The organism is Mycobacterium parmense, from assembly GCF_010730575.1.
GTDB lineage: Bacteria > Actinomycetota > Actinomycetes > Mycobacteriales > Mycobacteriaceae > Mycobacterium > Mycobacterium parmense.
Genome location: NZ_AP022614.1, coordinates 514746 through 976118 on the forward strand (window position 1 = coordinate 514746; position 461373 = coordinate 976118).

At 68.2% G+C, this 461373-nt stretch carries 407 protein-coding genes, 3 tRNA genes, 1 other RNA gene and 10 pseudogenes (1 of these 421 cut by a window edge); 234 read left to right on the forward strand and 187 right to left on the reverse strand.

All coding sequences use genetic code 11. The annotated features are described in order from the left end of the window. From G6N48_RS02325 to proB, 9 genes are all read left to right on the forward strand, one after another. A protein-coding gene (locus tag G6N48_RS02325; RefSeq protein WP_085267301.1) for a valine--tRNA ligase crosses the window boundary here: on the forward strand, positions 1–398 show its 3' end. 2236 nt of this gene lie to the left of the window's left edge; only the last 398 of its 2634 coding nucleotides appear in the window; the start codon falls outside the window, past its left edge; it ends in the stop codon at positions 396–398. Then, the gene (gene folC / locus G6N48_RS02330) at positions 395–1858 is read left to right on the forward strand and encodes a bifunctional tetrahydrofolate synthase/dihydrofolate synthase (RefSeq protein WP_085267302.1); all 1464 of its coding nucleotides are present in this window, start codon (positions 395–397) and stop codon (positions 1856–1858) included. Before G6N48_RS02325 ends, folC begins: the two co-directional genes overlap by 4 nt. Beyond that, a complete protein-coding gene (locus G6N48_RS02335) occupies positions 1855–2211 on the forward strand; it encodes a DUF4233 domain-containing protein (RefSeq protein ID WP_085267303.1) in 357 nt (118 codons plus the stop codon). Before folC ends, G6N48_RS02335 begins: the two co-directional genes overlap by 4 nt. Positions 2212–2270: 59 nt before the next feature. After that, entirely contained in the window at positions 2271–2681 is a 411-nt protein-coding gene (ndk, locus tag G6N48_RS02340; RefSeq protein ID WP_085267304.1) for a nucleoside-diphosphate kinase, read from the forward strand. 296 nt (positions 2682–2977) lie between these two features. Continuing rightward, positions 2978–5746: an Rne/Rng family ribonuclease gene (locus G6N48_RS02345; protein ID WP_085267305.1), complete on the forward strand. Its 2769-nt coding sequence runs from the start codon at positions 2978–2980 to the stop codon at positions 5744–5746. Positions 5747–5978: 232 nt separating this feature from the next. Further along, the gene (gene rplU, locus G6N48_RS02350; protein ID WP_085267306.1) at positions 5979–6290 is read left to right on the forward strand and encodes a 50S ribosomal protein L21; all 312 of its coding nucleotides are present in this window, start codon (positions 5979–5981) and stop codon (positions 6288–6290) included. Positions 6291–6305: 15 nt separating this feature from the next. Further along, positions 6306–6572, forward strand: a complete 267-nt coding sequence (rpmA, locus tag G6N48_RS02355) for a 50S ribosomal protein L27 (RefSeq protein WP_085267307.1) — start codon at positions 6306–6308, stop codon at positions 6570–6572. Positions 6573–6623: 51 nt separating this feature from the next. Then, entirely contained in the window at positions 6624–8081 is a 1458-nt protein-coding gene (gene obgE / locus G6N48_RS02360; RefSeq protein ID WP_085267308.1) for a GTPase ObgE, read from the forward strand. Continuing rightward, positions 8078–9181, forward strand: a complete 1104-nt coding sequence (gene proB, locus G6N48_RS02365) for a glutamate 5-kinase (protein WP_085267309.1) — start codon at positions 8078–8080, stop codon at positions 9179–9181. Before obgE ends, proB begins: the two co-directional genes overlap by 4 nt. Position 9182: 1 nt before the next feature. On the opposite strand, the gene G6N48_RS02370 is transcribed toward proB, so the two are convergent. Beyond that, the gene (locus G6N48_RS02370; protein ID WP_085267310.1) at positions 9183–9827 is read right to left on the reverse strand and encodes a TetR/AcrR family transcriptional regulator; all 645 of its coding nucleotides are present in this window, start codon (positions 9825–9827) and stop codon (positions 9183–9185) included. Between the two features lie 105 nt (positions 9828–9932). Between G6N48_RS02370 and G6N48_RS02375 the strand changes: the two genes are divergently transcribed. Continuing rightward, entirely contained in the window at positions 9933–11198 is a 1266-nt protein-coding gene (locus G6N48_RS02375; RefSeq protein ID WP_085267311.1) for a cytochrome P450, read from the forward strand. A 6-nt stretch (positions 11199–11204) separates the two neighbouring features. Here G6N48_RS02375 and G6N48_RS02380 read toward each other — a convergent pair whose 3' ends face one another. Together G6N48_RS02380 and G6N48_RS02385 are read right to left on the reverse strand one after the other, a co-directional pair. Continuing rightward, the gene (locus G6N48_RS02380; RefSeq protein WP_085267312.1) at positions 11205–12053 is read right to left on the reverse strand and encodes an NAD-dependent protein deacetylase; all 849 of its coding nucleotides are present in this window, start codon (positions 12051–12053) and stop codon (positions 11205–11207) included. A 29-nt stretch (positions 12054–12082) separates the two neighbouring features. Then, positions 12083–12619, reverse strand: a complete 537-nt coding sequence (locus tag G6N48_RS02385) for a cysteine hydrolase family protein (protein ID WP_085267313.1) — start codon at positions 12617–12619, stop codon at positions 12083–12085. Between the two features lie 59 nt (positions 12620–12678). Between G6N48_RS02385 and G6N48_RS02390 the strand changes: the two genes are divergently transcribed. After that, complete coding sequence (locus tag G6N48_RS02390; RefSeq protein ID WP_085267314.1) at positions 12679–14721, forward strand: NAD(+) synthase; 2043 nt, start codon at positions 12679–12681, stop codon at positions 14719–14721. Positions 14722–14746: 25 nt separating this feature from the next. Here G6N48_RS02390 and G6N48_RS02395 read toward each other — a convergent pair whose 3' ends face one another. The 6 genes from G6N48_RS02395 to G6N48_RS02420 all read right to left on the reverse strand — a co-directional run bounded on the left by G6N48_RS02395 (position 14747) and on the right by G6N48_RS02420 (position 19939). Next, a complete protein-coding gene (locus tag G6N48_RS02395; RefSeq protein WP_085267338.1) occupies positions 14747–15154 on the reverse strand; it encodes a hypothetical protein in 408 nt (135 codons plus the stop codon). 109 nt (positions 15155–15263) lie between these two features. Next, positions 15264–15812: a YbhB/YbcL family Raf kinase inhibitor-like protein gene (locus G6N48_RS02400; RefSeq protein WP_085267315.1), complete on the reverse strand. Its 549-nt coding sequence runs from the start codon at positions 15810–15812 to the stop codon at positions 15264–15266. Then, on the reverse strand, positions 15809–16378 hold the full coding sequence (locus tag G6N48_RS02405) for a LeuD/DmdB family oxidoreductase small subunit (RefSeq protein WP_085267316.1): 570 nt from the start codon (positions 16376–16378) through the stop codon (positions 15809–15811). Before G6N48_RS02405 ends, G6N48_RS02400 begins: the two co-directional genes overlap by 4 nt. Continuing rightward, the gene (locus tag G6N48_RS02410) at positions 16375–17622 is read right to left on the reverse strand and encodes a 3-isopropylmalate dehydratase large subunit (RefSeq protein WP_085267317.1); all 1248 of its coding nucleotides are present in this window, start codon (positions 17620–17622) and stop codon (positions 16375–16377) included. The genes G6N48_RS02405 and G6N48_RS02410 overlap by 4 nt, the downstream gene beginning before the upstream one ends. Beyond that, on the reverse strand, positions 17613–18494 hold the full coding sequence (locus G6N48_RS02415) for an isocitrate lyase/PEP mutase family protein (RefSeq protein ID WP_085267318.1): 882 nt from the start codon (positions 18492–18494) through the stop codon (positions 17613–17615). The genes G6N48_RS02410 and G6N48_RS02415 overlap by 10 nt, the downstream gene beginning before the upstream one ends. 14 nt (positions 18495–18508) lie before the next feature. Then, positions 18509–19939 carry an MmgE/PrpD family protein gene (locus tag G6N48_RS02420; RefSeq protein ID WP_085267319.1) on the reverse strand — a complete coding sequence of 477 codons (1431 nt, stop codon included), beginning with the start codon at positions 19937–19939 and terminating at the stop codon, positions 18509–18511. Positions 19940–20030: 91 nt separating this feature from the next. Here G6N48_RS02420 and G6N48_RS02425 point away from each other — a divergent pair, with 91 nt between their 5' ends. Continuing rightward, positions 20031–20849 carry a GntR family transcriptional regulator gene (locus G6N48_RS02425; RefSeq protein ID WP_085267339.1) on the forward strand — a complete coding sequence of 273 codons (819 nt, stop codon included), beginning with the start codon at positions 20031–20033 and terminating at the stop codon, positions 20847–20849. Here the strand turns inward: G6N48_RS02425 and G6N48_RS02430 are convergent, their stop codons facing one another. After that, positions 20850–21728, reverse strand: coding sequence for a ribokinase (locus G6N48_RS02430; protein WP_169718423.1), 879 nt, complete (start codon positions 21726–21728; stop codon positions 20850–20852). It lies immediately after the preceding gene. Between the two features lie 273 nt (positions 21729–22001). Here G6N48_RS02430 and G6N48_RS02435 point away from each other — a divergent pair, with 273 nt between their 5' ends. The 10 genes and pseudogenes from G6N48_RS02435 (at position 22002) to G6N48_RS02480 (ending at position 32745) form a co-directional block, all read left to right on the forward strand. Further along, the gene (locus G6N48_RS02435) at positions 22002–24095 is read left to right on the forward strand and encodes an adenylate/guanylate cyclase domain-containing protein (RefSeq protein ID WP_232066742.1); all 2094 of its coding nucleotides are present in this window, start codon (positions 22002–22004) and stop codon (positions 24093–24095) included. After that, the gene (locus G6N48_RS02440) at positions 24092–25537 is read left to right on the forward strand and encodes a mechanosensitive ion channel domain-containing protein (RefSeq protein WP_085267321.1); all 1446 of its coding nucleotides are present in this window, start codon (positions 24092–24094) and stop codon (positions 25535–25537) included. The genes G6N48_RS02435 and G6N48_RS02440 overlap by 4 nt, the downstream gene beginning before the upstream one ends. 19 nt (positions 25538–25556) lie before the next feature. Continuing rightward, positions 25557–26816 (forward strand): glutamate-5-semialdehyde dehydrogenase, encoded by a 1260-nt coding sequence (locus G6N48_RS02445; RefSeq protein WP_085267322.1) that lies wholly within the window; start codon positions 25557–25559, stop codon positions 26814–26816. A gap of 27 nt (positions 26817–26843) precedes the next feature. Further along, a complete protein-coding gene (locus tag G6N48_RS02450; protein WP_085267323.1) occupies positions 26844–27719 on the forward strand; it encodes an AAA family ATPase in 876 nt (291 codons plus the stop codon). A gap of 7 nt (positions 27720–27726) precedes the next feature. Further along, positions 27727–29175 carry a vWA domain-containing protein gene (locus G6N48_RS02455; RefSeq protein ID WP_085267324.1) on the forward strand — a complete coding sequence of 483 codons (1449 nt, stop codon included), beginning with the start codon at positions 27727–27729 and terminating at the stop codon, positions 29173–29175. Between the two features lie 95 nt (positions 29176–29270). Then, a complete protein-coding gene (gene nadD / locus G6N48_RS02460; protein WP_085267325.1) occupies positions 29271–29930 on the forward strand; it encodes a nicotinate-nucleotide adenylyltransferase in 660 nt (219 codons plus the stop codon). Beyond that, on the forward strand, positions 29927–30334 hold the full coding sequence (gene rsfS / locus G6N48_RS02465) for a ribosome silencing factor (protein ID WP_085267326.1): 408 nt from the start codon (positions 29927–29929) through the stop codon (positions 30332–30334). Before nadD ends, rsfS begins: the two co-directional genes overlap by 4 nt. Continuing rightward, positions 30331–31014 carry a glucosyl-3-phosphoglycerate phosphatase gene (gene gpgP / locus G6N48_RS02470; protein ID WP_085267327.1) on the forward strand — a complete coding sequence of 228 codons (684 nt, stop codon included), beginning with the start codon at positions 30331–30333 and terminating at the stop codon, positions 31012–31014. The genes rsfS and gpgP overlap by 4 nt, the downstream gene beginning before the upstream one ends. Further along, positions 31004–31729 (forward strand): annotated as a pseudogene (gene octT, locus G6N48_RS02475) (diglucosylglycerate octanoyltransferase); the annotation flags it as partial. The gene gpgP and the pseudogene octT, both read left to right, overlap by 11 nt. A 179-nt stretch (positions 31730–31908) precedes the next feature. After that, complete coding sequence (locus G6N48_RS02480; RefSeq protein WP_085267328.1) at positions 31909–32745, forward strand: DegV family protein; 837 nt, start codon at positions 31909–31911, stop codon at positions 32743–32745. Here the strand turns inward: G6N48_RS02480 and G6N48_RS02485 are convergent. From G6N48_RS02485 to G6N48_RS02515, 7 genes are all read right to left on the reverse strand, one after another. After that, positions 32737–35646, reverse strand: coding sequence for an MMPL/RND family transporter (locus G6N48_RS02485; protein ID WP_085267329.1), 2910 nt, complete (start codon positions 35644–35646; stop codon positions 32737–32739). The genes G6N48_RS02480 and G6N48_RS02485 overlap by 9 nt on opposite strands. Beyond that, complete coding sequence (locus G6N48_RS02490; protein WP_085267330.1) at positions 35643–36095, reverse strand: MmpS family transport accessory protein; 453 nt, start codon at positions 36093–36095, stop codon at positions 35643–35645. Before G6N48_RS02490 ends, G6N48_RS02485 begins: the two co-directional genes overlap by 4 nt. Before the next feature lie 159 nt (positions 36096–36254). Continuing rightward, the gene (locus tag G6N48_RS02495) at positions 36255–37325 is read right to left on the reverse strand and encodes an NAD(P)H-dependent amine dehydrogenase family protein (protein WP_085267331.1); all 1071 of its coding nucleotides are present in this window, start codon (positions 37323–37325) and stop codon (positions 36255–36257) included. 114 nt (positions 37326–37439) lie between these two features. Beyond that, positions 37440–39173 carry an AMP-binding protein gene (locus G6N48_RS02500; protein ID WP_085267332.1) on the reverse strand — a complete coding sequence of 578 codons (1734 nt, stop codon included), beginning with the start codon at positions 39171–39173 and terminating at the stop codon, positions 37440–37442. Between the two features lie 10 nt (positions 39174–39183). Then, a complete protein-coding gene (gene pe, locus G6N48_RS02505; RefSeq protein WP_085267333.1) occupies positions 39184–40302 on the reverse strand; it encodes an acyltransferase PE in 1119 nt (372 codons plus the stop codon). Positions 40303–40355: 53 nt separating this feature from the next. Next, a complete protein-coding gene (locus G6N48_RS02510; RefSeq protein ID WP_085267334.1) occupies positions 40356–43355 on the reverse strand; it encodes an MMPL/RND family transporter in 3000 nt (999 codons plus the stop codon). A gap of 119 nt (positions 43356–43474) precedes the next feature. Further along, complete coding sequence (locus G6N48_RS02515; protein ID WP_085267335.1) at positions 43475–44896, reverse strand: condensation domain-containing protein; 1422 nt, start codon at positions 44894–44896, stop codon at positions 43475–43477. 409 nt (positions 44897–45305) lie between these two features. Here G6N48_RS02515 and G6N48_RS02520 point away from each other — a divergent pair, with 409 nt between their 5' ends. Further along, complete coding sequence (locus G6N48_RS02520) at positions 45306–56420, forward strand: type I polyketide synthase (RefSeq protein WP_163670771.1); 11115 nt, start codon at positions 45306–45308, stop codon at positions 56418–56420. Positions 56421–56495: 75 nt separating this feature from the next. Here G6N48_RS02520 and G6N48_RS27635 read toward each other — a convergent pair. The 3 genes and pseudogenes from G6N48_RS27635 to G6N48_RS02535 form a co-directional block, all read right to left on the reverse strand. Further along, positions 56496–56864, reverse strand: a pseudogene (locus G6N48_RS27635) (PPOX class F420-dependent oxidoreductase); the annotation flags it as partial. Between the two features lie 5 nt (positions 56865–56869). Further along, positions 56870–57976: an acyl-CoA dehydrogenase family protein gene (locus G6N48_RS02530; RefSeq protein ID WP_139825572.1), complete on the reverse strand. Its 1107-nt coding sequence runs from the start codon at positions 57974–57976 to the stop codon at positions 56870–56872. 7 nt (positions 57977–57983) lie between these two features. After that, complete coding sequence (locus tag G6N48_RS02535) at positions 57984–59144, reverse strand: acyl-CoA dehydrogenase family protein (RefSeq protein ID WP_085267220.1); 1161 nt, start codon at positions 59142–59144, stop codon at positions 57984–57986. Positions 59145–59336: 192 nt separating this feature from the next. Here G6N48_RS02535 and G6N48_RS02540 point away from each other — a divergent pair, with 192 nt between their 5' ends. The 3 genes from G6N48_RS02540 to holA are packed head-to-tail and all read left to right on the forward strand — an operon-like array spanning position 59337 to position 62740. Further along, entirely contained in the window at positions 59337–60170 is an 834-nt protein-coding gene (locus G6N48_RS02540) for a ComEA family DNA-binding protein (RefSeq protein WP_085267221.1), read from the forward strand. Between the two features lie 5 nt (positions 60171–60175). Continuing rightward, complete coding sequence (locus tag G6N48_RS02545; protein ID WP_085267222.1) at positions 60176–61765, forward strand: ComEC/Rec2 family competence protein; 1590 nt, start codon at positions 60176–60178, stop codon at positions 61763–61765. 30 nt (positions 61766–61795) lie between these two features. Next, the gene (holA, locus tag G6N48_RS02550) at positions 61796–62740 is read left to right on the forward strand and encodes a DNA polymerase III subunit delta (protein WP_139825575.1); all 945 of its coding nucleotides are present in this window, start codon (positions 61796–61798) and stop codon (positions 62738–62740) included. Positions 62741–62747: 7 nt separating this feature from the next. On the opposite strand, the gene rpsT is transcribed toward holA, so the two are convergent. Beyond that, complete coding sequence (rpsT, locus tag G6N48_RS02555) at positions 62748–63008, reverse strand: 30S ribosomal protein S20 (protein ID WP_085267224.1); 261 nt, start codon at positions 63006–63008, stop codon at positions 62748–62750. A gap of 156 nt (positions 63009–63164) precedes the next feature. Between rpsT and G6N48_RS02560 the strand changes: the two genes are divergently transcribed. From G6N48_RS02560 to G6N48_RS02570, 3 genes are read left to right on the forward strand one after another with little or no spacing between them, the layout of a single operon-like run. Next, complete coding sequence (locus G6N48_RS02560; RefSeq protein ID WP_085267225.1) at positions 63165–64835, forward strand: circularly permuted type 2 ATP-grasp protein; 1671 nt, start codon at positions 63165–63167, stop codon at positions 64833–64835. Then, positions 64835–65812 (forward strand): alpha-E domain-containing protein, encoded by a 978-nt coding sequence (locus G6N48_RS02565; protein ID WP_085267226.1) that lies wholly within the window; start codon positions 64835–64837, stop codon positions 65810–65812. The genes G6N48_RS02560 and G6N48_RS02565 overlap by 1 nt, the downstream gene beginning before the upstream one ends. Then, the gene (locus G6N48_RS02570; protein WP_085267227.1) at positions 65812–66651 is read left to right on the forward strand and encodes a transglutaminase family protein; all 840 of its coding nucleotides are present in this window, start codon (positions 65812–65814) and stop codon (positions 66649–66651) included. The genes G6N48_RS02565 and G6N48_RS02570 overlap by 1 nt, the downstream gene beginning before the upstream one ends. On the opposite strand, the gene G6N48_RS02575 is transcribed toward G6N48_RS02570, so the two are convergent. Further along, positions 66591–67151: a MarR family winged helix-turn-helix transcriptional regulator gene (locus G6N48_RS02575; RefSeq protein WP_232066517.1), complete on the reverse strand. Its 561-nt coding sequence runs from the start codon at positions 67149–67151 to the stop codon at positions 66591–66593. The two genes, G6N48_RS02570 and G6N48_RS02575, sit on opposite strands and share 61 nt — an antisense overlap. A gap of 214 nt (positions 67152–67365) precedes the next feature. Between G6N48_RS02575 and G6N48_RS02580 the strand changes: the two genes are divergently transcribed. Then, positions 67366–67965 (forward strand): hypothetical protein, encoded by a 600-nt coding sequence (locus tag G6N48_RS02580; RefSeq protein WP_372511375.1) that lies wholly within the window; start codon positions 67366–67368, stop codon positions 67963–67965. On the opposite strand, the gene G6N48_RS02585 is transcribed toward G6N48_RS02580, so the two are convergent. After that, positions 67949–68791 carry a ribonuclease Z gene (locus tag G6N48_RS02585; protein WP_085267250.1) on the reverse strand — a complete coding sequence of 281 codons (843 nt, stop codon included), beginning with the start codon at positions 68789–68791 and terminating at the stop codon, positions 67949–67951. The genes G6N48_RS02580 and G6N48_RS02585 overlap by 17 nt on opposite strands. Before the next feature lie 153 nt (positions 68792–68944). On the opposite strand from G6N48_RS02585, the gene G6N48_RS02590 reads away from it, so the two are divergent. Beyond that, complete coding sequence (locus G6N48_RS02590; protein ID WP_085267229.1) at positions 68945–69373, forward strand: CBS domain-containing protein; 429 nt, start codon at positions 68945–68947, stop codon at positions 69371–69373. 24 nt (positions 69374–69397) lie between these two features. On the opposite strand, the gene G6N48_RS02595 is transcribed toward G6N48_RS02590, so the two are convergent. After that, on the reverse strand, positions 69398–69997 hold the full coding sequence (locus tag G6N48_RS02595; RefSeq protein WP_085267230.1) for a type II toxin-antitoxin system PemK/MazF family toxin: 600 nt from the start codon (positions 69995–69997) through the stop codon (positions 69398–69400). On the opposite strand from G6N48_RS02595, the pseudogene lepA reads away from it, so the two are divergent. Further along, positions 69979–71986: pseudogene (gene lepA / locus G6N48_RS02600) on the forward strand (translation elongation factor 4). The gene G6N48_RS02595 and the pseudogene lepA overlap by 19 nt on opposite strands. Positions 71987–72003: 17 nt before the next feature. Continuing rightward, a complete protein-coding gene (locus tag G6N48_RS02605; protein WP_264051093.1) occupies positions 72004–72774 on the forward strand; it encodes a sensor domain-containing protein in 771 nt (256 codons plus the stop codon). Between the two features lie 31 nt (positions 72775–72805). Here the strand turns inward: G6N48_RS02605 and G6N48_RS02610 are convergent, their stop codons facing one another. Both G6N48_RS02610 and G6N48_RS02615 read right to left on the reverse strand, forming a co-directional pair. Then, positions 72806–74830: a glycoside hydrolase family 15 protein gene (locus G6N48_RS02610; RefSeq protein ID WP_085267231.1), complete on the reverse strand. Its 2025-nt coding sequence runs from the start codon at positions 74828–74830 to the stop codon at positions 72806–72808. Positions 74831–74934: 104 nt separating this feature from the next. Continuing rightward, positions 74935–76158 (reverse strand): FAD-dependent oxidoreductase, encoded by a 1224-nt coding sequence (locus tag G6N48_RS02615; protein ID WP_264051094.1) that lies wholly within the window; start codon positions 76156–76158, stop codon positions 74935–74937. A gap of 54 nt (positions 76159–76212) precedes the next feature. Between G6N48_RS02615 and G6N48_RS02620 the strand changes: the two genes are divergently transcribed. From G6N48_RS02620 to G6N48_RS02640, 5 genes are all read left to right on the forward strand, one after another. Beyond that, entirely contained in the window at positions 76213–76407 is a 195-nt protein-coding gene (locus G6N48_RS02620; protein ID WP_085267253.1) for a hypothetical protein, read from the forward strand. 302 nt (positions 76408–76709) lie between these two features. Beyond that, the gene (locus G6N48_RS02625) at positions 76710–77747 is read left to right on the forward strand and encodes a sulfate ABC transporter substrate-binding protein (protein WP_085267233.1); all 1038 of its coding nucleotides are present in this window, start codon (positions 76710–76712) and stop codon (positions 77745–77747) included. Beyond that, positions 77744–78628, forward strand: coding sequence for a sulfate ABC transporter permease subunit CysT (gene cysT / locus G6N48_RS02630; RefSeq protein WP_085267234.1), 885 nt, complete (start codon positions 77744–77746; stop codon positions 78626–78628). The genes G6N48_RS02625 and cysT overlap by 4 nt, the downstream gene beginning before the upstream one ends. Next, a complete protein-coding gene (gene cysW, locus G6N48_RS02635) occupies positions 78625–79443 on the forward strand; it encodes a sulfate ABC transporter permease subunit CysW (RefSeq protein ID WP_085267235.1) in 819 nt (272 codons plus the stop codon). Before cysT ends, cysW begins: the two co-directional genes overlap by 4 nt. 15 nt (positions 79444–79458) lie before the next feature. Continuing rightward, positions 79459–80541 carry a sulfate/molybdate ABC transporter ATP-binding protein gene (locus G6N48_RS02640; protein ID WP_085267236.1) on the forward strand — a complete coding sequence of 361 codons (1083 nt, stop codon included), beginning with the start codon at positions 79459–79461 and terminating at the stop codon, positions 80539–80541. A gap of 43 nt (positions 80542–80584) precedes the next feature. On the opposite strand, the gene G6N48_RS02645 is transcribed toward G6N48_RS02640, so the two are convergent. The 3 genes from G6N48_RS02645 to G6N48_RS28870 form a co-directional block, all read right to left on the reverse strand. Continuing rightward, positions 80585–81334: a phosphoadenylyl-sulfate reductase gene (locus G6N48_RS02645; protein ID WP_139825577.1), complete on the reverse strand. Its 750-nt coding sequence runs from the start codon at positions 81332–81334 to the stop codon at positions 80585–80587. After that, positions 81324–82991 carry a nitrite/sulfite reductase gene (locus G6N48_RS02650; protein ID WP_085267238.1) on the reverse strand — a complete coding sequence of 556 codons (1668 nt, stop codon included), beginning with the start codon at positions 82989–82991 and terminating at the stop codon, positions 81324–81326. The genes G6N48_RS02645 and G6N48_RS02650 overlap by 11 nt, the downstream gene beginning before the upstream one ends. A 111-nt stretch (positions 82992–83102) precedes the next feature. Beyond that, complete coding sequence (locus G6N48_RS28870) at positions 83103–83291, reverse strand: Ms4527A family Cys-rich leader peptide (RefSeq protein ID WP_372511369.1); 189 nt, start codon at positions 83289–83291, stop codon at positions 83103–83105. Between the two features lie 5 nt (positions 83292–83296). Between G6N48_RS28870 and hemW the strand changes: the two genes are divergently transcribed. Further along, the gene (gene hemW, locus G6N48_RS02655; protein ID WP_085267239.1) at positions 83297–84469 is read left to right on the forward strand and encodes a radical SAM family heme chaperone HemW; all 1173 of its coding nucleotides are present in this window, start codon (positions 83297–83299) and stop codon (positions 84467–84469) included. 13 nt (positions 84470–84482) lie between these two features. Here the strand turns inward: hemW and G6N48_RS02660 are convergent, their stop codons facing one another. Continuing rightward, complete coding sequence (locus tag G6N48_RS02660; protein WP_085267240.1) at positions 84483–85721, reverse strand: sodium-dependent bicarbonate transport family permease; 1239 nt, start codon at positions 85719–85721, stop codon at positions 84483–84485. Positions 85722–85924: 203 nt separating this feature from the next. Further along, positions 85925–87148 (reverse strand): sodium-dependent bicarbonate transport family permease, encoded by a 1224-nt coding sequence (locus tag G6N48_RS02665; RefSeq protein ID WP_085267241.1) that lies wholly within the window; start codon positions 87146–87148, stop codon positions 85925–85927. Between the two features lie 447 nt (positions 87149–87595). On the opposite strand from G6N48_RS02665, the gene G6N48_RS02670 reads away from it, so the two are divergent. Beyond that, positions 87596–88954: a salicylate synthase gene (locus G6N48_RS02670; RefSeq protein WP_085267242.1), complete on the forward strand. Its 1359-nt coding sequence runs from the start codon at positions 87596–87598 to the stop codon at positions 88952–88954. A 165-nt stretch (positions 88955–89119) separates the two neighbouring features. Then, positions 89120–90136 carry an acyl-ACP desaturase gene (locus G6N48_RS02675; protein WP_085267254.1) on the forward strand — a complete coding sequence of 339 codons (1017 nt, stop codon included), beginning with the start codon at positions 89120–89122 and terminating at the stop codon, positions 90134–90136. A gap of 33 nt (positions 90137–90169) precedes the next feature. Here the strand turns inward: G6N48_RS02675 and G6N48_RS02680 are convergent, their stop codons facing one another. The 8 genes from G6N48_RS02680 to G6N48_RS02715 form a co-directional block, all read right to left on the reverse strand. Continuing rightward, a complete protein-coding gene (locus G6N48_RS02680) occupies positions 90170–91087 on the reverse strand; it encodes a MerR family transcriptional regulator (protein ID WP_085267243.1) in 918 nt (305 codons plus the stop codon). A gap of 9 nt (positions 91088–91096) precedes the next feature. Continuing rightward, positions 91097–92596, reverse strand: coding sequence for a flavin-containing monooxygenase (locus G6N48_RS02685; RefSeq protein ID WP_139825574.1), 1500 nt, complete (start codon positions 92594–92596; stop codon positions 91097–91099). A gap of 2 nt (positions 92597–92598) precedes the next feature. Then, entirely contained in the window at positions 92599–93519 is a 921-nt protein-coding gene (locus G6N48_RS02690) for a reductase (protein WP_085267244.1), read from the reverse strand. A 24-nt stretch (positions 93520–93543) separates the two neighbouring features. Next, a complete protein-coding gene (locus tag G6N48_RS02695) occupies positions 93544–94401 on the reverse strand; it encodes an SDR family NAD(P)-dependent oxidoreductase (RefSeq protein WP_085267245.1) in 858 nt (285 codons plus the stop codon). Between the two features lie 2 nt (positions 94402–94403). Further along, entirely contained in the window at positions 94404–95405 is a 1002-nt protein-coding gene (locus tag G6N48_RS02700) for an alpha/beta hydrolase (protein WP_085267246.1), read from the reverse strand. Positions 95406–95493: 88 nt separating this feature from the next. After that, the gene (locus G6N48_RS02705) at positions 95494–96249 is read right to left on the reverse strand and encodes a maleylpyruvate isomerase family mycothiol-dependent enzyme (protein WP_085267247.1); all 756 of its coding nucleotides are present in this window, start codon (positions 96247–96249) and stop codon (positions 95494–95496) included. A gap of 518 nt (positions 96250–96767) precedes the next feature. Next, a complete protein-coding gene (locus tag G6N48_RS02710) occupies positions 96768–98024 on the reverse strand; it encodes an HNH endonuclease signature motif containing protein (protein WP_163670773.1) in 1257 nt (418 codons plus the stop codon). 81 nt (positions 98025–98105) lie between these two features. Beyond that, a complete protein-coding gene (locus tag G6N48_RS02715; protein ID WP_085267545.1) occupies positions 98106–98744 on the reverse strand; it encodes a TetR/AcrR family transcriptional regulator in 639 nt (212 codons plus the stop codon). A gap of 21 nt (positions 98745–98765) precedes the next feature. On the opposite strand from G6N48_RS02715, the gene G6N48_RS02720 reads away from it, so the two are divergent. Then, a complete protein-coding gene (locus tag G6N48_RS02720) occupies positions 98766–98966 on the forward strand; it encodes a hypothetical protein (protein ID WP_139825608.1) in 201 nt (66 codons plus the stop codon). Positions 98967–98989: 23 nt separating this feature from the next. Here the strand turns inward: G6N48_RS02720 and G6N48_RS02725 are convergent, their stop codons facing one another. Then, the gene (locus tag G6N48_RS02725) at positions 98990–99283 is read right to left on the reverse strand and encodes a WhiB family transcriptional regulator (RefSeq protein WP_232066519.1); all 294 of its coding nucleotides are present in this window, start codon (positions 99281–99283) and stop codon (positions 98990–98992) included. A gap of 181 nt (positions 99284–99464) precedes the next feature. Continuing rightward, positions 99465–99863 carry an anti-sigma factor antagonist gene (locus G6N48_RS02730; protein ID WP_085267548.1) on the reverse strand — a complete coding sequence of 133 codons (399 nt, stop codon included), beginning with the start codon at positions 99861–99863 and terminating at the stop codon, positions 99465–99467. A 198-nt stretch (positions 99864–100061) separates the two neighbouring features. Between G6N48_RS02730 and G6N48_RS02735 the strand changes: the two genes are divergently transcribed. After that, positions 100062–100514, forward strand: a complete 453-nt coding sequence (locus G6N48_RS02735; protein ID WP_085267544.1) for an ATP-binding protein — start codon at positions 100062–100064, stop codon at positions 100512–100514. A 165-nt stretch (positions 100515–100679) separates the two neighbouring features. Beyond that, positions 100680–102281 carry an FMN-binding glutamate synthase family protein gene (locus G6N48_RS02740; protein WP_085267543.1) on the forward strand — a complete coding sequence of 534 codons (1602 nt, stop codon included), beginning with the start codon at positions 100680–100682 and terminating at the stop codon, positions 102279–102281. Between the two features lie 69 nt (positions 102282–102350). Here G6N48_RS02740 and G6N48_RS02745 read toward each other — a convergent pair whose 3' ends face one another. After that, positions 102351–104021 carry a (2,3-dihydroxybenzoyl)adenylate synthase gene (locus G6N48_RS02745; RefSeq protein ID WP_085267542.1) on the reverse strand — a complete coding sequence of 557 codons (1671 nt, stop codon included), beginning with the start codon at positions 104019–104021 and terminating at the stop codon, positions 102351–102353. A 141-nt stretch (positions 104022–104162) separates the two neighbouring features. Here G6N48_RS02745 and mbtG point away from each other — a divergent pair, with 141 nt between their 5' ends. Continuing rightward, a complete protein-coding gene (gene mbtG / locus G6N48_RS02750; RefSeq protein ID WP_085267541.1) occupies positions 104163–105455 on the forward strand; it encodes an NADPH-dependent L-lysine N(6)-monooxygenase MbtG in 1293 nt (430 codons plus the stop codon). A 65-nt stretch (positions 105456–105520) separates the two neighbouring features. Here mbtG and nbtC read toward each other — a convergent pair whose 3' ends face one another. Genes nbtC through G6N48_RS02765 form a run of 3 tightly spaced genes read right to left on the reverse strand, consistent with a single transcriptional unit; the run spans position 105521 to position 110644 of the window. Then, positions 105521–108586: a nocobactin polyketide synthase NbtC gene (gene nbtC, locus G6N48_RS02755; RefSeq protein ID WP_085267540.1), complete on the reverse strand. Its 3066-nt coding sequence runs from the start codon at positions 108584–108586 to the stop codon at positions 105521–105523. A gap of 10 nt (positions 108587–108596) precedes the next feature. Further along, complete coding sequence (locus G6N48_RS02760) at positions 108597–109886, reverse strand: beta-ketoacyl [acyl carrier protein] synthase domain-containing protein (protein WP_179969841.1); 1290 nt, start codon at positions 109884–109886, stop codon at positions 108597–108599. Beyond that, positions 109883–110644: a thioesterase II family protein gene (locus tag G6N48_RS02765; RefSeq protein WP_085267539.1), complete on the reverse strand. Its 762-nt coding sequence runs from the start codon at positions 110642–110644 to the stop codon at positions 109883–109885. The genes G6N48_RS02760 and G6N48_RS02765 overlap by 4 nt, the downstream gene beginning before the upstream one ends. 161 nt (positions 110645–110805) lie before the next feature. Between G6N48_RS02765 and G6N48_RS02770 the strand changes: the two genes are divergently transcribed. The 6 genes from G6N48_RS02770 (at position 110806) to G6N48_RS02795 (ending at position 126198) form a co-directional block, all read left to right on the forward strand. Continuing rightward, a complete protein-coding gene (locus G6N48_RS02770) occupies positions 110806–111786 on the forward strand; it encodes a methionyl-tRNA formyltransferase (protein WP_085267538.1) in 981 nt (326 codons plus the stop codon). A gap of 11 nt (positions 111787–111797) precedes the next feature. Further along, a complete protein-coding gene (locus G6N48_RS02775) occupies positions 111798–116810 on the forward strand; it encodes a non-ribosomal peptide synthetase (RefSeq protein WP_085267537.1) in 5013 nt (1670 codons plus the stop codon). 8 nt (positions 116811–116818) lie between these two features. Further along, positions 116819–121363, forward strand: coding sequence for a non-ribosomal peptide synthetase (locus tag G6N48_RS02780; protein ID WP_085267536.1), 4545 nt, complete (start codon positions 116819–116821; stop codon positions 121361–121363). 29 nt (positions 121364–121392) lie between these two features. Beyond that, positions 121393–124914: a non-ribosomal peptide synthetase gene (locus G6N48_RS02785; RefSeq protein WP_179969923.1), complete on the forward strand. Its 3522-nt coding sequence runs from the start codon at positions 121393–121395 to the stop codon at positions 124912–124914. A 195-nt stretch (positions 124915–125109) separates the two neighbouring features. Next, a complete protein-coding gene (locus tag G6N48_RS02790) occupies positions 125110–125628 on the forward strand; it encodes a hypothetical protein (RefSeq protein WP_085267534.1) in 519 nt (172 codons plus the stop codon). Positions 125629–125655: 27 nt separating this feature from the next. After that, positions 125656–126198 carry a glycoside hydrolase family protein gene (locus G6N48_RS02795; RefSeq protein WP_179969924.1) on the forward strand — a complete coding sequence of 181 codons (543 nt, stop codon included), beginning with the start codon at positions 125656–125658 and terminating at the stop codon, positions 126196–126198. Here G6N48_RS02795 and G6N48_RS02800 read toward each other — a convergent pair. From G6N48_RS02800 to G6N48_RS02810, 3 genes are all read right to left on the reverse strand, one after another. After that, on the reverse strand, positions 126195–127070 hold the full coding sequence (locus tag G6N48_RS02800; protein ID WP_085267546.1) for a sigma-70 family RNA polymerase sigma factor: 876 nt from the start codon (positions 127068–127070) through the stop codon (positions 126195–126197). The two genes, G6N48_RS02795 and G6N48_RS02800, sit on opposite strands and share 4 nt — an antisense overlap. Then, positions 127067–127663 carry a carboxymuconolactone decarboxylase family protein gene (locus G6N48_RS02805; RefSeq protein ID WP_085267532.1) on the reverse strand — a complete coding sequence of 199 codons (597 nt, stop codon included), beginning with the start codon at positions 127661–127663 and terminating at the stop codon, positions 127067–127069. The genes G6N48_RS02800 and G6N48_RS02805 overlap by 4 nt, the downstream gene beginning before the upstream one ends. 85 nt (positions 127664–127748) lie before the next feature. Continuing rightward, a complete protein-coding gene (locus tag G6N48_RS02810) occupies positions 127749–128063 on the reverse strand; it encodes a type II toxin-antitoxin system VapB family antitoxin (RefSeq protein WP_085267531.1) in 315 nt (104 codons plus the stop codon). Between the two features lie 166 nt (positions 128064–128229). On the opposite strand from G6N48_RS02810, the gene hrcA reads away from it, so the two are divergent. The 7 genes from hrcA (at position 128230) to era (ending at position 135310) form a co-directional block, all read left to right on the forward strand. Next, positions 128230–129261, forward strand: coding sequence for a heat-inducible transcriptional repressor HrcA (gene hrcA, locus G6N48_RS02815; RefSeq protein WP_085267530.1), 1032 nt, complete (start codon positions 128230–128232; stop codon positions 129259–129261). Positions 129262–129303: 42 nt separating this feature from the next. Further along, positions 129304–130452, forward strand: a complete 1149-nt coding sequence (gene dnaJ / locus G6N48_RS02820) for a molecular chaperone DnaJ (protein WP_085267529.1) — start codon at positions 129304–129306, stop codon at positions 130450–130452. 35 nt (positions 130453–130487) lie between these two features. After that, positions 130488–131294, forward strand: coding sequence for a 16S rRNA (uracil(1498)-N(3))-methyltransferase (locus G6N48_RS02825; protein ID WP_085267528.1), 807 nt, complete (start codon positions 130488–130490; stop codon positions 131292–131294). 67 nt (positions 131295–131361) lie between these two features. Beyond that, a complete protein-coding gene (locus tag G6N48_RS02830) occupies positions 131362–132390 on the forward strand; it encodes a PhoH family protein (RefSeq protein ID WP_372511371.1) in 1029 nt (342 codons plus the stop codon). Between the two features lie 15 nt (positions 132391–132405). Next, entirely contained in the window at positions 132406–132939 is a 534-nt protein-coding gene (ybeY, locus tag G6N48_RS02835) for an rRNA maturation RNase YbeY (protein ID WP_085267526.1), read from the forward strand. Next, on the forward strand, positions 132936–134243 hold the full coding sequence (locus G6N48_RS02840) for a hemolysin family protein (RefSeq protein ID WP_085267525.1): 1308 nt from the start codon (positions 132936–132938) through the stop codon (positions 134241–134243). Before ybeY ends, G6N48_RS02840 begins: the two co-directional genes overlap by 4 nt. 167 nt (positions 134244–134410) lie before the next feature. Beyond that, positions 134411–135310 carry a GTPase Era gene (gene era / locus G6N48_RS02845; RefSeq protein WP_085267524.1) on the forward strand — a complete coding sequence of 300 codons (900 nt, stop codon included), beginning with the start codon at positions 134411–134413 and terminating at the stop codon, positions 135308–135310. A gap of 87 nt (positions 135311–135397) precedes the next feature. Here the strand turns inward: era and G6N48_RS02850 are convergent, their stop codons facing one another. Next, positions 135398–136870 (reverse strand): amidase, encoded by a 1473-nt coding sequence (locus G6N48_RS02850; protein ID WP_085267523.1) that lies wholly within the window; start codon positions 136868–136870, stop codon positions 135398–135400. A 61-nt stretch (positions 136871–136931) separates the two neighbouring features. Here G6N48_RS02850 and recO point away from each other — a divergent pair, with 61 nt between their 5' ends. Genes recO through G6N48_RS02865 form a run of 3 tightly spaced genes read left to right on the forward strand, consistent with a single transcriptional unit; the run spans position 136932 to position 139034 of the window. Beyond that, positions 136932–137729 carry a DNA repair protein RecO gene (gene recO, locus G6N48_RS02855; protein WP_085267522.1) on the forward strand — a complete coding sequence of 266 codons (798 nt, stop codon included), beginning with the start codon at positions 136932–136934 and terminating at the stop codon, positions 137727–137729. Continuing rightward, complete coding sequence (locus G6N48_RS02860; protein ID WP_085267521.1) at positions 137713–138606, forward strand: decaprenyl diphosphate synthase; 894 nt, start codon at positions 137713–137715, stop codon at positions 138604–138606. The genes recO and G6N48_RS02860 overlap by 17 nt, the downstream gene beginning before the upstream one ends. Then, on the forward strand, positions 138606–139034 hold the full coding sequence (locus G6N48_RS02865) for a hypothetical protein (RefSeq protein WP_085267520.1): 429 nt from the start codon (positions 138606–138608) through the stop codon (positions 139032–139034). Before G6N48_RS02860 ends, G6N48_RS02865 begins: the two co-directional genes overlap by 1 nt. Positions 139035–139074: 40 nt before the next feature. Here the strand turns inward: G6N48_RS02865 and G6N48_RS02870 are convergent, their stop codons facing one another. Both G6N48_RS02870 and G6N48_RS02875 read right to left on the reverse strand, forming a co-directional pair. Beyond that, positions 139075–139467, reverse strand: a complete 393-nt coding sequence (locus G6N48_RS02870; RefSeq protein ID WP_085267519.1) for a Fur family transcriptional regulator — start codon at positions 139465–139467, stop codon at positions 139075–139077. Then, the gene (locus G6N48_RS02875; protein WP_085267518.1) at positions 139464–139886 is read right to left on the reverse strand and encodes an ArsR/SmtB family transcription factor; all 423 of its coding nucleotides are present in this window, start codon (positions 139884–139886) and stop codon (positions 139464–139466) included. Before G6N48_RS02875 ends, G6N48_RS02870 begins: the two co-directional genes overlap by 4 nt. 161 nt (positions 139887–140047) lie before the next feature. Between G6N48_RS02875 and G6N48_RS02880 the strand changes: the two genes are divergently transcribed. From G6N48_RS02880 to G6N48_RS02895, 5 genes are all read left to right on the forward strand, one after another. Next, on the forward strand, positions 140048–141439 hold the full coding sequence (locus G6N48_RS02880) for a glycine--tRNA ligase (RefSeq protein ID WP_085267517.1): 1392 nt from the start codon (positions 140048–140050) through the stop codon (positions 141437–141439). Positions 141440–141756: 317 nt separating this feature from the next. Further along, a complete protein-coding gene (locus tag G6N48_RS02885) occupies positions 141757–142992 on the forward strand; it encodes a PPE family protein (protein ID WP_085267516.1) in 1236 nt (411 codons plus the stop codon). A gap of 263 nt (positions 142993–143255) precedes the next feature. After that, positions 143256–143582: a hypothetical protein gene (locus tag G6N48_RS28780; protein WP_372511376.1), complete on the forward strand. Its 327-nt coding sequence runs from the start codon at positions 143256–143258 to the stop codon at positions 143580–143582. Between the two features lie 120 nt (positions 143583–143702). Beyond that, on the forward strand, positions 143703–143999 hold the full coding sequence (locus G6N48_RS02890; protein WP_163670775.1) for a WXG100 family type VII secretion target: 297 nt from the start codon (positions 143703–143705) through the stop codon (positions 143997–143999). A gap of 35 nt (positions 144000–144034) precedes the next feature. After that, positions 144035–144319 (forward strand): WXG100 family type VII secretion target, encoded by a 285-nt coding sequence (locus G6N48_RS02895; protein WP_163670778.1) that lies wholly within the window; start codon positions 144035–144037, stop codon positions 144317–144319. 131 nt (positions 144320–144450) lie between these two features. On the opposite strand, the gene G6N48_RS02900 is transcribed toward G6N48_RS02895, so the two are convergent. Further along, a complete protein-coding gene (locus G6N48_RS02900; RefSeq protein ID WP_085269093.1) occupies positions 144451–146448 on the reverse strand; it encodes a TPM domain-containing protein in 1998 nt (665 codons plus the stop codon). Between the two features lie 88 nt (positions 146449–146536). On the opposite strand from G6N48_RS02900, the gene G6N48_RS02905 reads away from it, so the two are divergent. The 3 genes from G6N48_RS02905 to dnaG are packed head-to-tail and all read left to right on the forward strand — an operon-like array spanning position 146537 to position 150430. Then, a complete protein-coding gene (locus tag G6N48_RS02905) occupies positions 146537–147808 on the forward strand; it encodes a deoxyguanosinetriphosphate triphosphohydrolase (RefSeq protein ID WP_085269092.1) in 1272 nt (423 codons plus the stop codon). A gap of 55 nt (positions 147809–147863) precedes the next feature. Then, positions 147864–148484: a superoxide dismutase[Cu-Zn] gene (sodC, locus tag G6N48_RS02910; RefSeq protein WP_139825756.1), complete on the forward strand. Its 621-nt coding sequence runs from the start codon at positions 147864–147866 to the stop codon at positions 148482–148484. Positions 148485–148513: 29 nt separating this feature from the next. Beyond that, the gene (gene dnaG / locus G6N48_RS02915; protein ID WP_085269103.1) at positions 148514–150430 is read left to right on the forward strand and encodes a DNA primase; all 1917 of its coding nucleotides are present in this window, start codon (positions 148514–148516) and stop codon (positions 150428–150430) included. Here dnaG and G6N48_RS02920 read toward each other — a convergent pair. Beyond that, positions 150405–150728: a hypothetical protein gene (locus G6N48_RS02920; RefSeq protein WP_232066521.1), complete on the reverse strand. Its 324-nt coding sequence runs from the start codon at positions 150726–150728 to the stop codon at positions 150405–150407. The genes dnaG and G6N48_RS02920 overlap by 26 nt on opposite strands. A 148-nt stretch (positions 150729–150876) precedes the next feature. On the opposite strand from G6N48_RS02920, the gene G6N48_RS02925 reads away from it, so the two are divergent. After that, positions 150877–150952: transfer RNA gene (locus G6N48_RS02925), tRNA-Asn, on the forward strand. Here G6N48_RS02925 and G6N48_RS02930 read toward each other — a convergent pair. The 7 genes from G6N48_RS02930 to G6N48_RS02960 all read right to left on the reverse strand — a co-directional run bounded on the left by G6N48_RS02930 (position 150911) and on the right by G6N48_RS02960 (position 158151). Next, positions 150911–152332: an NtaA/DmoA family FMN-dependent monooxygenase gene (locus tag G6N48_RS02930; RefSeq protein ID WP_085269102.1), complete on the reverse strand. Its 1422-nt coding sequence runs from the start codon at positions 152330–152332 to the stop codon at positions 150911–150913. The two genes, G6N48_RS02925 and G6N48_RS02930, sit on opposite strands and share 42 nt — an antisense overlap. After that, a complete protein-coding gene (locus G6N48_RS02935; protein ID WP_085269091.1) occupies positions 152329–153450 on the reverse strand; it encodes an LLM class flavin-dependent oxidoreductase in 1122 nt (373 codons plus the stop codon). The genes G6N48_RS02930 and G6N48_RS02935 overlap by 4 nt, the downstream gene beginning before the upstream one ends. Beyond that, positions 153447–154565: an LLM class flavin-dependent oxidoreductase gene (locus G6N48_RS02940; protein ID WP_085269090.1), complete on the reverse strand. Its 1119-nt coding sequence runs from the start codon at positions 154563–154565 to the stop codon at positions 153447–153449. Before G6N48_RS02940 ends, G6N48_RS02935 begins: the two co-directional genes overlap by 4 nt. A gap of 245 nt (positions 154566–154810) precedes the next feature. Continuing rightward, the gene (locus G6N48_RS02945) at positions 154811–155239 is read right to left on the reverse strand and encodes a thioredoxin family protein (RefSeq protein WP_085269089.1); all 429 of its coding nucleotides are present in this window, start codon (positions 155237–155239) and stop codon (positions 154811–154813) included. A 6-nt stretch (positions 155240–155245) separates the two neighbouring features. After that, the gene (gene cysE / locus G6N48_RS02950; protein WP_085269088.1) at positions 155246–155932 is read right to left on the reverse strand and encodes a serine O-acetyltransferase; all 687 of its coding nucleotides are present in this window, start codon (positions 155930–155932) and stop codon (positions 155246–155248) included. 2 nt (positions 155933–155934) lie between these two features. Continuing rightward, entirely contained in the window at positions 155935–156867 is a 933-nt protein-coding gene (cysK, locus tag G6N48_RS02955; protein ID WP_085269087.1) for a cysteine synthase A, read from the reverse strand. 9 nt (positions 156868–156876) lie between these two features. Continuing rightward, on the reverse strand, positions 156877–158151 hold the full coding sequence (locus G6N48_RS02960; protein ID WP_085269086.1) for a TQXA domain-containing protein: 1275 nt from the start codon (positions 158149–158151) through the stop codon (positions 156877–156879). A 360-nt stretch (positions 158152–158511) separates the two neighbouring features. On the opposite strand from G6N48_RS02960, the gene G6N48_RS02965 reads away from it, so the two are divergent. From G6N48_RS02965 to G6N48_RS02975, 3 genes are all read left to right on the forward strand, one after another. Further along, a complete protein-coding gene (locus G6N48_RS02965; protein WP_085269085.1) occupies positions 158512–159435 on the forward strand; it encodes a family 2A encapsulin nanocompartment shell protein in 924 nt (307 codons plus the stop codon). After that, the gene (locus G6N48_RS02970; protein WP_163670780.1) at positions 159422–161401 is read left to right on the forward strand and encodes a family 2A encapsulin nanocompartment cargo protein cysteine desulfurase; all 1980 of its coding nucleotides are present in this window, start codon (positions 159422–159424) and stop codon (positions 161399–161401) included. Before G6N48_RS02965 ends, G6N48_RS02970 begins: the two co-directional genes overlap by 14 nt. A gap of 403 nt (positions 161402–161804) precedes the next feature. Continuing rightward, positions 161805–163037, forward strand: coding sequence for an acyl-CoA dehydrogenase family protein (locus G6N48_RS02975; protein ID WP_232066522.1), 1233 nt, complete (start codon positions 161805–161807; stop codon positions 163035–163037). 78 nt (positions 163038–163115) lie between these two features. Here G6N48_RS02975 and stf0 read toward each other — a convergent pair. Beyond that, positions 163116–163917 (reverse strand): annotated as a pseudogene (stf0, locus tag G6N48_RS02980) (trehalose 2-sulfotransferase). A 153-nt stretch (positions 163918–164070) separates the two neighbouring features. Here stf0 and G6N48_RS02985 point away from each other — a divergent pair. Genes G6N48_RS02985 through G6N48_RS03040 form a run of 12 tightly spaced genes read left to right on the forward strand, consistent with a single transcriptional unit; the run spans position 164071 to position 175143 of the window. Next, positions 164071–164298, forward strand: coding sequence for a hypothetical protein (locus G6N48_RS02985; RefSeq protein WP_163670735.1), 228 nt, complete (start codon positions 164071–164073; stop codon positions 164296–164298). Positions 164299–164332: 34 nt separating this feature from the next. Then, on the forward strand, positions 164333–165100 hold the full coding sequence (locus G6N48_RS02990) for an MlaE family ABC transporter permease (RefSeq protein ID WP_085269083.1): 768 nt from the start codon (positions 164333–164335) through the stop codon (positions 165098–165100). Continuing rightward, positions 165097–165945, forward strand: coding sequence for an MlaE family ABC transporter permease (locus G6N48_RS02995; protein WP_085269082.1), 849 nt, complete (start codon positions 165097–165099; stop codon positions 165943–165945). The genes G6N48_RS02990 and G6N48_RS02995 overlap by 4 nt, the downstream gene beginning before the upstream one ends. A 4-nt stretch (positions 165946–165949) precedes the next feature. Beyond that, entirely contained in the window at positions 165950–167221 is a 1272-nt protein-coding gene (locus tag G6N48_RS03000) for an MCE family protein (RefSeq protein WP_085269081.1), read from the forward strand. After that, a complete protein-coding gene (locus G6N48_RS03005; RefSeq protein WP_085269080.1) occupies positions 167218–168246 on the forward strand; it encodes an MCE family protein in 1029 nt (342 codons plus the stop codon). The genes G6N48_RS03000 and G6N48_RS03005 overlap by 4 nt, the downstream gene beginning before the upstream one ends. Beyond that, on the forward strand, positions 168243–169418 hold the full coding sequence (locus G6N48_RS03010; RefSeq protein WP_139825755.1) for an MCE family protein: 1176 nt from the start codon (positions 168243–168245) through the stop codon (positions 169416–169418). Before G6N48_RS03005 ends, G6N48_RS03010 begins: the two co-directional genes overlap by 4 nt. After that, positions 169418–170764 carry an MCE family protein gene (locus tag G6N48_RS03015; protein ID WP_372511397.1) on the forward strand — a complete coding sequence of 449 codons (1347 nt, stop codon included), beginning with the start codon at positions 169418–169420 and terminating at the stop codon, positions 170762–170764. Before G6N48_RS03010 ends, G6N48_RS03015 begins: the two co-directional genes overlap by 1 nt. Further along, entirely contained in the window at positions 170761–171882 is a 1122-nt protein-coding gene (locus G6N48_RS03020) for an MCE family protein (protein WP_085269078.1), read from the forward strand. Before G6N48_RS03015 ends, G6N48_RS03020 begins: the two co-directional genes overlap by 4 nt. Continuing rightward, the gene (locus tag G6N48_RS03025) at positions 171882–173411 is read left to right on the forward strand and encodes an MCE family protein (protein ID WP_085269077.1); all 1530 of its coding nucleotides are present in this window, start codon (positions 171882–171884) and stop codon (positions 173409–173411) included. The genes G6N48_RS03020 and G6N48_RS03025 overlap by 1 nt, the downstream gene beginning before the upstream one ends. After that, positions 173404–174009 carry an Mce protein gene (locus G6N48_RS03030; RefSeq protein ID WP_085269076.1) on the forward strand — a complete coding sequence of 202 codons (606 nt, stop codon included), beginning with the start codon at positions 173404–173406 and terminating at the stop codon, positions 174007–174009. The genes G6N48_RS03025 and G6N48_RS03030 overlap by 8 nt, the downstream gene beginning before the upstream one ends. After that, positions 174006–174641: a hypothetical protein gene (locus tag G6N48_RS03035; RefSeq protein WP_139825754.1), complete on the forward strand. Its 636-nt coding sequence runs from the start codon at positions 174006–174008 to the stop codon at positions 174639–174641. Before G6N48_RS03030 ends, G6N48_RS03035 begins: the two co-directional genes overlap by 4 nt. A gap of 37 nt (positions 174642–174678) precedes the next feature. After that, the gene (locus tag G6N48_RS03040; protein WP_372511400.1) at positions 174679–175143 is read left to right on the forward strand and encodes a CAP domain-containing protein; all 465 of its coding nucleotides are present in this window, start codon (positions 174679–174681) and stop codon (positions 175141–175143) included. 27 nt (positions 175144–175170) lie between these two features. Here G6N48_RS03040 and G6N48_RS03045 read toward each other — a convergent pair whose 3' ends face one another. Both G6N48_RS03045 and G6N48_RS03050 read right to left on the reverse strand, forming a co-directional pair. After that, positions 175171–175449, reverse strand: coding sequence for a hypothetical protein (locus tag G6N48_RS03045; protein ID WP_372511399.1), 279 nt, complete (start codon positions 175447–175449; stop codon positions 175171–175173). A 129-nt stretch (positions 175450–175578) separates the two neighbouring features. Next, complete coding sequence (locus tag G6N48_RS03050) at positions 175579–179784, reverse strand: bifunctional nitrate reductase/sulfite reductase flavoprotein subunit alpha (RefSeq protein WP_085269074.1); 4206 nt, start codon at positions 179782–179784, stop codon at positions 175579–175581. Between the two features lie 311 nt (positions 179785–180095). On the opposite strand from G6N48_RS03050, the gene G6N48_RS03055 reads away from it, so the two are divergent. Further along, positions 180096–180563, forward strand: a complete 468-nt coding sequence (locus tag G6N48_RS03055; protein WP_085269097.1) for an LppP/LprE family lipoprotein — start codon at positions 180096–180098, stop codon at positions 180561–180563. A gap of 444 nt (positions 180564–181007) precedes the next feature. Next, positions 181008–182420, forward strand: a complete 1413-nt coding sequence (locus G6N48_RS03060) for an MFS transporter (RefSeq protein ID WP_085269073.1) — start codon at positions 181008–181010, stop codon at positions 182418–182420. Here the strand turns inward: G6N48_RS03060 and G6N48_RS03065 are convergent. The 3 genes from G6N48_RS03065 to G6N48_RS03075 form a co-directional block, all read right to left on the reverse strand. Continuing rightward, a complete protein-coding gene (locus G6N48_RS03065; RefSeq protein WP_085269072.1) occupies positions 182410–184350 on the reverse strand; it encodes an acyl-CoA dehydrogenase family protein in 1941 nt (646 codons plus the stop codon). The genes G6N48_RS03060 and G6N48_RS03065 overlap by 11 nt on opposite strands. Positions 184351–184392: 42 nt before the next feature. Then, positions 184393–186612 carry an ATP-binding cassette domain-containing protein gene (locus G6N48_RS03070; protein WP_085269096.1) on the reverse strand — a complete coding sequence of 740 codons (2220 nt, stop codon included), beginning with the start codon at positions 186610–186612 and terminating at the stop codon, positions 184393–184395. Positions 186613–186910: 298 nt separating this feature from the next. Next, positions 186911–187420, reverse strand: a complete 510-nt coding sequence (locus G6N48_RS03075; protein ID WP_085269071.1) for a MarR family winged helix-turn-helix transcriptional regulator — start codon at positions 187418–187420, stop codon at positions 186911–186913. Positions 187421–187598: 178 nt separating this feature from the next. Here G6N48_RS03075 and G6N48_RS03080 point away from each other — a divergent pair, with 178 nt between their 5' ends. The 4 genes from G6N48_RS03080 to G6N48_RS03095 are packed head-to-tail and all read left to right on the forward strand — an operon-like array spanning position 187599 to position 192701. Next, complete coding sequence (locus G6N48_RS03080) at positions 187599–189581, forward strand: ATP-binding cassette domain-containing protein (protein ID WP_232066524.1); 1983 nt, start codon at positions 187599–187601, stop codon at positions 189579–189581. Next, positions 189578–190435, forward strand: coding sequence for an energy-coupling factor transporter transmembrane component T family protein (locus G6N48_RS03085; protein ID WP_085269069.1), 858 nt, complete (start codon positions 189578–189580; stop codon positions 190433–190435). The genes G6N48_RS03080 and G6N48_RS03085 overlap by 4 nt, the downstream gene beginning before the upstream one ends. A 21-nt stretch (positions 190436–190456) precedes the next feature. Beyond that, the gene (locus G6N48_RS03090; RefSeq protein ID WP_085269068.1) at positions 190457–190909 is read left to right on the forward strand and encodes an SRPBCC family protein; all 453 of its coding nucleotides are present in this window, start codon (positions 190457–190459) and stop codon (positions 190907–190909) included. Next, positions 190902–192701 carry a sulfatase-like hydrolase/transferase gene (locus G6N48_RS03095; RefSeq protein WP_085269095.1) on the forward strand — a complete coding sequence of 600 codons (1800 nt, stop codon included), beginning with the start codon at positions 190902–190904 and terminating at the stop codon, positions 192699–192701. The genes G6N48_RS03090 and G6N48_RS03095 overlap by 8 nt, the downstream gene beginning before the upstream one ends. On the opposite strand, the gene G6N48_RS03100 is transcribed toward G6N48_RS03095, so the two are convergent. Then, a complete protein-coding gene (locus G6N48_RS03100) occupies positions 192698–193144 on the reverse strand; it encodes an Lrp/AsnC family transcriptional regulator (RefSeq protein WP_085269067.1) in 447 nt (148 codons plus the stop codon). The two genes, G6N48_RS03095 and G6N48_RS03100, sit on opposite strands and share 4 nt — an antisense overlap. A gap of 124 nt (positions 193145–193268) precedes the next feature. Here G6N48_RS03100 and ddaH point away from each other — a divergent pair, with 124 nt between their 5' ends. From ddaH to G6N48_RS03125, 5 genes are all read left to right on the forward strand, one after another. Then, on the forward strand, positions 193269–194126 hold the full coding sequence (gene ddaH, locus G6N48_RS03105; RefSeq protein ID WP_085269066.1) for a dimethylargininase: 858 nt from the start codon (positions 193269–193271) through the stop codon (positions 194124–194126). Then, positions 194123–195349, forward strand: coding sequence for an ornithine--oxo-acid transaminase (gene rocD, locus G6N48_RS03110; protein ID WP_085269065.1), 1227 nt, complete (start codon positions 194123–194125; stop codon positions 195347–195349). The genes ddaH and rocD overlap by 4 nt, the downstream gene beginning before the upstream one ends. Before the next feature lie 27 nt (positions 195350–195376). Continuing rightward, the gene (locus G6N48_RS03115) at positions 195377–196816 is read left to right on the forward strand and encodes an amino acid permease (protein ID WP_085269064.1); all 1440 of its coding nucleotides are present in this window, start codon (positions 195377–195379) and stop codon (positions 196814–196816) included. Beyond that, positions 196813–197691, forward strand: coding sequence for a universal stress protein (locus G6N48_RS03120; RefSeq protein ID WP_085269063.1), 879 nt, complete (start codon positions 196813–196815; stop codon positions 197689–197691). The genes G6N48_RS03115 and G6N48_RS03120 overlap by 4 nt, the downstream gene beginning before the upstream one ends. A 192-nt stretch (positions 197692–197883) precedes the next feature. After that, on the forward strand, positions 197884–200673 hold the full coding sequence (locus G6N48_RS03125) for a toll/interleukin-1 receptor domain-containing protein (RefSeq protein ID WP_264051656.1): 2790 nt from the start codon (positions 197884–197886) through the stop codon (positions 200671–200673). A gap of 152 nt (positions 200674–200825) precedes the next feature. Here G6N48_RS03125 and G6N48_RS03130 read toward each other — a convergent pair whose 3' ends face one another. The 3 genes from G6N48_RS03130 to G6N48_RS03140 are packed head-to-tail and all read right to left on the reverse strand — an operon-like array spanning position 200826 to position 203867. Next, positions 200826–202163, reverse strand: coding sequence for an ABC transporter substrate-binding protein (locus G6N48_RS03130; RefSeq protein ID WP_085269061.1), 1338 nt, complete (start codon positions 202161–202163; stop codon positions 200826–200828). Beyond that, the gene (locus G6N48_RS03135; protein WP_085269060.1) at positions 202160–202987 is read right to left on the reverse strand and encodes a carbohydrate ABC transporter permease; all 828 of its coding nucleotides are present in this window, start codon (positions 202985–202987) and stop codon (positions 202160–202162) included. The genes G6N48_RS03130 and G6N48_RS03135 overlap by 4 nt, the downstream gene beginning before the upstream one ends. After that, the gene (locus tag G6N48_RS03140) at positions 202974–203867 is read right to left on the reverse strand and encodes a carbohydrate ABC transporter permease (protein ID WP_085269059.1); all 894 of its coding nucleotides are present in this window, start codon (positions 203865–203867) and stop codon (positions 202974–202976) included. Before G6N48_RS03140 ends, G6N48_RS03135 begins: the two co-directional genes overlap by 14 nt. A 58-nt stretch (positions 203868–203925) precedes the next feature. Here G6N48_RS03140 and G6N48_RS03145 point away from each other — a divergent pair, with 58 nt between their 5' ends. The 6 genes and pseudogenes from G6N48_RS03145 to G6N48_RS03170 all read left to right on the forward strand — a co-directional run. Next, entirely contained in the window at positions 203926–205443 is a 1518-nt protein-coding gene (locus G6N48_RS03145; protein ID WP_085269058.1) for a TldD/PmbA family protein, read from the forward strand. Further along, positions 205440–206813: a TldD/PmbA family protein gene (locus G6N48_RS03150; RefSeq protein ID WP_085269057.1), complete on the forward strand. Its 1374-nt coding sequence runs from the start codon at positions 205440–205442 to the stop codon at positions 206811–206813. Before G6N48_RS03145 ends, G6N48_RS03150 begins: the two co-directional genes overlap by 4 nt. A gap of 40 nt (positions 206814–206853) precedes the next feature. Beyond that, positions 206854–207681 carry a carboxymuconolactone decarboxylase family protein gene (locus G6N48_RS03155; protein WP_085269056.1) on the forward strand — a complete coding sequence of 276 codons (828 nt, stop codon included), beginning with the start codon at positions 206854–206856 and terminating at the stop codon, positions 207679–207681. Beyond that, positions 207681–208190, forward strand: a complete 510-nt coding sequence (locus G6N48_RS03160; RefSeq protein WP_179969842.1) for a nitroreductase family deazaflavin-dependent oxidoreductase — start codon at positions 207681–207683, stop codon at positions 208188–208190. Before G6N48_RS03155 ends, G6N48_RS03160 begins: the two co-directional genes overlap by 1 nt. A 174-nt stretch (positions 208191–208364) precedes the next feature. Then, a tRNA-Ile gene (locus tag G6N48_RS03165) sits at positions 208365–208438 on the forward strand. A gap of 113 nt (positions 208439–208551) precedes the next feature. Then, positions 208552–209730, forward strand: a pseudogene (locus tag G6N48_RS03170) (IS481 family transposase); the annotation flags it as partial. A 624-nt stretch (positions 209731–210354) separates the two neighbouring features. Here G6N48_RS03170 and G6N48_RS03175 read toward each other — a convergent pair. From G6N48_RS03175 to G6N48_RS03185, 3 genes are all read right to left on the reverse strand, one after another. Continuing rightward, on the reverse strand, positions 210355–211482 hold the full coding sequence (locus G6N48_RS03175; protein ID WP_161494207.1) for a TIR domain-containing protein: 1128 nt from the start codon (positions 211480–211482) through the stop codon (positions 210355–210357). A gap of 391 nt (positions 211483–211873) precedes the next feature. After that, complete coding sequence (locus G6N48_RS03180) at positions 211874–212773, reverse strand: DUF6602 domain-containing protein (protein WP_139825752.1); 900 nt, start codon at positions 212771–212773, stop codon at positions 211874–211876. Positions 212774–212924: 151 nt separating this feature from the next. After that, positions 212925–213818, reverse strand: coding sequence for a hypothetical protein (locus G6N48_RS03185; protein WP_085269053.1), 894 nt, complete (start codon positions 213816–213818; stop codon positions 212925–212927). 453 nt (positions 213819–214271) lie between these two features. On the opposite strand from G6N48_RS03185, the pseudogene G6N48_RS03190 reads away from it, so the two are divergent. The 13 genes and pseudogenes from G6N48_RS03190 (at position 214272) to G6N48_RS03250 (ending at position 226627) form a co-directional block, all read left to right on the forward strand. After that, positions 214272–215506, forward strand: a pseudogene (locus G6N48_RS03190) (IS256 family transposase). Positions 215507–216218: 712 nt separating this feature from the next. Next, positions 216219–216371 (forward strand): hypothetical protein, encoded by a 153-nt coding sequence (locus G6N48_RS03195; RefSeq protein WP_161494185.1) that lies wholly within the window; start codon positions 216219–216221, stop codon positions 216369–216371. Between the two features lie 309 nt (positions 216372–216680). Further along, the gene (locus G6N48_RS03200) at positions 216681–217592 is read left to right on the forward strand and encodes an ABC transporter permease (RefSeq protein WP_085268186.1); all 912 of its coding nucleotides are present in this window, start codon (positions 216681–216683) and stop codon (positions 217590–217592) included. A 47-nt stretch (positions 217593–217639) separates the two neighbouring features. Continuing rightward, a complete protein-coding gene (locus tag G6N48_RS03205) occupies positions 217640–218455 on the forward strand; it encodes an MlaE family ABC transporter permease (protein WP_085268190.1) in 816 nt (271 codons plus the stop codon). 70 nt (positions 218456–218525) lie between these two features. Beyond that, positions 218526–219509 (forward strand): MlaD family protein, encoded by a 984-nt coding sequence (locus G6N48_RS03210; RefSeq protein ID WP_085268185.1) that lies wholly within the window; start codon positions 218526–218528, stop codon positions 219507–219509. After that, positions 219509–220570, forward strand: a complete 1062-nt coding sequence (locus tag G6N48_RS03215; protein WP_085268184.1) for an MlaD family protein — start codon at positions 219509–219511, stop codon at positions 220568–220570. The genes G6N48_RS03210 and G6N48_RS03215 overlap by 1 nt, the downstream gene beginning before the upstream one ends. Next, entirely contained in the window at positions 220567–221526 is a 960-nt protein-coding gene (locus G6N48_RS03220) for an MlaD family protein (protein ID WP_085268183.1), read from the forward strand. Before G6N48_RS03215 ends, G6N48_RS03220 begins: the two co-directional genes overlap by 4 nt. After that, a complete protein-coding gene (locus G6N48_RS03225) occupies positions 221526–222623 on the forward strand; it encodes an MCE family protein (RefSeq protein ID WP_085268182.1) in 1098 nt (365 codons plus the stop codon). The genes G6N48_RS03220 and G6N48_RS03225 overlap by 1 nt, the downstream gene beginning before the upstream one ends. Beyond that, positions 222620–223612, forward strand: coding sequence for an MlaD family protein (locus G6N48_RS03230; protein ID WP_085268181.1), 993 nt, complete (start codon positions 222620–222622; stop codon positions 223610–223612). The genes G6N48_RS03225 and G6N48_RS03230 overlap by 4 nt, the downstream gene beginning before the upstream one ends. Next, a complete protein-coding gene (locus G6N48_RS03235; protein WP_085268180.1) occupies positions 223609–224562 on the forward strand; it encodes an MlaD family protein in 954 nt (317 codons plus the stop codon). The genes G6N48_RS03230 and G6N48_RS03235 overlap by 4 nt, the downstream gene beginning before the upstream one ends. 66 nt (positions 224563–224628) lie before the next feature. Next, the gene (locus tag G6N48_RS03240) at positions 224629–225372 is read left to right on the forward strand and encodes a hypothetical protein (protein ID WP_085268179.1); all 744 of its coding nucleotides are present in this window, start codon (positions 224629–224631) and stop codon (positions 225370–225372) included. A gap of 29 nt (positions 225373–225401) precedes the next feature. Beyond that, entirely contained in the window at positions 225402–226136 is a 735-nt protein-coding gene (locus tag G6N48_RS03245) for a hypothetical protein (protein WP_372511391.1), read from the forward strand. 239 nt (positions 226137–226375) lie between these two features. Then, positions 226376–226627, forward strand: a complete 252-nt coding sequence (locus G6N48_RS03250) for an SDR family NAD(P)-dependent oxidoreductase (protein ID WP_085268177.1) — start codon at positions 226376–226378, stop codon at positions 226625–226627. A 395-nt stretch (positions 226628–227022) separates the two neighbouring features. Here G6N48_RS03250 and G6N48_RS03255 read toward each other — a convergent pair whose 3' ends face one another. Beyond that, the gene (locus tag G6N48_RS03255; protein WP_085268176.1) at positions 227023–227427 is read right to left on the reverse strand and encodes a hypothetical protein; all 405 of its coding nucleotides are present in this window, start codon (positions 227425–227427) and stop codon (positions 227023–227025) included. Positions 227428–227540: 113 nt separating this feature from the next. Then, the gene (locus tag G6N48_RS03260; protein WP_232066525.1) at positions 227541–227963 is read right to left on the reverse strand and encodes a hypothetical protein; all 423 of its coding nucleotides are present in this window, start codon (positions 227961–227963) and stop codon (positions 227541–227543) included. A gap of 757 nt (positions 227964–228720) precedes the next feature. On the opposite strand from G6N48_RS03260, the gene G6N48_RS03265 reads away from it, so the two are divergent. Continuing rightward, positions 228721–229278: a hypothetical protein gene (locus tag G6N48_RS03265; protein WP_085268175.1), complete on the forward strand. Its 558-nt coding sequence runs from the start codon at positions 228721–228723 to the stop codon at positions 229276–229278. A gap of 162 nt (positions 229279–229440) precedes the next feature. Beyond that, on the forward strand, positions 229441–230472 hold the full coding sequence (locus G6N48_RS03270; protein WP_085268174.1) for an Lrp/AsnC family transcriptional regulator: 1032 nt from the start codon (positions 229441–229443) through the stop codon (positions 230470–230472). On the opposite strand, the gene G6N48_RS03275 is transcribed toward G6N48_RS03270, so the two are convergent. Continuing rightward, positions 230427–232079 carry an AMP-binding protein gene (locus G6N48_RS03275; protein ID WP_085268173.1) on the reverse strand — a complete coding sequence of 551 codons (1653 nt, stop codon included), beginning with the start codon at positions 232077–232079 and terminating at the stop codon, positions 230427–230429. The two genes, G6N48_RS03270 and G6N48_RS03275, sit on opposite strands and share 46 nt — an antisense overlap. Before the next feature lie 213 nt (positions 232080–232292). Here G6N48_RS03275 and G6N48_RS03280 point away from each other — a divergent pair, with 213 nt between their 5' ends. From G6N48_RS03280 to G6N48_RS03290, 4 genes and pseudogenes are all read left to right on the forward strand, one after another. Continuing rightward, positions 232293–233558, forward strand: a complete 1266-nt coding sequence (locus tag G6N48_RS03280; protein ID WP_085268172.1) for an aminoglycoside phosphotransferase family protein — start codon at positions 232293–232295, stop codon at positions 233556–233558. Between the two features lie 371 nt (positions 233559–233929). Continuing rightward, a pseudogene (locus G6N48_RS28040) lies at positions 233930–234061 on the forward strand (alcohol dehydrogenase catalytic domain-containing protein); the annotation flags it as partial. A gap of 16 nt (positions 234062–234077) precedes the next feature. Further along, positions 234078–234980, forward strand: a complete 903-nt coding sequence (locus G6N48_RS03285; RefSeq protein ID WP_232066526.1) for a zinc-binding dehydrogenase — start codon at positions 234078–234080, stop codon at positions 234978–234980. After that, entirely contained in the window at positions 234950–236389 is a 1440-nt protein-coding gene (locus tag G6N48_RS03290) for an aldehyde dehydrogenase (protein ID WP_085268171.1), read from the forward strand. Before G6N48_RS03285 ends, G6N48_RS03290 begins: the two co-directional genes overlap by 31 nt. Before the next feature lie 456 nt (positions 236390–236845). Here G6N48_RS03290 and G6N48_RS03295 read toward each other — a convergent pair whose 3' ends face one another. Continuing rightward, complete coding sequence (locus G6N48_RS03295; protein ID WP_161494184.1) at positions 236846–237898, reverse strand: Lrp/AsnC family transcriptional regulator; 1053 nt, start codon at positions 237896–237898, stop codon at positions 236846–236848. A gap of 575 nt (positions 237899–238473) precedes the next feature. Between G6N48_RS03295 and G6N48_RS03300 the strand changes: the two genes are divergently transcribed. From G6N48_RS03300 to G6N48_RS03325, 6 genes are all read left to right on the forward strand, one after another. Next, positions 238474–239991: a cytochrome P450 gene (locus tag G6N48_RS03300; RefSeq protein WP_139825673.1), complete on the forward strand. Its 1518-nt coding sequence runs from the start codon at positions 238474–238476 to the stop codon at positions 239989–239991. After that, on the forward strand, positions 239988–240203 hold the full coding sequence (locus G6N48_RS03305; protein ID WP_085268167.1) for a ferredoxin: 216 nt from the start codon (positions 239988–239990) through the stop codon (positions 240201–240203). Before G6N48_RS03300 ends, G6N48_RS03305 begins: the two co-directional genes overlap by 4 nt. Positions 240204–240213: 10 nt before the next feature. Then, positions 240214–241947, forward strand: a complete 1734-nt coding sequence (locus G6N48_RS03310; RefSeq protein WP_085268166.1) for an N-acyl-D-amino-acid deacylase family protein — start codon at positions 240214–240216, stop codon at positions 241945–241947. A gap of 176 nt (positions 241948–242123) precedes the next feature. Continuing rightward, complete coding sequence (locus G6N48_RS03315; RefSeq protein WP_085268165.1) at positions 242124–242930, forward strand: hypothetical protein; 807 nt, start codon at positions 242124–242126, stop codon at positions 242928–242930. A gap of 468 nt (positions 242931–243398) precedes the next feature. Continuing rightward, entirely contained in the window at positions 243399–244421 is a 1023-nt protein-coding gene (locus G6N48_RS03320) for an Lrp/AsnC family transcriptional regulator (protein ID WP_139825672.1), read from the forward strand. A 122-nt stretch (positions 244422–244543) separates the two neighbouring features. Beyond that, positions 244544–246112, forward strand: a complete 1569-nt coding sequence (locus tag G6N48_RS03325) for a GMC family oxidoreductase (RefSeq protein WP_085268163.1) — start codon at positions 244544–244546, stop codon at positions 246110–246112. 641 nt (positions 246113–246753) lie between these two features. Here the strand turns inward: G6N48_RS03325 and G6N48_RS03330 are convergent. The 6 genes from G6N48_RS03330 to G6N48_RS03355 all read right to left on the reverse strand — a co-directional run bounded on the left by G6N48_RS03330 (position 246754) and on the right by G6N48_RS03355 (position 252253). Next, entirely contained in the window at positions 246754–247149 is a 396-nt protein-coding gene (locus G6N48_RS03330; protein WP_085268162.1) for a nitroreductase family deazaflavin-dependent oxidoreductase, read from the reverse strand. Between the two features lie 45 nt (positions 247150–247194). Further along, entirely contained in the window at positions 247195–247608 is a 414-nt protein-coding gene (locus G6N48_RS03335; RefSeq protein ID WP_085268161.1) for a limonene-1,2-epoxide hydrolase family protein, read from the reverse strand. A 76-nt stretch (positions 247609–247684) separates the two neighbouring features. Further along, complete coding sequence (locus G6N48_RS03340; protein ID WP_085268160.1) at positions 247685–248800, reverse strand: NDMA-dependent alcohol dehydrogenase; 1116 nt, start codon at positions 248798–248800, stop codon at positions 247685–247687. Then, positions 248797–248997, reverse strand: coding sequence for a ferredoxin (locus tag G6N48_RS03345; RefSeq protein ID WP_085268159.1), 201 nt, complete (start codon positions 248995–248997; stop codon positions 248797–248799). Before G6N48_RS03345 ends, G6N48_RS03340 begins: the two co-directional genes overlap by 4 nt. A 5-nt stretch (positions 248998–249002) precedes the next feature. Next, positions 249003–251351 (reverse strand): CaiB/BaiF CoA transferase family protein, encoded by a 2349-nt coding sequence (locus G6N48_RS03350; RefSeq protein WP_085268158.1) that lies wholly within the window; start codon positions 251349–251351, stop codon positions 249003–249005. Positions 251352–251566: 215 nt separating this feature from the next. Next, positions 251567–252253, reverse strand: a complete 687-nt coding sequence (locus G6N48_RS03355) for a TetR/AcrR family transcriptional regulator (protein WP_085268157.1) — start codon at positions 252251–252253, stop codon at positions 251567–251569. A 299-nt stretch (positions 252254–252552) separates the two neighbouring features. Between G6N48_RS03355 and G6N48_RS03360 the strand changes: the two genes are divergently transcribed. The 11 genes from G6N48_RS03360 (at position 252553) to G6N48_RS03410 (ending at position 263935) form a co-directional block, all read left to right on the forward strand. Then, complete coding sequence (locus G6N48_RS03360; RefSeq protein WP_179969843.1) at positions 252553–253779, forward strand: cytochrome P450; 1227 nt, start codon at positions 252553–252555, stop codon at positions 253777–253779. Positions 253780–254007: 228 nt separating this feature from the next. Continuing rightward, positions 254008–255213 (forward strand): amidohydrolase family protein, encoded by a 1206-nt coding sequence (locus G6N48_RS03365; protein WP_085268156.1) that lies wholly within the window; start codon positions 254008–254010, stop codon positions 255211–255213. An 18-nt stretch (positions 255214–255231) separates the two neighbouring features. After that, positions 255232–256755, forward strand: a complete 1524-nt coding sequence (locus G6N48_RS03370) for an aldehyde dehydrogenase family protein (RefSeq protein WP_085268155.1) — start codon at positions 255232–255234, stop codon at positions 256753–256755. A gap of 74 nt (positions 256756–256829) precedes the next feature. Next, complete coding sequence (locus tag G6N48_RS03375; protein ID WP_085268154.1) at positions 256830–258002, forward strand: CaiB/BaiF CoA transferase family protein; 1173 nt, start codon at positions 256830–256832, stop codon at positions 258000–258002. 255 nt (positions 258003–258257) lie between these two features. Continuing rightward, entirely contained in the window at positions 258258–259412 is a 1155-nt protein-coding gene (locus tag G6N48_RS03380; protein WP_161494183.1) for an alpha/beta hydrolase, read from the forward strand. Positions 259413–259650: 238 nt separating this feature from the next. Then, complete coding sequence (locus G6N48_RS03385; protein WP_085268152.1) at positions 259651–260904, forward strand: cytochrome P450; 1254 nt, start codon at positions 259651–259653, stop codon at positions 260902–260904. Next, on the forward strand, positions 260897–261595 hold the full coding sequence (locus G6N48_RS03390) for a TetR/AcrR family transcriptional regulator (protein ID WP_085268151.1): 699 nt from the start codon (positions 260897–260899) through the stop codon (positions 261593–261595). The genes G6N48_RS03385 and G6N48_RS03390 overlap by 8 nt, the downstream gene beginning before the upstream one ends. 72 nt (positions 261596–261667) lie before the next feature. Then, positions 261668–261970 (forward strand): hypothetical protein, encoded by a 303-nt coding sequence (locus G6N48_RS03395; protein WP_139825671.1) that lies wholly within the window; start codon positions 261668–261670, stop codon positions 261968–261970. Positions 261971–262095: 125 nt separating this feature from the next. Then, positions 262096–262596, forward strand: coding sequence for a CHAP domain-containing protein (locus G6N48_RS03400; protein ID WP_085268149.1), 501 nt, complete (start codon positions 262096–262098; stop codon positions 262594–262596). 68 nt (positions 262597–262664) lie between these two features. Next, entirely contained in the window at positions 262665–262808 is a 144-nt protein-coding gene (locus tag G6N48_RS03405; protein WP_163670782.1) for a hypothetical protein, read from the forward strand. 125 nt (positions 262809–262933) lie between these two features. Then, positions 262934–263935: an IS481 family transposase gene (locus tag G6N48_RS03410; RefSeq protein ID WP_085268191.1), complete on the forward strand. Its 1002-nt coding sequence runs from the start codon at positions 262934–262936 to the stop codon at positions 263933–263935. A gap of 30 nt (positions 263936–263965) precedes the next feature. Here G6N48_RS03410 and G6N48_RS03415 read toward each other — a convergent pair whose 3' ends face one another. Both G6N48_RS03415 and G6N48_RS03420 read right to left on the reverse strand, forming a co-directional pair. Continuing rightward, a complete protein-coding gene (locus G6N48_RS03415; RefSeq protein WP_085267550.1) occupies positions 263966–264973 on the reverse strand; it encodes a glycoside hydrolase family 6 protein in 1008 nt (335 codons plus the stop codon). Between the two features lie 84 nt (positions 264974–265057). Continuing rightward, on the reverse strand, positions 265058–265456 hold the full coding sequence (locus tag G6N48_RS03420; protein WP_085267551.1) for an ArsR/SmtB family transcription factor: 399 nt from the start codon (positions 265454–265456) through the stop codon (positions 265058–265060). 170 nt (positions 265457–265626) lie between these two features. On the opposite strand from G6N48_RS03420, the gene G6N48_RS03425 reads away from it, so the two are divergent. After that, on the forward strand, positions 265627–266520 hold the full coding sequence (locus tag G6N48_RS03425; RefSeq protein WP_085267552.1) for a TPM domain-containing protein: 894 nt from the start codon (positions 265627–265629) through the stop codon (positions 266518–266520). Between the two features lie 10 nt (positions 266521–266530). Here G6N48_RS03425 and G6N48_RS03430 read toward each other — a convergent pair whose 3' ends face one another. Continuing rightward, a complete protein-coding gene (locus tag G6N48_RS03430) occupies positions 266531–266884 on the reverse strand; it encodes a DUF732 domain-containing protein (RefSeq protein ID WP_428841972.1) in 354 nt (117 codons plus the stop codon). Positions 266885–267001: 117 nt separating this feature from the next. On the opposite strand from G6N48_RS03430, the gene G6N48_RS03435 reads away from it, so the two are divergent. Continuing rightward, entirely contained in the window at positions 267002–267994 is a 993-nt protein-coding gene (locus G6N48_RS03435; protein WP_085267553.1) for a Gfo/Idh/MocA family protein, read from the forward strand. Between the two features lie 9 nt (positions 267995–268003). Here G6N48_RS03435 and G6N48_RS03440 read toward each other — a convergent pair whose 3' ends face one another. From G6N48_RS03440 to G6N48_RS03460, 5 genes are all read right to left on the reverse strand, one after another. Beyond that, the gene (locus G6N48_RS03440; RefSeq protein WP_085267554.1) at positions 268004–268288 is read right to left on the reverse strand and encodes a hypothetical protein; all 285 of its coding nucleotides are present in this window, start codon (positions 268286–268288) and stop codon (positions 268004–268006) included. A gap of 19 nt (positions 268289–268307) precedes the next feature. Beyond that, the gene (locus G6N48_RS03445; RefSeq protein WP_085267555.1) at positions 268308–268688 is read right to left on the reverse strand and encodes a heme-binding protein; all 381 of its coding nucleotides are present in this window, start codon (positions 268686–268688) and stop codon (positions 268308–268310) included. A gap of 135 nt (positions 268689–268823) precedes the next feature. Further along, the gene (locus G6N48_RS03450; protein ID WP_085267556.1) at positions 268824–269585 is read right to left on the reverse strand and encodes an SDR family NAD(P)-dependent oxidoreductase; all 762 of its coding nucleotides are present in this window, start codon (positions 269583–269585) and stop codon (positions 268824–268826) included. A 164-nt stretch (positions 269586–269749) separates the two neighbouring features. Then, positions 269750–270751: a YihY/virulence factor BrkB family protein gene (locus G6N48_RS03455; RefSeq protein WP_085267557.1), complete on the reverse strand. Its 1002-nt coding sequence runs from the start codon at positions 270749–270751 to the stop codon at positions 269750–269752. Positions 270752–270838: 87 nt separating this feature from the next. After that, on the reverse strand, positions 270839–272080 hold the full coding sequence (locus G6N48_RS03460; RefSeq protein WP_085267558.1) for a mechanosensitive ion channel family protein: 1242 nt from the start codon (positions 272078–272080) through the stop codon (positions 270839–270841). A 209-nt stretch (positions 272081–272289) separates the two neighbouring features. Here G6N48_RS03460 and G6N48_RS03465 point away from each other — a divergent pair, with 209 nt between their 5' ends. The 3 genes from G6N48_RS03465 (at position 272290) to G6N48_RS03475 (ending at position 274736) form a co-directional block, all read left to right on the forward strand. Then, positions 272290–272721: a nitroreductase family deazaflavin-dependent oxidoreductase gene (locus G6N48_RS03465; protein ID WP_085267559.1), complete on the forward strand. Its 432-nt coding sequence runs from the start codon at positions 272290–272292 to the stop codon at positions 272719–272721. A 453-nt stretch (positions 272722–273174) separates the two neighbouring features. Further along, entirely contained in the window at positions 273175–274107 is a 933-nt protein-coding gene (locus tag G6N48_RS03470) for an SAM-dependent methyltransferase (protein ID WP_085267561.1), read from the forward strand. Next, complete coding sequence (locus tag G6N48_RS03475; RefSeq protein WP_085267562.1) at positions 274104–274736, forward strand: class I SAM-dependent methyltransferase; 633 nt, start codon at positions 274104–274106, stop codon at positions 274734–274736. Before G6N48_RS03470 ends, G6N48_RS03475 begins: the two co-directional genes overlap by 4 nt. A gap of 85 nt (positions 274737–274821) precedes the next feature. Here G6N48_RS03475 and G6N48_RS03480 read toward each other — a convergent pair whose 3' ends face one another. Next, positions 274822–275550 (reverse strand): chitin-binding protein, encoded by a 729-nt coding sequence (locus tag G6N48_RS03480; RefSeq protein ID WP_085267563.1) that lies wholly within the window; start codon positions 275548–275550, stop codon positions 274822–274824. Between the two features lie 267 nt (positions 275551–275817). Between G6N48_RS03480 and G6N48_RS03485 the strand changes: the two genes are divergently transcribed. Further along, the gene (locus G6N48_RS03485; protein WP_085267608.1) at positions 275818–276531 is read left to right on the forward strand and encodes a VIT1/CCC1 transporter family protein; all 714 of its coding nucleotides are present in this window, start codon (positions 275818–275820) and stop codon (positions 276529–276531) included. 84 nt (positions 276532–276615) lie between these two features. Then, positions 276616–277446, forward strand: a complete 831-nt coding sequence (locus tag G6N48_RS03490) for an acyl-CoA thioesterase domain-containing protein (protein WP_085267564.1) — start codon at positions 276616–276618, stop codon at positions 277444–277446. 39 nt (positions 277447–277485) lie between these two features. Here G6N48_RS03490 and G6N48_RS03495 read toward each other — a convergent pair whose 3' ends face one another. Further along, positions 277486–278106 (reverse strand): TIGR03085 family metal-binding protein, encoded by a 621-nt coding sequence (locus tag G6N48_RS03495; RefSeq protein ID WP_085267565.1) that lies wholly within the window; start codon positions 278104–278106, stop codon positions 277486–277488. A 113-nt stretch (positions 278107–278219) separates the two neighbouring features. On the opposite strand from G6N48_RS03495, the gene htpG reads away from it, so the two are divergent. The 3 genes from htpG (at position 278220) to G6N48_RS03510 (ending at position 282982) form a co-directional block, all read left to right on the forward strand. Then, on the forward strand, positions 278220–280145 hold the full coding sequence (gene htpG, locus G6N48_RS03500; RefSeq protein ID WP_085267566.1) for a molecular chaperone HtpG: 1926 nt from the start codon (positions 278220–278222) through the stop codon (positions 280143–280145). Positions 280146–280282: 137 nt separating this feature from the next. Continuing rightward, complete coding sequence (locus G6N48_RS03505) at positions 280283–280498, forward strand: hypothetical protein (RefSeq protein WP_085267567.1); 216 nt, start codon at positions 280283–280285, stop codon at positions 280496–280498. A 156-nt stretch (positions 280499–280654) separates the two neighbouring features. Then, positions 280655–282982, forward strand: a complete 2328-nt coding sequence (locus G6N48_RS03510; protein WP_428841973.1) for a SpoIIE family protein phosphatase — start codon at positions 280655–280657, stop codon at positions 282980–282982. On the opposite strand, the gene G6N48_RS03515 is transcribed toward G6N48_RS03510, so the two are convergent. From G6N48_RS03515 to G6N48_RS03525, 3 genes are all read right to left on the reverse strand, one after another. Further along, the gene (locus G6N48_RS03515; RefSeq protein ID WP_139825616.1) at positions 282954–284552 is read right to left on the reverse strand and encodes an NRAMP family divalent metal transporter; all 1599 of its coding nucleotides are present in this window, start codon (positions 284550–284552) and stop codon (positions 282954–282956) included. The two genes, G6N48_RS03510 and G6N48_RS03515, sit on opposite strands and share 29 nt — an antisense overlap. A 74-nt stretch (positions 284553–284626) precedes the next feature. Beyond that, positions 284627–285979, reverse strand: coding sequence for a magnesium transporter MgtE N-terminal domain-containing protein (locus tag G6N48_RS03520; protein WP_085267569.1), 1353 nt, complete (start codon positions 285977–285979; stop codon positions 284627–284629). A 232-nt stretch (positions 285980–286211) separates the two neighbouring features. Beyond that, positions 286212–287120 carry a DMT family transporter gene (locus G6N48_RS03525; RefSeq protein ID WP_085267570.1) on the reverse strand — a complete coding sequence of 303 codons (909 nt, stop codon included), beginning with the start codon at positions 287118–287120 and terminating at the stop codon, positions 286212–286214. A gap of 82 nt (positions 287121–287202) precedes the next feature. On the opposite strand from G6N48_RS03525, the gene G6N48_RS03530 reads away from it, so the two are divergent. Further along, complete coding sequence (locus G6N48_RS03530; RefSeq protein ID WP_085267571.1) at positions 287203–287784, forward strand: TIGR03086 family metal-binding protein; 582 nt, start codon at positions 287203–287205, stop codon at positions 287782–287784. A gap of 24 nt (positions 287785–287808) precedes the next feature. Here the strand turns inward: G6N48_RS03530 and G6N48_RS03535 are convergent, their stop codons facing one another. Together G6N48_RS03535 and G6N48_RS03540 are read right to left on the reverse strand one after the other, a co-directional pair. Further along, on the reverse strand, positions 287809–288201 hold the full coding sequence (locus G6N48_RS03535) for a DoxX family protein (protein ID WP_085267572.1): 393 nt from the start codon (positions 288199–288201) through the stop codon (positions 287809–287811). Positions 288202–288307: 106 nt separating this feature from the next. Further along, positions 288308–289438 carry an NDMA-dependent alcohol dehydrogenase gene (locus G6N48_RS03540; protein WP_085267573.1) on the reverse strand — a complete coding sequence of 377 codons (1131 nt, stop codon included), beginning with the start codon at positions 289436–289438 and terminating at the stop codon, positions 288308–288310. Between the two features lie 154 nt (positions 289439–289592). On the opposite strand from G6N48_RS03540, the gene G6N48_RS03545 reads away from it, so the two are divergent. After that, positions 289593–290768 (forward strand): thiolase family protein, encoded by a 1176-nt coding sequence (locus G6N48_RS03545; RefSeq protein WP_085267609.1) that lies wholly within the window; start codon positions 289593–289595, stop codon positions 290766–290768. 87 nt (positions 290769–290855) lie between these two features. Here G6N48_RS03545 and G6N48_RS03550 read toward each other — a convergent pair whose 3' ends face one another. Continuing rightward, positions 290856–291401 (reverse strand): hypothetical protein, encoded by a 546-nt coding sequence (locus G6N48_RS03550; RefSeq protein WP_085267610.1) that lies wholly within the window; start codon positions 291399–291401, stop codon positions 290856–290858. 197 nt (positions 291402–291598) lie between these two features. Between G6N48_RS03550 and G6N48_RS03555 the strand changes: the two genes are divergently transcribed. Beyond that, on the forward strand, positions 291599–292327 hold the full coding sequence (locus G6N48_RS03555; protein ID WP_085267574.1) for a 3'(2'),5'-bisphosphate nucleotidase CysQ: 729 nt from the start codon (positions 291599–291601) through the stop codon (positions 292325–292327). A 45-nt stretch (positions 292328–292372) separates the two neighbouring features. Here G6N48_RS03555 and G6N48_RS03560 read toward each other — a convergent pair whose 3' ends face one another. Continuing rightward, a complete protein-coding gene (locus G6N48_RS03560) occupies positions 292373–292990 on the reverse strand; it encodes a TetR/AcrR family transcriptional regulator (protein WP_085267611.1) in 618 nt (205 codons plus the stop codon). 99 nt (positions 292991–293089) lie between these two features. Here G6N48_RS03560 and G6N48_RS03565 point away from each other — a divergent pair, with 99 nt between their 5' ends. The 4 genes from G6N48_RS03565 to G6N48_RS03580 are packed head-to-tail and all read left to right on the forward strand — an operon-like array spanning position 293090 to position 297601. After that, a complete protein-coding gene (locus tag G6N48_RS03565) occupies positions 293090–294685 on the forward strand; it encodes a bifunctional 3-(3-hydroxy-phenyl)propionate/3-hydroxycinnamic acid hydroxylase (RefSeq protein WP_085267575.1) in 1596 nt (531 codons plus the stop codon). After that, positions 294682–295542 carry an alpha/beta fold hydrolase gene (locus G6N48_RS03570; RefSeq protein ID WP_232066527.1) on the forward strand — a complete coding sequence of 287 codons (861 nt, stop codon included), beginning with the start codon at positions 294682–294684 and terminating at the stop codon, positions 295540–295542. The genes G6N48_RS03565 and G6N48_RS03570 overlap by 4 nt, the downstream gene beginning before the upstream one ends. Next, positions 295539–296549 (forward strand): VOC family protein, encoded by a 1011-nt coding sequence (locus tag G6N48_RS03575; protein ID WP_085267576.1) that lies wholly within the window; start codon positions 295539–295541, stop codon positions 296547–296549. The genes G6N48_RS03570 and G6N48_RS03575 overlap by 4 nt, the downstream gene beginning before the upstream one ends. A gap of 20 nt (positions 296550–296569) precedes the next feature. Next, positions 296570–297601, forward strand: coding sequence for an amidohydrolase family protein (locus G6N48_RS03580; protein WP_085267577.1), 1032 nt, complete (start codon positions 296570–296572; stop codon positions 297599–297601). Positions 297602–297608: 7 nt separating this feature from the next. On the opposite strand, the gene G6N48_RS03585 is transcribed toward G6N48_RS03580, so the two are convergent. Beyond that, a complete protein-coding gene (locus G6N48_RS03585; protein ID WP_085267578.1) occupies positions 297609–298514 on the reverse strand; it encodes a haloalkane dehalogenase in 906 nt (301 codons plus the stop codon). Between the two features lie 112 nt (positions 298515–298626). On the opposite strand from G6N48_RS03585, the pseudogene G6N48_RS03590 reads away from it, so the two are divergent. Both G6N48_RS03590 and G6N48_RS03595 read left to right on the forward strand, forming a co-directional pair. Then, a pseudogene (locus G6N48_RS03590) lies at positions 298627–298812 on the forward strand (DUF2652 domain-containing protein); the annotation flags it as partial. Between the two features lie 206 nt (positions 298813–299018). Then, the gene (locus G6N48_RS03595; protein WP_269475418.1) at positions 299019–299852 is read left to right on the forward strand and encodes a tyrosine-protein phosphatase; all 834 of its coding nucleotides are present in this window, start codon (positions 299019–299021) and stop codon (positions 299850–299852) included. Between the two features lie 25 nt (positions 299853–299877). Here the strand turns inward: G6N48_RS03595 and G6N48_RS03600 are convergent, their stop codons facing one another. From G6N48_RS03600 to G6N48_RS03620, 5 genes are all read right to left on the reverse strand, one after another. Then, positions 299878–301071 carry a MalY/PatB family protein gene (locus G6N48_RS03600; protein WP_085267579.1) on the reverse strand — a complete coding sequence of 398 codons (1194 nt, stop codon included), beginning with the start codon at positions 301069–301071 and terminating at the stop codon, positions 299878–299880. Between the two features lie 40 nt (positions 301072–301111). Continuing rightward, complete coding sequence (locus G6N48_RS03605) at positions 301112–302215, reverse strand: NAD(P)H-dependent amine dehydrogenase family protein (RefSeq protein WP_085267580.1); 1104 nt, start codon at positions 302213–302215, stop codon at positions 301112–301114. Between the two features lie 185 nt (positions 302216–302400). Beyond that, positions 302401–303387: an alpha/beta fold hydrolase gene (locus G6N48_RS03610; protein WP_085267581.1), complete on the reverse strand. Its 987-nt coding sequence runs from the start codon at positions 303385–303387 to the stop codon at positions 302401–302403. Positions 303388–303447: 60 nt separating this feature from the next. Next, positions 303448–303972, reverse strand: a complete 525-nt coding sequence (locus G6N48_RS03615) for a lipoprotein LpqH (RefSeq protein WP_085267582.1) — start codon at positions 303970–303972, stop codon at positions 303448–303450. A 56-nt stretch (positions 303973–304028) separates the two neighbouring features. Further along, entirely contained in the window at positions 304029–304754 is a 726-nt protein-coding gene (locus tag G6N48_RS03620; protein WP_085267583.1) for a hypothetical protein, read from the reverse strand. A gap of 161 nt (positions 304755–304915) precedes the next feature. Here G6N48_RS03620 and G6N48_RS03625 point away from each other — a divergent pair, with 161 nt between their 5' ends. Together G6N48_RS03625 and G6N48_RS03630 are read left to right on the forward strand one after the other, a co-directional pair. Then, positions 304916–305512, forward strand: a complete 597-nt coding sequence (locus tag G6N48_RS03625; RefSeq protein WP_232066528.1) for a TetR/AcrR family transcriptional regulator — start codon at positions 304916–304918, stop codon at positions 305510–305512. Continuing rightward, the gene (locus tag G6N48_RS03630) at positions 305509–306774 is read left to right on the forward strand and encodes a cytochrome P450 (RefSeq protein ID WP_085267584.1); all 1266 of its coding nucleotides are present in this window, start codon (positions 305509–305511) and stop codon (positions 306772–306774) included. The genes G6N48_RS03625 and G6N48_RS03630 overlap by 4 nt, the downstream gene beginning before the upstream one ends. 20 nt (positions 306775–306794) lie before the next feature. On the opposite strand, the gene G6N48_RS03635 is transcribed toward G6N48_RS03630, so the two are convergent. Continuing rightward, entirely contained in the window at positions 306795–307637 is an 843-nt protein-coding gene (locus G6N48_RS03635; protein WP_085267585.1) for a sulfurtransferase, read from the reverse strand. Positions 307638–307875: 238 nt separating this feature from the next. Between G6N48_RS03635 and G6N48_RS03640 the strand changes: the two genes are divergently transcribed. The 3 genes from G6N48_RS03640 (at position 307876) to G6N48_RS03650 (ending at position 309432) form a co-directional block, all read left to right on the forward strand. After that, the gene (locus tag G6N48_RS03640) at positions 307876–308199 is read left to right on the forward strand and encodes a DUF732 domain-containing protein (protein WP_085267586.1); all 324 of its coding nucleotides are present in this window, start codon (positions 307876–307878) and stop codon (positions 308197–308199) included. Positions 308200–308300: 101 nt separating this feature from the next. Then, positions 308301–308741, forward strand: a complete 441-nt coding sequence (locus G6N48_RS03645; RefSeq protein ID WP_085267587.1) for a hypothetical protein — start codon at positions 308301–308303, stop codon at positions 308739–308741. After that, entirely contained in the window at positions 308725–309432 is a 708-nt protein-coding gene (locus G6N48_RS03650) for a TetR/AcrR family transcriptional regulator (protein ID WP_085267588.1), read from the forward strand. The genes G6N48_RS03645 and G6N48_RS03650 overlap by 17 nt, the downstream gene beginning before the upstream one ends. Before the next feature lie 44 nt (positions 309433–309476). Here G6N48_RS03650 and G6N48_RS03655 read toward each other — a convergent pair whose 3' ends face one another. Continuing rightward, a complete protein-coding gene (locus G6N48_RS03655; RefSeq protein WP_085267589.1) occupies positions 309477–310622 on the reverse strand; it encodes a glycosyltransferase in 1146 nt (381 codons plus the stop codon). Between the two features lie 178 nt (positions 310623–310800). On the opposite strand from G6N48_RS03655, the gene G6N48_RS03660 reads away from it, so the two are divergent. Next, entirely contained in the window at positions 310801–311262 is a 462-nt protein-coding gene (locus G6N48_RS03660) for a hypothetical protein (protein ID WP_139825613.1), read from the forward strand. Between the two features lie 8 nt (positions 311263–311270). Here G6N48_RS03660 and budA read toward each other — a convergent pair whose 3' ends face one another. Then, positions 311271–312071, reverse strand: coding sequence for an acetolactate decarboxylase (budA, locus tag G6N48_RS03665; RefSeq protein ID WP_085267591.1), 801 nt, complete (start codon positions 312069–312071; stop codon positions 311271–311273). Between the two features lie 19 nt (positions 312072–312090). Next, a complete protein-coding gene (gene alsS / locus G6N48_RS03670) occupies positions 312091–313773 on the reverse strand; it encodes an acetolactate synthase AlsS (RefSeq protein WP_085267592.1) in 1683 nt (560 codons plus the stop codon). A 130-nt stretch (positions 313774–313903) separates the two neighbouring features. Here alsS and G6N48_RS03675 point away from each other — a divergent pair, with 130 nt between their 5' ends. Both G6N48_RS03675 and G6N48_RS03680 read left to right on the forward strand, forming a co-directional pair. Beyond that, positions 313904–315049, forward strand: a complete 1146-nt coding sequence (locus G6N48_RS03675) for an aromatic ring-hydroxylating oxygenase subunit alpha (RefSeq protein WP_085267593.1) — start codon at positions 313904–313906, stop codon at positions 315047–315049. A 9-nt stretch (positions 315050–315058) separates the two neighbouring features. Further along, positions 315059–315676: a TetR/AcrR family transcriptional regulator gene (locus G6N48_RS03680; protein ID WP_085267594.1), complete on the forward strand. Its 618-nt coding sequence runs from the start codon at positions 315059–315061 to the stop codon at positions 315674–315676. Here the strand turns inward: G6N48_RS03680 and G6N48_RS03685 are convergent. The 4 genes from G6N48_RS03685 to G6N48_RS03700 form a co-directional block, all read right to left on the reverse strand. Beyond that, positions 315673–317196, reverse strand: coding sequence for an FAD-dependent monooxygenase (locus G6N48_RS03685; RefSeq protein ID WP_085267595.1), 1524 nt, complete (start codon positions 317194–317196; stop codon positions 315673–315675). The two genes, G6N48_RS03680 and G6N48_RS03685, sit on opposite strands and share 4 nt — an antisense overlap. After that, positions 317189–317821 carry a TetR/AcrR family transcriptional regulator gene (locus G6N48_RS03690; protein ID WP_085267614.1) on the reverse strand — a complete coding sequence of 211 codons (633 nt, stop codon included), beginning with the start codon at positions 317819–317821 and terminating at the stop codon, positions 317189–317191. Before G6N48_RS03690 ends, G6N48_RS03685 begins: the two co-directional genes overlap by 8 nt. A 63-nt stretch (positions 317822–317884) precedes the next feature. After that, a complete protein-coding gene (locus tag G6N48_RS03695; RefSeq protein ID WP_085267596.1) occupies positions 317885–319030 on the reverse strand; it encodes an AAA family ATPase in 1146 nt (381 codons plus the stop codon). A 6-nt stretch (positions 319031–319036) separates the two neighbouring features. Then, the gene (locus G6N48_RS03700; RefSeq protein WP_085267597.1) at positions 319037–320626 is read right to left on the reverse strand and encodes a Na+/H+ antiporter; all 1590 of its coding nucleotides are present in this window, start codon (positions 320624–320626) and stop codon (positions 319037–319039) included. A 242-nt stretch (positions 320627–320868) separates the two neighbouring features. Here G6N48_RS03700 and G6N48_RS03705 point away from each other — a divergent pair, with 242 nt between their 5' ends. After that, entirely contained in the window at positions 320869–321303 is a 435-nt protein-coding gene (locus G6N48_RS03705) for a protease inhibitor I42 family protein (protein WP_085267615.1), read from the forward strand. A gap of 1 nt (position 321304) precedes the next feature. On the opposite strand, the gene G6N48_RS03710 is transcribed toward G6N48_RS03705, so the two are convergent. Further along, complete coding sequence (locus G6N48_RS03710; protein ID WP_085267598.1) at positions 321305–322069, reverse strand: SDR family NAD(P)-dependent oxidoreductase; 765 nt, start codon at positions 322067–322069, stop codon at positions 321305–321307. Positions 322070–322078: 9 nt separating this feature from the next. Continuing rightward, positions 322079–322501 (reverse strand): DUF1707 domain-containing protein, encoded by a 423-nt coding sequence (locus G6N48_RS03715; RefSeq protein ID WP_085267616.1) that lies wholly within the window; start codon positions 322499–322501, stop codon positions 322079–322081. A gap of 75 nt (positions 322502–322576) precedes the next feature. Between G6N48_RS03715 and G6N48_RS03720 the strand changes: the two genes are divergently transcribed. Then, positions 322577–323188, forward strand: a complete 612-nt coding sequence (locus tag G6N48_RS03720) for a TetR/AcrR family transcriptional regulator (protein WP_085267599.1) — start codon at positions 322577–322579, stop codon at positions 323186–323188. Positions 323189–323198: 10 nt separating this feature from the next. Here the strand turns inward: G6N48_RS03720 and G6N48_RS03725 are convergent, their stop codons facing one another. The 3 genes from G6N48_RS03725 to G6N48_RS03735 form a co-directional block, all read right to left on the reverse strand. Beyond that, positions 323199–324473 carry an alpha/beta hydrolase gene (locus G6N48_RS03725; RefSeq protein WP_085267600.1) on the reverse strand — a complete coding sequence of 425 codons (1275 nt, stop codon included), beginning with the start codon at positions 324471–324473 and terminating at the stop codon, positions 323199–323201. 73 nt (positions 324474–324546) lie between these two features. Next, positions 324547–324873, reverse strand: coding sequence for a ferredoxin (gene fdxA / locus G6N48_RS03730; protein ID WP_085267601.1), 327 nt, complete (start codon positions 324871–324873; stop codon positions 324547–324549). Between the two features lie 34 nt (positions 324874–324907). Beyond that, positions 324908–326299, reverse strand: coding sequence for an FAD-dependent oxidoreductase (locus G6N48_RS03735; RefSeq protein ID WP_269475419.1), 1392 nt, complete (start codon positions 326297–326299; stop codon positions 324908–324910). A 95-nt stretch (positions 326300–326394) separates the two neighbouring features. Between G6N48_RS03735 and G6N48_RS03740 the strand changes: the two genes are divergently transcribed. Further along, the gene (locus tag G6N48_RS03740) at positions 326395–327336 is read left to right on the forward strand and encodes a LysR family transcriptional regulator (RefSeq protein WP_085267603.1); all 942 of its coding nucleotides are present in this window, start codon (positions 326395–326397) and stop codon (positions 327334–327336) included. A 4-nt stretch (positions 327337–327340) separates the two neighbouring features. Here G6N48_RS03740 and G6N48_RS03745 read toward each other — a convergent pair whose 3' ends face one another. Genes G6N48_RS03745 through G6N48_RS03755 form a run of 3 tightly spaced genes read right to left on the reverse strand, consistent with a single transcriptional unit; the run spans position 327341 to position 330519 of the window. Then, positions 327341–328057: a sirohydrochlorin chelatase gene (locus G6N48_RS03745; protein ID WP_085267604.1), complete on the reverse strand. Its 717-nt coding sequence runs from the start codon at positions 328055–328057 to the stop codon at positions 327341–327343. Next, positions 328054–328797 (reverse strand): phosphoadenylyl-sulfate reductase, encoded by a 744-nt coding sequence (locus tag G6N48_RS03750; protein WP_085267605.1) that lies wholly within the window; start codon positions 328795–328797, stop codon positions 328054–328056. Before G6N48_RS03750 ends, G6N48_RS03745 begins: the two co-directional genes overlap by 4 nt. A gap of 54 nt (positions 328798–328851) precedes the next feature. Beyond that, positions 328852–330519, reverse strand: a complete 1668-nt coding sequence (locus tag G6N48_RS03755; RefSeq protein ID WP_085267606.1) for a nitrite/sulfite reductase — start codon at positions 330517–330519, stop codon at positions 328852–328854. A 496-nt stretch (positions 330520–331015) separates the two neighbouring features. On the opposite strand from G6N48_RS03755, the gene trxB reads away from it, so the two are divergent. After that, positions 331016–332023 carry a thioredoxin-disulfide reductase gene (gene trxB, locus G6N48_RS03760; RefSeq protein ID WP_163670784.1) on the forward strand — a complete coding sequence of 336 codons (1008 nt, stop codon included), beginning with the start codon at positions 331016–331018 and terminating at the stop codon, positions 332021–332023. 231 nt (positions 332024–332254) lie between these two features. Continuing rightward, positions 332255–333670, forward strand: a complete 1416-nt coding sequence (locus tag G6N48_RS03765; RefSeq protein WP_085271278.1) for an MFS transporter — start codon at positions 332255–332257, stop codon at positions 333668–333670. 74 nt (positions 333671–333744) lie between these two features. Here G6N48_RS03765 and G6N48_RS03770 read toward each other — a convergent pair whose 3' ends face one another. Continuing rightward, on the reverse strand, positions 333745–334758 hold the full coding sequence (locus G6N48_RS03770) for a TIGR03617 family F420-dependent LLM class oxidoreductase (RefSeq protein ID WP_085271279.1): 1014 nt from the start codon (positions 334756–334758) through the stop codon (positions 333745–333747). 4 nt (positions 334759–334762) lie between these two features. Next, positions 334763–336145 (reverse strand): FAD-binding oxidoreductase, encoded by a 1383-nt coding sequence (locus tag G6N48_RS03775; RefSeq protein WP_085271280.1) that lies wholly within the window; start codon positions 336143–336145, stop codon positions 334763–334765. A gap of 148 nt (positions 336146–336293) precedes the next feature. Here G6N48_RS03775 and G6N48_RS03780 point away from each other — a divergent pair, with 148 nt between their 5' ends. Next, entirely contained in the window at positions 336294–337724 is a 1431-nt protein-coding gene (locus tag G6N48_RS03780; protein WP_139825974.1) for a CehA/McbA family metallohydrolase, read from the forward strand. Between the two features lie 12 nt (positions 337725–337736). Here the strand turns inward: G6N48_RS03780 and G6N48_RS03785 are convergent, their stop codons facing one another. The 4 genes from G6N48_RS03785 to G6N48_RS03800 all read right to left on the reverse strand — a co-directional run bounded on the left by G6N48_RS03785 (position 337737) and on the right by G6N48_RS03800 (position 341021). After that, positions 337737–338141 carry a hypothetical protein gene (locus G6N48_RS03785; RefSeq protein WP_085271282.1) on the reverse strand — a complete coding sequence of 135 codons (405 nt, stop codon included), beginning with the start codon at positions 338139–338141 and terminating at the stop codon, positions 337737–337739. Between the two features lie 49 nt (positions 338142–338190). Continuing rightward, the gene (locus G6N48_RS03790) at positions 338191–339366 is read right to left on the reverse strand and encodes a hypothetical protein (protein WP_139825975.1); all 1176 of its coding nucleotides are present in this window, start codon (positions 339364–339366) and stop codon (positions 338191–338193) included. Between the two features lies 1 nt (position 339367). Next, complete coding sequence (locus G6N48_RS03795; protein ID WP_085271284.1) at positions 339368–339682, reverse strand: hypothetical protein; 315 nt, start codon at positions 339680–339682, stop codon at positions 339368–339370. 85 nt (positions 339683–339767) lie between these two features. After that, positions 339768–341021: a cytochrome P450 gene (locus tag G6N48_RS03800; RefSeq protein WP_085271285.1), complete on the reverse strand. Its 1254-nt coding sequence runs from the start codon at positions 341019–341021 to the stop codon at positions 339768–339770. An 89-nt stretch (positions 341022–341110) separates the two neighbouring features. Here G6N48_RS03800 and G6N48_RS03805 point away from each other — a divergent pair, with 89 nt between their 5' ends. Next, complete coding sequence (locus tag G6N48_RS03805) at positions 341111–341563, forward strand: VOC family protein (protein WP_085271286.1); 453 nt, start codon at positions 341111–341113, stop codon at positions 341561–341563. Between the two features lie 315 nt (positions 341564–341878). Here G6N48_RS03805 and G6N48_RS03810 read toward each other — a convergent pair whose 3' ends face one another. Next, a complete protein-coding gene (locus tag G6N48_RS03810; protein WP_085271287.1) occupies positions 341879–342301 on the reverse strand; it encodes a hypothetical protein in 423 nt (140 codons plus the stop codon). 218 nt (positions 342302–342519) lie between these two features. On the opposite strand from G6N48_RS03810, the gene G6N48_RS03815 reads away from it, so the two are divergent. Together G6N48_RS03815 and G6N48_RS03820 are read left to right on the forward strand one after the other, a co-directional pair. Beyond that, positions 342520–344013 carry an arylsulfatase gene (locus G6N48_RS03815; RefSeq protein ID WP_085271288.1) on the forward strand — a complete coding sequence of 498 codons (1494 nt, stop codon included), beginning with the start codon at positions 342520–342522 and terminating at the stop codon, positions 344011–344013. A 6-nt stretch (positions 344014–344019) separates the two neighbouring features. Further along, the gene (locus G6N48_RS03820) at positions 344020–344982 is read left to right on the forward strand and encodes an SMP-30/gluconolactonase/LRE family protein (RefSeq protein WP_085271289.1); all 963 of its coding nucleotides are present in this window, start codon (positions 344020–344022) and stop codon (positions 344980–344982) included. Here G6N48_RS03820 and G6N48_RS03825 read toward each other — a convergent pair. Both G6N48_RS03825 and G6N48_RS03830 read right to left on the reverse strand, forming a co-directional pair. After that, positions 344979–345827, reverse strand: a complete 849-nt coding sequence (locus tag G6N48_RS03825; protein WP_085271290.1) for an SDR family NAD(P)-dependent oxidoreductase — start codon at positions 345825–345827, stop codon at positions 344979–344981. The genes G6N48_RS03820 and G6N48_RS03825 overlap by 4 nt on opposite strands. A 128-nt stretch (positions 345828–345955) precedes the next feature. Beyond that, a complete protein-coding gene (locus G6N48_RS03830; RefSeq protein WP_232066529.1) occupies positions 345956–346945 on the reverse strand; it encodes a phosphate/phosphite/phosphonate ABC transporter substrate-binding protein in 990 nt (329 codons plus the stop codon). 32 nt (positions 346946–346977) lie between these two features. Here G6N48_RS03830 and G6N48_RS03835 point away from each other — a divergent pair, with 32 nt between their 5' ends. From G6N48_RS03835 to G6N48_RS03870, 7 genes are all read left to right on the forward strand, one after another. Continuing rightward, positions 346978–347208 (forward strand): hypothetical protein, encoded by a 231-nt coding sequence (locus G6N48_RS03835; RefSeq protein WP_161494250.1) that lies wholly within the window; start codon positions 346978–346980, stop codon positions 347206–347208. 12 nt (positions 347209–347220) lie between these two features. Next, positions 347221–347637: a carboxymuconolactone decarboxylase family protein gene (locus G6N48_RS03840; protein WP_085271291.1), complete on the forward strand. Its 417-nt coding sequence runs from the start codon at positions 347221–347223 to the stop codon at positions 347635–347637. Beyond that, positions 347634–348176 carry a carboxymuconolactone decarboxylase family protein gene (locus G6N48_RS03845; protein ID WP_085271292.1) on the forward strand — a complete coding sequence of 181 codons (543 nt, stop codon included), beginning with the start codon at positions 347634–347636 and terminating at the stop codon, positions 348174–348176. The genes G6N48_RS03840 and G6N48_RS03845 overlap by 4 nt, the downstream gene beginning before the upstream one ends. A gap of 56 nt (positions 348177–348232) precedes the next feature. Next, positions 348233–349489, forward strand: a complete 1257-nt coding sequence (locus tag G6N48_RS03850) for a condensation domain-containing protein (protein WP_139825976.1) — start codon at positions 348233–348235, stop codon at positions 349487–349489. 136 nt (positions 349490–349625) lie between these two features. Then, on the forward strand, positions 349626–350399 hold the full coding sequence (locus tag G6N48_RS03855; RefSeq protein ID WP_085271293.1) for an Rv3717 family N-acetylmuramoyl-L-alanine amidase: 774 nt from the start codon (positions 349626–349628) through the stop codon (positions 350397–350399). Between the two features lie 126 nt (positions 350400–350525). After that, entirely contained in the window at positions 350526–351263 is a 738-nt protein-coding gene (locus G6N48_RS03860; RefSeq protein ID WP_085271383.1) for a potassium channel family protein, read from the forward strand. 740 nt (positions 351264–352003) lie between these two features. Continuing rightward, the gene (locus G6N48_RS03870; RefSeq protein ID WP_085271294.1) at positions 352004–353488 is read left to right on the forward strand and encodes a flavin-containing monooxygenase; all 1485 of its coding nucleotides are present in this window, start codon (positions 352004–352006) and stop codon (positions 353486–353488) included. On the opposite strand, the gene G6N48_RS03875 is transcribed toward G6N48_RS03870, so the two are convergent. Together G6N48_RS03875 and G6N48_RS03880 are read right to left on the reverse strand one after the other, a co-directional pair. Then, positions 353485–353817 carry a DUF202 domain-containing protein gene (locus G6N48_RS03875; RefSeq protein WP_085271295.1) on the reverse strand — a complete coding sequence of 111 codons (333 nt, stop codon included), beginning with the start codon at positions 353815–353817 and terminating at the stop codon, positions 353485–353487. The two genes, G6N48_RS03870 and G6N48_RS03875, sit on opposite strands and share 4 nt — an antisense overlap. Then, positions 353814–354194, reverse strand: coding sequence for a YidH family protein (locus G6N48_RS03880; RefSeq protein WP_085271296.1), 381 nt, complete (start codon positions 354192–354194; stop codon positions 353814–353816). The genes G6N48_RS03875 and G6N48_RS03880 overlap by 4 nt, the downstream gene beginning before the upstream one ends. On the opposite strand from G6N48_RS03880, the gene G6N48_RS03885 reads away from it, so the two are divergent. After that, positions 354147–354908 carry a haloacid dehalogenase type II gene (locus G6N48_RS03885; RefSeq protein WP_085271297.1) on the forward strand — a complete coding sequence of 254 codons (762 nt, stop codon included), beginning with the start codon at positions 354147–354149 and terminating at the stop codon, positions 354906–354908. The two genes, G6N48_RS03880 and G6N48_RS03885, sit on opposite strands and share 48 nt — an antisense overlap. 19 nt (positions 354909–354927) lie before the next feature. Here the strand turns inward: G6N48_RS03885 and G6N48_RS03890 are convergent, their stop codons facing one another. From G6N48_RS03890 to G6N48_RS03900, 3 genes are all read right to left on the reverse strand, one after another. Further along, the gene (locus tag G6N48_RS03890) at positions 354928–355467 is read right to left on the reverse strand and encodes an ester cyclase (RefSeq protein WP_085271298.1); all 540 of its coding nucleotides are present in this window, start codon (positions 355465–355467) and stop codon (positions 354928–354930) included. 66 nt (positions 355468–355533) lie between these two features. Then, positions 355534–356826: a cytochrome P450 gene (locus tag G6N48_RS03895; RefSeq protein WP_085271299.1), complete on the reverse strand. Its 1293-nt coding sequence runs from the start codon at positions 356824–356826 to the stop codon at positions 355534–355536. 6 nt (positions 356827–356832) lie between these two features. Beyond that, positions 356833–357171: an MmpS family transport accessory protein gene (locus tag G6N48_RS03900; protein ID WP_085271300.1), complete on the reverse strand. Its 339-nt coding sequence runs from the start codon at positions 357169–357171 to the stop codon at positions 356833–356835. Between the two features lie 98 nt (positions 357172–357269). Between G6N48_RS03900 and G6N48_RS03905 the strand changes: the two genes are divergently transcribed. Both G6N48_RS03905 and G6N48_RS03910 read left to right on the forward strand, forming a co-directional pair. Continuing rightward, positions 357270–358355 carry an NAD(P)H-dependent amine dehydrogenase family protein gene (locus tag G6N48_RS03905; protein ID WP_085271384.1) on the forward strand — a complete coding sequence of 362 codons (1086 nt, stop codon included), beginning with the start codon at positions 357270–357272 and terminating at the stop codon, positions 358353–358355. Positions 358356–358469: 114 nt separating this feature from the next. Beyond that, positions 358470–360239, forward strand: a complete 1770-nt coding sequence (locus G6N48_RS03910) for an Hsp70 family protein (RefSeq protein ID WP_085271385.1) — start codon at positions 358470–358472, stop codon at positions 360237–360239. Positions 360240–360242: 3 nt separating this feature from the next. On the opposite strand, the gene G6N48_RS28880 is transcribed toward G6N48_RS03910, so the two are convergent. The 4 genes from G6N48_RS28880 to G6N48_RS03930 all read right to left on the reverse strand — a co-directional run bounded on the left by G6N48_RS28880 (position 360243) and on the right by G6N48_RS03930 (position 363654). Further along, positions 360243–360671 (reverse strand): hypothetical protein, encoded by a 429-nt coding sequence (locus G6N48_RS28880; protein WP_085271301.1) that lies wholly within the window; start codon positions 360669–360671, stop codon positions 360243–360245. A gap of 65 nt (positions 360672–360736) precedes the next feature. Continuing rightward, positions 360737–361834, reverse strand: a complete 1098-nt coding sequence (locus tag G6N48_RS03920) for a class I SAM-dependent methyltransferase (RefSeq protein ID WP_085271302.1) — start codon at positions 361832–361834, stop codon at positions 360737–360739. 111 nt (positions 361835–361945) lie between these two features. Further along, entirely contained in the window at positions 361946–362569 is a 624-nt protein-coding gene (locus tag G6N48_RS03925; protein ID WP_085271303.1) for an MBL fold metallo-hydrolase, read from the reverse strand. Beyond that, positions 362569–363654, reverse strand: a complete 1086-nt coding sequence (locus tag G6N48_RS03930) for an S-(hydroxymethyl)mycothiol dehydrogenase (RefSeq protein WP_085271304.1) — start codon at positions 363652–363654, stop codon at positions 362569–362571. The genes G6N48_RS03925 and G6N48_RS03930 overlap by 1 nt, the downstream gene beginning before the upstream one ends. Before the next feature lie 78 nt (positions 363655–363732). Between G6N48_RS03930 and G6N48_RS03935 the strand changes: the two genes are divergently transcribed. The 3 genes from G6N48_RS03935 (at position 363733) to G6N48_RS03945 (ending at position 366265) form a co-directional block, all read left to right on the forward strand. After that, the gene (locus G6N48_RS03935) at positions 363733–364791 is read left to right on the forward strand and encodes a class I SAM-dependent methyltransferase (RefSeq protein ID WP_085271305.1); all 1059 of its coding nucleotides are present in this window, start codon (positions 363733–363735) and stop codon (positions 364789–364791) included. Then, on the forward strand, positions 364788–365609 hold the full coding sequence (locus G6N48_RS03940; RefSeq protein WP_085271306.1) for a serine hydrolase domain-containing protein: 822 nt from the start codon (positions 364788–364790) through the stop codon (positions 365607–365609). Before G6N48_RS03935 ends, G6N48_RS03940 begins: the two co-directional genes overlap by 4 nt. A gap of 143 nt (positions 365610–365752) precedes the next feature. After that, positions 365753–366265 carry a DUF3145 domain-containing protein gene (locus G6N48_RS03945; RefSeq protein ID WP_085271386.1) on the forward strand — a complete coding sequence of 171 codons (513 nt, stop codon included), beginning with the start codon at positions 365753–365755 and terminating at the stop codon, positions 366263–366265. A gap of 81 nt (positions 366266–366346) precedes the next feature. On the opposite strand, the gene G6N48_RS03950 is transcribed toward G6N48_RS03945, so the two are convergent. The 4 genes from G6N48_RS03950 to G6N48_RS03965 are packed head-to-tail and all read right to left on the reverse strand — an operon-like array spanning position 366347 to position 371137. After that, positions 366347–367600, reverse strand: a complete 1254-nt coding sequence (locus G6N48_RS03950; RefSeq protein ID WP_085271307.1) for a serine hydrolase domain-containing protein — start codon at positions 367598–367600, stop codon at positions 366347–366349. Next, complete coding sequence (locus G6N48_RS03955) at positions 367597–368637, reverse strand: alpha/beta hydrolase (RefSeq protein ID WP_197745584.1); 1041 nt, start codon at positions 368635–368637, stop codon at positions 367597–367599. The genes G6N48_RS03950 and G6N48_RS03955 overlap by 4 nt, the downstream gene beginning before the upstream one ends. Beyond that, positions 368634–369560, reverse strand: a complete 927-nt coding sequence (locus G6N48_RS03960) for a diacylglycerol kinase (RefSeq protein ID WP_085271309.1) — start codon at positions 369558–369560, stop codon at positions 368634–368636. The genes G6N48_RS03955 and G6N48_RS03960 overlap by 4 nt, the downstream gene beginning before the upstream one ends. Next, the gene (locus G6N48_RS03965; RefSeq protein ID WP_085271388.1) at positions 369557–371137 is read right to left on the reverse strand and encodes an FAD-binding oxidoreductase; all 1581 of its coding nucleotides are present in this window, start codon (positions 371135–371137) and stop codon (positions 369557–369559) included. Before G6N48_RS03965 ends, G6N48_RS03960 begins: the two co-directional genes overlap by 4 nt. A gap of 56 nt (positions 371138–371193) precedes the next feature. Here G6N48_RS03965 and G6N48_RS03970 point away from each other — a divergent pair, with 56 nt between their 5' ends. The 5 genes from G6N48_RS03970 (at position 371194) to G6N48_RS03990 (ending at position 376318) form a co-directional block, all read left to right on the forward strand. Continuing rightward, positions 371194–371763 (forward strand): TetR/AcrR family transcriptional regulator, encoded by a 570-nt coding sequence (locus G6N48_RS03970; protein ID WP_085271310.1) that lies wholly within the window; start codon positions 371194–371196, stop codon positions 371761–371763. Then, on the forward strand, positions 371760–373325 hold the full coding sequence (locus G6N48_RS03975) for a glycerol-3-phosphate dehydrogenase/oxidase (RefSeq protein WP_372511189.1): 1566 nt from the start codon (positions 371760–371762) through the stop codon (positions 373323–373325). Before G6N48_RS03970 ends, G6N48_RS03975 begins: the two co-directional genes overlap by 4 nt. Positions 373326–373419: 94 nt before the next feature. Next, positions 373420–374061 carry a TetR/AcrR family transcriptional regulator gene (locus G6N48_RS03980; protein ID WP_085271311.1) on the forward strand — a complete coding sequence of 214 codons (642 nt, stop codon included), beginning with the start codon at positions 373420–373422 and terminating at the stop codon, positions 374059–374061. Between the two features lie 131 nt (positions 374062–374192). Beyond that, positions 374193–374732, forward strand: coding sequence for a PNPOx family protein (locus G6N48_RS03985; protein ID WP_085271312.1), 540 nt, complete (start codon positions 374193–374195; stop codon positions 374730–374732). A 2-nt stretch (positions 374733–374734) separates the two neighbouring features. Next, complete coding sequence (locus G6N48_RS03990) at positions 374735–376318, forward strand: FAD-dependent monooxygenase (RefSeq protein WP_085271313.1); 1584 nt, start codon at positions 374735–374737, stop codon at positions 376316–376318. A 70-nt stretch (positions 376319–376388) separates the two neighbouring features. On the opposite strand, the gene G6N48_RS03995 is transcribed toward G6N48_RS03990, so the two are convergent. The 7 genes from G6N48_RS03995 to aceE all read right to left on the reverse strand — a co-directional run bounded on the left by G6N48_RS03995 (position 376389) and on the right by aceE (position 386139). After that, entirely contained in the window at positions 376389–377810 is a 1422-nt protein-coding gene (locus G6N48_RS03995) for an acyl-CoA carboxylase subunit beta (protein WP_085271314.1), read from the reverse strand. Between the two features lie 40 nt (positions 377811–377850). Continuing rightward, a complete protein-coding gene (gene kasB / locus G6N48_RS04000; RefSeq protein WP_085271315.1) occupies positions 377851–379104 on the reverse strand; it encodes a 3-oxoacyl-ACP synthase KasB in 1254 nt (417 codons plus the stop codon). Positions 379105–379129: 25 nt separating this feature from the next. Further along, positions 379130–380380, reverse strand: a complete 1251-nt coding sequence (gene kasA, locus G6N48_RS04005) for a 3-oxoacyl-ACP synthase KasA (RefSeq protein WP_085271316.1) — start codon at positions 380378–380380, stop codon at positions 379130–379132. After that, positions 380377–380724 carry a meromycolate extension acyl carrier protein AcpM gene (gene acpM, locus G6N48_RS04010; RefSeq protein WP_085271317.1) on the reverse strand — a complete coding sequence of 116 codons (348 nt, stop codon included), beginning with the start codon at positions 380722–380724 and terminating at the stop codon, positions 380377–380379. The genes kasA and acpM overlap by 4 nt, the downstream gene beginning before the upstream one ends. 86 nt (positions 380725–380810) lie before the next feature. Continuing rightward, the gene (locus G6N48_RS04015; RefSeq protein WP_085271318.1) at positions 380811–381722 is read right to left on the reverse strand and encodes an ACP S-malonyltransferase; all 912 of its coding nucleotides are present in this window, start codon (positions 381720–381722) and stop codon (positions 380811–380813) included. 137 nt (positions 381723–381859) lie between these two features. Beyond that, entirely contained in the window at positions 381860–383188 is a 1329-nt protein-coding gene (locus tag G6N48_RS04020) for a PucR family transcriptional regulator (protein WP_085271319.1), read from the reverse strand. A 161-nt stretch (positions 383189–383349) separates the two neighbouring features. Continuing rightward, positions 383350–386139, reverse strand: a complete 2790-nt coding sequence (aceE, locus tag G6N48_RS04025) for a pyruvate dehydrogenase (acetyl-transferring), homodimeric type (protein ID WP_085271320.1) — start codon at positions 386137–386139, stop codon at positions 383350–383352. A 240-nt stretch (positions 386140–386379) separates the two neighbouring features. Here aceE and G6N48_RS04030 point away from each other — a divergent pair, with 240 nt between their 5' ends. The 6 genes from G6N48_RS04030 to G6N48_RS04055 all read left to right on the forward strand — a co-directional run bounded on the left by G6N48_RS04030 (position 386380) and on the right by G6N48_RS04055 (position 390278). Beyond that, on the forward strand, positions 386380–386877 hold the full coding sequence (locus tag G6N48_RS04030) for a hypothetical protein (protein ID WP_232066746.1): 498 nt from the start codon (positions 386380–386382) through the stop codon (positions 386875–386877). Positions 386878–386959: 82 nt separating this feature from the next. After that, positions 386960–387382: a DUF3052 domain-containing protein gene (locus G6N48_RS04035; protein ID WP_085271322.1), complete on the forward strand. Its 423-nt coding sequence runs from the start codon at positions 386960–386962 to the stop codon at positions 387380–387382. After that, positions 387382–387843 carry a peroxiredoxin gene (locus G6N48_RS04040; RefSeq protein WP_085271323.1) on the forward strand — a complete coding sequence of 154 codons (462 nt, stop codon included), beginning with the start codon at positions 387382–387384 and terminating at the stop codon, positions 387841–387843. The genes G6N48_RS04035 and G6N48_RS04040 overlap by 1 nt, the downstream gene beginning before the upstream one ends. A gap of 49 nt (positions 387844–387892) precedes the next feature. Continuing rightward, positions 387893–387967: transfer RNA gene (locus G6N48_RS04045), tRNA-Val, on the forward strand. 85 nt (positions 387968–388052) lie between these two features. Continuing rightward, positions 388053–389171: an epoxide hydrolase family protein gene (locus G6N48_RS04050; RefSeq protein ID WP_085271389.1), complete on the forward strand. Its 1119-nt coding sequence runs from the start codon at positions 388053–388055 to the stop codon at positions 389169–389171. Positions 389172–389333: 162 nt separating this feature from the next. Next, positions 389334–390278: a cobalamin biosynthesis protein gene (locus G6N48_RS04055; protein ID WP_085271324.1), complete on the forward strand. Its 945-nt coding sequence runs from the start codon at positions 389334–389336 to the stop codon at positions 390276–390278. Here G6N48_RS04055 and G6N48_RS04060 read toward each other — a convergent pair. Genes G6N48_RS04060 through G6N48_RS04070 form a run of 3 tightly spaced genes read right to left on the reverse strand, consistent with a single transcriptional unit; the run spans position 390260 to position 392233 of the window. Further along, entirely contained in the window at positions 390260–391108 is an 849-nt protein-coding gene (locus G6N48_RS04060; protein ID WP_085271325.1) for an SURF1 family cytochrome oxidase biogenesis protein, read from the reverse strand. The two genes, G6N48_RS04055 and G6N48_RS04060, sit on opposite strands and share 19 nt — an antisense overlap. After that, a complete protein-coding gene (locus G6N48_RS04065) occupies positions 391108–391611 on the reverse strand; it encodes a low molecular weight protein-tyrosine-phosphatase (protein WP_085271326.1) in 504 nt (167 codons plus the stop codon). The genes G6N48_RS04060 and G6N48_RS04065 overlap by 1 nt, the downstream gene beginning before the upstream one ends. Next, complete coding sequence (locus G6N48_RS04070) at positions 391604–392233, reverse strand: HAD-IA family hydrolase (RefSeq protein WP_085271327.1); 630 nt, start codon at positions 392231–392233, stop codon at positions 391604–391606. Before G6N48_RS04070 ends, G6N48_RS04065 begins: the two co-directional genes overlap by 8 nt. Before the next feature lie 103 nt (positions 392234–392336). On the opposite strand from G6N48_RS04070, the gene cobC reads away from it, so the two are divergent. From cobC to G6N48_RS04090, 4 genes are read left to right on the forward strand one after another with little or no spacing between them, the layout of a single operon-like run. After that, a complete protein-coding gene (cobC, locus tag G6N48_RS04075; RefSeq protein ID WP_232066532.1) occupies positions 392337–393368 on the forward strand; it encodes an Rv2231c family pyridoxal phosphate-dependent protein CobC in 1032 nt (343 codons plus the stop codon). Further along, positions 393365–394513, forward strand: coding sequence for a Nif3-like dinuclear metal center hexameric protein (locus tag G6N48_RS04080; RefSeq protein ID WP_085271328.1), 1149 nt, complete (start codon positions 393365–393367; stop codon positions 394511–394513). The genes cobC and G6N48_RS04080 overlap by 4 nt, the downstream gene beginning before the upstream one ends. Then, on the forward strand, positions 394510–395247 hold the full coding sequence (locus G6N48_RS04085; RefSeq protein ID WP_085271329.1) for a zinc ribbon domain-containing protein: 738 nt from the start codon (positions 394510–394512) through the stop codon (positions 395245–395247). Before G6N48_RS04080 ends, G6N48_RS04085 begins: the two co-directional genes overlap by 4 nt. Further along, positions 395244–396347, forward strand: a complete 1104-nt coding sequence (locus G6N48_RS04090) for a bifunctional RNase H/acid phosphatase (RefSeq protein WP_085271330.1) — start codon at positions 395244–395246, stop codon at positions 396345–396347. The genes G6N48_RS04085 and G6N48_RS04090 overlap by 4 nt, the downstream gene beginning before the upstream one ends. 48 nt (positions 396348–396395) lie before the next feature. Here the strand turns inward: G6N48_RS04090 and G6N48_RS04095 are convergent, their stop codons facing one another. From G6N48_RS04095 to G6N48_RS04105, 3 genes are read right to left on the reverse strand one after another with little or no spacing between them, the layout of a single operon-like run. Continuing rightward, complete coding sequence (locus G6N48_RS04095; protein WP_085271331.1) at positions 396396–396590, reverse strand: ferredoxin; 195 nt, start codon at positions 396588–396590, stop codon at positions 396396–396398. Continuing rightward, the gene (locus G6N48_RS04100) at positions 396587–397756 is read right to left on the reverse strand and encodes a cytochrome P450 (RefSeq protein WP_085271332.1); all 1170 of its coding nucleotides are present in this window, start codon (positions 397754–397756) and stop codon (positions 396587–396589) included. Before G6N48_RS04100 ends, G6N48_RS04095 begins: the two co-directional genes overlap by 4 nt. Before the next feature lie 48 nt (positions 397757–397804). Then, the gene (locus G6N48_RS04105; protein ID WP_085271333.1) at positions 397805–398383 is read right to left on the reverse strand and encodes a helix-turn-helix domain-containing protein; all 579 of its coding nucleotides are present in this window, start codon (positions 398381–398383) and stop codon (positions 397805–397807) included. 47 nt (positions 398384–398430) lie between these two features. On the opposite strand from G6N48_RS04105, the gene G6N48_RS04110 reads away from it, so the two are divergent. Beyond that, positions 398431–399063 (forward strand): class I SAM-dependent methyltransferase, encoded by a 633-nt coding sequence (locus G6N48_RS04110; protein WP_085271334.1) that lies wholly within the window; start codon positions 398431–398433, stop codon positions 399061–399063. A gap of 7 nt (positions 399064–399070) precedes the next feature. Here the strand turns inward: G6N48_RS04110 and G6N48_RS04115 are convergent, their stop codons facing one another. After that, positions 399071–399778, reverse strand: coding sequence for a 2OG-Fe(II) oxygenase (locus tag G6N48_RS04115; protein ID WP_085271335.1), 708 nt, complete (start codon positions 399776–399778; stop codon positions 399071–399073). A gap of 112 nt (positions 399779–399890) precedes the next feature. Between G6N48_RS04115 and rnpB the strand changes: the two genes are divergently transcribed. Continuing rightward, positions 399891–400294: RNase P RNA component class A (gene rnpB, locus G6N48_RS04120), an RNA gene on the forward strand. Between the two features lie 12 nt (positions 400295–400306). On the opposite strand, the gene G6N48_RS04125 is transcribed toward rnpB, so the two are convergent. The 3 genes from G6N48_RS04125 to panB form a co-directional block, all read right to left on the reverse strand. Beyond that, positions 400307–401839, reverse strand: coding sequence for a CYTH and CHAD domain-containing protein (locus G6N48_RS04125; protein WP_085271336.1), 1533 nt, complete (start codon positions 401837–401839; stop codon positions 400307–400309). Between the two features lie 131 nt (positions 401840–401970). Continuing rightward, complete coding sequence (locus G6N48_RS04130) at positions 401971–403146, reverse strand: glycoside hydrolase 5 family protein (protein WP_085271337.1); 1176 nt, start codon at positions 403144–403146, stop codon at positions 401971–401973. A 270-nt stretch (positions 403147–403416) separates the two neighbouring features. Beyond that, positions 403417–404262 carry a 3-methyl-2-oxobutanoate hydroxymethyltransferase gene (panB, locus tag G6N48_RS04135; protein WP_085271338.1) on the reverse strand — a complete coding sequence of 282 codons (846 nt, stop codon included), beginning with the start codon at positions 404260–404262 and terminating at the stop codon, positions 403417–403419. Positions 404263–404405: 143 nt separating this feature from the next. Here panB and G6N48_RS04140 point away from each other — a divergent pair, with 143 nt between their 5' ends. The 7 genes from G6N48_RS04140 to G6N48_RS04170 all read left to right on the forward strand — a co-directional run bounded on the left by G6N48_RS04140 (position 404406) and on the right by G6N48_RS04170 (position 415119). After that, positions 404406–405797, forward strand: coding sequence for a WS/DGAT/MGAT family O-acyltransferase (locus G6N48_RS04140; RefSeq protein ID WP_085271391.1), 1392 nt, complete (start codon positions 404406–404408; stop codon positions 405795–405797). Positions 405798–405848: 51 nt separating this feature from the next. Then, positions 405849–407411 carry an alpha/beta hydrolase gene (locus G6N48_RS04145; RefSeq protein ID WP_139825978.1) on the forward strand — a complete coding sequence of 521 codons (1563 nt, stop codon included), beginning with the start codon at positions 405849–405851 and terminating at the stop codon, positions 407409–407411. A 170-nt stretch (positions 407412–407581) separates the two neighbouring features. Further along, on the forward strand, positions 407582–409141 hold the full coding sequence (locus G6N48_RS04150) for an alpha/beta hydrolase (RefSeq protein ID WP_139825979.1): 1560 nt from the start codon (positions 407582–407584) through the stop codon (positions 409139–409141). Positions 409142–409232: 91 nt separating this feature from the next. Beyond that, a complete protein-coding gene (locus G6N48_RS04155) occupies positions 409233–410573 on the forward strand; it encodes a glutamine synthetase family protein (protein WP_085271341.1) in 1341 nt (446 codons plus the stop codon). Between the two features lie 51 nt (positions 410574–410624). Continuing rightward, positions 410625–413621, forward strand: a complete 2997-nt coding sequence (locus tag G6N48_RS04160) for a bifunctional [glutamine synthetase] adenylyltransferase/[glutamine synthetase]-adenylyl-L-tyrosine phosphorylase (protein ID WP_085271342.1) — start codon at positions 410625–410627, stop codon at positions 413619–413621. Continuing rightward, positions 413618–414262 (forward strand): PaaI family thioesterase, encoded by a 645-nt coding sequence (locus G6N48_RS04165; RefSeq protein ID WP_085271343.1) that lies wholly within the window; start codon positions 413618–413620, stop codon positions 414260–414262. The genes G6N48_RS04160 and G6N48_RS04165 overlap by 4 nt, the downstream gene beginning before the upstream one ends. Then, positions 414259–415119, forward strand: coding sequence for a TIGR03619 family F420-dependent LLM class oxidoreductase (locus G6N48_RS04170; protein WP_085271344.1), 861 nt, complete (start codon positions 414259–414261; stop codon positions 415117–415119). Before G6N48_RS04165 ends, G6N48_RS04170 begins: the two co-directional genes overlap by 4 nt. Before the next feature lie 38 nt (positions 415120–415157). On the opposite strand, the gene G6N48_RS04175 is transcribed toward G6N48_RS04170, so the two are convergent. Beyond that, on the reverse strand, positions 415158–416171 hold the full coding sequence (locus tag G6N48_RS04175; RefSeq protein WP_085271345.1) for a zinc-dependent alcohol dehydrogenase family protein: 1014 nt from the start codon (positions 416169–416171) through the stop codon (positions 415158–415160). A gap of 41 nt (positions 416172–416212) precedes the next feature. Next, the gene (locus tag G6N48_RS04180) at positions 416213–416806 is read right to left on the reverse strand and encodes a TetR/AcrR family transcriptional regulator (protein ID WP_085271346.1); all 594 of its coding nucleotides are present in this window, start codon (positions 416804–416806) and stop codon (positions 416213–416215) included. Positions 416807–416935: 129 nt separating this feature from the next. Between G6N48_RS04180 and G6N48_RS04185 the strand changes: the two genes are divergently transcribed. From G6N48_RS04185 to G6N48_RS04200, 4 genes are read left to right on the forward strand one after another with little or no spacing between them, the layout of a single operon-like run. Next, positions 416936–417505 (forward strand): carboxymuconolactone decarboxylase family protein, encoded by a 570-nt coding sequence (locus tag G6N48_RS04185; protein WP_085271347.1) that lies wholly within the window; start codon positions 416936–416938, stop codon positions 417503–417505. After that, entirely contained in the window at positions 417502–418101 is a 600-nt protein-coding gene (locus G6N48_RS04190; RefSeq protein ID WP_085271348.1) for a carboxymuconolactone decarboxylase family protein, read from the forward strand. Before G6N48_RS04185 ends, G6N48_RS04190 begins: the two co-directional genes overlap by 4 nt. A gap of 35 nt (positions 418102–418136) precedes the next feature. Continuing rightward, on the forward strand, positions 418137–419150 hold the full coding sequence (locus G6N48_RS04195) for an SMP-30/gluconolactonase/LRE family protein (protein WP_085271349.1): 1014 nt from the start codon (positions 418137–418139) through the stop codon (positions 419148–419150). Further along, the gene (locus G6N48_RS04200) at positions 419147–419935 is read left to right on the forward strand and encodes an alpha/beta fold hydrolase (RefSeq protein WP_161494251.1); all 789 of its coding nucleotides are present in this window, start codon (positions 419147–419149) and stop codon (positions 419933–419935) included. The genes G6N48_RS04195 and G6N48_RS04200 overlap by 4 nt, the downstream gene beginning before the upstream one ends. 5 nt (positions 419936–419940) lie before the next feature. Here G6N48_RS04200 and G6N48_RS04205 read toward each other — a convergent pair whose 3' ends face one another. Further along, complete coding sequence (locus G6N48_RS04205; RefSeq protein WP_085271351.1) at positions 419941–420441, reverse strand: Rv2253 family sensor-like surface protein; 501 nt, start codon at positions 420439–420441, stop codon at positions 419941–419943. 287 nt (positions 420442–420728) lie between these two features. On the opposite strand from G6N48_RS04205, the gene G6N48_RS04210 reads away from it, so the two are divergent. Continuing rightward, complete coding sequence (locus G6N48_RS04210; protein ID WP_139825980.1) at positions 420729–421127, forward strand: hypothetical protein; 399 nt, start codon at positions 420729–420731, stop codon at positions 421125–421127. Positions 421128–421210: 83 nt separating this feature from the next. Here the strand turns inward: G6N48_RS04210 and G6N48_RS04215 are convergent, their stop codons facing one another. Continuing rightward, positions 421211–422119, reverse strand: coding sequence for a sigma-70 family RNA polymerase sigma factor (locus G6N48_RS04215; protein WP_232066533.1), 909 nt, complete (start codon positions 422117–422119; stop codon positions 421211–421213). Positions 422120–422163: 44 nt separating this feature from the next. Between G6N48_RS04215 and G6N48_RS04220 the strand changes: the two genes are divergently transcribed. Further along, positions 422164–422391: a hypothetical protein gene (locus tag G6N48_RS04220; RefSeq protein WP_232066748.1), complete on the forward strand. Its 228-nt coding sequence runs from the start codon at positions 422164–422166 to the stop codon at positions 422389–422391. 79 nt (positions 422392–422470) lie between these two features. Further along, positions 422471–422860 carry a DUF1801 domain-containing protein gene (locus G6N48_RS04225; protein ID WP_085271354.1) on the forward strand — a complete coding sequence of 130 codons (390 nt, stop codon included), beginning with the start codon at positions 422471–422473 and terminating at the stop codon, positions 422858–422860. A 148-nt stretch (positions 422861–423008) separates the two neighbouring features. Here G6N48_RS04225 and glnA read toward each other — a convergent pair whose 3' ends face one another. Continuing rightward, complete coding sequence (gene glnA, locus G6N48_RS04230) at positions 423009–424445, reverse strand: type I glutamate--ammonia ligase (protein ID WP_085271355.1); 1437 nt, start codon at positions 424443–424445, stop codon at positions 423009–423011. Positions 424446–424631: 186 nt separating this feature from the next. Between glnA and G6N48_RS04235 the strand changes: the two genes are divergently transcribed. After that, positions 424632–425054, forward strand: a complete 423-nt coding sequence (locus G6N48_RS04235; protein ID WP_085271356.1) for an RDD family protein — start codon at positions 424632–424634, stop codon at positions 425052–425054. Positions 425055–425067: 13 nt separating this feature from the next. Here the strand turns inward: G6N48_RS04235 and G6N48_RS04240 are convergent, their stop codons facing one another. The 5 genes from G6N48_RS04240 to G6N48_RS04260 all read right to left on the reverse strand — a co-directional run bounded on the left by G6N48_RS04240 (position 425068) and on the right by G6N48_RS04260 (position 428664). Next, on the reverse strand, positions 425068–425820 hold the full coding sequence (locus G6N48_RS04240; RefSeq protein ID WP_085271357.1) for a DUF4191 domain-containing protein: 753 nt from the start codon (positions 425818–425820) through the stop codon (positions 425068–425070). Between the two features lie 43 nt (positions 425821–425863). After that, entirely contained in the window at positions 425864–426796 is a 933-nt protein-coding gene (gene lipA, locus G6N48_RS04245) for a lipoyl synthase (protein WP_085271358.1), read from the reverse strand. Further along, positions 426793–427506 carry a lipoyl(octanoyl) transferase LipB gene (gene lipB / locus G6N48_RS04250; RefSeq protein ID WP_085271359.1) on the reverse strand — a complete coding sequence of 238 codons (714 nt, stop codon included), beginning with the start codon at positions 427504–427506 and terminating at the stop codon, positions 426793–426795. Before lipB ends, lipA begins: the two co-directional genes overlap by 4 nt. 75 nt (positions 427507–427581) lie before the next feature. Continuing rightward, the gene (locus tag G6N48_RS04255) at positions 427582–427995 is read right to left on the reverse strand and encodes an ester cyclase (protein WP_085271360.1); all 414 of its coding nucleotides are present in this window, start codon (positions 427993–427995) and stop codon (positions 427582–427584) included. Positions 427996–428019: 24 nt separating this feature from the next. Further along, entirely contained in the window at positions 428020–428664 is a 645-nt protein-coding gene (locus tag G6N48_RS04260; protein WP_232066534.1) for an NADPH-dependent F420 reductase, read from the reverse strand. Between the two features lie 111 nt (positions 428665–428775). Between G6N48_RS04260 and G6N48_RS04265 the strand changes: the two genes are divergently transcribed. Then, positions 428776–429099 (forward strand): winged helix-turn-helix transcriptional regulator, encoded by a 324-nt coding sequence (locus tag G6N48_RS04265; protein WP_085271361.1) that lies wholly within the window; start codon positions 428776–428778, stop codon positions 429097–429099. 21 nt (positions 429100–429120) lie between these two features. Here G6N48_RS04265 and G6N48_RS04270 read toward each other — a convergent pair whose 3' ends face one another. Beyond that, a complete protein-coding gene (locus tag G6N48_RS04270; protein ID WP_085271362.1) occupies positions 429121–430044 on the reverse strand; it encodes a TIGR01777 family oxidoreductase in 924 nt (307 codons plus the stop codon). A gap of 26 nt (positions 430045–430070) precedes the next feature. After that, complete coding sequence (gene sucB / locus G6N48_RS04275) at positions 430071–431849, reverse strand: 2-oxoglutarate dehydrogenase, E2 component, dihydrolipoamide succinyltransferase (RefSeq protein WP_085271394.1); 1779 nt, start codon at positions 431847–431849, stop codon at positions 430071–430073. A 225-nt stretch (positions 431850–432074) separates the two neighbouring features. Here sucB and G6N48_RS04280 point away from each other — a divergent pair, with 225 nt between their 5' ends. Further along, entirely contained in the window at positions 432075–433847 is a 1773-nt protein-coding gene (locus G6N48_RS04280) for an SDR family oxidoreductase (protein ID WP_085271363.1), read from the forward strand. Positions 433848–433857: 10 nt separating this feature from the next. Here G6N48_RS04280 and G6N48_RS04285 read toward each other — a convergent pair whose 3' ends face one another. Then, positions 433858–434196: an aminopeptidase gene (locus G6N48_RS04285; protein WP_085271364.1), complete on the reverse strand. Its 339-nt coding sequence runs from the start codon at positions 434194–434196 to the stop codon at positions 433858–433860. A gap of 139 nt (positions 434197–434335) precedes the next feature. Between G6N48_RS04285 and G6N48_RS04290 the strand changes: the two genes are divergently transcribed. Both G6N48_RS04290 and G6N48_RS04295 read left to right on the forward strand, forming a co-directional pair. Next, positions 434336–434785: an SRPBCC family protein gene (locus G6N48_RS04290; protein WP_085271365.1), complete on the forward strand. Its 450-nt coding sequence runs from the start codon at positions 434336–434338 to the stop codon at positions 434783–434785. A 1-nt stretch (position 434786) separates the two neighbouring features. After that, positions 434787–436388 (forward strand): phytoene desaturase family protein, encoded by a 1602-nt coding sequence (locus G6N48_RS04295; RefSeq protein ID WP_085271366.1) that lies wholly within the window; start codon positions 434787–434789, stop codon positions 436386–436388. 4 nt (positions 436389–436392) lie between these two features. Here G6N48_RS04295 and G6N48_RS04300 read toward each other — a convergent pair whose 3' ends face one another. Beyond that, positions 436393–437946, reverse strand: coding sequence for a leucyl aminopeptidase (locus tag G6N48_RS04300; protein ID WP_085271395.1), 1554 nt, complete (start codon positions 437944–437946; stop codon positions 436393–436395). 50 nt (positions 437947–437996) lie between these two features. Between G6N48_RS04300 and gcvT the strand changes: the two genes are divergently transcribed. The 3 genes and pseudogenes from gcvT to G6N48_RS28050 all read left to right on the forward strand — a co-directional run. Beyond that, on the forward strand, positions 437997–439100 hold the full coding sequence (gene gcvT, locus G6N48_RS04305; protein ID WP_085271367.1) for a glycine cleavage system aminomethyltransferase GcvT: 1104 nt from the start codon (positions 437997–437999) through the stop codon (positions 439098–439100). Positions 439101–439156: 56 nt separating this feature from the next. Beyond that, positions 439157–440263 (forward strand): branched-chain amino acid aminotransferase, encoded by a 1107-nt coding sequence (locus G6N48_RS04310; protein ID WP_085271368.1) that lies wholly within the window; start codon positions 439157–439159, stop codon positions 440261–440263. 20 nt (positions 440264–440283) lie between these two features. Then, positions 440284–441252 (forward strand): annotated as a pseudogene (locus G6N48_RS28050) (glycosyltransferase 87 family protein); the annotation flags it as partial. A gap of 282 nt (positions 441253–441534) precedes the next feature. On the opposite strand, the gene G6N48_RS04320 reads toward G6N48_RS28050, so the two are convergent. Genes G6N48_RS04320 through G6N48_RS04335 form a run of 4 tightly spaced genes read right to left on the reverse strand, consistent with a single transcriptional unit; the run spans position 441535 to position 444564 of the window. Next, positions 441535–442278 carry an adenosylcobinamide-GDP ribazoletransferase gene (locus G6N48_RS04320; protein WP_085271370.1) on the reverse strand — a complete coding sequence of 248 codons (744 nt, stop codon included), beginning with the start codon at positions 442276–442278 and terminating at the stop codon, positions 441535–441537. Then, positions 442275–443333: a nicotinate-nucleotide--dimethylbenzimidazole phosphoribosyltransferase gene (cobT, locus tag G6N48_RS04325; protein WP_163670933.1), complete on the reverse strand. Its 1059-nt coding sequence runs from the start codon at positions 443331–443333 to the stop codon at positions 442275–442277. The genes G6N48_RS04320 and cobT overlap by 4 nt, the downstream gene beginning before the upstream one ends. Then, entirely contained in the window at positions 443330–443866 is a 537-nt protein-coding gene (locus G6N48_RS04330; protein WP_085271372.1) for a bifunctional adenosylcobinamide kinase/adenosylcobinamide-phosphate guanylyltransferase, read from the reverse strand. Before G6N48_RS04330 ends, cobT begins: the two co-directional genes overlap by 4 nt. 26 nt (positions 443867–443892) lie before the next feature. Beyond that, positions 443893–444564, reverse strand: coding sequence for a DUF3043 domain-containing protein (locus tag G6N48_RS04335; protein ID WP_085271373.1), 672 nt, complete (start codon positions 444562–444564; stop codon positions 443893–443895). A 187-nt stretch (positions 444565–444751) separates the two neighbouring features. Here G6N48_RS04335 and G6N48_RS04340 point away from each other — a divergent pair, with 187 nt between their 5' ends. Then, positions 444752–445828 (forward strand): glycerate kinase family protein, encoded by a 1077-nt coding sequence (locus G6N48_RS04340; protein ID WP_163670934.1) that lies wholly within the window; start codon positions 444752–444754, stop codon positions 445826–445828. Between the two features lie 89 nt (positions 445829–445917). Further along, positions 445918–446274, forward strand: coding sequence for a HesB/IscA family protein (locus G6N48_RS04345; protein WP_085271375.1), 357 nt, complete (start codon positions 445918–445920; stop codon positions 446272–446274). A gap of 12 nt (positions 446275–446286) precedes the next feature. Here G6N48_RS04345 and G6N48_RS04350 read toward each other — a convergent pair whose 3' ends face one another. Then, positions 446287–446934 carry an Rv0361 family membrane protein gene (locus tag G6N48_RS04350; protein ID WP_085271376.1) on the reverse strand — a complete coding sequence of 216 codons (648 nt, stop codon included), beginning with the start codon at positions 446932–446934 and terminating at the stop codon, positions 446287–446289. 158 nt (positions 446935–447092) lie between these two features. Here G6N48_RS04350 and G6N48_RS04355 point away from each other — a divergent pair, with 158 nt between their 5' ends. Continuing rightward, positions 447093–448067 carry a carbohydrate kinase family protein gene (locus tag G6N48_RS04355; RefSeq protein ID WP_085271377.1) on the forward strand — a complete coding sequence of 325 codons (975 nt, stop codon included), beginning with the start codon at positions 447093–447095 and terminating at the stop codon, positions 448065–448067. Between the two features lie 20 nt (positions 448068–448087). Here the strand turns inward: G6N48_RS04355 and asnB are convergent, their stop codons facing one another. Continuing rightward, the gene (gene asnB, locus G6N48_RS04360; RefSeq protein ID WP_085271378.1) at positions 448088–450070 is read right to left on the reverse strand and encodes an asparagine synthase (glutamine-hydrolyzing); all 1983 of its coding nucleotides are present in this window, start codon (positions 450068–450070) and stop codon (positions 448088–448090) included. 124 nt (positions 450071–450194) lie between these two features. Between asnB and ctaC the strand changes: the two genes are divergently transcribed. From ctaC to G6N48_RS04380, 4 genes are all read left to right on the forward strand, one after another. Further along, positions 450195–451301, forward strand: coding sequence for an aa3-type cytochrome oxidase subunit II (gene ctaC / locus G6N48_RS04365; protein WP_085271379.1), 1107 nt, complete (start codon positions 450195–450197; stop codon positions 451299–451301). A gap of 21 nt (positions 451302–451322) precedes the next feature. Next, complete coding sequence (locus tag G6N48_RS04370; RefSeq protein ID WP_085271380.1) at positions 451323–451742, forward strand: cytochrome c oxidase subunit 4; 420 nt, start codon at positions 451323–451325, stop codon at positions 451740–451742. A gap of 182 nt (positions 451743–451924) precedes the next feature. Continuing rightward, a complete protein-coding gene (locus G6N48_RS04375; protein ID WP_163670786.1) occupies positions 451925–452857 on the forward strand; it encodes an MmpS family transport accessory protein in 933 nt (310 codons plus the stop codon). Further along, positions 452857–453501: a DUF2561 family protein gene (locus G6N48_RS04380; RefSeq protein ID WP_085267211.1), complete on the forward strand. Its 645-nt coding sequence runs from the start codon at positions 452857–452859 to the stop codon at positions 453499–453501. The genes G6N48_RS04375 and G6N48_RS04380 overlap by 1 nt, the downstream gene beginning before the upstream one ends. Here G6N48_RS04380 and G6N48_RS04385 read toward each other — a convergent pair whose 3' ends face one another. The 5 genes from G6N48_RS04385 to ctaE are packed head-to-tail and all read right to left on the reverse strand — an operon-like array spanning position 453502 to position 458276. Further along, complete coding sequence (locus tag G6N48_RS04385; RefSeq protein ID WP_139825570.1) at positions 453502–453807, reverse strand: MarR family winged helix-turn-helix transcriptional regulator; 306 nt, start codon at positions 453805–453807, stop codon at positions 453502–453504. Between the two features lie 49 nt (positions 453808–453856). Further along, entirely contained in the window at positions 453857–455569 is a 1713-nt protein-coding gene (qcrB, locus tag G6N48_RS04390; RefSeq protein WP_085267209.1) for a cytochrome bc1 complex cytochrome b subunit, read from the reverse strand. After that, positions 455566–456768 (reverse strand): cytochrome bc1 complex Rieske iron-sulfur subunit, encoded by a 1203-nt coding sequence (qcrA, locus tag G6N48_RS04395; protein WP_085267208.1) that lies wholly within the window; start codon positions 456766–456768, stop codon positions 455566–455568. The genes qcrB and qcrA overlap by 4 nt, the downstream gene beginning before the upstream one ends. Beyond that, positions 456765–457625 (reverse strand): cytochrome bc1 complex diheme cytochrome c subunit, encoded by an 861-nt coding sequence (qcrC, locus tag G6N48_RS04400; protein WP_085267207.1) that lies wholly within the window; start codon positions 457623–457625, stop codon positions 456765–456767. The genes qcrA and qcrC overlap by 4 nt, the downstream gene beginning before the upstream one ends. Positions 457626–457664: 39 nt before the next feature. After that, on the reverse strand, positions 457665–458276 hold the full coding sequence (gene ctaE / locus G6N48_RS04405) for an aa3-type cytochrome oxidase subunit III (RefSeq protein WP_085267206.1): 612 nt from the start codon (positions 458274–458276) through the stop codon (positions 457665–457667). 139 nt (positions 458277–458415) lie between these two features. Here ctaE and trpD point away from each other — a divergent pair, with 139 nt between their 5' ends. Beyond that, positions 458416–459504 carry an anthranilate phosphoribosyltransferase gene (trpD, locus tag G6N48_RS28055; protein ID WP_085267205.1) on the forward strand — a complete coding sequence of 363 codons (1089 nt, stop codon included), beginning with the start codon at positions 458416–458418 and terminating at the stop codon, positions 459502–459504. On the opposite strand, the pseudogene G6N48_RS04415 reads toward trpD, so the two are convergent. Next, positions 459442–461277, reverse strand: a pseudogene (locus G6N48_RS04415) (DEDD exonuclease domain-containing protein); the annotation flags it as partial. The gene trpD and the pseudogene G6N48_RS04415 sit on opposite strands and share 63 nt — an antisense overlap. Positions 461278–461373: the final 96 nt, after the last annotated feature.

Sequence of the window (461373 nt, forward strand, 5' to 3'; positions counted from 1 at the left end):
GATTCCGCAGCGACCAGGGCCTGGCCGATCGGCAGAAGGTGCCCGCCCAGTTGGCCGGCGGCGGGCGGCTCAGCGCACAGGTGATGGCCCTGACCTCGCTGACCGCGCCCGGTTCTGAGTTCAGGCCCTCGGCGTCCCTCGAGGTCCGGCTCGGGGCTGCCACCGACGTCGTCGAGCTCGACACCTCGGGCACCATCGACGTCGCCGCCGAGCGCCGCCGGCTGGAAAAGGACTTGGCCGCAGCGCAAAGGGAGCTGGCGTCGACCGCAGCCAAACTGGCCAACGGCGAATTCCTGGCCAAGGCGCCGGACAACGTCGTCGCCAAGATTCGCGAACGCCAGCGCGTGGCCCAGGAGGAGACCGAGCGGATCAACGCGAGGTTGGCCGGGCTGCAATGACTTTCGAACCGCCCGAGTGGGGGCCGGTTGGCGGCCCCGAGACGGAAGCGGCGCCCACACCGGATGAGATCGCGTCGCTGCTGCAGGTCGAGCACCTGCTCGACCAGCGCTGGCCGGAGACGAAGATCGAGCCGAGTCTGACGCGCATCAGCGCCTTGATGGACCTGCTCGGCTCACCTCAACTCGGCTATCCGTCGATCCACATCGCGGGCACCAATGGCAAGACCTCGGTGGCGCGGATGGTCGACGCGCTGGTGAGCGCCCTGGGCCGGCGCACCGGCCGTACCACCAGCCCGCACCTCCAATCGGCGATCGAACGCATCGCGATCGACGGCAAACCGATCAGCCCGGCCCGTTACGTGGAGACCTACCGGGAGATCGAGCCGTTCGTCCAGATCATCGACGCGCAGTCGCAAGCCGACGGCGGCCCCGCGATGAGCAAGTTCGAGGTCCTCACCGCGATGGCATTCGCCGCCTTCGCCGACGCGCCGGTGGACGTGGCGGTCGTCGAGGTGGGCATGGGCGGCCGGTGGGACGCCACCAACGTGATCAACGCCCCCGTCGCGGTCATCACCCCGATCGGCATCGACCACGTCGATTACCTCGGCGACGACATCGCCACGATCGCGGGCGAGAAGGCCGGCATCATCACCCGCGCCCCGGACGGCGCGCCGGACACCGTCGCCGTGATCGCGCGTCAGGTCCCGGAGGCGATGGAGGCGCTGCTGGCCCAGACCGTGCGCGCCGACGCGGCGGTGGCCCGCGAGGATTCGGAGTTCGCGGTGCTGGGCCGACAGGTCGCGATCGGCGGCCAGATGCTGCAGCTGCAGGGGCTCGGCGGGGTGTACTCCGATGTCTTCCTGCCCCTGCACGGCGAGCACCAGGCCCACAACGCCGCCGTGGCGCTGGCGGCGGTCGAGGCGTTTTTCGGCGCGGGCGCGCAGCGGCAACTGGACGTCGACGCCGTGCGGGCCGGCTTCGCGGCGGTCGCCAGCCCCGGGCGGCTGGAGCGGCTGCGCAGCGCGCCCACGGTGTTCATCGACGCCGCGCACAATCCGGCGGGCGCGGCCGCGTTGGCGCAGTCGCTGGCCGGCGAGTTCGATTTCCGGTTCCTGGTCGGGGTGCTCAGCGTGATGGCCGACAAGGACGTGGACGGGATCCTCGGCGCGCTCGAGCCGGCGTTCGACGCCGTCGTCGTCACCCACAACGGCTCGCCGCGAGCCATGGACGTGGAGTCGCTGGCGTCGGCGGCGCGGGAGCGGTTCGGCGCCGAGCGGGTGGTGACGGCGGAGAATCTGCGGGACGCGATCGACGCCGCCACCGCGCTGGTCGACTCCGAGATGGCGGGGGTGACGGCCGACAGCGGGAGCCAGGCGTTCTCGGGCACCGGGATCGTCATCACCGGCTCGGTGGTCACCGCGGGCGCCGCGCGGACGCTGTTCGGTCGTGATCCCGCATGACCGACCAGAGCCCCGCGCCGGCCGACCCGTGGAAGGGCTTCGGTGCGGTGATGGCCGCGACGCTGGTCCTGGAGGCGATCGTGGTGTTGCTGGCGATCCCGGTGGTGGGCGCGGTGGGCGGCGGCCTGACGGGTGCGTCGCTGGGCTACCTGATCGGCCTGGCCGTGTCGCTGATCCTGCTCGCCGGCTTTCAGCGGCGGCCCTGGGCGATCTGGGTCAACCTCGGTGCTCAGGTCGTCCTGCTCGCCGGCTTCGCGGTCTATCCGGGTGTGGGGCTGATCGGGGTGCTGTTCACGGCGTTATGGGCGTTGATCGCCTACCTGCGCGCCGAGGTACGGCGGAGGCAAGGGTAGGCGGCGGTGGGGCACTCGTCGCCGGGTGGACCCCTACCGGGTTCTGTACGCTGGCCGCCGTGACCGAACGGACCCTGGTACTGATCAAGCCCGACGGCGTCGAGCGGCGGCTGGTGGGGGAGATCATCGGCCGCATCGAGCGCAAGGGTCTCACCCTCGCGGCCCTGGAACTTCGGCAGGTCGGCGAGGAGCTGGCGGCCCAGCACTACGCCGAGCACGAGGGCAAGCCCTTCTTCGGGTCGCTGCTGGAGTTCATCACGTCGGGACCGGTGGTGGCGGCCATCGTGGAGGGGCCGCGGGCGATCGCGGCGTTCCGGCAGCTCGCGGGTGGCACCGACCCGGTGGACAAGGCCACGCCCGGCACGATTCGTGGCGATTTCGGGCTGGAGACACAGTTCAACCTCGTGCACGGCTCCGATTCGGCGGACTCCGCGAAGCGCGAGATCGCCCTGTGGTTCCCCGGCGCCTGACGCTCGGGGTATCGGGTGCGAGCCGGTTCGGAAAGTGATATGGGATACTGACTGCGGGTGAACGTCGCCGGACCGGCTTCAGACACCCGAATGAAGACTTAGACAAGCGCGACCATGGCCTGTTCGGTGATGTTGCGCCGCATGTCAGGCCGGCATTCAGTACGGCGCCGAGTGGGTTCGACCTGAGCCGCCCGGGGCGAGACCATTGACAAGTTCGGGGAGAAGTAACCCGGGCACATAGCGAAGCCCTCGCGTGGCCGCGTCGAAAGACGCGCCCGGGGGCTAAAGGAGAATACGTGGTAGACGGTGCACCACCTACGGAGTCATCACAACAGCCGGGCCGGCATGACGACCTGCCGGACCGCCTGAGGGTCCACCAACTGGCGAGGGCGCTGGGCAGCACCAACAAAGAGGTGCTCGAGGCGCTGATCGCGCTCGACGGGCGCGCCCGCAACGTGCATTCCGGCGTTGACCGCGAGGACGCCTTGAAGGTGCGAGACGTGTTGTTCGCCAAGCCTTTACAGGCCGTTCCGGGCTTCGGTGCGCCGCCCCTGCCGGCCGCGGAACCACCAAGCGTGGGCGACCGGCCGCATTACATGCCGCTGTTCGTCGCCCCGCAGCCGCGAGACGCCGAAGAGGAGAGCGACAGCGCAGACGACTCCGACGATGCCGACGACTCCGACGACGACGGTGATGACGGCGAGGACGGCGACGACGGCGACCAGGCCGACCGCCCGGCGGGCCGCCGTCGGCGCCGGGGGCGCCGGGGACGCGGCCGCGGACGGGGTGAACAGGGCGGGCCGGACGGCCAGGGCGACGGCGGTGACGACTCGGACGGCCGGCAGCGGACCCAGAGGGGCTCTTCGGAATCGGACGACGAGGACGACGACTCCGACGACTCCGAGGACGACTCCGACACCGGCGACGACTCGTCGGACACCGCCAGTCGCCGCCGGCGCCGGCGCCGGCGCCGCAAGACGGGCTCCGGTGACGACAACGAAGACGGCCCGTCGCCCGACGACCCGCCCAACACGGTGGTGCACGAGCGGCCGTCGCGCGGCGGCAAGAACGGCAAGGCCGACGGCGACTCGGCCAGCGAGATCAAAGGCATCGACGGCTCGACCCGGCTGGAGGCTAAGCGTCAGCGCCGCCGGGACGGCCGCGACGCCGGGCGCCGCCGCCCGCCGGTCCTGACCGAGGCGGAGTTCCTGGCGCGCCGCGAGGCCGTCGACCGCCTCATGGTGGTGCGCGACCGGGTCCGCACCGAGCCGCCGCATCAGGGAGCGCGCTATACCCAGATCGCGGTGCTCGAGGACGGCATCGTCGTCGAGCACTTCGTGACCTCGGCGGCCTCGGCCTCGCTGGTCGGCAACATCTACCTGGGCATCGTGCAGAACGTGCTGCCGTCGATGGAGGCGGCGTTCGTCGACATCGGCCGCGGCCGCAACGGTGTGCTCTACGCCGGCGAGGTCAACTGGGAGGCCGCGGGACTGGGCGGGTCGGACCGCAAGATCGAACAGGCGCTGCGACCCGGCGACTACGTCGTCGTCCAGGTCAGCAAGGACCCGGTCGGGCACAAGGGCGCGCGGCTGACCACCCAGGTGTCGCTGGCGGGGCGCTACCTGGTCTACGTGCCGGGCGCGTCGTCGACCGGCATCAACCGCAAGCTGCCCGACACGGAACGCCAACGGCTCAAGGAGATCCTGCGCGAAGTGGTCCCGTCCGACGCCGGGGTGATCATCCGCACCGCCTCCGAGGGTGTCAAAGAGGACGACATCCGCAAGGACGTCACCCGTCTGCAGGAGCGCTGGCAGCAGATCGAGGCCAAGGCGGTCGAGACCAAGCAGAAGGCCTCCGGCGCCGCCATCGCGCTCTACGAGGAGCCCGATGTGCTGGTCAAGGTCATCCGCGACCTGTTCAACGAGGACTTCGGCGGACTGGTGGTGTCCGGGGACGACGCCTGGACGACCATCACCGAGTATGTGAATTCCGTTGCGCCCGAACTGGTTTCCAAACTGACCAAATACGAGCCGCCCGCGGGCCCGGACGGCCGGCCGGGGCCCGACGTGTTCGCGGTGCACCGCATCGACGAGCAACTCGCCAAGGCGATGGAGCGCAAAGTGTGGCTGCCCTCGGGCGGCACCCTGGTCATCGACCGGACCGAGGCGATGACGGTTGTCGACGTCAACACCGGCAAGTTCACCGGGTCGGGGGGCAACCTCGAGCAGACCGTCACCAAGAACAACCTGGAGGCGGCTGAAGAGATCGTCCGGCAGTTGCGGCTGCGCGACATCGGCGGCATCGTCGTCATCGACTTCATCGACATGGTGCTCGAGTCCAACCGCGACCTGGTGTTGCGGCGGCTGACCGAGGCGCTGGCCCGCGACCGCACCCGCCATCAGGTCTCCGAGGTCACCTCGCTGGGCCTGGTGCAGCTGACCCGCAAGCGGCTGGGGACCGGGCTCATCGAGGCGTTCTCGACCTCGTGCCCCAACTGCGGCGGCCGCGGAATCCTGCTGCAAGCCGATCCGGTGGACTCAGCCCCGGCGAACGGGCGCAAGTCCGAGTCCGGCGGCGGCCGCCGGGGCCGGCGGTCCAAGAAGAGCAAGACCGAGGAGCCGGTGGTGGCCAAGGTCCCGGTGCACGCTCCCGGCGAGCACCCCATGTTCAAGGCGATGGCGGCGGGTTCGTCCACTCCGGACCACGATGACGAGGACTCCGACGAATCGGTCGAGGAAACCAACGGCGAGGCCGACGAACGCGCGCTGGCCGGCGTTCCCGGTGACGGCGATGACGCCGACCGTGACGACTTCGACGACTCCGACGACGACTCCGACGCGGACGACGAGGACGACACCGACGACATCGACCTCGACGACGACCTCGAGGACGACGAGGACGACGAGGACGACGAGGACGACCTCGAGCTGGACGACGACGATGACGATCTGGACGACGAGGACTCCGACGACGGGGGGCCGGGCAACTCCGGGCCGCCGTTCGGGCGCCCGCGCCGGCGGCGCGCGGCGGGCCGGCCCGCGGGTCCGCCGATCCACGCGGACTGACCTGCGGTTACGGCGAACCGGCCGGTGGCGAGCCGGTTTGACCCTGTAGCCGCTGGTCACGTACCCTTGGACAGTTGTCATCCGGCAGGCGACTGGGCTAGCCGGAAGGCAGCGGGACCGCCGGTCCCGGGTTCCCGCCGGGCGCGGACCCGCAACCCAGACCCACACGAGCAGCTCGGTGGTTCGCGCGCGAACCGCCGGGGAGCAGCCAAGAAAGAAGGCAGGAGCAACGATGGCGACCTATGCAATCGTCAAGACGGGCGGCAAGCAGTACAAGGTCGCCGTCGGTGACGTGGTCAAGGTCGAGAAACTCGACTCCGAGCCGGGCTCCAACGTGTCGCTGCCGGTCACCTTGGTGGTCGACGGCGCGCAGGTGACCACCGACGCGGGTGCGCTGGCCAAGGTCGCGGTCACCGGCGAGGTGCTCGAGCACACCAAGGGCCCCAAGATCCGGATCCACAAGTTCAGGAACAAGACCGGCTACCACAAGCGTCAGGGACACCGTCAGCAGCTGACGGTCCTGAAGGTCACCGGGATCAAGTAGCAGAGGACCACAGCAATGGCACACAAGAAGGGCGCATCCAGCTCCCGCAACGGTCGCGACTCCGCCGCTCAGCGGCTGGGCGTCAAGCGCTTCGGCGGTCAGATCGTCAAGGCCGGTGAGATCCTCGTCCGCCAGCGCGGCACCAAGTTCCACCCCGGCGTCAACGTCGGGCGGGGCGGCGACGACACGCTGTTCGCCAAGGAAACCGGTGCGGTCGAGTTCGGCGTCAAGCGCGGGCGCAAGACCGTCAGCATCGTCGCGGCCGGACAAGCCACCGACTGAGCATGGTGAGTGTGTGCCCGGATCGGCGGGCACACGCTGAGAGGAAGCCCGATGCCTCGGTTCGTTGATCGGGTCGTCATCCACGCACGCGCGGGTTCCGGCGGTAACGGCTGCGCGTCGGTCCATCGCGAGAAGTTCAAGCCGCTGGGCGGCCCCGACGGCGGCAACGGTGGCCGCGGCGGCAGCATCGTCTTCGTCGTCGACCCGCAGGTGCACACGCTGCTGGACTTCCATTTCCATCCGCACGTCACCGCCCCCTCGGGCAAACAGGGGATGGGCAGCAACCGGGACGGCGCCGCGGGGGCCGACCTGGAAGTCAAAGTGCCCGACGGCACCGTGGTGCTCGACGAGAACGGCCGGATGCTGGCCGACCTGGTGGGCGCGGGCACTCGGTTCGAGGCCGCGGCCGGTGGCCGCGGTGGGCTGGGCAACGCCGCGCTCGCGTCGCGCGCTCGCAAAGCGCCCGGTTTCGCGCTGCTGGGCGAGCAGGGCGAGACGCGCGACCTGACGCTCGAGCTCAAGATGGTCGCCGACGCGGGACTGATCGGTTTCCCGTCCGCGGGCAAGTCGTCGCTGGTTTCCGCGATCTCGGCGGCCAAACCGAAGATCGCCGACTACCCCTTCACCACGCTGGTCCCCAACCTCGGTGTGGTCTCGGCGGGTGAGCACACCTTCACCGTCGCCGATGTGCCCGGCCTGATCCCGGGCGCGTCCCGCGGCCGCGGCCTGGGCCTGGATTTCCTGCGCCACATCGAGCGGTGCGCGGTGCTGGTGCACGTCGTCGACTGCGCCACCGCCGAACCGGGCCGCGACCCGATCTCCGACATCGACGCGCTCGAAGCCGAGCTCGCGGCCTACACACCCACCCTGCAGGGTGACACCACGCTGGGCGACCTCGCCGAGCGGCCGCGCGCGGTGGTGCTCAACAAGATCGACGTGCCGGAGGCGCGCGAGCTCGCCGAGTTCGTCCGCGACGAGGTCGCCGAGCGCGGGTGGCCCGTGTTCGCGGTCTCCACCGTCACCCGAGAAGGCCTGCAGCCGTTGATCTTCGGGCTGTGGGAGATGATCTCTTCGTACAACGCCGCGCGGCCGCAGGCCGTGCCCCGTCGGCCGGTGATCCGTCCGGTGCCCGTCGACGACAGCGGCTTCACGGTTGCGCCGGACCCGCTGGAGGCGGGCGCTTTCGTCGTCAGCGGCGCCCGTCCGGAACGCTGGGTTCGCCAGACCAACTTCGACAACGACGAAGCCGTGGGATACCTCGCCGACCGCCTGGCGCGGCTGGGCGTCGAGGAGGAGTTGTTGCGGCTGGGTGCACAGTCCGGGTGCGCGGTGACGATCGGCGAGATGACCTTCGATTGGGAGCCGCAAACCCCCGCCGGACAGCAGGTCGCGATGTCGGGCCGGGGCACCGACGCGCGGCTGGAGCGCAGCGAGCGGGTGGGCGCGGCCGAACGCAAGGTGGCCCGCCGCCGGCGTCGCCGGCGCGATGACGGCTCTGCGGATTCATGACCACTCAGCGCGATGCCGTCAGGACGGCCCGCAGCCTCGTGGTCAAGGTCGGGACGAACGCGCTGACGACGCCGTCCGGGGTCTTCGACGCCGGGCGGTTGGCTGGACTGGCCGACGCGATCGAGGCGCGGATGAAGGCCGGCACCGACGTCGTCATCGTGTCCTCGGGCGCCATCGCTGCGGGCATCGAACCGCTCGGATTGCCCCGTCGCCCACAGGATCTGGCGACCAAGCAGGCCGCGGCCAGCGTCGGGCAGGTCGCGCTGGTGAACTCCTGGAGCGCCGCATTCGCCAGGTACGGCCGCACGGTGGGGCAGGTGTTGCTGACCGCGCACGACATCTCGATGCGGGCCTCGCACACCAACGCCCAGCGCACCCTGGACCGGCTGCGGGCGCTGCACGCGGTGGCGATCGTCAATGAGAACGACACGGTGGCCACCAACGAGATCCGGTTCGGTGACAACGACCGGCTCTCGGCGCTGGTGGCTCACCTGGTCGGCGCCGAGGCCTTGGTGCTCCTGTCCGACATCGACGGGCTCTACGACTGCGACCCTCGAAAGTCGAAGGGCGCGAAGTTCATTGCGGAGGTTTCCGGTGCCGCGGACCTCGACGGCGTGGTCGCCGGGCCCGGCAGCAGCCTGGGCACCGGGGGTATGGCGTCGAAGATGTCGTCGGCGCTGCTGGCCGCCGACGCCGGGGTGCCCGTGCTGCTCGCGGCCGCGACAGACGCCGCCGCCGCGCTGACCGACGCCTCGGTGGGCACGGTGTTCGCGGCGCGCCCGGACCGGATGTCGGCCCGCCGGTTCTGGCTGCGCTACGCCGCGGAGGCCGCCGGCTCCCTGACCCTCGACGACGGCGCGGTCCGCGCGGTGGTGCGGCAGCGCCGCTCGCTGCTGGCCGCGGGCATCACCGCGGTGTCGGGCCGGTTCTACGGCGGCGACGTCGTCGAGTTGCGCGGGCCGGATGCCACGATGGTCGCCCGCGGTGTCGTCGCCTACGACGCGGCCGAGCTCGCGTCGATGATGGGCCGGTCGACCTCGGAGCTGCCCGGCGAGCTGCGCCGGCCCGCGGTGCACGCCGACGACCTCGTCGCGGTGTGAATCAGGCGCCCGGTGTTCCTGCCTTTTCCAGATACAGTGCACCCCAGACAATTTCGGCCAGGGTGGTGGCCAGCTCGCCGTCGTAGTCCGCGGACTGCGCGGGCAGGTTCTGCTGGCACGCGCGTTCCACCATCCACGTCAGCGCGCTGGCGGTGGTGGCCGCGGGCAGGCTGCGGCGGATCGAGCCGTCGGCGTGGCCGTCGGCGATGACGCGGGCGAGCTGTCCGGAGATGCCGGTCAGCAGGTCGCGGTAGATGTGCACCGTCGGCGGGTCGTAGGCGGCCATCTCGTTGAGCGCGACGAGCACCGCCTGGTGCCGCCGGTAGCTGGCGATGATGGCGGTCATCGCCGCCCGGACGTCGTCGGGGTTGCGCCGGCCGGCGACGCCCCACCAGCGCTGTGCGCCGGCGGCGAGGTCGCCGAACACCTCACCGGCGAGGCGGCGCAGCAGGTGTCCCTTGTCCTCGAAGTAGATGTAGAAGCTGGCGCGCGAGATGCCGGCCTCGGTCGACAGCCGGTCGACGCTGAGCTCGGTGAAGCTGGCGCCGTCGCGCATCAGCCGCTCGGTGGCTTCGAGTAGCCGGCGTTCCATCTGCTCGCGCCGCTGCTCGCGGCCGGCCTGCGGCTTCCGGGTGACCGACGGCATGCCGGGAGCATAGCGGCTCCTTCGACATGTTGACTAGACGTTCTGTCTAAGCATAGTGTCGATCCGGATGTGTGACGGGGGTCATAAGGCGGTGGAGGAGCGACGATGACAGCCACGACGCGCGAGCCGGGCAGCCGCGCCTACGACGAGATCGACCTGTCGTCGCGGGCGTTCTGGTCCACCACGGCGGCCGAGCGGGAGCGCTCGTTCGCGGTCCTGCGGGCAAAGCGGCCGGTGAGCTGGCATCCCCCGGTCCAGGACGCACTCCTGCACGATCCCGCGGACCCCGGCTACTGGGCGATCACCCGCCGCGAGGACATCGTCGCCGTGAGCCGCAACAACGAGGTGTTCGTGTCGGGGCGCGGGGTCATGTTCGAGAACATCCCCGTCGAACTGCTCGAGGCGTCGCAGTCCTTCCTGGCGATGGACCCGCCGCGACACACGAAGCTGCGCAAGCTGGCCAGCGCCGCGTTCACCCCGAGACAGGTCCGCCGCATCGAGGACTCGATCCGGGCCAACGCGAGGGCGATAGTCGACGAGCTGAAGACCGCGGGCAGCGGCGCCGACTTCGTCGACCGCTGCGCCAAGGAACTGCCGATCCGCACGCTGTCGGACATGGTCGGCATCCCCGAGTCGGAGCGTCAGCGCGTCGCGCAGGCAGCCGACGCGCTGGTGTCCAGTGGCGACCCCGTCTACCTCGACGGACGCAACCCGCTGGAGGTCCTGGTCGAAAACCAGACCTATCTGCACTCGGTTGCGGGCATGCTGGCCGCGCAGCGACGCGAACACCCCGGTGACGACCTGATCAGCAGCCTGGTGCATGCCGAGGTGGATGGCGACCGGTTGTCCGACGCGGAGGTGGCCGCGTTCTTCGTGTTGCTGGCGGTGGCCGGCAACGACACCACCCGCCAGACCGCCAGCCACGCGCTCAAGGCGCTCACCGATTTCCCGGCGCAGCGGGCATGGCTGCGCGGGGCGTTCGAGGATCGCATCGGCACCGCTGTCGAGGAATTCATCCGGTGGGCCACCCCGGTCATGACGTTCCGCCGCACGGCCGCAGCGGATTTCGAGCTGGGCGGCCAAAAGATAAGGGCGGGGGAGAAGGTCGTGATGTTCTATTCGTCGGGCAATTGGGACACCGCGGCGTTCGACCATCCCGAACGGTTCGATCTGCGCCGCAACCCGAACCCGCATCTCGGCTTCGGGGGCGGCGGCGTGCACTTCTGCCTGGGCGCGCACGTGGCCCGGGCCCAGTTGCGCGCGCTCTTCGGCGAATTGCTGCGTCAGCTGCCGGACATCCGGGCCGGGGAACCGGCCTACGTGCCGGGCAACTTCATCCACGCCATTCGCAGCATGCCCTGCGCGTTCTGACGCGTTCTAGAGCCGGGCCACCGGCACCAACTCGTCGAGCAGCAACGCCAGCAGCTCCGAGCAGCCCCCGTCGACTTTGACGGTGGCCAAATGGTCGCCGCGGGTCCGGCCGCGGTTGACGATCGCCACCGGCATGCCGCGGGCCGCGGCGTGCCGCACGAAACGATAGCCGGAGAACACCGTCAGCGACGAGCCGGCGACCAGCAGCGCGTCCGCGCCATCCACCAGTGAAAACGCTTGGTCGACAGTTTCTTTGGGCACGCTCTCGCCGAAGTAGACGATGTCGGGCTTGAGCATTCCGCCGCAGTGCGGGCAGTCCAGATAGCGAAACGACGTGGTGTCGCCGACCACGGCGTCTGCGTCGGGAGCCACCGCCAGCCCACCGACTTTCGCGGCACGCTCGATGAATCCCGGGTTGAGCGCCTCGAGTTCGTCGGCCAGCGCGGCGCGGCTCATCGTGTGGCCGCAGCTCAGGCAGACCACCCGCGCGTAGGTGCCGTGCAGGTTGACGACGTTTCGGGCACCGGCCTTGGTGTGCAGCAGGTCAACGTTCTGGGTGATGACGCCGCTGACCACACCGGCGCGTTCGAGCGCGGCCAGCGCGCGGTGTCCGGGGTTGGGCAGGGTGTCGTCCATGTGCCGCCAACCGACGTGGTTGCGCGCCCAGTACCGCTGCCGGAACAGTGGATCCGAGGTGAACTGCCGGATGGTCATGGGGTTGCTGGGCGGCGAGTCGGGGCCCCGGTAGTCGGGGATGCCGGAGTCGGTGGAGATCCCCGCGCCGGTCAGCACCGCGACGCGCCGGCAGGCCAGCAGCGCGATCAGCTCAGGTGATTCTGCGCTGCGGTCCCTCACCCCACCCAGGGTACGTACCCGGCGGACGGTCAGAGGCAGTCTCCGACGGTGCACAGCTCGGCGGACATGTTGCTCTCCATCATCCGCAACGCCGCCGCGCCCAGTTCGGCATCGATGTGGGCGACCGCGTCGGTCGGGATCACGACGGGGAAGTGGCGCACATAGGCGTCCAGGGCGGAGTAGAGGATGCACTGCTCGGTGACCTGACCGGTCAGGATCAACCGCTTGGTGCCGAGCCGGTTCAGCAGGTACCCCAGGGCCGTGGAGTAGAACGCGCTGTGCCGGACCTTGGTCATGACCCGGCACGCATCGCCCGGCACGATCGGCTCCACCAGGTCGGGTCGCGCGCCTTCGCACGCCGTGCGCACGATGTCGGAGAACTGCGCGGTGAAGTCGCCGTAGTTGTCGTTGGCGTAGATCAGGTCCACGTCGTCGGACTCGCGCGCGCGGCGGATGAGTTCGGTCAGCGGGTCGATGATCTTGGCGACATTGGGTATCAACTCTTCGGCGTCGGGATGCTGATAGCTGTTCATCATGTCGATCACCAAGACGGCAGTGTCGCTCATGGCTGGATTGATACCCGGCGGTCACGAGTTGACACGTGACAGGCGACAATGGAAGGGCCATGGACTTTTACAACGCTTACAGCCAGGGTTACGTCCGGGTCGCCGCGTGCACCGATCGCGTCGCGATCGGTGACCCGGCGGCCAATGCGGCGTCGGTCCTGCGGCTGGCGCGCGAATGCCACGACGACGGCGTCGCGGTGGCCGTCTTCCCCGAGCTGACGCTGTGCGGGTACTCCATCGAAGACATCGTCTTGCAGGACGTGTTGCTCGACGACGTCGAAGCTGCCGTCGCCCAGATCGTCTCGTCGTCCACCGAGCTGCTGCCGGTCCTGGTCGTCGGTGCCCCGCTGCGGCACCGGCACCGCATCTACAACACCGCGGTGGTGATCCATCGCGGCGCGGTGCTGGGGGTGGCGCCCAAGTCGTACCTGCCGACCTACCGGGAGTTCTACGAGCGCCGCCAGATCGCGCCGGGAGACGACGAGCGCGGCGTGATCCGCATCGGCGGGATCGAGGCGCCGTTCGGCCCCGACCTGCTGTTCGCCGCCGCCGACCTACCCGGTCTCGTGCTGCACGTCGAGATCTGCGAGGACATGTTCGTGCCGATCCCGCCCAGCGCCGAGGCGGCCCTGGCCGGTGCGACGGTGCTGGCCAACCTGTCCGGCAGCCCGATCACCATCGGGCGCTCCGAGGACCGCAAACTGCTGGCCCGCTCCGCGTCGGCGCGGTGCCTGTCCGCCTACGTCTACGCGGCGGCGGGCGAGGGCGAGTCGACCACCGACCTGGCCTGGGACGGCGAGACGATGATCTGGGAGAACGGCGCGCTGCTCGCCGAGTCCGAGCGATTCCCCAAGGGGGAGCGGCGCAGCGTCGCCGACGTCGACACCGAGCTCCTGCGCTCCGAACGGCTGCGCATGGGGACCTTCGACGACAACCGGCGCCACCACCGCGGCTCGGCGGAGTCGTTCCGGCGCATCGAATTCCGGCTCGACCCACCCTCCGGCGACATCGGCCTGCGCCGGACGGTCGAGCGCTTCCCGTTCGTCCCCGCGAATCCGCAACGGCTGCAGCAAGATTGCTACGAGGCGTACAGCATCCAGGTCGCGGGGCTGGAGCAACGGTTGCGCGCGCTGCATTACCCCAAGGTCGTCATCGGCATCTCCGGTGGACTGGACTCGACGCACGCGCTGATCGTCGCCGCCCGCGCGATGGATCGCGAAGAGCGCCCGCGCGCAGACATTCTGGCGTTCACGCTGCCCGGTTTCGCGACGGGCGAGCGCACCAAGCGCAATGCGATCGAACTGTGCCGCGCGCTCGGGGTCACGTTCGCCGAGATCGACATCACCGAGACGGCGAAGCTGATGCTCAAGGAGATCGACCACCCGTTCGCACGCGGGGAGAAGGTCTACGACGTCACCTTCGAGAACGTGCAGGCCGGTCTGCGCACCGACTACCTCTTCCGGCTGGCCAACCAGCGCGGCGGCATCGTGCTGGGCACCGGCGACCTCTCCGAGTTGGGGCTGGGCTGGTCGACCTACGGTGTCGGCGACCAGATGTCGCACTACAACGTCAACGCGGGGGTGCCCAAGACGCTGATCCAGCACCTGATCCGCTGGGTCATCTCGTCCGGTCAGTTCGAGCCGGAGGTGTGCGAGGTGCTGCAATCCGTGCTCGACACCGAGATCACCCCGGAGCTGGTCCCCAGCGGCGAGGAGGAAGAGCTGCAGAGCAGCGAGGCCAAGGTCGGCCCGTTCGCGCTGCAGGACTTCTCGCTGTTCCATGTGCTGCGCTACGGGTTCCGGCCCTCGAAGATAGCGTTCCTGGCCTGGCACGCCTGGCGGGATCCCGAGGCGGGAAAGTGGCCGCCCGGCTTCCCCGAGGACAAGCGGCCGTCCTACTCGCTCAAGGAGATTCGGCACTGGATGGCCGTCTTCGTGCAGCGGTTCTACTCGTTCAGCCAATTCAAGCGCTCGGCCCTGCCGAACGGCCCCAAGGTGTCCTACGGAGGCTCGTTGTCGCCGCGCGGGGATTGGCGCGCGCCGTCGGACATGCCGGCGCGCATCTGGCTCGACGAGATCGAACGGGAAGTGCCCGACGAGTGACGCCGGCCGCGCTGAGCACGACGGGTTAGGCCCGTGCGCGGCGCCAGCCCTGATACTGCAGTTCGGCGAACACCAGGGTGTACACGCCGGACGCCAGTGTGCCGGCCACTCCGAAGGTGGTCAACGGGAAGACGTGCTCGAGCACCAGAACCACGGCGGCCACCGTGAAGAGCAGGTTGGCGACCACGACGCCGAGCCCGGTCCTGCGCACGGACGGCAGCGCGGCCAACCCCAGCACGACCGTCCCGTAGGCGATCAGGAAGCCGGCCAGACCGTATTCGAATGCTTCGGTGGTGCCCGACTTTCGCGCCAGCCATCCGGCCAGCGGGACGCCGACTATGCCGGCGAGGCCGCTGATGACGGCGTCGGCCCGCATTGTCAGGCGCAGAAGAGCGTCGCCGGTGCTGGTGCGGTCGGTGGTGATGGCGGACATGGTCTTCCTTTCGACGGTGATTGCGGTCACGTCCCGAGGGTGCCCCGCAGCCACTGCCAAGTCGGCGGCGGAAGCTGCCAATTACTGCCAACCGCGGGCCGGTGCGGGTTCAGCCCCGCTCGTAGGTGCCCGTCAGGACGCCGCGGGCGAGCACGTGTCCGCGCACCGCGGCCAGCAGCGCCCTGGCCGTCGTGATGCCCTCGCCGATGCGCTGGTCGACGGCGAGGAGGTGAAATCGGTAGTGGTGGGGCCCGTGCCCCGGGATCGGCCGGGGTCCGGCGTAGCCTCGGTGGCCGAGATCCGCGCGGGTGAACCGGATGTTGTCGGCGCCGGGATGCAGGCCGCCGGCGTCGACGCCGCCAAGGCCCGGCTCGAGCACCGCGACGGTGTGCAGCAACGGCCGGGGCAGCGGGACGTCGACGTCGTCGATGATGAGCACGAGTTGACTGGTCGCAGCGGGCACGCCGGTCCAGCGCAGCGGCGGCGAAATGTTGTCGCCGACGCCCTTGCCGGCGCTGGACGCGGGCATCGCGCCGCCGTCGGAGAAGGCCGGGCTGGTCACGGTGATCGATTCCGGCGCGCAGAAGCCGCTACCGTTGAGTGGGCTGCGCTCCGCGCCGGCCCGGACACGCCGCAGGAGTCTGCCCGGGACGATCACGCGCCGCTCCCGGCGCCGCGCATCGCCACGGCGGGAGACTTGAGCAGGTCCCCGAGCTCGGGGGGCAGGTATCCCTGCTCGACCAGTCGTGGCAGCACGCCGCCGCCGGCGATGATCTCGAGGATGAGCTCGGGAAGTTTCGCGACGGTGCCCGCGGCGCCGGTGCTGTCGTTGCGCCACGCGCCGGCGCGAAGGTCGAACGTCGCGGTGTCGCCTTCGTGGAAGACGGCGGTGGCGTCGGGAACGGTCATCGCCGGGAGCCCGGAATTCACGGCGTTGCGGAAGAACAGGGAGTTGAACTCCTCGGCGACGAGCCCGGCGATCCCGAGCTCGACGAACAGCGCCGCCACCGGACGTGACGATCCGACCCCGAAGTTCTTGCCCGCGACCACGATGTCGCCCGGCGACACCTGGTCGGTCCAACCGGGACGCACCTCGTAGAACACGTGCCTGGCCGCTTCGGCCGGCTCCATCTTCATCGCGAACGCGGGATACATCGCGTCGGTGTTGAGGTTGTTGCCGAACACCCACACCCTGCCGCTGAACGTCAGCGCATCGTGCGTCATGCCGTCACACTCCTCGGATCGGTGATGTAGCCGGTGACCGCGGACGCGGCGACCGTCGCGGGCGAGGCCATGTAGATCTCGGCCTCGGTGCTGCCCATGCGCCCGGTGAAGTTGCGCGTGCTGGCGGTGATGCACACCTCGCCCGGTCCGACCACTCCCATGTGATAGCCGAAGCAGGCGCCGCAGGTGGAGTTGGTGACGACGGCCCCGGCGTCGGTGATGTCCTGCAGGTAGCCACGCCGCATCGCCTCGCGGTAGACGGCCTGGGAGGCCGGCGTGACCAACAACCGCACCCCCGGGGCGACCGTTTTGCCGCGCAGCACGTTCGCCGCGATCTCGAGATCTTCGAGCTGACCGTTCGCGCACGATCCGATGAACGCCTGGTCGACCTTCTGCCGGTGTAGCCGGGAGACGGGCAGCCCGTTGCGGCTCACGGTGCCGGGGCGGGCCACATACGGTTCCAGCTCTCCCAGGTCAACGGGCCGCACGTCGTGGTATGCAGCATCGGGGTCGGGCGCCGCGGCGGCGAATCCGGTGACCCCACGCTCCTCGAGGAACGACGTCAGGACGTCGTCGGGCTCGAAGGTGCTGAAGTCGGCCGACACCTCGGCGCCCTGCGTGGCGATGGTGCGCCGGTCGTGCATCGGGATGCCGGCCAGGCCGGGGCCGCCGAACTCCAGGTTGAGGTTGGTCGCGTCGCCGTACTTATCGGCGATGTGCAGGAAGATGTCCTTGCCGCTCACCCCGAGAGGCTTGACGCCGGTGAAGTGGTAGCGGATGGTCGGCGCGACCTGGAACCAGGTGCTGCCGGTGCACATGATCGAGTAGATCTCGGCGGGTCCCAGGCCGCGCGCCGCGGTGTTGTAGGCGCCCGCGGCGCAGGTGTGAGAGTCGGTGCAGGCCAACACCTCTCCCGGTCGCGCCAGGCCGTTCTCGGCGATGACCTGGTGGCAGATGCCGTGCCGGCCGACGTCGTAGAACCGTTCGATGCCGAAGTCGGCGACGAACGCGCGGGCGTTGCGCCCGCCGGCGGCGTCCTTGATGGTGGGTGCCGGTACGGCGTGGTCCATGACGACGGCGATTTTGTCGGGGTCGTGGATCCGGTTGGGCGTCAGCCACATCGTCGCGAACTGCAGGTCGATCAGGACGGTCATGTCGACGTCCACCACCACGGTGTCCCCCGGTGACACCGAGTTCAGACCCGCCTTGCGGGCGAAGATCTTCTCGATGACGGTCATGCCCATGAGGCGTCCTTGCGTGCGAATTTGCGGTCCAGCTCCCGCCACTCGGCCATCCCGACCAGGTTGAAGAAGTCGGCCGGGTTGGCGGGAAGATGCGGGGCGAGGTCGGTGCCGTTGAGTTCGCAGAGGCTCTGCAACATGCCGAAGCTCGCCTGCGCCAGCAGATTGGACGGGTAGATCGCGATTGCGTAGCCGAGTTCTTGCAGCCGCGCCGCCGAGTCCAGGGGAGTCATGCCCCCGAGCACGAGGTTGATCAACAGCGGGGCGTCGACTTCGCTTGCGATGCGCTCGATTTCGTCGGCATCCTGCGGCGCCTCGATGAACACGATGTCCGCGCCGGCCCGGGCGTACCGGTTGGCGCGTTCGATCGCCGCATCCAGCCCCAGCGGGGCGCGCGCGTCGGTGCGGGCCACCACCAGCAGGTCGTCGTCGGACCGGGCATCCAGTGCGGCGGCCAGCGTCTGCTCGAACGTCGCCGCGTCGACCACCTGCTTGTCCGGAAGGTGGCCGCAACGCTTGGGAAAGACCTGGTCTTCCAGTTGGATTGCGGACACGCCCGCCGCGTCGTAGGCGCGGACGGTGCGGACCACGTTGATGGGTGCGCCGTAACCGGTGTCGGCGTCGGCGATGAGCGGGACGTCACCCAGCGCGCCGGCGATCACCCGGGCGCGCTCGGCCATCTCCGCGGCCGTCACCAGGCCGATGTCGGGCAACCCGAAGCCCGACGCCGCCACTCCCGCCCCGGTCATGTACGCCGCGACGTGGCCCGTGCGTTTGGTCAGCTGCGCGGATATGCCGTCGAAAACACCTGGCGCAATGATCAAATCATCGGTGGAAAGCAGGTCTTTGAGCCGCTTGCGGGCAGCTGTGGTCACGGTGGAAATCCCTTTCAGTCGAGCGCCCCGGCGACCGGGGCGGCGAGTAGGTCGACCAACTCGCCCACGTCGTCCAGCGCCTCGAGGCCGATCACCGCGCGCTCGATCGCGTGGGCGCGCGCACGGCTGGTCACCCGGTCGGCCAGGGCGTGGAACTTCGCTACGAGTTCGTCGTTGGTGACCGGGTCGTTGGGCGCCCCGTGCGGCAGCGCCACGCGGGCGCGGTGCACCTGCCCGTCCCGGGTGGTGACGGCGACGTCGGTGCGGAACTTCTCCGTGACGTCGGCGTCCGCCAGGGTTTCGTCCAGGTGCACCCTCGTCGCCGCGATCAGCGACCAGATGTCGTCGGAGTCCAGGCGCGCCGGGCTGAACTGCTCGGGCAGCACATTGCCGTCGAGCAGCGCCGCGGCGGTCGCGTACGCGATGTTCATCTGGGCGCCGATCGGCGTGAGCGGCCGCTCCGGGGGCCACCACCCGTGCTTGTACACGGTCTCGCCGACGGTGATGTCCACCTTCGAAATCCGCTCCGGCGCAATCGCATTGCGCAATTGGCGGGCGGCGTCTATGGCGGCGTGCAGGCCGCCCATGGCGGCGTATGACTTGACCATGATGACCGTGGTCTCCCAGCGCTGCCCGAGCCGGTCGGTCAGCAGGGCGGCTTGCGGATCGTGGCCTTCGCCGAAAACGCTGAGGAATCCGCCGTATTCGCGCTCGAAAACCCGCTTGATGCCGGTATAGCCGGCCGCGGCGAGGCCGGCGGCGTAGAAGCCGTTGCGTGCCGCCAGCCCGTGGTGCATGCGCTTACTCATGGCCTCGTACTGCGCGGCCATCAGCCCGGCCGACTGGGTGCCCGCCAGGCCCAGCGCGTCCTCCAGTTGAGCGGGGGACAGGCCGCGAAGCTTCCCCGACGCCATGGCGGCCGAATGGGTGCCGAACACCGATCCGGAATGCCAGCCGCGATCCAGCATCTGGGTGCCGTGCAGCGTGTAGCCGACCCGCGGGCCCACCTCGAAGCCGGCGATCGCGGCCAGCAGCAGGTCGGGACCCGTGGTCGGCCGTGGGCGCGTGGACGCCGTGGCCAGCAGCGCGGGGATGAGCAGCGAGCAACTGTGCAGCGGCGAGATCGGATGGAAGTCGTCGAGCTCGAAGCCCTGGATGAAGGTGCCGTTGAGGACGGCGGAGGCGGGCGGGCTGGTGACTCGCCCAGTGCCGATGACGACGGAATCGCCCGCGCCCTCGATGCCCAGCAGCGCGTCGGTGGCGACTCGGGACCACGGCAGTTGGGCGCCCACCAGCGCGCATCCCAGACCGTCGAGAAGCAGGTGCTTGGCCCGGTCCACGACCTGCCGCGGAACCTGGTCGAGGGTGATGTCGGCGACCCAGGTGGCCAGCCGCCCGGTGGGCCCCGCCGGATCGGTGGCCGGCTGCTGCCGAAGCGCGGTCATCGGAATCGCCTCGCCTTCCCGAACGTCTTGAGTTGTTATAGTCATATAACAACTCAGGGAAGGGTGCAAGGGCCGGGGTGTGGAAACATTCATGACCGTGCAGGCGAACAGCGACAGGGCGGCGACGGTGTCCAGCGTCGCCGGTGTGCCGCTGCACCGGCAGCTCTTCCTGGTGCTGCACGACGAGATCGACCGCGGCGTCCTGGCTCCCGGCGACGCGTTGCCCACCGAACAGACGCTGTGCGAACAGTTCGGGGTCTCCCGCATCACCGTGCGACGGGCGCTGGCGGACCTGGCCGCGCAGGGATACATCGAGCGCAGGCAGGGCATCGGTTCGTTCGTGCGCTCGCACGGTCCCGCGGATGTGTCGGAGTCCGGCAGCTCCTACATGGAGAGTCTGCGGCAGACGCAATTCGAGACCGAGGTCGACGTGGTCGAACTCGGCATCCGCCGCCCCCCGCGGCTCGTCGCCGATGCGCTCGAGACCCCCGGTGAGCTGCTGCACATCGTCCGCGTGCGACGGCAGCGCCGGACCGGTGAGCCGCTGATCGTGAGCGATGCATGGCTGCCGGAGGCCTTGGCCGACACGTTGACCGAGCCCGCGCTGCGGCGTGCGCCGCTCTACCAGTTGCTGACCAGAGCGGGCGTGGTCACCGACCGCGTGCGACATGAGATCACCGCCGAGATCGCGGGCCCGCGCAACGCACGCCTGCTGGACACCGCGATCGGCGCCGCGCTGCTGCGCGTCAGCCGGCTGGTGTTCGTGGCCGGCGCGCCGCATCACCATCTTTCGGCCCTGCTGTCGCCCAGCCGCAGTCGCGTGCTGCTGAGCCAGTCGGGCGACGAGCTAGAGATGGCCGACGGCCTCACCATCGCGCACGACGTGCGCGGCGGGTCGCCGTCGTTGTAGTCACTCCCCCCGCACGGCCGCGTCGATCGCTTCGGCGTCCGGGGCGCAGTCGCCGGCGCCACGCACCAGGGTGGCCAGCGCACCGGCCGCGCAGGCGCGCCGCAGCGCCCGCAGCCGCTGGTCCGGCGAGCCCGGGCCGGGTGGCCAACTGGCCGCCAGGGTTCCCGCGAACACGTCGCCCGCCCCGGTGGTGTCCACCGCCTTGACCGCCGGCGCGGGCACGGCGACCTCGCCGTCGGCGCCGACGTACCGGGCGCCACGCGCGCCCAGCGTCACCACGAGGTGCTCCGGTGTGAAAGGCCATTCGTCGGCCTCGGTCTCGTTCGCGATCACCACATCGGCCAGGGACGCGAGTTCGGCCAGCGCCGCCGGATCCTGGCCCCCCGGTGACGCGTTGACCATGACGACCGCCCCGGCCGATCGGGCGTGCCGCGCCGCCGCCACCGCCGTCGCGACCGGTATCTCCAACTGCACCAACAAGACGTCGCAGGCGGTGATCACTGCCCGCGCCCCGCCGGCGTCCACCGTCAGCCGGCCGTTGGCTCCCGGGGCCACCACGATGGTGTTTTCGCCGCCGGCGTCGACCACGATGACCGCCGTTCCGCTCGGGCCGGGCAGTGTCACCGTCGCGTCGAGCCCGACACGGTTGGCGCAGAGGTGCTCCCGAAGTTGCCCGGCGGCGGCGTCGTCGCCGATCGCACCGACGAACTGCACGCGCGCGCCCGCGCGGGCCGCCGCGACGGCCTGGTTGCCGCCCTTGCCCCCGGGGGCGTGGCTCACCGACGAGGCCAGCACCGTCTCTCCCGGACGTGGCAGCGCGTCGACTCGCAAGGTCGCATCCATGTTCACGCTTCCCACCACGCAGACGTGTGTCACCATTTCGACGTTAGTCAGGCCGGCGGGTCTTCGAGGCGCCTCCCGCCGGCGTTTTCGCCGCCGAGCGCTGCGCGGCAAATGCCGATATCTCGAGATACGCGCGATAGTCTGCTGCTTTAGCGGTGCTGATTGTGTCCAGAGAGGCGGAAGCCATTGACAACGAGCGCGCTAAAAGGATCCGGCCCGGCCGCCGAAACAACCCCGACCGACACCGGGGGTGTCGAGGAGAGCGAGGCGGCCAAGACCGAGAAATTCCGGCGCCGCCGGTTCTTTCGCATCGGCATCCAGTCCAAGCTGTTGGTGCTGCTGCTGGTCTGCAGCATCCTGTCCATCGCGATGATCGGGCTGATCGGGGCACTGTCCGGCCGAAGTGCGTTGCGGCAGGTCGAGTCCGAGCGGCTGATCGAACTTCGCGAGTCACAGCGGCGGCAGGTGCAGGCGCTGTTCAAGGAGGTGACCGGCTCGCTGATTGTTTACAGCGGCGGATTCAGCATCGTCGAGGCGGTGAATGCGTTCAGCGCCGGGATGAACCAATTGGCGAACGCGACCATCACGCCGGCCCAGCAACAGGCCCTCGTCGACCACTACACCAACGACATGATCAAACCGATCAAGCGAATAACCGGCGACACCATAGATCTGAATCTGGTGCTGCCGAGTTCCAATGCGCAGAAATACCTTCAGGCGTATTACACCGCGCCATTCGGCTCGCAGGCCGACGCCCGGGCCGTCAACGATGCGGGCGACGGCAGCGCATGGTCGGCGGCCAACGCGCGCTACGGCTTCTACCTGCGCAACATCGTCACCCGTTTCGACTTCCCCGACGCGATGCTGCTCGACGCGCAAGGCAACGTCGTCTACACCGTGAACAAGGGACCGGACCTGGGGACCAACATCCTCGACGGGCCGTACCGCGAATCGAACCTGCGCGAGGCTTACCGAAAAGCGATGGCATCAAACGACATCAACTTCGTCTGGATCACCGACTTCCAGCCGTACCAGCCGCAACTCGACGCCCCGACGGCGTGGGTGGTGTCTCCGATCGGGATGAACGGCAAGATCGACGGCGTCATGGCCCTGCCGCTACCCATCGCGAAACTCAACCGGATCATGACCGCCAACGGGCACTGGGAACAGGCCGGCATGGGCCCGTCGACCGAGACGTACCTGGCGGGTCCCGACGGCCTGATGCGTTCCGATTCGCGACTGTTCCTGCAGGACCCGCAGGAATACAAGCGGGAGGCGATCGAGTCCGGCACCCCGCCCGACGTCGTCAACGAGGCGATCCGGCTGGGCGGCACGACGTTGGTGCAACCGGTCTGGACGGCTGGGCTGCGCGCCGCCCTGCGGGGACAGACCGGAGTCGTCAGCGCCACCGATTACATGGGCAACAGGGAGCTGGAGGCCTACGCGCCGCTGGACGTGCCCAATTCCGATCTGCACTGGGCGGTTCTGGCCACCCGGGACGACTCCGATGCGTTTGCCCGGCTCGGAAAGTTCAGCCAGACACTCGTCGTCGCGGTCACGGCGATGGTCTTCACCGTGTGCATCGCGTCGATGCTGATTGCCCAGTTGATGCTGCGGCCGGTCCGGCGGCTGCAGGCCGGCACCCAGAAGATCAGCTCCGGCGACTACGACGTCAACATCCCCGTCAAGTCGCGCGACGAAATCGGTGATCTGACGGCGGCTTTCAACGAGATGAGCCGAAGCCTCGCGATCAAGGACGAACTGCTCAACGAGCAGCGCCGCGAAAACGACGCCCTGCTGCTGGCCTTGATGCCCGAGTCGGTGGTGCAACGGTACCGCGAGGGCAAGGAGACCGTGGCCCAGAAGCACCAGGACGTCGCCATCATCTACGCCGACGTCGTCGGCCTCGACGAGATTTCCGACGACGTCTCGGGCAACGAACTGGTCGGGATCATCGACGAGCTGTTCCGTCAGTTCGACTCGGCTGCCGAAGCCCTTGGCGTCGAACGGATTCGCACCTTCCACAACGGCTACCTGGCGAGCTGCGGCGTGATCACCCCCCGACTGGACAGCATCCACCGCAGCGTCGACTTCGCCCTCGAGATGCGCCACATCATCGAGCGGTTCAACGGCCAGACCGGTCACCAGTTGGGCCTGCGGGTGGGCATCAGCACCGGCAACGTCGTCAGCGGGCTGGTGGGCCGGTCGAGCCTCATCTACGACATGTGGGGGGCCGCGGTGAGCCTGGCCTACCAGATGCACAGCGGTGCACCGCAACCCGGGATCTACGTGACCTCGCAGGTCTACGACGTGATGCGCGACGTGCGGCAGTTCACGCCCGGCGGCACCATCTCGGTCGGGGGTAGCGAGCAGGCCATCTACCGGTTGACGGAGCGGTCATGAACGCATTCCATACGTCGTGGTTCTACTGGGGTGTCGGTATCGCGATCGGGTTCCCGATCGCCATGATCCTGCTCACCGAGCTGCAGCACGCGCTGGTCCGGCGGAACAGTCGCCTGGCGCGCCAGGTGAGCCTGCTGCGCAACTATCTGGTGCCGCTCACCGCGTTCCTGCTGCTGATCGTCAATGCCTGGCAGATCCCGGCCGGCACCGAGCTGGTGCGGATCCTCACCACGGTGTTCGGCTTCCTTGTCCTGGTGCTGCTGCTGTCCGGGTTCAACGCGACGGTCTTCGACGGCGCGCCGGAGGGCAGTTGGCGCAAACGGTTGCCCGCCATCTTCCTCGACGTCGGCCGCTTCGCGGTGATCGGCGTCGGCCTGGCGCTGATTCTGTCCTACGTCTGGGGAGTGCGGGTCGGTGGCCTGTTCACCGCGCTGGGCGTCACCTCGGTGGTCATCGGCCTGATGCTGCAGAACTCCGTCGGCCAGATCGTGTCGGGCCTGTTCATGCTTTTCGAGCAGCCGTTCCGGATCAACGACTGGCTGGACGCGCCGTCGGCCCGCGGGCGTGTGGTCGAAGTGAACTGGCGGGCAGTGCATATCGACACGGGAAGCGGCATTCGGATCACGCCGAACTCGGTGCTGGCCACCACCTCCTTCACGAACCTCAGTCGCCCGTCGGCCGCGCACGACTGCGACATCACCACCAAGTTCGCCGTCGCCGACTCCCCGGACAAGGTGTGCGCCTTGCTGATTGGGGTTGCCGCAGCGCTGCCGCAGCTCAAGACGGGGGTGGTCCCGCCCATCGCCGTGCCGATGGGCGCCGGCGAGTACCGCACGACGGTCAGGTTGATGTCGCCGGCGGACGCGACGGCCGCCCAGGCCACGTTCCTGCGGTGGGTCTGGTACGCCGCGCGCCGGGAGCGCCTTCACCTCGACGGCGCCGGTGACGACTTCTCCACGACACACCGTGTGGAGGATGCGTTGCGCAAGGTCGTCGCGCCGGCTTTGCGGCTGAGCCTCGCCGACCAGCAATCGCTGGTCGCGCGCGCACGCGTCGTTCGCTATGGCGCCGACGAGTTGGTCGAGCGAGCCGGCGAGGTGTCCACCGGGATGACCTTCCTGATCGCCGGCAGGGTGCGCTTGACGGCGACCGCGCCGGACGGGACGTCGATACCGGTCAGCACCCTGGACGAGGGGGAATTCCTCGGGCTGACCGCGCTGACCCGCCAGCCCAACCTGGCCGGCGCCTACGCGCTGGACGAGGTGACCGCGTTGCAGATCAAGCGGGACGACCTCGAGGAGGTCGTGATGAACAAGCCCGCGTTGCTGCAGGACCTGGGCAGGCTCATCGACGAACGGCAAAGCAAGGTGCGGCAGGCGACGCGCCGCAACCGCAAGGGCGCGCAGGTGATCAACAGCGGGCCGCCTCACATGACCGTTTAAGGCCCGCTACCCTGGATCGATGAGTGTGCAAGCACCCGCGCTCCCTGACTTGCGCCAAGAGGTTCACAACGCCGCTCGCCGCGCCCGGGTGGCCTCCCGCGCCCTGGCTTTGCTGCCCACCGTCGCCAAGGACCAGGCTCTGCGGTCCGCCGCGGATGCCGTCGCGGGCCACACCGGGCTCATCCTGGCGGCCAACGCCGAAGACCTCGAAGTGGCGCGCGCGGTCGGCACCCCGACCGCGATGCTCGACCGGTTGGCGCTCAACGCCAAGCGCGTCGAGGGGATGGCCGCAGGTCTGCGCCAGGTCGCCGGGTTGCCCGACCCCGTGGGCGAGGTGCTGCGCGGGTATACGCTGCCCAACGGGCTGCACCTGCGCCAGCAGCGGGTTCCGCTCGGGGTCATCGGAATGATCTACGAGGGCCGGCCCAACGTCACCGTCGACGCTTTCGGATTGGCGCTCAAGTCCGGCAACGCCGTGCTGCTGCGCGGCAGTTCGTCGGCGGCCAGGTCCAACCAAACGCTCGTCCAGGTGTTGCGCGCCGCGCTGGTCAGCGAGGACTTGCCGGCCGACGCGGTCCAGTTGCTCTCGGCCGCCGACCGGTCCACCGTGACGCACCTGATTCAGGCCCGCGGCCTGGTCGACGTGGTCATCCCGCGCGGGGGGGCCACGCTGATCGACGCGGTCGTGCGCGACGCGCAGGTGCCCACCATCGAGACCGGAGTCGGCAACTGCCACGTCTACGTGCACGAGGGCGCCGACCTCGACGTCGCCGAGCGCATCCTGCTGAACTCCAAGACGCGACGGCCCAGCGTCTGCAACGCCGCCGAGACGTTGCTGGTGGACGCCGCGATCGCCGGACACGCGCTGCCCAGGCTGGTGGGCGCCCTGCAGGACGCCGGCGTGCGGGTGCACCTCTGTTCGGAGGGGGAGGCCGGCGAGGACGACCTGCGCCGCGAATACCTGTCGATGGACATCGCGGTGGCAGTGGTCGACGGGATCGACGCTGCCATCGCCCACATCAACGAGTACGGCACCGGACACACCGAGGCCATCGTGACGAGCAATATGGCTGCGGCGCAACGCTTTACCGACGGCGTCGACGCCGCCGCGGTGATGGTCAACGCGTCGACGGCGTTCACCGACGGCGAGCAATTCGGTTTCGGCGCCGAGATCGGCATCTCGACGCAGAAGCTGCATGCGCGCGGACCGATGGGGCTGCCGGAACTGACCTCGACCAAATGGATCGCGTGGGGAGACGGGCAGATTCGCCCCGTCTGACGCCTGTTGCCTTAGGAGAAACCGATTGTGAGCGTGCCCGCCCGGTCCGTCCCGCTGTTCGCCGACATCGACGACGTCTCGCGACGGTTGGCCGGCACCGGCTACCTGCCCGACACGGCCACCGCGACGGCGGTGTTCCTCGCCGACCGGCTCGGCAAGCCCTTGCTCGTGGAGGGTCCCGCGGGCGTCGGCAAGACCGAACTGGCCCGCGCCGTCGCCCAGGCCACCGGCTCGGGCCTGGTGCGGCTGCAGTGCTACGAGGGCGTGGACGAGGCCCGCGCGCTCTACGAGTGGAACCACGCCAAGCAGATACTCCGTATTCAGGCCGGCTCGGGTGACTGGGACCAGACCAAGGACGACGTGTTCAGCGAGGAATTCCTGCTGCAGCGTCCACTGCTGACCGCGATCCGGCGCACCGAACCGACCGTGCTGTTGATCGACGAAACCGACAAGGCCGACATCGAAATCGAGGGCCTGCTGCTCGAGGTGCTATCCGACTTCGCGGTGACCGTGCCCGAACTGGGCACGCTGACCGCCGAGCGCGCGCCCTTCGTCCTGCTGACCTCCAACGCCACCCGCGAGCTTTCCGAGGCGCTCAAGCGTCGATGCCTGTTCTTGCACATCGACTTTCCCAGTCCCGAACTCGAGCGGCGCATCCTGCTCTCCCGCGTCCCCGAGCTGCCCGAGCACCTGGCCGCCGAGCTGGTGCGCATCATCGGTGTGCTGCGCGGGATGCAGCTCAAGAAGGTGCCGTCCATCGCCGAGACCATCGACTGGGGCCGCACGCTGCTCGCGCTGGGTCTGGACACCATCGACGACGCGGTGGTCGCCGCGACGCTCGGCGTGGTGCTCAAACATCAATCCGACCAGCAGCGCGCCAGCGGCGAGCTGCGGCTGAATTAGGGCGCTGATGGCCGCCCGACGCATCCGCCCCGCCCGTCCGATCGCCCCGCACGGGCTGCCCGGCCACCTGGTCGGTTTCGTGGAAGCCCTTCGCGCAGCCGGCATTTCGGTGGGTCCGTCGGAGACGGTGGATGCGGGCCGGGTGATGGCCGCGCTCGACCTGGCCGAGCGCGAGGTGCTGCGCGAGGGTCTCGCCTGCGCGGTGCTGCGCCGGCCGGACCATCGCGAGACCTACGACGCCATGTTCGACCTGTGGTTTCCGGCGGCGCTGGGCACCCGCGCGGTGGTCCTGGAGGAGGGGGCGCCCGACACGCCGGGTGACGACTCGCTGCCGCCCGAGGACATCGAGGCGATGCGCCAGATGCTGGTGGACCTGCTCACCGACAACCCGGACCTGGCCGACATGGATGAGCGGCTGGTCGCGATGATCTCCCGAATCGTCGAGGCCTACGGTAAATACAGCTCCAGCCGCGGTCCGTCGTTCTCGTCCTACCAGGCGCTCAAGGCGATGGCGCTCGACGAGCTGGAGGGCAAGCTGCTCGCGGGCCTGCTCGCGCCCTACGGCGACGAGCCCACGCCCACCCAGGAGCAGATCGCCAAAGCGCTTGCCGCGCAGCGCATCACGCAGTTACGCAAGATGGTGGACGCCGAGACCAAGCGCCGCACCGCCGAGCAGCTCGGCCGCGAGCACGTCCAGATGTACGGCATCCCGCAACTTTCCGAGAACGTCGAGTTCCTGCGTGCTTCCGGCGAACAGTTACGCCAGATGCGGCGTGTGGTGCAGCCGCTGGCGCGCACGCTGGCGACCCGGCTGGCCGCCCGCCGGCGGCGCGCCCGCGCCGGGTCGATCGACCTGCGCAAAACGCTGCGCAAGTCGATGTCCACCGGCGGTGTGCCGATCGACGTCGTGCTGGCCAAGCCCCGCCCGGCGCGCCCGGAACTGGTGGTGTTGTGCGACGTGTCCGGCTCCGTCGCCGGTTTCAGCCACTTCACCCTGCTGCTGGTTCACGCGCTGCGCCAACAGTTTTCCAGGGTTCGCGTCTTCGCCTTCATCGACACCACCGACGAGGTGACCCACATGTTCGGGCCCGAGGCCGACCTGGCCGTGGCGATCCAGCGGATCACCCGGGAGGCCGGCGTGTACAGCCGCGACGGGCACTCCGACTACGGCAACGCGTTCGCCACGTTCCAGCAGGCCTTCCCCAACGTGCTGTCGCCGCGCAGCTCGCTGCTGGTGCTCGGCGACGGGCGTACCAACTACCGCAACCCGGAGACCGAGCTGCTGGCCCACATGGTGACCGCCAGCCGGCACGCGCACTGGCTCAATCCCGAACCCAAACACCTGTGGGGTAGCGGTGACTCGGCGGTGCCGCGCTACCAAGAGGTGATCACCATGCACGAGTGCCGCTCGGCCAAGCAGTTGGCCGCGGTCATCGACCAGCTGCTGCCGGTCTGATCGACGCCGAGGCCGGCGCGGCCCTCACCCCGGCGGCGCGGCAGCCCCGCCGACGGATCGGGGGAGGATCGCTGCCTCAAGTAAGCTGGCAAATCGTGCAAAAGCAGCTTCGCAGGTTGGGTGTGATGGGTGGGACGTTCGATCCCATCCATTACGGTCACCTGGTTGCCGCCAGCGAGGTCGCCGATCTGTTCGACCTCGACCAGGTGATCTTCGTGCCCAGCGGTCAGCCGTGGCAGAAGGATCGGCACGTCTCCGCCGCCGAGGACCGGTACCTGATGACGGTGATCGCCACGGCGTCCAACCCGCGGTTCTCGGTGAGCCGCGTCGACATCGACCGCGCCGGGCCCACCTACACCCGGGACACGCTGCGCGATCTGCACGCCGTCAACCCCGATTCGGAGCTGTACTTCATCACCGGCGCCGACGCGCTTGCGTCGATCCTGTCGTGGCAGGGCTGGGAGACGCTGTTCGAACTGGCGCGGTTCGTCGGCGTCAGCCGCCCCGGCTACGAGCTGCGGCGTGAGCACATCACCGGCGTGCTGGGCGAACTGCCCGAGGAGGTGTTGACCCTGGTCGAGATCCCGGCGCTCGCGATCTCCTCGACCGACTGCCGCCGGCGCGCTCAGGAGCACCGGCCGCTGTGGTACCTGATGCCCGACGGCGTGGTGCAGTACGTCTCGAAACGCCGCCTCTACCGCGACGGCGAGGGGGCCGCCGGCCGACCGACCCTGGCCGCCGGGAACAACGCATGAGCGCGACCCCGGAAGCGATCGACATGGCGACCGTGGCCGCGGGCGCGGCCGCCGCCAAGCTGGCCAACGACGTCGTCGTCATCGACGTCTCGGGACAGCTGGTAATCACCGACTGCTTCGTCATCGCCTCGGCGTCCAACGAGCGACAGGTGAACGCCATCGTCGACGAGGTCGAGGAGAAGATGCGGCGGGCCGGGTACAAGCCGGCGCGCCGCGAGGGCACCCGGGAGGGCCGCTGGACCCTGCTGGACTACCGCGACATCGTCGTGCACATCCAGCATCAGGACGACCGCGATTTCTACGCGCTGGACCGGCTGTGGGGCGACTGCCCGGTGGTCCAGGTGGAGCTGACGGGCGACACCGGGGACGCCGAGGCCTCCGACGGATCGGCGGGCGTGCCGTGATCATCCGGCGGCTGGTGATGCTGCGGCACGGGCAGACCGACTTCAACCTCGGGTCGCGGATGCAGGGCCAGCTCGACACCGAGCTCAGCGACCTGGGCCGGGCGCAGGCCGTCGCCGCCGCCGAGGCTCTGGGCAAGCTGCGGCCGCTGCGGATCGTCGCGTCGGATCTGCGGCGCGCCTACGAGACGGCCGTCACGCTGGGGGAGCGGACCGGGCTCGAGGTGTTCGTCGACGGGCGACTGCGGGAGACGCATCTGGGTGACTGGCAGGGCCTGACACACGCTGAGATCGACGCCGAGGCGCCCGGCGCCCGGCTGGCGTGGCGCGAGGACGCCACCCGGGCGCCGCACGGCGGGGAGAGCAGGGTCGACGTGGCCGCCCGCAGTCTGCCGGTGGTCGAGGAGCTGGTGGCCGGCGATCCCGAGTGGGGCCACCCCAACCAGCCGGATCGGCCGGTGGTGCTGGTGGCCCACGGCGGGCTGATCGCCGCGCTCTCGGCGGCGCTGCTGAGGCTCCCGGTTGTCAACTGGCCGGTGCTGGGCGGGATGGGCAACGCGAGCTGGGTGCAGCTGTCCGGCCACTGTGACGACTCCGGTGGCGATTGCGGAACTCTGGCCGGCATCCGCTGGCGCCTGGATGTGTGGAACGCCTCGGCGCAGGTCTCCGGCGATGTCCTCTGAACGGCCCACGCTGCTGATCTTCGCCGATTCGCTGGCCTACTACGGCCCCACCGGCGGCCTGCCCGCCGACGATCCGCGCATTTGGCCCAATCTGGTTGCCGCACAACTTGGTTGGGATGTGGAGTTGATCGGCCGCATCGGCTGGACATGCCGGGACATCTGGTGGGCGGCGACGCAGGACCCGCGCGCCTGGGCGGCACTGCCCCGGGCGGGCGCGGTGGTCTTCGCCACCGGGGGGATGGACTCGCTGCCGTCGGTGCTGCCGACCGCGCTGCGCGAACTGATCCGCTACGTCCGGCCGCCATGGCTGCGGCGTTGGGTTCGCGACGGCTACGGCTGGGTGCAGCCCCGACTGTCGCCGGTGGCCCGGCCGGCGCTGCCCGCGCACCTGAGTGCCGACTATCTCGAACAGACGCGCGCCGCAATCGATTTCAACCGCCCCGGCATCCCGATCGTGGCGTCGCTGCCGTCGGTGCACATCGCCGACACCTACGGGAGGGCTCACCACGGCCGTCCGGGCACGGTCGCGGCGATCACCGAATGGGCGCAACGCCACGACGTGCCGCTGGTGGACCTCAAAGACGCTGTCGCCGAAGAGATTCTGAGCGGCCGGGGCAATCCGGACGGCATCCACTGGAATTTCGAAGCCCATCGGGCGGTGGCCGAACTGATGCTCAAGGCGCTGGCCGAAGCCGGCGTGGCGACGATGCAGAGCGCGCAGCGCGATGAGGAGGAGCCGCGCAATCAGACCGGCGTGGCGACGATGCAGAGCGCGCAGCGCGATGAGGAGGAGCCGCGCAATCAGACCGGCGTGGCCACGATGCAGAGCGCGCAGCGCGATGAGGAGGAGCCGCGCAATCAGACCGGCGTGCCCGACGAGACGCGCGGCTGACCGTGTCGGTCGTCGTGGTCACCGACGCGTCGGCACGGTTGCCGGCCGAGTTGCTCGAGCAGTGGCCCATCCGGGTGGTTCCGCTGCACATCCTGCTCGACGGTGCCGACCTGCGCGACGGCGTGGACGAGATTCCCGACGACATCTACCGTCTGCACGCCACGACCGCGGCGGCAACGCCGGCCGAACTGGCATGTGCCTACCGGCGCGCGCTGGACGACAGCACCGGAAACGGACCCGAAGGGGTTGTGGCGGTGCACATCTCGTCGGCGCTGTCGGGCACCTGCGGTGCCGCCCAACGGACCGCGGCCGACCTGGATCCGAGGATCCGGGTGGTCGACTCCAAGTCGACCGCGATGGGCACCGGGTTCGTCGCGCTGGCCGCGGCTCGGGCCGCGGCCGGCGGCGGCGACGTGGACGCCGTCGCCCAGGCCGCAACGGCGGCGGTGCGCCGCGGCCACGCGTTCGTCGTGGTGCACCGGCTGGACAACCTGCGCCGCAGCGGGCGGATCGGCGGAGCCAGGGCCTGGCTGGGCACCGCGCTGGCCCTGAAGCCGCTGCTGCGCATCGACGACGGCAAACTGGTTCTCGCGCAACGGGTGCGGACCGTCAGCAACGCGACGGCGGCGATGATCGAGCGGGTGTGCGAGCTCGTCGGGGAGGCCCCGGCCGAACTGGCCGTACACCACGTCGCCAACCCTGAGGGCGCCGCGGAGGTGGCGGCCACTCTTGCACAGCGGCTTCCGGCGTGCGAGCCGGCGATCGTCACCCCGCTGGGACCGGTGCTGGCGTTGCACGTCGGCGCCGGGGCCGTCGCGATCTGTCTGCAGCTACCCTGACGTGGCGAACGTGCGCCCGGCGTTGCTGCCGCGCGGGTGCACCACCTGCGGCCACCAGAACCAGCGGCCCAGCAGGGTCGCGATCGACGGCATCAGCAGCGTCCGGACGACCAGCGTGTCCAGGAGCAGGCCGATACACACCGTCGACCCGAACTGGCCGAGCACCCGTAGCTCGCTGCCGAGCATGGACGCCATGGTGAAGGCGAACACCAGGCCGGCGGCCGTCACCACCCCACCGGTGCCGGCCATCGACCGGATGATCCCGGTCTTGAGCCCGTGATGAATCTCTTCCCTGAACCGCGAGACCAGTAGCAGGTTGTAGTCGGATCCGACCGCGAGCAGGATGATGACCGACAGCGCCATGACGATCCAGTGGATCCTGATGCCGAACAGATCCTGCCAGATCAGCACCGACAGCCCGAACGACGCGGCGATCGAGCTGGCCGCGGTGCCCACGATCACCAGCGCGGCGACCACGCTCCTGGTGAGCAGCAACATGATCATGAAGATCAGCGTCAGCGCCGACACCACGGCGATCATCAGGTCGTACTTCTCGCCGTCGGCCATGTCCTTGAAGGTTGCGGCGGTTCCGCCCAGATAGACCCTGGCGTCCGCGAGCGACGATTGCTTGAGGCCCTCCTGTGCGGCCGTGCGCTCGGCGCCCACCCGCTCGATGCCTTCCGGCGACATCGGGTCGCCCTGATGGGTGATGAAGAACCGCGCCGACTTGCCGTCGGGCGACAGGAACATCCGAAGACCGGTCTGGAAGTCGGGGTTCTGGAACGCCTCCGGAGGCAGGTAGAAGAAGTCGTCGTTCTTCGACGCGTCGAAGCTTTGCCCCATCACGATCGCGGTGTTGCTCATGGCCTCCATCTGGTCGATCATCGCCTTGAACGTCTGGTACAGCGTCAGCGTGATGCCCCTGGTGGTCTTCAGCGTGGTGATCAACGTGGGAAACAGCGCATTGAGGTCGTGTGTGGCTTTGGCGGTGTGCGCGATATCGGCTGTCAGGTAGTGGAACTGCTCGGCGAGCTGGTCGAAACCGTCGAACGTGTCGAACAGGGACCGCAATCCGATGCACAACGGAATGTCGTAGCAGTGCTTCTCCCAGTACAGGTAGCTGCGAAGCGGTCGGAAGGTGTCGTCGAAATCCGCGACGTGGTCGCGGAGGGTGTCGGTGATCTCCGACGTCACGGCCGTCGTCTTTGCGCTGTCGTCAGCGGCATTGGCCAGGTCCTGCGACACCTCGTACTGGCGCTGCGTGGTGTCGATCTGGGTCTGCAGGTCGTCGGCCATCCGGAGGATGTCGTTCATGCGCTCCTTGAGGAAGCCCATGTTCTGCATCGTCGTCTGACTCTGGATGCTGTTCTGGAACGGGATCGAGCTGTGCTGGATCGGAATACCCAGCGGCCGGGTGATGTCCTGGACCATGGCGATGCCGAGGGTGCGCATTTCGTTTTTCGCCACCCGGTCCAACACCAGCATGTCGGCCGGGTTGCGCATGTCATGGTCGGACTCGACCATCAACAGGTCGGGGTTCATCCGCGCCTCGGAGAAATGCCGGTTCGCGGCCTCCTGCCCTTGGTTGGAGGGGGCGGACAACGGCAGGTAATGGCGATCGTTGTAGCTGGTCTTGAAGCTCGGTAGTGCCACCATGCCGACCAGCACGACCGCGGCGCTGACGGCCAGAATCGGTGCGGGCCAACGTACTACGGCGGTTCCCACCCGGCGCCACAGCCGCCCACGCTTGGCCTGCTTCTCGAACAGGTGGAAGCGACTGCCGATGAAGACGACGGCTGGGCCCAGCGTCAGCCCGGCCGCCACCACCACCAGCATGCCGATCGCCACGGGCGCGCCCATGGTGTTGAACCAGGGCAGCCTCGAAAAGCTCAGGCAGTAGGTGGCTCCCGCGATCGTCAGGCCGGAGCCCAAGACCACCGGAGCGACTCCCTTGAAGGTGGTGTAGTACGCGGTTTCTCGATCCTCGCCGGCGGCCAGGGCCTCCTGATAGCGGCCGACGAGGAAGATGCCGTAATCGGTGCCCGCGGCGATCGCCAGCATGGTGAGGATGTTGGCGGCGAACGTGGTGAGACCGAATGCGTTGTTATAGGCCAGAACCGCGACGACCCCTCGTGCGCAGGCCAGCGCCACGAAGGTCATGAACAGCTGCACCAGCGTGGTGGCGATGGACCGGTAGACCAGCAGCAGCATGATCGCGATCGCGCCCAGGGTGAACAGGGTGATCTTGGCCAGGCTGGCGTTGCCGATGATGTGCATGTCGTCGGAGAGCGCCGCGGGGCCGGTGACGTAGGCCTTCACCCCGGGCGGGGCCTTGTTCTCCTCGATGACCTTGCGGACCGCGTCCACGGAGTCGTTGGCCAGCGTGGTGCCCTGGTTCCCGGCCAGGTTCACCTGGACGTAGGCGGCCTTGGCATCGGCGCTCTGCGCGCCGGCCGCGGTCAACCGGTCACCCCAGAAGTCCTGAATGTGCTGGATGTGCCTGGGGTCCCCGCGGAGCTGTCGAATCAGCTTGTCGTAGTACTGATGCGCGTCGGGGCCCAGCGGTTGCTGGCCCTCCAGCACGATCATCACGGTGCTGTTGGAGTCGAACTCGTGGAAGTTGTGGCCCAGGCGCATCATCGCCTTCATCGACGGGGCGTCCAGGGGCGTCATCGGCGCCGAATGCGCCTCGCCGACGACCTCCAGGGTCGGAACCGCGACGTTGACCAGGACGGTGATGGCCACCCAGATCAGGATGATCGGGATCGCGAAGATGCGGATGGCGTGGGGGAGGTAGGGCCAGTGGCCGCGGCGCGCCTTGGCGTCCTGGGTGCTGATCGGGCCGGTGTCCGCGGCGCTCAGGTCGGGCGTCCGGTCGGATTTGTTGCGGATGCCGGTCATGCGGACTTCACCAGGCAGAAGGTCTGGGCGTTATGGCCGTCGGAATTCTGGTGGTCGCGAACCACACCGTCCACGGTGATCTTGCAGTCGATCCGGCTGCCGTCGCTTTGCGCCATGATGTTGGCGCTGACCGAGGGCAGCGTGGTGGAGATGGTGGTGGTCCACGGCAGCGGCGCGTTGTTCACCTGGTGCGTGTTGGCGTCCGCGTCCCAGTAGTTGATATTCGCGGTGGCTCCGGGCGGGCCGGAGATTTCGTAGACGACGACCTTCGGATTGAATTGCACGATCTCGATCCCCTTGCCCGCGTTCGCGTTGAGGTCTTCCGAGCCGAATATCTTGTGCAGCCGCGACACCACCAGGGCCGAGACGGCCAGGACCACAACGAGCACCAGGGGAATCCACCCCCGCCTGGCCGCACGGGCTACGGAAGCCGAAACGCGATTCGCCACGAACTCACCGCCTTTCGCTCGCCACCATCGGCCTCAAGCAAGTCGCACGTCGTCGCCGGCGACGCCCTGCCAACGGAAACATTTGCTCGGCTAAGAACTCTAAACCTTAGTGCACGTCGGCGTTCCTCCGGGGCCGCCGATGTGGCATACGCCATACCCTCACGTCGCGAAGCGGCCGGTCACCGGCGGCAGGTCGGCCAGCGTGACGATCCCGGGCCGCGCGGCGACCACGGCCGGCACCGCGTTGGTCACCGGCATCGCGGTGTAGATCATCCCCAGTCCCATGAACCCCGGCTCGGTCCAGTCCTTCGGCGGCAGGCAGTGCAGCACGGTCCGCATGTTGGGCAGGCCGAACACCTGGATCACGTGCCCGTGCTCGAGGGGCTTGGGCGGGTCGACGTGGCTGCCCATCGTCCAGTTGAACCCGACGCTGACGACGTTGCGGTCGCCGACCCAGCCGCGGTGGTAGCCGTACACGCCGCCGACCGTCCCGGCAGGAATCTTCATGAACCCCAGGTCGGAGTCGGCGGTGGCCGCGGTGAACTCGACGTCGAAGGTCATCCGGTCCAGCTTCGCGCCGATGGCATCGGCCATCATCGCCGCCGACTCGGCGAAGACCTCGCTTTCCCGTCGCACGTTCTCCGCGAGCCCCGGCGTGTCGGGGTCCTGCGAAAAGCCCATCGCGGTCTGGGTTTCCGCCGATTCGTAGGTCGAGCAGTCCACCGATTCGGTGATGCGGATCTCGTCGACGCGCTCGCAGGAGGCGGACAGCACCATGCCGACCATGTTCGTCATCCCCGGGTGCGCCCCGCTGCCGAAGATCGTCGAGTTGCCCCGCTCGCAGGCGTCCAGGATGCGCTTGCGGTCCTCGGGCGACTGCTTGCCGCCGGTGATCCAGGCGGCCGAGGTGCACACGTTGACCCCCGACTCCAGCAGGCGTACCAACTCGTCGACGCTGGGCCACAGCGGGTTGTAGCAACACGCGTCGGCGCCCAGGGCGAGCAGCGCGTCGACGTCGTTGGTGGCTCGCACGCCGGTCGGTTCCGGCCAGCCCGACAGCTCGGCGGCGTCGACGCCGACCTTGTCCGGCCCGTGCGCGTACACCCCGACCAGCTGCATGTCGGGCCGCCCGATGATGGCGTGCAGCGAGCGCCGGCCGATGTTGCCGGTGGTCCACTGGATCACCCGAAACGGACGGTCTGTGCTGGTCGGGCTGGTGGCGGCGGTCATCGGGGCTCCTTTGCCGGTGTGCGTCGACTCATTATGTTCAACCCGGCCCCGGCGCGCGCGAGCCGGGCATCCCATGGCTCGTCGCGCCGGTGACCCCGCGTGCAGCGGGACCCGCTAAGCGTCCAAGCGGGTGAACTGGTCCCGGCGGTACTGCTCGGCGCAGGCGGCGCGGCGGATCTTGCCGCTCGTCGTGGTGGGAATCGTGCCGGGGGACACGAAGACGAGGTCGCCGACGTTGAGGCCGTGGGCGTTGGAGATCGCGGAGGTCACGTCGCTCTTCACCGAGGTCAGCCAGTGGCGGGCCTCCTCGTCGGAGTCGCCACGCTTCTTCAGCTCGATCACGGTGACCAGCTTCTCGGTGCTGTTCACCGGAACCGATATCGCCGCGACCCGACCGCGCGTGATCTCCTGCACGGTGGCCTCGATGTCCTCGGGATAGTGGTTGCTTCCGCGGATGATCAGCATGTCCTTCATGCGGCCGACGATGAACAGCTCACCGGAGGAGATGAAACCCAGGTCGCCGGTCCGCAGCCAGGGACCGGCGGGCGTGCCGGGCGAGGGGTCGACGAGCGTCGCCCCGAAGCAGCGCTGCTCTGCCGGGGGTTTCTGCCAATAGCCCTCCGCGACGTTGTCGCCGTGCACCCAGATCTCGCCGACCACGTCCTGCGGGCACTCGCGATTCGTCTCACCGTCGACGATCCGCAGCGCGGGTGATTGCGGCACTCTGTATCTGACCAGCGCCGCACCGGCACCGGCCGCGCACCGCGCAACCCGGCCCGCGCCCAGCTCCCCGACGTCGAAGTGAACCGCCGGCGACGACTCACTCCACGTGCCGGTCGCCACGAACACCGTCGCCTCCGCCAATCCGTACGACGGACGCATCATGTGGTCTTGAAAATTGAAGTGGGCGAAGCGATCGACGAAGCGCTGCAAGGTGGCCGGCTCGACGCGCTCGGCGCCGCTGATGATGCCCAGCACGCCGCCGAGGTCGAGCCCGGCCAGGTCGCTGTCGCTGGTCTTGCGGGCGGCCAGGTCGAAGGCGAAGTTGGGTGCCGACGAGAAGGCATTCGGATTCTCGGCCAGGGAGCGCACCCACCGGGCCGGTGACTCCAAGAACGACACCGGGCTCGTCAACTCCGCCCGGTAGCCGCCGAGGATCGGCGCGCAGACGCCCAGCACCAGACCCATGTCGTGGTAGAAGGGCAACCACGACACCAGCGTGGTATTCGGCGGCGCCTTGGAGTCGGCGAACAGGCTGCGCATCAGCTGCTCGAAATTCGCCGTGACGTTGCGGTGCGACATCATCACGCCGGTCGGCACCCGGGTCGAACCCGAGCTGTACTGCAGATACGCGACGCTGGGCAATCCGGTTGTCGGAAGGCTCGTTCCGCTGCCCGCGTCGGTGTCCAGCGCGTCGATCGCGACGATCTTCGGGGCGGTGTCCAAGCGGGACTGGTCGATGTAGTCGCCGATGTCTTCGGCGGCCGCGGACGTGGTGAGCACGACGGCGGGCGATGTGTCGGCGAAGACGCCACCCACCCGCTCGAAGCTCGCGCCGCGGTGCGGCATCGGCAGCGGGACCGCGATGAGCCCGGCCTGCATCGCACCCAGGAACGCCAGGATGTAGTCGAGTCCCTGCGGGGCCAGGATCACCGCCCTGTCGCCGACGGACCCGTGCAGGAGGATCTCGCGCGCAACAACCATCGTCCGCCGGGACACCTGCGACCACGTGAGGCTTTCCCGGACACCCGCCCAGTCCTTCTCGTAGTCGGTGAAGGTGAACGCTATGTCGTTGGGCCGCAGGCTGGCTCGTCCATGCAGCAGCGAGAGGATGGATGACTGGGACATGGGCGGGCCCTCAGTCTTTGCCGAAGTGGGACAGCACGGACGTGGCGCCGCTGAGGATCTGCGAGAGCGGGTCGGCGCCGCCGCCGAATGTCGCCTGGTTGGCCGGGGCGGTGACCTCCGCGGGGTCGAAGCCGTGCACGGGGTCGACCTGGACCGGCGCGGTCGCCGGGTCGTCGTTTCGTGCGTAGCCCGCGTTCACCCGCGGGATCAGGATCGCGTCGAGCTTGTCGAGCGTGTCCTCGGGAATCCCGATGTACTTCAGCGGCATGACCAGCGGAAGGTGCTTCTCCGGAACCATGATCGTCGTGTCCCTGGCGCCGCGGGAGTTGATCGTGGTCCTGATGTTCTGCGGCGGCACCATGCTGGGGTTGGTGAAGGCCACCGCGGTGTGGCCCGTGGCGAGGCCCAGGAGGGTGTTGGCCAACGCGAACATGTTGTCCGGCCGGTCGGGGAAGTCCGCGATCGAGTCGTAGGCGGCCACGAATCGGTCGGTGTCGTACTGGCTTTCGGACGGGGCCGGCATCCGGTAGTCGAGGGCGGGCACGACGCTGCCGGGCGGGAACATGGCGGTCAGGAAGCTCTGACCGAACGCATGATGCCCGATGGGGTCGCCGAACGTGGCGAAGTTCAGTGTGCCCGGCGGGGGAGCGGCCGGGTCATTCGCCAGCCGGGCCTGCTCGCCGTCGACCACGAATCCGCCCTCGGACAGGCCGATCGCCGTGCCCGGCCGACCGGTCTTGATCGCCGCGTCGAGGTTGTCCACTCCGACGTCGACCGACTCGCCGACGCTTGGCCCGTCCAGCCCCAGGCCGGGAAAGTTCTCGTCGAACTTGCCGATGCCCGGGAACAGCCGCTCCAGCACATGCCCCTGCACCTGGCCGGCCGGGTAGCGGACGATTTCGCGCTTCTGGCCGGGGAACCATTGGGCCCCCTCCTCGCGAATGTATTCGTCGTAGGGGATGCCGAGAACGTGAGCGCCTCCGAGGGCGAACGCGGTCTGGTCGCCCGGAGCCCCGGGAGTCGGCGGGCCGCCGATGGGCGTGTCGTCGGCCGACGTGGTTCCGGTGCCCAAACACCCTGCGGCACCGACACTTAGCAGCGCAGCAACTCGTGCGAGTAGTTTCTGCATCCCTACCCCTGACCCCTCGGCTTCTCTAGTTTCACATACATATCGGACGTGCGCTAAATATCTCGAGGTTCGGCGCGCCCGATCGGGGACCGCCGTACGCCCGCTCCCGACGGCCACCAGTTCGCGCCCCCGACCAGGGCCGCGATGGCGGGAACGGTGATGGTGCGCACCAGAAAGGTATCCAGCAGAATGCCCACCCCGATCACGAAGCCGCCCTGCACCACGGTGCCGATGCTGGAGAACAACAGCCCGCACATCGAGGCCGCGAAGATCAGGCCCGCCGCGGTGATCACGCCGCCGGTCGAACTCAGCGTGCGCACGATGCCGTAACGCATGCTGTGAGGGGACTCGTCACGCATCCGCGAGACCAGCAGCATGTTGTAGTCGGCCCCCACGGCGACCAGGACCACGAACGCCAGCGGGGGCACGCTCCAATGCAGTTGCTGTCCGAGAATGAACTGAAACACCAGGACGCCGATGCCCACTGCCGACAGGTACGAAACGACCACGGAGGCAACGAGATAAAGCGGCGCGACGATCGCACGCAGCAGCGCGATCAGCGTCAGCAGCACGACGCACAGGGTTACCGCGATGATGAAGCGGATGTCGTGTTCGTAGTAGTCGCGCGTGTCCTTGAGTCCGACCGTGTAGCCCGCCATCGATACCGTGGCGTCGGCCAGGCTGGTGTTGGGCTGGGCCCCGCGGGCGGTCGCGCTGATCACGTTGACCTGATCCATGGCTTCGGTGCTGAACGGGTTGAGTTTGGTCTGTACCAGGTACCGCACCGAGTGACCGTCCGGCGAGATGAAGACCTTGGCGGCCTTCTGGAACTCCTCGAGGTGCAGCAGCTGGGGCGGGATGTTGAAACCGGCCATCGCCGGTTGCGCGGCGTCACGCTTCAGCGACAGCAGGAAGGCCGCTGATTCGCTGAGCCCGGAGCCCAGCTGCTTGACCTGGTCGACGAGTTTGGCCACCGCCTCGGCCACCTGCCGGCTCCCGCCGGCGAATCGGTCCGCGCCGTTCTGCAGGCTGTTCAGGTTCGCCTGCAGGCCACCGGGCTGGTCGATCCCCATGGCGCGCAGCACGGTGGTCAGCTTCGTGACCGCGTTGCGCAGGCGGTCCGTCGAGGCCTTCAGTGCCCGTTTGTCGGGATAGGCCTGCAGCTGATGGGCCAGGTCGTTGATCGCGTCGAGGTCCGTTTGGTCACGGGCGCCGGCCAGCTGCTCGAACGTCCCGCGGGTGGCGCTGCACGACGCGTCGGCGTCGCAGACCGGGTTGCCCTGCAGCGCCGCCAGCACCGGGCCTATCCAGGCGAAAAGGTTCTTGCCGGCGGAGAAGTTCCAGCCCATCGCGTTGCTGAGGGAGTTGACGTGGTCGACGAGCTGGGCCGCGAGGTCGACCTCCCTGACCAGCGTGTCGCCGCTGTACTGGTTTTTCGCCGACGAGAACGCGTTGTCCAGGTCCTGCACACCGGCGGCGAGCTGGTTGACCTGTCCGCGGACCTCTCCGAGGTTGTTCGCCAGCGCTCCGGCCCCGTCGGCCAGGCGGTTGAGGTCGCCCGTGTGGTCGTTGATCAGGTTGGAGCCACTGGCCAGCAGGGTGCCGATGGCGCCCGCCTGATAGGTGGCTCTGAACTGTTCGGGCACGGTGCCGGTGGGACGGGTGATGCCACTGATCGCCGCGATGTTGGGCAGTTGGCTGACCCGGTCCGCCATCTGCTCGAGGTCGGCGAGGGCCCGCGGGGTGCGCAGGTCACGTGGTGACTGGACAAGGATGTATTCCGGAATCGACTGGTTCACCGGGAAATGGTGGTCCAGGGCGGCGTACCCGACGGAGCTCGGCGCGGACGAGGCCAGGGCCTTGCGGTCGTCGTAGTTGTAGCGAACAAGGCCCGCGCAGCTGGCCAGGACGATCAGCACAAGCACACTGGCAACCAGATGGATCTTCGGCCTGCGTACGATTCGGATGCCGGAACGCCGCCAGAACCGCGAGGTCAGCTCCCGCCGCGGCGCCACCCAGCCGCGCGGGCCGGCCAGCACGATAATGGCCGGCAGCAAAGTCAGTGCGGCAAGGAATGCCACGCCGATCCCGATGGCCGACGACACTCCGACCGTTTTGAAGATTCCCATTCGTGCGAAGCCGATGAGAAGGAACGTGATGCCCACGGTGGACGCGGACGCGGCGATCACCTTTCCGATCGAGAGCATCGCCTTCATGATGGCTTCGTCGCAAGCTGCACCGGATCGCAGATAGTCGTGGTAGCGGCTGATGAGAAAGACCGCGTAATCCGTTCCGGCCCCGGCCATGATGGCACTGAGGAAGACGATGGACTGGTTCGAGACGCCCGAGCCGGTCAGCGCGGAGTAGCCGGCCACCATCGCCTGGGCGATCACCAGGGACAACCCGATCGTGACCAGCGGCAGCAGCATGGTGATCGCGCTGCGGTAGACGAGCAGCAGCACGATGAGCACCAGGACGGCGATCGCCAGCTCGATCGGAAGCCGGTCCTGATCGCCCGCGACGGTGAGGTCGGCGACCGTCGCCGCCGGCCCGGTGAGATTCGCCGTCAGCGGGGTTCCCGCGACCTCGCGCTTGACGATTTCGCTGATGCGGTTGAAAGCGGCATAGGCGCGCGGAGTGCCGATTTCGCCCGCCACGCCGACCGGCAGCACCCAAGCCTTACGGTCCTTGCTGGTCAGGATCGATCGAAGGGGCGGCGTGCTGACGAAATCCTGCAACATCACGACGTCTTGCCTGTCCGCGCGCAGGGCGTCCACCAGTTTGCGGTAGGCGTCCTCGTCCGCGGGGCCCAGGCCTTTGTCGTCCGTCAGGACCACCAACAAGAGGTCTTGTGAACCCGACTCGTGGAACGCCTCGGTCATCTTCCGGGCCGCGACGCTCGAGGGTGCGTCGCTGGGCAGGATGGCCAGGGGATGCTTCTGGGCCATCTCGCTCAGGGACGGAAATGTCAGCGGCAGGGCGACCGCGATCGCCAGCCAGAGCCCTATGACGACCCAGGGTCGCCGCACCACGAAACCGGCTACCCGTCGCATCTGGCCCTCACTCCCGGTCGGCGCGGCAGCGAGCGCTGGCCGGCGACACCGGCCGACGCATCATGCGAATTACGCGGTTTCATCTGAGCCATCGAATGAGCCATCGAACTGATTTCACGCTACGCGACGCGTCCCCAATGCCCGCTGCCGGCGACGCGCGAGCACACGGACTTCATCGCCTCCATGTAGCGAATTACCGACTTCTGGGCGACCGGATTGTCGGGATACATGATCGCCATTACCGTTCCCTCCCCGTACCGAAAGACATAGATGGTCAGTTGATAGGAAAAGCGGCCGTCGGAGTGGATGCCGATATTGTTCGCATAACCGAGGTCGGCGGCCGCAAGAACGGCGTTGAGTGGGGCGGCGCCCCCGTGGAGGAAGTTCGACACCGGGAAGTTCGGCTGCGGCCAATTCAGCCACGGCGCCAATTCCAGCACCCGGTAATAAGGCACCCTGGCCAGGTGCAGGCCGGAGTCGAAAGAGGTCTGCGCGGCCCATGCGGCGTCGCTGAAAGAGGCCGCGGCTATTGGCACGGTGATCGGCACCAGGCCGGTGAACCAACCCTGCGTCATGAAGTTGTCCGACGTCCGGCGCGTGTCCCTCGGAGTCAGGCCGTAATAGGTGAGAGCCCCCGTGAACTCGTGTTCCACCAGGGCGATGCAGGCGAACAGGCCGCCGATGAAGCGGGCGCCCACGCCGGTGCAGGCCGACTCGAACCGCTCAGTCTGTTCTCTGCCCATCAGCAGTTCGGAGACCATGGCACTGTTGCTCGGCTCCAGCGGATTACCCAGCGGCAGCGGGAACTCCGGAAAGCCGCCATTGTTGTTCTCGGCGAACTCAATCCATTCGCGCACCTCGGGTGAATCGACGGTCAGCGTCGAGGTGTATTGGCGCTCGCGGGCGCAGAACTCGTCGAAGCTGCCGGCATCGGGAAGCACAAGCGGTTCACCGCCCCCGCTCATTGACGCGTACATTCCGTTGGCTTCCAGCATCGTCGTCCCGATCAATGTGGCGTCTCCGTGCACATGATCGATAGCGGCAAAGAAAGTGAAGTGACTCTCGCTCTGCGAAATCCCGAAGGTGAAGCAACCCCATTCCAGCGGGTTCGGAACGGCCACGACGTGGGCGCGCAGTTGGTCGACCGTCATCCGCCCGTGGTCGACCGGGGCGAACTCCATGTCCGCGGGATCGCTGATCGTATGCCGCACGAACTCTCCGTCGGCGGTGTGGTCGAACCAGCTGCGGAACGTGTCGTGCCGGCGCAGATAGGTGTTGACGGCGTGATTCATGGCGGCGATGTCGCACTGGCCCGGGACTTCGCAGGTCGCGATGATCTGCCTGGAAAAGTCCAGACCCGCGGCGGCCCGTTCGCGGTAGTTGCGAAGGTGTTGGCCCTGCATGTAGCTGACCGGCACCGAACTCACCGGCGCCTGCCGGGCCTTCTCGGCCGAAGCGGTCGTCGGGTGCCAGGAGATGACCACGCCCGGGCTCGGCGTCCAATCATCGAGTGAACCGATCGTAATCTTGCCGATTTGCAATATCTTCTCCCGGTTTTGCATCGATTGCCCACGTCGTCTCGGGCTGCGCACTCCGGTCCGCTCCGCCGGCGCGACCGTGGCGAGAACAAGATAACCCGTGCGGCGTGTGACGTCGGGGATATGGGCGGATGCGCCCGACGTGGCCGGCGATCGCCGGGCGCGGCGCGCCGAAGGTAGCGTGGTTGTAAATCTAGCTGCCCGTTGACGATTATGCTGCGCAAGAGCGCTGGCATGTGTACATTTCCCACGTCGGTTGCTGGACGGCAGTACAACAGGGGGTTCCACACCAGGCGCCGTCCGTGGTGTGTGATGGAGCGGCGCTTGGCGTGTTCGGAGTCGCGATGGCCCCGGAGCCGGGGGCGGCCCGAGGGCATCGGATTGCACCGGCCGAGGCGAGGAGGACATTGGCATGGCATCCGTCGAAAATTTGATGGAGCCGGCATCGGGGTTTGCGATCGTGGGTTACGCGGCGCGCTTTCCGGGTGCCGCCGACGCGGACGAATTCTGGGAGGTGCTGCGCGAAGGCCGGGACGCGGTGTCGGAGGTGCCCCAGGACCGTTGGGACGCCGACGAATTCTTCGACCCGGATCCCGAGGCTCCCGGGAAGGTTGTGACCCGCCGGGCGGGATTCGTCGACGACGTCACGGGGTTCGATGCGCCCTTCTTCGGCATGTCGGCGCGTGAGGTGAATTCGCTTGACCCACAGCACCGGTTGTTGCTGGAGACGGCGTGGCGGGCGGTCGAGCACTCCGGTACCGCGCCAACGGCTTTGGCCGACACCAACACGGGTGTCTTCGTCGGTTTGGCCACCCACGACTTCCTGGGAATGGCATCCGATGAGCTGACGTATGCCGAGATCGAGCCATACATGGCGATCGGGACGTCGTCCGCCGCGGCGGCGGGCCGGATCAGCCACCGGTTGGGACTGCAGGGCCCCGCCGTCGCCGTCGACACCGCGTGCAGCTCGTCGCTGGTGGCGATCCATCAGGCGTGCCAAGCACTTCGCTTGGGCGAGTGCGATCTCGCGCTGGCCGGCGGCGCGAACGTGTTGCTCACGCCCGCAACCATGATCACGTTCTCCCACGCGCACATGCTTGCGCCCGACGGCCGGTGCAAGACGTTCGACGCGGCCGCGGACGGTTACGTGCGCGGCGAGGGTTGCGGCGTCATCGTGATCAAGCGCCTCGAGGACGCGATCCGCGACGGCGACCGGATCCGGGCCGTGATCCGGGGCAGTGCGGTCAACCAGGACGGCGCATCGGGCGGCCTGACGGTGCCGAACGGCGTTGCACAGCAACGGGTTATCGCAGCGGCGCTGAAGCGCGCCGGGGTCGAGCCCAGCGACGTCGGCTACCTCGAGGCACATGGGACGGGGACGTCGCTGGGCGATCCGATCGAGGCTCAGGCCGCGGGCGCGGTGCTGGGCGTCGGGCGCGAGGCGGACCGGCCGCTGCTCATCGGGTCGGTGAAGACGAACATCGGGCACCTGGAAGCGGCCGCGGGGATCGCTGGTGTCATCAAGGTCATCCTGTCGCTCGAGCACGAGTTGTTGCCGCAGCATTTGCACTTTCGCGAGCCGTCGCCCCACATTCCGTGGGACCGCCTTGCGGTGCAGGTGGTGCAGGAGCCCACCAGTTGGGAACGCAACGGTCGGCGACGCATCGCGGGAGTCAGCTCGTTCGGGTTCGCCGGAACCAACGCTCACGTCGTTCTCGAGGAAGCGCCGGACGAGGGCGTGGTCGCCGTCGCGCCGGGTCCGGACGCTACGCCCGGCGACCCGCGGTTGCGCGTGCTGCCGCTCTCGGCGCGCACCCCCGAGGCGCTGATGCAGGTCGCCGACCAGTACCGCACCTGGTTGCGCGCGCACCCGGAGGCGTCCCTGGCGGACGTGTGCGCCACCGCCGGCGTGGCCCGCGCCCACTTCGAGCACCGGGCCGCGCTGGTCGTCAACTCCCGGGAGTCGGCCAGTGAGCTGCTCGGCGCGCTCGCAGACGACCGCCCGGCCCCCGGGCTGGTGCGCGGCGTGTCCGACAGAACGCCGAAGACGGCGTGGCTGTTCACCGGCCAGGGCAGCCAGTACGCGGGCATGGCGCGGGAGCTGTTCGAGACCGAGCCGGTGTTCGCCGAGACCATGAGCCGGTGCGCGGCGGCGGTCGCCGAGGTGCTGGAAAAGCCGCTGCTGGATGTCATTTTCGATCCCGACGGTGACGACACGCTGCGGCAGACCGCCTACGCCCAGCCCGCCCTGTTCGCCGTCGAGATGGGCTTGGCCCGGCTCTGGCAATCGTGGGGTTTCGAGCCCGACGTGGTGATCGGCCACAGCGTGGGCCAGTACACGGCGGCCTGCGTCGCCGGTGTGTTCGGCCTCGAGGACGGGGCCTTGTTGCTCGCCGAGCGTGGCCGGCTGTTCGGCAGCCTGCCCGCCGGCGGGCGGATGGTCGCGGTGTTCGCCGCCGCCGAGCGGGTGGAGAGCCTGACCGACGAATTCCCGAACCTGTCGGTGGCCGCCTACAACGGCGCCAACACCGTGCTGTCGGGGCCCGCGGACGACCTCGAGCGCGCGGTGGCCCTGCTGGAGGGCGACGGCGTGCGCTGCGACTGGCTGGAAACCAGCCACGCGTTCCACTCGGCGCTGCTGGACCCGATTCTCGACGAGTTCGAGTCGTATGCGAACCGGTTCGAATTCAGCCTGCCGCAACGGATTTTGGTCTGCAACCGCACCGGCGCGGCCCTCGGCAGGAGCGTGAAAATCGACGGCGCCTACTGGCGCCGCCACGCGCGCCAGCCCGTCGAGTTCGCCAAGAGCGTGCGCACGCTGGCCGACCTGAGTTGCAAGGTGCTGCTCGAGGTCGGCCCGCAGCCGGTGCTCACCGCCGCCGCCATGCGGGCGTGGCCGGATCCGGCGACGGCGCCGCGGGCGATCGCGTCGCTGCGCCGCAACATCGCCGACCACCGCCAGATCATCGAGGCCGTCGCCGACGCGTACGTGCTGGGCCACCTGCCCGACTTCGGCGCCATCACCGGGCCGGCGCGCAAGCTCGACCTGCCGACCTATCCGTTCCAGCATCGCCAGTACTGGTACACCGAGAAGCGGGTCCCGCCGACCAATTCCGTGCGGACCGAAGCCGCCCGGCTTCTCGAGGACGGCCGGATAGACGACCTCGCCGCGCTGCTCGACGGCGAGAGCGGCAATCGACAGACCGTTGATGTGCTGACAAAGCTTGCCGCCCAATTCAATTCCAAACACAACACCAGGTCGACCGCGGACGTCCGCTACGAGATCAGCTGGAAGCGATCCCGTGCCGGGGAGTCGGGCGCCGAGGCCTCCGACGGTGAGTCCGCGTGGCTCATCGTCGGCGACGACGCTGAGGCGATTCGGCCCTTGACCGACGCGCTGGCCGCGCGCGGGCACCGGCACAGTGTGCTCGGGTTGCCGACATCCGACGAGGACGAGCAACGGCTCGAGGCGGCGTTGCGCGCCGCCGCCGACGACGACCCGGCGCTGCGCATCCTGCACGTCGCGGCGCTGGACTGCGGGACCGCACCCTCGGCCGACTCGCTTGCGCGGATGCAAAAGCACGTCCTGGGTGGAACGCGGCGGCTCTTTTGCGCCGCGGCCGCCGCCGGGTCGCGCGCACCCATCTGGCTGGTGACCCGCGGAGCCCAACGCGTCACCGACGCGGACGACGTGTCGGCGGTGCAGTCGTGCCTGTGGGGCTTCGGCCGGGCCGCCTCGCTGGAGCATCCACAGGTCTGGGGCGGCCTGGCGGACCTGGACGAAGGCGCCGCCGCCGAATGGTCGGCCTTGATCGACCACGTGATGTCCGCGTCGCGCGACCACGCCCCCAGAGAAGACCAGGTTGCGCTGCGTGATCAGGCGGTCCACGTGCCCCGGCTGGTTCGCCGCCCCCGGCTGCCGGCGGCTGCGACGCCGGCATTGCGCAGCGACGCAACGTATCTGGTGACCGGTGGGCTCGGCGGGGTCGGCCTGGAGATCGCCGGATACCTGGCCGCGCACGGCGCGCGCCATCTGGTGCTGACCAGCCGGCGCTCGCCCGGCGAGGCCGCGCAACGGCGCATCGACGCGTTGCGTGAAAAGCACGGCTGCGAGGTCCGGGTGGTGACGGCCGACGTCGCCGACGCGCTCGAGGTCGCCCGCCTGCTGGACACCGTGCGGACCGACATGCCGGCGCTGGCCGGTGTCGTGCACGCCGCGGGCGAGATCGGCACCACACCGCTGCGCAACCTCGACGACGCCGAAGTAGATCGGGTGTTCGCCGGAAAGGTCTGGGGCGCCTGGAATCTGAGCGAAGCAGTCGCGGACACGCAGCTGGACTTCTTCCTCAGCACCTCCTCGATCGCCTCGGTTTGGGGCGGATTCGGTCAGACCGCCTACGGTGCGGCCAACGCCTTCCTCGACGGGCTGGCGTGGCGCCGGCGCAAGCGCGGTGCCGCCGGCTCGAGCGTCAATTTCGGGCCCTGGTCGGCGGGCATGGCCGACGAGGACGCCCGCGCGCGCCTGGCCGCGCGCGGAGTCCGGACGTTGTCGCCCGCCGACGCCCTGGCGGGAATGGCCGATCTGCTGTCGCCGGGGCCCGATCCGGGTCCGGCACACGGCGTCGTGGCCCGAATCGACTGGGCCCGCTTCCTGCCGCTCTACCAGCAAGCGGGCAAGCGGGCGTTCCTGGCGGAGATGCAGCACGAGGTGCCCGATTTCGCGCCGGCGCCGGCGCCGGCCGGCAAGACTCAACTGGTTGAGCAGCTCACCCTTGCTCCCGTGCAGCGACGCAGGAAGCTGGTGGTCGACTACCTGCGCGAGGCGGTGGCGGAGGTGACGCGGGTCGACGCAGGGGAAATCCGCGAGGACGCCGGCTTCTTCGATCTCGGTATGGATTCACTCATGGCCATCGAACTGCGGCAACGCATCGAGCGGGGCGTGGGCAAGGAAATTCCCGCGACCCTGGCGATGGACTATCCGCGCCTGTCCGATGTCGCCGACTACCTGCTGGGCGATGTGCTCGGCCTCAACGAGCAGGCGTCCGCCGACTCGGGACGCCGTCAGGCGGCGGCGACGACTCGCACGGACGAGCCCATCGCGATCGTCGCGGTCTCGTGCCGCTTCCCCGGTGCGCCCGACCCGGAAGCCTTCTGGGAGGTGCTGTCCGGCGGTGTCGACGCGATCCGGGAGGTCCCCGAGGACCGATTCGACATCGACGAGTTCTACGACCCCGACCCGGAGGCCCCGGGCAAGATCTACAGCCGTTTCGGTGGATTCCTCGACGGCATCGACGGATTCGATCCGGAGTTCTTCGGCATCTCCCCACGCGAGGCGGTGTGGATCGAACCGCAGCAACGGCTGATGCTCGAAACCGCCTGGGAGGGGCTGGAACGCGCCGGCTACTCCCCGGCCGGGCTGCGGGGCAGCCGGACCGGCATCTTCGTCGGGGTCGGCGCCAACGAGTACTCCCATCTGCTGTCATCCGAGTCGGTCGACAAGATCGAGCCGCACTTCATCACCGGCAATGCCCTCAACGCCATCTCGGGCCGGGTCGCGTTCGCGCTCGGCCTCGAAGGCCCCGCGGTGGCCGTCGACACCGCGTGCAGCTCGTCGCTGGTGGCCGTCCACCAGGCCTGCCAGGCCTTGCATTCCGGGGATTGCGACATGGCGCTGGCCGGCGGGGTGAACGTGTTGCTGAGCCCGGTGACCATCATCGCCGCGTCGCGGGCCAGGATGCTGTCGCCCGTCGGGCGATGCAAGACGTTCGATGCTTCCGCCGACGGCTACGTGCGCAGTGAGGGCTGCGGGATCCTGGTGCTCAAGAGGCTCAGCGACGCGGAGCGTGACGGCGACCGGGTGTGCGCGGTGATCCCGGCCAGCGCGGTCAACCAGGACGGCGCGTCCAGTGGTCTGACGGTGCCCAACGGCGGTGCGCAGCAACGGCTTATCGCCACGGCGCTGGCCCGCGCCGGCCTGGCCGGCCCCGACGTCGACTACCTGGAGGCCCATGGCACCGGCACCCCGCTGGGTGACCCGATCGAGGTGCAGGCGGCCGGGGCCGTCTACGGTGCCGACCGTGACGCGGGCCGCCCATTGCTGATGGGATCGGTGAAGACCAACATCGGCCACCTTGAGGCCGCATCGGGGGTGGCCGGCCTGATCAAGGTCGTGTTGTCCTTGCAGCACGAAATGCTGCCTCAGAGCTTGCATTTCGAGAAGCCATCACCGCACATTCCGTGGGACGCGCTGCCGGTGCGGGTCGTGGACAAGGCGACCCCCTGGCAGGCCAACGGGAAACCGCGACGCGCCGGCATCAGTTCCTTCGGATTCACCGGCACCAACGCCCACGTGCTGATCGAGGAGGCGCCCGCGCCGTCGCCGAACCCGGATGAGTACTCGACGGGTGACATCCTCGACGACGTCACCGTGGCCACGGAGTCGGACTCCCGGGACGAGGCGGTCGGTGTGCTGGCGCTGTCCGCCCGGTCACCCGAGGCGCTGATGGCATTGGCGCGGCGGTACGAGGAGTGGTTGAACACCCACCCGAAGGTCGACGTCGCCGACGTGTGCTTCACGGCCGGGACGGGACGTTCGCATTTCGAGCACCGGGCCGCGCTGGTCGTGGATTCGGTTCAGAGCGCACGCGAGCTGCTGGCGGAGCTGGCCGAGAACCGTACGCGGCCGGGGGTGACGCGCGGTGAGTGCGCGGATCCGCCGACGACGGCGTGGTTGTTCACCGGGCAGGGCAGCCAGTACCCGGGGATGGCGCGCGAATTGTTCGACGCCGAGCCGATTTTCGCGGACACAGTGACACGCTGCGCGGAGGCGGTCAGCGAGATGCTGTCACGCCCGCTGCTGGACGTGCTGTTCGCAACGGACCGCGACACCGGCGGCGAGGCCGGAGAGAGGTTGCGGCACACTTCGTTCGCGCAACCCGCGCTGTTCGCCGTCGAGATGGGCCTGGCCCGCCTGTGGCAGTCCCGGGGCGTCGAGCCCGACGTAGTGCTGGGCCACAGCGTCGGCCAGTACGCGGCGGCGTGCGTGGCCGGGGTGTTCAGCCTCGAGGATGGAGCCCGGCTCATGGCCGAGCGCGGCCGGCTGTTCGGCAGCCTGCCCGCGGGCGGGCGGATGGTGGCGGTGTTCGCCGACGCCAAATACGTCGAGGAGATCGCCAACGAGTTCGCCCTGGTCTCGGTCGCCGCCTACAACGGTCCCAACACGGTGCTGTCGGGTCCCGGCCCGGACCTGGAACAGATCGTCGCGCGGTGCGGCGGCGACGGGATCCGGTGCAGCTGGCTGGAAACCAGCCACGCCTTCCACTCGGAACTGCTGGAGCCGGTGCTCGGTGAATTCGAGTCGTACGCGGCACGGATGCGGTTCGCCGTGCCGACGCTGCCGCTGGTCTGCAACCGCACCGGGGCGGTGCTCACCGCGGAAACCTCGCTGGACGCCCAATATTGGCGCCGGCATTCCCGCCAGCCGGTGCAGTTCGCCGAGAGCGTGCGCACCGTGGCGCAACTCGGATGCTCGGTGTTGATGGAGATCGGCCCCCAACCGGTCTTGACCGGTGCCGCGGTGCAGGTCTGGCCGGAACACCTGGCCGCCCCGCGCGCTATCGTCTCCCTGCGCAAGGGCGTCGGTGACCGCCGCCAGATCGCCGAGGCGATCGCCGGGGCCTACGTCAGCGGCCATCGTGTGAGGTTCGCCGCGCTGCATCGCGAGCCGCACCGCAGGCTGGAACTGCCCACGTACCCGTTCGAGCGGCGCCGGTTCTGGCCAAAGTCTTCGGGGATCGCCGTGGACGGCCCATCAGTGTCCGGGATCCTGGGCAGTGCAAAAGATCTCGCGTCCGGCGACTCCGTCTACACCAGTCGGCTGTCGGTCAAATCGCAGCCGTGGCTGTCCGATCACGTGATCTATGGCACCGTCGTGGTTCCCGGGGCGACCTATGCGGCAATGGCCCTGGCCGCCGTCGGCTCGCCGGCGCGGGTCAAGGACGTCTTCTTCTACGAGCCGATCATCCTGCCCGAGAGAAGCTCTCGCGAGGTGCAGCTGACGTTGCATCCACTCGAGGACAACTCCGACGGCCAAAGCGCGAAGTTCCAGGTGCACAGCCGCCCGTACGGCGTGCGTGACGCCGAATGGTCGCTCAACGCCGACGGCACGCTGATTGCCGGTGCCGCCGGGCTCGCCGGTGCCGAGGCCCGTCCGGACGGCCAGGAGGCCGAACCTATCGAGGCGGCGATCGAGCGGATGGAGCGGATGCGTCCCCAGGAGCTTTTTGAGACCTTCGCCGACATGGAGCTGGCGTGGGGCCCCAACTGGTCCGGCTCGCTGAAGTCGCTGTGGCTCGGTGAGGGGGAGGCGATCGGCGACATCACCGTCGGCGAGGAACTCGCCGAACATCTCGGCACCGAACCGATGCATCCGGTGCTGATGGACCTGTGCACCGGGGTTGCCTTCCCGGCGTTCCCGGCGCTTCGCGCGGCCGAACAGGGTGTCAACGACCTGTTCCTGCCGTTGCGCTACGGGCAGGTGATGCTGCGCGAGAAGATGCCTCGCCGGTTCTACTGCCGCGCAACGTGGCACACCAGCGGTCTCGACAGCGAAACCCAGGTCTTCGACCTCGATTTCGTCGGGCGCGACGGCCACCACCTCGGCGGGATTCGTGAGTTCACGGTCAAACGCGCGCCCCGCGAGGCGTTGCTGCGCGGGCTCGGCGGCGACGCCACCCGGTTGATGTACACCCTGGGGTGGCACGAGGTGCCGCTGCCGCCACGTGGCGACACCGAGGACGCCGGACACGCGCCCGGCACCTGGCTGATCGCCGGGTTCGACGAACTGGCGGCCGAGATGCCGGGCTGCGTCCCGTTCGACCGGACCGCAGATTCCGGGCTCCTGGGTCAGGTGCTGACGCAGGCCGACGAGCGCGGCATGCCGTTCTCCGGCATCGTCTGGCGCAGCGCCGGCCCGCGCGGAGAGGAATCGAGCACCGAATCGGTCGCTCGGCTGGAGACCGAGATCGCCAACCTGCTCAGCGCCGTGCACACGCTGCAGGCCGACGGGGGAGCCCGGCTTCCCAACGGACTGTGGATCGTCACGCAGCGGGCTGTGGTAACGGAATCCGGCGAACCGGTCGACCCGGTGCAGTCCGCGCTCTGGGGGCTCGGGCGCACCATCGTCAACGAGGAGCCGGCGCTGCGCGCCAGGCTGGTCGACTACGACGGCTCGGCGGGTGCGGCGCACGCACTGGCCGGTCTTCTCGGCCTCCCGGCCCCTGCCCTCGACGAACCCGAACTCGCTCTGCGGCAAGGGAAGTTCCTGGCGTCGCGGCTGCTGCCGTGGGCGCGCAGCGGTCATCTGACGGTGCCGCGGGCAACCGACTATGTGCTGGCGCCCACCGAGCGCGGCGCCATCGACAACCTGCGCTTGACCGACACCCAAGTGCTCCCACCGGACGACGGCTACGTGCAGGTCCGGGTCGAGGCCGCGGGACTGAACTTCCGGGACGTGCTCAACGTGCTGGGGCTCTACCCGGGCGATCCCGGTCCGATCGGCGGTGACTTCGCCGGGGTCGTCACCGAATTGGGCGGCGGCGTTACCGGCCTCGAGGTCGGTCAACGCGTCTACGGCTTCATGCAGGGCGCGTTCTCCAGCCGGTTCAACGTCCCGGTGCAGCTGCTGGCGCCGCTGCCCGACTGGCTGGACTCGGTGGCCGCGGCCACCATTCCCGCTGCGGCACTGACGGTTCGGCTCGCGTTCGACTGGGCCCAACTCAAGCCCGGGGACCGCGTGCTCGTGCACGCCGCCAGCGGTGGCGTCGGGTTGGCCGCGATCCAGATGGCGCAGCAGCACGGCGCGACCGTCTTCGCCACGGCCAGCGTCTACAAGCGCGATGCGCTGCGGAAGCTGGGTGTGAAATACGTCTACGATTCGCGGACAACGGATTTCGCCGACCAGATCCTGGCCGACACCGAGGGTGCCGGCGTCGACGTGGTGCTCAACAGCCTGACCAACGAGGGCTTCGTGGAAGCCACCGTGCGCGCCACCGCCCGCAACGGCCGGTTCGCCGAGATCGCAAAGCGCGACATCTGGACGCACGAGCAGATGGCCGCCGTGCGTCCCGATATCGCCTACGAGATCGTCGCGCTCGACGTCACCACCCTGCAGGATCCCCAGCGCATCAAACGGTTGCTCACCGAGGTGTCCGCCGGGCTGGCCAGCGGGGAATGGACGGCGCTGCCCGCCGAGATCTACCCGCTGACCGAGGCGAAGACGGCGTTCCGGCGGATGCAGCAGGCGAGGCATATCGGCAAGATCGTGCTGCAGATGCCGAACCGGCTACAGCCGCGGGGCGATCGCAGCTACCTGATCACCGGTGGGCTCGGCGCAATCGGCCTGCATACGGCGGCCTACCTGGCCCAGCTGGGTGCCGGTGACATCGTGTTGACCAGCCGGCGCGCGCCCGACGGCCACGCGCAACAAGCGATCGACGACATCGTCGAGCGCTACCACTGCCGCATCCACACGTTCGCCGCCGACGTCGGTGACGAGTCCGAGGTGGCGAAGCTGCTCGAGCGGATCCGCGCCGAGCTGCCGCCGCTGGCAGGGGTGGCGCACCTGGCGGGCGTGCTCGACGACGCGCTGCTGGCCCAGCAGAATCCCGAGCGATTCCGAACCACGCTGGCGCCCAAGGCTTTCGGCGCCGGCCACCTGGACCGGTTGACCAACGGCGACGAGCTCGACTTCTTCATCGTGTCTTCGTCGGTGTCCAGCTTGCTCGGTTCCCCCGGCCAGGCCAACTACTCCACCGCCAATGCGTTGCTCGACGGGCTGGTCGCGCAGCGCAAGGCGCGGGGCTTGCCGGCGACGGGCGTCAACTTCGGCCCCTGGGCGCAGGGGGGCATGGCCTCTTCGGAGGCCGCGCGCGCCAACATCGGCGCGCTGGGGCTGGTTCCACTGGAACCCTCCGCCGCGCTCAGCGCGCTCGCCGAGGTCGTCGCGAACGGAACCGGGCAGGCGACCGTCATCAAGGCGAATTGGGCGCGAGCCGCGAAGATGCTGGGCAATTCGCGTCCGCCGATCCTCGACCTGGTGCTGCCGAGTGCCGCCACGGAGGCGGCCGGGGACAGCGAGTTGCTCCGGCAACTGCAGGAGATTCCGGTGGCGCAGCGCGCCACGTTCGTCACCGAGTTCCTGCAGCGCGAAGTGCAGGGCTTCCTGCGGCTCGCGCAGCCGCCCGCGGCGACCAGCAGGTTCTTGGACCTGGGCACGGATTCACTGATGGCGGTCGAGCTTCGCAACCGGTTGCACAGCCAGTTCGGTGGCGCGTTCACGATCAACGCGACCGCGGTCTTCGACTACCCGACGATCGGCGGGCTGGCCGAGTACCTGGCGGCCCAGCTGCCCGACGCCGGCTCACCGCCGGGCGGCGCGGAGCCGGCCGCCCCGCCGGAGCTCGCCCCGCCGCCGGCGCTCGCCCCGGCGCCGGCCGAGGGGTTCGGCTCGGGCGTCGTACAAGAGTGACGCCGGTCGCCGAGTGCCACACCGGCGTGTCGCTCGGCGCGCGAGGCGCGTCGTCGTCGAACGCCGGCGCGGGTGTCAGCCGCTGATGTCGAAACCGGCGATGACCTTCGTCGGGCGGACCCGCACCACCAGCTCGCCGGGAACGGCGTTGCGCCGGCCGAATTCCTCGGCGCGCTCGGCGCCCATGTATCGGCGGGCGATCCGGGTCGCGATGTCGAGGAGCTCAGGCGAGTCGTCGGTCAGCGAAGCCACCCCTTGCACCTGCACGAACGAATAGGGCGGGTGCGGGTCGTCGACGCAGATCACCACCCGCGAATCACGCGCCAGCGCACGGCCTTTCGGCGTGTCACGGCCGGTGTTGAACACCACCTGGCCGCCGTCGACGATGATCCACACCGGCGTGACCAGTGGACGGCCGTCCGCCGCGAGATATCGAGTTCGGCCATGCGCTACAGCCGGGGCAGATCGTAGTCGCCGAGATGATCGATCAGGTTGTGCAGGTGGTCGCTCGAGGTGCCCAGGGTGTGCTCGATCGCGGTGAGCCGGGCCGCATAGTGGCTGACCGGATATTCGGCGGTGACGCCGATTCCGCCGTGCATCTGGATCGACTCCTGTGCGATGTGCCGTCCCGACCGGCCGATCTGCACCTTGGCGCGCGAGGCGATCAGCGGATCGAGATTGCCGTCGGCGATGGACATCCCGGCGTACAGGCTCATACTGCGCGCCAGCTCCAGCGACACGTACATGTCGGCGGCCCGCTGGGTGAGCGCCTGGAACTTGTTCAGCGTGACGCCGAACTGCTTGCGCGTCTTGAGGTAGTCGGTGGTCAGCCGCAGCGCTTCCTCCATCGCGCCGACGGCTTCGGCGCACAACCCCGACTGGATGCGGATGACGGCGTCGCGGATCGCCCGCGAGGCGTCGGCCGCTTCGCCCAGGGGTTCGGCGGCCGCGCCGTCGAGGTCGACCTGCGCCCCGCGCTGTCCGTCGAAGGTCCGGTACGGCCGGCGGGTGACGGCGCCCGCGTCGACCAGGAACAGCCCGGTTCCGCCACCGGGCAGGGCGGCGCTGACCACCAGCGCGTCGGCGCCGTCACCAGCGAGCACCGGGTTCTTGCGTCCGGTCAGCGTCCACGAATCACCTTGCTGGGCAGCCTCAGTGGTGACGGCCGCGGTCGGGTCGCGCTGCCCAGGCTCCAGGTGGGCGAAGGCCAGCAGCCGCTGGCCGGCCGCGACCTCGTCGAGCTGTTCCTTCTGGGCATCGGTGCCCAGCTCGGCGATCAGCGCTCCCGGTGCGAGCGCGGCGTGCAGGATCGGTTCGGGAGCCAGCCGGCGACCCACCTCCGTGAGCACGACCATGATCTCGAGCTGGCCCGCCTCGTCCGGGTCGAACCCGAGGCCGAGGATCCCGGTGTCGGCGAGCTGACTCCAAACCTCGCGGCTCCAGCCCAGATCGGAGCCGATGACCTTGTTGCGGCTCTCCGGGTCGTAGGTGCGCGACAGCAGCTCGCGGGTGGTGTCGCGCAGCAGGGCCTGCTCGTCGCTCAGCTGAAAGTCCATGCCTGCCTCACAATCCCAGAATGGTGGACGCGATGATGTTGCGCTGCACCTCGCTGCTGCCGCCATAGATCGACGTCTTGCGGTAGTTGAGGTAGTGCGGCGCACTGTGCTGCGCCCAGCCCGGAGACGCGATGTCCTCGCCGTCGGCGGGCAGCGAATCGGGTCCGGCCACCTCGACCAAGAGCTCGGTGGCCACCTGCTGCAGCTGGCTGCCGCGCAGCTTCAGCACCGACGAGGCGGGGTTGGGTTGCCCGCCGGCGGAGTCCGAGACCACTCGCGACTGCGTGAGTTCCAGTGCCAGCAGCTCGTTTTCGGCTTCGGCCAGCCGCGCGGCGAACAGCGGATCGTCGAGCACCCCCGTGGCGGCGGCGTGTCTTTTGACCTCGGCGAGGCGTACCTTGGTGCGGCCCACCCCGGCGATGCCCGTGCGCTCGTTGCCCAGCAGGAACTTCGCGTAGGTCCAGCCCTGGTTCTCTTCTCCGACGAGCTGATTGGCCGGCACGCGGACGTCTTCGAAAAAGACCTCGTTGATCTCGTGGCCGCCGTCGATCGTCTTGATGGGGCGCAGGGTGATGCCTGGTGTCTTCATGTCGAAGAGCAGAAACGAGATCCCGGCCTGGCGCTTGGGCGCCTGCGGGTCGGTGCGCACCAGGCAGAAGATCCAGTCGGCGTACTGGCCGAGCGTCGTCCAGGTCTTCTGCCCGTTCACGACGTAATCGTCGCCGTCGCGGACCGCGCTGGTGCGCAGCGACGCCAGGTCCGAACCGGCTTCCGGCTCGGAGAAGCCCTGGCACCACCAGATGTCGAGGCTGGCCGTCGGCGGCAGGAAGCGTTCTTTCACCTCTTGCGAACCGAATTCGGCGATCACCGGGCCGACCATCTTGGTGTTGAAGTTCAGCGGTTCCGGGACGCACGCCAGTTGCATCTCGTCGGCCCAGATCTGGTGCTGGGTGGGCGTCCAATCCTTGCCGCCCCATTCGACGGGCCAGTTCGGCACCGCAAGGCCGTGCTCGTGCAGGATCTTGTGGCTGGTGACGATGTCGTCGCGGTTGACTTCCGCCGAGCCCCGGCGCACCCGGTCGCGTATCTCCTGGGGGATCTCGGTCGTGTAGATGTTGCGGAGTTCGTCGCGGAACGCGGCTTCCTCCGGGGTGAGCGCGAGTTGCACGGCCGCCTCCTGTCGTCGGGGTGAACGCGGGGCCTGCTCCTAACCGGCTGTCGGGCTCGGGTCGCGCGCTCAGACTTCCATCTTGACCCATCGCCCGTCGGGTCTGTCCACAGCCTCGGATTAATCCACAAGCTCCGGGCCGGGCGGGCCCGGAGCGACCCTGGCGACGGCCGGCGGACCTACGGTCGGCCCATGCGAACAGAACTTCCCGCCGAGCGGTTGCATCGGCGGCTCGGCGCCGAACCGGAGGCCGAACCGGACACCGCTGGGCCGGAGCAGGACGACGATGCGCCCGACGAGGATCAGAACTCGCTGCTGCCGCGGTGGCTCCCCGACGCGTCGGGGAGCGGTGGCTGGGTCGCCAAGCTGCGCGCGGACCCGGGACGCGCCGGGGCGATCGGGCTGGCGATCGTGGCCGCCCTGGCTGTCCTGGTGACCGTCTTCACGCTGATGCGCGACCGGCCCGCCCCGGTGATGTCGGCGAAGCTGCCACCGGTGCAGAAGGCGTCGACGGCAAGCCCGACGCCGTCGGCGGCCCCCGCCGGCGACCGGCCGGTGGTCGTGAGCGTCGTCGGCCTGGTGCACAAGCCCGGCCTGGTCACGCTGACGCCCGGCGCGCGCATCGCCGACGCGCTGCGGGCCGCCGGCGGCGCCGTCGACGGCGCGGACACCATTGGGCTCAACATGGCCCGCCCGCTCGACGACGGCGAGCAGATCGTTGTGGGGTTGGCGCCGGTGTCCGGCCAGCCGACGGCGCTGGGCAGCTCGGTGGCGGCGGGGCCGACGCCGACGTCCAGGCCGCCCTCGCCCGGCTCGGGCAAGCCGAAACCGGGGGCGGCGCTCGACCTGAACACCGCTACCGCCGAGCAGCTGGACGCCCTGCCCGGCGTCGGGCCGGTCACTGCCGCAGCGATTGTGTCGTGGCGGCAGGCCAACGGCAGGTTCACCAGCGTCGATCAGCTCGGCGAGGTCGACGGCATCGGTCCGGCGAGGCTGGACAAGCTGCGTCCGCTGGTTCGCGTCTGATACCCGTGCGCGAGGCCGGATCCGGCGAGTCACCCGTCGACGTTCGCCTGGTGCCCGCCGCGCTGACCTGCTGGCTGGTCACCGCCGCCGGGATCTGGTGGCCGGTCGGCCGTGCGCTGGCGTCGTGCTGCGTGGTGATCGCCGCCGCGGGTGTGCTGGCCGCGCGCGCGGCGCGCCGGCCGGGCCGGGCCGCGTTACGGCCGGTCAGCGTTGGTGTGGTGGCCGTAGGTGTGGTCGGAACGGGTTTCGGGTTCGCGATCGCAATGCGCGCCGACGCGGTAGATCGCCACCCGATCGCCGCGGCGTTCGGGCACACGGCTCCGGTGACGGTCACGCCCGCCGAGAGCGCGGTGCCGCTAGGGAGCGGTCGGTTGATGTTCCGCGCCACCCTGCAGCTACTGGGATCCGAGGCGATGTCCGGCCGGGTTGTCGTTTTCGCGCGGGCAGCGGAGTTCGGCCCCGAGACCGTCATGGTGGGCCGGCCCGTCCGGTTCGCCGCCCGCATCGGCCGCCCGGCGCGCCGCGACCTCACCGTCGCGGTCCTCAACGCGTCGGGCTCCCCGACCACGGGCACAGCGGGCGTGTTGCAGCGGGCCGCCCACGCCGTGCGCGGTCGGTTCGCCGCCGCCGTCCGCGACACCCTGCCGCCCGACCAGGCGGCGATGCTGCCGGCGCTGGTGCTCGGTGACACCTCGGCCGTCAGCCCCGAGGCGGGTCGGGATTTTCGTTCGGCGGGCATGACACATCTGACGGCGGTCTCGGGAGCCAACGTCACGATCGTGTGTGCGGCGGTGCTGTTCTCGGCCCGGCTGGTCGGCCCGCGGGTCGCCGTGGTCCTGGCCGCGGCGGCGCTGGTGGCATTCGTCTTCGTCGTGCAGCCGACGGCGAGCGTGTTGCGGGCGGCCGTGATGGGCGCCATCGCCCTGACGGGGATGCTGTCGTCGCGGCGGCGCCAGGCGATCCCGGCGCTGTCGGCGACGGTGCTGGTCCTGCTGGCGGTCGCGCCCCAGCTGGCGGTCGACGTGGGCTTCGCGCTGTCGGTCCTGGCGACGGCGGCTCTGGTCGTCGTCGCGCCCGCGTGGTCGCGGCGCCTGGTGGCCAGGGGCTGGCCCAAGCCGCCGGCGGACGCGCTCGCGGTCGCGTGCGCCGCGCACCTGGTGACCGCCCCACTGGTCGCCGCGATCTCCGGCCGATTCAGCCTCGTGGCGGTCGCCGCCAACCTCGCCGCCGCACCTGTCATCGCGCCGATCACCGTGCTGGGCAGCGCGTCGGCCGCGCTGTGTCCACTGTGGCGGTCCGGCGCGCAGCTGCTGATCCGTTTCACCGGCCCGGAGGTGTGGTGGGTCGTGCACGTCGCCCGGTGGGCCGCCCGGGTGCCCGCGGCGACGGTGCCCGTCCCGGCCGGCGTGGCCGGAGTCCTGGTGGTCGCAGGTGTGACCGCGGCGGTGCTCGCGATGGTCGCGCTGTTGCGTCGTCGCCGGTGGTTTCGCCGGGCGGCCCGGCTGGGCGCCGCGTCGATCGTCCTGTGCGGCGTGGCCTGGTCTTTGTCGGCGTCTTTGTCGGGGTCTTTGTCGGGATTGGTCGGTCCCTCGTGACACCATCGTGGGGTGAGCGAGGATTCGCCGTTGCACCTTGTCCTGGGAGACGAGGAATTGTTGGTCGAGCGCGCCGTGGCCGACGTGTTGCGGGCGGCCCGCGAGCGGGCCGGCACAGACGACGTTCCGGTCAACCGGATGCGGGCCGGCGACGTCAGCACCTATGAACTCGCCGAACTGCTGAGCCCTTCGTTGTTCGGGGACGAGCGCGTCGTGGTGCTGGAGGCCGCCGCCGAGGCCGGCAAGGAGGCTGTGGCGGTGATCGCCGCGGCGGCCGCCGACGTTCCGCAGGGCATCGTGCTGGTGGTGGTGCACTCGGGCGGCGGCCGGGCCAAAGCGCTGGCCGGCGAGCTGCAGTCGTTGGGGGCCGTCGTGCATCCGTGCGCGCGCATCACCAAAGCCGGCGAGCGCGTCGACTTCGTCCGCAAGGAGTTTCGCGCCCTGCGGGTCAAGGCCGACGAGGAGACCGTGACCGCGCTGCTGGACGCGGTCGGCTCCGATCTGCGCGAGATCGCTTCAGCCTGTTCACAATTGGTGTCCGATACCGCCGGCCAGGTCGATGCGGCGGCGGTCAGGCGCTATCACAGCGGCAAGGCCGAGGTGAAGGGCTTCGACGTCGCGGACAAAGCCGTGGCCGGCGATGTGGCGGGCGCCACCGAGGCGTTGCGGTGGGCGATGATGCGCGGCGAGCCGCTGGTGGTCCTGGCCGACGCTCTCGCCGAGGCCATCCATGCGATCGGGCGGGTGGCGCCGCTCTCGGGGGACCCCTACCGCCTGGCGGCGCAACTGGGCATGCCGCCCTGGCGGGTGCAGAAGACGCAGAAGCAGGCCCGGCGCTGGTCACGCGAGTCGGTCGCGAGCGCCATGAAGGTGGTGGCGACGCTCAACGCGGACGTCAAGGGCGCCGCGGCCGACGCAGATTACGCGCTGGAATCCGCGGTCCGCAAGGTCGCGGAGCTGGCGGGTGGCCGCTAGACCCGGCTCAGAGCTTGTTCAGGGCGCGGGCCAGGGCCGACTTCTTGTTGGCTGCCTGGTTCTTGTGGATGACGCCCTTGCTGGCCGCCTTGTCCAGCTTGCGGTTGGTCGACAGCAGCAACTCCGCGGCCTTCTCTTTGTCACCGGTGTCTGCGGCCTCGCGGAATGCGCGAACGGCGGTGCGAAGCGACGACTTCACCGATTTGTTGCGCAGGCGGGCGCGCTCATTCGTGCGATTGCGCTTCTGCTGCGACTTGATGTTGGCCACGCGTGAGTTCCTTCTTCGAATCGACGAGTGCTGCGGCTGCGACTTCGGCGCCGGCGACTACTGTAGTGACTGCTCAGGTTATCAGTCGGTTACGTTTTCTCCCAAAATGGGAATGGGTGGCCTGCGAAAACCCCTATTTAAGGCAGCATTTGATAAGTGAGTCTTACAAACCAGCTTGAGGAAACCGGACACGCTCCTCGCGCCTTTGCACGGTCCGAGCGCATCTTCGGCGGTTACAACACGTCGGATGGCTACCGCATGGCTTTCGACGAGATGTTCGACGCCCAGGGCAACGTACGCGGACCCTACAAAGGCATCTACGCCGAGCTCGCCCCGTCGGACGCGTCGGAGCTCAAAGCCCGCGCCGAAGCCCTCGGGCGCGCGTTCATCGACCAGGGCATCACCTTTTCACTGTCCGGTCAGGAACGGCCCTTCCCGCTCGACCTGGTGCCGCGGGTCATCTCGGCCGCCGAATGGACCAAGCTGGAGCGCGGCATCACCCAGCGGGTCAAGGCCCTCGAGATGTACCTCGACGACATCTACGGCGACCAGGAGATCCTCAACGACGACATCATCCCGCGCCGCCTGATCAGCTCCTGTGAGCACTTCCACCGGCAGGCGGTGGGGATCGTGCCTCCCAACGGCGTGCGCATCCACGTCGCCGGCATCGACCTGATCCGCGACGACCGCGGCAACTTCCGGGTTCTCGAGGACAACCTGCGCTCGCCCTCGGGCGTGTCCTACGTCATGGAGAATCGGCGCACCATGGCGCGGGTATTTCCCAACCTGTTCGCCACCCACCGGGTCCGTGCGGTCGACGACTACTCCTCGCACCTGCTGCGGGCGCTGCGCAACTCGGCGGCCACCAACGAGGCCGATCCCACCGTGGTGGTGCTGACCCCCGGTGTGGCGAATTCGGCCTACTTCGAGCACTCGCTGCTGGCCCGCCAGATGGGTGTGGAGCTGGTCGAGGGCCGCGACCTGTTCTGCCGCGACAACCAGGTGTACATGCGCACCACCGAGGGCGAACGCCAGGTCGATGTCATCTATCGCCGCATCGACGACACCTTCCTGGACCCGCTGCAGTTCCGCGCCGACTCGGTGCTCGGGGTCGCGGGGCTGGTCAACGCGGCCCGCGCCGGCAACGTCGTCATCTCCAGCGCGATCGGCAACGGCGTCGGGGACGACAAGCTCGTCTACACCTACGTGCCGACCATGATCGAGTACTACCTGGGTGAGAAGCCGCTGCTGGCCAACGTGGAGACGTTGCGCTGCTGGCTCGACGACGAACGCGAGGAGGTGCTGGACCGGATCGACGAGCTGGTCCTCAAGCCGGTCGAGGGGTCCGGCGGTTACGGCATCGTCTTCGGCCCGGACGCTTCCGAGAAGGAGCTGAACGCCGTCGCCAAGAAGATTCGCGACGACCCGCGCAGCTGGATCGCGCAGCCGATGATGGAACTGTCCACCGTGCCGACGCAGATCGGCAGTTCGCTGGCGCCGCGCTATGTCGACCTGCGGCCGTTCGCGGTCAACGACGGCAACGACGTGTGGGTGCTGCCCGGGGGGCTGACGCGGGTGGCCCTCGTGGAGGGATCGCGGGTGGTCAACTCCAGCCAGGGCGGCGGGTCCAAGGACACCTGGGTGCTGGCGCCGCGCGCGTCGGGCGGCGACCGGGAGCTGGGCGCCGCCGAGGTGGTGCGGGCCCTGCCCGGCAACTTGCAGGACCCCGACTCCGACGACGGGCCGGGCTCGCACCCGGCACTCCCGAATGACCTCATGAAGCACGAACAGCTTCAGCAGCAGCAACAGCAGAGGGCGGTGCACTGATGCTGGCACGTAACGCGGAGGCGCTCTTCTGGATCGGCCGCTACGTCGAACGTGCCGACGACACCGCGCGAATTCTCGACGTCGCGCTGCACCAATTGCTCGAGGATTCCAGCGTCGACCCGGACCAGGCGTCGCGGCTGCTGCTGCGGGTGCTCGGGATCGACCCCCCCGACCACGACCTGGACGTCTGGTCGCTGACCGATCTGGTGGCCTTCGGCGCCAACACCTCCGGAGGCTGCTCGATCGTCGATGCCATCACCGCGGCGCGCGAGAACGCCAAGTCGGCGCGCGAAGTGACGTCCAGCGAGATCTGGGAATGCCTCAACACCACCTACCACGCGCTGCCGGAACGGGAACGTGCCGCCAAACGCCTTGGCCCCCACGAGTTTCTGTCGTATGTCGAAGGCCGGGCCGCGATGTTCGCCGGGCTGGCCGATTCCACGCTGTCGCGCGACGACGGCTACCGCTTCATGGTGCTGGGCCGGGCGATCGAGCGCGTCGACATGACGGTTCGTCTGCTGCTGTCGAGGGTCGGGGACAGCGCGTCGTCCCCGGCGTGGGTGACTCTGCTGCGTTCTGCGGGCGCGCACGACACCTATCTGCGCACCTACCGCGGGGTGCTGGACGCGGCGCGGGTTGTCGAGTTCATGTTGCTGGACAGGCTGTTTCCGCGTTCGGTGTTCTATTCGCTGCGGCTGGCCGAGCACAACCTCGACGAACTGCTGGGCAGCCGGCAGAGCCGGATCGGGGCCACCGCCGAGGCACAGCGACTTCTGGGCAGGGCACGAAGCGAACTGGAGTTCGTCCAGCCCGGGGTGCTGCTCGAGGAGTTGGAGATCCGGTTGGCGGGTCTCCAACGCACCTGCAGCGACGTCGGAGAAGCCTTGTCGCTGCAGTACTTCCACGTCACCCCCTGGGTCGCTTGGTCGGACGCCGGTCAACGCGCGCAGCTGGTCAGCAGGCAGGGGGAGCCCTGATGTGGCGCCTGCGGATCGTGCATACCACCGGGTACGCCTACCAGTCCCCGGTGACCGCCTCCTACAACGAGGCCCGCCTCACCCCGCGGTCGAACAGCCGGCAGAACGTCATCCTCAACCGCGTCGAGACCATCCCGGCCACCCGGTCGTACCGGTACATCGACTATTGGGGGACCGCGGTGACGGCGTTCGACCTGCACGCACCGCACACCGATCTGACGGTGACGTCGTCGTCGGTGGTCGAGACCGAGCGGCAGGAACCGCCGGCGGAGGAGCTCGCCTGGAAGGAGCTGCGGTCCGAGGCCGTCATCGATCGCTACGACGAGTTGCTGCGGCCCACCGGGCACACTCCGATGAACAAGCGGGTCGCCTCGGTGGCCAAGAAGATCGCGAAGAACAACGAGCCCGCCGAGGCCGTCGTCGCGGCCGCGAAGTGGGTGCGCGGTGAGCTGGATTACCTGCCGGGCACCACCAGCGTGCACTCCTCGGGGCTCGACGCCCTGAACGCGGGCAAGGGCGTCTGCCAGGATTTCGTGCACCTATCGCTGATGTTGTTGCGCGGCATGGGAATTCCTGCGCAATACGTCTCGGGATACTTACATCCCAAGCAGGACGCAGTCATCGGGGACACCGTCGACGGGCGTAGCCACGCCTGGATCGAGGCGTGGATCGGAGGTTGGTGGGGCTTTGATCCCACCAACGACAGCGCAATCTCCGAGCAGTACGTGAGCGTGGGGGTGGGCCGCGACTACACCGACGTGTCCCCGCTGAAGGGCATCTACTCCGGGGAAGGTGCGACGGACCTCGACGTGGTCGTGGAGGTCACCCGGCTGGCGTGACCGGCCCGTCTTTCCCTGGGCGCGTTCCCCAGCGTGCGATACCCGGGGTGCACGTGGGGCGTCAGGCCCTGCTGGTTGGCAACCGCGATGAGCAGCTCGCGCAGGACACCGCATTGCTCGGGGTCAAGCGCGGCGGTGAGCCGCAACTCGTGCTGCCGCGCAAGCCCGGACACCTTGCGCAGCAATCCTTTTCCGGAGGTCGTGAGGTGCAGGGCGTGCAGGCGGCGGTCGCCGGGGTTGCGGCGCCGTTCCAGGAAGCCGCCGTCCTCCAGCTCGTCCACGTAGACCACCACGCGGCTGGGCAACATTCCGAGTTGGGCGCTGAGCGCCTGCTGGCTGCGGCCGGGCTCGGCGGCGATGGCCCGCAGGATGCCCGCATGGGCCGGCGTGAGCCCGAGGGTCGCCACCTGCTCGGCGAAGAGCGTGGCGGCGTGATGGCCCAGTTGCGCCAACAGGAATGCCACGCCGTCTGGGCGGTCACCGGACCGGTTTGATGCCACCTCCCCATCATAGAGCGGGTGAAACATTCACACTGTGAATCATCAGGGCTTGCGGGAGATCGCACCCGGGCATATCGTTCACGTCATGAATGATTCGTCGACAGATGTAACTCGGCCGGATGCCGGCAGGCGCCCGCAAGGCGGACCGCCGCTGGTGCTGCTCTCCGCCATCAGCCTCGGGCTGCTTGTCGGCGGGTTGGCGGTCGCCGTCGCCGTGGGCGGTGTGATGCCCTTGCCCTACGGCCCGATGCCTGCGGTGGTGGCCTACGTCCGCGCCCACCCGGCTGCGGTGCATACCGTAGCCACCGCGATGTTCGCGTCGTCGGTGCCGCTGGCGATCTACGCGGCCACGATCGGCGCCCGGTTGAGACAACTCGGCGTCACCGCGCCCGGGGCCACGATCGCACTCACCGGGGGCACGTTGGCCGCGGGCGCGCTCGGTTTGGCCGGCCTGGTGGCCTGGACCCTGTCGCGACCGGACGTCAGCGCGGACGCCGCACTGGTCCGGGCGCTCTACTTCCTGGTGTTCCTGGTCGGCGGCCCGGGGCACATCGTGGCATTGGGGCTGCTGGTCGCGGGTATGGCGGTCCCGAGTCTCGTTCTGCGGCTCACGCCGAAGTCGTTGGCCTGGGCCGGTCTCGCGATCGCCGTCCTCGCCGAATTGACGACCTTCGTTCTTATCTGGCCGCGCCTCGGCATCATATTGCCGGTCGCGCGAATCTCGGCGTTGACGTGGCTCGTGGTGGCCGGCGCCGCCTTACCGCTGCGGCGCAACGATATTCGGCGGCCAGCGGCGGTCACCGCCCCGCGTTGACCTCGACGCGGTGCAGATCGTCGCCGAGTTCGATGCGGCCGCTGAATTTCGACGCGGCCAGTGCCCGCCACTGTTCCTCCTGGCCGGGCACGAGGGCCGGCACATAGTGCGTCATGATCAGGGTGCTCACCCCCGCGCGGTCGGCGGTGGCCGCCGCCTCCTCGACCGAGGAGTGGTAGTCGCAGACGTCTCGGATCCGCTGTTGCGGCATGTTGCTCAGGATGTCCTTGCGGATCACGGTGTGCACCAGGGCGTCGGCACCCGCCGCGAGCGCGTCGAGGCCCGCGCACGGCACCGTGTCCCCGGCCAGCACCACCGACGCCCCATCGGACTCGACGCGGAAACCGATCGTCGGCGTCACGGGCCGGTGATCGGTTGGGGCCACCCGGATGCAGACACCGTCGCGGTCCCACACCTGGCCCTCGGTGCATTCGTGGACCTCGACGGCCGGCGGCGCGTTCAGGTCGGCGTGGTGTGCGATGCGGTAGCCGATGTCGTGGCCGAACGCCTTCAGCGTCGCCTCCACCGTCTCCGCGGTGCCTGGCGGTCCGATGATCGGCAGGGGCGCGGGGGCGGGGCCGAAGCCGCTGATCCAGCGCGTGATCAGCACGTCCCCGAGGTCGCCGATGTGGTCGCTGTGCAGGTGGGTGAGCAACAGGGCCGACAATCCGGCCGCGCCGGTGCCCGCCGCCGCCGCGCGCTGCAGCACGCCGCGCCCGCAATCGACCAGCAGCACCTGTGCGCCGGTCCGCACCAAGGTCGCCGGCCCGGCGCGGCCGGCGTCGGGGATGGGGCTTCCGGTTCCGAGCAACGTGACCTCGATCATGGCCACATCCTCGCAAGTCGCGCGCGTGCGACGGGTTCGGCTCGCCGATGCGGGGTACGGACACGATCGGCTCACGCTTCGGGCAACGGCTTTTGCGCCGCCCGGGTTAGCCGTAGCCTGTGTGAAGCGGATCACAATCGGCTGGAGGCTTCGATGCGCATTGCGGACGTCTTGCGGAACAAGGGTGCGGCGGTGGTGACGATCAACCCCGATGCGACGGTCGGGGAGTTGCTGGCCGGCCTCGCCGAGCAGAACATCGGCGCCATGGTGGTGGTCGGCGACGAAGGCGTGGCCGGCATCGTGTCGGAGCGCGACGTCGTCCGGCAGCTGCACGCCCACGGCCCCGGCGTGCTGTCGCGCCCGGTCTCGTCGATCATGACCGCCACCGTCGCCACCTGCACGAAGTCCGACACGGTGGATTCCCTGAGCCTGCTGATGACCAAGAACCGGGTGCGCCACGTGCCCGTGCTGGAGGGCAACAAGCTGATCGGCATCGTCAGCATCGGTGACGTGGTGAAGACCCGCATGGAGGAACTCGAGGCCGAGCAGGCGCAGCTGCACTCCTACATCACGCAAGGCTGAGCACGGCGAGGGCAGACCTTCCGATCAGCGCCACGAGTAGTCGGCCCGCAGTCGGGCGGCCACGACGTCGAAGATCTCACGGTCCAGGATCGCGCCCTCGCGGCGGATCCCCTCCTCGGGCACTTCCAGCACCCGGTCGAGCCGCACCCAGCTCTTCCTGCCCTCGTAGTCCCAGTTCCCCGCACCGATGCCGATCCAGTCCGGGTCGACGGCGTGGCGTTCCTGACTGGACACCATCAGCCCGAGCAGGACGCTGCGGTCACGGCCCACGACCAGCACCGGCCGGTCCTTGCCGCGAGTGGGATCGTCCTCGTAGACCACCCACGTCCACACGATCTCGCCGGGATCGGCGCGACCGTCGAGGTTGGGCGCGTAGACGAGTTTGCGGGCGCGATGCGCGGTCGGGAAGCTGGCGTTCGTGACGGGCCGGCCGGCGGTGACCGCGGGGGATTGCGGCGCGGTGGCGGCGATCACGTTGGCGGTGATCTTCACCGCCTGCTGCAGCTCACGCAGGACGGTCTGTGAGTTCTCCAGGTGCCGCGCCAGTCGCGGAGCGCTGTTGAGAACCAGGTTCTCGGCAAACCGCTGGAACGTCTTCCACTGCGATTTGCGGGCCGGCGCCATATTCGCAGCATAGACGCGAGCCGCCGGGCGCGACTGTGTCCAATTGTGTCCCGCGCCCGCTGCCTGGATACGCTGGACGTACCCACTAATCGCCGCTCACAGCGGTTTCGGGCGCGGCTCGCACCTGAAGCAGACCAGGAGATTCCCATCAGCAGTTTGGCCGACCAGACCTTCACCGCGCCGGCGCAGATCAGGAATTTCTGCATCATCGCCCACATCGATCACGGCAAGTCCACGCTGGCGGACCGCATGCTGCAGCTGACCGGCGTGGTCGACGAGCGGACGATGCGCGCCCAATACCTGGACCGCATGGACATCGAACGCGAGCGGGGCATCACCATCAAGGCCCAGAATGTCCGGCTGCCGTGGCAGGTCGGAGACCAGAACTACGTCCTGCATCTCATCGACACCCCGGGCCACGTCGACTTCACCTACGAGGTGTCGCGCGCGCTCGAAGCCTGCGAGGGCGCGGTCCTGCTGGTCGACGCCGCCCAGGGCATCGAGGCGCAGACGCTGGCCAACCTGTACCTGGCGCTGGACCGCGACCTCACCATCATCCCGGTGCTCAACAAGATCGACCTGCCGGCGGCCGACCCGGACCGCTACGCAGGCGAGATCGCCCACATCATCGGCTGCGAGCCCGGCGACGTGCTGCGGGTGTCCGGCAAGACCGGCGAGGGCGTGGCCGAGCTGCTCGACGAGGTGGTCCGGCTGGTGCCGCCGCCGCAGGGCGACGCGGACGCGCCGCTGCGCGCCATGATCTTCGACTCGGTCTACGACATCTACCGCGGTGTCGTGACCTACGTGCGCGTGGTGGACGGCAAGATCCGCCCGCGTGAGCGCATCGCGATGATGTCGACGGGGGCCACCCACGAACTTCTCGAGGTCGGCATCGTCTCGCCGGAACCGAAGCCGAGCTCGGGGCTGGGCGTCGGCGAGGTGGGCTACCTGATCACCGGCGTGAAGGATGTCCGCCAGTCCAAGGTCGGCGACACGGTGACGACGGCGCGCCACGGCGCCACCGAGGCGCTGACGGGGTACCGCGAACCCAAGCCGATGGTCTATTCCGGCCTGTACCCCGTCGACGGCTCGGACTATCCGGACCTGCGCGACGCGCTCGAGAAGCTGCAACTCAACGACGCGGCCCTGACCTACGAGCCGGAGACGTCGGTGGCGCTGGGATTCGGGTTCCGGTGCGGCTTCCTCGGACTGCTGCACATGGAGATCACCCGGGAGCGCCTGGAACGGGAATTCGACCTCGACCTCATCTCGACGTCGCCGAATGTCGTCTACCGGGTGATCAAAGAGGACGGCACCGAGATTTCGGTGACCAACCCTTCGGACTGGCCGGAGGGCAAGATTCGCACGGTTTACGAGCCGGTGGTGAAGACCACCGTGATAGCTCCCAGTGAATTCATAGGAACCATTATGGAACTCTGCCAATCGCGTCGGGGAGAATTAGGAGGCATGGACTACCTGTCTCCCGAACGCGTGGAACTGCGGTACACCATGCCGCTCGGCGAGATCATCTTCGATTTCTTCGACTCGCTGAAATCGCGCACCCGCGGCTACTCCAGCCTCGATTACGAGGAGGCCGGCGAGCAGGAGGCCGAACTGGTCAAGGTCGACATTTTGCTGCAGGGCGAGGCCGTCGACGCATTCAGCGCAATCGTGCACAAAGATTCTGCATTCGCTTACGGCAACAAAATGACCACCAAGCTGAAAGAATTGATTCCACGCCAGCAATTCGAGGTGCCGGTGCAGGCCGCGATCGGATCGAAGATCATTGCTCGGGAGAATATCCGCGCCATTCGCAAAGACGTCCTGTCGAAGTGTTACGGCGGTGACATCACCCGCAAACGCAAACTGCTCGAAAAGCAAAAAGAGGGCAAAAAGCGCATGAAGACGATTGGGCGTGTCGACGTACCACAGGAAGCGTTCGTGGCAGCATTATCGACCGACGCCGCAGGGGACAAGGGCAAGAAGTAAGGGGCAGAGCACTCGCTATGACATCGGGTCGAGTCGCCTTGGCGCGGGTGATAGCACTGTTGGGGATCGGTCTGCTGGTCGCCGGCTGCTCGGCGGTCGTGACCGGCAGGGCGCTACCGCGGCCGCGATGGGCACCGCGCTCGGTGTCCGGCCAGACGGTGCGGCAAGTGCTGCTCGGCGACTCGTCGCTGTCGCGGATTCTCAACCAGGAATTGGTGATCGATCCGCGGTTTCCGCCCCGCTTCGGGGGCGCCGAGACGCTGCAGAGAGACGCCCTGACGTCGTCCGCCGACTGCGTGGGCGTGCCCTTGATGCTGCAGCAGAGCGTGTACCGGGGCGGCGCGGTCAAGGACGTCGCCTTCGAGACGTGGCGGCACGTGGCCAAGTCGAGTGAGGTGACGAGCGTCAAGGAGGGCGTGGTCAGCATGCCCAGCGCCGCCGACGCGAACGCACTCTTCGAGCGGTTCTCGCAGCAATGGCAGAAGTGCGACCGCGCGGTTCAGCCCCTGCCGGACAACGTGGTGCGGCTGAACGCCACAATCTCGAACGTCCAAAATGCCGCTGCTGTTCTGGCAGCAACTATCTCGATCGTATTGGCCACGCCCCGCTCGGACTGGGAAGCCATTCCGGCGGGCCGCGCGATTGGTGTGCGAGATAATTGCCTGATCGAAGTCGAGGTCGATTTCTTCAATCCGCCGAAGCGGTCATCCAGACAACCGGACGAAATCAACTCCGCCGCGGTGAACGTCGCGCGAAACATAATGGACCGAGTCCACGAGCTGAGCTGACCGCGGGACATCCTTTTCGCGAGGACGCCTCCTACATGGGCGCGTTGGCGGGCTGGAACATGCCGGAGCCGTCGGCTTCCTCCTCGGCGCGAATCACGTGGACCACGGCGTTGATCAGGGCCAGGTGGGTGAAGGCCTGCGGGAAGTTACCGAGCTGGCGACCGGTGCGAGGCTCGATCTCCTCGGCGTAGAGGTGCAGCGGGCTGGCATAGGAGAGCAGCCGCTCACACAGGCGCTTTGCCCTAGTGACCTCGCCGATCTCGACGAGCGCTGACACCAGCCAGAACGAGCAGATCGTGAAGGTGCCCTCCTCGCCGGAGAGGCCGTCGTCGGTCTCTTCGACGCGATAGCGCAGCACCAGGCCGTCCTGAGTGAGCTCGTCGGCGATGGCCAGCACGGTGTTGCGCACCCGCGGGTCGTCCGGGGGCAAGAACCTGGTCAGCACCACCAACAACAGCGAGGCGTCCAGCGCGTCGCTGCCGTAACGCTGGGTGAACACGCCCCGGGAATCGACACCGTGGCGCAGGATGTCGTCCTTGATCTCCTCGGCGACGGCGCGCCACTGCTGGGCGTAGCTCTTCTCGCCCTGCTTCTCGGCCAGCTTCGTCCCGCGGTCGAGCGCCACCCAGCACATCACCTTGGACGACGTGAAGTGCTGCGGTTCGCCGCGTACCTCCCAAATTCCGCGGTCGGGCTCGCGCCAGTGCTCGATCGCCTCCTCGACCTGCTTCTTCAGCACCGGCCACAACGTCTCGGGGACCTGCTCGCGCGACTTGGCGTGCAGGTAGAACGAGTCGAGGATGGAACCCCAGATGTCGTGCTGGTCCTGGTTGTAAGCGCCGTTGCCGATCCGCACCGGGCGGGCGTGGTCGTACCCCGACAGGTGGTTCAGTTCCTCTTCGACGAGGCTGCGCTCGCCGCCGACGCCGTACATCACCTGCAGCGGATGGCGCTCGTTGCTGTTGGCGCCGGAGACGTCGGCGATGAAGGCGAAGAAGTCGTCGGCCTCGCGGTCCAGCCCCAGCGTGTAGAGGCCCCACAACGCGAACGTGGAGTCGCGAACCCACGCGTAGCGGTAGTCCCAGTTGCGTTCGCCGCGTGGGGTTTCCGGAAGGGACGTGGTGCTGGCCGCCAGCAGCGCGCCGGTGGGGGAGTAGGTCAACCCCTTCAGCGTCAGCGCGCTGCGCTGCAGGTATGCCCGCCACGGGTGGTCGGGGAAGTTCCCGATGTTGATCCACTGCCGCCAGCACTCGGTGGTCCGCCACATCCGCTCGGCGGCCTCTTCGTAGGTCTGCGGCGCCGGATGCTTGGTCCAGCTCAGGGCGACGAACACGTCGTCGCCCTCGCTCATGCGCGTGCGGGCGCGCGCCTCGCGGCCCTCCAGCCCGATCCGCAGGTTGGTGGTCAGCCGCAGCGTCGGGTGCGCGTCGGGTTGCTTGCTGGCCCGCGCGATGGCCTCGCCGTACGCGTTGGCCGAGTATTCCCAGGTGGCGCCGATCCGGTGGTAGTCGAACGCCGGCTCGCAGCTCATCATCAGTTCGACGGTGCCGCTGACGCAGCGCACCGTGCGCAGCAGGATGTGCTCGGCATCCCAGTCCATCGGTGTGCGGCGATGCGTTCGCGACCGGCGCTCGATGTCGTGCCATGGCCCCATCACCAGCGCGTCCCGCACGATCAGCCACCCGGTGGCGGTCTGCCAGGTGGTCTCCATGATCAGGCTGCCGGGAAGGTAGCGGCGGGCCGACGGCACCGAGACGCCGTAGGGGCCCAGCCGGAAATGGCCCGCACTGCGGTCCAGGATCGAGCCGAACACGCTCGGCGAGTCAGGCCGGGGGACGCACATCCATTCCACCGATCCCGCCGGGGAAATCAGGCACGTCGTCTCCCAGTCCGACAAAAAGGCATAATCGGCGATCGGCGGGAACGGATTGCGCAGCGCCCCGGTGGCCGGAAGCGCAGCGGGCGCGCTGAAGTCGATGGGCGCCGCTATGGCCGCTGCGGCTGCCGAGTCGAACGCTTCCTCAGTCTCGGCATCGGGCTGGTCGTGCAGAACCATCCCGACATCATCGACCGTGGACCGGCCCGGCGTCCACGATTTCGGCCACGACACGGGCGAGTGGCGTTGCTCTCACCCAGGCGTTCCGGGGCGTTTCCGGGTACCTAGGCGGTGCGCCTGGCGTATGCGGGCGCGCGCTCGGGCAGCGGGCCGATCGCGACCAGGTACCCGACCAGTCGCCGCAGCGCCGCCGACCGCCCCACCAGCTGGACACCCCGCGGCGCGTGATCGCTACCCGCCACCGCCGCCGCGATCACCTGCGCGTGGATCGCGCGTTGCGCGGCCTGCAGCATCGCCGTCGGGATCCAGCGGCGTGCCTGCACGCGCGCCAGGCGCCACGTGGACACGCGACCGGTGAGCAGCGGGCCGGCCAGCATGCGGGCGGCGGCCACGGCGTCGGCCACCGCCAGGTTGATGCCGATCCCGCCCACCGGCGACATCGCATGCGCGGCGTCACCGATCAACAGCACGCCGTCGGCGTACCAGCGGGGGAGCCGATTCAATTGCACGTCAAGCAGTTTGACGTCGTCGAACGACGTCAGGGAGTCGACGCGATCACCGAGCCACGGCACCATGGCGACCAGCGCCCGGTGCAGCGCCCCGATGCCCTCCGCCCGCATCTGGGCGTCGGTTCCCTTGGGGATGATGTAGGCGATCTGGAAGTAGTCGCCGCGATCGATCACGATCACCGCGTGCCCGGCCCGCAGCACGCCGGCCAGTCCGGGTGGGTCGCCGGGCCGGCGAGGCAGCCGGAACCACCACACGTCCATGGGGGCGCCGAAGCTGTGCGGCGACAGCCCGACCGCCGACCGCACCGTCGAACCCCGGCCGTCGCAGGCCACCGTGAGGGCGGCACGCAGCTGTCTGTTCTCGCCCGCCGCGTCGCGGTAGGTCACGCCGGCGACCCGCCCGCCGTCGCGAACGACGCCGGTCACCTGCGTGTTGCGCAGCAACCGGAAGGTGGGCTCGGCCTCCGCCGCGGAGGCGATCATCTCGAGGAAATCCCACTGCGGGACCAGGGCGATGTGCTGGTGCGCGCCCGGGAGCCGGGTCAGGTCGAGGTCCACCTGTTGGTTCTGGATCTCCATGTGGATGGTGTCGATCAGGCGATGCGGAATCAGGGCGAAGCGTGATCCCAAGCCCAGTTCGTCCAGCAGCCGCAGGGTGCTCGCGTGCACCGTGTCGCCCCGGAAGTCGCGCAGGAAATCGGCGTGCTTTTCCATCACCGTGACTTTTACGCCGGCGCGGGCCAGCAGCAGGCCGAGCACCATGCCCGCCGGTCCACCGCCGGCGATCAGGCAGGCGGTCTCATCGGTTGCGGGAGGCACCGCACGATCTTGGCACATTGGTTTTCCGGTACGGGGCCTAATAGTGTGAGCTCGGTGAACGCGTTCCTGAACTGGTGGGACGGCAACGAGCTGTGGCTTTCCGGGCTCCCCTTCGTGCTGCAGGCGATGGTGGTGATGCCCGTCGTGCTGGCGGTGGCCTACGGCACGGCCGCGTTGCTGGACGGCCTGCTCGGCAAGGGCATCGAGTTGATGCGCCGGGCGGGCGAGGCCGACGGGTCATCCGGGTAGCGCGGATGCCTCGGTCATACGTGACGCTGATTCTGGTCACGCTCGTGGTACTGGTGATCGGTGCGTGGCTGCTCACCCGCTGAAGCGCCGGCCGGCACGACTGGCCCGGCGGGCACCGGATGCTGTTAGGCTTCCCGCCATGCACAGAAGTCCCGGCGTTGTCGAGCGCCGCTTCTTCGTGCGCTGTTGTCGCTGACTCCCGACGCGTGCGCGGTTTGGTCCGGAGTTTGTCGACTCTCCTCGGGTTTTAGGCGCCTTTCCGCAGCGACGGGACTGACTTTTGTCCGCACTGAAAGGCCCCAATGCGCAACAACATCGACGGCGCGCCACCCTGGCGGCCGGCCGTCGCGCTCGCCTTGGTCATCGGCGTCGTCGCCGCGTGCGGTGGTGGCCCCAGCGACGTGGTCGGTGGCGGGGGGCCGGCCAACGCCAAGACCACCATCACCCTGGTTGCCTATTCGGTACCGGAACCGGGCTGGAGCAAGGTGATTCCGGCGTTCAACGACGCCGACGTGGGCAGGGGCGTCCAGGTGATCACCTCCTACGGGGCCTCGGGTGATCAATCCCGCGGCGTCGTCGACGGCAAGCCGGCCGACGTCGTCAACTTCTCGGTCGAGCCGGACATCACCCGATTGGTCAAGGCGGGCAAGGTATCCAAGGATTGGAACACCGACGCCACCAGGGGCGTGCCGTTCGGGTCGGTGGTCACGCTCGTGGTGCGCAAGGGAAATCCCAAGAACATCAAGGACTGGGACGACCTGTTGCGGCCCGGCGTCGAGGTCATCACGCCCAGCCCATTGAGTTCTGGGTCGGCCAAGTGGAATCTGCTGGCCCCGTACGCCGTCAAGAGCGAAGGCGGCGCCAAAGGCCAAGCCGGCGTCGACTTCATCGGCAAGTTGGTGCGCGAACACGTCAAGTTACGCCCGGGGTCGGGGCGGGAGGCCACCGACGTTTTCGTGCAGGGCAGCGGTGACGTGTTGATCAGTTACGAGAACGAGGCCATCGCGGTGGAGCGCGCGGGCAAACCCGTGGAGCACGTCAACCCGCCGCAGACCTTCAAGATCGAGAACCCGGTGGCGGTGGTGACCACCAGCTCGCACCTGGACGCCGCTGTGGCCTTCAAGAACTTCCAGTACACCGCCGCGGCGCAGAAAGTGTGGGCGCAGGCGGGTTTCAGACCGGTCGACCCGGCCGTGGCGGCCGATTTCCGCAACCAGTTTCCGGCGCCTGCCAAGCTGTGGACCATCGCCGACCTCGGCGGCTGGTCGACGGTCGATCCGCAGCTGTTCGACAAGAGCAACGGCAGCATCACCAAGATCTACACCCAGGCCACCGGATGACCACGCCGACGACGAAGCCCACGCAGACGCAAGCGCACGGGTTCGACCATCCGCTCGGTGAGCCGCCGGCCGAGCCGCACCCCTCGCGGGGACCGGGCACCACGTCGTTGCGGGTCGGCGTGGCGATGGTGTGGCTTTCGGTGATCGTGCTGCTGCCGCTGGCCGCCATCGCCTGGCAGGCCGCGGGCGGGGGCTGGCACGCCTTCTGGCTTGCCGTCACGTCGAACGCCGCGCTCGAGTCGTTCCGGGTGACGCTGACCATCTCCCTGGGCGTCACCCTGGTCAACATCGTGTTCGGGCTGCTGCTCGCGTGGGTGCTGGTGCGCGACGACTTCGTCGGCAAGCGGCTGGTCGACGCGATCATCGATCTGCCGTTCGCGTTGCCCACCATCGTCGCCAGCCTGGTGATGCTGGCGCTCTACGGCAACAACAGCCCGGTGGGAATTCACCTGCAGCACACCGCGTGGGGCGTGGCGGTAGCCCTGGCTTTCGTCACATTGCCGTTCGTGGTCCGCGCCGTCCAGCCGGTGCTCCTCGAGCTCGATCGCGAGGTCGAGGAGGCGGCGGCCTCGCTGGGCGCCAGCGGCTCCAAGGTTTTCACGTCCATCGTGTTGCCGTCCCTGCTGCCTGCTCTGACGTCGGGTGCGGGCCTGGCGTTTTCGCGGGCCATCGGCGAGTTCGGTTCCGTGGTCCTGATCGGCGGCGCGGTGCCGGGCAAGACCGAGGTCTCGTCGCAATGGATTCGCACGTTGATCGAGAACGACGACCGCACCGGTGCCGCCGCCTTATCCGTTGTGCTGTTGGCGATCTCGTTTGTGGTGCTGCTCGGGCTGCGGATCGTCGGGGGCCGCGCGGCCCGGCGCGAGGAGAGGGCCTCATGACGTCTTCGTCCGGTGTGCGCTATCTGGTCCGTTTCGTGGCGCTGGCCTACCTTTTCGTGTTGCTCGTCATCCCGGTGTCGGTGATCCTGTGGCGGGCCTTCGAACCCGGATTCGGCCAGTTCGTGGACTGGGTCAGCACCCCTGCCGCGATCTCCGCGCTGGACCTCTCGCTGCTCGTGGTGGCCATCGTGGTGCCCTTGAACGTCGTCTTCGGCATTCCGACCGCGCTGGTCCTCGCCCGCAACCGGTTTCGCGGCAGGGGGGTGCTGCAGGCGATCATCGACCTGCCCTTCGCGGTCTCGCCCGTCATCGTGGGCGTGGCATTGATCCTGCTGTGGGGATCGGCCGGCGCGCTCGGTTTCGTGGAGAAGGATCTGGGTCTCAAGATCATCTTCGGCCTGCCCGGGATCGTTCTGGCCAGCGTCTTCGTCACCCTGCCGTTCGTTGTGCGCGAGGTCGAACCGGTGCTGCACGAACTGGGGACAGACCAGGAGGAGGCGGCGGCGACGCTGGGCTCCGGTTGGTGGCAGACGTTTTGGCGGATCACGTTGCCGTCGATCCGGTGGGGCCTGACCTACGGCGTCGTGTTGACAGTCGCGCGCACCCTCGGTGAGTACGGGGCGGTGACCATCGTGTCGTCCAATCTTCCCGGGAAGTCGCAGACGCTGACCCTGCTGGTCTCCGACCGCTACAACCGCGGCGCCGAGTACGGCGCCTACGCGCTGTCGACGCTGCTGATGGGCGTCGCCGTGCTGGTGCTGATCTTTCAAGTGATCCTCGACGCGCGGCGCACGCGCGCGACAAGGCAGGCCTGAGATGGAGAGTCGTCCATGACCGACACAGCGACCGAACGCGCCGGCGACGCGATCGTCGTCCGCGACGCCTACAAGCACTACGGCGATTTCGTCGCCCTGGACCACGTGGACTTCGTGGTGCCGTCCGGTTCGCTGACGGCGTTGCTGGGCCCCAGCGGCTCGGGCAAGTCGACCCTGCTGCGCACCATCGCGGGCCTCGACGAACTCGACAGCGGCACCGTCAACATCAACGGAAGCGACGTGACGCATGTGCCCCCGCAGCGCCGGGGCATCGGTTTCGTCTTCCAGCACTATGCGGCGTTCAAGCACATGACCGTTCGCGACAACGTCGCCTATGGCCTCAAGATCCGCAAACGGCCCAAGGCAGAGGTGAAGGACAAGGTTGACAACTTGCTGGAAGTGGTGGGGCTCAGCGGTTTTCACAGCCGCTATCCCAACCAGCTCTCGGGTGGTCAACGCCAGCGCATGGCGTTGGCCCGGGCGCTGGCGGTGGATCCGGAGGTGTTGTTGCTCGACGAGCCGTTCGGCGCGCTGGACGCCAAGGTGCGCGAGGACCTGCGGGCCTGGCTGCGCCGCCTGCACGACGAGGTGCACGTGACGACGGTCCTCGTCACCCACGACCAGGCCGAGGCCCTCGACGTCGCCGATCGGATCGCCGTGCTCAACCAGGGCCGCATCGAGCAGGTCGGGTCGCCGACCGACGTTTACGACGCCCCGGCCAACGCCTTCGTGATGGGCTTTCTCGGTGCGGTCTCCACGCTCAACGGCACGTTGGTGCGACCGCACGACATCCGGGTCGGTCGCACTCCGGACATGGCGGTCGCCGCGGCCGACGGCACGGCGGAGTCCACCGGCGTCGTGCGCGCCACCGTCGACCGCGTCGTGGTGCTCGGTTTCGAGGTGCGGGTGGAATTGACCAGCGCGGCCACCGGCGGCGCCTTCACCGCCCAGATCACCCGCGGTGACGCCGAGGCCCTGTCACTGCACGAGGGCGACACCGTGTACGTCCGGGCCACCCGGGTGCCGCCGATTGCGGTCGACCCGGCGGCGGCGGGCAACGACGCCGACAGGGACAACACGACGCTGACGTCTGCGTAAACCCCCGCATAGACGAACCGGGCCAAATGCGGCCCCCGAAAGACTACGACGCGTGCAACCCGCATTCCGTTTTGGACAGCCCCTGCCAGCGCCCGCTGCGGGCATCGGCCCCGGCCAGCGGCTTTGCGGTGCACGGGGCGCAGCCGATCGACGAATAGCCATCGTAGAGAAGCGGATTGACCAACACGCCGTGCTCGTCGATGTAGTTCTGGACGTCGTCGTCGGTCCATGCCACCAGCGGGTTTACCTTCACGAGTTTGAATGCCTCGTCGAAGCTGACCACCTGGGCGTTGGCGCGCGTCGGCGATTCCGCGCGGCGCAGCCCGGTCACCCACGCGGAATACCCGCGCAACCTCCTGCCCAGGGGTTCGACCTTGCGAATCCGGCAGCATTCGCCGGGGTCCCGCGCGAACAGATCCTTGCCCAACAGCTTGTCCTGCTCGGTGACAGTGAGTTCCGGCGCGACGTTGAGCACGTGTATGTCGTAGACGGATTCGATCGCGTCGCGGGTACCGATGGTCTCGACGAAGTGGTAACCCGTGTCCAGGAAGATGACGGGCACGCCCGGCCGCGCCTTGGCGGCCAGGTCGATCAGGACCGCTTCCTGCATACTCGAAGCCACCACGTAATTGCAGGTGGCCCAGCCGCGGGGTCCGTTGACGCCGCCGAAGTGCTCATCGGTCCAACGCAACACGTCGGCCGCTCCGGCGCCTTCCAGTTCGACGGCGCCGCGCGCCGCAAGCTTGCGCAGTTCGGTCTCTGTCAGTTTCGTCACTTCTTCATCACCGTAGATAATCCTCGTCCGCCCTGATGGCCCACTGCGCGAAACGTTCACCCTCGCCGCGATATTCCAGAAAGTTGCGCACGACCCGATCGATGTAGTCGCCGAGTTCGCTGCTCGTCACCTTGTGCTGGCGCAGTTTTCGGCCGAAACCGCTGTCCAGGCCGAGGCTGCCGCCGAGATGAACCTGGAAGCCTTCGACCGATCCGCCTTCGCCGTCGTCGACCATCTGGCCCTTGAAGCCGATGTCGGCGACCTGTATCCGCGCGCAGGAGTTAGGACAGCCGTTGATGTTGACCGTGACCGGCACGTCGAGTTCGGTATCGATGTCGGCCAGGCGTTGTTCGAGCTCCGGCACCAGGGACTGCGCTCGCACCCGGGTCTCGGCGAACGACAGCTTGCAGAATTCGATGCCGCTGCACGCCATCAGGTTGCGGCGCCAGTGCGACGGTCGTGTCTTCAGGCCCAGCTCGTCGAGGCCGGCCGTCAGGTCGTCGAGCTTGTCGTCGGGTATGTCGAGAATGACCAGCTTCTGGTGGGGCGTGAAGCGGATCCGGTCGGAGCCGGCCTTGTCCATCAGGTCGGCCACCGCCAGTAGGGTGGTGCCCGAGACCCGGCCGGCGATGGGCGCGACACCGACCGCGTTGCGCCCGTTCTTGAGTCGTTGCACCCCCACGTGGTCGATCGGGTGCGTCACCGGATCCGGTGCCGGGCCGTCGATCAGTCGGCGTTTGAGGTACTCGGTTTCGAGAACTTCGCGGAACTTCTCCATGCCCCAGTCCCTGACCAGGAACTTCAGCCGGGCTTTGGAACGCAGCCGGCGGTAGCCGTAGTCGCGGAACACCGAGGTGACCGCCGCCCACACCTCGGGCACCTCGGTGAGCGGAACCCAGGCCCCGACCCGCTGGCCCAGCATCGGGTTGGTCGACAGGCCGCCGCCTACCCACAGGTCCAGGCCGGGGCCGTGCCCGGGATGGTTGACCCCGACGAACGCGACGTCGTTGACCTCGTGCACCACGTCCTGCAGGCCGGAGATCGCGGTCTTGTACTTGCGCGGCAAGTCAGCGAAGTCCGGTTTGCCGATGTAGCGGCGCACGATCTCGTCGATGGCCCAGGTGGGGTCCAGCACCTCGTCGAGCGACTCACCGGCCAGGGGGGAGCCCAGGATCACGCGCGGGCAGTCGCCACACGCCTCGGTGGTCTGCAGTCCGACGCCATCGAGCCGCCGCCAGATCTCCGGAACGTTCTCGATCTCGATCCAGTGGAACTGGACGTTCTCACGATCGGAGATGTCGGCGGTGTCGCGGGCGAATTCGGTCGAGATGCCCCCCAGCGTGCGCAGCGCGGCCGCCGTCAGCGAACCGCCGTCGCAGCGCACCCGCATCATGAAGTACCGGGCCTCGAGCAGGTCGATGTTCTCGTCGCCGGTGTAGGAGCCGTCGTAGCCCTGCTCTCGCTGCGTGTAGAGGCCCCACCAGCGCATGCGTCCGCGCAGGTCGTCCTTCGCGATGCTGTCGAAGCCCGCTTTCGCGTACACGTCCAGGATGCGTTCCCGCACGTCGAGCGGGGCGCCGGCCTGCTTGAACTCCTCATTGGCGTTCAGCGGCTCGCGATTGCCCAGCGCCCACTGGCCCTCGTTGCGGGCATTCGCGGGTCGGGCTGTGGTCATTCGGGCTCCTCCTTTTGCGAGGTCTCAGGCATTTGGCGCGCAGTTCACCGGGTTTTGTGAGGCGCAGATCCGTCGACCGGCTGAGGATGCGGTTGGGCTGCGTCTGCGACGTCAGGGCAGACAGATGCAGCTGCAAACGCGCTTGAGATCGATGTGCCGCCGCGCCACCAGCGCAGTACGCAGGCTGGGCGGGGCGACATCCACGAGCCCGATTGTGCCACGTCTGGCAAACCGGCAAATCATCAGGCCGGCCGCCGGGCCGGATCGTCGTCCCGGCGCGGTCGCCGCGCGTGCGATCATGTGGCATGCCCCCTGCCCAGGCGCCGGTTGACCTGCCGGACCTGCAGCCGATCGGCGGCCGACCGTTCGGGTTATACGTGCACGTTCCCTTCTGCATCACCCGCTGCGGCTACTGCGACTTCAACACCTACACCCCGGCCGAACTGGGCGGCGTCAATCCGGACGCCTGGCTGGCGGCGCTGGGCCGCGAGCTGGGACTGGCGGCCGCGCGGCTGGGCCGTCCGACGGTGGACACGGTGTTCGTCGGGGGAGGCACGCCGTCGCTGTTGGGGGGTCCGCGTCTGGCCGCCCTGCTCGACATGGTTCGCGAGACCTTCACCCTGGCGCCCGGCGCCGAGGTGAGCACCGAGGCCAACCCGGAGTCGACGTGGCCGGAATTCTTCGACACGATCCGCGCGGCCGGCTACACGCGGGTCTCGCTGGGCATGCAGTCGGTGGCGCCGCGTGTCCTCGGCGTCCTCGACCGGGTGCACACGCCGAACCGGTCGGCGGACGCCGCCCGCGAGGCGCTGGCCGCCGGTTTCGACCACGTCAGCCTCGACCTCATCTACGGCACTCCCGGGGAGACCGACGACGACCTGCTGCGTTCGGTCGACACGGCCGTCGCCACCGGGGTTGACCATGTCTCGGCTTACGCGCTGACAGTCGAGGAAGGCACCGCGTTGGCCAGACGGGTCCGGCTCGGCGAGCTGACCGCACCCGACAACGACGTGCTGGCGCATCGCTACGAGTTGGTCGACGCCCGGCTGACGGATGCGGGAATGAACTGGTACGAGGTGTCCAACTGGTGCCGGCCGGGCGGCGAGTGCCGGCACAACGTCGGCTACTGGGACGGCGGCCAGTGGTGGGGGGCAGGGCCCGGTGCGCACGGCTATGTCGGTGCGACGCGGTGGTGGAACGTCAAGCACCCCAACGCCTATGCGGAGCTGCTCGACGATGCGAGGCTTCCCGTCGCGGGATTCGAACAGCTCGAGGACGACGCACTGCACACCGAAGACGTGATGCTGAAAACTCGGCTGCGCCAAGGCCTTCCGCTGGGCCGGCTCAGTCCGGACGAACGCGGCCGCGCCGAGACCGTCGTCGCCGACGGCCTGCTGGTGCCCGAAGGCGACCGACTGGTTCTCACCCCGCGCGGGCGCCTGCTCGCCGACGCGGTGGTCAGAGCCCTGCTTGACTAGGGGCGACTGATCCTCACACACCGGGGAACCAGTGCGAAACGACATGGTTGATCTCGATGTAAATCGGAATCCCCACCGTGACGATCAGCGAGAAGGTCAGGCCCAGCGACGCGGCGAGCGGCAAGGTCGGGCTGGCCTCGGGAATGCCCAGCCGCTGCACGGCCGGGAGCGTGATGTAGGAGGCCGAGCCACACAGCACGGCGAACAACACGTAGGTGCCGGGCTGGAAGTGCGTGTCGGTGAGGTAGGCGAAGGGGTAGGCGGCCAGAATTCCCAACGCCCCGAACACAATCGGCGCCAGCAGGCCGAAGAGGATGAACCCCGCGCCGGCGGGCCTGACGTCTCGCAGCTTTCGCGAGGCCGTCATGCCCATCTCCAGCAGAAACAGGCACAGCACACCCTGAAACGCCGAGACGAACAGCTCGTTCTGGTCGTGTACGACCTTCTGGCCCTGTACGGCCCCGATGAAGCCGACGGCTATGCCGCCGACCAGGAGGACGAGTCCGGGATTGAGAAACACTTCCTGCAAGATCTCGCGGGAGAAAATCGGGATCCGTCTTCCCCCGGCGCGCCGCAGGCCCGGGCCGGGCTCCCAGTCCGGGCGATCGAGCTTTTCCAGCGATAATTCGCGCTCCTCCTCGACCCCGCGAGCGTTTTCGTCGTCGAGGCTTTCCGTGCCCGCTCGCCTGGCGGCCGCGCCCGGGCCGATTTTCGCCGCGGCCGTATATCCCGGCTCGTCGGCCATGAAACCCGCCTCGTCCATGCCCCTGTGCCGCAACCGGGCCACCAGGTAAAGCGCCACCAGGCAGCCGGGAATCTCCATGAAGGCCAACTCGACCGGCATCCACGCGTCGAACGCGATCTTGACGCCGGTCAGGAACGCCACGCAGGTGGCGAAGGTGCCCGCCGAGTCGGACCCGTAATAACCGGCGATGGTTGCCCTGTCGATCCGCCGCAGCGGCGTCAAGTACTTCAGCACGACATAGGTGAGTCCGCCGAACACGAAATTCAGGACGAGGCCCAAGGCGACGAACTCGGCGATGTTGTCGATATCGGCCGGCTTCACTTTCGCGAGTTCTTCGCCGCCCTGCCAGCCGATGGCGACCAGCAGGTACATGCTCAGGCCTTGATAGATCACATAGGGGAACTCAAACCGCACCCTGAGGATCGGGATCAGGAACCCGAAGTAGAAAAACAGCAGCAGCGGTTTGAACAGATTGTGGCTGAAGTTCTGCAGGAACTCGTGGATCATTGACGTTTCTCGGTCATTTCTTCCAATGGAAAACGACGCGGTGGTGAGCTACAGCGGGGCGTGTGCGAACACCCATAAACCTTGAGGACTTCGGAGACCGCCGTCAACCCGCCTTAACCAACACTTAACGACTTCAACCGCACGCGGTGGCTCGCGTGCGGTTGAAGTCGCTCGGCGTCGGTGCCGCGTTGCGGCGCTATTTGCTAGAAGAAGTGGGCGACCAGGCGGTTGATCTCGATGTAGAGCGGGATACCGATGGTGACGTTGTACGAGAACGTCAGACCCAGCGAAGCAGCCAGCGGCAGGGTCGGGCTCGCCTCGGGGATCGCCAGCCGCTGAACTGCCGGCACCGCGATGTAGGACGCCGCACCGCAGAGCACCGCGAACAGCACGTAGGTGCCCGGCTTGAAGTCGGCGTGGGTCAGGGCCGCGTAGCAGTGCGCGACGATGATCCCGAGCGGCGCAAAAATATTAGGCGCCAGAAGGCCGAAGAAGATGAAACCGGGGCCGGCGGTACGGAGGTCTTTGAGCTTGCGGGAGGCGGTCATGCCCATCTCGAGCAGGAACAGACACAGGACGCCCTGGAATGCCAGCACGAAGAATTTGTCGTCGTCGGCAACGACCTTCTGGCCCTGCAGCCCACTGACGAGGCCGATGATGATGCCGCCGATCAGCAGCACCAGCCCGGGGTTGAGGAACACCTCCTGGAAGAGCTCGCGCGAGAGGATCGGAACTTTGCCCGTCGGCCGGGGCGGGCTGGGCTCCCAGTCGGGATGATCGAGCTTTTCCAGCGACAGCTCCAGTTCCTGCTCGACCCCGCGCTCGTTCTCGGCCTCCAGGCTCTGGCCGTGCGGGGGCTTCGCCGCCGTGCCTGGGCCCACCCCGACCTTGGCCGGGGTGTATCCGGGCTCGTCGGCCATGTTGCCCGCGGCGTCCATCCCCCGATGCCGCAGCCGTGCGACCAGGTACAGCGCCACCAGGCAGCCCGGAATCTCCATGACGGCGAGCATCACCGGCATGTAGGCGTTGAACGCCAGGTTGACGGCGGCCAGGACCGCCACGCAGGTGGCGAACGTCCCGGCTGAATCGGATCCGTAATAGCCGGCGACGGTCGCTCGGTCGATTCTGCGCAGCGAAGTCAATCCGGACAGCAACAGATAGGCCAGGCCGCCGATCACGAAGTTCAGGACGAAGCCCAACAACATGAAGCCGGCGATGACGGCGATGTCGGACGAGCTGATCTTGGCGAGTTCTTCGCCTCCGTGCCAGCCGATGGCCAGCAGTAGGTACATCGTCAGGCCCTGGTAGATCACGTACGGGAATTCGAACCGCACCTTCAGGATGGGGATCAGGAACCCGAAGTAGAAGAAGAGCAGCAGCGGCTTGAACAAGTTGTGGGTGAAGTTATGCCAGAACTCTTGCAGCATGAGGCGCCTCTCTCGACGTGACGTGGTGGTCGGAGGAAGCACCGTCCGTAAGCGGGGCAACCACGAACTTCCCGATAACCGAGCAAAATTTAGCCCCGCGGCTGTCAAACCGCCACTCGACACGGGCGCGGCGCGGCTTGGGCAACTTACCCGGCCCCGAACTGATACTCGCGGTTATCGCCGCAGGTCGAGGCGGTGTCCAGCGCCTGATCCGCCATACTCTCGCAGCGGCCGAAGGGCGTGAGTTGGGTATGAATGTGCTGTGCATTTGCTGGGAAAACGGCACCTGGCGGTTTGACGGTCGGCTAATTCGCTCACCGCGCGTTCCGTTCGCGGTTCCTCGCGGTCCTCACGACTGTCCGGGCGCCACCGGGCCCGCGGCGCGCGGTACGACTCCCGGCGGGGAGGGTCGCCGTACCGACAAAGGTTAGGCTACATTTACTAGCCGTGACCGAGGTCAGCGTAGAGACGAGTTCCGCGAGCTCCCCGTCCCCGGCGATTCCCCTCCCGTCGCACGTCGATCCGGCCGACCTGGCCGCCGCGCTCGCCGCAGCGTTGCCGGAACGCGCGGGCGAGGAGTACCTGCTCTACGAATACGACGGCCAATGGGTGCTGGCCAGCGGCGTTGCGGCCATGATCGAGCTGGACAGCGACGAGCTGCGGGTGATCCGCGGTGGGGTGACTCAGAGGCAACGCTGGTCCGGCCGTCCCGGCCCGGTGCTCGGTGAGGCCATCGACCGGCTCCTGCTCGAGACCGACCAGGTCTTCGGTTGGGTCGCCTTCGAGTTCGGGGTCTACCGCTACGGGCTGCACCGGCGGTTGGCGCCGGCAACGCCCCTGGCCCGTGTGTTTTGGCCGCGCACCCGCATCGTCGTGAGCGGCGAAGCGGTTCGCGTGTACGGCGCAGCGAACGGACTTCGCGAGGCGGTGCTGGGCCTACTCGCCGACGGCGTGCCCGAGCCGCCCGCCCCTCGTGCCATCGACGTCGTCGCCGACCCGACCCGATACCGCGATCGGGTTGCGACGGCCGTCCGTGAGATCGCCACCGGCAATTACCACAAGGTGATCCTGTCCCGAAGTGTGCAGGTGCCTTTCCCTCTCGATTTCCCCGCCACCTACCGGCTCGGTCGCCGGCACAACACCCCCGTGAGGTCGTTCCTGTTGCGGCTGGGCGGGATTCGCGCGGTGGGCTACAGTCCCGAGCTCGTCGCGGCCGTCGGCAACGACGGCGCCGTGGTGACCGAACCGCTGGCGGGAACCCGCGCCCTCGGTCGCGGCGCGGCGCGGGACCGCCAGGCCCGCGAGGACCTCGAATCCAACTCCAAAGAGATTGTCGAGCATGCGATCTCGGTACGCAGTTCGCTGCGGGAGATGGCCGAGATAGCCGCACCGGGGACCGCGGCGGTCACCGACTTCATGACGGTGCGCGAACGCGGCAGCGTCCAGCACCTGGGCTCCACGGTCAGCGGCCGCCTGGACGCCTCCAGTGACCGGATGGACGCACTGGAGGCGCTCTTTCCGGCGGTCACCGCGTCGGGTATTCCCAAGGCGGCCGGCGTAGAGGCGATCCTGCGTCTGGACGAGGGGCCGCGCGGACTGTATTCCGGTGCGGTCGTCATGGTTTCGTCCGGCGGACGACTGGACGCGGCGCTGACGCTGCGGGCGGCCTACGAATGCGACGGGGCCACGTGGCTTCGCGCCGGCGCGGGAATCATCGAGGAGTCAACGCCGGAACGCGAGTTCGAGGAGACCTGTGAGAAGCTCTCCACGCTCGCGCCATACCTGATCGCTCGCCGCCCCGGCTGAGGGCCGCCCCGTCCTGCCCGCGTTGTGACCGGGTGTGATCCAATCGTTGCGGCGTAGGGACTTTCGGCCCTATTTGCGGAGCCCCCCGCGTGGCTTTCTTGATGTAACCGCCTTACACAGATACATTGCGTGTTACTCAACAGCACAGATAACTGGGAGGGTTCCGTGTCCAAGGAACTGACCAACCTTCAGCTACTCCAAGAGCTTGAGCCCGTGGTGGAGGGCCTGCTCAATCGGCACCTGTCGATGTTCAAGGAATGGAATCCGCACGACTACATCCCGTGGTCGGACGGCAGGAACTTCTACGCGCTCGACGGCCAGGGCTGGGAACCCGAGCAGAGCCGGCTCCCCGACGTGGCGCAGGTGGCGATGGTGCAAAACCTGCTGACCGAGGACAATTTGCCCGCCTATCACCGCGAGATCGCAATGAACTTCAGCATGGATGGCCCGTGGGGCCAATGGGTGAACCGGTGGACCGCCGAGGAGGCCAGGCACAGCACCGCGCTGCGTGATTACCTGGTGGTGACCCGCGCGGTCGACCCTGTCGAGCTGGAAAGGCTTCGCCTCGAGCAAATGACCCGGGGCTTCAGTCCCGGCCAGAATCAGCAAGGTGACTTGTTCGCTGAAAGCCTGTTCGACTCCGTCATGTACGTCTCATTCCAGGAGTTGGCGACCCGCGTCTCGCACCGCAACACCGGCAAAGCCTCCAACGATCCGATCGCTGAGCAGTTGATGGCCCGGGTGTCGCACGACGAAAACCTGCACATGATCTTCTACCGCGACGTCAGCGCCGCGGGTCTGGACATCTCGCCCAATCAGGCGATGAAATCGGTGCACCGCATCCTGCGCAACTTCAAGATGCCCGGGTTCACCGTGCCGGAGTTTCGGCGCAAAGCGGTGATCATCGCCGTCGGCGGTGTCTACGACCCGCGCATCCATCTCGACGAGGTGGTCATGCCGGTGCTGCGGAAGTGGCGCATCTTCGAGCGCGAGGACTTCAGCGGCGAAGCGGCCAGGATGCGCGACGATCTTGCCGTGCTCATCAAGGAGCTCGAGGCGGCGAGCGATAAGTTCGACGAGTCCAAGCAGCGCTACCTCGAGCGCGAGGCGCGCAGGACCGAGAAGATCACCGCCCGAAAGGTGCTCAGCACCAAGGGAACGCTGACGCTCAGCGGGCACTGACCGCTGGGGTCAAGCGGTCCGGCGCCGCGAGCGTCAACCGCAGCGGGGTTCGGGTTCGGACGAATGCTCGAGATAATCGGCGAGGATGCGGCTCACCAGTGACTCGATGTGCGACTCGATCGACGACGCGAGTGTCGCCGTGACCGTCGCCACCGCCTGAGTCCGGAAGCGCACCAGCATGGTGATCAGCTCGGCGATCTCGGCGTCGGCGGGCAGCGGCCGGCCGGGCTTGATGCGGTCGACCACGTGTTCGGCGCCAGCGCGCACCAGCATTTCGCTGATCTTGTCGATCTCGGGAACGATCTGCTCGTGCAGGTCGATGAGCTTGTCCAAATCGACACCGTAACCGCGGATCTCGTTGAACGCCTCGATCAGTTTGGGACGGGTGACGATTGCCTGCGCGCCGTCGACGCGGATCACCTGCAGCCCGACCAGCCGCTCGAATGCGTGTGGATCGCCGACGAGGCGTGCAGCGTCCTCGAGCGGCATGGTTTCCGGCTTCTCGGCGGTCCAGCTGCCGACGATGGCCGTCTCGAGGCCCAGCACGTCGCCGAGATTCTTGCCTTCCTCCCACGCGCTGAGCATCTCCCGCACGTGCGCGATGTTGTACCCGCGGTCGAGCATCGATGTGATCAGCCGGAGCCGTGTGAGATGCGTGTCGTTGAACAGGGCGATCCGGCCGACGCGCAGGGGCGGAGGCAGCAGGCCGCGGTCGCGGTAGACCCGGACGTTGCGGGTGGTGGTGCCGGCCAGCCGGGCGAGGTCGTCGATGCGATACTCGCCGGACTCCGCGGCGTGCGGGTGGCGGACCGCCGCATCGAAAAGCTGCGACACCGCGGTCTCGATGAAGTCCCGCGACTGGCGCCGAACGCGTTTGGGCGCTCGACGCACGTTGTAGAGCACGCTGGCGATGGTGCCGGGTTCGGGGCGTGCGGGCCGGTCGGCTGCCACGTCGTCGCCCTATCCGGCGGGGACGCTGAGGCGGTCGCGCGCATCGCGGGCGATCGCGTGGTAGTGGTCGAAGCGGAAATCACGCATCTGGCGAAGATACTGCGTGGCCGTGCCGGGGTACATAGAGGCGTTGAACCCGTCTTTGGTGAGATACCAACTGCGGCAACCTGAGTTCCACGTCGTTCTTGTCAATCGGCGCTGAATGCTTTCGTTGTGCCTGCGCTGGACGTCCTCCCGGACGTCGAGATAGCGCAGGTCGCCGTCGAGGATGGTGGTGATGCCGCGTACGGCGTAGTCGAGCTGGCCTTCGATGTAGACCAGCAGCGAGTTGTGGCCGGGCCCGGAGTTGGGACCGGTCATGAAGAACAGATTCGGGTAGCCGTGCGCATTGATGCTCTTGTAGGCCTGCGCCCCGGCGGCCCATTCGTCGCCCAGCGACCGCCCGCCGAGTCCGGTGACCGGGAAAGGCGGCCCGGTCAGATGGACGTCGTAGCCCGTGGCGAACACGATGCAGTCAAGGTGGTGTTCGATGCCGTCGCTGGTGCGGATGCCGACCGGGCTCAGCGAGGCGATCGGCCAGCTGATGAGCTTGCAGTTGTCGCGCTGAAGGGCGGGGTAGTAGTCGCTGGAAATCAGCATGCGCTTACAGCCCGGCGCGAAATCCGGCGTCAGCTGGCGGCGCAGCCAGGGGTCCTTGACCCGGGCGCGGATGTGGGCCGCGCCCAGCCGGGCCACCAGCGAGGTCAGCGGGGTGTTCCATACCATCGCCGTCGCGGTGGCTTCGTGGCCCCAGAACAGCGCCTGACGCGCCAACTGCTGGGTGGCAGGGACTTTGGCGAACAGCGCCTGCACCGCCGGCGGGGTCGCGAAGTCCAGGCGCGGCAGCACCCATCCGGGGGTGCGCTGGAACACCTTGACGGACGCGGCTTGCGTCACCAGTTCGGGGACGATCTGGATCGCGCTGGCACCGGTGCCGATGACGGCAACCCGCTTGCCGGCGAAGTCGTAGTCGGTATCCCAGCGGGCGCTGTGAATCTTGTGTCCCCGGTAGCTGTCCAGACCACGCAATTCGGGAAAGCTGGCATCCGACAGGGGGCCGGAGGCCAATACGACGGTACGAGCGCGAAAGCGCTTGCGGTTCTTGGTCGTCGCGCTCCAGATGCCGGCCTCCTCGTCGAAGCTCAGGCCGCTGACCTCGTGGCCGAACCGTATCCGGCTGCGGATGTCGAATCGGGTTGCCATCTCCTCGATGTGCCGGTAGATCTCCGCGGCGGGGGAGTAGGTCCGCGACCACCTCGGGTTCTTGACGAACGAAAACGAGTACAGCAGCGACGGCACATCACAGGTGGCGCCGGGATATCGGGTGTCGCGCCAGGTTCCGCCGACCCGGTCGGAGCGTTCGAGGATGACGACGTCCCGGACGCCCGCCTGGGCCAATCGGATCGCCGCCCCGAGTCCGGTGAAGCCCGCTCCGACGATGAGTGCGGCGTGGATGCGTTCGCGTGCCATGGTCAGGCCGCCGGCTCGTGCGTGAGTTCGCGCGACCAGCTCGGCATCGGCTTGAGCAGCGGCTTGGGGTAGAAGTCCGACAGCCACACCATGGAATTGGCCAGCAACTGATAGGGGTGTCGCGGGTTGACCACCCACGCGGCGTGCCGCCTGAGGAGTTTGTAGGCGGGTACGCGCGGGGTGCGTTCGCCGCGCTCGCCGAGTTGCTTGAACCGCTTGACAGCGTTGAAGAGCCGCTCGGATTCCATGCCCATTCCGGCCATCTCGTTGCGAATGCGGTTGAGCAGCGGCATGTACATCAGGGCGCCGATGATCAGGCCCGGGGTTGCGACGGTGCCGACGAACTCGATTGCGAGCCGGCGTGCCGTGGCGTGACCGATGATCTCGAGGACCTCGAAATCGACGGCGATGTGCCGTGACTCGTCGTTGTTGATCCTTTCGAAGACCTGGTGGCAGACCGGGTCCTCCACCGTATCCAGCAGGAACTTCAGCAGCGCACCGTCGAGCGCCACCTCCAGCATCGGGATCACCGTGCCCAGCACCGACAGCGGCATGTCGTCGGAGTAGGCGTCGAGCCACTCGATCGCCAACCGGATGTTGACGTTCGGCTTGGGGACCTCGCCGTCCTCCAGCATTCCCCAGCGCTTCATCAGCGCCAGCTCCGCGTTGGCGTGGCGTTGCTCTTCGGCGTGGAAATACCGGTAGATCTCCGCGATCGTCGGGTCGGGCGCCTTCTTGGCCAGCGCCGCGAAGCCGCGGGCACCGATGTTCTCGATCCAGCACAAGTCGGCCATGAAGGCCTTCAGCTTCGGCCGGAACTCCGGCCGGATCGTGTCGGCGCCCGGGGCTTCCCAATCGATGTCGGCGAGCGCCCACTGGCGGTCCTTGATCTTGGCGAGCATGGCTTCCATGTCGATGGCCACCAAGAGCTCCTCTCGTTGCGGTGATCAGGGTAGGTTGACGCGGGACAAGAGGCCGGCCCCGCGGGTGTACGCCTGCGGCGCAAGGCGTTTGATGTTCCAGCCGATCTTGGCGTCCAACTGCGGCATGCAGTACAGATCGCCATGGTCGTGGGCGTCCAGGCAGATTCGCGCCACCTTTGCGGGCGAAAAGCCGGTCCAGCGCATGAGTTTGGTTGCGAGTTCGCCCGATTCCGCGGAGATGCGGCCGGATTCGACGATGTTGGTCTTGACGAACGTAGGACACAAAACCGTCACCGTGACGGGCGAGCCCGACAGCTCGGCCGCGAGCGTTTCCGACAGCGACAGCACGCCTGCCTTGCTGACGTTGTAGGCGGCCATTCCCGGGGCCGCTCCGAACGCCGCCGCCGAGGCGACATTGATGATGCCCCGACGAGGGTGAGACGGCCCGGCGTCGCGCAGGATCGGGGTGAACACATGGCATCCGTGGATGGCTCCCCACAGGTTGATGCCCAGGGTCCACACCCAGTCGTCCAGAGGCACCTCACCGATGGCCGCGCCGCCGGCGCCGACGCCGGCGTTGTTGATCACCAGCGACGGTGGCCCGTGGAACCAGGACTGAGACTGTTCGGCCAGCGCCTGCACGTCGTCGATCCGCGACACGTCACAACGGACGGCGGTGGCTCTGGCTCCCTGTTGGGCGATGAGGTCGGCCGTCTTTTCCGCGGCGCCCTGGTCGATGTCGCTGCACACCACCGCGCCGCCACGGCGGGCAAGTTCGACGGCGAAGGCGGCGCCGATACCGCTGCCGGCCCCCGTCACCACCGCCGACGCGCCGTGACTGGTTCTGGTCGTGCGCAACAGTCTGTCCAGCGGTCCCAGCATCGTCACCCCACCTCGTCGGCGAATGTGCGTGCGTCCTGCAGAGCATGCGCGATGAAGCGTGCGACGTATGCCATGGCTTTGGCGGCTTCGGGCGTCATCCGCGGCAGCGCCTGGAAGACGTGCACCTGGTGCGGCCACACCTGCAATTCGCACCTGCCGCCGGCGGCGCGGATCTCGGCGGCCAATTGCCGCGCGTCGTCCTGCAGCATCTCGGCGCCACCGGCCTGGATGAGAGTGGGCGGCAGCGGCCGGCCGGCAGCAACTTTCAGCGTCAGCCGGTGATGGGCCGGGTCGATGCCGGCGTGGTAGAGGCCGACCAGCCGAACGGCGTCGGCCGCGCGGATGGCGGGATCGCGTTGCCTCCGTTCGCGTTCGCGGCAGAGTGTGAACGTGACGTCGAACAGCGGTGAGAACAGCGCCAGGGCGGCCGGGTGCGGCGCCTCGGGCTGCAACAGCATATCCACCGCAAGGTGGCCGCCCGCCGAATCACCGGCGATGACAATCTGTTTCGGGTCCACGCCGCAGGATTGCGTCAGCCAGTCCCAGCCCGCTCGCACGTCGTCGGCCGCGGTGGGGAAGCGGTGGCGCGGGGCCAACCGGTATTCGATGCTGAACACCGGCAGACCGGTCAACGACGACAGCCAGGATGTCAACCGTCGGTGCGTCTTCGGCGAGCACACGGCATAACCGCTGCCGTGGACGTAATAAACGGCCCCGCCCATCAGATCAGCCTGCCCCCGACTGGTCGGCGTGCGCGCGCCGCGTACCCACTCGCCTTTGACGCGCCGGCCGTCGGGCAGTGTGGTGTCGACGGGTTCGACGCGTGCTCCCGCCAGCGACGGTCCGAACGTTCCCATGATCCGGGCGATGATCTGTCGAGACATCCACAGGCCCCAGGCCCGTTCGGGCGGCAGCAGGCCGCTGATCGGGCGCAGGGTGTAGGTGCTCACCGCTGCCGCCCCCCGGGATCGCACTGAACCCCGGGCCGGAACGCCGTCCGTCATGGGACGGAGTCAACCGCAAATGGTGACATTAGTCAATGGCAACGTTGGCGACCGGCCGCGGGTGGGCAAATGCATTGATGATTGGTGCTCATTCGATCAGGTCGTGGGCGGGCGGCCGCAAGCCGCCGTCGGTAAAGGCGGGAAGCGCGTCGGTGAAGACGGGCATCAGGTCCGTCGCACTGCCGTCCCAGGGCAGCGCCAGCAGTTGCGCGACGCTGCGCCGCCCACCGAAGGCACGCAGCGCCTCGAAGTCCGAAATGCTGAGTGCGACGTGACCGCGCGCGGTGTGCTGGTCGCCCAGTTGTACGAATCCCAGTATCGGAGTGCGTAATCGAAGCGCCGGCAGCTCCGCGTGCCGGATGAACTGGTCGCCCATTGTGGTCACGAAGCCCAAGGCCGCCTTGACCGCGCGATCCCCGACGCGGGAACCCGGCTCACCCAACGCGCCGCGAATGTCGTGCTCATGGGTCAGGGTGTCGAAAACGAGCTGGCATACCCCCGCATCAGAGGCAACAGCGAGGTTCGCCGACACCGAGTCAAGCGACCGCTTCCAGAGGTCGAGCAGGTCATCGATGCGGTGTCGGCCCAGTCGTGCAACCTGCGCGTCCGCCCAGGGGCCGGTGCCCTTCTTTGCCAAATTTCGCGCAACGATGTCCTGGGCGACGCCGGCCAGGTGCGCAACCACCTGCCGGATGGTCCAGCCGGGACACGCCGGGACGGCCAACTCCGCGATGCCGTCGCGCCCGCGCACCAACGCCTCGACGCGTTCGCAGACCAGCCGGTACGCCGCCCCCGCCTCACCGTGCGGCACCAGTTGAGGCACTTGGCCGTTACCCACACTCACGGGTCCACCCTTCCGCCACCGTCAGAACGCGACTGCCGGTAGACGCTACACGCATTTTAAGAAAAATAAGGGGAGTATGTGGAAAGCGTAAGGAACGGGCGTCCCGTGGATCGGTTCCATCCCCCGGGGAAGTGGCCCGGATCTTCATCACCGGGTCGACCGCTGGTCTGAGGTTGATGGCAGCCAAACTCCTATCGGAGGGTCGGACCGGGTTGGGGGCCAACCAAATTGGGTGGCAACGCCGCGACCGACGACCTCGAATCCGGGCCGGTGACCCAAGCGTGGCTGGCGGTCAGTTCCGCCCCGGAGGCAACGGTGACCGGACGGTATTTCGACCACCAGAAGCCTGCGGCAGTTCATCCTGATGCGCGTTCGGTCGAGACGCTCGACCCTCGGCAGATGAGCCCCTCCATAGGGCATCTGGCAGGCGGTGGCGCGGGGTCCAATCGTCGACCCTGGTGGGGCGGCGTCACCGAAACCCGTTCTGCGTCAGCTCGATTAGGTTTGGTACGGGGCAGCTAGCAAGCCTGCTGGTGTGGTGGTGGCGATTGGGGTTGGAAGGGTTGGTACCACCACCATTGGGCGCGTTCGCCGGTGGGTCCGGGGTAGGGCCCGACGGCGGGTGGTGGTGTCGTGGGTGGGCGTGCCAGTGATCCGGGCTGCAGGGGTCGGCCGGTGTTGTCGGTCACGCACAAAGCGTCGGCGGGTCCGGTGAGGGTGATGTCGCCGCGGTGGTGGGCGCGGTGGTGGTGGGGGCAGATCAGGACGAGGTTGGTCAGGTCGGTGGGGCCGCCGTTTTCCCAGTGTTGGAGGTGGTGGGCGTGTAGGCCGCGGGTGGCCCCGCAGCCGGGGACGGCGCAGTGGGGGTGGCGGTGTTGCAGGGCGCGGCGTAGTCGCCGGTTGATGGTGCGGCTGGTGCGTGCGGCGCCGATGGGCTGGCCGTCGCGGTGATACCAGACTTCGTAGGTGGCATCGCAGGTCAGGTACTGGCGTTCGGCGTCGGTGAGTGCCGGCCCCAGGTGCAGGGCGGCGGCGGGCTGCTCGACGTCGAGGTGCACCACCACGGTGGTGTGCTGGCTGTGCGGGCGGCGGGTGGCTTCGGTGTCCCAGCTGGTCTCGATCAGGCGCATCAATGCCTCGACGTTGCCCGGGAACGGCGGCGCGCTGTCGGAGGGGCGGGTGGCGTCGCCGCGGTCGTGTTTCCACTCGGCGATCAGTGCCTCGCGATGCGCGGCCAGCGCGGCGTCGAGTTTCGCGGAGTCGGGGTGCGCGAGTGTGATCCGCCAGCAGGTGTACTCCTGGCCGGCGGTGGTGGTGATCGAGGGGCCGGGTTCGGGGCGCGCCGGGGGGTCGGGGCGTGGTTCGAGGTTGACCGCGGTGCGCAGCTGGGTGACCGTGGCCACCGACGCCAGCTGGGCGTAGTGCTCATCAGAGCCGTGGGCGGCGCGCGCGGCGATGACCCCGACCTGATCGAGTGACAGCCGGCCCTCCCGCAGGCCCTGGGCGCAGCGCGGGAACTGCTCGAGCCGGCGCGCGACGGTGGTGATCGTGTGGGCGTGGGCCGAGGACGCGCCCAGCTTCCAGGCCACCAGGGCGGCGATCGAGCGCGCGCCGGTGGCCCCGCACAGCTCGTCGCGATCCAGCTCGGCCACGATCTGCACGATGCGCCCGTCGATGGCGTTGCGCTGACCGGCCAACTCCGCCAACTCCGCAAACAACCCATCAACCCGCTCAGCAGGACTCGGCGCCACAGCAGACGAAGTGGTCAACGACATACCCCCATCATCGCAACCAGGTACGACAACTTTCGGCCGCCCGAACCGCGCCCGGGTGCGACACCGTCAAGCAGGTCGAGCTCAGTCTTGGGGGTCGCCGCGGCGAAGTTGGCCCTCGCGCAGCAGCGCGTTGACCGAGTCCTGCCATCGCTTCAATTGCGCCGGGGTTCCGAAGGGCTCGGGAAGGCGGCGGTCGATGTGGGGGCGCAGGACGAGGGTGCCGAGCACCAAGATCAGCGGGTGCAGCGCCGCCCACAGCAGATCGAGATCGGGGCGCGTCAGTCCGTGGTCGCTGAGATCGCCCCACCGGCCGGCCCCGAGGTCGGCCAGGGCGTCGAAGATGACCGTTCCCACCGGGCGGCCGTCGACGACCGCGTCGAGGAGGTAGTTCACCACGTCGGGCTGTTCGACGATGAGCGCGGTCACCCGCCGTCCCGTCTCGGCGACGGAGTCGGGCGACGGCGCCGGGGCGGGCTCGGCCAACCGGGCTCTGACGACGTTGAGGACATGGTCGTCGACGGCCTGGATCAGTCCCGCTTTCGTCGAGAAATGATGTTGCACCAGCCCCACGGACACCCCCGCGGCGGCCGCGATGGTGCGCAGGGAGGTGGCCGCCGTGCCCTGCTCCGCGAAGAGGCGAAGCGCGGTTGCTCGGATTCGCGTCACGCTCGGCGGTGTGCCGGGATCGGCACCGTCGGGCGCTGCTGGTACGCGCGTCATTTGCTCCCACTGTACGAAACCGTGGCCAATACCGGTGTATTGTTTGCCGCTGTGGCGTCCGGAGACGAAAGAGTGACGATCAAGTTCGTCCGTGACTTCCAGACGTCCGACGGTTCGGTCACCTACACGAAGGGCTCTGAGTTCCTCGTGGATGCCGCGACCGCCGATGCGCTGATTCTGGCCGGCGTGGCGGTGACGGTTTCGGCGCGCATGGCCGAGTGATCAGGGCCGACGAATCCCGGGCTCTAGCCGACCAGGCGACTCTTGCGTTCGTCGAGGAAGCGCGACCACGACACCACCTCCGGGTGCTTCTTGAGCACCGCCCGGCGCTCGCGTTCGGTCATGCCGCCCCAGACGCCGTACTCGACTCGGTTGTCCAGCGCCTCGGCGCCGCACTCCGCGACCACGGGGCAGCGACGGCAGATGGCCGCGGCCTTGCGCTGGTCGGCCCCTTGGACGAAGAGGTTGTCAGGGTCGGTGGTGCGGCACAGGGCCTCAGCCGCCCAACTGTTGTGTTCCGGTGCCGGGGCGCTGCGCAAGACATGCCGCGGTCCTGATTGCTGGTCCCGACCGACGGTCGGCCTGTGTCCGGACAAAGAACTGATGCCTTCCACTGGTGGCCGCGCGCCGCGGGAGCAGGCGCTGCAGCGAATTACCCTTTTTCCGCTGTGCGCAAACCATCGGTCGACGGACCGGCTCTACGCGGCCGGCGGCCGGCGGTCAGGCGACGGCGGGCTCGGTGTCCAGAGCTGAGTCGACGGTCGGATAGACCGGCAGCATGTCGGCGAACCCGCAGGCCTTGACGATCCGCGTCACCATCCCCCGCTGACTCACCAGGCGCATGTCGATGCCGCGCCGACGGCACCGTTCCGACTCCTCGGTCAGCGCCTGAAATGCGCAGCAACTCACGAAATCCAGGCCGGTGAGGTCGACGACGACTGTTCCGGGGGCGGAGGTGACGGAGGCGGCCTCCTGGATCAGCTGCCGCCAGGTCGACTCGTTGCACGCGTCGGCCTCACCGCCCGCGCTGACGATCACTGCGAGGCCACTTCGATGGACGACCGCCCGCAAGTTGCTTCGCAGGCCGCCGAGTTCGGAGATCAGTCGCGGGGTCAACATCACATGGGTGCGCATCGGCCCGGCGACTGTGTTCACGGTGCTCCTCAACGATGCTGACTGGCGCATGGGTGCTGTGTATGTTGACCGACCGGCGCGGGCCTAAACGGCGCGAGCGGAACGTTCTGCCGGTGCGGTCCGGCGGCGGCCGAACCCGGCGCGTCGGTATATACCGTTCGGCATGCGGGTAGCCGAGAGGGCATGAGCGATCTCCACGCCGCCGCCGTGCCGGCTCGCACCTATAGGGGACCCGCGGACGCCGGCACCGTCGCGCTTTTCCGTCGGCATTTCCGTGACTGGCTGGACGCCCACTTCTTGCTGGACGCGACGCGCGTCAGCGACATCATTCTGGGCACCGACGAGGCGCTGTCGAACTGTGCCGAACACGCGTACCGCAACAGAGGTGGCCGCGGCGACATGGTCCTCGACATCGCGTACGACCATCAGGACGCGGCGATCGCCGTGTGCGTGACGGACACCGGGTGCTGGATCGAGCCCGACCCGACGGCGTCGCAGGGCCTGCGCGGGCGGGGCCTGATTCTGATGAACGCCTTGGCCGACGAGTGCACGGTCGACGGCCGCGATGACGGCACGACCGTTTGCCTGCGCTATCACCAGTACCTGACCCGGCATCGCGGCATCAAAGCAAGCTGACCTGTCCGGTCTATTCGACCGAAATTTGCTGTGCCGCAACACCGTTGAGTCACCTATCGATCATCCACGGGCGTTCGGCGCAGCGGCCTGCAGCGCCAGGGTTGGGGGGTGGGAGAAGAGGGTATCTCCAAGCGGCGGGTCGGACGTGCGTGGAAAGGTCGTGGGGTGATTCGATTCGGCAGCGTTGCCGGGCTGGCCGTCGTGGCCGTCGGGTCGGCGTGCCTGGCGCTGGAGGGGTCGTGGGCCTGGTGGATTCCGGCGGTGACGGTCGGAGCGCTCGCCGCGCTCGGTGTCTACGATCTGGCGCAACGCAAGCACGCGGTGTTGCGCAACTACCCGGTGCTGGGCCACATGCGCTACCTGGCGGAGGACATCCGCCCCGAGCTGCAGCAGTACTTCATCGAGCGCAACTTCGACGGGCGACCGTTCGACCGCGACGTGCGCGCTTTGATCTACGAACGGGCCAAGGGCACCGCAGCCGAGCTGTCGTTCGGTACCGAACGTGATATCCGCGAGATCGGCTACGAATATCTCATCCATTCGGTCGCGCCGATCGACTCTCCACCGGAACCGCCCCGGGTTCGCATCGGGGGCCCGGATTGCCGTCAGCCTTATCACATCGCGCTGATGAATGTGTCATCGATGAGCTTTGGCGCCTTGTCCGGCAACGCATTACGAGCACTCAACAACGGCGCGCGTCGCGGCGGGTTCGCTCACGACACCGGTGAGGGCGGCTTGACCCCCTACCACCTGGGGGGCGCGGACCTGGTCTGGGAGATCGGGTCCGGCTATTTCGGCACCCGGACCAAGGACGGCAGTTTCGATCCCGGCCAGTTCCGGGAGAAGGCGGCCCACGACGCGGTCAAGTGCATTTCCATCAAGCTCAGCCAGGGCGCGAAGCCGGGCCTCGGCGGAGTGCTGCCGGCGGCCAAGGTCACTCAGGAGATCGCCGATTACCGCGGCGTTCCGGTGGGCGAGAAATGCGTCAGCCCGGCCGCCCATTCGGCTTTCGGCACACCCCGCGAGTTGGTGCACTTCATCGCCCGCCTGCGTGAACTCGCCGACGGGAAGCCCGTCGGGTTCAAGCTCTGCGTGGGCTCGAGGATCGACGTGCTCGCGATCTGCAAGGCCATGATCGCCGAGAACGTCACGCCGGACTTCATCATCGTCGACGGCGCCGAGGGAGGGACGGCCGCGGCCCCGCTGGAGTACGAGGACAACGTCGGGCTGCCCCTGACCGACGGGCTGATGACCGTGCACAACGCCTTGGTGGGAACCGGCCTTCGCGACGTGATCAGAATCGGCGCCAGCGGCAAGATCGCCACGGGCACCGACATCGTCAAACGGCTCATTCAGGGAGCGGACTATACCAATTCGGCACGCTCGATGATGATGGCGCTCGGTTGCATTCAAGCCCAGCGGTGTCACACCAATGAGTGCCCCGTCGGGGTCGCGACCCAGGACCCGCGACGCGCACGCGCTCTCGACGTTGCCGACAAGAGCGAGCGGGTCTACCGCTACCAACACGCCACGGTCGCCGAAGCGATGCGGCTGATGGCCTCGCTGGGGGTCGACGACCCCGCCCTGCTTTCGCCGCACATGCTGCGCAAGAGGATCACGGCCACCGAGCACCGTTCGTACGCCGAGCTTTACACGTGGCTTCCGTCCCGCGCGCTGCTCGACGATGCGGCGCCCGACTGGCGCTGTGATTGGACGGCCGCCGATCCCGATTCGTTCGCGCCCGCCGGCCTGGCTCGGCACGGTTGACCGCGACGAGGCCAGCCGACGTCGCCGCAACGATGGGCGCAATGCGCCTTGCAGCGCTTCGGACACTTGTCAAGGCCGCGACGCCGAAACCTGTCCCGCGATAGCCCTCTTGTCGACCTTGCCGACCGGCGTGGTGGGCAGGGCCGCCATGGCGACCAGCACATCGGGGCGCGTGTGCGCGGCCACGCCGCGCCCGTCGAGGTGGGCGTTCAACTCCGGCAGCGTCATTGGTGGGCCCCTGAAAACGACGGCGGCGCAGATCTTTTCCCCGAGTAAGGGGTCGGGCAGCGGCACCGCGGCGGCCGAGTGGACGCGCGGATGGCTCAGTATCTGCTCCTCGAGGTCCGCCGCGGAGATCGTCTCGCCGGCCCGGCAGATGACGTCTTTCACGCGACCGGTGACCACCAGGTAGCCGTCGTCCCGGCGGCGCACCAGGTCGCCGCTGCGATAGAACCCCTTGTTATCGAAGCAGCGCGCGTTGTCGCGTTCGGCGCGGAAGTAGCCGTTGAACGTGTAGGGCCCGCGCACCAGCAGTTCGCCCTGCTCCCCGCGCGCCACCGGTCGGCCGTCGTCGTCGACGATGCGCAGTTCGTCGTCCTCGCACAGCGGTCGGCCCTGGGTGTGGTCGAGTACCTCGGGTGGATCGTCGAGACGGGTGTAGTTCAGCAGGCCCTCGGCCATCCCGAATACCTGTTGCAGGCCCGGCGTCAGCGCTTCGCGGACCCGTCGCGCGTCGTCGGGCTCCAACTTCGATCCGCCGACTTGCAACAGCCGCAACGACTTCGGCGTCACCGGTTCCCACTCGCACGCTTGCGCCCACAGTTTGGCCAGCGCGGGGACCAGCGCCGTGATCGTGACGCCGTGTCGTTCGATGGTGGCGAAGGCGGCCTCCGGGCTGGGGTCGGTGCCGAACACGGTGGTCGCGCCGACGCTCATCGCACCGAGCAGGCCGGGACAGGCCAGCGGGAAGTTGTGTGCGGCGGGCAGGGACACGAGATACACGTCGTCGCCGGTCATTCGGCACAGCCGGGCGCTGGCGGTGGCGTTGTAGACGTAGTCGTCATGGGTGCGCGGGATCAGCTTCGGCGCCCCGGTGGTGCCGCCCGACACCAGCAGCAACGCGGGGGAGCCGGTGTCGACGGTGACCTCGGGCGCGTCACCGCAGGGCAGCCCCGACCAGGCGACGAAGGGCCCGGGGTCACCGTCGACGACGACGTGGCTCAGCTGCGGGTGCAGCGCCACCAGCTGCTGTGCCATCGCGCGGTAGTCGAACCCGCCCGATCCATCCGTGATGACCAATCCGACCGCGCCGCTGACCTGCGCGAAGCGGTCCAATTCGGCCAGCCGGTGGCCCGGCAGGCACAGCACCGGGATCGCGCCGGCGCGCAGCAGGCCGAACAGCGCGACCGCGAACCGGCACGAATTCGGCAGTTGCAGCAGCACCCGGTCGGTGGGTGCGATGCCGAGTGCGGCGAAGCCGCCGGCCGTCCGCCGCACCAGTTCGTCGAGCTCGCGGTAGGTGTGGCTGGTGACGGTGTCCACCACGGCCACCCGGTCGGGCCACGTGGCCGCCGCGCGCCGCAGCAGCGAGTCGACGGTGCGGCCGGTCCAATACCCGGCGGCCCGGTAGCGGGCGGCCCGTTCCTCGGGGAAGGGGAGGAACCCGTCCGGCGACGGGGGAGCGTTATCTGGCACCTCGGGAACTCCGTCCGGAGCAGGCGTGTCCTGCCGATCCGACATAGGGTAGCGTACGGAAAGTTAGGGAAGCCTGAGCTAATCTGATCGACGGAGGTGGGCTGTGGGTGGCGCGTCATTCGCCGGTGACCCGGCGGACGAGGTAGGCCACTTGCCGCCCCGCGAACAGGCTCAGGAGGCGGGGCGATGAGCGGGAGGCTCGCGGTCGTAGGCGCCGGGGCAAAAGCGGTCGCGGTGGCCGCGAAGGCGGCGGTGCTGCGCGACATGGGCGTCGATGTTCCCGACGTGGTGGCGCTCGAACGCTCCGGTGTGGCCGCGAACTGGCGTGCCGGCGGCGGCTGGACGGACGGGCGCCAACGACTGGGCACCAGTCCCGAAAAGGACGTCGGTTTCCCCTACCGGTCCGGCCTGGTGCCCGGCCGCGACGCCGACGTCGACGAACGGATGATGCGGTTCAGCTGGCAGTCCTACCTGGTCGCCACCGACCAGTTCGTCGGCTGGATCGACCGCGGCAGGCCCGCGCCCACGCACGAATCGTGGGCCGGGTACCTGCGCTGGGTCGCCGACGTGTCGGGCCTCGACGTCGTTCGCGGCGAGGTGGTTCGGATCGAGGTGGACGAATCGCGATGGATATTGCACACCCGCGAGGCGAGGCTGGCGGCGGACACGGTGATGATCACCGGCCCGGGCCAGCCGGATCGGTCGATGCTATCCGGCGATCCGCGGGTTTTGTCGATCGCGCAGTTCTGGCAGCGGGCCGGCGGCCACGACCGCATCGTCGCCGACAGTGTCGCGGTCATCGGCGGCGGCGAGACAGCGGCGTCGATCCTCAATGAGCTTTTCCATCACCGGGTTTCGGCGATCACGGCGATATCGCCGCAGGCGACCCTGTTCACTCGCGGCGAGGGTTTCTTCGAGAATTCGCTGTTCTCCGATCCCACCGGGTGGCGTAGCCTGACCCAGGCGGAACGGCGCGACTGCATCGCCCGTACCGACCGGGGCGTGTTCTCCGCGCGGGTCCAGGAGTCGCTGCTGGCCGACGAGCGGATCAAACACCAGCGGGGGCGGGTGGCGCGGGTGGCCGACCGCGACAACCGGATCTGGATCACGTTGCGCACGGACAACTGTGGCGAACCGCTCGAAACGCTGCACCGGTTCGACCTCGTCATCGATGGATCCGGCGCCGACCCGCTGTGGTTCCTGCCGCTGCTGAGTCCCGCCGCGCTCGATGTCCTCGAGGTGGGGCTGGGCGGCCCGGTGACCTGTGAGCGACTGGAGGAATCGATCGGCCCCGACCTGGCCGTGGCCAACGTCGTCCCGCGCCTGGTGCTGCCCAACCTCTCCGGCGTCAACGAGGGCCCGGGATTCCCGAATCTCAGCTGCCTGGGACTGCTGTCCGACCGCGTCATCGGCGCCCAGCTGGGAGTCGCCGCCGCCGACCGGTCGAGGAAGAGAAGCGGTGAGTATCAATCGGTTTGACGGATCCGATCGCCACCGGCGCTGACTGGTCGGACCGTGCGCACGGGGCCGTCGTGGCCCACCGGTCAGCTCCGTAGCCGTGCGGCGACGTCCGCGATGGACGCGCCGCCGAGCAGGTCGGCGACCTCGAGGTCGTGGCCGAATTCGAGCTTGACGCGGCGGCGTAATTCCAGCGCCTGCAACGAATCCAGGCCGATCGCCACCATGGGGGCTTCCGCGTCGATCGTCTCCGTGCGCTCGACACCGATGGCCTGAGCGACCAGCTTCACCAACCGCTGCGACGGCTCGACGTCCGCGGCCGGGACGGCCGGCTCGTGGTCGGGCATGTCGTCCGGGGACGCCAGTGCGGACAGCAACGAGGCGCGCCCGCACGTCTCGAGCACCGACCGGGCCCGGTCCAGATCGAAGGCCGCCACCACGACATTGCCGTGGTGATCGGCCATTCCCAGTCCCAGCGCGTCGGGGGACGTCATCGGGTACAAGCCCGTCACCGACAGCTGCGCGGTGCCGGGGGAATCGGGGACGAAGGTGACCGCCCACTGCCCCCACTGCACCGAGACGCAGTCCACACCGTCGACCCGCAGCCGCTGCGCCATGGCGTCGAGCATCCGGTTGGCCGCGGCGTAGGCGATCAGCCCGCGGCCACCGACGTTAGCCGCGATCGAGGAACACAGGACGACGCGGCAGTCGTCGGTGCGCGGGAACGTCGCCAACACCCGCTCGAGGCCGACGACCTTGGCGCGCAGGGCGTCTTTCATCGTGGCGGCGGCGAGGTGGTCCAGCTCCGCGCCCGAATAGCCCACTGCCGCATGGACGATCAGGTCGGCCGGCGTGTCGCGGTGCCGGTCGGCCAACGCCGCCACAGCCGCCGGGTCGGCCACGTCGCACCGGGTCACCTCGATGCGTGTCGGGGTCTGCGCACCGATCCGCCGCAGCCGGTCCGCGACCGCCCGGCCCCCACCCGACCGGCTCACCAGGGTGATTCGCCGCGCCTGGCGGCGGGCGAAGTGGTCACAGAACTCGAGGCCCAGGTTCCCGGTCCCACCGATGATCAGCACATGGTCGGGCGCAGCGCCGTACGCGGTTTGCGGGGGCAGCCGCTGTTGCACAACGCGTTTGGCGTACAGGCCGCCGCCGCGCAGTGCCAGCTCCGACTCGCCGGCGGTGTGCAGCGAGGTGAGGACGGTGACCGCGGCAGCGGGCGACATCGCCGCGGCATCCAGATCGAGGTGCCGGAAACGCACGCCCGGGTGTTCGGCGCCGATGCACCGAAAGCCCGCGCTCGCGGCGGCGTGCACCGGATCCGGCGGCGGATCGCCGGCGACGGCCTCGGCGCCCACCGTCACCAGCCAGCATTCGGTGATCGTCTCGGTCAGCCCCGGCCACCACGCGCGTTCGGCGAAGAACGTCGCCACCGCGTCCGCCGCGGCCGAGACGTCGAGCTCCGGTGACGGCGGAACCAGGATGACCAGGGTGTCCAGACCCTCTGTGGTACCCCCAGTTTCGATGTCGACGGGACGGGCCGTGGCGCCGATGTCCCCGGCGGCGGCGCACAGGGCGCCGGCCAGCCCGGCGCAGGCCCCGGTGTGGTCGACGATCCCGATGGTTCGCGGCGCAAGCAGGGAGCGGTGCGAAAGCCGAACCCACTCTTCGGCGAGCAGCTTTGGCCCCGCAGCTTCGGCCGCCGCGACCGGCTCGTCCGCCGCGGCCGCCGGCCTCACGCGCCGCGGCAGGACCTCGTCGTAGGGCAGCCACAGCTTGGTCTCGTTCATGACGGTGTTGGGGAAGTCGCGCAACGGCCGCGGGTCGGGGCCCTCGGAGTCGATGCGCAGGCGGTCCCAGTCGAAGTCGTGATCGTGCACGGCCAGCAGCGCCAGATTGCGGGTGAACTCGCCGAGACCGGCTGCGGTCCGCTCGGATGTGCCGATGACCATGGCCGGGTGTTGGGCTTCGGGGTCCGCGGCGTCCAGCGCCGCGAGGTTGTCCTGCACGGCCAGCTGCAGGGTGGGGTGATCGGCCAGTTCGACGAAGGTGTCGACGCCGAGCGACACCGCGGCCGCGACCGCCTTGTCGAACCGGACCGTGTTGCGCAGGTTCAAGAACCAGTACTGCGTCACCGGGATGTCTTTGGCGATCGGCCCGCCGAGCGTCGTTCCGATACAGGCGATCTCGGTGTCGAGAAAACTCGGGTTTTGCAGTTCGGTGATCGCGCGGACCTTGTCGGCGAGCTCGTGGATCAGGCTGGTGTGGGCCGGGTAGCTGACCCGGATGACGCGGGCGAAGGTGTCCTGGTCGGCGAACGCGTCGACGACGTCGCACACCGTTTCCCGGTCACCGGAGATCCCCACCAGGTTCGGCGAGTTGACGACGGAGAGCTGCGCCCAGCCGGCGCATCGCGCCAGCGCGTCCTCGCAGCCGTCGCGGTTGGTGGCGACGACGGCCATCGCGTAGTCGCCGGAGCCGAACTCGTCGGCGGCACGTGCCCGTGTCGCGATGACGCGGACCGCGTCGGGCAGTGTGACGGCGCCGGACACGTAGGCGGCCGCGACCTCCCCCTGGCTGTGCCCGAGGACGACCTTCGGCGCGACGCCGAACGAGCGCCACATCGCCGCCAGGGCCGCCATCATCGTGAACAACGCCGGCTGGACCGTGCCGGCGCTGTCGTCGTCCGTGAGCGACTCGTCGAGAAGGTATTCCAATGGCGACCAGCCGAACAGGCTCTCGAAAGTGGCGGCGCAGCGGTCGGCCTCGGCCCGAAACGCCGGAACCGATTCGTAGTAGCGCCGACCCATGCCGGGGCGCTGGGCGCCCTGCCCGGGGAACACGTACGCGAGTCTGCGCGCGGTGGCCGGCGTGCCGCTGCGAACCACGGCCGGGTGCTCCCGGGAGTCGGCCACCGCCCGCAGCGCGGCAACCAGCTCGTCGCGGCCGGAGACCATGGCCAGGGCCCGGTGCCGGCGGGCCGCCCGCGTGCGGAACAGCATCGTCGCGATCGCCTGCGGCGTCACGTCGGGATGCCGTCCCGCATAGTCCAGGACGGCCGCGGCCTCGCGGCGCAGCGACTCCGGGGTGTCCGAGGTCAACAGGACCGGGACGGTGCCGTCCGGGAGCCGGTAGGTCGCAGGTGTCACGTGCTCACTTTCACGGGTCGACGGGCATGGCGATGAGTGCGTGCGCGTTGGCCCCCCCGGCGCCGAAGGACGAGACGGCGCCGTAGCGCAGACCGTCTTTCGGCGCCCAGTCCTGCAGCTTCGCCGCCAGGCGCAGGCCCGTGATGCTCCAGTCCAGCATGGTCGTCGGGTTGTCCGCGAAAAGCGTTGGGGGGATGGCGCCGTGGTGGCCGGCGAGCAGCAGTTTGATCAGTCCCATGATCCCGGAGGCCGCCTGCGGATGCCCGAGGTTGGACTTGATCGAACCCACCGGCGCCCGGCATCCCGCGGCCCCGTAGGTCTTGAACAGGGCGAGCAGTTCCACCGGGTCGCCCGCGCGGGTCCCGGTGCCGTGCCCCTCGATCATGCCCACGTCGGCCGGGTCGATCGCGGCCGCGTCCAGCGTCTTGCGGATGAGCTGCTCCTGGGCGCGCACCCGCGGCACCAGGATCGGTTTGCCCTTGCCGTTGTGGTTGGTGCGGATCGCCAGGATGCGTCCGTAGACGGGATGTCCCAGCTGCCGCGCCCGCGATTCCCGTTCGACGAGGACCATGCCCGCGCCTTCCCCCCAGACGGTGCCGCTGGCGTCCTCGGAGTAGGCCCGGCAATGTCCGTCGTCGGACAGCGCGTTGAGCCGTGCGAACTCGTAGAAGGCCCCGGGGGAGCCCATGACGCAGACGCCGCCGGCGATCGCCCAGTCGCATTCGTCGGCCGCCACCGCGGTGGCGGCCATGTGCACCGCGGTCAGCGAGGACGCGCACGCCGTGTCGACGCTGATGGACGGGCCGGTCAGCCCGAGGCTGTGCGAGATCCGGGCCGCGCCGCCCAGCTGGCCCAGGCTGGCGATGCGGTGTCCGCTGTGGGCGTCGGCCACCGCGGCGCGCGGCCCGTACTCCATCGGCGACATCCCGACGAAGCAGCCGACGAATTCCCCGCCCAGCGCGGCGGGATTGACGCCCGAGTTCTCCAACGCCTTCCAGGCCACCCGCATCGCGACCCGCTGCTGGGGATGCATCACCAGCGCCTCGCGATGGGTGATACCGAACAGGGCGGGGTCGAACGTGGTTGCGCTGTCCAGGAATCCGCCCGCGTCGTGCACCGGCCCCCAGCCGTCCAGCTCCGACACCGACAGCAGGTCTTCCAGCGGCCAGCCGCGGTCGCGCGGGAAGGGGCCGATGAGCTCCCGGGATTCGGCGAGCGCCGACCACAGGGCGCTGGGCCCGTCGATGCCCCCCGGCGCCTCGACCGCCAGCCCGGAGATGACGACCGGATCGCCGCTCACGCCGTCTGACCGCACGGCGAGCACGAGGTCAGCAGGTCGGCGATCGCCTCGACATGCTGGTTGAGGTAGAAGTGCCCGCCGTCGAACATGGTCACCGTGACGGCGCCGGTGTGCTTGCCCCACGCATACAGGTCGCCGAGCGTCACGTACGGATCCTGGTCGCCGCCCATCGCGTGAATCGGGGCCGCCACCTTGACGTCTTCGCCGCACGAGTAGGCGTCGAAGGCCTTGAAGTCGGCGCGGACGACCGGGAGGGTCAATTTCATCAGCTCGCGGTTCGCCATCACGTTGGTGTCGGTGCCCTCGAGTCGCAGGAGATGGTCGAGCAGTTCGTCGTCGTCATCGGTGGGGTGTGAGGGCTTGCCCGCGGCGTGGCACGGCGCGACGGTCGCCGACACGTTGAGCTGCCGCACCCCGACGCGCCGAGCCTCGGCGATGCGGACGAACTCGAACGCGACCATCGCCCCCATGCTGTGGCCGAAGACCACGAGCGGGACCCCGCGATTGTGTTCCGACGCCGCGAATTCGGCGAAGGCGCCGGCCGCGATGTCCGGCAGCGTCCCCAACAACGGCTCCCCCGCGCGGTCCTGGCGGCCGGGGTACTGGAAAACCAGGACGCGGAACTTCTTGCTGAGCACTTTCGAGAACTCGCGGTAGGCGGACGCGCCGGCCCCGGCGTGCGGGAAAACCAGCAGCGGAGGGCTCTCGGGCGAATCCGGCTGGTGGAACTGTCTGATCCACCCGAGTGTGCGCGGCATGCGCTCCTGCCTTTCGATCTCACCGGCGCGGTGGCCGCGAGAGCCTTGTAACTTAGCGAAGGCTAACATAATCTGCTGGACTTGTGATCGGCGCTCGCACGAGCGCCGGACACCGTTCCAGACGCCGTCCGACCAGCGAGGATGCAGAGGGGTTTCGAATAATGCGCGTCGTGTCGTTCGGTTTTCAGACCTGGGGGTGCAGGACGCTGCAGGCGCTCATCGAGCTGGGTCACGAGGTGCCGCTCGCGGTCACCCACCCGGCCAGCGAACAGCCGTACAAGGCCATCTGGTCCGACTCGGTCGAGGAACTCGCCAGACAGCACGGCATCCCGGTGCACCTCACCGACCGGGTCGACGCCGAGACCATCGACGTGGTCAAGCGCGCCGAGCCCGACGTCGTCGTCGTGAACAGCTGGTACACCTGGATGCCGCCGGAGCTGTACAACCTCGCGCCGCACGGGACGCTGAACCTGCACGACTCGCTGCTGCCGAAGTTCACCGGATTCTCCCCGGTCCTGTGGGCGTTGATCAGCGGCGAATCCGAGTTCGGGCTGACGATCCACCGGATGGACGACGGGCTGGACACCGGGGACATCCTGATCCAGCATTCACTGCCGATCGGTCCGGGTGACACCGGCACGGAGCTGGTCAACCGCGGCATGGACCTGATCCCCGGGGCGCTGCGCGAGGCGCTGAGCGCGCTGGAGTCCGGCACCGCAGTCTGGCGGCCCCAGAACAAGGCGCAACGCACGTACTTCCACAAGCGTTCCCAACGCGACAGCCTGATCGACTGGAGCTGGCCGGCCGAGGATCTCGAGCGGTTCGTGCGCGCACTGTCCGATCCCTACCCACGCCCCTTCAGCTTCTACCGGGGCGAGCGGATCGAGGTGCTAGGGGCTCGGGTCTCCGAAGCGCGCTACGGCGGGACCCCGGGGCGGGTCGTCGTCCAGGAGGGCGGCGGCGTGGTGGTATGCGGCCCAGACGCGCATCGGGGCGGCAACCGCGGCCTGGTCATCACGCAGGTTCGTTCCGCCGACGGTACAACGCGCCGCGGCGAGGAGTTCTTCGCGCGGGGCGGCTATCTCGGTGGGCGCAGCGAACCGGGCGGGCTCGGCGGGCTCAGTGGGCGAACCGAAGGATAGTGGGGCGAGCGATGGCAGATCACGCCAAGAGCGTGCAGGAACGGCGTCGCGAACTGCTCAGACGGCGCATCGCCGAAAGCGGCGCGGCCACAACCGGTTCAGCAGAGGGAGCGGCGATCCACGCCGGGCAGCGTTACCCGCTGTCGCCCGGTCAGCGCCGGATGTGGTTCCTGCAGGCGATGGACGCCCAAGACGTCACGCTCAACGTCTGCGTCTCCTATCGGCTGACGGGAGCCGTGGACGAGGCGCGTTTGCGCGGCGCGTTCAACGACGTCGTCGCGCGCCATGCGATCCTGCGCACCACCTACGGGGTGGACAGCGAGGGCGAGCCGTATCAGGTCTTTGCCGAACAAGCCGAGATCAATTGGCGCAGAGATGATCTCACGTTACTCACCGAGGACGAACGCGAGCGGCGGATCGAGGACACGGCGCGAGAGGAATTCGGCCGGCCGTTCGACCTCACCGCCGAGTTGGCGCTGCGCGTCACCCTGTTGCGCACCGGAGCCGCCGAATTCGTGCTGCTGCTCACCGTTCACCACATCTGCTGGGACGACGACTGCTGGGCCGTCTTCGCCCACGACCTCAGTGCCGCCTACAACGGCCGCGCCGCGGTGGGGTCCCCGCCCCAGTTCGTCGCGGTCCAAGTGCTGTGTGCCCCAACCGAACCCACCATCGCCGACGTCGGCTACTGGGCGGAGGCCCTGCGTCCAGCGCCAGAACCCGTCGAGCTGCCCGGTGCGGCCGCCGCCCACCCGAGCAGAACCGCCGAACGCCGGACGCGTGCGCTGCCCGCCGCCCTGTCCGCGCGGGTCCACGACTTCGCCCGTAACCGCTCCGCCTCGCCGTTCATGGTGCTGCTCGCCGCATTCGGCGTGCTGGTGCGCCGCTACACGGGAGCACCGGACTTCCTGGTCTCCGTGCCGGTGACCCAACGGCAAGCCGCGGCCGAGGGGGCGATCGGGTACTTCGGCAACACGCTGCTGCTGCGGCTGGCCCCGCGACCGCAGGACACGTTCGCGTCGTTCGTCGACGCGGTGCGGGAGACCTGCCTCAACGGGTTCGCGCACCAGTCCGTCGGCATCGATCGAGTCGTGCGCGAGGTCAACCCCGAACGGATGGGGCGCGACGGCATGGACCAGCTTGTCCGACTTGGCTTTTCGCTGCGCAAGAGCGCAGGCGGATTCACGTTGGACGGCGTCGACGTGCGCCAACTCGAGCTCGGAGCGGTCGCCGCCCACCTGCCGCTCGCCCTGGCTGTGGTGCTCGACCCCGACGAGGCGGCCGTCGAGTTCGAGTACCAGGTCGACGTCCTGGGCGGCGAGCTCGTCGAGCAGATGCTGGTGCACTACCTACAGCTGCTGGACAACGCGCTCGCCGATCCCGGCCGCCCCCTGACCCGTCTGGACATGCTCGGCGCCGGGGAGCGTGAGGCCGTGCTGGCGCAGTCACACGGCGAGCTCGTCGCGACGCCACCCACCACCATGGTCGCCATGCTCGAGGCCGCCGCGAACGCCGTGCCCGAGAAGGCCGCGCTGGTCTGCGCCGACGCCGAGCTGACCTACGGTGCACTGCACCGGCGGGCGAATCGCCTGGCGCGCAGGCTCGTTGGCGAGGGCTACGGCGCCGACGACATCATCGGGCTGCGCATGACCACGTCGGTTGAGTTCATCGTGGCGATGCTCGCCGTGCTCAAAGCCGGCGCGGCCTACCTGCCGATCGACCCGGCCTACCCGGCGGATCGCATCGAATACCTGGTCGCCGACGCCCGCCCGCGCACGGTCCTCGGGCGCGACGAATTCGACGCCGCCGAACGGGCCGCCGCGCGGCTGGCCGACGCCGAACTGACCGACGCCGACCGGACGCGCCCGCTGTCCCCGGAACACCTGGCCTACGTCATCTACACGTCCGGCTCCACGGGCCGGCCCAAAGGGGTGGCGGTGTCGCACCGGGCGATCGCCGAGCACGTCGACGGTTTCATCGCCGAGTGGAGCATGACCGCCGAGGACCGCCTGCTGCAGTCGTCGTCGGTCAGCTTCGACGCGTCGCTGCTGGACATCTTCGTCACGTTGTGCCTGGGCGCCCAGCTGATCGTGCCCAGGCCGGACGCGTTCAGCGACGTCGGTTACGTCGCCGACATCATCGACCGCCACCGTGTCACCGTGCTGCACATGGTGCCGTCCATGCTGAGCACCCTGCTGTTGTTGCCGCAGGCCAGGCAATGGCGGGCGCTGCGCCACGTGCCCGTCGGGGGAGAGGCGCTTCCCGGCGAGGTGGCCGACAGGTTCGCCAACCACTTCGACGCGGAGTTGCGCAACCACTACGGGCCCACGGAGGCGGTCGTCTGCGCGACGCACATGCGCGTCGAGGGCCCGCAGGGCACCCGTGTGGTGCCGATCGGCGTGCCCAACCGCAACGTCTTCACCTACGTGCTCGACGAGCAGTTGCAGCCGGTTCCGGCCGAGGTCATCGGCGAGCTGTACCTCGGTGGTGCTCAACTGGCCCGCGGCTATCTCGGGCGTCCGCGCCTGACCGCGGAGCGGTTCGTCGCCGACCCGTTCAACCCCGGCATGCGGCTTTACCGGACGGGAGATCTGGTGCGCCGCAGGGCGTCCGGCGAGCTCGAGTTCGTCGGCCGGGCTGACGAGCAGGTCAAGGTCCGCGGCTTCCGCATCGAGCTGGGCGAGGTCGAGTCCGTGATCGCGCGACACCCGGCGGTGGGGCACTGCCTGGTGGTCACCGAGGACACCGACGCGGGCCCGCTGCTCGCCGCGTACCTGGTGCCCGCGCATGCCGCTGCGGATCTCGACCTCGACGAGATCCGCGCGCACGCCGCGGCGTCGCTGCCGGAATACATGGTGCCCAGCGCCTTTGCGGTGATCCCCGAGATCCCCCTGACGGTCAGCGGGAAACTGGACAAACGGGCGCTGCCCGCACCGACCCCGGTGCTCTCGCACGGCTACCGCGAGCCGGTGACGGCCACCGAGCGGCGCATCTGCTCGATCTTCGCGCAGCTGTTCGGCCGGGAGCGCGGCCTGGACCGCATCGGTGCCGACGACTCGTTCTTCGGGCTGGGCGGCCACTCCCTGCTGGCGGCCCGGCTGGTGGCCCGGATCCGCGCCGAGTTCGGCGTCGAATGCAACGTTCGCGCGGTCTTCGACACACCGACCCCGGCCGGGCTGGCCCGCCAGATCGAGCGGTTGCGGGCCGGGTCCGGCCGTGGGGCAGCGGGTTCGGCCCCCGACGGTGCGTCGCCGAGCCGGCCGCAGTTCACCGCGGCGGCCCGCCCCGAACGGCCTCCGCTGTCCTACTCGCAGCTCGCCATGTGGTTTCACTACCGGATGCGAGGCCCCAACGACGTCTTCAACATGGCGCTCGCGCTGCACTTCAGCGGCCCGCTGGACATCGACGTTCTCACCGAGGCGCTCAACGACGTCGTGGCCCGCCACGAGGCGCTGCGCACCAATTTCGGCGACCACGAAGGCGTTCCGTACCAGCGCGTGCACCCGAGCCTGCGGGTCGAGCCGGTCGTCATCACCGTGGCCGCCGACCAGGTCGACGACACCATCGCCGCGCTGCGCCGCCACGTGTTCGCGCTGGAGTCCGAGCCGCTGATCAGGCCGACGCTGTTGAGCGTCGACGCCGAGTCGCACGTTCTGCTCTTGCTCGTGCACCACATCGTCACCGACCACTCCTCGCTCGGTGTCGTCTTCGACGACCTCGTCGTCGCGTACCGGGCGCGGCTGGCGGGCACGGTGCCGCAGTGGTCCGCGCCAGCGCCCCAGTTCGCCGATTACGCTGTGTGGCAACGCAACACCTTCGATACACCGGGCGAGTGGGGGCAAGCGGAGCTGGCCTTCTGGCGCGACGCGTTGGCCGATCTGCCCGCCGACATCTCGGTGGCCACCGACCGCGCGCGCCCGCTGGTCCTCGGAAGGCGAGCAGAGGTCGCGAGCTTCGCGGTCCGTGCCGATCGGCGTGCCGCCCTCACGCGGCTGGCCGAACAGACCGGCTCCAGCGAGTTCACCGTCTACCAGGCCGCTCTGGCGGTGGTGTTGCACAAGCTGGGCGGTGGCCCGGACATCGTTATGGGCAGCCCGGTCGCCTCCCGCGTCGACCTGAGCACCGCGGAACTCGCCGGCCCGTGCGCCAACGTGGTGGTGCTGCGCACCGACCTGTCCGGCGCCCTGAGCCTGCGCGACGTGGTCGCGCGCAGCCGCGACACCGTGCTCAATGCGCTTGCACACCAGGAATTTCCGATCGAGCGGCTGGTCGAAGCGCTCAACCCGCCCCGCTCCTCGGCCCGCAACCACCCGCTGTTTCAGAACTCGATTCACTTCCAGGGCGAGGATTGGGCGCTGGTGGCGCGCGAGCTCACCCCGGCCGGGGAGACGACGGTTCGCCCCGGCCGGATCGACTTCGACGTCTCGTTGCTGGACCTCAACGTCAGCGTCAACGTGACCCGCGACGGCGGCCTCGACGTGCGGGTGGTCGCCAATGCCGACCTCTACGATCCCGCCACCGTCGGGCTCATCGCCGAGGCCCTCGACGTGGCGTTCGGCGCCTTCGCGACGGCACCGGACACCGCGGTGTCGGCGCTGGAGTTGCTGCCCGCGACCGACCTGGCGGCGTTGTCGGCCCCGCCGGCAGCAGCCGAGGCGCACCGCCCCGAATCGTTCGTCGGCGGCTCCCCGCGCACCGAGCGAGCCCTGATCGCCCTGCTCGAGGAGCTGCTCGACGTGACCGGCATCGACCGCGAGGACAACTTCTTCGCGGTCGGCGGCGACAGCATCGTCTCCGTTCAGCTGGCGGCCCGCGCCACCGCGCAGGGACTGGCGCTGACGCCGGCCATGGTGTTCGAGACCATGTCGATCGCCGAGCTCGCGGCCGCCGTGGACGCGGCCACCGACGCCGCCGCGGCGCAACAGGATCCGGGTCGGCAGGCGCACGCGGAGCCCATGAGCGCGTCGGGGCTGGATGCCGACGCCCTGGCCCGGCTCACCGCATCCTGGCAACGGAACGCGTGACGACTCCCGTGACCACAGCCCCGCCGCAGATCGAAGACGTGCTCGCGCTCAGCCCCCTGCAGGAGGGGCTGTTCGCGCTCTCCCGGCTGGCCGAGGACGGCATCGACCTGTACACCATGCAGTTGCGGGTCGACATCGACGGACCCGTCGACGTCGACCTGCTGCGCCGCAGCGCCGAGGCCATGCTGCGGCGTCACCCGAACCTGCGGGCGTCGTTCTGGGATCGCGACGTTCCGAAGCCGGTGCAGGTCGTGCCGGTCCACGCGGACCTGCCGTGGACCGAACGAACGGCCACACCAACGGAATTCGATGCCATCGCGCGATCCGAGCGGCGCCGGCCCTTCGACTTGGGCCGCGGGCCCGCGCTGCGCGTCGTCCTGCTCTCGGTGCCAGGGGGGAACCGACGGCGGATGATCTTCACCGCGCACCACATCCTGATGGACGGCTGGGCGCTCGCCGTGTTCTTCACCGAGATGCTGGCCGTGTACCGGGCCGGTGGATCGGCCGACGGGCTGCCGGCCGCTCGGCCCTACCGCGACTACATCGCCTGGCTCGCCCGGCAGGACAGGGCCGCGGCGACCGACAAGTGGGCCGAGTACCTGCGGCGCGTCTCCGGGCCGCTCATGGTGGCCGACGGTGTGGTGGCCGCGTCGGGCGGCGTGCCGGAGAAGGCGGACCTGGTGTTGTCCGCCGCCGACACGGCGCGCCTGGGAAACTGGGCGGCGCGCAACGGCATCACTCTCAACACGGCCGTCCTGTTCGCGTGGGCGGTCGTCCTGAGCAGGCTCACCGATCGCCGCGACATGGTGTTCGGCACGGTGATCTCCGGCCGCCCGGAGAACCTCGCCGGCGTCGAGGGCATGGTCGGCCTGTTCATCAACAGCGTTCCCGTCGTGCACGAGGTGAGCGGTGCGGCCTCGGTGATCGACCAGTGCGCACAGTTGCAGCGGGAGTCCTCGGCCATGCGCGACATCGGCTACCTGAGCCTGTCGGAGATCCAGCGCGCACATGGCCGGGGTGCGTTGTTCGACAGCATGTTCGTGTTCGAGAACGCCCCGGTCGGCGACGCCATTCGGCCGGTGACCACACCCGACGGCGCCCGGTTCTCCCCGGTCGAGATGGAAAGCCTGACGCATTACCCGCTGACGGTGGTCGCGCACGCGAGCGGCGACGAGCTGGTGGTGGTGATCGAGGCGATTTCCGAGCAGTTGCCGCACCTGCTGGCCGGCCAGATCGGTGAACGGCTGCTGGGCGTCCTGCGTCAACTCCCCGACATCGGTGACCGAACCCCCGAGGCGCTGGACGTCCTCACCGCCGCCGAGCGCGCCGAGTTCCGGGAACTCGCGGCGCGGCCCGCCCCCGCACCGGGCGAAACGGTGTGGCAGGCGTTCGAGCGGCAGGTGCGCGCCACGCCCGACGCCGACGCCCTGAGCGCGGGTGCGGACGAACGCTTCAGCTACGCCGAGTTGCACGGACAGGCGTGCCGCCTGGCGGGGGAGCTGGCCGCCCTGGGCGTGGGTCCCGAAACCGTTGTCGCACTGGCGCTGCCACGCTCGACTCAGTCCCTGGTCGCGATCCTGGCGGTGCTGGCCGCCGGGGGCGCCTATCTGCCCGTCGACATCACGCTGCCCAGACCCCGCATCGAGTCGATCCTGCGCCAGGCTGAACCGGCGCTGGCCGTCGCCGCGACCGGCTGTCCGGAGCTGCCCGGCGTACCGGCCCTGGTGATCGACGATCCGGCCGTGGCCGAACGAATCGCGCGGCGCGCCGTCACCGCGCCGGAGGTCGACCGCCACCCCGGGCAGGCCGCGTATGTGATCTTCACCTCCGGCTCCACCGGTGAACCCAAGGGGGTCGTTGGCACCAACGCCGCGATACTCGGCTACTTCGCCGACCACCGAGAACGCGTCTACCGCACGGCCGCAACGCGTCTGGGCCGCCCGATGCGCATCGCGCATGCGTGGTCGCTGAGCTTCGACGCCTCGTGGCAGCCCATGGTCGGCCTGCTCGACGGCCACGCGCTGCACCTGTTCGACGCCGAGGAGATGCGTGACGCCGACCGGCTGGTGGCCGGGATCGTCAGCCACCGGATCGACATGATCGACACCACGCCGTCGATGTTCGGCCAGCTGCGCGCCGCCGGACTGTGCGGGCAGCAGCTCTGCGTGCTCGCGCTGGGCGGCGAAGCCATCGACAGCTCGCTGTGGGAGCGCCTGCGGGCGCTGCCGGCCGCCGAGGTCTACAACTGCTACGGCCCCACCGAGATGACGGTCGAGGCGGTGGTCGCGCGCGTCGGCGAGTACCCGGCGCCCACGATCGGGACGGTCAACGCCGGAACCGTTGCCTACGTGCTGGATTCGGCGCTGCGGCCGGTGCCCCACGGTGTGGTGGGTGAGCTCTACCTGTCCGGCACGCAGTTGACCCGCGGCTACGTCGGCCGGTCCGCGATGACCGCCGCCCGGTTCGTCGCGGACCCCTTCCGCCCGGGGTGGCGCATGTACCGAACCGGCGACCTGGTGCGCCGCGCGCCGCACGGCGGCTACGCCTACCTGGGGCGCGGCGACACCCAGGTGAAGATCCGCGGCTATCGGGTCGAGACCGGTGAGGTCGAAGCCGCGCTGTGCGGCCAACCCGGCGTGCGCGAGGCGGCGGTCTGCGCGGTGCGCCGCGACGGCGCGACCGTGCTGGTGGGTTTCGTTGTGGGACAACCCGGGATCGACGACGACCCGGAGCGGTTGCGGGTAGCGCTCACCGAAAACCTGCCCTCGTACATGATCCCCGCGCGCGTCGCGGCCGTGCCGCGGTTGCCGGTGAACGCCAACGGCAAGCTGGACGAACTCGCTCTGCGCCGCATGGCCGAAAGCGCGCTGGCGCAACCCAGAAGCGGCGGAGCGGCGGCGGCGTCGACCGAGACCGAGCGCCTGCTGTGCGAACTTTTCGACGAGCAGTTCAACGGAAGCGTCCCGCACCTCGATGACGACCTGTTCCTGTTCGGTCTGGACAGCATCGTGGCGATCTCGCTGGTGCACAAGGCGCAACGGCACGGTCTTGTGTTGAGCCCCCGAATGATGTTCGCAACCCCGACGATCCGCCAGCTCGCCGCGGCGATCGACGCGGGCGCGGACGCGGCCGTCGCGAACGCCGAGTACGGCGAGGTGCCGCCGCTGCCGATGGTGTCGTGGCTGTTCGAGCACGGCAACTACCGTCGCTTCACCCACACCGTCCTGCTGCGGCTGCCGTCCGGCATCGATCGGCCGTCGATCGAGCAGATGCTGCAGTTGCTCCTCGACGGCCACGACACGCTGAGATCGGTTCTGGTGCAGACCCCGGCCGGGCCGCGCCTGGTCACGCGCGGCCCGGGCGCGGTGAGCGCGGGCGAGCTGCTTTCCCGCGTGGAGGTACCGAACGGCTCCGACGAGGCGCTGGTCTCGGCCATCCGGGCCTCCGCCCGAGAGGTGATGGACCGGATCGACCCGCACACCGGTTCGATGGTGCGGGCCCTCTGGTATTCCGGCGCCGTGCACGGCGACGCGCTCCTGCTCACCGCCCACCACCTGACGGTGGACGTGGTGTCCTGGCACATCATGATCGGCGACCTGATCGAAGCCTGGCGCTGCGTGTGTAACGGCGCGGCACCCAAGAGCCTTCCGGAGTTCACCTCCTACCGCCGGTGGTGTGAGCTGATGTGGGAGCGGGCCGGATCGCCGGCGGCGCAGGCACAACGCCGATACTGGTCGGCTCAGGTCCGCGACCCCGATCCGGTGCTGGGTGTTCGACCCGTCGATCCGGCGCGCGACACCTGGGCGACCCTGCGGGTGACGCGGGTGGTCACACCGGTCGACGTCACCGAGCCGCTGCTCGCCGCGATCCGCAAGGGCGAGGGTGTCCGCGAATTCCTGCTCGCGGCAACGACGATGGCGATCGCGAGCTGGCGCCGGGAACGCGGTCAGGATCCGGCGGCCGGAACCCTCGTGGCACTCGAGGGGCATGGGCGTGCCGACGCCATTGTGGACACCGACACCACGAACACCGTCGGATGGTTCACCAACGCGTTCCCGGTGCGCCTGGGGACCGGCGCGACGGCGGTCGACGTCGAACGGGCAGAGCGGGATTCGCGCGCGGCCCGCGCGCTGGTGGACTCCGTCGTCGCCCACCTCGGTGAGGTCCCCAACGACGGCCTGGACTACGGACTGCTGCGCTACATCGAGCGCACGCCCGAGCTGCAGAACGCCGCCGAACCGCAGATCCAGTTCAGCTATCTGGGCCGGCTGGACCTCGGTACCGTCATCGACCGGCCCTGGTCGCTGCTCACCGGGCCCTATATCGACGCCCTCCCGGATGACCCCGAGCCGGACCTGCCGCTGCGCTTCGCGATCAACCTCAGCGCGTTCGTGGCGAATACACCGGAGGGAACCCAGCTCATCAGCAACTGGCGCTGGAGTGAGGCGTTGTTCGCGCCCTCGGACATCGACCGCCTGACCCACTACTGGCGGCGTGGCATCGCGGTGCTGGCGGCCGGCTTGGGCCGCGACCCGGGCCAGGGATTGACATAGAAGGGACGGGAATGGCGCCGTTGCAGAGCGTGGATTCGATCACCAGGGACGAGATCAGGGCTGCGGTCGCCGACCAGCTCGGCTGCGCCGAAGGGGAAGTCGCCGACCACGACGACCTGATCCAGCTGGGCCTCAGCTCGATCCGAATGATGGCGCTGGCGGGCGGCTGGCGCAAGCGCGGGGCCGACATCACCTTCGCCCAACTCGCTGCCACACCGACGGTGGATTCCTGGTACGGACTGCTGACCCCCGGCGAGGCGGGCAACGGCGAAGCCGCCGTGGCGCAACCCTCCGCGGCCTCGGCCGGCGCGTCGCCGGCCGAGGAAGAGCCGTTCGGGCTGGCCACCATGCAGCACGCCTACTGGATCGGCCGCTCCGACGAGCAGGAGCTGGGCGGCGTCGCCGCTCACCTCTACGTCGAATTCGACGGCGCGACAATCGATCCCGAGAGGCTGGAGCAGGCGGTGTCCGAGCTGGTCGCCCGCCATCCGATGCTGCGCACCCGCTTCCTGCCGGACGGCACCCAGCAAGTGATGCCGAAACCGGGCCGGCCGGTGTTCGCCGTGGTCGACCTGCGGGGCGGATCGCCCGACGAGGTCGAGTCCGCACTGCTGCAGTTGCGCGACCGGAAAACCCACCAGCGCCTGGCAATCGAGGACGGCCAGGTCATCGACGTCACGCTGACCCGGTGCGGTGACGAACGCAGCCGGCTCCACATCGACGTCGACATGTTGGCCGGCGACGCGATGAGCTACCGGGTGCTGGTCTCGGATCTGGCGCAGCTCTACCAGGGTGCCACGCTGCCCCCGCTCGGCTACAGCTACCGGCGTTATCGCACCGAACGCCCGGTGGACGAGGCCGCGCGAGACCGCGATCGCCAGTGGTGGCGGCGACGGCTGGCCGAGCTGCCCGGCGCGCCCGAACTGCCGACCGTCTCGGTCGGGGACCGCAGGACAGCGCACCGCACCGTCCGTTACGACCACTGGTTGACGCCGCAGGCCAAACGGCGCCTGACGGTCGGCGCCCACGCGCGGGGCATCACACCGGCGATGGCGTTGGCGGCCGTCTTCGCCGACACCATCGGCGGGTGGTCGGAACAGGACAGGTTCCTGCTCAATGTGCCGTTGTTCCAACGTGAACCGGTGCATCCGGACATCGACGGAGTGGTGGGGGACTTCACCTCGTCGATCATGCTCGAGGTCGACGTCACCGCGGATGTCTCGGTGGCCGAACGCGCCCGCGCGATTCAGCGCACTATGTACGAAAGCGGCTCGCACTGCGCCTATTCCGGGCTCGAGGTGCTGCGCGACTTGGGCAGGCACCGCGGTGAGCCGGTCATCGCCCCGATCGTGTTCACCAGCGCCCTCGACCTCGGCGAGCTGTTCGCCCGTGCGGTCGTCGCGACCTTCGGGGAACCGGCCTGGATCGTCTCCCAGGGGCCGCAGGTGCTGCTGGATGCCCAGGTCACCGAGCTGCGCGGGGGGCTGCTGCTCAACTGGGACGTCCGCGAGTCGGCGTTCCCGCGCGGGCTGATCGCTGCCATGTTCGCCAGGTTCACCGCGGCGGTCGAGAGGCTTGCCGACGGCGACGCGGGCTGGGACTTCGAGGCGGCGGTACGCCTGCCGGGCAGCCAGGCGCAGGTGCGGGCTGCGGTGAACGCGAGCGACGGCCCGGTCAGCGGACGCTGCCTGCATCAGGGTTTCTTCGAGCACGCCGCGGCCAACCCGGATGCGCCCGCCGTGGTCTGGGGCGTGGCAGGCGACGGGCCCGGCACCGAAGGCGCTTGGACCTACCGGGAACTCGCCGCGCGAGCACTGGCCGTCGCCGGGGCGCTGCGCGCCGCCGGTGTGCGGCAGGGCGACGCGGTCGCCGTGCAACTTCCCAAGGGGCGCAGCCAGATCCCGGCCATCCTCGGGGTGCTGGCCGCGGGGGCATCATATGTGCCGATCGGCTTCGACCAGCCCGACGGGCGGCGTGCCAAGATCCTCGAGACCGCCGACGTCGTCGCCGCCCTGACGGTCGACGGCGCGAACATGGGCCCCAACGGGCGGGCAGCGATTCGCTGCGTGGGGATCGACGCGGCGTGCGCGCATCCGGAGCCGTTGGCGGCACCGGTTTTTCCCGACACCTCCGCCATCGCCTACGTCATATTCACGTCCGGTTCGACCGGCCTTCCGAAGGGCGTCGAGATCGCCCACCGCGCGGCGATGAACACCATCGACGCCATCAACGGCTGGTTCGGCATCGGAGCCGGCGATCGGGTGCTCGCGCTGTCCGCCCTCGAATTCGATCTGTCGGTCCACGACATCTTCGGCATGTTCTCGGCGGGCGGCTCACTGGTGGCGGTCGACTCCGAAGAGCGCGCAGCGGCCACCACCTGGGTGGAATTGATTCGCCGCCATCGGGTTTCGGTGCTCAACTTCGTGCCCGGTTCGCTCGACATGGTCTTGGCGCTGGGCGGCGACCGGCTGGGCGAGTCGTTACGCGTCGTCACCGTCTGCGGTGACTGGGTGGGCGCCGATCTGGCGCGCCGGCTGGCCAGGCAGGCGCCGGGCTGCAGGTTCGCCGGTCTGGGCGGCGCCACGGAGACGGGGATACACGGCACCGTGTGCGAAGTGGCCGGCGAGCCACCGGCGCAGTGGGCGACAGTCCCCTACGGCGTTCCGCTGCGCAACGTGCGGTGCCGGGTTGTTGCGCCGTCGGGTCGAGACTGTCCGGACTGGGTCCGCGGCGAACTCTGGTTCAGCGGGCCGAACCTCGCCGCCGGCTACCGCAACGACCCGCAACGTACCGCGGAGCGCTTCGTCGAGCACGACGGGCGGCGCTGGTACCGGACCGGCGACCTCGCCCGCTACTGGCCCGACGGCACTATCGAGTTCCTCGGCCGTGCCGACCACCAGGTGCAGATTCGCGGCTACCGCGTCGAACTGGGCGAGGTGGAGACGGCGCTGCGCACGGTGCCCGGGGTGCGTCACGCGGTCGCGGCCGTCGTCGGTGCCGGCGCGCCGAGGCTGGTGGCCGCCGTGGCGGGCGCCCCGGGCGCAATGGGCGACATCGCCGCAGCCGTCGCGGATCTGCTGCCGGCTTACATGATTCCGTCGCGTACAACGATTTTGGAGCAGATGCCGTTGACCCCGAACGGCAAGCTGGACCGCCGCGCGGTGGTCGCGCTGCTGGAATCCGAGACTGCAGAAGCCTCAGAGACTTCGGACGCGCGAGCCTGCGCCCCCCGCGATGACGTCGAGGCCGCGCTGGCCGGCATTGTCGCCGAGGTGCTCGAGACGGAATCCGTTGGCGTGCATGACGACTTCTTCGCCTCGGGCGGGGACTCGGTGCTGGCCGTCAGCGTCATCGCGCGGGTGCGCGACTGGCTCGACATCGATCACGCCGTGGCCGCGGACCTGTTCGCCACCCGAACCGTGGCGCGGCTGGCCGGGCGGCTGCAACAGCGCGAGGCGCAGCGCGGCACGCCGGAACGCCTGCGCGTCGTCGCCCGCCACTACCTCGAAGTCGCCGCCTTGTCCGACGAGGAGGTGCTGGCCGAGGGGTAGGCGGCGTGCGCAGCCGGTGTCCTCATCGGCTGCACAGCCGCAGCACAGCCCTGACCGGCCTGGCTGCCATAACTTCGCTGTAACGTGACAGTCCCGAGACACCACTCGGCGGTCACAAAGAGCACACTGACACCATCTGCACCATGGAACAGGTCGAGATTTGATCACGTTCCATGCGTCCTTGAAGGGGGAACCGTGAAGTCCACTGCGAAAAGCGTGGCCATCAGCGTGGCGGCCTTCGCCGTCGTCGGGGGCGCCGCCGCGGGCGTCGTCTGCGTTGCACCGGCCGGCGTGTCGCAGGTGCGGCTCGCCGCGGTCGGCGTTCCCCAGCCGCTGGACCCCGCGTTGCCGGCCCCGGCCCCGGGGGTCGACCTCCCGACCGCGGCTCAGCTGACCGGGCTGCTCACCAGCCTCGCCGATCCCAACGTTTCGTTCACCAATAAGAGCAACCTGGTCGAGGGCGGCATCAGCGGAACCCAGGCCCACCTCGCCGACCACGAACTGAAGAAGGCGGCCAAGAACGGCGATCTGCCGCTGACGTTCGACGTCACCAACATCGCGCCCAGCGACCCGAATTCGGTGACCGCCGACGTCGCGGTGTCGGGGCCCAAGCTCGCCACTCCGGTCACCCAGAGCGTCACGTTCGTCAACCAGGGCGGCTGGGTGCTGTCGCGCTCCTCGGCGATGGACCTGCTGCAGGCCGCCGGGCACTGAGTCAGCACCTCGATTTCGTCCAGCTCCATCGAAGGGGGAACTGTGAGACCTGTAGCAACAGCGGCGGCATTGGCCGTCATCGGCGGCGCCGTCGCAGGCTTCGCCGTCACCACGGCGGCTGTCGCACCGCAGGGTGCGCAGGTGCAGCTGGCGGCCGTTGGGGCGCCCCTGCAGAACCTGCCCCAGGACCCGCCGCCCCCGCCGCCGGGACAGCAGGGGTTGCCGACGCCTGACCAGTTGGCGAACCTGTGCAACCAGGTCACCGACCCCGGCGTCTCGTACACGACCAAGGACAACCTGGTCGAGAACGGGATCACCCCCGACGAGGGCCACGTCGCCGACCACGACCTGCGAAAGGCCTACCGGAACGGCAACTTCCCGGAGACCTTCACGGTGACCAACATCGCGCCGGCCGGCCCCAACATGGCCCAGGCCGACGTGGCCGTGGGGGGTCCGAAGTTCGCCGGACCGGTGACCAAGCACCTCGTGTTCGTCAACCAGGGCGGCAACTGGGTGCTGCAGCACGACGCCGCGATCGCCCTGATCCAGGCCGCGACGGCGACCAACTAACCGGTCAGCGCGCTCAGGTCGATCCGCGAGATGCGTGCGGGATCGGCCAGCACGTCGATGGCGGCCACCCGTCCGCCGCGCACCACGAATCCCATGATCGCGGTGGGGTGGTCGCCGACCAGCACCAACGCCCCGGCCGCGCCGTTGACGATCGCCGCGCGGACCTCGCGCTCAGGCCCGGCATAGCTACCGGCCACCCTTGCCACCGAGGGCGCACCGTCGGCCCGGAACATGGGCGCGGCCCCGCCGAAGTCGCCCCGCAACACCACGTCGGGATCCAGCACCGACACCAGCCGGTGGAAGTCGCCGGAGCGGCCCGCGGCAAAGAAGGCGTCGACGGCCTGCCGCTGCGCGGCGATGTCGCCGTCGGGCGTCGGGTCGGCGTCCCGGATGCGGCGGCGCGCGCGGCTGGCCAGCTTGCGCGCCGCCTGCGGCGTCCGGTCCACGATCGCCGCGATCTGGTCGAACGGCACGGTGAAGACGTCGTGCAGCACGAACGCGAGCCGCTCCGCGGGGGGCAGCGTGTCCAGGACGACGAACAGCGCCATGCCGACCGCGTCGGCCAGCATCGCTCGGTGTTCGGGATCGCATTCGCCGGGCGCCTGCACGATGGGGTCGGGCAGGCGCGCGACGGTTTGCTCGCGGCCCCGGCGCGCGCGCAGCGTGTTCAGGCAGATACGGGCCACGACGGTGGTCAGCCAGGCGTCGAGGTTCGCGATGGGTTCCGCGGCGGCGAGCCTCAGCCACGCCTCCTGTACGGCGTCCTGGGCGTCGTCGATCGAGCCCAGCATGCGGTAGGCGAGCGCGCTCAGCCTCGGTCGGGCCGCCTCGAAACGCGTCGCCAGTGAGGTCGCCGGTACCGGTGTACTCACGCGCCGCCGCCCTCCGGCAGGGCGCACACCCGATCCGCGGAGAAGCCGGACGACCCGATGCCGAGCGCCACGTTGAACCGGGCCCGCAGATTGCCCAGCGTGATGACGTGGGTGAGGCCCACCAGCTGCGCGGTGTCGAAGTGGGCCCGCAGCCCCGCGAAGAGCTCGTCGCTGACCTCGACCGGCGTCTGGCTGACCGCGGTGGCGTACCGCAGGATGAGCTTGTCCAGCTCGGAGAAGCACGACGCGTTGCGGTAGTCGGCCATCCCGAGCAGCTCTTCGTCGGTGATTCCCCAGCGGCGGGCGATCTGCGAGCCCAGGTCGATGCAATACGCGCACCGCACCGTCGTCGCCGCCTTGAGCTCGGCCAGCGCCCGGTGGCGGGGACTCAGGACGTCCAGCCTGGATTCGGCCTGCTCCAGCCTGCCGTAGGCGGTGAGCAACCTCGGGATGTGGGCGTACAACCGCAGGGGTTCGAGCATGTCGGCGGTTTCGAGCCCGGTCATCTGCGCCAGCTTGCGCCGGGTGAAGAAGAAGGCGATTCTGGCGCCCGGGCCGGCCTCGCGGTCGGACACCCCTTTCAGCCGGGACATGGCGGTCCTCCTGTCGAGTCGCGACGGGTTTGTCACCCCCTCGACACGTGGCGACGCCCGGATGTGACCGCCCGCGAAGTGGCGACTACGTCTGCGGGCTCAGCGGCAGGTCCATGTCGAACACCCGGGCGTGCAACACCGTGCGGTTCCGCAGCGCCGCGCGCACGGCCCGGTGCAGGCCGTCCTCGAGGTAGGTGGTGCCCTGCCACCGCACCGCGTGCGGGAACAGGTCGCCGTAGAAGGTGGAGTCCTCGGACAGGAGTCGATCCAGCGCCAGGACCGTGGTGGTGGTCACCAACTCGTCGAGCCGGATTTGCTGGGGCGGTATCTGGGACCATTCTTTGTAGGACAGTCCATGCTCGGGGTAGGGCTTGCCCTCCCGCACACCCTTGAAGATCATTGGCGGACCTTCCGCGCAGCGTCGGCCGGGTCCGACGAATTCATGCTGGACAGGCTAGCCCGGAAATTGCCGGAGGCTCCCGCCGAGCGCCTGCTGGTGGCGCTGAGCACTCCCTTCGACCCGTAAAATGAACCCCGTCGTAGCGGTGTCGAGGAGGTGACCACAAATGGGAAGTGCCGACGACCGTCGCTTCGAGGTGTTGCGCGCCATCGTCGCCGACTTCGTCGCAACCAAGGAACCGATCGGCTCGAAAACCCTGGTGGAGCGCCACAATCTCGGGGTTTCGTCGGCCACGATCCGCAACGACATGGCGGTGCTGGAGGCCGAGGGCTACATCACCCAGCCGCACACCAGCTCGGGGCGGGTCCCCACCGAGAAGGGCTACCGGGAGTTCGTCGACCGGCTCGACGACGTCAAGCCCCTGTCGTCGGCCGAGCGGCGCGCCATCCAGGGCTTTTTGGAGTCCGGCGTCGACCTCGACGACGTGTTGCGCCGCGCGGTGCGGTTGCTGGCCCAGCTGACCCGTCAGGTGGCGGTCGTCCAGTACCCGACGCTGTCGTCGTCCACCGTCCGCCACCTGGAGGTCATCGCGCTGACCCCGGCCCGGCTGCTGATGGTCGTCATCACCGACTCGGGCCGCGTGGACCAGCGCGTCGTCGAACTCGGCGACGTCATCGACGACCACCAGCTCTCCCAGTTGCGCGAGATGCTCGGCCAGGCGCTGGTGGGCAAGAAGCTGCCGGCGGCCTCGGTCGCGGTGGCCGACCTGGCGGGGCAGCTGCGCGGTGGGGACGGGCTGAGCCACGCGGTGGGCCGGTGCGCGACGGTGTTGCTGGAGACGCTGGTGGAGCACACCGAGGAGCGGCTGTTGATGGGCGGCACCGCCAACCTGACCCGCAACGCCGCCGACTTCGGCGGATCGCTGCGCTCCATCCTGGAGGCGCTCGAGGAGCAGGTCGTGGTGCTCCGTTTGCTGGCGGCCCAGCAGGAGGCCGGCAAGGTGACGGTGCGCATCGGTCACGAGACCGAGGCCCAGCAGATCGCCGGCGCCGCGATGGTGTCCACCGCCTACGGCACCACCGGCACCGTCTACGGCGGCATGGGTGTGCTGGGGCCCACGCGGATGGACTATCCGGGAACTATCGCCAGCGTCGCGGCGGTTGCTCTCTACATCGGCGAAGTCTTGGGTGCTCGATGAGCGCCCGAGAGAACTGAAACGCGGCTCAAAGAAAGGTCAGGCGTGGCACGCGACTATTACGGGCTGCTCGGCGTGAGCAGGAACGCCAGCGACACGGAGATCAAGCGCGCCTACCGCAAGCTGGCCCGCGAACTGCATCCCGACGTCAACCCCGACGAGGCCGCGCAGGCGAAGTTCAAGGAGATCAGCGCCGCCTACGAGGTGCTCAGCGATCCGGAGAAGCGCCGGATCGTCGACCTGGGCGGCGACCCGCTCGAGAACGCCGCCGCGGCCGGCGCCGGCTTCGGCGGCTTCGGCGGCCTGGGTGATGTGTTCGAGGCCTTCTTCGGCGGCGGCTTCAGCGGTGGTTCCACCTCCCGGGGCCCGATCGGCCGGGTGCGGCCGGGCTCGGACTCGCTGCTGCGGATGCGGCTGGATCTCGAGGAGTGCGCCACCGGGGTCACCAAGCAGGTCACCGTCGACACCGCGGTGCTGTGCGACCGCTGCCAGGGCAAGGGCACCAACGGCGATTCCGCCCCGGTCCCGTGTGACACCTGTGGCGGCCGCGGCGAGGTACAGACGGTCCAGCGCTCGCTGCTGGGGCAGATGGTGACCTCGCGGCCCTGTCCGACCTGCCGCGGCGTCGGGGTGGTCATCCCCGACCCGTGCCACCAGTGCATGGGCGACGGCCGGGTGCGCGCCCGCCGCGAGATCAGCGTGAAGATCCCCGCCGGCGTCGGCGACGGCATGCGCGTCCGGCTGGCGGCCCAGGGCGAGGTGGGGCCCGGGGGAGGGCCGGCCGGCGACCTGTACGTCGAGGTGCACGAACAGGCCCACGACATCTTCGTCCGCGAGGGCGACGACCTGCACTGCACGGTCTCGGTGCCGATGGTCGACGCGGCGCTGGGCGCCACGGTCACCGTCGACGCCATCCTGGACGGCATCAGCGACATCACGATTCCGCCTGGCACGCAGCCGGGTTCGGTGATCACGCTGCGCGGCCACGGGATGCCGCAGCTGCGGTCGGGCACACGCGGCGATCTGCACGTCCACGTCGAGGTGGTGGTGCCCGCCCGGCTGGACCACCACGACGCCGAACTGCTGCGCGAGCTCAAGGCCCGCCGCAGCCGCGACGTACCCGAGGTCCGTTCGACGGCGCACAACGGCGGCGGCCTGTTCAGCCGGTTGCGCGAGACCTTCACCGGCCGCTGAGTCGCTGGGCCCCAGCGGCCCGGTAGGAGAAACCGATGGTGGCGGCGCTGTTCTACGTCGACGCGGTGCCCGACGAAGGCTCGCTGGCCGTCGTGGACGGCGAGGAGGGCTTCCACGCGGCCACCGTGCGCCGGATCCGTCCCGGCGAGGAATTGATGCTCGGTGACGGCGCCGGCACCCTCGCCCACTGCGGGGTCGAGCAGGCGGGGCGGGACGGGCTGCGGGCGCGGGTACTCCGGCGCTGGACCGTGCCGGCAGGCCGGCCGAGGGTGACGGTGGTGCAGGCACTGCCCAAGTCGGAGCGCTCCGAGTTGGCGATCGAACTGGCTACCGAGGCGGGCGCCGATGCGTTTGTGGCCTGGCAGGCGGGGCGCTGCATGGCGAATTGGCACGGGGCCCGCGTCGAGAAGGGTTTGCGCCGTTGGCGCGCGGTCGCCCGCTCCGCGGCCCGGCAATCCCGGCGGGCGCACATCCCGCCCGTGGACGGCGTGCTGTCCACCGCGCAGCTGACCCGGCGGGTCCGCGACGAGGTCGCGGCCGGCGCGGCGGTGCTGGCCTTGCACGAGTCGGCGACCGCCGGCCTCGCAGATGCCCTCGTAGCAGAGGCGGATTCGCTGGTCCTTGTCGTGGGCCCCGAGGGCGGCATCGCCCCCGACGAGATCGCCGCGCTGACCGACGCGGGCGCCGCGGCGGTGCGGCTGGGCCCGCAGGTGCTGCGCACCTCGACCGCCGCGGCCGTGGCCCTGGGGGCGCTCGGCGTGCTCACCGCGCGGTGGGATCAGGGCGCCGGCGGCGAACACGGCGCGAACGAACGGTTGGGTCACGGTCCTGACCAGCGCTAGACTGGCTTTCGGGAACTTTCACCCGGCGAATATCGCAATACATGAGAAGGCAGGCATCGGAAACCACGTGACGCCAAGCGACACCAGCGCTGCTCCGGTTCGCAGCAGCATCGATGTTCCGCCCGATGTCGTCGTGGGCTTGTTGGGTTCTGCCGACGAGAACCTGCGGGCCTTGGAGCGCGACCTTGCCGCCGACCTGCACGTGCGCGGCAATACGGTCACCGTCTCCGGTGCGCCGGCCGACGTGGCGCTCGCCGAGCGGGCGATCTCCGAGCTGGTCGCGATCGTGGCCGGTGGTCAGCCGTTGACGCCGGACGTGGTGCGCCACAGCGTCGGCATGCTGGCCGGCACCGACAACGAATCGCCGGCCGAGGTCCTCACCCTGGACATCCTGTCGCGTCGCGGCAAGACCATCCGGCCCAAGACGCTGAACCAGAAGCGCTACGTCGACGCCATCGACGCCAACACCATCGTCTTCGGGGTCGGCCCGGCCGGCACCGGCAAGACGTATCTGGCCATGGCCAAGGCGGTCAGCGCGCTGCAGACCAAACAGGTGACTCGGATCATCTTGACCCGGCCGGCCGTGGAAGCCGGTGAGCGCCTTGGCTTTCTGCCGGGCACCCTGAGCGAGAAGATCGACCCCTACCTGCGGCCGCTGTACGACGCGCTGTACGACATGATGGATCCCGAGCTGATCCCCAAGCTGATGACCGCCGGTGTCATCGAGGTGGCGCCCCTGGCGTACATGCGGGGGCGGACGCTGAATTCGGCGTTCATCGTGCTCGACGAGGCGCAGAACACGACCGCCGAGCAGATGAAGATGTTCCTCACGCGGCTCGGCTTCGGGTCGAAGATCGTCGTCACCGGGGACATCACGCAGGTCGACCTGCCGGGTGGCGCCAGGTCCGGGCTGCGGTCGGCGATGGAGATCCTCGACGGTGTCGACGACATTCACATCGCGGAGCTGACGAGTGTCGACGTGGTGCGCCACCGCCTGGTCTCCGAGATCGTCGACGCCTACGCGAAGTTCGAGGAGCCCGACCTGGCGATGAACCGGGCGGCCCGGCGCGCGTCGGGGTCACGCAGTCGCCGATGATGGTGCGGTGAGCTTATGAGCATCGAAGTCTCCAACGAGTCCGGCATCGACGTCTCCGAAGCGGAACTGGTCAGCGTCGCGCGGTTCGTCATCGCGAAGATGGACGTCAACCCCGCGGCCGAGCTGTCCATGGTGCTGTTGGACACCGCGGCCATGGCCGACCTGCACATGCGCTGGATGGACCTGCCCGGGCCCACGGACGTGATGAGCTTCCCCATGGACGAGCTCGAGCCGGGCGGCCGCCCCGACGCCCCCGAGCCCGGGCCGTCGATGCTGGGCGACATCGTGTTGTGCCCGGAATTCGCCGCCCAGCAGGCGTCCGCGGCCGGCCACAGCCTGGGACACGAGTTGGCGCTGCTGACCGTGCACGGGGTGCTGCACCTGCTCGGTTACGACCACGGCGAACCGGACGAGGAGAAGGAGATGTTCGCCCTGCAGGACCGTCTGCTCGAGGAATGGGTCGCCGAACAGGTCGAGGCTTACCGGCAGGACCGCCAAGAGCAGCGAGACCGTCAATTGCTGGACAAGTCAAGGTATTTCGACAATTGAGCGGTCTGTCCTGGCTGCTGGGCGCAATCGCGCTGATCGCTCTCGGCGGGTTGCTGGCGGCCATCGACGCCGCCGTGAGCACGGTGTCGCTGGCTCGCGTTCAGGAACTTGTCCGCGACGAGCGGCCCGGCGCGGTGTCGCTGTCGAAGGTGATGAACGAACGTCCGCGCTACATCAATCTGGTTGTGCTGCTGCGTATTACGTGCGAAGTGACCGCGACGGTCCTGTTGGTGCTCTTTCTCTACGACAATTTCGGGCTGAACTGGGCGCTGTTCGGTGCGGCGGCGATCATGGTTGTCACCAGCTTCGTCGTGATGGGGGTGGGCCCGCGCACCCTGGGGCGCCAGCACGCGTACTCCATAGCGCTGACGACGGCGCTGCCGTTGCGGCTGGTCTCGTGGTTGCTGATGCCGCTGAGCCGGCTGCTGGTGGTGCTCGGCAACGCCCTGACGCCGGGCCGGGCTTTACGCAACGGGCCCTTCGCCTCCGAGATCGAGCTGCGCGAAGTCGTCGACCTGGCTCAGCAGCGTGGCGTCGTGGCGGCCGACGAGCGCCGCATGATCGAGTCGGTCTTCGAACTCGGCGACACCCCGGCCCGTGAGGTGATGGTGCCTCGCACCGAGATGATCTGGATCGAAAGCGACAAGCTCGCCAGCCAGGCGATGAACCTCGCCGTGCGCAGCGGCCATTCCCGCATCCCCGTCATCGGCGAGAACGTCGACGACATCGTCGGGGTGGTGTACCTCAAAGACCTTGTTCAGCAAGCGTTCACCTCGCCGGATCGCGGCCGGTCCACCACGGTGGCCCAGGTGATGCGCCCGGCGGTGTTCGTCCCCGACTCCAAGCCGCTGGACACCCTGCTGCGCGAGATGCAGCGCGACCGCATCCACATGGCCCTGCTGGTCGACGAGTACGGCGCGATAGCAGGCCTGGTCAGCATCGAGGACGTGCTGGAAGAGATCGTCGGAGAGATCGCCGACGAGTACGACCAGGCCGAAACTGCGCCGGTGGAAGACTTGGGCGACAAGCGGTTCCGGGTTTCCGCGCGGCTGCCGATCGAAGACGTCGGCGAGCTCTACGGCCTGGAGTTCGACGACGACCTCGACGTCGACACCGTGGGCGGTCTGCTCGCCCTCGAGTTGGGCCGGGTGCCGCTGCCCGGCGCCGAGGTGATATTCCACGGCCTGCGCCTGCACGCCGAGGGCGGCACGGACCATCGGGGCCGGGTGCGCGTCGGCACCGTGCTACTCAGCCCCGCCGACGACGACGAGTCGACGAATGGGGAACCCAAACACCATGACTGAGGGGTCAATTGGCGAGAACACCAAACCCCGGATGCGGGCACGGGCTGAGATGGCCCGCGCCGAGGTTGGTGGCGGCGCAGGGAGCCCCGCCGTTACGCCGAACGTGCACCCGTTGCGAAAAAATCGCGAAAAGTTCGCGGTGAGTGCACGTTCGACGATGGGCCAGCATGGCTGAATTCCGTTCGGGTTTCGTCTGTTTGGTAGGCAGGCCCAACACCGGAAAGTCGACCTTGACCAATGCGCTGGTGGGCACCAAGGTCGCCATCACCTCGAAGCGCCCGCAGACCACGCGACACACCATCCGCGGGATCGTGCACCGGCCCGACTTCCAGATCATCCTGGTCGACACGCCCGGACTGCACCGCCCGCGGACCTTGCTGGGCAAGCGGCTCAACGACCTCGTGCGCGACACCTACACCGAGGTCGACGTGATCGGCCTGTGCATCCCGGCCGACGAGTCCATCGGTCCGGGGGACCGGTGGATCGTCGAGCAGATCCGTTCCACCGCGCCGAAGACGACGCTGGTCGCGGTCGTCACCAAGATCGACAAGGTGCCCAAGGACCGGGTGGCCGCGCAGTTGGTCGCCGTCAGCGAGCTGGTCGGTCCCGGCGCCGAGATCGTGCCGGTGTCGGCGCTGGCCGGGCAGCAGGTCGACGTGCTCATCGATGTGCTGGCGGCGGCGTTGCCCCCCGGTCCGGCCTACTATCCCGACGGTGAGCTGACCGACGAACCGGAGGAGGTGCTGATGGCCGAGCTCATCCGGGAGGCCGCGCTCGAGGGAGTGCGCGACGAGCTCCCGCACTCGCTGGCGGTGGTGATCGACGAGGTCAACCCGCGCGAGGACCGTGACGACCTGATCGACGTGCACGCGCTGCTCTACGTCGAGCGGGACAGCCAGAAGGGCATCGTCATCGGCAAAGGGGGCGCGCGCCTGCGGGAAGTCGGCACCGCGGCGCGCGGGCAGATCGAGAAGCTGCTGGGCACCAAGGTCTACCTCGACCTTCGCGTCAAGGTCGCTAAGAACTGGCAGAGCGACCCCAAACAGCTCGGACGTCTCGGGTTCTGACGCAGAAGCCCTTACGAGCGAAGAGTCCGGCGCGCTCAATCCCTCGAGCCGCACCACCGCACCGGTTCGGTGGCGGCCGGCCGGGGCCTAGGCGTCAGAGCCGGAGTTCTGGTTCCACCACATTCTGGGCTGCTTGCTCGCCCAGCCACACACGGCCTCCAGCTCGGCGGCCAGCGAGATCAACATGCCCTCGCTGTTGGCCGGGCCCATCAGCTGCACACCGATCGGCAGGCCCTCGGAGGTGAACCCCGCGGGCACGTTGATGGACGGCCAGCCCAGCACGTTCCACGGCCAGGTGGCGGGGCACGCGGCGATCATGGCCCGGTCGGTGCCGTAGCTGCCCAACCGGTCGAAGGAGCGCGCCAGCGGCGGGGGTTGCGCGGTGGTGGGCGCCAGCACCACGTCGACGATGTCGAAGATCGAGCCCACCCTGCGCTGGGCGGTCGTTTCGTGGTTGCGGGCGCTGCGCAGGATCGCCTCACCCAGCACGTGACCCAGGCGCAGGTTGGATACCGTCCGGGGATCCAGGACGACCCCGTCGCCCAGTCGCTGCTCCCAGTCGCGCAGGCCCGCGGTGGACCGGGCCAGGAAGTCCCACGACAACCGGAAGCCGTAATCCGGATTGCCCCGCACCACGTTGTGGCCCAGCAGTTCGAGTTGGCTGCCGACCGCCCGGGTCGCCGCCAGGATCTCCGGATGCAGCTTGGCGCGAAAGCCGGTGTACGGGAAACGGGTCGACAGCGCGATGTTCAGTGGGCCGGGGGCGATGCCGACGTAATCGGAGGCGGTCAGCGGTGGCGGCCGGTGCCGGTCGCCCTCGACATTGCCCGACGCCGCGTCGAGCACCAGCGCGGCGTCGGCCACCGTGCGCGCCAGCACCCCGTTGACGGTCAGGCCGTTGAACGATTCGGCCAGCGGCCAGGTGGAGATGCGCCCGCGCTGCGGCTTGATGCCCACCAGGTGGGTCCACGCGGCGGGGATGCGCACGCTGCCGGCGCCGTCGGAGCCGATGGCCGCGGTGACCAGGCCGGCGGCCACCGCGACCGCGCTGCCGCCCGACGATCCGCCCGGCGTGTGACGGCGCGACCACGGATTGTGGGTGTGCCCGAAGCCGGGGCCGCTGGTGAACGGCCACTGACCCAGTTCGCACGTGTTGGTCTTGCCCACGATCACCGCGCCGGCCGCCTTCAGGCGGCGAACCACCTCGGCGTCCTGGGTGGCGGGCGGCACGTGGCCGTCGCAGCCGAACGCGGTCGGCACCCCCGCGACGTCGACGTCGTCTTTGACCGCGATCGGGATGCCCAGCAACGGGGACGTGTCCCCGGCGGCGCGGCGCCGGTCGGCCGCGGCCGCGTCGGCCAGCGCCGACTCGGTGAGCACCACCCGGAAGGCATTGAGCGTGGACTGGCTGGTGTTGATCGCGTGCAGCGAACGACGCACCAGTGTGTCGGACGTCACGGCGCGGCTGGCGAGCTGGTACAGCAGGTCAGTCAGCGTCGGCAGGCGCTGGCTGCCGGACCCGGGAGGGGACCCGAAACCGGACCCCGAAGCGCCAACCACGGGTCAGAAGACTAACGGCGCGGATACCCGCGATGTCGCGGCGGGGTGCGAAACTATCCAGATGCGGCTGTATCGAGACCGGGCAGTTGTCTTGCGCCAGCACAAGCTCGGCGAAGCCGACAGGATCGTCACCCTGCTGACCCGTGAGCACGGGCTGGTCCGGGCGGTGGCGAAAGGCGTTCGCCGCACCCGCAGCAAATTCGGGTCGCGGCTCGAGCCGTTTGCCTACATCGACGTTCAACTGCATCCCGGCCGCAATCTCGACATCGTCACCCAGGTGGTCTCGATCGACGCGTTCGCCGCCGACATCGTCGACGACTACGGCCGGTACACCTGCGGATGCGCGATGCTGGAGACCGCCGAACGCCTCGCCGGAGAGGAGCGGGCGCCCGCCCCGGCGCTGCACCGGCTCACTGTGAGCGCGCTGCGCGCGGTGGCCGACGGGCAGCGGTCCCGCGACCTCCTGCTGGACGCCTACCTGCTGCGCGCCATGGGCATCGCCGGATGGGCGCCGGCGTTGAACGAGTGCGCCCGGTGCGCCACACCCGGCCCGCATCGGGCCTTTCACGTCGGCGCCGGGGGCAGCGTCTGCCCGCACTGCCGGCCGGCCGGTTCGACCACGCCGCCGCCGGGCGTGCTCGATCTGATGACGGCCCTGCACGACGGCGACTGGGAGTTCGCCGACGACGCTCCGCAGGCGCACCGCAATTACGCCAGCGGATTGGTGGCCGCGCACCTGCAGTGGCACCTCGAACGGCAGCTCAAGACGTTGCCACTGGTAGAGCGCACGTATCACGTCGACCGCACCATCGCCGAACGGCGCGCAGCGCTGATCGGGCAGGATGAGGCCTGTGGCTAAGCCTCGGAGCAAGTCGGCCGGCTTCCCGCAGTTGCCGCCCGCGCCCGACGACTATCCCGTCTTTCCCGACAAGTCGACCTGGCCCGTCGTCTTTCCGCAGCTACCCCCGTCGCCCGACGGTGGGCCCTGTCGCCCGCCGCAGCACCCGTCGAAGGCCGCGGCCCCGCGAATTCCGGCCGACCGGTTGCCCGCGCACGTCGCGATCGTGATGGACGGCAACGGCCGCTGGGCGACCCAGCGGGGGCTGCCCCGCACCGAGGGACACAAGGCGGGCGAGGCGGTGGTGATCGACATCGTCTGCGGTGCAATCGAACTCGGGATCAAATGGCTGAGCCTGTACGCCTTCTCCACCGAGAACTGGAAGCGGTCACCCGAGGAGGTGCGCTTCCTGATGGGTTTCAACCGCGACGTGGTGCGCTTGCGCCGGGAGAACCTGAACACGCTCGGCGTGCGAATCCGCTGGGTGGGTTCGCGGCCGCGCCTGTGGCGCAGCGTCATCAACGAGCTGGCGATCGCGGAGGACATGACGCGCGACAACGACGTCGTCACCGTCAACTACTGCGTGAACTATGGCGGCCGCACCGAAATAGCCGAGGCCGCAAGGGACATCGCCCGGCTTGTCCAGGCGGGCAAGCTCAACCCCGACCGGATCACCGAGGCGACCATCGCCGGGCATCTGCAGCGGCCCGACATCCCGGACGTGGACCTGTTGCTGCGCACGTCGGGGGAGCAGCGCTCCAGCAATTTCATGCTGTGGCAGGCGGCGTACGCCGAGTACATCTTCCAGGACACTCTGTGGCCCGACTACGACCGCCGCGACCTGTGGGCGGCCTGCGAGGAATACGCCTCGCGTAGCAGACGATTCGGGAGTGCGTGATGCCGTCGCTGCAGGAGCGTTTGCCGTCGATACTGCGTGAGGTGCTCGCGGTCGAGGAGGAGCCCGACGGCGCCGTCACGGTGCGTCACGACGCCACGTTCGCCTCGTTGCGCGTGGTGAACATCGCCGAGAACCTCGATCTGGTGTCGCTCACGCAGGTCGTGGCCTGGGACCTGCCGCTGACCAAGAAGGTCGGCGACCTGGTGGCCAAGCAGGCGCGCGAGCTCAACTTCGGCAGCCTGACGCTGCTGGAGAAGGTGAGCGAGAAAGCGGCCCAGCGCAATTCGGGCAGAAACGCCGCCAAGACCGCCGACGTGATGCTGCGCTACAACTTTCCCGGCGCCGGCCTGACCGACGATGCCCTGCGCACCCTGATCCTGCTGGTGCTGGACAGCGGCGCGCAGATCCGCCGCCTGCTGATCGGCTGAGTTACCGGCGAGCGGCCCGCCGCGCACTCGCGAATCCGCGTCAGGGCCCGCAGTCCGAGCAGGTGCCGAAGATCTCGATCGTGTGGCTGACGTCGGAGAAACCGTGCTTGGCGGCGATCTCGGCGGCCCACTCCTCGACCTCGTGGTCGCCCACCTCGACGGTGCAACCGCAGTGCCGGCACACCAGGTGGTGGTGATGTTGCTCGGAGCACCGGCGGTACACCGACTCGCCCGTGTCGGTGCGCAGCGTGTCGACCATGCCGGCCGCCGCCATCGACTGCAGGGTCCGGTAGACGGTGGTCAGCCCGATGTTCTCGCCGCGGCGGCGCAGCTCGTCGTGCAGTTCCTGCGCGGAGCGGAAGTCGTCGAGCGTCTCCATCAGCGTGGCGATGGCCGCCCGCTGGCGGGTCGAGCGCACGCTGGCGCCGGTCACGGGGTGTCCTCGCCGGCGTGGGCGACGGCGTCGACGACGATGTGCGCAAGGTGGTGGTCGGCCAACCTGTACAACACCTCGCGCCCGGACCGTTCGCCGGTGACGACGCCGGCCGCCTTCAGGATCTTCAGGTGCTGACTGACCAGTGGCTGCGGCACCCCGAGCGCGTCGACGAGTTCATGCACGCAGCGCTGCGATTCGCGCAACTGCAGCACTAGGGCGATCCGCACCGGCGCGGCCAGCGCCCGCAGCAGTTCGCCGGCCGCCTCGAGGATGTCCCGCGGCGGCGGCACAGGGTAGTCCGCGGCCGGTGCCGCGGACCCGGCGCGGGTGTGCTCGTGGGCCATGCCCAGGTCCGAGCTGACGTCGCCGTCGGCGGGGGAGGACGCGGAGGGGGACGTCGAGGGGGAAACCGCCATGGGAGAAAGTCATCACCTCGAGGAGAGCCGGGTAGTGACATCCACTGTCACATGCACGATGACGCATGTCAAAGACCGGGGTGGTCGTCGTTACGATGTCTAGTGCTTCGCGCACACAGCCGTCGAGCGTCGTGTGTGTTGGTCCCCGATCCGGAAAGTGAGTGCACCCGCCTGTGGCGTCCGTCATCGATACCGTAGTCAACCTGGCCAAACGGCGCGGCTTCGTATTCCCCTCGGGCGAGATCTACGGCGGAACCCGCTCGGCCTGGGACTACGGGCCGCTGGGCGTGGAACTCAAGGAGAACATCAAGCGGCAGTGGTGGCGCTCGGTGGTCACCGGCCGCGACGACGTGGTGGGGCTCGACTCCTCGATCATCCTGCCCCGGCAGGTGTGGGTGGCGTCCGGCCACGTCGAGGTCTTCCACGACCCGCTGGTCGAGTCGCTGATCACGCACAAGCGTTATCGCGCCGACCACCTCATCGAGGCCTACGAGGCCAAGCACGGACACCCGCCGCCCAACGGTCTGGCCGACATCCGGGACCCCGAGACGGGCGAGCCTGGGCAGTGGACCGAGCCGCGCGAATTCAACATGATGCTCAAGACCTACCTCGGGCCGATCGAGACCGAGGAGGGACTGCACTATCTGCGTCCCGAGACCGCGCAGGGCATCTTCGTCAACTTTGCCAACGTGATGACGACGGCGCGCAGAAAACCGCCGTTCGGCATCGGGCAGATCGGGAAGAGCTTCCGCAACGAAATCACGCCCGGCAACTTCATTTTCCGGACGCGAGAATTCGAGCAAATGGAAATGGAGTTCTTCGTCGAGCCGTCGACAGCGAAGGAATGGCACCAGTACTGGATCGACACGCGGCTGCAGTGGTACGTCGAGCTGGGGATCGACCCGGAGAATCTGCGCCTCTACGAACACCCCGCCGACAAGCTGTCGCACTACTCCGACCGCACCGTCGACATCGAGTACAAGTTCGGCTTCGCCGGGAACCCCTGGGGCGAGCTGGAGGGCGTGGCCAACCGCACCGACTTCGACTTGTCCACGCACGCCAAGCATTCCGGGGTCGACCTGTCGTTCTACGACCAGGCCACCGACACGCGGTACACGCCATACGTCATCGAACCGGCCGCCGGCCTGACGCGGTCGTTCATGGCGTTTTTGATCGATGCCTACACCGAGGACGAGGCCCCGAATGCCAAGGGCGGCATGGACAAACGCACGGTGCTGCGGCTGGACCCCCGGCTGGCGCCCGTCAAGGCCGCGGTGTTGCCGCTGTCCCGGCACGCCGACCTGAGCCCGAAGGCGCGTGACCTGGCCGCCGAGTTGCGCAGATGCTGGAACATCGATTTCGACGACGCGGGAGCCATCGGCCGCCGCTACCGGCGCCAAGACGAGGTCGGTACGCCCTTCTGCGTGACGGTGGACTTCGACTCTCTCGAGGACGGCTCCGTCACCGTGCGAGAGCGCGACAAGATGACGCAGGAGCGGATCGCGATGGACGCGGTCTGCGACTATCTGGCGACGCGGCTCAAGGGCTGTTGACCACCTCGGCCGGCAAACGCGTTCGCCGCGCACGAGTCGGGCATAAGTCGGCCACGCGGCCGGTGCCACACCGCGGTACCGGCATCGTTGCCGTATGCGCGGGTTCTTCAGCCACCTGTCCCGTGGTTTCACCCACGCCGCTGCGCGCGGCGCTGGGCGATCGGATCGCAGGGAAACATTTGGCCAAAGCAGGGATTTTTGGGGCGGCGGTGCCTTAAGCTCAAGCGGTCGCGGTGGGCGGAGTCGCTGTCCCCGCGAGTCGTTGTCGGGTTGTGGTTGACGGAGCCGTACGAGCGGCTGGACGTGTTGGGGTTGCGATGACTGTTCCAGGCTTCTTTTTCTTTCCGCCGGAGATCAACTCGGCGCTGATTTTCGGGGGTGCGGGGTCGGGACCGCTGTTCGCGGCGGCGTCGGCATGGGACGGGCTGGCCGCGGATCTGTCGGGCGCCGCCTCGTCGTTCAACTCGGTGATCACCGGACTGACCAGTGGTGCGTGGTCCGGCCCGGCGTCGATGTCGATGGCGGCCGCGGCCGCGCCGTACGTCGGGTGGTTGGGCGCGGCGGCAGGACAGGCCGAAGCGGCGGCGAGTCAGGCCCGGGCGGCGGCCACCGCGTTCGAGTCGGCGCTGGCGGGCACGGTGCCCACGCCGGCGGTGATCGCCAACCGGACCCAGTTGATGACGCTGATCGCGACGAACATCCTCGGCCAGAACACGCCCGCGATCTTCATGACCGAGTTCGAGTACATGGAGATGTGGGCCCAGGACATCGCCGCGATGGTCGGCTACCACGCGGGCGCGATGTCGGTGGCGGCGACGCTGCCGGCATTCAGCCTGCCGCCGGTGAGCCTTGCGGGCCTCGGCAGCCTGCTGTCGGCGCCGCTGGCGGGGCTGGCGTCGCAGGCCGCCGGCGTGGCGTCCTCGGCCGGGTCCGCGCTGGCCGCTCCGATGGCGGCGGTCAGCGGTGCGATCGCCGCCCCGATAGGTGTCGTGCAGGGGGCGGTGGCCGGTGCGATGGCTCCGGTCGCGGGCCTGGCCAACGCCGTGCCGCTGTCGTCGCTGTCGTCGGTGGCCCAGATCGGGATGTACCCGGCGAGCATGATGATGTCGCCGATCATGATGGCGGCCCAGGCCGGCATGCACGGCACCCCCGCGCTGGCGGACGCCACCTCGGCTGCCGCCGCCGGCCCGAAGTTCGTCGACAACGTCGTGCCGAAGGTCGGTGGCCTCGGCGGCGGGGTCGGCGGCCTGGGCAACGCCGCGGCGGGCCTGGGCAAGGCCCGGCTGGTGGGGGCGATGTCGGTGCCGCCCACCTGGCAGGGCTCCGCGCCGACCCGCATGGTCAGCGCCGCGATGGCCGGCATGGAAGGCATGCCCGGAACCGCGGCCGCGGCCGCGCCCACCGGCGGCATGCCGATGATGCCGATGCCCATGGGTGGTATGGGTGCGGCCGCCGGCGGCATGCCCGGCGGCATGCTCGGTCGTGGTGGCGCAAGCCCCAACCACGTCGTGCAGTCGCGCCCCGCCGTGATCCCGCGCACCGGCATCGGATAAACCCCCCGACCGGGAGACTCTGCCGAACTGCCACGCGCCCCGCAGGAGGCGCGTGGCAGTCGCATGACTGGAGCTCGTCGCGGCTCTGCGCGAAGCGTCACGCCTTCCCGGCGCCGGCGGGCCCGGGCCTTCACTCGGCGGAACTGAAATCGGTAATTTCCCGAACATTGTCGCCGAGATTGCCTTACGATTCGGAGTGCTCGGTGGTTTTTCCATTCGCTGCCGAGCCCGAGTGTTACAGATCGGCTGTGGAAGGGGGCAACGTGCTTCTACCGCTTGGTTCGCCGTTGCCGGACGATTCGGTGGCGGCAGTTCGGGGCGAGTCGGGAATGCTCGGTGGCTTAACGGTTCCGCTCAGCTGGGGCGTAGCCGTGCCGCCGGATGACTATAACCATTGGGCACCGGAGCCTGGGGAGGATGCCGGTGCCGCTGACCAAGCTGTCCCTGGCCTGATCACCACGGAAGCTGCAGACTCCGTGGATGACCTTGGCCAGTGGAACGAATGGGGCGGGTGGGAAGGCGAAGCCGAACCCCGCTTCGACATTCCGCGGACGAACAAAGTGGTACCGCATTCTCCGGCGGCCGGTTAGGCAAGGGGGAGGCTGTCGGTGTTCCACGCGTGAGCGGCGGCTTCGGTAGCTCCGCAGCCGGCACTCACAGAGTCAATCTGTGACAAATCCAGGTAAACATCCCAGAAGGAGATAGCCAAAATGGCAACACGCTTTATGACTGACCCGCACGAGATGCGGGCGATGGCGGGGCGTTTCGAGACCCACGCGCAGACCGTCGAGGACGAGGCCCGCAAGATGTGGGCGTCGTCGATGAACATCGCCGGTGCCGGCTGGAGCGGCCAGGCTCAGGCGACGTCGTATGACACCATGGGCCAGGTCAACCAGGCCTTCCGCAACATCGTGAACATGCTGCACGGCGTGCGTGACGGGTTGATCCGCGACGCCAGCAACTACGAGCAGCAAGAGCAGGCTTCTCAGCAGATCCTCGGCAGCTAGTCGCCGGTCCCTCGAAACTTTTAAGGAGAAATGTCATGACCATCAATTACTCGTTCGGCGATGTGGACGCCCACGGCGCCACGATTCGCGCGCAGGCGGCTTCGCTGGAGGCCGAGCACCAGTCCATCGTTCGCGATGTGCTGGCCGCCGGTGACTTCTGGGGTGGCGCCGGTTCGGTGGCCTGCCAGGAGTTCATCACTCAGCTGGGCCGCAACTTCCAGGTGATCTACGAGCAGGCCAACTCGCACGGCCAGAAGGTTCAGACCGCCGGCAGCAACATGTCGAGCACCGACTCGGCCGTCGGCTCCAGCTGGGCCTGATCGGCGAGCGGTTCGGGGCGCCGCGCCGGGATCCGGCGTACCGGCCCTGACCGTTGGTACTGCAACGCCACCCCCGGGCATTCGATGCCCGGGGGTGGTTGCGTGTCTGGAGCAAGTCGAGAAAAACAGCGTTAAAAGCGGCCCCCGCCGCCCATGAAGCCGTCGTCGAAGCCGCCGCCGTACGAGTCGTCGCCCGCCCCGGGGGAGCCCCCGAAGGAAGCCGGGCTCCAGCCGCCGAACCCGCCGCGCATGCCCCCGCCGAGCATGTCGCCGATGATGATGCCGCCCATCATGGCGCCGATGTCGCTGCCGCCCCGCCCCGTGTAGGTCTGCTGGGCAGCCTGCACGTCGGCGTTGGCCAGCGACTGTGCGTTGGCGGCCAGCGTGGCCGCCGCGTTGGCGTGGGCGATCGCCTCGTTGACGTCCACGGACCGCTTGTCGAGCGCCGCCTGGACGTGCCGGCCGGCTTCGGCCAGCCGGGTCCGGGCTTCCGGCCCGATGGTGCCGCGCCGCGCGTCGATGTAGTCCGAGACCGCACGGACCCGCGACTGGGCCGTGAACAGCGCCTGGTCCAAGGATCGGCTGAGCCGCTCGGCGTCGGCCTGCTCTTCGGCGACGGTGGCCAGCGCCCGGTTCAGGGCCGCGTCGGCCTCGCTCAGCCGGCCGAACAAAGCCAGCGGGTCCGAGGCTGCCCGCTCGGAGCCCTCCGCCACGCTAGCCGCCGCATCGCGTGCCGCCGCCAGTTGGCCGGTGTGCGCGGCGCGGCCGGCGGTGCGCAGCAGCTCGTTGGCGTGCCCGACGCCCGACCGGATGTCGGCGAGCAGCGCGGGCAGCGACTCGACCGCGTGCTTGATGTCACGGTCCGCGTTGTCCACCGCGTCGAGCAGGGCGCGCGCCTGCCCGAGCGCCGACTCCGCCCCGCGGACGGCGTCCACCAGGCCGCTCTGCTGCCCGCTGAGAGCCCGGGCGGCCAGATCCCGGGCGGAGCTGATGTTGCGGTCGGCGAACTGCAGGCGCTCCTCGGCCGCCCCGACGTTGCCGGACACCGAAGTCAGCGCGGCGTCGTCGAATTCCTTGTGCAACTCGGACAGCCGCTGCACGGCCGGGCCCAGCCGCGTGGTGAGCTCCACGTACTGCTGGGTCAGCCCGTCGAGCCGGGACGATGCGTTGAGCACCAGGTCGCGCAGCTTCTCGAAGGCCTCGGTCTGCGACTCGAGTTCCCGGTCGGCCCGCGCGGCCGACACGATGACCTGCGTGAGCAGCTGCCGCCGTTGCTCCGGTGTTTCAGGCGTGGCGTCGTCGAGCTGCTGGCGAACGGTAAAAGCTTGCGCCAGAGCGGCTTTGGCGTTGTTGACGGCATCGCTGAAAGGCCTGGTCCGCTCCTCGCCGAATTCTTCGACGGCCAGCTCGAGTTCGTTGGCGCTGGTGCGCACCGCGTTGTCGACGTCGACGACCATCGAGCGGGAGAGGTCGTCGAGGACGTCCAACGGCACGCCCGCCAGCGCGCTGGCGTCGGTCGGGTCCAGGCGCCGGGCCGCGGCGAGGCCGGCCGAGCGCCTGCGCCTGCGGCGCAGCCGCATCACGATCAGCAGGGCCGCCACGGCCAGCGCGATGACGAGAAGCGTGACCAACAGGATCAGCCGGCCCGACGACCCCGGCTGCCTGTTCAACCCGTCGGCCGCCGCCACCGCGGCGCCGCTCCAGTCGCGGTTGTGCAACGCCGGCTCGATCTTGTTGCGCCGCAGGTCGTCGACCTGGCTCGCGGTCACGCTCTTGACCTCGGAGGGCACCAGGAACGCGTAGGCGTGCTCGGTGGTGGCGACCGCCAGCAGCGCGTCGTAGTCGCGCAGGTCGCTGGCGCGGCGGGTCTGCTGAGCCCAGCTCTCCGGGGTCAAACCGGAGAAGTTGTCGACGTAGACCACCCACAGCCGGATGTGGCGGTCGGCGTAGAGCTTGTCGACCGCCGACGTGACCGTGGCGCGGCCCGAGGCGGACAGGGCGCCGACGTCGTCGGTGACGTAGTCCGTCAGCTGCAGCGGTGGCTCTGCGCGGGCTGTCGGCGCCAGGAGCAGCCCGCCGCCCAGGCCGAGGGTGACGATCATGACCCCGAGCAGGCGAGCGGTGCGCATGACGTCAATCTAGCCCCGCGGCGACGCGCGCGGCAGACGCGTCGGCAGGGGGGACCCGGCCCGGCGTTGCCTGGCAGACTGTGCCTCGGTGAGCACTGATCAGCAGGACCCCTACGACGACTTCGACCGTCAGCGGCGGGTATTCGAAGCGCCGAAGACCGCGGGCCTGCCCGGCACGGAAACTCAGCAACGAAGCGACTTCGCCCGGGACCGGGCCCGGGTGCTGCACAGCGCCGCGCTGCGCAGGCTGGCCGACAAGACGCAGGTCGTCGGCCCCCGCGAAGGCGACACCCCGCGAACCCGGTTGACCCACTCGTTGGAGGTCGCCCAGATCGGGCGGGGAATGGCGGTGGGGTTGGGCTGCGACCTCGACCTCGTCGAGCTGGCCGGTCTGGCCCACGACATCGGTCACCCGCCCTACGGGCACAACGGCGAGCGTGCGCTCGACGAGGTCGCCGCCGCGCACGGTGGTTTCGAGGGCAACGCCCAGAACTTTCGCATCCTGACCAGCCTCGAACCCAAAGTCATTGACGCGCAGGGAAACAGCGTGGGCCTGAACCTGACGCGGGCGTCGCTGGACGCGGTGACGAAATATCCGTGGACACGGGGCCACGTACCCGGGAACAGCCGGCGCAAGTTCGGCTTCTACGACGAGGACGCCGAGCCCGCGCAGTGGGTCCGCGCGGGAGCCCCAGCGGAGCGCACCTGCCTGGAAGCGCAGGTGATGGACTGGGCCGACGACGTCGCGTATTCGGTGCACGACGTCGAGGACGGCGTCGTCTCGCAGCGCATCGACCTGCGCGTGCTCGCCGACGACGACGCCGCCGCGGCGCTGGCCAAGCTGGGCGAGAGCGAGTTCTCCCGGGTGAGCGCCGACGACTTCATGGCGGCCGCGCGCCGGCTCTCGGCGCTGCCGGTGGTCGCCGACGTCGGGAAGTACGACGCCACGCTGGCGGCGTCGGTCGCGCTCAAGCGGCTGACCAGCGAATTGGTGGGCCGGTTCGCCTCGGCGGCCATCGCGACCACGCGTGCGGCGGCGGGCCCCGGGCCGTTGGTGCGCTACCGGGCCGACCTCGAAGTGCCGGACCTGGTGCGCGCCGAGGTCGCGCTGCTGAAGATCCTGGCGCTGCAGTTCATCATGTCCGACCCGCGCCATCAGGAGACCCAGGCCCGGCAGCGTGAACGCGTCCACCGGGTGGCGCGGTGGCTGTACGCGGGGGCGCCCGGAACTCTCGATCCGATCTTCGCGGCGACGTTCGACGCCGCGGCCGACGACCGTGCCCGGTTGCGGGTCGTCGTCGACCAGATCGCCTCTTACACCGAGGGCCGGCTCGAGCGCGTCGACGCCCGCGATCTTTAGCGGGCGGCCCACCATCGGGGGAACCGCGTCGGCGCCGGGGGATAGGCTGCCCGACATGACGAAATTCAGCGGTTTGGGATCGATGGCCACCCTTTCGCTCGGGCTTCCCGTCGTGCTCGTGACTGCCTGCAGTTCACCCCAGCACGCGAGCACCCAGCCCGGAACCACCCCCGCGGTGAAAAGCGCCCCGCCGGCGTCGTCCTCGGCGACCACCACCAGCGCGGCGCCGGCCGGTGAGTCGCTCACCGCGCACCTCAAGGCGCCCGACGGCCGGGCCGTGGCGACGGCGACGTTCGACTTCACCGGCGGGTACGTGACCGTCACCGTGAAGACGGACACCGCCGGCATCCTGGCGCCCGGCTTCCACGGCATGCACGTCCACGAGATCGGCAAGTGCGAGCCCAACTCGGTCGCGCCCAACGGCGGTCCCCCCGGCAACTTCATGTCCGCGGGCGGCCACTACCAGGCGCCCGGACACACCGGCAAGCCCGAGAGCGGCGACCTGACGAACCTCGAGGTGCGCAAGGACGGCTCGGCGTACCTGGTGACCACCACCGACGCCTTCACCCGCGACGACCTGCTGGCGGGCAACAAGACGGCGTTGATGATCCACGGCGCGGAGTACAGCGACAACGCGATGGAGCGCATGGCGTGCGGCGTCATCGGCACGGGCTAGCCGCGCCGCTCGGCGCTTAGACTGTGCCGATGGCCGGGCGGATCTCCGATCGCGATATCGCCGCCATCCGCGAACGGGTGCGCATCGAGGACGTCGTCGGCGACTACGTCCAGCTGCGTCGCGCGGGCGCGGATTCGCTGAAGGGCCTGTGCCCGTTTCACGACGAGAAGTCCCCGTCGTTTCATGTCCGCCCCAATCACGGCCACTTCCACTGCTTCGGCTGCGGCGAAGGCGGCGACGTGTATGCGTTCGTTCAGAAGATCGAGCACGTCAGCTTCGTCGAGGCCGTGGAGGTGCTGGCCGACCGGATCGGGCACACCATCACCTACAGCGGCCCGGCGACCAGCGTGCAGCGCGACCGCGGCAGCCGCAGCAGGCTCATCGCGGCCAACGCCGCCGCCGCCGAGTTCTACGCCGCGGCACTGGAATCCGAGGAGGCGGCGCCGGCCCGCCAGTACCTCAAGGAGCGCAACTTCGACGCCCAGGCGGCGCGGCACTTCGGCTGCGGATTCGCGCCGTCGGGCTGGGATTCGCTGACAAAGCACTTGCAGCGCAAGGGTTTCGAGTTCAAGGAGCTGGAAGCCGCCGGGCTGTCGCGGCAGGGCCGGCGCGGCCCGATGGATCGCTTCCACCGGCGGCTGCTGTGGCCCATCCGCTCCTCGGCGGGCGAGGTCATCGGCTTCGGCGCCCGCCGGTTGTTCGACGACGACCCGATGGAAGCCAAGTACATCAACACCCCAGAGACGCTGCTGTACAAGAAGTCCAACGTGATGTTCGGCATCGACCTGGCCAAGCGCGACATCGCCAAGGGGCATCAGGCCGTCGTCGTCGAGGGTTACACCGATGTGATGGCTATGCACCTGGCCGGGGTCACCACCGCCGTCGCGTCGTGCGGCACCGCGTTCGGCGACGAGCACCTGGCCATGCTGCGCCGGCTGATGATGGACGACAGCTTCTTCCGTGGCGAGCTCATCTACGTCTTCGACGGCGACGCGGCCGGTCGCGCCGCCGCGCTGAAGGCCTTCGACGGCGAGCAGAACCTGGCCGGGCAGTCGTTCGTCGCCGTGGCCCCCGACGGCATGGATCCCTGCGACCTGAGGCTCAAGTCGGGTGACGGCGCGCTGCGCGACCTGGTCGCGCGGCGAACGCCGTTGTTCGAGTTCGCGATTCGCACCGCCCTGGCCGAGATCGACCTCGACAGCGCCGAGGGCCGGGTCACCGCGCTGCGCCGCTGCGTGCCGATGGTGAGCCAGATCAAAGACCCCACCCTGCGCGACGAGTACGCCCGCCAGCTCGCCGGCTGGGTCGGCTGGGACGACGTGGCGCAGGTGATCGACCGGGTGCGCAGCCAGTCCAAACAGCCCAAAGCCCCCGGCCGGCGCGCCGCCGCCGACCTCCGTGGGGCCGGGCGATTATCTGCTACCTCCGCCCCGGCCCAGCCCGCCGCCGCCCGGCCCGATCCGCGTGACCCCACGCTGTGGCCGCAGCGGGAGGCGCTCAAGTCCGCGCTGCAGTACCCGGCGCTGGCCGGCCCGGTGTTCGACACGCTGACCGTCGAGAGCTTCACCCACCCCGGCTACGCGGCCGTGCGGGCGGCCATCGAGGCCGCCGGTGGAACGTCGACGGGTGTCACCGGGGCGCAGTGGATCGACGCGGTGCGCAGGCAGGCCGCCTCGGCCCTGACGGCGACGCTGATCAGCGAGCTCGGTGTGGAGGCCATTCAGGTCGACGACGAGAAGCTGCCGCGCTACATCGCCGGTGTGCTGGCGCGGCTGCAGGAGGTGTGGATGGGCCGCCAGATCGCCGAGGTGAAGTCAAAGCTGCAGCGCATGTCGCCGATCGAGCAGGGCGACGAATACCACGCGCTGTTCGGTGACCTGGTCGCGATGGAGGCCTACCGCCGCAGCCTGCTGGAACAGGCTAGCGGCGACGATTTGACGGTGTGAGCGCCCCGTCGGCCGGGTGCACAACCGGCCGTTCCGCCGGCCTGTCCGGCTTTTCTGAGGGCCTTTCTGAGGGCCTTTCGAAGACGGCCGTCTGCTCGTCGATCTCGGCCAGGGTCACGAACCCGGCGTCGGGCGAGATCCGGTTCGCGATCTTGCGGCGGCCCCCCTCGATCACCGATTTGGCGACGGGGCTGCTGGTCAGCGCGCGATAGGTGCCGGCGATCTGCTCGTACCGGCGCCGCCCGGCCTTCGAGCCCAGGACGTACCCCAGTCCAAGCACCGCGACATACCCGATCACAAGCTTTCCTCCCGACTGTCGATGGTTCCATCCTGCCTCACCGGGCGGGGTGCGCGCGCGCCCGGCGCCCCCGGAGGCACACGCCCCGGTCCCGCGAAGTTGGGCGCTGTTGTGCCAGTACGCTAGAGTCGTCCCGCGATCGGGTTAGTCCCCTGTAGCTCAATTGGCAGAGCATTCGGCTGTTAACCGAAGGGTTGGTGGTTCGAGTCCACCCGGGGGAGCCAGTTCAGGTCGGCCGCCCCCGGCTCCGGCCGTCCTCCGGCACTGGGCAGCAAGCCGAGGTGCTCGCGCAGGGTCCGGCCGCGGTACTCGGTGCGAAAGCTGCCGCGCTCTTGCAGCAGGGGCACCACTTTGTCGACGAATTCGTCCAAGCCGTGTGGTGTCAGGTGGGGGACCAGGATGAAGCCGTCGCAGGCATTCGACTGCACGTACCGATCGATCTCGTCGGCGACTTGCGCTGGTGTCCCCACGAACTGCTGCCGACTCGTCACGTCGATGATCAATTCGCGGATCGTTAGGCCTCTGGTTCGGGCGCGCCCCCGCCAGTCTTCGGCGATGGCCTTCGGGTCGCCGTGGCGTACACGGCCCTGCGTGATGGTCCGGTTCGCGACCGGATCGATGTCAGGTAGCGGACCATCGGGGTCGTACCCCGACAAGTCGACACCCCAGACCTGTTCCAGGAACGCGATCGCGGTCGGGCCGCTGACCTGTTGCTCGCGGATGTGGTCGGCGTTGTCACGCGCCTCTCCGGGGGTGTCACCCAGCACGAATGTCGCGCCTGGCAGCACCTTCAGCCGATCGGGATCTCGTCCGTGGGCTGCGGCGCGGCTTTTCACGTCGGCGTAGTAGCGCTGACCCGCCTCGAGCGATCCGTGCAACGTGAACAGAGCGTCCGCGTGCCTGGCGCCGAAATCGCGGCCGTCGTCGGAGTCCCCGGCCTGCAGTAGTACCGGGTGACCCTGCGGCCCCGCAGGCAGCGAGGCGACGCCGCGAACATCGAACTGTGGGCCGTGGTGGTCGACGATGTGGATCCGTCCCGGGTCGATGTAGAGCCCGGCTTCGACGTCGGCGACCACGGCATCGGCTTCCCAGCTGTCCCAGAACCGGCGTGCGACGGTGAGGAACTCTTCGGCCCTGTGATAGCGGTCGGCGTGGTCGAGGAAGCCGCCACGACGAAAGTTCTCCCCGGTGAAGGCGTCAGAGGAGGTGACTATGTTCCATGCCGAACGCCCGCCGGAGAGGTGATCCAGCGTCGCGAATTGCCTTGCCACCTCGTAAGGTTCGTTGAACGTGGTGTTGATGGTGCCGGCCAGGCCCAGCCGCTCGGTCACCGCGGCGAGCGCGGCGAGCACGGTAAACGTGTCCGGCCTGCCGACGACGTCGAGGTCGTGAATTCTGCCCCGATGTTCGCGCAACCGCAGGCCTTCGGCCAGGAAAAAGAAATCGAAAAGCCCACGTTCGGCGGTCCGAGCGAGGTGCACGAACGAATCGAAGTCGATCTGACTGCCCGCGCTCGGATCAGACCACACCGTCGTGTTGTTCACCCCGGGGAAGTGGGCTCCGAGGTGTATTTGCTTGCGGTGCTGATCGTTTCGGATGCTCATCCGGTCAACCCCCATCGCTTGGCGATCAGCTCATGCGAGCGCAGCCGATCGGCATGGCGATGCGTCACGGAGGTGATCACCAGTTCGTCGGCATGGGTGACCCGGCGGAGCAACTCCAGCCGATCGGCGACCTCGTCCGGATTGCCGACGAATTGCGTTGCGGTGCGGTCGGCGACCAGCGCCCGTTGGTCCTCGGTCAGAGCCTCGCATGTGTCAGGATCCGGGTAGGGGATCGCGCCCCGGCCGCTACGGATGGAGTACACCCACCTGCCGTAACTCGACGCCAGATGCCGCGCGGTTTCCTTGTCATCCGCGACCACGACATCGGCCGAGACCACCACGTAGGGCCGGGTCAGCCTGGTGGAGGGCCGAAAGGCCTCACGATAAGCGGCGATCGCATCGAGTGCGGTGCCGGGGGTGATGTGATAGCTCGCGACGAACGGTAACCCCCTGGCGCCCGCCACCTGCGCGCTCTGGCCTCTGGTACTGCCGAAGATCCATGGCGTCAGTTGGCCGTGTTCGCCTGGAACCGCGTGCAGTTGGTGGCCATCGACCGTGTACGTCCCGTCGAGCATCGCTTCGATATCGGCGATCTGGTCGGCGAAGTCGGCCGGTTTCGCGCACGGCTGGGTGAGCACGGAACTCTGTGCCCGGGCCCATTCGCTTCTCATCAGCATCGTCGGGTCGAACGGAGCCGGGATGACGAGGCCGTCCACCTCATGGCACGGCGTTGGCGGGCTGGGAGGTATCGGCACCGGCGGCGCGGCGGCCTCTGTGCGCCGCTGCCCGGATCGGCCCAAGCCCATGTCGATACGACCGGGATAAAGCGCGTCGAGTATGCCGAAGCTCTCCACCACCGCGATCGCCGTGGTATGGCCGATCTGCACCGCAGCGGATCCGACGTGGATACGGTCGGTGGCCGCGGCGATTTGGCCGATCAATGTCACCGGCGACGAGCTGGCTACCGCGACGAAGTGGTGCTCGGCAAGCCAGTAGCGCTTGTAGCCCCATCGCTCGGCGTGCCGGGCGAGATCAATGCTGTTGCGCAATGCCGCGGCGGCGTCGCTACCCGAGCTGATGGGGGCGAGGTCGAGGATTGACAGCGGGGTGACGGTCACGTCGGCACCGCATAACGATTGGGTGCGGAAGCCAATCCGAGACGTTCACGAAGCGTCTCGCCCACGCTGTAGCCGGTGCGGAACCTGCCGGCCCGCTGCAGCAACGGCACCAGCTCGTCGACGATCAAAGGAAGGTCGATCGCGTTGACCGCCGGCCGCAGTCGCACCCCGTCGACTCCCGCGTCGTTCCAGGCAAGCAGAAGCTGAGCCAAATCGCTTAAGCAGCCGACGAACACGTGCGCATCCGACGAGATGGCCGCTGCCGGTGTCAGTGGATCGTCCGCCAAGGCGACCACCAGATCGGCGTAGGCCTTCAGCGGACGACCCGCGGTGCGCCGGGCGTTGGCAATGTCGGCCAGAATCGACCGCAGCGAGTCGTCGTTACGCGGGGTGATGAAGACGATATCGGCGCCGGCGGAAGCGAACTCGTAGCTGCGTGAGGCGTGAGCCAATGCCGTGATCACCGGCTGGCCTTGTGGCGGCCGCGGGGTGATCGACGGACCCTTGACGGAGAAGTACCTGCCGGCGAAGTCGATGTAGTGCAACTTTTCCCGATCGATGTAGCGCCCGGTGGCGACGTCGCGGATGACCGCGTCGTCCTCCCAGCTGTCCCAGAGCCGCCGGACCACCTCCACCGCGTCGGCGGCCTCGTCGAACAAGTCCCGGTCAGCGGCCGGGCCTCTGCGTCCGAACAGCGCCGCCTCGTGGGCCGTACCGCTCACCCGCACCTGCCAGCCGGCCCGTCCGTGTGAGACATAGTCGAGTGTTGCAATCGATTTCGAGACGTGGAACGGCTCGGTGTGGGTGATCGTCGCAACCGGCACCAGACCGATGTGTTCGGTCAGAGGCGCGATACGCGCCGCGACCAAGACGGCGTCGGCGCGGCCGGCAAGCCGCCGCGGCGAGATTTCCGGCTGCCGGCCCGGCTGAACGTCCAGCGTGTCGTCGATCGTGAGGAAATCGAGCAGTCCACGCTCGGCTGTGCGCGCCAGGTCCGCCCAGTATTGACCGCTCAGTTGTCCCCCGCCGGTCGCGTTGTGCGCGAAGGCATACCGCCAGGAATGCGGATGCCAACCGTAGCCGTCCAGACCCACCGCCAGGTGCAACTCGGTCATGAGGGGCAACTGTCGAACGTGGGATGGTCGAGCGCCGGCGAGACGCGTTGCGGCTGACACCGTGTTGTCGCAGACATCGCCTCGCCTTCATCTAGGTCTCTACCTAGCGTGCAACGCTCATTGCGACAACGCATTCCGGAGCCGGTTATGTTCACGGTGAGTATTACTTCGTCAAGTGCGCCTTACCACACGCGAGGGCTGGCACCGCGCAACATCACAGAGTCCCGCGCTCGCTTGATGATCGCTCAGGGCCGAATCGTGCCCAATGACTGCAACGCCTTCCGCAGTTCAGCTACGGTCGGCACCCCGACGCTTCTGTATCTTCGCTTACCCTCGGCGTCGAAAACGAAGGTGGTTGGCAAGGACAGCACCGAGAGATGCTTCGCGGCCGCCGGGTTGGCGTCGATGTCGATCTCGACGTGTGAAACATCCGGGAGTTCGGCGCACACCTGATCGACGACGCGACGTACCGAGGCGCACGGACCGCACCAAACAGCGCTGAAGTGCACCACTGTCGGCCCGATCTGTGACAAGCCGAGGTACGGGGTGTCCTGGTCGGACACGGGCTCTGTTGCCCGCAGCGCACCGGATCGCCGATTGATCGTTACCCCGAGCACCGAGGCGACGGCCAACGCCGCGACAATCGCCGTCACGACGATCCCCAGCGTGCTCACCCGGGCTCAGATGGAGAAGTCTTCGCCGTGCCAAACGCCGGCTTCCGGGGGTCGGATAACACGACCGGTCTCTTGCTGTCCATCGTTCAACGCCTCCAGTCTCGCGACCCGGGTGAGCAGGGACTGCAGGCTGACACCCACGAGGTCGGGCATCCTCGAGTCGTCAGGGCTACCCCGCCCTTGACGGCTGATGACCTGGCCCGGAACCCCGACCACCACAGCGCTCGATGGCACTTCCTTCACGACGACGGCGTTGGCGCCGATCCGGCTGTCGTCCCCGATCTTGATGGCGCCCAGCACTTTCGCTCCGGCGCCGATGACGACGCGATGACCGATCGTGGGGTGGCGCTTCCCCGTATCCCTACCGCTCCCGCCGAGGGTCACGCCGTGATAGATCGTCACGTCCTCGCCGATCTCGGCAGTTTCCCCGATCACAACGCCCGTCGCGTGATCGATGAACAGGCCCGGACCGAGGACGGCACCCGGATGGATGTCGACTCCCGTCAGGATCCGGGTGACCTCGTTGAGTGTTCGCGCGGCCAGTCGTGCGCCGCGATTCCAGAGCCAGTGGCTGACCCGGTGGCCCCAGATCGCGTGCACGCCCGGATAGGCAAGAACCACCTGCAGCGTGCTGGGCCGGGCAGGGTCCCGCTGCTTCGCCACGCGGACGTCGTTACGCATGTCTGCGAGCATGGCTAACCGGCCAGGTCGGCGAATAATGGCGTGCTCAGATACCGCTCGCCGAAGCTGGGCAGCACGACGACGACCAGCTTGCCGGCGTTTTCGGGCCGGCGAGCCACTTGCAACGCGGCGACCACGGCCGCGCCCGAGGAGATGCCCGCCAACAACCCCTCCTCCCGGGCCAACCGCCGGGCCATCTCCAGCGAATCTTCGTTGCCGACCGTGATGACTTCGTCGACCAGATCCATGTCGAGCACCGGCGGGATGAATCCGGCGCCGATGCCCTGGATCGGGTGCGGCCCCTTTTGTCCGCCGGAGAGAACCGGTGAGGCGGCCGGTTCAACGGCCACGAACTGCGCTGAAGGCTTGCGTTCCTTGATCACCTGGGCGACGCCGGTGATGGTGCCCCCGGTACCCACACCGGAGACGAAGAAGTCGACCTTTCCCTCGGTGTCCCGCCACACCTCCTCAGCGGTGGTTTCGCGGTGGATCGCCGGATTCGCCGGGTTCTCGAATTGCTGAGGTATGAAATACCGTTGGTCGCTTTTGGCCATCTCTTCCGCCTTGGAGATCGCGCCCGCCATACCGTCGGCCCCGGGTGTCAGAACGATCTCAGCGCCGAATGCGCGCAACAACATTCGTCGCTCCGTGCTCATCGTATCCGGCATGGTCAGCACGCACCGGTAGCCGCGCGCGGCGCAAACCATCGCCAGCGCAATGCCGGTATTCCCGCTCGTCGGCTCCAGGATGACCGTGTCGGGTTTTATCAGTCCTGCCTGCTCGGCCGCATCGATCATCGACACTCCAATGCGGTCTTTGACGCTGTTCGCCGGGTTGAAGAACTCCAGCTTGGCGACGACGTCTGCGACCGCGCCTTCAGTGACCCGGTTGAGTCGGACAAGGGGCGTGTTCCCGATCAGTTGCGTGACGTCATCGGCAATGCTCATGAATCTTCCTTAAGCAATATCGGTTCGGGACTCTTCGGCGTGCCAGACGATGTCGAATTCGATGGCCACGTCGGTGGGCACGATCAGGGCGATGGGTGTCAGTCGATGTTGGGTCCCCTCCATCGCGACGCCGGTCAGGACTCGCCCGGCGAGGCCATGCGGTGTTGTAGCTGTCATTGTGGTCGCCGACGCGCCGGGCGCCGGGCGCAGGTAGAAGTCGGTGCCAGGCTCGATGATGCCGCCGATCTCTAGACCCTCGGTGTCGACAAGCCTGTGTCCGGCAGCGACACTGAGCGTCAGTGGGATTGGCACTTGGAACGGTCCTATGAGTTCTGCCTCGGCGGTTGCTTGATTATCGACCAGTTGAAGTTCGTCCGTATCGGTTATGGCTTTGCGTGCCCCGCTCAACAAGTAATTGTAGAGGTGCACGATCCGGTCGGCATTGGGGTAATGGCGGGCACCGGTCAGCCAGAAGCGAACGTGGTCGACCACCGCGGCGGCGGCGGTCGTCGCGACCAAACGGTAGTAGCGGTAGCCGCGCCCGCCGCGCCCGTGACTGCTGCCCGAGAGCGTGGTGGCCACACCGAGCGTGCGCCGATGGCGGCCCTCGCCGGCGCCGGCAATGAATGACGATGTGGAAATGTCCTGCCAGGTAAGGCCGTTGGCTGACTTCTGCAGCTTCAAGTTGACCTCGGCATCAGATGCCACCCACACGGAGTAACCACCGATCTGCGGCTCGCCGTCGAACTCGAAGGTGATCACCGGCCCCGGGGCCCGGCGTACCGCGACCGGAACGTTGAGAGGCCGGGTACCCAGGTTCAACCCGTTGGTGAAATGCCAGATCGAGGCCTGGGTCGCGGCAATCGCTTCGTGTTCGCTGATGTTGGCCGGTCCCAGTGGATAGCCCGCCCGGCGCACTCGGCGGCTCAAGTGGGCGATGGGTTGCCTTGGGAAAGAGTTGCGCAGAATCCAGTCCACCCCTGCTTCGCCGCCCCGGATGCGCAGATGCGGAAGCGCAGACCACGAGCCGAGGGCATAGCGCGATGGATGGTGGGGCGCGATACCCGTGAAGTCCAGCGAGTACGCATCGACGTTGGGGTTGACCCTGATGAGGTCGGTGCGCGCGCTGCTGCCGTCCTCAAACACGACTTCGTCCACGGTGTGGGAGTAGGTGCCACCGCGGTAGCGCGTCATGTGGGAGAGGTCGGTGGCCGGCCGCATCAGTATGCGATGCGTCGTCGCCACCTGCGCCGATGCTCGGCTGCACATGGGTAATACGGTCATCGGAGCTCGATCTTCCTGAATGATTGACTACACCCACGTAACAGCCGCAGGCGTTCCGGTGATACCAGCCGGGCAAAGGGCGGGATTTCTACAGCGTCGGACGGCGTCAGGAAATCAACAACAACGACAACAACAGTCCAAGGCGAGGCGGCGCGTGAGGACAAGGCGCGGCTGTGTGGCCTGTTGCATAGGCCCCACTATATGGCATCCGAACCCGCCGGTTATTTCGCTCATTGGCGCTCCTAAATCTATCCCGCCGCATTTTGCTCGCTTACGCTCGGCGGGCGCGAGCACACAGCGTGCGCGAGCATCAGGCTGCCCGGCCTCGCCGCAGCATCGAAAAATGATGGAAGGGACGAGATGACTTCTGCTCAAACCGAGTCTCAGGCACTCGGCGATCTTGCAGCCAGGCAGCTTGCCAACGCGACAAAGACGGTCCCGCAGCTCTCCACCATCACGCCGCGCTGGTTGCTGCATTTGCTCGGTTGGGTACCGGTGGAGGCCGGTATCTACCGCGTGAACCGTGTGGTGAACCCGGAGCAGGTCGCGATCCACAGCGATGAAGGAGTCGATACCGAGCAACCGCTGCCGCAGACCTACGTCGACTACGAGACCAGCCCCCGCGAATACACGCTGCGCTCCATCTCGACGCTGCTCGACGTACACACCAGGGTCTCTGACCTGTACTCCAGCCCGCATGACCAGATCACCCAGCAGCTCCGACTGACCATCGAGACCATCAAGGAGCGTCAGGAATTCGAGCTGGTTAACAGCCCCGAGTATGGGTTGCTCTCGCAGGTGACGCCCGAGCAGACGATCCAGACACTGGGCGGTGCACCCACGCCGGACGACCTCGACGCGCTGATCACCAAGGTCTGGAAGACGCCGAGTTTCTTCCTGACCCATCCGCTGGGTATCGCCGCGTTCGGCCGCGAGGCCACCTACCGTGGCGTGCCGCCGGTTGTCGTCAGCCTCTTCGGCGCACAGTTCATCACCTGGCGTGGCATCCCGCTGATCCCGTCGGACAAGGTGCCGGTTGAAGAAGGCAAGACCAAGTTCATCCTGGTGCGTACCGGTGAGGAACGCCAGGGCGTCGTGGGCCTCTTCCAGCCGGGCCTGGTGGGAGAGCAGGCGCCGGGGCTCTCGGTGCGGTTCACCGGCATCAACCAGTCGGCGATCGCGACCTACCTGGTCACCCTCTATACGTCCCTGGCTGTCCTCACCGACGACGCTCTCGCCGTGCTCGACGACGTCGCTGTGGACCAGTTCCATGAGTACAAGTGAGTACCGAGCGGTAGACGCCGAGAGCGACCTGCCCATCAGCGCTGCGGAACTCGCCGCGCTGGCCAGCCAGCTCTACGCGGCAAGCATCCGGCCGGGCACCGACAGCCCTCCGCAGTCCGCGCCGGTGGCCCCTCGCGGCAGCGTGCCGGACACGACGGCGGCCGCCGCGGCCGGGCAGTCCGCGGCGGGCGCCGCTGATGTGTACCCGGGGCCGGTGCCGGCGTTGGGTTTCACCGACATATATGTTCCGGCTCCCACATCCTCAGAACCCGAAGCGCCACCGCAGGCGGTGCCCGTTGCCCCGCGGGGCAGCGTGCCGGACACGACGGCGGGCGCAGCTGATGTGTACCCGGGGCCGGTGCCGGCGTTGGGTTTCACGGACATATATGTTCCGGCTCCCACATCCTCAGAACCCGAAGCGCCACCGCAGGCGGTGCCCGTTGCCCCGCGGGGCAGCGTTTCCCCGCCGACCAGTGATCTGAGTGCCTTCGCGGTGCCCCACGGGATCGTGCCGACGGTGCCCGGCGCGCTGGCCGGCTATGCCCCGACCGCCCCGGTGGGTCTGCTGGGCCCGAGCGGCTCCGTGCCGAACGCGCTGCCCGACGCACCGTCGGTGACCGACCTGGGCTGGTCCAATGGCCCGCCATCCGGTGCCACGATCGCCTCGGGCGGAGACGAGGACAGCTACTACTTCCTGAGCGCCACCGAGAACGTTCCGCGGTTGCCGGACACGCACGAGGTGTTTGACGTCAATGCGGTGCGCGCGGACTTCCCGATCCTCAAGGAGGTCGTCAACGGCAAGCCGCTGATCTGGTTCGACAACGCCGCGACCACTCAGAAGCCGCAAGTGGTGATCGACCGGCTGGTGCGGTTCTACGCTCACGAGAACTCCAACATCCACCGGGCCGCACACGAGCTGGCGGCGCGGGCCACCGACGCCTACGAAGAAGCGCGTGACACGGTGGCCGAATTCATCGGTGCTCCGAGCTCCGAGAACGTCGTGTTCCTGCGCGGCACCACCGAGGCGATCAACCTGGTGGCGCATGCCTGGGGTGGAAAACACCTGCGACCGGGCGACGAGATCGTCATCACCCATCTTGAGCACCATGCGAATATCGTTCCTTGGCAATTGATTTCGCAGAAGACCGGCGCGATTCTGAAGGTGGCTCCGATCGATGACGCGGGCAACCTGTTGCTGAGCGAGTTCGAGGAGCTGCTGGGGCCGCGGACCAAGCTGGTCGCGGCCAGCCAGGTGTCCAACGCATTGGGCACGGTTGTCCCGGTGGAGAAGGTCGTGGAGTTGGGTCACCGGTACGGCGCCCGGGTTCTCATCGACGGCGCGCAGTCGATCCAGCACATACCGGTAAACGTTGCGGAGCTCGGCGCCGACTTCTTCGTGTTCTCCGGGCACAAGATCTACGGGCCCACCGGGATCGGTGCGCTCTACGGCACCGAAGAGGCATTGACCGAGACGCCGCCGTGGCAGGGCGGCGGTCACATGATCGCCGATGTCACACTCGAACGGTCGCTGTATCAGGGGCCGCCCACCAAGTTCGAGGCCGGCACCGGAAACATCGCTGACGCCGTCGGCCTCACGGAGGCGCTGCGCTACGTGCAACGGCTGGGAGTCGAGCGCATCGCTTCCTACGAACACGCGTTGCTCGAGTACGCGACGCCTCGCCTGGCCGACATCCCCGGGGTTCGCCTGGTGGGCACAGCGACTGAGAAGGCGAGCGTGCTGTCGTTCGTGCTAGCGGGACACGAGCCACTTGAGGTGGGCAAAGCGCTCAACGCGGAAGGCATCGCGGTGCGAGCCGGCCATCACTGCGCACAGCCCGCTCTGCGCCGCCTCGGGCTGGAGGCCACCGTTCGCCCGTCGTTCGCGCTCTACAACACATTCGAGGAGATCGACGTCTTCCTACGCGCTGTTCGCCGGATCGCCGAGGGTGGCACGAACGTCGGTTAGGGGAGGTTGCCTGTGGCATGCGCTCTCGCTCAGTCCACAGGAAGTGCTAAACGCTTGGATCGCAACCGAACTCGCAGCAAGGGAGGGAGTGGCCCAAGTGGCGGGGCGGGGCCGGGCGGGATCGGTCCCGACCGGACCGGGGGCTCACACCGCTGCAGATGCCACGGGGGTCGCGTCGCGAGCGGGGAAGTCGTTCGAGAGCAGTCGTTTTCGCAAAAGTGAGGGCGATTCGAATCACGTTGAGTTAATCGCGCCGAGGCGCCAAGCAACTGGTCAGGCGTGTGCGGCCGGTCCGGAGTCGCGCTGCCGCCTTGTGAGTTCCAGGGACGCCGCGTTGGCTCTCGTTGTCACGTATGTGAATTGCTTGTGCTCGCGGTTGCATCACTAGTCCCGGGAGTCGTCTGTGTCACTGACCACCGCCAAAATGGCCGGCTCCGCGAACGTCCCGACGCCATTGCGCGACCACTCGGCGGCCGTAGGCGTCGCCGAAGAGTTCGCCGCCGCCGTCAAGCCCGGTGCGGCTGACCGCGATCGGGTTGGTGCGGTGCCGCGCGCCGAGCTAGCCGACTTCGACCGTTCCGGCCTTGCGGCCATCACGGTGCCCGTAGGGCAAGGAGGCGGCGGGCTCGGTCCGCGCACCCTGGCGGACGTGATCAGGGTGATCGCCGCCGCGGACCCGGCGCTGGCCCAGATTCCGCAAGGCCACTTCCTTGCCGTCGACGTCCTGCGCCTGCTGGGCACGCCCTATCAGCGGGATCGGATCCTGCCCGCGGTGGTGGAGGGCGGCCGCATCGCGCCGGTGGCGGCCGAGCGTGGCGGTCGCCATGCCCAGGATCTCAAGACGCGCCTGGTGGAAGACGCCCCAGGCTGGCGGTTGGAGGGCGTCAAGTACTACTGCACCGGGGCGATCACTTCGCGATGGCTTGCCGCGACCGCGCTGGACCCCGACGACCGCCTCGTGCTCGTTTTTCTCGATCGCGGTGCCCCCGGGGTGACCATCACAGAGGACTGGGCCGCAATGGGGCAGCGGGCCACGGTCAGCGGGACAACCACTTTCGACGGAGTCCGGGTCGACTCGCAGCTGGTGGTGCCTTACGGCACGGCATTCGCAGGCCCGCAGCTGCTCGGCGCGCGCACCCAGTTGGTCCACGCGGCCATCGAGGCCGGCATCGCCGAAGGCGCGTTGGCCGATGCCGGAGACTTCGTGCGCACACGTAGTCGACCGTTCTTCGAGGCCGTACGGTCGGGGAAGGTCAGCGCCGCCGCCGACGACCCCTTCATTCTGCGGGAATTCGGCAAGCTCGCTACCCAAACCCGCGCCGCGGTACAGCTCCTGTGTTGGGCCGCCGACGTTCTGGAGGACATCGGGCTTCATCCGGCAGACGCGGATGCCGCGGCGCGTGGGTCGATCGCGGTCGCCCAGGCCAAGGCATTCGCCAGCGACGTCGCCGTCGACGTGGCCAGCCAGCTCTTCGCAGTGACGGGTACCAGCGGAACAGACCGGCGCTTTGCGCTGGATCGACATTGGCGCAACGCGCGCACCCACAGCGTCCACGACCCCGTGCACTGGAAATATCATCACGTCGGGGCATGGGAAATCGCCGGTGTCGCGCCGCCCAACCACCCCCAGATTTGAGGCCGCCGCGCGGGATCAGGCGCGGCTGCGAAGCCGTCCCTGGCTAGGCCTGAAATCAGCGGCTCGGCGGCGCGAGGGTCACGTCGGCAGCCCTTCCCTCGCGGCGTCGGCACGGTAGCGTTCCACCCATTCGTCGGAACGCTGGTCGGCTTGGCGCTCGAGCACCGGCTCGGGCGCCAGTCGTGGATCGAGCCCCAATTTCTGGAGGATTTGACCGACCACCTGAGTCAGGTTCCGCCACAACGCCGGATATGGGACCTCCATCGGCTTGACGTCTTCTTCCACGAACCACTTTTGCCAGCCCTCCTCTTGGGCGCGCAACAACGTGACGACATGCGCGATCGCACCGGCATGGGAGGTCGCCCGCGCATCGCGCGCCGGATCGGGCCGGCCCCGCCAGCCACGGGTCTGCGCCGGGCGCCAGAACGAGACCGCCTGCGACACCACATCGGGGCGGTGGATGTGGATGAGGAGCGGTGTCTTGCCCACGACGTCGCGGATCGCGGCGAGTAAGCGATCGCCGCTGCGTCCGGCAGGTTCTTCGCGCGGTTGAGCGACGAAGGTGTCTGGTTCCACATGAGCTTGCCACCCCACACCCCGTTGGGCGTCCTGCCGACGGTACGGATGTACTCCCGCCAAATTGAGGCCGGCGCCAGGTCTGGCGTCCCGGCGTCCAACGGATCGAGCGGGCGCAGTATCGTCTCGTCCTCGACGCCGGCGAACCACTCCCGCGGCTGCGGGGCCTGGCTGGTCGACGGCAAATATAGAAAAACTCGTGCGGTTCGCCGGCAACGCCGGTCGCGCGGAGCGATTCGACCAGCAGAGTGCTGCCGCTGCGTCGTGAGGCTAATACCAGATACGACGACGGACTTTCTAGCACGCCGCGATTCTGACGAAAAGGTAAATTCGTCTCAGGTAATCGAATTCCGCGCACACTGAATACAATCCTTGTGCGGAAAAATTGATCGAAACCACGATGTTTCGATGGCCGAGCACGACGGCTTGGCCGGGTTGCCGGTCGCGGGCTTGCGGAATGGGTGCGGCGGGTACGCCGGGTCGGGATTTCTTCTTTGAGCTGGCCAGTAACTTTCTCGTTGATCACAACTCTAACGACGACCATGGCTTTGCCCGTAAATTCCTCGCGAAGTGTATGCGCCCAAAAGTGGGCAAGCCGTTGCATCTTGAACAAGGTTGGCCTTCCCAGGGCCAGGCTTATTACAACCGGATCAACAATGCCGAGAAGTCGGGGGTTTTGGGTTGAGCCACGAGGGCAGCCGTTGGGCTGAGCAAGCTCGATGAACGGCACCACCATCGCGAAGCCCATGAATGCGCTGGGTGAATTCTTCATGCTGAGCGCGGAAGCGCTGATCGCCGCGGTGAAGGGTCCGTGGGCGTGGCGCGAGCTACTCGAGCAGATCTGGTTCGTCGCCCGGGTCTCGATCTTCCCGACGATCATGCTGTCGATTCCGTACACCGTGCTGATCGTGTTCGTCTTGAATATCCTGCTCGTCGAGATCGGCGCCGGTGATCTCTCCGGTGCCGGGGCCGCGCTGGCTTCGGTGGGCCAAGTCGGCCCGGTCGTGACGGCCATGGCCGTCGCAGGTGCCGGATCGACCGCGATGTGCGCGGACCTGGGTGCGCGCACCATTCGGGAGGAAATCGACGCGATGAAGGTGATCGGCGTCAATCCCATTCAGGCACTGGTCGTTCCCCGCATCCTTGCCGCGACATTCGTCGCGATGTTGCTCTATTCGGTCGTCGCCGTGACCGGACTGACGGGCAGCTACATCTTCGTGGTGTTCGTTCAGCACGTGACCCCAGGCGCGTTCATCACGGGCATGACCCTGGTCACGGGGCTGCCGCAGGTGGTGATCTCACTGATCAAGGCGACCCTGTTCGGGCTGTCTGCCGGGTTGATCGCCTGCTACAAGGGGCTTTCGGTGGGCGGCGGACCAACCGGCGTCGGGAACGCGGTGAACGAGACCGTCGTGTTCTCGTTCATGGCCTTGTTCTTCATCAACATCGTGCTCACGGCGCTCGGAGTGAAGGTGACCGCCAAATGACCGACGCAGCGCGCGAGCCGTCCTGGTTCATCACTTTGGGCCCGAGGGTGACGGACTACGCCCGCAGGCTCGGTGAACAGACCGAGTTCTACGGCAAATCCCTCGCGTCGACCGTCGACGCGGTGCGGCGCTATCCCGGAGAGTTGCTGCGGCTGATCGCGGAGATGGGCATGGGAACCGGTGCGTTGGCGGTGATCGGGGGCACCGTCGGCATCATCGGCTTCCTGACGTTGACCACCGGTGCACTCGTCGCGGTGCAGGGTTACGACACCTTGTCCAACATCGGCGTCGAGGCCCTGACCGGCTTCTTGTCGGCCTTCTTCAACGTCCGGATGATCGCCCCGGCCACGGCCGGCGTGGCCCTGGCCGCGACGATCGGCGCCGGAACCACGGCGCAACTCGGCGCGATGCGGATCAACGAGGAGATCGACGCTTTGGAGGTGATGGGGATCCGGGCGATCACGTATCTGTCGTCGACCCGGATCATCGCCGGCGTGCTCGTCGTCATTCCGCTCTACGCCGTCGCGGTGTTGATGTCGTTCCTCGCCGCGAAATTGGGCACGATCTACATCTACGGCCAGTCGCGCGGCGTCTACGAACACTACTTCTCCACGTTCCTGCGTCCCACCGACCTGCTCTGGTCGTTCCTGTCGGCGCTGATCATGGCGGCGGGCGTGATGGTCGTGCACACCTACTACGGCTTCACCGCGACAGGTGGTCCGGCCGGCGTGGGGGAAGCTGTCGGTCGTTCGGTGCGGTCATCGATGATCGTCACGGCCTTTGTCTGCCTGGCGATTTCGTTGTCCGTCTACGGGCAGTCCGGCAACTTCAATCTATCGGGATGACTGCATGAGCAACCATAGAGACAGCCGACCGCGCGGAGGCGATCGGGGCCGGGGAGGCAGGATCGACCCAATCTGGTGGGCGCCGACGCTGTTCATCGTCGTGGCCGGCATCGTCGCGCTCACCGCCGGGGCGTTCTCCGGCAAGTTCCAGCAGACCGTTCCGCTGACGCTGGTGTCGGACCGGGCGGGGCTCGTGATGGAGCAGGGCGCCAAGGTGAGGCTGCGTGGTGTGGAGGTCGGCCAGGTCGCGTCGATCGGCACCGACGTCAGGGCGGCTGAGTTGCAGCTCAAGATGCAGCCCGGTCCGTTTCAATACCTGCCGAGCAATCTCGAGGCCGAAATCAAATCGACCACCGCCTTCGGATCCAAATATGTCGACCTCATCGTGCCCGCACACCCCAGCCACACATCGCTGAAGCCCGGGGCCGTGCTGCATTCCCGCAACGTCACCGTCGAAGTGAACACCGTTTTCGAGAACCTGCAGTCCGTGGTGCGCGCCATCGATCCGGCCAAGCTGAACGCCATTCTGTCGGCTTTCTCGGAAGCGTTGCGGGGCAAGGGAGAACGGATCGGGGAGGCCATCACTGGTGCGAACAACCTGCTGCTGACCGTCAACCCCCGCATGGACACCGTTCAGAAGGACTGGCAGCTGTTCGGCAAGACAACGTCGATCTATTCCGATGCGGCACAGGACATCCTCTCGATACTCGACTCGGCGGCGACGACGAGCAACACCCTTACCGAGAACCAGCGGTCGCTTGATAGCCTGTTGATGGCGGCAGCCGGCTTCAGCCACACCGGCATCAACGTGATCGGCAGAAGCGAATCCGACATTGTGCGGTCCGTAAACCTGCTCGACCCGACCACCGCGCTGCTGAACAAATACTCTCCGACGTTTACCTGCCTGTTCCAGGGTGCGCAGTGGTATGTCGACCACGGCGGCCGGGACGCGTTGGGCGGCAACGGCTATTCGGTCATTCTGGACGCCGGGCTGCTCTTCGGTGACGACCCGTACCGGTACCCGAAGCACCTACCAAAAACCAATGCCACGGGCGGGCCCGGCGGGAGGCCCAGCTGTGGTTCACTGCCCGACCCGAGTGCGAACTTTCCGGTGCGAGCCCTCGTCACCGACACCGGATGGGGTGCCGAGCCGAACGAGATCCGCACCAACATGGGCGTCGGAAATCCGTGGTGGGCCAATTACTTCCCCACCACGAAGAACCCCCCCGAACCACCTCGTTACTTCTACCGCGGGGGGAGGCAACCACCGCCATGAGAAGAAAGATGTCCGCAATCATCATTCGCGTCGTGCTGTTCACGGCGGTCTGCTCGCTGTTCACCTTCGGCCTGATCGCCGTCTTCGGACAGTTCCGTTTCGAGGACCGCACCGGCTACCAGGCGGTGTTCACCAACATCTCCGGCCTGAAATCCGGCAACTTCGTCCGGATCGCCGGGGTGGAGGTCGGCAAGGTAGGAGACTTGCACCTGCAGCGTGACGGAACCGTCCAGGTCGGCTTCTCGGTGGACAAGCGTGTCCGGCTCACGGAGGGCACCAAAGCCGTTGTGCGCTACGAGAACTTGATCGGTGACCGTTACCTTGCCCTCGACGAGGGCCCCGGGCCGCCACGCCGGCTGGCGCCCGGAGCCACCATCCCCTTGGCGCGTACGGCGCCCGCGCTCGACATCGACGCGCTGATCGGCGGGTTCCGGCCACTGTTCCGCGCACTGGACCCCGACCAGGTCAACGCTTTGTCCGGCCAGTTGCTCCGCATCTTCCAGGGACAGGGCGGCACGCTGGCCTCCGTCCTGGCGCAGACCTCGATGCTGACCTCGACCCTGGCCGGGCGCAGCGAGTTGATCGGTGAGCTGATCACGAACTTGAACACCGTGCTCCACACCTTCGCCACCCGTGACCGTCAGTTCTCCGACGGCCTGGACAACCTGTCGCGGTTCGTCGACGGGCTGGCTCAGCGAAAGGACGACATCTCCACCGGCCTGGCCTACGTCAACGCGGCGGCCGGCTCGGTCGCCGACCTGCTCGTCCAAGCCCGCCGGCCGATCAAAGACGTCGTGCACGAGACAGATCGCATGTCGGGCCAGGTGATGTCCGACCGCGACTACCTGGACGACCTGCTCAGGCAGCTTCCCGACATCTATCAGGTGCTGGCGCGCCAAGGCCTCAACGGCGACTACTTCGGCTTCTATTTCTGCGAAGTCCTACTGAAGGTCAACGGCAAAGGGGGCAACCCAATCTTCGTCAAACTGTTCGGTCAGCCGAGCGGGCGGTGCACGCCGCGATGAAGTTCCCCAAGATGACGGCCGGTGGCCGGCGAAAGCCGTGGGCGATCGGAGCGATGGGTCTGGTGGTGCTGGCATGTGTCACGGTTGCCGCCTTCCAATACGACAGGCTGCCGTTCGTGAAGAACACGAACGACTACGCGGCCTACTTCTCCGAGGCTGGCGGCATCAAATCGGGTAATTCCGTCCGGGTTTCCGGCATGGGTGTCGGCAGGGTCACCGGGATCAAGCTGGAGGGCACCAAGGTGCGGGTCGGCTTCACCGTCCGCAACTTCATCTCCCTCGGCGACCGCACCGAGGCCGCGATCAAGACGGAGACCATCCTGGGCGCCAAGATGCTCGAGCTGACCCCCCGCGGCGAGGGCAAGCTGTCAGGCACCATTCCCTTGGAGCGAACCCACTCGCCATATGACCTGCCCGACGCGCTGGGCGACCTAACGACCGAGATCAGCGGGCTGGATACCGCTCAGCTGTCGTCGGCGTTGACGACATTGGCGAACACGTTCAAGGAGACACCGTCGGACCTTAAGCCCGCGTTGGTAGGTGTGGCGCGGTTCTCCGACACATTGAATAACCGCGATGCGCAGTTGCGCAATCTGCTGGGCAACGCAAACACGGTCTCGGCGGTGCTCGGCCGGCGCAGCCACCAGATTGCCGCTCTGGTCGCGGATTCCAACGCGTTGCTGGCGGCGCTGCTGGACGAGCGAGACTCCATTGACTCGCTGCTGAACAGCCTCACCGCGGCGTCGCACCAGATCTCGGGTCTGGTCAACGACAACCGGACCCAGCTCAAGCCGGCCCTCGATAAGCTCAACGGGGCATTGCAGATCCTCGACGACCGCAAGCAGGACATCCAGGCGACGTTGCCGAAGTTCAAGCGGTATGCGATGTCGTTCGGCGAGTGCCTGGGATCCGGGCCGTTCTTCAAGGCGTACGTGGCGAACCTGATTCCCGGCCAGATCAGCGGGCCGACGATCGATGCCCGAATGTACAACCGTTTCCTGGACCCCAATCAGAAGCTGCCGTCGGAGTCCGTCGACCCGCCGATCGGCAGTCCGCCGTCGCCACCGGGTCAGGCGCCGCAACCGATTTGGTCCCAACCACCCTCGCCCGGACCGGCGCCGGGTCCACCGCACGACCCGGCGCCCGCGGATGCAGACCTCGGAGGAGGATGATGAGCCGCCGCGCGCTTCGCCGATTGACCGCGATCAGCCTGACCGGCACACTTGCCGTCGCTTCGTTCCTCGTCGGACCTAGGCTGTTCAATGAGTCCGAAAAGAACACTTACACCGCATATTTCACCGAAGCCAACGGCTTGTTCGTCGGCGACGACATCCGGATCCTCGGCGTCACGGTTGGGGTGGTGGACAAAATCGAACCGCAGCCCACCAGCTCCAAGGTGACCTTCTCTGTCGACAAGGAATATCCGGTCCCCGCCAACGCCCGCGCCGCGATCCTGTCGCCGTCTTTGGTGACTCCACGGGCCATCCAGCTCCTGCCGGCCTACTCCGGGGGTCCGAAATTGAGCCCTGGCGCGTCAATCCCGCTCGGCCGCACTGCTGTTCCCGTCGAGTGGGACGACTTCCGCAGGCAGCTGGAAAAACTTACCGACGCGTTGCAACCCGCCACGGCCGGCGGGGTGAACTCGGTCGGTGAGTTCATCAACTCCGCCGCGGACAACGTGCGGGGCGAGGGTGACACCGCACGCGACAGCGTGATCAAGCTGTCCCAGGCGATCTCGGCGCTCGGTGACCACGCCGACGACATCTTCAGCACGGTGCGCAACCTGCAGCTGTTGGTGTCGGCGTTGTACTCCAGCAGCGACCTGCTGGCCTCGTTCAACCAGAACCTCGCCAGCGTGACGACGCTGCTGACCAACACCCCCAACGAAGTCGCGAACTCGGTGAAGGGCCTGGACAGCGCGCTGACGGATGTCCGTGACTTCTTGTCCGAGAACCGCGAAGCCATGGGTGTGACGTTCGACCGGCTGAGTTCCATCACCACGGCGCTGAACGACAGCCGCATGGACATCAAGCAGATCCTGCACGTCGCGCCCACGGTGTTTCAGAACTTCCTGAACATTTACCAGCCGGCTCAGAGCGCGATGACCGGGATCATCGCGCTCAACAACTTCGCCGACATCCCGCAATGGATCTGCAGCTCGATCGAGGCGGCTTCCCGGGCCCGGCTGGACCGGGTGTCGAAGCTTTGCCTGCAGTACATCAACCCGATCATCAAAAACCGTATCTACAACTACATTCCGGTGGGTCTCAACCCCTTCGTCGGAACCCAGGCCCGCCCCAACGAGATCACCTATAGCGAGGATCGGTTGCGACCGGGCTATACGCCACCCACTCCGCCCCAGGCGCCGCCGCCACCGGATGCACCGCAGCCGGCTCCTGCCGCCGAACTTCCCGCACCCGCTGAGCAGCCTCAGCCCGCCGAGGCGCCGCCGACTCCTGGCACGGTCGACTCGACACAGGTTCTGCGGGACCTGATGCTGCCCACGGGCGCATCATGAGGCGCACGGCCGGGTTGGCAATCTGCCTCGCCTGCATCGCCACGCTGACCGCCTGCGGGTGGAAGGGCTTGAACTCTCTCCCTCTCCCCGGCACCTCCGGAAACGGCCCGGGTGCCTACACCGTTCAGGCGCAGATGCCCGACGTCGTGACCATTCAGGAGAACACCCGTGTCCGGGTCGACGACGTGAACGTCGGCAACGTGACGAAGATCCAGCTGCAAGACTGGCACGCGCTGGTCACCATGCGCATCAACGGGGACGTTCAGCTGCCGGCCAATGCGACCGCCAAGCTCGGCCAGACCAGCCTGCTCGGTTCGATGCATATCGAACTCGCGGCGCCCAAAGACGAACCGGCGGTTGGGCATTTGCAGAACGGGTCGGTCATCCCGCTGTCGCGTGCGAGCATGTACCCGACCACCGAGCAGACGCTGGCCTCGGTGTCGATTCTGCTCAACGGCGGCGGAATCGGTCAGCTGCAGGAGATCACCCGGTCCATCGCCAAGGCGTTCGCCGGACGCGAGAACGACATGCGCAGCCTGCTGAGACAGCTGGACGAGTTCATCGCCCGCACCAATGACCAGACCGACGACATCATCGCCGCAGCGGAGAACCTCAACTCGCTGGCCGGCCAAGTGGCCGCGAAGGACGCGATAGTCGACCAGGCGTTGACGACGGTGCCCAAGGCGCTGCAGGTGCTGTCGGAGGAGCGCACCAAGATCGCCGACGCGATAGACCAACTGGGCAAGTTCAGCGCCATCGCCGCCGACACCGTCCGCCAGAGCAGGGAGTCCTTGGTCGACAACCTGCGCAACATCGCGCCGGTGCTGCGTTCGCTGGCCGACGCGGGGCCGTCGCTGACCAGAGGACTGGACGGCTTGGTGGCCTACCCGTGGCCGGCATCCACGGTGCGCAACTGGTTTCGCGGTGACTACGCCAACCTGACCCTGCTGGTCGATCTGACGCTGAGCCGCCTGGACACCGGTTTCTTCACCGGCTCGCGTTGGGAAGGCAACCTCACGCGGCTCGAACTGCAGTGGGGACGCACCATCGGCATGCAGCCGAGCCCCGCCACGGCCGGCAACCCGCTGACCTATCCCTACCACTCCGGGGGATACTGATGCTGCGTTTGAGCCGCCGAACGTGGATACAGCTGGCAATCCTGAGCCTGGTGACGATAATCGCCTGTGGCGCGATGGCGTTCAACTTCATGAAGCTGCCTGCGACGCTGTTCGGGATCGGCGAGTACGTGGTGACCGTCGACCTGCCGGAGTCGGGCGGACTCTACCGGACGTCGGTGGTCACGTATCGCGGCACCGATGTGGGACAGGTCAAGTCGGTCGACGTCACCGCTACCGGGGTGCGCGCGGTACTTGCCATGCGCTCCGGTGTCAAGGTGCCCTCCGACGTTCACGCCTCGGTCCACAGTCGATCGGCGATCGGCGAGCAGTACATCGAGCTCACGCCGGAGCCAGGCAAGGACGCTGGACCGCCTCGGCCACTTCGGGCCGGAGACGTCATCCCGGCCGGGCGAGTCGACGTGCCGGTCGACATCGGCCGCCTGCTCGACCTGACGAACCGTGCGCTGCGAGCGATCCCACGCGACAATCTGCGCACGGTGGTCGACGAGACGGACCGCGCGGTCAGTGGGCTGGGCCCCGAGTTGTCGCGGATCGTCGACGGGTCGACCGCCCTGGCGATCGCGGGAAGCCGGACAGCCGGGGAGCTTGCCGCGCTGATCGACCAGGCCCCTCCAGTGCTCGACTCCCAGGTGCAGACGTCAGAATCCATCGCCCGGTGGGCTGACCGGACCGCCGCCATCACAGCTCAGTTCAAGGCCCAGGATGCGGCGCTGCGAGATGTGTTGACGCAGGGAACGTCTGGGGTCGAGGAAGGTCGGGCGCTGCTGGATCGGGTGGCGCCCACGCTGCCCGTGCTCTTCGCCAACCTCGTCAGCCTGGGCGACATCGCGGTCGTCTACCGCCACGACATCGAGCAGCTGTTGGTCCTCTTCCCGCAAGGCATTGCGGCCATGGCCGCGATCGTCGTGCCGAGCTCGAACACCCGGCAGGAGTACAGGGGAGCCCAGCTCGACTTCAATTTGAACATCAACCTGCCGCCCCCATGCACGACGGGGTATCTCCCGCCGACCCAGCGCCGCTCACCGGCCAGCGTGGACGCTCCGGACCGACCGGCCGCGGACCTGTTCTGCCGGGTGCCGCAAGACTCAGAGTTCAATGTCCGTGGGGTGCGCAATATTCCGTGTGAGGGCAAGCCTGACAAGCGTGCGCCCACGGTCGAGCTGTGTGAGAGCGACCAGGAGTACGTGCCGCTCAACGACGGCTACAACTGGAAGGGCGACCCCAACGCCACCTACAGCGGTCAGGGTGTCCCGATGTATCCGCCGGGGCAAGACCCGCGTCTACCGCCCCCGCGGGGTACCGCGCCCGTGACGCCGTCACCACCGCCGCTTGCGGTCGCGACCTACGACCCAGCCACAGGCGACTACATCGGCCCGGACGGACGCCGTTACACCGAGGGCGACCTCGCGCACCAGCGGGCTAAAAGCTGGCAGGCACTTCTTGTCCCGACACCGCAGGCACTTCCGGCAACCATCAGACCGGCGTTTAGTGAGGAGCACCATGGCTGAGGAGCCCGAAACCTTGAATAGCGACGATGGAAACGCCGACGCGACGGCCCCCGAAGCCGGTGAACCCCATGCGGATGAGCGCCTGCCGGCCCATTGGCGGCAGCGTGTCAGGCTCAAGCTGTCCCGCGCGGGAAAGGCACTGGTGACGAGTGCTGTCGTCGCGGCGGCGCTCGCGGGTCTGGCCGGTTGGCTCGGCTACCGGGCTTATGAGAAGCACGAGGCCGAGGCGCGGCGCACCCTGTTCGTGCAGGTCGCCCGGCAGGGCGCGGTGAACCTCACCTCGATCGACTACGCCGAGGTGGATACCGACGTACAACGCATCCTCGAATTGTCGACCGGCGCATTCCACGACGAATTCGATCAGCGGGCCAAGCCGTTCATCGAGGTCGTCAAGGCGGCGCAATCCAAATCCGAAGGCACCGTCTCCGACGCCGGATTGGAATCCGAGCACGGCGATTCGGCGCAGGTATTGGTCGCGGTCGCGGTGAAGTCGCGGACCGCCGGCGGTGAGGAGGCGCCGCGAGAATGGCGAATGCGGATCGAGGTTCGATCCGTGGGCGACGATGCCAAGGTTTCGAACGTGGTGTTTGTGCCATGACGACACTCAGGGACGACACCGAAGCAAACGCAACAAAGCCGGACGAACCACAACCAGCGGTCGAAGAAGACACGACGCAGGAGGGTGCCGAAACCACCACCGGGGTCGAGGCGCCAGACGGCGAGTCCGCACCCGTACTACGACGCGAACTCGACTGGCCGCGCGCGCTTGCCTACGGGGCCTTGCCCGGACTCGCACTGTTGAGCGCGTTGGCCGCCGGCTACTTCAAGTGGGCGGACGGGTCCGCCGATGACCTTGCGCTGGCGCGCTCCGAATCGGTGCGGGTGGCCGGCCAAGACGCCGTCGCTCTGCTGTCCTACAAGCCCGATTCGGTGGACAGCGATCTGAGCTCGGCCCGCGAGCGGCTGACGGGCGAGTTCAAAGACGCGTACACGTCGCTGACCCAACAGGTGGTCATTCCGGGCGCAAAGGAGAAACACATCTCGGCGGTCGCGAAAGTTTCTGCCGCTGCTCCGGTTTCGGTGTCCGCCAATCACGCCGTCGTGCTGTTGTTCGCCAACCAGACCGTGACCGTCGGCGACGGCGCTCCCACGGACACCCAGCCCGTGATCCGCATGACCCTGGACAGGGTCGACGGCCGCTGGCTGGTATCGCGTTTCGACCCGGTGTGATGGGGGCCAGATGACGGCGGCGGTCCGTGTGCTTTCCATGGTGATGCTCTGCGTCGCCGCGGCATCAGCGGCCGCGCCCGCACGTGCCGACAACAAGCGGCTCAACAGCGCCGTCGTCTCCGCCGTTTACACCCTCCAGCATCAGGCGGGCTGCACGAACGACGTCGTCAGGAACAACGCACTGACGCTGGCGGCCCAATGGCACGCAGAAGACATGATGAACAATCGAAGCATCGACGATGACGTCGGATCCGACGGGTCGACTCCGCAGGACCGCGCCAACGCCGCTGGCTTCTACGGCAAAGCCGACGAAACCGTGGCGATCAACCCGGCGATATCCATCACCAGCCTCGAACTGGTCAACCAGTGGTACTACAACCCCGACGACATGGCGATCATCCGCGATTGCGCCAACACGGCCATCGGGGTGTGGTCAGACAACAGTCCGGACCGGACCGTCGTCGTCGCCGTCTACGGGCAACCGGCTACGCGGAGTCGATGACGCACGCCGGCAGGCACCGCATTGCTGTCAGCGGCTCGACACCTGCTCGGCGGCGTCCTGGAAGCGGCCGTCGGCCATGGCTTCGCAGACGCACGGCTGCGCGTCGTGGCGCCACAGCTTCGTCTCGCGTTTGCGCATCAGGTGCTGCACGTAGACCCTGTCCCGCTGCTTGCGGGAGAACACCAGGTCGAGGTTGACGGGCAGGCCGGCCCAGTCCACCTGATCGCCGGCCGTGCGGGATCGGCACTTCAGCGGGCAGGCGTTCTTGCCGGTCGCCCGATCGGGTCCGTCACACTCCCGAGCCACGCTCACGTCACTCCTTCGGGTGCGGAGAAAGTCCTCAAGTGAAGAGTGCGACGGAGATGTTTCAGCTGCGGGTGTGCGACGTTTCCGTCGCATTACGGGGTTCTCGGGCGCCGGCGGATGCGGGGGCGGCTAGTAGACGTCGCGGTGGTAGCGCTTGTCGGCGCTCAGCGACCGCACGTAGGCCTTGGCCTCGTCGGCGGAGAGGTTGCCGTGTTCGGCCGCGATGTCGCACAGCGCGCGGTCGACGTCCTTGGCCATGGGATCGGCGGTGCCGCACACGTAGAGTTGCGCGCCGTCCTGCAGCCAGCGCCACAGCTGGGCGCCGCGGGCGCGCATCAGGTGCTGGACGTAGACCTTCTCGCGCTGGTCCCGGGAGAACGCGAGGTCGAGTTCGGTGAGGAAGCCGTCGGTGCGCATCTGCTCGAGCTCGTCGCGGTAGTAGAAGTCGGTTTCGGCGTGCTGCTCGCCGAAGAACAGCCAGTTGGGGCCGGTGTGGCCGAGCGCACGGCGTTCCTGCAGGAAGCCCCGGAACGGGGCGATCCCGGTGCCCGGGCCCACCATGATCATCGGCGTGTCCGGGTCGCCGGGCGGCCGGAAATTGCTCGAGGGCCGCAGGAAGACGGCGATCCGGTCACCGGGGGAGCGCTCCGCGAGGTAGGTCGAGCACACCCCGCGGCGCGGGACGCCCTGGAAGTTGTAGCGCACCGGCGAGACCGTCAGGTGAACCTCGCGCGGCGTCTCCTTTGGGCTCGAGGAGATCGAGTACAGGCGCGGCTGAAGCGGTTTGAGCACACCGAGCCATTCGTCGACGGAGGCGCTGACCGGCAGCTGCGCCAGCAGGTCGACCGACTGGCGGCCCCACGCCCAATCGTGCAGCGCCGCTTTGTTCTCGGGCTTGAGCAGCTCGGAAAGCTCGGCGTCGCGGGTGTGCTGCTGCACGAACCGCAGCAGGTCGGGGCTGATGTGCGCGATCTCGAACCGCTCGGTGAGCGCGGAGCGCAACGACATCAACCCGTGCTCGCCGACCTCGACGGGACTCTGGGCGTCCAGCCCGGTGACCGCCAGCCACTCGTCGACCAGCCGGTCGCTGTTGCGCGGCCACACCCCGAGCGCGTCGCCGGCCTCGTAGCTGAATGTGTCCTCGGGCAGGCTGAAGATCAACTGCCGCACGTCTTTCGACGACTCCGGCCGGCTCAGCGTGACATTGCCGACGATGTCGGTGATCAGCGGCCGCTTCTTGGTGTACCCCGGGGTCGGGCCGGTCGGGCGGAGGTCCGCGACAAGCGTGGACCCCGCGGACGGCGCGGCGCCGTCGCGGCTCACCGATGCGGGCATGCGGGACAGCGCCTCGACCACCTCGCCCAGCCAGCCGGCCGCGGCGTCCTCGTAATCGGGTTCGCAGTCGACGCGGTCGACCATACGGGTCGCTCCCAGCTCGGCGAGCCGCTCGTCGAGCCTGCGCCCGTGACCGCAGAAGTCGTCATAGTTCGAATCGCCCAGCGCCAGCACCGCGTAGTGGGTGTCGGGCAATCGGGGCGCGTCCTTCGCGGTCAGCGCCTCCCAGAAGCCGGTGCCGTTGTCCGGCGGATCGCCGTCCCCGGTGGTGCTGCTGACCAGCAGCAGTTCGGCCGTCGCGGGCAGGGTCGCGGTCGAGAAGTCGTCCATGGCAGACAACACGACCGGTAGCCCGGCTTCACCGAGCCGCCGGGCCACGTCGGCGGCGAGTTCTTCGGCGTTGCCGGTCTGCGAAGCCCACAGCACCACGACGGGTGCCCGCTGCGGCGCCGACTCGGATCGGTGCGCTTCGGCCGCGGGTTGTCCGGTCGGCAGCGGCGCCCGCTCGGGTGCCAGGGTGCGCGAGAACACCCCGGCGAGTAGACCTTCCACCCACAGTCGGGTGCCGGGATCGAAGGGGGCGCCGGGGGGCAGCGTCGGCACGCCGGCAGTCCGGCGCCCGGCCTCCGAACGCAAGCCGGCCACCAGCCCCGCCAGGTAGGAACGGCCGAGCGGATCGAATTGCGGCGCGGGCTCGTTCGCCACACCGAGCAGTTCGGAGAGAGCGTCGACGGCGGCGCCGCTGAGTTCCGCGGCCTCGCCGTGCCGGCTGGAATCCGTCGTCTCGGGCGCGGGCAACGCGGGAGCCGAATTCGGTTTGGTCGCCGAGACTTTGGTCAGGGTGACGGCGCACGCCTTGAATTCCGGCTGATACGAGATGGGGTCGACGGCGTCGTTGGTGACCGCGTTGATCGACAGGTATTCGCCGAAGGCGTCGTTCCAGTGGAACGGCGCAAAGCAGTTGCCCGGCCGCACCCGGTCCGTGACCACGGCGGGCAGCACGGCGCGCCCTCGGCGGGAGGCGATTTCGATCGAGTCGCCGTCGGCGATACGCAGCCGGCCGGCGTCGTCGGGATGGATCTCGACGAACGGTCCGGGGTTCAGCTTGTTCAGCTTGCCGACCTTGCCGGTCTTGGTCATCGTGTGCCACTGGTGGGGCAGGCGCCCGGTGTTGAGCAGGAACGGGAAGTCGTCGTCGGGCATTTCCTGGGGCAACAGGTGGGGGCGCGCGAAGAACACCGCGCGGCCGTTGGGGGTGGGGAAGGCCAACCGGGGCGCGCTGCCGTCCTCGCGCACCAGGCGGGTCTGGCTGACGCCGTCGTTGCGGTAGCGGATCGGGTTGCGGTCGTCGGCGCGCTCGGGCGGGCACGGCCACTGCAGCGGCGTCCGGCGCAGCCGTTCGTAGCTCGCGCCGCGCAGGTCGTAGCCCGTGGCCGGGTTGGCGAACCGCTTGATCTCCTCGAACACCTCCTGTGCGCTGGCGTAGTCGAAGTGCTCCGAATAGCCCATCTCGCAAGCGATCCGGGCGATGATCTGCCAGTCCGGCAGGGCCTGACCCGGCGACTGCACGGCCGGCTGGAACAGCGTCATGTTGCGCTCGGAGTTGACCATCACGCCTTCGAACTCCGTCCACAGGGCGGCCGGCAACAGCACGTCGGCGTATTCGTTGGTCTCGGTCTCCAGGAAGGCGTCCTGGCTGATCACCAGGTCGGCGTTTTCCAGGCCGGCGAGCACGGTCTTTCGGTTCGCCACGGAGGCAATGGGATTTGTGCAGATGATCCAGCAGGCTTTGATCTCGCCGTCGGCCATGCGGGAGAACATGTCGACGGTGCCGGTGCTCACTTCGGTGCGCAGCGACCCGTGGGGGATGCCCCACTGGTCCTCGACGAATCGGCGGTCGTCCGCGGAGGTCACCGAGCGTTGGCCCGGCAGGCCCGGTCCCATGTAGCCCATCTCGCGACCGCCCATCGCGTTGGGCTGCCCGGTGAGAGAGAACGGCCCGCTGCCGGTTTTGCAGATCGCGCCGGTGGCCAGGTGCAGGTTGCAGATGGCGTTGGTGTTCCAGGTCCCGTGTGTGCTCTGGTTGAGTCCCATTGTCCAGCAACTCATCCAGTTCGCGGCGTCGCCGATCCAGCGGGCAGCGGTGCGGATGTCGTCGGCGGCCAGGCCCGTCATCTCACTGACCGCTTCGGGGGTGTACTGCTCGAGGAAAGTGGGCATCACCTCCCAGCCGTCGGTGAACTCGGCGATGAATTCGTCATCGGTGCAGCCGTTTTCGACGATCAGGTGCAGCAGGCCGTTGAGCAGCGCCAGGTCGGAGCCCGGAGCGATCTGCAGGAAGAGGTCCGCCTTGTCGGCGGTGGCGGTGCGGCGCGGATCGACGACGATGAGTTTGGCGCCGGCCTTGACGCGATCCATCATGCGCAGGAACAGGATCGGGTGGCAATCGGCCATGTTGGCGCCGATGACGAAGAACACGTCGGCGTGGTCGAAGTCCTCATACGAGCCGGGCGGCCCGTCGGCGCCCAGGGACAGCTTGAGGCCGGAACCGGCGCTGGCCATGCACAACCGCGAGTTGGACTCGATCTGGTTGGTGCCGATGAAACCCTTGGTCAGCTTGTTCGCCAGATACTGGGCCTCCAGCGACATCTGCCCCGACACGTACATGGCGAAGGAGTCCGGGCCGTGTTGGTCGATGATGGCGCGCAACTGCCTGGCGGTGGTGGCGATGGCGTCGTCCACGTCCACCGGCGCTACGGGTTCGCCGCGGTCGGGGCGCAGGTATGCCGTCTCCATCCGGCCCGGCGCGGCCAGCATGTCCGCGGTGGTCGCACCCTTGGTGCACAGGCGACCGAAATTGGCCGGATGCTCTTTACTGCCAACCGACTTGGCAATGTGACGACGGTCGCTTTGTGGTTCGGTTGTGACCTGCAACACCATCCCGCAGCCCACGCCGCAGTAAGCGCACATGGTGTTCACGGCGTCCTTGCCGGACCCCATGGACTCCCTGACCACGCTTACGTCCCTCCCTCGAGTGCGCAAGGCGCAAAAGCCACTGTGCGGCAAGCACGTTTCAATCGCGGGTGGTCGGCATTGCGGTCGGTTTACGCCTTCCTCTCAACGGGCGCTGGGCGCCTGTGAGGTTCCGAAAACCCAACTGCCAACCGGGTTATCGCAGGTCATCGTCGACCGGCAAACTCCATCGAGCCTACCCACATCGAGGGGTGAACCCTCAGGCCGAGCTGCCTTTTTGACCAAACAGGGGGGACATTCACAGTGTTCGCTAAGCTCCCCCGGTGCGCCGCATGACCGTGATCGTGTTGATTTTGCTGGCCGCCGGGTGCGGGTCCAAGCCGTCGCCGCCCCCCTCGGCGCACCCGGACACCTGCAAGCAGTCCGACGGCCCGACGCCGCAGGTGGTGCGGCAGGCCATCGCGGCGGTCCCCATCGACGTCGCCGGCACCAACTGGGTCGAGATCGGCCGGGGGCACACCACCAACTGCCGGATGTGGTGGGTGCAGATCATTCCGACCATCGCCGGCGAGTCGACTCCTCAGCAGGTGGTCTTCTTCGACCACAACGTGTCGTTGGGCACGCCGACCGTGAACCCCAAGCCGTATATCACCGTCCTGCCTCCTTCGAGTGACACGGTCACGGTTGAGTACCGATGGCAGAAAGGCAACGACCAACCGTGCTGCCCCAGCGGCAGCGGCACGGTGAAATTCCAGATCGGGGCGGACGGCAGGCTGAAAACCCTGGGAAAGATTCCGAATCAGTAACGGCCGGATCAATACGGTTGTGTTACACAAAGTTCACGCCATTCCCGGGCCCGGCCGGGCGCCGCGGAGAACCGCTGCACCAGGACGCGACCGACCTCACGGCGCACTGCCTCACATTTAATTATCCTGCGCCCATTGTAAATATCGCTCGAGCCGTCGATTCGAGAACGGGAATGGTGATCATTCCTTAACGAATATCGACGCGAATTCTGAGAGACCGGCGCCGCATTACACAGCTTTTGTTCAGCAGACTCCAACCGGAAGATCCACGTTTACCAGGATTGGCCTGCCATCCTTGGGAACCGGCGGCGACGAAGCACGCGACGAGCAGTCCCGTCGGTCTTGATCGTGTTTCAGGACGACCCGCCCATGACCGAGCACCGGAAGCACTGTCGCTGAAGGTGATTCGAAAACTCCTACCGATCGGCGTGAAAGGCAGGTTTCATGCGGCAGTCACGGCGCATCTCGCACTGGGACCCGGAAGACCACGAGGCATGGGAGGCGGGCAACAAGGCGATCGCCCGTCGCAACCTGATCTGGTCGATAGCGACGATGCATGTCGCGTTCTCGATCTGGTACCTCTGGTCGGTGATGGTGCTGTTCATGCCGCAGTCCGTCTACGGCTTCTCGACCGGTGACAAGCTGCTGGTGGGAGCCACCGCGGCACTGGTCGGGGCGCTCGTGCGCATCCCCTACGCGATGGCCACCGTCAAGTTCGGCGGCCGCAACTGGGCTGTCGTCTCGTCGTTGGTGCTGCTGGTTCCCACCGTGGGGGCCATCGTGCTGCTGGCCAATCCCGGCCTGCCCCTGTGGCCGTACCTGGTGTGCGCGGCGCTGTCCGGGCTGGGCGGTGGCAACTACTCGGCGTCGCTCGCCAACGTCGAATCCTTCTTCCCGCAGCGCCGCAAGGGCTTCGCCCTGGGCCTCACCGGTGGGATCGGCAACCTCGGCGCGGCGGCGATCCAGGCGGTCGGCTTGATCGTGCTGGCCACCGCCGGCCACCAGGCCCCGTACTGGGTGTGCGCGGTCTACCTGGTGTTGCTGGCGGTGGTGGGTGTCGGCGCCGCGCTGTGCATGGACAACCTCGACCACTTCATCGAGGTGGCGCACGTGCGGTCGATCCTCTCGGTGCCTGACACGTGGACCATCTCGTTTCTCTACATGTGCGCGTCCGGGTCCTTCATCGGGTTCGCGTTCGCCTTCGGCCAGGTGATCCAGCACAACCTGGTCGCCGGCGGGCAGAGCCACGCGCAGGCGTCGCTGCACGCCGCGGAGATCGCCTTCGCCGGACCGCTGCTGGGTTCGGTGGCGCGGGTGATCGGCGGCAGGCTCGGGGACCGCTTCGACGGCGGCCGCGTCACCCTGGCGATCCTAGGCGCCATGATCGTCTCCGGCGGGTTCCTGGTCGCCGTCAGCACGCACGACGACCTCACCCGCGGCCCCGGCGATCCGGTGAGCCTGTACACGACGATCGGCTACATCGTCGGGTTCATCGCGCTGTTCATCTTCTGCGGTGTCGGAAAGGGGTCGGTGTTCAAGCTGATCCCGTCGGTCTTCGCCGAGCGCAGCCGCGACCTGGACCTCAGCCCCGCCGAACGGCGCCACTGGGAGCGCGTCAGGTCGGGGGCGCTGATCGGCTTCGCCGGCTCGTTCGGTGCGCTCGGGGGCGTGGCGATCAACCTGGCGTTGCGGCAGTCCTATGCCAGCGCCGGCACCGAGACGCCCGCGTTCTGGATCTTCATGCTCTGCTACGTCGTGGCCGCGCTGCTGACGTGGAACCGCTACGTGCGGCCTCGGCACCCCGCGCCCCGGCTTCCCGGCCAGGAGGTGGTTGCCGAGGAACCGGTCATGACGTGACCGGCTCCGACAGGTTCTCGGGGTGCAGCATCTCGGCGTAGCGCAGCTCGCTGGGGACGCCGAAGCCCTCGACCAGGGTGAGCGCGTGCGGGCGCAGCGCGCGGCACCGGTCGTTGATGCCACGGGTGACGGCCTTCGCGCGTTCGGTGGACAGGTACCGGTGTTCGATGTACCAGGCCTTGTCGTCCTCGATCACCGAAAGCGCGTACAGGTCGCACACGATGCCCAGGAGTTCTTTGGCCTGCTCGTCGGGACACGCGTCGATGCCCGCGACGAACGCTTCGAGCACCACCCGGTCGATGTGCGCCGTCGCGGCGTGCAGCACGTGGTCTTGCACCGAGTTGAACGCGTCGAACTCCGACATCTCTTTGGACTTGGCCTGCAGCCGGCGCGCGACCGAGGCTAGCAGGTAATCCTCGCGGTCCTCGAACATCTTGATCTGCGTGCCGCGGTTGAAGAGGCTGCCCTCCTCCTCGCTGTCCTGCCGGGCGTCCACGATCGTCTGGATGATCGCTTCGGCCGCAGTGCGTTTCACGACCCGATCACTGACCGTGCCGGCCGCGAACCGCACCCATTCGACCGGGCTCATGCTGCGGACGTCGTCGGCGTAGGCCGTCAGGAGTTCCTTGGCGACCAGTTGGGTCAGCACGTGGTTGTCGCCTTCGAAGGTGGTGAACACGTCGGTGTCCCCGCGCAGCCCGATCAGCCGGTTCTCGGCCATGTAGCCGGCGCCGCCGCAGGCCTCGCGGGCCTCCTGGATCGCGCGGGTGGCGTGCCAGGTGTTGGCCGCCTTGAGCCCCGCGGCGCGGGACTCGAGTTCACGTTGCTCCTCGGCGTCGGGGGCGTCCGCGGTCTGGATGTCGTGGCATTTGCTCACCAGCTCGTTCTGGGCGAACTGCAGCGCATACGACCGGGCGATCAGCGGGAACAGCCGGCGCTGATGCACGAGGTAGTCCATGATCAGCACCTCGCTGTCGTCGCCGGGGGCCTTGAACTGCCTGCGCTGCAAGGCATACCGCGTCGCGATGTCCAGCGCGACGCGGGCGGCCGCGGCCGCGCTGCCGCCCACGGTGATGCGCCCGCGCACCAGGGTGCCCAGCATGGTGAAGAACCGGCGGTTGGGGTTCTCGATCGGCGAGCTATAGGTGCCGTCCGGCGCCACGTCGCCGTACTTGTTCAGCAGGTTCTCGCGCGGCACCCGCACGTGGTCGAACATGATGCGGCCGTTGTCGACTCCGGGCAGACCGCCCTTGTAGTCGCAGTCCGACGTCGTCACGCCGGGCAGGTCGTTGCCGTCGGCGTCGCGGAGCGGCACCAGCACGCAGTGCACGCCGTGCTGCACCGGCTCGCCGTTTTCGGTGGTGATCAGCTGCGCGAAAACCGCTGCCATGGTTGCGGTCTCGGCTGCGCCGCCGATGTAGTCCTTGCGGGACGTCGGGGTGGGGGAGTTGATCACGAACTCTTGGGTGTCGGGGTCGTAGGTCGCCGTGGTCTCCAGCGACTGGACGTCGCTGCCGTGGCCCGTCTCGGTCATGGCGAAGCAGCCGCGCAATTCGAGGCTGATGATCTTGGGCACGTAGGCCTCGTGGTGGCGCTCGGTGCCCAGGTTTTCGACGGCGCCGCCGAACAGCCCCCACTGCACGCCGGCCTTCACCATCAGCGACAGGTCCGACATCGCCAGCATCTCGATCATCGTGATGGCCGCACCGATGTCGCCGGTGCCGCCGTGTTCCTTGCGGAAGTTGTCACCGGCGGCGCCGAACGCGGCCATGATCCTCATCTGCTCGGCCACCTTGGTCCGGGCGATCACGGTGTTCGGGGTGTAATGCGGCCGGAACAGATCCTCGCTCAGGGTGGCCCGCAACTGGTTCCTGGTGTCGCGCCAACGCCCGTCCAACGCGTTGCGCAGCTGCTCGGCAGTACTCGTCATGGACTGACGGTAACCCGCACGTCGCGCTCCGGAAACAACGAGTCAGCTCACACTTGGATCACGCTGTGACGAGTGCTCTTTGGCGGCTCGCCCCGGGCGCCGCAGGCGGTACCGTGTCAGCCCGGCCAGGACAGCACCGAAGAACACCAGCATCGTGATGTCGAAGACCCACCAGCCGCTGTAGTGGGTCCACATCTCGACGTCGGCGGCCAGCGTGTCCACCCTGCGGAGGTCGACCACCGACGCCGAGGCCGCGAAGCCCCACTGCGCGGGAACCAGCCACGAGATCTGGTCGTAACCCCAGGTGCCCACCAGCGAGATCAATCCGCCGGCGAACAACGCCGACGCCAGGACCACCGGCACGACCAACGGCAGCACCTCGCGCAGCGACTTGCCCAGGGTCGAGAGCAGCAACCCACCCACCGCGGACACCACGGCCGTGAGGGCGACGCTGAGATAGAGCTCGACGGTCGCATTGTGGAGGAGCACGGCGCCGTGGGTGGGGCCGCCTCGGGCGGCGATCACGACGGCGAACGTCGCGGCCGTCAGGATGGCTGCCGCCGCCCCGAACACGAGGAGCTTGGCCGTCAGGTAGGCCGTGGCCGACAGCCCGACGGCTTGCTCACGCCGGAACGCGCGGCGTTCGCCGACCAGGGTGCCAATGGTCAGTGCGGTGCCGATCAACACGGCGGCGACGTTGAGGGCGGCGAGGATCTCGACGGCCTCATGCATGTTCGGGCTGCCGGGACGCGGCCGTTCCAGGCCCGACCCGCCGGGGATCAGCAGGGTCAGCGACGCCAGCAGGAACGGCAGCGCCACGAGAAACGCCAAGCGGACACGGTCGGCGAGGAGCAGGCGCAGGTCCCGGCGGGCCACCAACCGGACCTGTCGCGCCCTGGTGAGCTCAGTGGGCGGCGGCCACGGCGGCGCCACCTGCGGCGGCGCGGTGAGCGCCTGCTGCCGAGCGCGGTAGGCGCGGTGGGTTTCCTCGGGCTCCGCGCCAGCCCGGGCGGCGAGCGTCGACCAGTCGGCCGTGCCCATCGACGCCTCCACCTGAAGGGGCGTCCCGAGGTAGGCCGGGCGGCCGGCGGAGGTCAGCAGCAGGACCTGGTCGCACAGGTTGAGGTTGGGCAGCGGTGCCCGCGGCGACACCGCCGCCACGACGGCGCAACCGATGTCGGCCTGGCGCCGCAGCGCGGCCATCACGTGATCCTGCTGCGCCGCGTCGAGCCCGGCGCCCGGGTCGTCGACCACGAGCAGCGTGGGCCGGGTGACGAGTTCGACCGCCAGCGCCGCGCACCGGCGCACTTCGGGCGCGAGCGCGCGGATCTGAGTCGCGCGGTGCGGCGCCAGGTCGAGCTCTTCGAGGACCTGGTTCACCACCCGGCCCCGGTGTTCGGGCGGGGTGTCCGGCGGCAGCCGCAGCTCGGCTGCGTACTCGAGGGCCCGTCCGACGGTGAGGCGGGGATGAAGGGCCTCGTTGCGCCCCACGATGCCGATGCGGCTGCGCATCGACGCGGGCTCGGCATGCACGTCGTGGCCGTCCACGGTGACCGCCCCGAAGCTCGGCTTCCTTGCGCCCGAGATCAAGTTGAGCAGGGCGGAGTTGCGGGCGGCTGACGGCCCGGTGATCGCGGTCAGGGTGCCGGTGCGAGCGGTGAACGAGATGCTCGCCAGCACCTCCCGCCCGTCGACCACGAGTCCGAGCTGGTAAGCGGCCACGCCGACGGTGCGGGCGCCGGGGCGCAGGGGCAAGCGGTAGGTGGTGTCCGGTTCCCCCGCGCGGAAGGAGGGCCGCTGGGCCCGCAGCTTTCGCGTCGTCAGGCTCTTGATCAGTCCCGACTCTTCGTCCGCGGCGCCGGACTGCGGGGGCGGCACAGGCACGGGCGGCACGGGCGGCGCCGGTGCGGGCGGCCTGGGAGCGGGTGGGCCCGGCGGCCCGGCGGTCGGCCTGCCCGGTGCGACGGGCATCTGCTGGGTTTCCCGCTGCGTCGGGCGCTGCACGCGGGGGTCGCGGGGCCGGCCCGGGCCGGCCGGCGGCGTCGACTGCGCGGTCGGGGGCCCGGTGCGCTGCGGAGCGGAGGCCGGACCGGGCCTGGGTGGAAGCGCGAAGACCAGCCGCGGGCCGCGCTGCGGATCGCCGATCGTGATCGCCTGGCCGTCGCGGATCTCGACCGTCGACGCCGGTGCACCGTTGACGAAGATTCCGCTCGGGCTTCGGTTGAGCGCGACCCACCCGGTGCCGGTGAACCGCAGCACCATCTCCTGATGGTGCGCCCGCGGCGGTGCCCCCGCGCCGACGAGGTGATCCAGGGGAACGTCGCACCCCGGGCCGTAGCCGACGACCACGTCGCGGCCCGGAGCGAACACATACCTCGACGGGCCGGCCCACACGGTCAGAGGCGGGGCGAAGCCGCTGGTCTGCACCGGTGCTACCTCCCGTCACCTGCCGTCACCGTCGAAAACTCCGACCCGCCCCGTCGTGCCCCCGGGCGCCGGTCGCCGCCGTCAGCGCTGGTTCAAGTGTCCACCAGCGCGCGACGGCTCATCCGCCGATCGATCACCAGGCCTTGCCACGGCCGGCGACTTCGGCGCCGATCGACGGGTTGTCGAGGAGGCGGCGCAGCACATCGACGGCCTCGGTCAGCACCTGGCGGTCGGCGGGCTCGAGGAGGGCGAGTTGGGGTTCGATCGCCGCGGCCCGGTCGGCTCGGACGGCGTTGATGGTGCGCACGCCCTGCGGGGTGATGCGGATGCGGACCGCCCGGGCGTCGCCGGGGTCGACCGTTCGGGTCACCAGGCCGGCGTCTTCGAGCCGGCGCACCTGTGTGGTCATCGTCGGCTGCGAGCAATGGTCGACGGCGGCCAGGTCACCGATGCGTGCTTCCCCGTGGGCCTCGATGGTGGACAGCAGCCTGGCCTGCGCCGCGGGCAGCGGCATCTGGATGCGTTGCGTGGCCAGCCGGTTGAGCCGGGCGACGACGGCGAGCAAATCCGCGCCCAGGCCCGACTGCGGCCCGGTGTTCGCGGCGTCAACGACTTCGTTGTGGTTGGCGGCGGATGTAGTCATGCTCCCATGGTTGCATAGCTTTGCTATGGGAGACCAACGTCGGCGGCGGCGGTCGGGAAACGCAGGTCACCCAGTGTGGCGCAGGTCTTCAGCGCCGCGGCCTGGCAGAATCGCTGAGGTGACCCCCTCTCGCCCCGTCCGTGCGCGCCCTCGGGGTGGACCGCTTCAGCCGGTCGAAATGGCGCAAGCCGCCGTCATGGGTGCGCTGTGCGCGGTGATCGCGATCGTCGCCGTGATCGTCCCCTTCGCCGCCGGAGTGGCCTTGCTGGGCACCGTGCCCACGGCCCTGCTGGCATACCGCTACCGCGTTCGCGCACTGGTCGCGGCCACGGTGGCCGCCGGCGTGATCGCCTTCCTCATCGCCGGGCTCGGCGGATTCATGGGGGTCGTCCACAGCACCTACGTCGGCGGCCTGGTCGGGATCGTCAAACGGCACCGCCGCGGTGTGCCGACGGTGATTGTCACGTCGCTGATCGCCGGCGTCATCTTCGGCGCCGCGTCGGTGGGCTCGCTGCTCGTGATGACGCGGCTGCGCAGTCTGATCTACAAGGTGATGACCTCCAACGTCGACGGTCTCGCGGCCTTCCTGACGCGGGTGCACATGCAGCACGCCGCCGAGGACCTGAAGCGATACTTCCTGGCCGCGGTGCCCTATTGGCCCTGGCTGCTCCTCGTCTACTACGGCCTCGGCATGGTGATGGTGTCGCTGATCGGCTTCTGGGCGTTGTCGCGGCTGATCACCCGGCTGCGGGGCATCCCGGACGTGCACAAGCTCGACCCTCCGGCCGACGCCGAGGATGTCGCGGTGGGGCCGGTCCCCGTCCGGCTCGACAAGGTGCGCTTCCGCTATCCCGGCGCGGGCCAGGACGCGCTGCGTGAGGTCAGCCTGGATATCGGGATCGGCGAACATGTCGCGGTGACCGGGTCCAACGGTTCCGGCAAGACCACCCTGATGCTGGTCCTGGCCGGCCGGGAACCGACGTCGGGCACCGTGCAGCGCCCCGGCGCGGTGGGGCTCGGCAAGCTCGGGGGCACCGCGGTGGTTTTGCAGCACCCGGAAAGCCAGGTGCTGGGCACCCGGGTCGCCGACGACGTGGTGTGGGGCCTGCCGCCGGGGACCAACGTCGACGTCGGCCGGCTGCTCAGCGAGGTCGGCCTCGAAGATCTCGCGGAGCGCGACACCGGAAGCCTCTCGGGGGGTGAGCTGCAACGCCTTGCGCTCGCCGCGGCGCTGGCCCGCGACCCGGCGCTGCTGATCGCCGACGAGGTCACCAGCATGGTCGACCAGGAGGGGCGCGACGCCCTGTTGGGCGTGCTGTCGGGCCTCACCAAACGCCACCGCAGCGCGCTGGTGCACATCACGCACTACAACAACGAGGCCGAATCCGCCCAGCGCACACTCAATCTCAGCGATTCGCCGGACAACGCCGACATGGTGGAGACCGTCCCGGTGCCGGAGTCCAGCGTGGCGGTGTCCGGCGTCTCCCGCGCCCCCGTGCTGGAGCTCGTCGAGGTCGGACACGAATACGGCAGCGGCACGCCGTGGGCCAAGACCGCGCTGAAAAGCGTCAGCTTCGCGGTCGAGCAGGGCGACGGGGTGCTGATCCACGGTGGCAACGGCTCGGGGAAGTCGACGCTGGCCTGGATCATGGCCGGGCTGACCGTTCCCACGACCGGTTCCTGCCTGCTCGACGGACGACCCACCCACGAGCAGGTCGGCGCGGTGGCGTTGTCGTTCCAGGCGGCCCGCCTGCAGCTGATGCGCAGCCGCGTCGACCGGGAAGTGGCCTCGGCGGCCGGCTTCTCGCCCCGCGACGAGGACCGGGTGGCCGCAGCCCTCGGCCTGGTGGGCCTGGATCCGACACTCGCCAAGCGGCGCATCGACCAGCTCAGCGGCGGTCAGATGCGTCGCGTGGTGCTGGCGGGGCTACTGGCGTGCTCGCCGCGTGCCCTGATCCTCGACGAGCCGCTGGCCGGCCTGGACGCCGCCAGCCAGCGCGGCCTGCTGCGGCTGCTGGAGGACCTGCGCCACGAGCGTGAGCTGACGGTGGTGGTCATCTCGCACGACTTCGCCGGAATGGAAGGCCTCTGCCCGCGGACCCTGCACCTGAACAACGGCAGCCTGGAACCGGTATCGACGTCGACGGGCGGTGTGGCATGACGACCGCCTCGGGCCCCGCACCGGCGCAGGCCTCGACGCGGCGACAGTCCCGTCCGGCCGTGCTGCTCGTTCCGGTGCCGGGCACGTCGATGATTCACGACTTGTGGGCGGGCACCAAGCTCTTGGTGGTGTTCGGTATCTCGGTGCTGCTCACGTTCTACCCCGGCTGGGCGACGATCGGGATCTCGGCGGCCCTGGTGCTGGCGGCGGCCCGGCTGGCGCACATCCCGCGCGGCGCACTGCCGTCGATGCCGCGCTGGCTGTGGGCGGCCGTCGCCTTCGGTTTCGTCACCGCGGCGCTGGCCGGCGGCACTCCCTACGTCTGGCTCGGCGGCCTACACCTCGGGCTCGGCGGAGCGCTGAACTTCCTGCGCATCACCGCGTTGTCGGTCGTGCTGCTGGCCCTGGGCGCGATGGTCTCGTGGACCACCAACGTCGCCGAAATCGGGCCTGCGCTCACGGTTTTGGGGCGCCCGCTGAGGGTTCTGCGGATCCCGGTCGACGAATGGGCGGTGGCGCTGGCACTCGCCCTGCGCGCGTTCCCCATGTTGATCGACGAGTTCCAGGTGCTCTATGCCGCGCGCCGGCTGCGACCCAAGCGCGTGCTGCGCAGCCGCAGGGCGCGCAGGCGCCGCTACGCCATCGAACTGATCGACCTGCTGGCCGCCGCCATCACCGTGACGCTGCGGCGCAGCGACGAGATGGGCGACGCGATCACCGCCCGCGGCGGCATCGGCCAGCTCGCCGCCAACCCGGCGCGGCCGAGGACGGCGGACTGGATCACACTCGCCATCACCATCGCGGCCAGCGGCGCCGGGGTGGCGATCGAGACGATCTTCCAGTCCACCTACTGACCCCTCGCGTAGCGTGAGCCCGTGGCCGGCATCCAGCGCTCGCGCACCATCGCGGCTCGCGTCGACGACATATGGAACGTCCTGTCCGACTTCGGCTCGATCACCGTTTGGGCCGACGGCGTCGACCACTCGTGCATCCTGTACCGCGGCGCCGGAGGCGGGCCCCTGGGCACCGCGCGCCGGGTTCAGGTGGGGCGCGACGCTCTTGTCGAGCGCATCGTCGAGTTCGACCCGCCCCGCGTCCTGGCCTACGAGATCGACGGGCTGCCGCGCCGCCTGCGCAGGGTCGTCAACCGCTGGACGCTCGAACCGGCCCATGAGGAATCGGCCCGCGTGACGCTGGCCAGCACGGTCGAGATCGGTCCCCGCCCGGCCCAGCGGCTGGCCGAGCGCGTCTTCTGCCGATTGCTCGCCCGACAGTCCGACGGCATGCTCGCCGGGCTCGCACACCGACTCGAGGGTGCCCGTGTCTGATCGCCCGGATGTCATCGTCATCGTCACCGACGAGGAACGCGCCGTCCCGCCGTACGAGGCTCCCGGCGTGCTGGCGTGGCGCGACCGAACGCTGGCCGGCCGCAAGTGGTTTGCCGACCACGGCGTCACCTTCGACCGCCACTACACCGGCTCGTTGGCGTGCGTGCCCAGTCGCCCGACGATGTTCACCGGGCACTACCCGGACCTGCACGGGGTCACCCAGACCGACGGCATCGGCAAGTCGGCCGACGACTCCCGGATGCGCTGGCTGCGCCGGGGTGAGGTGCCCACGCTGGGCAACTGGTTCCGCGCCGCCGGCTATGACACCCATTACGACGGCAAGTGGCACATCTCGCACGCCGACCTCATCGACCCGGCGACCGGCCGTGCGCTGGCGACCAACGACGACCACGGGGTCGTGGACCCCGCCGCGGTCCGGAAGTACCTTGACGCCGATCCACTTGCGCCGTATGGCTTTTCGGGATGGGTGGGCCCCGAGCCGCACGGGGCGGAGCTGCGCAACGCCGGCGTTCGCCGCGACCCGCTGATCGCCGACCGCGTCGTCGCCTGGCTCACCCATCGTTACGCGCGCCGACGCGCGGGCGACGCGGACGCTTTGCGACCCTTCCTCCTTGTCGCCAGCTTCGTCAATCCCCACGACATCGTGCTGTTCCCCGCGTGGTCGCGCCGCGGCCCGCTGAAGCCGTCGCCGCTGGACCCGCCGCCGGTGCCGCCGGCGCCCACCGCCGAGGAGGACCTGTCGACGAAACCGGCCGCGCAGATCGCGTTTCGCGAAGCGTATTACTCCGGCTACGGTCCGGCGCCGGCCATCGACCGGATGTATCGGCGCAACGCGCAGCGCTACCGCGACCTCTACTACCGGCTGCACGCCGAGACGGACGGGCCGATCGACCGCGTCCGGCGCGCGGTCACCGAGGGCGGGTCGCACGACGCGGTGCTGGTGCGCACGGCCGACCACGGCGACCTGCTGGGCGCCCACGGCGGACTGCACCAGAAATGGTTCAACCTCTACGACGAGGCCACCCGGGTGCCCTTCGTCGTCGCCCGCGTCGGGGAACGCTCGACGCGGCCCCGGTCGGTCACGGCGCCGACGTCACACGTCGATCTGGTCCCCACGCTGCTCGGCGCCGCGGGCGTCGACGTCGCGCAGGCGGCGGCGACCCTGTCCGCGTCGTTCTCGGAGGTGCACCCGTTGCCCGGCCGCGATCTCATGCCGGTCGTGGACGGCGCGCCGGCAGACGACGCGCGGGCCGTGTACCTGATGACCCGCGACAACATGCTCGAGGGGGACAGCGGAGCCTCGGGCCTGGCGCGGCGGCTGAGGCGGACGGTCAATCCGCCGGCGCCCCTGCGGATCCGGATTCCGGCCCACACCGCATCCAACTTCGAGGGTCTGGTCGTCCGCGTCGACGAGACCACGGCTTCGGGAGGCGCCGGGCACCTGTGGAAACTGGTGCGCACCTTCGACGATCCCGGCACCTGGACCGAGCCCGGGGTGCGTCACCTGGCGGCCAACGGGCTGGGCGGGGAGGCCTACCGGACGACGCCGCTCGACGATCAGTGGGAACTCTACGACCTGTCCACCGACCCCGTCGAAGCCGTCAACCGGTGGACCGATCCGGCTCTGGACGACCTGCGCGCGCAGCTGCGCATCCAGCTCAAAGAAGCCCGCACGAGCTCCGTCCCCGAGCGAAACAGCCCGTGGCCGTACGCCTCTCGCCGGCCACCCGGCCGCCGGCGTGGGCCGTTCGCGAGGCTGCGCCGCCGCTAGGGCCGCATGCGGTCGATGAGATTGGACAGCACGACAATGCTTTCGCTGCGCTCGACGTCCGCGCTCGACCGGATGCGCTCGAGCGCCGCCTCCAGGTGCCCCATGTCGCGGGCCAGCACGCGCAGGATCGCGTCGGACGTGCCGGTGACCGTCGCCGCGCTCACCACCTCGGGGATGTCCACCCACGCCGCGCGCAGCTCGTCGGGTGCGATCCGGCCGTGGCAGAACACCTGCACGAAAGCCTCTGTTTTCCAGCCCAGCGCGTTGCGGTCGACGACGGTGGTGAAGCCTTTGATCACGCCCTTGTCGAGCATCCGGTCGACGCGACGTTTCACCGCCGGCGCCGACAGGTTCACTTTGTCGCCGATCTCGGCGAACGTGGCGCGCGCATGCTCGGCCAGTTCGGCGAGGATGCGCTCGTCGGTGTCGTCCAGCCGGTCCACCGCGCCTCCCTCCCGGTCGGTTAACAACAGATCGCTACATGTGGGACTCTAGCGCAACAAATTATGCCTAGACACGCAATAATCGTCGTTTGATTGTTTTGGCCCGCCAAAATATCGTTGGTTTATGACGGATTACTACGTCGCATCATCGCCCACGACCTCCCCACCAACGGTTCGCTCCCGCACGGCTCGGCCGCGCCGGTACGCGATGACGCCGCCGCGGTTCTTCGCCGTCGAGTACGCCATCAACCCGTGGATGGACGTCGGCACCCCCGTCGACGTGAACCTCGCTGCCGCGCAATGGGAGCGGCTGCGCCAGACCTACGTGCAGCTGGGTCACCACGTGGACGTGGTCGAACCCGTGCCCGGGTTACCGGACATGGTGTACGCCGCCAACGGGGGCATCATCGCGCGCGACGTCGCGGTCGTCGCGCGGTTCCGATTCCCCGAGCGCGCCGGCGAATCCCGCGCCTACGCGGCGTGGATGTCGTCGCTCGGCTACCGGCCGGTGTCCACCCGCCACATCAACGAGGGCCAGGGCGACCTGCTGATGGTCGGCCAAACGCTGTTGGCCGGCTACGGTTTCCGCACCGATCGGCGCGCGCACCCGGAGATCTCGGCGGCGCTGGGGGTGCCGGCCGTCTCGCTGGAGCTGGTCGACCCGCGGTTCTACCACCTCGACACCGCGCTGGCGGTGCTCGACGACAGCGCGATCGCGTTCTACCCGCCGGCGTTCAGCGCCGCGTCCCGCGAGCAGCTGCTGGCGTTGTTCCCGGACGCGATCGTGGTGGGCAGCGCCGACGCGTACGTACTGGGCCTCAACGTGGTGTCCGACGGCCTGAACGTCGTACTACCCGCTGCTGCACAGGGTTTCGCCGAACAATTGCGGGCGGCAGGATTCGAGCCGGTCGGCGTCGACCTGTCGGAGCTGCTCAAGGGCGGCGGTTCGGTGAAGTGCTGCACCTTGGAGGTGTTCGGATGACCATACTCGACCTGTGCCACACCGAAGCCGCGATTGCACTGGTGGAAAGTCATGCGGCGCACAACTATTCGCCGCTGCCGGTGGTGGCGGCGAGCGCCGAGGGCGCGTGGATCACCGACGTCGAGGGCCGGCGCTACCTGGACTGCCTGGCCGCCTACTCGGCGGTCAACTTCGGTCACCGCCACCCCCAGATCACGGCGACGGCCCACGCCCAGCTCGACACCGTGACGCTGGTCAGCCGCGCATTCCATTCCGACAAGCTCGGACCGTTCTGCGCCGCCCTGGCAAAGCTGTGCGGCAAAGACATGGTGCTGCCGATGAACTCCGGCGCCGAAGCCGTGGAGAGCGGCCTCAAGGTCGCTCGCAAATGGGGCGCCGACGTCAAGGGCGTCCCGCCGGGTCGCGCGAATATCATCGTGGCCGACAACAACTTTCATGGCCGCACCATCAGCATCGTCAGCTTCTCCTCGGATCCGGCCGCGCGCGGCGGCTTCGGGCCCTTCACGCCAGGCTTCCGGTCGGTGCCCTTCGGTGACGCCGCGGCGCTGGCCCGCGCGATCGACGCCGACACCGTGGCGGTGCTGCTGGAGCCGATCCAGGGCGAGGCGGGCATCGTCGTCCCGCCCGACGACTACCTGCCGACCGTGCGCGCGCTGTGCAGCGAGCACAACGTGCTCATGATCGCCGACGAGATCCAATCGGGGCTGGGCCGCACCGGCCACACCTTCGCCTGCGACCGGTGGGGCGTCGTCCCCGACGTCTACCTGCTGGGCAAGGCGCTGGGCGGCGGCGTGGTCCCACTCTCGGCCGTCGTCGCGAACCGCGACGTACTGGGCGTGCTGCATCCCGGTGAACACGGCTCGACCTTCGGCGGCAACCCGCTGGCCGCCGCGATCGGCTCCACCGTGGTCTCCATGCTGGCCACCGGGCAATTCCAGGCTCGTTCGGCCCGGCTGGGCGCGCACCTGCATCGCCTGCTGCGGAACCTGATCGGCGGCGGCGTCCTGGCCGTGCGCGGGTTCGGCCTGTGGGCCGGCGTCGACATCGACCCGGCGCTGGGAACGGGCAAGGCCATGAGCCGGCGGCTGGCCGACCTCGGTGTGCTGGTGAAGGACACCCACGACTCGACCCTGCGGTTCGCGCCGCCCCTGGTGGTGACGGCGGAGGAGATCGACTGGGCCGTTGCGCAGTTCGCTGTGGCGTTGCGGGAGGCTGGACCATAATCAGCTGACCCAGCACAGGAGGCGCACTTGCCCGCCACGTCGATCGGCCTGTCAGAACAGATGCTGCGACGCCGCCCGGCCGTGGGTGCGAGCGTCGCCTACGGCACGGCGGAGAACCTCAAGCGCAGCATCGGCACGTTCCAGCTGACGATGTTCGGCGTCGGCTCCACGGTCGGCACCGGAATCTTCTTCGTCATGTCCCAGGCGGTTCCCGAGGCCGGCCCCGCGGTGATCCTGTCGTTTCTCATCGCCGGGGTCGCCGCCGGGCTGGCGGCGGTCTGCTACGCCGAATTGGCCTCGGCGGTGCCTGTTTCGGGCTCGTCGTACTCCTACGCCTACACCACGCTGGGTGAGGTCGTCGCGATGGGCGTGGCGGCCTGCCTGCTGCTCGAATACGGCGTCTCGACGGCCGCCGTCGCGGTGAGCTGGAGCGGCTACCTGAACAAGCTGCTGGAGAACCTCTTCGGGATCGAGCTGCCGAACGCGCTTGCGGCGGCGCCGTGGGACTCCAGGCCCGGTTACCTCAACCTGCCGGCGATCATCCTGATCGGGATGTGCGCGCTGCTGCTCATCCGGGGCGCCAGCGAGTCCGCCAGGGTCAACGCGATCGTGGTGCTGGTCAAGCTCGGCGTGCTGATCCTCTTCGTGGTCGTCGCGTTCACCGCCTTCGACGCGGGCCGCTTCGAGGACTTCGCGCCGTTCGGCGTCGCGGGCATCGGGTCGGCCGCCGGCACCATCTTCTTCTCCTACATCGGGCTGGACGCGGTGTCGACCGCGGGCGACGAGGTGAAGGACCCGCAGAAGACGATGCCGCGCGCGCTGATCGCCGCGCTGGTCACCGTGACGACCGTCTACATCCTGGTCGCACTCGCCGCGCTGGGCACCGAGCCGTGGCGCGACTTCTCCGGCCAGCAAGAGGCGGGGCTGGCCACCATCCTGGAGAACGTCACCCACGGCAGGTGGGCGAGCACCATCCTGGCCGCCGGCGCGGTGATCTCCATCTTCAGCGTCACGCTGGTCAGCCTGTACGGGCAGACGCGCATCCTGTTCGCCATGGGCCGCGACGGCCTGCTGCCGGCTCGGTTCGCGACGGTGAACCCGCAGACGATGACGCCGGTCAGCAACACGGTGATCGTCGCCGTCGCGGCCTCGGCCCTGGCGGCCTTCGTGCCGCTGCAGAAGCTGACCGACATGGTGTCCATCGGCACACTCACCGCGTTCGTCGTGGTGTCGATCGGGGTCATCGTGCTGCGCGTGCGCGAACCCGACCTGCCGCGGGCGTTCAAGGTGCCCGGTTATCCCGTCACGCCCGTGCTTTCGGTGCTGACTTGCGGATACATCCTGGCCAGCCTGCACTGGTACACCTGGGTGGCGTTCGGCGGCTGGGTGTCGCTGGCGCTGGTCTTCTACTTCGTGTGGGGACGGCACCACAGCGCGCTCAACGATCGCGCGCAGGGGAATCCGTGAGCGTCGTCGTGGGGTACCGGGCAGGCAACGTCGGCCTGTCGGGGCTGTACCTGGCGGTGCGCGTCGCGCGCACGCTCGCGACGCCGCTCATCGTGACGACGATCGTGCCCAAGCCATGGCTGACGCCGTCGCGTGCGCGCGTCGACGCCGAGTACGAGCAGTGGGCCGACAATCTGGCCGCCGAGTCGGCGCGGGAGGCCGAAGGTGTCCTGCGCGACCTGGCCGACGACGTCGAGGTCACCTACGTCCACCGGGCGCGCCGGTCGGTGTCGGCGGGACTGATCGAGGTCGTCGAGGAGGGCGACGTCGAGGTCCTGGTGCTGGGGTCGTTGCCCAGCGGCGGGCGCGGGCAGGTGGTGATCGGCTCCACCGCCGACTGGCTGCTGCACGCCTCGCCCGTGCCGGTGGCGATCAGCACGCGCGAATACCACTCGGCCGCGGGCAAACTGACGCGGCTCACCTGCGCCTGCTCGGCCACCCCGGACTCGGTGCAGGTGGTGCGGCGCTGCGCCGAGCTCGGCGCGCGGTTCGGTGTGCCGCTGCGGGTGATGACGTTCGCGGTGCGCGGCAAGACGATGTATCCGCCGGAGGTCGGGCTCGACGCCGAGGACGCGGTGCTTGCGGCGTGGGCATCCCAGGCTCGCGAGATCCTCGCCACGCTCAAGACGGATGGGGTTGTCGGCGAAGACGTTGCGCTGCAGGTTGTCACCGGCCGGACGTGGCAGGAGGCGCTCGCCGCGGCGGACTGGGGCGACGGGGAGATGCTCGCGCTGGGCACCCGGCCGCGCGGCGACATCCGCAGGGTGTTCCTCGGCTCCCGGGGCACCAAGATCATCCGCGAGAGTCCGGTCCCGGCGCTGGTGCTGCCCGGCTGAGGCTGCCCGCCTGCTGCTTGACGTGGTGCCGCAATCCCGTCTCACGGTGAGGTGCGCACCGGCGATAATCAAGCATCAGGATGACGCGACGGTTAGCTGTCAGAATTGGCCGTGGGTCACCGTGCCTGCAGGCATGTTTGCCCACCGCAGCAGCTAAGACGTGGACAAAGGCTGATCCCTCGGGAGGGAGTCGTGTCGGAAGTATCGCAGACGCAAGAGCCGCCAGTTTCAACGCCCGATCCGCAAGACTTCGACGCGTTTTTGTCTTATACCCACAGTGATCGACCGGCAGTGTCCGGTATTCAGAAGGGCCTCCACCGAATTGGACGAAGGCCCGGTCAATTGCGGGCATTGCGAGTATTTCGCGACGACACCGACCTGGCGGCCAGCCCGGATCTGTGGGGCCGAATCACCGACGCGCTGGATCGGTCCCGCTTCCTGATCGTGACTTTGTCTCCGCAGGCCGCCGCGTCGCACTGGGTCGACAAGGAGATCCGTTACTGGCTGGAGCACCGGGGCCCAGAGCAGTTGATGCTGGTGGTGGCTGCCGGCCAGTTGCGCTGGGACGACAACACGGCTCGGTTTGACCCGCAGTCATCCGACGCCGCCCCACCGTCCCTGACCGAGCCGGGGTCGTTGTTGGCCGAGCCGTTGTTCATCGACGTCAGTAGCGACGAGCCGTGGGACTATCGTTCGCCGACGTTTCGGGACAGAATCACCGCGCTGGCGGCCCCGATTCACGGCAAACCGAAAGATCAACTGGCTAGCGACGACTTACGTGAGCAGCGGCGGTTCCGCCGGTTACGCGCCGCCGCATTCGCTGGTCTCGTGCTTCTGACCGCGATCGCGATTGTCGCCGCCGTGATCGCCTTCGTTAAAGGCCAAGAAGCGAACCGTCGCCTACACGATGCGGTCGTAGCCAAGCTCAACGCCGAAGGCGCGGCAATGCTGGCCGGGGCCGCGCCCGGCGGCGACACGCGCGCCATCCAAGAACTATTGGCGGCCAACGCGATCGAGGCCAACGGAGTGCCCATCCTCAACGCCCAGATCGCTCGGTTCACCACCGAGAAGATCATCGACACCTCTTCGGACGTGTTCGGTCTGGCCTACAGCCCGGACGGAACCCACATCGCCACAGCAGAACTCGACGGAACGGTGCGGCGATGGGAATCGGCCACCGGAAAACCGGTCGGTCCCCCGATGACCGGGCACCAGGGTCGGGTGGCTGGCGTCACCTACACACCGGACGGGCATACCATCGCCTCCGTCGGCGCGGACGGGATGATGCGGCTGTGGAATGCCGACACCGGGTCTCTGCTCAACCCCCAGCCAGCCCGCGTCGCCCCGTCGCGTTGTCTTGCCGTGAGTCCGGACGGACAGCAGATCGTCACCTGCGACGGCGGCAACATCCGGTTCTGGAATCCGCGCACCGGCCAACTGCTTGCGACCATTGGCGGCGGGGCAGACGTGTCCCAGGTGACGTTTGACCGGAGCGGCAACCTGCTGGCCGCCGGGCGTGATGACGGCTCCGTCGCCGTCTACGACACGGCCACCCGCAACCTGCACATCCCGGTCATGTTGGTCAAAGGCCGTGACGGTAACCCGGCGCCGGCCTGGGCGGTCGCTTTCAGTCCCGATGAGCACTCGATCGCTGTGGGCAGCTTTGGCGTGCAGTTGTGGAACGTCGACACCGGCGCGCTTGACCGCGCGATCCGCGTGGGAAGCGGACGGATAGACGCCGTGATCAATGTCGTCGCGTTCAGCCCCGACGGCGAACGTGTCGCCACCGGCCGCAACGACGGGTCGGTGCAGTTGTGGGAAGTCGCAACCGGCGCCCAACTCGGGCAAACGATGACTGGGCACACGGCCGGAGTGACCGCCGTGGCATTCAGCCCGGATGGCGGCCAGATCGCGACAGCTAGTTTGGATAAGACGCTTCGACTGTGGAACGCCAACGTCGGCCAGGCGATCCGCGGACCTGCGGACGACCTCCAATTCAGCCCGGACGGTAAGCGGGTCGCTGCGGCGGGAGACGCGATCGTGGCGCAATGGGATGTCGCATCCGGTCAATTGCACACCCCGATAGTCCCCGGCGGCGCGACGGGGAAGCACTTCCGATTTGTTGACGGCGGACGGATCGTGACGGCCGCGGACGACGGCACGGTACAGCTGTGGAACGCCAGCACCGGGCAACCGGCGTCGCCGCCGGTTCACATCGATGTTCCCCAGGGTGCAGTCCGTTTTGCGTTCAGCGGCGACGGGCGCTCGCTCGCAACAGGCGAAGGCGAGAGCCCAAGTGGCGCAATCCGATTGTGGGATGTTGCTACCGGTCGGGCTCTGGGCCGGCCCATGACCGTCGATCCGCAAACCGGCGGCGTCGACCGTCTGGCGTTCAGCCCCGATGGCCGTCGGCTCGCCGCCGGCTACGGCGACGGTCTGCGGCTGTGGAACGTCGACACCACCGACCTCGACGGGCCCGTCATGAGCACCAGTCGCTCGTTGAACGTAGTAGCCAGCCTCGCATTCAACCGCGAAGGCACAATCCTTGCCGCCGGCCTCGGCGACGGTGCGGTGGACCTGTGGAATCTCACTACTCGAAAACCGCTTCCGCAGAGCCCCCTGAGGGGTCACACCAGCCAGGTTCTGGGCGTGGCATTCGGGACCGGAAATCAACTGGTCAGTGGCGCGATCGACGGATCTGTCCGGCTCTGGGACACCTCGACCGCGACACCAACCGCGGCGCCCCTGGCATCGTCCGACGTCATCACGAGCGTGGCACTGAGCCCGGACGGACGACTGGCCGCTTCGGGACACATTGACCAAGCAGAAGAAGCCGTGGTGCTATCGCCTGCTATGGCCGATCCCGCACAACTGTGCGACAAGCTCATCGCCAACATGAGCCACCGGCAGTGGCGCGACTGGGTATCCCCAGCCATCAAATACATTGCTGTCTGCCGCGGCCTTCCCGTCCCGGCCGAATGAGGAAGAGGTGTGGATCGCAACAGCTCCTTCCCCGAGAGCCTCGCGGCACAGGGATTCACCGGAATATCAAGCTTTGGCATGAGCTTTCGACGTCGAGCATCTCAAGATTGCCCATGCTCTTCGGACTAATTCGTTTTCCGCGTTCGGCGACGCTAGCGCTGCGCTGCCGCGTTCGCCGCGGCCTGAGCCTTCGCCAGCAAAGTGGCGACATCGCCGTGGCCCAGGAACATCTCGTCGAAGTAGGGCTGCAGGGCCTCGTTCCCGGCGGCGAACCCGGCTCCGGCCGGGGCGGGGATGCGCGGGCCGTGCAGCACCGTGAAGAACGGTGTGACGTCGACGCCCCGTGCGCTCCAGTAGTCGAAGTAGACGGGTTGGGCCGACAGCACCGCGGGAATCGCCGCGCCCCCACGCCCCAGGTATTCGTTGCCCTGCCTGCTGCCCATCCAGGCCAGCACCTGGCGCACCGCGTCGGGATGCCTGGTCGCGGAATTACCGGCCGCCGCAATGCCGTTGGTGACGCTGACGCGTCCCACCGGGCCCGCGGGCATCATGGCCACGCCCCAGTGGAAACGGGCGTCGCGGGCCACCGGCTCGAGGTTGTAGGTGCCGGACTGGAACAGCGCCATCCGCCCGGCCAGGAACTGGTTGCGGGAGAAGTCGCCGTTGTCGTTGGTGTCCGACGCGGGTGGAGCGACGTGGTCGGCGTTGATCAGGTCGACCAGGTATCGGAAGGCCACGACCGACGCCGGGTTGTCGAAGGCGAACGTGTCGTCGCGCTCGAACACGCCGCCGGCCGAGCCGATGTAGTTCAGGTAGATGCCCTGCGGATCGTTGGCCGCGTTGTAGCCCCACTGGCGCACCCGCAGGACGTCGAAACCCGCTGTGTCACCGCGGTGTCCGTCGGCGTCGACGGTGAGCCGGCGCAGCATGGGCCGCAACGTGTCGTCACCGCCGGGTCCCCAGCGCAGGCCGTCCAGCCGGCTGGGGTCGACGCCGGCCGCGGCCAGCAGGTCCGCGTTGTAGTAGAGCGCGATTCCGGCGTCGGTCAGCTGCGGCACCCCCCACAGCGCACCGCCGCGGGTGAACTGCTGGACCACCGCCGGCTCCCAGTCCGAGGCGGCGCCCGCCCCGAGGGACTTGCCGATGTCGATGAGACGTCCGCTGTCGGCATAGGCGGCCAGATAGGCGCTGGAGAGCCAGAAGATGTCGTCGGCGCTGTCACCGGCGACATCCGTGCGCAGCGTGTTGAAGTAGGTCGAGTACGCCACCATGTTGGTGCGTACCTCGATATCCGGATGCGCGCGCGTGAACGCGTCGAACGACGCCCGGTAGGCCTCGCCGATCTGATCTGCCCACAGCCGCACCCGCACGACGATCCTGCCGCCGACGGGTTCGCCCGAGTAGTCCAGCAGCACCGCCGCGGCGACCAGCAACACCGCGACAAGTCCCAGCGCGATCACGAACAGCGTCGAGAATCGCGGGCGGCTCATTTGAGCCCCGAGACCACGATCGAGGCGACGATGTGGCGCTGGAAGCCCACGAACAGGGCGATCAGCGGCACGATCGCGACCGTCGTCGCCGCCATCACCAGCGTCCACTGGGCGTTGAACCGCGACTGCAGGTCGGCCGTGGCCACCGTGAGCACCCGCCACTTGTGCCCGCTGGTGATCACCAGGGGCCACATGAAGTTGTTCCACTGCGAGACGACGGTGATCAGCGTCAGGGCGGCCAGCACCGGGCGGCTGGATGGGAGCACCACGTGCACGATCACGTCCAGGGTGTTCGCCCCGTCGAGTCGTGCGGCGTTGATCAGATCGTTGGGGATGATGCGGAAGTGCTCACGCAGCAGGAAGATCGCGTAGGGCGAGCCGAACATGAACGGTATGACCAACGCCCAGAACGTGTTACGAAGCCCCAGCTGGGCCATCATCAGATACATCGGCACCACGGTCACCGTCGCCGGCACCATCAGCGTCGCGATGTACACCCAGAACAAGGCGTCGCGGCCCGGAAACTGGAGGCGCGCGAACGCAAAGCCGGCCAGCACCGAGAACGTCAACTGGCCCACCAGTATCACCGCGGTCATCAACGCGGTCACCGCCGCGGCACGGCCGAACCCGGTGCCCCCGAGGTCGCTGTAGTTGGCCAGTGTGGGTGGGTGCGGCAGCTGCAGCGGCGTGCCGGTGGCGAACTGATGCGCTGAGGTGAACGAGGTCAGCAGGCCAAGGGCGAACGGCGCCAACGTGATCAGCGCGCCCAGCAGCAGGCCGGCGTAGATCAGCGCGTTCCCCGCGACACGGCTAGGTGAGGTCATAGCTGATTCGCCGCCGGAAATAGGACTGCTGCACCACGGTGACCCCGATCAGGATGACGAACAGCACCACCGCCATCACCGACGCGCGCCCGATGGCCGCCGAGCCGAATGCCTCCGCATAGATGCGGTGGGCCACCAGGTCGGTGCTGCCGCCGGGCCCGCCGTTGGTCAGCGCGTAGACGGTGTCGAAAACCTGTGCGGTGCTGACGATCCCGGTTACCAGGACGAAGAATGTCGTCGGCCGCAACATCGGCAGCGTGATGCGCCGGAACCGCTGCCAGTCGGTGGCCCCGTCGGTGCGCGCGGCGGCGTGGATGTCGTTGGGGATGGCCAGCAGCCCCGCCAGAAACGACAGCGACACGTAGCCCACATTGGTCCACACGACGACCGCCGACACCAGCGGCAGCGCGAAGCTGGGATTGGACAGCCATTCGATGCGGTGCCCCAGCAAGGTGGCGACGGCGCCGTCGGTGGGGGCCAGGATCCAGCGCCACAGCACCGCGATCGCCAGCGGCGCGCAAATCCACGGCAGCACATACACGGTGCGGAAGAATCCGGTGCCGGGCATCCGGCGGGCCAGCATGGACGCGGCCAGCAACCCCAGGACGGTCTGGGCCGGAACGACGATCGCCACGAAGATCGCCGTGACGATCAGTGAGTTGCCGAACCCACGATCGGTGAGCACCGAGCGCCAGTTGGCCAGGCCCACATACCGCAGCGGGCCCAGCAGATCCCACCGGTACAGGCTCAGCCAGATCACCACCAGGATCGGCAACAGCAGGAACGCCAGCACGCCGAACAGGCTCGGCGCGAGCAGGGCGTAGCCGAGCGCGGCCGACCCGGGCTGCTTGTTCGGCTTGTTCGGCGCGGCGCGGGCCATGAGGTAATTAAAGCGCCCGGAGCCGCGGTGATCGGTCAGCGGCCGTTACGGTGGAGCCGTGACACCGAACCGGGGGATCGATGCCGACTTCTGTGACCTGCCGCGCCGCGAACTCGCCGAAGCCGCCCTGTCCGCGGCCACCGCGGCCGGCGCGGGCTACGCCGACCTGCGGATTCACCGCATCACCACCGAAATCGTCCACCTGCGCGACGGTGAGCTCGAGACCGCGATCGTCAACCGCGAGGTCGGCTTCGCCGTGCGGGTGATCGTCGACGGCACGTGGGGCTTCGCGTCGCACGCCGAGTTGGCGCCGTCGGTGGCCGCGGAAACGGCCCGCCGGGCCGTGCACGTTGCGACCACGCTGGCCGCGCTGAACAACGAAAGCGTCGAACTGGCGCCCGAGCCGGTGTACGCCGACGCCACGTGGGTGTCGAACTACCGGATCGACCCGTTCGACATCCCCGCGGCGGACAAGATCGCGGTGCTCGAGGACTACTCCATGCGGCTGCTCAGTTCCGACGGCATCGACCACGTGTCGGCCAGCCTGACCGCGGTCAAGGAGCAGACGTTCTACGCCGACACGTTCGGTTCGTCGATCACCCAGCAGCGAGTGCGGGTGCTGCCCTCACTGGAGGCGGTCACCGTCGACCCCGCGGCCGGCAGTTTCGACTCGATGCGCACGCTGGCGCCGCCGATGGGCCGCGGCTGGGAGGCGCTCGCCGGCGACGAGGTGTGGAACTGGACCGACGAGCTCGCGCAGCTGCCGACGTGGCTGGCCGAGAAGGTCAAGGCCCCCAGCGTGACCGCGGGGCGCACCGACCTGGTGATCGACCCGACGAATCTGTGGCTGACCATTCACGAATCCATCGGTCACGCAACCGAATACGACCGCGCCATCGGCTACGAGGCGGCGTATGCCGGAACGTCGTTCGCCACCCCCGACAAGCTGGGCACCATGCGCTACGGCTCGCCGGTGATGAACGTCACCGCGGACCGGACCGTCGAATTCGGTTTGGCCACTGTCGGTTACGACGACGAGGGGGTGGCCGCGCAGAGCTGGGACCTGGTGCGCGACGGCATGTTCGTCGGCTATCAGCTCGACCGGGTGTTCGCCCCCCGGCTGGGGCAGCCGCGGTCCAACGGGTGTTCGTATGCGGACTCGCCGCATCACGTCCCGATCCAGCGGATGGCCAACGTGTCGCTGCGACCCGCCCACGAGGACGTCAGCACCGCCGATCTGATCGGGCGGGTCGAGGACGGCATCTATATCGTCGGCGACAAGTCGTGGTCGATCGACATGCAGCGCTACAACTTTCAGTTCACGGGGCAACGGTTCTTCCGGATCCGCGACGGCCGCCTCGACGGGCAGCTGCGTGACGTCGCCTACCAGGCCACCACCACCGAATTCTGGAATTCCATGGAAGCCGTGGGTGGTCCGTCGACCTGGCGGCTTGGCGGTGCGTTCAACTGCGGTAAGGCCCAACCCGGTCAGATCGCGCCGGTCAGCCATGGCTGCCCGTCCGCGCTGTTCCGTGGCATCAACGTGCTCAACACCCGCGCCGAGGGCGGCCGATGATCCGCCCGCAGCACGCCGTCACCCTGGTCCTGGACGAGGCGGCCAAACTCGGCGGGGCCGACGACACCATGGTGCTGGTCACCGACAGGGTCGAGGCCACGTTGCGCTGGGCGGGCAATTCCATGACCACCAATGGGGTTTCGGTGAACCGCAGCGTGGCGGTGATCTCGGTGGTGCGCCGCGGCGATACCGCGCAGATCGGCACGGTGGTCTCCGCCGAGGTGGACCCGCGGGTGCTGCCCGGGCTGGTGGCGGCCTCTCAGGAGGCGGCCCGCTCGGCTCCCGAGGCCGGTGACGCCGCCCCGCTGCTGGCCGACGCGCTCGTGCCGGCCGACTGGGACGCGCCGGTGCCCGGCACCGGACCGACGGTGTTCGCAGACGTCGCCGACTCCCTGAGCCGCGGTTTCCGCGGTACCGATCGCCTGTATGGCTTTGCCCACCACAGTGTTTCGACGACATTCCTGGCCTCGTCGACGGGGCTGCGCCGGCGGTTCACCCAGCCCACCGGCGCGGTCGAGATCAACGCCAAACGCGGCGACGCCAGCGCGTGGGCGGCGGTCGGCACGCACGACTTCGTCGACGTGCCAACCGATTCGCTGCTCGAGCAGCTGTCGATGCGGCTCGGCTGGGCGGAGCGCAGCGTCGAGCTGCCGGCGGGCCGCTACGAGACGATCATGCCGCCGTCGACGGTGGCCGACATGATGATCTACCTGGCGTGGTCGATGGCAGGCCGGGGCGCGCAGGAGGGCCGGACCGCCTTTTCCGCCCCGGGCGGTGGGACGCGGGTGGGGGAGCGGCTGACCGACCTGCCGGTGACGCTGTTCTCCGACCCGATGGCGCCCGGGCTGGCGTGCACGCCGTTCGTCGCGGTGAGCAGTTCCTCGGAGACCATGTCGGTGTTCGACAACGGCCTGGAGATCGGCCAGGTGGACTGGATCCGCAACGGGGTGATCAACGCGCTGGCCTACCCGCGGGCCGCCGCCGCCAAGTTCGGCGCCGAGGTCGCGGTGGGTGCCGACAACTTCGTGATGACCGGCGGGTCGGCCGACCTCGCGGACATGATCGCGGGCACCGAACGCGGCCTGCTGCTGACCACGCTGTGGTACATCCGCGAGGTGGATCCCACGACGCTGCTGCTCACCGGGCTCACCCGCGACGGCGTCTACCTGATCGAGGACGGCGAGGTGACCGCGGCGGTCAATAATTTCCGGTTCAACGAAAGCCCGCTCGACCTGCTGCGGCGGGCCGCCGAGGTCGGGGTCAGCGAGAAGACCCTGCCGCGGGAGTGGGGCGATTGGGCCACCCGGGCGGCCATGCCGTCGCTGCGGATCCCGGACTTCCACATGTCGTCGGTCAGCCAGGCGCAATAGCCGATTGCCATGCGGTGGGGCGCGTCCTAGCGTGTGACGAATGTTGACGCGGTTGGTGGCCCTTTCGCCGGGTGACGGACGGATTTCGGCGCTGGTGCGGCGGGTGTGCGCGCAGACGTTGTCGCTGCCGCCGCTGCCTTCGAGGGTGGAGGTCGGGGAGCCCGAGACCGAGGCCGAGGCCGTCGTCGCCGAGTTCGCCCAACAGTTCAGCGCCGACGTCTCCTCCGTCACCGCCGGGCAGCGCTCCACGCTGTCAAAGCAGTTGCGGGAGAACACCTTCAGCGTGGTGGTGCAGATGTACATCGCCGACTTCGTGCCCCGGGTGCGGGCCGGGCTGGAAGCGCTCGGCGTGGGCGCGCAGCACCTCGGCTGGGTGGCCGGGCCGATCGCCTGGGATCACACCACCGAGCCGTCGGATCTGGTGTTCAACGAGTTCCTGCCCGCCGTGGCGCGGATGCGCGCGCTCGACCCCGTGACCTCCGAGCTGGTACGCCTGCGAGGCGCGGCCCAGCACAACTGCCGGCTGTGCAAGTCGCTGCGCGAGGGCAGCGCGCTCGACGCCGGCGGCTCGGAGTCGCTGTACGGCGAGATCGACCGGTTCGAAACCTCCCGTTCGCTCAGCCCCCGCGCAAAAGGAGCGCTTCGTTACACGGATGGGTTAATTTGGACGCCTGCGCACCTCGTCGCCGATGACGTCGCCGAGGTGCGCTCCGGGTTCTCCGAGGCCGAGGCCGTCGAGCTCACCTTCGACATCATGCGCAATGCGAGCAACAAAGTGGCGGTCGCCCTGGGCGCCGACGCCCCCCGGGTCGAGGAGGGCACCGAGCGCTACCTGCTCGACGCCGACGGCCAGACGGTGTTCAGCTGATGGCGTTTCGACGGTTCAGCCCGTACCGCGGCCGGCGGTTGCGCTGGGACGAGGCTCTCTTCGAGCGCGCCGCCATGAGCCGCGCCGGTTCGCTGCTGGGAAAGTACCTGGCTCCGCGGATCGACAAGGTGCTGATACCCCGGACGAACGGGCATCTGAGCACCATGGGCACCGACAAGGTCGGGCTGGTGACCACCGTCGGCGCCAAGTCGGGCAAGCCGCGCTCACAGCCTCTGGCGTTGATCGACGACGGCCACGGGCTGTTGGCGATCGGGTCGAATTACGGCCGCGAAAAGCACCCGGGGTGGAGTGCCAACCTGCTGGCGCACCCCGATTGCACGATCGAACTGAACGGTCCGCCGGCGCCGTACCGCGCGGAATTGCTCGACGGTGACGAGCGGGCGGCGGCGTGGGCCACGGCCGTCGACGTCTACGCGGGTTATGAGGCTTACCGCGCGAATTGCGCGCCGCGGAAGATCCGGATTTTCCGGCTCCGTCCGGTGGCGTGAGCGCGTAGTCGCGGGGTGGTGTGGCTGGGGGCTGCCACCGGCTCCGGGCGGCCCGGTTATGTCGCTGCCTTCCCGGCCGGTCGGCGTTGGCCTGCGGCTCGCAGCCGGATAGGAGCCGACGGGCCGCGCAGGGTAAGTTGCGGGGGTCGCAAGCTGGCGACCAGATGCGTGCCGGGGGCGGTAGCTCAGTTGGTTAGAGCCGCGGACTCATAATCCGTTGGTCGCGGGTTCGAGCCCCGCCCGCCCCACTTCAGGCGTGTATGACGTCGGCTGATGCTTGACATTTCAGTTCCGGGTGATGCCTGACAGTGTTTCGGCTGATCCTTTACAGCGGTTTCGGTTGATCCTTGACACTCCCTGGATGAGGGAGTTGAGCGTGGCTGAGCAGCGGTATCAGGCTGTGTTGGCGGTGATTGGTGATGGCCTGGCGATTTCCCAGGTTGCTGGGAAGGTCGGGGTTTCGCGTCAAACGTTGCATGTGTGGTTGGCGCGCTATGAGGCTGAGGGCCTACAAGGGCTGGTGGATCGGTCGCATCGGCCGGCCCGGTGTCCGCATCAGATGGGCGCGGAGGTCGAGGCGGTCCTGCTGGAGTTGCGTCGTACTCGCCCGTATTGGGGACCGCGTCGGCTGGTGTTCGAGTTAACCAAGCGCGGCGTTGCGCCGCTGCCGTCGCCCTCGGCGGTGTACCGGGCATTGCTGCGCGCCGGGATGATCGATCCCGCGCAGCGCGACCGGCGCGCGCGCAAGTGGAAACGCTGGGAACGTGGCGCGCCGATGGAGTTGTGGCAGATGGATGTGGTGGGTGGTTTCCCGCTGGCCGATGGCAGCTGCGCCAAGGTGTTAACGGGTATCGATGACCATTCCCGGTTGTGTGTGTCAGCGAAGGTGATGGCTCGTGAACGCACTCGTGCGGTCTGCGATGGGCTGCGGCAGGCCTTGGTGGCCTACGGCGCTCCTGAGCAGATCTTGACCGATAACGGCAAGGTCTTCACCGGCCGGTTTTGTCATCCTCCGGTGGAGGTGCTCTTTGATGCGATCTGCCGCGAGCACGGCATCGAGCATCTGTTGACCCAGCCGCGAAGCCCCACCACGACCGGCAAGATCGAGCGGTTCCACCGCAGTCTGCGCGCGGAATTCCTCAGCGAGCAGCGGCCTTTCACCAACCTCAAGACTGCCCAGCAGGCCCTCGATGAATGGATCGCTTACTACAACACCGCCCGGCCGCACCAATCGCTGGACATGGTGACCCCTGCCGAACGATTCGCTGCCGGGGCTGCGCTCAGACCGGCAGCGGCGCCGGCGACACCGCGCGACGATCGCAGCGGCGATGACTGGGTCAGCCGCCGCGTGACCACCAACGGGGTAATCAGCGTGGCCTGGCAGCAGGTCTGCCTGGGAGCTCACTACGCCGGCGCACGGTGCGACGTCCACGTCGACGGGGACCTGCTGCGGTTCTTCATCGGCGATGACTTGGTCAAAACCGCCGCCCGGACCAGCCGCGGCGAGGTACGAAACAAACGGGCCTTCCGCACCCGCGAACACTTCGCGGCGATTGCTGCGGTGGCAGCCGACGCAAAGGTGCCGCTCACGACCGCCCCGACAGCGCTGCGGCGCGACTACCTCATGGCGCACCCGCGGCGCCGATGAGCCGGACGCGCGATGCTCCCGAGCATGACGCTGACGGTGCCGCGTCCGACCGGCGTCAAGGCCGCAGACACACCGCCGGGCGCGACGGCGCGGGCACAGCAGCAAGCACCGCCTTGGCCGAGCTTGACGCCCGCCGAGCATGCGAAGCGCCTAGTGCTCGATTGGTCCTAGCTGCTGCGGCACGCGACGTTCTACATGGCCGTGGTCTGGCCCGCTGTGCGGCGCGCTAACCGCTTCGCGAAGGCCGCGAAGGACCGCGCCGCGATGCAGCCACCCCTCCTGAAGTCCACGCGCTCCAGCACACCTACGCGAGCCCGTGCAACGCGGCAGGCCGAACGATGTTCGAGGTCGCGAGGTTCATACGGGGCATGCGTCGCCGCACACGACGGAAACGGCCTACGCACCCGCTGAACGCCGACGACCTCGCAGACGCGATGGCCGCGCTCGATGCGATGGCCGGCCCCAAAGCCTGCCGCTGCGAACGTTGTTCACCTTCGGCGCACGGCTGCTCCGTAGCTAGAGCAGCTCTTCACGCTCCAACACCGCGCGCAAATCTTCGAAAATCGCCGAGATTCGGCCCCTTGGGTAGCGAAGTTGGCTCAGTCCGGTGATGTTCGAGAATTCCTCACAACCCTCTTCGAGCAGGACGATTGCGCGTTCGAATCCCAATCTTCCCTGGAACAGCCCAACCTCGTGAATCACGTTGTCGCGCGCTACTTTCGTACCGTCAGCCATCTCATCTTCGGCAGTCATCACGAGGCAGGCGAACGCGGCGTTATTGAGCATGTCTGACAGCCTTGCGGCGGTGGTCGTCCCGGCGACAGGCACTCGATTGAATTCGTCGATGTGTAGCCCAAGGCGGTCTTGGAGGAAGTCCTTTAGTTCGCGCCACTGTTGGGATCTGCCATGTCCGATGAAAACACGGCTGCCGAGTTGGACTTTTGCGGCGGTGGGCGCATGGGTTGCGGCTCGACGGAGATGGTTAGCGGCATTTCGCGCACAATCTGCTAGTTCGAGCGCGCAAAGGTACGGCGCGTCAAAGGCTTCCAGTTGCCCGAGGATCTGTTGGTGTGGCGCAATAGCACCGCCTTCGTTTAGGGCCCTCGTGTCGTTCGTCAAGTATTGACGGTTCGGCACTAGGGCACGCGCAAACGTCGCTGCGCTGGGTGGGCTGGCCTTCTCGACTCTGTTCTTTACGCTAGCTATGTAGTTATCGTCGTGAGTCGCGAGATAGCTAGACAGTATCGATGTGATCGTTCCTTTGTGGCGTGTGACTGAGCGCCGCGCCTCGGTCTCTTTGGTCGTCATGTCATCGAAATCGATCTTGACTCCGCACGCCCGCAACTCGTCTCGAACATCGTCCACACCGCGCACTTGCCATCGCGTAGGAGCTACGCCACCACGCCGCAGTCCAGACGTGATGCTGAATGCCTCGTGTGCGGGCGGTGGCTCGAACTCGCCGTAATAGACACGCGCCTGATATCCGAGGTTGGACCCTGACCATGACTTTTCGACCTGATCGATCACTCGAAGTGCGGCGTTATAGGGTTCCCTGAACTCAGGGCTGTCGCCCTGGGCTCCAAGTGTCGAAAGCTCTTCCGCGAGCGCATCGAGTTCCGAGATGTACGCGTCTGTACCGGCCACCGGCGCCCTGGACCTCCTCTTCGAAGCCGCCGTGAGGGCTTGTTCCATCGCCCACAACGTTACAAGGCTCAGGCGGCAGTACCGCGCAGGCAGTACTGCGCCCGAAAGCGGGAGCAGCACGGACGTACACTGCCCTGGCACCGTCCGGTGTGAGGATAAACCGCATCTGAAGTGCAAAATAGTGCAGTGCATGCCTCTAAAGCGAGGAGGACCGGTTTTATCGCGGACCTGTCGCGCGCGTGTATCGCTACACTGTCGCAACTAAGTGCAAATCAGGGGGAGCGACCGGGGGGGAACGCCAGATGGGGCTTAGCGAGTGAGGCGGCAATCGAGATTTATTGCGAGACAACATAATTCGGTCTATCCGATCGGGCATGAAGTACTCTGTACCCTACATAAACCAGCGGCTACTTCCCGTCGGAAAGATCCGTTCGTGCAGGTAGCTGGAGATAACCCCGTCTAACCGGCGAGGTAAGTGCCCGGATCCTAAGTGAGCGCCTGTTCTCATGGCGCTCAAGCCGTCGGCGATCTGTTTCAGCTGTGGATCTCGCACGGCCAGCTTTGCCCAGAGTTGGATCACAAGCGTTGCGATCGGGTGCGGGTTCTGGAGCGGAGCGGCGCCCGTGGTATCGGGGGTTTGGTGAGCTGAATGCCAGAAGTCGTAATAACTATCGCCCTCCGACGGCGCGGAGGGGCCGGGGCGAATTGGATTTTGAGCGATGTTTACCGTTCGATACCAGCAATCGAGATCAGCGACACAGACGAGGTCGAGCTGACCGCGAGGTGGTTCATCCTTCTGTGTTTCTGCGAGAAGAGCATCAGTGACCGCTGCGCGTGGTTCGTCACCCGGCAACTTGTGGGTGTGCGCCAAGACACCGTAGATCAACGGGGATATTAGTTCTCCGATCTCTGTCCCCACCTTTCTTTCAAAGCCCTCACGTACTACTCGGGCCTCTGTTATCGCGTCCCGCAGTTTGCCCCTACTTAGTTCCGATTTCACGCTGAACGCTGCAACCACACCAGAGAGAAGGACTTCCGACCGTTCCCGAAGTTCGCGCGGATAGGACGGATGAAAGATGACTAGATCGGTCTCGCAAGAGTAGCTCTTGCGATTCACCGCGCGTTCCAGCAGTAGGTACTTGCGGGTGCCGACCTCGTACTGTGGCGGCAGCCAGCCCTGAAGTAGGCGACGGAATAGCGCCTCGTAATGGTGACCGCGTTGCTGCGCCCTTGCACGCCCTACCAGGTTGCGGCGAGTAAGTTCGTACTCGGCTGCAACGGCGTCTGCCACTGCGCCGAGCCATCTGACGTGTGCCTGTGTCATGCCAATGGTTTATACGCTCCGCAAGCCGTTTGAGCTGTTCAAGTGAACTTGGGAGAAGGGATGCTGATCATCGCTCCACGAACCAGACGTTTCAAACTGACCCACTACCCCTCAGCTTCTACTCTGTGCGGTCGATCGGACGAACGGTGAAAAGTTCGCCGCTCAACTCTGGCCACTGTGTCGTCGAGTCTTGACGGATTGTGACTTCGCCTAGCCTGCAACATTCGTCAGAAGGGCTGATCTGAATGCCGCCAGGCGTCGTGTGGATTGCTCGGGAATCGAAGAGGGGCCCGGCGGGGTGATCAAGGGCGTGGCGGAGCTCCTCCTCAGCGACCCCCGGGAACTTCGGTGCGAGCGCTGTGAACAGCTGGTCCGAATACCGGTCGTTATGAAACGCTGAGATTGATCCATCTACTAATTTTTCGCTGTAAGTCACGACGTTGCGTGGGCCCCTAGGGTTGGCGTGCACTATAAGGCGAATTCCGAAGTTCGTATTGGGATCGAGACGGCGGCCTGCCGAGATGGTGATGAGCTTTTTCGCGTTACCATCGCGTAACGCGAACCAGATGGGCCGCGCATTTTGCTCGTCTGGCAGTCGTCGCGGAACGCGGTTCCAGCACGCCAGCGTCTCGTCTGGCTCCCACTTGGTCCAACGCCTGCTGACTTCGTAGCGGTAGTAATGGAGGTGTCCGCCCAGCAAGTCAATTGAGATCGGCGGCTCTGGGGGAGCGGCGGTGCCGTGCTCGAAGCGGAGCGTGTTAATCCCGGCCGGCATCGACGTGAGCCAATTGGTGAACAATGAGTTTTCGGTATCCGCGATCCGCGGATCAGTCGTGTCGTAGTACCCAGCGAGCGGCGCGCCCACAGGAATCACAAACTGTGACAGCAGCTCCTTCAGCTGCGCCTTGAGCACTTTCTGCCAGTCATGCCGCTCCTCGCCGTCGAACTGAATGTGGTACCCAGACCAAACTTCAACTGAAGTACCGGCGGTACGAACGAAGAACGGTTTCATGTGATCCCTCCGATGGCGTTGCGCCGCAAGTTCTGCGTTACCCGCACCTAACGAAAAGCGAAACTGCGAGGAGTCGCGCCGCGGGGCGGTCAGAGCTCTTCGAACAACTTCACCTGCTGACGAGTGAGCAACGCGCTCTTATCGATCTTGCGAAGGCCCGCGAGTACGCAGTTGATCTGGCGCTGGAGCCTCTGCAAGCGATCGCTGACCTCTGCGCGCATATCTGCTTCTACATCGACACGGAAGACCGAATCGTCTGTCGGTGGACGCCTGACCTCCTCCCATTTCTCAAGGGCGGCATCAATTGAGTCGATGAGCGAGTTGCGTCCAGCAGAGTGGTGTACGAGTCGGGCCTGATCAGGATGTCCGGCGTGTCGTAGCCGAATGAATGAAGGTCATCGCGTGATTCTTCGAGAGACCGACCAAAGTCACTCGAGCAAAGGAATCGACGCGATGACCACTGCCCACGATATCGACTGGCCCGCCGTGCTGGCTGATCGACTCACCACCACCAGCCCGGATGTGTTGCGTGAGCTGCTGGCCACGTTCATCCACACCCTGATGGGCGCCGAAGCAGACGCGCTGTGCGGCGCCGGCTACGGGCAGCGCAGTTCCGAGCGCACCAATCAGCGCAACGGCTATCGTCACCGCCAGTTCGACACGCGTGCAGGCAGTTTGGACCTGGCGATCCCCAAGCTGCGCCATGGCTCGTACTTCCCGGATTGGCTGCTGGAACGCCGTAAACGCGCCGAACGGGCCCTGACCACCGTGGTGGCCACCTGCTACCTGCTGGGGGTGTCGACGCGGCGGATGGACAAGCTCGTCGAGACTCTGGGAATCACGTCGTTGTCGAAGTCGCAGGTGTCGGTGATGGCCACGGAGCTCGACGCGGCCGTCGAAGCCTTCCGGACCCGCCCGTTGGATGCCGGTCCGTACACCTTCATGGCCGCCGATGCCCTGGTGCTCAAGGTTCGCGAAGGTGGGCGGGTGGTCAACGTGCACGCCTTGATCGCCGTCGGGGTGAACGCCGACGGTTACCGCGAGATCCTCGGGGTCGATGTCACCACAGCCGAGGACGGTGCTGGCTGGCTGACGTTCCTGCGCTCGCTGACAGCCCGCGGCCTCTCAGGCGTGAAGCTGGTGACTTCCGACGCGCATGCCGGACTGGTCGCCGCGATCGGCGCGACCCTGCCGGGCGCATCGTGGCAGCGCTGCCGCACCCACTACACGACCAATCTCATGGCCGTCACACCCAAGGCGTCCTGGCCGTGGGTCAAGACCCTGCTGCACTCGGTGTTCGATCAGCCCGACGCGGACTCCGTTGCCGCCCAATATGATCGGGTGATTGACGCGTTAGATGGAAAGCTGCCTAAGACAGCTGAACACCTTGAGGCCGCGCGAGCGACCTGCTTGCGTTCACGGCGTTCCCCAAACAGATCTGGCGGCAGATCTGGTCCAACAACCCCCAGGAGCGGCTCAACAAGGAGATCCGCCGACGCACCGACGTCGTCGGGATCTTCCCCGACCGCAACGCCCTCATTCGTCTCGTCGGCGCCGTGCTGGCCGAACAACACGACGAATGGGCCGAGTCCCGGCGCTACCTCGGCCTCGACGTGCTGAGCAAATCACGCGCGGTCAACGACACCCCAACAGAACAGGAGGACACCCCGGCGGCGCTGACCGCCTGACACATCACGACGAAGAATCACACAACGACGTCGTACACCACGTCCCTGGACTTGACCCGATGAGCGATTCCAACTGCCGTGGGCTCGGCGCTAAGAAGGCGTCCCCCTCAAGCCGAAGGTAGCTGCGAAGGTCACGAAGGCAGTCCACTATCGAATCGCTCGGCATGCGCGAGGTCAGTTGGTTCAGCGCCTTCTCCAAACGTGCTTTTGCGGGCCGAAGCCTGTCCTTCAATTCGGATCGAAGTTGCTGCTGGCTCTTACGAACGTCGGCGTACTTGGTGAACAAATAGTTGCGAAGCCCCAGGACCAGGGCGCCCAGGCTGATGGCCGCGGATATGCAGGCGACGACGACAGTCCACATGGCTGAAGTCTAGGCAGCGGGTGTCACGGCCTCGCCTATCGCGTCCGAACATAGCTAACACCCGCTCGTCCCGGCTCACCCCGGCGTCACCCCGGCGTCCGGGGGCGATTCGTAGCCGTACTGAAGCCGTACCGGAAGCGCACCGGTGACGGCCAGATTCGTCGCCTCACAGGGCGTTTACTGTTCCTTTGCCAATCATTTCGCCTGGTCGTCGAGCCGCTGGCTAGGGACTCATAATCCGTTGGTCGCGGGTTCGAGCCCCGCCCGCCCCACTTCAGGCGTATGACCTCGGTTGATGCGTGACAGTTGTTTCGGCTGATCCGTGACACTCCCTGGATGAGGGAGTTGAGCGTGGCTGAGCGGCGGTATCAGGCTGTGATGGCGGTAGATGAAGCCCTCAACCACGCAACGGTCATCACCGAACTGATGTCCACGCTTGCCCACGTTCGACGGCAACGAAGACGAAATCCGTTCCCACTGAGCATCATCAAAGAATCGGTGTAGAGCAGGCGTCACCACCACCCAGCATCCCGCCACATCGAACCCACCTACAAGAGACACGCCCTGGGAGTTGGCTCGTTGCATGGACCGACCGTTCCGGGCGGCTGCTCCTACCAACGCCGTGTACACGAAAATCGGCAGACGCGTCAACGAGTGAATCTTGATGAGGCGGCGATTGACATGGCGACGCATGGCGTGTACGAATCATACGTTAGTGTGATATGCGTAACGAACTAGGGGGGGAATCTTGCACTTCACGGTGAAAGGCAGGACTGCACCAGGAAAGTGCGCACTTGAATCGGAGATCTGACCATGCAGGTAGGTACGGTCAGCCCCGCAGTTGAGGTCTCGGGTCAATCGTCGCCGACGCGTGGGAAGTCTCCGAAGACAAGGGGGGTGGCGGCCCTGGCTCCGGTGGTGCGCCGAGGCATCTTGCACGTGGGCTCGATCCCCGGCCGCAGCGCGGCTACGACCGGTCGTGGTGTGCAGTTGTTCACCGATGTCATCCGGTTTGCGGTAGGCGATGCCATCTCCCTGAGGCTGCCCATCGGCGAATTGTTGCTGCAGGCATGGACATTGCTCAAGGTGACCGCGACTCCAGCGTTGCTGATGGCTATTCCATTTGGTGCGATGGTGACGGTCGTGACATCGGGTCTGGTCAATCAAGTGGGGGCGACTTCGCTGCTCGGCGCAGCGGGTGGGGTGGGCGTGGTTCGGCAGGGGGCTCCGATCACTGCGGGGCTGTTGATGGGCGGCGCAGCGGCTTCGGCCATCGCCTCGGATTTTGGGGCGCGCGCGATTCGCGAGGAACTCGATGCCATGCGGGTGATGGGGGTTGATCCGGTTCGCCGTTTGGTAGTGCCGCGTTTTCTGGCGTTGCTATTGATCTCTCCGATTCTGTGCGTCCTAATCGTGGCCGCGGGCACTGCGGCCGCATTCATCATGGCGGTAACGGCCAGTGGAGTGCCGACTGGAAGTTTCTGGGCCTCATTTGGGACGTTCGCAAAAGTCGTGGACGTCTGGTTTGCTATCGGTAAGACTCTCATATTTGCTGCGATTGTGGCGATAGTTTCATCGCTTCGCGGAATGGAGGCGAAGGGTGGTCCACGCGGCGTCGCCGACGCTGTGAATTCATCGGTCGTGCTCAATGTTATCGGCGTTGTTTTCGCGAACCTGGCGATAACGCAGCTTGAGACGATGTTTTTTCCGATGGAGGTGGCCTAGTGACTGCGAAGAGTCGCGCCGTACCCTCGATACTCCTCAGCGCGCGAATGATATCGGCGCGGCCCATCCGTGAATTCTTCCGCAGCGCCGGGCAGTGGACGGTGTTCATTGCTCAGACGTTATGGTCACTGCCGCTCACGGTCAGTAAGTACCGGCGCGAGACGTTGCAGCAAATGAACAGCCTCGCGTGGGGCCGAGGTTCTCTGATTGTGGACGGTGGCGTGGTGAGCGTGCTGCTACTTCTTGGCCTTGCGGTGGGTGCGTCGTTGGCTATTGAGTCATTTGCTGTCTTGAATATTATTGGGTTTGGGGCGTTGTCGGGAATTGTCGCCGGGGTCGGAGCCGTCCGAGTGATCGGACCGCTTGTCGGGGGCATCGCGTATGCGGCACAGACGGGGTGCCGGATGACCGCCGAGATTGGTTCCATGCGGATCGCCGACGAAATTGACGCCGTCGAGGTGATGGGCCTTCGGCCCATACCCTTCGTGGTGGGTACCCGGTTGGCGGGCGGATTGGTGTGTCTGGTTCCGGGATACCTTGTGACCATGGTGACCACATTCTTCGTGATGGACACTGTGATTCGAGTTTTTCATAATCAGCCGGGCGGCACATATAACCATTACTTTGTCGAGTTCCTGACGCCCACCGACCTCGCATATTCGGTGATCAAAGTCGTCGCTTACTGTATGGCAGTCACGGTGATCCATTGTTATTACGGATATTTTGCCAGTGGTGGACCGGTTGGTGTTGGTCAGGCATCGGGGCGCGCTGTGCGGGCCAGTCTCGTTGCGATTATGGTGATCGATTTCATGATGACTGTGGCGTTGTGGGGTCTCCAACCGGTGTTCGTGTTCAAGGGTTAGGTGTGCAGGCGTGCTGATACACGGTCCAGCAGATGCTGAGAGACGAGCGTTGACGATCATCGGGACAGTGATGGTGGTGTGCCTGAGTGTCGTCGGGCTGCTCGCCGCGTTTAATCCATTCGCGGGCCGCCCGTCTGACGTCATTTCGGTCGCGATCGACACGCAATATGTCGGCCAGGGCGTTAGCGCAGGTACGCCGATCGTCATGCATGGGGTCACCGTCGGGCAGGTCACGGCGGTCTCCAGTTTGCACGGCGGAGGCGTCCGGCTGGATGCCGACCTGCAGAAGGCGCCGGTCCGGGGTTTAACGGATGCCCTGGGTATTGATTTTCGGCCTGTCAACTATTTCGGTGTTACCGGTGTCAATCTCATCGCGGGTAGTGGTGGGCAACCGCTGCGCGACGGCATTCACCTCACCGCGGTACCGAAAGGAAATTTCACCCTGCAAGCGTTGCTGTCTCGCCTCGGTCAGGTATCCACCGGGGTGTTGACACCGCAACTTGTCCAGGTCATCGATCGTGCCACTCGCTACACCGACGCGCTGAATCCGCTCATCGAGACGGCATTTATCGCTGCCAACGCGGTTGCCCAGGTGCAAACCGTCAGCACGATGCGCCTGTTGACGAATGCGACGGGACTAAGCGTGGTGTTTCCTTCATTTGTCAATGCACTGGTCGATACCGGCTCAAATTTTCTTCACAATGACGAGAATTTCAGACATCACGGCAGTGCGGACGCAACCCCGGACGAATGGCAACACCGATATTTAGCGACCCTGCAGGTGGCCTCCGAGGGCGTCTTCAACGATGTGGGCAAGCTGGAGTCCAAGCATGTCGGTGATCTGCTGCAATTCGTCGGCGCGGTCAAGGACCTGACCGATGTGGTGCCGCCCCTGATCAGACCCGAAGGTTTTGCGCAGGAGTTGGCCGAACTGCGGTCACGATTCGAGAAAATGTACGCCGGCCCGCCCGGGCAGCGGGCGCTGCAAGTTCGGATAATGCTGGACAACCTTCCCGGTGTGGCAGCCCCGATTGATGCGATCGGGGGACCGTAATGAAACCCACAGCGGCGTTATGGCGGCTTGTGGTAAGCGGCATCGTCGAGGTCATTCTGTTGATCTTCATCGTCAACATTATCGAGCAGCCGGTTACCGGAGATCAACGTTCCTACACCGCGGAGTTCACCGATGCGTCCGGGTTGCATGTGGATGCTGACGTGCGTGTCCGCGGGGTAAGCGTGGGAAAAGTCCGGTCGATCCGACTGGAGCGAAAGCATGGCCAAAGCTTTGCTTCGGTCAATTTTATGCTTGTCCATAGATACGGTGTCGTCGCGGCGACCCGGCTTGCGATCAAATACCAGGCGCTGACCGGTTTACGGTATATCGATGTCGTGAACCCCGCGGAGGGATATTCGAGTGCCGAGCTCGTCACGCAGGTGCCCATCGCGATGACCCAGCCGTCCTACGACATCACCGCGTTATTCAATGGCCTTCAACCGGTGATAGCGACGCTAAGTCCCGAGGAGATCAACACGTTTACGACAAATGCGGAATCGTACTTATCCGGCGACGGTGGCGGCTTGGCGCCGATGCTGGAAAGCATCCATAAACTGACTGAGTTCGTATCAGACCGGCAGCAAGTGGTCGCAACGTTGATGCGTAATCTGTCACAAGTTGCTGAGTCCATAGGTGGGCATTCTAAAGACCTGGTCCAGATATTAGACTGGGCTAATCGACCGTTGGATGGGGCGCTCAAGGCGATCGATGAGTTCCGAAAGTCTCAGCTGTTCGGTCCGGATTTCACCGGTTCCGTGCTGCGGTTGTTGGCAAATACCGGATTCCCCGCTGTTTTCGGCGCGGCATCCCCTTTTCGCCTTCAACCGCCCCCCGTTACCCCACCGGAGCTGCCGAGCGACATTGATGCGGGGCTCGACCGTGCGTTCGCCAATGTCGATGACTATATTGATGCGTTCAAGTTCGTTCCGGTCATGTGGGGGAACATCCCAGAACCGCCGGAGGAGGGGACTCCGTTGCCATGCTCGCGGGGTCGTTTCGAGCTACCCGCGCCGATGGATATCTTCGTCAACGGGCAAAAGGTCGTGGTGTGTAACCGATGAAAGTGCTACATAGCCCAACGTTTTGGGGTGTCAGTGCGCTGGCCTTAGCGACGGTGGTGGCGCTGGTAGCGGGCTGGCTGTATATCAGCCCGCCCGCCCAGAAAACCGTCACGTTCTACACCGAAGATGCGGCGTCGGCCCGCCCCGGAGACCAGGTACGCATCGCCGGTATCACCGTGGGAAAGGTCAAAGACCTTGCCCTGGAACACAACCGGGTGCGGGTGCGCACGCTAGTCGACGACGACGCCTTTGTCGGGGACCGATCGCAGATCGAAGTCCGCATGCTCACGGTGGTCGGTGGCTACTACGTGAACATCGTCTCGCTTGGTGATACCCCGCTGGGCAACAAGCCGATTCCGGTCGAACGCGTGACGATGCCCTACAACCTGATGCGCACCCTGGCTGACGCGACGAAAATCACCGACAACGTGAACGCAAAGCCGCTGCATCAGTCGCTGGACGAAGTGCAGCGCGGGCTCGCCGGCAACAATGTGGAGTCACTGTCCGCAATCATTGACGCCGGCAATAGTCTCATGTCCACCGTCGACAAACAACGTGGACAAATCACCGCTATCCTCAACCTCTCCGATGAGTACATCCGATCGCTCAGCGATTTCAGTGACGGGCTCAAACAACTAGTCCGGAAAATCGCGATCGTCGAACAAACCCTCATTATTTACGGCGAGGGGTTTGGTAGTGCGATTAAAGGCATGGGGGACATCCTCGATGCGCTGGCGCCGGTTGGCTACTTTTACCAGAATCATCGGGACGAATTTCTGGAAAAGGTCCGCTACACCCAAGAAAAAGCCCGGTATTGGTCAGAACGCAGCGGGGTGATTATCCGGGCAATACGCCTGGTGCGCAGAAAGATCGAACGGGTCCTGGATGCGCAAAACGCGCCGCCAGAACTGCTGGCCACCGACTTGTGTATGCCAATCCCCGGAACTCCGTGCTAATGGCCGCGTTACGTTCACACCGCGTGTACCGGGTGCCGGCGATCGCCGTGATCGCCGCGGCGGTGGCCACCGCCAGCGGTTCGTGCACGTCACCGCGGGGCAGTTCGCATGCCGACTATTGCGCGATCATGCCCGACAGCGTCGGGCTGTATGCCGGCAACCCGGTCACCCAAATGGGCTATCCCATCGGCACCGTCAAAGCCATCAGCCCCAGTGCACGCGACGTCCGAATCGATTTCACGGTGACCGAGCAGCGCCGGCTGCCGCGCGACGTCAAGGCCATCATCAGGTCGACATCCATCCTGGCTGACCGCTCGCTTGAACTCGTCGGCAACTACGAGTCGGGACCCCAACTGCTCGCCGGCGGATGCATCCCGCTCAACCGCTCCTCGACCCCGAAGAGCCTGTCCGAGGTGATCGGATCGGCGACCAGGTTCATCAACTCGGTCAACCCGAACGGGTCGACGAACATCGGCGATGTGATCCACGGTCTCGATCAGGCGACCCACAACCAGGGCGCCGGGATCAATCAGCTGTTGAGAACGTCCTCGGCGGTACTCGATAGCCCTGATCAAGCGATCAATGACATCGGGGCCATCATCACCAACCTGGCGCAGCTGACCGAAGTGCTCAAGGACATCAGGGGACCGTTGAAGGCGATCTTGTACAACGCGCGGCAGACCACGCCAGAGGTGGACGCCGCCGCCCAGGCCGGCCAACGGCTGGTGGAAGGCACCACCTGGGCGGCCCCCCTGGTCGCGGATCTGGAAGACAACCTGGGCCAAGAGATCCAATTCACCCTCGACTCGGTGGGGGTCGCACTCAGGAAGTTCAGCGAACACGCCCCTCGCCTGTCGAACCTGTTGAACCCGGTGCCCTGGTGGATCAACACGCTGGCCAACCACTACAACAACCGGAATTTCTTCCCGATCCGCTACAGGCCCCCCCTGTATCGCATCCATACCCCCGATGGCGTTGCGCTGTGCAACATCATGAACGCCTCGATGCCGGGCAGCTGTGCAAACGTGCAGGGGCAGCCCTACGCGGTGGACGTCGCACTGCTGCAGTACGTCCTGACCCAGGCGGCGAAACGATGAACCCCCGCAGGTGGCAGGCCGTGCTGATCGCGATTGCCTTCACGGTGTCATCGTGCGCATCGCTCAACGTCAACGCGCTTCCCCAGCCCGGCAACTCCTACAGCAATGGCTACAACATCATCATCGAGTTCGACGATGTGCTCAACTTGCCCGAACGCGCCAAGGTGGTGCTGGACGGCACCACCGTCGGCGTCGTCACCAAGATGGACGTTACGAGCCGGCGCGTCGATGTCACCGCGCGGATCGACTCCAGTGTGGTGGTGCCGTCCAACATCCATGCGGTATTACAGCAAGCCACGGTGCTCGGCGACATCTATGTAGCCCTCGAGCGCCCCCAACCCGACCAGCCGGCCGCGCCCGCCTTGGCTGCGGGCGCCAGGATCCCGCTTGCGGATACCACCTCACCACCACCCTTGGAGGACACCATCGCCCATCTGGCGGATTTCGTGTCCAGCGGGTCCATTCAACGCATCCAGAACACACTTGTCGGCATCAATCGCGTGACCCCGCAAGGGGATACGGCACGCAAGATCGCTTCACAAGTGGCCGTCGACCTTTCCGACCTCTCCAAGGGCATCGACACCGTCGACCAGTGGCTGCAAGGGGTGTCCGGAACCGGGCAGGTCGCGTTCAACCGAATCCCGGCGTTTCAGGACTGGTTCACACCCAAGAGCATGGAGGGCTTCAATCGCCAGACGGTCGCCGCGTCCTACGTGGGGACTCTGCTGCCCTCGGTGGGTAGTGTCTATTCGAACGGTTACTGGCTGGTGCCGTTATTAAATTCACTGGCAGACGCCCTCGGCGCGATGCGGCGCGACAAACACGCATTTGAAGCTGAGCTGCCCGCATGGCGGCGGTTATTTTACGATTATTTCCTTCCCGAAGATAAATATCCGGCGATGAACATCACCTCAATAGTCGGGCCTGACGGTAGGGAATTGTCGGGCAACGTGCAAGACGTCCTGCGGATGATTGGGGCGACACCATGAGGCTACGAGACGTGCTGTCGTTTCTGACCTTCGGGCTGATGATTGCGTTTGCAATCGGCTACATCGGCTCGTTGGGCGTACGGGTGGGGCTGCCGTCTCACCGCACCGATGTTTCGATGGACGTCGCCGACGTTAATGGCCTGGTGGTCGGGTCAAATGTTTTGCTGCGCGGTGTGCCCGTGGGCAAGGTCAGCAATATTCGATCGTCGGTCGACCGGGCAACTGTTAACTTCTACTTCGATGATCGATTCCACGTCCCCGTGGACAGCGACGTCCGTCTGGAGAATCTCTCTGCGCTCGGCGAATCCTATATTGAACTGGTGCCGCGCAGTCAGCGCGGACCGATGCTACGCAACGGCCAGCGCATCGCAACGGAATCCGTGACACAGCCAGCATCGATCTCTGAACTGGCGACCAGCGTCGTGCGGGTCCTCAACCAGCTGGACCCCGGCGCGCTCGATCGTGTCACCCACGAAGCCGACACTGCGCTGCCCCCGCCGGATGATGTGTTGCCCAAACTGTCACGCACCAGCAGACTGTTGCGCAACACCGCCGCCGACATGCACGGTCGCGGGCGTGAACTACTTGACAACTTCCAGATCCTGCTGGGAAACGCCGGCTGGCTTGGGCCTCTGCTCGCTGACCTCACACCGATGGTCAACAGCCTCAACCCGCACCTGCGATCACTGTTTAGCTCCTTTCCGGCCGCCGTCGATCTGGGCGCCCCGGAGATGTATTACAAACTCGATGCTTTCCTCGCCCGAATTCAGAAGCTCTTAGACAACAATGGAGGCGACTTTAAGGTGTTGGGCGAAGCGTTTCGCCCGCACATTCAAGGGATCGCTGGCGCGTTGCTGAACTTCGACACCGGCCAGATTCTGGCCAATGTGTTGGACGGGCTGCCGAAGGACGGCGCAATCACACTGCACGTCAGCCTGCCCGAGCATTAGAGAGCTAAAGCGCCACGGACGTTACCGACTTGAAAATACCTGACCGCGAATTGAAGAAGGTGTTCGATGACTGTTAAAGAATCAGCCCTCAACGAATCAGAGGTGGCCGAGACGGATTCAGCTGACTCGAAGATCGACGATGTCGCCGAGACCGATTCGGCCGAGTCGACGATCAAGGATGTGGGCGACAGCGATCCAACCGAGTCGGCGATCGAGAACGCAAGCGACGGCGATCCAAGTGAGGAGGCGGCCCCCAAGACGCCTCGCGGCAAGAAGTCGGCGCGGCGATTGCGGCTGTCGATCTCGCTTCCTAGCTTGGTGATCGCTGCGGTGATCACCGCACTCGTCGCCGCTGTCGGTGTCTTCGCGTGGCTATATGTTGGCGCCCAGCACAAACTCGACGCCCAGTCCCGTCAATCCGACAACAATGCCCACGCTGAAAGGCTCGCGATGGACTATGCGGTGCACGCGGCGGAGATTAATTTCGGAGACCTCAATGCGTGGAAGGTGAAGCTCGTCGCGGGAACCAGCCCAGCACTGAAGGAAAAGCTGACCAAGGCGGGCGAGGAAATGGAACAGATCCTCGTGCCCCTGCAATGGAGTTCCACAGCGCGTCCGCTGGTGGCTAAGGTTCGTTCGGACACCGGCGGGGCCTATGTCGTCGACTGTTTTGTCAGCGTACTCACCAAAACCGTTCAGGCGCCCAGTCCGCTGCAGTCCACAGCCACTTACAGCATCACCATCGATAGCAACAAAAACTGGGAAATCAGCGATGTCGGCGGGATTGGTGCAGTGGTCGAGCAGAAGTAATAGCGCCAAGCTACGTGAAAGAGATTCGGATGCCCAAGAGCGGCGCCGGTGCCCGCGCAAAGTCCGCGGTCGGCTGGCGAACAAGAATCGCGAGGCTGACCGACCGCGCCAGGGCACAAAAACCTCACCGGGCGCGCATGATCGGCGCTTGCGCGTTACTGGTATGGGCCAGCGGCACGGTGGCGCTCGGGCCGGTGTCCCATGCCGACCCGTATGAGCTGATTCCCGATAGCGACATCATCCGGCCGTTGCCGCCGATCGCGCCGGGCCCGTCGAACTGGGTGCCGAAGTTTCCTTTTCCGTACGACCAAACCCGGGGAAGTGTCACCGCTGCGGATATCACTGCCGAACGGGAGATGTGTCAGTGGTTCAACGCTCAGTACGAGGTGCTCAGACGCCAGATCGACAGGTTGCAATTCAATCGCATCACCCCCGATGGGCCGGGCGTCATCATAGGCGCGGCCAGCGACTGGGACTACAGCTTTGGCCCGATTCAGCAGCAAGTCGACATTGTCACCGCAAACATTGACCAAGCCGAAGATTTCCTCGCCCCGCGCGCCCAGGCCCTCACGCAGAGTCAAGATTACTTGGGAGACAGCTACTTTCCGCTGTATGAGGGTAAGAGCTTCTATTTGCTGTGGCAGGAGCAAGCCAATATCAGCGCCGGCATCAAGGCCCATCAGCCCGATTGGTTCACCGGGCCGTCTGTCCAACGTGCCAAACGTTGGGGCACCAGGATCCACCGCTCCCACGTGTGCGACTGAGCGACTCCCCTTTCCGGGACGACCGTTCGCGAGGACAACAGTTCCGCGCTTTCGGCCACAAAGGATCAAGAAATGCGTATCAAGCCGGTGAGCCGGGGCCGGCCCATCGACGAGCGCGACCGCGCATCTGACGGTGGTTGCCGCACCGCGTTGGTGACGGGCGCGTTGAGTGGTATCGGCCGCTGCATGGCTGAGCTCCTCGCGGCCAAAGGGTTCGACGTGCATCGATTCCTGCCGGCATGGTGGATCGCGGCTGGGGCCGCATCGCCAATATCGGATCTTTGGCGAGCCTTTTGGTTGCAACGCCCTCAGAAACTACCTACAGCGGGATTAAGGCCCTCGTGTTGCGCTTCAGCGAGACCATCGACGCGGAATTTCGCGACGCCGGTATCCGGTGTACTGTCAGTCTTCCCGGCGCCACAGAACCGAAATCTTCAGTGAGGCAGATGGATTGGGTGGTTTCAAACAAGATCGAGTTCTCGGCGCACTAATGATGAGTCCGGTCGCAGTCGCACGTCAGGGATACGACGCGGTGATGTCGGGGCGTCCGATGATCATTCATGGTGCTCATCACAAAGTGATGGCGGCAGCCCTGCAGCATGCACCGCTACCGGTGGGCCGTCGTCTGGCCCCGATCATCATGGCGCGCAGCTGATCTCGTGATGTCTGACTAGACGACAATGCCGACGACGAGGGAGCAGCCAGCCGGTCAACTCGGCGGGGACACATGCCGCCGAGCCTTGGCTGGGCCGACCTATCGGCCATCGGCAGTGGCACAAGTGGCCGCCTTGGCGGGCATGCACCGCGGTCCTCTATGTCATTAGGCATCAACCATGCCATATGTGGGCGCGTAGCCGTGATGAGATGCAGCAAGCGTCGGCAGCGATCACGATTGAAAGGATGTACTGCCATAGCATGCCGCGTTACCAACGTCGAGCGTGTTTTGGCATCGAAGGAGTTTGCCGATATAGACGCGGACCGTGACCCATTTGCCTGTCCGCCAGACCGGGGCGGCGATGCTGCTCCGCCAGTCGGCGCGAATTTCGGCGCCGTCGGTTCCCAAACTGCGCGGATTAGCGACCGTCACATCGGTCCTCCACGGCAGCGGAACATGCTCGATTCGCTGCCGTGTGGACCCGTCGAAAAATTCAATTCCGTCCGCAACACCGACGGAATCAGAAACCACTTCATAGGTCACAGTGCTGTCACCCTCATCAGCACGCGCGGGCGCAGCAGGCATGACAACACAAATCCCCGGAATTAGCGCAACCCTGATGAACGCGTTACGCATCACGTACCCCCTGCAACGTCATCACCGTCGACCCTATGGGACAAACCACCCGCAACAACTCGCCGGTTTGTCGAAAAGTGTGTCATCGCCACATTCATTGCCAGCAGGCCCTTCTAGGGCCCAGCCAATACCACCGACACCAAGTGATATCCGGTGGTGTCGTTTCGCCGCAGACTGAGTCCGAAGTCTGTGTAGGAGCAATCAGGAAGGGCGGCATAGCCTTCCAGTACCGCCCCCTGAATCGCATCAGCATCGTTTTGGGCGGCACCAGAAAGCAGGTAAGCCTTGGTGCCGCTGTACCCAAGAGTCTTGAGCCCTTCGAGTGGGTCAAGGACCGGGACTCGCGTTGCCGCGTGATTGAGATAGTCGTCAGTCGATCGATTGATGATTTGGGCTACTTGCTCGACTACGGCGTTGGACCGCAGCGATCCGCACGACGTCCCGCTACGGGCCGAGGCCACGGCGTCCCTGACGTTGGCCTCAGGATCGGCGACAGCCGACGGCGCCAGCACCAGGCTGGCAGCCAGCACGGGCACGATCAGTAGCGTTGCGATCCACCGACCGCCTCTTCGGCATGCCGGAAACGGTGTGTGACAGACCGAGGCGACACCTGACCGCCTCTGCGGGCGCACGTGGTCCGCAATGGCTTGCATGCTCATCGGTTCCTCTCGATACCCGCGAGCCACCGCGAATGCATTGTGCGCCAGGTGATGACAATGACGACGCGACTTCAATGACTGCAGGTAACCATGCAAACGCAAGTGCCCTGTTGTCGACGGCGTACGACGCGATATCCGCCAGCTGTAGCTCGTTTCTACAACGCAAAAATATGGTATAGATCACGTGGAGCGCAAGTTCTCGTAGGAAGATGACGCCCGTGGCTTCGGTGCATGTTTCAGGACGGAAACCCGCGATCGAGGCTTCCCTCGATCCTCAGGTCGACGTGTTCGGTGGGTTATCGGCGTCGTCGTTTTCCACGCCTGTAAGGGCGGAGGGGTGGGGATGACCGTTATCAGGGGCGCGGTGGTCGATGTCGTGTACTCCGCCGACCGTCTCGATTGTTTTCAGCCCGGGTCGGCCCTGGTGCGCTCTCGGGTGGCCGCGGTGACGGTTTGTCCGAGATGACGCATGAGCACTAGACGCGTGAGGCCATGTCACGACGGCGACGGCGTGTTGCCCGTTAGCTTGCGCCAGGTGAGAGCCGCCCGGGACCATTGGCGGGAGTCGATCGGCCGCGTGGCATCGTGGCGAGTTTTGGCTCACGGTGGGGTGTCTCACGTTAGTGATGGCGACATGTCGCTGTGGTCGCGGCGGCTGGTGGCGATCGGGTTGGCGATGGCAATGGCGTTCGTCAGCGCGACTCCGGGACGCGCAGACCCCCCCGGTGATGCGGCGGCCAACCCATTTCCGGAGATGGCGAGCATCACGGCGTGGTACACCGAACTGCCCCCAGATCAATTCTTGAGTCCTGACCATTCCAGTCTCTGGTTCTTGACACCCACAGGACTCACCTGCGGCATCTGGTTTTGGGGAGGCTTCGGCTGCACCGGGGATGTCCCCGGTGCACCCCCAGGGGACACTCACATCGCGTGGTTCAACGGAAACCGGGCAGTGCACCATGGCTGGACCGCGGCCATCCAGTTCCCTGATGGACATGCCGACCAGACGCTGCCGCCGCGCAGCTATGTGACCTACAACGCAACGACCTGCGCGATCACCCCGGACAGCAACACCTACTGCGGGCATGGCGAGTTCAAGTTCTTGATCACGCCGCAGGGAACCTGGTTCAAAGCCTGGGATGACAGGCGATCCTATGTCTGCAATGCCTATCACTCCTGTCCTCCCGGCTGAACCGCGCCGACCAGCTGTAGCAGGTCACCAACGTGGTGACCTCCTACAGCTAGCTACCGGCGGTGCCAGTCCGGGGGAGGTGGGAACATGACCGCTGCTGATGGGGCTGATGGTGGGCGCGCTCGACGCGGTCACGTCGAGGGATTCGGGTAGCGTTCGGCCATGGCGCGCCGCCCCAGACAGCACCTTGATGATGTTGACCACCAGCTGTGCCGAGCGCTGATGGCCGAGCCTCGCAGCAGTGTGCGCGATCTTGCGGCCCAGGCAGGTGTCACCAACGAGACGGTGACCTCGCGACTGCGGCGATTGCGTGAATCCAACGTGTTGGCCCTGACGGTGGTGGTCGATTCGGAGACCGCGGGGTATAGGGCGGGCGCGGTGGTGCGCATCAAAGCCCCGCAGCCGGCCGCGGCGTTACTCAAGGAGCGGTTCGCCGCGTGCGGGGTTGCCCAGTTTGTTGCCGCGGCGATGGGTGTGTGCGATCTCGTGGTGTCGATTTTGGGCGTCGACCTCGCCGACCTGCGTACCACGCTGCGCTCGGCCACACGCGGTGTCGACAATGCGCGGGTTGTTGGGGTCGACGTCGTGACCGGCGTCTTGGCCTACGACGTCAACGCCTTGACTCTGCCGATTCGGCCCTGGTCGCCGCGCGCGCTGCCAGCGCCGGATCCACCACTCGACGAGCTCGACTGTGCACTGATCGAACAGCTCGCCATGGCCGGGCATGAATCGAATCGAGAAATTGCGCGGCGGTTGGAGGTCAGTGACGCTACGGTGCGGTCCCGAATCCGGCGGCTGGAAGACGGTGGACTGGTGCGGCTTGTCGCCGGGGTCGATCCGGTTGCTGCCGGGGAGCGGCGGCTATTCGCCATGGTGTTTGTCTCGCTGGACGACGAATCGGCGATCGCGGCGCTAATGCAGCGTGCGACGGTAATGACCGGCGTCACCACTATCGGAGCCGCCGATCTGGTGTTGCAGATCGGCGGCCGCTCGGTGCACGAGGTCAGCGGCTTCGTCGCGGAGCTGGCCGGTGTCGCCGGGATCCGCGACATCGCAGTCGCCTACCTGACCGACGTCGTGCTGCACCACAACCACCTGGCCCGGTTCGCGTCGTCACATCGGCCCGCGCGGCAGCGCGACCAGTTCTGTTACACACCGGCTGCCGCGACGAACAAACGACGCGCCGCGCCGTAATCGGCTTTGCCGGATGGGCTGCGTGGGACCACGTCAACCCGGCAGATTTTGCGGGGTGCCTTAAACCCCGACAGGCGCTGGCGCACCGCCGCGACGATGTCTTCGTCGGATACTTCGCCTGCGTGGGGAGCCAATTGGACGAGGGCGACCACCCGTTGGCCCAGTGTTTCGTCGTCGACACCGAAAACGAGACTGTCGGCCACGCCGGGGTGGGTCTTGAGTGCCTGTTCGACTTCTTCGGGGTAGACCTTCTCGCCGCCGGTGTTGATGCAATGGTTGCCTCGGCCGAGTAGTCGCACGGATCCGTCCGGTTCGACGGTGGCCATATCGCCGGGAAATGAGTATCGGGCACCATCAATCACGCGGAAGGTGCGTTGGCTGCGTTCAGGATCCTTGTAGTAGCCGCGCGGGACCATAATTCCGGTGAGGGCCACGGTGCCGATCTCGCCAGAACCGGGCATCACTTCAGTGCCATCGTCACGCAATACTTTGACCCCTGGGCTGGGGTTGAATCGTGCTGTCGTTGGATTCTGGCCTCTGCGGACGTATTTGGCACCCATCGCACCCTCGCTTGACCCGAGCAGGTCGGCCAGCGTCACGCGTGGCATGTGTTGCAGCAGTCGACTTTTGAGGTGGTCGGACAGCATTGCTCCACTTGAGGCAAGGATTTCCAGACTGCTGAGATCGGCCTGCAAGCCACGGGAGGCGCCGCGGTCTAGTGCCTCGACGATGGGGCGGGCAAACGCATCGCCGACAATGACGGCTACCGCTACTGCGTGGCGGGTCACGGTGCGCACGAAGGCATCGCCGTCGAAGCTGCGGTTGGTGGCCAGGACGACCGGGGCCCCAAACAAGTGCGGGGTGATCGCGCCAATCCACATGCCTGCGCCGTGCATGAGTGGCGGGCAAGCGAAAGTGGCTAACGCCTGGCGCTGCTCGTGGGTCGCGACGGCGCCAGCAACGGCCTGGGCGGGATCGGTGACCGGCTCGCCGTGAGTCCTTCGCCGGTAGATGTTGGATCCGGAGTACAAGAAGGCCCGCGTGACATCGCCGATGTCGTACATCACTCCTTTGGGCAGGCCGGTCGTGCCGCCGGTGTAGAGCATGTAGAGATCATCTTCACCGCGGTCGATGACGGGTTGAGCTGCGGCGTCGGCGAGTGCCACGGTGTAGCCCAGCGCGCCCTGCACGACCGGGGCGACACGTTGGTGCGCATTGTCATCGACTTCGAGGAGCAGACGCAGTTTAGGGAGGCGACCGAGCACCTGTTGGACCCGGTCGGCCAGGCTGGCATGGTAGACCAGCGCTTGCGCGTCGGCGTTGTCGAGCACGTGCGCCAACTCATCGCCCAAGTAGCGGTAGTTGACATTAATCGGCACCGCACGGGCCTTGAATGCCCCGAACTGGGCCTCCAGGTACTCCGGGCAGTTATACAGCAAGAGCCCGACCTTGGCGTCGCGACCTAGTCCATACGCAGACAGCAGCCCCGCGAATTGCGCAGCGTGCTGCTCGTACTCTTTCCAGCTGAGCCTGCGGTCGCCGTGGATTACCGCGGTCGCGTTCGGCAGCGCCTGCGCCATCGACTCCCAGATGTCGGCGAGATGCATCCGCACAGCGTCCTCCAGTCGTGGTCATCGGGGGCTGGCGGCTCCATGGCAACACAAACCCGCCGCGAGTGTGCAAAGTCGTGTTTTATACTAGATAAATCCGCTAAATGCGTCTACTGTGGCGCCAATGCGTCGCGATATATGCCAAACGACGGCTGATTGTTGGCCGCTTTTTCGCGCTCCCGAAAGCGTTCGTGCCGCGGGGGTCGCGGCGTGTCGCACGTCGTGACGGGCGCGGCGGGCGGTTCGGGCTCGCTCGACGCGCAGCCTCCCCGGATTGGCTCGGTCCCGTCGGTCGCCGATGGCTTACGCCTGGCGGTCCGTTTGGCTCCCATGGTTGCCGCCACGATGTTCGATCGCGTGCAGTGGTGGCCGGTGAGCAGGACGTCGCAGGTTCCTGGGCGCCTCGAGCACATCACGCCGAGATGGGTTTCTGGGGTGCTTCGGCCGCACTTGGCTGGTGCCAGGGTCGTGCTGGTGTCGGTGGAGCGCCATTCGGCGGGAACGTCGGTGCGCGCCCGACTTCGCCTGCGGTACAGCTCCATCAACAACACCGGGCACCTGCCCGCCACCGTGTTTGTCAAGAGCACCCCGACCCTGGTGACCAGGATCGGCAACGGGCTAACGGGAACCGCGCCGGCCGAAGCGGGGTTCTACAACGAGCTGCGCCACCTCTTTGACCTTGAAGCACCGTACGGTTATTACAGTGCTAGCGAGCCGCGTTCGGGCCGCGCGGTCCATCTGCTTGAAGATTTGGTGGCGACCCGCCAGGCGACGTTTTGTGAACCGACCACGGTAATCTCGCGCCAGCAGGCGGAACTGGTCGTCGACCAGCTGGCCCGCCTTCACGCGCGGGCCGTCACGCTCGATCTCTCCGACGCGTGCAAGCCGCGGTGGCTTCGCAGCTATCCGCATTGGTGGGCCGTCACCGGTTCGATCTCGTCCATCCGTCGCTACCATCTGCGCGGCCAGCGCCGCGCCGACGACGAAGGCCTGACACCGCCGAGCCTCGTCGGGCGCGGTGAGCAGTTGTGGCGCAGTTTCGAAGCCTCAGTCCACGCTCACCGCGGGTTGCCTCGCACCCTCATCCACGGTGACCCTCATCTAGGGAACTGGTACGTCACGGGGGCGGGTCGGATGGGATTGTGTGACTGGCAGTGCATTTCGGCCGGGCATTGGTCGCGCGATCTGTCCTACGCATTAGCCTCGGCGCTGAGCATCGATCAGCGGCGGGACTGGGAGCATGCGTTGCTGGATCGCTATCTCGATCGGCTGGCCAGCGAAGGTGGACTGGCCCTGCCTCGCGCGCAGGCCTGGACTCTGTACCGCCAGCAGCTAGTCGGCGCGTTGGCCATGTGGACGACGACGCTCTACCCGCCGCGCTTCTTACCCGCGATGCAGCCGAAATCGACCTCCGCGGAGATGCTGCGTCGCATTCTGACCGCCATCGATGATCACGACGCACTCGACGTGCCCTGAAAGAGAACCGGCCGACAGCCCACCTGAGCGCCAGCCGGTACGGCCCCAGTCCAACCTTGATGTCTTCGCATAATCCCGTCTTTCTGGCACCAAGAACGGGCTCTGCGTAGCAATATCAGCTTGTTGCTAATCAAAATGCGCTCTATGCTGCCGGTGGGCGGCAAGATTCACGATTCTGTAGACGAGTGAGTCGGTGTTGCTGCGGTGATGCAGCCGGACCAGTCAGCGCCCGGCAACTCGATGAGGAGTGCACGCTCATGTGGATTACGGCGGCGGTGCTGCGGGCCCGCGACGCTCCCTACCGCATCGAGGACGTCCAGCTGCGAGACCCGGGCCCAGATGAGGTCCGAGTACGGGTAGTGGCCGTGGGCATGTGCCACACCGACGTGTTACCGCGGATGAGCGGTTTCCTGGCGTCACCTCCGATCATCACTGGTCACGAGGCCTCCGGCGTCATCGCCGCGGTCGGCGAGACTGTTACCAACCTCATCGCGGGTGACCACGTGGTGATTTCCTTCGATGCGTGCCGAGCCTGTTCGAACTGCCAGGCGGGGGCATCCGGCGTACTGCGAGTCGTTTGTCATCCGCAACCTCACCGGAGTCGGCGTCGAGGGCAGCGGCACTGTTCGCGACGCCGCCGGCACGCCCATCGCGTCGCGCTGGTTCGGTCAGTCGTCATTTGCCAGCCATGTGATCGCCGCGGCCCGCAACGTTGTCAAGGTGGATCCGACGATTCCGCTGGAGTTGCTCGGTCCGCTCGGGTGCGGCGTGCTGACCGGGGCCGGGTCGATTCTGGTCGCCCTGGGCGTTGACCGCGGTGACAGCGTGGTGGTGTTCGGCGCGGGAAGTGTGGGCCTGTCGGCGGTGATGGCGGCCCACGTCGCCGGTGCAGCGACGGTCGTGGCGGTGGACCGCAATCGCGCCCGGCTGCAACCTGCCGCCGAACTCGGCGCAACGCATACCTTCGACGCCAACGCGCCGGACCTGGAATCGCAGCTCATCAAAGTTACCGGTGGCGGCCCTCGGTACGCGTTGGACACCACCGGCGTGCCCTCGGTCATCGAGACCGCCATTCGTGTCCTGCTTCCCAGCGGCACCTGTGGACTCGTCGGCGCCAAACAAGGCGATGTGGTGTTGGACCCCAACACATTGGCCTTCGGTCGCACCGATGACCGGGATCCTGGAGGGCGATGCGACACCCGAAGTGCTGATTTCCCAGCTGATCCAGCTGTGGCGTCAGGGTCGATTCCCTTTCGACAAATTGATCACGACCTTCCCGCTGCAAAACATCAACGAGGCCGAACGTGCCAGCATCGCCGGCGCGGTCGTCAAACCGGTTCTCGTTCTGTGAATCGTGGGGTATTTCCACCACATTCGAAAGGAAGACAACGATGCAATATCGGCACACCACGCTCTACATAGACGGGCAGTGGCGCAAACCGGTTGGGGGAGAAACGATTCCCGTTATCTCCCCAACCACGGAGCAGCAGATCGGCGTCGTCCCAAGAGCTGCCATCGCCGATGTTGACACCGCGGTCGGTGCGGCGCGGCGAGCACTGCGTTCGCCCGAGTGGTCGACGATCGGGGCCGAGGGCCGCTCCAAAATCTTGTTGCAGTTGGCGGATCAGTTGGAGACCAACACGACTGAACGTGCCGCGCTGACCAGCATCCAAAACGGTATGCCCATTACGCTCGCCGGGTTTGCCGAGGGCTACGCGCCCGTGGTGATGCTGCGTTACTACGCCGCGTTGGCCGCCGAGCTGCGAGCCGAAGAGCGGCGCCCGCGTATCGGAGGTGGCGGCCAGACGATCGTGCGGCGCGAACCAGTCGGCGTGGTGGCGGCCATCGTCCCGTGGAACTATCCCCAGGGGCTCACGATGTTCAAACTGGCGCCCGCCCTTGCCGCGGGATGCACGGTGGTCCTCAAACCGGCGCCAGAGACCACGTTGGACGCCTTGGAGCTGGCGGCGTGCGCCGAACGGGCCGGCCTGCCGTCCGGTGTCCTCAACGTGGTCACCGGAGGCGCCGACATCGGCAAATACCTGGTGTCGCATCCCGGTGTGCACAAGGTGGCGTTCACCGGCTCGACGGCCGCCGGTCGCTCCATCGGCGAAGTCTGCGGGCGGCTGTTGCGCCCGGTGACCCTAGAGCTTGGCGGCAAATCGGCGGCGATCGTGCTCGATGACGCTGATCTCGCATCCACCGTCACCGGCCTGGCGACCGCTTCGCTGCTCAACAACGGTCAAACCTGTTACCTGTCAACCAGAATCCTGGTGCCACGATCGCGCCACGACGAGGTGCTCGAGGCCCTGGCCGCCATGGCATCGACGTTGGCGGTCGGTGATCCTCTTGACCCGAGCACCCATGTGGGGCCACTGGTCTCACACCGCCAGCGGGAGCGTGTGGAGTCCTACATCGAGATGGGCAAAACCAGCGGGGCGACCCTGGCCGCCGGCGGAAGCCGATCCGATCGGGAAACGGGCTGGTTTGTGCAGCCGACCGTTTTCGGCGGTGTTGATAACGCGAACCGTGTCGCTCGCGAGGAAATCTTCGGCCCCGTGCTGGCCGTCATCCCCTACAACGACGTCGACGACGCCGTGTCCATCGCCAACGACTCCGAATACGGACTCGGCGGCACCATCTGGACCTCCGATACCGACAAGGGCCTCGACATCGCGCGCCGCGTCGAAACGGGCAGCGTCGGAGTCAACTTCTACGAGCTCGACCTCGGCGCACCCTTCGGAGGCGTCAAGGCCAGCGGTCTAGGGCGCGAACTGGGACCCGAAGGTCTCGCGGCCTACTACCAACTCAAATCGATCTACCTTCGGTGAATGCCGCGACCGTCCAACGTGTATCAGTCAGAAAGTTCTCGACCCCGCCAAGGTTTGGCGTTTAGAGGCCCGCACGCACCGCGGCCTCGCTCGAGGAAGTTGGCCGAGATGTCGTGACTGCGACACTCTCGCCTCACCCCCGGGGCCAAGCTCACCGGTGAGCAGGCCGGTCCGGGGGGCTCTGCCGCCGGGCCCGCACAGCGGCTCGCAGTGCAACGAACAGAAAGGACGACCGTGGATTTCCCACTGCCCGAACACCTTCCAGGCTTGCTCGCGCAAATGGATGACTTCATCGAAACCCAGATCAAGCCGCTGGAACGCGAGGATATCCAATACTTTGACCGTCGTTGCCTCCAATCGTCACCACGTGCACTGAGTGGGCTGGATCAACGTCGATCTCGGACAACCGGACTGCCGTGCTGGGACAACGGGATCCAGCTTTACCGCTCTCACGGATTAGGCAGCATCCAGGCGTTTCATATATGAACTCAGCCGGATCACGTCAGTCATGAGCATCGCGTCTGTGGCCGTTACCCCGTCGATCGCTTGTATTGTGCCCACAATCTGCATTAGCTGATATGCAGTTGTGGCCGTCACCGTCACATGCATATCCCAGCTACCCAGGCATATCGCCGAGAAAACAACGTTAGGGACCGCAGCGAGTTCCTTGTGGATGTAATGCAGTCGAGCGCGATCTGCCCGAATCGATATCGAAGCGATCACTCCTATTACGCCAAGGGCCACCGGCTCGACCATTGCCACCACCCGGACCAATCCTGACTGGATTAGGCGGTTAATGCGGGCCCGGACCGTGCCCTCTGAAACATGAAGTCTGCGCGCGATGTTGCGGCTCGATTGACGGCCGTCGTCGATGAGCTGCTGCATGATGGCGATGTCTATTTCGTCAAGGTCGATCTTGGGCGCGGGTAACCGGATCGGTGGCGCGTTCCTGGACAGAAAGAGCTGCCGACCGTATTGGGGAACGGTCGTCTCGATGGCAAGATCGACGTCAAGATCGGAGACGCCGTGAATGGTGGCCAACTCATTGATCACATCTCGAAGTTCGGCGAGGTCGGGCACCAAGAAATACGCCAGAACATCGTATGAACCCACCGACACTGCGACCGCATCACATTGCGGAAACACGCCGATGTCCTGTGCCACATCGCGCGGTGAGCGCCCCCGCGTTTTGATGCGGCAGATGACAAACCAGTCGAAACCGGCTACCTCCCAATCAATTATTGCGGCAAAAACCAAGAGGCCGCTGGCCGTCATTTTGCGTAGACGCATACTGACCACCGACTCGCTGACACCAATTCGTTGGGCGAGTTCACGATTGGTGATCTTGCCGTCGGCGAGCAAATGATCGATGAGGGCCTTGTCGACTTCATCAAGTGCCGCGTGCGATGACGACGGACTACGGCCGTCGACGAAAGTCAAGCCTGCCGAGGCGCGCTGAACGTCTGGCACCCGCAGGATCGCCCGGTCTGCCGTGATGTCGTCGTTCATCGCGAGCCGTCCGACGAAAGTCTCCGACATCTGCGACCGTGCCGCGGGAGGCGCTCGGTTACCAGGTGTGGGGATCTCGCACGATATAGGCCAGCGGGCAGAAGCGGTACGTTGCCTGATACCGCGACGGCATCGGCGGCATTGGTGATGTCAGGGGCTGGCGCGCCATGGTGGCGCAGGTAGTCGCGAGAGTGCCCGGCACGTGCACGGGCAACGTCACGCATTATCGAACTCTAAATTCGTCGGTCCGTGCTGAACCTGGCCGCCGACCGGTCCAGGGTTCGTCGGCGTGGTATCGCGAGGGCTTTCCCCGGCCGCCGCTCACAGCCGTCGGATTTCCACAGGAACCGTGATCGTCCAGACCATATGCTACGCATATCACGCTCAAGTGTGCAGTGGATAGCCGAGGACCCACAATATGTGAGCACTAGTCGTTCGCATCTTGTGCTTGCAGCTACCCGCAGGGCCAAACGCCGCGGTATTCACACACCTGGGCCGCGAACGCCCGGATCGGGGAGAGGGCACCACCCAACAGCGCACGTTTGAGGACAAGATAGCGTAGCGATAGTAAGCGAGTGCTACGAAAACTCTGGTTCACAGCCTTGTATGAGCCAGATTTGCGTAATAGACTAGCAGTAACGCTGCTGTACCTACAGTTCACAACGAGGTGGTTGAGAGTTTTGGCGATTACGCAACGAACGGGTCAGCCAGTGTCGGCTGCTGCGGGCAATATCTCCCAGGCCAAGCCGGCAGATCGTGCGCCGGGGCCGGGGACGGGGCGGCTGGCTCTGATGTTCGCGCGGTCGCGAGATCCGTTTCAGCTGCTCGCCGATTGCGTGACGCGTTACGGCGATGTGTATTCGTTGCCGTTGGGGCCGGGTGGGACGACGGTGGTCAACGACCCGCGTTACGTCGGGGACTGGCTCATCGACTACTCCCGTTATCACAAAGGCATCATGTCGCGGGCGTTGGTGCCGGCGTTGGGGGAGAGCATCCCGGTGGCCGACGGCGAGGCGTGGCAGCGTAACCGCAAGGCGCTCAACCCAGCCTTTTCACGACGAAACCTCAACGGCATCGCCCAGATCTTGGAGAGTTCGGTCGAGGAGACGTTGGCGCGCTGGGATGCGATCGCCGACTGCGGTGAGGAAGTCGACATCTATCGGGAGTTGTCGATCCTGACGATGGCGGCCCTGCAGCGCTCAATGTTTTCCTCGTCGGTGTCGGCTGACAGCGTTCCGGAGTTGGTGGATCTGTTCCGGATCCAAACCACCTACATGGGTGGGCTCATGCTTACTTTCTGGGCGCCGTCCTGGGTGCCAACACCTGGTGGGCGGGCCGGTCGCCGCGCCGTATTGGCGATTCGGGGCCGCATCGAAGAAGCCATCGCCGACCGCCGCGCCAACCCGACCGATACCCCGGATGTCCTCAACACACTGCTGGATTTGGGCGCCGACGACGGCGCTCCACTAGAACATGAGAATCTTGTTGATCAGTTGATGGGCTTGTGGTTTGGCGGGTTCGACACCACCGCCTCGGCGCTGGTGTGGACGGTGGCCATGCTGGCGCAAAACCCCGATGCGATGGAGGCGCTGCGCGCTGAGGCCGATGCCTACACCGGCGATTTCGACTCGTATGGCGAGTTGGCCAAACTTCCCTACGCCAAAGCGGCGTTCGATGAAGCCCAACGCTTTCAGGGAGCGCTGCTGTTGACCCGCCAAGCGTTGGAGGACGACGAAATCGCCGGATACTTTGTGCCCGCGGGCAGTCAGGTCGGGGTCAGCGCCTACACCATCAATCGGCACCCAGCACTGTGGGATCACCCCGACCGCTATGACCCGATGCGCTGGCTCGACGACCGCAAAAACAGCCACCACCGGTTCCAGTGGGTGCAGTTCGGGGGCGGCCCGCGCCACTGCATCGGCGTCGGGCTGGCGTATCTGGAGGCGCAGTTCGCGCTGACCAAGATCGCCCAACGCTTCTACATCCAGCCCCGACCCGGCTGGACGCCGCGCCACGAGTTCCACCTCAGCGTCGGACTCAAAGGCGGCCTACCCGGCCGGATCATCCACCGCCACCGCAAGGCCACCGAATGAAACGCGTCACAATCGATGAAGACCTGTGCCAAGGCGCCAAAGAGTGCGCCGCCATCGCAGCCGAAGCCGTCGAATTCGACAATGACGGCATCGCGCATGCCACCGCCGCAGTCCTCGCCGACGACATCGCCAGCCGGATGGAAGCCGCATGTCCAAGCATGGCGATCACTGCTACCGACGTCTTAGTAGATCCCGCCGACGGTAATAGTTAAGGAGTGAAGCATGGTCAGCAATGGCACCGATTATGAGGTGATCATCAAGGGCGGCACGTTGATTGATGGGACGAACACGCCGCGCAAGGTCACGGATATCGCGATACGTGAGGGCAAGATCGCCAAGATCGGTGGGCTGGGCAAGGCTACGGCGGCCCGCATCGTGGATGCCACGGGGCGCATCGTGGCCCCCGGCGTGATCGATGTGCACACCCATTACGACGCGGCGATTTTCTGGGATCCCTACTGCACGCCGTCGGGCTATCACGGCATGACCACGGCTGTGGTGTCCAACTGTGGGTTTGGGTTTGCTCCGTGTAAGCAGGATCGGGCGGTGCAGGAACGCTACATGGGCATGATGGAGACCACCGAGCAGATCCCGACCGCGGCGTTGCGCGAAGCGTTGCCGTTTAACTGGGAGTCTTTCCCCGAATGGCTTGAGGTGGTCAAAGGCCTGGACAAGGGCCTCAACATCGGCAGCTACATTCCGCTGAATTCGTTGATGATGTTCGTAATGGGCTCTCCCGAGGATGCCCGTGATCGGCTGCCCACCGATGCCGAGCTCGCCGAGATGAAGCGGTTGTTGCGCGAAGCGATGCAGGCCGGCGCGTTGGGCTTCGCGTTCTCCAAGCTCAATGAGTTCAATTCGCATAAAGATCATGGCAAGCCGATGCCCACCGATGCCGCGGATGAGTCCACCGCCTACGCGTTGGCCGAGGTGCTGCGGGAGATGGATCAAGGAATCATCCAGGCGTTGGTGGATCTGCCGATGGCCATCGACAACAACCACATCGCCGAACAACTCGCCCGCATCTCCGGACGCCCGGTGGTGCAAAACATCATCGTTCCGTTCGACCACATACCCGGCGAAATCGATCGGGTGCTGAACTGGCTGGATCACTGCCAAGAACAGGGCTTGGACTGCTACTCACAGGCCCTGGCCTTCCGCACCTGGAACGAAAGCCGGCTGCTGGACTGGAACACCTGGGATGTGATTCCGGAGTTTGCGCACTTCTCCGAACAAGGCGACGACATCGACGCCCGGGTGCGCATCGCCGCCGACCCCGCCTGGCGAAAGGCCATCAAGGACAAGTACTCCGCTGATCTGATGACCTCATCGGGCGGGCCACTCGAAACGCTTAAACTCATCTCATTGCCGGACAAGACCGACGCTAGGATTGGCAAGCTGTTCGGCGACATTGCCGCTGAGGCCGGCCGGCACGTTGTCGATGCGTTCTTCGATGCGGTGGTCGAGTCGCGCTGCGACATGGAATTTCGCACCATGCAAGCGATGAGTCAAGATCCTGCCCTGTTCGAGAAGCTCTATAAGCATCCGCGGGTGATCGCCGGCACCTCTGACGGCGGTGCCCACATCCGATTTTTCAGCGGCGGCAATTTTTCCACCGACTTGCTGCAATGGCTTGCGCTGCAGGAAAAGCGGTTCACCCTAGAGGAACTGCATCACAAGTTCAGCATGCTGCCCGCCCGCCTTCTAGGGTTTGGCGACCGTGGGGCGCTGCTGCCCGGGTTCGCCGCCGACCTGATGGTCTATGACCCGACGGAACTCGGCTACCCCGACCAGTACGAGGTGCTGCACGACTTGCCTGGGGGCGAGTTCCGCCGCGTCATCCCCGCCTACGGCATCGACTTGATCATGGTCAACGGCGAAGTCACCTTCGAAACCGGCATGAAATCCACCGGCGCCACACCCGGACGCGTGCTGGTCCCGTCCGGCACGCGTTAAAACCACCTCACACCGCAACGGTATTCGTAACCATCGCCGCTGCCGTAGCTTGCCGCTTCGCCGGCAGCGGCGGAACTTCTCGTTCTGGCGATCAGGACTGAGGTGCACTCGGTCTCGACGATGGAGTAGAGGTGATGTTCGAGTTGTGTGCGAACGCCGCTAGAGCTTGTGCGAGCGTGGCTGCCGGCGGTTTCCTGGATCCGTCAAACACTCTGTCTGCCAATGCGGCTGCCTTCTGGGTATTCGGCATCGCGACCACTCTGATCGTTGCGGCCTCGATCGTGGTGGCAGTCGTTGAAACCTACAGGCTTCGCTCACCTCTGCCCCCCGTCGTCTTCGTCAGCGCAACGCTGTGGCTGCCGAACGAACCGCTTGTCGACGCCATTATCGGCTTTCACTACGCCGCCGATTCCCCAATCATCTTATTTACGCTGTGGGACAGGGCGATTCCACTCGGTGCGCTCGGGATCGGGGCAATGTTTTTTCTATTCCCTTGGGCGATCTATCGGATGGCGACACATCGCGTTCCCATGACGCGGATCGTCGCTGTGTGCCTCATCGCCGGCGTCATCGACTGGTTCATGGAGTGGGCAGCGATCCACTGGAAGCTATTTGAATACTACGGCAACAACCCGTTGCGGATCCTCGGTCTTCCCACCACCAGCATGGCGCAGAACTCCTTCATCTACGCGCTGATGGCCGCGGCCATTCTTCTCGCCGCCCCGCGCCTGCAGGGATGGCGCGTGCTGCTCTTCCTTCCCGTGATGCCAGGCCTATATCTCGGCGGCGCGGCCTTATGCACCTGGCCTGCCTACCTCGGCGTGCATACCCACTGGCCCACCCTGGTGGTCGTGGCGCTGGCTGCGGTATCGACCGCTATGAACGTGTACATACCGCTGTCCGCGCTCACCATCGCCAAGCGCACCCCACCGCCGCACGACGAACCGGCCGCTGCCCGGTCGCTCGATACAGTTGCCGGCTGATGCTCCAACACACGTGCCTCGGCGCCCCAGCCCCGGTCCGCTATACGGCCGATGGCCGGCGAGGGGTGGTCGGAGCGACGCCATTGCAGAATTGCCATATTGTCCCCAACCCTGACCCGATCTTCCCGTTCACGCCCACCCCGCCGCGATCACCTGCGCACCCCAGAAATAGGACTCTCGTCAACTGAGCAGCGCGTGCCAATTACCGCCACTCACTAACCCAGGCCGATGATGTGTGCGAGCGAACACCGCGCGGCTGACGAATTGTTAACAAAGTGGCCTGTATTTTATAGTTTGTGAAGTCGAAATGCCTGTGCTGGAGCGATCCCGCCGAATTTTCACCCGGACTGGCGCCAGTGCGCGAGATGGCGCAGCCGAACGGCGCAATTCAGCATCGGCGTCGGCGCCCACGATGTGAACTTGGCCGGGCGTGGCCTGACAGGTTCGCCGGCAGGACAGGACGGTGACGTGGCACGCAGTGCTGACTTGCCCCAAGGGAAGAAAGCACCGGCATCTCCCAAGAGATTTGTCGCTGCCGAGGATCTCCACGTACCCCAGCTCAACGCCCTTGATCGGGCGCTTATCGACAGCCTGCGTTGTGACGGCCGCCAAGGCAGTCGGGCGCTGGCCAAGCAGCTCAATGTAAACGAGGTCACCGTCGCGGCGCGCCTGCGACGGCTAGAAGAAGCTGACGTGATGCGCGTCGTCGCGATCACGGATATCCGGCTGTTTGGCCACCGCGAGTTCGCGTTTGCGATGGTCCAGGTGAGCGGTCGGTCGGTTCACGATGTAGCCGCCGACTTCGCCAAGCTGCCCGAAACCGTCGCGGTGACCATCACCACCGGCAGGTTCGACATCATCATGCCGTTGCTGTGCCGAGACCGCGCACATGTGGCTGAATTGTTTGGAACCGTGCTGCCGGCGGTCGACGGGGTCGGCAGTGTTCGGGCCAGCATGGCACTGGATGTGCTGAAGTACGACTCCAAATGGGCACTGCTGAGCGCCGATCCGGGCACCACCCCTGAGGCGCAACCAAGTGAGACCGTCGATGAAACCGACCTGGAGATTATTGGCTTCCTGCAGCGCAACGCACGGCGCAGCAATCGCAGTATTGCCGCCGAGCTCGGCATCTCGGAGGGCACCGTGCGAAGCCGGATCAAGCGGATGCTGGCCGACCGGGTCTTTCGCATCCAGGCGGTGTCTGACATCGTCGCGTTTGGATACGGCGCCCACGCCTACATATGCATCAAGACCGTCCCCGGTGCGGTCGACGCAGTGGCCGCAGCCCTCGTACGACGCGACGACGTTTCACAGCTCACGCGTGTTCTCAACGGGTTCGACTTAGTCGGCGTGATCAAGGCAGCCGATCACGCTTCGCTGGTGTCGGCGGTCTTCGATGAGATCGCGCTGTTGCCCGGCATTCGACGGGCCGAAACGTTCTACGGCTGTGCCAGCCTCAAACACACCTACGCCTGGACCTGGATCGTGTGACCCGCATCGGCCAGCGCACCGATGCCTATCCACCACTGTCGAGTTAGCACCGCATCGGTTGGGCAACTACGCATATCCGAGATGTAGGTACCAATCAGCCGATTTTTCACTATAATCTTCGCGTGGTCTTCGAACAGAATCTGGATTTAAAGACGTCAAATTCCTCTTATGTAGTGGCGGGACGGACGGTGGACTCAAAGCGGCCGCATGTCATCGTTATCGGTGCGGGCACCGCAGGATCCGTGCTCGCGGCACGGCTCAGCGAGGACCCTGAACTATTAGTGACATTGCTGGAGGCCGGCCCCACCGACGACTACGGTGCCGCAGTACTCGATCCGAGCCGGGCGCCCGAAGTGTGGTCGACCCTGGCGAACGCGACTATGACCACCATGAGCAGTTCCGCCGGTCCGATCCCCATGGTGCAGGGCCACATCATCGGGGGCACCTCCGCCATCAACTACATGGCCACGGTCCGCGGCCAGCCCGAAGACTATGACGCCTGGGAGGCGTCCGGGCTGCCCGGATGGGGATGGTCTGCGGTGCTCAAAGATTTCATCGCCGCTGAGAAAGATCTCGACTTCGGTCCCTCGCCGATCCACGGCGACGCTGGACCACTGACCGTGAGCCGGTGGAAACCCGCCGAACACACCCCCTTCCAGTTGGCGTTCGCCGAGGGCTTGCGCCAGGTTGGCGCGCCGGTCGTCGAGGATGTCAACGACCCGGATCAACTGCCCGGAATCGGTGTCTTTCCCGCCACACTCGACGCTGCGCGACGCCGTATGACCACGAGCACCGCCTACCTGACTTCCGATGTGCGGGCTCGGCCAAATCTCGACATCCGCTCGATGACGTCGGTCTCGGTGATCGTGATCAGCGAGGGTAGGGCAGTGGGAGTCGTTCTCGATACCGGTCAGGAGATCACCGCCGAGGACATCGTCGTGGCCTGCGGTGCGCTAGGTTCCCCTACGCTGCTGCTGCGTTCCGGCATCGGACCAGCCGACCAACTCACAGCTCACGGCATAACAGTCCATGCCGACCTGCCCGTCGGATCAACAATGAGCGATCACCTCGGTGCGGCCCTTGCTTACCATCACGACGCGCCACGCAATGCCACCGGAGGGCCCGCGCAGCCGGTACTCATCGGTGCATCAGACGGCAAACACATTGACTACCATGTCTTTCCAACCGTTTCACCGATACCCGGTGACACTGCGACCAGCCTGCTGCTCGCCTTACTCTTGAGGTCAACAGGCCGCGGAAGCGTGACGCTCGCCGATAACCCCGACGATGCACCGGTGATCACCGCGCCACCATTTCCCGATGATGTCGAGATCCGACTCGGCCACGCGTTTCGCCAGATCGCAGCCTGGGAACGGTCCCCCGCGGCACGCGAGATCGACTGCCAGCCCGTCGACCCGCACGACCTGACCGCCCCCGGGGCAGTCGCAGAAGCGTTGGCACGCATGACCATCAGTTACGGACATATGGTCGGCACGTGTCCCATGGGCAGCGTATTGGACGCAGACTGCCGGGTACGCGGAATTGAGGGGCTGCGCGTTGTCGACGCATCCTCGATGCCGATCATCCCGGCCGGCAACACCTACCTCGGGTGCGTGATGGTCGCCGAGCGAGTCGCCCAATCGATGCTCAGCGGTCTCACCGCATCCGGTGAAACCGCGCGAGATCAGTGACACACAAGGCCACACTGCTCAAGCCCTAAGCACCTAACGCCTCGGCTGCCTCGCTCGATCAACACTTCGTCGCGGTGAGAAGCTATGCGGCGACGCCGCGTAGTCAGTTATCCCCACGGCTGGGGCCACCACGGCGGATGTCACACGGCCAACAGCAGGGGAGGAGCTAACATCAACGCACTGCTGACCACGGATCTGACTGTCAAGGACGTCTTGTCGGGCTCGTCCCACCTTGATGGCGTCACTGTCACCATGAAAAGGGTTATCCCGCCGAATCAAGACACATCGGCGATCGCAATGCCCGGTCCGCGCCAGGACACGCCGTTCGTTAACTCAACGCAGCGTAGTGGATCTACTCGCCCGCTGAACCCATGATTTCTGCTCCGCCCGGCGGGCGGCTCTGCAAAAGCAAAATTCCTAATGCTTTGAGCGCCGTGATTTTGGGATCTATCCGGATTTTGCGAGATCGGCCTTTTGGGAATCCGTTGGCCGACCCGGGCCATCCAGTCGACTGAATCGTCTACGGTCGGAGAGCCCGCTCACCACCGCCTAATGTGTGCTAGTTCTGTACGATCCGCGGCATCGACGGTCGACTGCTCTGGGCGACCCCGCTGGCTCAACCTCTTGGTTCCAGCCCAAAGTCACTGCGAGGAGTTGACTTCGGTCAACACCAGTGCCGCCTCGTTGTACGGAAACAGGCGGTAGAACACGCCAGATGGTCCCGCAACGAGCGCTGCGCCCTCAGCCTTGGTCAGGAGGCGGGGATTGGCAAGCGCGATGCTCTTGCCCCGCTTGTGCAGCACCGCCCGTCCTCCGGCGAATACATTCTTCAGCCAGTCCGAATTCAGCCCGTACCCGACGAGAACGACGAAGCCGTCGCGGGTGGGAAAAACCAGCAGCGGCGTTCGGTAGCGCTTGCCTGATTTGCGTCCGACATGTTCGAGGGTCCCTTGGCCTGGAAGCCATGGCGTGATCGACCGAGCCGCTGGATTGGTGACTCGACGATTGAAGTTTGCGACGGCCCTCGGCACCCGCATGGCTCCCTCATTCCCAACGAAGCTCGAAATGAACGGTTTCTGAACTCATGCGGTCGACGGCACCAGGGCGCTGATGTCCTCGCCTTGGAGAAGCTTTATTGTCAGGTTCAGGTCGAAATAGTCGGTCCAGCGAGTGATCCTTCCCTCGTCATTGACGACAAAGGTCCCCATGACCGGGATGGCCGGCTTGCTTCCGTCCGGTGCCTGGATGTAGTCCAGGCGTTCGGTGAGCACCACGGGACCCTCGCTGGCGAGGTTGACGATTTCGAAGGCGTAGGCGTCCGGGAACATCGCGAACTGGGCAGCCATGTTCTCCACGATGGCGTCTGGCCCGGTGAAGGTGGGCATTCCCACATTCTGATAAGTGGCCCCTTCGGCGAGCAGAGGGCGCAACGCTTCGGCGTCCCGCTGCTCCATCAAGGCGCAGAACCGGCGGACGACATCGGCTGGCGAAGACATGAATGAAATCCCTTCACGAGGGTAGGTGAATTAACCTGCGCGGGCGGAAATTCGGGCGGATTTGCCTTTTTAGGACTCAATGCTCGTGGATGATCACCCCGCGGATGTTGCGGCCGGCGAGCATGTCGTCGTAGGCCTCATTGATGTCGTCGAGCTTGTACTCGGTAGTGACCGTTTCGTCGAGCAACAGCCTGCCGCTTCGATACAGGCTTATAAGTCGAGGGATGTCGGCCCGCGGGTTGGCTTCGCCGTACAGGCTGCCCAGGAGGCGTTTTTGGAAGAGTGTGAACAACGTCAGCGGCAGCGTCGGCGTCACGTCGGACATCGACGCCAGCGCGGTGACCACCACGGCGCCGCCCTTGCGCACCGCATTGAGCGCGTCGTTGATCATCGCGCCTTCGAGCAGGCCTGGCGTGAGGATGGCCGAGTCGGCCATGACCCCACGTGTAATCTCGCCAACCAACTGAGTGGCTTCCTCCATCGAGGTGGCGAAATGAGTGGCTCCAAACTGAAACGCTTTGTCCCGCTTGCTCGGCTCGATATCGACTACGACGATTTGCTCCGCTCCCGCCAGCCTGGCGCCCTGGATGGCGCCGCTGCCGATCCCTCCGCAGCCGAGCACGAGTACTACGTCGCCGGGACTGACGTTTGCGGTATTGACTGCCGAACCCCAGCCGGTGGTTACGCCGCAGCCGAGCAGACATGCGCGCGAGAGCGGCACATCGTTGTCGATCTTGACCACTGAGGCTTCCGACAAAACGCCCCATTGCGCGAAACTGCCGACGCCTGAGAGGGCTCCGATGCCCCGACCTCTGGCCCGGCGCCGGAAGGTGCCGTCGGCTTGGACTCCCGCGAGGATGATCGCCCCGTAATCGCAGAGGTTTTGACGACCCGTGGCGCACCAGCGGCAGCGACCGCACGCCGGCAGAAAGGAGGTGACCACGTGGTCTCCCACCGCTATATCGCGCACTCCCGGACCGACCTCGTGGACGACGCCCGCCCCTTCGTGTCCACCGATCAAGGGAAAACTCACCCCTAACATGTCGCCCGTACGGATGTGGTGGTCGGAATGGCAGAGGCCGGTGGCTTCGAACTCGACGAGTAGCTCGCCTTCCTGCGGCGGGTCGAGTTCGATCTCCTCAACGGACCACTTCTCATTCAGCCCCCACAGGACTGCTCCCTTGGTCTTCATGGCGACTCCTTGACAATGTGTATGGCACGCTCGGGGCAGTTGGCGATTGCGTTGAGTGCCCGGTCTTCCCATCCGGGAGGAATATCTTCTACGGTGACGAAGGCGGTCCCTTCGTCGTCGATGTCGAACAGTTCGGGATACGCCGCGTAACAGCGGCTATGGCCCTGACACATTTCCCTCTCGACATCAAGTTTCACGCTGTCTAGTCCAATCCGCCCGGTCTGGTCCCGATGACTCTGTTTTGTGTGAGCGCTGCAATCGATGCTGCGTCGAGGCCGAGTAGGTCGCCGAGGATGTTTGCGCTGTGCTGCCCCAAGGTCGGCGCCGCTGACCGATACCAGGTGTCAACGCTGCGGTACTTGAAGGGAATCGCCGGCACGTGATGTGTTCCCACGATGGGATGGTCGACACATTCGAAAAAGCCTCGCGCGGCCAGCTGAGGGTGCATCGAACCCGCCCTGGCGTCAGCCAAATCCGCAGCCGGAACGCCATGTTGAATGAGTAACTCTGCGGCGGCCGAGGAATCGTGCTGGGCAGCCCATTGCTCGAGGTGCTTATCGATCACATCGTGTGCCCGGACGCGCCCTTCGTGGGTGTCCAGTGCGGGGTCATTCGCCCAATCCGGTTCACACAGAGCCGACTTCAGCAGACGCCATTGCTCGTCCGTTGCGACCGAGATCGCCAGCCACCGCTCGGTCCCCGCGCACGGATAGAGCCCCTGCGGGGCGGCGTCGCGGCTGCGATTTCCCAACCGCGATATCAGGTTCCCGGAGGCGGTGAACTCGACAACCTGCTCGGCGGCCGCGTTGAGGGCGGACTCGACCATCGATACTTCGATGAGTGCCCCCTGGCCGGTCTCGTCGCGGCGTCGGAGTGCGGCGAGCATGACGAATGCGGAATGCATTCCTGCCAGTGGGTCACAGGGACCCCGGGGGATGCGGGGCTGGTCGTATTCGTGGCCGGTCACCCACGCCATCCCGGTCATCTGTTCCATCGTTTGCGCGAAACCCACATTATTGCGCCATGGTCCGTCGAGCCCGAACGCAGGCATGCGGACCATGACGATTCGAGAGTTCTGCTCACTGAGGGCCTCCCACGTGATGGCGAAGTTGTCGAAGACGCGTGGCGAGAAGTTCTCGACCAGAATGTCCGAGCATTTCACGAGGCCCAACAACAACTCTCGCCCTTCGGGCGAGGACAGGTCGAGGGTGAGACCTCGCTTGTTGGCGTTGGTCGCCAGGTACATCCCCGACCGCTCCCACCACTGAGGCTGAGCGGCGAACGCCGCGGCCGCCATCCGTGCGCCGTCAGGGTGGTCCGTCGACTCCAGGTGGATGACCTCAGCGCCGAGTGCCGCGAGGATGTGGGTGGAGGAGGGTCCGGCCCACCACGCTGTCGCGTCGAGAATTCGTATGCCCTCCAGAGGAAGTCGCGGTGCATGGTCGGCGGCGGTCGCAATCCTGCTGTGGGCGGGCACTTCTGTCATCTCGCCGAGCGGGGGAGCGCCGGCGGTGGCGGAGGGTCGTCGGCCATCGATTCGGTAGGGCGCCAACGGGTGGGTGAACCTTCCGTCGAAATACGTCCCCCACACGCCGCGCGCCGCGAACTGGGGGTGGCCCAACACTGTCTGGCCATTGTTGACCGGTGAGACGGGGATCCGCAGATCGGAGGCCAACGCGACAATCTCGTCCGTGCGACGTTGCGTCGTCCACTCTCGCACAATCTGATTCCAATCCTCCCGGCGTTCCCAGCGCGTCGTGGCGAGTGCCCACGCCGGGTCCTCGTCGAGCAGGTCCAGCCGGCCGATCATCGCCAGGAAAGATTCGAATTGTTGGCGGGTATTGGTGTTGAAGCCCACCCACCCGTCCGCGGTCGGTTCGATGGAAGGGATTTCGACCTGCCGGGCCGGCAGGGTCAAAGGGGGACGACCGGCCAGCTCGTGATAGAGGTCGGCGAATCCGCTGGCGCTGAGGTGACACGTTTCCAACAGCGAGCAGTCGACGATTTCGCCTTGGCCGCCGAGTTGGGCCCGACGCAGCGCGCCAAGCGCGCCGACGGCGGCATAACTGGCCATGACCCATTCGAAGACTCGACCACCCGCTTGAATGGGCGGTTGGTCCGGACGGCCACGCAACGCCAGGGTTCCGCTCTCGGCCTGGATCGTGAACTCCGTCGAGGGTCGGTCCCGGTACGGTCCGGTCAACCCGTACGGAGACAACGCCACGATCACCAGGTGTGGCGCACGCCGTAGAAGCGCCTCGCGGTCGAGCGCCTCGGGGCCGAGAGAATCGACGAACACATCGGCGGAAACGATCAATGGCTCGAGAGCGGTCAGCGAAGTGCCAACGATTGAACGCTTGCCGGCGTTCAAGAATTTGAACAGCGCGCCGTCTTCGCTTCGATCGCCGAACGTTCTGCGGCGGAACGGATCCCCGTCGGGGTCCTCTATTTTTATGACCTCCGCTCCGAGGTCGGCGAACAACTTGGTGCAGTACGGACCGGCGATTTCCGTCGCCCACTCGACGACACGAACCCCACGCAGAGCGTTCATCGCTTCGCGACTTTCCGCGTCAAGGTCGTCGGAAGTGAGTTACTCGCGACGATGAGTGCACACACGCCACTTCTGTCCTCACGCTCGTGCCGATCGAGCAGGGTGTCTTGCATCCGCATGGTTGCGGCTTGGCTGGGATCGACGCTAGCGACGGGAAAGCCAGAGTGTCAAGTGCGACTCGATAACCCTGGCCGCGGTGGAGTTCGTCGGTGCTTCTAGTCGGCCGCACGCACCTTCGAGGCCCGCTGAACCCGCCCGCCTCGCTTGGCCGGCGGCTCGGTCGATGTGCTTACGCCTTTGGCGAGGATCTGCGAACCAAGTTCGATCTGCGCGCGGATGTCTGACTCGCCCGTACCGAACCAGCGTGGTCCGAGGCTCGTTGTGAAGATGATGAAATTCGCCAGCAGCTCGGCGAACAGGTCGGCGTCGACGTCGGCGCTGATCTGCCCCGCGGCTTGGTAGTGGCGGACGCCCTCGGCGATAACAGCCGTACGGCGTGCGTGATTGGGTTGCAGCACCCGCAGCGAGAAGTCCGGATCTGATAACGCCCGACCGGAAATGTCCCAACCGGGAACGCCGCTGTCCCGGTCATCGAGCCTTAACCTCGCAAAGAAAAGCTGCTCGACATAGTCCTCGAAGCGCGCAGGCAGGGCCGCCACGACTTGCTCCTCGGCCTCACTGACGAGGTCGGCGATCTGTCGAGAAACGACCTGCTCGAAGATGCCTTGCTTGTCCCCGAAGTAGTGAAACAGCATTGCCTCCGAGCAGTCGGCGCGACGGGCGATCTCCTTCGTCGCCGCGGCCGCGTATCCCGCTTCGGCAAAGACCTCAGCAGCCGCTTCAAGGAGGGCCCGTTGTTTGCCATCCTTGTCGCGAACTCGCCGCCGCGCGCCTGTGGTCATCACACATACTTTAGCGAGCACTCGTCGAATGAGGGAAAGCTCGCACGCGTGCGTCCTTCGCCAACCCGCGGCGTTTCGGCCTCATCCTCCGTGTTCGCGTGCAAGCCGGCGCGTTGAACGAGGGTGGACCCATGATGTTATCGAGTGCGACTTGACTCCACGTAGCCGACGATTTACTGTGCTGCCAAAGGAAATTTCGGCGTGTGCGAGAAATCCGAGGGCCGGCGCAGATGGCGCGCTGACCGCTGGCGTTGTCCCGAGCTCGGCATGGCCGCGTGCGGGCGCGGAAAGGACTACCCATGGTGAGTAAATCACCGGAGGAACACGCCCGGAACCTCGACCTTCGCCACGAGGATTTCAACGATCAAGAATTCCTCTATGAGGTTTATGCGGTGATGCGGGAGAACGGATCGTTCAGTCACCAGGAAGTCCCGTTCCTGGGTCCTACTCCCGGGGGCGCGTGGGTCGCCACCCGCTACGGCGACTGTTACGAGATCCTGCGTGACTGGCGCAGCTTCTCCAGCAAGCCACTGGGGCTGGGGGGCAACCCGATGTCATTTGGAGACATCGTGATTACCTTGGATCCTCCACGGCAGCAACAGCTTCGCAAAGTTCTCAACCCCTATTTTTCCCCGGGCCGGATGAAGGAGCTGGAGCCCCACGTGCGCGGGGTCACCGATGGGTTGATCGACAACTTCATCGAGTTGGGCCGCGGCGATCTCGCCGACGTCGCATGGCAGCAACCTGGGATCGTATTCTTCCGCCATCTACTCGGCATGCCCGTCGAGGACGTGCCGCTCTACATCCAGACAGCCGACCTGGCGATCAACGGTGAAAGCGAAGAGGTCCGAAACGGTTCGATGACGAATCTGTACCTCCGCGTGCGCGACGAGATCGACAAACGTCGAGGTGAACCGCCGCGTGACGATCTCATCGATGTTTTGCTCGCCGCCGAGATCGAAGGCGAGAAATTGAGCTTCGACGACGTTGTCGCGAATGTGATGCTGCTGGTGCAAGCGGGACTCGAAACGACCTCCAGTGCAATGTCGTTCGCCTTCTTCTATCTGGGCACCCATGCTTCGGAGCGCGACCGACTGGTGCGCGAATCCGCGTTGATGCCCACGGCAATAGAGGAATTCATCCGGTTCGCCGGTTCGGTGCACGGACTGCATCGCTCAGTCGCGGAGGAGGTTGAGCTAAGCGGCCACAAGTTCTGCCCCGGCGAGACGGTCGTCGTGAACTATGCGGCCGCCAACCGCGACGCACGCGAATTCGACGAACCCGACAAGTGCATTCTCGACCGGCAGACAAACCGCCACCTCGGGTTCGGGGCCGGCGTCCATCGCTGTCTGGGCTCCAATCTGGCCCGACTCGAGTTCCGGGTGGGTGTCGAACAAACCCTGAAGCGGATACCCGATTACGCCATCCCGCCCGGTTCGAAAGTTGATTTTCATGGTAACTCGGTCACTCGCGGGTACCGCGCCCTGCCCGTCGTCTTCACGCCTGGTGCCCGCGTCGGCCAGTGAGGGGGCGGCAGACAACCGCCCATATCAACTCGCAGCCAGTGCAATAGCGGATCTCCAAGTGCGGCTCGAGAAGTTATCAAGTGCTACTTGACAGCGCGCCGGAGCCGCTCCTAGCATCAGGTCAGCCGGTAATCGGTATCCGTCTTGCGCGACGACGCCCCCATTGCTGCGCCCGTTGCCCGCTCGCCCAGCCCGACGAACCGGTTCGGTGAAATCAGGGAGGAACCCGTGGACAAGCAAGATCTTCAATGGATGATCTCCGTCGATGACCACATCATCGAGCCACCGAACCTATGGGTCGACCGCGCGTCGGCGGCCGACCGAGATCGAGTGCCACACGTCGAGCGCATCGACGGCGTCGATACGTGGGTCTACGACCGAGCGCGGGCGTCGGTGCTGGGCATCTTGGTGGCGGCTCACCAGAGGCCGGCCGAGTACTCCCCGTTGCCAGTGAATTACGACGAGATGCCTCGCGCGTACTTCGACCCGATAGCCCGCATCCCTGACATGGACGAGGATCATGTGATCGCGGGATTGAACTTTCCGTTCTTCCCCCGGTTCTGTGGTCAGATGTTCGCCCACCTCGGTGACCGCGACCTAGGTCTCAAGTGCGTGCGGGCCTACAACGACTTCGTCATCGACGAGTGGTGTGCGGCGGCGCCCGGTCGCTACATCCCGATGGTCATCATTCCGTTGTGGGATACCCGTTTGGCGGTCGAGGAGACGCAACGTTGCGCCGGCAAGGGCGCCAAAGCCATTGCCTTCTCGGAGAATTTGCACCCGTTGGGATTTCCGTCCATCCACTCGGGGGCTTGGGACGACTTCTTCGCGGCGGTGAACGAGACGAAGATGCCGCTGTGCACGCACATCGGGTCGTCGTCGGTCAGTCCCACCACGTCGCCCGACGCACCTTTCGGGGTTCAGGCGGTCAACATCAACCTCAATCTGGCGAATTCAACCACGGATTGGCTGTTCTCGGGCAAGCTGCAGAAGTACCCCGACCTGAAGATCGTGCTGGCCGAGGGCGGCATCGGCTGGATCCCCTACCTCATCGAGCGTGCAGAACATGTCGCCGCCGACTACCAATACCTGCGCGCCAACAACTGGGCCGTTGATCCGGCCACGATGCGCTTGACCCCCGTACCCACCGACCCCGACATTTTCCCGGAGTCTCCGCGTCAGCTCTTCCGCGATCACATGTACGGCTGCTTCATCGAGGACGACTTCGGGGCGGCCAATCTGGACTCCATCGGTGTCGACAATGTGATGATCGAGACGGATTATCCGCATACCGACAGCCTCTGGCCGAACTCCCTTCAAGCCGCTCACAAGGCACTCGACGGCCGGTCCGACCTTGACAAGTACAAAGTGCTGCAGGGTAATGCTCGCCGGGTCTTCGACTTTGAGCCCGCCCCATATCCGACGCCGACGTAGTCAGCGGCGATTCATCTGATGCGGGAGTACCAGAGCTTCATCGACGGTAAGTGGTTGAGCGACAACGCCGTCGGCACCATCGACGTCATCGATCCGGCGACCGAGGAGGTGATCGGCCGAGTCGTCGACGGTGGACCGAAGCAGGCGGCCATGGCGATCGAGGCTGCCAGGCGGGCTTTCGACGAAGGGCCGTGGCCGTGGATGTCGGTCCGGCAGCGGGCGAAGATCATCAAGCGGTTCGCCGACATCCTCGATGACCGCAAAGCGGAACTTCGAGAGCTGATCGTCGCCGAGATCGGCTCGACCGCCTTCATCACTGACCTGATTCAGGTTGGGGGCGCTATCGAGGCGGCCCACTACTACGGCGAGTTCGTCGAACACGATGTGACGTGGGTGGAGACACCGGGCGGGCCCGTGGTTTCGCCGACCGGCCTGGGTGGCGTGACGGTGGTCCGCGAGCCGGTCGGGGTGGTCGGAGTCATCACGCCGTTCAACTTTCCCTTCTCGATCAACATTCAAAAGTGCCTGGCCGCCTTGGCCGTCGGCTGCACTGTGGTGCTCAAACCCCACCCGTGGACCCCGATGAACGCCCTGGAGCTGGCCAAGGTTGCTGAGGAAGCGGGCCTTCCGCCCGGTGTGTTCAACGTCGTTGTGGGCGGTGCCGACGTGGGAGAGGAGCTATGTACGCACCGCGGCGTCGACATGATCGGATTCACCGGTTCGACCGCGACCGGTCGACGCATTCGTGAACTATCTGCTGCCACGATGAAACGTACGCAGCTGGAACTCGGCGGCAAAAGCGCGCACATCGTGCTCGACGATGCCACCGAAAGTGATGTCGCCGGAATAGGGTTCGGACAGGTGCTGATGCATGCCGGACAGGCGTGCACGGTCACATCGCGACTTCTCCTGCCCGAGCACCTGCTCGAGGCGTATGTCGATGGCGTGAAAGCCATGGCTCCGATGATCACCGTCGGGGATCCGCGTGATCCCGCCACTGTGGTCGGGCCGCTCATCAGGGATCAGCAGCGACAACGAGTTGAGTCCTTCGTGCAGTCGGGCCTACAGGAAGGCGCGCGCCTATTGGTTGGTGGCAAACGTCCCGGACATCTCGAACGCGGCTTCTACTACGAGCCGACGGCATTCGTCGACTGCCGCAGCGACATGCGCTTATGCCAGGACGAGGTGTTCGGGCCTGTGCTGGCAGTGCTGACCTATCGTTCCGAAGAGGAAGCGATCCGCGTCGCGAACGACTCCGTCTATGGTCTGGCAGGTCTGGTGATGACCCGCAACGCCGCAAAGGGTTTCAACGTCGCCAGGCAGATCCGAACCGGCACCATCATGGTGCAGACTCTCGGGCCCGCCGCCGACCTCGGCGCCAATCCGGGTGGGGGGCAGGGTCCCGGCTGGTCCTTGCCGGCGCGCGGCATGTTCAACGGCGGGGGACCGTTCGGCGGATTCAAACAAAGTGGACTCGGCCGTGAGCAGGGGCGCTGGGGCTTTGAGGAATACACCGAGCTGAAATCAATCACCGTGATGTAGCGGCAGCACTGCGCCTTCGACGACTTGGCGCGGGGCGGGTCGGTCAAGGGACTTGGGGCTGGAAGGGTCGCGTTATGGAACTGCTCAGGGACGTCCGGGTCCTCGAGGTGTCACTGTTCTCCACGGATGCACTGGGCGGGCATCTGGCCGACCTCGGCGCAGAGGTGATCAAGGTGGAGCCGCCTGGCGGCGGTGGTTTCCGCGGTTCGGCGGTTTCAGGCGGCGAGTTGCAGGACTCTCACTGGAACCGTGGCAAGAAGAGTGTGGCAATCAACCTGAAAACCACTGAGGGTCAAGATGCTTTTCGCCGCCTGGCCGCGACGTCGGCAGTGGTGATCGACGGACTGCGGTACGGAACCGCGCACCGGCTCGGGTTCAGCTACGACGACATCGTCGCGGTCAACCCGACGGTCGTCTACTGCGTGCTCAACGGCATGGGCAGCTATGGGCCTTACACCCGATTGCCCACCCACGGGCTGTCCTTCGATTGTTTTGCCGGCTTGAGTCCGCCGATAATCGATGCCGATGGAACGCCACGCCTTTCGGGGGCGGCCACAGGGACGACGGGTGTTCTGGCGGGACCGCTGTACGCAGCGATGGGCGTACTCGCCGCACTGCACGCCGCCGGGCGCGACGGCAAGCCGCAGTACGTCGAAGTAGCGCAGGTCGATGCGGCGATCAACTGGAACTTTCAGCACCTCACGGCCTTGGCGAACGGTCACCCGGCCTACGGTGAGGGAATCCGCGCTTCGCTTCGCTACCAGTACTACCGAACCGGCGAGGGCAATTACGTGGTGTTCAACGCTTTGGAGGACAAGTTCTGGCTGAGATTCTGCGAGTCACTCGACAGGATGGATCTTTACGAACCGGGACGCCAGAAGCCGGGGACGGATCTCGAGGCAGAGGCATGGCTGCGCGAGGAGTTAACGGCCATTTTTGCAAGCCGCACACGCAAGCAATGGACCGACTTCTTCATCGCGACCGATATCGCAGGGGCCCCGGCATTTTTGGAAGCAGACCTGTTCGACGACGACCACGCGAAGGCTCGCCGACTCGTCTACGAGCAGGCCCAGCCGGATGGACCGCCGCAGCGATTGATCGGAACGTGCATCAAGACCAAACCTGACGAAAGATTCGCACCGCCGGCAGCGCCACACGTTGGGCAGCATACGGAGGAGTTACTCGGCGCCCTGGCGGGCTACGACGTGGCCGGAATGGAGCGCCTTCGTTCGGCGGGGGCAATCTGAACACCGGTGCATGCCAGTTGATCGGTCGCATCGGCCGGTGGCGTGTCCGAGCTGTTCAATTCTCGGACTCCTTCCGTCGAGACGATCGTCGCCTCGACCCTCGGTATCCGGCAAAGCGGGAACCGGTCAGCGGCGATGTCGCGCCGGTCGAACTCGAGGCTGCCGCTTAGGCTCAACGTCGGAGACCAGCCGCCGGCGGAGTTCTCACACCGGAAAGTCTTGCCCGCCGGTGATTCAGACAGTAGAAGACCTTGTATGGGCGGTGCCGCTGTATTTCCGGTCGGGTACTACGAGCTTCATCCGGATGTGACGCTGAATTTTCAGCTCAACCGCTTCTGGAACTGGGTAGGCGAACCACAGATGCTCGACGAGCTGCGACGGGTCGCGCCCAGCCTGACCAACTACGACGAGTGGGTTCGGCAGCTGTTCGCTCTCGGTGAGAGTGCGCTCGGGGAGGGCCGCATGCTGGCGGGCGCCTATTTGATCCGCGCCGCTGAGTTCTTCATGTCGGCGGATGACCCGCGCCGCCGTCGCGCGCGCCAAACCTTTCTGGACACCGTGCTGACACAGTGTGGCGTAAGCGCCGACCAGCATCACGACGTGGCCTACGGCGGGACAAACCTATCCGCTTACCGCTTCACCCCGGCGTCGCCGCGCGGGGTGATCGTGGTCTTCGGCGGCTTCGATAGCTACATCGAGGAATGGCTGCCGATGTTGTTGGCGTTGCGCGACGCGGGACTAGACGTCGTGGCGTTCGACGGACCCGGCCAGGGAGCGGCGTTGGAAGCAGGATTGCCGATGACGGCCGAGTGGCACAAGCCCGTTGGCGCTGTGCTTGACCATTTCCGTGTCGATGATGTGACTCTGATGGGGTTTTCGCTCGGTGGGTGCCTGGTCATGCGTGCCGCGGCTTACGAGCCGCGGGTGAGCCGAGTCGTCGCCGACGACATTCTCACCGACTTCACCGCCTGCTTTGCGTACCGGTTGGCCGGGCCGCAAAAAGCGCTGGTGGTTAACGCCGGCCGACTGCCCGCGGCCGTCGTGGACAGGTTGATAAATCGGGCCCGCAGCAGGAACTTGCTGGCTGACTGGGGCATCGGAAACGCCGAAACGGTGTTTGGAGTCAACACGCCCGCCGAGGCACTGGCCGCGGTGCGCGCCATGCGCACCGATGACGTCTCTTCCCGGATCACCCAAGACGTGTTGCTGATGGCCGGAGCCGAAGATCACTACGTGCCCCTCGCCCAGCTCGGTGGACAAATCCAGACCTTGACGAATGCGCGATCGGTGACCGCACGTGTGTTCACCCGTACCGAGAGCGCTCAAAACCACTGCCAGATAGGGAACTTGGGGCTGTCCTTGCAAGTCATTCTGGGCTGGCTCGACGACCATACCGGCACGCCAGGCTGAACGTTGGATAGCCGCCGGTCGCAGCTACCTGCATGTAGTTACTTGCCTGCGGAAAGCGCCCTATCACGCCGGCGATGCGGACGTCGTCTGAATAAGCGTATGACCAGCGCCGTCAGCAGGCGTGTTTACCTGCGCGTATGCCGTCTCTCCTTGACGGCCACCAAGCTATGGTCATACGCTTTGGTCGTAAATGTCCGTATCATCGCCCATCGGGGCGCCGACGGAAGTTGAGACATCGATGAACGTGAAAAGCTCCGCTCCCAACGTCTTCGACGCTGGGCTCCCCACGTTCGATTACGGCCTCACCGCCACTCCGTACGACATCCTCGAGGATGTCCGGAAGGCGCAATCGTGCGCACCCATCGCCATTGGGCCGCTCGGCCCGGAGATCCTGTCCTACGAGATGGCTCGGGAAATCCTGCGCGACGACAGGTTCCGCATGCCGCCCGGCATCACGCTGGCGGCGCAGGGCATCACCTCGGGCCCGTTGTACGACAAAATGATGAGCAGCCTCCTGGGCCTCGAGGGCGCGCCACACACTCGCTTACGCAAACTGGTGTCAAGAGCGTTTACTCCCCGCGCAACGTCGTGCCTTCAAGACACGATTCATGAGGTGGTGAACGAGCTGATCGATCAGGTGGTGGAAGCCGGTCGGTGCGACGTCGTGACCGACATCGCACGGCCCTATCCCACCCCCATCATGTGCGCGCTGATAGGCGCGCCTCGGGAAGACTGGCAGCACTTCGCACAATGGACCGACGAAATCTTCAAAGCTTTCAATTTCCAGACCGACGTCACCTTCGATGAAGCCGAGATCATGCGGTCGTGGAGCGAACTGGACGCCTACGTCGACGACATGGTCGCCGCACGCCGAAAGAATTTGACCGATGACCTGCTGTCTGAGCTCATACGCGCCGAAAGCGACGGCGACCGACTGAACCTCGACGAACTCCGCATGCTGGTGGCGGGCTTTCTGATGGCGGGAACGGACACGACGCGAAATCAGCTCGCCGCGTCGGTACAGGTGCTTTGCGAGCATCCGGATCAATGGGCGAGGCTGGGCGAGCAACCAGAGCTTGCGATGCAGGCGGTTGAGGAGAGCATGCGCCACTCACCTGCGGTCTGCATCGCACCGCGCGCCGCCACCGAAGATGCCGAATTCGGCGGCTACATGTTTCCGGCAGGGACCTTCGTAGTGGTGAATACCTTTGCAGCCAACCGTGATCCAGCGATCTATGACGATGCGGATCGCTTCGACATCGCGCGCAAGAACTTGCCCGCCATTCTGACCTTCGGCGGTGGTGCCCACTACTGCCTGGGGGCCAACCTCGCGCGCCGGGAATTGGCGGAAGCACTCACAATCCTCACCAGACGTCTCCGTGCAACCCATCGCGTCGGTCCGGCCCCGTGGAAATCCCTGCTGGGAATGACCGGCCCAACAACACTAGAGATCGGGTTCGAGGCCCAACGGCTCGTGACGGCGGATGCGTAGTCGCGGCTGGGCGGGATCAACGCCCGGCTCCGACGAAGAGGCAATCGCCCGCATTCTGAATGCGGTAGACGAAGTCGTAGCCGAACACGGACCAGCGATACGCCTTGCCGACGTCGCCCGGAAACTCGGCGTCACTCGCCAGACTGTATACCGCTACTTCCCCAACGCTGACGCGCTGCTCATCGCCAGCGCAATGCGTGCGGTCGACGGGTTCATCGACCAGGCCGCAGAACACGTCAGTGGACACAACGACCCAGTCACCGCAATCGTCGAAAGCGTGTCGTTTGGAATCGAGAATCTCGCCGGTGATCCACAGCTGGAAAAGCTGCTGACCCGGGGGCACGAGGGCGAAGCCGTCACCTCGCTGACGTCCGACACGGCCGTCACAATCTGTTTGTCTGTCTTTCACCGCTTCAATGTGGATTGGAGGCTGCACGGTTACGACAGCGCTGCGCTCAGTGAACTCGCCGAAATGACCCTGCGCACAGTACAGTCCATCCTGACCGATCCCGCACAGCCACCCCGCGAGGGAATCGAACTACGCCGGTTCATAACTCGATGGCTCGGTCCTGCGATCCTCTATCCGCGGATGGCGTCGCTATCGACCCACGAACGACACGCGTCGTCGGACGGGCACGTCGAAGCAGAAAGACGTACCTCGCTGTCCCACAGTGGTCCCCACGAAGGTTGAGGCTTCCCCGCACCCGCCGTACAGTCCGGACAAGGTAACTACGACCGCAGGCCGACGACTAAGCTCGTGGCGGTGAGCAGTGACCCCGATTTCGACGCCATCCTCGCGCAGGAGATCAAGCGGGGCGACAACATCGAATTCCCGCCCAACGATCCCGGTGTGACATGGCGCATCGACGAGACCAGGGCAACGAAACCGCCGTGCGATCAGCCTGGCGTGCTGTGGTACGTGGAGGAGCAGGCGGAACCGATGCTCGGCAGCCCGCTGGGTGATCTGTACATATTCACCGTCAAAGAGGTCGGGGCGGGAGCCGAGGTCGAAGTCCGGGTCAGGGGCCACGTGACCGTCCGACGCTCCAAGCGAGATCGCGGGTAAACCGGTCCGCGTCGCCAAATCCGCGTGGTGTGACGGCTCGGATGATCCGGCGTCCGACATTGTGAAACGCACGCGGACCGCCCTGCGATATAGAGCAGATCAGGGCGGCTCGCGGAGGGACATCAATGAAGACCAACGGGATCCTGGCCGCCGTCGCGGTGGGCGGCGCACTGTCGATGGCGGCATCGTCGGCTCCGGCGCCTGCCGGCGCGGACGGGGCGGCGGGCCCGACGAAGAATCCCTCGGCCGACCGCAACCCGCTCAGCGGCTACGAGGGTTACTGCACGTGGGGCGCCCAAGAGCAGATACACGACCACACCGGCCACTACATCAAAGCGCTGACCGGCAACGCCGACGACTGGGCTGATCAGGCCGCGGCGGCCGGCTTGACAGTCGTGGGCGAAGCGCAGCCCCACTCGATCGCCGTCTTCAGCAGTGCGCTCGTCGGGGGCGTCGGACACGTGGCCTGGGTCGAGGCCGTCAACGGCAGGAAGATCACCATCATCGAGATGAACTTCGGTCCCGGGGCCAGCGCGGGCAACGGGTACCACACCACCGGTTTCGACGTGTTCGACACACGCACCGTCGACGACGTTCCGGGAATGAGCTACATCCTGATCCCGTGACCTGTCGCGCGGGTTACCCGCCGATCGAACCATTCGCCGGGTTCCGACGTCAGATCTATATGGGTGGGATGGAGCAGGCTACGCTGCGCGAAGCCGACTACGAAGCGGAAGACGAAGCTCAGGTCTGGGTGCTGGACCGGGTCCACAGGGTGCTGGCCGCGCTCACTGAGGCGGAGCGGGCCGCCGCCGAACGTTGGGTCGAGGGTCGCTAGCTAGCTGTTGCGGGTCGTGACGTTGTAGGCGCCGACACGGGTTGAGGTGTCCTGGGGGACGGGTTCCTGGGCGGCAGGATGAGAAATCGCCAAACCCCTCGTCCTTACACCGAAGGAACCCGTCCATGACCCACGGTAATGCCCCGTTGTCCGTTGAAGGCCGTCGTCGCCTCGTGGCCCGCTGTGCTGACCGCCCGATTGCCCACGTGGCTGCTGAGATGGGGATTTCGCGGGCGTGTGCGTCCAAGTGGGTCAACCGGTTCCGCCAGTTCGGTGAGCTCGGGCTGCACGACCGCTCGTCAGCTCCGACACGTCAGCCCAGCGCCACTACGAGCTCGGTGATCGAGGTCATCGAGACGTTGCGCCGGGTCCGCAAGTGGTCGGCAGCGCGGATCGCCTTCGAACTCAATGCACGCGGGATCGTGATCAGCCGGCGCACCGTGAGTCGCCAGCTGGTCGCGTTGGGGCTCAACCGGCGCAGGTTCCTCGATCCCAGCGGGGACCTCAACCGGGTGCCGCAACGCATCATCGCGCGCCGCCCCGGACACATGATTCACGTCGACGTCAAGAAGGTCGGCCGCATCCCCGACGGCGGGGGGTGGCGAGTGCACGGCAAGGGCAGCGCCCAGGCCAAGGCCGTGGCGGTGGCCACCGCGGCAGGCACGCGGGCAGGCTATGTGTATTTGCATTCCGCGGTCGACGGCTACTCGCGATTGACCTACACCGAGGCACTTGTCGATGAAAAAGCCATCACCGCAATCGGCTTCATGCACCGCGCCCGGGTCTTTTTCGCCGCGCACGGGATCGATCGCATCCAACGCATCGTCACCGACAACGGCTCGTGTTACCGCGCCCGTGACTTCGCCCACGTCCTGCACGGCGCCCGCCATCAACGCATCACGCCCTACACCCCGCGCCACAACGGCAAGGTGGAAAGATACCACCGCATCCTGGCCGAAGAGTTCCTCTACGCCCGGACCTGGACTTCAGAGACCCAACGCAACGAAGCACTCAAGATCTGGAACATCCACTTCAACTACCATCGACCACACTCTGCCGCCGGCGGCCAGCCACCAGCATCACGACTCACCACCGGCGTCACCAACGTGGTGACCTCCTACAGCTAGCCGGCAACGGCGCGTACCGCGGCGGCGCCGTCACTGCCTTGCGTTCTGGGCCAGCTCGATGGCGTACTGATTGACGAAGGTGCCCGCGGGCGGATCGCCTTTTCCGCACGTTCCGTCGGACTCGCCCGGACGTTTGATCCACAAGTAGGCGTCGGCGTGCGCACCGGAGGTGGACGCGGTGGGCGGAGTGCCCAGTGCCCGGCCGCTGGGGTTGCACCAGTTGAGCTCGGAGTCGGGAGCCGGCCCCGCGCCGTTGCGCGAAGTGTCGACCACGTAGTGCGAGCCGTTGGTGAGCCCGGAAATCGCTTCGCCGTAACCGATTTCGTCACCGGTGCTGAAGAAGTTCGCCGTGTTGAGGCTGAATCCGCGGGCGTGGGCGACGTCGACCTTGTTGAGCCGGTCGGCCATGTCCTCGGCGCTGTGCCAGCGCAAGTGACCACCGTCGACGTACACGGCCGTGGCCGGATTGCGTGTCAGCGTGTCGACGGCATAGCGAATCAGGTCGTAGCGTTCCTGGCGCTGGTCGGCCGACAGGCAGTCGGCCATGGCGAGCGCGTCGGGCTCGACGATGATCGCCGTCCGCGTTGCGCCCACGCCGGATGCGATGCCGTCGATCCACGAGCGGTAGTCGTCTGCCGTCGCCATGCCACCCGCAGCGAAGCTGCCGCAGTCGCGGTGCGGGATCCCGTACAGGGTCAGCACCGGGAGCGCGCCGGCGGCCTGCGCGTCGCCGGTGTACTTCGCGACCGTTGACGCAGACGAGCCCGGCACGATCCAGTACGCCTGCGGAGTGTTGGCGACGGCGGTGAGCTCCGGATTCGGCGGATCGGCGTGCTGCGCGGCGCGCATGGCCGCCGAGTTGGGGTTGACGTAGAAGGGGATGCCCGCCAGCGGGTCGGCGTCATCGGCCAGGCGGACCGCCGGCGCGGGTACGGGGGGAACGGCGTGCGCCGCATCGACGATCAGACCGGCGACGGTGGCGAGCGTGAGGAGGGAGGCGATCCGCCGAGCGACCGCACCAGCAGCAGAGAACGTCACCTGAGGAAAATTAGTGCTCCAAAGGATCGAGCGCCAATCGCCGCCCGCGCTCGAGGCCACCGCGGTCGGCACGGCCGTGTGCGTTCATCGCTGCCGCGCCTTGCGCGGCGTGCCGGCCGTGATGCCCCGGACCCCGGGAAGGTCCCGGTGGTGGGAGGGCACGCCGGGTCCGGCGTGTTCGGCATTGAACACCGCGTCGACCACCAGCTGGCGGACGTGGTCGTTCTCCAGGCTGTAGAAGATCGTGGTGCCCGACCGGCGGGTGCGCACCAGCCTCGCCATTCGCAGCTTGGCCAGATGCTGCGACACCGACGGGGCGGGCTTGCCGACCCGCTCGGCCAGGTCGGTCACCGACAACTCGTCGTCAGCCAACGACCACAGCAGCCGAACGCGGGTGGCATCGGCGAGCATCCGGAAAACCTCGACGATCAGACCTACCTGATCCTCGTCCAGCGACACCGGAGGCTCATTACCTGCATTCATGCGCAGATACTATCGGGCGCTGCGGCGCGCTTCCAAGCGCAGTCGGATTGCATTGTCGCGCAGGGCATCGGAGATCATGCTTGTGCAGCGAGGCGGCATGCCAATGGCCTGGTCGGCAGCGGATTCGAGGCTTGTCCGTCCGACCACAATTCGGCGGCTAAGTTACCCCTATGCGCATTGTTCGCCTGTTCGGTGTAGTCCTGGCGATGCTCACCGCGGGGGTCCTGCTCGCCACACCCGCCGGCGCGCAACCGCCGGGCAGGCTCACCGATCACATCACCGACAGCGGCGGGGTGTTGTCGAGTTCGGACCGGGCGGCGGTCAGCTCGGCGATCGACCGGCTCTACCGGCAACGCCATATTCAACTGTGGGTCGTCTATGTCGACAACTTCTCGAGGTTCAAACCGGATAATTGGGCCGACCGGACCCGCAGTGCCAGCGGGATGGGCGACCACGATGTGCTGCTGGCCGTCGCCACCAACACCAAGCTGTACTCGTTCGCCGTGCCGCCGGCGGCCCAGGGCCTCACGGCTTCCGAATTGAACAGCCTGCAAAGCAACAAGATCGAACCGGCGGTGGCCGCCAAGGACTGGAGCGGTGCTGCGGTCGCCGCGGCCGACGGGCTGGACAAGTCGCAGGTGTCGGCGAGCTCGTCGAAGCGGATCTGGCTGCTGATCGCGATCGGCGTGGCAGCGGCCGTTGTCCTGCTCGTCGTGCTTCTCCTGCTGCTTCGCGCGCGCCGCCGCCGGCGCGCCGCGCAGCGGGCCGACGCCGGCAATGCACCGGTCGGCGCCGACCAATCCCTAGGTCAGGCGCTGTCCACCGCGGACGCCCGAGTGCGCCAGATCTCCGATTACGTCGCGAGGCACCGCGACAGCATCGGCGCCGAGGCCCAGGGCCGACTCGAAGAGGCGAAGCGGCATCTGGCGGCGGCGCACGGCACGGAAACGAGCAACGAGCACGACTCCATCGCCTACGCCAACAGCGCATCGACGCTGGCCGCCCATGCTCAGACGCTGGCGAACGCCGACGTGCTCGCGGCGCACCGCACGCGGCGGCGGTGAGAGACCGCCGTCAGGTGCAAAGCGTCGGCGCGTCGCACACATTGCCCGGGCAGTAGACGTTGTGTGCCGCATTGACCAGGGTTCCGACGTCCAGCAACGTGACGCCCCGCGCGTTCAGGTGGGCGTGAATGTCGTCGGCGATCTGCTGCGGCTGCCAACCCCAGGTGAGGTCGTAGCAGACCAGGTGCGCCTCCCCGATCAGGGCCTCTTCGGTATTGGGCGGCCACGTGAGGCCGACGGCGCGCAGCTGCGCGAGGTACGCGTCGTCAGCGGCGTTAGCCGTGGCGACCGCAGAGCTACCGAGCAACGCGGCGCCGGCCATCACGGGAATGAACAGTCCGGCCAGCCGGCGAGGTGAGGGCATTCGATCCCCTCCATTCTTTTGCGTTTGCCGGGCCGCCAGTAGTGTGCGGTTCCGAAGCAGGGAATATGAAGAATAGCGAAAGCCGGCAAAATTGGCTCCCCCGAAAGGACCCCGGACATGGCGGGTAATCCGATTCGCGTCGGCGTGCTGGGTGCCGCCACCATCGCACCGTTGGCGCTGACCAATCCCGCCAAGGAAACGGCCGAAGTCGAGGTTGCCGCAATCGCGGCCCGCGACCCGGCGCGCGCGCGGACGTTCGCCACCAAGCACGGGGTGGGCCGGGTGCACGAAAGCTACGAAGCGCTGATCGGCGACCCCGACATCGACGCCGTCTACAACCCGCTGCCCAACGGCTTGCACGGCCGGTGGACGAAAGCGGCGCTGCTGGCGGGCAAACACGTGCTGTGCGAAAAGCCGTTCACCGCCAACGCCGCCGAAGCCCGCGAGGTAGCCGAACTGGCCGCCCAATCCGATCGGGTCGTGATGGAGGCCTTCCACTACCGCTATCACCCCTTGGCCCTGCGCATCGAAGAGATCATCGCCTCGGGAGAATTGGGAGAGTTGCGGCGCGTCGAGGCGGCCTTCTGTTTTCCGCTGCCGAAGTTCTCCGACATTCGCTACAACTATTCCCTGGGCGGCGGTGCGACCATGGACGCCGGGTGCTATGCGGTGCACATGACCCGCACCTTTGGCGGCGCGACACCCGAAGTCGTTTCGGCGCAGGCGAAGTTGCGCAACGCGCGCATCGACCGCGCCATGACCGCCGAGTTGCAGTTTCCCGGCGGGCACACCGGCGGGCTGCGTACGTCGATGTGGTCCTCGGACCTGTTGCGAATCAGCGCCCGCGTCGTCGGGGAGCGCGGTGAGCTTCGCGCGCTCAATCCCGTGATGCCGCACCTGTTTCACCGCCTCACGGTCCGGGCCGCCGGAGGCAAACGGGTGGAACGCTTCTCCCGGCGGACCTCCTACGCTTACCAGCTCGACGCGTTCGCCGACGCCGTGCTGCGCGGCGCCGAGGTGAAAACGTCTCCGCGGGATGCGATAGAGAACATGACCGTCATCGACGCGATCTACCGTGCGGCGGGGCTACCGCTCCGCGAACCGAGCTGAGCGGCTTTCCTAGAAGCAGCCGCTGACATGGACCCGCCGGCCGGCTCCGACGCAGACGTTCACCGGCGGCGGCGGAGGCGGATAGTCTTGCGGCAGTGGGGCATAGGCGTTCGGCGGCGGAACGTAGGTGTTGACCGTGTCGGCGACGTTGGTGCATCCGCTCACGGACACCCGGGTGCCTACGCTTGCGCAGACATCGGCGTTGGCCACACCCGTGGGCTGCACGATGGCGCACATGTCGGCGATCGTCGTAAGGGCCAACGCGGCCACCCCCGCGGCAATCCGGCGCCTCATCGAATCTCCTCAACGACCACTATTGCGTCGCGCCGCCCGAGTCGACCAACGGCGTCCACTGGCAACGCTGCCTGATGTCGACCAGCGGCTGGCGGATGCTCTCGAGGTCGGCCTGCTCGGCGGGGTTGGCGTCGAAGTAGTCGCGCACCGCAGTACGGATCTGGTCCTTCGGCTGGTCTTGCAGACCGGTGTAGAACCCGTTGAGGTCGGGGTGGGTGAACAGGTAACTCGAGAGCGCCGCCGCGACGCCGGTCGCGACGCCCGCGATGTCCGCCGCCGTGCAGTTGGGCGGTCGGGACGTCGGATCGGCGGCCGCCGACGCATCGAGGCACAACAAGGCGCCGACGGCCGCGCCGGCGACCGTGACAGCCCGGCGAGCGATCAGATTCGGAAGGATCATCGACGGACTCCTCGGTCGGTGGGCGCAGCCATCCTGGGCGTGTTGGTCGACTCTGCGCGCAGGCCTGGCCTTGCGACTCGGGCCTAAAGTCACCAATGCCACGGCCAACTGTCACAGCCACGGCGGGGGGAGAGTTCAGACCTGGTTGAACCCGCCGTCGGCGGTCACGGTCGACCCGGTGGTGAAACTCGACAGGTCACTGGCCAGGAACACGATCGCGTTCGCGATCTCGACAGGGTCGGCGAAGCGCCCGAGCGGAATGGTCGCGATGCGGCCTGCACGAAACTCCTCGACCGTGGCGTTCGGATTGGTCTGGGCCGCCAGGTTGTCGCTGCCGGGTGTGGCGGTGGAACCGGCGACGACGACGTTGACGCGGATGTTGCGGCCGGCGAGTTCGTTGGCCCAGGCGCGGGCCAGCGAGCGCACGGCCGCCTTGGTGGCGGCGTAGATGCTCAGTCCTGGCCGGCCCCGGTCGGCGGTGGTCGAGCCGGTGAGGATGATCGAGGCGCCGCCGTTGAGGTGTGGCAGCGCCTTTTGCACCGTGTGGACGACTCCTTTGACGTTGGTGCTCAGCAGCGCGTCGAGGTCGTCGTCGCTGATCTCACCCAGGAGCGCGACGCGGGTGGACCCGGCGTTGGCGACGACGACGTCGAGTCCATGACCCGCCGCGGCCACCTCGGCGTAGAGCCGATCGAGATCGCCGGGGTCGCCGACGTCGCCGCGCACCGGCACCGCACGTGGACCCAAGCTGGTTGCGGCAGAATCGAGTTCGCGCTCGCGGCGGCCTGTGATGAACACCCGCTCAACGCCCTCGGCGAGGAAACGCCGGGCGGTGGCCAATCCGATCCCGGAGTTGGCGCCGGTGATGACCGCGGTCTTGTGTTCCAGTAGTCCCATCAAGTCTCCCGGGTTGGCGGATTCTCACGGGTGGTCATGAGGCGGTATGCCTTTCGGTGCGGTAGCCGGCGTCAACGTCCGGCGGCGGCGAGTGATTCCGCGCCGGCCGCGAGCCCGCGATGACGGTATCGAACGGCGCCGGGCCGCGCAGCGACCGGTAGTCGTCAGCCGACGGCCGGCGGGGTCGGCGTGCGCACGGGCGGCGCCTTGCGCGTGAGGTCGGAGAACCGCACGCTGACGCGCTGAAAGCCCTTGACGCGTTCGGCTTTGGCCTTTTTCGTGTAGGTCCTGCGGTCGGCCGCGGTGAGGTCCGCGTCGTCGACGAAGGGCGTGAGCAGGGCGCGCGGGTAGAGCCGCTCCACCAGCACCACGTTGAACTCCGCGCACACCACCAGGGTCGAGGACACCAAGAACAGGAACGCCAGCATTCCGAGCACCAACGCGAAGACGCTGTTGGTTGCGCTCGCCGTCTTAACCGTGTGCCCGATGTAGCCGGCACCGAACCACTGCAGTATCTGCCAGATGAACGCCGCCGCAAGCGCTCCCGGCCACACCTGGCGGTATGTCAGGCCTCGCGCCGTGGTCACGCGGAAGGCGACCAGGCAGATCAGCGCGTTGATCGCCACCGCGGCGAGGGCTACGCCGATCTTCCCGAACAGGCCCAGTGCCCCGGTCGCCTGGCCGACCGCGGAGAGCACGGTGGCCGCGATGGCCGCCGAACCGAGCACCATCAGCAGGAGCAGGCTGCGCAGGCGTGAGCGGATGGGATCCGGGCGGTTGTTTCGCGGGACCGCCCACACCGAGTCCATCGCGTTCTGGACGGCCTGACCGACACCCAGGCCGCCGTAGAGCGCGCCCGCGATGCCGATGATGACGGCCGCCGTCCCGCCGCTGAGCCCTTGCGGTTGGTGCAGCTGGCTGCCGATCACGGGGAACTGGCTCAACGTGCTGTGCAGCACCTGCGCCTGCAGGTCGGGCCGGCCGGCGAGCACCACTCCAAGGCCCGTGGTCATCAGCAGCAACAGGGGGAACAGCGACACGAAACCGTAGTAGGTGATCAGGGCGGCCAGATAGCCGCCCTGATCGTCGAGGTACTTGTAGAGCACAGCGATGAGCACCCCGACGGCGCGGTTGCGTCGCTGCAGCGTGTCCAGCCACCTGACCATCCGCGATCACTTCTCTTCTCAGAAGCAACACCCAAACGATGGGATGGGCGGGTCATACCCAAATCCGCGGGCCGTCAACCGCGCGGGTCAGCGGGGGTTGCGTACCCGTGCGAACTCCCAGTCTTCGAGGCGGTCCTCGGCTTCCGGTCCGCTGAAGGCGCGCCCGCGCTCCTCGGCCCCGGGGCTCCCGTTGAACAGGGCGGAATCGGCGCGCGGCTCCGCGGCGGCGTCTGGCCGCGTATCCGGATGGTCGGCTGCGCGCTGCGGCTCGGCCCGCTCGATGCGCTGCCGCGGCAGGGCGGCCGGCTTCGTGCGTTGCAGCCACGTCACCATGCCCTCGCGAACGTTGCAGCGCAGGTCGAACAGATCGCCCGCGTTGGGCGCGCTGACCAGCATCCGCACCCGCACATAGCCGTCCACCGCATCGGTCACCTGCAGCACGCCGACGCGGCCGTCCCACAGGCCGTCGGACCGCAGCAGCCGGTCCAGCTCGCTGCGCATGGCGTTCAGCGCCACGGTGAAGTCGACGTCGAGCTCGACGGTGCCGAGCAGGGCCGTCGCGTTGCGGGTCCAGTTCTGGTACGGCGTCTTGGTGAAGTAGGTGCACGGGAGCACCAGCCGCCGCTCGTCCCACAGATGCACCACCACGTAGGTCAACGTGATCTCCTCGATGCGGCCCCACTCGTTCTCGACGACCACGACGTCGCCCACCCGGATGGCGTCCGAGAAGGCGATCTGAATGCCCGCGAACACCGCGCCGAGGGACGTCTGGGCGGCCAGGCCGGCCACCACCGACAACACACCAGCCGAGGCGAACAAGGTCTTTCCGATGCTGTTGAAGGCCGGGAAGGTCTCGAGCACAGCGGCCAGGCCGAAGACGACGACGACGGCGACCACCAGCCGGCGCAGCATGGTGATCTGCGTGCGGATTTTGCGCCGGTGCCGGTCGGCGTCGGCGATGTCCGTGTCGCCCCGGGCGAACCGCGCGATCGCGCGTCGTTCGGCGACGAATACCAGGCTGGCGACCAGCCAGGTGTTCGTCGCCATCACCGCGATCAGCAGCGCGTGGTCGAGCCAGCCGCGAAACTGCGAGCTCGAAGCCGTCGTGTGATGCACCGCCGTGGTGGTCGCGATCACCACCAGCGTCGCCCGTACCGGCCGCCGCGTGAGCACGTCGAGGTCGTCGATGACGGGACTGCGGCCCTTGACCCGCTGCAGCACCCACGACAGCGCCAGGCCTGCCGCGTAGGCGACGACCGCGGCCGCGGCCACCCAGGCGAGGTTGAGCGCGACGTGTGTCGCGTGGTCCAGCGAAAACGCTCTGAGCATGAAGGAATGCGCTCCTTAATCGGGGCTGGGATCGGGGGCTGGGCATCTGGGACGAGTCGGGGACGAATCTCGGACAAGGAAACGGTCGTATAGGCCTTCCCCGGACCCGCGACCGAAAAAACCTTCAGCCGAGCACAATTCGCATTGAGACCGAGCTCACAAACCGCTCGGGCATTTCGGGGCTGATACCGCCGTGCCAGGATGGGGTGATGGTCGACGACGAGATGCGTTCGGAACGGGAGTTCAACCAGCACAACATCGAGGAGTTCCGCCGCAACGGGGGCAAGGTCGGCGGACAGTTCGACGGCTTTCCGCTGCTCTTGCTGACCTCCACGGGCGCACGAAGCGGCGCGCGGCGCGTCAACCCCGTCGCCTACTTCGACGTCGACGGCAAGATCTACGTCGTCGGCTCGGCGGCGGGGCGGGACAGCAATCCGGCATGGGTCCATAACATTCGCGCCAACCCGCGCGTCACGGTCGAAATCGGTTCGCGGGGACCGAAGCCGGCGACGGCTCGGGAATTGCCGCGCGCAGAGCGCGACCCGATCTATCGCATCGTCGTCGAACGGGCCCCGGGGTTCGGTGAGTACCAGGAACGCACCGACCGGTTGATCCCGGTGTTCGAGTTGGTTCCCGAATAGGCAGCACGCTGGGCGATTCAGGCCGGGCGGGTGCCGGGCTGGAGCACAATGGTGGGCGCCGGCAAAGCGGCCGGCCGAGAGGAGAACCTGCATGACGACGCGCCTGCTCCGCCGATGTGCGATCGCCGCGTTCGCGCTCGTCTCACCGCTGGTGGTCGCTATCGGCGTCCCGGCGATCAGCCGGGCCGACGACTGCGCCCCCGGATGGGTGTGGAGCGCCCAGATGAATCAGTGCGTGTTCTGGCTTCCGACCGCGAACGGTCCGGGTGGGCCCGGTGGCCCGGGTGGGCCCGGTGGCCCGGGTGGCCCCGGAGGTCCCGGTGGGCCCGCTGGACCGGGCGGTCCCGGCCCTCGGTAGTGGTAGTCCGACCCCGTTGAGCTGGGCGGCTGCGCCCCCTCCAACATTCGTTACACTGGCTAAGTAAAGCTTTGGGCGAGGGAGAAATCAGTCACATGCCACGGACAGACAACGACTCTTGGGATTTGGCCACCAGTGTGGGCGCGACGGCGACGATGGTCGCCGCCGCGCGGGCGATCGCATCCAAGGCCGACAACCCGGTTATTCAGGACCGCTTCGCCGAACCGCTGGTGCGCGCCGTCGGCGTCGACTTCTTCACCCGCTGGGTGAGTGGCGAACTCAACGCCGACGACGTCGACGACCACGAGTCCGGCTGGAAACTGGGGCAGATGCCCGACGCGATGGCGGCGCGAACCCGGTTCTTCGACGCCTTCTTCGCCGAGGCCGCGCAGGCGGGGATCCGCCAGGCCGTGATTCTGGCGTCCGGTCTGGACGCGCGCGCCTACCGGCTGGCGTGGCCCGACGGCATGACGGTGTTCGAGATCGATCAGCCGCAGGTGCTCCAATTCAAGGCCGCCACGCTGGACGGGTTGGGCGCCACCCCCCGCGCCGACCTGCGCGCCGTCCCCGTCGACCTGCGGCAGGACTGGCCGAAGGTACTGCAGGAGAACGGCTTTGACAAAGCGCGGCCGACGGCGTGGATCGCCGAAGGTCTCTTCGGGTATCTGCCACCGCAAGCGCAGGATCGGCTGCTGGACAACATCACCGCGTTGAGCGCCCCGGGCAGCCGACTCGCGGTCGAAGCCATCCCGGACAAGCCGGAGCGGGACACCGAGAAGGCCCGCGAGATGATGCGCAGGGCCACCGCCAAGTGGCGCGACCACGGCTTCGAGTTGGACTGGGAGGAACTCGGTTTCGAAGGCGAGCGCAACGACGTCGCCGGGTACCTGGACGGCCTGGGCTGGCGCTCAGAGGGGATTGAGATGAGCGAGTTGTTGGCCGACAACGGTTTGGCGGCCATCGCGCGGACCAACGACACGGTGTCGGTTGCGGACACCGTCTACTACCGTTCGGTGTTGAGCGCATGACGGCGCCGCGACGTCGAGGGCTCAACGACTCCATCACCCAGATCTGGGGTTTCCTCGCGCCGGCTTACGATCTGCCGTTCCTGCAGCGGTGGATCTACCGCCCGCCCCACGACGAGGTCATAGCGCAGCTGCGCTGGCACAAGTCGCGCAAGATTGCCGACATTGCCTGTGGCACAGGGATATTAAGCGAGCGAATCGCGCGGGAAGTGCAACCCGAGGAACTCTACGGTGTCGACATGTCCGACGGCATGCTCAACCAGGCCCGCGCCAGAACCGATCGCGTCCAGTGGTTGCGGGGCCCGGCCGAACAGCTGCCCTTCGACGACGGGGCGCTCGACGCCGTGGTCACCACCTCGGCGTTCCACTTCTTCGACCAGCCCGCGGCGTTGCGCGAATTCCATCGTGTGCTCGCCCCCGGCGGCCTGGTCGCCGTCTCGGCGCTCAGTGCCCGGGGCCCGCAGCTGCAGGCGTCGTCGGCCAGGTGGAAGCCGCAGCACAACGCGTCGCCCTCGGAGACGCGCAGGCTGTTCGAGGACGCCGGCTTCGTGATCAGCGATCAGCACCGCATCCGGCGGCCGATCTGGACCCGCATCGTGTCCGACCTTCTCACCGTCGGCACCAAGGGCTGACCCCAGGCTTGCCCGAAGGTGTTGCGGCTCAACGCAGGACGCCCGCCCCGCCGGGCGGCGGAGCGGGCGTGGTGCCGAGCAATCTTTACAGCGGGATCCAGACCCCGAAGAAGTCAAAGCCCCACTGGTTGAATCCGGGATTCCAATACGGAGTCTCCTGGTAGCCCCAGTAATTGATGGGACCGTAACCCCACTGGCCGCCGGGAGGCGGAAGCGGTCGATCCCACGCGGGGTGCGGCGGCGCACCGGGTCCCCACGGCGCGGGGCCATCGCCCCACGGGGCGCCGCGGAAGTAGCCGCGCTGCGCGTCCCCATGCCACGGGCCGCCAGGTCCGCCCGGACCGCCGGGGCCACCGTGATCGGGTCCGCCGGGTCCGCCCGGACCGCCCGGACCGCCGGGGCCACCGTGATCGGGTCCGCCGGGTCCGCCCGGTCCGCCGGGGTGGTCGGGTCCGCCGGGGCCGCCCGGTCCGCCTGGTCCGCCCGGTCCGCCTGGGCCACCGTGATCGGGTCCGCCGGGGCCGCCAGGTCCGCCTTGGTGGCCGGGTCCGCCGGGTCCGCCCTGACCGGGGCCGCCGGGGCCCCCCGGTCCGCCGGGACCACCCGGCCCGCCGGGGTCACCGGGCGCGTTCGGCGGATGGAACCCTCCACCGGCCGGTCCGCCCGGGGCGCCCGCGGGCGGGGCGCCGTGGCCGCCCGCCGGAGCCGGCGGCGGCCCGGGGGCGGCGCTTGCCGAACCCGCGCCCACGCCCAGCGCTGCCGCGCTGAGGGCACCGGCGATGGTGATCCCCCCCACTAGTTGCTTAAGTCTCATAGTCCTTCACCTGTCTTGTGTGAATGCTCGTGAACCCCCTGACCATCCACACGCTAGATAGCTTTCCTATGAACCTGCTTTGTCTGCGCCCAGCAAAACTTCTGGGCGCCGCAAGCGGCCGGCCGAGCGGGCCGTTCACCTCGAGACGCCGCCGCGCACGGCAGGCACGGCCACCGCGAGAGGTGACGAGGCGGCGTCGCGACCCCGGCGTTTGGCAAGGCTATGTTTCCTAGTCAGGCCCGATATCGGACCGATATGGTGGCGCCCGTGTCCAACGCCTCCCACCCCGCCGAGCCCCACGAGGGATCCGTCTCCGCGAAGCTGAATTGGCTGCGCGCGGGAGTACTTGGCGCCAACGACGGCATCGTCTCCACCGCGGGCATCGTTGTCGGGGTCGCCGCCGCGACAGTGCAACGAGCGCCGATCCTGACCGCCGGCAGCGCCGGCCTGGTGGCCGGGGCGGTGTCGATGGCGCTCGGGGAGTACGTGTCCGTGAGCACCCAGCGCGACACCGAGAAGGCCCTGTTACGCAAGGAACGTCAGGAGCTGCGTGACGATCCGGCCGCCGAACTGGACGAGCTCGCCGCGCTGTACGAGGCCAAGGGCCTCACCGCGGCGACCGCGCGGACCGTGGCGGAGGAGCTCACCGACCACAACCCCCTGCTCGCCCACGCAGAGGTCGAGTTGGGAATCAATCCCGAGGAACTGACCAACCCGTGGCAGGCGGCCATGTCGTCGGCGTTGTCCTTCGCCGTCGGAGCCCTGCTGCCGTTGATCGCCATCCTGGCGCCGCCGACGGAGTGGCGGGTCCCCGTCACCGTCGTCGCGGTGCTGGCGGCGCTGGTGATGACCGGGGCGGTGTCGGCCCGCCTGGGTGGCGCCCCGCAGGGGGGCGCGGTCGCCCGCAACGTCGTCGGAGGCGGACTGGCGCTGGGGATCACCTACGTGATCGGCCACCTGGTGGGCGCCGCGATCGGCTGACGGCGACTGGAAGCTCGCAACTGTAATATCCACTGTTGCGGTCCTCGGCAGAGCGGCCAACACCACCTCGCGGAGAGGCCAGCAGTGGCAGAGCCCAGCACCGTGCCGGACGAAGCTCGTTCGGTGGATCCGGCGCCGTATTTCGTTCGGGACCAAACACGCTTCGTGCCAACGGCAGTCGGGCGCGGGGGCTGGGGCCCCTCGATGAGCGGCCATGTCGTCGGCGGCCTCCTGGGCTGGGCCGTCGAGTGCGCCGCCGGCGACCCCGACCTGCAACCGGCGCGGCTGACGGTGGACCTGCCCCGGCCGACGGCCCTGGAGCCGATCGAGGTGCATACCCGCGTGCGACACGACCGGCGGCGGCTGCGCCTGATCGAGGCGACCCTCACCCAGGACGGTGTGCCCGTGGCCGAGGCCAGCGCACTGTTCCTGCGGCGCGGCACGCAGCCCGAGGGGCACATCTGGTCCCCACCCGTGCAGATGCCGCCGCTTCCGGACCCCAGCGACGGCGGCCATTCGACGGTGTTCATGCGTACCTACGGCTGGGGGGCCGAGTTGCAGAATCCCGATTCCGAATGGCCAACGGGCGGAACGAAATACACGTGGCTGCAGGAAACACGCTCGTTGATCGACGACGAACCGCTCACCGCGTTCGTGCGGGCGGCGATGGCCGGGGACATCACGGCCTCGATCGCCAACTGGGGCACCAATGGGCTGCAATTCATCAACGCCGACTACACGCTCACTCTCAGCCGGCTACCCGAGGGGGCCCACATCGGGCTCGCGTCGCTGACGCAGCACAGCCACGACGGGGTGGCCACCGGCTCGGCCGTGCTCGTCGACCGCGACGGCCCGATCGGCAGCGGGGTCTCGGTGGCCGTCGCCCATCCCGGATTCCGGCCGCTGTCGCCCTAGTGCGTAGCGTCGGCCGGGCCGCGGCGCCGTTGCTCGGATCTACAAACCTTTCGGCGCGTCGCGCACGGCCTGCACCGCCGCCGGATCGCCCTCGAACTCCACGTGGGCCTCTCGCCCGACCGCGAACAGCAGCAGCTCTTCGGGCGCGCCGGTCACCGTGACCGCCGGGCCGCGACCCACGGTCAGCACCGTCTTGCCGTCCGCGGTGCGCAACGCCACCCGGCCGGGCGCCTTCCCCAGCGTCATCCGGCCCATCAGGGCCGCGGTGCGGCGCAGCGACTTGGCCAGCCCGGGCTCCAGCGCGCGCGGCGCCCACCCGGGCTGCGCGCGGCGAACGTCCTCGTGGTGGATGAACATCTCGGCGACGTTGGCCACCGGGTCGAGCAATTTGAGCGGTGAGTAGAGCGGGGGACCGGCTGCGACTTTCTCCAGCAGCCGCTCCCAGTCGGTCCGCTCGGCCACCTCGTTCTGCACCTTTTCGGTATGGGCCGCGAACGCCGAGATCAGGATGCCCGGGGCGGCGTCGGGGCGGTACTCGCGGATCACCAGGTGAGCGGCGAGGTCCCGAGTCTTCCACCCTTCGCACAGGGTGGGCGCGTCGGGCCCGGCGCCGCGCATGGTCTCGACGAGGGCGGCGCGTTCGCGTTGCGCAACAGACATGTGTCCAGGGTAGAGCCCGCCGCGGCCGGCTTCGCGGGCCCTGTGCAAAGCACATCGTCCGGTCGTCGGTAAATTTAAAACGTCCTGTCCTTGAGACGAATGTAGGAAGTGTCATGAACGCGCGCGTCGAGCAGCTGGAATTTCAGGCGGAGGCCCGGCAACTGCTGGATCTGATGATCCATTCGGTGTACTCCAACAAGGATTCGTTTCTGCGGGAGTTGATTTCGAACGCCTCGGATGCGCTGGACAAGTTGCGCCTCGAGGCGTTCCGCAACAAGGATCTCGATGTCGACACCTCCGACCTGCACATCGAGGTCGACGTCGACACCAACGCGCGCACCCTGACCATCCGCGACAACGGGATCGGCATGACGCGGGCCGAGGTGGTGGACCTGATCGGCACGCTGGCCAAGTCGGGCACCGCCGAGTTGCGTCAGCAATTGCGCGAAGCGAAAAACGACGCCGCCTCCGAGGAGCTGATCGGCCAGTTCGGCATCGGCTTCTACTCGAGCTTCATGGTCGCCGACAAGGTCGAACTGCTCACCCGCAAGGCGGGCGAGAGCGAGGCCACGCGGTGGGAATCCAGCGGCGAGGGCACCTACACCATCGAGTCCGTCGACGAGGCGCCGCAGGGGACGTCGGTCACCCTGCACCTGAAGCCCGAAGACACCGAGAACGAACTTCACGACTACACCTCGGAGTTCAAGATCAGGAGCCTGGTCAAGAAGTACTCCGACTTCATCGCCTGGCCCATCCGGATGGAGGTGGTGCGGCGCATTCCTTCGGAGGACGACGGCGGCGAGGACACCGTCACCGTCGAGACCGAAACCCTCAACTCGATGAAGGCGCTGTGGGCCAGGCCCAAAGACGAGGTGTCCGCCGAGGAATACAACGAGTTCTACAGGCACATCACGCACGCGTGGGACGACCCGCTCGAGGTCATCGCGATGAAGGCCGAAGGAACGTTCGAGTACCAGGCGTTGCTGTTCATCCCGTCGCATGCGCCGTTCGACCTGTTCGACCGCGACGCGCAGGTGGGCATCCAGCTCTACGTCAAGCGCGTGTTCATCATGGGGGACTGCGACCAGCTGCTGCCGAAATACCTGCGCTTCGTCAAGGGCGTCGTCGACGCACAGGACATGTCGCTGAACGTATCCCGCGAGATCCTGCAGCAGGACCGGCAGATCAAGGCGATCCGTCGCCGGCTGGCCAAGAAGGTGCTCTCCACCATCAAGGATCTGCAGTCCGAGCGCCCGGAGGACTACCGCACCGTGTGGACCCAGTTCGGCAGGGCCATCAAGGAGGGCCTGCTGTCCGACGCCGACAACAGGGAGACGCTTCTGCAGGTGTCCTCCTTCGCCTCCACCCACAGCGAGGACGAGGCCACCACGCTGGCCGAGTACGTCGGGCGGATGAAGGAGGGCCAGACGCAGATCTTCTACGCGACCGGCGAGACGCGCCAGCAGCTCACCAAGTCACCGCACCTCGAGGCGTTCAAGGCCAAGGGTTACGAAGTGCTGCTGCTCACCGACCCCGTCGACGAAGTGTGGGTGGGGGTGGTCGACGAGTTCGACGGCAAGCCGCTGCAATCGGTGGCCAAGGGCGAGGTCGACCTCGACTCCGAGGAGCCCAAGAGCGAGGCCGAGCGCGAGGAGCAGGCCAAGGACTTCGCCGACCTGTTGACCTGGCTCAAAGAGACGTTGAGCGAGCACGTCAAGGACGTCCGGCTGTCGTCGCGGCTCACCGAGTCGCCCGCGTGCCTGATCACCGACGCGTTCGGCATCACCCCGACACTCGCGCGCCTCTACCGTGCCACGGGTCAGGACGTTCCGGCGGGCAAGCGGATCTTGGAACTCAACCCCAGCCATCCGCTCGTCACCGGGCTGCGTCAGGCGCACCGCGACCGCAGCGACGACCCGTCCGTGGCTGAGACCGCCGAATTGCTCTACGGCACGGCTCTTCTCGCCGAGGGCGGCGCATTGGACGACCCTGCCAGGTTCGCCGAGCTGCTCGCGGGGCGGTTGGCTCGTACGGTCTAGGAACCGCGCGCCGGCCGGCCTGGGGGCAACGCGTCAGCAAATGCCGGACCGGGAGCGTCCAAGGTGTTCACCCGCGCGAAACGCAAATCGACCGCTAACCGGGATTGGAAGTCGATTCGCGGGGATAATCACGTTCCATGGCTGAGTTTCGAGTGATCGACCCCCACGGCGTGGTTGTGGCGGCAAAGAGATTCGATGACGCCGAGGCCGCCTACGCATGGTTCGTCGACTACGTCGCGGGCAAGTCCGAGCTTGGCTGGCGCATGGAGGTCAACGACGAAGGACAGTGGGCATTCTTCGACGACACCGAGGGTTTCACCGCGCCGGTGAGCCGCCACCGGAAACCCGACTGATCAACCCGGCCCGCCGCTACTGCGCCGGACGTCGGGTGCCGGGGTGACTGAGCCGGCTCGTCCTGCCAGGCGCTGACTCAGCTGACACGATCCGTGCTCGCCTCGATAAGCTGGTCGGCATTTGTTGATCCTCACCCAACCGGCAGAGCCGATCCAGTGAGCGGCCGCGAAAGGCGGACTCCGCCAGGCACTGCACAGGATCCGGCCGCGGACGACTTCGTCCCGGTCGGCACGCCGATCGACCTCGACAGCTGTGCCCGCGAACCGATCCACATCCCGGGCAGCGTCCAGCCGCGCGGCGTTCTCGCGGTGGTCCGCGAGCCCGGCTTCGAGGTCCGTCAGGTCAGTGCCAACGTCACCGAGCTGCTCGGCCGCTCGGTCGACGACGTGCTGGGCCGCCACCTGTCGGCCTTGACGGGCGCCGAGCAGGGTGCCCGCCTCGAGCAGGCGGCGTCGACCTTCGGTGATCTCAGCCAGCGCAACCCGGTGGAGTGCGTGATCGACGTCGCCGGCGAGCCGCGGGCGTTCGACGCGATATTGCACCGCGAGCCGGGCGGTGTCCTCCTGGTGGAGTTGGAGATCGCCTATGGCGAACGGCCGTACTCCTTCCCGAACACCTACCAGGCCGTGCGCAGCTCGGTGGAGGAACTGAACCGGGCGTCGACCCTCGAGGAGTTGTACGACACGGCCGCGCGCGCCGTCCGCGACCTCACCGGCTTCGACCGCGTCATGGTGTACCGCTACGACGAGGACTACAACGGCGAGGTGGTCGCCGAGTCCAAGCGCGAGGACCTCAATTCCTTTCTGGGTCTGCATTATCCGTCGACCGACATCCCGGCGCAGGCGCGGGCGATGTACGAGCAGAACTGGATCCGGCTCATCTCGGACGTCGGCTACACGCCCGCGCCGCTGGTGCCGGCGATCGACCCGGCGGTCGGCGCGCCGCAGGACCTCACCTTCGCCACGCTGCGCAGCGTCTCGCCCATCCACATCGAGTACCTGCACAACATGGGAGTTCAGGCGTCGATGTCGATCTCGTTGCTGCGGCACGGGCGGCTCTGGGGACTGATCGCCTGCCACCACTACGCCGGTCCGCATCTGCCGCCGTTCGGCACGCGGGCGGCGGCCGAATTCCTCGGCTCGACCCTGTCGCTGCGGCTCGTCGAGCGGTTCGAGGGCGACGAACTGCACAAGCGGCTGGCCGCACAGTCGGTGCTGGCCAAGCTGACCGCCGCGATCCTGGACGACGGCGAATCGGTCGCCGCGGCGCTGTTCGGTGCGCCCGACCTGTTAGACCTGGTGCCCGCCGACGGGATCGCCGTTTTCATCCAGGGCGAGGAGCAGACTCGCGGGTCGGCTCCGCCGCCACACGTCGTATCCGCCGTCGCGGCGTGGGCGCGCGGCGCGGGCGACCAGATCGCGAGCAGCGAATGCCTGCGCCGCGAGCTGCCCGGACTTGACCTCGACCCGCAGGTGGCCGCGGGAGCGCTGGCGCTCAATCTGCCCGACGGGCATTACGCCATCTGGTTCAGGCGCGAGGTGCTGCGCTCGGTCGACTGGGGCGGCGACCCGCAGAACAAGGCCATCGCGGTCAGCGAGGACGGCCGCGAGATCCGGCTCAGCCCGCGTAAGTCGTTCGACCGGTGGCGCGAGATCGTCCGGGAGCGCAGCCAGTCGTGGACATCGAGCGAGACCGAGTCGGCGGAGGCGCTGCGGCGCCACCTTGTCGAGTCGCTGTACCGGCGCACCCGGGGTGCGCTGCGGGTGGCCGAGACGCTGCAGCGCAGCTTGCTGCCCGAGTCGATCCCGTCGCTGCGCAGCTGGCAGCTGTCCGCGCACTACGAGCCGTCCGCGGGGGGCAACGTGGGCGGTGACTGGTACGACGCGTTCGAGTTGCCCGACGGCCGCCTGATCGTGCTGATCGGCGACGTCGCCGGGCACGGGATCACCGCGGCCGGAACCATGGCGCAGCTCCGCAATGCCCTACGCGCCCAGCTGTTCTCGGGCGCCGAGCCGGCCAGGGCGCTGAGCCAGCTCAACGATTTCTGCGTGCACATGATGTACCGGGCGTTCGCCACCGTCATCGCCGCGCGGGTGGATCTCAGCTCGGGGCGGGTCGAGGCGGCGTCCGCCGGCCACCTGTTGCCCTTCCTGACGAACCCGGCGGCCGGCGCCGTCCCGCGGGCGGCACCGATCCCCGTCTCTCGGCATCAGCGGCGTGGCGTACGCGCCGAGCACGTTCACCATCCGGCCCGGGGAGGGCATGGTCATGTTCTCCGACGGCCTGGTGGAACGTCGCGGCGAGCCTATCGACGACGGCCTCGACCGGCTGGCCGCACTCCTCGGCAGGGCGGGGGACGTATCGGCGACGGGGATCGCCGAGGCGATGGCCGGGCCGTTGGGGGGCAACACCGACGACGACGTCACGATCGTCAGTCTGCGCCGGCCGTGATGTTCAGCCGTGGCCGAGTTGGACCGCCTTGACCACCAGCAGCAGTGCGCCGGCCACCAGGTAACTGCGCAGCGCGATCATGGCGAGCCGGGTCCCGGGGGACCACGTGACCGGTTCGAGCAGGGTCAGCGGCGGCATCCGCCAGGTGCTGCGGTCGACGGGCCGCGCCGGCGGTTGCGGTCTCGGTGCCGACGGCTGACGCCGGCTCATCCAGCGCAACGCCGGTCCAGCAGCCACGCCGCCGACGACCATGACCAGCGCCAGATAGCCCGCGACCGCGACAACGTCGATCTTGGGAAATAGCGTGGTGGCCATCAGGATTCCGGACAGCAACAGCAGGACACCCACGATCACGCCGGCCAGCCAGTTGAGCCAGGTTCGGTTGACCCAGGGGCCCAGCACCTCGCGGTCATTGCACAACAGCAGCAGAAACACGCTGGCGCTGGGCAACAGCAGGCCGGCCAGTGCCTGCACCGCGGTGGTGATCAACCCGAGCGGTGCGCCCGGAATCAACACGATCCCCGCCGCCAGCGCCACCATCGCCGTGTAGGACAGGTAGAACTGCTTGGCGTCGGCGAAGCCGCGGTGCAGCGAATGCTTGAGCCCGAAGACGTCGCCGAACGCATAACTGGTGGCCAGAGTCACCGCGGCGGCGCCGATGATCGAGGCGTCCATGAGCACGATCGCGAAGATGTTGCCCAGCGCCGCGCGGTTCTGGCCGAGCAGGTGGGCGACGGCGCCGGCGTCGGTGAAACCGCCCGTGGTGTTCGTGGAACGCGCCGCCCACTCGCCGGTCATCACCAGCGCCGCGGCGCCGACGACCACGACGAAGGCCCCCAGCACGGTGTCGGCGCGTTCGTAGGCCATGAACCGTGGGGTGATGCGCTTGTCGACGACGTTGGACTGCTGGAAAAACAGCTGCCAGGGCGCCACGGTGGTGCCGACGATGGCGATGATCAACAGCACCGCATCGGAGCTGATGCCGCCCGAAATGCTCGGTATCACAAAGGATTTGACCGCTTGGCCCCATTGCGGGTGAGACATCAGCAGCATCGGGATCTGCAGCAGGGTGACGGCGATGAAGACGAACATCGCCCGCTCCCACCGCCGGAAGCTGCCGCTCGCCATGATCGCGACGAGTGCCAGCGCAGAGATGGGCACCACGACGTATTTGGAGACCCCGATGTACTCGGCGGCCAGGCTGATGCCGATGAACTCGGTGACGATGGTCAAGAAGTTGAGCAGGAAGAGGTCACCGACGGAGAACCATCCCCAGCCGCGGCCGAAACGTTCGTTGATCAACCGGGCATGGCCCACGCCCGTGACCGCGCCGAGCCGCACCACCATCTCCTGGTTGACGATCAGCACCGGGATGAGCAGCAGCAGCACCCACAGCAGTGAGTAACCGTAGTTCTGACCGGCCTGCGCGTAGGTGGCCACGCCGCCGGCGTCGTTGTCGCCGACCATGACGATGATGCCGGGGCCGACGATGGCCAACAGGGTGAGCAGGCGCGTCTTCCAGGTGCGGCCGTGCTCGCTCTCGCCGACGCTGATGCGCCCGAACGCGCCCTCGATGTCGCCCAGGTGTGCGGTGTCGAGCACCGCGCTGCGCCGCTGCTTCGGGTCTGCCGGGGCTACGGGCCCGGCCGCCCGGGTGGTGGTGTCGTCGGCCGACGTCACGGCGTGATCCCGCCGGGCAGCGGCGTGCTGGGGTTGCCGTCGGTATGCGCTTCGGGTGCGGCGATTTCGCGGATGGGGCGCGGGGCGGGTTCGCGGCGGCGCCAGTCCTCGGGAATGGTGGCTTCCAGCACGTCGTCGACGGTGACCACGCCGAGCACGCGGTCCTCGTCGTCGACCACCGGGATCGAGTAGAGGTTGAAGTCGGCCATCAACAGCGCGATGTCGGTCAGGTCGGCCGTCGCGGTGACCCGGACGGGGTCGGAATCCATGAGCTCGCTGATGTTTTGGTGGGGGTCGGCCTGCAGCAGGGTGATGATCGACGCCACCCCGTCGAGGCGCTTGTCGTCATCGACGATGTGCACTTTGATGAGCGCCTCGGGCTGGATGGCGCGGGCGCCCGCGACGAGGGCCAGCGCCGCGCCCGCCGTGGTGGTGGCGGTGCACGAGACGAAGTCGACGTTCATCAGACCGCCGGCGCTTTCGGGGTTGAAGCCCATCAGGGTGATGACCTTGGTGCGCTGCGGGGCCGGCATCAGCTCCAGCACGCGCCGGCGGCGTGACTGGCGCAGGTCCGCGATCGCGTCGGCGGCGTCGTCGGCGCGCATCCGGCCCAGCAGCGCGGCGACCTCGTCGTCGGGCTTGCCGTCCAGGAGCCGGCTGGCCTTCTCGGGGTCGAGTTCCTCGAAGACGTCGGCTTCCAGCTCGGGGTCGCTGTGGACGCGGTCGAGGATCTCGCCGCCCTCGTCCTTGTCGGCTTCCTCGAGCAGGTCGGCGATTTCGGCGGCCTTGAATTCGCCGAAGCGGTCCGACAGGCGCCGCACGGCGTCGGATCGGGCATGGCCGATCAGCGGTTCGAAGGCCTTCCAGTCGCGCGCCGCGTGCCCGCCGGAGTGCTTGATCAGCCCGAACAAACGCGGGGGACGGCGCGTGTCGAGCCGCGCCACCACCCAGCCGGCGCCGGTCTTTTCGAGCTCGACGTCGTAGGCGCGCACCAACTCCATTGCGGCCACGTCGATCAGCCGGTGTCCCAGCACGTCGGCGCGCAGCAGCACCTCGCCGTCGCGGCGTTCGAAGCTGCGCAGGTTGACCTTGTTCCTGCCCAATACCACACGGTCCGTGCCGTACTCGTCGATGGATTTGTCGCCGATGAATACCCGCCGACCGCCGACCCCGGCCACGATCCCGGTCACCACGGGGTACTCGTCGCCGCCGCTGAGGCGCACGATCACGTCTTCCACGCGGCCCACCGTCTCGCCGGAGCGGGCCTGCACGGTCGCACGAAGCAGCTGTGAGAGGTGCATGACCGTCGACCGGCCCTTGGATCTGGCTGCCTTCTCCGATGTGCTCACTCTTAACCTCCTCGCCCGCCGCGCAACCGCCCCCGCGAGCAGCCGCACGACGAATCATGCGCCCGGCGGGGCTTGGCCGCCAGAGCGTATGCCCGGCCCCCTCGGATACCTACAACCGCCAGGTGAACGGAACGCGGCCATAGGGAAGACAGTTGCGGATGCGACGGCCGACCCCGCCTCCGCCTCCGCCCTCGCGCAACAACCGCTCGAGGTGCTCGGTTGGCGCCCCGAGTCATTCCGCGGCCCCGGCCCGCTTCATGCCCGTCGCGGTGCTGTCGTCCGCGGGCACCGAACCGGCGGCCTGGCTGCGGGCCAGCGCCACCGTCGCCGCGACCATCACCGCCGCCGATACTCCCAGCGCCGCCATCCCGGCGCTGCCGGCGTTGAGCGTCTCGCCCAGTACGGCGACGCCGAGCGCTGATCCGACGGCAGGCTCGGCGATGGTGACCGCGGGCAGCGACGCGGTCAGCGGGCCCGCCCGGAACGCCGACTGCTCCCACGCCGTGGCGGCGATCGCCACGACCACCCATGCGTAAACCTCGGGCTCGCGCAGCAGCGCCGGCAGGCCATGGTCGAGTTGGTCGACCACGCTCTTGGTCAGCACCGAGAAGAGGCCCCACAACGAACCCGACACCAACCCCAGCAGGAGCGCGCCCACCCGCCCGGGGAACAGGCGGGCGCCGATCAGGCACAGGACCAGCGCCGGGCCCATGACCGCGAGCACGATGGCCCACGTCTTCGGCGTGCCCTGGGGGCGCCCGGCCCCGGGGTCGCCGACGGTGACCACCACCGTGACGGCGGCGCCCAACAACGCCGCCCAAATCGCTTGCCCGCGAGTGATTTTGCGATGGTTAACCGCTGCGCTGATGACCAGGGCGAACAGCAACGAGGTCACCAGCAGCGCCTGCACGAGCACCACCGACCCCAACCCCAGCGCGGCGGCCTGCAGACCGAATCCGGCGCCGGCCACCAAGCTGCCGGTCCACCACCGCCGATCGCGCAGCAGGCGGCGGAACAGGGCGACGGTGCCGACCGGTTTGTCGGTGACCTGCTGGGCGGACCGCTGCTGGAGAACGTCTCCCACCCCGACCATCAGAGCGGCCGCCACCGCCAGGGCTGCCGCCGCGTCCGTCCTGCCCACGAGATCTCCTGTCCGGATTGGCGTGTTGTGCCGCGCAGATCGGTACCCCCGCTGCCGCGGCCCGGCGCCCTAGGATGCTCCCATGAACGACGTGACCCCGCGAACGGACGCGTTGGCCGCCGAGGCGTTCGACCTGCTCGTCGACGCGGTGGACCGGGTCCCGGCGGGGACCTGGGAACAGCCGTCCAACCTCGAGGGCTGGACGATGCGCGACCTGGTGGGTCACGTCACCGGCAGCGCCGCGAAGATCGTCACGCTCGTTGAGGACGGCGAGGTGTGGCTGCGCCCCTCCGAGCCCGCGGAGTGGTTCTGCGACGACCCCGCGGGCCGCCTCCGCGAATTGGCCGCGCGGCTGCAGGACGCCCTGCCCGGCGCCGACCTCGACGGCATGCGGGTGTCGCCGGAGGGGCAGGTGCCGCTGCGCCGGGCGTTGGCCTATCCGGTGTCCGACCTGGCCCTGCACACCTGGGACATTCAACGCTCGCAGGGGCGGATGGTCGAGCTGCCCGGGAGCCTGCTGGCCCTGTGCCGTTCGCTGGTGGATTCGGTGCCGCAGGCCGCCTTGCGCCGGCCCGGCGGCTTCGGGCCGGAGCGCACCGCCCCCGACGACGCGACACCGACTGCGCGCCTGATGGCGTTCCTCGGGCGCTCGGTCACCGACTAGCTTGCCGGGCAACGGATTTGACTGCTAGCTGTTGCGCCTGATCTTGAGCGCGGTGGTGATCATCGGAATCTGCAGCGGCAACCGCGCCAGTGCGGCGATACGCATCGGCCACGGCTTGCCCCACCACAGCCGGCACATGTTGACATTGGCCGGGAAGACCCCGATGAACAGGGCGGCGGCCGCGAGCGCGGCCGATCGGCGGGTGCGTCGCGGCACCAGCAACGCCCCGGTGGCGATTTCGGCGACGCCCGAGGCGTAGGTGTAGAAGCGGGCGTCCCCGGGCAATTCGACCGGGACGATGGTGTCGAACGGCTTCGGCGCGGCGAAGTGCAGGGTGCCGATGCCGATCAGCATCGCGGCGACCCTCAGGGCCGCCGTGCGGGCGGCCTCGCGCTCGGCTACGGATGTGGTTGTCATGACGCCATTGTGTCTTGCGCTTCGCGCGGGCGTAACGCCGCGGCGACTTTCCGCACGGCTTTCGCCGGAGGTCACCGTCGCGCGGGCGACGGGCCGCAAGGCGCGCTCAAGCCCGGTCGGCGTCGGTGTAGCGGATGATGCCGCGAATGTTGCGGCCCTCGAGCATGTCGCGGTAGCCGTCGTTGATCTGCTCGAGGGTGTACTCGCGCGTCACCATGTCGTCGAGGTTGATCTGGCCCAGCCGGTACAGCTCGAGGATCGCGGGAATGTCGTGCTGAGGATTTCCGCCGCCAAATAGGCTGCCCTGCAGGCTTTTCTGCAGCAGCGTGAGCCCCGCCAGGTTGAGGGTGACGTCGGTGGCCATGACGTTGCCCATGGCGGTCACCACGCACGTGCCGCCCTTGGCGGTCAGGCCCATCCACGCCTCGACGTCCCGGCCCTCGCAGTGGCCGACCGTGACGATCACCTTGCGGCACATTGCGCCCCAGGTGATTTCGGCGATTGCCGCGGCGGCGCCGCCGACGTCCGCGAACGCCTCGGTGGCGCCGAACTTCAGGGCCTGCTCGCGTTTCCACTCGACCGGGTCGATGGCGAACACGCGGCGGGCGCCCGCGATCCGGGCGCCCTGCAGCGCCGCGACGCCGACGCCCCCGATGCCGACGATCGCGACGTCTTCGCCGGGCGCGACGGCGGCGCTGCGCACCGCCGAGCCGTAGCCGGTGGTGACCCCGCAGCCCACCAGGCATGCGACGTCGAAGGGCAGCGCCGGGTCGACCTTGACCACCGAAGTGTGGTGCACCACCACGTAGGGCGCGAACGTCCCCAGCAACGACATCGGTATCACGTCGCGGCCCCTGGCCTTCACCCGGAACGACCCGTCACACACCGACGCACCCGAGAGCAGGCCCATGCCCAGGTCGCACAGGTTGCGCAGCCCGACCTGGCAGGGTTTGCAGGTGCCGCACGAGGGGATGAAGGACATGACGACGTGGTCGCCCACGGCCAGGTGCTCGACGCCCGGCCCGAGCTCGACGATGGTCCCCGCGCCCTCGTGCCCGCCCAGCACGGGGAAGCTCGGGATCGGGAAGTCGCCGGTCAGCAGGTGGTGATCGGAGTGGCAGAGCCCGGCGGTCTCGAGTTGGACCTTCACCTCACCGCGGCGGGGATCGCCGATCTCGATCTCGTCGACGGTCCAAGGTTCGTTCACATCCCAGACCAGGGCGCCTTTGGTTTTCAACGGACGGCTCCGTTCTGTTCCGGTTCGAGACCCGCCAGCGGCTAACTTAGCTCATTACTATTGCCCATACGGTACTTGGTACGATTAACGGGATTCGACCGCTCGCATCCCGCCCGTGCTGCCGAGGGCAGCCAGACAATTCGAGGTTATGAACATGGCTACACCCGTGATCGTCGGTGCCGTTCGGACGGCGATCGGCCGCTCCTTCAAGGGCACGCTGGTCAACACGCCGCCCGAGACCCTGATCACCGCGGTGCTCCCCGAGGTGGTGCGCAGGTCCGGCGTCGACCCGACGGCCATCGACGACATCATCTTCGCCGAATCACACTATGGTGGAGGTGATTTGGCGCGTTATGCCGCCACCGCGACGGGCATGGAGGACATTCCGGGCCAGTCGGTGAACCGGCACTGCGCGGGCAGCCTCACCGCCATCGGAAACGCCGCGGCGCAGATCGGCTCCGGCATGGAGCGCGTGCTCATCGCCGGTGGTGTGCAGTCGCTGTCGATGACGCCGCTGACCAATTGGCGCATCCCCGGCCCTGAGCTGAAGTTCGAAGAGCGCTGGATGCCACCCACCCACGTCGAGACCCCCGACGCGCCCGCCAAGGACATGTCGATCACGGTGGGCTGGAACACCGCCCGATCCGCGGGCATCACGCGCGAGGAGATGGACGCCTGGGCGGCGCGTTCACACCAGCGAGCCATCGCGGCCATGGACGCCGGCAAGTTCGCCGAGGAGATCCTGCCGCTGAAGATCACCCAGCCCGACGGCTCGGTGACCGAGTTCTGCGTCGACGAGCACCCGCGTCGGGACACCACCGCCGAGAAGCTCGCCGGGCTCAAGGTGCTGCACCCCGAGATCGAGGGGTTCTCGATCACAGCGGGCAACAGCAGCGGCACCAACGACGCCGCCGCGGCGGTCGCCCTGGTCGACCGTGACTATGCGGCCGCCGAGAACCTCAGCGTGATGGGCACGGTGCGGGCCTGGGCCGCGGCGGGCGTGCCGCCCCGGGACTGCGGGCTGGGCGCCCTCAAGGTGATCGGTAAGGTGCTGCAGCGGGCCGGCCTGTCCGTCGACGATGTGGCGCTGTGGGAGATCAACGAGGCGTTCGCCTCGGTGCCGATCGCGGCGTGCCGCGAGTACGGGATCGACGAGGAGAAGGTGAACTTCTCGGGCAGCGGCTGCAGCCTCGGTCACCCCATCGCCGCGTCGGGTGCGCGCATGGTCACCACATTGGCCTACGAGCTGGCCCGCCGCGGCGGCGGCATCGGCGTGGCGGCCATGTGTGCCGGCGGTGGCCAGGGCGGTGCCGTCGTCATCGAGGTCTGACCCCCGGCCTGCCGCGCGGCGAGTGTGGGCGCTGCCCGTCGATTTCTGTTGCATGGCAACCACAATCGGCGCCGGGGGCGCGCTGCCCTAGTTGCAGAATGTGTAGCCGATGAACTGGGCGCCCGCGCCGCCCTGGTAGTTGGTGTAGTGCACCGCGGGCATCCCGTTGTACTGGGTGGTCATCTTCTGGGCGGTGGGCGGCGGGGCGCCTTTCGGGAAGGCCAGGATCATGTCGCCAAATATCTTAAGGCCGGGCTGACAGATGGCGTCGGGCCGCGGCGGCTGCGGGTTCCACGCGTGCACGACGACAGGGTCGGTCAACTGATAGCCGGTCGCGCAGTTGGGGTCGCAGATCTTGAAGACGGCGGTGCCGGTGCCGTCGGCGCCCTGCGGTGTCCACGCGGTCCAGGCCATGTCCTGCAGCGCAACCGCCACGCTTGCGCAGCCCAGCACGTTGAGTTTCTTTGGGCGCTCGACCGGCGGCACCGCGGGGTTGTAACAGCCCGGGATGGCGAGGCGTTCCGGCGGTGCCGGTGGGGCGCTGGTGGGCGCCGCGCCGTTGTGACCCGTAATCAGCTTCATGGCGCCCAGCACCCCGCCGGTCAGCACAACCGCCAGGACGATAGCGATCACTATCAGACGCCCCCGCGTGATGCGCTGCAGCCGGCTCGAGGATGGAACGTGGCCGTTGCCGCTCACGGTCACCAGGTTTACATGTTTCCGGCCGATATTTCATTCTCGGGGTAGCGCTGGAGGCGGCATCATGGCACGGTAAAGTTGGTAAACGATACCAACATATTCGGGATTTGTGATGGTCTGGGGAGTCTTGGATGAGTGACCACGAACTGGCCGCACGGTTGGCCACCGAGGCGGGGCGGCTCCTGCTGGGAGTGCGCGAGGAGTTTGCCGATGCCGACGCCGGCGAGCGGAAAGCGGCGGGGGACAAGCGTTCCCACGATTTCTTGATGGAGGCGCTCACCAGGGAGCGCCCGGGCGACGCGGTGCTGTCGGAGGAGGGCGCCGACGATCCGGTGCGCCTGCGTTCCGAGCGCGTGTGGATCGTCGACCCGCTGGACGGCACCAGGGAGTTCTCCGAGCTCGGGCGCGACGACTGGGCCGTGCACGTGGCGTTATGGCAGGCCGGCGAGCTGGTCGCGGGCGCGGTGGCGCTGCCCGCACAGGGCCGGACGTTGGCGACCCCGCAGGTCGATGCGCCGCCCGCCGCCCCGGACCAGCCGCGCATCGTCGTCTCCCGGACCCGTCCGCCTGCGATCGCTCTGGCCGTTCGCGAGGCGCTGGACGGTGTCCTCGTCGAGATGGGGTCCGCGGGAGCCAAGGTGGCTTCCATCGTGCAGGGCCTGTCCGACGTCTACGTGCATGCCGGCGGTCAGTTCGAGTGGGACTCGGCCGCCCCGGTGGCCGTCGCCCGCGCCGCGGGCCTGCACACGTCGCGCATCGACGGGTCGGCGTTGGCCTACAACCAGCCGGACCCCAAGTTGCCGGATCTGGTGGTCTGCCGCCCGGAGCTGGCGCACGCCGTGCTCGCAGTCACCGGCTGACCCGGTATCGCCCGCCGTCTCATCGGCGCGCCGACCGTCGGTTCTTCAGGGGGACGCGGCCATCCGCGCGGCACATTGATAAAGGGCGACCGCGTGCATCTCGAACAGCGCGGGCAGGTCGACGGAGTCACCGCCGATCTCTTTGGCCACGAACAGGCCGTCGGCGCCCGCGATCGCGTAGGTGGCCACCTGATGGACCTGCGCGGCGGTCAGGCCGGGCATCAGTTCGCCGATGGCGGTGGCGAGGGTTCCGAACGCCTGTTCGCGCACGCCGAGGAACATCTCGCGTGCCCGCGGTTCCACGGGCCGGCGCTCCAGGGCCAGCATCAGGCCGAGCCGCAGGAAATCGGGGGAGTCCAGCAGCGCCTTGGCGATCTGTAGGGCCACTGCGATCAGGCGGTCTTGCGGCGCGCCGTCCGGGGGCAGCTGCCATGCCGAAAGCCATTGCGCGAAGCTGCGTTCGATGACCGCGGCGATCAGGTCGTCCTTGTCCTTGAAGTGCCAGTAGATGGAACTGGCGGGCAGGCCGCACTTGGCGCTCACCAACGCGATGCTGGTGCCCTCGTAACCGCGTTCGCTGGCGATTTCGGTCGCGGCGTCCAGGATGCGGTTGCGGGAGGCCTCGCCGTCGACGCGGCGTCGCCTCTTGGGTGACTGCTCGATCTCGGGCACGAATACCCCTTGACGCTGAATCGGACGAACCTTACTGTAAGGATCGCTACATTACCGTAGTGATCATTACAGTTTCAAGTTGGGCGCGCAATGGAAGATTCGAATCGGGTGCCGGTGTACGACGTCGCGGTGATCGGCTACGGTCCGACGGGCGCCACCGCCGCCAATCTGCTTGGGCGCCTCGGACTCAACGTTGTCGTCGTCGAACGCGACCCCGATGTGTACGGGCGGGCGCGGGCCATCTCCACCGACGAGGAGGTCATGCGGATCTGGCAGTCCGTCGGCCTCGCCGACCGTCTGCAACGCGACATGCTTGCCGACCGGCCGTTGGCCTGGGTCGACGCCGCCGGAGTGCCCTTCATCGAAACCACCATGACGCCGCGCAACTGCGGGCACCCGCCGCAGCAGTTCCTCTATCAGCCCGCCGTGGACCGAGTGCTGCGCGAGGGCGTCGAGCGGTTCGCAGGCGTCGAGGTGTTGCTCGAACACGAATGCCTGCGGGTCGTCAACGGCGAGGAGTGCGTCGAACTGATGCTGGCCGACCTGCGGACCGACACGCTCAGGCGTCTCCGAGCCTCCTATGTGGTCGCCGCCGACGGCGGGTCGTCACCGACCCGCGGTCTGCTCGGGGTCGGGTACACCGGCCGCACTTACACCGAACGGTGGGTCGTCATCGACGCCAAGGTGATTCGCGAGTGGGAGGGCCACGACCGCCTGCGGTTCCACTGCAATCCGGACCGACCGACCGTGGACTGCCCCACGCCGTTGGGGCACCACCGCTGGGAGTATCCGGCCCGCCCCGGTGAGGACGAGCGCAAGCTCGTCACTGACGCGGCGGTATGGGAGGTGCTGGGAGAACAGGGCGTGACCGACGATCAGGTGAAGATTCTGCGGGCCGTCATCTACAGCCACCACGTGCGCGTCGCCGACCGGTGGCGCGTCGGCCGGGTCTTCCTCGCCGGCGACGCGGCCCACGCCATGCCGCCGTGGATCGGACAGGGGATGTCGGCCGGCGTGCGCGACGCGGCCAATTTGTGTTGGAAGCTCGCCACGGTGGTCCGCGGGCACGCCCCCGACTCGCTGCTCGACACCTATCAGATCGAACGCAAGCCGCACGTCACCACCGTCACTCGCCGGGCGGTGCGCAACGGCCGGGTCATCACCGAACGCAACAAGGTCCTGGCGTTCCTGCGAAATCATCTGCTGCGCAACGTGACCCGCATACCCGGTGTGCTCGCGGCCGGGCAGAAGCTGATCTGGATCCCAGAGGCGCGGTACCGGGCCGGGTTCTTTGCGGCCGAGGGGCATCCCGCGGTGGGCTGGCAGCTGCCCCAGCCCTGGGTCACCGACCCCGGTGGAGGGAGGGTGCGCCTGGACGACGCCCTCGGCGGGGGGTGGGCGGTGCTGCACCTCGGCGCGGCGCCGCACGGCGCCGACCGGTGGCAGCGGCTGGGGGCGACCTCGCTGGCCGTCACCGGCGGGCGGCCGAGGGCAGGTGCGGTCCGCGACGACGACGGCTCGCTGACCCGTTGGCTCCGCGGCAAGAAGGCCGCCGCGGTCGTCGTCCGCCCGGACGGGTTCGTGTTCGCCGCCGCCCGCGCGGGAGGGCCGCTGCCCGCACCGCCGGCGACCCTCGTCGCCCTGTCGCCAACCGCGCCCGTCACCCCGATCGGAGTCCTCACGTGATCACCGACAAAGCGCACGAACGCACCGTCACGGTCGCGGGAAAGCCAATCTTCGTCGCCGAAATGGGTTCTGGTCCAAACGTTGTCATGTTGCACGGCGGCGGCCCCGGCGCCTCGGGGCTGTCGAACTACGCCCGCAACGTCGACGCCCTCGCGGCGCATTTTCGCCTCATCGTGCCCGACCTGCCCGGCTACGGCAGATCGGCCAAGGGGCTCGACCAGGCGGATCCCTTCGGCTACCTCGCGGACACGGTCCGTGGCCTGCTCGACGAACTCGGCGTCGGCATCGCGCACCTGGTCGGCAACTCCTACGGAGGCGCGGCGGCGCTGCGCCTCGCGCTTGACACCCCGCAGCGCGTCGGCAGGCTCGTGGTGATGGGGCCGGGCGGGATCGGCACTACCAGAAGCCTTCCCACCGCCGGCCTGCGAAGCCTGCTGTCCTACTACGGCGGCGACGGCCCCAGCCGCGACAAGCTCGCCACCTTCATCCGCACCTACCTCGTGCACGACGGCGCCGCGGTGCCCGATGAACTCGTCGACCTGCGCTACCTGGCATCCATCGACCCGGACGTGATCGCCGCCCCGCCGCTGCGCCGCCCGTCCGGCCCGACGGCGCTGCGCACGCTGTGGCGGATGGATCTCACCCGCGACCGGCGGCTCAAGGCCCTCGCGAAGCCGACGCTGATCCTGTGGGGCCGTGACGACAGGGTCAACCGGCCGTCCGGTGGCCCCATGCTGCTCAACCTGATGCCCGACGCCGAGCTGATGATGACGCCGCGCACCGGCCATTGGATGCAGTGGGAACGCGCCGAACTGTTCAACCGGGTGGTCATCGAGTTCCTGGAGCGCGAGCGGTGAGGCCGTCGGTGTTCGGCAAAGTCCGCCTGGGCTACGTCGTCGTGGAGAGCGAAAAGCTCGGCGAATGGCGACGATTCGGGCGTGACGCGCTCGGCCTGCACCTCGACGACGCGCTGCCCGGCGCCCTACGTTTCCGGCTCGACGACAGCCGGTGCCGCGTCCTGGTGCGGCGGGGCCCCGCCGAGGACGTAACCGCGCTCGGCTGGCAGCTCGACGACGACCAGACGCTCGACGCCGTACTGGCCCGGGTCCGGCAGCACGGCGTGTCCGCGACGGACGGCACGGCGGCCGAAGCGGCCCTGCGTGGCGCGGAGAGGCTGGCCCGATTCCCGGGGCCGAACGGCCTCGCCCAGGAGGTCTTCACGCGCGCGCGGGCTGACAGCGCGCCGCTGCGGATGGCGATGACGGGCGGATTCGTCACCGGCGCGGCGGGCATGGGCCATGTCGCCGTCACCACCACCAAGCCCCATCAGGTGCACGGCTACTACCACACCGTGTTCGACGCGCGGCTCTCGGATTACATCGACGAGACCATCGGCGGCCTGAAGTTCAAGATTCGCTTTCTGCGGGTCAACGAGCGCCACCACACCGTTGCCGTCGCCGCGGTCAACAGGATGCGGTTGAACCCGATCCGGACCCGCGTGCAGCACGTCAACATTCAGGTCGCCGACCTCGACGACCTGACCGCCGCCTACCGGCGGGTCAAGCAGCTCGGCTTTCGCATCGCGCTCGGCGTGGGGCAGCACACCAACGACCGGGAGCTGTCGTTCTACGCCGTCACGCCCTCGGGTTTCGAGTGGGAGGTGGGCTGGAACCCGATCGTCGTCGACGAGCACACCTGGAAACCGACCACGCACCAAGGGATCAGCAGCTGGGGTCACGCCCCACAGGGGCACACGATTGTCGAGACGCTGACCCGGGTCAGGGCCGGCGCCGCGTCGCTGTTACACAACGAGGACGTAGTTCCCGCCCTAGCCGGTGCGGGAATCCCGTCCACTGATCGCTGAGAACTTCTCGAGGAGCGACGATGTTGCGGATCGACACCCATCATCACGCCATCCCGGCCTTCTACCGGGAAGCGCTGTCGAAGGCCGGCGTGGATGAGTCCCGCAACCGGGGCCTGCCGGAGTGGAGCCCGGAGGGGTCGCTGCACGCCATGGCCGAGCTGGGCGTCGGCACCGCGCTGCTGTCGGTGTCCACGCCGGGCACCGCGTTTCTGCCGGCAGTGCCCGACGCGTGCGCCCTGGCGCGAGACCTGAACGACTATCTCGCCGAACTCGTTGCGGCTCAACCAGATCGGTTCGGTTTTTTCGCGACCCTGCCCATGCCGCACGTGCGCGAGTCCGTCGACGAAGTGATCCGGGCCGTTGACGGGCTCGGCGCGGACGGCGTTGTGCTGCTTGCCAACAGCGCGGGCACCTATCTGGGCGCGGAGGGTCAGGACGAGCTGTTCGCCGCGCTGGATGCGCGCTCGGCGGTGGTGTTCGTCCACCCCGCCGACCTGCCGGGCCCCGCGGTCGACGGCGTCCCGCCGTTCGCCACCGACTTCCTGCTCGACACGACACGAGCGGCATATCTGTTGGTGCGCAACGGGATACGTCGCAAGTATCCGAATATCCGGTTCATTCTCAGCCACGCGGGCGGTTTCGTGCCATACGCCTCGCACCGGATGGCGGTCAGCATCATGGGAGACACCGCAGGCAGCCCGACGGACATCCTGGACGATTTCGCCGGCTTCTACTTCGACACGGCGTTGTCCTCGAGCGCCGCCGCGTTGCCGAGCCTGCTGGCCTTCGCCAGGCCGGGACACGTGACGTTCGGCTCCGACTGGCCGTTCGCGCCCGTTGTGGCCGGGAAGCTGTTCGCCGCCGGCCTGGAAACCTACCCCGGTTGCACCGCCGAGTCGCGTGGGGCGATCGAGCGCACCAACGCGCTGGCGCTGTTTCCGCGGCTCGGCACGGCGCCGCCGCCGCCTGACGGGTCCGCGTTCGATCGGCTACGCCACACCGCCGGCCGGGTGCTCATGCGGGGCGTCGCGCGACTGGTCAGCACCCGCTGACTGGCCCTCAGCGCAGCGCCTGCTGCCACGCCAGCACGCGCTCGGCCAGCTCGGGGCCGCAGTCCTCCTGAATGAAGTGGCTGGCATTGATCCGGGCGTGCGGCTGGCCCGACGCGCCGGGAATGTGCTTGATCAGGGGACGGTCGGCCCGACCAAGGACGGGGTCGCGCGCTCCGAAGATGGCCAGAAATGGCTTGTCCCAGCGCCCCAGCGCATCCCACGCGGCCCGGTTGGCCGGGACGGCGGGGTCGCCGGGCGAGGTGGGCACCAGTAGCGGGAATGCGCGGGCCCCCGCCTGATAGGTCTTGTCGGGGAACGGCGCGTCGTAACCGGCCCGCACCTTGGGGCTGACCCAGCGGAGGGTTCCGGCGCCGACGATGCGACCGGCGGGCAGCACGGGCGAGTAGCGGGCAAACGCGCGCCAGACGTGGAACGCCGGCGAGACGGGTCGCTGCGCGGTGGGAAGGAAGCCGTTGGCCACCACCAGCCGCGCGATGCGGTCGCTCTGCTCGGCGGCGATGCGCAGCCCGATGAGCGATCCCCAGTCCTGCATGACCAGGGTGACGTCCCGCAGGTTGAGACGCTCGAACCACGAGGTCACCCACTCGACGTGGCGAAGGTAGGTGTAATCCTCGATCCGGCTCGGCTTGTCCGAGCGGCCGAACCCGATCAGGTCGGGCGCCAGCACGCGGTAACCGGCGTCGGTCAGCGGCGGGATCATCGTGCGGTACAGATAGCTCCAGGTCGGCTCGCCGTGCAGCAACACGATCGGCGGCCCTTCGATCGAGCCCTCGTCGAGGTAGTGCATCCTCAGCCGGCGCGTGTCGCTTGCGGCCACGTCGAGGTAGTTCGCTACGAACGGGTAACCCTCCAGGTTTTCGAATCGGGAGTCTGGGGTTCGCAGCACATACATATACAGCTCCTCCGGTGGGCGGGCGCCCCTGTAAGAATCTCTCGGCGCTGCGACTTCGTCTAGTGGGGATTTCGTTGAGCTATACAGCACGCGGCACTACACTGCCGAATTCATGGCAATCCGTCACGCTGTCCTGCTGATTGCCGACATCGGCGGATACACGCCCTACACGCAGGGGAACCGCACGCATCTGCGGCACGCGCAGCTGACGGTCGCTGGTTTGCTGGAAGCGGTCATCGATGCTGGAAAGGGCCTGAAACCGGCGAAGCTGGAGGGCGATGCCGCCTTCTTCCGGGCGCACAGCTCGCGCATCGATCCGCCTTCCGGCGGCGACAGGGAGCCCGCCGAGGGATTCCGGAATCTGGGCCGAGGTGCGCCGGTGTCCCCGGGTTAGCAGACTGTTCATTTCGGCCGTCTATTGACAAGATGCGGGGTCGGGATGCGGCCCGGCGAAAGCTGCGAGCGAATGGACGACATGGTTCTCTCCAACTGGCCACCGGCGCAATGGGTGCCGCGACCGCGGGTCGGCGGGCCCACGCCGAGCGGCGCGTCGGCATGATCGCCGAGGTGTCGGGCGCGTGGAACTGCCGGGACGTCGCGCACGCCGCGGGCATCCGTGCCGGCCGGTTGTTCCGGTCGAGCGAACTGAGCGGGGTCGATGACGACGGTCGCGCGGCGCTCGGGCGGCTCGGTGTCACGGACGTGGCCGACCTGCGCTCGGTCGGCGAGGTCGAGCGCCACGGTGCCAGCGTCGTGCCCGACGGAGTCGCGGTGCACCGGCTCGCTTTCGACGGCGACCGGGTCGCGCCCCACGAACAGGCTTTCGAGCGCATGCTGTCGGAGAAGCCGGACGGCGAAGACCCGGTCGCGGCGGCGCGGCGCTTCATGATCGAAGAATACGAACGGTTTTCGGCGCTGCCGGGCACCCGCGCGGCGCTGGGCAAGGTCATCCGGATGGTCGCCGACGGGCGGTCGGTCCTGATCAGTTGCTTCGCCGGCAAGGATCGCACCGGCCTCGCCGTTGCCGTCGTCCTGGAAGCCGTCGGCGTCGACCGGGATTCGATCACCAGCGACTTCCTCGCCAGCAACGAGTCGGTGCCGGCGTTGCGCGAACACATCCTGCGGGGGATCGAGACCCGCACCGAGAAGGTCACTCCCGAGCTTCTCGACTACGTGCGGACCAGGCTGCCCGACCAGGTGCTCGGCGTGCGCGAGGAGTACCTGGACGCGGCGCGCAAGACCATCGACCGCCAGTACGGGTCACTGGCTCGGTTCCTCGGCGCGGCCGGCGTCGACGACCAGGCATTGCGGCGGGCGCGGTCGGCCCTGCTGAGTTAGCGCTCGAACGCGCCGAGCGCCCGCGCTATAGGCTCAGCGCGCGGCCCATGCGCGAGACGGCCTCGGTGAGGATGGCTCGCGACGTGGCGAAGTTCAGCCGTACGTAGCCGGCCCCGCCCGTTCCGAAGACGTGACCGGAGCTCAGCGCCACCCGGGCGTGGTCGAGAAACCAGCGGGCGGGTCCGGACAGATCGGCGACCACCGCCAGCCCGCTGGATGTCTGCTCGTCGATGCCGAGCTCCCGGCAGTCCAGCCAGGCGAGGTAAGTGCCTTGTGGCGGTTGGTATCTCACCCCCGGCAGGTGCTCTGAGACCAGGTCGGCCAAAAGCTCGCGGTTGTCGTCCAGGCCTTGCAGCAGCGCGTCGAGCCAGCGGTCACCGGTGCGAAACGCCTCGGCGTGCGCGATGACGCCGAAGTGGCTGGGACCGTGGCTGACCTCCTCGGGAACGCGGCGCAGGTCCGCGGCCGCCTCGGGGCCGGCGATGGCCAGGGCCGCCTTCAACCCGGACAGGTTCCACGCCTTGGACGCCGACGTCAGCGCGAACGCGTTCTCCGCCCCAGGGATGGTCAGGAAGGGGGTGAAGCGCGCCCCCGACAGGATCACCGGCGCGTGAATCTCGTCTGAGACCACCCGGACACCGAAGCGGCGGGCCAGCTCGGCGACCCGCCCGAGCTCTTCGTGGGAGTGCACCGCGCCCGTCGGGTTGTGCGGATTGCACAACAGGTAGGCGGCGTTGCCGCCGGAGGCCGTGGCCTTGGCGAAGGCTGACTCCAGCGCGTCGAAGTCCAGGCGGCCCTCGTGGTCGAGCGGCGCTTCGGCAACCCGGCGCCCGTCGTGCGTCACGAACGCGTAGAACGGCGCGTATACCGGCGGGTTGACGACGACGGTGTCGCCGCGGTCTGTGACGAGCCGCAGCATCTCGACGATTCCGAGCATCACGTCCGGGACGATAGTGGTGCGGTCGATCTCGACGTCGTGCCATTGCCAACGCCGCGAGGCGAATTCGCTGACGGCCTCGGCCAGCGCGGTGCCGGACGGGTACCCGGTGTCGCCGATGTCGATGGCCCGGCGAAGGGCGTCGGCCACCGTCGGCGCCAGGTTGACGTCCATCTCCGCGACCCACAACGGCAACACGTCGTCGGGGTGCGCGCGCCACTTGATGCTGGTGCGCTGTTGCAATTGGGCGAGCGTCAGCTCCTCGAGCGGGTTGAACGTCACTCCCGCAGCCTAAGCGCGCGCGAGAGAGCCGGCTCCCGAGCTACCCGGTGGCGAACGCGTGCGTCGGGATCGTCAGGGGCAGGTCGACCGAGCGGAGCAGCCCCGGGTCCGCGGCGACGACGTACGGTACGGCGTTGACGACGCGCATCGCAGTGGCGACCATGGCGCCCGCCCCCGACGTCATCCCGGCGATTCCGGCCCGACGAGGATCGCGCAGGGTGGCCGCCATGGTGCAGTCGATGTCCGGGTCGCCGGTGATCTTGACGCCATACGACAGATCGCCGATGCCGGTCGGCCAGTCGGGGGCGACGTCGTGGGCGAGCCGGGTGACGTGCTCGATGACGATCGCCTCGCGCCCGTCGACCACGCCGATAGCCTTCATCCGCAGCGCGCCGCACGTTCCCGCCTCGACGGTGCCCATCGCGACGTCGAGCGTTCGATTGGTGACCGCGCGGTCGAAATCCTCACGTATTTGCTGGATTTCGATGCCGAGCGCGTCGCCGATCATCCGGATCTGGCCCTGCCATTCGCCGGCGATCGCGCCGGGGTAGCTGACCCAGGGCGCGAAATCGAGCGGCTGACCGAAGCCCATTCCATTGATCATGATCTCGGGAACGCCGTAGTCGTCGTAGAGGCCGATCTCGAAAGCGTGGATCTTCTCGATCGACGACGATTGAGTGGCCAGCACCAGGGGCAGGTAGTCGGCGGCGAAGCCGGGTTCGATACCCGACGCGTACAGCGAGGCCTGGCCCTGCTTGGCCGCGGCGATCATCTGGTCGCGCCACTCGGCGGGCTCGTAGGCGTGCGGATTGACCAGACGCGTGGTGCTGGTCGTGACGACGTTGATCCCGGCTTCGAGCAGCCTGACGTAGTCCGGGACGGCCAGTGCGTCGCGCTCCGGGCCGCTCGCCGCGTAGATGACGCAGTCGGGCTTCAGGGCGATCAGCGCGTCCGCGTCGGCGGTGGCGGCCAAGCCGACGGGATCCCCGTTGACCAGCTCGCCGACGTCCTTGCCGGCCTTCTCCGGGGAGTGGACCCACACGCCCACCAGTTCCAGGTTGGGGCGTCGCTGGATGGCCCGGATCGCTATCGACCCGATGCCGCCCGTCGCCCACACCACGACGCGGTGTACAGCTGCTGCCATCGCGGATCCTTTCGTGCGCTTGGAGATCGACTTCGGAAGTGAATACCGAATGTTTGATCCGCAAGCTAACAGTCTCGGAGTATGCGGTCAAGGTTGATGCGGTTTTCGGCGGGAGAAGCCGAAGATTTGAACAAATGTTAGGTATCAGCGGGGTCGCGGCGGCTGCCCGCGTGACGCTCGGTCGATCAGGCGGTGGCGTCCACGAGGACCGCGCCGTCGGGCTGATTGCCGAGGGTCTGCAACGCAACGTCCCCGCCCCGGGCGGTCAGCCGAACGATCGCGGCCAACTGGTCGGGGGCGTCGCACTGCAGGTAGTGGTCGGCATTGGGGACCACCCAGTAGCGGTTGCGGCCGGGTTTGGCCTTCAGGTACTGCTGCCACACGTGGTTGGGCACCCGCAGCGGTGCGATGTTGTCGTGCAGGCCCCACACCACCGTCGTGTCGACCGGGCTCTTGGAAAGCGCTTCCAGCCAACCGGTCTCGTCGGCGGCGCGCTCGTTGAGATACTGGATCGTGTCGGGCAGCACGCGGACACCGTCGTTATGGGCGAAACACTTTGCCAGTGCCGCGATCTCGGGGTCGTCAAGCGTGCGCCTGGGCATGAACGTGCTGGCGCCCATGCCGGCGGCCAGCATTTCCGGCGTGGTCGCGGCGGCCGTGGCCCGCCCCGTGGCCGGGTCGAGCAGCGCGGTCTGGAACACCGTGAGGTTGGACAGCGGCAGATAGATGTTGGCGTTGGTCACGATGAGGTCGACGGGCACCTGTGGCGGCTCCTGGGCCGCCAACATGCCCAGCGCGATCATGCCGACGCTGCTGCCGCGGTCGTGGGTGAGCATGCGGTAGTCGGTCAGCCTCCACACCTGAGTGATCGCGTGCACCAGCAGCCGGGCGTCGTCGTACAGCGAATACACGTAGGGCTCGGGCGGCTTGTCCGACAGCCCGTAGCCCGGGAAGTCCAGGAGGTAGATGTCGAACTCGGAGCCGAGCTCCCTCGTCAGGGCGAAGTAATCGATGCTCGACGTCGGAAAGCCGTGCACGAGGACCAGAGGCGGTGCCCCCGCGGTGCCGCACCGTCGGCTGAACACCGAGACTTGCTGGCCGCCGTTGGCGGCGGTCGTCGACCGCCAGCGAAGCTCCGTGCCGCCGCCTTGCCACTCCGCGAAGATGTCCAAGCTGTCAGCATCGCAGAGGTGGTCACGGTTGGACAACCGTGGTTGCGACCGGTCGGCGGTTCAGGGGCACGTCACGTGAATGCCGAAGGTCACCGGGCGGGTGGCGCTCTGCCCCGGCGTGGAGGCCTGGCCGGTCCCGGTCACCGTGTAGCTCTTGCCGTCCTTGGTGGTCTGGACCTGCGTCGCCGATTGCGGCGCCTGGTAGGGCAACTGGTACTGGGCGTTGCCTGCGGTGAGTGAGAGCCCGAACCCGTCGACGCTGGGCGGTGTTTCGTCGGAGAGGGCCAACGACACCGACGCCGAATCGTCGCGAACGCTGATGCGCGTGGTGAGATCTCCGGATTCGGCGGGAATCGCGTTGCGTTGGGCCGCCGCGGTGGTGCAATCGACATTCGCGACCATCGTGTGCTTGTTCCCGTCGATCATGACAGTCGTGACCGATACGGGCTTGGAACTCGTGCTGGTGCCCGCACCGCTGCCTTTGCTCGAGCACGCCGAGAGATCCGCACTCAGCGCGACCATCCCGAGTGCGGCCGTCACGAGGACGATCCGCCGCCGAGCCGGGCGACTGTCCGGGTTCGCCATCTCACATCCTTCGCTAACACGCCAGAAGGACTATAGAGCCCGCCGCCACCGCGCGCTCACGGCCAGGCTTCCCAGCTGACCATGCTGCGCAACGGTCCGGCGAACAGTGGACGCACGGCGGAGGACCGCCAGCGCTCTTCGACCAGGGGAGCCAGGGCGTCGGTGACGCGCAGCGGGTCGTCGTCGAGATAGACGACGGTGACGTACTGCGGGGCCGTCTGCCACCCCCGGGGCGGGCGGTTCCACCCGCCGCTCGAGCCGAACGTCCATGCACCGGCGGTGCCCGCGGTCGCGAGCAGCGCCGGCGCGTGTTCGGCGTGCAACCACTGCAGCCACCCGTCGGGCCGTCCGTCGGCGGGTTCCTCGACGATCAGCAGCACCCCGCGGTGCGGACGGAACGGCACCACCTCGGCGGCGACCAGAGCCTGCGGGGAGCTGTGCCATTGCAGCAGGCGCAGCCCGCAGATCTGCAGCAGCGGTCGCATGACGGGGAAGCGGCCGTTATCCCGCAGCTCGCGACCGAGGGCGACGAAGTCGTCGAAGGTTTGCTCGACCGGGTCGCCGACCAGGTATTGCACCACGTTGCCGGTGTCGCCGAGGGGTCCGTGCGCGGCAAGCCGGTGGCCGGGGTAGTCGCCGTCCGCGATCCAGCGCAGCCCCAAGGTGATTCCCGGCAGCCGGTATTGCTCGGGCATGTGGTCGAGCAGGTGCCAACGCAGGTAGTCGTCGTCGGTGGGCGCCGCGGCGGTGAGGCTGAAAATGCCTGCCTTGACTCGGTTCACACGGAACTCCGGAGGCCGCTGCTTCCCGCGGGGTGGGCGTCCCCGCCAGCCGGCCGGCGCGTCATGGTGCAGATGCTACCGGGCGGCCGGCGTTTTGCTGCGGCACCGGGCAGGCGTAGATTCGAACAACGCTCGAATGAAGCGTCACGAAGGAGTGACTCTTGCCCACCGCTCACAAGCATGCCGCCGGGACTGTGGGCCCGCGGCGGCCCTACGGCGAACTCGGTCGCGCCGAGGTGGTGGCCGCCTTGCGCGACCTGGTGGGTCGCGTCGGTGTGCAAGGGGTGACCATGCGTGACCTGGCCGCCGAGTTGGGGGCCGCCGTGCCGTCGGTGTACTACCACGTCCCCGGGAAGCGGGCCGCCATCGATTTACTCGGCGAGTCGGTGCTGGCCGACATACCGGTTCCGGGGGTCGGCCGCTGGGACCAAAGGATCGTCGAGCTGTATTGTGCCGCAAGGGAAGTGATCATCGCTGTACCCGGCGTCGCCGGCATACTGCAGACCAGCGGTCCGAGCGAACCCGCGCGCAGGCTCGACCGGCTCAGCCGTGCACTGCTCACCGAAGCCGGGCTCGCCAAGGCCGACGCGGCCGCCGCCCATGAGGTGCTGTACACGTACCTGCTGGGCTCGGTGAGCCTGGAGGAGTCACGTCGGCTCACCGGATCGCCGCGCGGTAAACGCAGCACTGCCAACCAGTTCCGGACGGGGCTCAACGTGGTCGTGACCGGGATCAAAACCCTTGCGGAGAAGCGATGAACGTGCCGAAGCCCACACTGGTGGGGTCCCTGGTCGTCGAGAACCAGGACACTCCCGAGGATCGCGACGCCGCGGCTGTGCTGAACCCGGACACCTTCGTCGCCGGCGCCCCGTTCGACGCGCTGGCCCGGCTGCGAGCCGGTGCGCCCGTGCACCCGGTGCAGCTGCCCGGGCTGCCCCGGGCGTGGCTGTTGACCAAGCATGCCGACGTCCGGCTGGTCAGCCGCGACACCGACACCTTCACCAGTAGCAAGGGCAACACGCTGGTGGAGGTCGAGGCCGGGCCGAATTCGGCGATGCTGCCCGGCATCGACCCGCCCCGCCACGTGCACTACCGCAAACTGATCAACCAGGGTTTCACGGTGCGCAACGTGCAGCGCCTGGAGACGCGGATGCGCCAGGTGGCGCGTGACATCGTCGCCGACATCATCGCCAAGGGCGACTTCGACGCCGTCACCGACATCTCCGCGGAGATGTCCTTACAGGTGATCGCCGAAGTGCTCGGGGTCCCCGCCGAAGACCGCATGGACGTCTTCCGATGGAGCAACGCCATCGGCAGCCTGGGCATCGAAGATCCCGACTACGCCCCGGGTCCTGAAGCTCTCGGGCAGGCGGCGGCCGAAATGTTCTCGTATTGTGGCGAATTGGTGAAGCATCGGCGCAGGCACGGTCTCACCGACGACATTTTGTCGGCCCTTCTCGCCGCCGAGGTCGACGGCGAAAAGCTCAACCGCGATCAGCTCAACGAGTTCTTCCTGCTGCTGGCGATCGCCGGCAACGAGACCACCCGCAACACGCTCAGTCACGCCATCCTGGCGCTCTCCGACCATCCCGATCAACGAGCCCTGTTGGCCCGCGACCGCGATGCGGTGAAGGCCGCGGTCGAGGAGTTGCTGCGCTGGGCCACCCCGGTGATGCACTTTCGGCGCACCGTAACCCGCGACGTCGAGATCCGCGGCCAACGGATCCCCACCGGGGACTGGGTGCTGATGCACTACCTGTCGGCCAACCGCGACGAGGAGGTGTTCGACCGGGCCGCCCGGCTCGACGTCACCCGGCCGGACGCCGGCCACGCGGCGTTCGGGGGCGGGGGAGTGCACTTCTGCCTCGGCGCCCAGTTGGCCCGCCTCGAACTGCGCGTCATGCTCGAAGAGTTGTACGCGAGCGTGCCGCATCTGACGGTCACGGGTGCACCGGACCGGCTGCGCTCGTCGTTTTTCCACGGCATCAAGCGACTGCCCTGCAGCCTGGGTCAGAGTTAGTCACGTTCGGCCCGGCGACATCAGCCCCGGCTGACCCGGCGGTGCGGATCCGAACTCCATTCGGACCAGGAGCCCGGATACAGCGCGGCGTCACGACCCGTGGCGGCCAGCGCCGCGATGGTCACGGTCGCGGTGACGCCCGAGCCGCAGTAGACCCCGAGATCGCCGTCGAAGTCCACGCCGCTGTCGGACAGCACTTGCGACAGCGGGCCGGGCTCGAGGAACGTGCCGTCGGCCGAGAGCACAGCGGTGCTGGGCACGTTCACGGCGTCGGGTATGTGACCGGCAACGGGGTCGAGGGGTTCGACGTCGCCGCGGAACCGTTCCGGAGCGCGCGCGTCGAGCAACGTCACGGCGCCGGTTTGCTGCGCCGTCAACGCACTTCGGCTGCCGGCGTACAAATCGTCATGCCGCACAGTGACGTTCCCGGGCGACGGTTCGACCGGACCCGTCTGGAGGTCCCGCCCGGTCGCCCGCCACGCGGCCAGCCCGCCGTCCAGGATCCGGACCTGGTCCAGTCCCGCCGCGGTCAGCACCCACCACGCCCGCGCGGAACCGGCCCGATTCCAGTCGTCGTAGACCACCACCGGCGTGCCCTGCCGGATTCCCCAACGCCGGGCGGCCGCCTGCAGATCCTGGCCCGAGGGCAGCGGATGGCGGCCGCGGCCGGTGATCGTGTGATCGCTGAGCTCGTCGTCGAGCGACACATACACCGCGCCCGGAATGTGGCCCCGGGTATAGGCTTGGCGGCCGTCGGGAGCGTCCACCCGCCAGCGCACGTCCAGGATGGTCACCGGGTCACCGGCGTCGATCAGTGCGGCCAGTTCGGTGGCGGTGATCAGCACCTGGTTGCGAGCTTTCACGGATAGGCCCTCCTTGTCGCTCGTGCGAGGCTGGCAACGAGAATGCAATTAAACTCTGGGGGAACTAAAAGTGAACGGCGGTTTGATCTTTAGGTTATGCCCGTCGCCGCCGCCCGCGCGCTATTGACCCCTCAACCCCTGCCGCGCAAGGATTGAGCGCAACGAAATTCCGACGGTGACGACTTCGGACCCTAGCCCCTGCCCGATGTCGATGTGAAGCTTCGAAGGTGATGAGCAAATGAGATTCAAGACTTCTGCATGCGCGCTCGCCGCGGCCGCCGCCGTGCTGTTGCCCGCCGGCACGGCGCGCGCCGACCAGAATGACACCGACTTCAGCAACTATCTCCAGTCGCACGGCATCAACCTGGGCTCGACGTCGCAGGTCGTGAACATGGCGAAGGTCATGTGCAAAGACCTCGACGCGGGCTACAGCCAGAAGGACGAGATCGACCAGCTGACGGGCACGGCGAAGCTGACCCAGCAGCAGGCCGAGGCCTTCATCGGCGCGGCCACCGCCGACTACTGCCCGGGCAAGCATTCACCCAACAAGCCGGGCACCTGACGGAACCCGGCCGGGCTGCGCCTGAGCCGGTCTACCGACTGATGGTCTGGTATACCGACCACTGGTCGGTATACACTCATCCCAACCATGGAGGTTGGGCGATGAGCGCACCAGATCAAGCGCAGATCCGCACCCGCATGTTCGCCCGCGTCCTGGGCCCGTTCTTCACGATCGTGCCCACCACGGTCGCGGTGCGCGGCTCGTACATGCAGACGTTGTTCACCGAATTCAAGGCAAATCCAATGTGGCCGTGGCTTTTTGGCGCCATCCTACTGATGTCCGGCCTGATCGTCATCGCGTTCCACCAGTACTGGCGCAGCCCGGCGGCGATCATCGTATCGGTGCTGGGCTGGTTCCTGGCGATCCGCGGGGTGCTGCTACTGACCGTGCCGTCGGCCTACGACGCCGCCGGCAACGGGATCTACAGTGCGGGTGCCACCGCGGCGATCTGGGCGCTCTTCGGCTGCCTGGCCTCGGCCGGGCTCTACCTGACCTACGTCGGTTGGAAGCCGGAGGGCCGCCCGCATGCCGCGGGTCGTTAAGCACCCCGATATCCGCAGGGCGGAGCTGCTCGATCGGGCCTCGGAGCTCTTCCTGCGGCACGGCTACGACAATGTGAGCCTCAACGACGTGATCGCGGACGCCGGGGTGTCCAAAGGCGCCTTTTATCACTGGTTTCCGTCTAAGGATTCGCTGGTGGCAGCCTTGGCCGAACGCAGTGCGCGCGAGGCGTTCGCCCGTGTCGAGCACGCTGTCGAGCAGTGCAGTGGGGGTGCGCTGTCCCGGCTCAACGCGGCCTTGGCGGCCGGGTTTCGGGTCAAGATGCAGATGGCCGCACCGGAGCAGCTCGCTGCGATGGCGTCGTTGCTGCAACCCAGCAACGCCCACCTGTACGGGCGGATCCTCGCCGTCGAAGAGGCGCTCTTCCTACCCCTGCTGGCACGAGTGATCGCCGAGGGTGTTTCAGAGGGCGTGTTCGACACGTTCGACGCCGAAGGCGTGGCCGACATGATTTACGGTCTTGCCGCACGCACGAACTCGAAGATCCTGGATGTCCTGCGGGCGGCCGACGAAGCTTCCCGCGCCGGTGCTATCGACATTCTGACAACGAGATTCACGCTGCACGGGATCGCCGTCGACCGAATCCTCGGGGTGCCCGACGGGAGCGTCATCACGCTCACACGCGGAGAGGTCGAAGCGATGGTCGCCGCGCTGCCGCGCAGCTTTATCTAGCGTCCGGAGCCGCTAATTCGCTCGCAGCAGGTTCGATGTGGACACTACGCGGTGTGTTCGGCGTCGTCGTGCGGGCCGTCGGTCGCCGGCGCGCCCAGCGACGCCAGCATGCCGGCGGCGGCGCGGTGCCAGGTGAAGTCCTCGGCGCGGCGGCGCGCGCAGCGGCGGCGTTGGTGTTCGGGGCGGCTGACGACGGCACTGACGGCGCTGGCGATGGCGGCCGGGTCGTTGTCGGCGAAGGCGCCGCTGTCCGGGGTGATGATCTCGGTCAGCGCCGAGGTGCGCGACACCACGGCCGGGGTTCCGCACGCCAGCGACTCGAGTGCGGCCAGCCCGAAGGTCTCATGCGGTCCGGGCGCCAGCGTGACGTCGGCCGTGGCCAGCAGGCCGGCGACGGCGTGCCGATCGTTGACGAAGCCGGTGAAGTCGATCGGCAGCCGGGACGCCTGCCGTTCGAGGCGGGCCCGCAGCGGGCCCTCGCCGACGACGACCAGCCGGGCGTCGACGCCCGCGTGACACAGCCTGCCGAGGGCGTCGATGCTGCGGTCGACCCGCTTCTCCACCGACAGCCGGCCGCAGTGCACCAACAGCATCTGATTCGGCGCCGCCCAGCGCCGCCGCACCAGGTAGGAGTGGCGGCTCGGATGGAAGGTCTGCAGGTCGACGCCCAGCGGCACGGTGACCGTGTTCGTCGCGCCGATGCGGTCGAACTCCTCGCGCGCGAAACCCGTGGTGCACACCACTGTGTCGTAGTCGGCGGCGGTGCGCGCGTTGGCGATGTCAGCGAACTTGCGTGCCGGCGGGCCCGGAAGTACCTGTCCCACAAGCCGATCCAGGCGTTCATGCGAGATCATCACTGTCTTGGCGCCGTGTTCGCGGCCCCACCTCCCCAGCGACCTCAGCGTGAGCCGGTCCGAGACTTCCAGCGCATCCGGCTCCAGCGCCTGCAGCAGCGCCTTGACCGGACCGGGCATCACCGCGCGGTATCCACCGGTGAGCGGAATGAGCCGGGCGGGCAGGGTGATTCGGACCACGCCGGTGTGCATCCGGCAGCGCTGCGCGCGCTGACCGGGAACGACCAGGAAGACCTCGTGCCCGTTGGCGCAGTACTCCGCGCCCAGGCGATCGACCGCGGTGCGAAGGCCGCCGGAGCGCGGGCCATAGAAGTTGGCGACCTGAACAACACGCATACCGCGAGAAGACGCGGTGCGCGTGTGCAGTCCACGATGTCGAATCGACGCGCGCCTGAATACTGCATGAATTCCGCTCGCCGGGGCCGACACCACGCGCTATAACCTGTGCTTACGTGACGAGCGTGTCACCAACGGGGATAATGGATAATTTGCGTGGCCGGCCGAGGAGTGGTGCATGACAGAATCCGCGGGCGCGGCCGCTGGTAAACCGCCAAGATCGACGCTGGGCGCCGTCTCGCTGGCCTTGGCAGTGGTCGCCTTGGTGGTGTTCCTTGTGCCGGTCGTCACCGGCGTCGTGGACCCCGGGTCGCTCGATCAGAAATCGGCCGTCGTGGTCGCGTCGTCATGCCTCGTCTTCGGGGCGTCGGCGGCGGTAATCGGCGGGGTCGCCCGGCGGCGAGTCAAGCGGGGCGTCGCCGCCGGCGGCGGCCTGGCGGTCGCCGGCCTCGCACTCGGGCTCCTCGCGGTGGTGTCGCCCGTGGTGCTGCTCGCGTTCGTGGGATTCGACGTGCACGCCGGGTACGAGGCGTTCCGGGCGTGCGTCAGGGGGTCGGGTGCCTCGTATCCGAGTTACCTGTGTCTCAAGGAATGCCCGGATGTTCTGGAATCGTTGTGCCGCAAAGCAGTTGGGTGGTGACGAGCGGCTCAATCCGGGTTCTTGGACCTCGGGCCCTCGGCCTTGTCGATCCGCTCGGCGAGGTCGGCGCCGGACAGCTGCGCCCCGAGGAACGCACCCGACGTCGGCAGGCTCAGATGCATCTGTGATGCCCCGCTGACCGCGATCTGCCCGCGCTCGAGTACGAAGTCGAGGATGTGGCCGCCGCGGGTGCGGTCGTCGTCGAGGAAGTGCAGGTGGTATCCGGCCACGGAGATGCCCTGCTCGAACTCGGGCGTCCGGAACCCCACGACGGTGCCCGAGACGCCGGTGAACACCATCTCGGCCTGCTCCTCCGTCGCCTGGGTGAGCGGCGGATAGGGCGGCCGCTGTGCCATCACCGTGCGGGTGCGCAATTCGGCGAAGCGCCCGGTGATGCGGATGGCGTAGATCAAATTAGCGCTTTCGATCCGGCGGTCGATGGCGGCGAGCAACTCGGTTCGGCCGGTGGGCCGTTCGACCGTCATCTCGAAGTCGCTATGGAACCGGGTGACCGCGGCGAACGGGGTGCGGTCGGTGGGCGCCGCCCGGGAGGCGGTGCCGTCGGCGCGTAACCGGTAGCAGACGCCGTCGAGAACGACCATCTCGCCGTCGAGGTGGTTGAAGGTGCCCAGGCCGAAGTCGCCGTGTCGCAGGATGTCGGCTACGGTGACGTCACCGTCGTAGACGCCCTCGAGCAGGGCGCTGATCGTCGAGAACTGATAGACCTCGTTGTCGTGATCGTCCGAGGGCTTCTGGTGATCGAGAAGCCTTGTCGCCCAATGGCGGAAGCGGTCATAGGCGGTGGTCATGGTCGTGTTGTTTCCCGGCTCACTCGAAGGGGTCGTCGTGCAGGTGCGCGGCCAGCTCGACGTTGTGGCTGTAGTCCACCGGCACATCGATCAGCGACGGCCCGTCCTCGGTCAGCGCCCGGCGCAGGGTGGCGCTGAACTCGTCGAGGGTGTGCACCCGGTATCCGCGAGCGCCGAACGCAGCTGCGTAGGAGACGGTGTCATAGTCACCGAGCTGCACCCCCGATTCGCGGCCGTACTTGAGGACCTCCTGGAAGCCCACCATGTTGTAGGTGTTGTCGCGAAAGATGATGTGGGTGAAGCTCAGCCCGAGCCGGGTGGCGGTCTCGAGTTCCTGGGCCGAGAACAGGAATCCACCGTCGCCGGACACCGACACGACCGGGGTGCCGGGGCGCACCAGGCAGGCGGCCATCGCCCACGGCAGCGCGACGCCGAGCGTCTGCTGCCCGTTGGAGAACAGCAGTCGCCGCGGTTCGTACACGCGGAAATGGCGGGCCATGTAGATGTACACCGAGCCGATGTCGCAGGTGATCGTCGCGTCGTCACCGAGCTCGTCGCGCAGCCGCAACACGACGGCCACCGGGTTGAGCCCCGGCCCGTCCGGTGCGCGCTCACGCGCGGCGATATCGATGTCGGTCAACGCTTTTCGCTGCCGGGCGATGGCGTCGGAGTATTCGCCGGTGAGCGTGAGGCCGGCCAGGGCGTCGGTCAGCGCGGTCAGGGTGGCCGCGACGCTGCCGAGCAGTTCGAGGGCCGGCCGGTAGTGGTTGTCGATGTCGGCGGGCACCGAGTCGACGTGGACGATGGTGCGCTCGGCGTCGCCGTTCCATTGCGCCGGGTCGTATTCGACCGCGTCATAGCCGACGGCGATCAGGACGTCGGCGTGGGCGAGGACCACGTCGCCCGGCTGGTTGCGGAAGAGGCCCACCCGGCCCAGGAAGTGGCGCTCCAGCGCGCGCGAGATCACCCCGGCGGCCTGGAAGGTTTCGACGACGGGCAGCCCGGTGGTGGCGACCAGGGCGCGCAGCGCCAGGCAGCTGTCCGGGTCGGCGCCGCGGCTGCCGACCAACAGAGCGGGGCGGCGCGCGGTACGGACCAGCTCGGCCGCCGCGGCGATCGCCGCCGAGGGGGCGGCCGCCATGGGCGGTATCGGCAGCCGGTCGGTGATTCCCGCGGTCGTGGTGGCGGCCAGGACGTCAGCGGGCAGCACGACGGCCGCCGCCCCGCGCGGCTCGCCGGCCGCGGCGCGAAACGCCGCCACGGTGGCCTCGGCCGCGTTGTCCGGGTCGTTGATCTCGCCGGTGAATTTGGTGACCGTGCGCAGCAGTGCGGCGGCGTCCATCGACTGGTGGGTGCGCTTGAGCCGGTCCTCGCGCCGCACCGCGCCGCACAGCGCAACCAGCGGGTCCTGCTCGGTGTTGGCGGTCAGCAGACCGGTGGCCAGGTTGGCGGTGCCGGGCCCCGACGTCACCAACACCACCCCGGGCGTGCCGGTGAGGCGGCCGATCGCCCCGGCCATGAACGCGGCGTTCTGTTCGTGGCGGCACACGATGAGCTGCGGACCGGAGTCGGCCAGCGCGTCGTAGACCGCGTCGATCTTGGCGCCTGGCACACCGAAGACGTATTCGACGCCCTGGGCCGACAGGACGTCGACGATTTTCTGCGCGCTGCGCACGGGTGCACCGCAATCCGTCGGGGCCATGCACCCAGCCAAGCATGTGTCCGGCGGTGTGGCGAGGGGAGACCTTGACCATCCACACATGGCTTGGTGTATGGTCCGAGCGAGGTGCGGCGATTAGGAGGCAGGGGTGACTATCGAGAGCGTGCGGCCGATGGAGATCAACGAGGATCTGACACGGCGGGCCCTGCGATTGGTGCTCGACAAGACCACCGACATGGCCGCCGAGGTGTTGCGGGTGCCGCTGAACTATTACCGCGACCCCAAGCTCGCCGACGTCGAGGAGTCGCAGATGTTGCGGCGGACGCCCCTGGCGATCCTGCCCAGCGTGCAGGTCCCGAACCCGAACGATTTCGAAGTTCGCTCCGTGCTGGGAAGTTCGCTGCTGGTGACCCGCGACGGCGCGGGCGTGAGCCACGTGTTCTTGAACTACTGCCGCCACCGCGGCGCGATGCCGGCCTGCGGTGCGGGCAACGCCTCGCGGTTCACCTGCCCCTACCATGCCTGGACCTACCGGAACACCGGCGATTTGGCCAGTCTCCCGGGCAAGTCCGGCTTCACCGGCATCCGCACCGAGGATTACGGGCTGGTCGAGTTGCCGAGCGAGGAGGCCTACGGCTTCATCTGGGCGGTGCTGCGCCCCGGCGCGGCGATCGACATCGACGCGCACCTGGGTCCGGTGCGGACGCAGCTCGCCGAACTCGACTACGGGTCGTTCGGGTATCACGCCCACCGCGAATTCACCTCCGAGGTGTCGTGGAAGGGAGCTCTGGAGGCGTTCGCCGAGGGTTACCACTTCCCGTTCGTGCACGGTCAGAGCCTGATCGGGCAGAACGCGTTGCCCAACGTGGCGATCTACGACGAGTACGGCAGGCATCACCGGCTCGGGTTTCCGTTCAACTGGATCACCAACCTCGACGGCGACCCGGCCGGGTCGTGGGATGTGCGCGACAACATGGGGCTGATCTACTGGATCTATCCGAACCTGATCCTGGCCAACAGCAATGTCGGTGTGGAGGTCATCGACATCCTGCCCGCGGGCGCCCCGACCCGCTGCACGGTGCGCCACAGCTGGCTGGCGCGGATACCGGCGACCAGTGACGAGCAGCGCGGCGTCTACGACATGATCTACGACGCCGTGCACGCGGCGGTGCGCGACGAGGACTTCGCGATGCTGCCCCAGTGCGGCGAGGGCGTGCGGCAGGGCGGGCACGACCATATGATCATCGGCCGCAACGAGATCGGCGTGCAACACATGATCAAGGTGTTCGCCGAGGTCCTGGGAGTCGCGCTGGACTAGGGTACGTGGATGCGCAGACACGGCTGGTCCGGTGCGTTGCCGTCCAGCGACGACGAGGCCATCCGGCGGATCATCGCGGCGGCGAGCCGCGCCGTCGACGATTCCGGCCCGGACATCCGGATCACCGACATCGCGCGTGAGCTGGGCGTCACCCGGCAGACGGTGTACCGGTACTTCCCAACGACCGACGCCTTGCTGGCGGCCACCGCGCTCTCCCAGGTCGGGCCCTATCTCGACCGAATAGCAGCCCACTGCAAGGGAATCCACGATCCCGCCGAAGCGGTGGTGGAGGGCATCGCGCACACGCTCGAACAGCTTCCGCGGGACAAGTATCTGGGGCTGCTGCTCTCGCCGGAGAAGGCGGCGTCGTACTCGGCGAGCGTGACCAGCGACGTGGCCCTCTCGCTGGGCCGCTCCATCGTCGACCGGTTCGACGTCGACTGGGACACGGCCGGCATCACCGAGGACCGGCGCGACGGCCTGGTCGAGTTCATGCTCAGGATCCTGCAGTCCTTCATCGTCGATCCCGGGCGGCCGCCGCGATCGCCCGCCGAGTTGCGGGATTACCTGCGCCAGTGGGTCGCGCCCGCGATCGCCTACCATCGGCCAACCGTCCCGGAACCCTAGCCGCTTGACCCGGCCCCGAACCAGCGGCGCAACGCGGCGCGCAGGCCGTCCCGCTCGCCGGCGCCGATCGTGTCGGCTGCCCAGGCGACGTAGCCGTCGGGCCGGATCAGCATCGCGGCCGCGGGCCGGTCGGCGACGGTGGCGGTGACAGTGTCGACGCGGTCGGCCCAACCGCCCGCATCGGCTGCGACCGCGCCGTCGAGATCGAGCAGCACCGGTCGCGCGTCGTGCAGCAGCTCGACGATCCGCCGGCCGTCGTCGAGCGTAAGGTCCGCCACCAGCCGGCCCGACAACGGATGGTGGTCGCCGACGTCATACACCACGTCGGAGCCGGCCAGCAGCGCCGCCATCTTCTCGGCGACGGCGGTGCCGGTGAGGAGTTCGCCGAAAAGCGTTCGTAATGCCTTGACTTCGGGACCCGGGGCCATGAGCGCGGTCTGGGCGAGCGAATGCATCATGACGCGCGTACCGGCGGGGTGCCGTTCGGACTCGTAGGTGTCGAGCAATCCCTCGGGAGCCCGGCCCTCGACCTGGGCCGCCAACTTCCAGCCGAGGTTGATGGCGTCCTGCAGGCCGAGGTTCAGACCCGGGCCGCCCATCGCGCTGTGCACGTGGGCGGCGTCGCCGAGCAGCAAGACCCGCCCGTCGCGGTAGCGCGTCGCATGCCGCGTATTCCAGCCTTCAATGCGCCGAAGGGCATGCGGACCAGCACCTTTCGGCTCCACGAAAGGGATGTCGACACCGACCACACGACGGACGCTCTGACGTAGTTCGTCCAGGCACATCGGTTCTTCTTCGGCGCAAGGCCCGAATTCGATACTGCCCAGCATCGCCCTGCCGGGCTCGAACTCGGCGAAAATCAGCCCGCCGTTGTCAAACCGCGTGTGGCCAAAGGGAAGCGGTCCGAAGCCCGGGATTTCGACGACGCCGTCGGCGCGGCGTAGTCGCTCGGGGATGTGCACGTGAGCGAGGCGGCTGACCGTCGCAGAGGTGCTGCCGGGAAAATCGATTCCCAGCGCCTTGCGGACCGGGCTGTGCCCGCCGTCGGCTCCCACCAGGTAACTGGCGGAAAGGCCGTAATCGCCTCCCGGCGAGGAGACCTTCAGCGCAACGGATTCCGGCTCCGGCCGCAGGCCGACGAGCTCGTGACCCCAGCGCACATCCACCCCCAGGTCGCGTGCCCGCTTCTCCAGGAGCCGCACCAGTCGGGGCTGGGGCATCAGCATCGCGTACATCGGATTGTTCGGCACGCCGGAGAAGTTCAGCGCCATGGCCGCGAACATCCATCCGTCGGCGGGCCGGGGCGGGCCGTCGTCACCGGTGAACGCCTGATACAGCCCGCGCATGTCGAGCATCCGGACCACCTGCCCCACAAGCCCGTTCGCCTTGGGTTCAGAGCTGGGCCCGGGCAGTCTGTCCAGCACGACGGGCGTCACGCCCGCCAGCGCGAGTTCGCAGGCCAGCATCAGACCATTGGGCCCGGCGCCGGCGATGACGACGGGCGCCTGTTGGTCACTCATGACGTGAATCCTCTCGGTGAGGTTCCGGCAGGCCGGCGCTGACGGCGCTGAAGCCCGAGCGGATCAGCGCGGTGATCGGGACCGGCGGGTCGGCCCTGATGTAGGCTTCGGCGGCCGCGTCGCCGACGGCGCGCACGACGGCCATCACCAACCGTGGGTACAGATCCCGGTCGGGGTCGGTGCCGGTGCGCTCGGCGATCGCGTGCAACATCTCTTCGAACAGCTTGTCCGGAACGCAGTTTCGGACCTGTGGGTGCATCACCAGTTTCCGGATCTCGACGAGTTGCCGCCGGCTCGGCACGCGGTTCTCGTCACCGTGCGCGTCGGCGAAGTCTTCCTCCAACGGCTCGAGCACGGCGTGGGTGATCGCCGTCCACAGCGGTTCGTCGGCCGGGCGTTGCCGTAGCACCGCCACGCTACGGCGGACGCGCTCAGCCTGCCGATAGGCCAGGGCTTCGTACTTGCCGTTGAAGTAGTTGTTGAACGTACGCAGTGACACCCCCGCCAGGCCGGCGATGTCGTCGCGAGTCACGTTCTCGAGCCCGCGTTCGAAGGCCAGGCTCAGTGCGGCGTCGCTCAGCGCGCGCCGGGTGTCGGCCTTCTTTCGCTCGCGCAGCCCCGTCATGCCGACCACCGTACCCAAAAGGTGCACATTGGGCAAAGTTGCCCGCTGGGCAGTTTTCCGTGGCTAGCGCTTGCCCCAGTCCCATGGCGGTGTCGTCAGCAGCTCCTGGCCGGCGATGCGGGTCTCGCCGCAGTCCTTGACGAGCTCGACCTCGACGGCGTCCGGCAATTCGCGCAGCGAGCGCGAATGCGTGACCACCACCAGCTGGGTTCGGTCGGCCGCGGCGCGGATCAGCCGGGCCAGGGGACGCACCAGATCCGGGTGTAGCGACGTTTCGGGCTCGTTGAGCACCATCAGCGACGGCGGCTGCGGGCTCAGAAGTGCTGCGGCCCAGAGCAAGAACCGCAGCGTGCCGTCGGACAACTCCGCCGCCCGCAGCGGGCGCAGCATCCCGCGCTGACGCAACCGCAGATCGAAGAGGCCGTCGTCGACGGCGACCGACACCGTGGCGCCGTCGAACGCGTCCGCGACGGCCCGGTCCAGGTCGTCGAACCCGGCCTCGACGACCGTCTGGATCGCGGCGGCCAGATCGCTGCCGTCGTCGGACAGCACCGGGGTGCGCGTGCCTACCTGTGGGTGTCGCACGGGTGCCGCCGCGTCGACGCGGAAGCCGTCGTAGAAGCGCCAGGCCCGCAACCGCTCGCGGATCGCGGTCAGTTCGGGGAGCGCCTCCGGGTGTGCGAACTCCGCGAGGATGCTGCGGTAGGGCGGAAACGACCGGGACAGCTCGTCGAACCCGCGGCCGCCGCTCACCTCGACGAAGTCCCGGGTGCGGCGCACCAGCGTCGCACCGGTCCGCGGCACCGGACCGGCGAACACCGCTTCGCGTTTGATCTCCGGGTCGCGGGCGAAGGCCGAGCCGGGACCCGCGGCCTGGGGGATACCGAGGTCGATCAGATAGCCGAAATCGTCGGCGGCAAAGCCCAATTCGAGTGACACCGGGCGGGTGCGCACGGTGCCCTCGGTGGTGCCGGACCGCCGGGCGGCGCCCAGCTGTTCGGGCCCGGCCCACAGCGCCGACTGCAGCCCGCCCTCGCGGGCCAGCGCGCCGATCACCTCGCCCCGGCCGCAGTTGGCCAGCAGCCGCAATGCGCGATACAGCGACGACTTCCCTGCGCCGTTGGCCCCGGTGACAACCGACAGCCGGCCCAGCGGCAGGATGACCTCGCGCAGCGAGCGATACCCGCGAATGGCGACCGTCTGCAGCACCGGACGTTACTCGCCGTCCGCCTGGTCGAGGAGTTGCACTTCCTCCAGGTCCATCTCGGCCTGCAACTCGCGCAGCACGATGTCGTCGATCAGGTTCTGGTTGCGCAGGGCGGTGATCGCGTGCCGCTTGTGCTGCAGCGCGCCGAGGCGCATCCGGCGGATCAGATCTTTGCGCTCGGCCAGGTGGCTGTCCGAGCCGTCCTCGGTGGCCATCACCAAGGCGGCGTGCTTCTCGTATTCCTGTTGCACGCGTTGCAGCATGTCGTGGTCGACGCCCAGCTCGTCGGCGATCGCGGGCAGCGCGTCGAGCGCGGCCTGCGTGCCGCGGGTGCGGGCCAGCCGTAACTCCTCGGCGTGGGCGACGTCGTCGGGCATCTGCGCCCAGCGCACGACCGCGGGCAGCGTCGTGCCCTGGACGATGACCGTGATGAGGATGACGATCACCACCACGAAAACGATGAGGTTGCGGTCCGGGAAGGGGCGCCCGGAATTGGTCGTCATCGGAATGGCCAGCGCCGCGGCCAGCGACACCGCGCCGCGGAAGCCCGCCCAGGCGGTCACCATGCGCTGACGCCAGTCGACCCGGCGGGCACGCTGGACTTCACGCCGGTCGACCAGCCGCAGCACTGCGGTGGTGGCCTCCCCCCAGAAGAATCGCGACGCGACGATGACGGCGGTCACGACGAGGGCGAGGAAGACGGCGTGGCGCAGGCCCCCGTCGACATGGTCGATCCCCCGCACCGCGCCGGGAATCTGGACGCCGACGAACACCCACAGCGAGCCGTTGATCAGGAAGGTGGTGATGTCCCAGAACGCGAAGGCCTGCAGCCGGGATCGGGCCCGGATCACCTTCGGCCCGAAGTATGTCATCACAAAAGCCGACAGCAGCACGGCGACCACCCCGCTGCAGTCGAACGCCTGCGCCAGCAGGAACGCCGCGAACGGGGTGAGCAGGCTCAGCGCGCCCTCTTCGAGAGGTGCGTCGATCTTCTGCCGCAACAACACCACCAGCGCTCCCACCAGCAGTCCGGCGGCAATGCCTCCGACGTAGGAGGCGATGAAGCGGAAGGTCAGGGCGGCGGGGCTGACCGGGTGGCCGCCCATTGCGACCGAGACACTGACGGCGAACAGGACCAGCGCGGTGCCGTCGTTGATGAGGCTCTCGCCGCGCAGCACGGTCAGCGAGCGGCGGGGCAGTTTCTTCGCGAGGCCGGCCACGGCGGCAGCGTCGGTGGGGGAGAGCACCGCGCCGAGGACCGCGGCCGCGTGCGACTCCATGCCGAGGGCCCGCGCCGTCCACGACACCGCCACCGAGGTGGCGATCACCAGGCCGATACTGAGGAAGACGATCACGCGTGCGTTCGCCCGGATCTCGCGGAAGCTGGTGTTCATGCTTTCCCAGTAGAGGATCGCCGGGAGGAACAGCAGCAACACGATCTCACCGTCGATCCGAACCTCGCCGAACCGGGGAATGAGCCCCAGCAGGGCCCCCAGCAGGATCAGCAGGACGGGCGGGCCCACCCGATAGCGGCGGCCCAGGACTGTCCCGACGATGACGGTGGAGACGAGAGCAACGATGAGGACGAGGCCAAACACCAGCCCATCCTCCTGGATCGGGAAGCGGTGTGCGCCTCAGGGGCGGGAGCGCCGACGCCGACCGTGGACGCTTCGGCCGTCGCGGTCGTGCGGGACCGATATGGAAAGACTCTGCATCGCAACCGGAGTCACCGACACCGCGCTCGAACCGTCGCCGCCGGCGTGATCGTCCGCACGGTCAACTCCGGTCCGGACCCCGGGTCGAAGTGCTAGGTTCCGGATCGGACTGAAGGGGGTTCGTGGTGAAGATCAGGCTGCTCGTGGCAGTCGTCCTGTTCGTTGCGTTCGCGCTTGTCGGCTGCAATTTCGCCTCCAGAAACCCGCCGTCAACCAGGACGCTGCAGGTTCCCATGAACGACATCCTCAAGCAGAAGACCATCACCCAGAGCATCACGCTTGCCGTCGGCAACACGCTCGTGGTGACGCTCGGCTCGAACTACACCACCCCTTTCCGCTGGGCGCCGGACATGAAGGTCAGCGACCCGTCGGTGATCAAGCAGATCAGTCACGAGTTCGTGCACCCGACCACAGACGCGCTGGGCGCGCCGGGCTCGGAGGTCTGGACGTTTTCGGCCTTGAAGGCGGGGACGACGCGCATCACCACGTCCTACGCGAGCATCGTGGGCCGCAACGCCCGACCCGCGTGTACGTACACGGCCGACGTGACCGTCCAGTAGATCAGGTCCCCGGCCGCAGCATCCTGGCGCTGACGAGGGCGGACATCCAGCCGGGCATCAGCCGGCCGCCCGCCGTCAGCACCCGCCACCGCCACCCCGGGACCACGACGGCGCGTCCGCGCTCCACGCCCCGCAGGCCCGCCGCCACCACCGGTTCCGGTGCGGCGAGGCGCCGGTAGACCGCGGGGTGTGAGACATCGGATTCCAGCGCGTCGACGAAGCCGGTCCGGGTGGGCCCCGGGCATAACGCCGTCACGGTCACGCCCGAACCGCGGGTCTCGGCCCAGAGGGCCTGGCTCAGGGACAGCACGAACGCCTTCGAGGCACCGTAGGTTGCCTGGTAGGTGCCGGGCTGGAACGCGATGGTGGATGCGACATTCAGGATTGCGCCCTTGCCGCGGGCGAGCATGCCCGGCAACACGGCGTGGGTCAGCCTGGTCAGCGCGCCGATGTTGACCCCGATCAGGCTGGCCTCGCGGTCGGCGTCGATGTCCGCGAACGGGCCGTAGGTGCCGAACCCGGCGTTATTCACCAGGAGGTCGATCGCGCGCCCGTCGAGCCGGGACAGCAGCTGGTGGACGCCCTCGTCGGTGCCGAGGTCGCCGACGACCAGTTCGACCTCCTGCTCGATGCGCGCCGCAACGGCTTTGAGCCGGGGCTCGTCGCGTCCGGCGAGCACCAGTGAGTGGCCACGCTGGGCCAGCTGTTCGGCGAAGATCGCTCCCAGGCCCGAGCTGGCGCCGGTGATGACGGCTAGTTTCGACATCGTTGCTCCTTACTTGTTCTTAATTGTCCCGAGTGTCGTGCAGGGGTGGACGCCGGCGGCGTGGCTGACGAGCCCGATCGCACCGCCGAGGATCGGCCAGATCGGCCAGAAGTAGGTCGCGCCGGTGGTCGCCGCGACCCCGCCCCACACCGCGAGCACAATCAGGGCCATCGCGAGGTAGCCGACGAGGTGCACGTGCACCCCGAGCCGTGCCGCGGCCGCCCGGGCCTGTCGCCGTTGGGGATCGGCCCGCCGGATGCGCTCGAGCGGCAGGTCGGCGAGCAGTTCCCGCAGCTCCGCGGTGGTGTGCGCCTGGAACGCCGCCTGTGCCCGTTCGTCGTATTCGTCGATCCGCAGGTAACCCTGGGCGAGGGCCTGGCCCAGCTGTGCGGCCGCCTTCTCGCGGTCGCGGTCGCCGGCGCGGCCGGCCATGAGTTGTGTGTCCACGTCCACCCCTTTCGCGATGTGAATAGCATTAACATAGACGACGATGTTAATGTCGTCAACATGGCAGTGCAGCGGAGGAGAGCCACGGCGGCGCGCCGGGACACCTATCACCACGGCGACCTCAAGCGCGCGCTGACCAGCGCCGCGCTGTCCCTGGTCGCCGAGAAGGGGCCCAAGGGGTTCACGCTGACCGAGGCCGCGCGCCGCGCCGGCGTGAGCGCCGCGGCCCCGTATCGGCATTTCGCCGACAAGGCCGAGCTGCTGGCCGCGGTCGCCGAACAGGGTTTCCGCGAGCTGCACGCCGCGTTGACCGCGGCCGGCGCGGGGGCGCCGAAGGCCCGGGTGATCGAGCTCGGGCGGGCCTACGTGCGTTGGGCCGTCACCCATCCCGACCACTACCGGGTGATGTTCGGCGCCGAGATCGACAAGAGCGACCACCCGGCGCTGGCGGTCGCCGCCGACGAGGCGTTCGGCGACCTGCTCGGCGTCATCGCGGCGTGCCGGGAGGCGGGGATGTTCGCCGGCCGCGACCCTCGCGAGGTTGCCGCGCCGCTCTGGTCGCTGGTGCACGGGGTGGCGTCGCTGGCTATCGGCGGGGAGCTCGGCGCCGTCGGCATCGTCGAGGACCCGGAGACCATCGTCGTCGACGTGGTGGGCCGGATGCTGGGTTAGCGCGTTGTGGCTAGGCGACCTCGGCTTGGCGCCGCGACGCGTAGACCTCGGCGAGGAACTGTTCGACGGCGACGGCCGTGTGGGCCGCGCGCGCCGAGCCGAAGATGTCGAACGCGTGCTGGGTGCAAGGCAATTCGGCGTAGACGACGGGCTGCCTGCTGGCCTCGCGCAGCGCCGTGACGAACCCGCGCGCCTGCTCGACGGGAACCAGCGAGTCGTTGCGTCCGTGCAACACGAAGAACGGGGGAGCGTCGGGGCCGACGTGGTTGACCGGCGAAGCGGTGACGAATGTCTGCATGTGCGTCGAGGGCCGTTGCTTGAGAACCGATTTGACGAGCAGGCCCGGCATCATCGGGTGCATCGCGTCGTCGAACCGGGTGAAGTCGTAGACGCCGTAGAACGGGACGGCGGCTTGCACCCGGGTGTCGGCGTCTTCGAACCCGGGCTGGAATTGCGGGTCGTTCGGCGTCAGCGCCGCCAGCGACGACAGGTGGCCGCCGGCCGAACCGCCGGTGATGGCGATGAATTCGGGGTCGCCGCCGTACTCGGCGATGTGCGCCTTGACCCAGGCGAGGGCGCGCTTGACGTCGACGATGTGGTCGGGCCAGGTGTTGCGCGGGCTGTGCCGGTAGTTGACCGCCACACAGATCCAGCCCAGCTCGGCGAGGTGGCTCATCAGCGGATGGGCCTGCCCGCGTTTGTTTCCCGTCGTCCACGCACCGCCGGGGATCTGGAAGAGCACCGGTGCCTTGCCGCTCGGGTCGAGGTCCGGGCGGCGCCAGATGTCGAGGAAGTTCGCGCTCCCGTATTCGCCGTAACTGATGTCGGAGTCGTGGGCGTAATCGCGGTAGATCCGCATCATGCGCAGGAATCCCGGCGCCTTGGCGATGCCGGCGCCGGCCGGCCGGCGCCACAGGCCCGCGGACTCGGTGCGTCGCGCCGGTCCCAGGCCGCGGTCCAGGGCCTCGCTGAGCGGGGCGTTCGCCAGGTGGCCGGCGCGGCTGAAGTTCGCCAGGCCCACCGCCGAGACGGCCGCCACCAGCCAGGCCGCGGCGCGGACCGGCGGGTTGAGGCGCCGAGCGGTCAGCGCCAGTCCCCCGAGCTGGCTGAGAAGCGTTTGCAGAGGCAGCTCGGTGACCACCAGCCCGAACATCCACGAGAAGAGCGACAGGTACCCTTTTCGCGCCAGTGGGCGGTAGCCGTTGAGGGTGGACGCCGCGGTCACCGCGGTGACGGCCAACGACCCAATCTGCCGGACGATATGGACGATTCGCGCTTTCCGCATGGGCTCACCCTACGAGGGGTCGCCGGCGTCGGTGCGAAGTGACCGCTGGAGCAGCCCTTCCGGGGCTGGCGGGTCAGGTCGCCTCGGCCCGGCTCTCCAGCGCCTTCACGGCGGCGGGGTCGTTCTCGGTCAGCCCGACCTTCGACGCGCCACCGGGCGAGCCGAGCTCGGCGAAGAAGTCCGCGTTGATCTGCGTGTACTGGCTGTACTCCGACGGCAGGTCGTCCTCGTAGTAGATGGACTCGACCGGGCACACCGGCTCGCAGGCGCCGCAGTCCACGCACTCGTCGGGGTGGATGTAGAGCATCCGGCCGCCCTCGTAGATGCAGTCGACGGGGCACTCCTCGATGCAGGCCTTGTCCTTGATGTCGACGCAGGGCTCGGCGATCACGTAGGTCATCAGATGGGTCCTTCCTTAGGGCTGTTTCGGCTGGTCAGCCGTGTGCGATGCGCAGCAACTCGTTCAGGTTGGCCAGCTTGGCGCGGGGGCGTCCGTGCCGCTCGCCGGCTTCACGTTCGAATCGGTCGATCAACTCCCAGTGGGCTGCGGTAACCAGATGCGGCTGGCGCGAGGCTAGCCAATCGGCAAGTTCGTCAGCATAGCCGTTGCCGCGGCCGGTGGATTCGGTACCGGCCAGATCGGCGAGCACGGTGTCGACGGTCTCCTGGGAGCACTTCTTGTTGGTGCCGATCACCCCGGACGGCCCGCGCTTGATCCAGCCGGCCACGTACTCGTTGCGGCTGCCCTCGATCCGGCCGTTGGTGTGCGGGATGGTCCCGGCCCGGTCGTCGAACGCCACCCCCGGGATTGCCACACCGCGGTAACCCACCGAGCGCACCACCAGTTGCGCGGGCAGCTCCTCGCGCGCGCCGGTGTCCTTGGCCACCATCCGGCCGCTGGCGTCGGTGACCAGCTCGTTGCGTCCCAGCACGATGCTCTCGACCCGGTCCTCGCCCTTGATCTCGATCGGTGAGGTGAAGAACCGCAACACGATTCGGCGGTTCTCCGGCTGCAGGGTGCGCCCGGCGTACTCGCGCAGGATCTTGATGTTGTTCTTGGTGATCTTGCCCGCGGCGGCCGCGTCCTCGTCGCTGATGTTCGCCAGGTCGGCCGGGTCGACCACGACGTCGACGCCGTCGAGCTCGCCGAGCTCGCGCAGTTCCACCGTGGTGAACGCGGCTTCCAGCGGGCCGCGGCGGCCGACGAGCATCACTTCCTTGACGCCGCAGGGGCGCAACGTCTCCAGCGCGTGGTCGGCGATGTCGGTGAGCGCCAGCACGTCGGGCTCGGTGACCAGCATGCGTGCGACGTCGACCGCGACGTTGCCGTTGCCCACCACGACGGCGCGGGCGCACGACAGATCGGGCGCCATCTCCTCGAAGTGCGGGTGGGCGTTGTACCACCCGACGAAGTCGACCGCGGCGACGCTGCCGGGCAGGTCCTCGCCGGGAATGCCCAGGGCGCGGTCGGACTGGGCGCCGACGGCGTAGATCACCGCGTCGTAGCGCTCGGCGAGTTCGGCTGCGGTCACCTGCTCACCGACTTTGACATTGCCGAAGAAGCGGAACCGCGGGTCCTCGGCGGTTCTCTCGAACTGCGCGCTCACCGACTTGATCTTGGGGTGATCGGGAGCAACGCCGGAGCGCACCAAACCCCAGGGTGTGGGCAGCATCTCGAGCATGTCGACCGCGACGTCCATCTGGTCGTCGGCGTCGGCGGCTTTCAGCAGTGATGCGGCCGCGAAGAATCCCGATGGGCCGGAACCCACTATCGCAACGTGGTATTGACGCACATGGCCTCCCTCTGTGGATGTCAATGATCTCATCGTGCCCGCCTCAACATGCCCTGAGTAGGGGTTTTGGTGTTGTGGTGTCACAAGGTACTGTTGTGTCACAAGCACAGATTGTGATGTGACCCACGATGCCGCTCAGCCCCCGCATGCCCGACCTCGCCTCGTTCGAGGTCTTCTTGGCGATCGCCGAGACGGGCAGCCTCGGCCGCGCCGCGCGCGAACTGGGGCTGACCCAGCAGGCGATATCGCGGCGGCTCGCGTCGATGGAGGCCCAGATCGGGGTCACATTGGCCGTGCGGACCACGCGCGGTTCGCAACTGACGCCCGCGGGCCTGATCGTCGCGGACTGGGCGGCGCGGTTGCTCGAAGTCGCCAACGAGATCGACGCGGGCCTGGGCTCGCTGCGCAAGGAGGGCCGCGAACGCATCAGAGTGGCGGCCAGCCAGACGATCGCCGAACAGGTGATGCCGCACTGGCTGCTGTCGTTGCAGAGCGAGGCGTCGCGGCGCGGCGCCACCGCACCCCAGGTGATCCTGACCGCCACCAACAGCGAGCACGCCATCGCCTCGGTGCGCGACGGCACGGCAGACCTCGGCTTCGTTGAGAATCCCGGCCCACCAAAGGGTCTGGGAAGTTGCGTGGTGGGGCAGGACGAGTTGGTGATCGTGGTGCCGCCGGGCCACAAGTGGGCCCGACGGTCGCGGGTGGTGACCGCGGCCGAGGTCGCACAGACTCCTCTGGTTGCGCGCGAACCACATTCGGGCATCCGCGATTCGCTGGCGGCGGCACTGCGCCGGGTGTTGGGCGAGGATATGGAACAGGCCGCTCCCGTCATGGAATTGAGTTCGGCGGCGGCGATGCGCGCCGCCGTCCTGGCCGGGGCCGGGCCGGCGGCGATGAGCCGGTTGGCGGTGGCCGACGATTTGGCCGTCGGCCGGCTGCTCGCGGTGACCGTCCCGGGGTTGGACCTGCGGCGCAAGTTTCGCGCCATCTGGGTCGGCGGGCGCACCCCGCCCGCCGGGGCGATCCGGGAGTTGCTGAGCCACATCACCAGTCGCGCACCGAAGTAGGGCGTCAGGCCGCCGCGTTCTGGGCCAGCGCCTGATCGTAGCGGTCGAGCACGGTCTCGGCGACCAGCGGGTGCGCGCCCAGCGGCGCGGCCATCGGGATGCCGTTGTCGCGGGCGTAGGCCGCCAGCTTGTCGGTGAACAGGCCGGGCGCCAGGAACCACGGCGCGATGACGAGCCGGCGGGCGCCGCGGCGGCGCAACTGGTGCGCCGCCCGGGCCACCGACGCGTCGGGCCGGGTGGAAAACCCGGTCGCCGCGCCGACCCAGCTGGTCCCCGCCGCCAGCCGGGAGGCGACCTGCGCGGTGCGCGCGTTTGCCGCGGCATCCGACGAGCCGATCGCTACCACCATCACGCCGAGGTCGTCGTCGAGCGCGGAAACGCCGACGCGGCTGAGGCGTTCGCGCAGGACCGACACCAGCCTGTCGTCCTCGCCGAGGACGTCGGCCTGCCCGACGCCGTGTGCGCCGGCCTCGGCGATCTGTTTGGGAATGTCGCGGCGCGCGTGGTAGGCGCTGGCCAGCAGCAGCGGCGTGACCACCGCGCGGCGGCTGTCCGGCAGGCCGGCGAGCACGTCGACCAGGCCGGGCTCGTTGAGGTCGAGAAACGCCAGCCGCACGTCGAGACCGGGCCGCAGCAGCCGCACCCGGGCGGCCACGGCGCCGGCGTTGGCGCCCGATCGCGGATCCCTGCTCCCGTGGGCAGTCAGGACGAGTGTGCTCATGACGAGTGCAACCCGCACTCGGTCTTGTTGCGGCCCGCCCAGCGCCCGCTGCGCGGGTCCTCGCCGGGAGCCGGCTTCCTGGTGCAGGGGGCGCAGCCGATCGACGGGTAGCCCTCCTCGACCAGCGGATTGACCAGTACGCCGTTCTTCTGGATGTAGTCGTCGACGTCCTCGTCGGTCCACGCCACGATCGGGTTGACCTTGACCAGCCCGAACGACTCGTCGTAGCTGATCACCGGGGCATTGGCGCGGGTCGGCGACTCCACCCGGCGCAGCCCGGTCACCCACGCCGAGTAACCGCTCAGCGCCTTGCGCAGCGGGAGGACCTTGCGCAGCCGGCAGCACTCGTTGGGGTCGCGGGCGAACAGGTCCTTGCCCATCAGCCGGTCCTGCTCCTCCACGGTGTGCTCGGGGAGGACGTTGAGCAGGTGGATGTCATAGACGGATTCGACGGCATCGCGGGTGCCCAGCGTCTCGGCGAAGTGATAGCCGGTGTCCAGGAACACCACCGGCACGCCCGGCCGCACGTCGGCCGCCAGCGACACCGTCAGCGCCTCCTGCATGTTGCAGGCCACCACCCAGCCGCAGGTCGCCCAGTCGCGCGGACCCTTCGGCCCGCCGAAATGCTCGTCGGCCCACCGCAGGATGTCTTTGGCGTCGGCGCCCTCCATTTCGGCCGCGCCGCGCTCGGCCAGCTCCCGCAGCCGCTCCTCGGTGAATTCGGTTACCACTTCGCTCATGTCGTCGCCCCCGGTTCCGTACGTCTGCGCTCTCTTCGGTCGTGTCGGGCGGTCCTAGCGCAGGTCGTCCTCTTCGGCGCGCAGCGCCCAGTTGGCAAAACGCTCGCCGTCCTGCCGTTGGTCGAGGAATTTGCGGGTCACCCGGTCGATGTAGTCGCCGAGCTCGGCGCTGGTGACCTTGTGCTGGCGCAGTTTCCGGCCGAATCCGCTCTCCTCGCCGAGGCCGCCGCCGAGGTGGACCTGGAAGCCCTCGACCGAGGTGCCGTCGCCGTTGTCGATCCACTGGCCCTTGAACCCGATGTCGGCCACCTGGATTCGGGCGCACGAGTTCGGGCAACCGTTGAGGTGCACGGTGATCGGCACGTCGAGCTTGGGGTTGACGTCGGCCAGCCGCTCCTCCAGCTCGGGCACCAAAGTCTGTGCGCGGACCCGGGTTTCGGCGAACGACAGCTTGCAGAACTCGATGCCCGTGCAGCCCATCGTGCTCTTGCGCCAGTTCGACGGGTTCGACGGCAGGCCCAGCTTGTCCAGCTCGGCGACCAGGAAGTCGACCTTGTCGTCAGGCACGTCGAGGATGATCAGCTTCTGGAACGGGCTGAACCGGGCCCGGTCGGAGCCGACCTGCTCCATCAGGTCGGCCACGGCCTGCAGGGTGGTGCCCGAGACGCGTCCCGCGATGGCCGCGACGCCGACGGCATTCTTGCCGTTCTTGATCTTCTGCACGCCGACGTGGTCGATCGGGTGCTTGGCCGGCGTGGGGGCCGGGCCGTCGATCATCTTGCGGCCGAGGTACTCGGTCTCCATGACCTCGCGGAATTTCTCGACCCCCCAGTCCTTGACCAGGAACTTGATCCGCGCCTTGGCCCGCAGCCGTCGGTAGCCGTAGTCGCGGAAGACCTTGGTGACCGCCTCCCATACGTCGGGCACCTCGTCGAGCGGCACCCACACGCCGACCCGTTGAGCCATCATCGGGTTGGTCGACAGCCCGCCGCCGACCCACAGGTCCATGCCGGGGCCGTGCTCGGGGTGGTTGACGCCGATGAACGCGACGTCGTGGGTCTCGTGGGAGACGTCCTGCAGGCCCGAGATCGCGGTCTTGTACTTGCGTGGAAGGTTGGCGTAGTCGGGATTGCCCAGGAAGCGGCGGATGATCTCGTCGATCGCCGGCGAGGGGTCGAGCACCTCCTCGAGCGAGTCGCCGGCCAGCGGGCTGCCGTGGATGCCGCGGGGGCAGTCACCACAGGCCTCGATGCTCGACAGGCCGACGGATTCCAGCCGGCGCCAGACCTCCGGAATGTCCTCGATCTTGAGCCAGTGGAACTGCACGTTCTCCCGGTCGCCGATGTCGGCGGTGTCACGGCCGAACTCCGACGAAACCTGGCCCAGCACGCGCACCGTCTCGGCCGACATCGGCTTGCCGTCGGAGCGCACGCGCATCATGAAGTACTTGGCTTCGAGCTTGTCGATGTTCTCGTCGCCGGTCCAGCTGCCGTCGTAGCCCTGCTCGCGCTGGGTGTAGAGACCCATCCACTTGAAACGCATCCGCAGGTCGGACTTGTCGATGCTCTCGAAGCCCTCTTTGGCGTACTTGTTGAGGATTCGGTCGCGGACGTTGAGCGGCCCGTCGTCGTGCTTGATCTGCTCGGTGTCGTTGAGCGGTTCGCGATTTCCCAGCGCCCACTGGCCCTCGTTACGAGTCTTGGCGGGACGTGCTGTGGTCATGTGGAGTTCTCCTTCGCGAACGATGCCGGCCTGGCATGCCGGCCTTCGTGGCTGTGGCGGCCGAGGCTCGACGGCGCGGCCTCGGCGCTTCTGGGCTGGGCTGCCGGGCCGCGACATCGGCGGTGCTGTTTTCTTAGTCGGAGGCTCCCGTGGGTACGCCATTGGACCCACGGGCCATGACTTCATAGTGCATTGCCCACATCGACAGTAGTAGAGGTGTAGATGTTGTGAGGACACAACGCATGGTTGTGTGTGCCGCTTCACTTCTAAAAGCCCAGTACGACAGTAAGATTGCCACTTATCCAAGTTGGGTAATCCTGGGTTGTTTAGCAAACATCACTGGTCCGGCTATGTGAGATGCGCTGTGCGGCAGAGTTTCTCGAAGGGCGCTGCTCAAGAAGCGCTGCGTCGTAACGCGGGTCGCGCCGGCGTTCACATGGAACGGCCAGCGACAAGCAGTAGGGTGACCCCCGTCGACACTGGCTGAAAGGTTTCTATGTCCACCGACACCGTCCACGATGTGATTGTTATTGGTTCGGGTCCTGCGGGCTATACCGCGGCGTTGTATGCCGCGCGGGCGCAGTTGGCGCCGGTGGTGTTTGAGGGGACCGCGTTTGGTGGGGCGTTGATGACGACCACTGAGGTGGAGAATTATCCGGGTTTTCGGGACGGGATCACCGGTCCGGAGTTGATGGATCAGATGCGTGAGCAGGCGTTGCGGTTTGGTGCCGATTTGCGGATGGAAGACGTCGAGGCGGTGTCGTTGCAGGGGCCGGTGAAGTCGGTGACGGCGGAGGGCCGCACGTATCGGGCGCGGTCGGTGATTTTGGCGATGGGCGCGGCGGCGCGGTATCTGGGGGTGCCCGGGGAGCAGGAGTTGCTGGGCCGGGGGGTGTCGTCGTGTGCGACCTGTGACGGGTTTTTCTTCCGGGATCACGACATCGCGGTGATCGGTGGGGGGGATTCGGCGATGGAGGAGGCCACGTTTTTGACCCGGTTTGCCCGCAGTGTGACGCTGGTGCACCGGCGTGCGGAGTTTCGGGCGTCGCGGATCATGCTGGAGCGGGCGCGTGCCAACGACAAGATCACGATCTTGACCAACAAGGAAGTGCTGGCGGTCGAGGGTAGCGAGACGGTGTCGGGTTTGCGGGTGCGCGACACCCTCACCGGGGCCGAGTCGGTGTTGGCGGTGACGGGGGTGTTCGTGGCGATCGGGCACGAGCCGCGCTCGGCGCTGGTGCGCGGGGTGGTCGACACCGACGCCGAGGGGTATGTGCTGGTGCAGGGCCGCACCACCGCGACCTCGGTCGAGGGGGTGTTCGCCGCCGGGGATCTGGTGGACCACACCTACCGCCAGGCCATCACCGCCGCGGGCAGCGGCTGCAGCGCCGCCATCGACGCCGAACGCTGGCTCGTCGAACACGGGGAGACCCCCGAGCCCGAGGAGATCGAGGTCGACGCCACCGTCACTTCGGCGGTGGGCCGGGAGTCGTTGCGCAGCTGAGTGTTTTGTCCGTGGCCGGGCTTCTGGGCCGGCCGGGGCGCTGAAACGCCGCGAGAGTCAACAAATTTGATTTATGGAGCGAGAATCCTCCTGAATCGACGCTGATTTCGCAAGGGCAGAGGCGCCTATTAGCCAAATTCACTGCCGATTCACAGCTACTCGTCGGTTACTTGGCAGCTTTCCTGCCTACCGTCAGCGGCGGCGCTTCTGCTGACGGGATCGAGGTTGTGAATGAGCCGCGCGCAACGCATTTCGAATTGGGATCCCGAGGACGCCGCGGCGTGGGATGCCGGCAACAAGAAGATCGCCCGGCGCAACCTCATCTGGTCTGTGTTCGCCATGCACGTCGGCTATTCGGTCTGGTCGATCTGGTCGGTGCTCGTGTTGTTCATGCCCCGGTCCGTGTACGGGCTCTCACCGGCCGACAAGCTTCTGCTGGGTGCCACCGCGACCCTGGTCGGCGGCTGCCTGCGGATCCCGTACGCGGTGGCGGTGGCCAAGTTCGGCGGCCGCAATTGGATGGTGTTCTCCTCGGCGGTGCTGCTGATCCCGACAGTCGGCACCATCCTGCTGCTGGCCAACCCCGGACAGCCGTTGTGGATGTATGTGGTGTGCGCGGCGCTGACCGGCATGGGCGGCGGCAATTTCTCCGCCGCGATCGCCAACGTCAACGTCTTCTACCCGCAGCGGCGCAAGGGTGTGGCGCTGGGTATTGCCGGTGGCGGTGGCAACCTCGGGGTGCCGGTGATCCAGATCGTGGGGCTGATAGTGCTGGCGAGCGCCGGCAACCGGCAACCGTACTGGGTCTGCGCGATTTACCTGGTTCTGCTGTCGCTGGCCGCGCTCGCGTCGGCGCTGTTCCTGGACAACGTGGAGCTGCCCCGCGGCGAGCACAAACCCATGCGGTCCGCTCTGGTCCAGCGCGACACCTGGATTCTCGCGATGCTCTATGTCGCGACTTACGGTTCGTTCATCGGGTTTTCGTTCGCCTTCGGCCAGGTGCTGCAGATGGATTACCTGGCCACCGGACAGACCACCTTGCAGGCGTCGTTGCACGCCGCCCAGGTCGCGTTTCTCGGGCCACTGCTCGCGTCGCTGTCCCGAATGTATGGGGGCAGGCTTTCTGACCGCCTCGGCGGCGGCACCGTCACCCTGGGCGTGCTGTTGAGCATGATCGTCGCGGTGAGCGCCCTGATTGTGGTGAGCGTCCGCGCCGACGAGCGCTCCGGGCAGTTGAGCACAGCCATCATGACCGGCTACATCATCGGTTTCATGGCCCTTTTCGTGTTGTGCGGGGTGGGCAACGGGGCGGTGTACAAGATGATCCCGGCCGTGTTCGAGGCGCGCAGCCGCCGGACGGGTCTGGTCGAAACCGAACGCCGGCACTGGGCTCGCGCCATGTCCGGCGTCGTGATCGGGATCGTCGCCGCGATCGGCACGCTCGGCGGTGTGGTGATCAATATGACGCTGCGACAGTCCTATCTGAGCACCGGCTCGGAGACGACGGCGTTCTGCGTCTTCCTGCTGTGCTACCTCGTCGGGTCGGTGCTGACGTGGTGGATGTACGTGCGCCGCTCTTCGGATGTCAGGCAGACCGTGGTGACCGCCCCTGCTGCCCCTGACTTGTCCGAGTTCTCGCTGCGCTAGGGCTGATGCCGGGCGCATTCCGGCCCCTCGGGGTGGCGGGACTATTTCGTGCCCGCCTCATCGCGACAACTGCGTCAGCGCTGCAATTGGCGCGCGACTTCTCCGTAGCGCTCGAAGCGCTCGTCATCACCCACGACGCTGTAGAGGGCGATCCGGGTGGCCACGCCCTCGTACTTCTTGGCCAACGCGTCGGCCAGCCCGTCCCAGGTGGATTCGGTGGCGAACGTCGCGATGTGGTCGTCGCTGACCTGGGCGGCCATGCCCTTGAAGTCGCCGGCCTTCTGCTTCTCGCGGATGCGTGCGGTGGTGCCCTCGAAGCCGGCCTCGTCCCAGATGAACGCGTAGTTGGGGGTGCTGCCGTAGAACGCCATGCTGGCCCGCACCGACTCCCGTTGCGCGGCGCGCTCCCGGTCGGTGTCGCCGACGATCGTGAGCACCGGCACGATCACGGCGACGTCCCCGGGTGAGCGGCCCGCCTTGTGTGCGCCTTCGGCGACGTTCGGCACGACGTGCCGCGTGATGTAGCCCGGCTCGCCGATCGGGTGCACGTGTACGCCGTCGGCCACCTCGCCCGCCATGCGCAGCATCCACGGATTGACCGCGGCGACATCGACTTTCGGGTCGGGCGCGTCGATGGGGCCGGGGCTCCACTGCGGGGTGATGAAGTCCATGTCGTAGAAGTCGCCGTGGTGGTCGAGCTTCCCCGACCGGAATGCCGAGAAACATGCCTTCACCGCGCGCACGTAGTCGCGCAACCGGGGGCCGGGGCGTTCGAAGGGCATGCCGTAGCGGCGCACGACGTGCGTGCGCACCTGGGTGCCCAGGCCCAGCCGAAACTTACCGCCGGTGGCCTCCTGCAGCTCCCACGCCGCGGCCGCGGTGACGAACGGGCTGCGCGGGAAGGCGACCGCGACGCCGGTGGACAGCTCGAGGCCGGGAGCGGCCTGCGAGGCCACGGCGGCGTTGAGGTAGGCGGTGCGGCCGGTCTCGGTGAACAGCACCCCGGAGAACCCGGCGGCCTGGGTGCGCCGGGCCAGGTTGCCGACCTGGGTCAGGGGCTGGGGAACCGTCATCACGTCTACGTGCACGGGCTCATTCTGCCGTTGCGAGGATGACGTCGGGATTGAGGATGCCCGCCGGGTCGAAGCTGTGCTTGATGCGGCGCATCAGAGCGACCTTGGCCGGGTCTTCGAGTTCGAGGAAGTACGGCGTCTTGGCGCGGCCCAGGCCGTGCTCGCCCGAGATCGCGCCGCCCAGTTTCATTGCGAGCGCGAAGATGTCGGTCATCAGCTGCTTGCGGGCCCGCGTGTCCTTGCAGAAGATGGCCAGGTGGACGTTGCCGTCGCCGGCGTGCCCGCAGCCCGCCGCGGCGGCACCGGCCGCCGTCGCCAGGTCGCGGGCGCCGGCGAGGAACTCCGGCATGGCGCTGCGCGGGACGACGGTGTCGATGATGTCGTCGGCGCCGATCGCCTTGGCCGTCCAGAACGCCTTCTCGCGGGCCTCGACGAGCTTGCGCGCGGAGGAGCCTTCGAGGATGAAGGCGTCCTGTGCGCCGAGTTCGGCGACCAGTTCGCCGGCGCGCTCGACGTCCTCGTCCAGCCGTTGCGACGTCGTGTTCTCTAGCGCCACAACGAGATACGCCTGGCAGCTGTCGCGGATCCGGTCGGGGATGCCGAGCTCCAAGTTCTGCGTGTGCACGAGCGCGGCCATGGTCACGTTGTCGATGTATTCGAGGATGTATGGCCCGAGCCCGCTGGCCACGATCTCGGGTACCGCGGTCATGACCTGGTCGAGGTCGGCGAAGGGGGCCAGCACGGTGGCGCTGTGGTCGAGCCGGGGGTGCAGTTTGACCGTCACCTCGGTGGCCAGCGCCAGGGTGCCTTCGGACCCGACGATCAGCTGGGTCAGGTCGTAGCCGGTGGACACCTTGGCGATCCTGCCGCCGGTGCGGATGATCTCCCCGGTGGGCAGCACGGCCTGCAGTCCGAGGACGTTGTGGCGGGCGACACCGTACTTGACCGCCCTCATGCCGCCGGCGTTGGTGCCGACGTTGCCGCCGACGCTGGACGACAGCTCGCCGGGGTAGACCATGTAACGCAGGCCGGTGTCAACGGTCGCGGCGTCCAGCGCGGTCAGCGTCACGCCGGGCTGGACGACGGCGACCTGGTCGGTGGGGTCGATCTCGAGGACGGCGTTCATGCGCTCGAAGGAGAGGACGAGCCCGTCGTTGCGGGGGATCGCCGCGCCGGACAGGCCCGTGCCGGACCCGCGGGCGGTGACCGGGATGCGGTGTTCGGTGGCGGCCTGCAGTATTCGCGAGACCTCGTCCGCCGTAGCCGGTTTGGCGACATACCGCGGTTTCTGCGGCGGTGTCGTCAGCACCTCGTCGTGGCTGTAGTCGTCGGTGACGGCGTCGCCGGTCAGCAGGTTGTGGGCGCCGACGATGTCGGCGAGTAGCGCCGCGATGTTGCTCATGCACGCACTCTAGGACTCTCGAGCGGAGAGGGGACGCGAGGCGCCGCCTCTCCCGGTCAGCCAGCCGACGATTGTTGTTCGTGTCGTCGTAAAGGCCGTAACTTTTCGGTCGCGGATGCTGGCGGTGTACCCGATGGGGAGGAGTGCCGTGAGCGTCGCGATGGTCGCGCCGGAAGCCATCACCGAGCAGTGTGGCGGCGAGACAATCGAGGTCACGTTTTCGGGGCGGTTCGGGTTCGGGATCGACCAGTGGGCGTACCTGCCCTTCGAGGTGCCGGCGGGCGGCGTGCGGCGGATCCGGGTCACCACCTCGCATGACGACTTTGCGGTCGGCGGGCTCATCCGAAACGTGTTGGACCTCGGGATGTTCGGTTCGGCGGGACACAGTCTGGGCAACGCGGCGGGGTTCCGGGGCTGGTCCGGCGGGGCACGCGACGGCTTCACGATCTCGGCGACCGATGCCACGCCCGGCTACCTCGCCGGCCCGATCGAGCCGGGCCTGTGGGCGGTGGCCCTTGGGCCGGTGGTGCTGAGTCCGTGGGGGATGACGTGGCGGGCACGGGTCACCCTGGAGAGGGGCGGGGGCGGCGCGGAAAGCCCGGTAGTGGCCCGTTGGTCACCACCCGTTCGCGGCGCGGGCTGGTATCGCGGAGACCTGCACATGCACACTGTGCATTCCGACGGCGAGCGGGACCCCGGTGAATTGGTCGCGGACGCGGACTCCGCCGGCCTGGACTTCATCGTCTCCACCGACCACAACACCAATTCCGCGAATCGGGTGTGGCCCGCCCACCACACGGCAGGGCTGCTGGTGGTGCCCGGCGAGGAGGTCACCACCCGGCACGGGCATTGGCTGGCCGCCGGGCTGACGCCGGGGGCGTGGGTCGACTGGCGGTACGCACCGCGCGACGGCGTGTTCCCGCGCTTCGCCGCCGAGGTCCGCGGGGCGGGAGGCCTGGTGGTCGCCGCCCATCCCGCCGCGCCGCTGCCGGGGTCGTTCTGGGAGTTCGGGTTTGACGACGTGGACGCCCTCGAAGTGTGGAACGGCCGGTGGAACCTCGACGACGAAGCGTCGCTTCGTATCTGGCACAAGCTGCTCTGCGAGGGCCGGCGCGTCGCGGCGGTGAGCGGCAGCGACTCCCACGCCCGCTCGCAGCCGGTCGGTGCACCGCAGACCGTGGTGCATGCGCGCGAGCTGTCGACGCCGGCGCTCGTCGAGGGGCTGCGCCGCGGCCGCTCCTACATCGCCCGGTCGCGTTGCGTGACAGTGGAACTCACCGCGACCTGTCCTGGCGCACTTGAGGCGGCCGGGCCGGGGGAGACGCTGATGGTGCCCGACGATGCTCCGGTGACGGTGACCGCGATGATCACCGGCGGCGCCGGTACCACCGCCCGCCTCATCACCGCGGCGGGCTGCGCGGGACGTGCCGCGGTGCGCGGGCCGGCGCGGACCATGGTGCGCTGGGAGGTCGACGCCGCGTCGGCGCGCTTCGCTCGACTGGAGGTGCGCGAGGCGCGGCGGCGGCCGCTCGGCGCGATGGTGGCGTTCACGAATCCGGTGTGGCTGGTCGCGCTGTGAGGTCTCGAGCCGCTAGCTCCTGGCCTCCAGGGCCTTTGCCGCGGCTTCGCCTTGTTCGGTCAGTCCGAGCCAGATACAAAATTCCCATTCAATCGGGTTGTCGTGGTGGCTGACGAAGCGGTCATAAACGCGTTCCATTGCCGCGTTTATCGAGAGGTCCCATGCCGGAAACTTGGCGTCGGGCCCGGGGAGATCGCCAATCTGCATGAGCCCGTCGTCCAGAAGCGATCTGATCGTTCTCAGCGCCAGATCTTGCTGCTGTGAGAGCGTCTCGGCGAGGTGGTAGTGGGCTATCGTGGTCGTCACTTCTATCATCGGTACCCAGTCGTAGAGACCACTGGTCAACAGCTCCGTGCGGAGTTGTTCTTGGGCGGCCGCCTCTGCGTTCGCGCGAGCGACCTTGTCAGGTTCGGTCATGGCCTCTAACTCCTTCGCAGGGCTTCGGTGGTCGCTTACGGGCGCCCATCTACTTATTTTCTTCGAAGATCTCATCGGGGTCACCGATGATCAGTTGCCCGTGACGCGTGTGCGGTGGGTGGATCAGGTGCAATCCCGGAAATGGCCCGCCGCCGATGAATCCTCCGCTGCCGGGTGATGGCGCCTCGGGCTGAGGCACAGGCGCGACGGGCGGGCGCAATACAGGTGCCGACTCGACCGGTAACCGGACTGGTGAGGGTGGCTTGGTTGGCACCGAAAGTTGTGGCACTCCACCTCTTCCAGGGTTGACGTGCACTTTGATATAGCCATCCGGGCCGGGCAAGTGCACATCAAGCGCGGGTCGATCGGTCGACCGTGCGGCCTCACGCCGTCCGATATCGGTTCCGTCGGGCAATTTCACCCACTCGCCCTTTGCCGGGTTTCGATACCGGTTCGGGGCGCCAACCCCGTTCCGCTTCATCCAATTCCATAGTTTCTCAAGGTCGTCGGGCGATCGCACCTCTCGAATCGACGGCTTGTCGCCCTCAGGCAATCCGTCGAGCACCTTGCGGATCTCGTCGGCGCTCGGTCCGCTGTCTGGGCCCGGCTGTGGTGGGTCCCGTTTCCAACTGCGGTCCACCGCCTCGAAGCGAGGGTCCTTCGCGTCACCGACGCCGACGTTCGGCTCGTGGAAAGTCAAGTTTCCGATTGCTCCGATGGCCGCCGAAATACGTTGTGCGATCTGTTGATCCGCGGCGACCAGGGCTGCGACGCGGTGGCGGATGAAGGCGGCGTGGCCTTGAGCCTCGGCGGATCGGGCCGCGCGCAAATCCGCCGATCCGCCTCGAACACGGTCGGTGACCGCATAGTCGTCGCCTACATCGAAGCAATCTGCACGCGCATCACGGACAGCCTCCAGCACTCCTTCTCGACAGGCCCGTAGTTGTTCTTCTGCGCGGTGCGCCACGGCGGCCGCCGGCAGCAATTGGTCGGATGTTGCGCGGATTTGCACCATGTCGCCGTACGTGCGGGCGTGCGCTGAGTCGGCTGCCAGGCCTTTCCACACGCCACCCGCGGGCGCCGCGGCCTGGCGGTGAATTTCGGTGAAGACGTTCTCCCACGTCGTTGCGGTTTGGTCCCAATATGCGGCTGCATCACTCAGGTACGCGGTGTCCATGGTTGCGACTTGTGACAGCGTCGGCAACGATGTTGCGGGCGCGGTCATTTCACGGCACCGTCGCGCTGTAGACGGCGCGCATCTGCGCCGATGAGCGTTGTTCGTTGCCCGAGTACGTGTTTGCGGCCGCACCGAGGTGGGCGGCCGTCGTCCGAATACGAGACACGCACCTGGCGCCGGCGGCGGAAATCATCGCGTTGGCGGCATTGACCGCCGCGACGCTCGCGGACCACGAGGCGCCCGTGACAGCCTCTGGTCGGGCGACACCGCTGAGTTGACCGGTCGCATCGTCACACCACGCGGCATACGCACGCAGGTCTGAGTCGGTGACGCGGAGCGCGACAGCGCCACTCGCAGCGTTCATGGGCAGAGACTAGAACGGCCGTCGATGTCGGGCCAGTCACCCTGAGCGGTGGTGGCCAGGTATCGGAGGACGCCGGGCGCCGTGCCTAGCCGCTCCCCGTCCCCGGGCTGAACGTGACCGGCAGCGTGCCGAGCCCGGTCATGCTCGGGTTGCCCAGGTATTGGTGGACGTTGTCGACGTCGACCCGATAGTCGGGGATGCGGTCGAGCACCGCCCTGACCATCACCTCGGACATCAGGCGCGCCAGGTGCGAGCCGATGCAGCGGTGCGGTCCCAGCCCAAATGCGAGGTGGCGGTTGGGCGCTCGGTCCAGGATGACCTCGTCGGCGTTTGCGAATTCCTTCTCGTCGTGGTTGGCCGACAGCCAGCTGATGACGACCTTGTCGTTCTTGCGGAGGTGCTGGCCGTTGAGCTCGACGTCTTTCGTCACGGTGCGGCTCAGGGTCTGGTTGACCGAGAAGTAGCGCAGGAATTCGTCGGTGGCGGTCCGGTAGAGCTCCGGGTGGTCGATGAGCTGTTGGCGTAGCTCCGGGTGGGTGCCCAGGTGCAGCAGGGTCAGCGCGGTCTGCGACGTGGTGGTGTCGACGCCGCCGGCGATGAGGTTCCAGAGGATGTTCAGCAGCTGCTCGTCGGTGAGGCGCTGGCCGTCGAACTCGAACCGGATGAGGAAGCTCGTCAGGTCGTCCTTTGCGTCCGCGCGTCGGGCCGTCGCGAACGCGAGCACCTCATGCATCATGGCGGGGACCTGGGCGATGGCGTCGACGTACTTCGGGCTGTCTTGGGGGATGGCCATGACGGAGTGGAAGAGGTCGGCGTAGCGGTGCCAGTTGTCGAGAGGAAGGCCCATCAGCTTCATGGTGAGGATGGCCGGGACGGGGCTGGCGTAGTCGAGCACCAGGTCCATGTGCCCGTCGGCGATCTTCTGGTCGAGGAAATGGTGTGCCCGTTCTTCCATGAACGGCTTGAGCTTTTGGACGGCGCCGGGGGAGAAGAACGGCGCGAGCGCGTGCCGTAGGGCCAGGTGGTAGGGGCCGTCGATCTCGCCGATGCCCAGCGCCGGCTGGCCTTCCGGGCGCGGGACGCCCATCTCGCCCTGATAGTCGATGCCGTCGCCGGCGTTGGGCTCGTACTTGTGGGCGAAGGTGTCGCCGTCGCGAGCGGCCCGGCTGACCGCGTCGTAGCTGGCGAGGAACCAGAATCCGCCGTAGCGCTCGTTCCAGGCGACGGGGCACTTTGCTCTGAGCTCGGCGTTCTTGGCCAGCTCGTTGAGGTTGTAGTCGTCGCAGTGGTGGTCGAAGTCGACGATCGCGTCGGCGCTGACGCCGGGACGGGTTGTCATCTGAGAAGTCCTCCGACCACGACGAGAGCTCGGGTATTTACACTATCTTTGCATTATTACGCTCTTGGGTTCCGTCGAGAAAGGCCGCGATGAGCAGTCATCGGACGACGTTCAACCATGTCGGATTGTGTGTCTCCGATCGCGAGCGGTCCCGGCGGTTCTACGAGTCGGTGCTTGCCTTTCAGTTCTGGTGGGATCTCGATCCGCCCGATGGCCCTACCGCCCAGCTGGTGCAGCTTCCCGAGCCGCTCGGCGTGCACGCGACCTACCTGGTTCGCGACGGCTTCGTGCTCGAACTCATGGACTACGCGAAGCGTGAGGTTCACGCCGGGTCGGAGCGCGTCATGGATCAGATTGGGCTGACGCACATTTCGTTCTCTGTGTCCGACCTTGCCGGGGCGTTGGAGAAGGTCGCGGAGTTCGGGGGAGCGGTCGTCGACGGGACGGTCACGGAGGCGATGGCGATGATCCGTGATCCGGATGGGCAGCTGCTGGAGTTACTTTCGGACGGGTGGCTGTCGGCGTTGCCGCCGCGGCCGTAGTGCGGTTGCGCCAGCGGAGCGGACTCTGGCGACTACGCCAGTCAATGCCGACCGCCGTTCGGTGGCTTCGCGGGCGGTGATGGCTTGAAAGTTGTTGGATGGGGCTAAATCGCTGATTCGGCATAGCCGGCAGAATTGCGCTGCGCCGCGGCAAGTCAGCTGCTTGATCGCGCGGTGGTGGCGTGGCCTTGGCGGCTCGTAGAGACGGTTGACGCAGAGGCGATGTCGCATGCTAGCCCCTGACGCAGGCTGCTGGTGTTGATCCCATCAGAACGCGGGGCACGCCGATTCGATCAACGGTGAGCTACCGCCCCCTCACACCCGCTTGAACCACAACCCCCCATACGGCGGCCGAGATTTGGACTTGATACAGATTTGATGGGCGGTCATCAGCGCGGCCGAGCTGAGCGCCCTGGGCGCCTCTTCGGACGCGCCCGACCACTCGTCGGGATGCAGGTCGTGCAGGTTGAACAGCGGCCCACCGTCGCGGGGCGTGACTTCCCCCGTGGCTCGGTCCACGTCGACGTTGCCGTGATCGAGGTGGATGCACCAGAGGTTGTCGCTCTCGGCAAGTCGCTGAACGAATGTCCGTACACCGTGGACGTCGTCGAAGGTCACCGCGTACCCGGCATAGCCGTCGAGGCGCGTGACCCGGTACGTGCCGTCTTGCCGGGCTGACGTGTCGAGTTTGTAGCCGTAGCGGCCCAACTCTTCGTTGAGTTCGTGTTCGGTGCTCATAGCACCGCGACGTTAACCCTCTTCCGCCACCCGAGCGTGGCAAATGGACGATTCAGACCCGGCGAGCGCATGTCGGCCAAGCCTGTGCGGCGCCGCGGCCAATTCGAGCAAACGCCCCCACAGAAATGGGGTCTAGCATCCCTGCGGGGGCCTGGTCGCGCCAGTGTCAGCTGGCCTGGGTGTGAGGCGTCGGGGCATTGACCGCGAAAGGCCATGCTATGAGCGATAAACCGAACGTCCTGATCATCTGGGGTGACGACATCGGGCAGAGCAACCTCAGCTGCTACAGCAACGGGCTGATGGGGTACCGCACCCCGAATATCGACCGTGTGGCCACCGAAGGGGTGCTGTTCACCGACTATTACGCCGAGCAGAGTTGCACCGCCGGGCGGGCGGCGTTCATCACCGGCCAGAACCCGTACCGCACCGGCCTGACCAAGGTCGGCCTGCCGGGGGCGGAGCTGGGCCTGCAGCCGCAGGACCCCACGATCGCGACGGCGCTCAAGGCGCAGGGCTACGCAACGGGCCAGTTCGGCAAGAACCACCTGGGCGACCGCGACGAGCACCTGCCCACGATGCACGGCTTCGACGAGTTCTTCGGCAACCTGTATCACCTCAACGCCGAAGAAGAACCCGAGCTGCCCGACTATCCCAAGGATCCCGAGTTCCGCAAGAAGTTCGGGCCCCGCGGGGTGCTGCACACCTGGGTCAACGGCGACGGCACCCAGCGCGTCGAGGACACCGGCCCGCTCACCAAGAAGCGGATGGAAACCTGCGACGACGAATTCCGCAACGCCGCAGTCGATTTCATCAAGCGCCAGCACCAGGCCGGCATCCCGTTCTTCGTGTGGTTCAACACCACGCACATGCACTTCCGCACCCACACCGAGCCCGGGAGCGTGGGCCGCGCGGGCCGCTGGCAGTCGCGCTACCACGACACGATGCTGGACCACGACGACACCGTCGGCAGCATGCTGGACCTGCTCGACGAGCTGGGCATCGCCGAGAACACGATCGTCATGTACTCCACCGACAACGGCCCGCACATGAACAGCTGGCCCGACGCCGGCATGACCCCGTTCCGCAACGAGAAGAACTCCAACTGGGAGGGTGCCTACCGCGTCCCGGCGCTGGTGCGCTGGCCTGGGCACATCCCGGCCGGCTCGGTGCGCAACGGCATTGTCAGCCACGCCGATTGGTTCGTCACACTGCTCTCGGTGGCGGGTGTGCCCGACATCGCCGAGCGGCTGCGCGCGGGCACCGAGCTCAACGGCACCGCCTACAAGGTGCACCTCGACGGCTACGACCAGTTGCCCTACATCACCGGCCAGACCGATGAGAGCCCGCGCACCCACTTCTTCTACGTCTCCGACGACGGCGACCTCACCGCGCTGCGGTTCGACAACTGGAAGTTCGTCTTCCTCGAGCAGCGCTGCGTGGGCACCATGCAGATCTGGGCGGAGCCCTACGTCGAACTGCGCGTGCCCAAGCTGTTCAACCTGCGCACCGATCCCTACGAGCGGGCCGATATCACGTCGAACACCTACTACGACTGGATGGTGGACCACATCTTCCTGTTCGTCCCCGCCCAGGCGTACGTCGCCAAGATGCTGGAGACGTTGGTCGAGTTCCCGCAGCGACAGAAATCCGCGAGCTTCAGCATGGACCAGGTGATGGCCAAGTTGCGGGATGCCACCACCCGCAGCAGCTGAGCCACGATGGAGAACGCGCTTTCCTCCGGGCGTCCCGACGTCACCGAGTTGCACGCCGTGGGCCGCGGCGTGGACCGCCCGGAGCACGTGGTGGTGGCCGGCGACGGTCGGGTGTTCGCCTCCGACAAGGCCTCGGCCGTCGCGGAGCTGGTCGACGAGAACACGGTTCGGCGCATCGGGCGTGCGGGCGGCGAGCCGAACGGCATCGCGATCGACCGCGACGGCCACTTTCTGATCGCCAATTGGGGCTTGGGTGTGCTGCAGGACCTCGACCCGCAGACCGGCGCTATCACGACGATATTGAGCGGACAACTCGAGGGGCGGCCGCTGCGGTGGTTGAACTTCGTCCTGGTTGATTCCGTTGGAGCGCTGTGGTGTTCGGTGAGCACGACGGCGGATGATCTCCTCGATACCATCGCGCGCGGCACCGCCGACGGGTTCATCTTTCGGGTCGCACCGGATCGCCGATCGGCGCACGTGGTGGCCGATGCGGTGAGCTTCCCCAATTGCATGGCACTGGACCGCGACGAGGACTATCTTTACGTGGTTCGCACGGTGGCCGCCGACGTGCTGCGGTTTCCGACTCGAGGCGAAACACTCGGGCCGCCAGCGCGATTCGGCCCGCCGCTGGGCGATCGGCGCCCCGACGAGTTCGGCCCCGGCTGCGGCCAATTGCTGGCCGACCCGCAGGTGGGCCGCCGGTGGGGGATGGCCGACGGGTGCGCGTTCGACGCCGAGGGGAACCTCTGGGTCACACTCGTTGTGGCGAACAGGATCGTGGCGATCAGCCCGGACGGCCTAGCGCAAACGGTGCTCGAGGACCCCGACGGCACGCTGCTAAGCGCCCCGACCAGCATCGCCTGGGGCGGGCCGGACATGCGCGATGTCTACATCGGCTCGATCGCCACCCCGCACGTGCTCAAGGGCAGAAGCTCGGTGCCGGGCCTGCCGCTGGTCCACCAGCGCTAGCCGGCCGAAGGCCCGGGTCTCATGAAGTCCGGCAGCGCCGCCTCGGGATCCGGCGGGATCATCGATTCGGGCAGGCCCCACAGCTGCCGACTGGTGGCGCCGCCGTCGACGACGAGCGTCTGGCCGGTGATGCGCGCGGCCAGTTCGGAGGACAGGAACAACGCGGCGTTGGCGATGTCGTGGGCGCGGGGGGCGGCCAGCGGGTTGATTCCGTTGACGGCGTAAGCGTTTGGCGGCTGGTCCTCGTTGCCGGAGCCCACGTTGCCCGGCGCGACGGCGTTGGCGCGAATGCCGTAGCGGCCCAGCTCGTCGGCGCAGGTCTTGACCAGCGAGATGACGCCGGCCTTGGCGGCGCCGTAGGCGGCGTGGTAGGTCGCCGCCGCGATGCCGTCGACCGAGGCGATCGCCACCAACGACCCGCCGCTGCGCTGGGCGATCATCTGCCGCCCCACGGCCTGAAAGAGATAGAAGACCTGGGTCAGGTTGTACTGGATCGCCGCGTCCCACAATTGGGTGCTGAAGTCCTCGACCTTCGACCAGGTGGCCCCGCCGACGATGTCGACGCAGACATCGACACCACCCAGGGCCGCGACGGCGTCGTCGATCGCCCGACCGACCTGCACGGGGTCGGTCATGTCGGCGACGATGGGGACGGCCTGACCTCCCCGGCCGGTGATCTCGCCGGCGATGTGCTCCGCGCGCTGCTCGTCGATGTCGATGCAGGCCACCGCGGCGCCCGCCTCGGCGAGGGCCAGCGACGTGTACCAGCCGTGCCCCGCGCGCTCCGGGATGTAGCCCGCACCCGACACCACCGCGCGCTTGCCGGACAGCCCCAAATCGATCACGTCCGGAGTATCGAGAGTGTGTGGGCCGCGGTCAAGCGGGTGCCGAATATCGCGTCCCGGTCGCGAGATGGATCGCGGGTAGCGGAGCGCAACGTGGTGTGCGGATGGGCCGCCGTGGCGGCGGCGCTTCACGTGTCCAGCAGCTCCGGCAGGAAGATCTCCTCCGGCGTCCAGCGCCGGTCGACCAGCCCCTGCTCGAACTGGTAGCGCAGGTTGGTGCCGAGCGCAAAGCGATTGGCCTTGAGCCCGTAGGGCCACCAGTCGTCGCCGAACTGCTGCAGGTTGCGGTCGAAGAGCGCGTTCATCCACGGCACCATGCTGGGGACTTCGTACACCCGCCGCGCCTGCCGGTAGCGCTCGGCGGCGGCCTCCTTCGCCGCCACGAACGCGCGGTAGACCGCGCGGGCCACCTCCGGTTCGGCCGCCGGCGAATCGCGTCGGATCACCACGGCGTGCATCATCGGGAAGATCCCGGTCCGCCGGTGGTAGTCGCGTTCGACGGGCTCGTAGTCTTCGAACAGTCTGCGCACCAACGGCGATTCGTCCAGCACGCACTGCGGCACGTTGGCGGAGAAGAGCGCGTGAATCTTGCCCTGCTCCAGCATGGGTCCCAGCGCCTCGCCCTCGGGCGCCGCCATCACCTCGACCCTTTTAGGATGCGTCTGCGGGACGAAATCGAATGGGGTACAAGGGGAGTCGAGGCCGCCGATGACCCACCGATTGTTCTCGGGGCGAAACCCATACTCGTCCATCAGGATTCCTTTGGCCCACACGCCCGAGTCCTGGCTGTACATGCCGAACTCGCCGATGGTCTTACCGGCCAGGTCGCCCGGCTTCTTGATCCCGCTGTGGGCGTTGACGAAGATGCACGAGTGGCGGAAAACTCGGTTGGGGAACACCGGTATCGCGATGAACGGCGAGTCCGCCCCGAAGGTGCGCAGGTAAAACGTCAGCCCCAGCTCGGCCACGTCGAACTCGTGGCCGCGCATCATGCGCTCGAAGATCTCCGGGATGGTACGCGCGGTCCGCATCTCGACGTCGGCGCCGTCGACGGTCACGCTGGCGTCGAACAGCGCCGCCGTCGTCTCGTAGCGAAAGCAGCCAATCGTCAGCTTCACGTCGCCTCCCGCACGCAACCCTACTTCTCGACGTGGCGCGTGATGGTCGCGACGAGCGCGTTGACGGCGGGGCTGGTGGGTTGCGGAGCCGCGGAGGCCGGGGAGATGCCCGCGGACCCGAAGGCCGCGACGCGGTCTTCGCGGGCCAGACCGCGCTGCAGGCCGACGTCGTGCGCCACGAGCCGGGGACCGCCACGGACGGGACGCCGGTCGACGAGCCGTTCGTCACCCTGGACTGGACGTTCACCCTGGCCGCCGAGTGAAAGGATAACCCTATGGCACGCCTTCCGCTCGCCGACGCCAACGGGTACACCGATCCCGCCTACCGGCTGATAGCCAACGCCCCCAACGTCTTTGGCGGGTGGGTGGCGATGGTCGACGAGCTGTCCGCCAGCCCGACGTTCGACGTGCGCACGCGGGAGCTGATCATCTCACGGGTCGCCGAGCTGCAGGACTGCCGGTACCCGCTCGGCCGGCACCCTCTGCCTGCCGAGCTCACCGACACCGAGCGCGCCGCGCTGGGCGTCGTCGACGAACTGTGCACCACACATCGGCTGACCGACGAATCGTTTGCCGCCGCCCGGTCGGTCTTCGGCGACGAGGCGCTGACCGAGCTCCTGATGATCGTCGGCTGCTACTACGGGCTGGCGTTGGTGCTCAACGCGGCCGAGCTCGAAGTGGGCGCCCCATGACCCGGCTGCCGTACGTTCGTTTCGAGGACATGACCGAGCAGGCCCGCGAATTGACCGCGCGCCGCGGTGATTTGAACGTCTATCGCGTGCTGGCCAACGCCGGGAAGGTGTTCACCGGGTGGATGCGGGCCGGCGATGCCGCCCTGACCAGCCCCGTGTTGCCGCGAAGGCTGCGCGAACTCGTGGTGTTGCGCACCGCGTATCTGATGGACTGCGCCTACGAGCTGGGGCAACACCGGGACGTCGCGCGGACGGCCGGGGTCAGCGTGGTCGAGATCGACGCCGTTGTGTCCGAGTCCGGCTGGGAGTCAATCGGTTTCACCGAGGTGGAGCTCGCGGTGCTGCGCCTGACGAGCGAGCTGCTGACCACGCGTCGGGTCTCGGCCGCGGTGTTCGGGGACGTGCGCGGCGCCCTGGGCGTCGAGGCGACGGTCGAAGTGCTGATGGTGATCAACCGGTATGCCGGGCTGGCGCTGATGCTCAACGCTCTCGCGGTCGACCTCGACGAGACCGCGCGGCTTCCGATGCCGCCGGGCTGAGGGTGTGGGGCGAACGTCCCGGTGACCCGATCCCGGGTGCCGATCGTGAGGCTGAGGTGGCTAACGAAAAACCAGCAACCCTGATTCGGCCCGTCGATGCCCTGGAACGGGTTTTCTACCGCTACAGCGAACGCAATCCAACGCATTTCGTTTTGGTGGCCGAGTTCGACGAGGTGCTGACGGCGCACCGGGTGAGGACGGCGTTGGCCGCCGTGCAGCGGCGACATCCGTTGTTGTCAGCACACGTCGAGGACCGGCCGGGGACGCGGCTCGGCTTCTACCGCGCGGCCGTCGTCGCGCCGATCGACCTGACCGTGCGACGCGGCGGAGAGTGGCAAGCCGCCGCCGCCGAGGAGCTCAGCCTGACGTTCGAGCCCGCACGGGCGCCGCTGATGCGCGCCTCGCTGTTGCAGGGGGCCGCGGGCAGCGCGCTGCTGTTGGTCTTCGATCACGCGATCGCCGACGGGATTTCGTCGGTCTTGGTGCTCAGGGACCTGCTGGCCGTGCTCAACGGCGAGACCCTGGCGGAGCTGCCCGCCCGGCCTTCCCAGGAGCGTCTCATCGACCGCACGCTGGCGGCGGTCGACCCGATCGACCTCTCGGACATGCCCGAAGACCCCCGGATGGGCACGCCCAGCGTCATCCGCGCCTTCGACGGCGCCCTGACGAACGTGCACACCGTTGCCGTGGCGGAGACCGACACGGCGAGGTTGGCTCAGCGCTGCCGCGCCGAAAGGACCACGGTGCATGCGGCTCTGGTGGTGGCGATGTGCCGGGTGCGGGCCGCTGAACGCGGCGAGGAATTCGTGCGGGTGCTCAACCCCATCAACTCCCGGGCGCTGGTCGGCGTCGACGCGGACTTCGGTCTCTACATCCAGGCGACCTGGACTGGGCTGGAACCCGGCGACGGGCAGCCGTTTTGGAATCAGGCCCGCGCGATCACCGCCCACCTGGACGTGGCCAGGTCGGCTCGTGGGATCCGCACGGCGTCGCTGGCCATCGGGCAGGCGATGCCGGTCAACGGCGAAAACAGCCACGCTGAAGAGCTTTTCGGCCGCATTCGCCCGTGGGAGATGCTGGTCACCAACCTTGGTGTGCAAAACCTGGGCGGCACCGGCCCGTTGCGCCCGACGGCGATATGGGCCCCGGTGGTGCAAAGCCAGACCGAGGGCGAGTATGTCACCGGGATCACCACGTACGAGGGCAGGCTGAGGATGGTGACGTGCGGCTACAGCGTGCCGAGCACCTTCCTGAAGAGCGTGGTCGAGACCCTGGTGGCCCCGGTCGAGGGGCCAAAGCGCGACGCGCCGTAGGTCGGGCCCTCGCAGACCGGCATTGTCGGTGGCACGGCCCCGAGGGCGCCGAGCTGATGCGCTACCTGTATCCGGTTCGCGATCACGTCAAGCGGCTCGACCGGAGGAGGTGAACGCCGATTGTTACCATCGCGCGGTGGGTGATCGCCTCGACCGGTCGCGATCCGTCTCGCGCCGCGACGTCCTGAGATACGCCTGGATCGCGCCGGCGCTGCTCGGCGCGGCCGCCGTGCTCGACGCCCCGCGCGCGGCCGCCGGGCTGGCCGGCGCGTCGGTCTTCCTCGACCCCGGCCACAACGGCGTCAGCGACGCCTCGATCAACCAGCCGGTGACCAACGGGCGCGGAGGCACCAAGCCCTGCAACACCTCCGGCACCTCGACCGACGACGGGTACTCCGAACACGCCTTCAACTGGGCGGTCGTCGCGCTCGTCAACGACGCGCTGAGCCAGGAGGGCGTGCGGACCCAGCTGTCGCGGGACAACGACAGCTCCGTGGGCCCGTGCGTCGACCAGCGCGCGGAACAGGCGAACGCGATGAGACCCGACGCGATCGTGAGCATCCACGCCGACGGCGGACCGCCGTCGGGCAGCGGGTTCCACGTCAACTACTCGAGCCCGCCGCTGAACGACGTGCAGGCCGGGCCGGCGGTACAGCTGGCGCATGCCATGCGGGACGCGTTGGTGCGGGCCGGTTTTCAGCCGGCCACGTACATCGGGTCCGACGGGCTCTACGGCCGCGACGACCTCGCCGGGCTGAACTTGGCACAGTACCCGGCGGTCCTCGTCGAACTCGGCAACATGAAGAACGCCGACGACGCCGCGCGGATGGAAAGCGCCGACGGCCGGGCCAGGTACGCCGCCGCCGTCACCGACGGGATCACCGCGTTTCTGAACGCCAAGACGAGCTAGCCGCGCCGTCGGCTCACGCCAGGTGGCGAAGCATAACCCGCAGTGTTTCGGGGAAAGCTAACCGGCGTGCGGCACCAGCGAACGAAAGACGAGATCTGGGATCATCGCGCTGCATGGCCGCTGGCCATGGTCGCGATCGCCTACCTCGTCGTGTACTCGGTGCACGTCCTGCGGCCGCCACACGGCGCCGAGCCGCGCATCCTGGGGTGGGCGAGCTGGGTCACCTGGTTGGTGTTCGTCGTCGACTACGTCGTGCGCCTGGGACTGGCGACCGACCGGCGGCACTGGTTCGTCCACCACCTGTTCGACCTGCTCATCGTCGCGCTGCCGTTCATGGGCCCGTTGCGCCTGCTGCGGGTCGTCGTCGTGTTCTCGGCGCTGCAGAAGGCTGTCGGCGACGCCGTGCGGGGCCGCATCATGATCTATACGGTCGCGGCCGCCGCCCTGCTGATCTATGTGGCGTCGTTGGCCATCCTCGACGTGGAGCGCTCCTATCCGGGCGCCACCATCGACTCGTTCGGGAAGGCCTTGTGGTGGTCGATCACCACCGTGACCACCGTGGGCTACGGCGACCTGTATCCGGTCACCGTCACCGGGCGGGTGATCGCCGCGCTGCTGATGATCGGTGGCATCAGTCTGATCGGTGTGGTCACCGGATCGCTGGCCTCCTGGATCGTGCAGCGGGTGTCGGAGGCCGACACCGCGAACCAGCAGGCCACGGCCCTGACGATCGAGCAGTTGCGCAGCGAGCTCCGGGCGCTGGCCGAACAGCTCTCGGCGACACCGCCCGGCCCGCAGCACCGTCCGGTCATCGACGCCGAACGGGTTGTCGACGGGCGGTCGGCAACCGGAGCCCGCCGCTGAAAAGGCGGCAGGCCGAACGCCGCAACGAGCCGGTCCAGCAAACGCAACGATCCGCGACATGCCGCCCCGGAAGCCGCCGAGAGAGGCATTTGCCGAACGGGGACGCGGGCGGCCGCTTGTCCCCGGGCCGGCGCGGGTAGCTCTACCGCCGAATGCGACCACAAGACCGCCGACCGGGAGGTGGCGACATGGCTACGGGCGAAACCGCTTTCGTCGGCGTGACCTTCGGCCTCATTTCCCTTCAGCACCATTCGCGCAAGGCCGGGCGCGACTACGGCCGGTATCTGCGGGACGCGTAAACGCCCGGCCGGACAAGGTCACATCCGTGTTCGAGCAAGTCACGGCCGGGATTGCGGGTGCGAACTTCGCTGTCACGAATTGTCGCGCCAGTTGCAGGGTTCGACCGCGGGCGGGGCTCGCCAGCAGGTCAATCCGCCGATTGGCACCCGGGGCCGGTGATGTATTACCCTCACCGTCGCACCGATACCACCTGCAGCGGCCGAAAGGCCACGACCGTATGTGGAATTGGCGACGGTCTGGCATCGTTATGCGGTTCACGGCATGTGTATCCGCCACGCTACAGAAGTGCGGCGTTACGGTGTGGTCCGCGGTTGCTGGTGCTCACGGGAGCGCTGTCGTGAACCTCACATGGCGGCAAACTCGGATGCGCCCAGCGACGCTCCCGTTTAAAGTTTTGTCCGGTAAGGATAGTTGTCCTTTGTGAGCACACGGAGCGACATGTGAACACAGAGCATTTCGACTTCGTCATCGTCGGGGCGGGTTTCGGCGGCATTGGCGCCGCCATCCAGCTCAAGCGCCTCGGCTACGACAAGATCGCCATCTTGGACCGCGAGGACGACCTCGGCGGCACGTGGCACGTCAACCACTACCCCGGCGTGGCCGTCGACATCCCGTCGACCACCTACTCCTACTGGTTCGAGCCCAACCCGAAGTGGTCGCGCATGTTCGCGCCGGGCGCCGAGCTCAAGCGCTACGCCACCGACGTCGCCGACAAGTACGACGTGCGCCGCTACATGCGGTTCAACACCACCGTCGAGGGCGCTCAGTGGGACGAGGACGCCGAGGCGTGGCGGGTCGGTCTGGCCGGCGGCGAGACCCTGACGACCCGCTTTCTGATCACCTCGACCGGGTTCTTGTCCCAGCCGCGCAATCCCGACATCCCGGGTCTGGCGAGCTTCGCCGGCAAGGTGGTGCACACCACCGCGTGGGACCACGACTTCGACTACCAGGGCCGCCGCATCGGAGTGATCGGCACCGGGGCCTCGGCGGTGCAGGTGATCCCCGAGATGGCCAAGGTGGCCTCCGACCTGACCGTCTTCCAGCGCACCGCGACCTACGTGCTGCCCAAGCCCGACTTCGCGATCTCGCCGGCGGTGCAGCGCGCGTTCGCGCGCCGGCCCTGGCTGCAACGGCTGGTCCGCTGGGTGACCGATATCGTGTTCGAGCTGGTCATGGTGATCGGCGTGCTGCACTACGGGCAGTTCAAGCGAGGCAACATCGCGGCCTCCGATCTGGCCAAGATCAACAGGTTCAGGACCATCCGCGACAAGGAACTGCGCGCCAAGTTCACCCCCGACTACGACATCGGCTGCAAGCGGCCGACCTGGTCCAACGACTACTACCGCGCCTTCACCAAGTCGCACGTGCACCTCGAGACCGAAACGATCGAGCGCATCGAGGCCGACGGCGTCGTGACGGCGGACGGGCGCAAGATCCCCATCGACACGCTGGTGCTCGCGACCGGTTTCGACCTGTGGGAAGCCAACTTCCCGGCCATCGAGGTGATCGGCCGCAAGGGCCGCAACCTGGGCAAGTGGTGGCGGGAGAACAGGTTTCAGACCTACCAGGGCATCGCGATCCCCTACTTCCCGAACTACCTCAGCCTGGCCAGCCCGTTCGCGTTCTCCGGGCTGTCCTTCTTCCACACCATCGAGTACCAGATGCGCCACATGAACCGGCTGTTCGGGGAGCTGAAACGCAAGGGCGCGACGACGTTCGAGGTGAAGGAAGAAGCCAGCATGCGGTTCTTCGAACGGATGAACCAGCGGCTGGACAACTCGGTGTTCTACACAGGCGACTGCGCGACGTCGCGGTCGTACTACTTTGCTCCCAGCGGTGAGGCGTCGCTGCTGCGGCCGACCTCCACGCTGAACTCGGTGCGCGAGGGCGCGAACTTCCCGCTCTCCGACTACACGTTCGCCTAGACCAGCTGGAACACCGCCGTCACCACGACGAGCGTCAGCACGGCCGAGCCGATGACGTGGATGGAGACGCGGGGGGCCGGCTGCTCGACGGTCGGCTGTTGCCGCAGCGTCCGCTGGCGCCGCACGGCGATCAAGAACGTGCCCAACGCGATCGCACCGGCCAGCGCGGCGGGGACCAGGTGCACCGGCCCGGCCGAGCCGTGCAGATCCCTGATCATCAGCAGGGCGCCGTTGCCCAGGAACGCGAACGACGTCCGCGTCCAGGCCAGCGTCGTGCGCTCCGCCTGACTCCCACGCTCGGCCGGCCCGCCCGTCGTCGCCCGGCTCAACCCAGCACCGCCTTGGCGATAACCAGCCCCAGCGCGACGATCGCCACCAGCGTCAGGCCCACCGCGAGGTAGGTCGGCGACGGATGGCGGGGCAGGGGACCGCCGCGGCGCATGGCGCGGTCGGCCTGATGCCAACGCAGCGAACCCATTCCGCTGGTCAGGATCGCCAGCACCGCGAGGCCCACGCCGAGGACGCGGCGCGCGCCGGGGATCGTCAGCTCGGGCACCAGCTGCACCAGGGCCACCGCCGCGGCGAGCAGTCCCAGCGCGGTGCGCTGCCACGCCAGGAAGGTCCGCTCGTTGGCCATGGTGAGCCGGTAGTCGGGCTCATGCTCTTCTGCAGGTACCGCGGCGGTGTTGTCGGCCACGACGCACATCGTAGATTCAGGCACGTGGTCAAGGCGCTGGTGTTCGACGTGCAGGGGACGGCGACGGACTTCCATTCGACCGTGTGCGACGAGGCGCGGCGCGTCGACGCCGGGCGTCACCCGTCGGTCGACTGGGCCGAGGTGGTGCGCCGCTGGCGCGGAGGCTACTTCGCGGCGCTCGAGGACGCGCAGCGGCGCGCTCGAGGCTGGGTCTCGGTGCACTCGGTCTACCGCGCCGCGCTGGACACGGTGCTCGACGAGCGCGGCATCGGATTGTCGGCCGCCGAACGCGACGAACTCACGCTGGCCTGGCGGCGGCTGCGGCCGTGGCCGGACGCGGTGCCCGGGCTGACGCGGCTGAAAACCCGGTACACGCTGGCGACGCTGTCGAACGCCGACGTGTCGGCGGTGATCGCCGTCTCCAAGGGGGCGGGGCTGCCCTGGGACGCCGTGTTCGCCGCCGAGATGGCCGGGGTGTTCAAGCCCGACCCGCGCAGCTACGCGATGGTCGCCACCTACCTGGGTCTCGAACCCGTCGAGATCATGATGGTGGCCAGCCACAAGTACGACATCCGCGCCGCCGGCCGGCTCGGGTTTCGCACCGCGTTCGTGGCGCGCCCGATGGAATTCGGGGCCGGCGGCGACGCCGACGTGACCTACTCGACCGAGTTCGACCTCAACGCGTCGGACTTCCTCGACCTCGCCGACCAGCTGGGCTGCTAGCGGCGCGACCGCGCACCGGTCACGCCCGAACCAGCGCCGGGTCGGGCTTCTCCGACGACATCGACAGCAGGCCGCGCACGCAGCGCGCGGCCAGCAACCAGTTAGCTGGCCTCTTCATGTCCAGGCCGCCCAACAGCTGCCTGACCATGGTCAGCGTGTCGAAGTAAATGCGTTCGCACATAAGGGTTTCGGTGTCGTCAAAGACGAAGTAGGCGGTCATGCGGACCCGGAAGCGGCTGCCCGTCGGCGGCACCTTGCCCAGGTAGCCGCGGTGGGTGCCCATCAGCCAGAACTCGACGATCACCGCGTCGGCGCTGTGCCGCAGCGCGATGATCTGGTGGTCCTGGTCGGGAAACGCGGTGCGCGTGTAGGCGTAGTAGCCGCGCACCGCCGCGTCGCCGTCGTGGACGACCATCTGCGGGATCAGCTCGTAGCGCGGGTGCGGGAACGTCGACAGCACGTCGTCCCACGCGTGGCGGACCTCGTCGTGGAAGTGGTCGAGCACGATCTTCTCGCGGGCGGCCAGCGCGTCGGGGGAGGGGAACGCGGGAATGGTCACGTTGGTACGCCTTCCGTGAACGAGTAGGGGTGACGGGTGCGCGCCGAATCCGCCGGCGCATGCGCCTCAGCGCGGGGGCGTCCAGGCGACCGGCAGGCTCTTGATCCCGTGAATGAACTGCGACAGCAGGCGGGCGGGTTCGGCCGTCGCGACGAGATCGGGCACGCAGCGCCGCAATTCGTCGAAGGCGACCCGGATCTCGCGGCGGGCCAGGTTGGCGCCCAGGCAGAAGTGGGCGCCACCACCGCCGAACCCCAGATGCGGGTTGGGGCTGCGCGCCACGTCGAAAGCCCAGGGGTTGTCGAACTTCGACTCGTCGCGGTTGGCCGAGGTGTACCACAGCGCGGCCTTGTCCCCGGCGGCCATCGCGGTGCCGTTGAGCTCGAAGTCGCGGGTCAGGGTGCGGCGCATGTAGATCACCGGGGAGGCCCACCGCACGATCTCCTCGACCGCGGTGGGCGCCAGGCCGTCGAAATCGGACCACCACTTGTCGCGCTCGGCGGGGTAGCGGGACAGGGCCAGCACCCCGTGGCTGATCGCGTTGCGCGTGGTCTCGTTGCCCGCCACCACCAGCAGGATGAAGAAGGACGCGATCTCCGACGACGACAGCCGGTCGCCGTCGACCTCGGCCTCCACCAGGCTGGTGGTCAGGTCGTCGTGGTGATGGACGCGGCGGTCGTCGGCCAGCGCCGTCGCGTAGGCGCCGATGTCCATCGACACCTTGAGGAACTCGTCGAAGTCGGTGGACAGGTCGGGGTCGCCGAAGCCGAGAATCACGTTGGTCCAGTGGAAGATCCGCTGGTGGTCCTGCTCGGGGATGCCCATCATGTCGCAGATGACCTGCAGCGGCAGCGGCCCGGCGAGTTCGCTGACCAGATCGGCCGCACCGTCGGGGTGATTGGCGATCAGCGAGGTGACGAGCCGGTGGGCGCGCTCGCGCACCGACGATTCGATGCGCGCCACCACCTTCGGGGTGAACGCCCGGCTGACGATGGAGCGCAGCCGCTGGTGCCGCGGGTCGTCGAGCACGATCATCGAGCCGAAGTACTCGGAGATCTCCGGGTTGTTGTCGCTGATCGTGATGTTGGGGCTGGAGCTGAAGATCTCCGGGTGGCGGCTGGCGAAGTGGACGTCGTCGTGTCTGGTCAGCGCCCAGTACCCGGTGCCCGGGTCGAAGCCCTCGTACTCGATCGCGGGCCAGAACGAGATCGGCGCCTCGCGGCGCAACGTGGCGAAGGTGCCGTCGCGCACGTCGTCGTCGAGCGCCCAGAAGTCGAGGGATTCGAGGTGGATGTCGGCGAGCGGGATCTCGGGCGGGGGTGTCCCGTTGATGCGCGCGGGCTGCGTGGGAGTCGCCATGTCGGATCAGTGCGTGCAGACGGTCCTGCCGCCGGCGGCCTGCGCGTCGCTGACGACGTTGCCGTCGACCAGGATCCGGCAGCGCAGCGCGCCGGCCCCCTGGGCGCTGAGGGTGAACACCTCGCCCCCGAAGCCGGTGAACTGCGTCGACCACGGCAGCGGCGCGTTGACGACGTGCAGCTGGCCCGCGTCGGTCTCATACGAGATGTACTGGGCGACTCCGGGACCGCTCACCTCGTAGCGGACCTCGGGCATCTGGGGCATCGCGTGCGCCGCGCCACACGCGTTCGCAAAGCCGACACCGACGGCGAGCGCAACCGCGGGCCCGCGGAGATGAGTGGTCATGGTTTGTCATCGTGTCACCACAGGCGACGCGACGGAACCCGTTTCGCCGTTGTGCACCCCGCCCTTAGTGTGGAGCGGGGGCCGATCGGAAGGTGAACATGACGCAGAACGGCTCGAAGCGTGTGGTGGTCTGGGGCACGGGGTTCGTCGGCAAGATGGTGATCGCCGAGATCGTGAAACATCCGTTGTTCGAGCTGGCGGGCGTCGGTGTCAGCAACCCCGACAAGGTGGGGCGCGACGTCGGCGACATCTGCGGGCTGCCCGAGCCCACCGGCGTGCTCGCGACCGACGACGTCGACGCGCTGATCGCACTGAAGCCCGACGCACTGGTGCACTACGGGCCGACCGCGATGCACGCCAAGGACAACATCGCGCTGATCACCCGCTTCCTGCGGGCCGGCATCGACGTGTGCTCCACGGCGATGACCCCGTGGGTGTGGCCGACGATGCATCTGAACCCGCCGAACTGGATCGCGCCCATCACCGAGGCCTGCGAGCTGGGCGAGTCGTCGTGTTTCACCACCGGCATCGACCCCGGCTTCGCCAACGACCTGTTTCCCATGACGCTGATGGGGCTGTGCTCGGAGGTGCGCCGGGTGCGCGCCTCGGAGCTGCTGGACTACACCAACTACGAAGGCGACTACGAAGTCGAGATGGGCATCGGCCGTGAGCCCGAGTTCACGCCGATGCTGCAGGACCGCGACATGCTGATCTTCGGCTGGGGCGCCACCGTCCCGATGATCGCCCACGCCGCCGGCATCATGCTCGACGAGATCACCACCACCTGGGACAAGTGGGTGACCCCCACCGAGCGCAACTCCGCGCGGGGGGTCATCAAGCCGGGACACGTCGCCGCCGTACGATTCACCATCAACGGAATCTACAAGGGCGAGAACAGGATTCAGCTCGAACACGTCAACCGCATCGGCCGCGACGCGGCCCCGGACTGGCCGTCCGGCCACGACGACGACGTCTACCGGGTGGACATCGAGGGCACGCCGAGCATCTTCCAGGAGACCGCGTTCCGGTTCACCGACGGCTCGGGTCGCGACGCCGCCGCCGCCGGGTGCCTTTCGACGGGACTGCGGGCCCTCAACGCCGTCCCCGCCGTCAACGACCTGCCGCCGGGCTGGGTCACCCCGCTCGACCTCCCGCTGATCGCCGGTGCCGGCAACATCCGCTGACCCCCGAACCACAGCGCACGCACAGCGACGGCTGACGCTTGCCATAGGTTTGCGCAGCACAATGACGGCTACGCGGGACGCGGGCGCGTGATGCTGAGGACGGGGATGGGGCACATGATGGACGGAGCGGGGCCCGCGCTGGGTCTGTCGATCGGCTCGACCAACCTGGCGGCGGTCACCGCCGACGAGGCCATCACCCGAAAGCCGGTCCTGACGCTGTACCGGCACCGCGCCCCCGAGATCGGCATCCCGGCCGAAAACCCCAACCTCGACGAGCCGGGCCTGGTGATCACCGACTTCGTGGGCCGCGCCGGGGGCTCGCACGGCGTCGTCACTGCCGACGGCTCGGTGCGGCGCAGCGAGGCGCTGGTCGCCGACGCGCTGCGCGCGCTGGCCTACGCCGCCACCGGCGGGGTGGCGCTGCCGGGCCGCGTCGCGGTGACCTATCCCGCTCACTGGAAGTCGAAGGCGGTCGACGCGCTGGGCGCCGCCCTGAGCCAGGTGTCCGAGTGGTCGACGCGGGGGCGGCCGCTGACGCTGATCCCCGACGCCGCCGCGGCCCTGTTCGCCGTGCGCGCCGACCCCGCCATACCCGTGCGCGGAACCGTGGCGGTGTGTGATTTCGGCGGCGGCGGCAGCAGTATCACGTTCATGGACGCCGCCGGCGAATACCATGCGATGGCCCCGACCGTGCGGCACCAGGACTTCTGCGGGGACGCCGTCGACCAACTGCTGCTGACCGCCGCGATGGGCGAGATCGCGAGCACCAGCGCGCTGCGGGCGGTCGGCTCGCTGCGCCGGTTGCGGGCGGGTTGCCGGGTCGCCAAGGAACAGCTGTCCGTCGGCACGGTGGCGACGCTCTCCGGCGAGCCGGGGGCGCGCGGCGAGGTCCGGATCACCCGCGACCAACTCGACGACGCGATCCGGGCCCCGCTCAACAAGTTCGTCGCCGTGATGGACCAGGCATTGGCGCGCAACGGCATTCGCGACCTGGCGGCCGTGGTCGCGGTGGGCGGCGGGGCGAACATGCCCGCGGTCACCACCATGCTCTCGCGGCACTTCCAGGTCCCTGTCGTCACTACACCGCGCCCGCACCTGACCGCGGCGATCGGCGCCGCGCGGCGTGCGGCCGGCGACGCGTCGGATGCGGGAGTGACCGCCGCCGCGATGGCGGCACCGGTGACCGCGGCCGCGGCCCCGGCGACCGCGACGGCGGCGGGCATCACGGAGGCGCGGCCGCCCGCGCCCGACACCGTCCAAGCGGCCCCCACCGGTCAGCAGGCCGGGCCGGTGGCCGCGCTGGCCTGGTCGGCCGCCGAGGACGCACGGTTCAGGTCCGCCGACACGCGCCGCCACCCGGTGGTCGCCGCGAATCCGGACGCGGCAGGGGAGGCGGTGCCGGAGTCGGAGCCGGAGCAAACCGTGACGCCGAAGCGCCGTTGGTACCGGCTGCCGGCGGTCGCGATCGTGCCCGCGGTGCTGGCCGTGCTGTTCGTGGGCATCGCCGCGGCGATCGGCCTGAGTCCCGACGACACGCCGGCGGCGCCGCACCCGAGCACGACCCCCACCGCACCGGCAGGCGGGCCCGCGGCCGAGCCCCCGAGCCCTACGCCGGAGGCGCCGCCCGCCACCACCAATCCGCCCGCCACCACCGAAGCGCCGAGCACCAGCACCCCGTCTGCGACGCCGCAGGCGGCCCCGCCCGCCGCGCACCGAGCGCCGCTTACTCCGCGGATTCCACCGGCGAACGAGCTACCGCCGATTCCCGGGATCAACGAGCCCGTCCCCGGGATGGACCGTGTCAACCAGATCCTGCAGGACATCGAGAGCGGGAACGGCCTCGGCGATATCAGCCAGTTGATCCCACGCTCGTTCGGGCACTGAGCCCTAGCGCTTCTCGCCCTTGTTGTCCTCGCCCGCGGCCTTGGCGAGTTCCCGGTTCAGGGCCTTGTCCTTCTCGATCTGGTCCTTGATCTTCTCGTCGTTCTTGGCCTCCTCGGCCTGGGACTTCATCTCGGAGTCGGCGCCGTCGGGAACTTCGTACTTGGGGTTCCCGTCCTCGTCCAGCCAGTCGTTGACCGCGGTGCCCGAGACCATGCCGCCGGAACCCGGCAACACGATGGTCGGCTTGTCCTCGTAGGCCGTCATCATCTCGGCGGCGACTTTCTTGTCGTCCTCGTCGGGCTCGGGCTTTTCCGTGGGCCGAGACTCCTCGTCGGCAGCGGCCTCGTCCTGGTGGGCCGCGCGGTCGTCTTTTTCGTCCTGACCGGCGGCTTTTCCGACTTCGCCGGCGTCCTCGTGGTCCTGCACAGTCATGCGCGTACTCCCTTGCAGTCGCAGGTAGGTCGAGGCATACCCGCGGTCGCAATGTGTCGAAACTCTCACGAGGGAGATTGTTCGCGCTTGACCAGCATCACCAGGGCGAGCGGAATCCGGATCGGTTCCGGCGCGCTTGACAGCCGCGCCGCCACAGCCGCCTGCATGTGGTCGAGGAAGGGCGACGCCCGCGGGTCGCGGACCCCGCCGTCCAGGCCGCGCAGCAAGGCGGGCAGGAGCGCGGCCCGCGCGAACGCTGCCCAGTCATCACCGAAAGCCGTTGCGTCGTCGTCTGATTGGAGCCGTGACCAGAAACGGTCCTCGCCGTTGAAGGTCTCGAGATGGTCGATGGTCAGGCCTTCGAACCGGCCGCTCGGCGCGAACGGGGCGCGAAAGTCCTTCTCGCTGCGGGCAACCGAGGGAATGACCATGCGCCGCGCCTCGTCCTTGCCGAGCAGGCCGCTGCGAACCTGGCCGCGCAGCGCCACCACGATCGCATCGAGCAATGCCGCGAACCCGCACCCGCCGTCCTCGTCGACGGCCATGGTCAACACCACCAGCCGGCCTTCGGGGGCCAGCTCGCGACCGCGGAAGGCCACGAAGTTGTGCCAGTCGATGGCGGCCCGGTCGGCGAACGCCGCCCTGGCCGCGTCGTCGTCGCTGCACGCGACGTGCACGTGGTCGTGCACCTCGCACGGGATCCGGCTCACCCACTGCGTCGCCCACGACGTCCAGCCCAGGTTGACGGTCTTCGACGGCACGATCTGCCCGTAGAACGACCGGCCGATCGCGGAGGTGAAACTCGCGGCGTCGGCCTGCAGGTAGCTGTCCGGGTCGTCGTCGAGTGTGCCGAACAGGGCCGAGAAGTCGTTCTCCGGCGAGTCCGTGTGGGTGACCAGGATCGCGTGATCGTGACGGGTGCGGCGGCGCAGCACCGCGATGGCCGCCGACAGCGGCTTCAACGAGTTGTGGCCGGTGGCAGCGCCGTAGTCGGCGATGACGATGGGCTGCGGGGGTTTGGGCAGGACCACCTGTTCGGCGGCCCGCTCGAACAGCGCGATGGCCGGGGCCAGCCCCGCTGCCTGCAGCCGCGACGACGCGGTCGATTTCGGCTCGGGGCGGACCACCACACTCGATTCGGGCATCCGGGGCTCACGCCGCATGGACCAACGATAGTGGCTGCGGCCGTTATCCGTTCGGCTTCGCGGAGCCGACGCCGGTGACCTGCTCGGACAGCTCCCACGGTCGCCGGCGGGGCGGCCCCACGGCGCGCCTCAGTGGCCGCGGGCCACCCACTCCTCGTAGTGGACGATCTCCTCCCCGACGGTGGTGCTGTCGCCGTGCCCGGTGTGCACGACCGTCTCGCCGGGCAGCTTGCCCAGCCGTTCGGAGATGGATTGCAGGATGGTCGGGAAGTCCGAGTACGAGCGCCCGGTCGCGCCGGGGCCACCGGAGAACAGGGTGTCGCCGCTGAACACGACGCCCAGGTCGTGGGAATACCAGCACACCGACCCGGGGGAGTGGCCCGGGGTGTGCAGCGCCCGCAGTTCCGTCCCGCCCACGCGCAGCATCTCGCCGTCGGAGACCGAGCGAAAATCGCTGTCGGGGTGGGTCATTCGCCACAGCATCGCGTCGGCCGGGTGCAGCAGCACCGGCGCGTCGAGCGTCTTGCCGAGCTCGGGCGCTACGGTCACGTGATCGTTGTGGCCATGGGTACACACCACCGCGACCACGTGGCGGCCCGCCGCGGCCTCGACGATCGGCGCCGCATCGTGGGCGGCGTCGAACACCAGGACGTTGGAGTTGTCGCCGATCAGCCAGATGTTGTTGTCTACTTCCCAACTGCCGCCGTCGAGTTCGAAGGTGCCGTGGGTGACGACGCGGTCGATGGCCACCATCAGAGCATCACCACCGAGCGCAGCACCTTGCCCTCGTGCATCTTGTGGAACGCCTTCTCGACGTCGCCGAGCCCGATGCGCTCGGAGACGAACTGCTCCAGGGGCAGCCGGCCCTGCAGGTACAGGTCGATCAGGGTGGGAAAGTCGCGTTCGGGCAGGCAGTCGCCGTACCACGACGACTTCAGCGACCCGCCGTGGCTGAAGAAGTCGACCAGCGGCATGTCCAGGCGCATGTCGGGGGTCGGAACACCCACCAGCACAACGGTTCCCGCGAGGTCGCGGGCGTAGAAAGCCTGCCGCCACGTCTCGGGGCGCCCGACCGCGTCGATCGCGACGTTGACCCCGAACCCGTCGGTGAGGTCCGCGATGGCCTCGACGACATCGGCCTGGCGGGCGTTGACGGTGTGGGTGGCGCCGAACCTGCGGGCCCATTCGAGCTTGGTGTCGTCGGTGTCGACGGCGATGATGCGCCGGGCCCCGACCAGCGCGGCGCCGGCGATCGCGGCGTCGCCCACGCCGCCGCAGCCGATCACCGCCACGGTGTCGTCGCGCGTGACGGCGCCGGTGTTGATCGCCGCGCCGATGCCGGCCATCACCCCGCAGCCCAGCAGGCCCGCGGCGGCGGGGTCGGCCTCGGGATTCACCTTGGTGCACTGGCCCTGGTGCACCAGCGTCTTGTCGGCGAACGCCCCGATGCCCAGGGCGGGCGTGAGTTCCGTGCCGTCGGTCAGCGTCATCTTCTGTTCGGCGTTGAACGTGTCGAAGCACAGGTGGGGCCGGCCGCGCTTGCACGCCCGGCACTGGCCGCAGACGGCCCGCCAGTTCAGGATCACGAAATCACCCGGCTGCACCGCGGTCACCCCCGGCCCGACCGCCTCGACCGTGCCCGCGGCCTCGTGGCCGAGCAGGAAGGGGTACTCGTCGTTGATGCCGCCCTCGCGGTAGGTCAGGTCGGTGTGGCAGACCCCGCAGGCGATCACGTCGACCACCACTTCGCCCGGGCCGGGGTCCGGGACCACGATGTCGACCAACTCGACGGGTTCGCCCTTCTTGCGTGAAATCACGCCGCGCACTGTCTGACTCATGGGCTCCAACCTACTGGCGCTCGCCATACACCGCGCAGCTGCCCGTCCACCCATGCGCCGGGTGTAGCGTCGCAAAACGTGACCGGCTCCGAAACCGCCGAAGAATTCACCGGCCGAATCGCCGGGGCGATCGACAACGCCAGCCTGGCACTGCTGTTGAGCATCGGCCACCAGACAGGTCTGCTGGACACGATGTCCGGCCTGCCGGCGTCCAGCAGCGCGCAGATCGCCGAGGCCGCCGGCCTCAACGAGCGCTACGTCCGGGAGTGGCTGGCCGGCATGACCACCGGCCGCGTCGTCGAATACGACCCGAAGGCAAGCACCTACTCGCTGCCCGCCCACCGCGCGGCCGTGCTGACCCGCGCGGCGGGACCCGACAACCTGGCCCTGGTGGCCCTGTTCTTCCCGCTGCTCGCCGAAGTCGAGCAGAAGATCATCGGATGCTTCCGCGAGGGCGGCGGGTTGCATTACAGCGAATACCCGCGCTTTCACGCGCTGATGGCCGAGCAGAGCGGCGTCGTGTACGACAACGCGTTGGTCGACGTGGTGCTGCCGCTGGTCGAGGGTCTCGTCGACCGCCTGCGGTCCGGCGTGGAAGTCGCCGACTTCGGTTGCGGCAGCGGGCACGCGATCAACGTGATGGCACAGGCGTTTCCGGACAGCCGATTCACCGGCATCGACTTCTCCGACGACGCCATTGCGACCGGCACCCAAGAGGCCGCCGACCTCGGCCTGCGGAACGCGAGCTTCGAGAGCCACAACCTGGCGGAACTGGACAAGTCGGACGCGTACGACGTCATCACCGTGTTCGACGCCATCCACGATCAGGCGCAGCCCGCGCGGGTGCTGGAGAACATCTACCGCGCGCTGCGGCCGGGGGGCGTGCTGCTGATGGCCGACATCAAGGCGTCGAGCCGGCTCGAGGAGAACGTCGGCGTTCCGATGAGCACCTATCTGTACACGACGTCGCTGATGCACTGCATGACGGTGTCGCTGGCGATGGACGGCGCCGGGCTGGGCACCGCCTGGGGCACGCAGCTGGCCACCGCGATGCTGGGCGACGTCGGATTCGACGACGTGCGGGTGGCCGAGGTCGAATCCGATCCGATCAACAACTACTACATCGCACGAAAGTGACGGCGGCCCTCGACGCTCTCGAGGACTGGCCGGTCCCGGCCGCGGCCGCCGCCGTGGTCGGGCCCGGCGGCGTGCTGGCCACCCACGGCGACACCCGGCGGGTGTTCGACCTGGCCTCCGTCACCAAGCCGCTGGTGGCCCGCGCCGTGCACGTCGCCGTCGAGGAGGGCGTCGTCGAGCTGGACACCGCGGCCGGCCCGCCCGGCTCCACGGTTCGCCATCTGCTCGCGCACGCGTCGGGCCTGGCGATGCATTCCGGCAAGGTGCTGGCCAAGCCCGGCACCCGGCGGATGTACTCCAACCACGGCTTCGCCGTGCTGGCCGAGAGCGTGCAGCGGGAGTCGGGCATCGCATTCGGCCGCTACCTGGCCGAGGCGGTGTGCGAGCCGCTGGGAATGACGACCACCCGCCTCGACGGCGGCGCGGCGGAGGCCGGCTACGGGGCGACGTCGACGGTGGCCGACCTGGCGGCGTTCGCGGGGGACCTGCTGCGTCCGGCGACGGTGTCGGCGCAGTTGCACGCCGAGGCGACGACGGTGCAGTTTCCCGGTCTCGACGGTGTGCTGCCCGGCTATGGGGTGCAGCGGCCCAACGACTGGGGCCTGGGCTTAGAGCTCAGGGACGCCAAATCGCCGCACTGGACGGGCGCGCGCAACTCGTCGCGCACCTTCGGCCATTTCGGCCAGTCGGGGGGCTTCATCTGGGCGGATCCGGCAGCGGAGCTGGCACTGGTGGTGCTGACCGACCGCGATTTCGGTGACTGGGCGCGCGAGCGCTGGCCGGCCGTTTCGGACGCCGTGATCCTCGAATACAGCTAGTTGGAAACGCACACTAGCGCAACAGGGGTATCAAGAGGCACAATAGACACGCAAGACTCAAAAACATCAGGAAAAGCATCCCGCTCATCGGGTCCATCAGGTCGTTGGGGAAGACGTCCCTCGTGGAACCGAAGGAGCAGCAGATGCGTGCGTCGAATCAATTCGCCGACGTGACGACAGGCGTGGTGTATGTGCACGCCTCGCCCGCGGCGGTGTGCCCGCATGTCGAGTGGGCGTTGTCGTCGACCCTGGGGGCCAAGGCGAACCTCAACTGGACTCCGCAGCCGGCGATGCCGGGGCAGCTGCGCGCTGTCACCAACTGGGTGGGCCCCGTGGGCACCGGCGCCCGGTTGGCCAACGCGCTGCGCTCGTGGTCGGTGCTGAGGTTCGAGGTCACCGAGGACCCCAGCCCGGGAGTCGACGGCCAGCGCTACAGCCACACCCCGCAGCTGGGTCTGTGGAGCGGTGCGATGAGCGCCAACGGCGACATCATGGTCGGCGAGATGCGGCTGCGCGCCATGATGGCGCAGGGGGCCGACACCCTGGCCGCCGAGCTGGACTCCGTGTTGGGAACGGCGTGGGACGAAGCCCTCGAGGTCTACCGCGACGGCGGCGACGCCGGCGAGCTGACCTGGTTGAGCCGCGGGGTCGGTTAGCTTCTGCGGGCGGCCGCTCTCTCCAAGGCATGGGCGACGTGGAAATGCGATAGCGCATGCGCTGCCGCATTCCAGGTTTGATCAGCGTGCCGGCTCGACCAACGCCCCGTAGGTGATGGATCGCGATATCCCGCGGATGTCGGGCACCGGGTAAGGGCGGCCGGTCATCGCGTTTCCGGCGTCTTGCTGCTGGACCATTCCGATGACCACGACGTCGTAGGTCGGGTCGACCCAGAACCACGTTCCGTGCACGCCGCCCCAGAAGAAGCTGCCCGTACCAATTGCACCGCCGTTGAAATCGGCGTGCCCAGGGTCGAGGACGATGCCGACGCCCATGCCATATCCGACGCCTTCGAATGGCTGGTCGAAACGTACCGGCACGCCTTTGGGCAGCAGGTTGCTCGTCATCAGAGCAACCGAAGTCGGCGCCAATATCCGGACGTCGTCGAGCACACCGCGATTCGCCAACATCTGCGCGAAGCGCAGGTAGTCCTGCGCCGTCGAATACAGCCCCGCGATCGAGAGCAGATATGTGGGTTTCTCGCCGGCGGGCGTACCGGCCAAGACCGGAAACGGCGATTGGTCAGCGGCGAGCCTCAGTTCGAGGTTCTCGTCGAGGGCGTAGCGTGGCGCGATGCGGTCGCGGTCTTCCGGCGCGACGCCAAAGCCGGTGTCTATCATAGTCAATGGCCCGATAATCCGCCGCTCGAGGAAGGTGTCGAGCGGCTCGCCGGATATCCGCTGGATGATCACCCCTTGAAATTCCTGTTGGAGGCCGTACCGAAACATGGTGCCGGGCTGTGCTTCCAAAGGCAGCTCCGCCATCTTGGCGATCATGTCCTCGTTCGTACCACTGAATAGGTCGGCGGCGGCGTACATTTCATCCAGCTTCGGATTGGTGCTGCCCACTGGCGCGCCGAAGGCAAAGCCCGCGCAGGACGCCATCAGGTGACGCATGGTCATCGGGCGATCGAGCGGAACCAGCTTGTCGTCCTTCAGCACCCGCAAGCCGCCGAATTCGGGGATGAATGTGGTGACCGGATCGTCGAGCTGCCACTGGCCTTGCTCGTAAAGGGTCATCATCGCGACGGCGATCACCGGCTTCGTCATCGAGGCGATGCGGAAGATGGCGTCTTCCCGCAACGGCGAACGGCTTTCGAGCGACTGGTAGCCGTACGTTCCGAACTTCACGAGCTTGCCGTGGCGGGCGACCATCAGGCTGATGCCGACGTAGTGACGGGCGTTGGTCTCCGCCTGCATGGCCTCGTCGAGGCGGTCGAGGCGTTTGGGGCAGAAGCCGACCGATGCGGGATCAGCCGCAGGCAACGGACTCATGATGTGCACCTCGCGAAATTGGCAATGTCGCAAGCGGTATCGCGGCTGATGTCGGGACAGATGACGGGCAGGATCTCGGTGCCATGGACGGTGCCCATGATCTGGCGGCAGCGCGCGGACACGCCGCTGTTCAGTAACAGTCGATAGAAGGCAATCCCCTCGTCGCGCAGAGGATCGCACTCGTTGACGCTGATCACCACCGGAGGGAGGCCCCTGACATCGTCGGACTTCGCCATGCCGGGCCAGGCGAGCGCATTGCGGGCCCTGAACGCATCGATGCCGTACGCCATGGTGCTGCGGTTTTCCTGCACGAAGATGAAGATCCCCTCGTTCTCGACCGATGAGGGATTCTGCGGCAGGGGCCACTCCCCGGCGATGAAGGGGCACATCGCGTACAGACCTTGGATCAGACTGTGGTCCCCGTCCCGCTTCAGTTTCATTCCGAGCGCGAGAGTCAAGTTGCCGCCGCCACTTTCGCCGGCGACGACGATCCGCTGAGGATCGATGCCGAGCGAGCCGGCGCGGGCGTGGACCCACTTGAGGCCTGAGACGCAGTCGTTCAAGCCGGCGGGAAAGGGAGCTACCTCCGGCGCGGAGGAGGGGTGCACCGAGTTGCGGAAGTCGATCATGGCCACCGCGACGCCGCGGGCGGCGATCATGCGGCCCCAGGCCTTGTAGTTGCCGAGGAAGCAGGAGCTGAACTGCATGCGGCCGCCGTGAATGTAGTAGACGCATGGCACGGTCTCGGCGTTGTCCGGCCGGATGTATTGGATCTTGATGGTGTTCCCGTCGGGCGAAGAGGTGAATGTCTCGGTGCGGACGGTCAGGCCGGCCGACGGCGCGACCTCCTCGCTGTCCATGGCGTTGAACAGGGCGTTCACGCGGTCTTGCGCGGCCAGGGCTGCCGGCGTGTTCTCCTGCGCGAGCAGTTCCTCCCGGCTCGAGACGTTGGGTTTGGCCGTCCCCAGATCGATGCCCGCGAAGAATGCCTTGATCCGCGGATCGAGGCGGGGGTCGAGGTCGAGCTTTGAAGTCACGCGACGTTCCCTCCCGGGCACAGGACCTGCAGCGCCGCCGGCACCGCGGAGATCTCGGCGGGCAGCGAACACGCGAAGTCGCCGTCGGCGTACACGTTGATGCCAGGGCATTCGACGGCGACGGACGTCGCGCGCGCCGTGCTCACCTCCTCGAGCTTCACGTGCGTGCCCTTGATCACGGTGGGAAACAGGCGGACCAGCTTCACCCGGGAAGCCTCGTGCACCATGGTGATGTCGAGCAGGCCGTCCGCGCGATCGGCGCCGGGGCAGATCAGCATCCCGCCGCCGTAGCTGCGTGTGTTGCCGAACGCCGCGAGCGTGATGTCGGCATCGATCTCACGGGTCCCGTCGAGCACCATCCGGAACGGCAACAGCCGCAGCTGCGACAACTCGGCGAGCATCGCGAGGTAATACCGCAGCCGTCCGTGCGGCCAGCCCATCCGGTTCGCGCGGTCGGTGACCAGGGAATCGAAGCCCGCGGCCGCCACCGTGCCGAACCATTTCTGCCCGCCGGCGCGGTCGCGGATGCGGCCCAGGTCGATGGTCTCCGTCCAGCCGTCGGCGACGACGTCCGCGGCGGCCTCGGGATCCTTTGTCGCAATGCCTAATTCGCGCGCGTGGTCGTTGCCGGTTCCGGCCGGGACGATGCCCAGCGGCACATCGGTGCACGCGAGCACCTGCAGCGCGTTGGAGACGACGCCGTCGCCCCCGGTCGCCATCACGGCGTCGGCGCCCTTCTCCAGCGCCGCGGCGACCAGGTGTCGCGCGTCCTGCGCGTCGTCGCCGATGATTTCGATGACCTCCACGCCGCGCCGGTGCAGCCGCGCGATCGCGAGCTGCGCGGCGCCGACGGCGGCGCCGTGCCCGGAGGCGGGGTTGGTGAGCGCGATCACCTTGCCGACCTCGCGCCGCCGCAGACTCATGGAATCAGCTTGCCCGGGTTGAGGATTCCGGCGGGATCCAGCGTCGCCTTGACCGCACGCAGTACCCGCACCCCGAGCTCGCCCACCTCGTCACCCATCCACGGCCGGTGGTCGGCGCCGACCGCGTGGTGGTGGGTGATGGTCCCGCCGGCCGCCATGATCGCGTCCGAGGCCGCCTTCTTGGCGGCCCGCCACTGCTCGATCGGATTGCCGCGCTGACCGGCGACCACGGTGAAGTACAGCGACGCTCCGGTCGGGTAGACGTGCGAGATGTGGCACATCACCAGCGCCGGCGTGCCCGACGCGGACAACGCATCGGTGAGTGCCTGGGTGACGGCGGCCTTGAGCGCCGCGATGTTGGACCAGTCGGTGGCGGTCTCGAGGGTCTCGCACAGGGCTCCCGCCGACAGCAGCGAGTCACGCAGGTACGGCGCGCCGAACCGTCCCCGCTCCCAGGCCCGCGCCGGGCCCTCACCCAGCGACGTCGCGCCGTGCGACGCCAGCAGCGCGCTGGTCTCGGCCTGCCGGCTTTCGACGTGCTCCTTGGTGCCCTCGAACGTGGTGATGGCCAGACAGCCGCCCGTGATCTGCGTCTTGCCGATCGCCTCGGTGGTGGCCAGGTTGATCCCGGTCTCGACCTCGTCGGAGAGCCGGATCACGGTCGGGCCGGTGGCGTTCTGGGCGACGGCGCGCAGGGCCGCGGCCCCGGTCTCGAAGTCGGGGAACGACCAGGCCTCGTGGCGCACGGCGTCGGGGGAGCGGTGCACGCGCAGCCGCACCCGGGTGATGACGCCCAAAGCGCCCTCCGAGCCGATCAGCAACTGGCGCAGGTCGGGTCCCGCCGCCGATTCCGGTGCGCGGCCCAGGTCCAGCACGCCCACCGGGGTGACGACCCGCAGGCCGCGGACCATGTCGTTGAACCGCCCGTAACCCGCCGAGTCCTGGCCCGACGACCGCGTCGCGGCGAAGCCGCCGATGGTCGCGTACTCGAAGCTCTGCGGGAAGTGCCCCAGGGAGAAGCCGTGTTCGCCGAGCAGTCGTTCGGCGTCCGGCCCGGTGACGCCGGCCTCGAAGACCGCCTGGCCCGAGATCCGGTCGAGCGAGATCAGCCGGGCGAGGCGGCGCAGGTCCAGCGACACCACGGCGCCGAACTCGCCGCGGATGGGGTCGAGACCGCCCACGACGCTGGTGCCGCCCCCGAACGGGACCACGGCGATACGGTGCTCGGAGCAGTACCGCAGGACGGCGGCGACGGCGTCGTCGTCACCGGGCAGCAGCACCGCGTCGGGCGCGTCCTGCACGCCGGTGTCGCGGCGCCGCAACAGGTCCAGGGTGGACTTGCCGCCGGCGTGCAGCAGCCGGTCGGCGTCCGCGGTGCGGCAGTACGCGGCGCCGACGATGTGGGCCAGCGCGTCGGCGTCCGTCGGCGGCAGGGCCGACGGACGCAGCCGGACCTGCCCCGCCTGCAGCTCGGGCTCGCCCGAATCCTCTACGCCGACAGCCTGTTTCAACAGCGTGCGGATTCCCTCCGAAAGCGGCTTGGCCGCGGCGGGGTCTCCCCACGCGTTCCACTTCATCGGCGGGAGGAGTTCCTCGGCGGGTGGCACCGGCGTCATGCGTTACAGTATTACACATGCTGTCAATCAGTAACGCCGCGCCGGACCCCGGTGAGCGGATCCTGGCCGCGGCGGCCAGTTGCGTGGTCGACTTCGGTGTCGACCGGGTGACCCTGGCCGAGATCGCGCGCCGCGCTGGGGTGAGCAGGCCGACGGTGTATCGCCGGTGGGCGGACACGAAGTCGATCGTGGCGGCGCTGCTGACGCGGCACGTGATGGGCGCGCTGGACAAGGCGCCGCTGGCCGGGGACGACCGCGAATCGCTGGTGCGGCAGATCGTCACGGTCGCCGACCTGCTGCGCCGCGACAAACTGGTGATGTCCGTGCTGCACTCGGAGTTGGCGCCCATCTACATCACCGAGCGGCTGGGCTCCAGCCAGCAGATGCTGATCGACGCGCTCGCCGCGCGGATGCGGGTAGCCCAACGCAGCGGCAGCGTGCGCGCCGGCGACCCGCTGCAGATGGCCACCATGGTGTTGCTGATCGCCCAGTCGACCATCCAGTCGGCCCAGATCGTCGCGTCGATCCTGGACGCCGGCGCTCTGGCCGACGAACTCGCCCACGCCCTGAACGGATACCTGTCGTGACGCCCCTGGGATCGGGAGCCCTCAACGCCGCGCGCCGCGCGGCCGACCTGACCGCGCTCGGCGACGGTGAGCGGCCCGACGTGCTCGTGATCGGCGGCGGCATCACCGGGGCCGGCATCGCGCTGGACGCCGCGTCGCGCGGGCTGCGGGTGGCGCTCGTCGAGAAACACGATTTGGCGTTCGGCACCAGCCGGTGGAGCTCCAAGCTGGTGCACGGCGGGCTGCGCTACCTGGCGAGCGGCAACGTCGCGATCGCCAGGCGCAGCGCCATCGAACGCGGGATCCTGATGTCGCGCAACGCCCCGCACCTCGTGCGCGCGATGCCTCAACTGGTTCCGCTGCTGCCGTCGATGAGCCGCGCCGACCGCGCCCTGGTCCGGGCGGGGTTCCTCGCCGGCGACGCGTTGCGGGCGCTCGCGGGCACCTCGCCGGCGACCCTACCGCGGTCGCGCCGGGTGGCGGCACAGCGCGTCGTGCAGATGGTCCCCGCCGTGCGCCGCGACGGCCTGGCCGGCGGGCTGCTGGCCTACGACGGGCAGCTGATCGACGACGCCCGGCTGGTCACCGCCGTCGCACGCACCGCGGCTCAGCACGGCGCCCGCATCCTCACCCACGTGGCGGCGGCGGAGGCCACCGGCACGTCGGCGCGGCTGACCGATCGGCGCACGGGGCAGTCGTTCGACGTCTCCGCCGCGGCGGTGATCAACGCGACCGGGGTGTGGGCCGCCGAGATCGACGGCGGGCTGCGGCTGCGGCCCAGCCGCGGTACCCACCTGGTGTTCGACGCCGGCGCCTTCGGCAATCCGACTGCGGCGCTGACCATTCCGATCCCCGGCGAGCTCAACCGGTTCGTGTTCGCCATGCCCGAGCAGCTGGGCCGCGTGTATCTGGGGCTGACCGACGAAGCCGCGCCCGGCCCCATTCCCGACGTCCCCGAGCCGTCGGGCGAGGAGGTCACCTTCCTGCTGGACACCGTCAACACCGCGCTGGGGACCGCGCTCAAGGCGGCCGACGTGATCGGCGCCTACGCGGGCCTGCGGCCGCTGATCGACAGCGGGCAGGGCCGCACCGCGGACGTCTCGCGCGAGCACGCCGTCGTCGAGTCGGCGTCCGGCGTGATCAGCGTGATCGGCGGCAAGCTGACCGAATACCGCTACATGGCCCAGGACGTCCTGGATCGCGCCGTGGCCCTGCGACACCTGCGCGCCGGTGACTGCCGGACGCGCAACCTGCCGCTGATCGGCGCGCCGTCCAATCCGGGGCCGGCGTCTCCGGTCCACCAGGGGCCGGTCGCCGGTCTGCCGGCATCGCTGGTGGCGCGTTACGGCGCGGAGGCGCCGCAGGTGTTCGCGACCGCCACCTGCGAGCGCCCCACCGAACCGGTCGCTGAGGGCATCGACGTGACCCGGGCGGAGTTCGAATACGCGGTGACCCACGAGTGCGCGCTGGACGTCTCCGATATCTTGGATCGGCGGACCCGCATTGGCCTGGTGCCACGGGACCGCGAGCGGGTTGTTGCCGTGGCCGCGGAGTTCATGGCACGTTTCGGCTTGCCGGGCTGACGGCGCTACCAGAGGCGGTGCTTGCGGCTGAGCTGCCGGCACCGGTAAATTCAAGCGGAACTATAGCGTATCGCCTAGACCGAGGACATCTGCCATGACTGCCGACAGCGTTCGAGGTGAACGGGCGGCGCGCCGGCCAGCGGGCAAAAATCGGGGACGCTTTGATCCCTCTCTTGACGCCGCCATCCTCGAGGCCGCGCTGGAGGGGCTGGGCGAACAGGGCTACGACCGGATGAGTATGGACGACATCGCGTCGCGTGCGGGTGTTGGCAAGGCCGCGATCTACCGGCGCTGGCCGTCGAAGGCAGCGGTGGTGGCCGATGCGATCGCGCACTGGCGGCGGGGACACGGACCGGTCGACCCGCCGGATACCGGGAGCCTGCGCGGCGACATCGACGCACTGGTGGACGCGGTGCCGGACTTCGACGAAGCCGCTCTGAGCACGATCAAGGTGATCATCGGCGCGGCGACGGCGGCAATGCACACTCCCGTCCTCGCGGCGGCGCTGGACGATCTTGTGCTGTGCGTGCCGCGTCAGATCATCAAGGTGGTCCTCGACCAGGCCGTGGCCCGGGGCGAGATTCCTTCGGGTCACGATTTGACGCTCATACCCGACGCCATCCTGGGCCTCAACGTCCTGCGAATGATGGCGGGACGACCGATCGATCGCGTCTACGCTCGCCGCGCTCTTGAACAGGTGATGCTTCCGCTCGCGACCCTCAATCGCGTCGACTAGCGCCCCTGCACGGCGCCGCCGCCGTGAGGCGCTTGCGGGCGCCCACGATCCGTGCCAGTCTGGACACGGAACGGAACCGATGCGTTCCGCGTACGATTAACCGGCACACTCCCGGGAAGCGAGGTGGCCGCGTGGAGCGTCGCAACCGATTCGTCTTTTTGCTGCGACTGGTACTGGCGGTTCCCGTCGTGGTAACCGGCACCGCCGTGGGTCTGTATCTCCTTTTGCTCGGCTTCTCGCCGCTGCTACGGCTGGAGTGGTTCAGCGACAGGATCCGCCGGTTCACCAAGACGGCGAACCGTCCGATGCGGAGGATCGCCGGAACCCGCCTGGGAATGCTCTACTTCAACCTCGGTGCGCTGCATCACGTCGGACGGCGCAGCGGGCGCAGCTATGTGACCCCGCTCAGCGCATACCGGCTCGGCGACGGTTTTGTTTTGGGGGTGGCGTACCCCGAAGTCGATTGGTGCCGCAACGTCCTGGCCGCCGGGAAGTGCACGCTCACCTGGAACGGGAAAGAGTATGCGCTGGACAGACCCGAGCTTGTACCTGCGGCCGAGGCGATGAAAGCCTATCCGCCCCTGGTGAAGCCGTTCATCGTCGGCCCGGGAACGAAGACATTCCTGTGGCTGCATCCCACCGATGGGGCCCAATCCAACGAGGGCAAATGAGCATGCACGTCACCCGTGTCCCCGTGCTCATCGTCGGCGCCGGCGTCGGCGGGCTGGCCACGTCGGCGTTGCTTGCCCGGCTCGGGATTCCCTCGCTGCTGGTCGAGAAGCGGCGCGAAGTCTTCATCTACCCGAAAGCCCGAAACCTGAGCTTCCGCAGCCTGGAGATCCTGCGCGCTCTGGGTTTGAGCGACGAGGTCCACGCCGTCGCCGACGGCGTTTCCGACATGGTCGTCAAGCCGACGCTGAACAGCGCGCAGGAAGCACCGGCCATCGACATCGACGCCATATTCGCGCCCTTCAGCGAACTGAGTCCCGAGCCGCCCGCACAGTATTGCCCGCAAAGCAAGCTGGAGCCCATGCTGCTGGCCGAAACCCGCAGGCGGGGCAGCGAGGTTCGCTACGGTACGGAGTTGTCGTCATTCGAGCAAGACGGTGCCGGGGTGACGGTCATTGTGCGCGAACAGGATTCAGGAGAGACCGAGACCGTGCGCGCCGACTATCTCGTCGCCGCGGACGGGGTGCGCAGCCCGATCCGGGAATCACTGGGCGTGACCACCTCCGGATACGGCGCGCTGCCGATTTATGTCGTCTTCGTCTATTTCAAGGCACCGTGGCGGAAGTTCGTCCCGAACCTGGGCGACGGGGACGGCGTGCAAGTCAAAAACGCCGAGGTGGACGGGATTTTCCTGGTGGTGGAGGGTGACGTTGGCATGTTCATCACCACCTACCTGCCGGATAAGGGTGAGACCGCGGCGCAATTCACCCCGGAACGTTGCGCCGAGCTGCTCACCCAGGCCGTCGGCGAGCAGATCGAAATGCAGATCATCGAAGTGGCGTCCTGGCAACCATACGAGCGGGTGGCCGACCAATTCCAGTGCGGGCGAGTCTTTCTCGTCGGCGACGCCGCCCACACCATGCCGCCGTTCAAGGCCGGCGGAGCCAACACGGCCATCCAGAGCGCAGACAACCTGGCCTGGAAGCTTGCCGCCGTTTTGAACGGCCAGGCCAATCCGACACTTCTGAGCACCTACCACATCGAGCGGCACCCGGTCGGGCGCTTCAATGCGCGCCAGTCCCTCACCGGGCCGGTGGTTGACTTACTCCCGTTGGGGCAGGACCGGCCGCAATTGCCAGTCGAAGAAGAGCGCTCGATGTTCTCCCTGCTCATCGGGTACCAGTACCGGTCGGCGGCCGTCGTGGGCGACGAGCCTGCGGGGCACCCGGACACTGTTCAGCTCGTGGAGCAGTTGTGCGCTCAACCCGGCACCCGGGTACCGCACGTGTGGGTAGAGCAAGGCGGGCAACGTGTTTCGACGCTCGACCTGCTGGGTCCCGGGTTCACCGTGCTCAGCGGGAACGAACAATGGCGCGGCGTCGTGGAATCGGTGTCGGCTGCTCTCGGCGTCCCGGTCACCATGCGCTGCATCGTCGACGATGCGTGGGCCAAGGTGACCCGATTGGCACATGATGGCGCGCTACTGATCCGCCCGGACGATTTCGTTGGTTGGCGCGCCGAAGAACTCCCCGTTGACCCCGAAGGCGAACTGCATCAAGCGTTGTCGGCCATCCTTGGGCGCAGCTGAGCGGGCGTAACGGCACGGCGAATCTGGTCGCGATTTTTCGCCGTGACAGTACGCTCGCGGGCTAAGCGGTCTACAGCGGGATGTTCTTGTGCCGCCCGCGGCGCGCCGGCGCCTGCGCCAGCGCCTCGGTGAGCTTGCTGCGGGTGTGCGCGGGGTCGATCTTCTCGTCGACCACGCCGATCTCGATGGCGCTGTCCACACCGCCGGCGATCCGCTCGTGCTCGGCGGCCAGCTCGTCGTGCAGCGCCTCGCGCTCGTGCTCGGGTGCGGCGGCCAGCTTCTTCTTGTGCAGGATGCCGACGGCGGCCTTGGCGCCCATCACGGCGACCTCGGCGTCCGGCCACGCGAACACCTTGGTCGCGTTCAGCGACCGGGAGTTCATCGCGATGTAGGCCCCGCCGTAGGTCTTCCGGGTGACCAGCGTGACCCGCGGAACGGTGCTCTCGCCGAACGCGTGCAGCAGCTTGGCGCCGCGGCGCACGACGCCGCCCCACTCCTGGTCGACACCCGGCAGGTAACCGGGAACGTCGACCACCACGATCAGCGGGATGCCGAACGCGTCGCAGAGGCGCACGAAACGGGCGGCCTTCTCGGCGGATTCGGAGTTCAGGCAGCCGCCCAGGCGCAGCGGGTTGTTGGCCAGGACGCCGACGGTGCGGCCGGACAGCCGGCCCAGCCCGACCACCATCGACGGCGCCCAGCTGGCCTGGAACTCGTCGAACGGGGCGTCCTTGTCGAGGATCGCGGTCACGATCGGGTGCACGTCGTAGGCGCGCCGCGCCGATTCCGGCAGCAGCGCGTGGATGTCGGTGTCACCGGCCTCGGCCTTGCTGCGGTCGAAATGCCCCTGCTGGCAGAACAATCCGACCAGCCGGCGCCCGCGCGCGTAGGCGTCGAGCTCGTCGTCGGCGACGATGTGGCACACCCCGGACTTCTTGTGGTGGGTTTCGGGGCCACCCAGCGAGGCCATGTCGACGTCCTCGCCGGTGACGCTGCGCACCACGTCGGGCCCGGTGACGAACACCCGGCTCTCCGGCGCCATCACGATGACGTCGGTGAGCGCCGGCCCGTACGCGGCGCCGCCGGCGGCGAAGCCGACGACCACCGAGACCTGCGGGATGTAGCCGGACGCGCGAATCATGGCTTCGAACACCGTTCCGACGGCGTGCAGGGCCTTGACCCCTTCGGCGAGCCGGGCCCCGCCGGAGTGCCAGATGCCCACGATCGGGCTCTGCTCCTCGATGGCCGTGTCGTAGGCGTTGACGATGTGCTTGCAGCCCTCGGTGCCCATGGCGCCGCCCATGACGGTGCCGTCCGTGCAGAAGGCGATGGTGCGCACGCCATTGACGGTCCCCGCCGCGGCAAGCACGCCCGAGCGATCACGCTCGTGCAGGAGATCCACGGTGCCTTCGTCGAAGAAGTTGCTCAGGCGCAACAAGGGGTCACGCGGGTCGAGCGACTCGCCAACCGACTCGGGGGCCATGATTGTCATCGCAGATCTCCTGTTCGAGGGTGCTCCGGGGTCCAGCGGGTCAGTACCGCCCGAAGGTGAGCGCCACGTTGTGCCCACCGAACCCGAACGAGTTGTTGATCGCGTAGTCGTACTTGCCGGGCCGCGGCTTGCCGGCCACCACGTCCAGATCGATTTCCGGATCGAGGTTTTGCAGGTTCAGTGTCGGCGGGACGACCTGGTCGCGCAGCGCGAGCACGGTCAGGATCGACTCGACCGCGCCCACCGCGCCGACCGAGTGACCCAGCGCCGCCTTGGGTGCGTACACCGCCGGCTTGTTGCTGCCCAAAGCGTTGTTGATCGCCCGGCTCTCGGCCAGGTCACCCACCGACGTCCCGGTCGCGTGCGCATTGATGTGGTGAATGTCGCCCGGGGTCAAGCCCGCCAACTGGATCGCCCGGGTCATCGCGTGCCCGGCGCGTTCACCGTTGGGGTCCGGGGCAACCATGTGGTAGCCGTCCGAGGTGATGCTGGCGCCCATCAGCCGCGCGAGGATGTTGGCCCCGCGAGCCTTGGCGTGCTCCTCGGTCTCGATCACCATCAGCGCACCGGCCTCGCCGAAGACGAAGCCCGTGCGGTCCCTGTCGAACGGGCGGCAGGCGCCTTCGGGGTCGTCGTTCTTGGTGGACATCACGATGCGCATCTGGGCGAAGGCCGCGATGGGCACCGCTTCGATCCTGGTCTCGACGCCGCCGCAGATGGCGATGTCGGCCTCACCGAAGACGATGTTGCGCCACGCCTGGGCGATGCCCTCGGAACCGGATGCGCACGCCGACACCGGCGTGATGACGCCTGCCTTGGCGTGGCGTTCCAGCCCCACCGCCGCCGAGGCGCCGTTGGGCATGTACTTCTGCACCCCGAGCGGCGAGACGGCCTTCATGCCTCGCTGACGCATGTCGTCGTAGCTGAAGACCATCTCCTCCGACGAGCCCATCCCGGTGCCGATGGAAACCATCAGCCTGTTGTTGTCGACCTCGGGCGAACCTGCGCTCTCCCAGACCCGCCGTCCCAAGATGGTCGACATCCTTTGCAGGTAACCCGTCCGTCGCAGCTCGACGCGCGTCAGCTGCGTGTCGAACTCCTCGAGGAGGTGCCCACCGATGCGCACCGGCAGGTCGAATTCCTCGACGAACGGGTCCTCCAGCTTGCGAATTCCACTTCGGCTGTCAAGCAACAACTTCCAGGTGTTCTCGACGTCGGTGGCCAGCGCGGTCGTCATGGCGACGCCAGTGACGACCACATTCGGGAGCGTCTTCCCGGTAACCAGCTCTGTCATGGGTCTTGCGAACGTTCCTTCCTTGCTAGTAGCGCCCAAATGCGAGCGCCACATTGTGGCCGCCGAAACCGAACGAGTTGTTGATTGCGTAACGATATTCGCCGTAACGAGGTTCGCCCGCGACAACATCGAGATCGATCTCGGGGTCCGGTGTTTCGTAATTCAATGTCGGTGGTATGACGCCGTCCCGAAGGGTCAACACCGTGAGTACCGATTCCAGCGCCCCGACCGCGCCGATGGAGTGGCCCAGCGCCGACTTCGGCGCGTAGACCGCGGCCTGCTCGCAACCGGCGACCCGGATGGCGTTGGCCTCCGCGGTGTCACCGATCGGTGTCGCCGTCCCGTGAGCGTTGACGTGGTCGATGTCCTTGGCGGACAAGCCCGCCAGTTCCAGCGCACGCGTCATCGCGCGGCCGGCCCGCACACCGTCCGCCGCCGGGGCCACCATGTGGAACGCGTCCGAGGTGATGCCGGCGCCGAGCAGGCGGGCCAGTGGCTTGGCGCCGCGGGCCTTGGCGTGCTCCTCGGTCTCGATCAGCATGAGCGCCCCGGCCTCGCCGAACACGAAGCCGTCGCGGTCCTTGTCGAACGGCCGCGACGCGCGCTCGGGCTCGTCGTTGCGGGTCGACATGGCCCGCATCATCGAGAACGCCGCGATGGGCAGCGCCTCGATGGGGCCCTCGACGCCGCCGCACACGGCGACGTCGGCGTCACCCATGACGATCTGACGCCACGCGTGGGCGATGGCCTCCGAGCCCGACGAGCACGCCGACACCGGGGTCATCACCCCGGCACGCGCGCCCAGCGCGAGGCCGACGACCGCGGCGGCCCCGTTCGGCATGATCATCTGAACGGCGAGCGGCGACACCTTACGGGGGCCGCCCTCGTTCATCAGGTCATAGCTCTCGATGACCCGCTCGGCGCCGCCCAGCCCGGTTCCGACCACGACGGCGAACCGGTCCGGGTCGACCTCCGGGCTGCCGGCGGTCTCCCACAGCTGGCCGCTGAGCAACTTGCCCATCCGCTGGACGTACGACATGCGCCGCAGGTCCAGCCGCCCCATGTGGTTGTCGACCGGCTCCTTGAGGTGTCCGCCGATCTTGACGGGGAGGTCCCACTTGGTGATGTAGTCGTCTTCGAGGACGTGGATGCCGCTCTCGCCGGCCAGCAAACCCTTCCACGTGCTCTCGATGTCCGGCGCGACCGATGTCGTTGCCGTGACGGCGGTTACCACAACGCTGGGGTAACCGCCATTAGCAGTGGAAGGCTTGGTCACTTGCTGTCCGCTTCCATCCTCGCCTTGACATTGGCAACGGCCTCGGGGTTCTCCGACTCCAGCTTGGCGCGCAGCGCAGCGGCGGCCTCGGGGTCTTCTTCCTCGAGCTTCTGGATGTAGGAGACGACGTCACCGACGGTGCGCAGCCCGGCGAGGTCCTCGTCGGGGATCTTCACGCCGTACTTGTCCTCGGTCTGGACGGCGATCTCGACCATCGACAGCGAGTCGATGTCCAGGTCGTCGACGAACGACTTCTCCGGGGTGACCTCGGAGGGCTCGATACCGGTGACCTCTTCGATGATCTCGGCGATACCGGCGATGATTTCTTCCTGAGTTACAGGCACGGCGTGCTTCCCTTCGTGATTGATGTGCTATTCGTACAGATGTGGCGTATCTGGTTGTGCGGCATTACAACTGGACGGGGCGGTCTCTACAGTTCCGCCAGCCCGTCCAGATCTGCGGGTGATTTGACGGCATGCGCCGGCACCCCCCGAAGTTCGCGTTTGGCGATACCGGTGAGAGTGCCCGCGGGCGGGAACTCCACGATCGCCGTAACCCCCCTGTCGCGCATCGTCGCCGTGCACAGGTCCCAGCGCACCGGCCGGGTCAGCTGCGCGACCAGCGAGTCCATCGCCGCGGCGGCGGACGTGACGGGCTTGCCGTCGTAGTTGGACAGCAGCGTCGCGGTGGGCTCGGCCGTGGCGACGGCGGCCGCCGCGGCGGCGTAGCGGTCCAGGGCCGGGGCCATGTACTTGGTGTGGAACGCGCCGGCCACGCCCAGGGCGCGCACCCGCGCCTTGGCCGGCGGGTCCTCGGCGAGCTTCTCCAGCGCGGCCAGCGGGCCCGCGGCGACGATCTGGCCGGGGGCGTTGCGGTTGGCGGGGAAGAGGTCCAGCTGCTCGAGGCGGTTCAGCACGTCGGCCTCGTCGCCGCCGAGCACCGCGCTCATGCCGGTCGGTTCGACGGCGCAGGCCTTGGCCATCTCGGCGCCGCGGGTGGCGGCCAGTGAGACGGCGTCGTCGGCGTCGATCACCCCGGCGATCGCGTAGGCCGCGATCTCGCCGACGGAGTGGCCGGCCACGATCAGCTCCTGCGGGGAGCCGAGCAGGCCGCGTTGCGTGAGTTCGCGGTGGGCGAGCAGCGTCGCCGCCACCACCAGCGGCTGGGTGACCGCGGTGTCGGTGATCTCGTCGGCCGACGCGGTGGTGCCCAGGCGTACGAGGTCGAGGCCGCTGACCTTGGACCACGTCGCGAGCTGGTCCGCGGCACCGGGCAGCTCGAGCCACGGGGAGAGCATCCCCTCGGTCTGTGAGCCCTGTCCGGGCGCGAGTAATGCGATCACATGTCTAAGAGAACACTGTGGAAACGGTTTTGGCGGGTGTATCAGATTATGAACCTCGTCTTAGTCTTTTGTGAACACCTTACAAAACCGCTCGGTAAGCTACGTGTTCGATACCGTCCCGCGACTTGTGGCTTGGGTCACTGCGGTCCATTGTGGCTCATCGCGGGGCCCTTGAGCGGCAGCGGAACGGCCGGCCTGGCTGTGCCCGCGACACCCGAAGGGCTGGTGGGGTAATTCAGCTGGCCAACGGTCGCGGCGATGCGCAGCACATACGCGTCGCGGGGGTCGGTGGGGTCCCGTCCGGTGAAGTCGGTGATGCGCTTGAGCCGGTAGCGGACGGTGTTTGGATGAACGAACAACTTCCTGGCACAGGCCTCAATTGCGCCGCCACAATCTAAGTAAGCGTCCAGGGTCTCGATCAGCGTGGGCCCGGCGTCGGCCATGGGTCCCATCACGTCGGTGTGCAGAGCCACGATCGCCGACGCGTCGCCCATCAGGGCGCGCTCGGGAAGCAGCTCTCGCGCCGCGACGGGGCGGGGAGCGCCGCGCCAGCCGGCCACGGCATTCATGCCGGAGATGGCCTCGCTGGCGCTGTGGTAAGCCGCGGTCAGCATGGGCGCGGTGGGCCCGATCACCACCGGCCCGTCGGAGAACGCCTGCAGCAGGTCGGCCAGGAACTTGTCGGTGGGCGTCAGCTGGCCGGAGACGATCGCGACCAGCCAGGTTCCATGCACGTCGGTGAGCGCGGCGCGGCCGTGGCGGACGGCGATGTCGCGGACGCGCTGCATGGCCCGCTGGCTGTCGCCGTGGCCCGTCGAGCCGTCGCGGCCGGGCGCGGGCGTGCCGACCACCACCGTCGCCGGCGACGTGGTGTCCCAGCTCAGCGCGGCGGCCCGGGACAACAGCTCGGGTCCGGTGTCGCCGCGCACCACGGCGTCGACCACGCTGGCCTCCATCCGGCTGTCCCAGCTGCCGCGCGCCTCCGCGGCGTCCGCATAGGCGGAGGCGGCGGTGAACGCCAGGTCGCGGCTGTACTTGAGGATGCCGACCGTCAGCGCGGTCAGCTGTTCCTCGGAGCGGGCCACCAGCGGCACGACCTCTTCGAAGAAGTCCATCGTGACGCGCACCATGTCGACGCTGTGGCGCAGCGCGATGCGGCGCTGCAGCTCCTGGGGCACCAGTTCGTAGGCCTGCGCGGTGTAGCTGACATTGCTGTGCGGGTCGTGCATCCACTCGACGAAGTTCACGACCGTCGTCTGCACCACCAGCGCCACGCTGGCCCGCTGGGATGCCTCCAGCTCGGAGAAGAACGGCAACCGCTCCTGCATGGCGGTGACGGCCTCGGTGGCCAGGCGCCCGGAGTACTGCTTGAGACGGCGCAGCAGTGATTCCGGCACGGCGTCAAGGAGTTCCAGCGGGGACCGGGGGTGCTTGGCGAACGGGCCGGCGAAGGGGTTGTCATTCACGTCTAAAACCTACGCCTGTTTTATGGATGTTCCCACCAAATGGGGTTGCGCGCCGTCGGCCAGCTGTCGCCCACCTGTCGCCGAGTGTGCGGCTGGCCGCACCCTCGGCCGCGAGTGTGCGGCCAGCCGCACCCTCGGCGGAAGGGGATCCGCGGCCGAGCTCAGGCCACGCCCGGATCGGAGGTCTGCTCGGGGGCGGCCTGGACGTCGTCGATCCGGTACTGGCGGGCGGCCGCGACGGGCACCGACGGATCGATCTCGCCGTCGCGGGCCAGCGCCTCGAGCACCGCCACCACCTGGGACTCGGCGTCGGTGTTGAAGTAGCGGCGCGCCGCGGGCCGGGTGTCGGAGAACCCGAAGCCGTCGGTCCCCAGCGTGACGTAGGTGCCCGGCACCCACGGCCGGATCTGCTCGGGGACGGCCCGCATCCAGTCCGACACCGCGATCACCGGCCCGGTGGCCTTCGAGAGGGCCTGCGTCACGTAGGCGACGCCGGCCTGTCGATCCGGGTGGCGCAGCTGCGCCTTCTGGACTGCCAGGCCGTCGCGGTTGAGCTCGCCCCAGCTGGTCACCGACCACACGTCGGCGGCCACGTCCCACTCGGCGGCCAGCATCTCGGCGGCCTTTAGCGCCGACGGCATCGCCACCCCGGACGCCAGGATCTGCGCCGTGCTGGCGCGCTGCTCGGTCGCGGCGCGATACCGGTAGATGCCCCGCAGCAGGCCCTCGGGATCGAAGTTCTCCGGCTCGGGCGGCTGCACGTAGGGCTCGTTGTAGACGGTGATGTAGAAGAACACGTTCTCCGGGTTTTCGCCGAACATCCGCGCCAGGCCGCTCTCCACGATGTAGGCGATCTCGAACGCGAACGCCGGGTCGTAGGCGACCACCGCAGGGTTGGTCGCCGCGAGCAGCGGTGAGTGGCCGTCGGCGTGTTGCAGGCCCTCGCCGGTCAGCGTGGTGCGCCCCGCGGTCGCGCCCAGCAGGAAGCCGCGCGCCATCTGGTCGGCGGCGGCCCACAGGCCGTCGCCGGTGCGCTGGAAACCGAACATCGAATAGAAGATGTAGATGGGGATCATCGGCTCGTTGTGCGTCGCGTACGACGTGCCGGCCGCGGTGAACGAGCCCACCGACCCGGCCTCGTTGATGCCCTCGTGCAGGATCTGGCCGACTTCGCTCTCCTTGTAGGCCAGCATCAGGTCGGCGTCGACGGCCGTGTACAGCTGGCCCAGCCGGTTGTAGATCTTCAGCGACGGGAACCACGAGTCCATGCCGAACGTGCGCGCCTCGTCGGGAATGATCGGCACGATGCGAGGCCCGACCTCTTTGTCCCGCATGACTTCTTTGAACGTGCGCACGGTCGCCATGGTGGTGGCGACCTCCTGGTGCCCGGAGCCCTTCTTCAGCGGCGCGTAGATGTCCCGGGCCGGCAGCTTCAGCGCCTTGGCCTTGGTCCGGCGCTCGGGCACGAAGCCGCCCAGGGTGCGGCGGCGGTCCAGCATGTAGCGGATCTCCGGGGCGTCCGAACCGGGGTGGTAGTAGGGGGGCAGGTAGGGGTCCTTCTCCAGCTCGGCGTCGCTGATCGGGATCCGCATCGAGTCACGGAAGGCCTTGAGGTCTTCCAGCGCAAGCTTTTTCATCTGGTGGGTGGCGTTGCGGCCCTGGAAGTGCGCACCCAGCGAGTAGCCCTTGATGGTCTTGGCCAGGATCACCGTCGGCTGGCCCTTGTGGTCGACGGCCGCGCGGTAGGCCGCATACACCTTGCGGTAGTCGTGCCCGCCGCGCTTGAGGTTCCAGATCTCCGAGTCGGTCATCTGCTCGACCAGCGCCTTGGTGCGCGGGTCGCGCCCGAAGAAATGGTCGCGCACGTAGGCCCCGTCGTTGGCCTTATAGGTCTGGTAGTCGCCGTCGGGGGTGCTGTTCATCAGGTTGACCAGGGCGCCGTCGCGGTCGGCGTGCAACAGCGCATCCCACTCGCGGCCCCACACCACCTTGATGACGTTCCAGCCCGCGCCGCGGAAGAACGACTCCAGCTCCTGGATGATCTTGCCGTTGCCGCGGACCGGCCCGTCGAGGCGCTGCAGGTTGCAATTGATGACGAAGGTCAGGTTGTCCAGGCCCTCGAGCGCCCCGACGTGCGCCAGGCCGCGGCTCTCCGGCTCGTCCATCTCGCCGTCGCCCAAGAAGCACCACACATGCTGGTCGGAGGTGTCCCTGATGCCGCGGTCGTGCAGGTAGTGGTTGAACCGCGCCTGGTAGATGGCGTTGAGCGGCCCCAGACCCATGGACACGGTGGGGAACTCCCAGAAGTCGGGCATCAGCCGCGGGTGCGGGTACGACGGCAGCCCGCCCGCGGCGTGACTGTGCTCCTGGCGGAAGCCGTCGAGCCGGTCCTGGCTGAGCCGGCCCTCCAGGAAGGCGCGGGCGTAGATGCCCGGGGAAGCGTGCCCCTGAATGAACACCTGGTCCCCGCCGCCGGGATGCGACTTGCCGCGGAAAAAGTGGTTGAAGCCCACCTCGTAGAGCGCCGCCGACGAGGCGTAGGTCGAAATGTGGCCGCCCACACCGACTCCCGGGCGCTGGGCGCGATGCACCATGATGGCCGCGTTCCACCGGATCCACGCCCGGAAGCGACGTTCGACGTCCTCGTCCCCGGGGAACCAGGGTTCGAGCTCGGTCGGGATCGTGTTGACGTAATCCGTCGACGTCAGCGACGGGATGGCCACCCGCTGTTCGCCGGCGCGTTCGAGCAGCCGCAACATCAGGTAGCGCGCCCGCGCCGGTCCTGAGCGCTCCAGCAACTCGTCGAAGGACTCCAGCCATTCCGAGGTCTCCTCGGGGTCGATGTCGGGCAGATAGGACGCGACACCTTCGCGGATCACCCGCACGCGGTCGGGTTCCATTGCGCCGCCGGACGTTTTGGCAAGGTCGTGGCGCGCGAACTCGGTGGTCAAGTCACTACTCCTGCGGTTGGCTGAAGCTGGTCTCCCTATCGTGCCGCACGGGTGTGCCCGACGGATAGCCGCCGTCCGGTCGTCGCGGGCGGTTCACCCGCCGAACGCCGACTCGGCGCGTACCGAAACACCCGAAATTGCCAACCGGTAACGTCAGCAGCCGTGCTCAACGGAAGGCGTCTTGCGGCAGCGTCGTCCCGGCGTGGCGCCCTGACCGTGGGCTGTGTCGCCGCGGCGCTGATGGGGATCGTGGGGTGCACCACCGTCACCAACGGCACGGCCACCCCCGACACGAACCTGGCGCCGGCCTACCGCCAGTCGGTCTCGGCGTCGGTGTCCGCCTCGTCGGCGACCTCGAGCATCCGGGAGTCGCAGCGGCAGCAGTCCCTGACGACACGCGCGGTGCGCTCGTCGTGCGAATCGCTGGCCAACACCAGCAAGGACGCGATCGACAAGGTCAACGCCTTCGTCGGGGCGTTCAACTCGGGCGGCAACACCGGCCCCACCGAGGGCCCGGCCATCGACGCGCTGAACAACAGCGCCACCACGGTGCTCAACAGCTTCAGCGACGCACTGTCGTCGCAGCTGAAGGACGCGTTCAACGCCTACGCGGACGCCGCGCACGCGGTGGCCAACGCCATTGGCACGCACTCGCAGACGTCGGAGTTCAACCGGCGGGTGGACCAGCTCAACGACACGAAGACCAAGGCGCTCAAGCTGTGCCTGGCGTCCTTCTGAAGGCTTGGGTGTGGACCGCGTGACGGCTGTGCGACGATAATCTTCATCGCATAGCGCGCGGATGGTTTAAGGAGGCTCCACGGTGGTCGCGGCGGATCACGCCCCGAGCTACGCTCGCAAGCTGGGCATCCAACGGGACCAACTCGTTCAAGAGTGGGGCTGGGACGAAGACACCGACGACGACATCCGCGCTGCGGTCGAGGAGGCGTGCGGCGGTGACTTGCTCGACGAGGATACCGACGAGGTCATCGACGTCGTGCTGCTGTGGTGGCGCGACGGGGACGGCGACCTGGTGGACACCTTGATGGACGCGATCAGCGCGCTGGCCGAAGACGGCGTGATCTGGGTGCTGACCCCCAAGACCGGCAAGCCCGGTCACGTGCTGCCGGCCGAGATCGCCGAAGCGGCCCCCACGGCGGGGCTGATGCCCACCTCGTCGGTGAACCTCGGCGACTGGGCCGCCAGCCGGCTGGTCCAACCGAAGTCGCGCGCCGGGAAGCGTTGATGCTTTCCGTCGGCACCACGGCTCCGGACTTCACCCTGCGCGACCAGAACCAGCAGCGCGTCACGCTCAGCGCCTACCGGGGCGCCAAGAACGTCCTGCTGGTGTTCTTCCCGCTGGCGTTCACCGGCATCTGCCAGGGTGAGCTGGACCTGCTGCGCGACCACCTGCCCGAATTCGAGAACGACGACAGTGCGGCGCTGGCGATCTCCGTGGGCCCGCCGCCCACGCACAAGATCTGGTCGCTGGAGAGCGGGTTCACGTTCCCGGTGCTGTCGGACTTCTGGCCGCACGGCGAGGTCAGCCAGGCCTACGGCGTGTTCAACGCCGACGCCGGTTACTCCAATCGCGGAACCTTCGTGGTCGACCGGTCCGGGGTCATCCGGTTCGCCGAGATGAAACAGCCCGGCGAGTCGCGCCAACAGCGGCTGTGGAGCGAGGCGCTGACGGCTCTGCGGGCCTGAAGTTTTGGGTTCCGGCGGTCCCAGCGTGTAGCCTGCGGCGCGGGCAACAGGGCGCGTAGCTCAGTGGTAGAGCTCTGGTTTTACACACCAGCGGTCGGCGGTTCGATACCGTCCGCGCCCACCAGCGCCGTCTTGGGCAGGCCGTGTGGCACGCTCGGGGCGTGGACGAGCACGCCGATTTTCAGCAGCGCAGCCGCGGGGCACATTCCGTGAGGCCTTTCCGCATCGACGTTCCCGACGCCGACCTCGACGATCTGCGGTCGCGGCTGGCGCGCACCCGCTGGCCGGAGGCCGAGTGCGTGGACGACTGGAGCCAGGGCATGCCGCTGGCCTACGCCCGCGAGCTGGCCGGGTATTGGGCCGACGGGTACGACTGGCGCTCGCGTGAGGCGGCGCTGAACCGCTTCGACCAGTTCGTCACCGAAATCGACGGCCTGGACTTTCATTTCGTGCATCACCGCTCGCCGCACGAGGACGCCTTCCCCCTGCTGATCACCCACGGCTGGCCGGGCTCGATCGTGGAGTTTCACAAGGTGATCGAGCCGCTGACCAACCCGGCGTCCGGGCGCGCCGAGGACGCCTTCCACGTCGTCTGCCCGTCGCTGCCGGGGTATGGATTCTCCGGTAAGCCCACCCGCACCGGGTGGGGCGTGGAACGCATCGCCGACGCGTGGGAGACGCTGATGCTGCGGCTGGGCTACGAGCGCTACGGCGCCCAGGGCGGCGACTGGGGTGCGGCCGTCACCACCCAGATCGGACGAAATCGCGGGCACTGCGCGGCGATTCACCTGAACATGCCGATCGGTCGTCCCACCAAGGAGTCGCTGGCCAATCCGAGCGAGGAGGAGAAGGCGGCGCTGGCCGCGCTGGCCGAGCATCGCAAGTGGGGCACCGGCTACTCCAAGGAGCAGTCCACCCGGCCGCAGACCCTGGGCTACGGGCTGGCCGATTCACCCGTGGGCCAGATGGCGTGGATCGTCGAGAAGTTCTGGGCCTGGATGGATTGCGACGGCCATCCCGAGAACGTGCTGAGCAAAGACGAACTGCTCGACAACGTGATGGTGTACTGGGTGACCGGCACCGGCGCGTCCTCGGCCCGCCTGTACTGGGAGAGCTTCGCGGTGTGGGGCGACATGGGCCGGGTCGAGTTGCCCACCGGCGTGGCGGCCTTCCCCGGCGAGGTGCTGGGCGCCCCGCGGTCGTGGTGCGAGCCCGTCTACAACATCACGCACTGGACCGCGATGCCGCGCGGCGGGCACTTCGCCGCCTTCGAGCAGCCCGACCTGTACGTCGGCGACGTCCGGCAGTTCTTCGCGACCGTCCGCTGAACCCGCGCCGAGACGATCCGCCGGCCGCGTCGCGCGGGAGATCGCATGTCCCACAGGTGCGCCGCGGCCGGGTTGAGCAGGTCGGCGACCCGGTTCGGGGGCCGCCTCATCGCGGGCGTCGCCTCACGAAATCGAGTGAACCACGTATGAGACGCTGCCGGAATGCTTCCGACGCGGACCCGGATGGCCGGCGTGGTCGCCGGCTACCTGGCCGACGTCGCGGTGGCCGACCCGCAAAAGGGCCACCCCGTGGCGCTGTTCGGGCGGGCCGCGGCCGAACTGGAACGGCTGACCTACCGCGACGACAGGCTGGCGGGCGCGACGCATGTAGGGCTCTTGGTCGGGACGGTGAGCCTGCTCGGTGTGGCGGTGCAGCGGGCCGCCGGCCGCGGCGGGCGGCCCGGATCGATCGCGGCCACCGCGGCGGCGACGTGGGTGGCGCTGGGGGGCACCTCGCTGGCGCGCACCGGCCTGCGGATGGCGGAGCTGCTGGAGCGCGGCGATGTCGAGGCCGCACGCCGGCTGCTGCCGTCGCTGTGCGGCCGCGATCCGGCCCATCTCGACGGCGCGGGCCTGACCCGCGCCGCGCTGGAGTCGGTCGCGGAGAACACCTCAGACGCCCAGGTCGCACCCGTGCTCTGGGCGGCCGCGGGCGGCGTGCCCGCCGTGCTGGCCTACCGCGCCATCAACACCCTGGATTCGATGGTTGGCCACCGATCACCCCGCTATCTTCGATTCGGTTGGGCCGCAGCAAGATTGGACGACACGGCCAATTATCTGGCCGCGCGGGCAACCGCGGCGCTGGTGGTGGCTGCGGCCCCGCTCGTCGGCGGCTCCGCGTCGGGCGCGGTGCGGGCCTGGCGCCGCGACGCCGGCGACCACCCGAGCCCGAACGCCGGCGTGGTCGAGGCGGCCTTCGCCGGGGCGCTGGGCGTGCGGCTCGGCGGGCCCACCCGGTACCGTCACGGGCTGCAGATCCGGCCGACGCTGGGCGACGGCCGGGCACCGCAGGAAAAGGACCTGCGCCGCGCGGTGACGCTGTCCCGGCTGGTGCAGGCCGGCGCCGTCGCGGGCGCCTGGGTCCTGGCCTACCGGCGGCGGCCGTAGCGATCGGCGAGCTTGGCCTCGACGGTCTTGGGGGCCGGCGATTTCTCCCCCGGCTCCCCGGGCTCCCCGGCCGGCGGCGGCGGCTCCGGCCGTTCGGCGCGGCGCGCCCTGATCTCTGAGTACGCGAAGTAGCCCAGCCCGATCGGCGCCAGGATGCCGAACGCGATCCACTGGATGCCGTAGGACAAGAACGGCCCGGCGTCGAGCTGCGGCACCCCGGGGACGCCGAGCCCGCCGGGCTGGTCGGGGACCAGCTGCAGATACGACCCGGCCAGGGGCACCTTGGTCAACGCCGCGATCTGTGCGGTGTCGATCGAATACACCTGCTCGGCCCCCTCCCCGACGAACGGGTCCTTGCCGGGGACGGCGGGCTGGGAATCGCGCAGCCGCGCGGTGATGGTCACCGTCTCGGCGGGCGGGCGGGGGATGGGCGGCACGTGCGACCCGCCTTCGGGTCGCACGTACCCGCGGTCGACCAGGACGGTGGGGCCGCCGTCGACGACGAACGGGGTCAGCACCTCGAACGCGGGCTTGGACTCGACCACCCGCAGCCGGGCGAGCACCGCGACGTCGGGCAGATAGTGCCCGCTGGCCGTCACCCGGCGCCACTGCGCCTCGGGTGCAGACGAGTCCTGATGCGGCAGAAGCGTTGTCAGCGGCACCGGCGGGGTGTTGAGGGACGTCTCGATCTGCTGGTTCTCCCGCGACGTCCGGCTGTGCTTACCCAGCTGCCAGGGGGCGAGCACCATGAAGCACAGGTAGGTGAAGGCGATCACCACCAACGCCAGCACGATCCAGCCGGGGCGCAGCAGGAAAGCCAAGCGGCGCATCACGGCGATCCGTTCTCCGCCAGGCGTTCGTCGACCCAGGCGTGCAGGCCGGGCAGGGACGCCTCGATGACGGTGTAGACGCGTTCGAAGTCCTCGGGTCCGCCGTAGTAGGGGTCGTCGACGTCCGGGGTGTGCGCGCCCGTGCGGGGGTCGAAGGACCGCAGCATGCGGAGCCGGTCGTCGTCGACGCCGAGGTGGCGCAGCATCCGGGCGTGATTGCGGTCGAGGGCCACCACCAGGTCGGCCGCCAGGTGGTCGTCGTCGACCTGGGCGGCGCGGTGGTCGGTGGGGTAGCCGTGGACGCGCAGCACGTGCCCGGCCCGGGCGTCGGCACCCTCACCGACGTGCCAGTTGCCGGTGCCCGCGCTGGTCACCCGCACCGCGCCGGCCAGGCCGCGGCGGCGCAGCTGGTCGGCGAACATCTTCTCGGCCATCACCGAACGGCAGATGTTGCCCGTGCAGACGAACGTGACGTGCAGCCGGTCAGGCTCCCGCTCAGACACCCAGCGCCTCCCGCAACTCGTCGATGGTCGCGGCGTGCGTCACGCCGTCGGGGCCGGCCCCGTCGGCGAAGTCCGCCCGCCCGTAGCCCCACCCGACCACCACGGTGTCGATGCCGTGGGCGGCCGCGCCGTGCACGTCGTGGCTGCGGTCGCCGACCATCAGCACCCGCTCGGGCAGCGGTCGCAACGCCGCGAGGGCGTGCGCCAGCACCTCCTCCTTCGTCTTGCGGGAGCCGTCGGGACTGGCCCCGGCGATGACCTCGAAATACCCGTCGAGGCCGAAATGGGCGAGGATGCGCCGCGCCGTCTGCTCCAGCTTGGACGTCGCCACGGCCAGCCGGACGCCCGCGCCGCGCAGGTCGGCCAGGAGCTGCTCGATGCCGTCGAAGAGCGTGTTCATGGCCCAGCCGCGGCTGCCGTACTCGGCCCGGAAGGCGGCGATCGCCTGCTCGGCGTCCTCGTCGAGCATCGCGCGGAACGTGTCGTCCATCGGCGGGCCGACGATCCGCGCGACCAGATCGCCCTCGGGCACCGGGGCGCCGATGTGGCCGAGCGCGTGCAAGAAGCTGGCCACGATGCCCTCGGCGGAGTCGGTCAGCGTGCCGTCGAGGTCGAAGATCACCAGCTGCGGGGGCCCTGTCACGTCACCATTGTCCTGGATCGCCGGGTCGCGGTGTGACGGTGCTGCTGCCGCGCCCTCCGGGGGGCCCACTACTGTTTCACGGATGGCGAGTCTGAACCTGAGCCCGCCTGCGACGTCGCGCTATCACGGGGACGAGGCCGTCGCACCCGGGATGCTGGATTTCGCCGTCAACGTCCGTCACGCGCAACCGCCGGAGTGGCTGGTGCGGAGACTGGCCGCGCGGCTGCCCGACCTCGCGCGCTACCCCGGGGCGCAGGACGAGCAACGGGCACGGGACGCGGTCGCGGCGCGACACGGCCGCACCCGCGAGGAGGTGCTGCCGCTGGCCGGCGCGGCCGAAGGCTTCGCGTTGCTGCGCAACCTGCGCCCGGCGCGGGCGGCGATCGTCGCGCCGGCGTTCACCGAGCCCGCCGCGGCGCTGACCGCGGCCGGGGTGCCCGTGCACCACGTCGTGCTGGAACCGCCGTTCGGCCTGCGCGACATCCGTGTGCCCGACGACGCCGACCTCGTCGTGGTGGGCAACCCGACCAACCCCACCTCGGTGCTGCACACCCGCGAGCAACTGCTGGCGCTGCGCCGGCCGGGTCGGATCCTGGTGGTCGACGAGGCGTTCGCCGATTCGGTGCCCGGTGAGCCGGGGTCGCTGGCCGCCGACCCGATGCCCGACGTGCTGGTGTTGCGCAGCCTGACCAAGACGTGGGCGCTGGCCGGGTTGCGGGTGGGTTACGCCCTGGGTTCACCGGAGTTGTTGGCGCGGTTGACCTCTGCGCGCGCGCACTGGCCGCTCGGGACGCTGCAGCTGGCGGCGATCGGCGCGTGCTGCGAGCCGCAGGCCGTCGGCGACGCGGCGGCCGACGCCGAACGGTTGGCGGCGTTGCGTGCCGAGATGGCGGCCGGCCTCACCGCGGCGGGCGCCGAGGTGGTCGACGGCCGGGCCCCGTTCGTGCTCTTCCGCGCCCCGGAGGCGGTACTGATCCGCACGAGGTTGCACGACAGAGGTATTGCGATTCGCCGGTGCGACACGTTCGTCGGGCTCGACGAAAGTTACCTGCGGGCGGCGGTGCGCGCAGAGTGGCCGCTGCTGGCCCAGGTGATCGCGGAGGTGCGGCGATGAGCGTGCGGCTGGCCGACGTCATCGAGGTGCTCGAGGAGGCCTACCCGCCGGGCCTGGCCCAGTCGTGGGATTCGGTGGGCCTGGTGTGCGGCGATCCCGACGACGCGCTGGACTCGGTGACCGTCGCGGTCGACGCGACGCCCGCGGTGGTCGACGAGGTTCCCGACGGCGGGCTGCTGCTGGCGCACCACCCGTTGTTGCTGCGTGGCGTCGACACGGTGGCGGCCAGCACGCCCAAGGGCGCGCTCGTGCACCGCCTGATCCGGACGGGGCGTTCGCTGTTCACCGCGCACACCAACGCCGACTCCGCGGCGCCGGGCGTCTCCGACGCGCTGGCCGGGGTCCTCGGCCTCACCGTCGAGGGCGCTCTCGAGCCGGCGAGCGCCCCGGCGGACTTCGACAAGTGGGTGATCTACGTGCCCCGGGAGAACTCAGAAGCCGTGCAGGCGGCCGTCTTCGAAGCGGGCGCCGGCAACATCGGGGACTATTCGCACTGCAGCTGGACCGTCAGCGGCACGGGGCAGTTCCTGCCGCACGAGGGCGCGGCGCCGGCGATTGGCAGCGTCGGGACCGTCGAGCGGGTGGCCGAGGACCGGTTCGAGGTCATCGCGCCGGCGCGGGCGCGGGCGGCGGTGCTGGCGGCCATGCGCGCCGCGCACCCCTACGAGGAACCCGCGTTCGACATCCTCGAACTGGTGCCGCCGCCGAGCGGTGCGGGACTGGGCCGCGTCGGAACCCTGACCAAGCCGGAACCGTTGCGCGCCTTCGTATCCCGTGTGCACGCCGCGTTGCCGCCGACGTCGTGGGGAGTGCGTGCGTCGGGCGACCCGGATATGCCGGTGACCAGGGTGGCCGTGTGCGGCGGCGCGGGGGACTCGCTGCTGGCCGCCGTCGCGCGCGCCGGGGTGCAGGCGTACGTCACCGCCGACCTGCGGCACCATCCGGCCGACGAGCACCGCCGCGCCTCGCCGGTGGCGCTGATCGACGTCGCGCATTGGGCGAGCGAATTCCCGTGGTGCGCACAGGCCGCCGACCTGCTGCGGTCGCGTTTCGGCGCGTCGCTACCGGTGCGGGTGTGCGACGTCCGCACCGACCCGTGGAACATGTCGGACCGTGGCGGCGACGCCGGGAGGGACGAATCTTGAAAGCCGATGTGGCGCAGCAGGTATCGCTGCTGGAGTTGTCGAAGCTGGACGCCGAGCTGTCCCGCGTCGCCCACCGGGCGACGCACCTGCCGCAGCAGGAGGAGTGCGAGCGGCTGCAGGCGGAGCAGGCCGCCGCCGTCGACCGGTTGGCGGCGGTCCGGATCGCGCTGGAGGACATCGACGCCCAGGTGTCCAAGTTGGAGGCCGAGATCGAGTCGGTGCGCCGGCGCGAGGATCGCGACCGGTCCCTGCTGCAGTCCGGAGCGACGGACGCCAAGCAACTGGCGGATCTGCAGCATGAGCTGGAGACGCTGCTGCGCCGCCAGAGCAGCCTGGAGGACTCCCTGCTGGACGTCATGGAGCGCCGGGAGGAGCTGCAGAATCAGCTCGATTCGCACAGCGGGGCGGTCGAGTCGCTGCAGGCCGAGCTGGCCGCCGCCCGGCAGGCCCTCGCCGCCGCCGTCGCCGAGATCGACCAGACCCGCCAAATTCATGCGTCGCGACGCGAGACACTGAGCGCGACACTGGATCCCGCGCTATCGGCACTGTACGAAAGGCAGCGGGCCGGGGGCGGGGCGGGGGCCGCGCAGTTGCTCGGACGCCGGTGCGGCGCCTGCCGCCTCGAGATCGACCGCGGGGAACTCGCGCGGATCTCGGCTGCCGCCGACGACGACGTGGTGCGGTGCCCGGAGTGCGGTGCGATCCTGTTGCGGGTCAAGGGCGTCGAGCAGTGAAGGTGGTGATCGAGGCCGACGGCGGATCCCGCGGCAATCCCGGGCCGGCCGGATACGGCGCCGTGGTGCTCAGCGATGACCGGTCGAACGTGCTCGCGGAGGCCAAGCAGGCGATCGGCCGGGCGACCAACAACGTCGCCGAATACCGCGGCCTGATCGCCGGATTGGACGACGCCCTGCAACTGGGCGCCACCGAGGCGGCGGTCTTCCTGGACTCCAAGCTGCTGGTGGAGCAGATGTCGGGCCGGTGGAAGGTCAAGCACCCGGACCTGATCGAACTGCACTCGCAGGCCCGCAAGCTGGCAGCGAGATTCGACCGCATCACCTACACCTGGATCCCGCGCGCCCGCAATTCGCATGCCGACCGGTTGGCCAACGAGGCGATGGACGCGGCCGCCGGCGACCCCGCCGGCGAGGCCACTTCGCTCGGGCAATCCGACAAGGCCGCGGCGCAGCCCCTCACGGCGCCCGCCTGGACCGGCGCCCGCGGCACGCCGACCAGACTGTTGCTGCTGCGGCACGGGCAGACCGAAATGTCGGCGCAGCGTCGCTACTCCGGGCGCGGCAACCCGGCCCTCAGCGACATCGGCCGCCGCCAGGCCGACGCCGCGGCGCGGTATCTGGCGCAGCGCGGCGGGATCGCGGCGGTGATCTCCTCGCCGCTGCGACGCGCCTACGACACCGCCGGGGCGGCGGCCGGGGCGCTGGGCCTGGACGTCACCGTCGACGACGATCTGATCGAGACCGACTTCGGGTCCTGGGACGGGCTGACGTTCGCCGAGGCCGCCGAGCGTGACCCCGAACTGCACACCCGCTGGCTGCGCGACACCGGCGCCGAGCCGCCCGGCGGTGAGAGCTTCGACGCGGTGCTCGAGCGGGTGCTGCGGGCGCGGGAGCGCATCATCGGCACCCACCAGGGGACGACCGTGCTGGTGGTCTCGCACGTGACGCCGATCAAGATGCTGCTGCGGCTCGCGCTGGACGCCGGGCCCAGCATCCAGTACCGGCTGCACCTGGACCTCGCGTCGTTGAGCATCGCGGAGTTCTACCCCGACGGCGCGTCGTCGGTGCGCCTGGTCAACCAGACCAGCTATCTCTAGCGGCTGCTCACGTCCGGCGCGACCTTCCTTTCTCGGCGAGCCGCGGGATCAGCGCGACAGCGTGATGGCGCGCTCCGGGCAGTTCTGCTCGGCGGTGACGGCCTGGGCTTCGAGGTCGCCGGAGACGCCGGTGACCCGCACGACGCTGTGGCCGACCTCGTCGGCGTCGAAGACGTCGGGTGCCAACGTGTAGCAGCGCCCGTGCCCGGTGCAGCGTTCGTCGTCGACCGAGACGCGGATCATGACGGCGCGAACACCAGTGGCAGCGATTCGACCGACCGCAGCGCGGCGGTATAGGTCAGCTGCGCGCCCGGCTTGATCTCGTAATCCGGTATGCGGCGGTGGAATTCGCGCAACGCGACCTTCAGCTCCATACGCGCCAGATGTGACCCCAGGCAGCGGTGCGGGCCTGCGCCGAACGCGCGGTGCCGGTTCGGGTTGCGGGCGAAGTCGACCGACTCGGGTTCGGCGAACTCCGCCGGATCGGTGTTGGCCGCACCGAGCAGCGGGCTGACTCGTTCGCCCTTGCTGATCGGGCATCCACCCACCTCGACGTCCTGCGTGGCGATGCGTGCCACGCCGGGGACCGGGGTCTCCCAGCGCAGCAGCTCCTCGACGGCGCCGGGCAGGATGTCGGGCTCTTCGACGAGCTGGTGGCGGTGGTCGGGATGGGTTGCCAGGAAGACGAAGAAGCAGTCGAGCGAATCGGTGACGGTGTCCAGCCCGGCGATCAGGAACAAAAAGCAGACGTCGAGCAACTCCTCGCGCGACAACGGCCGGCCGGCCACCTCCGCGGCGATCATCGCCGAGAGCACGTCGTCGCGGGGGCTGGCGATGTGCTCGTCGATGGCACGCTCGAAGTAGTCGTAGATCTGTTGCGCCACCGCGGCGGTGGACTCGTGGCGGCGGTCGTAGCCGGAGTCGCCCTGCGGGCGGATCACCCCGTCCTTCCACACCAGGAACCGGTCGAGGTCCTCGATCGGCAGGCCCAGCAACTGCAGGAAGACGGTGCACGGCAACGGAACCGCGAACTCCTCGTGGAAGTCGCATTCGCCCCGGCCGGCGAAGCGGTCGATCATCTCGTTGACGAGCTCGGTGACCCGCGGCTCGCGCCGGGCCATCTCCCGGGGGGTGAACAGCGGGTCGAGAATGCGGCGGTACTTCGCGTGCTCCGGCGGGTCGATCTGCAGCGGGATCAGCGGCCGCACGTTGCCCAGGTCGACGGCGTCCATGTTCGACGAGAACAGCTCGGTGCGTTTGAGCGCCATCTCGATGTCGGCGAGACGGCTGAGGACCACCGCCTGCGGCGACCGGAACACCGGGGTCGACTCGCGCAGCGCCCGGTACATCGGCTGCGGCTGCGCGATGCCCGTGATCGCCTGGTCGACGAACCCGTCGGTTTCTGTCATTGGGTCAGACTGGCACCAACCTGCCCCTCGGGCAATGGCCGGATTTACTCAGGCGTGCAGATGCAGCCGTTCGCCGTGCGGGCCGAAGATCATGATGGCCTCCACGGGACCGTCCACCACGCCGAACCAGTGCGGCGTCCAGGTGGAGAACTCGACCGCCTCCCCGGGGTCGATGGTGAAGTCGCGGTCGCCGAGTACCAGTCGCATCCGGCCCGCCAGGACGTACATCCAGTCCTGGCCCTCGTGCACGGGCAGCTCCGCCGGAGGCCTGCGCCGCCGGGCGCTGACCCGCACCTTGAACGCGTGCAACCCATCCGCGGGCCCCTGGCGCGTGAGCGGCCAGAAGGTGACGCCGTGGTGGGTGTGCGCACGACCGCGCACTCGGGGATCGCGATCCTCGTCGGCCTGCAGCAGATCGTCGGTGCTCACCGAGAGGGCGGCGGCCAGCCGCGGCAGATGGTCGAGCGCGAGCCGGCGTTTCCCGGACTCCAGCCTGCTGAGCGTCGAGACATCGATCCCGGCGCGGTCGCCGACCTCCTGCAGCGTCATGCCCCGCTGCAGGCGCAGCCGGCGCAGGCGGCCGCGCACCCGGTGGTCGAACGATTCGTCCGTCGTTTTTGCCTGCATGGCAAGTCAGCTTGGCAAATGGCCATGCTGGTTGGCAACCTCGCGGTATGAACACTTCTTGCCTACCCGAGGACGCCGGCCGTTTCTGGGAAGAGCGGTACCGCTCGTCCGCCCAGGTGTGGAGCGGGCGGGTCAACGCCCGCCTGGCCGAGGTGGCCGCGGAGCTGCCGGCCGGCCGGGCGCTCGACCTGGGCTGCGGCGAGGGCGCTGACGCGCTCTGGCTCGCCGAACGTGGCTGGCGGGTGACGGCGGTCGACGTCTCGGCCACCGCGCTGCACCGCGCGAAGGACGCAGCTTCCCGGCGAAACCTGCTGGACCGCATCGACTTCGAGCGTCACGACCTCAACGAGACCTTCCCGCAGGGCCCCTTCGACCTGGTGTCGGCCCAGTACCTGCACTCACCGGCCCGGCTGGAACGCGAGGGCGTACTGCGGCGGGCAGCCGACCAGGTGAGCCCGGGTGGCGTGCTGCTGATCGTCGACCACGGCGAGGCCCCGCCCTGGGCCGAGCGTCACGACCACAGCTTTCCCAGCGTCGAGGACGTGCTCGCCGGTCTGCGGCTGGAGCCCGCCGGCTGGACCACGGTGCGCGCCGAGCGGGCCGCGCGGGACGCGATCGGGCCCGGCGGCGAGGCCGGCGTGCTGCTCGACAACGTGCTCGTCGTCCGGCGAAACGGTTAACCCCGCCTCACGCCGCGTCGTGGAAGATGATCCCCAGCGCGTAGCGCTCGCCCGACCGGACGGCCGACACGCCATGGCGCACGGGCGAGGCGGACCAGCCCCGCGCCGAGCGCACCGGTCGCTCTCGCGTGGTGAACACGTAACCGTGCCCCTGCGGCAATTGCGTTGCGGTACCCCGCGACTGGGCGCGGAATCGTCGTTCGACGAGCAGGAACTCGCCGCCGGTGTAGCTCGCCGGGTCGCTCAGGTTGATAACCACCTGCAGGGGAAACACCAAGTCTCCGTAGAGGTCTTGGTGCAGGGCGTTCCAGTCTCCGGCGCCGTACCTGAGCATCAGCGCGGTCGAGCGGGTCTGGCCGGCGGCGTGACACGCCGCCAGCCAGTCGTCGAACCGGTCCGGCCAGGGCGCGTCGCGGCCGAGCTTGCCCCACCAGTCGCGCGCTATCGGCAGCAGCCTCGGGTACAGCGCCTGCTTGAGCGGTTCGATCGGCTCCGGGTAGGGCGCGCGGAAGTAGCGGTACTGCCCGGAACCGTAGCGGCGCGGCGCCATGTCGATGGTCGAGCGGAACAGCGAGTCCCGGGCGTAGAGCGTGCGCAGCCGCGTGGCCTCGGCGGGCGTGATCAGCTGCGGCAACAACGCCCCGCCGTACTCGCCGAGTTCGGCGGCGACGCCGTCCCAATCGCCGGAGGCCACGCGCTTCTCCCACCGCGACATCGACGTCCTCCCGTGTCGTGATCTGCCGCGTCCACCCTAGGCTGCCGGGGGCGTCGGGCGCCGAACCCGCTGGCCCGGGATCTGCCCGGCGAGTACCGTAGTGGGTCGCGGACGAGTTGGCCGGGCGGCCGCGGGCCGTCGCGAGGCGGCTCGAGGAAAGTCCGGACTTCACAGAGCAGGGTGATTGCTAACGGCAATCCGAGGTGACTCGCGGGAAAGTGCCACAGAAAACAGACCGCCACCCTCGTGGTGGTAAGGGTGAAACGGTGCGGTAAGAGCGCACCAGCATCCCGGGTGACCGGGGTGGCTAGGCAAACCCCACCCGAAGCAAGGCCAAGAAGGCCGCGCCCTGGGCGCGGCCGCGCAGGCGTTCGAGGGTTGCTCGCCCGAGCCTGCGGGTAGGCCGCTCGAGGCACCCGGCAACGGTGTGTCCAGATGGATGGTCGCCGCCGCGCCGCCGCTGCTCAAAGCCGCGGTGGCGGGGAACAGAATCCGGCTTACAGGCCAACTCGCCCGCCCCTCCGGGCGTCAGTGTCCCGCCTTGCGCACCGATTTCGCGAGGTTGCGCAGCGCGTCGTCGAGTTGCTGACGGCACCTCTCGGCCAGGTCGGCCTCGCGCTGGTAGAGCAGGCCGTAGGTAAAGGTGTCCTCGCCGGCGGCGTACGCGGTCTGCGCCTCGTGGCTGAGGTGGTCGCGGCTGACCACGCTGTCCTGGTGGTCGCCGAGCAGCGACTGGATCACCTTGGCCTGGTCGGACACCTTGGCGGCGCCGGTGGCCGCCGCGGTGTAGCGAAGGCGTTTGGCGCCCTTGCGGATCCGGTGGATCGCCTCGTCGCGGTGGTGCTCGTCGCCCGGCTGGTCCTGCGCGACGCGGGCGGCGGCCTTGGCCGCCTTGCGAACCTTGCGGTATGCGGATTCGATTGTCACCGGCGCATGTTCGGTGTCCGTGGCACTTCCCGGGACCTGGGCCGCGATGTCCTCGAGGGCGTCCAGCAGCCGGAAGTATCGCTGCGAGCGCATGGCGACCAGCGAACGGCGCAGGCCCGTCTGGTAGCGGCGCTGCGCGCCGCCCACGAGACGCTCGCGGACGCGCCCGCGCACCAGCTCCGGTGCGAGGCCGTCGAGCTGTCGCTCATAGCGCTCCGCGAGCACCTCGGCGTCGCGCGCGATGCCCAAGACCGCCGCCAGCTCGCGCAGTTCGTCGAGAACCCACTCGCTGCCCGGCAGCCCGTAAGACTCCTGGTAGTCGCGCAGCAAGCTGCGCAACTTGCGGGTGGTCACCCGCATCTGGTGCACGGAGTCGAAGGCGTCGGCGCGCACGGCGCGATCCCACACCAGCATCTCCCCGATCTGCTCGGCCACGGCCCGCTGCAGCGGGTGCTCGGCCGGCTGGGTCCCGTCGGGCTGCGGCGGCGCGCCCAGCGCGCGGGCCAGCTTCGAAGCGTGACCGGCGGGGGCGGCGCCGGCATCGAGGAGCCGATTGCTCAGCCGGTTCAACAACTCGGTGTCGGCGCCCGCGGCCTCGGTGAGCTCCAGCTCCCACTCGCGCCACTCCTGTTGCGCCGGTGGCGAGCCGGTGTCGTCCGCGGCGGCCGCCGACCACGCGGTGACGTGGTCGTTGCTGAATTCCGCCACCGGGGTTCCCTCGGCGTTGTAAAGCACCTGGCTCTCGCGTTGGGTGCTGATCCGCGCGACCGGCTCCAACGGTTTGTCGCGGACGATCGCCAAGACGATGTCCACCAACTCCTGCGGCACCGCGTCGTGGCTGCCCGACGCGCTCAGCGGTGCGTGCACCTCGGTGCGGGCGTCGGGTCCGGCCGGCAGCTTCAGGTGCCAGCCCGCGTCGTGGCCGCCGGTGCGGCGCCGCAAAGTGACCTTGTTGCGGGCGAGGTCCTGCGCCGGGGTGTCGAAATACGTCGCGTCCAGCGCCTGCATCGGCGACTTCTCGACGCGGGCCACCGCGGCGATGCCATCGAAGGACGGGGACACCGTGGACTCGACGACGTCGAACTTGCGCTCCACCTCGAGATGGCGTGAGGTTTTGGGCGCTTTAGCAGGCATGTTCGGCTCCGTTGAGGCGCGTCGCCGCGGCCTTGAAAGTCGTGGTCGGTAGTTGATGGGCACCCATAGCGTGCCATATCCGGGCTGAGCGGCCGCCGGTGCTCGGCGGCCGGCCGCCACCGGTTCGACACCTAGCCGCCGTCGTCCGGCGGGATCAGATGCATGGCCAGCCCCTGCAGCGCACGGATCGTCTGAATCTCGCCGTCGCGGAACGGACGCCCGTCCGGGGCCAGCAGGTCGTGAAACCAGACCGGCGGCATCGCGGGGTCCGGGTGATCCCACGAGTCCCACGGGAAATAGGTCTGCGTCTTACCGGCGACCAGGCCCCAGTTGAACGCGGCGACGTTGTGGCTCTTGGCAATCGGCAGGACGTCCTCGACGGTGCTGCCGAGGGTGCGCGCCAGGTACTCGGTGCACAGGATGGGGCGGCCGAGCGGGGCGAGCGCGGCGATGCGGCTCTCGAATTCGCCGGGCTCGGCGTAGCAGTGGAAGCTGATCACGTCGGAGTTGGTGAGCTGGAAGTCGCTGATCACGCTGCGCTGCCCGGGATCCGCCCACTCGCCCTGCCACACGCCGCTGGTCAGCGGCTGGGAAGGGTCGACGGAACGCGCCCAGCCGAACACCTGCGGGAGCAGGTCCGCGACCACCCGCACCTTGTCGGGCCGCTCGACCGCGCTGTAGTGCCTCGAGGGGTTGTCGGGCTCGTTCCACAGGTCCCAGCCCAAAACCCGTTCGTCGTTGCGGAATTGGCCGAGGACGCCCGTGACGTAATCCCGCAGGACGCGGGCGTAGCCGCCGTCGTCGAGGCGGTGAGCTCCCGGGCTCTGCACCCAGCCGGAGTTGTGCACCCCGGGCCTCGGTGCCCGCTGCGGGCCGGACTCGGGGAAGGGGTCCCAGCAGGAGTCGAACAGGACGAACAGCGGCCTGATGGCGTGGCCCGCGGCGATGTCGACGAACTGCGCGAGCCGGCCTTGGAACGCGCGATGGTCCTGCGCCCAGAGGAGGTCGTGCAGGAACACGCGGATGGCGTTGAACCCGTTGCGGCGGGCCCAGCCCAGTTCGGTGTCGATGCGCCGGGGGTCGAAGGTGTCGGCCTGGAACATCTCGAGCTGGTTGATCGCGCTGGACACAATGAAGTTGGCGCCCACCAGCCAGCCCTGCCGCTCATACCAACGGTTGGCGCGCTCGGGCGACCACTGGCCGGCGTCGGGCGAGGTGCGGGGCGGCTCCGCGGCCGCCCGGGGTGTGCGGTTCACTGCGACGGCTCCCGCCAGGAGCAGCGACTTGAGCACCGATCGGCGGTGCACGAGCCGGGATCTGGTCAACAGAGTGATCGGTACAATCCTGTCACACAAAGGGTTTCGGCGACTTGCGGAGTCGTTACGCGGGGTGTACCGCGGCTCTCGGGTGACTCCGCAGCGACAGGTTCGACGTTACACGCCCGTAGGAGCCTTCGGCCACGCCCCGGGGGCGAATCGCCCCGACGGTGGGCTTTTCGCTTGGCGGCCTGCGGGTTTCCCGCGGGCTGCCCCCCGGGGGTCAGAATGGTCGGCTGGCCCGGGCGCGCGCGCAGCGCCTCAGAAGCAGTGCTCCTCGGCGGGGAAGCTGCCGTCGGACACTTCCGCGGCGTATTGCCTTGCCGCGCGGCCCAACTCGCCGCCGATGTCGGCGAAGCGCTTGACGAAGCGGGCGGCCTTGCCGCCGCTCATGCCGGCCATGTCCTGCCATACCAGGACCTGGGCGTCGCAGTTGGGGCCGGCCCCGATCCCGATGGTGGGGATGGTCAGCTTGCCGGTGATCTGGGTGGCCAGTTCGGCCGGCACCATCTCCATCACGACACTGAAGGCGCCGGCCTCGGCGACGGCGATCGCGTCGGCGATGGTCTGCTCGGCGGCGTCGCCGCGGCCCTGCACCCGGAAGCCGCCCAGGTTGTTCACGCTCTGCGGGGTGAAGCCGATGTGGGCCATCACCGGGATGCCCGCCGCGGACAGGCAGGCGATCTGCTCGGCGACCCGCTCGCCGCCCTCGAGCTTGACGGCGTGCGCCCCGCCCTCCTTCATGAACCGGGTGGCGGCGGCCAGCGCCGCGGCCGGCCCCGCCTCGTAGCTGCCGAACGGGAGGTCGGCGACCACCAGGGCGTGCCGGGCGCCCCGTGCCACACCGCGCACCAGCGGGACCAGCTCGTCGATCGAGACGGGCACCGTGGTGTCGTAGCCGTAGACGACGTTGGCGGCCGAGTCACCGACGAGCAACACCGGGATCCCGGCGTCGTCGAAGATGCGGGCGGTCGAATAGTCGTAGGCGGTGAGCATCGCCCACTTGTGCCCTTCGGCCTTCATCCGTTGCAGGTGATGCGTGCGAATCTTGGTGAGAGGCTTGGCGTCCCCGGGTGCGCTTGCACCGTAAACATTCTGCTCAGACATCGTTGTCCTCAAATATGGTCCGGTCGATCCTCGTGGCCCTGGATTGGTTCCTGCGGGTCCCCGGGTTCGTCTGACCCGCCCATTCTGCCATCTCTTGCGCGCAGACGCACCGCCGAGGCGGTGTGAGACATACCATGCTGCGCATGCACCGGCTCAGCGGACTCGACGCGAGCTTCCTGTACCTGGAGACGTCCGAGCAGCCCATGCACGTCTGCTCGATCATCGAGCTGGACACGTCGACCATGCCCGGCGGCTATGACTTCGCAAGGCTGCGCGACGCCCTGGCGTCGCGCATCACGGCGATGCCCGAGTTCCGCGAGAGGCTGGCCGACAGCCCGTTGAACCTCGACCATCCCGTCTGGGTGGACGACGACCGGTTCGACATCGACCGACACCTGCATCGCATCGACCTGCCGTCACCGGGCGGTCGCGCCGAGATGTCGGAGATCTGCGGCCACATCGCCTCGCTCCCGCTGGACCGGCGCCGCCCGCTCTGGGAGATGTGGGTGATCGAGGGCGTGGCGGGCACCGACTGCCACGGCGACGGCCGGATCGGGGTGATGACCAAGGTGCACCACGCCGGCGTCGACGGCGTGACGGGCGCCAACCTGATGTCGCGGCTGTGCACCACCGAAGCCGACGCTCCCGCACCGGATCCGGTGGACGGCGTCGGGGGTGCCAGCGGCTGGCGGATCGCCGCCGGCGGGCTGGTCAGGTTCGCCACCCGCCCGCTGCACCTGGCCAACGTGGTGCCCGACACCGCCTCATCGGTGCTCGCGACGCTGCGGCGGGCCCGCGACGGGGTGACCATGGCACGCCCGTTCTCGGCGCCGCAAACGGTGTTCAACGCCCGGATCAGCAGCCGCCGCACCATCGCCTACGCCCAACTGGAGCTCGACGACATCAAGGCGGTGAAGAACCACTTCGGGGTCAAGCTCAACGACGTGGTCATGGCCCTGGTGTCGGGGGCGCTGCGCCAGTACCTGGCCGAGCGCAACGCACTGCCGGACGCCTCGCTGGTGGCGTCGGTGCCGGTCTCGGTGCACGGCAGGTCCGATCGCCCCGGCCGCAACCAGATCACCGCCATGTTCTCCAGCCTGAACACCCAGATTGCCGACCCGGCGCACCGCCTCAGGGCGATAGCTCAGGCGAATTCCGTTGCCAAACAGCATAGTTCGGCCATCGCCGCCACCTTGCTGCAGGACTGGTCGCAGTTCGCCGCGCCGGCGGTCTTCGGTGTCGCGATGCGCCTCTACGCCAGGAGCCGGCTGACCGACGGCGCACCGGTGCACAACCTGGTGGTCTCCAACGTGCCGGGCCCCCAGGTGCCGCTGTACCTGCTGGGCTGCGAGGTCAAGGCGATGTACCCGCTGGGGCCGATCTTCCACGGATCCGGTCTCAACGTCACCGCGATGTCGCTCGAGGGCAAACTCGACCTCGGCCTCATCTCGTGCCCCGAGTTGCTGCCGGATCTGTGGGAGCTGGCCGACGAGTTCCGCGTCGGTATGGAGGAACTGTTGGCGGCCGTGAAGTGACGGGCGGCGGCGGCGGTTAATCAAGATCTCAGGTTGGCTCTGGCAGCATAGGTGGGCATGGGGTTGTATCGCCGCGACAAGATCGCGCGCACGCTGCTGACCTGGACGGCAATCGGTGCCGTGGCGCTCGTTGCGGCCGGCTGCCTCCGCGTCGTCGGCGGGCGCGCCGTCATGGCCGGGCCCAAACTCGGCCAACCGGTGGAGTGGACGCCGTGCCGGTCGGCCAACCCGAAGGTCAAGATCCCGGGTGGCGCGATGTGCGGCAAGCTGGCCGTGCCGGTGGACTACAACGACCTCGGCGGCGAGGTGGCGGTGCTGGCGATGATCCGGTTCCCTGCCACCGGCGACAAGATCGGTTCGCTGGTGATCAATCCCGGCGGACCCGGCGAGTCGGGCATCGACGCGGCCCTCGGCGTCGTGCAGACGCTGCCCAAGCGGGTCCGTGAGCGCTTCGACCTGGTGGGCTTCGACCCCCGCGGGGTGGGATCGTCGCGCCCGGCGCTGTGGTGCAACTCCGACGCCGACAACGACCGGCTGCGCACCGAGCCGGACGTCGACTACAGCCCGGCGGGTGTGGCCCACATCGAGGACGAAACCAAGGACTTCGTCGGCCGTTGTGTGGACAAGATGGGCAAGAACTTCCTGGCCAACGTCGGGACGGTCAACGTCGCCCGCGACCTCGACGCCATCCGTACGGCGCTGGGCGACGACAAGCTGACCTACCTCGGCTACTCCTACGGCACCAGGATCGGCTCGGCCTACGCGGAGGCGTACCCGCAGAACGTGCGGGCGATGATCCTCGACGGCGCCGTCGACCCCAACGCCGACCCCATCGAGGCGGATCTGCGCCAGGCCAAGGGATTTCAGGACGCCTTCAACGACTATGCCGCCGACTGCGCCAAGCAGCCGACGTGCCCGCTGGGCACCGACCCGGCCAAGGCCGTCGACGTCTACCACAGCCTGGTGGACCCGATGGTCGACCCGGACAACCCGATGATCGGCAGGCCGGTGCCCACCAAGGACCCGCGCGGCCTGAGCTACAGCGACGCCGTCGTGGGCACCATCATGGCGCTGTACTCGCCGACCCTGTGGCACCACCTGACCGACGGCCTGAGCGAACTGGTCGACCATCACGGCGACACGTTGCTGGCGCTGGCCGACATGTACATGCGCCGAGACCCGCACGGCCACTACTCGAACGCCACCGACGCCCGGGTGGCCATCAACTGCGTCGACCAGCCGCCGATCACCGACCGCGCCAAGGTGATCGACGAGGATCGCCGCTCGCGCGAGATCGCGCCGTTCATGAGCTACGGCAAGTTCACCGGTGACGCCCCGTTGGGCACCTGCGCGTTCTGGCCGGTGCCGCCGACGAGCAAGCCGCACACCATCTCCGCCCCCGGTCTGGCGCCTACCGTGGTGGTGTCGACCACCCACGACCCGGCGACTCCGTACAAGGCCGGGGTGGACCTGGCCAACGAGTTGCGCAGCTCCCTGCTCACCTTCGACGGCACCCAGCACACCGTGGTGTTCCAGGGCGACAGTTGCATCGACAACTACGTGACCGCCTATCTGGTGGGCGGCTCGACGCCGCCCAGCGGCGCGAAGTGCTGAGCCCGGTGACGGTGGGACCCCCGGAGTGCGACGAGGTGGCGGCGGCTCCCACCTGCCGGGGGGCCGGCAATCAGGCTGCGCGCGTTACCTTCTGACGCCGCACCGACAACGCGGGCTCGAGACCAAGGCGTAACCGTTTCGCGCTGCCACGGGTATGCGGGGCTGCAACGATGACTGCCATGCCGCGCCTGAGACCGTTGAGTTCGGCGCTGTTGTCGTTGGGGTTGCTGGTCGGTGGGCAGGTGCCGCAGGCCGTCGCGACCCCGGAAGCGGGCGCGGGCCAGACACCGGGACCGACTCCGCCCGCGGCCGCAGCGTTGCAGAGTTGGGGTGACTGCGGCCAATTCCTCACCGACCCCGGCGGCATCCCCGCCGGCGCGCAATGCTCGACCGTGTCCGTCCCGGTCGACTACGACAACCCGGGCGGGGCGCAGGCCAAGCTGGCGGTGATCCGCGTCCGCGCGACCGGCCGCCGGCTCGGCTCGCTGCTGATCAACCCGGGTGGCCCCGGGGCGTCCGCGGTCGACATGGTGGCCGGGATGTCGTCGGACATGGAGAACACCGACATCCGGCGCAACTTCGATCTGGTCGGCTTCGACCCGCGCGGGGTGGGTCACTCGACCCCCTCGCTGCGGTGCCGCACGGACGCCGAGTTCGACGCCTACCGGCGCGAGCCGATGGTCGATTACAGCCCCGCCGGTGTGGCGCACATCGAGTCGCTCTACCGGCAGCTGGCCCAGCAATGCGTCAACCGGATGGGCACCCCCTTCCTGGCCAACGTCGGCACCGCGTCCGCCGCGCGGGACATGGACGCCGTGCGCGCGGCGCTGGGCGAGAACCAGATCAACTACCTCGGCTACAGCTACGGCACCGAGCTGGGGACGGTTTACCTCGAGCACTTCGGCAACCACGTCCGCACGATGGTGCTCGACGGCGCCATCGACCCGACGGTCGACCCCGTGCGCGAGAACATCGAGCAGATGGCGGGATTTCAGACCGCCTTCAACGACTACGCCGCCGACTGCGCCCGCTCACCGGGCTGCCCGCTGGGCACCAATCCCGCGCAGTTCGTCGCCCGCTATCACGCCCTGGTCGATCCGCTGGTCACCCGGCCCGGCCGGACCTCGGATCCGCGTGGCCTGAGCTACGCCGACGCGACGACCGGCACCATCAACGCGCTTTACACTCCGCAACATTGGAAATACCTGACCAGCGGTCTGCTCGGGCTGCAGCGCGGCACCGACGCCGGCGACCTGCTGGCGCTGGCCGACGACTACGACGGCCGCGACCGCAACGGCCACTACGACAACGACCAGGACGCCTTCAACGCGATCCGCTGCGTGGACGCGCCGACCCCGACGGACTCGGCCAGCTGGGTCGCCGCCGACCAGCGGATCCGCCAGGCCGCGCCGTTCCTGAGCTACGGGCCGTTCACCGGCAGCGCCCCCCGCGACCTGTGCGCGCTGTGGCCGGTGCCGCCGACGTCGGCGCCGCACACCGCGCAGGCCGCGGCGCCGGGCAAGGTCGTCGTCGTCTCCACCACGCACGACCCGGCCACCCCCTACCAGTCGGGGGTGAACCTGGCCCGCCAGCTCGGCGGCCCGTTGATCACCTACGACGGGACGCAGCACACGGCGGTGTTCAACGGCAACCAGTGCGTGGACACCGCGGTGGTGCGCTACCTGGTCCTCGGCGCGCTGCCGCCCGCGGGCTACCGATGCCGGTCCTAACCGCTTTGACCACCTTGTTTGCAATGTTCGCAACGGTTGTGAACCGGCTTCGGTAACACAGAATTAACACCGATTGCATACTGTTCGGGTTATGGATCGACAGAAGGAATTCGTCCTGCGCACGCTGGAGGAACGGGACATCCGCTTCGTACGGCTCTGGTTCACAGATGTGCTCGGTTTCCTCAAGTCGGTCGCGATCGCCCCCGCCGAACTCGAAGGCGCGTTCGAGGAGGGCATCGGCTTCGACGGGTCCTCGATCGAGGGCTTCGCGCGGGTCTCGGAGTCCGACACGGTGGCCAATCCCGACCCCTCGACCTTCCAGGTGCTGCCGTGGGCCACCGGCTCCGGCCACCACCACTCGGCGCGGATGTTCTGCGACATCACCATGCCGGACGGCTCGCCGTCGTGGGCCGACCCGCGCCATGTGCTGCGTCGCCAGCTGCAGAAGGCTAACGACCTCGGATTCTCCTGCTACGTGCATCCCGAAATCGAATTCTTCCTGCTCAAGCCCGGGCCCGACGGCGGCGCCGAGCCGGTGCCCGTCGACAGCGCCGGCTATTTCGACCAGGCGGTGCACGACTCGGCGTCGAACTTCCGCCGCCACGCGATCGAAGCCCTGGAGTTCATGGGCATCTCGGTGGAGTTCAGCCACCACGAGGGCGCGCCCGGCCAGCAGGAGATCGACCTGCGATTCGCCGACGCGCTGTCGATGGCCGACAACGTGATGACGTTCCGCTACGTCATCAAGGAGGTCGCGATCGAGAACGGTGCCCGGGCGTCGTTCATGCCCAAGCCGTTCGGCCAGCACCCCGGCTCGGCCATGCACACGCACATGAGCCTGTTCGAGGGTGACGTCAACGCCTTCCACAGCGCCGACGACCCGCTGCAGCTGTCGGACGTGGGCAAGTCCTTCATCGCCGGGATCCTCGAGCACGCCTCCGAGATCAGCGCCGTCACCAACCAGTGGGTCAACTCCTACAAGCGCCTGGTGGTCGGCGGGGAGGCGCCCACCGCCGCCTCGTGGGGTGCGGCCAACCGGTCCGCGCTGGTGCGGGTGCCGATGTACACGCCCCACAAGACGTCGTCGCGGCGCATCGAGGTGCGCAGCCCCGACTCGGCGTGCAACCCGTATCTGGCCTTTGCCGTGCTGCTGGCCGCCGGGCTGCGCGGGGTGGAGAAGGGCTACGTGCTGGGGCCGCAGGCCGAGGACAACGTCTGGGACCTCACCCCCGAGGAGCGCCTGGCGATGGGCTACCGCGAACTGCCGACCAGTCTCGACAGCGCGCTGAAGGCGATGGAGGCCTCCGAGCTGGTCGCCGAGACGTTGGGGGAGCACGTTTTCGACTTCTTCCTGCGCAACAAGCGCACCGAGTGGGCGAACTACCGCAGCCACGTCACGCCCTACGAGCTGAGCACCTACCTGTCGCTGTAACCGACACCGCTCGACGCCTGGTCCGGACGATCGGCGGGTTGCGCTACGGTCGTGGTCGTGACCAGACCCGCGACGCAGCGCCCACGTTTGCCCAGCGTCGGCCGGCTCGGTCTGGTCGACCCCCCCGCGGGCGAACGCCTTTCCCAGCTGGGCTGGTCCGGCCGTGACGACCAGGCGCACGTCGACCTGCTGTGGTCCTTGTCGCGCGCACCCGATCCAGACGCCGCGCTGCGGGCCCTGGTGCGGCTGTCGGAGAATCCCGACACCAAGTGGGACGAGCTCAACGCGGCCCTGCTGACCGAACGCCCGTTGCGCGGGCGGCTGTTCAGCGTCCTCGGGTCGTCGCTGGCGCTGGGCGATCACCTGGTCGCCAACCCGCAGTCCTGGAAGCTGTTGCGCGGCAAGCTCACTCTGCCTTCGCGGGACGAACTGCGTTCGGTGTTCACCGACTGTGTCGAGCAGTCGCTGGCCGGACCGGGCTCGGCGCTGACGCGGCTGCGGGTGCTCTACCGCGACCAGCTCCTTGTCCTGGCCGCGCTCGATTTGGCCGCGACGGTCGAGGACGAGCCGGTGCTGCCGTTCACCGTGGTCGGCGCCCACCTGTCGGACCTGGCGGACGCGGCGCTGGGTGCCGCGCTGCGGGTGGCCGAGGTCAGCGTATGCGGCGACCGGACTCCGCCCCGCCTGGCGGTCATCGCGATGGGCAAATGCGGTGCCCGCGAACTGAATTACGTCAGCGACGTCGACGTCATCTTCGTGGCGGAGAACGCCGACGCGCTGAGCGCCCGCGTCGCCGGGGAGATGATGCAGGTGGCTTCGGCCGCGTTCTTCGAGGTCGATGCGGGCCTTCGGCCGGAGGGGCGCAGCGGCGAGCTGGTCCGCACGGTCGAGTCGCACGTCGCCTACTACCAGCGCTGGGCCAAGACGTGGGAGTTCCAGGCGTTGCTCAAGGCCCGGGTGGCGGTCGGCGACGCCGAGCTCGGCCAGCGCTACCTCGCGGCGTTGATGCCGATGGTGTGGATCGCCTGCGAACGCGAGGATTTCGTGGTCGAGGTCCAGGCGATGCGCCGGCGGGTCGAGCAGCTGGTGCCCGCCGACGTCCGCGCCCGCGAAATCAAGCTCGGCAGTGGGGGATTGCGCGACGTGGAGTTCGCCGTGCAGCTGCTGCAGCTGGTGCACGGCCGCAGCGACGAGTCGCTGCACGTGGCGTCGACGGTCGACGCGCTGGCGGCGCTGGGCGCCGGCGGCTACGTCGGCCGCGAGGACACCGCCAACCTGACCGCCTCCTATGAGTTCCTGCGGCTGCTCGAGCACCGGCTGCAGCTGCAGCGCCTCAAGCGAACCCATCTGCTGCCGGAGGCCGACGACGAGGAGGCGGTGCGCTGGCTGGCGCGCGCGGCCCACATCCGCCCGGACGGCCGGCACGACGCCGCCGGGGTGCTGCGCCGCGAGCTCAAGCACCAGAACGTGCGGGTGTCGCAGCTGCACGCCAAGCTCTTCTACCAGCCGCTGCTGGAGTCGATCGGCCCCACCGGCCTGGAGATCCGGCACGGCATGACGCCCGGGGCCGCCGAGCGGCAGCTGGCCGCGCTGGGCTACGAGGGGCCGCAGACCGCGCTCAAGCACATGTCGGCGCTGGTCAACCAGAGCGGCAGGCGCGGGCGCGTGCAGTCGGTGCTGCTGCCGCGTCTGCTGAACTGGATGTCGTATGCGCCGGACCCCGACGGCGGGCTGCTGGCCTACCGGCGGCTGTCCGAGGCGCTGGCGGGGGAGAGCTGGTATCTGGCCACGCTGCGCGACAAGCCCGCGGTGGCCAAGCGACTCATGCACGTACTCGGGACGTCGGCGTACGTGCCGGACCTGCTGATGCGCGCGCCGCGGGTGATACAGAGCTACGGCGACGGCCCGGCCGGTCCCAAGCTGCTCGAAACCGAACCCGGCGCCGTGGCGCGCGCGCTGGTCACGTCGGCGAGCCGCTATCAGGACCCGGTACGCGCCATCGCCGCTGCGCGCGCGTTGCGCCGCCGCGAGCTGGCCCGCATCGGCTCGGCCGACCTGCTCGGCATGCTCTACGTCACCGACGTGTGCAAGGCGCTGACGTCGGTGTGGGTGGCCGTGCTGCAGGCCGCGCTCGAGGCGATGATCCGGGTCAACCTGCCCGACGATGGCACCTCGAAGGGCAAGGCGCCTGCGGCCATCGCGGTGATCGGCATGGGCCGGCTGGGCGGCGCCGAGCTGGGCTACGGCTCGGACGCCGACGTCCTGTTCGTGTGCGAGCCGAACCCCGGCGTCGAGGATTCCGTGGCCATCCGCTGGTCGACCACCGTCGCCGAGCAGGTGCGCACGCTGCTGGGTACCCCGAGCGTCGATCCGCCGCTGGAGGTCGACGCCAACCTGCGGCCCGAGGGCCGCAACGGTCCGCTGGTCCGCACGCTGGGCGCGTACGCCGCCTACTACGCGCAGTGGGCGCAGCCGTGGGAGGTGCAGGCACTGCTGCGCGCGCACGCGGTCGCCGGCGACGCGGACCTGGGCGAGCGGTTCATGCTGATGGCCGACAAGACGCGCTACCCGCCCGACGGCATCTCGGCCGACACCGTGCGCGAGATCCGCCGCATGAAGGCTCGCGTCGAGTCGGAGCGACTGCCGCGCGGCGCCGACCCCAACACTCACACCAAGCTGGGACGCGGGGGACTGGCCGACGTCGAATGGACCGTGCAGCTGCTGCAGCTGCGGCACGCGCACGAGATCCCGGCGCTGCACAACACGTCGACCCTGGAGTCGCTGGACGCGATCGCCGCGGCGGGACTGGCCGCCGACGACGAGGTGGAGCTGTTGCGCCACGCGTGGCTGACCGCGACGCGGGCCCGCAACGCGCTGGTGCTGGTCCGCGGCAAAGCCACCGACCAGCTGCCGGGCCCGGGCCGCCAGCTCAACGCCGTCGCGGTGGCGGCGGGTTGGCACAGCGACGACGGCAGCGAGTTCCTGGACAACTATCTGCGGGTGACGCGGCGAGCGAAAGCGGTGGTGCGCAAGGTGTTCGGAAGTTGAGTCACGAGGCTCGCGGGTTGAACGCCATGTTCGAGGTGCTCAGCGCGGCCGAGGCCGACCGGGTGACGGCTCTGTACGCTCCACTGGCCGACGCCGTCCGGGAACTCGTCGATGCCACCATCCGCACCGAGGTGGACGACGAGGTCGTCGCCGAAGCCCGGTCCGCGATCGAGGCGGTCACCCGGTCGTTGCGGCAACGCACCCGGCCGGTCGGCGTCAGCTACCGCGTCGACGGGCGGGCGTTGCCGCTGGGCAACGCCGCGGTGGGCGTCTGCAACCCGATCGCCCCGCCGGTCGTCGTCCACCACGAGGGCGGCGGCCGCTGCCGGAGCGAGTTCGTGCTGGGCGCCCCGTACGAGGGGCCACCCGGCCTGGTGCACGGCGGCGTCAGCGCGCTGGTGCTCGACCACATGCTCGGCGAGGCGGCCAGCGAAGGGCTGGCCAAGCCGCGTTTCACCGGGACCATCACGGTGAAGTACCTGCGCGGCACGCCGCTGGGCCCGCTGCGCTGCGACGCCTGGATCGAGCGCAAGCAGGGCGTGAAAGTCTTTGCCCGCGGCACCATCTCGGACTCCGCCGGCGTCACCGTCGAAGCGGACGGAGTGTTCATCGAGCCGGCGTGGGCGCGGGAAGCGCAATGAGGTTCTACGTCAGCACCGCATTCCTGAACACGCGCGAGACCATCGAAATCGCCCGGGCCGCAGACGAGCTCGGCTACGACGGCGTCGGTATACCGGACCACGTGGTGAACCTGGAGACCCTGGACACGCCGTACCCGTACACCAAAGACGGTCAGCGTCGTTGGCAGCCGTTCACCGACTGGCCCGACCCGTGGGTGCTGGTCGGCGCGATGGCTCAGGTCACGTCGAGGCTGCGCTTCGTCACCACCGTCTACATTCCCGGCATGCGCAACCCGTACTCGACGGCGAAAGCCATTGGCACGGCGGCGGTTCTGGCGTCGGGCCGGGTGGAGCTGGGCATCGGCGTGGGCTGGTGCCGCGAGGAATTCGCGCTGATGGGGGAGCGCTTCGACGCCCGCGGAAGGCGAACCGACGAGATCGTCGCGCTGATGAAGGCGTTGTGGCAGCCGGGCTGGACGGAATTCGAAGGCGAGTTCTACCGGGCCCCGCGCCTGGAGATGCAGCCGACGCCGCCGCCGATACCGGTGTACGTCGGCGGCCTCAGCGACGCCGCGCTGCGCCGCGCCGCCCGCAACGACGGCTGGATCGGTGACCTGATCACGACCGACCGCGCGATCGAGGCCGTCGGCCGCTTGCGGGAGCTGCGGGCCGAAAATGGCTTGTCCTTCGACGATTTCACCGTTTTGACGCCCTTGACCGACGCGTTCACCGCCGCGGATTATCGCCGTGCCGCCGACGCCGGCATCTCGGGCATCATCACCATGCCGTGGTTGTTCTATTCAGGGTCCGACGCCTCGCTGGCCGACAAGATCGACGGCATGCGACGGTTCCGCAAAGACCTGGGGCTCGATGACTGAGGCGGATCTCGCTGCCTCCTGTGCTTGCCGAATCGGCTTCAGCGCAGCCGGATGACCAACTTGCCGACGTGCTTGCCGTCGCGCAGCCGCTCGAACGCGGAGTTGGCCTGTGCGAAGTCGAACACGTCGTCGATGACCGGGACGAGGCCCGTGGTGGCCACGGCGCGGACGAGATCCTCCAGGTCGGCCCGGTCGCCTACGGTGATGCTGCGCGTCGTCGCGCCGCTGCCCTTCAGGAGGAAATAGTCGACGCCCGGGTTGTCTTGGCTGAGGAAGCCGATCAGCGTCACCTCCTTGTTCACGCCGACCGCCCGCAGTGACTGCTCGATGGTGGCCGGGCCGCCGACTTCGACGACGCGGTCGACGCCTCGACCTCCCGTCGCCTCGCGCACCTGGTCGCCCCAGTTCGGGTTGCTGCGGTAGTTGATGACCTCGTCGGCGCCCAGGGCCCGCAGCTTCTCCGCCTTCCGCGGGCTGGAGGTCGTCGCGATGACGCGGGCGCCGAACACCTTTGCCAGCTGCAGCGCGAAGATCGACACCCCGCCCGAACCGAGGGTCAGCACCGTCTGGCCCGCCCGGACCGGTGTGGGTCCACCCAGCGCATTCCACGCGGTGACCCCGGCGCACGGCAGGGTCGACGCCTGCTCGTCGGAGATCGCCGCGGGTATGCCGACGACCGCCTCCTGCGACACCACCTTGTATTCGGCGAGCCACCCGTCCTGCCCGCTGCCGTAGCTGTCGGAGTTCGCGGTGGCCGGCATCGGGCCGCCGAACCACCGGGGGTGGAAGGCGCTGACGACCCGGTCGCCCGGCCGGAAGGTTTGAACGCCCTCACCGACCTCGACGACTTCGGCCGCGGCGTCGCTGCACGGCACCAGACCCTTCCTGGCCTCGCGCACATAGCGGCCCAGCGGGATGGCGATGTCCCGGTAGTTCAGCGAGACGGCCTTGATGGCGAGCAGTAGCTCTCCACGCTGCGGTGACGGGACCGGCTCGTCGTGCAGTCGTAACCCGTCGAGCCCATCGTCGCCATCGAACCGGTAGACGTGCATGATCGAGATCCTTTCTGTCGGTGCGAATGCGGCAGAGGCTCTTACGCTGGTTCGGTCGATCGCGCGGGTACCTCGAGCACCCTCTCGATGGCGTTGGGTATGTTCTCGACGGCGTTGGGGCCGCCGAGGGCCAACCGCATGAGATAGCCGGGCAGCACGCACAACAACAGGTCGGCCAGGGCGGTCGGGTCGAGCCGGCCGTCGTCTTGGCGGTGCGCGCCGGCGCTCAGCTTGGCGAAGGCGGTGGCGATGGCGTTGCGCAGGTGCGCGGCCAGCGTCGGGTTGCGCAGGGCTTCCGACCAGACCAGCAGGGCGATCGCGGCGAATCCGTCCTCGCCATGGCGCAGGGTGACGAAGTCGATCGCGGCCGCAATGGCTGCCTGCGGGCTCGCGCCGTCGTCGATGGACCTGCCGATGACGGCGACGACCTGCTCGAGGTTGTCGGCGGCGATCGCCTCGATGACCGCGTCCTTGCTGGGGAAGTAGCGATACACCGCGCCGGAGGACATTCCCGCCTCCGCGACCAGGTCGTGCATCGAGGCGGCGTGAAATCCGTTGCGGATGAAGCAGCGCCGCGCGGCCGCCATGATGTGCGCGCGCCGTTGCGCGCGGTATTCGGGCGTGACTTTCGGCATGTGCGCCACCCTAGCATAAAAAACACGAACGTTCGCGTTTGACATCCGAACCGGGCGGGCGCATCATAAAAACGTGGACGTTCGTTCGCGGATCCGATCCCTCGACGTAGCGGAGGAGATGAACAAGAGATGACCGAAACCACCGACTTCGGCACCTTCGGCCGGTTCGTGGAAACGCCGGTCGACCAGATGAACCCCGACATGAAGCGGGCCTACGAGTTCACCCGCGGGTTGCGGGGGCTGGTGCCCGGCCCGCACAAGATCTGGCTGGCCAACCCGACCCTGTCGACCACCATCGTGCCGACCGGTGCCTATTTCCAGCAACACTCCACCCTGACCAAGGCCGAGATCGAAATCACCACCGTCCTGGTCACCGCGCAATGGCGCAGCGCGTATGCCACTTACGAGCACGAAATCATCGCCGAGCGCGACGGCCACCTCGACCCGCGGCGGGTCGAAGCGCTGATCGCGGGTTTGCCGGTGTCGTTCGACGACCCGCGAGAGCAGGTGGTCTACGAGTTGGCGTCCGCGTTGGTCACCGCGCGGGTGGTGCCGACGGGCCTCTACCGGCGCGCCCGGGACCTGCTGGGCGATGCGGGCATCGTCGACGTTGCGGTGCTGCTGGGCTGGTTCACCATGGTGTGCATGACGCTGGGCGCCTTCGACGTGCCCGCCAACGCCGAGGGGCTGGACCAGTGAACGGCCCCGCCCACGGCCCGGGCGGCCGCCTGGACTTGGCCGATCGGGCCGAGCTCGACGACCCCGCGCGGCAGTTGTTCGACGACATCACGGCCACCGCGGTGGCATGGGCCCGGCGCAGCGGATTCGCGGCGGCCACCGCCGACGGGCGCCTGATCGGGCCGTTCAATCCCAGCCTGCTCAACCCGGGGCTCTCGGCCGCCTTTCTGAACCTGCAGGCCGCCGAAGAGCAGTACACGTCCCTGGACGAGCGCACCCGGCAGGTGGTGATCCTCACCGTCGGTTCGGTGTGGCGGGCCCCCTACGAGCTCTACGCCCACTCCGCCGTCGCCAGGCGCGCGGGACTGCCGGAGTCGGTGATCGCCGAGCTGGTCGCCGGCGGGCAGCCCGCCGCACTCACCGACGACGAAAGGACCGCCCACCGCCTGGCCCGCGAACTGTCCACCGGACACGGCGTCGCCGACGCCTTGTATCACGAAGCGACGCAACGATTCGGCGCCGCAGGGGTTTTCGACATCGCCGTGCTGACCGGGATCTATCACACCGTCTGCGCGATTCTCAACGCCTTCGCGATTCCCGCGCCCGACCACCAATGACTATCGAGGACCAACGAGGACCAACGAGGACCATCATGTCTCTTCCGCCTTTGCCCACCGTGACTCTCACCCCCGTCGCCTACTTTCCGCAGAAGTACTTCCTGGAGAACCTCGCCGTGCGCGCCGACGGCTCGCTGCTGATCACCGCCGTCCTGCAGCGCGAACTGTGGTGGGTGCCGAAGCCCCGGCCGGGCGAGCTCGTCGACCCGGTCCTGCTGCACACCTTCGATCATCTGGTCACCGGGATCGTCGAGGTCGCACCCGAGGTATTTGTCGTGAACCTGACCCTGGCCTACACGACCGGTGAATCCTGCCTGGCGAGAGTCGATCTCACCGACTGGGCGCCCGGGCGGCCCGTGCGGCCCGAGATCATCTACACGTTCGACGAGCGGGCCCGCGGACTCAACGGTAGCTGCCTGCTCGCCCCCGGGGTGCTGGCGGTCGCCGACTGCTTCGCCGGGCTGATCTGGCGCGTCGACCTCGACGAGCACGCTCGGCATGCCTCCGCTCAGGTGTGGCTCGCCCACGACACGATGGCCTTCGACCCCGACAGCGGTGTGCCGCCGCCCCCGCAGCCCGGTGTCAACGGCGTGCGCTACGGCCCGCACACCGGCTACCTGTACTACACCTCGACCGCGCAAAAGGTGTTCATGCGCGTCGCGGTCGACCCGTCGACGCTAAATCCCGCTGGGCCTGCGGAATTCGTGGCCGCGGTCGACAACGCGGATGACTTCTGCCTCGACGAGCACGCGGGGTTCGCCTACGTCACCAGGCACCGCGCCAACACGATCGACCGGGTGCCGCTGCAGCCGCGGCACGGCAGCGAGGTCCGCCACATCGCCGGTGACCCGTTCGACGACGTTCTGGTGGGGCCGTCGAGTGCCGCCTGGGCGGACGGCGAAGGCGGGAGGGTCGCTTATGTCACCACCGACGGCGGCACCACCGCCCCTCCCGACGGAGTAGTGCGGCGCGCCGCCGTGTTGCGCGTCGAACTGGACGTCGAACCGGGCTCGGCCGCGGCCGCACCGGCGACCGGGGCGCCCGCGTGAGCCGGCACACCGTCACCACGGCGCAGGCGTCGATCGACACCCGCGTCGACGGGGACGGGCCCGCCGTCGTCATCATCCCGTCCTACGGACGTGGCGCCGGCAGCGACTTCGACACGGTGACCGCGAGGCTCGTCGCCGCAGGCTATCGGGTGCTGCGCCCAGAGCCGCGCGGCGTCGCGGGTTCCTGCGGCCCGATGAGCGGTGTCACCTTCGCCGACATGGCCGGCGATATCGCGCGGGTGATCGACGACCTGGCCGACGGGCCCGCGGTCATCCTCGGGCACGCGTTCGGCAACTTCGTCGGCCGCGCCACCGCCGTGCACCACCCCGACAAGGTGGCCGCGGTGATCCTGGCTGCCGCGTCCGGGAGAACCGTTGACCCGCAAGTCAATACAGCACCCCTGCGCGCCGGTGACCTTACGCTGCCGGACACCGACCGACTGGCCGCGCTGCGGCTGGCCTTCTTCGCGCCCGGCCACGACGCCACGATCTGGCTGACCGGCTGGTATCCGGAAACCCTGGCGATGCAAGTGGACTGCGTGCGCCGCACCGACGTCGCGCGCTACTGGGGCGCCGGAAACGCCCCGGTGTTCGAGATCATCGCGGCCCTCGACCCCTTTCACAAGCGCGACGAATGGGGGGACCTGCGTGCCCGCTACGGCGACCGCGTCACCACCACGGTGATCGACGACGCCGCCCACGCCCTGTTCCCCGAACAACCCGATGCCGTCGCCACCGCGATCCTCGACTACCTGCAGACCGGGGGCCACGGCCCCGGTCGCTGAGACTGTCAGACGCGCTCGGCGCGCATGTTCATGTCGATCGTGCCCTGACACGCGCCGCTCAATATCTCGGTGTGCATGGTGCCCGAGAGCGATCCGTCGGGTTGAGGTGTGTAGCGCACGTCGGCCCGGGCCGGATTCCACTGAATCGTGGTGTCGGGCATCATGCAGTCCCACTGAAAATCGCTGACCTGGGTCCACGACGACCCGTCCCAGGTGAACTGAATCGGTTGCTTGACCGTCGGGTTGCTCGGCGGCGGGCCGCCGACGATCGTGGCGGTACAGGTTCCGCCCGCACAGCTCGAGCGGAACGTGTAGGTGTCGGTGTGCTGCTCCTCGGGGTCGCCGGCGGCGATGCTCGTCCCGGATTTCGGGCCGACCATGAACGTGATCGCGTACTGGCCGTTCCACGACGGGGACTCCGCCGCGGCGGTCACCGGAAGCGACGGGACGATCGCCAGCGGCACGACGCACGAACCGACGACACTGCTCAGACGTTTCGGGGACACCGGCTTCTCCTGTGGGGCCGCACCCCAGACATTCTGGTCGGCCGCCCCTCGGCGAACAAGCGTCCGGCGGTTCCGGAGTGGTCAGCCGGCCATCCCGCCTTCGAGGTGATCCGTCGTCGCACCGTCGTCGCGTCGCCCGTGCGTTGCGCCGCCCCGGCGGCCGTTCCTGCGGTGCAGCTCACCTCGCGGATTATTGCGACGTCGGCCGGGGTAATAACTTCGGATCGACCGGAGTGGGGGCCGGGGTCGGGTGATGTCATGCCGGGCCAGGAGCGGGTGCGCTTCGGTTGGGGGGAACGTTGGAGTGGGAGGCTGAGCAACGCCGCGTCAGGGCGCAGGTAGAAGCGGGCCGGGAACGCCTGGCCCAACTTCGCCGCCGCCACGAGGATTTGGTTGCCCGATCGATCGGTGAGCAGCAATTGCAACGCGCCCGCGAGCACCTGCGCCAGGCGGCTCGGCGTGCGGTCGCGGCGCAGCTGGCGGCCGCTGACGAGCTCGAGCGATTCGCCGACCTGCACGACGCGGCCGCACGGGCTCACGAGGTCGCCGGGGCGGACTTCGTCGACGATCTGCTGCTCATTGCGCACGTGCACGTGGCCGAGATGCACCGCTCGGCCGCGCGCGCCAAACGCGCCCTGGCACGCGAATGCCGCGACCAGGCGCAGCAGTGCTCCTGGGAGCTCTGATCCCGGCGCCGGAAACGTCGAGACGCCATTGTGTTTTGACGTCGCCGCGGTCCGAGAACGAGGCAAACCTTCGCGCGCGTCGTTCAGGTCCGTGCCGCAGAACCCCGGGCGCTGCCACGGTCACGGCGCCGTATTCCGGCCAGCACGTCGTCGGCTGCGCGGAACCGGAGGTGGCGGACCCGCCCGGCCTCGACCGTGAAGTCGAAGGCGACCTTGACCTGTCCGCGGTGGATCCAGGCGGCGCCCGGGCGATCGCCGACGAAGACGGCAAAGGCAGCTGCCGCAGCGCCATTGAAGAACCTGGCCACCTCGTCGGCGCCTGCCAAGCGAGCCGGCGTGCCGAGCGCGATCGCGGCTTCATCGGCGGTGACCACCACGTCCGGAGCCAGCAATTGGAGCAGCCGTGAGAAGTCACCCTCGCGGGCCGCGGCCATGAAGGCGTCCACGATCTCCCAGTCGGCCAGGGCATCGTCACGCACCGGCGCGCGCACCTTGGCCCGAGCCCGAGAGGCCAGCTTGCGCGCCGCGACCGATGTCGTGTCGAGCATCGATGCGATCGACTCGAAGCCGACACCGAAGCTGTCGTGCAGAACAAAGGCCACGCGCTCGGCGGGCGTGAGCCGGTCGAGCACCACCTGCAGCGCGATGCCGACGGTGTCGGCCAGCACGACGTCGTCGGCGGGATCGGGTGCCCTCGCTTCGAGCTCTATCGACTCGGTCGGCACCGGGGCACGCGCCCGCAGCCGGTCGAGGCACAGCCGCGAGGTCGCCGTGGTGAGCCAGCCCGCCAGATTGCTGATCGGCTCCTCGGTGGCCTGAAGCCGCAACCAGGCCTGCTGCACGATGTCCTGTGCCGCGTCGGCATCTCCCAGGATGTGCGCGGCGATGCGCTGCAGGCGAGGACGCTCGGTCTCGAAGCCCTCGCCGAGCTGCTCGTCGCTCACCATCGCGGTCACACTTTCGTCGTCGGATGCGTCACCATCCTGACGCACCCGGATCGCCCGGTGTGACCGTAGGAGGATCCCCGTTGAAGACCATGACCTGCCAGGACCTAGGTGGCCCGTGCGACTTCGCACACCGCGGTGAGAGCGCCGACGAGATCATCAAGGCACAGGACCGGCACCTCAAAGAACTCGTCAAGACCGGCGATGACGCCCACGTCCCCGCCCGAGACGACATGAAGGGCCGCTGGCGCCACCCCATGAAGTCGATGAGCTGGTACAACGACGTCAAGAAGCGGTTCGCCGAGCTGCCGGAGACGTGAGGTTGAGGTTCCGGAAGGCGGCGTCGTGACCGCATCCGGCATCGTCGGAATTCATCAAGTCGGGTCGAAGGGAGCACACATGGCGTCCGAGAAGCACGCTGCCGACAGCGATGACCCGTCTGCTCTGATCGATCGCCGCATTGCCGAATTGGCCGACTGGCGAGGTGATCTGCTGGCTACCGTCCGCGAAGTGATCCTGACGACACTGCCCGACGTGGTGGAACAGTGGAAATGGCGTGGTGTGCCCACGTGGTATCAGGACGGGATCATCTGCACCGGGGAAACCTACCGGGACAAGGTCAAGATCACCTTTGCCAAGGGCGCCTCGCTGCCCGACCCGACCGGACTGTTCAACTCGAGCCTGGACGGCAACACACGGCGTGCCATCGACCTCATGGAAGGCGACACCCTGGACGTGAAGGCCTTCGCCGACCTCGTCCGCGCAGCCGCCGAACTCAACAGACAGTGACTCGGCGGGGGATGTACCGGGCGCCGGTGACCAGCAGCTGTCGATGCCGAGACACTCGCCGCGAAGGCGCGGGTCAAACCATCTTCGTTGGTCGCACGCGCGAACTCGCCTACGCGTCCCAGGACGTCCCTAGACGTCCTAGACGTCCCTAGACGTCGTAGTAGAGCGCGAACTCGTACGGGTGCGGCCGGATCTGCACCGGCAGGATCTCGTTCTCGCGCTTGAAGCTGATCCACGTCTCGATCAGGTCAGGCGTGAAAACGCCGCCCTCGGTGAGGTATTCGTGGTCCTCTTCCAGCCGGTCGATCACCGCGGACAGCTGGGTCGGCGCCTGCGGGATGTTGGCGGCCTCCTCGGGCGGCAGCTCGTAGAGGTCCTTGTCGACCGGGGCCTGCGGCTCGATCTTGTTCTTGATGCCGTCGAGGCCGGCCATCAGCATCGCCGAGAACGCCAGGTACGGGTTGCCCGACGAGTCGGGGCAGCGGAACTCCAGCCGCTTGGCCTTCGGGTTGGTGCCGGTGATCGGGATGCGGACACACGCCGAGCGGTTGCGCTGGCTGTAGACCAGGTTGATCGGCGCCTCGAAGCCGGGCACCAACCGCTTGTAGGAGTTGACCGTCGGGTTGGTGAAGGCCAGCAGCGACGGCGCGTGGTGCAGCAGGCCGCCGATGTAGTGCCGCGCGGTGTCCGACAGGCCGGCGTAGCCCGTCTCGTCGTACATGAGCGGGTTGCCGTCCTTCCACAGCGACTGGTGGGTGTGCATCCCGGAGCCGTTGTCGCCGAACAGCGGCTTGGGCATGAAGGTGACGGTCTTGCCGTTCTGCCACGCGGTGTTCTTGACGATGTACTTGTACAGCTGCATGTCGTCGGCCGCGTGCAGCAGCGTGTTGAACTTGTAGTTGATCTCGGCCTGTCCGCCGGTGCCCACCTCGTGGTGGCCCTTTTCCAGGCTGAAGCCGGCCTTGATCAGGTTCGCCAGCATCTCGGCGCGCAGGTCGACGTAATGGTCCACAGGCGCGACGGGGAAGTAGCCCCCCTTGGGGCGGACCTTGTAACCGCGGTTGGGGCTGCCGTCGAGCTCGTTGGGCGAGCCGGTGTTCCACCAACCGGAGATTGCGTCGATCTCGTAGAAGGAACCGTTGGTGCGCGAGTCGAAGCTGACCGAGTCGAAGATGTAGAACTCGGCCTCGGCGCCGAAGTAGGCGGTGTCGGCGACCCCGGTGCTCTTCAGGTAGTTCTCGGCCTTGCGGGCGATGTTGCGCGGGTCGCGCGAGTACGGCTCGAGGGTGAACGGATCGTGCACGAAGAAGTTGAGGTTGAGCGTCTTGTGTTCGGTGAACAGGTCGATCTGCGCCGTCGCGGGGTCGGGCAGGAGCAGCATGTCGGATTCGTGGATCGACTGGAAGCCGCGAATCGACGAACCGTCGAAGGCCAGCCCGTCGTCGAACACGCTCTGATCGAAGAACGAAACGGGAATTGTGAAGTGCTGCATGATGCCCGGCAAGTCACAGAACCGGACGTCGACAAACTCAACGTTCTCGTCCTTCACGAGTTTGAAGATGTCGTCGGGCGTCGTTTCCGTCACTGAATGCTCCTTTACTCGGTGAGATCCGCGGCCTGACGCTATGGAGCCCATGTTGCCCGCCAGTCAACGCGGTGTTGCGCGCACGTTACGTGACCACGCCGCCCGCAAGGGAACCCGGGTCGGTGTCGGGCTCTATTGTGGGGCCATGGACCGCAAGAGCGTAACCGCTCCGGTGCCCGGGCGTCGATGACGTCCGGTGCACGTTCGGCCTACCCCGGCGAGCGGCTCGGACTGCCGAAGAACGGGCCGGGATCGCTGGCCCCGATGGGCCGCCGGCTGGGCGCGCTGATGGTCGACTGGCTGATCGCCTACGGGCTGGCCGGGCTTGCAATGCGATTCGGGCTGTTCTCCCAGGCGATGCTGGCGACGGCGGTGCTGGCGATCTGGTTTCTGCTCGGCGTGATAGCCGTGCGGCTGTTCGGGTTCACGCCCGGACAGCTGGTGCTGGGTCTGCGGGTGGTGACGCTGGACGGGCGCGGCGCCGTCGGGGTGGTGCGGGCGGCCGTGCGCGGGGTGCTCGTCGGGATGGTCGTGCCGGCGCTGTTCACCGACTTCGACGGCCGCGGCATGCACGATCGCGTGACGGCGACCGCGGTGGTCCGGCGCTGAGCGCCTCAGCTGACTATCGTCGGCGCACCGTGCGCTGCACGCCCCGCATCTTGCCGGCGTTCGGCAGCGGCCCCTTGGGCATCATGGCGGCACCGGCGCGCGACCCCAGGGCGGCCAGCCGCGACTCCAGCGAGTCCAGCTGCTTGGCGGTGATGTTGCTCGGCAGCCGGGTGAGGTGGCGCTCCAGCTTGGCCAGCGGCACCTCGCCCTCGCCGTTGCCGACGACGATGTCGTAGATCGGCACCTCGCCGACCAGGCGCGCGGTGCGCTTCTTCTCCTGCGCCAGTAGCGGTTTGACGCGCGTCGCCGCTCCCTCGCCGACCAGGATCACCCCCGGCCGGCCCAGCACGCGGTGCACCGCGTCGAAGTGACCGGTCGCCGCGACACCGGGAGTGACCCGCCACTTGCCGCGCAGGTTGTCCAGCACCCACGCGGCGGCGCCCGTCTGGCCCTCAGCCTTGCCGTAGATCGACTTCTGGGCGCGGCGGCTGAAGATGATGAAGGTGACCAGGCCGCCCAGCAGCACGCCGAGCGGGATCAGCGTGATCATGGTCAGCCCGCCGGCCCACACGCCGACGGCCACCGCCGCCGCGACGATGAGCACGAAGGCGCCGATCATGTAGGGCAGCAGCCGCTTGTCCTCTTTGCGCTGGATGTTGAACGCCTGCCACAACTGGGCGCGGCGTTCCCGCGCCGCGGCCTTGCGGGCGGCCTGCGCCTCTGCCTTGGCGGCCTTGTTCTCGGCGGCGTTGCGGGGTTTAGCCATAGTCATCAAGGATACGGACGGCCGGGCTGATGCGGCCCGTCACCTAGGCCGTCGACGCGCGGCGCCCGGCAGCCTGCTCGTAGAGCCGTCCCGCCCGGTACGACGACCGCACCAGCGGACCGGCCAGCACGCCCGCGAAGCCGAGTTCCTCGGCGTGCCGTGCGAACCCGACGAACTCCTCGGGCCTCACCCAGCGCTCGACCGGGTGGTGGCGGGCCGACGGACGCAGGTACTGCGTGATGGTCACGATGTCGCAGCCGGCGTCGCGCAGGTCGGCCAGCGCGGTGCGCACCTCGTCGGGGGTCTCGCCCAGGCCGAGGATCAGGTTGCTCTTGGTGACCAGGCCGGCGTCGCGTGCCGCGGTGAGCACCCCGAGGCTGCGGTCGTAGCCGAAGGCCGGCCGGATGCGCTTGAACACGCGGGGAACGGTCTCGACGTTGTGGGCCAGCACCTCCGGTCGCGAGCCGAAGACCTCGGCGAGGCGGCCGGGCTCGCCGTTGAAGTCGGGGACCAGCAGTTCGACGCCGGTCGACGGGTTGAGTTCCTTGATGGCGCGCACCGTCTCGGCGTACAGCCATGCCCCGCCGTCGGGCAGGTCGTCGCGGGCGACGCCGGTGACGGTGGCGTAGCGCAGTCCCATGGTCCGCACGCTGTCGGCGACCCGCCGGGGCTCGTCGCGGTCGAGGGCGGCGGGCTTCCCGGTGTCGATCTGACAGAAGTCGCAGCGGCGGGTGCACTGGTCGCCGCCGATGAGGAAGGTGGCCTCGCGGTCCTCCCAGCATTCGAAGATGTTGGGGCAGCCGGCTTCTTCGCACACCGTGTGCAGGCCCTCCCGGCGGACCAGCCCTTTCAGCTGCGTGTACTCCGGGCCCATCCGCGCCCGCACTTTGATCCACGGCGGCTTGCGCTCGACGGGCGTTTGCGCGTTGCGCACCTCGAGGCGCAGCAACTTGCGTCCTTCGGGTGCGGCGGTCACATCGCCGATGCTACGCGGGCCTGCGGGGCCGGGCCGGGCACGTGCTCGCGGACCGGCAGCACGCCGTCGAGGGCGTCACAGACCGCGACGGCGACCGCCTCCCGAACCTCGGCGACGGCCACGACGCGCCGCAACTCGGCGGACAGCGACGTCACCCCGGCGTCGCTGATGCCGCACGGCACGATGGCGCCGAACGCGGCGAGGTCGCACTCGCAGTTCAGGGCGAAGCCGTGCAGCGTGGTCGCCCGCGACACCCGCACCCCGATGGCCCCGATCTTGCGGTCGGGCCGGCCGGCGCCTGCGGGCACCCACACCCCGGAGCGGCCGTCGATGCGCACCGTGTCCAGGCCCAGCGTGCCGCAGACCGTGATCAGGGCCTCCTCGAGGCGGCGAACGTAGTTGACCACGTCGAGCGGTTCGGCCAGCCCGACGATCGGATACCCGACCAGCTGGCCCGGCCCGTGCCACGTGATCTTGCCGCCGCGGTCGGTGTCGACCACGGGCGTGCCGTCAACCGGTCGTTCGTGCGGTTCGGTGCGCCGCCCCGCGGTGTAGACCGCCGGGTGTTCCAGCAACAGGAGGGTGTCGGCGCCACCCGCGACCCTGGCGTCGGCCAGGTCCCGCTGCACCTGCCAGGCGGTGCAGTAGTCGACCGACCCCAGCTGGCGGACGTCGATCGGCCCGCGGTCGGCGCGAATGGAGCTCACCACCGCGAGGTTACTCAGGTGATCGCCGTCACCGCTTCCCGCGTCGGGATCGGTCCTCTTGTCACCCCGGAAACACCTTCACCACCGCGCGGTGACGTCGGCGAGCTCCTGGATCGGCGTGACCGTCGCCCAGCGCTCGACGATCTTGCCGTCGGCCACCCGCCACAGCACGAAGCCGCGGAACCCCACCCGCTTCCCGGTCCGCGCGTCGGTGCCGGTCCAGACGTTGCGCACCATCACCTTGTCGCCCTCGGCGAGCGACTCGAGGACCTCGACATGCAGGTCGGGGATCGACGCGTGCAGGGCCGCCATCATCGTGCGGTCACCCTCGCGATCGGTCGGCTTTCCGCCCGGGCCGTCGTGGTCGTAGAAGTCGGCCGACATGTTGCGGTCGATCGCGCCCAGGTCCTTGTTGTTCACGAACTCGTTGAAGTGGTCGATCACCAGGCGGCGGTTGGTTTCGGGTTCGCAAGCCCCGGCCGGAGAAGACACGTCAGGCCCGCTTCATGTGACGGATCATTCGCCGGCCGTGCCGCGAAGCAGGGCGAAGGCGAAATCAGTACCCAACCCGCGCCGCAGCGCAAGGTGAATCCAGAGCAGGCCGTAGGGCTCAAGCAGCCTGGCGACGGTCAGGTCGCCGGCGTCGACCGTTTCGAAGCCCAGCTCCGCGACCAGCGGAGTCGCAACCTCCTTGGCGCCGTCGTCACCACAGAGAAACATCACCGGTGTGCCCGGCAACCGGGGATGATTCATCATCGGTGAGCCAATCTGGTTCATGGCCTTGCACACCGGGGCGCCGGGCGCCCACTGGGCAATCTGCTCGGCGGCGGAGGTGGTGTGCCCGACCGTCAGCGCGGTCAGGTCGGGAGTGAGGGGATTGGTGCAATCCATCAGTACGGTGCCGGACAGGTCGCCGCACTCGTGAAGGGCATCCCGGGTGGTGTCCCACGGCGTGCACAACACCACGATGTCGCTGCCGCCGACGGCGGCGGCGCTGGTGGACGCCGGCGCGCCGAGGTCGCCGTACTTGGGATTGTCGGGATTGCGCACGCCGTAGGTGACAGCGTGCCCGCCACTCCATGCACCGCCCAGCGCCCGCCCGACGTTGCCGGCGCCGATGATCGCGATCTTGATTGTCGGCTCCCTTGCGATGGTCTCCACCCGGCGGGATACTGCGCTCGCAGGCCGCGTCCCGTCTCACCTGAGCGTATTGCCGGGTGCAGACGCCGACAAGAACGCACCTTGAGGTGAGGTACTGACCGGGAGGTTAATGTGGACAACGAATCCGGCTGTCCGGTGGAAGCCACGCTCGCGGTGATCGGCGGCAAGTGGAAAGCCGTGCTGATCTTTCACATGATGAGCGGCGGCACCCATCGATTCGCCGAACTCCGGCGCAAGACAACGGGAATCAGCGACCGCGTGCTGTCTCGGCAGCTGCGCGAGCTGGAAGCCGACGGCATCGTGGGTCGTGAGGTGTTTCCGGAAGTGCCTGCGCGCGTTGAGTATTCGCTGACCGAATACGGTAAGTCACTGGGGCCGGTCACCAAGGCCATGTGCGAGTGGGGGAAGCGGCACATGGCGGCCGGCGCCGCCTGACGCTCGCGGCAGCGTGCCGATCTAGTCGTGGTCGCGGCGCGCGGTCGCATAGCCCAGCGCCTCGCCGATGGTGTTGTGGTGGAACTCGAAGCCTGCGCGCTCGAGCGCCGACGGGATGGCCCGTTGCCCGATGAGCAGGCCCTCGTCGGCGAACTCGCCGAGTGCCGCGCGGATCGCGAAGCCGGGCAGCATCCACGGGGTGGGGCGGTTGACCGCCCGGCCGAACGCGGTGGTGAATTCGGCGTTGGTGACGGGCGCGGGCCCGGTCATGTTCACCGGCCCGGTCAGCGACGGGTTGTCGATCGCAAACAGCAGCGCCCGCACCTCGTCCTCGAGGCTGATCCACGACATGTACTGGCGGCCGTTGCCCAGCCGCGCGCCCAGCCCCGCCCAGAACAGCGGCCGCAGCCGGCTCAGCATGCCGCCCGCGGGCGACAGCACCAGGCCGGTGCGCGCCAGCACCACCCGGGCGCCGGCGTACTGGGCGGGCAGCGTCGCCGCCTCCCAGTCCTCGCACAGCTGGGCCAGGAAACCGTCTCCGGCACGGTCGGTTTCGTCGACCACCCGGTGCCGGGTGTTGCCGTAGTAGCCCACGGCGCTGGCGTTGACCAGGGTCGAGACGCCCGCTTCGGCGACGGCGTTGGCCAGCACCTCGGTGGGAGTGATGCGGCTGTCCCGCAGGCTCTGTTTGAAGGCGCCCGACCACCGTCGCTGGCCGACGTTGACGCCGCAGAGGTTGACGACGGCGTCGACGTCCAGCAGGGCGTCGGTGTCGAACTCGCCGCTCTCGGGATTCCAGTGCAACTCGTCGGAGTTCGCCGGTGCCCGGCGCACGATGCGCAGCACCCGGTGGTCGGCGGCGCGCAGCGCGGCGGCCAGCGCGGAGCCGATCAGGCCGGAAGAACCCGCTATCGCGATGACGGCTTTATGACCAGCTCGAGCCACAGTTGTCGAAGCCCCTCTACAGACCGTTAGAGACCGAGGTCGGCCTCGAAAGCTCCCTCTTCGAGCCGGTGTTTGACCGTGGTCAGGAAGCGTCCGGCGTCGGCGCCGTCGATCAGCCGGTGGTCATAGGTCAGCGGGAAATACGAGATGGAGCGGACCCCGATGGATTCGTTACCGCTGTCGTCGACGACGACGCGCGGGCGCTTCACGATGGCCCCGGTGCCCAGCATGGCGGCCTGCGGGGGGACCAGGATCGGGGTGTCGAACAGGGCACCCTGGCTGCCGATGTTGGTGATGGTGAAGGTGCCCCCGGACAGTTCGTCGGGCTTGAGGTTGCCGGAGCGGGCGCGCGCCGCGATGTCGGCGATGGCCCGGGCCAGCCCGGCCAGCGACAGGTCGCCGGCGTTGTGGATGACGGGGGAGAGCAGGCCCTGCTCGGTGTCGACGGCGAACCCGAGGTGCTCGGCGTCGTAATAGGTGATCTCCTTGGTGTCCTCGTTGTAGCTGGCGTTGATGTTCGGGTGGATCTTCAACGCGTCGATCACGGCGCGGGCGATGAACGGCAGATAGGTCAGGTTGACCCCCTCCCGCTCGGCGAACGCGTTCTTCGCGCGGGCCCGCAACCCGACGATCCTCGTCATGTCGACCTCGTGGGTCTGGGTGAGCTGGGCCGTGGCCAGCAGCGACTCGCGGGTCTTGGCGGCGGTGATCTGGCGGATCCGGCTGGCCTTCTGCGTGGTCCCCCGCAGGTGCGCCAGCGCGGGCGCCGGGGTGGGCGCGGCGGGGGCCTTGGCGGCCGGCGCGGCGGCGGGGGCAGCCTGCGGGGCCGCGGGCGGCTTCTCGGCTTCTTCCTTCTGCGCCTTGAGCTGCGCCGCCGCGGCGAGCACGTCCTGCTTGCGGATGCGCCCGCCCACCCCGGTGCCGGTGACCCGGGACAGTTCGACGTTGTGCTCGTTGGCCAGCTTGCGCACCAGCGGCGTCACGTACGGGGTGGCGTCGCTGCCCGGGCCGCCGGTTCCCGACGTCGCCTGTGCCGGTTGCGGTTTCGGCTCGGGCTGGGGTGATGGCCGCGGTGTCGGCTGCGGTTCGGCCTTCGGGGCCGGCTGCGCTTGGGGTTCGGGCTGCGCCTGAGCCTCGGGCTCGGGCTTGGGTTCGGGCTCTGGCTCGGTAGCCGGCGCAGCGCCCGAGCTGGAGCCGATCCGCGCCAGCTCCCCGCCGACCGGCACGGTGGCGTCCTCCTCGGCGGTGATGCTGACGAGGACGCCGGCCACCGGCGACGGAATCTCGGTGTCGACCTTGTCGGTGGACACCTCCACCAGCGCCTCGTCGACCGCGACCGAGTCGCCGACCTTCTTCAGCCAGCGCGTCACGGTGCCCTCGGCGACCGACTCGCCGAGTTCGGGCATCAGCACCGGGGTGGCGTCGCCGCCACCGGCGGCCGGCTGGGCCGGCGGTGCGGGCTCCGGTTCGGGTTCGGGCTGGGCGGCCGGTGCGGTCTCGGGCTCAGGCTCGGGTTGGGGCCGGCTGGGCGGCTCCGCGGCCTGCGACGCCTCGCCGCCGCCTTCGCCCGCGTCGCCGATCACCGCCAGTTCGCCGCCGACCTCCACGGTGTCGTCCTCCTGGGCGACGATCTTGGTCAGCACACCCGCCGCGGGCGAGGGAATTTCGGTGTCGACCTTGTCGGTCGACACCTCGACGAGCGGCTCGTCGACTTCGACCGTGTCGCCTTCCTGCTTGAGCCACCGGGTGACCGTCCCCTCGGTCACGCTCTCACCGAGTGCGGGCATCTGGACGGAGAAGGCCATCTCGTATGACTCCTCGATTTCTCGTGGGTCGGCGCAGGTCGACATCTGGCTTACCACACCGTGGTGTAGCGGACGTGGACGCAAGTAGATGCCGAAACCATCCTGTCATTGCCCCGGGTGCGGCACACAGCCAGGGCGGATCGCGCTCGCAAACCGGGACCCCCGGGTCCCGCTTGCTACGGTGTGGCGATCGAATTCTCCAGCAGAGCGGGTGGTGAAGCTCCGATGCCGGCTGCACAACAGGTGCCCCAGCAGTTCGTCGACAGCGCCGACGGCGCGCGCATCGCCGTCTACGAGGAGGGCAACCCCGACGGGCCCACCGTGGTGCTGGTGCACGGCTTTCCCGACTCGCATGTCCTGTGGGACGGCGTGGTACCGATGCTGGCCGAGCGGTTCCGCATCATCCGATACGACAACCGCGGGGTCGGCATGTCCGCGGCGCCCAAGCCGGTCTCGGCCTACACCATGGCCCGGTACGCCGATGACTTCGCGGCGGTCACCGCAAGCCTCAGCCCCGGCCGTCCGGTGCACGTGCTGGCCCACGATTGGGGCTCGGTCGGTGTGTGGGAGTACCTCAGCCGGCCCGGCGCCGGCGACCGGGTCGCCTCGTTCACCTCGGTGTCCGGCCCCAGCCATGACCAACTGGTCGACTACATCTTCGCCGGTCTGCGACAGCCATGGCGCCCGCGCAGGTTCCTGCGGTCGATCAGCCAGGTGCTCAGATTCACCTACATGGCGCTGTTCTCGATCCCGGTGCTGGCCCCGCTGTTCCTGCGGCTGACCCTGTCGATACCCGCCCTTCGGCGCAACGCGGTCGACAACATCCCCGACGACAAGATCCACCACTCGGCCAACCTGGCCGCCGACGCCGCGCGTTCGGTGAAGGTGTACCCGGCCAACTACTTTCGCTCGTTCTCCCGGAAACGCCCGGTGCCGGTGATCGATGTCCCGGTGCAGTTGATCGTCAACACCGACGATCCCTTCGTGCGGCCCTACGGATACGACCACACGGTGCGCTTCGTGCCGCGGCTGTGGCGGCGCGACATCAAGGCCGGTCACTTCTCACCCATGTCGCACCCGCAGGTGATGGCGTCCGCGGTGCACGACTTCGCCGACCTGACCGAGGGCAAAGAGCCCGGCCGCGCGCTGCTGCGCGCGCAGATCGGCCGCCCCCGCAAGGAATTCGGCGACACGCTGGTGGCCATCACCGGCGCCGGCAGCGGGATCGGCCGGGAAACCGCCTTCGCGTTCGCCGCGGGCGGCGCGGAGGTGGTCGTCAGCGACATCGACGAGGCCTCCCTCAAGGAGACGGTCGCCCAGGTCACGGCCCGCGGCGGCGTCGCGCACGGCTACGTGCTCGACGTCTCCGACGCCGACGCCTTCGAGGCGTTCGCCGAGCGGGTCAGCGCCGAGCACGGCGTCCCCGACATCCTGGTCAACAACGCGGGCATCGGCCACGCGGGCGGCTTCCTCGACACCCCGGCCGGGGAATTCGACCGCGTGATGGACATCAACTTCGGCGGGGTGGTCAACGGCTGCCGGTCCTTCGCGCGGCGCCTGGTCGAGCGCGGCACCGGCGGGCACATCGTCAACGTGGCGTCGATGGCGTCCTACGCACCGTCGCAGTCGCTGAGCCCGTACTGCAGCTCCAAGGCGGCCACGTTCATGTTCTCCGATTGCCTGCGCGCCGAACTCGCCGTGGCCGGCATCGGTTTGACCACGATCTGCCCGGGCGTGATCAATACGAACATCATCCGCAGCACCCGCCTCAGCGCGCCCGCGGACAAGCGGGGCGAGGTCGCGGGCCGCCAGAAGGAACTCGGCACGTTGTTCGCGCTGCGCCACTACGGGCCGGAGAAGGTGGCTGCCGCGATCCTGTCGGCGGTGCGTAAGAACAAGCCGATCCGGCCGGTCGCGCCGGAAGCCTATGCCTTCTACGGCCTTTCCCGCGTGGCGCCACAGGCGCTGCGCAGCGCCGCGCGGGTGCGGTTCATCTAGACGCGTACATCTAGACGCGGGAAGCGCCCTGCCGTCGCACCAGCATCGGGCCCGCGACCGCGAGCAGCCCGACCACCGTCAGCGGTATGGTCCACGCCCGCCGGCTGCCCACCGACGACTGGCACTGTGACACGTAGTCGGTGTGTGGCACCACCTGGTTGAGGATCGGAACGTTCGCCACGCTGTTGTTGTTGGCGTTGCGCGCCGAGGACAGGTCCTCGACGACCGCATTCCCGCATCCGATCGAATGCCCGTTGCCGTCGGAGACCGACACCGGCACCAGCAACCCGATAACGCCGGCCAGCAAAAGCACGGCGCCTACTGCAATGATCATCCGTCGCACCGTCACGATCTCGCCTTTCTCGTCATGGGACTCGACAAATCGCAGGTTATCCGGTGGGCGGGGCCGCTAAACCCGAAGTCCGCCGGGTAGTCCTCGACATTGCGGGTACCCGGCGCGGTAGTCGACACGGCGAAAGGACTTCGAGGTGATCACTGCGACGCGGGAGGTGGCCGCATCACGCGAACGGGTGTGGGAGGTGATGGCCGACGGCTGGACCTACACCCAGTGGGTGGTGGGCAACAGCCGGACACGTGCCGTCGACCCGAACTGGCCCGAGCCGGGCTCGTCGATCCGGCACTCGGTCGGGATATGGCCGGCGGTCATCAACGACGCGACCGTCGTGGAGCGTTGCGACGCGCCCCACGAACTGGTGCTGTGCGCGCGGCTGGGACCCCTGGGCGCCGCGCGGATCACCATGCGCCTGGAGGAGACCCCGAACGGCTGCCGGGTCGAGATGATCGAGAAGCCGGTCCAGGGCCCGGTCGGGTTGATCCCCGACCGCCTGGCCCTGGCGGGCTTCTATCCCCGCAACAAAGAGTGCCTGCTGCGGCTGGCGGCCCTCGCCGAACAGCTGGAGCCGAGCCAGGTCAAGTGACGTGGCCGCCGGAGCCGCCGAAGCCGCCGACGCGATCGTCATCGGAGCCGGACATCACGGTCTGGTCGCCGCCGCCATGCTGGCCGACGCGGGGTGGGACGTGCTGGTGCTCGAGGCGCAGCCGGAGCCCGGCGGCGCGGTGCGCAGCGCCGAACTGGCCCCGGGCTACGTCACCGACCTGTTCAGCTCGTTCTACCCGATGACCGTGGCCTCACCGGCGATGGCGGCGCTGCACCTGGAAGACCACGGGTTGCGATGGTCGCACGCCCCGGCGGTCGTGGGGCACCCGCGCAGCGCGGCCGACGACGACCCGCCGATCGTCTACCGCGATCCGGCGCGCACCGCAGCGGAATTCGCGCGCCGGGAGCCGGCCGACGGCGAAAACTGGTGGCGGCTGGTGGAACTGTGGCAGCGGGTCAAGGCGCCGCTGCTCGACGCCATGCTGGCGCCGTTCCCGCCCGTGCGCCCGCTGATGCGGCTGCTGACCAGGCTCGGCACCTCCGAGGCGATCCGGGTGGCCCGTCTGCTGGTGCAACCGGCCAACGCCATGGCCGGTGAGCTGTTCGCCGGCGAGGCGCCGCGAGTGTTGTTGTTGGGCAACGCAATGCATGCCGACGTCCCGCTCGATGCGCCGATCAGCGGCGCGATGGGATTCCTGATGACGATGCTGGCCCAGGACTGCGGCTGGCCGGTGCCCGTCGGCGGATCCGGAGCGCTGACCGCCGCGCTGGTCGACCGCGCCCGCTCCGCGGGCGCGCGAATCGAGTGCAACCAGAACGTTTCCCGCGTCGAGGTGCGGGGCGGCCGCGCGATCGGGGTGACGACGAGCGGGGGGCGCGCGGTTCGCGCGCGGCGGGCGATCATCGCCGACGTGACGGCGCCCCGGCTGTTCTGCGACATGCTGCCCGCCGATGCGGTGCCGGCCACGCTGCTGCGCGACATGGAGCACTACAGCTGGGATCCGCCGGTGGTGAAGGTCAACTACGCGCTGGGTCGGCCGATTCCCTGGCGGGCGCAGGGCCTGCACGGTGTGGGCACCGTCCACCTCGGGGCCGACGGCGACGGGCTGGTGCGCTGGATGGCCGACCTGAACACCCGGGTGGTGCCCGAGCATCCGTTCATGCTGTTGGGTCAGACCACCACGGCCGATCCGAGCCGGTCGCCTGCCGGTACCGAAAGTGTGTGGGCCTACACGCATCTGCCGCGCAACGTCGCCGACGACGCGTCGGCCGATCGGCTCGCCGCAGCGGTGGACCGGGTGATCGAAGAGCACGCCCCGGGGTTTGCCTCGGCGGTCGTCGACCGGTTCGTGCAACGCCCCTCGGACCTGGAGGCCAGTGACGCCAACCTGCATCTGGGCGCGCTCAACGGCGGCACCGCGCAGCTGCAGCAGATGCTGATCTTTCGCCCGGCGCCCGGCATGGGCCGCGCCGAAACCCCGGTCGAGGGACTCTACTTGGGCAGCGCGTCGGCCACGCCGGGCGGCTCCGTGCACGGCGCGTGCGGGCGCAACGCGGCCAATGCCGCGCTGGCCGCCCACGGTGTGAGCGGCTGGCCGCGCCGCAAGGTGAAGCGAGCCGTCTTCTCGTTGCTGACGAAATAGGGCGCTAGCCGTTCTCGGCGATGTCCTCGAGCACCGCGAACATGGTGCGGGTCGGCACACCCGTCGAGCCCTTGGGCGTGTAGCCCCACGGGCTGCCGGTGTTGTAGGCCGGGCCGGCCACGTCGATGTGCGCCCAGCTCACGCCGTCGGCGACGAATTCGCGGAGGAACACCCCGGCCACCAGCATGCCGGCAAAACGCTGGCCGCTGATGTTGGACAGGTCGGCCACCGCCGACTTCAGATCGTCCTTGAGCTCGTCGGGCAGCGGCATCGGCCAGCCGTTCTCGCCCACCCGCTGCGAGATCGCCGCGACGCGGTCGCGGAACTCCTCGCTGCCCATCACCCCGGGGATGCGGGCGCCCAGCGCCACCGTCTGGGCGCCGGTCAGCGTGGACGTCTCGATCAGGTAGTCGGGGTTGTCCTCGCACGCCCGCACGATGGCATCGGCCAGGATGAGCCGGCCCTCGGCGTCGGTGTTCTGCACCTCGACGGTGATGCCGCCGTACTGCGTCAGCACGTCGCCCGGGCGCTGCGCCGTCGCCGAGGGCATGTTCTCGGCCATCGGCACGGTGGCGATCACGTCGATCGGCAGTTGCCGCTGCGCGGCCAGCACCACGGTCGCGATCACCGCGGCGGCACCGCCCATGTCCGAGGTCATGTGATGCATCGACGCGGCCGGCTTGATCGAGATGCCGCCGGTGTCGAACGTGACGCCCTTGCCGACCAGCGCGACTCGCTTTGCGGCCTTCTTGGATTTGGCCAGCTTCGAACCCCGGTGCGTCAGCCGCACCAGCCGCGGCGGCCGCGACGAGCCCTGGCCCACACCGATCACACCGCCGTAGCCGCCCTTCAGCAGCGCCTTCTCGTCGAGCACCTCCACCTCGAGGCCGACCGATTCGCCCAAAGCTTTTGCCCGGCGGGCGAATTCGGCAGGAAAAAGGTGGCTCGGCGGAGTGTTGACGAAGTCGCGGGCGGTGGCCACCGCGGTCGCGACGGCAGCGCCGTGCTCGCTCTGCTTCTTGGCGTCCTTGGCGGTCGCCAGGACGGTGATCTTGCGCAGACCCTTGTCCTTCGGCGCGGTCTTGCCGCTGCGGAAGGCGGTGAACCGGTAGCTGCCCAGCACCAGGCCCTCGACCGCGGCCGAGCACACGCCGTCGCCGGGCAGCTCGCCCAGCGTGGTGATCACCGCCTCGGCGGTGCCCAGCGAGCGCGCGGCCACGCCGGCCGCGCGCCGGACCACCTCGGCGGGCCACTCCGCTCGCGGCTTGCCCAGGCCGATCGTCAGCACGCTGGACACCGGCAGCGACGGCACCACCAGCCGGTGGACCTGCTCGCTGCCGCCGGTGGCCTCCAGCGCCTTGAGGCCGGCCTCGATGTCGGCGACGGCCTCGGCGGCCAGGAACGGCTCGGCCGCCCCCCCGACCAGCGACGCGCCCGGCTTGTCGTCTTCGCCGGTCGAGACGACCGGCACGATCAGCACGGTGGACGGCGCGGCCCGGCGGGGCAGCGCGGAGGCGACGGTGACGGCGGGGGCGGCATAGCCGGGTTCAGTGCTCACCCAGATCACCCTAATGGGCCATTCAGCAAGGCTGACTAGGGTGAAGTGTCGTGAGCGATGCAGCCGACCTCCAGCACGGCCCGCTGGAAGACCGACACCGCGACGCCGGCGCCAGTTTCGCCGAGTTCAGCGGCTGGCTGATGCCGGTGTCCTATGCGGGCACCGTCACCGAACACAACGCGACGCGCGACGCGGTCGGCCTGTTCGATGTCAGCCACCTCGGCAAGGCGCTCGTCCGCGGCGCGGGCGCCGCGCGGTTCGTCAACTCCGCGCTCACCAACGACCTGGGCCGAATCGGCCCCGGCAAGGCCCAGTACACGCTGTGCTGCACCGAGTCCGGCGGCGTCATCGACGACCTGATCGCCTACTACGTCGACGACGACGAGATCTTCCTGGTGCCCAACGCCGCCAACACCGCCGCGGTGGTCGAGGCGCTGCGAGCGGCCGCGCCCGCGGGTGTGACCGTCACCAACGAGCACCGCTCGTACGCGGTGCTCGCGGTGCAGGGGCCGCGGTCGGCCGAGGTGCTGGCCGGGCTGGGCCTGCCCGCGGACATGGACTACATGGGCTACGCCGACGCCTCCTATTCCGGCGTGCCGGTGCGGGTTTGCCGCACCGGATACACCGGCGAGCACGGCTACGAACTGCTGCCGCCCTGGGACTCCGCGCACGTCGTGTTCGACGCGCTGGCCGCGGCGGTCGAGGCGGCCGGCGGCCAGCCGGCCGGACTGGGGGCCCGCGACACCCTGCGCACCGAGATGGGCTATCCCCTGCACGGGCACGAACTGGGGCTCGACATCTCGCCGCTGCAGGCGCGATGCGGCTGGGCGATCGGATGGAAGAAGGACGCCTTCTTCGGTCGCGACGCGCTGCTCGCCGAGAAGGAGGCGGGGCCCCGGCGGCTGTTGCGCGGGCTGCGCATGGTCGGCCGCGGCGTGCTGCGCCCGGGTCTGACCGTCCTCGCCGACGGCGGTCCGGTCGGGGTCACCACCTCGGGGACGTTTTCCCCGACGCTGCAGGCCGGCATCGGGCTCGCGCTGATCGACACCGCCGCCGGCGTCGACGACGGCCGGCGCGTCACCGTCGACGTCCGTGGCCGCCCCGTCGAGTGCGACGTCGTGCGGCCGCCCTTCGTCGCCGCGAAAACCCGCTAGTCACCGGAAGTTCGGGCGGCCGGGGCCGATTTCCGGGCGGATATACAATCGGGCCCATGACCAGCGGCTCACCTGACTTCACGGTCTGTCGCGCGGAAAACCCCGCGACGGACGCCGAACGTGAATCGATCCTGGCCGAGCCGGGTTTCGGCAGATACTTCACCGACCACATGGTGTCGATCGACTACGAGGAGGGCCGTGGCTGGCACAACGCGCGGGTCATCCCGTACGGCCCGATCGAGCTCGACCCGTCGGCGATCGTGCTGCACTACGCGCAGGAGATCTTCGAGGGGCTGAAGGCCTACCGCTGGGCGGACGGCTCGGTCGTGTCGTTTCGCGCCGAGGCCAACGCCGCCCGCATGCGCGCGTCGGCACGGCGGCTGGCGATGCCCGAGCTGCCCGACGAGCTGTTCATGGGATCGCTGTGCCAGCTGGTCGCCGTCGACAAGGCCTGGGTGCCCGCCGCCGGCGGTGAAGAGGCGCTGTACCTGCGTCCCTTCATGATCGCCACCGAGCCGGGGCTGGGCGTGCGGCCGGCCAAGCGGTACCGCTATCTGCTGATCGCCTCGCCCGCCGGCGCGTACTTCCGGGGCGGCATCAGCCCCGTCAGCGTCTGGGTGTCGTCGGAGTACGTGCGGGCCAGTCCGGGCGGCACCGGCGCGGCCAAGTTCGGCGGCAACTACGCGGCCTCCCTCCTGGCCCAGGCCGAGGCGGCCGACAACGGGTGCGACCAGGTGGTGTGGCTGGACGCCGTCGAACGGCGCTTCGTCGAAGAGATGGGCGGGATGAACATCTTCTTCGTGTTCGGCAGCGGCGGTTCGGCGCGGCTGGTCACCCCCGAGCTGTCCGGGTCGCTGTTGCCCGGTATCACGCGAGATTCGTTGCTGCAGTTGGCTATCGACGCCGGATTTACCGTAGAGGAACGGAAGATCGACATCGACGAGTGGCAGAAGAAGGCCGCCGCCGGCGAGATCACCGAGGTGTTCGCCTGCGGGACCGCCGCCGTCATCACCCCGGTCTCGCACGTGAAGTACGGCGACGGCGAATTCACTGTCGCCGACGGCCAGCCCGGCGAGGTCACGATGGCGCTGCGCGACACCCTGACCGGGATCCAGCGGGGCACCTTCGCCGACACCCACGGGTGGATGGCGCGGCTGGGCTGAATGCGTTCGACGCCATAACGATGTTCGGGCAGCGGGGCTCGATCGAACACACCACGGGTCGCCGGGCGGCCCTGGCGATCGCGGTGGCGACCGCGACGGCCTGGGCGGTGGTGTACCTCGTCGTCGAGGCGATCAGGGTGCGCAGCGGCGAACCCGGCTACCTCGACCTGCAGGTCTACCGCGCCGGAGGCCACGCGCTGCTGACCGGAAATTCGCTCTACGCCGGCGATTTCGCGGCGGTCAACCATTCGCCGAACGGCCTGCCGTTCACCTACCCGCCAATCGCCGCGCTGATGTTCGTTCCGCTGGCGCTGCTGCCGGCGCCGGCCGCGGCGGTGGTGATGGTCGTCCTCAACGCCGTCGCCTGCGCGGTGCTGCTCGGTCTCGTTCTGGTTGCGGTGCCCGGCGACTGGAGCGCGTGGCGCCGGTGGGCGGCACCGGCCTCGGCCCGCGCGGCGACCGCGGTCCTGGCCGCCGCGATCGCCTTCGTGGTCAGCGTGCCGGTCCAGGGCAATTTCACCTACGGGCAGCTGGACCTGATCCTGGCGGCCGCGGTCGCGCTCGATCTCGTGCCGCCTTCGGTGCCGTGGCCGCGTGGACTGCTGGTCGGACTCGCCGCCGCGGTCAAGCTCACGCCCGCGGTCTTCGTGGGCTATTTTCTGGTGACCCGCCAGTGGCGAGCCCTGGCCGTGTCGCTGGCGGCCGCCGCCTCGGCGGCGGCCCTGGGCTGGCTCGCCGATCCCGCCGACTCGGTGCGCTATGTCACGGCGACGGCCTTCGACCCGGCGCGCATCGGCCGGCTGACGTTCGCCTCGAATCAGTCCCTGCGCGGCGTCGTCGAGCGCATCCCCGCCCTCGACGCGTCGCGCGGCATCCTCGTGGTGGCGCTGACGGTCGGGGTGCTCGCGCTGGCCGTCGTCGCCATCGAGGTGAGCCGGCGTTCGCGCGACACCGTGGCCGCCGTGCTGTGCGCGGCGTTCATCGGCCTGCTGTGCTCTCCGGTGTCGTGGGGCCACCACTGGGTGTGGTTGTCGGCGACGGCGGTGTACTTCCTGATCCGCTGGGCGGTGGCCGGCGGCGCGCGCAACGTGGTCGGCGGTCTGGCCGTGGCGCTGCTGACGATCACCCCACCGTGGATGCTGTTGTCCCACAACCACGATCGAGAGCGCGGCTGGAACGGGTTCGAGCAGCTGCTCGGCGGCGCCTGGGCTCTCGCCGCTCTCGCGCTGCTGGTGTGTTTCGCGCTGCCGCGCCCGCCGGCCACGGCCCGGTCAGCCGAGCCGCACCAGCCCGGCCAGCGCGACCGCCGCCACCGTCGTCGTCAATTCGACTGCGGCGCCCAGCACGTCGCCGTTGATGCCGCCGAAGCGCCGCACGCAGTGCGCGACCAGGGCGGCCCCACAGCACAGCGCGAACGAGACCGCCACCGGTCCCTGCCATAGCCGCGGGCCGGCCGCCGCCGACGCGACGAGCAGCGCCGCGATCCACGCCGCGACCACCAACGCCGGCTGCGTGCCGACAACCCTGGCCCCCAGGGCGCTGCCTGCCGCCGCGGCGACGCCGCGGCGGCAGGCGAGCACCGCGGCCACCCGCCCGGCGGCCACCGCGACGGCCACCGCCGCCGCACCCAGCGCCCCGAAGGCCAGGCCCTGCAGCGTGATCACCACGACGACTGCCGCCACGCCGAAGGGGCCGGTGCCCCCCTCCCGCATCACCGCCAGCGCCCGCTCGGGGGGCCCGTAGCAGCCCAGACCGTCGGCCGTGTCGGCCACACCGTCGATATGCAGACCGCGCGTCACCGCCAGCAGTGCCGTCACGGCCAGCAGTCCGGGCAGCGGGCTGGCCTGGCCGAACGCCCACGCGCCGCCCCGGGTCACCGCCGCGGCCAGCGCGCCCAGCGCGGCGCCGACGACGGGCAGCGCGGCCATGGCGCCGCGCCCCATCGGGGCAGTCGTCGAGTGCGGCACGGGCAGCACCGTTGCGAATGCGAAAGCCGTTGCCAGCGAACGTATCACGGTGGCGTTCCGGCAGAGCGGGCCGAAACCCCGGCCTCGCCGAACGTCGCCATCGACGACAGCGTGGCCACCGCGGCGCGCAGCACCGGCAGCGCCAGCGCGGCGCCGGTCCCTTCGCCCAGCCGCATCCGCAGGTCCAGGATGGGCACCAGGTCAAGCGCCGTCAGGGCCAGTGCGTGGGCCGGCTCGGTGGACCGGTGGCCGGCTTGCCACCACTGTCGCGCGCCGGGCGCCAGGCGCTCGGCCACCAGCGCGGCGGCCGTCACGGCCAGGCCGTCGAGAAGTAGCGGGGTGCGCCGCACCGCGGCCTGCGCGCAGAAGCCCGCCATCGCGGCCAGATCCGCGCCGCCGCAGCAACGCAGGAGCGCGACCGGGTCGGGCAGCAGCGGCCGCGCCCGGAACAGCGCGTCGCGGATCGCGGCCGTCTTGCGGGCCCAGCCGGCGTCGTCGATCCCGGTGCCGGAGCCCACCGCCGCGACCGGCTCGGCGTTGGTCAGCGCGGCCACCAAAACCGCTGCCGCCGTGGTGTTTCCGATGCCCATGTCGCCGGCGATGAGCAGATCGGCACCCGAATCCACCTCCTCGTCGGCCAGCGCCCGGCCCGCCGCGATCGCCCGGTCGGTCTCCTCGGCGGTCAACGCGTCCTCGACCGTGATGTCGCCGCTGCCGCGGCGCACCTTGTGGGCGCCGATGCGCTCGGAGGCCGCGTCGGCATCCACCGCCAGGTCCGCGATCCGCACCGTGGCCCCGGCGACGGCCGCCAGCGCGTTGATCGCCGCACCGCCGGCGTCGATGTTGGCGACCATCTGAGCGGTCACCTCCGGCGGGTACGCCGATACCCCGGAGCGGGCGACGCCGTGGTCGCCGGCGAAGACCACCACCCGGGCACGTTCGAATTGCCGCGGCGGGCACTGCCCTTGGCACGAGGACACCCACACCGACAGGTCCTCGAGGCGGCCCAGGGCGCCCCGCGGCTTGGTCAGGCTGTCCTGGCGGGCGCGGGCGGCGGCGGCCGCACCCGCATCCGGCGGCGGCACCGGCGCGAATTCCATCAGCTTCCCGACGATTTGACGGGCATCGCCTGCCCCGCGATCACCAGCACCACCCGCTCGCAAACGTCCGCGACGCGCCGGTTCAGGTCGCCCAATTCGTCGGCGAACCGGCGGCCGGAGGCGGTGGCCGGCACCACGGTAAGCCCGACCTCGGGGCTCACCAGCACCAGCGTGGAGTTGAAAGTGCTTGTTGCGCAGACGATGTCGTCGACCAGAGTGGTCACCGAGCCGCCGTTCCACGCATTGGTGCGGTCCAGCGCCCCGGTCAGCCAGGTGCCGAGGTCGTCGACGAGTGTCGGGGCGCCCGGGTAGCGCCGTAACTCGCCTGCCACGTCCGGGGCTTCGACCGTCGACCAGTGGGCGGGCCGGCGGTGGCGGTGCTGTGCGACCCGCTGCGCCCAGGCCGCGTCGTCGTCGCCGCAGGGGCCGGGCGCCAGGTAGCGGACCGGCGTACCGGCGGGCAGCGAGCCGGCGATGAACTCCTCGGCCCAGCGCGACTTGCCCGACCTGATACCACCGAGCACCAGCATTCGCACCGGGTCAGGCGGCTTTCACGACGGGCCTAGGCGACACGGGCGCCGCGCTCGACCGCAGGCCGCGGGGTCCGCATCCGGCGCATCTGAGAGGCCCGGCCGGCGGCGTAAAGTCCGAGCTTCCAACGGCTTTCGGTGTTTTTTGGGAACTTGGCATCGACCAGCCCGCTCACCTTGCGGCCCAGGATGAGCCCGTCGATTCCCATCACCAGCATCAAGACCAGCATCGCGGGGGAGACGTAGAGCTGCAGCTGCGGCACGGCGAACGTCACGAACAGCAGCGTCAGCGTCGCGGGCATGAACAGGCCCAGCGCGTTGCGCCGCGAGTCCACGATGTCGCGCACGTAGCGGCGAACCGGGCCCTGATCCCGCGGCAGCAGGTAGGCCTCTTCGCCGGCCATCATGCGCTCGCGGCGGTCCGTCATCCGGGCGCGACTGGCGGCTTTGTCGGCTTTGCGCTCTTCGCGACTGCGTTTCGCGCCGGCCAGCGTCTTGCGCCGGGCGCGCGCCTCCGACGCGGTCATGGGCGCGGGCGCGACCGGGCCCTTGCGCGAGGTTCGCCGGGCCTCGTTGCGCTTGGGCGTGGGCCGGCCCTTGGGGCCGGTCCTGGCGGCGCCGCCGGGTACCGCCGTCGAACCTGCGGTCTCGGCCTCGGCCGGCGGTTCGTCGTCGCGGCTCTTCCTGCGGCCCATCAGCTTCACAGGGGCCAGGTTACTTCGCGGCCGCCCCGCTCCGGAATCGGCCCGCGAGCCGCACTGTTACACATGCGCCAGCGTGTCTTTAGGACCTACGCTTACCAGTAATGAACGGCTTCCTTTGATGAACGACGGCTCGATGGCCTCGGAAGATACCGCTGGCCTGTCGCCCGGCCGACTCCAGCTGCCGGCGATGCTCGTCCTGGTGGCCCCGGATTCCTTCGGCGACACCCTCTCGGCCGTGGACGCTGCCGCCGCCATCGCGACCGGCTGGACGCGGTCGCGCCCGGCGGACCGGTTCATCGTGGCCCCCCAGTCCGACGGGGGCCCCGGCTTCGTGGAGGTGCTCGCCAAGCGGCTCGGCCGGAAGCGGCGGCTGCGGGTGTCCGGGCCGTTGGACACCGCAGTGGACGCGCAGTGGGTGTTCGACTCCCGTTCGGCGACCGCCTATCTGGAATGCGCGCAGGCCTGCGGTCTGGCGTTGCTGGACGGCTCGCCCACCCCGGAGACCGCGTTGGCAGCCCACAGCCGCGGGGTGGGGGAGCTCATCGTCGAGGCGCTGCGGGTCGGGGCGAAGCGGATCGTGGTCGGGCTTGGGGGCAGCGCCTGCACCGACGGCGGGCAGGGCATGATCGCCGTGTTGGGCGGCCTCGAGGCAGGCCGGCAGCGCCTGGCCGGCGTCGAACTGATCGCCGCCTCGGACACCGAATACCCGCTGACCGGGCCCTGGGGCGCGGCCAGGGTGTTCGGCCCGCAGAAGGGCGCGGACACTGCGGCGGTGGCCGCGCTCGAGGCCCGGCTGGAGGCGTGGGCGCCGGAACTGGAAGCCGTGGCCGGGCGGGACGTCAGCTCCGAGCCGGGCGCGGCCGCCGCCGGCGGGATCGGTGCCGGGCTGCTGGCGCTCGGCGGGCGGTGCGAGTCCGGCGCCGCGATCATCGCCGAGCACACCCACCTGGCCGAAGACCTGGAGATGGCGGAGATGATCGTCACCGGTGAGGGCCGGTTCGACGAGCAGTCGCTGCACGGCAAGGTGGTCGGTTCGCTGGTGGACGCGGCCTACCCGCTGGGCATCCCGGTGATCGTGCTGGCCGGCCAGGTCGGCCTGGAGAACTCGGCGGTGCGCTCGTCGGGAATCATGTCCGCGTTGTCGATGGCCGACTACGCCGGTTCGGTGCGGTTGGCGCAGGCCGACGCCGCCAACCAGCTCATGGGATTAGCGTCACAGGTTGCCGCGCGGCTCGGGAATAGCGGTCCCGCGAGGTACCGTTGATGCAGTGGGCTGATGCGAGCGGCGCGGTTGACCGCGCCGCCAGGTGATAAGAAGCCGGGCCCCCCACCGACACGGCAGTAGGAGAAGCAATGACGGTACAGAACGAGCCGAGCGTCGAGACTCACGGCGTGATCCTGACCGATGCCGCCGCCGCCAAGGCGAAGTCCCTGCTCGACCAGGAGGGACGTGACGACCTGGCGCTGCGCATCGCTGTCCAGCCGGGCGGCTGCGCCGGGCTGCGCTACAACCTTTTCTTCGACGACCGCGCACTCGACGGCGACCTGACCGCCGAGTTCGGCGGCGTGCGGCTCACGGTGGACCGGATGAGCGCCCCCTACGTCCAGGGCGCGTCCATCGACTTCGTGGACACCATCGAGAAGCAGGGCTTCACGATCGACAACCCCAACGCCACCGGCTCCTGCGCCTGCGGCGACTCGTTCAACTGAGTCCGTGGTGGACTAGTACGAGCCTGCGGTGCGCAGGACGTACGAGCACACCATGATCTGACCGCGCTGGTAGAGCAGCTGCGCGATGCCTTGTATCTGCCCGTGCAGCGGGCCGCCGGTCGCGCCCGCCACGCGCATGGTGAACAGCGCCTGGGCCTGGTATTGCGACAAGTAGACGATCTTGTCGATCGAGGTCACCTCGACGTCGGAGAACTGCTTGCGGAAGGCGTCGCTGCTGAGCCGGGCCAGCGCCTGGTCGGACCGCTTGTCGCGGATGCCGTCGTACATGCCGCACAGCGCGTTGCGCATGATCTCGTCCATGTTGCGTTGCTCGAGCGCGTCGAGATAGCCCTGGATGGCCGTCTTGGCGCCCTTGTCGGAGAACGTGGCGCCGGTGTTCGCCCCATTGGTACGAACTCCGTAGGCGATTGCCATGGTCATGACAGCCACCAGTGCGAGAGTGATAACGACACCGATGACCCAGCGCCGCTTGGACTTTTGCTGCGGGTAGGGCACCGGTGGCGGCAGCTGCCCGGCATAGTTGGCGGGCGCCGGGCCCTCGTCGCCGGCGGGCGCGGCCGGATATGCGAGCGGCTGTTGCCCGGCGGGGTTCGGTCCGTCGCCGCCGACAGTGTGGTTCGGCGAGTGCGGACCGCCCATGTGGTTCTCCTACGGTGGTAGACGGTGAGTTGCCTGGCTTGTTCTGGCGTGTTTCTCCAAGGGAGGCTAGCGCAACGGTCTGCGCCGACCGTAGGCGCAACGACGCCCGGGACGCGTGAGTAAGCTAGATAACCTTGCTAACGAAGGGTGGTTGATTCGTGACGATCGCGGTGACAGGTTCGATTGCGACCGACAATCTGATGAGGTTCCCGGGCCGGTTCTCCGAGCAGTTGCTGGCCGATCACCTGCAGAAGGTCTCGCTCAGCTTCCTCGTCGACGACCTGGTGATTCACCGCGGCGGCGTGGCGGGCAACATCGCCTTCGCCATCGGCGTGCTGGGCGGTGACGTCGCTCTGGTCGGCGCGGCCGGCGACGACTTCGACGACTACCGCGAATGGCTGCAGGGTCATGGGGTCAACTGCGACCACGTGCTGATCTCCGACAGCGCGCACACCGCACGCTTCACCTGCACCACCGACGTCGACATGGCTCAGATCGCGTCGTTCTACCCCGGCGCCATGTCCGAGGCGCGCAACATCAAGCTCGCCGACCTGGTGTCGGCCATCGGCAAGCCCGACCTGGTGATCGTCGGTGCCAACGACCCCGACGCGATGGTCGTGCACACCGAGGAGTGCCGCGAGCTCGGCCTGGCCTTCGCCGCGGACCCGTCGCAGCAGCTGCCCCGCTTGTCCGGCGAAGAGATCGACAAGCTCGTCGACGGCGCCGCCTACCTGTTCACCAACGACTACGAGTGGGAGCTGCTGCTCTCCAAGACGGGCTGGTCGGAGGCCGACGTGCGGGGGAAGGTCGGACTGCGGGTGACCACGCTCGGTGCCAAGGGCGTCGACATCGTCGAGCGCGACGGCACCACCACCCATGTCGACGTGGTCCCCGAAACCAGCCAGACCGACCCCACCGGCGTCGGCGACGCGTTCCGGGCCGGCTTCCTTACCGGGCGCAGCGCCGGTCTGAGCCTCGAGCGTTCCGCGCAGCTGGGCTCGCTGGTGGCCGTGCTGGTGCTGGAGTCGACCGGGACCCAGGAGTGGGCGTGGGACCACGAGGTCGCCAAGACGCGGCTGGCCGGCGCTTACGGCGACGACGCGGCCGCCGAGATCGCGGCCGTCCTCGCGTAGCCGGGTGCGGCGAGCGCCGGCTAAAGCTGGACCGGGTACTGGGGCTCGCTGATCCGCGGCACCACGCTGCCGTCGACGAAGATCGCGTGCCACAGCATGAAGATCAGCACCGTCCACAGCCGGCGGCTGTGATCGCTGACGCCGTTGCGGTGCTCGTCGAGCATCCGGCGCACGGCGGCCACGTCCACCAATCGCCCGGCCTGTGAGGTCGCCGTCAGCGCGTAGGCCCACTCCAGGAGCTCGCCTGCGCGCAGCCAGTGCCGGATGGGCACCGGGAAGCCCAGCTTGGGCCGGTGCAGCACGTGCGCGGGAACGATCGGCTCCAGCGCGCGTCGCAGCGCGTACTTCGTCGTCGTGCGGGTGATCTTGGCCTCCACCGGCAACCGCGAGGCGACGGCGAACACCTCCGGATCCAGGAACGGGACCCTCAGCTCCAGCGAATTGGCCATCGTCATCTTGTCGGCCTTGACCAGGATGTCGCCGCGCAGCCAGGTGAACAGGTCGACGTGCTGCATGCGGGCCACCGGGTCCCAGCCGGTCGAGTGCGCGTACACCGACGCCGTCACGTCGGTGTGGGTCCAGTCGTCGCGGAACCCGGGCAGCACGTCGCGCAGGTGCGCGTCGGAGAAGCTGCGGGCGTTGCCGTAGTAGCGCTCTTCGAGCGTCAACGAGCCGCGATGCAGCAGGCTCTTGCCGCGCATCCCCTCCGGCAGCGGCTTGGACACCTTGCCCATCGACCGCCGCAGCGGCCGCGGCAGATAGTCGAACGGCTTGAGCGACAGCGGCTCCCGGTAGATCGTGTAGCCGCCGAACAGTTCGTCGGCCCCCTCGCCGGACAGCACCACCTTGACGTGCTTGCGGGCCTCGCGGGCGACGAAGAACAGCGGCACCAGCGCGGGGTCGGCGACCGGCTCGTCGAGGTACCAGACGATTTCGGGCAGGGCGGCGACGAACTCCTCCGGGCTGACCACCTTGGCGATGTGGCGGGCGCCGATCGCCTCGGCCGAGGCCACCGCGACGTCGATCTCGGAGAACCCCTCGCGCTCGAAGCCGGTGGTGAACGTGATCAGCCCGGGGTTGTGCCGGATGGCCAGCGCCGCGATCGCGGTGGAGTCGATGCCGCCGGACAGGAATGCCCCGACGGTGACGTCGGCGCGCATGTGTTTGGCCACCGAATCCTCGAGCACGGCGGTGATCTCGTCGTAGCGGGACTGCTCGGTGTCGCCGGTGATCGGCGTGGCGGCGAATCGCGGCACGAAGTAGCGGGTGACCTCCGGTTGCAGACGCTCGGGACGGATGCGGGCGTAGCAGCCCGATTCCAGCCGCCGCACCCCGCGGTGCAGGGTTTCGGGCTCCGGCACGTACTGCAGGACCGTGTAGTGCTGCACGGCACGTTCGTCGATTGCCGTGTCGAATCCGACCAGGCCGACCAGGTCCAGCAGGCATTTCTTCTCGCTGGCCACCGCGGTTCCACCCCGGCCCGTCGCCACGAACAGCGGCTTGATGCCGAAAGGGTCACGTGCGCAGAACAATTCACGGGTCTCGGTATCCCACAACGCGAACGCGAACATGCCGCGCAACCGCCTGACGACGTCGGCGCCCCAGTGGTGGTAGCCGGCGACGATCGCCTCGCCGTCGCCGTCGGTGGCGAAGGCGGCGCCGTGCCTGGCGGCGAGCTCCTCGCGCAGCTCGAGGTAGTTGTAGATCTCGCCGTTGAACACCAGTACGTAGCGGTCGGGCGCCTCCGGCGGCCCCCAGCGCAGCGGCTGGTGCGAATGGGCGATGTCGATGATGGAGAGCCGGTTGAAGCCGAACACGACCGATCCGTCGGCGCCCGGGTCGACCCACGTGCCCGGCTCGTCGGGGCCGCGGTGGCGCATCAGGCGCGACGCGCGGGCGATCGCATCGTCGGCGGCCCGGGACACCGAAGCCGCGTCGGTTGCCGGGCCGCCGACCGCGTCCTGATCGGCCGGGGCCGCGACGAACGCCAGCAGTCCACACACGGCGCCTCAGTATGCCGCACCCGCCGCGCGCGGGCACAAGCCGCACCGGACGGGGTTTCGTCGCCTCGGTCAGCGGCGTGGTCTACGCTGCGTAGTATTCGATATCCGAGCAGGAGGCGCCAACGTGACACCTCGCGAGCAGGTCCGTTCGCATCGTTTGTCGCCGGGCAGGTTTCTGGGCTCTCCCGAGGGCCGTTCGGGAGGTGTTTCCCTAGGTCGTTCCCGTCTGCGGCGGCCGGCCCTGGCGGCCACGCTCGCCGTGCTGTCGGTGACGCTGAGCGGCTGCGGCTGGAAGGACGTGCTGGGCTTCGGCTGGCCGAAGGGCATCACCCCGCAGGCCCACTACAACGAGAACCTGTGGCTCGGGTCGGTGATCGCCGCGCTGGTCGTCGGAGTCATCGTGTGGGCCCTCATCTTCTGGTCGTCGGCTTTCCACCGCAAGAAGGCGTCGGACACCGAACTGCCCCGGCAGTTCGGCTACAACATGCCGCTGGAGCTGGTGCTCACGGTGACACCGTTCCTCATCATCTCGGTGCTGTTCTACTTCACCGTGGTGGTGCAGGAGAAGATGCTGCACCTGGACAAGCATCCGGAGGTCGTGGTCGACATCACGGCGTTCCAGTGGAACTGGAAGTTCGGCTACCAGCGGATCAACTTCAAGGACGGCACGTTCACCTACGAGGGCGCCGACCCGGCCCGCAAGAACGCGATGCTGTCCAAGCCGGAGGGCAAGGACTCCCGCGGCGAGGAAATCGTGGGGCCCATCCGCGGACGCGAGACCTCCGACCGCACATACCTGAACTTCGACAAGGTGGAGACGCTGGGGACGGCGACCGAAATTCCGGTCCTGGTGCTGCCGACCGGCAAGCGCATCGAGTTCCAGATGGCGTCCGCCGACGTGATCCACAACTTCTGGGTGCCGGAATTCCTTTTCAAGCGCGACGTGCTGCCCAACCCGCAGGCCAACAATTCGGTGAACGTCTTCCAGGTCGACCAGATCGAGAAGACGGGCGCGTTCGTCGGCCACTGCGCGGAATTCTGCGGCACCTATCACTCGATGATGAACTTCGAGGTTCGGGTGGTGTCGCCCAACGACTTCAAGACATACATGCAGCAGCGGATGGACGGAAAGAACAACGCCCAGGCGTTGCAGGCGATCGGCCAGCCGCCGTTGGCGGTGACCACTCACCCGTTCGACACCCGCCGCGGTCAATTGGTAGCGAGTCAATAGGTCAGGACGGTAGGACGCCCCATGCATATCGAAGCGCGGCTCTTCGAATTCATCGCCGGATTCTTCATTCTCGTCGCGGTGCTTTACGGGGTGCTGACGGCGCTGTTCGCCACCGGCGGTGAGGAGTGGGCCGGGACCACCGCGCTCGCGCTGACCGGAGGCCTGGCGTTGATCGTGGCCACCTTCTTCCGGTTCGTGGCGCGGCGCATCGACACGCGGCCCGAGGACTACGAGGGCGCCGAGATCAGCGACGGCGCGGGGGAATTGGGCTTCTTCAGCCCGCACAGCTGGTGGCCGATCCTGGTCGCGCTCTCGGCGTCGGTGTCCGCGGTGGGCATCGCGCTGTGGCTGCCGTGGCTGATCGTGGCGGGCGTGTCGTTCGTTCTGGCATCGGTCGCCGGACTGGTCTTCGAGTACTACGTCGGCCCGGAGAAGCACTGACCTCAGCCGCGGAAGGTCACAATCAGATCACGTGATCGGTGGCCGGTTCGCCGCGACTTACTTGGCCCTTTCGTTTCGGTAGGGTTTTGTCCAGGCACAAATGAGATTTCCCAGTTGCGCGCGCAGCGAAGTGAGCGCGGCGCCTCGCGCGCTGGTGATGCAGTCGGACAGGGCAGGGAACGATGAGCGGGCAGAATTCTCCGGAATGGGAATCAGAGCACTCTGATTCCGCCGGCGAGTCGAGCCCCGAACCGGGTCCGGCCGACGAGTTGCAACCGCGCGACGAACTCGAACCGTTCGACGCCGACGATGCGCCGGCCGAATTGGCGGGCGCCGATCAAACGGGTCAGACGGACGCATATTCGCGGGCCTACTCGGCACCGGAATCCGAACACTTTATGAGCGGGCCGTATGTGCCGGCCGATATGCGGCTCTACGACTACGACGGCTACGACGAATCGCCCGACGTCGCCGATGAACACCGCGCCCCGCGCTGGCCCTGGGTGGTCGGCGTCGCCGCCATCGTGGCCGCGATCGCGCTCGTCGTCTCGGTGTCGCTGCTGTTCGCGCGGACCGACACCACCAAGCTGGCGAACCCGGGGACGACGATCGCCCCGTCCACGCCGCCGATGCAGGACGAGATCACCACCACGAAACCGCCGCCCCCGCCTCCACCGCCGCCTACCACCGAGGCGCCGCCGCCGCCCCCGCCGGCGACGGAGACGCAGACCGTGACGGTGACGCCTTCTCCGCCGCCCCCGCCGCCCGCGCCGGCGCCGGCGCCCGCACCGCCGCCGGCCACCTCGACGGCGGCCGCGCCACCGACACCCACCACGCCGGCCGGACCGCGACAGGTCACCTACTCGGTGACCGGCACCAAAGCGCCGGGCGACATCATCTCGGTGACCTACGTCGACGCCTCCGGTCGCCGGCGCACGCAGCACAACGTGTACATCCCCTGGTCGATGACCGTAACCCCGATCTCGCAATCCGACGTCGGCTCGGTGGAGGCGTCCAGCCTCTTCCGGGTGAGCCGGCTGAATTGCTCGATCACGACAAGTGACGGAACAGTGCTTTCTTCGAACAGCAACGACGCACCCCAGACGAGCTGCTGATGGTCAGCAGATACTCCGCGTACCGGCGGGGGCCGGACACCGTTCCGCCGGAAGTCGTCGACCGGATCCTGGTCGGGGCGTGCGCCGCCATCTGGCTGGTGCTGCTAGGCGTGAGCGTTGCCGCCGCCGTGGCGCTGGTGGACCTGGGCAGCGGCTTCCACAAGGCGGCGGGCGGCCAGCACACCACGTGGGTCCTCTACGCCGTGATCATCGTCTCCGCGCTGATCATCGCCGGTGCCATCCCGGTGCTGGTGCGGGCCCGCCGGAGCGCGCAATACGAGCCGTCCGCCCGGGGGATGACCGCGCCGGAACGCGCCACGGTCGGTTCGCCGGCGCGGGCCGGCTCGCCCGCCGGGCTCGGTACGAGCGAACGCCCATACCAGCCGGGAGAGCAGGCGGCGGCCCCGGCCGTCGAATGGTCGAGCGTCGAGGTGGACCGTATTTGGTTGCGCGGCACCGTGTTTCTCGCCGGCACCATGGGGACCGCGCTGATCGCGGTCGCGACGGCCACCTATCTGATGGCCGTCGGGCACGACGGCCCGGCGTGGGTCGGCTACGGCTTGGCCGGCGCCGTCACCGCGGCGATGCCGGTGCTGGAGTGGCTGCACGTTCGCCAGCTGCGCCGCGTGGTTGCCGAGCACTAGCTATTGTCCGGACTCGGCGATGCGGGAGAACGGTGCTGCGGCGCGGGCGATTACGGCCCGGTCCTCGGCGCTGAGGGCGCGTAGCTGTTCGTCGAGCCTGGCGTTGCGCTGCGCCTCGGCGGCGCCGGCAAGTTCGTCGCCTGCCTTGGTAGCGCTGAAGAGCACTTTCCGGCGGTCGTCCGGGTCGCGAGTGCGCACGGCGTAGCCCGCTGAGGTGAGACGGTTCACGCCGGGCGAGGAGGATTTCCGCCCCGCGAGGACGACATCCGCTTCGGCGACACGCTGTTCGTCAGCGGCACCCTCCACGCACTCTGAATCGCGAAGGACCCGACGGCTGAAAACCGCCTGCCGGTGCTTAGTGCGAGCCGCCCTCGCCGTTGGAGCCGTTCGACCCGTTGGAGCCGTTCGAGCCGACGATGCTCTCCTGGTGCTCGCGCAGCGCGGTGAGCGCGCGTTGCTCGCCGGAGTGCGCCGCCTCGCGCAGCGCCGCGTCCTCCGACGCCGGATCGGCGAACAGGAAGCTGCCGCTGCCCGGCGAACCGGCCGAGCCGAGCTTGTTCATCCGCTTGGGCAGAGCCGTTCCCTGGTACTCGAGCGGCAGGGGGTGGCCGTGGTCGTCGACCGGGCCGAGCGGCTGATGCAGCTCGACGTAGGCACCGTGCGGCAGCCGCTTGATGATGCCGGTCTCGATGCCATGCGCGAGCACCTCGCGGTCGCTGCGCTGCAGCGCGACGCACCACCGGTAGGCGATGAAGTAGACGACCGGGGGCAGGATGACCATGCCGATTCGGCCGATCCACGTGGTCGCGTTCAGCGAGATGTCGAACTTGTACGCGATGATGTCGTTCATCGCCGCGAGGGTCAGCAGCATGTAGAACGAGATCGCCATCGCGCCCAGCGATGTCCGCACCGGGGCGTCGCGCGGCCGCTGCAGCAGGTTGTGGTGCGCATGGTCACCGCTGAACCGCTTCTCCAGGAAGGGGTAGACGACCAGCAGCCCGAAGATCAGGCCCATGATGAGCGCCACCCAGACCGGGGCGGGCACCGTGTGGTGGAAGAAGTAGAACTCCCATGGCGGCCAGATGCGCGCCAGGCCCTCGGTCCACATCATGTAGAAGTCGGGCTGCGAGCCGGCCGAGACGTGGGATGGCTTGTAGGGGCCCAGGTTCCAGATCGGGTTGATCTGCAGCAGGCCGCCCATCAGGCCCAGCACGCCGACGATCGCGGCGAAGAACGCGCCGGACTTGACGGCGAACACCGGCATGACGCGCACGCCGACCACGTTGTGCTCGGTGCGGCCCGGCCCGGGGAACTGGGTGTGCTTCTGGAACCAGACCATCGCCAGGTGCAGCCCGATCAGCGCCAGGATGATCCCCGGAATCAGCAGGATGTGCAGGGCGTACATGCGGGGGATGATGTAGCCCGCGGTCGCGCACTCGTTGCCCACGCCGCCACAGGGGAAGTCCCCGCCGAACAGCGCCCAGTGCAGCCACGTGCCGATCACCGGCATGCCCAGCGTGATCGACGAGAGCGCGGCGCGCAGCCCGATGCCGGACAGCAGGTCGTCGGGCAGCGAGTAGCCGAAGTAGCCCTCGAACATGGCCAGGATCAGCAGCAGCGACCCGATCACCCAGTTGGCCTCACGCGGGCGCCGGAACGCGCCGGTGAAGAAGATGCGCGCCATGTGCACCATGATCGACGCCGCGAAAAGCAGTGCGGCCCAGTGGTGGACCTGGCGGACGAACAGGCCGCCGCGCACCTCGAACGAGATGTCGAGCGTGGAGGCGAAGGCCTTGGACATGTCGACGCCGCGCAGCGGCTGGTATGCGCCGTTGTAGGTGACCTCGGCCATGGACGGATCGAAGAACAGCGTCAGGTACACGCCGGTGAGCAGGAGCACGATGAAGCTGTACATCGCGATCTCGCCCAGCAGGAACGACCAGTGGGTCGGGAACACCTTGTTCAGCTGTCTGCGAACCGCCGCCGAGGGGTGATAGCGCGTGTCGATGTCCTCGCCCTGGCGGGCGAGGACATCACCGATCTTCGGGGGACTCAGTTTGGGACTCATGTCGTCGTCCTCTCCCAGAATGCCGGTCCGACGGGTTCGATGAAGTCACCGTTGGCAACCAGATACCCGTTGGTGTCGATTGTGATCGGCAGTTGCGCCAGCGCGCGCGCCGCCGGACCGAAGATCGGCTTGGCGAAGTGCAGTGCGTCGAACTGCGACTGGTGGCAGGGGCACAAGATCCGGTAGGTCTGCTGCTCGTACAGCGACGCCGGGCAACCCAGGTGCGAGCAGACCTTCGTGTAGGCGAACAGTTCGCCGAAGTTGAAGCTCTCCTGGCCCTGCCGCTTGACCACCCGCGACATGTCGGTGGGCCGGACCCGGATGAGCATCACGGGGTTGCGGACGCCCTGGTTGATCTGGCGGAGCTTCTCCTGCGACTCCGGGGTGGTGCCGTCGCCGTCGGACTCGCGCCACGGGAACACGGTCTCCATGCCGCCGGCGTCGAGGTCCTCGGGCCGCATCTTGATGAACGGCGCCTCGCTGGTGCTGCCGGTGGCACGCGCCAGGAAGATGGTCTCGCCCTTGTAGGTCGGTGTCCAGCCGGACGTCCACAGCACGGCCTTCTTGCCGTCGGCGGTTTGCACCACCGGCTTCCACGGGTTCTTGATCAGGCCGCCGGCGAACGCGACCAGGGTGGACAGGCCGAACGCGCCCAGGCCCATGCCCAGCGACAGCCCGATCAGCTTGCGCCGCCCGACCGTCGAGCCCTGGTAGGCGTCGGCGAGGTTGGCCACCACGGTCTTGCGGTCGACCTCGCGGGAGGCGCCGTCGTGGCGGTCCTGGATCGAGATCTCTTCGGGGATAAAGCGTTTCTGGAACAGGATGGTGCCGATCGCGATGCACAGGATGGACATCCCGAACGTCAGGCCGTACAGCGGGGTGGTCAGCGTGTAGAGCAGGCTGCCGGGGGCGTCCTTCGGCTTGTACTCCCAGGGCCAGAACAAGAAGATCAGCAGCAGCGCGAGCCCGAAGAAACCGCCGAGCATCAGCCAGCGGGCGACGGAGCGCTCGGCGCGCTTCTCGGCCTTGGTGCCCTCGACCGGCCAGCGCGGCTCTTTGTAGACGGTCTCGACGCCGTCGATCTTGCCGCCCAGCTCCACCAGTTCCTGCTGCGACATCGCGGCCAGCGCGGCGTCGCTGGGCTCGTGGGGCGCCCCGGGTCCGCCCTTGTCGGTGTCAGAGCCGTGAACGTCGGTCATTGTGCTCGTGCCCCAATCCACAGTGCCAGGCCGATGGCGGCCACCATGCCGATGATCCAGGCGGCCATGCCCTCGGGTGCGGGTCCGAATCCACCAAGGCCGTAGCCGCCGGGCTGGCGCTCCTCGGTCACGGACTTGATGTAGCCGATGATGTCCTTCTTGGAGTCGAAGGACAGCTGACTGTCGGCGAACTTCGGCATGTTCTCCGGGCCGGTCCGCATGGCGGCGAGGATCTGCTGCTCGTTGGCCTCGCCCAGGTCCGGTGCGTACTTGCCCGACGAGAGCGCGCCGCCCTTGCCGGTGAAGTTGTGGCACGACGAGCAGTTGAGCCGGAACAGGTCACCGCCGCGGCCGATGTCGCTGCCACGCAGGGATTGCATGGCCAGGCTGCCGTCCGGGTTGCGCACCACCGTGGGCCCGCCGCCGTTGGCCTGCACGTAGGCGCCGATGGCGTCGATCTGCGACTGGTCGAAGATCGGCTCCTTGCGCGGGGCCTGCGCCGCGTCGGCCATGACCGGCATCCGGCCGGTGGAGACCTGGAAGTAGACGGCCTCCTCGCCGACGCCGATGAGGCTCGGGCCGTGGTCCGGCACGCCCTGCAGGTTGGCGCCGTGGCACGACACGCAGGAGGTGTCGAACAACTGCTTGCCGGTGCGCAGCAACGCCGACGACGACTCGTCGGCGACCGCCACCTGCGGGCGCGGGGTCAGCACGGCGGCCAGGCCGCCGGCGACGGTCAGCGCGATCAGCAGCAGCAGGCCGCCTGACAGGCGCCGGCGAAGCCGCCGGCGGGCGCGGTCGTTGCGCTGACTCGGCCGCTTGGTGCGACCGGATCGGGTGGACCCCAGTTTCTTCAACCGAGCACTCCTGTTCATTCCTGTGTGAAGACGCCGGCCTTAACGGATGAAATAGATCACGGTGAACAGCGCGATCCAGACGATGTCGACGAAATGCCAGTAGTACGACACGACGATGCTGGCCGTGGCCTGCGCCGGCGTGAACTTGCTCATCGCGGTGCGGACCAGCAGGAAGATGAAGGCGATCAACCCGCCGGTGACGTGCAGGCCGTGGAAGCCGGTCGCGAGGTAGAAGACGCTGCCGTAGGCGCTGCCGTGAATGGTCGTGCCGTGCGTGGCCAGATGGTAGTACTCGTAACCCTGCCCGCAGACGAAGAACAGCCCCATCAGGAACGTGACCACGTACCAGCGGCGCAGGCCGAAGACGTCGCCGCGCTCGGCGGCGAACACCCCCATCTGGCAGGTGAACGACGACGCGATCAACACCAGCGTCACCGGAACCGCCTGATAGAGGTTCAGCTCGGTGGGCGGCGGCGGCCACTTCCCGCCCGATTGGGCGCGGGCGGTGAAGTACATCGCGAACAGCCCGGCAAAGAACATCAGCTCGCTGGAAAGCCACACTATGGTGCCGACACTGACCATGTTCGGCCGGTTCAGCGAATGAACGCGCGACGTAATTGCAGTACCTGAAGTCCCGGCAGCGCTGGTCACATCCGCAAGTATGACGCTTTGTAGTTGTCGAACTCCACCCGGGGCGGCATTTGATCTTGTCCGTGTTGTGATTCGGTCGACGCCGGCGGTCGCCCGGCGACGGTTGGGGCGGGTGTGACGGCCGTGGGACCATCGGCGCGTGGGCACGCAACCTGAGACCACCGCTGTGGGCGACCCCGCCGGGGCGGCCCCGTCGTGGCGGGCGGTCCTGTCCCGGCTGACGGCCGGTGAGGATCTCGCGCGCGGCCAGGCCGGCTGGGCGATGGATCAGATCATGGCCGGCGCCGCGAAGCCGGCCCAGATCGCGGCCTTCGCGGTGGCGATGACCATGAAGGTGCCGACCGCGGCCGAGGTCAGCGAGCTGGCCGACGTGATGCTGAGTCACGCGCTGGCGCTGCCGGCGGCGGTCCGCGACGATGCGGTGGACATCGTCGGTACCGGGGGCGACGGCGTCAACACCGTCAACCTGTCCACGATGGCGGCCATCGTGGTGGCCGCCGCGGGCGTGCCGGTGGTCAAGCACGGTAACCGGGCGTCGTCGTCGCTGTCCGGCGGTGCCGACACGCTCGAGGCCCTGGGCGTGCGGATCGACCTGGGCCCCGAGCAGGTCGCGCGCAGCCTCACCGAGCTTGGCATCGGGTTCTGCTTCGCGCCGCTTTTCCACCCGTCCTACCGGCACACGGCCGAGGTGCGCCGCGAGATCGGCGTGCCGACGGTGTTCAATCTCCTTGGGCCGCTGACGAATCCGGCGCGGCCGCGCGCGGGCCTCATCGGTTGTGCGTTCGCCGGGTTGGCCGAGGTGATGGCCGGGGTGTTCGCCGCGCGCAAATCCAGCGTGCTGGTGGTCCACGGCGACGACGGGCTCGACGAGCTGACGACGACCACCACCAGCACGATCTGGCGGGTGCAGGCCGGGACCGTGGACAGGCTGACGTTCGATCCCGCCGGGTTCGGTTTCGCCCGAGCCGATCTCGCCGAGCTGGTGGGCGGCGACGCGCAGTTCAACGCCGCGGAGGTCCACGCGGTGCTGGGCGGCGCCAGGGGGCCGGTGCGCGACGCGGTCGTGCTCAACGCGGCCGGGGCGATCGTCGCGCACGCCGGCCTATCCAGCCGCGCTGAATGGTTGCCGGCGTGGGAGGACGGGCTGCGGCGGGCCGCCGCGGCCATCGACTGCGGCGCGGCCGAACAGCTGCTCGCGCGATGGGTGCGGTTCAGCCGGCAAGTCTGAGTCGGGCGGCGCTGCCACCTGTTGCGAGGCCAGCCGCGCCGAGCGCGCCAGCGCGGCCCAGGCCGCCCACGGACCGGCCGAGCGCAGCGGCGACGCCCAGCCCGCGGCGTCGCCGGTGCCCTCGACACGCACGATGCGCACCCCCGGGTTGGTCAGCCACCGGGCGATCAGGGCGGTCTCTTCGACCAGCGCTCCACCCAGCGGGGCCGGCGTCGGCAGGATGGCCTGCGCGCCGGCGCGCAAGGCGTCGACCACCGGCAACGGCGGCACCCCACGTTCGGCTGTTCCGGCCGCGGCGAGCTGACCGTGCCGGATGACGGCGAGGTGGTAGCCGCCGGCGCCGTCCGGGGCGGCGGCGACCAGCTCGGGAAGGGCGGCCAGCGCGCGCAGCCGCTGGCCGCGCCACAGGGTCTCGACGGCGACCGCGGTCCGGTCGCGCAGCCGGGCGGCGCTTTCGAAGAGCCGCCGTTGCGCCAGCGCACCGACCTCGTCGACGGCGCCGGCCAGGGCGCCGTTGTCCAGCCCGTCGATCAGCGAAGCGCAGCGCGCGACGGCCGCCGCGTACTGGGTGGCCGCCGCGTCCCGGGCGGCGGGGCAGGGTGCGACCTCGAGTCGGGGGCAGGCCGGTCCGTGCAGGGCGGAACGTCCCAGCCGCGTCGTGCAGGTGCGCAGCCCGGTGAACCGCGCCAGCAGGTCCGCGGTGTCGGCCGCGTCGGCGCGGGAGCGGAACGGGCCGACGGCGCGGTCGTGCCGGGGCGCGCGCACCACCGCGAGGCGCGGGAACGCCTCGTCGCTGAGCACCACCCACCACCAGCGCTGCGGAAACCGTGACCGGCGGTTGTAGGGCGGCGCATGGGCGGCCAGCATCCGCAGCTCGCGCACCCCGGCCTCCAGCGCGTGCGCGCACTCCACGTGGTCGACGGCGCCGGCCAGCGCGACCATCTCTTTCATCCGGCCGCGCGGATCGGCGCCGGTGAAGTACTGACCGACACGACGGCGCAGGTCGACGGCGGTGCCGACGTAGAGCACCTCGCCCGCCGGCCCGCGGAACAGGTAGATCCCCGGCCGGTGCGGCAGGCCGTCGGCGAGCACCCGCTTGCGCCGCTGGGCCGGCGTCACGCGGGGCAGGTAGGCGCGCAGGTCGGCGTAGGTGTGCACGCCCTGGTTGCCGACGCGCTCGATGAGCGCGTGCAGCACCTCGACGGTGGCGCGGGCGTCGTCGAGGGCGCGGTGGGTGGGCCGGGACGCGACGGAGAACAGCCGCGCCAGGGCGGCCAGCCGCACGCTCGGGGCTTCCTCCCGGGTCAGCACGCGGCGGGCCAGCCGGACCGTGCACAGCACCTGCGGCCGCGGCCAGGCGATGTCGCACTGTTCGGCCGCCGCGCGCAGGAACCCCATGTCGAACCCGGCGTTGTGGGCGACGAACACCGCCGGACCGGCGAACTCGAGGAACATCGGCAGGACCGCGTCGATGGTCGGGGCGTCGCACACCATCGCGCTGGTGATGCCGGTGAGCGAGACGATCTGCGGCGGGATGCTGCGCTGCGGGTCGACCAGGGTGGCGAACTCGCCGAGCACCACCCCGCCGCGGACCTTGACGGCCCCGATCTCGGTGATGGCGTCGGGGGTGGCCCCGTCGGTGGCCCGGGTGCGCCCGCCGGTGGTCTCCAGGTCCACCACGACGAACGTCGTGTCGCGCAGCGAGACCTCGTCGGCGCCGAACCGCGGCTCCAGGTCGGCGAAACTCAGCTGAGCAGCGCCACTTGCACCCATGGCAGGCGACGTTAGGCACCCCCACCGACACCCGCGGTGTTCCCACGCCGGGCCCGGTCGACGGATTTGGGTGCGGGGGTTGTCGGTGGCGGCGGT

Bases quoted from the DNA above. Each gene is read 5' to 3' on its own strand.
- G6N48_RS04105 (WP_085271333.1), bottom strand. From the start codon at position 398,383: ATGCAGGCAAAAACGACGGACGAATCGTTCGACCACCGGGTGCGCGGC.
- ddaH (WP_085269066.1), top strand. From the start codon at position 193,269: ATGACGGATTACTACGTCGCATCATCGCCCACGACCTCCCCACCAACG.
- G6N48_RS03005 (WP_085269080.1), top strand. From the start codon at position 167,218: ATGAGAAGAAAGATGTCCGCAATCATCATTCGCGTCGTGCTGTTCACG.
- G6N48_RS04150 (WP_139825979.1), top strand. From the start codon at position 407,582: ATGACTGCCATGCCGCGCCTGAGACCGTTGAGTTCGGCGCTGTTGTCG.
- G6N48_RS03885 (WP_085271297.1), top strand. From the start codon at position 354,147: ATGCTCTTCTGCAGGTACCGCGGCGGTGTTGTCGGCCACGACGCACAT.
- G6N48_RS03250 (WP_085268177.1), top strand. From the start codon at position 226,376: ATGGTGGATCGCGGCTGGGGCCGCATCGCCAATATCGGATCTTTGGCG.
- G6N48_RS03775 (WP_085271280.1), bottom strand. From the start codon at position 336,145: ATGAGCAACATCGCGGCGCTACTCGCCGACATCGTCGGCGCCCACAAC.
- G6N48_RS03745 (WP_085267604.1), bottom strand. From the start codon at position 328,057: ATGAGCACACTCGTCCTGACTGCCCACGGGAGCAGGGATCCGCGATCG.
- G6N48_RS03185 (WP_085269053.1), bottom strand. From the start codon at position 213,818: ATGAAACCGTTCTTCGTTCGTACCGCCGGTACTTCAGTTGAAGTTTGG.
- G6N48_RS04125 (WP_085271336.1), bottom strand. From the start codon at position 401,839: ATGCCTGCTAAAGCGCCCAAAACCTCACGCCATCTCGAGGTGGAGCGC.
- G6N48_RS03160 (WP_179969842.1), top strand. From the start codon at position 207,681: ATGGCGTTTCGACGGTTCAGCCCGTACCGCGGCCGGCGGTTGCGCTGG.
- G6N48_RS02805 (WP_085267532.1), bottom strand. From the start codon at position 127,663: ATGTCCCGGCTGAAAGGGGTGTCCGACCGCGAGGCCGGCCCGGGCGCC.
- G6N48_RS03845 (WP_085271292.1), top strand. From the start codon at position 347,634: ATGACCCGGCTGCCGTACGTTCGTTTCGAGGACATGACCGAGCAGGCC.
- folC (WP_085267302.1), top strand. From the start codon at position 395: ATGACTTTCGAACCGCCCGAGTGGGGGCCGGTTGGCGGCCCCGAGACG.
- G6N48_RS02660 (WP_085267240.1), bottom strand. From the start codon at position 85,721: ATGATCCACGAGTTCCTGCAGAACTTCAGCCACAATCTGTTCAAACCG.
- G6N48_RS04140 (WP_085271391.1), top strand. From the start codon at position 404,406: ATGCACCGGCTCAGCGGACTCGACGCGAGCTTCCTGTACCTGGAGACG.
- G6N48_RS03735 (WP_269475419.1), bottom strand. From the start codon at position 326,299: ATGAGATCATTGACATCCACAGAGGGAGGCCATGTGCGTCAATACCAC.
- recO (WP_085267522.1), top strand. From the start codon at position 136,932: ATGCGGCTGTATCGAGACCGGGCAGTTGTCTTGCGCCAGCACAAGCTC.
- G6N48_RS03545 (WP_085267609.1), top strand. From the start codon at position 289,593: ATGGCTACACCCGTGATCGTCGGTGCCGTTCGGACGGCGATCGGCCGC.
- G6N48_RS04095 (WP_085271331.1), bottom strand. From the start codon at position 396,590: ATGATCCGCGTCTCGGTCGACGACGAACGCTGCACCGGGCACGGGCGC.
- G6N48_RS03555 (WP_085267574.1), top strand. From the start codon at position 291,599: ATGAGTGACCACGAACTGGCCGCACGGTTGGCCACCGAGGCGGGGCGG.
- G6N48_RS03990 (WP_085271313.1), top strand. From the start codon at position 374,735: ATGCACGTCACCCGTGTCCCCGTGCTCATCGTCGGCGCCGGCGTCGGC.
- G6N48_RS02960 (WP_085269086.1), bottom strand. From the start codon at position 158,151: ATGACCGTATTACCCATGTGCAGCCGAGCATCGGCGCAGGTGGCGACG.
- G6N48_RS03220 (WP_085268183.1), top strand. From the start codon at position 220,567: ATGAAAGTGCTACATAGCCCAACGTTTTGGGGTGTCAGTGCGCTGGCC.
- G6N48_RS03070 (WP_085269096.1), bottom strand. From the start codon at position 186,612: ATGGTGCTGCGGTTCACCGGCACCGGGTGGGTCGCGCTCAACCGAAGC.
- G6N48_RS03295 (WP_161494184.1), bottom strand. From the start codon at position 237,898: ATGAACGACGACATCACGGCAGACCGGGCGATCCTGCGGGTGCCAGAC.
- G6N48_RS03425 (WP_085267552.1), top strand. From the start codon at position 265,627: ATGCGCATTGTTCGCCTGTTCGGTGTAGTCCTGGCGATGCTCACCGCG.
- G6N48_RS02890 (WP_163670775.1), top strand. From the start codon at position 143,703: ATGGCAACACGCTTTATGACTGACCCGCACGAGATGCGGGCGATGGCG.
- G6N48_RS03480 (WP_085267563.1), bottom strand. From the start codon at position 275,550: ATGAGACTTAAGCAACTAGTGGGGGGGATCACCATCGCCGGTGCCCTC.
- G6N48_RS03435 (WP_085267553.1), top strand. From the start codon at position 267,002: ATGGCGGGTAATCCGATTCGCGTCGGCGTGCTGGGTGCCGCCACCATC.
- G6N48_RS03860 (WP_085271383.1), top strand. From the start codon at position 350,526: ATGGTCGCGATCGCCTACCTCGTCGTGTACTCGGTGCACGTCCTGCGG.
- G6N48_RS02375 (WP_085267311.1), top strand. From the start codon at position 9,933: ATGACAGCCACGACGCGCGAGCCGGGCAGCCGCGCCTACGACGAGATC.
- G6N48_RS02625 (WP_085267233.1), top strand. From the start codon at position 76,710: ATGCGCAACAACATCGACGGCGCGCCACCCTGGCGGCCGGCCGTCGCG.
- hrcA (WP_085267530.1), top strand. From the start codon at position 128,230: ATGGGAAGTGCCGACGACCGTCGCTTCGAGGTGTTGCGCGCCATCGTC.
- ybeY (WP_085267526.1), top strand. From the start codon at position 132,406: ATGAGCATCGAAGTCTCCAACGAGTCCGGCATCGACGTCTCCGAAGCG.
- G6N48_RS03800 (WP_085271285.1), bottom strand. From the start codon at position 341,021: ATGACAACCCGTCCCGGCGTCAGCGCCGACGCGATCGTCGACTTCGAC.
- G6N48_RS03150 (WP_085269057.1), top strand. From the start codon at position 205,440: ATGATCCGCCCGCAGCACGCCGTCACCCTGGTCCTGGACGAGGCGGCC.
- obgE (WP_085267308.1), top strand. From the start codon at position 6,624: ATGCCTCGGTTCGTTGATCGGGTCGTCATCCACGCACGCGCGGGTTCC.
- G6N48_RS02965 (WP_085269085.1), top strand. From the start codon at position 158,512: ATGACTTCTGCTCAAACCGAGTCTCAGGCACTCGGCGATCTTGCAGCC.
- G6N48_RS02410 (WP_085267317.1), bottom strand. From the start codon at position 17,622: ATGGGCATGACCGTCATCGAGAAGATCTTCGCCCGCAAGGCGGGTCTG.
- G6N48_RS02370 (WP_085267310.1), bottom strand. From the start codon at position 9,827: ATGCCGTCGGTCACCCGGAAGCCGCAGGCCGGCCGCGAGCAGCGGCGC.
- G6N48_RS04185 (WP_085271347.1), top strand. From the start codon at position 416,936: ATGACCGAAACCACCGACTTCGGCACCTTCGGCCGGTTCGTGGAAACG.
- G6N48_RS02495 (WP_085267331.1), bottom strand. From the start codon at position 37,325: ATGACCGCCGCCACCAGCCCGACCAGCACAGACCGTCCGTTTCGGGTG.
- G6N48_RS03815 (WP_085271288.1), top strand. From the start codon at position 342,520: ATGAGCGATAAACCGAACGTCCTGATCATCTGGGGTGACGACATCGGG.
- G6N48_RS04380 (WP_085267211.1), top strand. From the start codon at position 452,857: ATGGTCAGCAGATACTCCGCGTACCGGCGGGGGCCGGACACCGTTCCG.
- G6N48_RS03225 (WP_085268182.1), top strand. From the start codon at position 221,526: ATGGCCGCGTTACGTTCACACCGCGTGTACCGGGTGCCGGCGATCGCC.
- G6N48_RS02715 (WP_085267545.1), bottom strand. From the start codon at position 98,744: ATGACGCGCGTACCAGCAGCGCCCGACGGTGCCGATCCCGGCACACCG.
- G6N48_RS02825 (WP_085267528.1), top strand. From the start codon at position 130,488: ATGGTGGCGGCGCTGTTCTACGTCGACGCGGTGCCCGACGAAGGCTCG.
- G6N48_RS03925 (WP_085271303.1), bottom strand. From the start codon at position 362,569: ATGGTGGCCATCGACCGCGTCGTCACCCACGGCACCTTCGAACTCGAC.
- G6N48_RS03645 (WP_085267587.1), top strand. From the start codon at position 308,301: ATGAGCGCACCAGATCAAGCGCAGATCCGCACCCGCATGTTCGCCCGC.
- G6N48_RS02810 (WP_085267531.1), bottom strand. From the start codon at position 128,063: ATGATCTTCAAGGGTGTGCGGGAGGGCAAGCCCTACCCCGAGCATGGA.
- kasB (WP_085271315.1), bottom strand. From the start codon at position 379,104: ATGACAGAGCTGGTTACCGGGAAGACGCTCCCGAATGTGGTCGTCACT.
- G6N48_RS03785 (WP_085271282.1), bottom strand. From the start codon at position 338,141: ATGACCGAACCTGACAAGGTCGCTCGCGCGAACGCAGAGGCGGCCGCC.
- G6N48_RS04055 (WP_085271324.1), top strand. From the start codon at position 389,334: ATGCTTCCGACGCGGACCCGGATGGCCGGCGTGGTCGCCGGCTACCTG.
- G6N48_RS02390 (WP_085267314.1), top strand. From the start codon at position 12,679: ATGGACTTTTACAACGCTTACAGCCAGGGTTACGTCCGGGTCGCCGCG.
- G6N48_RS02510 (WP_085267334.1), bottom strand. From the start codon at position 43,355: ATGCGACGGGTAGCCGGTTTCGTGGTGCGGCGACCCTGGGTCGTCATA.
- G6N48_RS02735 (WP_085267544.1), top strand. From the start codon at position 100,062: ATGAGCGATCTCCACGCCGCCGCCGTGCCGGCTCGCACCTATAGGGGA.
- fdxA (WP_085267601.1), bottom strand. From the start codon at position 324,873: ATGACCTACGTGATCGCCGAGCCCTGCGTCGACATCAAGGACAAGGCC.
- G6N48_RS03230 (WP_085268181.1), top strand. From the start codon at position 222,620: ATGAACCCCCGCAGGTGGCAGGCCGTGCTGATCGCGATTGCCTTCACG.
- G6N48_RS02665 (WP_085267241.1), bottom strand. From the start codon at position 87,148: ATGCTGCAAGAGTTCTGGCATAACTTCACCCACAACTTGTTCAAGCCG.
- G6N48_RS02995 (WP_085269082.1), top strand. From the start codon at position 165,097: ATGACCGACGCAGCGCGCGAGCCGTCCTGGTTCATCACTTTGGGCCCG.
- G6N48_RS03660 (WP_139825613.1), top strand. From the start codon at position 310,801: ATGACAGAATCCGCGGGCGCGGCCGCTGGTAAACCGCCAAGATCGACG.
- G6N48_RS03950 (WP_085271307.1), bottom strand. From the start codon at position 367,600: ATGAGTCCGTTGCCTGCGGCTGATCCCGCATCGGTCGGCTTCTGCCCC.
- G6N48_RS03455 (WP_085267557.1), bottom strand. From the start codon at position 270,751: ATGGTCAGGTGGCTGGACACGCTGCAGCGACGCAACCGCGCCGTCGGG.
- G6N48_RS04340 (WP_163670934.1), top strand. From the start codon at position 444,752: ATGCTCGTCCTGGTGGCCCCGGATTCCTTCGGCGACACCCTCTCGGCC.
- G6N48_RS03410 (WP_085268191.1), top strand. From the start codon at position 262,934: ATGACCCACGGTAATGCCCCGTTGTCCGTTGAAGGCCGTCGTCGCCTC.
- G6N48_RS03155 (WP_085269056.1), top strand. From the start codon at position 206,854: ATGTTGACGCGGTTGGTGGCCCTTTCGCCGGGTGACGGACGGATTTCG.
- G6N48_RS02425 (WP_085267339.1), top strand. From the start codon at position 20,031: ATGACCGTGCAGGCGAACAGCGACAGGGCGGCGACGGTGTCCAGCGTC.
- G6N48_RS03450 (WP_085267556.1), bottom strand. From the start codon at position 269,585: ATGGGACTACTGGAACACAAGACCGCGGTCATCACCGGCGCCAACTCC.
- G6N48_RS03840 (WP_085271291.1), top strand. From the start codon at position 347,221: ATGGCACGCCTTCCGCTCGCCGACGCCAACGGGTACACCGATCCCGCC.
- G6N48_RS02590 (WP_085267229.1), top strand. From the start codon at position 68,945: ATGCGCATTGCGGACGTCTTGCGGAACAAGGGTGCGGCGGTGGTGACG.
- G6N48_RS02770 (WP_085267538.1), top strand. From the start codon at position 110,806: ATGCGCGTCGTGTCGTTCGGTTTTCAGACCTGGGGGTGCAGGACGCTG.
- G6N48_RS02875 (WP_085267518.1), bottom strand. From the start codon at position 139,886: ATGGCGGTTTCCCCCTCGACGTCCCCCTCCGCGTCCTCCCCCGCCGAC.
- G6N48_RS03400 (WP_085268149.1), top strand. From the start codon at position 262,096: ATGAAGACCAACGGGATCCTGGCCGCCGTCGCGGTGGGCGGCGCACTG.
- G6N48_RS03960 (WP_085271309.1), bottom strand. From the start codon at position 369,560: ATGAGTCTGCGGCGGCGCGAGGTCGGCAAGGTGATCGCGCTCACCAAC.
- G6N48_RS03385 (WP_085268152.1), top strand. From the start codon at position 259,651: ATGAACGTGAAAAGCTCCGCTCCCAACGTCTTCGACGCTGGGCTCCCC.
- hemW (WP_085267239.1), top strand. From the start codon at position 83,297: ATGCCCCCTGCCCAGGCGCCGGTTGACCTGCCGGACCTGCAGCCGATC.
- G6N48_RS03790 (WP_139825975.1), bottom strand. From the start codon at position 339,366: ATGACCGCGCCCGCAACATCGTTGCCGACGCTGTCACAAGTCGCAACC.
- G6N48_RS03380 (WP_161494183.1), top strand. From the start codon at position 258,258: ATGGGCGGTGCCGCTGTATTTCCGGTCGGGTACTACGAGCTTCATCCG.
- G6N48_RS03965 (WP_085271388.1), bottom strand. From the start codon at position 371,137: ATGAAGTGGAACGCGTGGGGAGACCCCGCCGCGGCCAAGCCGCTTTCG.
- G6N48_RS04180 (WP_085271346.1), bottom strand. From the start codon at position 416,806: ATGCCGAAAGTCACGCCCGAATACCGCGCGCAACGGCGCGCGCACATC.
- G6N48_RS03710 (WP_085267598.1), bottom strand. From the start codon at position 322,069: ATGTCGAAACTAGCCGTCATCACCGGCGCCAGCTCGGGCCTGGGAGCG.
- G6N48_RS03390 (WP_085268151.1), top strand. From the start codon at position 260,897: ATGCGTAGTCGCGGCTGGGCGGGATCAACGCCCGGCTCCGACGAAGAG.
- G6N48_RS03820 (WP_085271289.1), top strand. From the start codon at position 344,020: ATGGAGAACGCGCTTTCCTCCGGGCGTCCCGACGTCACCGAGTTGCAC.
- G6N48_RS03580 (WP_085267577.1), top strand. From the start codon at position 296,570: ATGTTGCGGATCGACACCCATCATCACGCCATCCCGGCCTTCTACCGG.
- G6N48_RS04115 (WP_085271335.1), bottom strand. From the start codon at position 399,778: ATGTCGCGGTGGGAGAAGCGCGTGGCCTCCGGCGATTGGGACGGCGTC.
- trxB (WP_163670784.1), top strand. From the start codon at position 331,016: ATGTCCACCGACACCGTCCACGATGTGATTGTTATTGGTTCGGGTCCT.
- G6N48_RS03255 (WP_085268176.1), bottom strand. From the start codon at position 227,427: ATGCGTAACGCGTTCATCAGGGTTGCGCTAATTCCGGGGATTTGTGTT.
- G6N48_RS02520 (WP_163670771.1), top strand. From the start codon at position 45,306: ATGGCATCCGTCGAAAATTTGATGGAGCCGGCATCGGGGTTTGCGATC.
- G6N48_RS03930 (WP_085271304.1), bottom strand. From the start codon at position 363,654: ATGAGTCAGACAGTGCGCGGCGTGATTTCACGCAAGAAGGGCGAACCC.
- G6N48_RS03290 (WP_085268171.1), top strand. From the start codon at position 234,950: ATGCAATATCGGCACACCACGCTCTACATAGACGGGCAGTGGCGCAAA.
- G6N48_RS03140 (WP_085269059.1), bottom strand. From the start codon at position 203,867: ATGGCCCGCGCCGCGCCGAACAAGCCGAACAAGCAGCCCGGGTCGGCC.
- G6N48_RS04155 (WP_085271341.1), top strand. From the start codon at position 409,233: ATGGATCGACAGAAGGAATTCGTCCTGCGCACGCTGGAGGAACGGGAC.
- G6N48_RS03440 (WP_085267554.1), bottom strand. From the start codon at position 268,288: ATGAGGCGCCGGATTGCCGCGGGGGTGGCCGCGTTGGCCCTTACGACG.
- G6N48_RS03795 (WP_085271284.1), bottom strand. From the start codon at position 339,682: ATGAACGCTGCGAGTGGCGCTGTCGCGCTCCGCGTCACCGACTCAGAC.
- G6N48_RS03370 (WP_085268155.1), top strand. From the start codon at position 255,232: ATGCGGGAGTACCAGAGCTTCATCGACGGTAAGTGGTTGAGCGACAAC.
- qcrB (WP_085267209.1), bottom strand. From the start codon at position 455,569: ATGAGTCCCAAACTGAGTCCCCCGAAGATCGGTGATGTCCTCGCCCGC.
- G6N48_RS03025 (WP_085269077.1), top strand. From the start codon at position 171,882: ATGCTGCGTTTGAGCCGCCGAACGTGGATACAGCTGGCAATCCTGAGC.
- G6N48_RS03765 (WP_085271278.1), top strand. From the start codon at position 332,255: ATGAGCCGCGCGCAACGCATTTCGAATTGGGATCCCGAGGACGCCGCG.
- G6N48_RS03030 (WP_085269076.1), top strand. From the start codon at position 173,404: ATGGCTGAGGAGCCCGAAACCTTGAATAGCGACGATGGAAACGCCGAC.
- G6N48_RS03675 (WP_085267593.1), top strand. From the start codon at position 313,904: ATGGAGATCAACGAGGATCTGACACGGCGGGCCCTGCGATTGGTGCTC.
- G6N48_RS03130 (WP_085269061.1), bottom strand. From the start codon at position 202,163: ATGAGCCGCCCGCGATTCTCGACGCTGTTCGTGATCGCGCTGGGACTT.
- G6N48_RS02570 (WP_085267227.1), top strand. From the start codon at position 65,812: ATGTGGCGCCTGCGGATCGTGCATACCACCGGGTACGCCTACCAGTCC.
- G6N48_RS03655 (WP_085267589.1), bottom strand. From the start codon at position 310,622: ATGCGTGTTGTTCAGGTCGCCAACTTCTATGGCCCGCGCTCCGGCGGC.
- G6N48_RS03810 (WP_085271287.1), bottom strand. From the start codon at position 342,301: ATGAGCACCGAACACGAACTCAACGAAGAGTTGGGCCGCTACGGCTAC.
- G6N48_RS03505 (WP_085267567.1), top strand. From the start codon at position 280,283: ATGGCTGAGTTTCGAGTGATCGACCCCCACGGCGTGGTTGTGGCGGCA.
- G6N48_RS03595 (WP_269475418.1), top strand. From the start codon at position 299,019: ATGGGTGCCGCGACCGCGGGTCGGCGGGCCCACGCCGAGCGGCGCGTC.
- G6N48_RS03430 (WP_428841972.1), bottom strand. From the start codon at position 266,884: ATGCCCTCACCTCGCCGGCTGGCCGGACTGTTCATTCCCGTGATGGCC.
- dnaG (WP_085269103.1), top strand. From the start codon at position 148,514: ATGGCCGGGCGGATCTCCGATCGCGATATCGCCGCCATCCGCGAACGG.
- G6N48_RS02650 (WP_085267238.1), bottom strand. From the start codon at position 82,991: ATGACCACAGCCCGACCCGCGAATGCCCGCAACGAGGGCCAGTGGGCG.
- alsS (WP_085267592.1), bottom strand. From the start codon at position 313,773: ATGGCCCCGACGGATTGCGGTGCACCCGTGCGCAGCGCGCAGAAAATC.
- G6N48_RS03720 (WP_085267599.1), top strand. From the start codon at position 322,577: ATGGCAGTGCAGCGGAGGAGAGCCACGGCGGCGCGCCGGGACACCTAT.
- G6N48_RS04100 (WP_085271332.1), bottom strand. From the start codon at position 397,756: ATGACAGAAACCGACGGGTTCGTCGACCAGGCGATCACGGGCATCGCG.
- G6N48_RS03465 (WP_085267559.1), top strand. From the start codon at position 272,290: ATGGTCGACGACGAGATGCGTTCGGAACGGGAGTTCAACCAGCACAAC.
- G6N48_RS03375 (WP_085268154.1), top strand. From the start codon at position 256,830: ATGGAACTGCTCAGGGACGTCCGGGTCCTCGAGGTGTCACTGTTCTCC.
- G6N48_RS02420 (WP_085267319.1), bottom strand. From the start codon at position 19,939: ATGACCGCGCTTCGGCAGCAGCCGGCCACCGATCCGGCGGGGCCCACC.
- G6N48_RS03215 (WP_085268184.1), top strand. From the start codon at position 219,509: ATGAAACCCACAGCGGCGTTATGGCGGCTTGTGGTAAGCGGCATCGTC.
- G6N48_RS02990 (WP_085269083.1), top strand. From the start codon at position 164,333: ATGAACGGCACCACCATCGCGAAGCCCATGAATGCGCTGGGTGAATTC.
- G6N48_RS03905 (WP_085271384.1), top strand. From the start codon at position 357,270: ATGACGCAGAACGGCTCGAAGCGTGTGGTGGTCTGGGGCACGGGGTTC.
- cysE (WP_085269088.1), bottom strand. From the start codon at position 155,932: ATGCTCGCAGACATGCGTAACGACGTCCGCGTGGCGAAGCAGCGGGAC.
- G6N48_RS03945 (WP_085271386.1), top strand. From the start codon at position 365,753: ATGCGTGCGTCGAATCAATTCGCCGACGTGACGACAGGCGTGGTGTAT.
- budA (WP_085267591.1), bottom strand. From the start codon at position 312,071: ATGACCACCGCCTATGACCGCTTCCGCCATTGGGCGACAAGGCTTCTC.
- G6N48_RS04370 (WP_085271380.1), top strand. From the start codon at position 451,323: ATGCATATCGAAGCGCGGCTCTTCGAATTCATCGCCGGATTCTTCATT.
- mbtG (WP_085267541.1), top strand. From the start codon at position 104,163: ATGAGCGGGAGGCTCGCGGTCGTAGGCGCCGGGGCAAAAGCGGTCGCG.
- G6N48_RS03605 (WP_085267580.1), bottom strand. From the start codon at position 302,215: ATGGCAGCAGCTGTACACCGCGTCGTGGTGTGGGCGACGGGCGGCATC.
- G6N48_RS03305 (WP_085268167.1), top strand. From the start codon at position 239,988: ATGAAACGCGTCACAATCGATGAAGACCTGTGCCAAGGCGCCAAAGAG.
- G6N48_RS03080 (WP_232066524.1), top strand. From the start codon at position 187,599: ATGGCGCAAGCCGCCGTCATGGGTGCGCTGTGCGCGGTGATCGCGATC.
- G6N48_RS02940 (WP_085269090.1), bottom strand. From the start codon at position 154,565: ATGACCGAGTTGCACCTGGCGGTGGGTCTGGACGGCTACGGTTGGCAT.
- qcrA (WP_085267208.1), bottom strand. From the start codon at position 456,768: ATGACCGACGTTCACGGCTCTGACACCGACAAGGGCGGACCCGGGGCG.
- G6N48_RS04030 (WP_232066746.1), top strand. From the start codon at position 386,380: ATGGGGATCGTGGGGTGCACCACCGTCACCAACGGCACGGCCACCCCC.
- G6N48_RS04280 (WP_085271363.1), top strand. From the start codon at position 432,075: ATGCCGGCTGCACAACAGGTGCCCCAGCAGTTCGTCGACAGCGCCGAC.
- G6N48_RS03040 (WP_372511400.1), top strand. From the start codon at position 174,679: ATGGTGATGCTCTGCGTCGCCGCGGCATCAGCGGCCGCGCCCGCACGT.
- G6N48_RS03360 (WP_179969843.1), top strand. From the start codon at position 252,553: ATGGTGAGTAAATCACCGGAGGAACACGCCCGGAACCTCGACCTTCGC.
- G6N48_RS02985 (WP_163670735.1), top strand. From the start codon at position 164,071: ATGGGTGCGGCGGGTACGCCGGGTCGGGATTTCTTCTTTGAGCTGGCC.
- G6N48_RS02540 (WP_085267221.1), top strand. From the start codon at position 59,337: ATGCGAACAGAACTTCCCGCCGAGCGGTTGCATCGGCGGCTCGGCGCC.
- cysT (WP_085267234.1), top strand. From the start codon at position 77,744: ATGACCACGCCGACGACGAAGCCCACGCAGACGCAAGCGCACGGGTTC.
- G6N48_RS03715 (WP_085267616.1), bottom strand. From the start codon at position 322,501: ATGGCCGGCCGCGCCGGCGACCGCGACCGCGAGAAGGCGGCCGCACAG.
- G6N48_RS04240 (WP_085271357.1), bottom strand. From the start codon at position 425,820: ATGGCTAAACCCCGCAACGCCGCCGAGAACAAGGCCGCCAAGGCAGAG.
- G6N48_RS04170 (WP_085271344.1), top strand. From the start codon at position 414,259: ATGAGGTTCTACGTCAGCACCGCATTCCTGAACACGCGCGAGACCATC.
- G6N48_RS03895 (WP_085271299.1), bottom strand. From the start codon at position 356,826: ATGGCGACTCCCACGCAGCCCGCGCGCATCAACGGGACACCCCCGCCC.
- era (WP_085267524.1), top strand. From the start codon at position 134,411: ATGGCTGAATTCCGTTCGGGTTTCGTCTGTTTGGTAGGCAGGCCCAAC.
- G6N48_RS03340 (WP_085268160.1), bottom strand. From the start codon at position 248,800: ATGAAGACCAAGGGAGCAGTCCTGTGGGGGCTGAATGAGAAGTGGTCC.
- rocD (WP_085269065.1), top strand. From the start codon at position 194,123: ATGACCATACTCGACCTGTGCCACACCGAAGCCGCGATTGCACTGGTG.
- G6N48_RS03330 (WP_085268162.1), bottom strand. From the start codon at position 247,149: ATGCGGGTGCCGAGGGCCGTCGCAAACTTCAATCGTCGAGTCACCAAT.
- G6N48_RS02385 (WP_085267313.1), bottom strand. From the start codon at position 12,619: ATGAGCGACACTGCCGTCTTGGTGATCGACATGATGAACAGCTATCAG.
- G6N48_RS03690 (WP_085267614.1), bottom strand. From the start codon at position 317,821: ATGACGGGGCTGCGCGAGCGAAAGAAGGCCGACACCCGGCGCGCGCTG.
- G6N48_RS04350 (WP_085271376.1), bottom strand. From the start codon at position 446,934: ATGGGCGGTCCGCACTCGCCGAACCACACTGTCGGCGGCGACGGACCG.
- rpmA (WP_085267307.1), top strand. From the start codon at position 6,306: ATGGCACACAAGAAGGGCGCATCCAGCTCCCGCAACGGTCGCGACTCC.
- G6N48_RS03475 (WP_085267562.1), top strand. From the start codon at position 274,104: ATGACGGCGCCGCGACGTCGAGGGCTCAACGACTCCATCACCCAGATC.
- G6N48_RS03685 (WP_085267595.1), bottom strand. From the start codon at position 317,196: ATGAGTGACCAACAGGCGCCCGTCGTCATCGCCGGCGCCGGGCCCAAT.
- G6N48_RS03000 (WP_085269081.1), top strand. From the start codon at position 165,950: ATGAGCAACCATAGAGACAGCCGACCGCGCGGAGGCGATCGGGGCCGG.
- G6N48_RS03530 (WP_085267571.1), top strand. From the start codon at position 287,203: ATGAACGACGTGACCCCGCGAACGGACGCGTTGGCCGCCGAGGCGTTC.
- G6N48_RS02405 (WP_085267316.1), bottom strand. From the start codon at position 16,378: ATGACGCACGATGCGCTGACGTTCAGCGGCAGGGTGTGGGTGTTCGGC.
- G6N48_RS02640 (WP_085267236.1), top strand. From the start codon at position 79,459: ATGACCGACACAGCGACCGAACGCGCCGGCGACGCGATCGTCGTCCGC.
- G6N48_RS28870 (WP_372511369.1), bottom strand. From the start codon at position 83,291: ATGATCGCACGCGCGGCGACCGCGCCGGGACGACGATCCGGCCCGGCG.
- proB (WP_085267309.1), top strand. From the start codon at position 8,078: ATGACCACTCAGCGCGATGCCGTCAGGACGGCCCGCAGCCTCGTGGTC.
- G6N48_RS02695 (WP_085267245.1), bottom strand. From the start codon at position 94,401: ATGCTGGGACCGCTGGACAGACTGTTGCGCACGACCAGAACCAGTCAC.
- cysK (WP_085269087.1), bottom strand. From the start codon at position 156,867: ATGAGCATTGCCGATGACGTCACGCAACTGATCGGGAACACGCCCCTT.
- G6N48_RS03245 (WP_372511391.1), top strand. From the start codon at position 225,402: ATGCCCAAGAGCGGCGCCGGTGCCCGCGCAAAGTCCGCGGTCGGCTGG.
- sucB (WP_085271394.1), bottom strand. From the start codon at position 431,849: ATGGCCTTCTCCGTCCAGATGCCCGCACTCGGTGAGAGCGTGACCGAG.
- G6N48_RS04225 (WP_085271354.1), top strand. From the start codon at position 422,471: ATGGCGTCCGAGAAGCACGCTGCCGACAGCGATGACCCGTCTGCTCTG.
- G6N48_RS03050 (WP_085269074.1), bottom strand. From the start codon at position 179,784: ATGGGGTCCGGCAAGGACGCCGTGAACACCATGTGCGCTTACTGCGGC.
- G6N48_RS04345 (WP_085271375.1), top strand. From the start codon at position 445,918: ATGACGGTACAGAACGAGCCGAGCGTCGAGACTCACGGCGTGATCCTG.
- G6N48_RS04195 (WP_085271349.1), top strand. From the start codon at position 418,137: ATGTCTCTTCCGCCTTTGCCCACCGTGACTCTCACCCCCGTCGCCTAC.
- G6N48_RS02900 (WP_085269093.1), bottom strand. From the start codon at position 146,448: ATGCGCACCGCTCGCCTGCTCGGGGTCATGATCGTCACCCTCGGCCTG.
- G6N48_RS02710 (WP_163670773.1), bottom strand. From the start codon at position 98,024: ATGTCGTTGACCACTTCGTCTGCTGTGGCGCCGAGTCCTGCTGAGCGG.
- G6N48_RS03900 (WP_085271300.1), bottom strand. From the start codon at position 357,171: ATGACCACTCATCTCCGCGGGCCCGCGGTTGCGCTCGCCGTCGGTGTC.
- G6N48_RS02395 (WP_085267338.1), bottom strand. From the start codon at position 15,154: ATGTCCGCCATCACCACCGACCGCACCAGCACCGGCGACGCTCTTCTG.
- G6N48_RS03205 (WP_085268190.1), top strand. From the start codon at position 217,640: ATGATATCGGCGCGGCCCATCCGTGAATTCTTCCGCAGCGCCGGGCAG.
- G6N48_RS03350 (WP_085268158.1), bottom strand. From the start codon at position 251,351: ATGAACGCTCTGCGTGGGGTTCGTGTCGTCGAGTGGGCGACGGAAATC.
- G6N48_RS04060 (WP_085271325.1), bottom strand. From the start codon at position 391,108: ATGCGCCGCTTGGCTTTCCTGCTGCGCCCCGGCTGGATCGTGCTGGCG.
- G6N48_RS03980 (WP_085271311.1), top strand. From the start codon at position 373,420: ATGACTGCCGACAGCGTTCGAGGTGAACGGGCGGCGCGCCGGCCAGCG.
- G6N48_RS02335 (WP_085267303.1), top strand. From the start codon at position 1,855: ATGACCGACCAGAGCCCCGCGCCGGCCGACCCGTGGAAGGGCTTCGGT.
- G6N48_RS03075 (WP_085269071.1), bottom strand. From the start codon at position 187,420: ATGACTACATCCGCCGCCAACCACAACGAAGTCGTTGACGCCGCGAAC.
- G6N48_RS03310 (WP_085268166.1), top strand. From the start codon at position 240,214: ATGGTCAGCAATGGCACCGATTATGAGGTGATCATCAAGGGCGGCACG.
- G6N48_RS03470 (WP_085267561.1), top strand. From the start codon at position 273,175: ATGCCACGGACAGACAACGACTCTTGGGATTTGGCCACCAGTGTGGGC.
- G6N48_RS02860 (WP_085267521.1), top strand. From the start codon at position 137,713: ATGAGGCCTGTGGCTAAGCCTCGGAGCAAGTCGGCCGGCTTCCCGCAG.
- G6N48_RS03015 (WP_372511397.1), top strand. From the start codon at position 169,418: ATGAGCCGCCGCGCGCTTCGCCGATTGACCGCGATCAGCCTGACCGGC.
- G6N48_RS03270 (WP_085268174.1), top strand. From the start codon at position 229,441: ATGGCGCGCCGCCCCAGACAGCACCTTGATGATGTTGACCACCAGCTG.
- G6N48_RS02930 (WP_085269102.1), bottom strand. From the start codon at position 152,332: ATGAGCATCCGAAACGATCAGCACCGCAAGCAAATACACCTCGGAGCC.
- G6N48_RS02585 (WP_085267250.1), bottom strand. From the start codon at position 68,791: ATGATCGAGGTCACGTTGCTCGGAACCGGAAGCCCCATCCCCGACGCC.
- G6N48_RS03650 (WP_085267588.1), top strand. From the start codon at position 308,725: ATGCCGCGGGTCGTTAAGCACCCCGATATCCGCAGGGCGGAGCTGCTC.
- G6N48_RS02700 (WP_085267246.1), bottom strand. From the start codon at position 95,405: ATGACGGACGGCGTTCCGGCCCGGGGTTCAGTGCGATCCCGGGGGGCG.
- G6N48_RS03640 (WP_085267586.1), top strand. From the start codon at position 307,876: ATGAGATTCAAGACTTCTGCATGCGCGCTCGCCGCGGCCGCCGCCGTG.
- G6N48_RS03460 (WP_085267558.1), bottom strand. From the start codon at position 272,080: ATGCTCAGAGCGTTTTCGCTGGACCACGCGACACACGTCGCGCTCAAC.
- G6N48_RS02445 (WP_085267322.1), top strand. From the start codon at position 25,557: ATGAGTGTGCAAGCACCCGCGCTCCCTGACTTGCGCCAAGAGGTTCAC.
- G6N48_RS04080 (WP_085271328.1), top strand. From the start codon at position 393,365: ATGAGCGTGCGGCTGGCCGACGTCATCGAGGTGCTCGAGGAGGCCTAC.
- G6N48_RS03065 (WP_085269072.1), bottom strand. From the start codon at position 184,350: ATGACGAGTACTGCCGAGCAGCTGCGCAACGCGTTGGACGGGCGTTGG.
- G6N48_RS04040 (WP_085271323.1), top strand. From the start codon at position 387,382: ATGCTTTCCGTCGGCACCACGGCTCCGGACTTCACCCTGCGCGACCAG.
- G6N48_RS04235 (WP_085271356.1), top strand. From the start codon at position 424,632: ATGACGTCCGGTGCACGTTCGGCCTACCCCGGCGAGCGGCTCGGACTG.
- G6N48_RS03020 (WP_085269078.1), top strand. From the start codon at position 170,761: ATGAGGCGCACGGCCGGGTTGGCAATCTGCCTCGCCTGCATCGCCACG.
- rsfS (WP_085267326.1), top strand. From the start codon at position 29,927: ATGAGCGCGACCCCGGAAGCGATCGACATGGCGACCGTGGCCGCGGGC.
- G6N48_RS02595 (WP_085267230.1), bottom strand. From the start codon at position 69,997: ATGGCGCCGGCCCGCAAATCGCAGTGGAAGACGTTCCAGCGGTTTGCC.
- G6N48_RS03725 (WP_085267600.1), bottom strand. From the start codon at position 324,473: ATGCGGAAAGCGCGAATCGTCCATATCGTCCGGCAGATTGGGTCGTTG.
- cobC (WP_232066532.1), top strand. From the start codon at position 392,337: ATGGCGAGTCTGAACCTGAGCCCGCCTGCGACGTCGCGCTATCACGGG.
- pe (WP_085267333.1), bottom strand. From the start codon at position 40,302: ATGCAGAAACTACTCGCACGAGTTGCTGCGCTGCTAAGTGTCGGTGCC.
- rplU (WP_085267306.1), top strand. From the start codon at position 5,979: ATGGCGACCTATGCAATCGTCAAGACGGGCGGCAAGCAGTACAAGGTC.
- G6N48_RS03585 (WP_085267578.1), bottom strand. From the start codon at position 298,514: ATGTATGTGCTGCGAACCCCAGACTCCCGATTCGAAAACCTGGAGGGT.
- G6N48_RS03200 (WP_085268186.1), top strand. From the start codon at position 216,681: ATGCAGGTAGGTACGGTCAGCCCCGCAGTTGAGGTCTCGGGTCAATCG.
- G6N48_RS02895 (WP_163670778.1), top strand. From the start codon at position 144,035: ATGACCATCAATTACTCGTTCGGCGATGTGGACGCCCACGGCGCCACG.
- G6N48_RS03085 (WP_085269069.1), top strand. From the start codon at position 189,578: ATGACGACCGCCTCGGGCCCCGCACCGGCGCAGGCCTCGACGCGGCGA.
- G6N48_RS02455 (WP_085267324.1), top strand. From the start codon at position 27,727: ATGGCCGCCCGACGCATCCGCCCCGCCCGTCCGATCGCCCCGCACGGG.
- G6N48_RS03285 (WP_232066526.1), top strand. From the start codon at position 234,078: ATGCGTGCCGAGCCTGTTCGAACTGCCAGGCGGGGGCATCCGGCGTAC.
- G6N48_RS03035 (WP_139825754.1), top strand. From the start codon at position 174,006: ATGACGACACTCAGGGACGACACCGAAGCAAACGCAACAAAGCCGGAC.
- G6N48_RS02775 (WP_085267537.1), top strand. From the start codon at position 111,798: ATGGCAGATCACGCCAAGAGCGTGCAGGAACGGCGTCGCGAACTGCTC.
- G6N48_RS02765 (WP_085267539.1), bottom strand. From the start codon at position 110,644: ATGCCGCGCACACTCGGGTGGATCAGACAGTTCCACCAGCCGGATTCG.
- G6N48_RS03740 (WP_085267603.1), top strand. From the start codon at position 326,395: ATGCCGCTCAGCCCCCGCATGCCCGACCTCGCCTCGTTCGAGGTCTTC.
- G6N48_RS03210 (WP_085268185.1), top strand. From the start codon at position 218,526: ATGGTGGTGTGCCTGAGTGTCGTCGGGCTGCTCGCCGCGTTTAATCCA.
- G6N48_RS02440 (WP_085267321.1), top strand. From the start codon at position 24,092: ATGAACGCATTCCATACGTCGTGGTTCTACTGGGGTGTCGGTATCGCG.
- G6N48_RS03445 (WP_085267555.1), bottom strand. From the start codon at position 268,688: ATGATCCTTCCGAATCTGATCGCTCGCCGGGCTGTCACGGTCGCCGGC.
- G6N48_RS28880 (WP_085271301.1), bottom strand. From the start codon at position 360,671: ATGACTGTGCAGGACCACGAGGACGCCGGCGAAGTCGGAAAAGCCGCC.
- G6N48_RS04310 (WP_085271368.1), top strand. From the start codon at position 439,157: ATGACCAGCGGCTCACCTGACTTCACGGTCTGTCGCGCGGAAAACCCC.
- G6N48_RS02685 (WP_139825574.1), bottom strand. From the start codon at position 92,596: ATGGCACGCGAACGCATCCACGCCGCACTCATCGTCGGAGCGGGCTTC.
- G6N48_RS04110 (WP_085271334.1), top strand. From the start codon at position 398,431: ATGAACACTTCTTGCCTACCCGAGGACGCCGGCCGTTTCTGGGAAGAG.
- G6N48_RS02430 (WP_169718423.1), bottom strand. From the start codon at position 21,728: ATGGTGACACACGTCTGCGTGGTGGGAAGCGTGAACATGGATGCGACC.
- G6N48_RS03880 (WP_085271296.1), bottom strand. From the start codon at position 354,194: ATGTGCGTCGTGGCCGACAACACCGCCGCGGTACCTGCAGAAGAGCAT.
- G6N48_RS02885 (WP_085267516.1), top strand. From the start codon at position 141,757: ATGACTGTTCCAGGCTTCTTTTTCTTTCCGCCGGAGATCAACTCGGCG.
- G6N48_RS03355 (WP_085268157.1), bottom strand. From the start codon at position 252,253: ATGACCACAGGCGCGCGGCGGCGAGTTCGCGACAAGGATGGCAAACAA.
- G6N48_RS03910 (WP_085271385.1), top strand. From the start codon at position 358,470: ATGATGGACGGAGCGGGGCCCGCGCTGGGTCTGTCGATCGGCTCGACC.
- G6N48_RS03335 (WP_085268161.1), bottom strand. From the start codon at position 247,608: ATGTCTTCGCCAGCCGATGTCGTCCGCCGGTTCTGCGCCTTGATGGAG.
- G6N48_RS03995 (WP_085271314.1), bottom strand. From the start codon at position 377,810: ATGACAATCATGGCCCCCGAGTCGGTTGGCGAGTCGCTCGACCCGCGT.
- sodC (WP_139825756.1), top strand. From the start codon at position 147,864: ATGACGAAATTCAGCGGTTTGGGATCGATGGCCACCCTTTCGCTCGGG.
- G6N48_RS03265 (WP_085268175.1), top strand. From the start codon at position 228,721: ATGTCGCTGTGGTCGCGGCGGCTGGTGGCGATCGGGTTGGCGATGGCA.
- G6N48_RS03135 (WP_085269060.1), bottom strand. From the start codon at position 202,987: ATGACCTCACCTAGCCGTGTCGCGGGGAACGCGCTGATCTACGCCGGC.
- G6N48_RS03060 (WP_085269073.1), top strand. From the start codon at position 181,008: ATGCGGCAGTCACGGCGCATCTCGCACTGGGACCCGGAAGACCACGAG.
- G6N48_RS03235 (WP_085268180.1), top strand. From the start codon at position 223,609: ATGAGGCTACGAGACGTGCTGTCGTTTCTGACCTTCGGGCTGATGATT.
- G6N48_RS03275 (WP_085268173.1), bottom strand. From the start codon at position 232,079: ATGCATCTCGCCGACATCTGGGAGTCGATGGCGCAGGCGCTGCCGAAC.
- G6N48_RS04220 (WP_232066748.1), top strand. From the start codon at position 422,164: ATGACCTGCCAGGACCTAGGTGGCCCGTGCGACTTCGCACACCGCGGT.
- G6N48_RS03495 (WP_085267565.1), bottom strand. From the start codon at position 278,106: ATGTCTGTTGCGCAACGCGAACGCGCCGCCCTCGTCGAGACCATGCGC.
- G6N48_RS03630 (WP_085267584.1), top strand. From the start codon at position 305,509: ATGAACGTGCCGAAGCCCACACTGGTGGGGTCCCTGGTCGTCGAGAAC.
- G6N48_RS02865 (WP_085267520.1), top strand. From the start codon at position 138,606: ATGCCGTCGCTGCAGGAGCGTTTGCCGTCGATACTGCGTGAGGTGCTC.
- G6N48_RS03405 (WP_163670782.1), top strand. From the start codon at position 262,665: ATGGAGCAGGCTACGCTGCGCGAAGCCGACTACGAAGCGGAAGACGAA.
- G6N48_RS02565 (WP_085267226.1), top strand. From the start codon at position 64,835: ATGCTGGCACGTAACGCGGAGGCGCTCTTCTGGATCGGCCGCTACGTC.
- G6N48_RS03535 (WP_085267572.1), bottom strand. From the start codon at position 288,201: ATGACAACCACATCCGTAGCCGAGCGCGAGGCCGCCCGCACGGCGGCC.
- G6N48_RS02610 (WP_085267231.1), bottom strand. From the start codon at position 74,830: ATGGTTCTGCACGACCAGCCCGATGCCGAGACTGAGGAAGCGTTCGAC.
- G6N48_RS02970 (WP_163670780.1), top strand. From the start codon at position 159,422: ATGAGTACAAGTGAGTACCGAGCGGTAGACGCCGAGAGCGACCTGCCC.
- G6N48_RS03615 (WP_085267582.1), bottom strand. From the start codon at position 303,972: ATGGCGAACCCGGACAGTCGCCCGGCTCGGCGGCGGATCGTCCTCGTG.
- G6N48_RS02485 (WP_085267329.1), bottom strand. From the start codon at position 35,646: ATGACCGGCATCCGCAACAAATCCGACCGGACGCCCGACCTGAGCGCC.
- G6N48_RS03970 (WP_085271310.1), top strand. From the start codon at position 371,194: ATGCTGTCAATCAGTAACGCCGCGCCGGACCCCGGTGAGCGGATCCTG.
- G6N48_RS03680 (WP_085267594.1), top strand. From the start codon at position 315,059: ATGCGCAGACACGGCTGGTCCGGTGCGTTGCCGTCCAGCGACGACGAG.
- G6N48_RS03755 (WP_085267606.1), bottom strand. From the start codon at position 330,519: ATGACCACAGCACGTCCCGCCAAGACTCGTAACGAGGGCCAGTGGGCG.
- G6N48_RS03750 (WP_085267605.1), bottom strand. From the start codon at position 328,797: ATGAGCGAAGTGGTAACCGAATTCACCGAGGAGCGGCTGCGGGAGCTG.
- G6N48_RS03920 (WP_085271302.1), bottom strand. From the start codon at position 361,834: ATGCGGCGTGAGCCCCGGATGCCCGAATCGAGTGTGGTGGTCCGCCCC.
- G6N48_RS02605 (WP_264051093.1), top strand. From the start codon at position 72,004: ATGACATCGGGTCGAGTCGCCTTGGCGCGGGTGATAGCACTGTTGGGG.
- G6N48_RS02730 (WP_085267548.1), bottom strand. From the start codon at position 99,863: ATGTTGACCCCGCGACTGATCTCCGAACTCGGCGGCCTGCGAAGCAAC.
- cysW (WP_085267235.1), top strand. From the start codon at position 78,625: ATGACGTCTTCGTCCGGTGTGCGCTATCTGGTCCGTTTCGTGGCGCTG.
- G6N48_RS03805 (WP_085271286.1), top strand. From the start codon at position 341,111: ATGAGCAGTCATCGGACGACGTTCAACCATGTCGGATTGTGTGTCTCC.
- G6N48_RS03240 (WP_085268179.1), top strand. From the start codon at position 224,629: ATGACTGTTAAAGAATCAGCCCTCAACGAATCAGAGGTGGCCGAGACG.
- G6N48_RS03010 (WP_139825755.1), top strand. From the start codon at position 168,243: ATGAAGTTCCCCAAGATGACGGCCGGTGGCCGGCGAAAGCCGTGGGCG.
- G6N48_RS02745 (WP_085267542.1), bottom strand. From the start codon at position 104,021: ATGTCGGATCGGCAGGACACGCCTGCTCCGGACGGAGTTCCCGAGGTG.
- G6N48_RS02530 (WP_139825572.1), bottom strand. From the start codon at position 57,976: ATGGACTTTCAGCTGAGCGACGAGCAGGCCCTGCTGCGCGACACCACC.
- G6N48_RS04175 (WP_085271345.1), bottom strand. From the start codon at position 416,171: ATGCACGTCTACCGGTTCGATGGCGACGATGGGCTCGACGGGTTACGA.
- G6N48_RS03420 (WP_085267551.1), bottom strand. From the start codon at position 265,456: ATGAATGCAGGTAATGAGCCTCCGGTGTCGCTGGACGAGGATCAGGTA.
- G6N48_RS03565 (WP_085267575.1), top strand. From the start codon at position 293,090: ATGGAAGATTCGAATCGGGTGCCGGTGTACGACGTCGCGGTGATCGGC.
- htpG (WP_085267566.1), top strand. From the start codon at position 278,220: ATGAACGCGCGCGTCGAGCAGCTGGAATTTCAGGCGGAGGCCCGGCAA.
- G6N48_RS02500 (WP_085267332.1), bottom strand. From the start codon at position 39,173: ATGTCCCAGTCATCCATCCTCTCGCTGCTGCATGGACGAGCCAGCCTG.
- panB (WP_085271338.1), bottom strand. From the start codon at position 404,262: ATGTCTGAGCAGAATGTTTACGGTGCAAGCGCACCCGGGGACGCCAAG.
- G6N48_RS04375 (WP_163670786.1), top strand. From the start codon at position 451,925: ATGAGCGGGCAGAATTCTCCGGAATGGGAATCAGAGCACTCTGATTCC.